The sequence below is a fragment of the Sphingobacterium sp. 18053 genome, assembly GCF_902706145.1.
GTDB lineage: Bacteria > Bacteroidota > Bacteroidia > Sphingobacteriales > Sphingobacteriaceae > Sphingobacterium > Sphingobacterium paramultivorum.
Genome location: NZ_CACSJW010000010.1, coordinates 1 through 355,522 on the forward strand (window position 1 = coordinate 1; position 355,522 = coordinate 355,522).

The following is a 355,522-nucleotide window of genomic DNA, read 5'->3' on the forward strand; positions in this document are numbered from 1 at the left end:
TCCGCTATATTCCGATAGGCATTGCGCCCCTCTTTATCGTTTTGTTTTCCCCTTCGTTTCCGTTGGGACTGCAAAGGTAGAAATCTTTTTTGAACTTCCAAAAACTTTTTCAAGTTTTTTTTCTTTTTCTTTTTTTCGATTTCCGCGTTTAAAATAAACTGAGCGGGATCTTAAATCCTGTCAGGCTTCTCTTAAACCCTTCTTTTTTCATCGTTCCCTCTTTCGGGGTAACCGTTCCTCCCTTGCGGAGTGGTGCAAAGATAGGGAGTTTTAACAATCACTTCCAAGCCTTTTGTTCTTATTTATTTCGTTTTGTCCCTAACTGCCTGTAACGGTGCGAGATTCTTTTTGTAAAACAGGTGATCGGAGGGCCAGGATGGCTGATCCGGCAGCCAGATTGGGCCTTCGGAGAACCCCAGGTCATCATATATAGTATGGAGGCAGGCTTCGCATCGGATCTATTACCAATTTCGTTCAACTTTTGTTCCTAATTAAAAGGGATATTACAGGGATATTACAGGGGGTTAACAGGGGGTTAGCAGGGGTACAACTCCTATTAACCCCCTGTTAAAGCGGTGCTATAGTGCTGTTAATTACAAATCAGTATACAATTTGAACATAAGCAACGTAACAACAGAGCTCCGCAGCGTTTAATACCATCGATATACATAATAGAGATAGGACGTGACAGCGAACCGCAACCGCAGCGGAATAGAGGATGGCGGAACCAGTCTAAAGTAAACCTTGATCAATTCTCATTTTGGTATAGCTTTTACTTAGGGTTTACTTAGGGTTTAGTTAGGGTTAGTTTAGGTATAGCTTAGGTTATACCTAAACTAACCCTAACCAAAAGCTAACTAAATACCAATTAAAATCTAGCTTAAAGAAGAACTAAATAAAAGCGAATAAATAGAACACTACATAAATAGCCCTATAAGTGTCCCAGCATCCAACCAGAATCGCCATGATATAGGCATTTTTTATGAAAACGTTAGCCTGTTATCCGTTTTGGAGACTGCTCATTATAGCGCGACGGTATGAGATTAAGAATAAATAAGTCTATACGGACCGAAGATTTATTTTGGCAATAGCAAAGCCTGCACAAACTATACGATGCTTTATTGGATAAAAATTCACTAAAGCATCGTATAGTTAATCCCCGTGGAGGGTGTGTTGGATCAAAGAAAATGATTAAGAAAAAGCGTTCAGCCCCGTAATATCTTGTCCTGTGATTAATAAATGAATATCATGCGTCCCTTCATAGGTAACTACAGACTCTAGGTTCATCATATGCCGCATTATTGGAAAGTCACCAACAATCCCCATTCCGCCAAGGATTTGCCTAGATTCACGCGCTATCTGCAGCGCCATATTCACATTGTTCCGCTTTGCCATGGAGATTTGCTGTGGAGTAGCACGCCCCTCATTCTTGAGCAGCCCTAAACGCCACGACAACAACTGCGCCTTGGTAATTTCTGTCAGAAATTCCGCTAGCTTCTTTTGCTGCAATTGAAAACCAGCAATTGGTTTATCAAACTGATGTCGCTCCAACGCATATTGAACAGCAGTTTCATAACAGTCTATTGCTGCTCCAATCACTCCCCATGAAATTCCATAGCGGGCCGAATTCAAGCAGGAAAGCGGTCCCCGCATTGAATTTACAGCAGGAAGCACATTTTCCGCAGGGATATAAACATCATGAAAAACCAATTCACCTGTTTTGGAAGCGCGCAACGACCACTTATGTAAGGTCTCGGGAGTTTCAAAACCAGCCATTCCACGCTCAACAATTACTCCCCGCACTTTTGCGGACTCATCTCGTGCCCAAACGACGGCAATATCACAGACAGGCGAATTTGTAATCCACATCTTTGCCCCATTTAATAAAAAACCATCTCCTTTTGCCGTCAATTTCGTTTCCATTCCACCCGGATCAGATCCATGATTAGGCTCAGTAAGCCCAAAAGACCCGACCAACTCGCCGGATGCCAACCCCGGTAAATATTTACGACGCTGCTCCTCGCTGCCATACGTATAAATGGGAAACATCACCAAAGAGGACTGCACCGATGCTGCAGAACGAATTGCCGAGTCACCGGCTTCCAGTTCCTGCATAATCAAGCCATAAGAAATCTGATCCAATCCCGCCCCGCCATATTCAGCAGGAATATAAGGCCCCAAAGCTCCAATTGCCCCCAATTTAGGCATCAACCCCCCAATAGCGCGATGTTCCTGTGCCGCATCTTCAATGAAAGGCTTGATCTCTGTTTTCACAAAATCACGGACAGACTGCCGTATCAGTTTATGTTCTTCGGACAATAAATCGTCCACTTGGTAATAATCGATATTAATCTGTTTGATCATGATATAGTCTACATTAGCTTATCTAAGATAATGATTATTTCTCACTGAACAATATTCAGAACAAACTTGTCAACAAAAAATTTATTTCATATATTTAAACTATTCCACGAATAAAATAAACCATCATGATAAAAGTAGCGCTTAAAACACTTGGAATATCTTCCCAGAATTTAGGATCATCAACTGGACAGCAATGGTTTTCCGAAGGTAAAGAATTCGAATCCTTTTCACCTGTCGATGGAAAACTCATCGCAAAAATAAAAGGCAGCAATCGTAAGGACTATGAAGCGGTCATTAAGCAGGCCGGAGATGCATTTTTACAATGGCGCCTACTACCTGCCCCAAAAAGAGGCGACATCGTTCGCCAACTGGGAGACAAGCTCCGGGAGCTTAAACCCATTCTCGGAAAATTAGTTTCCTATGAAATGGGTAAATCTTACCAAGAAGGCATGGGGGAAGTGCAAGAGATGATCGATATCTGCGACTTTGCGTTAGGCCTATCCCGCCAACTGTATGGTAACACCATCCACTCGGAACGCCCCGGGCACCGCATGTACGACCAATATCACCCTTTGGGCGTCGTAGGTATTATTACAGCGTTTAATTTTCCGGTGGCGGTATGGGCATGGAACACCGCTCTCGCCCTGGTCTGCGGCAACACTGTCGTCTGGAAACCCAGCGAAAAAACACCGCTATGTGCCATAGCTTGCCAAAAATTACTTGCAGAAATCCTACACAACAACGGGCTGCCCGAGGGAATATCCAACCTCATTATGGGCGACAGAGAAGTTGGCGAGTGGCTTTCGGCAGACAACCGCATAGCTTTGATTTCTGCAACAGGATCCACGCGCATGGGAAAAGAAGTCGCCGTCACCGTAGCACAACGCCTCGGTAAAACACTTTTGGAACTCGGCGGAAACAATGCGATCATCGTTACTCCAGACGCAGACTTAAAAATGACCATCATCGGCGCTGTATTTGGTGCCGTGGGTACAGCCGGACAACGCTGTACAAGTACCCGAAGACTTATTATCCATGAGCACATTTATGACAATGTCAAAAAACAACTGACCAAAGCTTATGGTCAGTTAAAAATTGGTGACCCTTTGGACACGAAAAATCATGTAGGACCATTGATCGACAAAGCCGCCGTAAAATCATACTTAAACGCACTGGACAAAATTAAAACACAAGGGGGAAAAATGCTGATCAAAGGAAAGGTACTTGAAGGCAAGGGGTACGAAAGTGGCTGTTATGTGCAGCCTGTCATTGCCGAAGTCGAAAATCATTATGAAATCGTACAGCATGAGACCTTTGCCCCTATTCTTTACTTAATCAAATACAAGGGAGATATCGGTGCGGCCATAGACCTACAAAACAGCGTCGCACAGGGATTGTCTTCTGCCGTCATGACGAACAACCTACGGGAAGCCGAGCTATTTCTGAGTGCTGCTGGCTCTGATTGTGGTATCGCCAACGTCAATATCGGCACATCAGGAGCCGAAATCGGAGGTGCTTTTGGAGGCGAAAAGGAGACTGGCGGAGGTCGGGAATCTGGGTCGGATGCCTGGAAAGCCTATATGCGCCGTCAAACAAATACCATCAATTATACGACTGACCTACCGTTGGCACAAGGTATCAAATTTGATTTATAAACCATTTAGACACAAAATTATGAGCAACGTACATGAAAGATTAAGCAAACATATATTGGCTGATGGATTTCCTTTGGTTATGGATATGGAAAAATCCCATGGTTCTTATGTCGTGGATGAAAATGGAGATGAATACCTCGATATGTTCAGTATGTTTGCTTCCATGGCCGTGGGTTACAATCATCCACATTTGGTCAAACAACGTGACTTCTTAGGCAAAATGGCCGTCAATAAACCAGCCATGTCGGATATTTACCCAAAAGAGTTTGCTGATTTTGTCGACACTTTTGACCGCGTAGCCATACCGAAAGAACTCTCTTATGCCTTTTTCATCTCGGGCGGAACACTCGCCGTGGAAAATGCTTTAAAAGCTGCCTTTGACTGGAAAACAAGGCTTAATTTTGCACAGGGAATACAAAAGGAAGCCAGCCAGGTCATTCACTTTAAACAGGCTTTTCATGGTAGATCCGGTTATACCCTATCATTAACAAATACACAAGACCCCAGAAAATACCTTTATTTTCCAAAGTTCAACTGGCCACGCATTACCAATCCGAAGTTGAGCTACCCCTTAACAAGCGAACATATCGATCAGACGATTGCTTTGGAGGAAAAGGCTGTCTCTGAAATACACCAAGCCCTTGCCGCCAACCCCAACGATATTGCCTGTATCATTATTGAACCGATACAGGGTGAAGGTGGCGACAACCATTTTCGAAAGGAATTTTTCGTACAGCTTCGTCAAATCTGTGATGAAAATCAGATCCTATTGATTTTTGACGAAGTACAGACTGGATTGGGTATTACGGGGAAAATGTGGGCTTACCAACATTACAACGTAATTCCCGATATCATTGCCTTCGGCAAAAAAGCACAGGTATGTGGTATACTGGCGAGTAAGGAAAAATTTGATCAGGTGGAACATCATGTCTTTAAAGAATCCAGTCGTATCAATTCAACATTTGGTGGCGATTTTATGGATATGCTCCGCTTTAAATTAATTCTTGAAGTCATAGAACAAGAAAATCTGGTTCAAAATGCAGCAGAAAAAGGGCGCTATCTACAAGATAAGCTCCAGGAACTGTTAGCGAAAAAACCGCAGCTGTCCAATTTACGAGGCGAGGGTTTATTCGTTGCATTGGATTTCGCATCGGAAGCTGCACGCAATGAATTTATCAAAAATGCCTATGCAAATAAACTGATTATGTTAGGCTGTGGAGAGAAAAGTATCCGTTTTAGACCGCACCTTAATGTGAGTTATGAGGATATTGATAAAACGATAGCAATTATAGAAAAGAGTATTTCCTAAAAAATAAGCAATGCTAAAAAGCTTCAATGTAGCCTATAGCATTGCTTATTTTTTTTATAAACTATCTATCTCTACATACATTGGGACGGTCAATATCGACCAGTTCTGAAATTCCATACTCATCAAACAGGTCTAAGAGTGCATCTGTACCCTCTTCAAGTTTGTAATCCATCTCTTCTTTATATACAGGGATCATTGCATAAAAATTGATCAGATTACCATCTTTGGTTTTTAACTCCAAAAATTCCTCATCAAAACTTAGCATAGGTGGAAGCAGCAACATACAACCGAAACCAGTATTTGCAATATCCTCGGCTTCCATCCCATTGGGAATGGTATGCCCATATCCCAACCAGGTTTTATATTCATGGGGAAACCGTGCTAATCTTTTCAAAAAATAGACCGGCCAATAATTGTTATCATCCTGAAATTCCTCTTCTCCGATCTTCCAATCTGCAGGCAACACGACCACTAGCTCCGCCCGCTCATAAGCCTCTTTGTTTTCCACTTCATCTGGAACATGCATGGCCAAATCACTCATGCCCGACGTAACCAATATATGGTATGGATAGTTTGCACTTGGTTTAATCCAATGTACATCGATATGAACAAGTTCGGAGATAATCTCATGGAACACCATATCGGGTTCGGCAATATATTTGGTCAAATGCTCCTCGATTTCATCCAGATAGACACATTGTACCTCGGGGAATAAGTTTTTTGGATCCTTATCATCAGATTGATCTTCATAACGGTAGACCGTAGACCCTCCAGCAGTAATTTCTGTATCTTTTTTTTCGGACGGAGATTCTTCCTCTTCGCCGCTCATAATTTTTTTGACTTTATCCCAAAATGACATATTATCTTATAAAAGGTGAAAATTTAAGCTATTCTTTTGCTTTTCAAATTTATTCGATCACAGCAACTACAGGTTGCCTAAATCTTGTTTTAACTGGTTTTCCCTTGACCTGTCCCGGCATCCATTGCGGCGATCTGCGCATGGCAGACAACACAGCCTTTGCAAACTCGGGACTCACTTTATCGGGATTCTCGATTTCAATATTACAGATCGCCCCATCTTCACAAACAATAAATTTCAGAATTGCCGTCTGTCGAGATCCGTATTTTGCATAGGCCACACTGTCCATTGCCCTGATTGTTCCCGACAAATCCAGGTTATTTTGCAAAAATCTGGACCAGGCCACCACCCCGCCCTTGAAATAGGGAAAATCATCAACGTTCTGCGCAATACTATCTGCAGGAATATCCCGTTTAGCAATCACTTGTGCACTTGCGGAAGTACACAATACCATAAAAAGTAGAATTGAAAAAAAAGTCTTAAATCCCGTTAAATACATAACCTATCCTATCCATAATCGTACCATTTAACGCTTGTATAAGATAATTTATTGCTTTAAATACTCCGGACTAATTGAGCGGCATAGCAACCTCTGCAACAAACGCCCCTGTTTCATCAACAAGAAAACTGATCGGATGCTCCGGATTTTTAATAATCTCGAATAAAGTCAATCCCCAAGGTTTCCAAAAATTTTCCAAAACTTGGCCATAAGTCTTATTTTGCCAATGATCAAAGATAGGTTTCATCGACATATCTGCTAATGGCATAGGTTCAACATAGACTTTTTGCGGGGTGTTTAGATAGGTATAATCTGGCAGACGGTTAAATAAGTAGGCTGAATAAAAATAGCGTGCACACAATTCTTCAAACTGGATCGGGTGTAATGTTTTGCCCGCAATGACTTTGAGAATATCTTCGTGATAAATATTGTTTGTAGCATTATCTTGAAGACAGGCAACTACAGCAAAGTCCTTCATACGGATCGAGAAGATCAAGGTATTGATTTCATCACGATACATAAATGTATCAGGTGCATTCTCAACAGGTACAACAACCAATGAAAATGGGAATGTATTTTCAAACTCCATCGGTACAACCAGAGACTGTAACATCGCATGTAGATTCGTAAAACGCTGCGCGAGTGCCTGAGAAAAGTTCATATCTTCACCAGAAGCTTTTTGCTGCTGAATTCCCGCAAGAATTTCATTAAAAACCACCCCATAGATAATTTTTGTCATCCATTGAAACAATAGTAATGGATCCAACTGTTTGACGGCTTCATAGCCTTGTTCAAACGACTGTTCTACCGCACGCTCCATTTGCTCAATAGCTTCGGATGCAGCCATGGAACAGGGTAGTTTCAACGATTTGTAAGTAACCAGATTCTCATCCAGCATTTTAAAAGGTTTATCTTCCAATTGAAAAGATTTCATCATCCATACAGGAAACACCTGAATGGATTCTTCTTCCGACTGAAGCTTATTCCCTGTTAAAAAACAAATATCTGAATCAAACTGAAATTGTTTGAATGGATTATACAAAGTTGTCGCCATAATGCTGGCAAAGTTAAAACAAATCGAAAAGCCCGCAAGAAAAGCAAATTCTTATTACGATATGGTGACTTGCATCTTTAAACTTATTTTATTTTCAGAAATTATTGAAAATACAAAAACTTTAAATACCTTTGATATAGGCAATCACAAAAAAGGATGGGAAAGCCGATCGGTTCAATAGTCCGATAAAAACAAATTGAGGTATTGGCAAAAAATAAAAACACGATGGAATTACAACAAGCAAAACAACAGTTCATAGACACCTGGGGCGCATTAGGTTCTGAATGGGGGATCAACAAATCTGTTGCTCAGGTTCATGCCCTACTCCTTTCCGCAAGCAATCCCATGTCTACAGATGAGATTATGGAAAAGTTGGTGATCTCGCGCGGGAATGCCAATATGAGTATCCGGCAATTGATCGATTATGGTATTGTCTACAAAAAACATATTGCTGGTGATCGAAAGGAATATTTCGTTGCAGAGAAAGAGGTCTTAAAATGGGCGATGAAAATTGCGGTGATGCGTAAGCAGAAAGAGCTTGACCCCGTTATGGATATTCTAAAGGATATAAGCCGAAATACCGAAAAGGACCAGACAGCAGAAGGCAAGGAGTTCCATAAAACGGTAAAGGACATCCAAAATCTGACGGATCAACTCGAAACTATTGCCAACAAGATTTTCAATACAAGCGGCGGAGATTTATTAATCAAATTGATTAAACTAATGATGTAGCGTCATGAACTTCAATATCCTAGCGTACGCAATCTACGGCCTGCTCACCTGTTATATTATTCTTTGGGTCGGTCGGTTATTCCATAAAAATGGTCGGATTTTCATCCTATCGCTTTTCCGCCAGGAGGTCAACTTGGCCGATACGACAAATAATTTATTGCTGCTGGGATATTACCTACTCAACATCGGATATGCAATCCTGCAATTTAGTTATTGGCGACAAATTGAATCATTTGATGAAATGATCAGCAGCATTGCCTTTAAAACAGGACGATTACTTTTTGTCCTTGTTGGGTTACATTACTTCAATATGCTCAGTATTTACTTTTTCGCAAAAAGAAAGAATTCATTAACCATTAAACATTAATATCATGGGAAATTTAACAGTTATCGGGTACTTTATCTACTTACCCATTGCAATAGGATTAACCTATTATGTTGCCTACGTGCTTTTTAAAAATAGCATTGTTTACATGAATGATATCTTTGCCGGTAGGCCGGAGGTAGCCCATGCGACGAATAATTTATTTCGCATCGGATTCTACCTCATGAATTTAGGATTTGCACTCTATATACTTGAAATCAGCCTGTACAAGCCGAGCATTCAGGAACTCATTGAGCGTCTGAGTTATAAAATCGGTGGATTTAGCATATATCTTGGTGTAATGCTCTTTCTTAATATGTTTCTCTTCTTTAGAGGCAAACGGATTGCAAAACAACGAAGAAACATGGATACAACCTTCAATGCATAATTAAAACAGACTGCAAATACACTTGTCATGAATAAAATAGTCATCGCTGGAGGAACAGGTTTTGTTGGACAATATCTTTCCGAGAGATTTCGTACATTAGGCTATCAGGTGATCATCATTGGCCGTCGGCCGGGCAATATCCTTTGGACCGATCGATCCGCTATTTCCGATTCACTGGAAAATGCAGCGATGCTAATCAATCTAGCCGGAAAATCTGTCAACTGTCGGTATAACGAAAAAAATAAGGCCGAAATATTTTCTTCACGAACAGCAACGACTACGCTTCTCGGGGAGCTCATAGCAGGCTGTACCAATCCACCAAAGCTATGGCTAAACGCGAGTACCGCTACCATCTATCGTCATGCCGAAGATCATCCAATGACAGAAAGTTCGGGGGAGATCGGAACAGGTTTTTCCGTTGATGTTGCAACATTATGGGAAAAGACTTTCTTCGACTTCAAATCGGAAAAGACAAGACAGGTGGCACTTCGGATGGCGATAGTTTTGGGCGCGGATGGAGGGGTTATCCTTCCTTTTAAAAATCTTGTACGTGCCGGACTAGGGGGTATACAGGGAAATGGTCAGCAATATTTTAGCTGGATTCATATTGAAGATCTATTTCAGCTTATTTTGTTCTTAAAAGGTCATGAGGATTTGGATGGTGTCGTTAATTGTGCGGCACCCAACCCGATTATGAATAAGACTTTTATGGCAACTTTTCGACAGGTAATGAACCGTAAAATTGGCCTACCATCTCCAAAATGGCTACTGGAAATAGGTGCGGTTTTAATCGGGACGGAGACAGAGCTGCTTTTAAAAAGCCGTTGGGTATTACCTGAAAGGTTGGAGAACAGTGGATTTACCTTCCAGTTTCCAACGATTTCAACTGCTTTGCAGGATATTCTGCAGCGGGGATAAAAACCGAAAAGATAAATACGTGGGGTAAACCATTTATCCCACGTTAACCTTGAAATTTTCAAATACAAGCGGCGCAGTGACAATGGCGCCCTCGTTATTTTTTACGCCTTTAAACTCGGAGGTTTTTCCTTTCTCCAATAGGTTCTTCATCTCTTTTTCGTCCAGAAAGATACCATTTAATGTCCGCCAGATCTTAAAATCACATCCACGGGCATAATGGTCGCACTGGGCTACTTTATCGTAGAGCAAAATCAATCCCTTCTCACATTTCGGACATTTTATCTTTCCTTTTTGTTGAGGTTTAACTTCCTCTTGTGCGAGAGAAATCCGCAGTGTCAACAATTCTTTTGTGATTTTGGCCGTATAGTCCTTAATATGTTTCATAAAAACATCATAAGACACTTTATTGGCCCGCATTTCCTCCAGCTTCTGCTCCCATTTACCGGTCAAAGTTACTTTGGCAATGGAACGATCTTTTACAAGATTGTATACCGCAAGCCCCTTTTCCGTTGGAATCAGTTTTTTCTTGTCGCGCTTAATATAATCACGTTGAAAAAGTGTTTCGATGGTTGCAGCACGCGTAGCAGGTGTACCAAGTCCACAGTCCTTCATGGCCTGTCGCATCTCATCGTCTTCAATTTCCTTTCCCGAGGTTTCCATGGCCTTCAATAACGAAGCTTCGGTATGTATGGGTCTTGCTTTGGTAAAACGTTCGGCAAGTTCGAGGGTCAGAACCTGCAATAATTCCTCGGCTAATAGCTTCGGTAATTGCGCATTTTCATTATCCTGATCGTCATTGTTTTTATCTTCATCAGGCGCTTCGATCTGCTCCGCGGAAAGGCGCCAGCCGTACTGCTTGATCACAGTACCTTTGGCGATAAGTTCAACTCCCTGCGCATCAATTGTCACGGTGGTAATATCTTTTATACAAACTTCCGAGAAACTTTCCACCATACGCTTGGCAATCATATTGTAAACGTTCTGTTGCTCTTTGAGCATGGGCCCCGGTTTTTCATCCGTCACCAACAAAGCGTGGTGATCTGTTACCTTTTTGTCATCGACAGAACGTTTGTTCAATTTTGCACCGATCAGGTTTTTTGCAATCGACGCGATGGATTCATCTGCGGTATCTGCTAAATGTTGAAAAAGTGCGCCAATTTCTTCAAAAACATCCTCACCGATGTAACGGGAACCCGTACGCGGATAAGTGATGACCTTCTTTTCGTAAAGTGTTTGTGCGATATTCAGTGTCTGATCTGCCGAATAACCATATTTTTTATTTGCATCCTGTTGCAGCGATGTCAAATCAAACAGCAAGGGCGGCTGCTCTTTTGTTTCTTTGGCTTCCACCTTTGCCACACGGGCATTGGAACCAACGGTCAATCGCGCAATGGTTTGCTCGGCAACATCTTTTTTATCGATCTTATTGGAGGTTGCCTTAAAACTGATATTGTCTTTTTCAAACCCAGCCTGAATTTTATAAAATGCCTGGGGTTTAAAGTCTTTGTTTTCCAGATAGCGCGAACAGATCATGGCCAAAGTTGGTGTCTGTACGCGACCCAAAGAAAGTAATCCTTTATTCCCCGCCGCCAAGGTGATGGCCTGCGTCGCATTGATACCGATGAGCCAGTCCGATTCCGAACGTGAGCGGGCAGACATGTATAGACTATCATATTCCGTACCTGCTTTCAAATTGGCAAATCCTTCTTTAATGGCCTTATCTGTTTGGCTCGATATCCAAAGGCGTTTAAAAGGCACTTTAGAACCCAAAAAATAATATATATTACGAAAGATCAATTCACCCTCACGTCCAGCATCGGTAGCCACAATGATTTCTTCGGCCTGTTCCAAAAGGGATTTTATGGTGTTGAGTTGCTTAACTGCTCCGGTATCGTCCATCTGCTTGCCATCACGCTTCACCTTCTTCGACTCCAGCTTAAATGTTGGTGGAATGATCGGCAAGTTCGAGATTGTCCACGAATTGTATCCATAAGCCTGTGGCGTACAGAGTTGAACCAAATGACCAAAAGCATACGTAAAAGCGTAGCCATTGCCGGCGATATAACCGTCTTTGACTTCCTTCGCCCCCATCACTCGAGCTAGATCACGCGCCACGGAGGGCTTTTCAGCAATTACAACCTTCATTTTAGATATGAGATGTTAGATTTTAGATCCGAGACTTTAGGATAATACCTCCTGGTATTACAGCTAGTCTCAATTTAATATTGATGTTTTACCCCTTTACCTTAAACGTCCCTATTCTATTGATGGTATCGTTATTCCCTGGATCTTACGATAAAGTTCAATGGCATAAACATCGGTCATTCCGGAAACAAAGTCTAAAACACAGCGAATTTTCGAATACGAATCTTGTTTTTCCGTATAAAATTGTGCTGGAATTAAAGCGACTAGTTTCTTATCGTAATTATTTTTGTTCTTCTTAAGATACGCCGGAACAAACTCTTTTAATAATGCATCCATCACCCGGTAACCGGCAATTTCAATCTGAACAACTGTTGGAGCGTTGTAGATTTTTGCGATGGAAATTTTAGAAATTTTGTTCATCTGCGTGACAATCTCCTCATCAAGGGCGTCCATCAAAGCTGATCCGAAAGTTCCCGATAAAAACTTGTCCTGTTCCCGGACAAAGACATCAACACACCCCTTAATCAAGGTATTGATCGCTTTGGCACGCAACAATGCTACGCGGCTCGGGGTATCCAGCAATCCATCGAGCCTGTCACGAAGATTCTCTTTACCACATAGCGGCAATAGTAATTCTTCCACTTCTTGATAGGACAATATTTTAAGATGATGAGCATCTTCCAAGTCAATAATATTGTAACAGATATCATCTGCAGCCTCCACGAGATAAACCAAGGGATGTCTCAGATAGCCCTTTGGATTAGAGGGATCTTTTAATAGTCCCAATTCATTGGCAACCTTCTCAAACGCCTTTTGTTCTTCTGTAAAAAAACCATATTTCTTGCGGTGATGGTTCTTCTTAAGGTGGCCATCAATTGCCAGACAGGGGTATTTTACAATGGAAGCCAGGGAAGTATAGGTCAATGCAAAACCTTTGGGATCCTTGCCCTGGAAGGCATGCGTCAGAATCCGTAGGGCATTTGCATTTCCTTCAAAGTGGGTCAGATCTGCCCATTCTTCGGCCGTGACCTGCTCTTGGTATTTACGTCCATCTCCATCCGTGAAATACGTGGATATGGCGGATTCACCCGAGTGACCAAAGGCAGGGTTGCCCAGGTCATGTGAAAGACATGCCGCCGAGATAATATTTCCGACTTCTTGCAGAAAAGGGTAATCATTATCCAGGTTTGGGTTTTCCTCTTTCAGCTGCGCATAAAACATACGCCCCAAAGAACGTCCCACACTGGCAACTTCTAAACTATGTGTCAATCTATTATGCACGAATACAGCGCCAGGAAGTGGAAAAACCTGCGTCTTATTCTGTAATCTCCGAAATGGGGATGAAAAGATCAAACGATCATAATCCCGTTGAAATTCCGACCGGGCCACAAGGTAACTATCTACGCTCCGATCTTCGTAACCCCAGCGCTTTGCAGAGAGCAAATCTTTCCAATTCATTTTTTCAGACATAGCGCAAACTTAGATAAATTTGCCTTCAAATACAATTATAATCATAGGATACAGATTTAGGAATTACCCGAATGACTGTCCGCATATCGCTATATTTTACTCCTGTTATTCACCTATCAAGGAGTCATTTTTGCAACAGTATCTATGATTGTATTTCAAAATGACAAATTTTACAAACAGCTGTTATCAAAGTCATTTTTATACTGGTTATATTCTGTATCTTTAACCTAAATACCAATAGGGATCCATCATGACGAAATATCAAACACTTATTCCAAAATATTTTGAAGGTACAATCGAAGGCAAAAACACGCATTTGCTCTTATTAAAAAACGAAGGAGGCATGCAAGTCCTCTTAACGGATTACGGTGCTCGTATTGTCAGTATTTTGGTACCTGATAACAAGGGAAATTTAGTGGATGTAGCACTGGGCTTCGATTCAATTCAGGCCTATCTCGATTCTGATGAGAAATACCATGGATGCACAGCGGGGCGTTTTGCCAATCGCATTGCTGATGGCAAATTTGAGCTCAACGGAAAACACTATACGCTTCCGCAAAATAACGGAAATAATTGTCTTCATGGTGGCATTTCGGGCTTTCATGATAAGGTTTGGGACAGAAGGGTAACTTACCAATCGCACGTCGAATTTTATTATGTTTCCCCAGATGGTGAAGAGGGCTTTCCAGGAAACTTAAAAGTTATGGTTTCTTATACCCTGACCAGAAATAACGAGATCATTATCAAATATCATGCGCAATCGGATGCCGATACGCACGTCAACTTGACCAATCATACGTACTTCAATCTGGATGGGGAAGGCAGTGGCGACGTATTGCAGCAGATCCTTCAGATCAACTCAGATGAGGTCTTATTTGTAGACGACAACCAGATACCAAATGCAATAGTACCTGTGGAAGGCACCGCCTTCGACTTCCGCATACCCAAACCTATTGTCCAAGATATTACGGCAAATAACGAACAATTGATCGCTGCCAAAGGCTATGACCATTGTTATGTCAACAACCTGCCTATTTCGCAGCCTTGTGCAACAGTCTATTCAAAAAACACAGGCATTCAGCTGGATGTATTTACAACGGAGCCGGGTGTACAGCTCTATACAGCAAACTGGATGACGGGAAATGATTTTGGCAAAAGAGGTTATAAATATCTACCTTATGCCGGATTCTGTCTGGAAACACAGCATTTTCCGGATACACCCAATCAAGCAGAATTTCCTTCAACCCTGTTAAAAGCGGGCGAATCGTTCGACTCCGAGACACATTTTAAGTTCTCTATAAAAAAATAAGAAAAGAAAACGGCCGATAAGCACTTGCTTACCGGCCGTTTTATGTTGATGTGCTGTTTCCTTTGTAGGGTCACAGCACATTTTTTATTTTAAAAGATCATCCAATGCTGATTCGACTTTTTCAAAACCAAAAGTGGCTTTGACCTCTCCGAACATACGTTGAATCTGATCATTGCATAGATTTCCAATGCTTCCTTCGTGGGTATGGTTTACCTCTTTTGATGGCTTGAAACGCCCTTCATCAATATCAATGCCGATAGTCCTGTAGGCCTCCCGGAAAGGAACCCCTTTCAGGACCTCATTGTTCACGACTTCAACAGAGAACAAGTAATCGTATTTTGGATCGTCCAGGATATTTTCTTTAACGGAAATGTTTTCCAACATGAAAGTTGCTATTTCAAGACATTCATTGAGCGATTTAAAAGCCGGGAATAAATTTTCCTTTAACAATTGAAGATCTCTATGGTAACCAGATGGCAGGTTGGTAGTCATCAACGCAATTTCATTTGGCAATGCCTGTATCTTGTTACAGCGTGAACGGATCAACTCAAAGACATCTGGATTCTTTTTATGCGGCATGATGCTCGATCCCGTAGTTAAATGTGCTGGAAAGGAGATAAAGCCAAAATTTTGATTAATATACAGACATACGTCCATTGCAAATTTAGCCAATGTCGCCGCGATGGAACTCATGCCCTGTGCCAAGATACGTTCGGTCTTACCTCTCCCCATCTGTGCATAAACCACATTGTAATTTAGGTCTTCAAATCCCAGCAATTGCGTCGTCATCGTTCTATTTAATGGAAAAGATGATCCATAGCCTGCAGCAGATCCTAAAGGATTCTTATTACAAACCTTCCAGGCTGCACGCATCATCTCCAGATCATCAACAAGGCTTTCTGCGTAAGCACCAAACCATAATCCAAACGATGAAGGCATCGCAATCTGCAAGTGCGTGTATCCCGGAATCAGAATATGCTTATATCGCTCGCTGAGCTGGATCAATTCATTAAAAAGAGCTTCTGTATTCTGGATGATATGCTGAATCTCTGAGCGGAAGTATAATTTTAGATCGACCAAAACCTGGTCATTACGGGATCTGCCGGAGTGAATTTTCTTACCAGACTCTCCAATACGCTGTGTAAGCAGCATTTCGACCTGTGAATGCACATCTTCTACCGAGTCCTCAATACGAAAGTCACCGGCTAAAATTTCTTTATAGATATTTTTCAGTTCTTTTTGTACAAGCACTAGATCCTCATCGGTCATCAGATTTATGCTATTCAACATGCGTGTATGGGCCAATGAACCCAAAACATCCGCGGCAGCAAGTTGCAGGTCCATTACGCGGTCATTGCCCACCGTAAACGATTCTACAAAAGAATCGACATCTATATTTTTTTGCCAGATTTTCATTCGTATAATTTCTTTTTGATCCTGTTATTATCAAAAGCCTTTTGTCGGTTTAGCGTTGATTGAAGCTCCTGATAATTCTATCACATACAATTTTTACAAAAATACCAATTGCAAATGGTTATATCAATGCAAAGATTGCATACATTTTGCTCGGACAATTAGATGAAAAACAAAAAACCTAGTGAAAAAAAAGGGCCGTTACAAAAAAAATTAGATGTTAAAAGTTTGTTAAATCGCGATAAACACACATTATAAGTAACCACTCACTTTATTTTTAAAAGTTATTTTGTCAGTTTTTTAAGTATTCCTATGTTTGTAGTGTAAGGGAGATGAAAAAATAGAAGATGGTAAGGTTAGTAAATACTTACCGCTTTAAATACACCGAAATTTCAAACCAAATATGATAGACCCCAAAGTCTTAAAACTTGAAAGAAATTACCTAACCAATTGTGAATCGAAATTTAAAGGCACGTCAAACCAAGATGTGCCTTTTTTCTTGTGCTGCTTATTTTAGTGTTTTCAAAGCTGTAATCCATTCGCTACCAATCGATGGTTTATTGTATATTTTTTGTCAAGTAAGCGGCAAGAGGTCGAACCAAATTTCTCTTTTAATTGAAATTTTGGCTATTTTTGTTTGACATAATTGAGAATATTCAACATAAAACGTATACGATGGGAACAGAAAGCAAGAGACAGCAACGTTTTGCTGGGGTGATTCAACAGGATTTAGCAGCATTATTTCAACGCGAAGGTAATTCATGGGCTCCTGGAGCATTTATTACGGTTACACGGGTTCGTGTTACGCCGGATTTAGCAATTGCCCGCGTTTACGTGAGCTTTTTAAACACAAAAACGGCACAGGAGGATATTAAGGCCATTCGTTCCAAAACATCTGAAATACGCTACAAATTGGGTGCAAAAATTAAGAACCAGGTAAAGATTGTTCCTCAATTGGAGTTCTTCCTCGATGATACCAACGAATATGTTGAACACATGGATAAACTATTTGAAGAAATAGGCAAAGAACCGCGTCAACCAGAATAATGCCATCTATCGCAGCATGTTAAATAACCATGGTATTTGAACTGGATACTAAAAGGCTGGAGTTTCCACACCCAAGCTATGCAGAAGAAGATGGTTTACTCGCCGTAGGTGGAGATCTTTCGGTAGATCGTTTGCTACTGGCCTATAGTAACGGAATTTTCCCGTGGTTCAGTGCTGATAGCCCAATACTTTGGTATGCCCCAAACCCCCGATTTGTGATCGATCCGTCCAAGATAAAGATCAGCAAGAGCATGACGAATGTTCTCCGGAAAAAAACATTTTCCTTATCGATAGACCGCAGCTTTAAAGAAGTCATTCAGCTTTGCGCGACTATGAATAGAAAAGATCAGACTGGAACCTGGATAACACAGGACATGATCGAAGCATACAGTAAACTTGCTGAGCTAGGTTATGCACATTCGGTGGAAGTTTGGCAAGATAGTATACTGGTTGGGGGGCTTTATGGTGTGTTAATCAATGGTGTCTTTTGTGGCGAAAGCATGTTTTCAAAAGTCGCCAACGCTTCGAAAGCGGCCCTGATTTATCTCGCCCAAGAAATTGAACTTCGGTTAATTGATTGCCAATTTCACACGGATCATTTGGAAAGCATGGGCGGAGAATACCTCTCCTTGACAGATTATTTAGCAATACTAACAAAAGACCAAAGACATGAGTAGTCCCTATCGTAAACATTTTGACATCGCTTCAGCGGTAACTTACCTCACCACACCAGGATCCGGCTTACTTTCACGTGAAACAAAGGCTTGGCGTGCAAAAAGAGACCAAGATTTCTTTGACTCGAACACCACCTTACGCGAACAGCAAGGCGCAACTTTAGATGCCTGTCGGGATACGCTCGGCAAATTTTTCAATTGCCCTTCCCAAAATGTCTTCTTATCAAGTTGTTTTTCCTTTGCCTTCAATGCGCTATTGGCAGGTTTACCAAAACAAGCTAAGGTTTTATTACTGAATAATGATTATCCTTCCGTTAATTTTCCGACGATATTAAGTGGTTTTGAACACCAATTTGTCACGATGGACGAACAACTGGAAACGAACTTATTGGACACAATAGCAACATTCAAACCAGATGTCCTTATCCTTTCTATTGTTCAATATATTTCGGGGTTAAAAATAGATCTATCCTTCATACAGGAATTAAAGCATCAGCATCCCGAGTTGTTGATTGTAGGCGACGGCACCCAATATTTAGGGACGGATCTTTTTGATTTCGCACTTTCGGGCTTTGACGCCGTATTATCAAGTGGATACAAATGGCTTATGGCAGGCTTTGGTAATGGTTTTGTTCTCCTAAGCGAAAGACTCAAAACGATGCTTTATGCGGATATCCAAAAAAATTACAGCTTCCTCAACAATCAATGGATGAATAAATCTGTGGTACAACTCTGTTTTGAACCAGGGCATTTGGACACCCTGTCCCACGGAACGCTACAGCAGTCTCTTCTTCAATTGGAGGAATGGGGATTTGCCGAAACAGTGGCCTATACCCAAAAATTGATCGAAGATGTCCGCGCTGAACTTGCCGACAGAAAACTGTTATTGGACAGCATCATCAATAGACGTCCGCAGAGCAATATTTTCAATATTCAGATCAACCCCGACTATTATAAAACTCTCCTGGATGAGGGTATAAAATGCTTTCCCCGAGGTTCGGGCATCCGTGTCGGATTTCATTTGTACAATGATCACTCGGATCTTGAAAAGCTACTATATATTATTGACACAAAAGTAAAGTAAACATGAAATTTAGAATAGGCGACTTAGTACGGTTTGTCGATGAACCCATTGAAGGGCATATCACATCCATGCAGCCCAACGATATTGTAGGCGTTACAGACGACACTGGTTTTGAGATTCCGGTGCCAATGGATAAAATCACCCTTGTCTTCGGTAATATGCGTCGCGCAGATGATGAACTTGACCAGCATGCGACACCACTGACACCACATCGATTTATCGAAAAAGGAATACTTTTGGCAATCTCGGGAGATCACAAAGATGGACTTGCCAAATTACATATCATCAATGAAACCAGCTTTGAGCTCCTGGTATCCGTATCTGAAGCGACAGCGAATAAAGTGAAAGGTATTTTCAGTAATAAGATACCGCCGCACGACTCTATGCAGTTTTATACAGGCAACTTTGCAAATGTTGGGAAATGGCCTACCTTCCGTTTTCAGATCATACGGCATAGCGGCAGTTTGCAGGAACTGACCTCACCAATCAACAGGGAACAACGTGTACGTCCTGTAGATCTTACTAATCCAAAAGTCCTTAACGAAATTTTGGATGAAAAAATATGGTCCTACGAACTGGATAAGATTGAAGAGGATTTAGGACTGGACAAGCTGAAAAGTCATTTCGTACCGCATCGTCCAAATAAAAAATAAGCTAGATGAAATTCATCTAGCTTATTTTTTATTTGGCAAACGGCTTTATTTTATTCAGCTGTTGCAGAAACCTTCTTGGTACTCAACAATAACAGTAAGATTCCAATCAAATAGACAATCCAGCCCCAGCGCATGTGTAATGATTTAGAAAGCAATTTATCGGCAAATCCCCAACCGAAATAATTATTGATTTTAAACCAGACAGCTGTTATACTCAACAGGTACCAACAGGCGGCTAATCGAGTCATCCATTGATAAGCTCGAACTGCACGAACAAAAAATAAAAGGGCCGTCACCCCCAGAATAAGTAATGTAATAAAGAATAAATAGGCATCTACCTGATATAAATTCCAATTTCCTTTAATAGGCACTTTTAAGAACGGTGTCATGCTGGACAAAAAAGAAATGACTAGTCCAACGATGGCAAAGTATTTTTTGATAATAATCATGATTCAAATTCCTTTAAAACTGCTACGAATATAAGTTGAATATTGACACATATATAACTTGTATTTCACTTTTTGAAAAATTATTCTATTTTTAAGCGCAATTAACGCTTAGAACAAATAAAAAACAAGGCTAATCAAAAGACCATCAATCATTTATAGCTTTTTTTACTTGTTTAAAAGAGATGAGTATAATTTTTAGCATTAAGCCGAATAATAAACATGAAAAGAGAAGTTGAAGAAATCGCTGCGGAACAACCTGCACAGCCAAATAAAAAGAAAAGAGTATATATCATTATTGGAGTCGTCCTATTGGTTATCCTAGCGGGTGGCGGATATTACAATTATAGCCAGCGACAAGCTTTAGACGGCTTGCAGGTAGATAGCGCTGCTACGGCTGCCGTCGGATTTGACAATGCCGATCCCAAAGACCTGGAAGATGCTGATGGATGGAGTTCATTAGAGGACTATCAACATTGGAATAATGCAATCTTCACTCTTCCGGAATACGACAACATCCCATTACGCTATAGAAGGGGGATTACAAAGATATTTATGGGTAATAACTACCTAGAACCTGTAGATGATAAACCTATATACAAGTTTACTCGGATAAAAGATCGGGCTAAATCTGTTTTCTGCTATGGGAACTTTACCGATCGCAACGATTCTGACAGTTGGAATAAAGAAATGGCTTTCCTAGTAGAAAAGAACGACTACCAGAGCAGTGCCATCTGGATTATATCGGCAAAAGGCGATATTTTATTCTGGAAGGAATATTCAAGCGAACTGCCACTCATCAACAGCTTCAAAAAGGGACAGAAAATTTTTATGGATGAGATGAAGTTAGTGCCCGCTCCTGCCGATGGAATTATTGTCAAGAATAAAAACTCCAAGTACGCATTGATTTACAATAAAAGCAGCAAGACCTTCGACAGCTATTACCAATATAGCGATAGTGAAATTCAAGAAGCTACTACTTCTGAAGAGGAGCCTTATGTGGAAGAATTGGAAGATGTCACCATCGACTCTGCAAGAACAAATACGGGTACTAAAGAGTAGTTTATCGTATTTTATAGCTTAAAATTTTCGTCACGACAGATCGTGACGAAAATCATTTAGCACCGAATAACAACATAATCAACTATAATACAATAGTTTAAATAAAAAAAACAGCTATTTAAAATCTTTCTAAATTAATCCCTTTGACAGATTTTTGACACAAGCACAAAGCTTTTAAGCTACATTTGTACCGTTAAATATAAGCGAGGGATTAGAGCTTTGAAAAATCTTAAAGTATTAGCGTTTACTCATAAACATGTCGAACTAAAAGATCTAGGTAATCTAGTGATCTGCAATGAGGATTTAGAAAGTCGTCTCATCAATCTAAAGCATAGCCTAGACATTCCGGAGATCTTTTATATTGGTACTTGTAACCGAGTAGAGTTTGTATTTTATGGTGCTCACGAATTGACCCATGAATTCATTGCTGATTTTATGGGAAAATTGAACTTCTGTGTACCTCAGGAAAGACTACAATGTTATTTAGGACAGGTCAACAAATACGAGGGTATGGATGCTTTAAATCACCTGCTTCGGATGTCATGTTCACTTGAAAGTCTTGTTGTTGGTGAAAAAGAAATTTTGGCACAGGTACGTCGCGCATATGATCGTTGTAGAGAAGCCGGTTTTACTGGAGATTTTCTACGTCTGATGATGGATCGTCTCGTAAAAACAGCTAAAGAAGTATACACCTATACTAAAATTTCCAGAAACCCAATTTCCGTTGTCTCTCTTGCCTACCGCAAATTGCGCGAACTAAAACTGGTTGAAAACCCTAGAATCATCATCATCGGTTCTGGAGAAACCAATCAGAATTTAGCGAAATATTTCCAAAAGAACCAAAAAGCGAAGTTCGTTATTTTCAACCGCACACTGGAGAATGCAAAGGCCCTAGCTGAAGAATTAAATGCTGAAGCTTACCCCTTGGCTGATATTGATCAGTACAAAGAAGGTTTTGATATTCTGATTACTTGTACAGGTGCGCCTACCTCCATTATTGACAACACACTTTATCAATCGTTATTAAACGGAGAGACTGATAAGAAAATTATCATTGACTTAGCCGTTCCGAATGATGTTGATGCTGAAGTTCTCCAAAATAATCTGATTCATTATATCGAAGTAAGCAGCTTACAAGCTATTGCGGAGAAAAACATCCAAGAGCGTTATAATGAATTGGAGAGTGCCGAAAAGATTATCCAGGACAATATCCAAGAATTTTTACCTTTAATCAAACAGCGACGTGTAGAAGTTGCTATGCGTGAGGTTCCTGAAAAAATTAAAGAAATTAAATCATTCGCTCTAAATGAGGTTTTTGCCCAAGAGGTTCAAGCCCTAACTCCCGAAGCGAGAGAAGTTTTGGAAAAAGTCATCAACTATATGGAAAAGAAATATATCAAGGTTCCAATGGTTATGGCGAAAGAAATTTTGGTTAAAACTCCAGAAACGGAAAAAAACTAAAAAACGATCCCTAGTTCTTGAATGGATTCTGCTCCCCTCCTACGGAGCTATCCTTTGACTGTTTCCTTTAAATTTCGGTTTATCAATTATTTCCTGACATATAATGACAGTAACGTGTCAACATATTCCTTTCATTTATTTATTTTTGCTTTGATAAATGGTATTAAACACATTTTTCCGAAATTGTTCATTTTCCGGGGCTCAATTGAATTAAAACACATTCTGTGCTAGTTGAATACGTAGCTACCGGTGGAACATCTTTGTGATTGTTTTAATAGGTAAAGTAAAATTAACGTGAATAGAAAACTAATTATTGGTACCCGGGGAAGCGTTCTTGCCATGTGGCAGGCAAATTTTGTAAAAGATCGATTGGCAGAAATCGGAATTGAAGCAGAATTAAAAGTCATTAAAACACAGGGTGATATCATTCAACACCTTCGTTTGGATAAATTAGAAGGCAAAGGATTTTTCACTAAAGAGCTTGAAGAGGAACTTTTAAGTGGCACCATTGATTTAGCTGTACACTCACACAAAGATTTACCTACGGTCAACCCTCCAGGATTGATCATTGCAGCGGTTTCTGAGCGCGAAGATCCAGCTGAATTATTGATTATCCACAAAGATTGTGTGGATATCAAAAAACGTCTTTCATTAAAGCACAATGCGACTGTTGGAACATCATCTAACCGTAGAAAAGCGCAGATCTCGGCACTACGTCCTGATCTAGAATTTGACGATCTCCGTGGTAATTTGCAGACAAGAATCCAGAAACTACGTGATGAGCAATATGATGCCATAGTACTTGCAAAGGCAGGTATTAGCCGTATTGAAATGGATATTACAGATTTTCATGTCGAGGAGATTCCTCCCGTTGAAATTATCCCGGCACCAGCGCAAGGGGTACTTGCTATTCAGATCCGTGAAGTTGACAAGGAACTTTTTGACGCTTTACAGCCCTTGAACAATGAAGAAGTAGCACAAACAATCTCCGTAGAACGTTTGGTATTAAATAAATTTGACGCAGGATGTCATGCGCCACTTGGCTGTTATTGCCGCAAAAGCGGTGATGAATATGAAGCTTGGGCCTCTATTGCTGAAACAAGTGAAGATTTCCCTGACCGTGTTTACCTTAGAGATACCGATGCGACACGTTTAGCGGAGCGCATTTTCAATAAGTATGCAAAGGATAGAAAGCTGCCACAATCTGTATTTATCTCCCGAGAGGTAGACGAAAATTCCTATTTCGCAAGAGCAATGGCCAAACACAATATTACTATTGAGGGCCGCTCTTTGATCAAAATATTCCCTATTATCAATAAATTGGATCCTTTTATCCTAAAACACGTTGATTGGATTATATTTTCAAGCAAAAATGGTATTGAGCACTTTTTCAATTTAGAGCCTCGTTTGAGCAAAAAGACCAAGATAGGTGTCATTGGCCGCGGCTCGGAAGAGATTTTGCGTAAATATGACCGCGTTGCTGATTTCTCTGGCGACAGTGAGGGTATCAATATGGATGAAATTGCGAAGAAATTTGCTGAATTGGCCAATGGTGGTACCGTCCTTATTCCACGTGCGAAAGAATCTTTGGAAACGATCCAAAAAGCATTAAGCCCGGAGACGAAAATCATCAATATACCGGTATACGAAACTGTCTTAGAAGAAAATGTAGATCCATCCAATGCGGAGGTATTGGTCTTTACCAGTCCAAGCAATGTGGAAGCTTATTTTGCGGATAATTTATTGGAACCGGGCCAGAAAGTAATTTGTATTGGCCGCTCTACCGGTGCAAAGTTTGATGAGATGAATGTCCCTTATACACTTCCTTATTCTCCAGATGAGATCGGTCTTTCCGAAGCCGTTTTTGGATTGGAGTATTAGAATCGTATAAAGTAGTTTGTATTTCAACGTCGGTAAATGATTCCATTGACGTTGAAATAAACAACATAGATCATAAATAATCTTAATATAATGTTACAACGTCCGAGAAGAAATCGTAAATCTGCCGTGATTCGCGACATGATTCAAGAGACACGTTTAGACGCGTCAAATTTGATTTTCCCACTTTTTATCGTCGATGGGCAAAATCAAAAAACTGAGGTTAAATCGATGCCTGGCATCTATCGCTATTCAATAGACAATCTATTGAAAGAAGTGGAAAGTTGCCTAAAGTTGGGCTTACGCTCATTTGATCTTTTCCCTAACATTGAAGAGTCCTTAAAAGACAAGTATGCTACAGAAAGCTACCGTGATGGAAGTTTATACTTACGTGCGATTGCAGCCGTAAAGAAAAATTTTCCGGAAGCTTGTATCGTAACGGATGTTGCTATGGACCCTTACAGCAGTGATGGGCACGATGGAATTGTCGAAAACGGTGAGATCCTAAACGATGAGACATTAGACGTATTGGGCAAGATGGCTTTGGCACATGCGCAATCAGGTGCAGATATCATTGCTCCATCAGATATGATGGATGGCCGCATCGGTTACATCCGTGAGCTATTGGACCATAATGGTTTTACAAACGTTTCTTTGATGTCCTATACAGCAAAATATGCTTCGGCCTATTATGGTCCTTTTAGAGATGCCTTAGGCTCGGCGCCCAAGCATGGTGATAAAAAGACCTACCAGATGAATCCTGCCAATGCAAAAGAGGCGCTTATCGAAGCACAGCTCGATGCACAAGAAGGAGCAGATTTTCTGATGGTAAAACCAGGACTTCCCTACTTAGATATCGTTAAACTTCTTGCAGACAACTTCGATCTGCCAATTGCGGTGTATAATGTCAGCGGAGAATATGCGATGTTAAAGGCGGCTATTCAAAACGGCTGGTTGGACGAACGTGTCATTCTAGAAACGTTATTGAGCTTCAGACGTGCTGGCGCTACAGCAATCTTATCCTACCACTCCAAAGAAGTATTGGAGAAAGGTTTTATTTCGCATTCAACTATTTAGACTATGCAAGCACCTGATATTTCAAGAGCAAAATCTGCTGAGCTATTTGAAAAAGCAAAACAATATTTCCCTGGAGGTGTAAACTCACCTGTTAGGGCCTTCAAATCCGTATATGGTACCCCATTATTTATTGAGCGTGGCGATAAGGCACATCTTTGGGATGCGGACGGGAATGAATTCATCGATTTTTGTTGTTCATGGGGTCCCCTAATTTTAGGGCACAATAATGATCAAGTTCGTGAAGCTGTAGCGGCACAACTCGGGAAAGGCTTAAGTTTTGGCGCTCCTACTGCGTTGGAGAACCAACTAGCTGAGTTGATTATCGAAAACAATCGATTTATTGAGAAAATTCGCTTTGTCAGTTCTGGCACCGAGGCTGTAATGTCTGCTATCCGTTTGGCTAGAGGCTATACGAAACGTGATAAGATCATCAAATTTGATGGCTGTTATCATGGCCACTCCGATTCTCTTTTGGTGAAAGCTGGTTCTGGCCTGGTAACCTTTGGTGAGACATCTTCGGCCGGTGTACCTAAAGCATTTGCAGACGAAACCATTGTTATTGAATTAAACGATAAGCAAGCTTTAGAAACTGCCTTTGCAGAGTTTAAAGATCAGATTGCGGCAGTTATCATTGAGGGTATACCTGCAAACAATGGCTTATTGTTGCAATCTAAGGAGTATGTTCACTTCTTACGTAATATCACCAAAGAACATGGTGCAATGTTGATTATGGATGAAGTGATCACAGGATTCCGTATTGGTTTTGAAGGTGCTTCAGCTTACTATGATGTACAACCTGATATTATTACCTACGGTAAAATTATTGGTGGCGGAATGCCTGTCGGTGCTTATGGAGCCTCAAAAGAATTGATGGCCTGTATATCTCCTGATGGTGCAGTTTACCAAGCAGGAACTTTATCCGGAAATCCAGTTGCTATGGCTGCCGGCATTGCTGCATTGGGTATCTTGGCTCAAAAGGATTTCTACACAAATTTAAATGCCAAAACAGAGGCTTTCGTCAATGATATGCGTACTTATATTGCCGAGAAAGGATATAAAGTTCAACTTTTCCATGTTGCTTCTATTTTTTGGTTTGCATTTACAGAACAGCAAGAAATTAAAAAAGCGAGTGAAATCGATCCTAAATCGATGGAATCTTATAAAATTATGCACCGCGAGTTGTTAAATCGTGGCGTTTATTTTGGCCCTTCAGGCTATGAAGTAGGTTTTGTTTCTGATGCACATACAGCAGCGGATCTTGACCAGGCAAAAAAACATATTTTTGATGCGTTGGACATTGTCTTTAGCGCATAAAAATCAAACTACTATAAAAAAGCCCTCCAGTAATATACTGGAGGGCTTTTTTATAGGTTAGCGGAAGTTTCGGTTTGAATCAACATACTTATTAAAGTTTGTTTGCCAACTTCTTATCTTTCGATTTCATCTTATTTAATCCGGCGATAAGTTCATCCAACGAAAACTTACCTTTGATATCCATAAATACACTTTCATCTTCATCATCATGAACCAGTAAAGAAACCCGCTGAATGACATTATTCTTATCAATACGAGCATTTAGCGAAATTTCCTGACCATCGGTGTTAATAACCAGAAGTTCCTCAAATTTATTTTTCTTTAAAAACTTATGGTAATCGTCCAAAATACGCGCGTTCTTTGTTTTATCATTATTTGACAGTGTCAGCATTCTGAACTTCTTCAATTTCTTTACAATTTCGGCCATTGCACGCGCATCTTCATCGTTATCATCCTTTAAGGCTTTTTTCATAAAGGGTTTTGTTAACCACATCGGTAAATTAATAGCAACAATCTCAGCATCGTCAGATACATTGGACCGGCTGACGAAGTCCATATTAGGCGCTTTTTTTATCATGCATGACTGCATGGAGAAAAGAACGCCAACTAGGCACAACAAGGTTAGTAATCTTTTCATAATTTTCTACTTTTTGTTGTTATCTCCTTTGTTCTTATTTACCTTATTGTTCCCTTCGTTGACCAAGCTAGTCACATCTTTCAACGGTATAGCCCCGTCGAGGATCATAAATAGATTTTGCCCATCTCCATTGATTGTAAGTAACAGATTGTTTAGGATATCGGCATTTGCGGACATATTTTCTACCATGAATCGGATATCTTGCCCATCACTGTTGAGTGACATAAGCTCTTCATATTTTAAATTAGACACCGCCCCCCGAATAATACCTGTTAAAGCTTTATCTTCTCCATCCTCAACAATCAGCATCCGCAACGATTTAACATTCTTAAGCAGTGGTGTAATTGTCTGCATATCCTCATCGTCTATTTTCAAATTACCCAATAGTTTGAACATCGGCGCCCCAATCTTGAGTGTCGTTACGCCTTTCTTTCCTTGATATTGTTCAAAAAGTTTATCCAATTTTGAAATTTGTGCATTTGCCATACTTGCTACAAGTAGAAGGCAAGCTATTAAAAAACCTTTCATTTTATTTTAGTTAATCGTTATTGACATTTGTTTTATATTCATTGCTTTATCTACACCATTTTCCAGATTATTTGCCAGTAAGCCCAAAGATTTTAGGGTCAGTTCAACAGCTTCCTGTTCGTTCGCGACAGGCTTCCCATTCAAAACAACATAATCTGCCCGGTAGGACTCTTCTGTTGTCAATTCCGAACTTTCAGTCACGACTTCTTTCTTCACTATCCAATCTTTGGCCTGTTTTTTTACTTTTGGACGTTTAAAAGTTTCTGCTGTTCGCATCGCCTTTCCACTGTCCTCCGCACTTACCTCATCATTAAGTTTGGGAAATGTTATTTCTATATTTTGATCGTCAAGCAGCTTCTTATCGGCAGGCTTCGACTCACTCATTTCTTTTTTGGCGAGCTCAGGTCCTTGTATTGCTGATTCCTGATTTAGGAATAGTGCAATTCCAATAGCCATTACCAACATGGCTGCTGCTGCATATTTTATCCAGCTATTATTCCACCACACAATACGTTTCTTATCATCATTGATCTCACTTTGGAAGTCCTCAAAGGACCAGTCCATTGTCTTATTTTTTTCCTGATTCAATGATTGAAAAAAAGCATTATCCGAGTTTTTCAATGCTCTTTCTTCCTCTAATGACGACTGACCATTAAAGTACTTCTCTTCCAATTCTTTTAATTTCTTATCTTTCATCACTGTATATCTTATATTCAAAGAAGATGAAACAATCGGTTTATTTTTTACCTGAATAAATCCGCGTGGTTTCATAATCGAATAATTTTGTCAATTGTTCTTTTACCTTCTGTCTTGCACGCATCAGATTAACTCTGACTGCTGACTCCCCCATCTCCAATACTTCACCGATTTCATCGATATCATAATCCTCAACATCGCGCAGATGCATAACAAGCCGTTGTTTTTCGGGAAGAGAATTGATCATCTCCAGAATAATTTCTTTCGTATTCCCAACGGTATGTTCTGTCATCGCAACAACCTGATGCTGTTCAACAAAATCCGCTCGGACCTTATCTCTTTTTAAACGATTGAGTGCTTCATTTTTCACACTCTGCATGCAGAAGGCTTCCATATTTTTGTATTGAAGCAACTGATCTTTTAATTGCCACAACCGCATCATCACATTTTGTACCGCATCAAAAGCCTCGTCATCATCAATCAAGATCCGTTTCGCAAAGCGAAATAGCTTATCCTTATGGATGAAAACGGTATTTTTAAATTGCTCTTGATTCATGTTATCGTCAATATTGAGACTTACTCTATTTTAATTTTTAATCGGCTTATGCTCCATCTCAATATCACCCGTGCCTTTTATATAATCAAGACATTTCAGCAGATCGATTTATTACATCTAATATGACTATTTTTTTAAAAATATTTAATTCACTGTGTATTAAACTTCAATGAGTAGCCCAAACGGCCTATTTTTAACCTTATTACAAACAAAATAGGAACATAGACTGTTACTTAAGATGCTGAATGATTAAAAAATTAAACAAAAAAAAATTATGAAGTATTACAGAATTACAGGTATTACTGCTGCAGTAGCGCTCCTAGTAGGCGCTATTGGGTGTAACAACTCATCTACGAAAAGTGCAGGTGGAGCTGACTCAAGCAGCAGTATCGACACAAATACTGCACAAAAAATGGACTCAATCACCGTCAGTCCTATTGCAGACTCGAAAGAATTTCCTGGAGCTGATCTGCAGATCGCCTCGATCACTGCAGAAAAGGTAGGAACAGACTCCGCAAAAGTAACTGTAAAATATGCGATTAAGAATTTCAAATTGACTGAGATGACCGATGATGCCCATGCTGCCCATATGGCAAATTCGCATGATGGACAACATATTCATTTTATTTTAGACAATAAACCTTACACGGCTCTTTACAAGCCCGAGAACTCTGTAACAGTACCGTTAAATTCGGAACATTACCTGCTCTCATTTTTATCAAGATCCTATCATGAATCCATAAAAACCACTGAAGCTTCTAAATTGGTAAAATTTAAGATTGATGCAACGGGTAAATTAACAACAGATGCAACACCAAAGGAACCATCACTTTTCTATTCGCGACCTAAAGGTGAGTATAAAGGAGATGAAACAAAAAATCTACTGTTAGATTTTTACGTAGTCAATACCAAACTTGCTCCAGACGGCAACAAAGTAGTGGCAGATATCAATGGCCAGACATTTACATTGGACAAATGGGGCCCATATGAGATAAAAGGCCTGCCAATGGGCAACAATAAAGTAAAATTGACCCTAGTGGATAAGGATGGTAATGCTGTTACCGGAGATAATGTTTCGGTAGAACGTGATATCAAACTGTCTGAAAAATAAATTGAGGGCTGTACTAAACATAAAAGAGTCGCATTAAAATGCGACTCTTTTATGTTTAGTACAAACTTTGAGCGACAAAAAGACATTGTCTTTATTCCTTTTTGATTAAGGCAGTTTGTCAAAATCAATTTTCGGTGCATTATTTTTATTCCGGAATTCAAACTTACTTCCTGGCTTAACAACGTCATTAAAGAAACCGCCATTTCTAAGGAAGTATCCGTTTTTGGTAATGCCGCCGATTACATCAATGCGTTGATTTGCACGATAGGTATTATCGACACTGAAAGAAGCCTCCTGTACAGCTTTCCATTGTCCATCATAGACCCATTGATTGCCAAACTCAACCTTTCTACCCAGGTAGCCTTGATTAGGACTAAAGTTCTCCAAGAAACTATGGAATCGTTTCAGGTAGGTATTTGTCTGTGGACGTTTGAAGCTTGCGATCACATTCCATGCATTCTCTTCGGGTACAAAAAACCAAGCCGTATAATCAGTATTCCCTTTTCCATCCGGCACGCCTTTCAAGAGAAACTTATAGGTTACCCCTGCTTTCCAAAAGTACTTACGGTAACTCTGTCCGCCTGACCCTTCATTTCCAAACTCACCCGAATGCACATCCTTTCCTTTTTTTAGTAGATGGATTTTTTGCTCATCTGGAATACTTTTCGGATCATCTGTGTGGAATGGACTCCATACGGAAAATAAGATACGCCGCTCGGTTTCTGAATTAACCTGTATACCAAAGTAGCCTTCGCCAAAACCATTCGCCATAAAATAGGAACCAACTTTATCTTCACCTTGAGGGACGGTTACTTCGTTATAATAGTAACTAACGTTACCCTCCGTAGGAACAGTATAATTTAGATGACAAGAAGGGCCTCTTCTGGACCAATAGTAATACTCAGGATCATTGGAAAATAGAAGACCTCCCGAAGCCGCTTCGCCGCTCACAAGCAATTCGGTTACATTGGCAAAATTGCTTCCCGATTTACTTAAGCCTTTTAAATTAACCTGAACGTAACCGGGCGATTTTACATCAATGGACAGAGGCGCTGTTTCTGACAGCTCAGTACTTTCCACATTCACGATCGCCTTTTTTCCTAAAGCGTCTACTGCTATTTTGGATTTTCCAGCATCGTTTTTTGCCTTCAGTTTCAAAGTCAATTTCCCCGCCTTTTGAGCCCTAAAATAAACCGATACCACTTCCTGATCGCTTGACCATTTTACAAGGCCATTACGACCGGAAATTTCCGCTTCACCAGCTTGTCCTGCGGTAATGAAAGCATTCCCAGCAAGTGGTACGGCATAAGTCTTCCCTACTGTCTGCGCTATACTGCTTATCGAAAGACAGGATAAAGCTCCCATAAAGAGATACTGGATAAAGTGTTTTCTTTTCATACTTTATTTTTTTTATCAATTTATATATCAAACCTAGGCTAGTTATACTACCTGTGGTTATTAATGCTTGCCATGAATTCGAGATGCTGCTATACTCGAATACTTCACGAAACCAAACTCCTTTAGCTCTGCTGAAACTCAATTTATCAGCTATCTTTCTGTTGCACTTTACTATTGAATAAAGATGGTATCGGTTTGTGAAACTGGATTATTTGATGAAGATAAGGCTTAGATTTACAGAAAAAGAAAGGAAATGTATATCAATCGATTGTGTAAAAAAACAGCAATAATTGACCACCATTCCTTTCCATTTAAATGAACTATTATAAAATGAGATGTATATTTAAACATTTTAAAAATACGGTCTAATCTTTTTGCGTATTTTTAGGATCAGAGTCGCCATTAATAAAAGCTAAAATAGCAAGCTCCATGGACAAATCTGCTGATAGCACATCAAAACGTATCTTAGGACAAAAACAAATCTCCATATTGATCCATGGACTCGCCTGGCTTATTTTCTTATCCTTTCCAGTACTATTTTTTAACAACGGTCAATTGGAAATTAAGGAAATACTTTTTGCACCAGCATTTTGGATTTTTACAGGCTGTTTTTTAATCCTATTCTATGTCAATGCTTACCTGCTAATTCCTTATGCGATAAGAAAACGAAAATTTATCAGTTACGGAATCTCCATTATTTTGACAGGCTTGTTACTAGCCTGTTATCTTCAGCCCTTCGATCGCTTGATGCATATTGGAAGTCAGCAATTACCTACCCCTGGAGAAAGAGAATTTTCGCCTAGGCATCACCCTGATTTTCCACCGCCGCCATCTGCTAGGCATTTCCCAGACCGAGGTCCGGGGCAGACCCCGGGACAACGGCCACAACCCATCGATATTGCTTCCGTGTATATTTTCCTGTTAACCATTAGCCTTGCCGCGCTCTATAGAATCGTAACCTACTGGATGGAAACTCAGCAAAAGATGCAATTGGTCGAACAAGACCGGATGAAGGCCGAACTTTCCTTCTTAAAAGCCCAGGTCCACCCCCACTTTTTGTTCAACACCTTAAATAATATTTATGCATTAGCATTGACCAACGATGATGCCGTCGCGAGTAGTATTCATCGTCTTTCGCAATTAATGCGTTATTATATGGATGAACGGCATAGTGATACGATTGACATCAAGATCGAAATTCAGGCTATACAAGATTTTATCAATCTCCAAAAACTACGCACTGGCCCAAATTGTTCGATCAGTGAACACTATGCGGGGCTCGAACACTCCAAAACGATACACGCATTTGTGCTGCTTCCGTTTGTTGAAAATGCGTTCAAATATGGATTAAGCACCATAGAGCCCTGCCAATTAAGTTTTGAGGTCATTCTAACGCCAACATCCTGTGTATTAAATGTAAAGAATAGCATAGCTACACAGTCAACCGAACAACACCGCACAGGAACAGGTCTCAAAAATGTCAAACGTCTATTGGAACATTTTTATGTCGACAGACATTGCCTGACTATCCAGCAGCAAGATCACTCATTTTTTGTTCAGCTTATCCTTTACATTTCTCCATAAATTGTTTTTATATTAGACTATACGATTATATATACAAAAGCAATTTATCTTAATTTAATCGATGTTAACTTGCATAGCTCTTGACGATGAACCCCTGGCTCTTCGTATTATTTCGACGTTCACAGCAAAGCATCCTGCTATACAGCTTGCTGCAACCTTCTGTAACCCCCATGATGCGAAGCTGTATCTCGCCAATAACAGTGTTGATTTGATTTTTTTGGATATTGATATGCTCGAGATCAATGGTATTGATTTTGCAAAGAACTTAAATCCAAGACCTTTATTGATTTTCACCACAGCACATAAGGAGTATGCGATAGATGGATTTGAACTTGATTCAGTAGACTATCTTCTCAAACCATTTGACTTCGTTCGTTTTGAACGGGCCATTGATAAAGCGATGACACGTTCAGCTACACAGAGCCATCGCCCCTTTTTAATCGTGAGTGTAGAATATCAACGAATCAAGATCTATCTTGACGAAATTGAGTGCTTGGAAAGCATGCAAGATTATATCAAAATACACCTTATACACGGAAAAACAATATTGACTCTATCGACAATGAAAGCCATGCTCGAGCGTTTGCCAAAAAATCAGTTTATCCGTATCCACCGCAGCTTTGTTATCGCAGTCAAACACATCATTACATTTTCACAGCGTAAAGTACAATTACCCAACTTCACATTGAAAGTCGGCGATGGTTACTATAATGAGGTTATCCAATGTCTACGTGATTCGTCGATGCAATAAGCCTCTTTATCGTTACTTAACATTATTTTACATCTCCGTCTATTACCTTGCTTCCATAAATAAAAAAGAAGAGATATGGAACGCAAAAATTTTATAAAAACCCTATCATTGCTCGCATTTTCAGGACCAATGGTCTGGGCAGCTTGCAAGAAAGACGATACCACATCAATTACGGACGAGGGCACTGACGTAAATGTCGATTCAAGCTGCAGTGTGACACCTTCGGAAACCGAAGGGCCTTTTCCGACAAAAACACCTTCAAGTTATGTCCGATCAGATATACGCAAAGGTGATGGTATTGGGGCGAATATGCTCGGTTTAATTACCATTGTTAATACAAACAATAGCTGTGCGGCACTAGAAGGAGCTTTAGTGGATATTTGGCATTGTGATGTGGAAGGTAACTATTCCCAATATGGCGGAACACAGATGCAATCCAGCAACTACCAGTCTGTCAATTGGTACCGCGGTAGACAAGTCACGAATGCCAATGGACTTGTTTCCTTCCAAACCATCTTTCCGGGCTGGTATCAAGGTCGAGCAACACATATTCACGTTCATGTATATGATGCTACAGGTAAATCGCTATTAGTGACGCAAATCGCCTTTCAAGATAGTCTGTGTCTTGAAGTCAATAACACAGGTTCTTCTTATGGTTACAAAAAAGGTGTTTCAGGATATACCTATAATGCCAATGACAACGTATTCAGCGATGGTGTTACCAAAGAAATGTCTACGGTCACAGGATCCTTATCTGAAGGTTTCCAAATGAAAATGACGATTCATGTTAATGCTTAACAGCCTGATCATGCAGGATATTAGAATCTATATCGCGGAACAGCGGGGGGAAACATCTATCGGAACACATTTAGTCAGGAGCACACTCAATTATGGCTCTTTTGCTGCTCCTCACCGGGAGGCTATTGGCCGGTTGCAACAGGTCAATAGCTGGCAAGTCGCGCCTCAAGGGATTTTGGAACTCCCGCCCAGTCAGGATACAGTCTCATTTTTGATTCCTTTGGTTGGGGATCTACTCGTGACGATGGATGGCCAAACCTATACCGTTCCTGTCGGAACAATCTTTGTACACAATTTTGAAAATAATACGGCAATTCACATAAAGGCATCAACCGAAGTTGGGGAGCCTGCGATCTTTCAGGAATTTGTGCTTAATTCGACAATAAACAATCCTACACTACCTCATATTGTGAATCTTCCACTTTCATCTTCGTTTGAGAAAAACAAGATGTATCCTGTAGGCACCGACTTAGCTACTGATTTTCAGTTCTACTTCGGTGCATTTGCCGGAAAACATGATTTTGAATTACAGATTGGCCAAGACCACAAAAACGCATTTGCGTTAGATGGTAATTTTGAAGTTGAAGAACGCATTCTTTATCCATCTGATGGTCTTTATCTACCATATTCAAACAATTTAGACATCGAATGCTTATCGGCAACTGGCCTTCTGGTTGTTTTGTGTTTCTAACATTAATATCTATCATCGAAGTTCAACATGTCAATTCGCTCAGATTCACTAAGCTTTCGGCGCTCTAATGGCATTATATCCCTTATGGAGTGAACACGATATATAGAAAATTTAGATAAATAAGGAAATTTAAGCCGTCTTGACCGATTTTATGAGAAAGTAGATGACAGGTACAAAAACCGATAACAATACGAAGGGCAGAAACCAAGTTCCCAATCCCTCTGAAGTTGCTGCGACATTGGGAATAGATTTAAAAGCGATTATCCCAAAAATAACGACCACAATAAACTTTAAATATCGTATCAAACGACTCGCAGAAGTATATTGTTGCAATGCATTTTCTTCAGTAATCTTGACAGGATAGTTGAATAGATGTGGAAACCTGTTGATGATGGTCATTGCTACGTATAAAACAGTGGTAATGAAAGGTATCATCAATAGGACTGACTTTGGACCAAATTTGTCAACCTTTCCTTCTGCATTATAATGTACGGGAACAATTTCAGGTAATTTGCTATAATGAACAGTTACCGCATACCATAACAATAGCACTACACACCAGCCCATAAATTCTAACACTTTATCAGCAGCCGTTAGTCTAAGTTTAATTCTTGGCCTATTGTTCATAATCGAATCAGCTCTTGTTTATTTGCTCAGCATGGACTTCCTATCCCTAAGTTAAGGAACTTAAGCAGTCAATGCAAAATGATGATCCGTTTTTTTATAGACGACATGTCATTGTTTATTACCGGATGATGTATGTTTGGGAAGGCCGATTCATAAAAAAAGTGCAGGGTCTACCCTTCACTTTTCCACACGATGTTAATAAAATGTTGAAAACCTCGTTTCGACCTAAAAGCAATTCCTAAAGTTATTCACAACTTGTTGGTATTGATGTTTAATACCCCAAAAGAGTTTAAAAACCAACGCTCTTCAAATTCAGCCCTGTACGTTCATCTAAGCCAAACATTAAATTCATATTTTGTACTGCTTGACCCGATGCACCTTTCAGCAAATTATCTGTTGCATTTAAAATAAGGAGCTTATTTCCGTGTTTTTCGAGATGGATTATACTTTTATTTGTATTAACGACCTGTTTGAGGTCAATATTTTTAAGGCTGACATGTGTAAAAGGATGAGCGGCATAATAGCTCTCATACAATGTGTAGGCCTGCTCTTCAGATAAATCGGTGTCTACATAAATTGCCGAGAAAATTCCGCGGGCAAAATCTCCACGTTGTGGAACAAAATTAATTTTCGCTGCAGCACGTTCCAACAATGATCCTTCTGACACCGGCAAAAATCCCACTTGCAGCTGATCCAAGGACTCTGAAATTTCCTGCAAATGCTGGTGTTCAAAAGATTTGTAAGCAGAAAGGTTATTGTTACGCCAGGAGAAATGCGTTGTTGCCCCCGGCTTTTGTCCTGCCCCTGTTGATCCAGTCGTCGCATTGACATGGATTTGGTCTGGCAACAAGCCTTTACTCGCCAATGGTAATAAAGCCAGTTGGATATTTGTTGCAAAGCATCCTGGATTAGCAATATACTGAGCTGTTTTGATTGCTTCTCTGTTTAGTTCTGGAAGCCCGTACACAAATTGTTGTCCTTGATAAGCCGTATTCGCACGAAGACGATAATCTTGTGAAAGATCAATAATCTTCACGGATGCATCGATCGGATTTGCATCTAAAAATTTCCGTGCATCACCATGACCAACACATAAAAACAATACATCAACAGCTGAGTAAAAGTCCGAAGAGAAGGTCAATTCAGTATCACCAAATAAATCATTGTGAACTTCATATAACTTATTTCCTGCATTGGAAGCGCTATTAGCAAATACGATTTCCACCTCCGGATGATAAATCAATACACGTAATAATTCACCACCGGTATATCCTGCCGAACCAATAATTCCTACTCTTATCATTTTTTTGAATTTAGTATTTAGGTATACGTTATCACTTATAGGGAAATGTATCTTTTCTTACCCAGTTCGTCATGGTAAGAAAAAATACATTACGCCAAACAAGGTTTATTTTTTATTCACTTTGTGCCAAATGATGGTTTGATTTCCAAAAATTTTGGAGAAACCTTTCACATCGTCACCTGTATAACCTTTATTCATTTCACCATAGCTACCGAATTTGTTGGACATCAAATCGTGTTCAGACTCGACACCAATGACGACAAAACGGTATGGGTGAAGCTCAACAATCACTCGGCCCGTCACTGTTTCTTGTGAAGATTGCAAGAATGCTTCGATATCACGCATAACGGGATCGTGCATTTGGCCTTCGTGCATATAATTTCCGTAGAAAGCAGCGATTTGATCTTTCCAGGACAATTGCCATTTAGTTAAGGTATGTTTTTCTAAGGCATGATGTGCCTTGATTAAAATTACAGACGCAGCGGCTTCAAAACCCACACGGCCTTTAATACCAATGATTGTATCACCAACGTGGATATCACGGCCAATACCGTATGGTTGAGCTATTGCCTGTAATTCTTGAATCACTTTAACGGAAGCCATTTTATCACCATTTAATGCAATAGGCTCTCCCTTCTCAAAATCGATTGTAATTTGTTGTGGCTCTGAAGAAGTCACTGGAGTTGGCCATGCCGATTCAGGCAAATATTGGTTGGATGTCAATGTTTCCGCTCCACCAACAGAAGTACCCCAAAGACCTTTATTGATGGAGTATTTTGCTTTTTCAGCAGAATACTCTACACCATGCTTATTCAAATACTCAATTTCGGCTTCACGCGACAATTGTAAATCACGGATTGGTGTGATTATTTCCACGCCTGGAATCAGGGTTTGGAAAATCATATCGAAACGTACTTGGTCGTTTCCTGCACCTGTAGATCCATGCGCAACACATTCAGCTCCAATTTTCTTTGCGTAGTTTGCAATTGCGGTTGCTTGGCATACACGCTCAGCAGATACTGACAATGGATAAGTCGCATTTTTTAACACATTGCCAAAAATCAAAAATTTAATAGTTTCGCGGTAATAGTCTGCCGTTTCGTCTATAGCTGTATGTGATTTCACACCTAAAGCATAAGCACGTTCTTCAATATTTTTTAATTCTTCATCCGAAAAACCACCTGTATTTACAACTACGGAATGAACTTCTAAACCTAAATCTTGTGTAAGATAGATACAACAGAATGAAGTATCTAATCCGCCACTAAATGCTAAAACTACTTTTTTCATTAGAATGTTATTTTATGAGTGTTTGTTTTCAACGGCTGATTTAAGCTCGTTTCACTCGGTTTTTTATTATTATGTTGAGAGAACCTTGAACTGATCTTGTTGCTATGAACACATCCAGTTACCTGTTACATCTATTTTCAATATAATCGCTCAGCCTTAGCTTAATATCCTTTTGCGACTTTGTTATGCTTCGGAAAATTGACAGCAATAAATTTATTGGCCGATTTCCAAAACTTCGCCTGTATACGCTTTAGCAGAGACTGTTTTTGTGTAATTCTTTCCAAACGTTCTTTCGCTTCATGCTTGCGCTGGATCTTCTCCCGCAATTCACGTTCCTTCTCTTCGGGATCCCAAAGCATGGCGGTACACATACAGTTTTTACGGTCTTTACTCATCAGGATCTCATAATTCACGCAGCTTTGACAGCCTTTCCAGAATTCATCATCGGAAGTCAATTCGGAATACGGAACCGGTTCATAGCCTAGTTCTGAATTGATTTTCATCACGGCGAATCCGGTTGTCAAACCAAAGATCTTCGCTTTAGGGTATTTCTCACGTGAAAGCTCAAAGACTCTTTTTTTGATTGCTTTTGCCAAACCCACTTTTCTGAATTCGGGATTGACAATCAAACCTGAGTTAGCGACATAATCACCATGCCCCCAAGTTTCTATATAACAAAAGCCTGCCCATCGGCCATCTCTATGTAAAGCAATCACTGCTTTACCTTCATTCATCTTGTTGGCAACGTACTCTGGTTTACGACGTGCAATACCAGTACCACGAGCCTTTGCAGACTCGAACATTTCGTCGCAAATAACCTCTGCATAATGTGCATGCTCAGGTTTAGCTGGGATAATTAAAAAATCTGATATAGTCATTGACTTACGACCCTAATAATAAAACAACAACTACTGTCGTGTTTTGTTACTAAATAAATTAAAATAATGGATTCAAAACCATCGGACAATCATGGTCTTGCTTGGAAAGATTCACTACCTCAAATCAAGCCCGAGGTAGTATAGGTCGTCGGAGGCGTAAAACAGGTATTTCTACAAAAATGAAAGCACAAAAGACCTTCTTCATAAACTTCTCAAAAGTTTGAATATAAGAATAATCGTTCTTTTTGTTCTGCTTCATTTTTTTATGCTCTGTCAATTGTTTCTGACGATGCAAATGTATAAAAATATTTTTTTCTTTTCCACAATATTCTCATTGATTTTTTGCAAAAATTAAAAATTTACAATCCACCGTCAAAACCTTCCTGTAAGCTTCATTTTCAAGCAATTAATCCACAACAAGCCGGTAATAGACCGCTCACATTAGTGATATTAATTTGACAATAAAACGGATAAAGGTTTAAGGCTTTATCAATTGGAATTGTTGTTTTTTCTATAGGTTCGTTATTTTTAGTCAAAAACGATACTTTTGTAGGGATCATTTAATGGAGAATAGTATGTCACCGAGTTTAATTTTCTATATTATTTTTGCCGTCCCTTACATTATCTTTATGTATTGGCTCGTCAAACAGGACAAACATAAGTATGCCTGGGGAATAGCAATCATTACTATTGTTGCCCTATTGGCGATCTATGTATCGCAGAAAGCCAGTAAAGTGGCCATGGACAATTATCAACAGCATCAGATCGATTCTAGAGAGATCGAACGGGAAGAGCGTTTACAAAAACAACAGGATAGCATTAATCATGCTCAACAATAAAAAAAGCGGTTAATACCGCTTTTTTTATTGTCCCTTTCTATCATCTGGGATAATCCCTTCCAATTTAAAGAGAAAAGCATATTCCAATGCAATTTCCTTTAAATAGTCAAATCGACCCGATGCCCCACCATGACCATAATCCATATCTGTTTTCAACAATAAAACCGCATCTCCTATTTTAGTAGCTCTCAGTTTTGCTACCCATTTTGCTGGTTCAAAATACTGCACCTGACTATCGTGCAGCCCGGTTGTGACCAATAAATTAGGGTATTCTTTTGCCTCAATGTTTTCATACGGAGAATAGGCCTTCATATAGAAATAAGTTTCCTTCTCATTGGGGTTACCCCATTCATCATACTCGTTTGTAGTCAACGGTATTGTATCGTCCAACATGGTATTCACGACGTCCACAAAAGGCACCTGAGCTATTATGCCATGATATTGCTCGGGTGCAATATTAGCGATTACACCCATCAGCAAACCTCCAGCACTTCCCCCTTGCGCATAGAGATGCTCGGCTGTGCAATAATGCTTTTCAATCAGATATTTACCACAATCCACAAAATCATAAAAGGTATTCATCTTGTGCATCATTTTTCCATCTTCATACCACTGCCGCCCCATTTCTTCACCTCCTCTAATGTGAGCCAAGGCGTAGATAAATCCACGATCCAACAAACTCAGTCGATTGCTCGAAAAGGTAGGGTCCATCGAAGCACCATAGGACCCATAGGCATATTGCAATAATGGAGCTGAACCATCGAGTTTGGTTCCCTTTTTATAAACAATAGAAATTGGCACTTGAATACCATCTCTTGTGGTTGCAAAAACACGTTCGGTGATATGTGCGGTTTGGTCATATCCACCCAAAATCTCCTGTTGCTTTAACAATACTTTCTTCTGCCTAGCCATGTCATATTCATAGACTGAACTCGGTGTCACTAAAGACGTATAGCCATACCGCAACTTGTCACTGTTGTACTCGACATTAATACCTGGATATACCGTATAGGCAACTTCCCCAAAATCCAAGTAGTGCTGTTGTTGACTGTTTAAATCATAAATCGCCAATTGGGTCAATCCATTTTTCCTTTCAGCAATCGCTAGAAAATCCTTAAATTCTTCGATATCGCTGACCAGCACATCTGGTCGATGGTCTATGAATGTATGCCAGTTGCTGCGCTCTGTACGATCTAAGGGACATTGCATGATTTGGAAATTGATGGCCTCATCATTGGTCAGAATTAAAAAGCGATCATCCAGTGCAATGATCGAATACAGAACATTGTGTATCCTTGGCTGAAAAACGCGAAATTCAGCCTGCGGTAAATCAGCATTCAATACCCAGATTTCTGAGGACAATGTTCCTTCTGAATTGATAATAATATATTTTCCATTTTTGGATTTACCAACAGCAATATAATTTGTATTATCTTTCTCTTCATACACCGGTACATCGGCTTTTGGATCGCTGCCCAATGTATGTCGCATAATCTTCTCGCTAAGTAAGGTGATGGGATTTTTGGCCGTATAAAACAAAGTTTGGTTATCATTTCCCCATATCGCAGCCCCCTCTGTATTCTTTATCTGGTCAGGATATATTTCTCCGGTCTCAATATTCTTGATAAATATAGTATATTCCCTCCGAGATACGGTATCCACACTAAAGGCTATCAAACGATTATCCGGACTAACAGAAAATCCCTTTGCCGTATAATATGCATACCCTTGGGCCAGCTGATCTACATCCAACAGCACTTCCTCTTCGCCCTCAAGTGTGCTCTTTTTCCGACAGAATTTGAAATATTGGTTTCCCTCCTCTGTTCGGCTATAATAGTAATAGCCATTTTTGTAATAAGGTACAGACTCGTCTTTTTCCTTAATACGGGACTTCAACTCCTGGAAAAGATTTTCCTGTAAATCTACTGTATCTTGAAGCATCAAACTGGTATAATCGTTTTCCTTTTCCAGATAGTCAATAACTTCTTGAGATTTTTCTCCTTTTTTAAAGTAGTCGATCATCCAGTAATAATCATCTTGAACAGTATCATCATGTATCTTTCTGACATGAGGGTAAATTGCTGACACTGGGGCCATCACATTAGGCCAAACTATTTTCTTATTTTGTTGCATTCGCTCTTTTATACGCTAATCAATATATACTCTTTCTTATCCTAGCTATCTAGATCATCCAAATAAAACAGGAGACTCTTAGAAATGGTTTGAATTTAAGATATTTCGTCAACAGTTTGCCAAGAGATATGGATTATAAATACTTTTAATAAAAATTAACAGTTCAGAAGAAGCATTAGCATTATCTTTGCTATTCTGCTATAGTCAGGAATAAGCGAGTTTACACGCTCATGAGGAAAATTTAAAATAAACAGTAGAAAATAACCGGGTGGGACGCGTGCATTGAAACAAATGAAAGCAAACACTTATAAAGAATTATTTACATATGAATTTAAAAAAATCACTATATCTAATTGCTTTAGGCTCATTGCCACTTATCTCTTTCGGACAATCTGATACCATTCCAGCAAATTGGTTTAATTTGGATTATAAAACGGATGGGGTCATGGGAATCAGTACCGAAAAAACGTATAAAACGTTATTGAAAGGAAGAAAATCTACTCCAGTCATTGTTGGCGTATTGGATGGAGGTGTTGATGTTTATCACGAAGATCTCAAAGATGTTGTGTGGATCAATACGAAAGATAGTCTCGCGAATGGTTTAGATAATGATGGCAATGGCTATATTAATGATAAATACGGGTGGAATTTCATTGGTAACGCAGATGGAAAAGATGTGCAATTCGACAACTTGGAATTGACAAGACAACTTAGGATCCTGGATAAAAAGTTTGCAAATATTACAGCAGCAACAGAACTCAATGAAGCTGGTCGAAAAGCTTTCACTAGTTATCAAAAGATGCTTGCCAAATATAAAAACAAGCTAGAAGAAGCTAAGATGGGCCAATTTTCCTACGATGCGCTCAAACGCAACATAGACGCTGTGGTACGTGAAATAGGTAAAAAGCCCGAAGATATCACACAGGATGATATAGATAATTTCAAAGCAACCACAAACACGCAACGTATCGCACTTGGCTATGCAAAGGATGAAATCAACAACGGCGGCTTCGCCAAATTTTTTGATGATATCACCGAAGGTGCAACATATTTCAACAATCAAGTTGATTATCATTTAAACAAAGCATACGATTCTCGACCTATTGTTGGAGATAATTATGAAGATGCGTCGGAGCGACATTATGGCAACGCTGATGTAAAGGGACCGGATGCATTACATGGTAGCCATGTCGCAGGAATCATTGGTGCAAAACGCAATAATAATATAGGTATCAACGGAGTAGCGGACAATGTTAAGATACTTACCGTTAGACTCGTTCCTGATGGTGATGAGCGTGATAAAGACGTCGCAAATGCTATTCGCTATGCAGCAGATAACGGAGCCAAAGTACTCAACATGAGCTTTGGAAAAAGTTATGCCTATAATAAACAGGCGGTAGATGATGCGATCAAATATGCTGAATCCAAAGATGTACTGCTGGTACATGCCGCGGGGAATGACAGTGAAGATAACGATATAGAACCTAATTTTCCGATGAAGTATTATACGGATGTAAAAGGTGACACAACCGGGGTTGCCAATGCATGGATCACAGTGGGCGCAACCGGCCTTCATTTGGACAATGAACTTTTGGCTGATTTTTCCAATTATGGTAAAAAAACTGTCGATGTTTTCGCACCTGGTGTCCACATCAACTCTACCGTACCGGATTCCAAGTATAAAGAAGAACAGGGCACTAGTATGGCTGCTCCCGTTGTTGCCGGTTTAGCCGCAATGATCCGTTCTTATTATCCCAATTTGAGTGCTGTGGAAACCAAACAGATTATTATGGAATCTGTAGAAAAGCCGAATCAACTGGTGCAGATAAAAGTTGGTGAAGATGCCAGCAAAACGGTTCGATTAGCTGACATCTCGGTCACCGGAGGTATCGTCAATGCATATAATGCCATTATTAAAGCGGAGGAATATACCAACAAAAAGAAAAAATAAATATTTTCTCGTTTTTTATACCAAAACTATCTTTTGTCCGTTTAATTAATTAACTTACAGAGACAAAACAACAGATGCTTATGGTAGAAAATTTTACCCAATCAGAAAACGAAGTTCAAAATTTGCTAACCCAAAACGAGAAGGTAATGACAGACGAGGACATAGAAAATGAATTGAAACTTCAATTACCAAAAATGTTGCTTCATCCAAGCAAAAGATGTGTTGAGAATATCCTTGCATATTCTAAACAACTAGAAAAAAGAAAGGCCTAATCTGGAGATTAGGCCTTATTTTTTTACCTTACGACATCCATGATCAGCTATAGTATAAAACAGCTGTGACTCACCTTACCTTTCACAAACTAAAATCGGTTATTCCCCGTGGACTGGACTTCAAAATTTCTTTTTTGATGGAAATTTTGGCTAGTTTTGAACCGATGTTAAAACAAGAACGATACAAGGCTTTCGTAGATTATTTCTCCAAAAATAGTCCTGACGCACAGACAGAACTCAACTATAGTAATCCATTTGAATTACTGGTTGCTGTTATTTTATCTGCACAGTGTACAGATAAAAGGATCAATCAAGTCACGCCCAAATTGTTTGCACGCTACCCTGATGCACACAGCTTGGCGGCTTCCAGCGTAGACGAGGTGTTTAGCTATATACGATCTGTAAGCTATCCGAATAATAAGGCCAAACACCTTGTGGGGATGGCTCAGCTACTGATTGAAAAGTTCGACAATATTGTACCCGAAAAAATCGAGGATCTTGTGAAACTTCCAGGTGTAGGTCGAAAAACTGCTAATGTCATTTCCTCTGTTGTTTATCATAACCCCGCTATGGCTGTAGACACACATGTTTTTCGTGTTGCAAACCGTCTTGGGCTAACTTATCGTGCGACAACGCCATTGGCCGTGGAAAAACAGTTGGTAAAAAATCTACCCAAAGATACAATTGCGATTGCCCATCATTGGCTGATCTTACATGGACGTTATATATGTCTGGCCCGAAAACCAATGTGTGAGAAATGCCCTATCACTTATATGTGTAAATACTTTGAAAAAAATCACCATATAAAAAGTGTCTCAGCTATACCAGAAACAAAAAACTAATTTTTTTAGTGAAAATATTTGGTTTATGATTTTTAATTTTTAATTTTGAGAAATATATACTAAAAATATGAGCAACACAGATAAACTAAAAGCTTTACAGCTGACGTTAGATAAATTGGAAAAGAACTTTGGAAAAGGTTCAATTATGAAATTAGGGGATACTGCTGTTGAGCCGATCGAGGCTATTTCTACAGGATCTCTAGGTTTGGATATTGCCTTAGGAATTGGCGGTGTACCAAAAGGCCGTATCATTGAAATATATGGACCTGAATCGTCAGGTAAAACTACCTTAGCAACTCACATTGTTGCAGAGGCACAAAAAAAAGGCGGTATTGCAGCAATCATTGATGCTGAGCATGCTTTTGATAAATATTACGCTCAAAAATTAGGCGTAGATGTAGAAAATTTATTGATTTCTCAACCAGATAATGGTGAGCAAGGTTTAGAAATTGCTGATAACCTAATCCGTTCTGGTGCAATCGACGTTATTGTTATTGACTCCGTTGCGGCTTTGGTGCCAAAAGGTGAGATCGAAGGCGAAATGGGTGATTCTAAAATGGGCCTTCAAGCTCGTTTGATGTCTCAGGCTTTACGTAAACTGACCGGTACAATTTCAAAAACAAACTGTTGTTGTATTTTCATCAACCAATTGCGTGAAAAAATTGGTGTGATGTTTGGCAACCCAGAAACAACAACTGGTGGTAATGCATTAAAATTCTACGCTTCTGTACGTTTAGATATCCGTCGTACATCACAAATCAAAGATTCTGATGAAGTATCGGGTAACCGCGTAAAAGTGAAGATTGTAAAAAATAAAGTAGCCCCTCCTTTCCGCATCGCGGAATTTGATATCATCTTTGGTGAAGGTATCTCTAAAGTAGGTGAAATCATTGATTTAGGTGTTGAATATGGCATCATCAAAAAGGCAGGCTCTTGGTTTAGCTATGGTGAGACCAAACTAGGACAAGGTAGAGATGCCGTCAAAGCTTTATTATTCGACAATCCAGACTTAATGGATGAACTTGAAGCTAAAATCCGCGCTGAAGTAACAGGAGAAGATCCAATGCTTAACATCGAGGAAAACCAAGACTAGTTCCTGTAAAAATTAGTATAATGTAGGTAGCCATTCTGTTTAGGATGGCTATTTTTTTTCATGAAGGCTCAAGTGCTTAAATGATTATTTTGTTACATGTCTCAAGTTTTCAATTTGTACTCATAGATTTTATTAATTTTAGCAGGAAGAACTAAAATCCGACATCCAAATGCTAAACTTAATATAAACAATGAACCGTAAACTAATTCCATTCCTCTTGATACTGCTAGGATCAGTATTTCATCTAAATGCACAAACGATACGCGTACTCTCCTTTAATATCCACCATGGGAACCCACCCAGCGAAAAAGAATCAGTTATCAACCTTGACACAATTGCCAAGATTATTAAAAATTCAAAAGCCGATCTCGTAGGGCTTCAAGAAATCGATGTTAATCTCGGTAGGTCTTATTTTGAAAACCAAGCAAAAAAACTCGCAGAATTGACAGACATGCATTATGTATTTTCCAAAGGAATAGATCTTGAAAAAGGCGAATATGGTACTGCTATCCTATCTAAAAGTCCGATTGAACGTGTAGAGAAACACTTTCTGCCCTCCCCTGTGGAAAGCGAAAGGCGCAGTTTATCTATCATCGAAGTTACAATTCACAAAAGGAAAATCCTCTTTGCCAATACACACCTGGATCTAAAGGACAAAAACAAAATCGAACAGGCGAAATTCATCACCAATCGTTTCGAGAATGAAAAATTACCCACCATCCTCGTCGGTGATTTAAACTCCGAGCCCAAAGATCCTGCCATTACGGAGCTTGGTAAAGTATTTAAAAAAACCAGTATCACCAAGGGGTTTACTTTCCCTCAAGACAAGCCCACCACTGAAATCGATTATATCATGATTACTAAATCTGCCGCTGCGAAATTTTCCAACCACCGTATTCTGAACGAACAATATGCGAGTGATCATCGGCCATTATATGTCGAGATAAACATTAAATAACCACTTGTGACCTTAAATATGAATTTTAACAGAAGAAGATTCTTAGAATCCCTGGCTCTGGCCGGGCTTACATTACCTAATATAAGCGTTGCGCAAGAAAAAGACGCCAATGAGGCAGAAAACGAGTTTAGCTTTGTCGTACCTGCCTATCTACAAAATCAAACCGAAACAGGAATCAGTATTTTTACGATTTTGAGCAAAGATGCCTTTGCTTGGCTCGAGATTCTCGACAACACAGGGAATGTCCAAAAAAAGATCTACCAATCCGAGGATGGGATGATCAATGCCAATACTGATTTCTTTCATTTTACTATTGAGGACGCACCCCGATCGTTTCGCTATCGCGTCAAGGCGAAGGAAATCCAAAAATTCGATCCTTATAAAATCGTATACGGTCAAGAAATAGAAAGCCCTATTTTTGAGGCTAAATTAGCCCGGAATAATCAAGAGCAGATTCGATGTCTGGTCTATAACGATGTGCATGAGGAAAAAAGCAGCTATCTTGATCTTATCCCGCGTCAGGATATTTCACCCTATGATTTTTTTGTACTGAATGGTGATTCCTTCCATTATGTCACCAATCAGCAAGATATTACAGAGAAACTACTAAAGCCAATTGAATTTTTTGCGACAAGCAAACCATTCATTATGAATCGGGGAAACCATGAGACAAGGGGATCCTTCGCACGTAATTTCAAACGATATTTTGGTTATCCTGACAATAAGTACTACCAAGCTTTTAAAAGGGGACCTATTTTTTGGATCATGTTGGACAGTGGTGAGGACAAGCCCGATAACCATGAAGTGTACGCCGGAACAGTAGATTATGATAACTACAGAAAAGAACAGGCTAAATGGCTGGAACAGGTCCTCCAGTCCAAGGAAAGAAAGAGAGCCCAACACACGGTCGTCATTAGCCATATTCCAATTTTTCATTCGGATGATTGGCATGGCACCCTGGACAATAGAGCATGTTTTCATCCCCTATTTCAAAAATATAAAATTGATGCCATTATCTCTGGCCATACCCATCAATATGGATACTACCCGGCAGATAAAGACCATAATTATCCTGTTTTTATAGGCGGAGGTCCCAAAGTAGGTAAAAGAACAGTTATCGATGTATCCGGGAACAGCAAGTCACTGGCTATACGGATGACAAGAGACGATGGTACCGAATTGGGATTATTTAAGAAATAGAAAAGGGCGCTTAATTAAGCGTCCTTTTCTATATTTAACAAACCTATAATGCTAGCTTCGCTTATTCTCCTTTTTCCAAGAAAGGATATCTATAATCTGTATCTGGATTAAATGTCTCTTTGATTGTACGTGGAGACACCCAACGAAGCAAGTTGATCATTGATCCCGCTTTGTCGTTTGTACCCGAGCCTCTAGCACCGCCAAACGGTTGTTGACCTACGACAGCACCTGTACACTTATCGTTCACGTAGAAGTTACCAGCGGCATGTCTCAATTTATCTGTTGCTAAACTAATGGCATAGCGGTCTTGTGCTATAATCGATCCTGTCAAGGCATAAATAGATGTTGTATCAACAATATCTAAAGTTTCTTCAAACTTAGCATCCTCGTAAATATATACGGTCAATACAGGTCCGAATAACTCCTCAACCATCGTTTCGTAATCTGGTTTTGAAGCCTCAATGATTGTTGGATGAATGAAATACCCTTTAGATTTATCGTATGTACCGCCCACTACAATTTCTGCTTCATTAGATTCTTTAGCTTTGTCGATATACTTCGCTAATTTATCAAATGACTTTTCATCAATTACAGCATTGAAAAAGTTTGTAAAATCTTCTGTTCCACCGATTGTAAAAGATTTTACGTCAGTAGTCATAGATTCTTTCAATGCCGGCCACAATGATTTTGGAATATATGCACGTGATGCTGCAGAACATTTTTGACCTTGGTATTCAAAAGCGCCACGAACTAAAGCCGTATTCGCCACTTTTAAATCAGCCGAAGGGTGTACAACGATAAAATCCTTACCACCAGTCTCACCAACAATACGTGGATATGTTTTATAACGGTGGATATTGTTACCGATCGTTTTCCAGATATCTTGGAATACTCCTGTTGAACCGGTAAAGTGGATACCAGCGAAATCAGGGTGTTGGAAAATCACATCGCCAGCGTCAGGACCTGAAACATATACCAAGTTGATTACACCATCCGGAAGCCCAGCTTCACGGAAGATTTTCATCAATACATTTGCTGAATAGATTTGTGTATTGGATGGTTTCCATACCACAACATTTCCCATCATTGCAACACAAGAAGGTAGATTACCCGCAATAGCTGTAAAATTGAATGGAGTCAATGCAAATACAAAACCTTCAAGAGGACGTTGTTCTACACGGTTCCAAACACCTTTACCAGATACTGGAGGTTGTTGTTTATAGATTTCACTAAGATATTGCACATTGAAACGCAAGAAATCTATGATTTCACATGCCGAATCAATTTCTGCCTGATATGGGTTCTTCGATTGCCCCAACATTGTAGCAGCATTCAACTCATAACGATATTTTCCCGAAATCAATTCAGCAGCCTTTAAGAATATCGCAGCACGATCTTCCCAAGTAAGATTTTCCCAATCTTTTTTTGCGGCTAAAGCTGCATTGATTGCATCTGTAACGTGAGATTTATCGCCTTGATTGTATTGACCTAAAATATGTTGGTGGTCATGTGGAGGAGCTAGGTTTACTTTTTTAGAAGTAGTGATTTCTTTACCACCAATATACATTGGGATATCGATTTGTTTAGAACGTGCCTCATCAATTGCTGCTTTCAACAATTTACGTTCTTTCGTTCCGACAGCGTATGTGTACACCGGTTCATTGGTAGGAACAGGAACTGTAAAAAATCCTTTAGACATATTACAATTATTTATTATTCATCCAAAAAAATGCTATTTAACAGTCATGAAGCTATCAAGTTTGTTTAACCATTATTTACATAAGAAACCATGGTTTCAACTTATTAGCATGATACTAAATAGCGCTAATAGAAGTAAAATTACCTCAAATTTTATGAATACCCAAAGTTACTGTCCCGCTTTGAGCACAGTGGAAAAGATACGTTTAAATTTTTCCAATTTCGGTTTAATGACCAATTGGCAATAGGGTTCTTTTCCATTTAATCTATAATAATCTTGATGATAGTCTTCTGCCGGATAAAATACTGTTGCCGGAACTACTTCGGTTACAATGGGTTTGTTAAAAACTTTTTCTTTCTCCAAGACCGAAAGATAATATTGAGTCTTGTCAAGCTGCTCTTTATCGTGTACAAAAATAGCCGAACGATATTGCGTGCCAACATCATTTCCCTGACGATTGAGCTCCGTTGGGTCATGTGCCACAAAAAAGGCTTCCAATAATCTGTCGTAGCTGATCACTTTAGGATCAAAAATAATATTGGTTGCTTCTGCGTGTCCTGTACTCCCGGTACAAACCTGCGCATAACTTGGATTTGCTACCCATCCGCCAGTATATCCTGAAACAACATTTACAACACCCTTTAACTCCTTAAACTGTGCCTCAGTACACCAAAAACATCCCGCCGCAAATGTCGCCGTATCCAAACTTGCCCTATTTTTTGCAGGTAATTTGGTGAAATCAGGTTTCTTTACCCGCGGCCCCTGTTGCTGCCCCTGACAAGAGTTCAATGCAAAAAGTACTGTTAAAAATATCAGAATATTTCTCATAAATAGCTATCTTTCTTCCATCCGTTTTTCTTCCTTTAATTATTGGAGTCAAATTGATGTTCTATAAACAAACACTAACGACGTTTTGTTTCTAAAATAGAAAAGCGACAATAATAACTTATTGTCGCTTTTCTATTTTTCTATCAAATGATCACTTATTTTGCTGCAGCATAGTTTTGTGCTACTGCATCCCAATTGATAACATTAAAGATTTCCTCTAAATACGCCGGACGCTTATTTTGGAATTTCAAATAATAAGCATGCTCCCAAACGTCGATACCTAAGATAGGCGTGCCTTTTACCTCAGCAACATCCATCAATGGATTGTCTTGGTTTGGTGTAGAAGTTACAGCTAATTTACCATCAGCACCAACAATTAACCAAGCCCATCCTGATCCAAAACGAGTTGCACCAGCAGCTTGAAGTTGCTTTTTCAATTCATCAAATGAACCAAAAGTAGCATTGATTGCTTCAGCTAACTCACCTGTTGGAGCTCCGCCAGCATTTGGGCCTAAAACTTTCCAAAACAAAGAGTGGTTGTAGTGACCACCACCGTTGTTACGTACTGCCGCAGAATATTTACTTACATTTTTGATGATATCCAATAACGATAGGTTTTCTGCGTCTGTTCCTGCGATTGCTTTATTTAAGTTATCCACATATGCCTGATGGTGTCTGTCATGGTGGATTTCCATTGTAGTTTTGTCAATATGTGGTTCCAATGCGTCGGCTGCGTATGGTAACGCTTCTAATTCAAATGCCATATCTATTTTAATTTAAATGTTTATTACTTCGTTTATATATACAAATATAACATAATATACACGGTTATGTTTTTATGTATTACAATAAATCCATTATCTCTCTACCGTTTTTGACGAAAAAATGATTTTACCAGATCAGCACATTCTTCCTGCAAAACGCCATGTGTAATGACAGTTTTGGGGTGTAATATTTTATCGTGAAAATGAGAATAACCACGCTTTTCATCTTTGGCTCCATAGACTATTTTACCAATATGTGTCCAATAGGCCGCTCCGGCACACATAATACAAGGTTCAATAGTAACATATAATGTACATTCATCCAGGTATTTGCCTCCAAGGTAATTTGCAGCTGCCGTAAAAGCCTGCATCTCAGCGTGAGCTGTCACATCATTCAATCGCTGCGTCAAATTATGACCTTTCCCTATAACACGTCCTCGATGAACAATAACCGCCCCAATAGGTACCTCTCCCTCTTCGTACGCAACCTTAGCTTCATTCAATGCCATACGCATGAACGACTCGTCACTATCGATGAGTTGTGTTCCTTCAAAATCTATAAATGTCATGGTACAAACTTAACTAAGTTTAGATCCATTTGGTAATTTTTTGTCGACTGATGTCAAAATAATATCTCCATTTTCGTCAGGAAATCCTGTTACCAAGCACTCAGAAAAGAAATTAGCAATCTGCTTTCTGGGGAAGTTTATGACTGCAACCACTTGCTTTCCGATCAGCTCCTCTTTGTTATAGTGTACTGTAATCTGGGCACTACTCTGTAATATACCGATTTCATCTCCAAAATCTAGTTCCAGTTGATAAGCTGGTTTCTTCGCTTTTGGAAAGTCTTTTGCATCCAGGATCGTTCCTACCCGTAAATCCACTTTCTCGAAATCGCCCCAACTAATGGCATCACTCATAATCGGTTGCTACTAATATCCTGAATCTCTTTACCTATTGTAAACAAAACATATGAAGGTTTTCTTCCCAAACGTAAAGACAATCTATTGATCAGTTTATCTTCCTCTCCTGCTTGAAAAGCTAAATCTTCATCACTTAAGTGGTTGTACTTGCGACGGAGTTTTTCTTTGGCTACTTGCCATTGTTCTTCGTTAATTTTCAGCATAACTAAGATTTAGGTATAAAATTTGTATATCTTTACTGAACTGTAAAAGTTTGTTTAAAGATACAATATATACATAAATAAAAGATTATGAAAAAGATTTTACCAGCATTACTTTTGATTTGTGGTAGCGTAGCAACGGCACAAGCGCAGCTTCTGCCCGGGTTTGAGGTGGGTGTAAAAGGAGGCTTGAACTTCTCTAAGCTTAAAAGCGATGGCAAATATTTCAATTCAGACACAAAAGCAGGCTACCAAGCAGGTCTTTATGGACGTGTTGGTGTATTGGGATTCCATATTCAACCTGAGGTTTATTTAACCGGTAAAAACACGACAGTGAAAGCTGAGAATGGCGAATCGACAGATGTAAAATTTACAACGGTTGATGTTCCTATTTTATTGGGCAAGCGCTTTGGTTTGGGCCCTATCGGAGCAAGAATCCAGACTGGTCCTATATTTTCATTTAAAGTAGATGACAAGCAAGATAAAGTCATTGATCAGTTGAACCCAAATAACTATAAAAAGAGTGGTACTTCTTGGGCCTTCGGTGTAGGTGCTGACATTTCAAGCTTACGTGTCGATGTAAGATACGAAATGGGCTTAAACAAAGTCAACAATGAGAGCCAGGCAAATCCAAAAATTAACATGTGGAGTATCGGTTTAGGCTATAGATTATTCAGTATTCTATAGTTCGTTAAACACTGTTCATATACCGTTAGAAAGTCCGTTTTTATTCAAAACGGACTTTTTATTTCAATAAACTTTAGAACCGTTCTAAATTGTTGCTTTTTCTTGTCAAAATGGTATCATATTTAATAGCAAATAGTAGATTTGCCTAATTCAAATTAAATTACAAGGATAATGAGTAAATCAAAGCCAGTTTTCAGTTCTTCGATTGGGAAGAAGCTAATCATGAGCTTAACAGGAATCTTCCTATGTTTATTCCTAGTTGTTCACTTGGTTGGTAACTTGCAATTATTTAAAGATGATGCGGGTCTAGCGTTCAACAAGTACGCCTATTTTATGACTCACTTTACACCAATCAAAGTTGTTTCTTACTTATTGTATGCTTCGGTAATTGTTCACGTCATCTACGCCATTACATTGTCGATGAAAAACAAGGCCGCTCGTCCTATTGGTTATGCCAAATATGATGGTCAAGCAAACAGCAAGTGGAATTCACGCAACATGGGTATCTTAGGTACTGTCATTTTAGTATTCTTAGCTACGCACATGTCTAATTTTTGGTGGAAGTTTCACAATGATGAAGTGCCGTACATTGAATACCGTACTGATTTGGCAACTGGACAAACCACAGCGAGAGAACTTCAAGCTTCTGAATTCCACGACTACCAAGAAACGGTAGAAAACAATGTTCAAATCTTAAAAGCGAGAGATTTGTACAAGCAAGTTGACTTTGCATTCAAAAATGTTGCATTGGTAGCTTTGTATGTTATTGCGATGGCAGCTTTGGCATTCCACTTAATTCATGGTTTCCAATCTGCATTCCAAACTTTAGGTTTTAACCACAGAAGATATATTGGAATCATCAGAGCAATCGGTGTTTGGGTATTTGGGGTATTAATTCCAATTGGCTTTGCAATAATGCCATTGTTTTTCTTCTTTAAATAATTCAGAATCTTTTAAGATAAAGCTCTGGCTTTATCGATCAATATAAAATTAAGAGATATGTTAGATTCAAAAGTACCAGCGGGCCCATTAGCCCAAAAGTGGTCAAATTATAAATTTAATCTTAAGTTGGTTAACCCTGCTAACAAACGTAAATTTACTGTTATTGTTGTTGGTACAGGTCTTGCTGGTGCATCTGCAGCAGCATCTTTAGCCGAATTAGGATATAATGTAATTACCTTCTGTTACCAAGATTCACCTCGTCGTGCGCACTCTATTGCGGCACAAGGTGGTATTAACGCAGCAAAGAGCTACCAAAACGACGGAGACTCTGTTTTCCGTTTATTCTACGATACAATCAAAGGTGGTGACTACCGCTCACGTGAGGCAAATGTTTACCGTTTGGCAGAAGTATCTGTCAACATCATCGACCAATGTGTTGCGCAAGGTGTTCCTTTTGCACGTGAATATGGTGGTTTATTGGACAACCGTTCTTTCGGTGGTGCTCAGGTAAGCCGTACGTTCTATGCGCGTGGTCAAACTGGACAACAATTGTTGTTAGGTGCGTATTCAGCATTAAACCGTCAAATCAAAAAAGGAAAAGTAAAATCTTATACGCGTCATGAGATGTTAGACTTAGTTATGATCGATGGTCATGCTAAAGGTATTGTAACTCGTGACTTGGTTTCAGGTAAAATCGAAACTCATGCTGCACATGCAGTATTGATGTGTACTGGTGGTTACGGTAACGTATTCTTCTTGTCTACAAATGCAATGGGATGTAACGTTACAGCAGCTTGGAGAGCACACAAACGTGGTGCTTACTTTGCAAACCCTTGTTACACACAAATTCACCCAACGTGTATTCCGGTAACAGGCGATCACCAATCCAAATTGACATTGATGTCAGAGTCTTTACGTAATGACGGCCGTGTATGGGTTCCTAAAACTCAAGAAATGGCAGAAAGATTACGTAAAGGTGAGATCAAAGCCAATGATATCAAAGAAGACGACAGAGACTATTTCTTGGAGCGTAAATACCCTTCATTCGGTAACTTGGTACCACGTGACGTAGCATCTCGTAATGCAAAAGAAGCCGTTGATGATGGTCGTGGTGTTGGTAAAACTGGTTTCGCCGTATTCTTGGATTTTAAAGAAGCGATCGGTCGTCTAGGCGAAGATGCAGTACGTGCTAAATACGGTAACTTATTTGACATGTACTACCAAATCACTGACGAGAACCCATACAAACAACCAATGCGTATCTACCCGGCTGTTCACTACACAATGGGTGGCGTATGGGTTGACTACAACTTGATGACTACAATCCCTGGTTTGTATGCTTTAGGTGAGTGTAACTTCTCTGACCACGGTGCAAACCGTTTAGGTGCATCTGCATTGATGCAAGGTCTTGCCGATGGTTATTTCGTAATTCCTTACACTGTGGGTGATTACTTAGCTAAATTAGGCTCATTCGCACCAGTAGATCACAGCCATCCTGCCTTCGAAGCTACACGTAAGGAAGTTGAAGACAAAATCAACAAATTATTGTCTTTAAACGGTACAGAAACTGTTGATGATATCCACAAAAAACTAGGTCTCATCATGTGGGAATATTGTGGTATGGCTCGTACAGCTGAAGGATTACAAAAAGCACAAGGTTTGATCCAAGAGTTGAAAAAAGAATTCTGGACAAACGTTAGAGTACTTGGAGAGAACGAAGAATTAAATCTTTCTTTAGAAAAAGCTGGTCGCGTAGCTGACTTCTTAGAGTTAGGTGAGTTAATGGTTGTTGACGCATTGCAACGCGCTGAGTCTTGTGGTGGTCACTTCCGTTTAGAAAGCCAAACTGAAGAAGGTGAAGCAAAACGTAACGATGATGAATTCGCCTATGTATCTGCTTGGGAATACAAAGGTGACAATGTACCTGAGGAATTACACAAGGAAGACTTGGTATTCGAGAACGTTCAGTTAACACAAAGAAGTTATAAATAAGAAGGAAAATTATCATGGCACAACATATGAATTTAACGCTGAAAGTTTGGCGTCAAAAAAATGATAAAGATAAAGGTCAATTTGTAACTTATCAGGCAAACGATATCGCTGATGATATGTCTTTCTTAGAGATGCTTGATATTGTCAATGAAGAATTGACTCGTAAAGGAGAAGATCCTGTATATTTCGATCACGACTGTCGTGAAGGTATCTGTGGGATGTGTTCATTAGTAATCAACGGTCGCCCTCACGGTCCTAAAGAAGGTACCACAACATGTCAATTGCACATGCGTAGCTTCCACGATGGACAGACTATCGTGATAGAACCTTGGAGAGCTGCTGCATTCCCGGTATTGAAAGACCTTGCAACAGACCGTACGGCTTTTGACCGCATTCAACAAGCGGGCGGATATGTAAATGTCAATACAGGTGGTGTTCCTGATGCCAATGTTATTCCGATCCCTAAACGTATTGCTGACGAAGCATTCGAATCGGCTACATGTATCGGTTGTGGTGCTTGTGTTGCAGCATGTAAAAATGCTTCTGCAATGTTATTTGTGTCTGCAAAAGTATCTCAATTTGCCTTATTACCTCAAGGCCAAACTGAGCGTTACGAACGTGCACAGGCAATGGTAGATCAAATGGATGCAGAAGGTTTTGGTAACTGTACGAACACTGGAGCTTGCGAAGCAGAATGTCCTGTTGGTATCAAATTAACAAACATTGCTCGTCTAAACCGCGAGTATTTGACTGCCAAAATCTTCCGTCAAGAAGAACCACACGTTTAATTAGCGTATTAAATCCTTCATGTTTTCGCTAGCATCAACAGCTAAAGAAATCTAATGAAGATTCTTTCTGGCCCATGAAAATAGATAGTTCAGAAAAATAATATAAAAGTCCTTGCCCTAAGAAAGCAAGGACTTTTTTTTATATTTACAATAATGTAAATTGACGAACGTGAATTCTGGTATAAAAATTCGATTACTCCTACTTATCTTGACTTTATGCTTTATAGGAACAGCTATCACCATTAAAGAATCTGTTACCAATAAGGAAATACTGGACATTGATACAAAATCACTCAATGATTATATCGCTCAACAAGAGAAAAAAGTCGACCGAATTTTCAATGATTCACTCCTACTCAAAACATTTAAAAACTACGATCAGTATCCGATAGCAGTTTATCAGGCATTTGAAAAGTTTAAAACCAATGAGAAGGTTTATTTATTTCTCTTTAAGGACCATGAACCGAAGATGTGGAGCACGCATCTATTTGTACCTATTACAGATCAGGGATTTCCAGAAAAATCCAATTTTATTCAGGATGATAACCGTTCTTACGTTGTTCGAAAAAAAACAATTGGCAATATCAGTATACTCGCCTATATTATTGTAAAAGGCTATACAAATAACAACAACCCCTATTTAAATAGCTCTTTGCGGAGAAACTTCTTCGACACCAGAAATATTGACATTGCCTCCTATACAGACACGGTCACCATTAAAAATATCTATAGCAATGAGGGGTCTTATCTGTTCTCCGTTAAGCTGAAAGATGGAGAGCATGAAAATGCCTATACAATTTTGCAATTCTTCTGCTGGCTACTTGCCTGGATCGCATTACTGATCTTCTTCAATAGCCTCTGCTTACATATGGCCAAGACAGGACGGGCCTGGTGGTCTGCAATCCTGCTGTTATCGATATTTAGCCTTGTCAAATTTGCTGATCTTAAATGGAATCTGCTGTCCGAAAATGCGACATTTTCAATTTTCGACTCGCGTAATTATGCTTACAACCGTTTCTTCCCTAATATATGGTCCGTGATGTCCACCACCATATTGGTGCTATGGTTGGTTCTATTTATCTATGCAATTCGCAAAGAGCTCAACTTTGACAAAATAAAAAACATCCGGCTCTTTAGAATTCCTATCGCAATCGGATTTATTCTAAGTATATATCTATCGTTCGGTCTATTGTATGATATCGCTGGTACATTGATTACACACTCCAACAACATCTATTTTGATTTCACAAAACTTGTCGATTTACATTTCTTAAGTTGGGTAGATCTAGGCATTGTTGGCATGGGTATTTTGGCCTTAAGTATCTACATTGATCTTGTACTATTTTTTCTTAAAAAATTAGAATTAAAACCGACGCAGCTACTCAATATTCAACTGGCATGTGTCATTTTTGTCATCCTGATCATTTCCTTCTATATAGAGAAAAATAGCCTGGTCAATTTGTTACTTGCACTGATCATCCTTATTAAATCATTTGGCGAGAAGTATTTCGACCGACATATATTAACAAATTATATCGCTGTACTGATACTTTGGGCAATCATAAGTGCGATCACGCACGCACGTTTCTATCAGGAACGGAACTTAATCGACATGAAAATCTTGTTGAGTAATCTACAATCAGAAGATGATGTCAATGCTGTTTCATTATTCTCTGATATTGAAAGCAGCATAGCAAACGATGAAGAATTAAAACATTTATTTAATATCAGTCTACCCTATACCAATACCGAAGGGATCAACGATTTTATCAAGAAAAAGTATTTTAGTGGCTATCTTTCCAAGTATGAGTTCAAAGCATATTATTATGATCAAAATAATATTCCCCTCAATCCAGCCAGTCAGAATAAGATCAATGAATATCGAGAAAAGGTAATCAACAAGTCTATAAAAGTCACGCAGAACTTCTACCGTGCCAGTGCGGAATTAGGTACGCATGAATACTTCTCCATTATTCCTGTCGCCATTGACCAAAATAGGGTTGTCAATGTCATCATCAATCTTTCCAATAAAGATTTTAGTTATACGGTTCCCTATCCCGAAATCCTCACCGATATGCGGATCAACAATTCACAATATTATAATAAAGGGGATTATTCGATAGCCCTCTATAAAGGAGGCTCTTTAATAACACAGTTTGGAAAATATACCTACGAGAACAATTTAAGGGGGCTGAAAGGTGTTCCAGGAGAATATATTCAAGTACTGGACCGTGATGCATACCTACATATGGCTTATGTTGCCAATAAATTCTCAACATATGTTATCAGTAAACAGAAACCTTCTTTTTGGGATTATCTAGCGACTACTTCATTTTTGTTCCTGGTATTTTTTATGATTTTCATGTTTTTCCATTTTATAAAATCATTCTATATCTTTCTCAAGAATACCAAGCTAACTTTCCGTAATTTAAAATATCAGTTCTACAAAATAATAAATAAAATACAGTACTCTACACGTATTCAGACCTCCATTATCTCATCAGTAATACTGGCGATCCTTATATCGGCGGTAATTTCGTATATAAGTATCAACAAGCAGCTTTATAATAATAATAGAGCAAGTAAGGAACGTTTTATTATCGAATTGGGCAAACGGATGGAAAATATGTTGACCTACACGGATGAAACATCCACCGAAACGCAGCTTATCAGCATGCTCAAGACATTATCTGAAACTATTTCCAAAGACTTCAATCTTTATTCCAAATCAGGCAGGTTACTTTATAGCTCACAGCGTAGAATCTACGATCTGGAGCTTTTCTCTACATTCATTAATCCAGCTGCACTGAAGAATCTTTCTATCTTAAAAAAATCGGAGACGATTGAAGATGAGCGTATAGGCACTTTTCAATTTGAGACCAGTTATGCCACCATCAGGGATAAAAACTATAATACACTGGCTTATATAGGTATACCAAACTTCTCGCTTCAGAAGGAAGAAAATATCAATAAAAATCTTCTTTTAAATACGATAGTGAACATTTATTCGCTGATCATCATAGGCTTTGGTTTTTATGCGACATTTGTGGCCAACAGTGTCACCAATCCATTGAGCATCATCAGTAAGAAGATCTCACAACTACGCCTGGGACAACCCAACGAACCTCTGTTTTGGCAACGAAATGATGAAATAGGTACATTGATCAAAGAATATAATCTCATGATCATAAAACTTGAGGACTATGCCAATAAAATCAAAGATACTGAGCGAGAATCCACTTGGCGCGAGATGGCTCAACAGATAGCCCATGAAATCAAAAATCCGCTGACACCAATGAAATTAGGCATTCAGCAACTCCGTAGATCGTACAAAGATGAGGACCCTAAATTTCCGGATCGCTTCAATAAATTCTCCACTTCATTTATCGAACAAATCGATGCATTGACACATATTGCCTCAGAATTTTCGCACTTCGCAAAATTCCCAAATACGGTAATGGAAAACATCAATATTGTAGAAAAAATAACAAAGTCCATTTCCTTGTACAACAATACACCAAATGTAAGTATTCGTCTCATTAACAATGCTGATCACAAAACCCTTATTGTTAAGGCTGATGGTAATGAGCTATTGAGAACCTTCAATAATTTAATAAAAAATGCAATTGAAGGCGGTTATGGACGAAAAAACATGAAGATCGAGATTTCCATTGAACGCTACTCAGACAAATTTGTCAAGATAGACATCAAAGACAATGGTTATGGAATTCCCAAAGAGATGCAGGATAAAATTTTCCAGATTAATTTCACGACAAAGAGTTCAGGAAACGGTTTAGGGCTAGTTCTTGTCAAAAAAACAATTGAAGCCAGTAATGGGCAAATTTATTTTGAGACTGTAGAAGGCGAAGGTACGACGTTTCATATACTGCTTCCTTTGCAACAGGTAGAGTCTTAATATGTGCAGATAACAATCAACAAAAATAAGACATCGAAGAAAGCGTATATGAAACCTATCTCCAGTATATCTAATAAGGACCTGCCGCTCCATTTGTGTAAAGAAGGGGTCGTCATGCCAACTAATGTAAATAAAAATATAGCGTTCAATTAGGGCACCTCATAACTCAAACACTGATAGCATAAAACTAACCAGTTAATGGATAGCCTTACTCTTTTGTTTTAAGGGTCAGTATAACAAGAACAGTATACTATAAACAAAAAAGCTCTCTGCATGACTGCAAAGAGCTTTTTTGTTTATAGTATATTTATTTTTAACGCAATACAACAGTAGATCGTCCCATAATTGCATTATCTTCATATAACAAAATCGTATAGGCCCCTTTAGAGAATCCTTCCTCTGCTGCCCAATAGACGATATAATCTTCACCTTTGTTGGTAAATAAAATATTGTGTTTAAAAGTATATTGTAATTTCTCGCCATGTACATAGAAAATATTATCACCTTGCACGACCAGATTTCCCTGTGGATCTATAATTCTGACATAGATATCACGTTCTCCATTTTTTGCTAAGGGGTTATCAGCAATGGTAAAATTGATTTTTAACTTATCAATTTTTTTAGCGCGTTCCTCTACAAATTCCTTTCCATTCTTTTTGACTTCAAGGCCATTTATACTGATGCTTGAAACCTTTAATGCTGAAGCAGTTGCAACCTTCTCTTTCAGATCCGAATTTGATGTAACTAATGAAGTAATCTGTTTTTCTTTTTCGACAACAGATTCGCTCAAGTTGGAGTTTTGCTTCGATAAAATCTGATTTTCCTGAATCAGCCGCTGCACATTTACACGATAAGTATCCACCTGCTTCTTAAGCTGATTGATCTTGTGCTGTGCTTCATCGATATCTTTTGGAGTAATACTCTTATTTTCAAGTTTTTTACGAAGCTCTGCGATCTCAGCTCTGGAATCATCCTTCTGCACGGACATCTCTGGAGTCAATTGGACATTTTCTACATCAATTTTATCCAATTCAGCTTCAATACGATCGATTTGTACCTGCAAATTTTCTTTTTCCACTGTAAGTGTATAGACCTTTTCACCATTGGTCTTAAACTTGACATAAAAATATATGTTCGTTGCAAGTAATGCTGCTATCGCAATGATAAAGAAGTAAATCTTCGAAGAATCTTTCTTCTTTTCTTCTTCTTTCTTACTCGAAACAACTTCTGAATTTATCATAATATACTGTCATATTCATAGGTATAAATCTATAATTTATACTATTGAATGTTTAAACAAAAATTATTCCAGTTTTATTTTTTATTACCAATTATGAATTATTCAAAATAATTCAAGGTCTCAAATCCGCCTTGTTTTAAGTATTCTTCCTTTCTCATCAGGTGAAGATCGGATTGTACCATATCTGTTACCAACATCTGAAGATCATATTTTGGCGTCCATCCAAGTTTTGTATTTGCTTTAGTCGGATCACCAATAAGTAAATCGACTTCAGTTGGTCTATAATATGCTGGATCAACTTTGACAACAGTCTGACCGAATTTAATCAGCGACTTATCAATATTTAACTGGGCTAGGCGCTCCTCGTCAATATCGATAATTACCCCCTTCTCCTGCTCTCCCTTTCCACTGAACTCAATCTCGATTCCCAATTCTGCAAAAGCCATGCGAACAAAGTCCCTTACAGTTGTTGTCACACCTGTAGCAATCACAAAATCTTCTGCGGTTTCTTGTTGTAGAATCAACCACATTGCTTCTACATAATCTTTGGCATGCCCCCAGTCGCGTTGTGCCGACAGATTACCAAGATATAATTTATCCTGTAGCCCTAGCGCGATTTTTGCTACAGCTCTGGTAATTTTACGTGTCACAAAAGTCTCTCCCCTTACAGGGCTCTCGTGATTAAATAAAATTCCATTACAGGCATACATCTTATAGGCTTCACGATAATTGACAGTAATCCAATAACCGTACATTTTTGCTACAGCATAAGGACTTCGCGGATAAAAAGGTGTTGTTTCACTTTGTGGAACCGCTTGCACCAATCCATACAGCTCGGAAGTAGAAGCCTGATAGATACGGGTTTTCTCAATCATTCCCAATAATCTGACTGCTTCAAGAATCCGCAAGGTACCGATACCATCGGCATTTGCAGTATATTCCGGCGTATCAAAACTAACTTTTACGTGAGATTGCGCCGCAAGATTGTAAATCTCGTCAGGCTGTGTTTCCTGTATAATACGGATTAAGTTGGTTGAATCCGTCAAATCACCAAAATGCAATGTGAAATTTCTATTGTCAAGATGGGGATCTTGATAAAGATGATCAATACGATCTGTATTGAATAAAGAACTGCGACGCTTTAAACCGTGTACTTTGTAACCTTTCTTCAATAGGAATTCTGCTAGATAGGCACCATCTTGTCCTGTTATACCTGTTATTAAAGCAGTTTTCGTGTTTTGTTCAGCCATGTTTCTCTCTAGATTAAGCAATACCTGACGAAATCGTTAGGTATATATCCCATTTTCATACTTAAAATAAGCTTATCCGCCCACAAGATTATCATGCATAGTTGGCTTTTTCACTGTATCGGTAAATTCCGCAGCCTATGGCACAAATAAATCATAATGAATTGGGAGTGTAAAAGTATTAAATTTTAAACAAAAAAAGCCATAGGAATTCCTATAGCTTTCTGTTATTCTTCTTTTATCGTTTACGTTTAGTTCGAACGCGTAAAATTAAACACTAAATAGGCTTCTCCGTTAGCAACAGTCAATGGCATGCGCATAACTAATTTATTCCCATCCGAATAAGATAAATCCAAACGGTAACCTGTTGTTACGTTCTTCGCCTTATCGCCTGCATAAATCTTTTTAAATTGAAACTGAGGTTCTCCTAAGCCTTTTCCAGGGTTATAGATAGACCAAAAGATCTCACGTGATGCACCCGGAGCACATAAAGTTCCTTGCGCATTAAATGTAATTGATCCTTTACCATTTCCAATAAAATTCCATGTACTACCTACGAAACATTCTGCAGGAGCCTCTTCAAATACACTTTTAATCGTGAATGAAGAAGGTAAATTCTCTCTATCGATTGTATTCAATGTCCACGTTCCTTTTACAGCGGATTTCCAATCCGAAGCGCTAGGACCAGAAGCTGCACTCGTATTGGAAGAAGGATTTCCAGTTGATGTACCTTGCTTTTGTGCTCCACAAGAAAATAAGGTCACCGTAGCAAAAACTGTTGCTAATGATAAAACGAATCGATTCATATGTATAAATTTTAATTTCAAATTGTATTTTTGGGGTAAATTAATCCACAAATCATGAAGATTACAGCCAAAAATCATACCATAAGCAAAATAATCGCAAAAACGCTGTTAAGGTTATTTATCATTTTATTGGCCTTTGCTTCTTATCCGCTTTTTTTAGGACAGGAAGCAAAAAGCAAATTGAATCAAATCAGCCTTGCATTTACCAATAAGATCGCGCTTGTCGCTCCTATTTTATTATTTTGCTTCATCATTGGATTGATGATCGCTGTGCTCAAGCACAAATATAACAGAATTGACCTAAATTGGCTATTTTCTCTTGCTACTATCTTTGGTATTTTATATTTGATATTATTGTATTCAAGAATTTACCCAACGATAGCTTAAGCACAATTGCACAATTCGACAAAGTTTCTAACTTTGGATTCGCCAAATCGCTAATTACAGCTGAACAAGATTGGACGTATAATTTCTATGGATAAAAAAAAGGGGCTCAAAATAGCCAAAAATATAGCAAAGATCGTTGTTACTGTGGGAGCCTTATATTGGGTATTCAGCAAGGTATCTCTAAAGGATCTGAAAGAAGCTGTCATCAATTCCAATCCGCTCTATCTATTCTTTGCTTTAGTCGCTTATAGTATCTCCATTTTTATTTCCTCTTCGCGTTTATTAACCTTTTTAAAGGCAATCGGTCTGGATGTCACGGAAAAATATAATTTGAAATTGTACCAACTTGGCCTATTTTATAACCTCATTCTACCTGGGGGTGTTGGCGGAGATGGATATAAGATATTTTTCCTCAGGAAAAGATTCAATATTAAAGGAAGAAAATTATTCACGGCCCTATTTTTAGACAGATTAAGCGGCCTATGGGCACTATGCCTTATCATCGCAGCGCTGGTTACCTATATGCCACAGCTAGGGATTCCAAACTATCTTACCATCATTTTATTTATTATAGGGAGCGTTCTCTATTACTTTATCGTAACCAAGTTCTTTAAGGAATACAAGGCAACATTTCTAAGAGCACATTTAAAGGCTATTGGTGTACAATCAATGCAGGTTCTCGCAGCAATCCTCATTCTTTATGCCTTAGGTTTTAGCGGTAAGTTCTCTCCGTACCTATTTCTATTCCTTGCATCTTCTTTGGTTTCAATCATTCCGTTTTCTGTTGGGGGATTGGGCATGCGTGAACTTGTGATTATGTGGGGAGCTGGCATATTCCAGGTAGACTCTCACAATGCGGTTTTGATCACATTGTTATTTTATATTATTTCCGCTCTCGTTGCTCTTTCGGGGATTTACTTTATCTTTCATCCGCAAGCAATTGGCGAGGACAAATTACCTTCCGCAGAAGAAGTTGAACAAAGTCAAAAACTAGAAGAATAAACATGGCAAATATTATTATTACAGGTGCAAGCAGTGGTGTTGGATTTGAAGCGGTATTGGATTTGACCTCTAAAAAGGACAACAAAGTAATTGCTTTGGCTAGATCAGCAGACAAACTGAGAAAACTTCATGAAATTGCAGGTCAGCTCAACTATGATGGCGGCACTTTATATCCGGCTCAATTTGATATTGTCTACGATGACTATACTACTCTCGTTCCCTTCATCCAATCAAAATTTGATAAGGTTGATATCTTGATTAACAATGCTGGAGCACTCATCAATAAGCCATTTATGGAAACTGATGGAAAGGATTTTGCTGAAATGCTACAAACCAATGTGATGGGACACGTCAATATGATACAACACGTTGTTCCCATGATGCAATCAGGCTCACATATTGTCAATATTAGCAGTATGGGCGGATTCCAGGGATCCCTAAAGTTTCCCGGACTTTCGGCATATTCAACCAGTAAAGCTGCATTAGCAGTGCTTACAGAATGCTTAGCGGAGGAATTTAAGGAAAAGGGAATCAAAGTGAACTGCCTAGCCTTAGGATCTGCTCAGACTGAAATGTTCGAAGCTGCTTTTCCAGGTGTTGAAGCGGGTACTTTAGCCTTTGAAATGGGACGCTACATCGCAGATTTCGCTCAAAATGGGCATCACTATTTCAATGGGAAAATACTTCCCGTAGCCAATACAACACCCTAATTGGAATAGCGCACTTCAAAGAGATATCCCTTGTTCTAATACACTCAGGTTTATCTAATATAGTCAGGACCATTTAATGCACTATTAAATGGTCCCGATTTTTTTAAACTTATTTGATCCGGAAAAAATATTAAAATCCGCAGCCTTTAGTTGATTAAATCAATTTGTTTTCAGTTTAAGCCATTTCGTAAGGTCATCCATCAATTGTTCATTAAAGCTCTCTGAGTTTTCAAAATATTCTTCAATTTTTCCTGTTTGCGCATTTTGAAAAAGGTGATTCAAATTAGGATAATCCTTAATGGTGACGTCGGTGGTGTTTAAATGCAGGTGTTGGAGACAATAGATGTTTTCATTCGCCGGGACTTGAACATCCTTTCCCCCGAAGGAAGCGAAAATCGGTACTTTCACCTGCTTCAGATAATAAGCTGGATCGATGCGAAGAAACGTTCTAAACCAGGGGCTCATCATTGGACTAAGTTTAATCTTCATATCAGGAGTCAGTGGATTCCCGTTATTTTGCTGAATAAGTTCTTTTTCCAACGATTCGGCCAATACTTTTGGTGGCTCGTCTTCCAATAGAATATTATACAATTTTCGATTATTTGCTTTATTTACATCCAAAGCCTTTTCAGATAAACCACCGACTTTCCCCAAGGCGTAACTTTGTAAGATCAGTAGGGAATCACCTTTAATCACAGGTCCGGATAGAAGCGCTATGTATTTTACTTTACTATTTTCTGATGCCACTATTTCAGCAATTAAAGCGCCCTCACTATGGCCAATCATCCCGATTTTATCCACATCAACTACAGCTTTTTTGCTTAGAAAATCAACTGCAGCATTGGCATCGGAAGCAAAGTCAATCGTTGTTGCCAAATTAACTTCTCCTTTGGAGCCACCTACTCCCCTGTCATCGTAACGTAATACGGCAAAACCATTTTTCGTAAGACGATCAGCAAGCACCTTAAATGGCCTGTGACCAAACACTTCAGAATCTCTATTTTGTTGCCCACTGCCATTGATTAATACTACCGCAGGAAACGGCCCTCCACTTTTGGGATAAGTCAGGGAACCCGTAAGTAGCGCATTGCCCGCGCTATTTTTGAATTCCACTTCCTCTTCCGTATAGCTATAAGGGGGGAAAACATCCTGTTTACGAGAAAGCCCACTCTGTTCGTTCTCGCTTCGTACCAAAATCATAGCAGATTCAAAAGGACCTTGTTTCATCACTCCTTTCATAACATCTTTATCCCGATCCAAAAAGCCAGCATACAGAAGACCTATATTCCTAACGTCCATCCAAATGGAATCGTGCTCTATACGTATTTGATTGATTGCAAATTTCTGCGCTGTTTGCATCGGACTCTCAAAGGTTCCATTCCACTTCCCTGCGCTATCTTTTTGAATGTTGAACACCAGCAGCAACTTCTGCCCCGAAACCTCAACCTCGCCCTTCCATGATCCATCAAATGTCTGTGCATGGGAACATGAAAAGTGGAAACAAATGATAAATAGGTATAAAATTTTTCTCATTGTCGTTTTTTACTAGAAATTAAACTGTATACATAGATCCAGTATAAAATATAATGCCACAAATAGTACACTGATACCAATCTTCTTATTGTTAACCGCTACATTCATGCCCTTGACCAATAAATAGAACTGATAAAACAGCAATAATAAACTGATTATTCCAAACATACCAAATAAAAATAGTTCAGTTTTATCAACTCCGGCCAATGTATGATCGCCTTTTTGCACCGCTTTTAATAGTTGGTCAGTAAATTTGTCCGGATTTAATAGTTTCCCCAAAAATAATGCAAAATAGAGCGGAAATGGTATAATCAAAACGACATTCATGACATCAATGATTCTAGTCTTTCTGTTTAATAACATCCCTGTACCGTAAAGAAGTGTAAAAGGAGCCAAAACCATAAAGGCATGAACGCCCAAGACAACCCATATGGACACCCCTATATCTGGTTGATAGAAATGCATAAATCCATTAAACTGCTGGCCCGATAAATAAATAACATAGCTTGATAACAAAAATCCGATAACACCAGCAAAGAATAGTTTCCACTCCGGCAATTCCGCAAATGGATTCTGAAAAATCTGTTTAACTTTCATTTTTTAAGAATTGAGATAAGCTCAGCTTTTCGATTTCTACTGGATTTTGGGTTCCAATAAGTAATATCTTGCCAGTTTCCAATGTAAGTTGTAAGCCCATATTACCACGAGCTGAAAAAGCCAGCCCTTTCTGCCCTCTCCGAAAACCCCATCCACCAAACTCACCAATCGGGTTATATTTTCGTACCTCAACAGCACGAATATCTGTCCAACGCGCTCTTTTACGATAGAAATTAAATGGAAAAAAATAGACTTCAATTTCATCTTCACGAATAGTAGTTCTTAATCGTAGAACGCCAAACAATCCCCATAATACCAAATTGATCCAAAACCCCGGTAATTGAAATAATGGAGCAAAATTCAACCGCAAGAGCTCATTCCAGTGCACAGAAAAACTGGCCACACTGACAGATAAAAGGATCAGACAGAGCCACCAGCTAAAAAAAGATTGGCTTTCGGTATAAAGCGTATTATTTTTCATCTTGATATAATTCTTTGTTTATCAATCATTCGATTGTCCAGACTGCTAAATACTTCTATTTTTGCCACCATTGTTTGTATGATCAAGCGATTTCAATTTGCGAATCAGATCATCGAGAATATTACGGACCGTCGGATAGGATTTGCCCATCTGATTTGCCATTTCTTTTAAACTCCCTGAGTGCATCAAAAAATTCAAAACAAGTTCTTGCTCCTCTACAGTAAGCTGCATCAACACAGGTAAAGAAAACTTACCTACAACTTCGGTTTCACAGGATTCACACACCAATTTGGCGACTTTTAACTTCGACTCACAACAAGGGCAATCAACCGGTATTTTTTTCATTAAATAATAACATTATTAACATTATTAAAGATAATATTAATAATGTTAAAACAAAACATTATAAAATCAATATTTTTCAAAAACCATTGCTTAATGATATATTTGTATCATTAAATAACGTTTATGAAGAAGTTTTTAGGCTATTTCCTATCTATTATATTTTGGTTTTGTTTTGGTTTATCCTTAATTATTTTTCACCCCATACAGTGGCTATGTTTAAAGCTAGGTGGATATGATGCCCACAAAAAAAGTGTCGATATGTTAAATGCCTGCCTCGTTGCCTGCTATTACACGCTATTTAATCGGGTGACATTTATCGACAACAAAAATATTCCAACAGGTCAACCTATCGTGTTCGTTGCCAATCACCAAAGTACTTTTGATATCCCCCCAATGATCTATTTTTTGCGTAGATTTCACGGAAAGTTTATTTCTAAAATAGAACTTGCCAGCGGTATACCTAGTATCTCATTCAACTTAAAACATGGTGGTGCCGCAAATATAGATCGCAATGACCCCAAACAATCTATTGCTGAAATATTAAAACTTGCCAATAATATGAAAACCAAAAACTGGTCCGCGTTTATTTTTCCAGAAGGTACAAGATCAAAGACCGGGAAAATGAAGGCCTTTCATGTTGGTGGGATTGCCACATTATTAAAGAAAAATCCACATGCACTCGTTGTTCCTATTGCGATCACTGGATCATATGAAATGGTACAATATGGGATGTATCCACTGACCCCATTTCTTCACATGACCTGGGAAGTGCTAAATCCGTTGGATACGGAGGGTAAGAATATTGAGGAGATCGTTAAATTAGCTGAAGAAGCGATAAAACTAAAGGTCGAGAAATAGGAATAAGCTACTTAACCTGCCTTCCCTTCCAGTCGTACTTACCCACATTACCCAATATGCCTATATAAGCCAGATAAAGAATATGAGCCAAGCTCAATAAAGGAAGATACCATAAGAGTTCCTTTCTGCTTGCGAACCTGGTCAAAGGTTCAATAAAAAGAAATTCGACGACCATCTTCAATAGCAATGCAAAAAGTACAACCCAAGCAACGAATTTCACGCCGAAAAGAGCAAGAACTGAAGCTACCAAAATCAATAAATTAAAGAACCAAATGGAAATCCCCAATGCGATGACACCTTTATTTTTATATTTGGTACTTTTTGAAGCCCAACGTCTGCGTTGACTAATGAATGACTTCAAATCTGGTTTCGCATCCGTATAAACAACGGCATCTTTTGATTTACAAAACATTATTTTCTCGGGATATTGTTCTGCTACCTTATGTAAAAAAAGTTCATCATCTCCGGATGCTAGCTCATCAATCCCTTTAAATCCGCCCATTTGTTTAAAAATATCCTTTCGATAGGCCAAATTTGCTCCATTACAGGTCGTTGGTTTTTTGTTACCAATACCTGCAGCGCCCAGACCTATCAAATACAAAAATTCCAAGGTTTGCAGTCGTTCAAAAAAACTTTTCTCCTCCGAATACACCACTGGAGAAGATTGTAGATAAGCACCTTCTTTCTCAAATGTGCTGATAACCGTTGCTAACCAGTTCGACCCCATGCGGCAGTCCGCATCAGTGGTAATAATAATTTCACCATGACAACATTCTATTGCTCTTGAAATTGCTAATTTCTTGTACGAATTCAAACGGCCATTTTCGTTTAATTGAATCAGCTTAACACCTTTATCTTCATATTCTTTCACAATCAAAGACGTATTGTCGTCTGAATGGTCATCGATAATAATTAGCTCAAGGAGCTCTTTAGGATAATTCTGCCCTAGTATGGATTCAATGGTGCGCCTAATATTTAACTCTTCATTCCGCGCAGCGATAATCACAGATACGGTCATTGTTGGCCTAATAGAATTGTTAGGTTCCAAAATCAAGGACCAGCCCCTGCGCATCCATAAAACTAGAATTGCATATACGCAGGTAAAAATGATCAATAAATAGTTAAGAATTTGTATCACCGAAAAAATTAATCTTAAAAACAAAAATAGAACCAAATATAGCTGGAAGAATCAAATTAACGAACCAAATACAGGAAACAATAGCCATTACAGCAATTTCTTGTGTGGTAATATAGCTATATAGATTGCTAGCAACAAAACTTCTAACACTGAAATCAAAAATATCCAATGTAGGTAGAGCTGCCTGGACAAAAAACAGGATAAAAATCATCAGAATCATGGATAAAAGTGGTAACTCAGGCAAAGTTAGCTTCATCAAGATGATATACTGAGAAGTAAAAATAACAAATCGCGCCAAAGAATTTAAAAGAACAATACTGAGCTCCCGCATTGAATAATGCTCCAATACTTCAAAGAAGGGCTTAATCCGCGTCAAAAACTTAATTTTACCGACCAATAAATCAATCCATTTTACATTGAAATATAAGATGACAAATCCTGCAGCATAGATAATAGCAAGTAGCCATACCGCAAATTGTACTGTTAAAGGAGTCGAAAGAAATTTACAGATAAACCAAGCAATACTTAGTGATCCCGCAACGCTTGTGAGCACCAATTGCGCAAATAATCCAACGCCCATCGCTACGGCGCCTTTTGCTCGATGTTGAGGCTGTAGAAAAAGTACCCGACCGCCATATTCTCCAATCCTATTGGGTGTAAAAATAGCCCAGGTAAGCCCGCAGAAAACGGATTGGAAAGCCTTCCAAAATGAGATATGCTCCAGTTTAGATGCAAGATACCGCCATTTCACAACTTCAAGCAACCAATTGACAAGCATTAAAACCACAATCAAAATAAGGGTCCAAACAACCGAATGTTGTTCCAAACCGGCAATTAGGGTTTTAAACTTCTCAATATTGCTTCTATCGGATACCTTCACAACGATATACCAGGTCGCTAGGGCGAAAACCAGTATCTTCAATAAAAGACTGATGTATTTTTTTTGTCTTCCAGTCAACATTTGATAATTAGAGAGCAATGTTACTAAATTTTAGCCAAATGATTAAGTTTTGTCGAACGCAATCCACGAATAAAACGCAAAATTTGTATTATTGTATATGCAGAAGGAAAAGGCGAAAGAAAGAATAATTTTAGGTATAGACCCCGGAACAGTAATACTTGGGTATGGTATCATCAAAGAAGTTGGCAATAACATATCCTTGGTCTCAATGGGGGTCATCAAAATGGGACATTTAGATGACCATGCCCTAAAACTACAACGTATATTCAAAAAAACTTCTGCTCTAATGCAGGAATATAATCCCGACTGCGTAGCTCTTGAATCACCATTTTATGGCAAAAACATACAGGTCATGCTCAAATTAGGGCGAGCGCAAGGTGTTGCCATGGCGGCGGCGCTGGCGCAAGATATTCCAATCTTTGAATATTCTCCAAGAAAGATAAAACAATCCGTTACAGGAAATGGAAATGCTACAAAGGAGCAGGTTTCCGCTATGCTAAAAAATCTATTAAAATTTGAGGAAACACCACAATTTTTAGATGCCACCGACGGATTGGCAATCGCTGTCTGCCACTCGTTTCAGAAAAATGCAGTATCAGGCAGCAGCAAGTCGTACACTGGATGGTCCGCCTTTATCAAAGACAACAAAGATCGGATCAAGTAATTACATTTGCACCTGACGAATCACATTCTTCACATTCAACTCAACAATATCCGTCATCGTTTTACACTTGAGGTAGGAGTTATTCTGATAAAATTCAGCATAGCCCTCACGTAACTGTTCGATATTCTCCTGCGTCGAGAGCACCTGCGTTTGCGAAGCATCCCTCAGATCAGCAATCCGATGTCTTTCGCTTCTGACTCTATGCACAATGGAAGAACGTTCCTCCTGTTGGTATTGCAGCACTGTTTTTTCATTTAGATGTTCCATCGCTAGTTTGACATAGGGAAGATTCTCCTTAAAAAATTGTGGCATATATACTTTTGGATTTCCCTCATAAAACTGCTGGTCAAAATCTATTGCCCGAATTCGAAACTGGAAATCATCGAAATCCGGTGTAATCTGCATCACAAAATTGTAGGCTCTCATATCCCCCAACAACGTAATAATACACCGTTCATTAAACTTGACAAATTCTTTGGAAATCCGGGTCAGATTATAATCAGGCGAGAACATACGTGTTTTCGAAAACGTGTCCCCAGGAATTCCAACAATATGTTCTTCAACCAAAGTATCATGGTCTACCATATAATTCACCTGATTGGGCGACAATATTTCTTCTAACTCCAATCCATATATTCTTGACGCATCAGCTTGCTTGATGTAAAAATAATCGTACACATCATTTAAACGGTTTACGATACGAATACGAAATGGTTTAGTATTGCCAAAGCCGCAATACTCGACACGATCAATATATTTATGCTGGACGATTCGCGTATTACCTGATGCTTTCAGTTTAGCATAAATCACCTTCAACCCGTCATACAATTGGTCAATAAGATATTGCGGATACAGTGGAGTCTCCCAAAAAGTATCGTTGCCAAATTTATCCATGACAGGTACTGTCTCCGTAAAATTCAGTAGATCTTTGTATCCTATCGGCAACTTTTCGTCTCGCTGATACAGCTTAAGGTATTTATGAAGTCCTTCCCCTACTTCAAAAATCGGTTTCTTTTTCGAAATCTTTACATCTTGAACTTCTTCCATCTCTATTCCGTATTTGATTTTTCGTTTACTCAAACATCACACAGTCTGCTACATTTTTGCCCCCATCATATGCTAAATTCGAACTGATTAGATTTTCAATATGCCAACTGTTTTTCCTACTTCTAAAAAAGGCAATACTAAATTAATTTATCATAATCTTGATATCAAACATGAAAACAATCACTTAACCTATAATAAGATCACCATGAAACAATTATAATCACTTTCAATCAAAAACATATAACATTATCAATATGAATAAGTATTTTTTATTAAATTTACATCTATAAACCGAAAATTCTTAGTAATTTTGAAATAAATTTAATTATTTTAGCTATTGGTCAGATCTTGATGCAACGACCAATTAATGAACACAAAAACCATTGTTAATGGAAAATCAATATGCAAACTATGATCTAGACAATTTGGATATCCAAATCTTGTCTATTCTAATGAACGATGCCTCTATTCCTTATACAGAAATAGCAAAAAAGCTAATTGTATCAGGTGGTACAATTCACGTTAGAATGAAGAAGATGGAAGAACTAGGTATCATTAGAGGGTCAAATCTAATTATCAATCCTCAAAAAGTCGGATTTGATATCACGGCCTTTTTGGGTATCTATCTTGAAAAAGGTTCACAATATGCAGATGCGGTAGATAAATTGAAAGAAATCAAAGAAGTGGTCGAATTACACTATTGTACTGGCCAATACAGTATTTTTGCAAAAATCATCTGTAGAGATACAGTTCACCTGAGAAAAGTATTGAATGAAGATATTCAATCCGTACCAGGGATTCAACGTACCGAGACGATCATCTCTCTCGAAGAGAGTATCAAACGTCAAATCAGCTTAGTCTAGTATAAAAAAAGCTTCCATAAAAATGGAAGCTTTTTTTATACTATCTTTTCTAACATTGCGATATAGAGATCGATCCCTGCTCTAATTTCATCAATATAGATAAACTCATCTGCCATATGCGACCGCGCGCTATCGCCAGGTCCCAGCTTCAGAGAAGGGACAGGAATAAGAGCCTGATCACTCATCGTCGGTGAACCATATACTTTACGTCCCAGTACAATGCCTGCTTTGACGATTGGATGCGTTTCAGGAATAGAAGAAGACTTCAGGCGCGTCGATCTCGCTGTGACCTCTGATTTTACATGAGACTTGATAATATCCAACGTCTCTTCATTCGAATAAGCATCTGTGGTTCTGACATCAACAACAAAGTTACAAGTAGCCGGTACCACATTGTGCTGTGATCCCGCCTGAATTACTGTTACCGACATCTTAATTGGGCCTAAGGTTGACGAAGTTCTTTCAAATGTATAATTTTGAAACCATTCAATATCCTTGATCGCTTTATAGATCGCATTATCACCCTCATTACGCGCAGCATGTCCAGCCGTCCCTAAAGCGGTACAATCCAACACCATCAGCCCCTTTTCTGCAATTGCCAAATCCAATAAGGTAGGCTCACCCACAATTGCAAAATCAATTGGACCGATAGCATCCAAAACAGATTCTACACCATTCTTACCTGAGATCTCTTCTTCGGCACTGGCGACAAGACAGAAGTTATACTTCAATTCCGTCTGCTGGTAAAAATACAAAAATGTAGCTATCAATGATACCAAACAGCCTCCAGCATCATTGCTCCCCAATCCGAACAATTTACCTTCCTCTACAGTTGCCGCCAAAGGATCCCTTGTATAACCCGTATTTGGTTTTACTGTATCGTGATGGGAGTTAAGCAATATCGTAGGTTTAGTGATATCATAATGGGCATTATACACCCAGACATTATTGCCTTTCCGATGCGTTTTGATATCACGCTCCCGAAAGAAGCGATCAATTAAATCTGCCGTGAACTCTTCCTCTTTACTTAAAGACGACAGTCCAATTAATTGTTTTAAAAGGGCCAGAGCATCTTCAAATAGATGCTGTTTATCCTTCATGGTATAGTCCTCCTGCTTTATCCGCAGACAGTTTAATTCCCTTTATAAAAGCAGAACTAAAACCGTTATGTTCCATTTCGTTCAATCCCGCTATTGTACATCCCTTTGGTGATGTTACCTTATCAATCTCTCCTTCTGGATGAGCATTGGTATGCAATAACAAATCAGCAGCGCCTTTTGCAGTTTGAACTGCCATTTTTAATGCGTCGTGCGCATGAAATCCGATTTCAACTCCACCTTGTGAAGCAGCACGAATAGCACGTAGGAAGAATGCGATACCGCAGGCACACAATGCCGTTGCCGATGTCATAAGGTCTTCATTAATGACAACCACTGAACCAACAGTTTCAAACATCTTCTCAACCTCCTTCAAACTATCGTCCGAAGCATTGTCGCTGGCGATACAAGTCATTGATTGAGCTATTGCTATTGCTGTGTTGGGCATTGCCCGTATAACTGTGGCATCTGCACCCAACTCTGCTTTTAAATCGGTACAAGAGACTCCTGACACGATGGAGACAAAAATCTGATTTGTCTTTTCAATTACAGGGGCCACTTCCACCAATACCTTTTTTAGTTGTTGAGGTAGTATTGCGAAAACAACAATATCAGCCCCCTTTACAGCGAGCCTATTATCATTACTTACTGAGAAGCCCTGGCTCGCTTCTTCGGCCAGTGCATTCAAATTTCTCCTCGTCAATGTAATATCGGCAGCATTGGCAAATTCACTTTTTACAAGTCCTTTTGCCAAAGAAAGACCGATATTACCGCTTCCGATAATGGTGACCTTTTTCATAGCGATCGTTGGGTTTAGGTTAGATTTTTATTTTAATGTCAAGCAAGTGCCAAATTGTCCTTGTTGAAACAAATGCAAATTATTAGCATTTCCAATATAGACCTCTTGAACACCTTTATTTATAGCATTGAATGCATTTTGCAACTTAGGGATCATCCCGTCATTCACCACGCCGGATTCCTTAAGATGTTCAAACTCTTCTGACTTAATCGTTGGGATTACTGAATTCTCATCTGTTACATCGCGTAAAACGCCGTTCTTCTCGAAACAATAAACCAAAGAAGTTTCATATAATGAAGCCAAAGACACCGCCAATGAAGAAGCTATAGTATCCGCGTTGGTATTGAGCAATTGTCCAAGGCCATTGTGTGTAATAGCCGAAAACACCGGAACAAACCCAGCTTCTAGAAATTTCTTGATAGCCAGCGTATTTACAGAGTCATGCAACAAATCACCTACAAAGCCGTAATCGATATCTTTAACCGGACGCTTTATCGCTTTAATGACATCACCATCGGCTCCAGTCAATCCAACAGCATCACATTTCAAATTTTGTAACTTAGCAACGATTGTTTTATTTGTCAATCCAGCATATACCATTGTTACAATGCGTAACATTTCCTCATTTGTCACACGACGCCCTTCTACCATTTGGGCTTCAATTCCCAGTTCACTAGCCAAACGAGTTGCAATTTTACCCCCACCATGTACAAGAATCTTTTTCCCTGATAATGCGGAGAACTTTTCTAAAAAAGAATCCAATTGGCGCTCATCATCAATAATATTCCCGCCAATTTTAATTATATTTAATACACTATTAGCCATTACGCAACTTTTCCCAATAAAAATAGTTTTTCAATAATCTATAGGATTGGACTATGCCAAATCCTCTAACATACGTTTTAAAACAACCTGAGCAGCCCATACACGGTTGCTAGCCTCTTTAATCACGAGTGAGTTTGGTCCATCTAAAATCTCAGAAGACAATTCAAGATCTCTTCTTACTGGCAAACAATGCATTACTTTGGCATCGTTCGTCAAATTGAGCTTCTTGTTATCCATCATCCAATCTTCATCAACACCATATACCTCGCCATATTCTTGATAAGAAGACCAGTTTTTCACATAGACAAAATCAGCATTCTTTAAACTTTCCTCAAGATTATTAGATATGGTTGCTCCAGCAGTAAATTCTTCACTTAACTCATACCCCATAGGTTGAGCTATCGTAAAATCGACCAATCCCTCTTCTTGTGCTTTGCACATCCATTCTGCAAAAGAATTAGGTACTGCCTGAGGTAATGCCTTAACATGCGGAGCCCAAGCCAATACCACTTTCGGCTTTTCAGTCTTCTTGTACTCAGTGATGGTAATCATATCTGTCAAACTCTGCAATGGATGGCGTGTTGCACTCTCTAAGGAAACAACAGGAACACCACAGTACTTAATGAATTTGTTGAACAGGTCCTCACTATAATCCTCTTCACGATCTTTCAATTTTGGAAAGGAACGAAGTCCCAAAATATCACAATACTCGCCCATAACAGCGGCGGCTTCACGAATATGTTCAACAGTTGTCCCGTTCATCACAACACCATCTTGTGTCTCAAGAGCCCAACCATCTTTATCCATATTCATAACCATCACATTCATGCCCAAATTCATCGCCGCTTTTTGTGTGCTCAAACGCGTACGTAAACTCGGATTCAAAAATACAAGTCCCAAGGTTTTATGTTGGCCAAGGTCCTGATTGTCATATGGTGCAGCTTTCAAAGCTAACGCTTCTTGAACAACGTCCGCTACACTGGAAACATCCTTAACAGAGAAAAACTTTTTCATCTATATTTATTTATTCGAGTGCATTTTCAACGGCAATAAATAGGCGCCTCACACTCAGTATATATTTTAACTACTATGTCGCAATCAAATTTGCATTAGCCGATGTGTGGCTATTGGATAATTTGATCGACAGCCTTAAGGTTATGCAACCGTTACTGCTTTGATATGTGCTTTCAATGCTTCTAAAAACTGATCAGCATGATCTTTCGTAATATTCAAAGCAGGCAATAAGCGAATCACAAAAGGCTTAGCCTCTCCTGTAAAGATACGGTTCTTTAGCAAGAGATCTTTCTTCACATGGGCCAAAGATTCAGGTAGTTCTATACCGATCATTAATCCTCGGCCTCTCACTTCTATAATCTCATCGAGTTGCTTAAGCTCATCAATAAGATATTGTCCGACTTGAGCCGCATTTTCCATCAGTTTATCTTGTTGGATAATCTCCAATACAGCCAGTGCGGCAGCACATGCGAGATGATTGCCACCAAATGTCGTTCCCAAGCTACCGTAAGTCGCTTTAAATTTGGGCGATATACTGATTGCACCAATTGGGAAACCATTGCCCATACCTTTTGCCATTGTGTAAATATCGGCCTCAACGCCCGAATAGTCCTGCGCATAGAATAAGCCTGTTCTTCCGTACCCACATTGTACTTCGTCTGCAATAAACACCGCATTATATTGATCGCAAAGAGACCGAATCAATCGAAGAAACGATACTGACGCTTCTCTGATTCCACCTACCCCTTGGATACTTTCCACGATAACAGATGAAATTTCATCACCATATGATGCGAAAGCCTCAGTCAAAGCCTCTTCATCATTGAAAGGAAGAAATACAATATTATCAGTTTCATTGACAGGAGCAACTATACTCGGATTGTCTGTAGCCGCTACGGCCAATGAAGTCCTTCCATGAAAAGCTTTTGAAAACGCTATGACTTTTTTACGCTTATTGTAAAAAGAAGCCAGCTTCAATGCGTTTTCATTTGCTTCTGCGCCAGAATTGCAAAGAAATAAATCGTAATCAACCTTTCCCGAAATTTCCCCTAACAATCGGGCAAGTTCACGCTGAATTGGAATCTCGACAGAGTTGGAATAGAACCCAATACGGTTCAATTGTTCTGTGACGCGTTGTACATAATGTGGGTGCGTGTGTCCTATCGATATCACAGCATGGCCACCATACAAGTCCAAGTAAGCATTTCCTTCGGCATCCCACACCGTTGATCCATTAGCTTTTACTATGTTAATGGGATTAATGGGATAAACATCAAATGGTTTCATCTTAATGAATTATAGATTGATAAACGAAATAGCTAGTAATAGAAAAAGCTATCAGATTTTAGCATTACAAATATATTAGTTATAACGGTAGGAATGGTCATAAAATAAAAAAAGTCCCCTTAAAAAGAGGACTTTTTTATGCTAGATCAGAAGAAGACTATTCTCCGTCTACTTTTTCTTCACCTTCTACTTCAGCTTTAACTTCTGCAGGAGCTTCAGTTTCGGCAGCTGTAGTTTTCTTAGCACCACCACGACGACGAGTAGCTTTTTTATCAGCAGCAGCAGCTTTTTTACCATAGATTTCGTTGTAATCAACTAATTCGATGAAAGCCATTTCTGCGTTATCACCTAAACGATTTTCCATTTTGATGATACGAGTATAACCACCTGGACGGTTAGCTACTTTTTCAGAAATTTCGCGGAATAAGATAGAAACTGCGTCTTTATCTTTCAAATAAGCGAATACTGTACGACGAGAGTGTGTTGTGTCGTTTTTAGATTTAGTAATCAAAGGCTCTACATATGTACGCAATGCTTTAGCTTTAGCTAAAGTAGTCGTAATACGTTTGTGTAGGATTAATGATGTTGCCATGTTAGCCAACATTGCTTTTCTATGGCTATCCGTACGGCCTAAGTGATTTACTTTTTTTCCGTGTCTCATTTTGATTTTATTATACTATATATACCGTTCTTGCTTTACTTAAACTGCGAAATCTATCAAAGGCAAAAGCCCATCTTGTTCAGCAATCAGCTTGAAGAGGAATTACATATAGTGGTCGCTTAATAAATTATTATTCTTCGTCTAATTTGTATTTTGCTAAGTTCATTCCGAATGACAAACCTTTTGATTTAACCAATTCTTGAATTTCACTTAACGATTTTTTACCGAAGTTTCTGAATTTCAACATATCAGCCACGTCGTAAGTTACTAACTCAGCTAATGTGCGAATATCAGCAGCTTTCAAACAGTTCAATGCACGAACTGAAAGATCAAGATCTACCAATTCTGTTTTCAAGATCTTACGCATGTGTAAGATTTCTTCATCAACAACTTTAGTTTCTTCTTTCGTTTGAGACTCAAGAAGCATATTCTCATCAGAGAATAAAATAAAGTGTTGAATTAAGATCTTAGCAGCTTCTTTCAAAGCTTCTTCGGGGTGAATTGAGCCATCAGTAGAGATATCCAACAACAATTTCTCGTAGTCAGTTTTTTGCTCTACACGGTAATTCTCAATGGTATATTTAACATTCTTGATCGGAGTAAAGATCGAATCGATTGCGATAACACCTACTGGCGCATCAACAACTTTATTCTCATCAGCATTTACGTATCCACGACCTTTGGCAATACTCAATTCCAATTCAATTGTCACTGAATTATCCATGTTACAGATTACCATGTCTGGGTTTAAGACCGTAAAGTTATTAGAGAACTTTGTGATATCACCAGCTAAGAATTGTTCTTGACCATTGATTACTACAAATACCTTTTCGTTGTCGCCAATCTCACCTGTTTTTTTGAAACGAACTTGTTTCAAGTTCAAGATAATTTCAGTTACGTCTTCAACAACACCTTTGATCGTTGAAAATTCGTGCGAAACGCCAGAAAACCTTATCGACGTAATTGCATATCCTTCTAAAGAGGACAATAGAATACGGCGCAAAGCATTACCAATGGTTACACCAAAACCAGGCTCCAATGGACGAAATTCAAACGTACCATCAAAATCCGTAGATTTTTGCATGATAACTTTATCCGGTCTTTGAAATGCTAAAATTGCCATTTATTTTCTTTTAATGTTTTATTTGTAATAATAATTATAATACAATAGAAGATGCATACCCCAAAATTGGACTATGCATTCTTCTATTTTATTTATTATTTAGAGTATAACTCAACGATTAAGTTCTCTTTGATGTTTTCAGGAATATCAGCTCTTTCTGGATAGCTTAAGAAAGTACCTGTCAATTCTTTCGCATTCCACTCTAACCAAGAAAATTTGTTTACAGTACGACCTGCAACTGAATTTGTGATGGCTTCAAGTGTTTGAGAACGTTCACGAACTGCTATAACGTCACCTGGACGTAAGCTATATGATGGAATGTTAACAACTTCGCCGTTAACAGTAACGTGTTTGTGGGATACCAACTGACGAGCAGCGGCACGAGAAGTAGCGATACCTAAACGGTAAACTACGTTATCCAAGCGAGCTTCTAACAATTTTAAGAAGATCTCACCTGTAATACCTTGTTTAGAGGCAGCTTTAACAAATAAGTTTGCAAACTGGCGCTCCAATACACCATAAGTGTATTTTGCTTTTTGTTTTTCTAACAACTGAATAGCATATTCAGATTGCTTACCTCTGCGTTTAGAAGCTCCATGTTGTCCAGGAGGGTAGTTTTTCTTTTCTAACGCTTTATCTGGGCCGAAGATCGGCTCTCTAAATTTACGGGCAATTTTGGACTTAGGTCCTGTATATCTAGCCATTTTCTTTTACAATTAAAGTATCTATCAGCCTATTGCCGATGAATCTTATCTTTAAATTAATTAAACTCTTCTGCGTTTTGGAGGACGACAACCGTTGTGAGGAAGTGGAGTGATATCTTTGATAGTAGTCACATCGATTCCTACAGTTTGCAATGTTCTGATTGCTGATTCACGACCAGCACCAGGTCCTTTAACAAACACTTCAACTTTACGTAAACCCAAGTCGTGAGCAACTTTTCCACAGTCTTGTGCAGCTTGACCAGCAGCATATGGAGTGTTCTTTTTAGAACCACGGAAACCCATTTTACCAGCACTAGACCAAGAAATAGTTTGACCTTGATTATTTGTCAAAGTTACAATGATATTGTTAAACGTTGCGTTAATGTGAGCCTGACCTACAGGTTCGATAACAACGATACGCTTTTTTGCAGCTTTTTTAGTTTTAGCCATTTCTTATTTATTATTTAGTAGCTTTTTTCTTGTTTGCAACTGTCTTACGTTTACCTTTACGAGTACGTGAGTTGTTTTTAGTACGTTGACCACGAACTGGTAAGTGTTTACGGTGACGCAATCCACGGTAACAACCGATATCCATTAAACGTTTGATGTTTAATTGAATTTCTGAACGCAATGCACCTTCAACTTTCAATTCGTCGTTAATGATGGTACGAATTGCTGCCAATTGGTCATCATTCCACTCTTGTACCTTCACATCTTCGCTGATACCAGCTTTTTCCAAGATATATTCAGCTCTTGTACGACCGATACCAAAAATATAGGTAAGGCCGATCACACCTCTTTTGTTTTTAGGTAAATCAATACCTGCTATCCTTGCCATATAATATTAAGCTATTATTTTTTTAATGAATTAACCCTGACGTTGTTTAAACTTTGGGTTCTTTTTGTTGATTACAAAAACTTTACCTTTACGACGGATGATCTTACAGTCCGCGCTACGTTTTTTTATTGATGCTCTTACTTTCATGATATTTATTTTTTCAAAAGCTTGCACTAATACAAGGACTTACGGCTATTTATAGCGATAAGTAATCCTTCCTTTAGTCAAATCATACGGAGACATTTCCAATTTAACTTTATCACCAGGTAAAATTTTGATATAGTGCATACGCATTTTACCAGAAATATGGGCAATGATTTCATGTCCATTTTCCAACTCTACCCTAAACATAGCATTAGAAAGTGCCTCTCTAATTATACCGTCTTGTTCTATTGAGGCTTGTTTAGCCATATATTCTCGATTAAATTTAATTTAAAAGCCTGCGAACAGGAGTGCAAAGATAAATAAAAATAATTGAAAACCAATTACTTTTTGTTCAAAACTTTCTCTACATGTTCGAATGTCAGCAACACATCTGGTTCTCCTTTTCGGATTGCAACCATCTGTTCGAAGTGCGCCGATAATTTTCCATCCACTGTACTTACTGTCCAACCATCATCCCAAAAACGAACACCCGCACGCCCCGCATTGATCATCGGTTCGATACAAATAACCAAACCTTCTTCCAATTTAGGACCAGCACCTCGTTTTCCATAATTGGGAACCTCAGGTTTTTCATGTAAGTGATAACCAACTCCGTGTCCAACCAGCTCGCGAACAATTCCGAATCCGAATTTGCTCACATACTCCTGAACAGCTGAAGAAATATCCCCAACACGTTTACCAGCCACAGCCTGTTCAACACCTTTGTACAATGATTCCTTTGTTACATCTAATAACAACTGTGCTTCCTCAGATATTTCACCTACACCAAAGGTATAAGCCGAATCACTGATAAAACCATTCAGATTGACACCACCATCGACCGAAACAAGATCTCCATCTTTAATTTCATAATCACTTGGAAAGCCGTGTACAATTTGATCGTTGACAGATATACACAAAGAATATGGAAATCCTTGATAATTTAAGAACGCAGGCGTCCCGCCGTTATCATGAATATACTCATAAGCTAATTTATCAAGAGATATAGTCTTTACCCCAGGCTTAATCACTTTTGCGATTTCACCAAGCAATTGCGAAAGCACATCTGCTGACTTCCGCAATTGCTCTATATCTTCTGCTGACTTATAAAATACTTTAGACATCTAAAGAAATTAAATTGCCGAATGATCCATTCCCTCAACAGACGCGGCCGAACGACCTTTAATGCGACCTGTTTTCATTAATCCATCGTAATGACGCATCAATAAATGAGATTCGATCTGTTGCAAAGTATCCAACACCACACCTACTAAAATCAATAAAGACGTACCACCGTAGAAGTGCGCAAATTGATTATTAATACCAAACAAACTTGCAATAGCAGGTAGAATAGCAATGATCGCTAAGAAAATTGCACCTGGAAATGTAATATTTGATATTACGCGGTCTATAAAATTACTAGTTTCCAATCCCGGTTTAATACCCGGTACAAAACCTCCATTCTTCTTCATGTCGTCCGACATCTGTTGTGGGTTCACCATGATCGCTGTATAGAAAAACGTAAATGCGATAATTAACACCGCAAATGTCACGTTGTATGCTACAGAAGTATAGTTACTCAACGAAGTCAAAAATTCCGACTGAAGATTTGGGAAGAACTGTCCTAAACTCATTGGCACAAACATGATTGCCTGCGCAAAAATGATAGGCATTACACCTGCAGCATTTACCTTTAAAGGTATATACTGACGTACTCCACCGACTTGCTTGTTTCCAACGATTTTCTTCGCGTATTGTACAGGGATCTTACGAACACCTTGTACGATCAAGATCGTAAAGATCACAACAAAGAACAAAGCTACAAATTCAAGCAACAATGGAATTGGACCACCACCACCTTTCGCCATTCTAGAAACCCATTCCGCAGTGATACCACTTGGCAATTGAGCGATAATACCAGTCATGATGATCAAAGAAATACCATTACCGATACCTTTATCAGTAATTTTTTCCCCTAACCACATCACAAATAAAGTACCGCCTGTCAAAACTATGGCAGTTAGAATAGTGAATAATGGGTCAGCTATTGTCTTAGCACTTGGCTCGATTTGAGTACGTACATAAGCAAAAGCCTGAAGCAAAGTAATCCCTAAAGTTAAATAGCGAGTAATTTGATTCATTTTTTGACGACCACTTTCCCCTTCCTTCTGCATCTTTTGGAAGTAAGGAACCGCGATGCCCAGCAATTGAACAACAATGGATGCCGAGATATATGGCATTACCCCTAAAGCAAAGATAGCCGAACGAGAGAAAGATCCCCCCGCAAACATATCCAATAAGCCCAATAAACCCTCTTTTTGACCAGAAGCCAAAGCATGAGGATTTACACCTGGTAATACCACGTGACATCCAATACGGTAAATCAAAAGAAAAAGTAAGGTATTTAGAATACGCGTACGTAAATCATCGATTTTCCAAATATTGGTTAAGGTTGTGATTAGTTTCTTCATTTATTAAATTTTAACGATAGAACCGCCTGCAGCTTCAATAGCTTTTTGAGCAGAAGCAGTAAACGCGTGCGCTGTTACTTCAACTTTAGCTTTCAATTCACCGCGACCCAAGATTTTAACTTTGTCATTTTTAGACACTAAACCATGAGCTTTCAATGCGTCGAAATCTACAGCTGTTAAATTGTATTTCTCGATCAACGCTTGTAAAGTATCTAGGTTTACACCATTGTACTCAACACGGTTGATGTTTTTGAAACCAAATTTAGGCACACGACGTTGCAAAGGCATTTGACCACCTTCGAAACCGATTTTCGTAGAGTGACCTGAACGAGAACCAGCACCTTTGTGACCACGCGTTGAAGTACCACCACGACCAGAACCAGTACCACGGCCAATACGTTTGCTACTTTTTACTGCACCTTTTGCAGGTTTTAAATTACTTAAGTTCATTTTTAAACTAAATTGTGCTAGCCCTTCGCTCTCACTAAACAGGTACTAGCGATTAAAAAATAATTATTATTAATAACAAGTAATGGAAGAAGCCCAAAGACCTCTTCCATATGCTAATATTAAATAGTTTCGATAGCTACTAAATGGTTTACTTTACGTACCATTCCAATAATTGATGGAGTAGCTTCAACTTCTACTGAGTGGTTGATTCTTTTCAAACCCAATGCCTCAATAGTTTTCTTTTGGCGCTCGCTTCTGTCGATAACGCTCTTTATCTGGGTGATTTTGATTTTTGCCATGATAATTAACCGTTAAATACTTTATTCAAATCGACACCGCGGTGTTGTGCTACTGTATACGCATCACGCATTTCTGCTAAAGCAGTTACAGTTGCTTTTACCACGTTGTGTGGGTTAGAAGAACCTAATGATTTAGCCAATACATCTTTGATACCAGCAGACTCCAATACTGCACGCATTGCACCACCTGCTAAAACTCCTGTACCACCTACAGCTGGTTTAATCAAAACTGAACCACCAGAATATTTACCATATTGCGCGTGAGGAACAGTACCTTTGATAATAGGAACTTTTACCAAATTTTTCTTTGCGTCATCGATACCTTTCGTGATTGCTTCAGTTACCTCTTTAGCTTTGCCTAAACCGTAACCTACGATACCGTTTTCATCACCTACTACAACAATTGCAGAGAAGCTGAAAGTACGACCACCTTTAGTAACTTTAGCTACACGTTGGATACTTACTAAGCGATCTTTTAATTCAATTTCGCTTGATTTTACTCTTTTTATATTGCTTAATGCCATTTCTTTCTATGATTAAAAGTCTAAACCGCCTTCGCGAGCACCTTCAGCCAAAGATTTGATACGGCCATGGTATAAGTACCCATTACGGTCAAAAACTACTTTATTAATACCTGCTGCTACTGCTTTTTCAGCCACCAATTTACCTACAGCTTTAGATTGATCAACCTTGTTACCAGATGCAACAAACTCTTTTGACAAGCTAGATGCAGCAACTAATGTTTTACCTGCATTGTCATCAATGATTTGCGCATAGATACCTTTGTTACTTCTAAAAACCGATAAACGTGGACGTTCAGACGTTCCAGCAAGGTTTTTTCTGATTCCTTTTTTGATTCTCTCTCTACGAGATGCTTTTTGTCCTGCCATGATTATTATTTTTTAGCTGATTTACCTGCTTTTCTTCTCAATACTTCACCTGCAAACTTAACACCTTTTCCTTTGTAAGGTTCTGGTTTACGGAAGCCACGGATTTTAGCCGCTATCTGACCGATTAATTGTTTGTCAGCACACTCTAAAGTGATTGTAGGGTTTTTACCTTTGTCAGCAGTAGTTGATACTTTAACCTCGTTTGGCAATACAAAAACAATCTGGTGAGAGAAACCTAAAGTTAACTCTAATACATTACCAGTACTTGAAGCACGGTAACCTACACCGACTAACTCTTGCGTAGTTTTGTAACCTTCAGTCACACCGTGAACCATGTTAGCCAACAGGGAACGATATAGACCGTGTAATGCTTTGTGTTTCTTTTGATCAGTTGGACGTGTTACAACGATATTGCCTTCTTCTTGAGCAATCGTGATGTCACGGTCAACTTGTTGTGTTAATTCGCCTTTAGGACCTTTTACTGAAACTAAGTTTTTGTCCGAAATAGTAACAGTTACCCCAGCAGGGATAGCGATAGGCGCTTTTCCAATTCTTGACATTTCTTTGTGCTTTTACCTAGATTAATAAACGTAACATAAAACTTCACCACCAACATTTTGAAGTCTAGCTTCTTTATCTGTCATTACACCTTTAGATGTTGACAAGATAGCAATACCTAAACCATTCAAAACACGAGGCATAGTATCAACGCTTGCATACTTTCTTAAACCAGGTTTACTCACACGTGTCAACGTACGAATAGCCGGAATTTTGCTAATTGGGTTATATTTCAATGCGATTTTGATCGTACCCTGTACGCCATTCTCATCGAATTTGTAATTAGCAATGTAACCTTTATCAAAAAGAACTTTAGTAATCTCTTTTTTTAGGTTCGATGCAGGAATTTCAACAACCCTGTGGTTGGCCTTGATGGCATTCCTTACTCGTGTAAGGTAATCCGCAATTGGATCTGTAGTCATTATATATGAAAATTTGTGACAGCGGTTTCCCTCCCAACCGTTGGTATGGGACCTTCTATCTGTTAAACAATTTTAAAATGCAAAAACCCCGGCAATCCTAAGTTGAATTGCCCGGGCAAAATTAAGTATTTTTTTTTAATTACCAAGAAGCTTTTTTCACCCCTGGGATTTTGCCATCTAAAGCCATCTCGCGGAATGTTACACGAGAGATGCCGAATTGACGCATATATCCTTTAGGACGGCCAGTCAATTTACAACGATTGTGTAAACGTACTGGAGAAGCATTTTTAGGCAATTTATCTAATGCAACGTAATCGCCAGCAGCTTTTAATTCTGCACGTTTTGCCGCATATTTAGCTACCAATTTAGCGCGTTTTACTTCGCGTGCTTTTAATCCTTCTTTAGCCATTGTTATTAGTATTTTGATTTTTAAATGGTAAACCGAATTGTTTCAACAATTCTAAAGCCTCAACATCATTTTGAGCAGAAGTCACGAAAGTGATATCCATACCTTGGATCTTGTTGATTCTATCAATGTTGATCTCAGGGAAAATGATTTGCTCAGTGATACCTAAGTTATAGTTACCACGTCCGTCAAAACCTTTATCGTTGATACCGCGGAAGTCACGAATACGTGGAAGCGATACTGCTACCAAACGATCCAAGAATTCAAACATGTTGTTGTCACGTAAAGTAACACGTGCCCCTACAGGCATACCTTTACGTAATTTAAAGTTTGAAATATCTTTTTTCGATTTTGTAGCAACGGCTTGTTGACCTGTGATTAAAGTCAACTCAGCAATAGCGTTATCGATTAATTTTTTGTCAGCTGTTGCAGCTCCTACGCCTTGTGAAACAACGATTTTCTCAAGTTTAGGAACCTGCATAATACTTTTATACTGAAATTTTTCTTGAAGTGCTTTACGGATTTCTTCCGCATATTTCACTTTTAATCTTGGTACGTAAGTCATTATTTAATTTCCTCCCCTGATTTTTTAGCGTAACGAACTAATTTACCATCTGCATTTAACTTACGACCTACACGTGTAGTTGCACCTGTTTTAGGATCGATAACAGCTAAATTAGAGATGTGAATACCAGCTTCTTTCTCAATGATACCACCATTAGGATTAGCTGCACTTGGTTTAGTGTGTTTTTTTACGATGTTAGCGCCCTCAACGATAGCTCTATTTTTATCCACTAAAACAGTTAATACTTTTCCTTGAACACCTTTAGAGTTACCAGCGATAACTTTCACTAAATCACCTTTTTTAATTTTGATTTTGTGCGTAGTTGTTTTTGTTTTCTGTGCCATAATTATAAAACCTCCGGTGCTAATGATACAATTTTCATGAACTGTTTCTCACGCAACTCTCTAGCAACAGGGCCAAAGATACGTGTACCACGTGGTTCATCATTATTATTTAATAATACAGCGGCGTTGTCATCGAAACGGATATATGAACCATCTTTACGACGGATTTCCTTTTTCGTTCTAACTACTACTGCTTTAGAAACGGAACCTTTTTTCACGTTTCCTGAAGGCATAGCGCTTTTCACCGATACAACAATCTTATCTCCGATTGATGCATAACGCTTGCGCGTACCGCCCAATACACGGATTACTAAAACTTGTTTAGCACCGCTATTGTCAGCTACATTAAGTCTTGATTCTTGTTGTACCATGTTATTTAGCTCTTTCTATAATTTCAACTAATCTCCAGTTTTTTGTTTTACTCAGCGGACGAGTTTCCATGATTAATACCGTATCGCCGATACCGCAGGTATTAGTTTCGTCATGAGCTTTAAATTTAGTAGTTTTTTTCACGAACTTACCATAGATCGGGTGTTTCACTTTACGTTCCACTGTTACCACGATAGATTTGTCCATCTTGTTGCTAACTACTAAGCCGATTCTTGTTTTTCTTAAATTTCTTTCCATTTCGACTTTAAATTTTACGCCTCAGAGGCTGTTTCATTTTTAGCTGCAGCTTTGCGTGCACTGATCTCTGTACTGATACGAGCGATAGTTCTGCGTGCTGCTTTGATCACGTTAGGGTTCTCAATAGCTGAAACAGCATGTGCAAATTTCAATTTTGTAAGGGCTGTTTTCTCTTCTACAAGACGAGCTTTTAAGTCCTCATTAGATAATTCTAAAATTTCTGAATTTTTCATGTTTTTTCAGTTGTTATTTGGGTTATCATCGCTTTATATATAGCGTTAGGGGTAACGGCCCTAACGCTTAAATGATGACATTACCAAGATTTTTATGCTTCAACGTAGTCTCTACGAATCACAAACTTAGTTTGAACCGGAAGTTTTTGAGCTGCAAGGCGTAATGCTTCTTTGGCAATTTCCAAAGGCACACCTTCTGCTTCAAATAACATACGGCCTGGGCGTACTACTGCTACCCAGTATTCTGGAGCACCCTTACCTTTACCCATACGTACCTCTGCAGGTTTTTTGGTAACAGGTTTGTCAGGGAAAATACGAATCCAAACTTGACCTTCACGTTTCATATAACGTGTAACCGCAATACGAGCTGCCTCGATTTGACGACTAGTGATCCATGCTTGCTCCATTGTTTTGATACCGAAAGAACCGAAAGCTAACTCCGCTCCACGAGAAGCGTTACCTTTCATGCGGCCTTTCTGCATCTTTCTGAACTTCGTTCTTTTTGGCTGTAACATGTTCGTATACTTTTTAAATCTGCTTTTTCAGCAGGTTTTGTTGTAATCTAAATAAAACTATTAATCTTTTTTCGGACCACGGTTGCTTCCACCACGGTTATTTCCACCACGGTTATTTCCACCGCGACCACCTTTGTTATTACGGTTGTCACGACGTTCGCCACCACCTTCGTGGTTGCCACGTGATTTTACACCAGATGCTTGACCAATGTTTGGAGATAAGTCACGTTTACCGTAAACCTCACCTTTACAGATCCAAACTTTGATACCGATTTTACCGTATGTAGTCAATGCCTCAGCTAAAGCGTAGTCGATATCAGCACGTAATGTGTGTAAAGGAGTTCTTCCTTCTTTGTATTGTTCAGTACGCGCCATTTCAGCACCACCTAAACGACCAGAACACATGATTTTGATACCTTCTGCACCCATACGCATTGTAGAAGCGATTGAAGTTTTCATTGCACGACGGAATGAAATACGTGCCTCTAATTGTTTAGCGACACCTTCAGCTACTAACTTAGCATCTAACTCAGGGCGTTTGATCTCGAAAATGTTGATTTGAACATCCTTTTTAGTCAGTTTTTTCAACTCTTCTTTGATCTTGTCAACTTCTTGACCACCTTTTCCGATAACGATACCTGGACGAGCAGTGTGAATTGTAACAGTGATACGTTTTAAAGTTCTTTCGATAACAACTTTAGCTACACCACCTTTTGCAATACGAACAGAAAGATATTTTCTGATTTTTTCGTCTTCAACTAATTTATCGGAATAGTTTTTACCTCCGAACCAGTTAGAATCCCAACCTTTGATGATTCCTAATCTGCTACCTATTGGATTTGCTTTTTGTCCCATTTCTCAATAAATTAGTTTTGTTCAACGTTTAATTTGCTATCAACTACCAACGTAACGTGATTTGAACGTTTACGAACTCTGTATCCGCGACCTTGAGGAGCTGGGCGCAATCTTTTCAATTGACGACCGCCACCTACTGATACTTCTTTTACAATTAGTTCGCTTTCTTCCACTGATTTACCTTCGTTTTTGGCTTCCCAGTTTTTGATTGCAGATAATAATAATTTTTCTACACGAGCAGCAGCTTCTTTACTTGAGTGTTTCAAAATGTATAATGCATTTTCCACACGTTGACCGCGAATTAAGTCTACCACTAAACGCATCTTACGAGGCGAAGTAGGGCAGTTCAATAATTTGGCATCCGAAGCTCCTCCTTGTTGAGCTTTCTCTTGCTCTTTGCGTTGTCTAATTAAGACAGACTTTTTAAGTTTTTTTGTTGCTTCCATTACCTATTATTTTTTCTTTTCTGCGTGGCCTCTGAATGTACGCGTAGGAGCGAATTCACCAAGCTTGTGACCTACCATATTTTCTGTTACATAAACAGGGATAAATTTATTCCCGTTGTGCACTGCGAAGGTATGGCCAACAAAATCAGGGGAAATCATTGATCTACGAGACCATGTTTTGATAACTGACTTCTTGTTAGTTTCATTCATAGAAAGAACTTTTCTCTCTAAGTTGTGATCGATATAAGGACCTTTTTTAATTGAACGAGCCATTATTTTTTCCTTCTCTCAATGATGTAACGATTCGATGTTTTCTTCTTGTAACGTGTTTTGAAGCCTTTAGCTAATACACCTGTACGTGAGCGTGGGTGACCTCCTGAAGTACGGCCTTCACCACCACCCATAGGGTGATCTACTGGGTTCATCGCAACACCACGAACTCTTGGACGACGACCTAACCAACGTTTGCGACCTGCTTTACCTAACACTTGGTTAGATCTTTCATGGTTCGATACCGAACCAATTGTAGCAACACAAGTCAATAAGATCATACGTGTTTCGCTCGAAGGCAATTTGATGATGGCATATTTACCATCACGAGCAGACAATTGAGCATAAGTACCAGCCGAACGAGCAATTGAACCACCTTGACCAGGATTTAATTCAATGTTGTGGATGATAGAACCCAATGGAATGTTTGCTAATGGTAATGTATTACCAACTTCTGGGGCAACTTTATCACCTGCGATTACAGTTTGACCAACTACTAAACCAGCTGGAGCAAGGATGTAACGTTTTTCACCATCAGCGTAATGCAACAATGCAATACGAGCAGTACGATTTGGATCGTACTCAATAGTAGCTACTTTTGCAGGGATATCTTTTTTATCGCGTTTGAAATCAATTAATCGGTATACTTTTTTATGTCCCCCACCGAGATAACGCATAGTCATTTTACCGGAGTTATTACGACCGCCTGATTTCTTGTTGATTTTTACTACTAACGATTTTTCAGGAACGTTTGTAGTAACATCAGAGTAGTCAGCGCCTACTCTGAAACGAGTACCAGGGGTTACCGGTTTGAATCTTTTAACTGCCATTTTTTATTATATAGTACTGTAAAAGTCAATAGTTTCGCCGTCTTTAATAGTAATGACAGCCTTTTTATACTTAGGAGCTCTACCAGATACGAAACCTGCTTTTGTGTAACGGCTTTTTGCTTTACCAGCTACTACTGCAGTGTTTACAGCAAGAACTGTAACACCAAACATAGCCTCAACAGCTGCTTTAATCTGGATTTTGTTTGCTCTGTGATCCACTTTGAAAGCGTAACGGTTTAATTTTTCCGTTAACATAGAAGCTTTCTCAGTCAAGATAGGTTTTTTAATAATTTCCATATTACTTAGCTAATGCTTCCTCCAAAGATTTAACAGAATCTGTAGTCAACAATAATTTTGTTGCGTTCAATACATCATATGTATTTAAATCAGATGCAACAATAACTTTTGCTTTTTTCAAGTTTCTGCTTGATTTATAAACAATTTCATCGTAAGCTGGCAATACCAACAATGTTTTCTCATCAGCTACATTCAACGCATTTATTAAAGCAACATAATTTTTAGTTTTGATAGCATCGAATTTTACTTCATCCAATACCACAATATTATTATCTTTTGCTTTGTAAGACAACGCTGATTTACGTGCTACTTGTTTCAATTTTTTGTTCAATTTGAACGAGTAGTCACGAGGTTGAGGACCGAATACACGACCACCACCATTAAACAATGGAGACTTGATAGAACCCGCACGAGCACCACCAGTACCTTTTTGTTTGTGTAATTTACGAGTAGAACCCGCGATTTCGTTACGTTGTTTAGATTTGTGAGTTCCTTGGCGTTGGTTCGCTAAGTATTGTTTCACATCCAAATAGATCGCATGATCGTTAGGCTCTAACCCAAATACCGACTCAGGAAGTTGCACCTTGGCACCTGTTTCTTTACCTGATAAATTTAAAACTTTAACTTCCATCTCTACTATTTGTCTACGATTACATAAGAACCTTTAGCTCCTGGAATGGAACCACTAACAACGATAAGGTTTTGCTCAGCGTAAACTTTCAACACCTGTAAGTTTTGAACTTTAACTCTGTCACCACCTGTACGACCCGCCATGCGCATACCTTTGAATACGCGTGAAGGCCATGATGAAGCACCTAATGAACCTGGAGCACGTAATCTGTTGTGCTGACCGTGAGTCGCACCACCTACACCACCAAATCCATGACGTTTCATTACACCTTGGAAACCTTTACCTTTTGAAGTACCGACTACATCCACGAATTCGCCTTCCTCGAAAAGTGTAACGTCAACTACGTCACCAAGTTGTTTTGCATCTGGGAAAGTTTTAAACTCTACCAACTTACGCTTAGGCGTTGTGTTTGCTTTCGCAAAGTGCCCTTTCAAAGGAGCTGTCGTGTTTTTCTCCTTAGCTTCGTCGAAACCAAGTTGAATTGCCGAGTAGCCATCCTTTTCTTCCGTACGTATCTGCGTAACCACGCACGGCCCGGCCTGAATCACTGTACAAGGAATATTTTTCCCATCAGCGTTAAACAGGCTCGTCATTCCTACTTTTTTTCCAATAATACCTGACATGTTGTAAATTAATTAATTAAAAGTCCTTCGAAGCAGTAGGGCTTCGCTCAAGACACACTATTCCCATTAAGGGACTGCAAAGTTACAAACATTTTTATAACTGTCAAATAATTAGTGAATTATTTTTTTTATTTTCTACTTCTTTTTATTCTCCCCTCCTATTTTACGATTTATCCCTTCAACATTCCATACACGAAATAAACGCCCTCAAAAAAAAATAAAATTAGTATTCCGAATTTATACTGCCACACAGCTGTCACAAACCGCAGTAATTTTGAACTGTCATACAACGCAGAAGGCGATGTATAGCTTACTCAAAAACTTTAAATACGAGAATCATGAAAACAGAAATCATTTCCAAGAACGAGCTACTTCAGCATTGGTTAGGCCACAGAAACCTAACAAGACAAACCATTGAAAAATTTCCAGAAGAAGGATTGTTCGATTACAAAGTAGAAGGCATGCGCACCTTTGCAGATATGATTAAGGAGCTATTAGGTATTGCTGTTCCAGGTCTCCAAGAGATTGTCAACAACAAGAGCGGCGAACTCAATGAGAATCTCAGTTATTCGACCAAAGCACAATTGCTTCAGGCTTGGGATGAAGCTACTCCTCAGATCAGTGAACTGTTCAATCAAATCCCAGAAGAACGCTTTGCCGAAGAGTTCAATTTATTTGGACAATACAAATCGCCCATTATCCACAGCATATTTTATTTTATCGACAATGAGATCCACCACCGCGGTCAGGGATTTGTTTATCTAAGATTACTCGGCATAGAACCTCCATTTTTTTGGGAAAGAGGTTAAATAGGTAATGTCTGCAATGAAAATTCCTTCTTAACAGAGCGCTGAAGCTTATTTTTAGTACAGCCTACAAATGACTTGTTCGGTACCTGTCCTTTCAGCCGAACAAGTTTTTTGCGTACAATAGCAGCAAGGCTGATTTCGTCGTTTTTGACTAAACTTGCTCCAATGCCGATGAGAGCAACCGCTTTACGACCTCTTTTAACGATTCAGGTTCAATAATTGTTCCTTTATCGGCAAACATCAGATACCAACGCGCAAAGCCATTCTCCATATTAATGCTTTCAAAATGCATTTCCACATAGTTATCAGTGACCGTTTCTTTTTGGAAACCAAAATAGTGGCGATCCCATTCCATATAGCGGGCCATATCCTTGTCCACTTGCACGACAACTTTTGTCGTGGGAACGTCATGACGTTTATTCAGAAAAGATGAAAGTTCAGGATGCTCCTTTGCAAAGTCATCGGCAAGTATTCTAATATTGTTTATTCTATCCAAACGGAATTGCCTATAATCTTTCCGTAATCTACAAAAAGCAAGGACATACCAAAACTTGCTCTCCACAAAAATACCCACAGCTTCGATTTCACGCCTTTCTGGAGTTTTATCCGAAGGTTTGGAATAATAGATTTCCACACATTTCTTTGCAGCGATACTTTCGATCAGTATATTGGTGCCATGGGTAAGCTTCTCATTGAATTGATGACGCCCACCGCGCACCAGAAAGTTATCCCCTACTAAGGCCACCTGTTCTTTTTCATTGCCCCGCAATATGGCTTTCATTTTCAGCAATGCTGTTGTAAAATGATGCGCAAGATTCCGATCTGTATACTTTTCCACCAGTTTCTCCGCTGCGACAAAACTCAATGCCTCCTCTCGGGTAAATTGCAGAGGTGGCATCTTATATCCCTCCACCAAAGAATAACCGCTTCCCGCTTCACCATAAATCGGAATTCCAGCTTGCATCAGGGATCTGATATCACGATAAATCGTACGCTGACTAACTTCATAACGTTCTGCCAAAGCAGCGGCGGTGACCACAGGTTTAGCTTGTAGATGCATATAAATAGCGAGTATGCGGTCGAATCTCTTTTGAATATCGGTCATTGGGATAAAGGTACAAAAAGCCCAAATGATTTAATGAATGTCACAAAAAATGGCAAAGTTTTAAATTATGGAACACGGCAAATATAATACAGCAAAATATATAGTTCTGCTCGTGTATCTTTATCGAACGTATATCAAATATAAAGCTTACCTGTAACTGGCTTCTTCAGGAGCAAATAATTAACAAGTTAACATCAGATTCCGAATTAAAAAAGGAGTAACACTATTTTTATTAGGGGTTAGCATGGGGTTAACAGGGGTAGTACCCCTGTTAACCCCATGCTAACCCCCTGTTATCCCCCTATAAAACCCCTATTAATATAGAAAATAATATCATGTTATACTACCCATGTGCACTAGATGAAAGAGACTGTATTTGACAGAGAATAGAATCAAGTACAACATGAAGAAACTTGTTTTTAGATTGAGAGCGTTAAATCCAATAAAACAAAAAAAGTGAAGTACCTATATACTTCACTTTTCCACATCGTGTTAATAACTTTGTTGAAAACTTAAAAAAGTCACTCCTTATTGCTTGATTACCTTTTCTCCTCGGAGCAACCGATCATATCGCACCAATGCCTCCACATAGTAGTAATCGGCATAGGTCAAGGGCACATCCACTTCTGTTTTATGTGGAATTGATCCGACACTATGCTTCAAGATATAGCCACCGGCTTCTTTATAATCTGCTTTGTAGGGTTTAGAAGAAAGCGACCGCTACATCTGCTTAGCCTTCGCGATGTAGCGGATCAAAAATTCTTTCGGCTTCTACCATCGTATTCGACCGAAATAGTAAATAGCTGCCCCAATGAAGACATTGAGACAGCAACATTAATTATTTTGGGCAATTTAATTGCTTCCGACATCTAACGATGTACAGCCAGTATCGCTCAAATAAACATTTTCGAAAGTGTAAGATTGTCCGGAGCCCGAATGACCGCAGCTCATCGCATACCACATTGTTAACCAACTAGGACAACTTGCATAAATATCATAATTTCCACTTTGAATATTGACTGGATAAGACAACGTATTCGCAGGGACTACAACATGCTGTGTGGTTCCTCCTGGAAAATTCCCGCTAAAGGTCAAATAAATGGGTGAATTACTAAAGTTATACACATAAAAGTCGAATGTGCTGCTTAGTGTTTTAATAGTCGTTTTGGTATTTTTTTTTGCCCCAACATTTTCCGTAGAAATTATATTTCGTTTATTAGATAATTTTACTGCTGCTGGTACACTCAAATCTCTAGCTTGAACGAACAAACCAGTGACAATAAATAACGCAAAGGCTATTACAAATGATTTTTTTAACATAATTCAAAAGTGTTTATAAATAATTGACTATTTCAATAAGCTTTTTTGAGATATAGCTTATCAACAATTGGCTTCTGTCTTAACTAAATCATAAGGGCCTCCTTTCTTTTAGATAAATTGACTAAAGTTTCTCGATCATTAGCGAATGATGCCTCACCATTAATAATTATGGTTGAAAGATCAACGGCGCATCGCTTTAAAAAATTCTCCGTAAAAAAATAGGTGTACTGCCTACTAATACGTCCAAATGATTACTTGATCAGAATATACAATTTTAAAATACAAGAACTTACCGACCCCTAAAAAACACAATAAGTGTAATTTCAATAAATCTGACTTTACTATTTGTTGTTTTCATTCTTTGTTAGATTTATGATATTGGTAACGTATAAACGGAGCGGTATAGATCTGACACATCCGGGTGACAGATCTCGCCAAATATTATGGGTCTATCGCGACTATTATAACAGGAGATGCTCCAATGAAAATTTGGGATTGGTTGGAACTGCATTTTTCCCAAGAGCACAAACGGCTAAAACTGTTCCTAAAACAACACTTATTTTAAGAACAGTTTAAACGTGCCTTATCGTCTATTGTTTAATCACCTTTTCTCCGCGGAGCAATCGGTCATACCGCACCAATGCCTCTACATAATAGTAATCGGCATAGGTTAAAGGCACATCCACCTCTGTTTTATGTGGGATTGAACCGACGCTATGTTTCAAGACGTAGCCACCGGCTTCCTTGTAATCTGCTTTGTAGGGTTTAGAAGAAAGCGAGCGCAACATCTGCTCAGCCTTCGAGATATACAGCTGGCTTTCACTGCCTGTTGTGTATTGTGCCAGTTCCAGCAAAGCCGAAGCAGTCACTGAAGCTGTCGACACATCGCGAAGATCTTTTTGGCTATAATATTTACTGTCCGGCGTAAGTTTATTCTGATCCATATCCCAATAAGGTATCAGATCTTTCGGAAGATTGGGATGATTCAGATAAAACTGAGCAATATGCCTAGCCTGCTCCAAATATTTCTTGTCGCCCGTTTCGCGGTACATCATTGTATAACCATAAAGTCCCCAAGACTGTCCCCTAGCCCATGCAGACTCATCAAAAGCGCCTTGTGCCGTCTTTCTCGAAATAATACGTCCATCTTTCGGATTGTAATCCACCACATGGTAGGAACTATAATCTTTTCGATAGTGATTGACCATCGTTGTATTTGCATGCGTTATAGCAATATCACGATAGCGTTTGTCTCCTGTCATTTTGGAAACTTCCGTCAAAAACTCCAGGTTCATCATATTGTCGATGATCACTGGATAGGTCCAGGGTTGGTCATCCCAGTTTTTGCCACCATCCCATGAACGAATCGTTTGCGGTGCTACATGGAAACGTGTTGCCAGCGATGCTGCTCCTGTACTTAAAATCTCCTTATAAGCAGCTGAATCTCCCGTCAAACGTAATGCATTACCAAAACTGCAGTATAACATAAAGCCCAAATCATGTGTTCCCTTGTTGTTCTTCTCCTTCTCGAGTTCTTTTAACTTACTTTTCGCTTCCGTTAATAGCTTCTCATCTTTGGTATATTCATAGAGATAGAGCACTGTACCGGGATAAAACCCCGAACACCACCAACTCGAACCCCAATTCACATATTTACCATCTTTATAAGTCGTGGGCATATCGGATTCATTGATCGATGCTGCGAGGTAAGCGATTTGTTTATGTGCATCTTCTAAATTTGAATGAACGAATTCTTTGTCAAGCCCCAACTTAACGGATCCTAAATTCCGTTGACTAGAACAAGAAATTCCTTGCATTCCCAGCCCAATGATTAGGCCCCCCGTAATATAATGTTGTATCTTCATGTTTATATAAAATTTAGAACCCTCTATTCTTGTTTTATTTAATAACTTACATAATAGTCCTTCGGAAATTGCTCGGCACTCCAGCATTTCTGAGAAGTCCAGGGTTGTGAAGCACAGGTCCAGAACTCATCGTCTGCAGGTAATCCCAAAGGCAAGAATGACAGGGAGGCCACATACATAGACCCTGCATTTGTATAGTAATCTGCGAGATTGGATTGTTTATCACCTACCACTCCCATACGCAGCCATCCTGACGAGGCAAAGGTTTTGTCAATATAAATATGCCTTAATATCGCTGTAAGAGCTGCCCGGACCTGTCCTTTTGAGATATCCTCAGGTAGCTTGTTTTCTAAAGCAACTGTCGCCAAAGGTTGGAACGCTGCATTCTTATAAGTTGACGAGCGACCGACAACGACATAGTGACCTTCTGGAGAAATCATACGTTCCAAATGATGTGCATAGCGCTGCATTCGTTTATACGCTCTATCATACATTTCTTTGTATTTTCCGCCGGCGGTAATATTATGGCGTAGCGACTCAACCTGCATGCAGTGAATCACATACCCATTGTAATGATCAAAACTAAAACGCGCTCCGTCGCTGTACCAGCCATCTCCGACATACCATTCCTGATCAAATTTATTGACTGCATAATCGATCTTTTCACGCGCGCACTCCTCCCCGATGCTATAGAGAAATGTCTCTGTCATCGCGGCAAACAGCAACCAATTACTCTCATTCGGCTTGATCTTCCGCAGCAGTTTGAATTCTTCAACTACTCTTTTTTTAGTAACTTGGTCCAAAGGCTGCCATAAAGCCTGTGGGGCCCTCAAAAAAGCCAGCGCAAGATGCGCCGCATCGACGAGTGTTTGGGATGAAGGGCCTCGCCAGGTAAAATAATCCGGCGATTTAGGATCGACACCATATTGTATACCGAGTAATGCTTGGTCACGTAATTTTTTACGCAATTGACCTTCTTCAGTTGCGTCATCTGGCAAAGCCAACCAAGGAGCCATACCTGCCAACAAACGACCGAAAGCTTCTAAGTATCCGACTCCAGGGTCTCGACTATCAAAAGTAGGGCTCACTTCCATCGGCATATTTTTACGCCATTGTTGCTTACTGATATTGCCTAATATTGGAGCAGCCATCTTATGTAAAATAGACACCCAATAGGCACGATCGTTCTCGCTGTAATTATTTCTTTCCGACGCGGCAACATTGGCTTTCGCATCACCAGCAAAAGATGTCGCCAGTGCGCCCATCCCGGCACCGCCCAATAGTTTTAATAAGAGTCTTCTTTTCATTGACATTGGTTTATAACGAACATAATCGAAGTGTTACACAAAACATTAAAAATCTTTATTTTAAGCTAAAAAAACAAATCAAAAAAAATCAATCGCTCTAGCAAACGATTGCGTGAGCGATTGATAACAACTTCTTTACTTAATAAACCCACCCTGGTGTTGGCTTCAAATTTTTATTTAACTCTATTTCAGATTTAGGGACTGGCCACGTGTACCATTGGTCACCTATCCATTCATAAGTGGTACCACCAGTATTTTCTGTGCCACCCCAAACATGTTGTGCGAATTTTTCGTTGAACTTTGTTTCTTTCAGTGTCTTCCAACGCATTTCATCAAAAAAGTTAACTCCTTCACCAATTAATTCCCGGCGCCGTTCATCTCGTACATAATTCCGTGCTTTGGTTTGATCTGAAAAAGAAGAGGCCATTGTTGGAATTCCAACCCGATCTCTGACCTGTTTTACTTTTGCCATCGCACCAGGTAAATCATTCATTTCGACTAATGCTTCTGCCCACATCAACAAAACATCAGCATAACGAATAATAGGTTCGTCGACCGGATTTTGCTCACGGCGAGCATATTCTAACCCTTCGCCCACAAACTTACGATGGATATACTTAAATTCTGCCTGCGCATTGGCACTTCCCGAAGTATAATAACTACCAGGTAAACTACTATTTAAATTGGGCTCAGCTCCAGATTGGTCTACATAGTACTTACCTGTGACTGGGAATCTGTATGTATACATACCTGCAGCCGTGGAATTGCTATTCACTCCCTGGAAAGATGCATAAGGAGTCACTACATTATAAGCTAACCGTGGATCCCTATTTGCATAAGCTGCTTTAAGCCGTGCTTCGTTACCCTCAGGCAGATACAACACTCGCGCAGTACTATTCAATTTATTTAATTCTGTATTGATTACTGTGGTTACCGTAGGGTGAACATCATTTCCGTTAACTTTTTGGTCTCGTATAAAAAAGACCTTTCTATTGGGAGCTCCTAAAGCATTTACAGTATTCCATTCAGGAATATAATCCGACCAACTAAAAGGACGTACAGTAGTACCATCAATTATTTCTTCATACAAATTGACCAAAGCCGGGGTTACTTGCAAATCTGTCCAACACCCTCTACTATCTTTTGCTCCCTGTTGAAATGCGGCGGTATATTTCTGTACGGCAGAACCGTATCCTGAAGGTTCCTCAATATATTGAACGCTCAAAATCATCTCTTCACAACGTTCATTGGCAACTTTAAATAATTGCTTATAATTTGAAAAGAGTTTATAGCCGCTCTCTCCAACTTTCGCAAAATCAGCAACTGCCTGATCGTATTTTTTGGTCATAAGATAAGCACGGCCACGTAGTGCATAAGCGGCACCTTTACTCACACGTCCTTCACCTTGGATTTGATTGTTCGGCAAAGCACTCTCATTGATTGCATCAGTCAAATCTTTAATAATAAGCGCCCAAACATCCTCTTCTGAACTCTGCCCTTTATTACCTTCTGCAGGACTGATAGGCTCGGTGTAAATAGGAACACCTAAACCATTCCGACCATACAGTTCATTGAGCCGCATGTAAAAAAAGGCTCGTAATACTTTACATTCGGCTACTAATTTATTCTTTTTCTCCTGAGCCATCGTCGCACCGGGAATATGAACAATTGCATCGTTAGCGCGATGTACACCATCATACAACCATTTCCATTGGAATGAAAAATAGGAATTACTTGGATTCACAGCGCTGGAGAAAAGGTTATTTAAGTTATATTCACCTTGACCAGTCATACCAAATGCCTCATAAGCATAATACCCAATATTTGCAGATGTCCCTACAATTCCGTCACTTCTTACCGGACGTTGTAACGAATAGTAAACACCTATTACCCCTTGATCAACCAGCGTTTCCGTTGACCACATTGTTCCCGAAGATATTTTGTCATTAGGTGCAAGGTCCAATATTTTCGTACAAGACGATAAAGAACTTGCTATACCAATTGCTATGACAGATTTTAATATTTTTTTCATCTCTATTTCTATTTTATTTGACTAAACAGAGTTTAAGATTAAGATGCTAGTCTAAGTCTTACTCTATTGAAAACTCAAATTAACTTATCCTTCTGTTCTGAGATTAAGTTAAAAAGTTACTGATACCCCGGCGGAATATAACTTCGCGATCGGATAAACAATCAATGAACCACCTAATTCCGGGTCCACTCCTGGAAAGTCTTTATGTTTAAAAGTCAATAGGTTTTCTCCAGTTACAAATACCCTTAAGTCTTTAATTTTAGCTTGATTAATCCATTTTTTAGGAAATGTGTACCCCAACTGCAAAGACTTTAACTTTAAATACGAGGTATTGTACAGATAGAATGTATTAGCCTGCATGATTGAACTTGAAGAAAGTAAACGTGGATATTTACCATTTATATTTGCATTTGGATCTGTAGCAGGATCATAATTATCATAATCGCTATTTGCTCTTACTGCATCATAAGAATAATATTTGGTCCAGGCATCTGCTGGCAATTGATCACCTGTATTCGCTAAGATTGATCCATTAGATCCACGCTCATTAATATAATGATAAGAGCCGACACGTCCCGCCAAAAGCATGCTTAGATCAAAGCCCTTGTACGCTGCTGTCAGATTTAAGCCAAACACAAATTTGGCAACAGAAGACTTCCCAGTGAATTCACGGTCATCATCATTACCGTACTTACCATCACCGTTCGCATCTGCCATAAGCATTTGTCCATACCAAATATTTGCTGCTCCCGGGCCCACTGTATTGTTATTGAAAGAATAATTTGCAGCAATCATGGATTTCACCCACTCCAGGTCGGCTTTAGTACGAATCATTCCATCTGTTGGACCACCATTGGGATCTACACTTCCATCAGATTTCATATAAGTTCCAGTACCCGCGTAAGGCTTTCTTAAAAACCATTCGTCAAGCATATGCTGTTCCACACGACGCTCGTTTCCTCCTGTAGACACATCTGCTAAATTCGTATAACGCCAAGTTGGATTACCCCAAATATCGAGAGTCGATGGATCTTGTTCATACTTTAACGTTCCTTTAAATCCGGAAACTCTGTTCATGTTGTAAGAGATATTACCACTAACTCCATACCTGAAATCTCCAATTTTGTCGTTCCACCCCAAATTTAGTTCTATCCCTTTATTATTCATTGAAGCAGTATTGGACATCGGTGCATTGATATTACCCATCGTCAAATAAATAATAGCTGCCGTTAAGATATCAGAAGTCTTTCGGGAATACATATCGGCCTCGACACTCAAACGACGATTTAAGAAACTGGCTTCCAACCCAACATTATATGTCGTTAGTTTCTCCCATGATAAACTAAGATTTTGGATAGTTTGCTGAATAACCCCATTCGCAACCGACTCGTTAAATACATTATTCACTTTCTGATAAAGAGTCTGCCAATCGTAATTTCCACTTATTGTATTCCCTAAGGTTCCATAGGACCCTCTAAGCTTTAAGTAATTAACCGTTGTTTTGGCTGGATCAAAAAACCCTTCGTTACTGATAACCCAACCTGCCGAGAAAGAAGGGAAAAATCCTGTGCGATGTCCTGGAGCAAACTTAGATGACGCATCCGAACGAAAGTTTCCTTCGAACAAATATTTACCATCATAGGCATAGTTTACCCGCCCAAAATAAGAAATCATTGCGTTCTCCGCTTTTGCATTATCTTTTCTATTCTGATCAGAGCCGCCAATGGACTCCATTGTACCTCCCGAGTTTATATCAGTAACACTCCAATCAAGCAATCCTCGTTGAGTAGCATTAAACCCACTTGTCTTTGAATAATATTGCTCGTAACCTACTAATCCGCCAACATCGTGTTTTCCAAAAGTATGTGCATAACGCAATAATGCATTCGCTGTATAACTGGAAGATTTATAAGAAAAACGGTAAGTTGTCGCCTGGTCCAAATTTCCTATACCCTCTTTAGGCTTCTCAAAGCTTTCTCTAAAACTATACCTCGGCAAATTTTGGGAATAATTTTCATCTTCACGCGTATACTCACTGTAGTTAAAGCGAGCCTCTGCAATAATTCCCTTCCAAAGGTCCGCGTTAGCATACCATGTGCTATTGATACGTGTGTAGTTGTTTTCTCCACCATTCGAAGCCACCTGTTGGAGAATATTATCCTTATTTGTTGTGTTGGGATCTTCACTGGATCCATATTTTCCCTCATAAATTGGTGTCATTCCTGGAAAAGCCTGAAGCAAATAAGTCATTGAAGTGCTACCAGGCTGCTTATACTCCTTTGTAGCATAGGTTTGTGTTCCAAAAGTAATTCTATCCGCAATTTTTGTTTCCAAATTGGTCCGAATGTTGAATCTCTTCATTCCAGTATTTGCCAACGTTCCAGGATTATTTTGGTATCCGGCGGACATGAGATAAGAAGATTTATCACTCCCTCCAGTTACTGAAACACCATATCGCTGATAATATTGAGGCTGGAAGAGAACCTGCGCCCAATCAGTATTTGGATATGCCAACCAATTAGGGATGCTGTTCCCAGTGATCGGATTAGTATATATACCATTAGGATCAGCATTTGCTTTGCGCCAGTCTTCAATCGTTGAAAGTGTATAATCAGGAGATGTCGAAGTCGGGTTAGCATTCACCTTAGCGATGTTGTGTAGTTCCATCCAATCTGCTGTACTCGACATAAATTTCAAATCAGTTTGCGCTTTCTCACGCGCATACAATGCATTGAATGTTATTTTAGGCGCCTCACCTTTCCGCCCTTTTTTAGTAGTTACGAGAATGACGCCATTAGCAGCACGAGATCCATAAATTGCTGCTGAAGCCGCGTCTTTCAAAATAGAAATATTCTCGATATCATCCGTATTTAATGGAACCATATCGGCTACAGCACCATCAACAAGAATCAGCGGGTTATTATTATTGAAAGACCCTGTACCACGAACACGAATGGACACATCCTCGCTTCCGGGATTCCCATTGCCCTGCGTAACACGTATACCAGGTGCAGTTCCACCTAGAGCCGCGGCAAGGTTCATTATCGGTCTATTTGTAAGTTTATCTGCACCGACAGTAGCGACAGATCCAGTCAAATTGACTTTTTTCTGCGTGCCATAACCCACAACAACAACTTCATCAAGCGCTGAGGTGTTTTTTTCCAGACTGATATTAATTATCGAACGCCCTTTAGGATTGATTTCTTGATCCTGATATCCTATATATGAAATCAGTAATGTAGCATTTTCTAAAACAGAAATGGCATATTGACCTGCCTCATTTGTTGAAGTGGCGGTCTTTCCGCCCTTTTCTCGAATCGTTACACCCGATAAAGGTGCTCCTTGACTGTCTGTAATCCGCCCCGTAATTGAAATTTTCTGTTGTGCCATACTCGCACCCACAGTAAACATCATCATAGCAGACAGTCCAACTTTGTAAAACTTTGCCATACTTTAGGAAATTAGTTTTATAATAAAAATTGGTTGTTTAATAGGTCAAAGATGAGTCTATGAGCAAATTAAGAGGGGTGAAATTCATAAATATTTGGGGGTAAAATCTTAAATTTGACACAAATACCCCATAACCATGAGCATACTACCTATTTTATCGCGACAATTTCTGCTGTTGATATCCATCATTTCCATTTGTCATGCCCAGAATTTAAAATTTGAGACACTAAGCCAGGAGAACGTATTGGATAAACAGGCGGTATTAGCAATTGCTCAAGATAAACAAGGTAAACTTTGGTTCGGCGGCGGAGCCAACCTTTTTGTATATGACTCCCAAAATATCACCAATATTCTCGTACAGGATACGGTATTTAAAAAGGTAGATTACATTAACAAGATTGCCATCAACGCAAATAATGACCTTTTCATTGCTACAGCAACGCAGTTATTCATTTTCGATATCGACAAACGCAAAGCGGTATTTAAACAGGGAAAACCTTTTCAAGAAAAAATTGCCGTCGCCGACATACAGATCTTTTCAGACAAAATATTTCTGTGCACCGACAAAGGGCTCTTTCAGGCTATCCCCACAGCAGGCACCTACAATCTAAAAAAAATCATTAACCAATCCCGTGTACAATCGATTATTCAGACAGGACCGGAAACCTATATCATGGCGAGCATGGATGGTATAACGTCCTTTTCATTAAAAAATAATCAAATTTCTACGATCCAGAATCTTATAGCATCCCCCCTGCCGCTAAAAGAACAGATTTTCAGCACAATGTATCTTCATAAAAACATCCTGTGGGTTGGCACAAAATTGCATGGAATATTCCAATACAACTTCGTTGATAAAAAATGGAATAATCTAACAGAAACAAATAGCAATCTGCTCAGCAATAACATCAGAAAAATCGTCCCAACTAAACAGGGAGACCTCTTGATCGGTACATTAAAAGGACTCTCCATCTTTAATGGGGCACCACATTTCCTAAATTATAAACATAATACCTCCGTCAAAAACTCATTGAGTCAAAACTCTATCTATGATATCTTTATTGATCGACAACAGATCACCTGGATAGGAACTTATTTTGGAGGAATCAATGCCATCTACCCCGATCTGATCCCCATACAGCATTATTCAACACGTTCACGTCCTGGTCTCAGCCTCAACAGCGATATCACCGGCAGTTTCGCAGAGTCAGAAAATGCGTTTTGGATTGGAACAGAAGAAGAAGGAATCAACAAAATTGACAAAAGAACAGAAATGACCTCCCCTTTGTCTAAATTAACCCAGTCAAACCTGATCAAGGATCTATACGTTAGAGATAACAAAATTTATGCGGCACAGTATGGCGGCGGTTATTCCATTATCGATGCACAATCTGGAAACACACAACACTTTTACCTGGAAAAAGATCTCCTGAATCTCAAAAACAATATTTATAGCATTTATGTCGATCCAGTTCACCGCATTTACCTCGGAACCAATAAAGGGCTTTACATCGTCGATCCTGGAAAACCTGCAGCATATAACGCTGCATTAAAAACAGGCACAATTGATGATATCCAAGCGGACAATAAACAGCAGACATATTTTCTCAGAGGAGGTACACTTTTTCGCAAAAAAACGAATGAATCAAACATAAAACCAATAAAACAGCTGGATACATTGACGCTAGGTGGGTTTTATGTTCATCCGAACGGGGACATCTGGCTGACATCCAAAGAATACTTATATCATTTTGATCAGCATGATCACTTAACCAAGGTATCTCGCTTTCCGAACAATTCGCTAGGCTGGCCCATCTTTGTGAACAAGCAGGTATGGCTTACCAGTAAAAATGGATTAATATGCTATAATCCCAAAACAAAACATAGCTACCTCCTGAATCAGTATGACGGTTTACCGGTCAAAAATTTACTTGGAGCCAAAGTCTTTGCCAGCAAAACAGGAACACTATTCGTCACAACTCTCAATGGTGTAGTTGCCCTGGATACCCGAAAAATAATCTTCAATCTGACTATCCCTGAGGTATTTTTCCGAAATATCTTTCTTGAAGAGACACCATTGAACTACGGACGGATTCAGAAAACAACAGATCCCAACAGTTATCAGCTCAAACTCCGACATGATGAAAACTTTGTTACGATTAATTTCTCAGGTTCTAATTTCATCAAACCGCAAAAGAATAGATACCGATACAAGCTCGATGGTTTTGACAAGGATTGGCTTGAAACAAGTACTCCGTCAATACGATATACCAATATTCCAGTCGGAATGCATACCTTGACCATATTCGCTAGTAATAACGACGGCATCTGGAGCAGTATACCCCTACGGATCAATATCGATATTAAACCTCCCTTTTGGAGAACTTGGTGGGCGTATCTGTTGTATGCCGGCTTGTTTACGCTGGGGGTACATTTTGTCATCAAGTTCGTTGTCGAACGTGAGATGTTGATCAATTCAGAACGGGAACAGGAAAAGAAAATAAAATTCTTTACACAGATATCGCACGAAATTCGCACACCCTTGACTTTGATTACAGCTCCATTAGACGAAATTATTTCCGAAACGGCCAATCTTACCGCTACTCAAAACAAAGTAAAACGGATAAAAAAGAATGCCAGTAAACTCCTTGGTGTAATCAACGAGCTGCTGGACTTTAAAAAATTCGATGACAAACACTTTGTGCTGAAGAAAACCGACATCTCTTTTAGAGAATACATAGAAGATACGTTCTACTTACTGAATGACCTTGCCAAAACAAAACATCTCAACTATTATATACGTCAGTTGGATGCTGTAGGACTGCAGTCCATCGATACAGTCCAATTTGACAAAGTGATGTTTAACCTACTCTCCAATGCCATCAAATACACACCCGAATATGGTACAGTCTATCTGGATCTGATCGAAAGCGAGGACTCGTTTTCCATAAACATAGTTGATAACGGCATTGGCATTGCCACAGACAATCAGTTTAAAATTTTTGAAGAATACTATCGTGAAGAACAAGCTAATGATGCGATCGGCACAGGCATTGGTTTGGCACTTACCAAACAAATTGTACTGCAGCACAAGGGAGAGATTCGTTGTTTTTCACAGGACGATGAAAAAGGAAAATGGACGGTATTTACGGTAACCTTACCGAAACAAGCTGGCGAGAAAGTAGAGCCACAAGCAATAGGCCTCCTTGCAAAGGAAGCAGAAGACGTTAGCATACTGGTACCAAACACGCTCGATACTTCCTTGCAACAAACTATTTTAATTGTAGAAGACAACAAAGAATTATTAGCAACGGTAGTCAGTCTGTTTCAGGACACCTACACAATCATTACGGCTGATCATGGCGAAGAAGCTCTTTCCAAAGCATTGGAATATATCCCTGATCTTATTATTTCAGACCTGATGATGCCTTATATGGATGGAGCCCAACTGTGTCAGGCCGTTAAAACAAATATGGTGACAAGCCATATTCCGTTCATTTTGTTGACAGCCGTAACAGACAGCCATTCACAAACCTTAGCCCTGGAGCAGGGTGCAAATATCTATTTAACAAAGCCCTTCGACAATAAACAACTATTTCTTTCTGCTCAAAACCTCCTGGCTATCAGCCACAAAAAGAGTAAAGAATTTCAGGTCAAAACAGCTTCATTCGACAATGAACTTGATGCGCAATTCATCTCATCCCTAAATGAGTTGATTGAAGAAAATATCCAGTCAGATAGCTTTGATGTTAATTTTATATCGCGTACAATGGGAATGAGCGCTCCAATTCTCTATCGTAAGCTGAAGGCCATATCCAATTTATCGCTCAATAATTATGTTAAAACGTATAGGCTAAACAAAGCGAAAGAACTACTGAATTCTGACATGAACATCAGTGAGATCGCCTATGCTGTGGGGTTTTCGGACAGGAAGTACTTTAGTAAGGAATTTAAAAAACAGTTTGGATACAATCCGTCGGAACAAACCGCTACGCCCAACCAGAATAGCTAAACCCTGTTATATCGAACTGTAGTCTCCGTAATGCTCAATAAACGCTGTTATTCCCAATAAAAAAGACAGAGGTGGCATAGCCACCTCTGTCTTTTAGCTTTAACTACGTTTTTAATCAAGTTCGAGCCTTACTTAAAACAAATCATTTTTTAAACGATCTGATCCCACTAAAATAAGCTTTTAACTGTTGACAACCTTATTTAGCGATCTCTTTGATCATAGGTTCTCCGGACAATAGGCGTTGATAACGAACCAAGGCTTCAACATAGTAATAATCTGCATAAGTCAACGGCACATCGATTTCCGAATTTAATGGCAGCGCTCCAACACTGTGTTGTAAGATATACCCACCATTTTGACCATAAGGTGCCAGATAAGGTACCTTCGACAGGTTCTTAAGAATCGTTTCTGCTTTATCAAAATAATTCAAAGCTTCACTTCCCTTTGTGTATTGTGAGAGCTCTAACAAAGCAGATGCATATAATGCCGCCGCAGATACATCCCGCAGATCCTTATTCGGATACATTTTATCTGACTGCGCAATTTTATCTTTATCAAAATCCCAGTAAGGAACCAGATCAGCAGGCAAATTCGGATTGCTTAGGATATACTTTGCGATTTGCTGGGCCTGCTTCAAAAATTCTTTCTTCTTTGTCTCGCGGTACATCATGGTATAACCATACAGCGCCCATCCTTGTCCTCTTGACCATGCCGATTCATCAAATGCGCCCTGATGGGTCTTTTTACCAATGGCCTTACCTGTGTTTTTATCATAATCGATCACATGGTATGAGCTATAATCTTTTCTGAAGTGATTTTTCAAGGTTGTTTCAGCATGAGATACCGCAATATCATAGAATTTTTTATCTCCAGTCATTTTAGACACCTGTGTCAAAAACTCCAGGTTCATCATATTATCGATTATAACCGGATACTGCCATGATCCGTGATCCCAAGAACGGATCGTTTTGGTAGTTGGACTATAGCGAGATGCTAGGGAATTGGCGCCGGTGCTGAGTACTGGTCCATACTTTTGGTTATCACCCGTGAGACGCAGTGCGTTTCCAAAACTACAGAATAACATAAACCCTAAATCATGTGTACCCTTGTTGTTCTTTTCTTTTTCTAGATAGGTCAATTTCTCAGTTGCTTTCTTTAATAGCCCTTCATCTTTAGTGCCTTCATATAAATACAACAATGTCCCTGGATAGAACCCCGAACACCACCAGCTCGACGAAGAAAATACCTCTTTGCCATTTTCGAAAGTTTTTGGAAACTTTTCTGCCGGAGTTTCACTCGCCAGGACTTTTATTTGCTTCGCTGCAGCATCTAGCTGCTGCTGAATAAACGCTTTGGATAGATTTGGTTTTGCCGTTTGCGCCTGAACGACAGTCGAAGTACCCAAAATGGCCAATAATAACACGGAAAGTTGTTTTAATTTCATTATTTTCTATTCTTTTATTTTTATTTGGTCAGCGCATTAGCGCTTCAATTTTATACCTAAATAATATGCTCTTTTTCCTTATTTCAATTGATTGAGGAATATAGAGCGTTGATTCACAGAATCTGCCTATTTAGCTCGTCCTGTCTTACTTTCTTTAATCTCGCGTTATCAATGTGTGTTGATCAAAGCGATTGCTCCCTTATCGAGCTGCAGATCAATCATTCCGTCTTTCCTTATATCAAACGTACCCTCTCCCTGTATCTTTACCTCTGGTATTCCGATATCGGATTTTAAACATAGACGACCTCCATATTGACTTTTGATCCGGATGTTGGCCGTTTTTCCATTTTTCCGCTCTGCTGATACGAGATTTCCACCATCTGTCAAAAAATTGGTAAAGGAAACATCCTTCCATTTATGAGGAATAGCAGGAAACACGCGTAATACACCATTCCAATACTGCATGCACAATTCTTGAATACTCGCCATCGCTGCCAGTGGGGTTTCTATCACCGGACCGCTTTCAGCATATAGCGTATTGGCTTTAATATATTTCTGCAATAGAACATCCAGTGAAGCCAAAGCCGAATCTCCTCTCCCCATCATGGCATACATAGAGGCAGCCCCCGTAAATGAATAGCCCTGCAACCATTGCTTTTTGCTCTGCCAATGTGCAATAGAGCGCTCGATAAGAGCCTGATTATTTACCTGATCCCAATTTATATCGTAAAAAGGATAAATCATCATTAGATGCGAATAGTGCCGATGCGACTCGCCATAGGGAAGATCTTTTGCGATCATAAAGCCATCGACATCTTGTGGATAATCAATCAAGTTGGCCAATACGTCTTTCCAGACAGCATGAAGTTTATCCTTGCCGCCTCTTTCTTGATCCAGCTCAATAAGCGTCTTGAGACCCCATTTGAAAATAGAAAGATCATAATTTGTATCATAAGCATACCCTTTTGAATATTCTGGCGAATAGGTTTTCACACCGATATGGTATTTTCCTGCTTGATTCTTTTCCACTAGGTGCAAATGATAATTTATCGCTTCCTTCAGTAGCGGGAATAAGCGATCATATACTTCCTGCGGCAGGGTCGCTCGATAATATTGATAATAACTATGCAACAGCCATACGAGATTCCCCAGTTCCTTTTCTCCATCGGAAGCCGCATCCAATGAGACATTTTTTGCCAGAAGAACAGGACTCCATAATGTCGGCCCCGAGGAGCGACCAACAGCCAAACTGTTATAGCGATAAGGCTGGGGAACATTTTGTCTTAAATTATCTTTATTCCGATCAATCATCTGGATCAACGAGTTTGCAATACCGAGCTGGTTCGCTTTGAAAACAGGGGAATAAGCAAGTTGCATATTAAGATTAAGCCAGTACGCTGGCCACGGAGTTGGACTTGTCCAGGGACCCTGTAAATCCATGGCGGGTTTATCTGACCTTGTTGCACTGGCAAGCTTATACAGTTGCATATCATAAAACTGCTGGTAAACCGTATCTGGCAGCTCCAGTGTAGATGCTGCAAAATAGTCTGTCCACCACTTGCGATGGGCTGCCAGTCCCTTTGTTAACTTTTGCTTATTAAAATTCCGAATATAATTGATCGCCTTTTTGACATAAGCGGTCCCCTGCTGGGTATAATCTACAGTAATTAAATAAGTATCCACCTCTTTGCCGGATCTGCCACAATAAGCCGTCACATACCCTCCCCCGGCTAGAAGAGGCTGATCAAAATATTTTGTTTCGCCTTGCGTGCCAAAACTTCCTTTTGGATTTGTTGGATAATTTTTCGGTTTTTGCGTATAGCTGAATCCCATCCTAGGACTGATGGCTTCGTCGGGTTTCCATGTAAGATGGTAAATCCCGTTAAAATCTTTTTTAAATACCTCTAGCAAAATAATGTTGTCATTCGATAAGGTGGTCGTCCGAATTCTCACCATCCCTTGGTCTGTGCCGACTTTCGCCTCAGCATAGGCATCTTTTAAATGAATTTCCCCTTGTGCCTGCACAATAGGGCTTTCAAATTCTATTTCAAAATGACCTAACGACATACGCGCCTGATCAAACAATTTATCGGCCGAATTCGCTCGATGATCATAAATATCAGTTCTTCCAATATCCACACGCATCGAATTCTTACCGGCTAAGTAAGTCATCGTTCCCAGGAGACCATTTCCGGTAAACACACCTTCATAAATCGTATGGCCCAACACTGGAATTCTAAATTGAGCTGATCCTCCAAATGGCTGGCATAGGATGCAAACGAGTAAAAACAGTATTCTTAGATTCATCATTAGGATTTAATGCTATCAGAGCGACCATAAAGATGCTGGATTATTCTCCTGAAATCAAGCCTCTTTTACGAAAACGATTGAGGAAAACCTAGATTCAAGTCCTTCTCTGTCCATCACATCGAATAGCTACATCACTGAAATGTAACAATTTAGTAGATAAAACAACAAAGCATAGGCAATAATGGGGTGGCTATATATGAAAGAAATGAATTCAACAGCATTCTTTTGTTATTTTTTAACAAAACACAAATAAACAATACGTAAAATTTTAGTTATCAGTTTACATTTATCAGTTTTTTATCTATTTTTAAGATTAAATATCCAATGCCGTTATTTTTAACAGCCTAATAGTGGATCAATTATAAAACAACTAATCCAACCAAAATGAAAGAACAGAATTCATCAAGGCGTGATTTCATAAAAAAATCCGTGGTCGGTGCTGCGGCATTTTCTATTGTACCACGCTTTGTACTCGGAGGACAGGGCTATCTTGCTCCGAGCGACCATCTAACCAAAGGTGTAATTGGTGTCGGCAATATGGGCCGTGGACACTTTGGCTACGCCGGAACCAAAACAGTAGCCATTTGTGATGTAGACAAAACCCATCTAGCGGCAGCACAAGCAGACTTAGGCGGTGGTGTGAAGGAATACCATGACTTTAGGGAGTTGATTAAATCTCCGGAAGTAGATATTGTGCATATTGCTACTCCGCCACATTGGCATGGACTGATGTCCATTGAAGCGGCAAAAGCAGGAAAAGATATCTGGTGTGAAAAACCAATGACACGTACTATCGGTGAAGGTAAAAAAGTGAAAGAAGCCATTGCACAACATGGCAATATCTTCCGTTTAAATACCTGGTTTCGTTTCAAGGATGACTTTTATGGAATGAATGTTCCAGTAAGCAAAATCAAAAAATTAGTTGATACTGGCATGTTAGGTTGGCCTTTGAAAGTTACGATAAGCAAACATACCGGCTTTGACTGGAAGTTCTATTGGGTAGGAAAAGAAAATTTATCAGAGGAGAAAGTACCGGCTGAACTTGACTACGATTTTTGGTTAGGTCCGGCGCCATACAAGCCTTACAATAAACACCGCGTACATACCACTTTTAGAGGATATTGGGATTATGATGGTGGCGGTCTAGGAGATATGGGGCAACATTATATGGATCCTGTTCAATACTTCTTAGGTAAAGACAACGAAAGCCCGATTACCGTCGACGTTGATGCTCCGCAGCAACATCCGGATGCCGTGGGCACATGGAGACGAATTACATTTACCTATGCCGATGGTTGTCAGATTATTTTAGACGGTGAAGCGAAAGATGAAAAGGCAGCCTATATTGAAGGTCCAAAAGGTAAATTATATCGAGGATTCCAATCAGATATACCAGATTTGGAAAGAAAACTTGCACAGTACCCTGAACCTGCACCACAGATTACTGACTTCTTGGAATCCGTTCGCACAAGAGAAAAGTTTGCACTGAATGAAATCAATGGACACCGTTCTTGTACCTTGGTCAACATGGGATTAGCAGCATTGCGACTGAACAGATCACTAAAATATGACTCCCAAAATGAGCTATTTATTAATGACGACGCCGCAAATAGATTAATTCACCAACCAATGAGAGGCCCTTGGTCTATTTAAAAAGATATCCTAATGAAAAGAATATTCAATTCGCTGACCGTATTGCTTCTTATATCTAGTGCAACCTACGCTCAGCAACCACAAAATAGAACGACTGCAACTAAAATAGCAGACGTATTGGCACAACAGCCTGCCGAAGAAAAAGAAAAGTTTTTACTTGCCATGCATGAGCTGGAAGGTTTTTCTTCTGATGACGTCGTTACCTTCCTCAAAGGACTTAAAGCACCAGGTAGCAACAATGCTCCGATAGAATTTGCGGCAAACAGCTATTCGTTTTACGTAAACCAACCAGGCAAAGAACAGCAGAAAAGAGTGTTTGTTGAAGGATTGGCAAAATCCATAGCGCAATTGAGTGAACCAACAAATCAGGTCTTTGCCCTACGCCTGTTACGTCAATGCGCCGATAATACAGCTATACCAGCTGTCGCTAATTGTTTGACAAACGATTATCTTGCCGATGCAGCAGCGAGAACCCTAGTATCTATTCGTACCCCAGAATCGACAGCAGTCTTAGAAAAAGCTTTAGCAGCATCCACAACAGAGAAAACTGCCATTGCCCTGGTTACAGCACTCGGAGATCTAAAAGATAAAAATGCTGAAAGTGCCATTTTAGGATTAACGCAAAAATATAATTCGGATGGCTTCCAAAGGACAGCATTAATCGCGCTGAGTAAAATCGGGGGCACAGCTTCTGAATCGCTATTCCAGGAAAAACTAAATGCTGCCGGCTATAGCTATGACAAATTGGATGCGGTAGGACTTGGTATTGACTATGCTCAAGCATTGATCGACAATAAACACGACCAAGATGCGGTTAAGTTCCTAAACAAGTTTTTCCAGGAATCACAAAAAGTAAAATCGATCAACGGCCAAATTGCATCGCTTAAATTATTGACGACCATCGACCCAGCGAAACAACAAAAGAACTTGTTAGCAGCTGTTAAGAGCGATAATGGTGCTTACCGTAACATTGCATTACAATTACTTGGAAAATACGGAAAAGGCGCCGACGCAAAAAGCTTGCTTGCTTTAGCAAGCAAGGGTACTCCTGAAGTGCAAGAAAGTGTATTGAACTACTTAGCCCACAATGGTTCGGCAAGCAGCTTAAAACTAATCCAGGCATTAGTAAATAAAACACAGTCTCCCGTAACTAAATTAGCTGGATTAAGTGCACTAAATACACTATCTCAGGGTAAAGAAACCAATACCTTAATCCAGGCGCTCAATGCTGATCAACAATTCAACAATTCGGTAAAAGCATTGATCCTGTCATCGAAAGATGCAAATGTCGTTACCGATGTCAACAATGCACTTGCCACTGTAGACGATGACAAAAAGATTCAATTGCTGGATATTTTAAGTAAACGTTCCAACAATGCATCATCCAAAGCTGTATTAGCCATAAAGAGTTCAAACCCTGCTGTCGAAGAAGCGATCAACAAAGCACTCCCAAATGTAGCTCAGGAATCGGACTTAGAAGAACTATTCAGTAGGTTAAACAATACGACAGACAATAAATCTGCCGTGCTATTGCAACGTGCCATTGTCAATGTGGTTCAGTCAAGCACAAATTCAAAAGGATTAACAGAAAAACTAGCAGCCAATATATCGAAGTCTGCAGCGCCTAATACGGCTAAATATTTCCCTATTTTTGCTGGACTTGGTGACGCCCAGTCATTGAAAGCTGTAACTGCATACCTTAACAACAATAATACAGGTCTACGGTCCGCAGCAATTGAGTCTTTGGCTAGCTGGTCTACCTCCAACGCACTGCCAGAATTGGTATCTCTTTCCCGAACAGAAAAAGACGATAATCTTTTCAATACGGTATACAGAGGATTAATTAAATCAATTTCTTCTTCTTCGAATACGCCTGAACAGAAAACTTTGTTATTAAGAGATGCATTCAACGTTGCCAAAACAACAGATCAGAAAAAAGCAGCATTATCGGCGTTACAACCTACAGGAACATACCAGTCTTTAGTTTTTGCCGCCGATTTAATGAACGACGCTCAACTTGGCGGAACTGCGGCCAATGTAGCGATGAACATTGCAATGGACAACAAGTTCTATGGCAAAAAGGTTAGAGAGGTTCTTGAACAGGTAATCGGTAAATTGTCGGGTAGTGAAAGTGGATACCTTAAAGAAGCTGTTGTTCGCTATCTTGCTGAAATGCCAATCAAAGAAGGCTATGTTTCGATGTTCAACGGTAAAGACCTAAGTGGCTGGAAAGGTTTGGTAGCGGATCCGATCAAACGAAGTAAAATGAACGAGAAAACTTTAGCAGCAGAACAAGCTAAAGCCGACGATATCATGCGCAAAGGCTGGACAGCATCCAACGGTGAAATTGCCTTCAGTGGTAAAGGAGATAATCTGGCTACCGTAAAGAAATATGGCGATTTTGAAATGCTCGTAGATTGGAAATTGGAGAACTATGGCGGTATAGAAGGTGATGCCGGTATCTACTTGAGAGGTACTCCACAAGTACAAATTTGGGATATTGCAAATACAAGAGTCGGCGCCCAAGTTGGCTCTGGCGGATTATACAACAACCAGAAAAATGAAAGCAAACCATTAAAGGTTGCCGACAATGCTACTGGCGAATGGAACACGTTTAAAATCAAAATGGTAGACGATAAAGTCACAGTTTGGTTAAATGGACAGTTAGTAACCGATAATATTCCTCTTGAAAACTATTGGGATAGGAACCAGTCAATTTTCCCTACCGAACAAATTGAGTTACAAGCGCATGGTTCAGTTGTTTATTATAGAGATCTTTTTATCAAGGAATTTCCAAGAAAACAAATCTTTAAATTGAGCGATCAAGAGAAAAAAGAAGGTTTTGAAGTACTTTTTGATGGAACAAACCTCGACAAGTGGACAGAAAACCAAGCTTATGTCGTCAATGACGAAGGTTATATCTGGGTGTATCCAAATGCAAAATTTGGTGGAAACCTTTACACAAAAGAAGAATATGCAGACTTCATTTATCGCTTCGACTTCAAATTAACTCCTGGTGCCAACAATGGTGTGGGAATACGCGCTCCTCTGGAAGGAGATGCCGCATATGAGGCTATGGAAATCCAGGTACTTGATGATGGTGCAGATGTTTATAAAGACTTGAAGCAATACCAATATCACGGTTCAATTTATGGAGTTGTTCCTGCCAAAAAAGGTCATTTAAAACCTGTAGGTGAATGGAACTCCGAGGAAATAGTGGTGAAAGGAAATCGCATCAAAGTTACACTGAATGGCGCGGTTATCGTGGATGCGGATATCGCAGAGGCAAGCAAAAATGGAACCCTGGATGGCAAACAACATCCCGGGCTTAAAAGAACCTCTGGTCATATCGGGTTTTTAGGACACGGTACCGAAGTATTCTTTAAAGATATTCGAGTGAAAAAACTCAAATAGTCTAAACTTATACGTAGAGAGGGGATAAGGAATCTTATCCCCTTTTTGCTAATTAGCCCACTTGCTTGTCAAGTGAGAAAAATAACCAAATGATTCCAAAACTTTTGCTAAATTAAAGCCCTGAGGATTCTATTTCAAAATATGATGTTTTATGACTAAAGCCGTAAACTTACTGATTAACAAAAAATTGGAGAGTAAACCTGAAAAGAAAAATCTGTTCAATAAAATCTCCATTATAAAATTAATAGCCGAATTAGGATCTGTATCGGTAAATGACATTGTAAAAAACCTCTATTTAAGCCTGCCTACGGTAAATAGCCTCATTGCAGAATTGCTGGAAGATGATTTTATCCGTCAATTTGACAAAGGAGAATCTATTGGAGGACGTAAACCCAATTTATATAAGCTTTGTGATGGATTGTTTCAGGTGCTATCGATTGAACTCCAACGTTTCTCCATCACACTGAGCATAATGGACAACAACCAGAACATTATTGCTGAAACGATTGAGCTTGATAATGAATTATCTCGCAATGGAGAAAATCTAGCTATTATCACACAAATCGTTGATCAATATCTCATCGATAAATCAGTTGATACCGAGAACCTAACAGGGATTATTATTGGCATGCCAGGACTAATCAACGCTGAAGAAGGTACCAACGAGACTTTTTTACATGAGGACAATCAATCCATAACAAACTATTTTGAGCGCATATATAAAAAACCGGTCTTCATTCTGAATGACGTCAAAGGTGCAGCTTATGCTGAATTAAAATTTGGATTGGCAAAAAACACAAAAAACAGTTTAATTATCCTAATGGATTGGGGGATAGGTTTAGGAATCGTGTCCAATGGCGAAGTCTACCTAGGCCGTGATGGCTACTCCGGCGAAGTAGGACATATGCCCTTTATCGACAACGGTGAACTTTGCTATTGTGGGAAAAGGGGCTGTTTGGAAACCGTAGCTTCCGGAATTGCTTTGGTCAACAATGCTAAACAGGAAATCCAAAAAGGAGAGCTGACTAAATTAAATGAATTGCAACCCGATGAATTACAACATTTAACACCGACACATATTATTGAAGCGGCAAACAAGGGTGATCAATTTGCAATAAATCAGATTTCAAAACTAGGGACAAATCTAGGAAAAGCTTTTGCATCCTTAATACAGCTACTCAATCCCGAATTGATCGTGTTGGGTGGAAAAATTGCAAAAGCAAATGAATTGATCACGATTCCGATACAGCAAGCCATAAATTCCTATACCATGGCCATTTTGAAGGAACATTGTGACATAAAAGTGTCAAGTCTAAATCTCGACAGCAATACCGTGGGTCTGACAAATTATTTTATCACGAAGTACCTATCGGTTGAATTGCTTCATAAATCCAAAATCTAAAACTGTCCTGTACTCAACAAGACAAGAGTACAGGCTCTTTCTGTCTTAATACCGTGCTCCATAGCGAGCTGTTCCAATTCTGCATTCTCCGCACCAGGATTAAATATGATCCGTTTTGGCTTCGTCGCTAATATATAATCGTAATATTCTTTCTGATTAGGCTCACTAAGATACATTGTCACAGTATCAATATCTGTATATATCTCACCTTTCTTTTCAATAGGAACTCCTGCAGCTTCCCCTCCACTCAAGCCAATATTGACGATAGCATGCCCATGTTTATGCAGCATATTTGCAGCTTTATTCGAATAACGTGAAGGATTGGTACTAGCACCTAAAATCAATGTTCTTTTCATCCCTTTTTATATCTTTTGTATTTACCTGTTGCATGCACACTCAAGGCGTGTAGATTATCTTCTTTGCCTGCTAATTACAATAGGATAAAGAAGATAATCCAAATTCTCAAAATAGCATCGCTCAGAAATTACTCATCAATGATAAAATCACCATGATTGCTATACGCATTTTTACGCAATACTGGCATTCCCATGATTTTATAAAGCTCGTCCAACTTGACCAAGCTTCCATTCGTCATATTAGAAAGTAAAACAATAACAATGTTTCTTTTCAAATCTCTTACATAAATATGTCTAAAACCGTGCCACCAACCTGTATGGTATACGATATGATCATTACCATGCTCAAACGTACGCCAACCGTAACCATAGCTAAAGATTCCCTTTTTGGCATCGGGATATCCCCGGTATGCCGAATCCAATGTTGACTGCTTTAACAATCGTCCATCTCTCAAAGCAAGATCAAAACGATAAAGGTCACGCACTGTACTATAAATTCCTTTGTCACCAAGCGGTCCATCCTGAAAATTTTGCACGACCGATCTTCGCCATACCTTGTCATGCCCAATAACGTTAGTCGGGATTTTATCATACACTGCCTTAGAAAGTGCAGCTGTATTTGTCATTCCGGCAACATTAAATACGCTATCTTTCATATACGTAGCATAATCTTGCTTTGATATCTTTTCAATAATGGCCCCTAAGACCATAAAGTTCGAGTTATTGTAAAAGAAACGGCCTCCTGGCGCACCATAGCGATTAGGCTTAAATTCGGTCAGCATTTTCATCACATCCTGATTCGTCATTCCTTTCTTGCGATCAGGCCAATGTTCCTCTGAAAAATAAACGTAATTAGGTAATCCCGAACGGTGTGTCAATAACATTTTTATGGTAATACCAGGATAAGGAAAATCTGGATAGAAGTCATTGATCGTTTGATCGAGCCGTAACTTTCCTGCCTCCACTAACTTTAAAATTCCAACAGCTGTAAGCGGTTTAGAAACGGAAGCGAGTTCAAATTTGTCATCAATTTTTAGACTATCCCGTTTTAAGTAATTGGCCCAGCCGAATGTATTCTGATATAAGATTTTACCATCTTTAGCAACAAGAACATTCCCATTGAATGCAGCTTTTGAATGAAGATTTTTCATAAAAGCATCGATCTTCTGATCTGCATTATTTGGATTATAGATGAGCCTTGTGCTATCCACTTTTGCCTGCGCTATCGCTGCTTCCTTCTGTTTTTTCTCTTTTGAACTACAAGCCACTGTAGATACAAACAAAAGAGCGACTATTCCCTTTAAAAAAAATAATTTCACTATACTAAGTCTCCCGGATTTTTGTGTTTTCTGTATTGTATATCAATAAATAGCCCCTATTTCCTGTGTCCTAAATAATATCAAATTATTGAAGCTCGTAATAGAAGGACCAGCATACTGATAATAATGCTAAAATGAAGATTTTAGTATAAAAAAACGAATTTTTCCCCACAATAATTGTTATTCATCGTATATGTTACCTTTTTTACGCACAGACTCTCCTTTACTATAGCGTTGGACAACGTGTACTTACTTCAACCAAACAGATAACGATAGAAACTATCGGTAAAAAAAGCTTTCCCGTGGAATGAGCTTAATCAATTAAGGCCATAAAAAAAGCCACTTTATTACTAAAGTGGCTTTTAATTCCTCTATTAAAGGATTATGCTAATAATCTTACTGGATTTTCAACCAAAGATTTTAATGTTTGCAAAAATGCAGCTCCAGTTGCACCATCAACCACGCGGTGATCACAACCCAAAGTCACTTTCATTACATTACCAGGAACTACAGCACCGTTTTTAACAACAGGAACTGCTTGAATAGCACCAACAGAAAGAATAGCTCCATCTGGTGAGTTGATAATGGATGTAAATTCGTCAATTCCAAACATACCTAAGTTGGAAACTGTAAATGTAGATCCTTCCCAATCCGCAGGCTGTAATTTTTTAGCTTTCGCCTTTTGGGCGAAGTCTTTCACCTCTGCAGAGATATGTGACAATGATTTACCATCTGCAAAACGCACAACAGGAACTAATAAACCATCTTCAACAGCCATTGCAACACCAATGTTGGTATGCTCGTTGAAACGGATTTTATCGCCTTGCCATGAAGAGTTTACAGCAGGATGTTTTTTCAAGGCAACAGCAACAGCTTTTACAACGATATCATTGAAAGAAACTTTTACTGGAGCAATCTCATTGATCTGTGCACGAGCAGCCATTGCATTGTCCATGTCAATAGATACAGTCAAATAAAAGTGTGGAGCTGTAAACAATGACTCTGCTAGACGACGCGCAATAGTTTTACGCATTTGGTTAACTGGTTTTTCAGTATAACGCTCTTCACCAACAAATGTAGGCAAAGTAATTGCTTTTGCTTCGGTTGCAGGAGCAGCTTTTGTCTCCGCAGGTTGTGCAGCAACAGGAACAAATGATTCAACGTCTTTCTTCACAATACGGCCACCATCTGCAGAACCTTTGATATCACCTAAGTTGATCCCTTTTTCTTGTGCAATTTTACGTGCTAAAGGAGAAGCTTTCACACGAGAATCATCGCTTGAAGACGATGCTACCGGTGCAGCAGTTACAGCAGCAGCTGAATCAGCTTTAGGAGCTTCAGCACTTTCCGCCTTTGCAGGTGCAGATTTTTGATTTAACAAAGGTGTGATATCAGTTCCAGCAGGACCAACGATCGCGATGATATCGTTAACCTTTGCAGCTTGTCCAGCTTCAAGACCAACATATAACAAGGTACCATCAGCATAAGCTGTAACTTCCATAGTCGCTTTATCAGTTTCTACATCAGCAATAGCATCGTCAGATTTAATCGTATCACCAACTTTGAAGTTCCATTGCGCAATGACGCCCTCTTTCATGGTATCACTTAACAAAGGCATTGTAATAACTGTACACCCCAATTCTTCAGGAGTTACAGTACTAGCCGAAGATTCTGATCCAGAAACTTCTTCTGCTTTTTTTTCTTCAGTTTTTTCTGGTGCTTTTTCAGCAGCAGGTGCATCACCACTCAACAATGCTTGAAAATCTTCACCCGGCTCTCCTAAAACAGCAATAACAGCATCAATAGCTACTGCTTCGCCTTCTTTGGGACCAATATATAAAAGAGTTCCTTCTTGGTAAGACTCAAAGTCCATCGTAGCTTTATCTGTTTCAATCTCAGCTACTAAATCACCAGAATTTACTTTATCACCAACTTTTTTGTGCCATTTCGCGATGACCCCTTCGGTCATTGTATCGCTCATTTTCGGCATTCTTACTACTTCAGCCATTCTTTATTATATTATCAAGTTAAAGAGTATTAATCTAAAATAAATGGATAGTCTTGTTGTACATATACATCTTTGTACAATTCATCTGCAGTTGGATAAGGAGATTCCTCTGCAAATTTCACAGACTCCTCAACGACCTTTTTCACATCAGCCTCAACTTCTGCAAACCAAGCGTCATCTGCATAGTTGTTTTCTAAAATAGCATGTTTAGTCGACAACAATGGGTCACGGTCTTTATACGCTTCTAGTTCTTCTTTCGTACGATATTTAGCTGGATCAGACATCGAGTGTCCTTTGTAACGGTATGTACGAATTTCTAGGAATGTTGGACCTTCTCCTGCACGAGCACGTTGAACAGCTTCGTCCATCGCATTATGTACAGCAACAACATCCATTCCATCAACCGGAGCAGAAGGCATATCGAAACCTAAGCCCATTTTGTAAATATCCTGCATGTTCGTTGTACGTTGTACAGAAGTACCCATTGCATAACCGTTGTTTTCACACACGAAGATAACCGGAAGTTTCCACAACATCGCCATGTTCAATGTCTCATTGAATGCACCTTGACGCACAGCTCCATCACCCATATAACAGATATTTACATTATCTGTACCAAGATATTTTTCAGCAAATGCAATACCAGCACCTAAAGGAATCTGACCACCAACAATACCATGGCCACCCATGAATTTGTGTTCTTTGGAGAAGAAGTGCATAGAACCTCCCTTACCTTTTGAACAACCAGTGATCTTTCCATATAATTCAGCCATACAAGCATTTGCAGAAACGCCTTTAGCCAAAGCGTGGGCGTGATCACGATAAGCAGTGATTAAAGAATCTTCAGGTTTGATTACTGACATCGTTCCAGCGACTACAGCCTCTTGTCCTATGTACAAGTGACAGAAACCACGAATCTTTTGCTGTCCGTAAAGTTGACCTGCTTTTTCTTCAAACTTACGCATAAGTAACATAGACTTATACCACTCCAAATATGTCTCTTTTGTTATAGGTGTTGAACTCATTTCAAAGTTTTGATTTTCTTACTATTCTAGACTACAAATCTAATAATTTTGGACGAATTTCCTTGCCCAAAAATCAATTTTATTTATACTTTAAGACACTTCTAAGACATTTGATTTAAAGTATATAGCATTTGATTACAAATAAATGAACGGCACAATCAAATAAATCAAAAACTTATGAAAATAAAAAAGCCAAAGGACTTAATAATCATTTGGCTTAATCTATTTTATGCAAACTGTTTGCTATCGAAGTTTTTGTATCAGCTCACTTTCAGTTACCTTTACCTGTTCCCCGCTTTCCATGTCCTTTAAAGACAATTGCCCTGAAGTAGCCTCTTCGTCACCCACTAATAATACGTAGGGAATTCCTTTCCCATCCGCATAACCCATTTGTTTTTTCAATTTTACAGGAGAAGCATAGAGTTCCGAAGCGATATTTTCCTTCCGAAGCTTATTGAGTAAATTCAGGGTATAACTTTCCAGTTGCTTATCAAAATTTATAATCAGGAGCTTGGTAGAATCGGCCTTACCGATAGGAAATAACTCCAGCTCTTCCAACACATCATAGATGCGATCCGCACCAAAGGAAACACCGACTCCTGTCAGCCCCTTCAGCCCAAACATACCTGTGAGATCATCGTAACGACCACCGCCACCTATACTTCCCATGGCAACCTCATTCGTCTTGACCTCAAAGATACAACCTGTATAATAATTAAGACCTCGAGCCAATGTAATATCCAGATCTATGATTTGATTAAGCAACTTTTCTTCAGCACCTAATTTGCTGACATAGTCAAACACTTCTTCAATCTCAGCAATACCATTTAAACCGACAGCAGAAGTTGCTAAAATCGTTTTTAAGGAAAACAGTTTCTCATCATTCGAGCCTTCCAATAAAATTATAGGTTTCAAAATAGCAAGATCTGCTTCTGTAAAACCTCTTTCCAACAGCTCTTTGTTGACACCTTCCAACCCGATTTTATCCAATTTATCGATCGCGACGGTCATATCCACAATCAGTTCCGGTTTTCCGATGATTTCAGCAATACCTGAAAGAATTTTCCGGTTGTTGATTTTGATATTAAAATCTTTCAGTCCAAAACGTTCGAAGGCTTCTTGATAAATCAAAATAAACTCAGCTTCATTCAATAGACTTTCTGACCCGACCACGTCGACATCACATTGATAAAACTCACGGTATCTTCCGCGCTGCGGACGATCTGCACGCCACACAGGTTGTACCTGAAAACGCTTAAATGGTAAAGTAATATCATTTTGGTGCATCACAACATAGCGTGCAAACGGCACCGTAAGATCATATCGTAGTGCTTTCTCTGATATATGAGGAATGAGCTTATTGGAATTTTTATCATGAAGCAGGTTATCTGGCGCTTTCGCCAAATAATCACCCGAATTAAGAATCTTAAAGATCAATTTATCACCCTCGTCACCGTATTTACCGGTAAGAGTTGTCAAATTTTCAAATGAAGGGGTCTGTATTTCATTATAGCCATATTTTCTGAATACCGTTTTCAGTGTATCGAAAATATAGTTACGTTTGATCATTTCGGAAGGTGAAAAATCACGCGTTCCTTTTGCCAAAGAAGGTTTTACTACTGCCATATTTGGCAAAGTTAATAAAATCCTTTATTCTACTTCCAGAATTTTAAGGAATTCACAGGCTTTTTCGGCAGCAGATTTCTCCGCAGATTTCTTATTAAAATCACGGCCAAGCCCACAAACAACGCCATCAACGACCGCTTCAATACTAAACATTTTAGAAGACTCCCCTTCTGGGTTGTCTGTTTGCCGAAATACGATCTCTTTGCCAGTATGTTGACACCATTCAATCAATCGACTCTTAAAGTTTGTTTCCGTCTGTTCCAATAGATGAATATCGACGTGCGGTTTAATAATTCGATTCAATAAAAAGCTCTTTGTAAAAACATAGCCCCTATCCAGATAGACTGCCCCTACCAATGCCTCAAAAGCATCTCCCAATAAGGATCCTTGTTTATTCGGAAAACTGATCATTCGCGCATCAAACTGGATAAGCTCATTAAACCCCAACTTTCTGGAAAGCTGGTTTAGGTTTGCTCTACTGACAATTTTTGAGCGCATTTCAGTAAGGAACCCTTCATCTTTATAAGGATACTTCTTAAATAACAGTTCAGCCACAACCGAACCCAAAACAGCGTCACCCAAGAATTCTAAACGTTCGTTGCTATTCTTTGCGCCCTCCTTAATTGTAACGGCGACAGACTTGTGTCTAAACGCCATCTTGTACAGATGTACATTTCCGGGAACAAATCCAAGCAGGTTTTTTAGTTTTCTAACGTATTCCCGATCTGGCGAAAAATATAATTTATATATCCTTGCAAAAGGCATCTCTTCTAAAAATAAGGCGACAAGTCCTAGTTAAAGAACCTGTCGCTAGCTCATATTATCAAACCATGTTTGAAGGATCAAACATTAAGCTTTATATTTTTTCACAATAACGGTAGCATTATGCCCACCGAAACCGAATGTGTTGCTCAACGCCGCATTAACGGTACGTTTTTGCGCTTTGTTGAATGTAAAATTCAAGTTATTATCAATTTCCGGATCGTCTGTAAAGTGATTGATTGTCGGAGGGACAATATCATTTTGAACAGCCAATATAGAAGCGATAGTTTCTATGGCCCCTGCAGCACCCAAAAGGTGTCCTGTCATTGATTTAGTTGAACTGATATTCAATTTATAGGCGTGTTCACCAAACAGGTCAACAATAGCCTTCGTTTCACTAATATCACCGACCGGTGTAGAAGTCCCATGAACATTGATATAATCAATATCTGAAAAATCCATCTCTGCATCATTTACAGCCATTGTCATAGCCAGTTTTGCGCCCAATCCTTCAGGATGCGATGCTGTGATATGATGTGCATCAGCACTCATTCCACCCCCTGCAATCTCTGCATAGATTTTTGCTCCACGTGCTAAGGCATGCTCCAAACTTTCTAAGATCAAGGCACCTGAACCCTCTCCCGAAACAAAACCATCTCTATCTTTATCAAAAGGACGCGAGGCTGTTTTAGGATCGTCATTTCTGGTTGACAAAGCATGCATAGCATTGAACCCACCAATTCCAGCTTCATTGACTGTAGCTTCTGATCCACCCGTAACAATCACATCAGCTTTGCCCATACGAATATAGTTAAAAGCATCTATCATTGCATTGGTAGCTGAGGCACAAGCCGATACGGCAGAAAAATTGGGACCACGAAGACCATGACGCATTGAAATATGTCCTGGAGCAATATCAACGAGCATCTTAGGAATGAAGAAAGGATTGAAACGAGGTGTTCCATCTCCTTTTGCAAAATTTGCAACTTCTTCAGTGAAAGTTGTTAAACCCCCAATTCCTGAACCCCAAATTACTCCGATACGATTTGTATCTAATTTTTCAAAATCTAAGCCAGCATCTTTAATTGCCTCATCTGTTGACGCAATTGCATACTGTACAAAAGGATCGACTTTACGAGCTTCCTTACGATCCATAAATTCATGCGGATCAAACCCTTTTACCTCACATGCAAACTGAGTCTTGAATTTTGACGCATCAAAATGCGTAATAGGAGCAGCTCCGCTTACACCATTTATTAACGCCTCCCAGTAAGCTGAGACGGTATTTCCAATTGGTGTAAGGGCGCCTAATCCTGTTACTACTACTCTTTTAAGCTCCATTTATTACGATTAGCCTAATTAAATTAGTTAGTTAACGTTTTTTTCTAAATAAGCGATTGCTTGACCAACAGTACCAATAGTCTCTGCTTGATCATCAGGAATAGCAACGTTGAATTCTTTTTCAAACTCCATGATCAACTCAACAGTGTCAAGTGAATCAGCACCTAAATCATTAGTGAATGAAGCTTCTGGTGTTACTTCGTTTTCGTCAACACCTAATTTTTCAACGATAATTGCTTTTACTCTTGAAGCGATATCTGACATGATTTTATAGTTTAATTGTTTAATAAATCTGTGCAAAGAAAAATAAATTTCATCAAAATTCAAACCTAAATTGATATTTAGATGAAAGTCACCACGTTAGGCGACCGAACTTATTCGCGTCTTATACTAGCTAACCCACTCTATATTAACTTAGTTCAAGTATAACAAAAAATATTTTGTATTCCAAACGCTCAGCTAATTAACTCAAATTTTACACAAAAAGTATATTCCAACCTTGAAATTATTAGTACCTTCGTTAGCAGAGGAACATATATTTAAGCATTAAAGTGGTCAATAAGTTAGTAGCAAGATTAGATATGGATATGGACGAAGAGTTGGATTTTACCCTACTCGCCATTACCTGTTCTTTGAAAGATTACCGACTCTGCCATTTCATCAACAAGGAGACTAATCTGAATTTTTCCAGAGGAAAAGAAAGCAAATACGACCACGATGGTCGACAAAAAAACAAACCCGAAGAAGAACTTGAATATCATATTATCTTTGACACAAAGAAAAAAATAAGCTACCACTTCACTGCTTTTCATCACCTTATCCCCGATGCCGATACCGAATATTTTCTTATCAACAATAAGAGCATCGAAGGAACTTATTTAATTCCTGAAAACCCCCACTTTGATTTTTTTATCATTATAAAAAACTACATCTGTGAGGATGACGTGGAACATATTATCAAAAGGATCAGCAAATTACCCGAAGTCGTCATTGCAAAAGAAATATCGCCAAAAATATTGAAATCTAAAGAAAATCTCATATTTTAGCAAACTGTAGGTTAGTGTAGCAAATACACCCCAGTTTAGATCTAAATTAATTCGATTTAGTTTTGACAGAACACAACAATATAGTTTGCTATTTGTTGTGATTAATGAAGAACATTTAAAATACAAAATAACAGATGGAAAAAGTTCAAAAAAGGACTAAAATTGTCGCAACATTAGGCCCTGCCTCGGCAGACAAACAAGTTTTGACCAACATGATTGCCAAAGGGGTTGATGTGTGCCGGTTGAATTTCTCTCATGGCAGCCAGGAAGATCACCTTAAGGTAATCGAAACTATAAATGCAATAAATAATGAAACAGGATTCAATGTTGCCATCTTAGCCGATTTACAAGGTCCAAAAATTAGGATCGGAAAAATGAAAGAAGGTGGCGCTGTTCTCGTGAATGGTTCAAAAGTTGAAATCACGACACACGAGCTTATCGGAGACGAAAACAGAATCTACATTACATACGAAAACTTTCCAAACGATGTTGAAGCCAACGAAATCATTTTACTTGACGACGGAAAACTTCAACTTCGTGTTTTAGAGACCAATCATAAAGACACTGTTGCCTGTGAAGTTGTACACGGAGGTGTTCTTACTTCACGTAAAGGCGTTAACTTACCAAATACCAAAGTATCTATCCCTTCGTTGACCGAAGAAGATTTAGACAACTTGAATTTTGCCTTGGATCATGGTGCAGACTGGATCGCTATGTCTTTCGTCCGTTCGGCAGAAGATATTTTTCAATGTAAAAAAATCATTGAGGCAAAAGGAAGCCATGCACGTGTAATCGCAAAAGTTGAAAAACCAGAAGCGATTGAAAATATTGATGCAATTATTGAAGCTACAGATGCTGTTATGGTTGCTCGTGGAGACTTGGGTGTTGAGCTTCCAATGGAAGAGGTACCAGGACTTCAAAAGATCATCGTACAGAAATGTAGAGATCTTTCAAAACCAGTGATCATTGCGACACAGATGTTGGAAAGTATGATCACTACACCACGTCCTACACGTGCTGAAGTAAATGACGTAGCCAACTCCGTATTGGATGGAGCGGATGCTGTGATGTTAAGTGGCGAGACTTCAGTTGGTGAATTCCCTGAAATCGTTATCGAAACAATGAGCAAAATCATTATCCACGTGGAACAAACTTCTTATCCTTATTATAATGAGAAAGTTAGTGAAATCCACGACGGAACACTTATTCCGGACGCGATTTGTGCTTCTTCAGTTTACCTTGCTCAAAAAACAAATGCATCAGCAATTGCGGTATTAACATCATCTGGAGCAACAGCGTTTGAAATTACAAGTTATAGACCAAATGTAGATATCTTAGTTTTCACAGGAACACAAAAATTGCTGAAACAACTCAGCCTACTTTGGGGAGTAAAAACATTTATCTACGACAAGTTCGAAAGCACGGATGGATCTATCCATGATGTTAACAAATTTATTGTAAAAAATAACTACGTTAAACCTGGATCTATCATTATCAATACAGCTTCGACGCCGTTAATCGAAAAAGGTAAAACAAATACAATCCGTGTTTCCCAGCTATAATGGACAATAAGGATTAAAGCAAAAAAAATAGTGTTCTAGATAGAACGCTATTTTTTTTGCTTGTTTGGATACAAGGAGTCGATTTTTAATTTAAAGTCCTTCACCTTTAACGAATCATTCAAGCGCCTAAACGGAAGATTGTTTTCTTTCTCATCACCTTTGGGCATTTTTTCTGTTCCTGGCATCGGAGCTAAACCATCCACACGATTTGGCTTCTTAATGGGCATATGATATTTTTCATCTGAAGAATCCAATTTTAGGACAGGCATCTTTGATTCTTTTTCCTCCATTAAAGGAATCTGCGGCTTTACCTTCACCTGCCCCAAAGCAATGGTCCCTATGGAAGATAATACCAATAATAATACATAACTTTTCATCTCTATATAGTTGTTAAAGAGTATCTGCACTCATTTGCACCAATGAACACGTTATACTCGGCTTATTCACTTCTACAGCAGCCAGACTCGACCGCGTAGATTAAATTTATCAAATAGACCAATTCAGCACATAATTCATTTCTATTCACTAATTTACAAACAACAGCACCTATATTTAAACAGATTGCTGTTAAACATTGTTAAAACAGCATCAAAACACATTAGCATCTTTATATTTGTAACAATTTAAGAAAATATGAGCTACCGGACCTTAAATGGCCACTCACATGGTATAAGGGATGGATACGCAAATGGTAAATAAACTGAGTGCTATAAACTTTGTTATATATTCAAAATACATTTATTTAATACCCAATTCTAATGAAGAAAAATAGCATTGTATTAATCATTGGACTGATGTCTCTAGCTCTAATTGGGGTATTGGCTATGCAATTCTATTTTCTGAGAGATTCCTATCGTCAAAAATCCCAATTATTTGATGAGTCCGTCAATGCTGCGATTACAGCTGTTGCCGGAAAGCTTGAACGACGGGAAGTGGTCGACTTTGCTAAAGTTCAACAGGAACGTAATATTGAAAAATCCAAGCAGGAACAAGCCAAACAACGTCTTTTGGCCGAGCAACTCGAAATACAGTATAGAATTGAAGAATTAAAAAACAAACAGCATGTTGTTTTCTCAAACTTTAAAGAGCAAGAAGACCAATTACGCGCATTGTATCCAAATGTAATTGAAATCAAGAATTCTTTTTACGAAACATACATCAAAAGACCGGAGTACCAGAAATTCATCAAATTTTCTGTTTCAAATGAGCTTACCGACGATAATCTGGTACAGGCTTTTATCATGTTAAATGCATCAAAGGTAGATGATCAGATTAGTGGAAAAGACGATAGCACACGGTTTGTTATCCCCCTTATGGACCCACTGGTCAATCAACAGACAAAATTCAGGGTAGCCACATTACCACCTAGAGAGAACACGAAACTTGCAAAAACAATTTCTGATTTGGAAAAAAGATTGGATATTCTCAACAGAAAAAATGCTTGGAGTGGTTTTAATGTATACGATTCCGTTGCCATGCTGGGGGGCAAAAAAGCAGACTACATCGAAGATGTTGCTATTGGAATGGAGCTGGCTAAACGTCCGTTAAAAGATCGATTGAATGTTATCATCGTCCAAGAACTTATCAAAGAAGAGTTGGCTCAACGCGACATTAAAGCTCCTTTTAATATTGAAATATGGAGTACAAACAATATATTACTGAATAATATTTTAAACGAAGCCGCTTTAAATAACCCAACAAATACAACAAAATACTCGACCGCACTTTTTAAAGGTGATATCGGTGCTGCGCCAGGGAAATTAACAATCTATTTCCCCAATAAAAAGGCAATAATCGCAGATAATATGGGCTATCTGTTACTACCTATGCTGGCACTACTTTTCTTGTTGGTGGGTTGTTTTGCTTATACACTGATTATCATCTTCAGACAAAAGAAAGTTTCGGAAATGAAAACAGATTTCATCAACAACATGACGCATGAGTTTAAAACACCTGTTGCAACAATTATGATTGCTAGTGAGTCACTTAAAGATCCAGACATCAATGCCGACCACAAGCGCGTTCAGAAATTGGCTAATATCATCTACGACGAAAATGTTAGACTCGGAAATCATATTGAACGTGTACTCGATTTGGCAAGACTAGAAAAAGAAACGCTAAAACTCGACCAGGTAGAAGTAAGCATCAATGATCTTGTTTCTGCAGTAACGGACAGTATGCAGCTACGCATGCAGAATATCGGCGGAAAATTCAGTATAGATCTTGCAGCGACAAAGGATATTGTCATCGGTGATGAGTTACATTTTTCGAATGTATTTTACAATTTATTGGATAATGCCATCAAGTACAGCAAAGGAGATTTACATGTCAACATCAATTCAAAAAATGTTGGCGATACCATTGTCGTCACTATTGCCGACAACGGTATTGGGATGAGCCGGGATCACCTGCAAAAGATTTTCGACCAGTTCTACCGTATTCCAACTGGAAATGTTCATAATGTCAAAGGATTTGGTCTTGGCTTAAGTTATGTACAGGACATCCTGAGAAGGCTGAACGGAAAAATTACAGTTAAAAGTGAAAAAGATAAGGGCACGACCTTTGAAGTAATTTTGCCTATTAAAAAATAAAACGTTCCTTTTTTGTATATTTCCTCTTTAAAAAATTTCAAAGGTTGAGGAAAGCTGATTTATCAGCATCAAGGGACATTGGTGAAAATTAATATAATCATTATGCAAAAGATATTATTAGCAGAAGATGATCCTAATTTGGGGGATCTTTTAAAAGACTATCTCGAATTAAAGGGAAAATTTGACGTCACATTATGCACGGATGGAGATGAAGCGATTTCTCAATTCAAAAAAAATAACTACGACCTCTGTATTTTCGATGTCATGATGCCAAAAAAGGACGGATTTACAGTTGGACGTGAAATCAGAAAAACAAACAACACTGTTCCTATTATCTTTGCCACAGCAAAGGGGATGATGGAAGATAAAACCGAAGCCTTTGAATTAGGGGGAGATGATTATATCACAAAGCCTTTTCGAGTGGAGGAATTATTGCTCCGCATCAATGCTTTGCTGAAGCGCAGTGTTCGAGACAAAGAAGAGGAAGTGGTTGCTGATAAATTTGAAATTGGTGATTATTTCTTTGATTATACAAGTCAGCAAATTTCTTACAAAGGACAGATGCAAAAACTATCCACCAAAGAAGCGGAACTACTACGTTTGCTTTGTTTAAAGAAAAATGATGTGCTGACCCGGGAAGAAGCTTTATTAAAAATATGGCATGATGACAACTACTTTACGGGTAGAAGTATGGATGTATTTCTCAGTAAACTTCGTAAATATCTAAAAGAAGATAGTAAGGTTGAAATTGTCAATGTGCACGGAAAAGGTTACAAACTTTTGGTGAGCTAAAAGAATGGGGAATGAGAAACAGTCATTCCCCATTTTTTATGCCACAACGTATTGAAACATGGCATACACTAAATCACGGATGAAAAGAAAAGAACAAAACAATTTTATCCTTAGTAGAATATAAAAAATTGATGCACTTTTATAAAAAATTTGCATTTCAAAAAGAAATGTTCTAACTTAGCGTCGCTTATAGAGAAAGGCAGAGGGAATAGACCCGATGAAGCCTTAGCAACCTGTCCCTTGACAAGGTGCTAAATTCTACCCTACTTGATATGGGAATGATAAGCCGAAGTCACCGAATTCTAGTGTGTCCTTCTCTCTCTAGCAAGAAATATAGTTGAAAAAGAAATATTAAAAACATTCATTATGTTATTGACTAACAATTTAGGTTACCCTCGTGTGGGCGCGTTCCGCGAATTGAAAAAAGCCAATGAGGCCTATTGGGCTAAAAAATCTTCTGTTGAGGAATTATTGGACACCGCAAAAAAAATTCGTGAAGGCAATTGGAAAACACAAAAAGATGCTGGAATAGATTTGATCCCTTCCAATGATTTCTCTTTTTACGATCAAGTATTGGATTTAACCCTTACTGTTGGTGCAATTCCTGCTCGTTACCATTCTTTATTGAATAAAGTAGACAACAATTACAGCTTAGATCTATATTTTGCCATGGCGCGTGGTTTCCAACAAGAAGGAATCGACGTGACTGCAATGGAAATGACCAAGTGGTTGGATACCAACTACCACTATATGGTGCCAGAATTCACAAAAGATCAAGAATTCAAATTGACGTCCGAAAAATTCTTAAATGAATATAACGAAGCAAAATCATTGGGCATCGATACTAAACCAGTTCTACTAGGTCCTATCACTTACCTTTTGATCGGTAAAGAAAAAGAAGCTGGCTTCGACCGCATCGATTTATTGGATAAACTTGTTCCAGTATATGAGCAAATATTAGCTAAACTAGCTGAGGCTGGTGCCCAATATGTTCAGATTGACGAGCCTTTCTTAGCATTGGATTTAGATGCTAAAGTAAAAGCTTTATATCAACCTACTTTCGAAAAATTAGCTGCAGCAGCAAAAAATATCAAATTAATCGCGACTACTTACTTCGAAGCTTTAAAAGACAACGAAGATATCGCAGTTAACCTACCTATCCATGCTTTACATTTAGATCTGGTACGCGGTGAAAACCAATTGGATACGGTACTAGCTAAAGTTCCTGCTTCATTAACATTATCTTTGGGTATTGTTGAAGGCCGTAACATCTGGAAAAATGATTACGAAAAATCATTGGTTAAAATCAAACAGGCTGTTGATGCATTAGGAAAAGACCGTGTATGGGTAGCTCCTTCTTCATCATTGTTGCACGTTCCTTTTGACTTAGACAATGAGCACAATGAGCAATCGCTACCAGCTGAAGTAAAAAACTGGTTAGCATTTGCTAAACAAAAATTAGCTGAGGTAAAAGACTTAGCCGTACTAGCGGAAGGTGAAGTTGATGCTGAAACAGCAAAACGCTTCGAAGCTAACAAAGCTGCTGCTGAAAGTCGTCGTACTTCTCCATTGATCCACAAACCAGAGGTTAAAACACGTACAAGCAATATCACTGATAACGATGCAAAACGTACTTCAGCATTTGCTGACCGTAAAGCAGCGCAACAAGCGAAATTCAACTTGCCGGCATTCCCTACTACAACTATTGGTTCATTCCCACAAACGAAAGATGTTCGTAAATGGAGAGCAGACTTGAAAAAAGGTGCTATCACGCAGGCAGAATATGATAAAGCAATCGCAGAAGAAACTGAGAACACAATCCGTCTTCAAGAGCAATTAGATATCGACGTATTAGTACACGGCGAATTCGAACGTAACGACATGGTTGAATACTTCGGTGAACAATTGGCTGGTTACGCTTTCACACAAAACGGCTGGGTACAATCTTACGGTTCACGTTGTGTAAAACCTCCAATTATCTATGGTGATGTATACCGTCCTGAAGATATGACTGTCCGTTGGTCTTCATACGCGCAATCATTGACTAACCGTCCGGTTAAAGGTATGTTGACTGGTCCGGTTACTATCTTACAATGGTCTTTCGTACGTAACGATCAACCGCGTTCAACAACGACTTACCAAATTGCATTGGCGATCTTGGATGAAGTACAAGCGTTGGAAAAAGCAGGTATCAAAATCATACAAATCGATGAACCAGCTATCCGTGAAGGATTGCCGCTACGTAAAGCTGATCAAAAAGATTACTTGAACTGGGCAGTACGTGCTTTCCGTGTTTCTTCATCAAATGTAGAAGACGATACACAGATTCACACACACATGTGTTACTCTGAGTTCAATAATGTAATCGAAGATATCGCTGCAATGGATGCTGACGTCATCACGATTGAGACTTCACGTTCTCAAATGAAATTGTTGAATGCTTTCGCCGGTGATTTCAAATATCCAAATGATATTGGTCCAGGTGTCTATGACATTCACTCACCACGTGTTCCAAGCAAAGATGAGATGGTAGATCTATTGCGTAAAGCAAAAGCAGTAGTTCCAGCAGAACAGCTTTGGGTTAACCCTGACTGTGGTTTAAAAACTCGTGCTTGGCCAGAAACCAAAGCGGCTTTAGAGTCGATGGTTGAGGCTGCGAAAATCTTAAGAGCAGAATAATTCTTAAACTATATTGATAAAGCCCTAGATGAAATTTCATCTAGGGCTTCTTTATCGGACCTTGGTTCGAAACAAAAACTGTTATCGGGATAGTGTGAGACTATTTTCGGGTGTTCTTCTTTTCTTTCTTATTTTCCTTTTCTCTCCCGTTCTTAATTTCCTGTTTCCCTTTAATCCGATCTTCAATCGACTTCAGGCTTGACGAAAAATCAAGATCAACATTTTCAAGTTTTGCCATCTTTAACGCCTTCAATGCCTTTTTGTATTTTCTTAATTTTTCAAATAGAAGTGCTTTCTTGATCCAAATCCCTGTCAAGGGCATCGCCGGAAGTGTCAAAGCAAATTTAATCGTCTTTTTTGCAGCTTCATAATCCCCCATATCAATCAATGTCTGAATGAAATAAGGATATACTTCCAATGCCTGTACATTATGCACCAAAGCTTCCTGGAAATACCTTTTTGCCTGCTCATAGTCCAATAGCTGTTCGGCATGAACTCTTCCCATCAAACATAGCGCCATTGTATTAGACTCATCATAAGACAGTGCATAGGATAAGGATTCCATGGTCTCCTCCAAATACATAGGATAATTATCCAGTGCCTGAAGGACATATTTATTTACTGAATTCATAAAATTTTCTAAAACATAACATTCATATCCAGCTTTCACAATAACCTTGAAAGTAACTGGATTTTTAAAACTCCATAATAAGCTAAGCATATTGGAACAGTGGACCACCATTTAGAGAGCCAAGTTTTAGCCAATATCAACATAGGTTACTTAACGTATTAAGAAAGAAGATTAGGAAAGGGCCGTATTCCGAAGAATATTCCCGAGAATCTTCTCTGTGGACGAAGCGGGATTTTCTGATATTACAAACATATTCTTCCGTTTTTATTAATTACTCTATTAAATTGCAAAGATTCAAAATATTTACCAAATTCCCAAAAACTTTTGATTATTAATCCGTTATATCTTACAGCACGATATTGGCATATTATTGTCGCATCAATTTCGCTGAAATTCAACGACTATTTCCCCATCTTTGGACTATGGAAAGTCAATCAGCTAATCAATTAATCAAACTATCAAGAAAACGTAAGGGACTAACGCAGCAGGAACTCGCCGATCAGGCGGGTGTATCGCTAAGAACAGTGCAACGCATCGAAAAAGGCACTGAAGAAATCAGTGGATTTAGTCTCAAACAGATCAGTCAAATCTTGGAAATACCTTTAGAACAACTCATTATGCCAAATGTAAATCAAATCAGTATCGACAACAATCAAACAGGAAGTATTAAAGCGCTATATTTAGCATCGCTCACCTTTTTGGTCAATCCGTTATTAGGATTATTGGTCCCAGCAATTATGGGCTATACAAAGCAAAACAAAGACGCCTTATACAGTAAACACCTAAAAAAAATAATTGTAATACATGCTGTTGGACTATTTTTTCTCGGAAGTTTCATAGGCTATATTATTATTGCAGATTTTTTTAAGATTTCACTACCGTCTTTTTTAAGCGATATATTCAATAGCGCCTATTTTTTACTCATCCCAGTATGCTACTACATATTGATTCTAACCTTCACTATTTTTAATTATATCGCAATAAGGAAGGCCAAGCTCAGTTCTGCAAACTAAACCAATACTAATGAATCTGTTGCGATTAAAATCACAGTGGTTTCTTTTGAACGATCAATACCCAATCATTCTCCAGCAACAGATAGCCTGTTTCATAAATAAAGTTATAGGTCTGTCCCTTGTTATTGGAAAAAGTATGTGTATGAAACTTAAAATCAAATCCCAACCGCTTTAACTTTTCCCGTTGTATCTTGATCATACCCTCCCCACTCAACGCTTCCAATAAAATACGACGGTTTTTTCGTAGGATATTATTCACATTGCGCACCATATTGGTCTGGTCGCTATTTAATTTATTGTTATAGGCGTTCCGGCAAGCATCATCACAAAATCGCTTGTCAGAACGGCCATATATACCCTTGCCACATTCAAGGCAGACTTTCTCGACAGAACTCATAACGGAAGATTAAACGACAACAAACGGTTACAATCGACTATAGTCGAATACAAATGGTAAATAGACGACTATATTCTTTTCCCCGCCCCACCTTTGCTTAAGATCATTTGGCATCGATAGCCAATGACCGTCAACTAAAATAAGAATTATTAAAAACATTTAAAAATTAGACGCATGAGCACATTACGCAACAAAGTACAATTGGTTGGGCATTTAGGAAACGACCCATTAATCAAAACAACTTCCACCGGTACAAATTATTCCGTATTACGTCTCGCCACCAATGATCTTTTCAAGAACAAAGCCGGCGAGTGGGTTGAAGAAGTTCAATGGCATACACTCGTGGTTTGGGGTAATCAAAACAATACCATTGAAAAGAAATGCCAACGTGGAACCAAACTCATGGTTGAGGGCAAACTCACCTATCGTAATTATGAGAATGCAGATGGGGTAAAACAATATGTCACAGAAATTAAAGTAGATAATTTCATGGTTTTATCGGAGTCCAACGGTGCCAAAGAAGACAGCCCAAAACTTCCGGATGAAACTGAAGATGACCTCCCCTTCTAGTATGATCGACGAGGTAGATTTTTCAAGTCTCTACCTCGTCGATTGTTCCCAACTTATTTTGTTAGGCTTGCTGTCAACTCTCTTCCTAGGTTCTCAGCATAAGCCTTCCATAATTTGGCATCTTCCGGTGTAAACTTAGAAACAGCTTCAGTTTCTTTGGTCGCCCATTCCTGACGCTTGGACGCAAGCTCCTTGAGCTTAACAACATCGCCACTTTTAGCAACAGCGATAAATTCCTTGATATATTTTGTGTAATCCTCCGCCAATTTTTGTGTCTCAACAGAACTAAATTTAGGTATTGGCACTTCGCCGCCTCTATTTTCCAGCAGCGTTTTGGCCGTATCTTTTTTAATGTCAATAGCGGCAGTCGTATCTTTTACTTCAACTTTTTTAGTCGTGGAATTATTACAGGAAATAACAAAAAATCCAGCAATTAATGCTAATAAGGTTACTTTCTTCATCTATTTAAATTTAGTTTTTTATCCATGGTAATTTAGCCGTTTATGCATGTTGTACTGAAACTAAATAAATCACACTACTTTTAGCGGATCGACAAGTTCGTCACTATTTATCTTACTTATAACATTACCGATTTATAACATTACCGTCCTTGAGATTTATTCTTACCAATAAAAACCAACTCTCTGTTGATGATACATTATCCTATTATCCAGGTGTTGACTCCTGATCTTGGATCGAATCCTGCACAAATTTCCATTTTTATTGTGAGATAACAGTTTAGAATAATCTCTCATGAACCAAAGACGCGAATCAACAGCGCAAAAGTTTTACTTTATTATCGAACTAATTTAATTACAATGCCCGACTTCACAAAATTTTTTGTGGGCATTCACATCTGCAGACCTGATTTAGTAGTCTTCTTTTCTTGCCTGAAAGTCAGCATCAGATCAACCTCAAGACCGCTTTTCGTAGGGGTATTACATGGGGTTAACAGGGGGTTAACAGGGGTATAGCAGGGGTAAATCCCTGCAAACCCCTTGTTAACCCCCTGTAAGTAGAGTACAATAACACCATTAACCTAGAATATGGTAACAATATGTAAATACGCTCGATACCGGCAATACCAAATAAACAGCAGGAAAAAGTTCCACGCGATTAGATTCGCTCAAACTTGGCATACAATTTCCAGAAATATGCTTTCTCTCCCAAAGTGAAATCAATCTTCTTCCAGACATTTAAGGCTAAACTAATCTCCTTTTCCTGCAAACTGTATTTTCCAATAAAGAACTCTTCCTCGGAAAAATACAAACCAAAGGCATTATCCAAAGTATGTAAGCTCTGAACATCAACTTCTTCAAAAAACAAAATGGATTGAGGGCTAGCCAAAAAATCGCTCGGTACCGGAATAGGGTCAGCATATTCGATTGCGATGAGACGGTTCCTACTTTGCAAAGGAAATTCAATTATTGGAAGCTCATCTAATTTCGAAAAATGAGTACTCGCTTCAAAAATAGCATCCCGTTCCAGCAGCGGGATTTGTAACAATCTTTTACGTCCAATAATAGAAACATTTGGCTCAAAATAATCATTGAAATTAAGAATTTCATTGACAGATAGATTTTTTTCAATAAGATGCTGCACAGGAATGCCAAAATAATTTGCAATTTTAAGAACAATTTCAATTTTTGGTTCCGCACGCATTTCTTCGTAAGACGAAATATTACCTCTAGTAAGATTAAAAATATCCCCAAACGCCTGTTGACTCATTCCTTTCACTTTTCTTAGTTTCTTAATATTGTTCCCTACGTTACTCATTTTAAAAAAAATTGAATTTTTATTGCAAAATATTTTTGCATTTTTATTACCTTTATGCAAAGAATATGTGCAATATATAAAAAACTTGATTATGTACTTCTCAAAAATTGAAAATTATATCGCCAACATCGGTTACACCATTACCCATAAGGATACAAAAGAAGGAATCTTTGTCATCGAAAATGAAGACGACGGAATTCGTAACCTCATTGTAGGCATTGCCCAACCCATCCTGATTTTTGAGCAATACCTTTTTACAATCAGCAATGACACCATGGATATGTTCAAATCACTATTGATAAAAAATAGAGATATTATCCACGGCGGATTTGCGTTAACGGAAGATGGTACCAAAGTTATATTTCGGTATACGTTACAAATACATAATCTCGACCAGAACGAATTTGATGCAGCCATCAATTCGCTGAGTCTGTTGATGAGTGAATATTATAATCAGTTAATAAGTTTTTCAAAATTATAGAATAATGAATATTTTTAAGAGAATTTTCAGAATCGGTCAAGCAGAGATCCACGCAGTCGTGGACAAAATGGAAGACCCCATCAAAATGACGGAACAGGGTATCCGTGAGATGAAAGAGGACCTGGAACAATCGTTGGAAGCCTATGCTAAAGTGAAGGCCTTAGCCATACGTACCCAAAACAATTGTGAAAAGAAAAAAGAAGAAGCCAATGAATTTGAGAACAAAGCTATTCTATTACTCCAAAAGGCACAAAAGGGAGAGCTAACGGCAGAAAAGGCCGAAGGTCTGGCAAAGGAAGCGCTGTTACTGAAAAAACAGTTATTAATCGAAGCTAGTGAATTGGAGAAACAAGCCGTGATTCATCAAAGTTCAGCCGATGAGCTACACAAAAATGTAGACATTCTCAAATTCAATATATCGAAATGGGAAGGTGAACTCTCCACATTAAAGGCACGTGTAAAGGTCTCTAACGCAGCTAAAATGGTCAATCGGCAGCTCGCTAATATCGATTCCAATAGTACGATTTCCATGTTAGAACGTATGAAAGAGAAAGTCGAGGAAGACGAGGCACTAGCGAAGGCCTATGGCGAGATTGCACTAGGTAATAAAAGTAAAGTTGATGAGATTAACGAGACCATCGGCGGGTCTGAAGCCGTCAACAACGAATTAGAAGAACTAAAAAGAAAATTAAATAGTGATGAAAAGATTTGAGTATAAAACGCTAAAAATTGAACCTAAGGGTTTCTGGGGAACAAAGTTGGATCCCGAAAAAATTGATGAAATCTTAAATGATCTTGGAAATCAAGGCTGGGAACTGGTAACCATGCAGGACCTTGAGGTCAATGGCAGTTCCTGGTCGTTCCATTACACATTCAAAAGGGAGAAAATTTAAACAATAACACGATGACAGAACTAATCAATATCTTATTCAATCCATTATCCAATGGAATTATGACAGTCTTAACTGGCATGTCTGTAGTGTATTGGTTATTTATGTTTCTGATGGGTGATGGAGTACATCTCTTTGATGCCGATGCAGATATAGACCTCCATCCCACACCTGATGTCACGGACGTTGATGGATCACATGATATCGCAACTGAGGGGGGCGACCATGCTCACCATCATCATACGGATACGGACGCTAATACAGAACCTGGTTTCTTTGCAAAAGCAATGGATTACATCAATGTTGGCAAAGTACCCATCATGCTTATTGTAACACTATTCAAATTTATAGGCTGGATAATTACCATTATTTCTTCGCTCTTTATCGACGTTGCTTCATGGGGAATAAAGTCTGTATTAATCCTAATCCCCGTTTTCATTGTTACATTTATATTAATGCATTTTCTGACCAAACCCTTAGCTAAAATGTTTAAAACTATAGGTTACAATGGCGAAGAAAGTCACGATTTTCTTGGTCGCATGGGTAAAATGAGAGCCAGTATTGAAGGCAAGAAAATAGGTTCTGCCGAATTTATCATCCAACAGGATCCTATTCGCCTCAATGTTGTCAGCCACAATGGGGAGAAAATAGGCTACGGAGACGATGTCATTATTGTTGACGAATCCAAGGACAAGAAATATTATTATGTGACCAAAGAAATCACGATAGACAATATTTAATGAAAAAAGAATAAAAGAAAAGAATCGACACCTAAACAACTGTCCTAAAAGAACGGATATTTATTCTTTTAAATCCTAATCGTAAACCCAAATATTAAAATCTAAATAAATACAAATCATATGCTATATCAACCTCTTTTATTTTTAAGTGGCTTAAACGGAATTATACTTTTAATTGTCGGATTGGCTGTCTTTTTAATTTTTGCATTCTTTGTTGTATTGAGTGCATTCTATAAGAAAATTCCACAAGGGAAAGCAATTGTCCGAACTGGTGTTGGTGGTACAAAGGTAGCATTCAACAAAGGAATGTATGTTGTACCTGTATTTCACAAGATGGAGATCATGGACATCTCTATCAAAAAAATTGAGATCGCCCGTATGCAAGGTGAGGGTTTGATCTGCAAGGACAATATTCGTGCAGATATCAAAGTTGCTTTCTTTGTTCGCGTCAATAAAAGTGTAGATGATGTGATCAATGTTGCCCAAAATTTAGGTTGCGACCGTGCAAGTGAGCCGGAAACATTAAAAAGCATTTTTGAATCTAAATTCTCCGAGGCCTTAAAAACAGTCGGTAAGAAATTTGATTTCATCGAATTGTATGAAGCGCGTCGGGAGTTTCGCGACGAAATTTTGGATATCATCGGAACAGACCTGAACGGTTATATTCTAGATGACTGTGCAATCGACTATCTTGAGCAGACAGATATTGAGCATCTCAATCCAAACAATATCTTAGACAGTGAGGGCATTAAAAAAATAACGGAGCTAACGGCGAAGCAAAATATCAATGCCAATTTTATCCGTCGTGACGAAGAGAAGTTGATCAGAAAGCAAAACGTGGAAGCTCGTGAAGCGATTTTGGAACTTGATCGTCAACTTGCTGAAAAAGAAGAAAAGCAAAAACGTGAAATTGATAACATCAAGGCCCGCGAAGAAGCAGAAATAGCAAAGGTCCGTGAAGAAGAGCGCTTAAAATATGAAAGTGTCCGTATTTCTACCGAAGAGCAGCTGGCAGTACAGGAAGAAAATAAGCTGCGTCAGATCATCATTGCTGAGAAAAACAAGCAGCGCACGGATGCTGTGGAAGCAGAACGCGTAGAGAAAGACCGTGCTTTGGAACAAACTGAACGTGAACGCATTGTTACCTTGGCCCAAATCGACAAAGAACGCTCAATCGAGACTGAAAAGAAAAGTATCCAAGGTGTTATCAAGGAACGCGTACAATTGGAGAAAGGTGTTATTGAAGAGCAACAAGGCGTCAAAGACATCGAAGTATTCCGTGAAGTAGAACGAAAGAAACAAGCTGGTGTTATCGCTGCATCACAAGAAGCAGAAGAAAAATTAATATCCACTGTTAAGGCAGCCGAAGCTGCAAAAATTGCTGCAGAGCAGGAAGCGGAGAAAAAAGTAATCGACGCAGAGGCGGCTCGTAAAATTGCCGAAAAGCGTGCTCAGGAATTATTGATAGATGCTGAAGCGAAAAAAGAGGCATCACTGAAGGAAGCCGAAAGTCGTAAAATTATTGCTGAAGCACAAGCCAAAGAAGAAGCCGCGCTTGGCTTATCCGAAGCTGAAGTGATGGTTGCAAAAGCCGAAGCCGAAGAAAAACAAGGTACCGTTGAAGCTAATGTGATCGAGAAGAAAGCGGAAGCGATGCGTAAAGAGGGCTTAGCACAAGCGGAAGTTGTGCGTGAGAAAGCGCTTGCTGAAGCAAAAGGTATCGAAGAGAAAGCAGAGGCGATGAAGAAATTGGATGGTGTGGGCAGAGATCACGAAGAGTTCAAATTGCAATTGCAAAAAGAACGTGATATTGAACTCGCACACATCAATATCCAAAAAGACATTGCTCAAGCACAAGCTGGCGTATTGTCGGAAGCACTTAAAACGGCAAAAATCGACATCGTTGGGGGTGAAACGATGTTCTTTGAGAATATCGTCCGTCAAGTTTCCAATTCCAAAGGTTTTGACCATCTGATCGACAACTCCAAACATGCGACCGATATCAAAAATTCCCTGATAGGTCCAGATGGACAAGGAGACCTTGCAGAGAAGGTGCGTGGATTAGCCGATAAATATGGAATTTCCACAAACGATATAAAGAACCTCACAGTTTCAGCAGCATTGATAAAACTTCAACAAGCGGCGACTGACGCTGAAAATGGCGAAGACACCGGTTTTATCAATTCTTTGTTCGGGTTAGCAAAAAACTTAGGCATATCCAATAAAAAGCTGTCTTAGTTAATACCTACTCCATTATTGCCTGCAGATGAATGCTATTTATCACTGCAGGTAATAAACAAAAGATTTCACCACATATACAAAGTCGATAAAGCTCATTTTATGCCAGAAGAAAACGTAATAAACCAGAACGACTCCCTTGATCAAGGTGCATATGAGATTATTCGAAAGCGACTCCTTACACAAAAAGAAGAGCTTTCTTCCAAACTCCTGCAGCTAAATGATGCCCGCAAGGAAGTATTTAATGCGACAAGTTTTATACTCAAGGCCAATCAACGGATCACCACAGAAAACAACTGTGTTGCCCGTGGTATTTTAGCCCTCGACAATCTATGTATATTTGGCTATAATGTCCATTTTGGCTTACGCTCTGAAATTAAACTCGAAGATGTTTTTAGTGTATATGCATTTGAAAACAACCAGTTTATACCACAATCACTCGATCTGATCAATGATCACAATTTCATTAGTGATTATCAAAATCTATATAAATACTATCGCGACTCGATCTTTTCCAAGTTTCGACGTACGGAAAACTATCTTTACATGATCTTTCAGACCAGCAAAAATCCTGCTGACCTGAAAGCTTTCAAGTGGTTGATCAAAGACGGAACGCTTCAATATCAGGACGACCGAAGCATTCATGAGGTCAAATTGCCTAACCAGTTTGAGTTTGATTGGACAAAAACAACACTGGAAGATCGTCGTCTTGGGAAACATCCACACATATCCATTAAGGACAAAATCTTTATTGAAGCAATCAATGGCGATATTACTTTCAAAATCGAAAATAATACCGATACGGGGAAAGGGATCTTCTCCGAAAAAGTTTCAAACACCGACCAACAATTGGACGATGCGGATTACTATTATGCAGACCTTGGCAATTTGATAGCCGTTCGCATCAAACCCTATCAAGAAGATTTCCGCGCATTTGTCTTTAACCAACGGACAAAAGAAGTTGTCAATCTTAAATCGCTTAATGAATCAGCCATTCTACTTCCCGATAATCAAGGAATCATTTTTTCTAACGGATACTACCTGCAGAATGGCACCCATAAAATCTTTGACGTCCAGTTTGACCAGGTTAGCTTCCTTAGACGCATAGCATCACCAAACGGCGAAGACTTTCTCTATATCTTTTGTCAGGAAGAGACGAATACCTACATCTTACTGTCTTATAATATCATTCAGCAGCATGTCGAAACTCCGATCATCTGCAATGGCTTCACACTTTTCAAAGACGGTAGTTTAATTTACTTTCACACAGAGGCTGAAGCAACAAGGCATCATCAGGTTCAGATCTGGGAAACCCCTTACTTGGCCGTACTCAAAGAAAATGAGCTAAAAAAAGACGATCCGCTTTATAAGGTTGGTAATAAACAGATCGTACAAGCCATGGCCGAGGCACAAGAAGTCATACAGCTCATTAACAAAGAAGACAGTTATGAAGGTCTTTACGAGGATATACTCAAAAAATCGACTGTCCTGCTTGACTCCTATTTTTGGATAAAGGATGAAGCCTTGTCAAACCTTGGGCAGCCATTAGCTCAAATCAAGGAAGTTGCCAATACAGCAATTGACGAGTTTGTTAAGGTTCAAGCCCAACGTAAATACGCCACAGAGCTCAATAGCAGTGCCGAGAAGAAAATGGAAGAGCTTACCTTTTCCATCAATAGTACAGTAGTCGAAAAGCTTGATCAACTTGTTCATCAACTGGCAGATTCACGTCGTTTACAGGGCGAAATCATTGACCTCAAAAATGTCAAATATATCGATATAGTCCGCATCGATGCTTTACTCGATAAACTACAGTCAATCACCACCGAACTCGCCGAAAAGACAATTGCCTTCTTGCTTCGCGACGAGGCATTGCAGTCCTATGAGCAAAAAGTTGAACAACAGAAGAACAACGTCGCTGCAATTATCAAAGTTTATGATGCCAAAGCGATCGAGGAAACGAATTCGGCAATATCCAGTGAGCTCGAGCTCCTAATTGACATACTAAACAGCTTAAAAATAGACGATTCCACCCAGACGACTAAAATAATTGAAAAGATAGCTGTTATTTTCTCGTCCTTGAATGAAGTCCGGTCGCAGCTTACACGCAAACTCAATTCATTAAAAAGTACGGAAGCCATTGCAGAATTTTCGGCCCAGCTTACGCTACTGGAGCAATCTGTCACCAACTACCTTGAACTCTCCACAACAACAGAAAAAGTAGACGAGTATTACACCAAAGTCATTGTCCAACTGGAAGAACTCGAAAGTAAATTTTCAGAATTTGAGGACTTTGCACTGAAGATCGCAGATAAACGCGATGAAGTTATCAAAGCATTCAATTCCCGCAGAGAGCAAATCGTTGAACAGATCAACAAACGCAGTTCTTCGCTCGAACAAATTGGGCTTCGTGTTTTAAAGAATATCGAAAACAAATCAAAGACATTTGCAACACGTGAAGAAATCCTGAGTTTCTTTGCTTCAGATTTGATGATTGACAAAATCAGACAACTTGTGCAAGAACTGAAAACGCTCAGTGATGTTTCAAAAGCCGAAAATCTTGAAAACCTACTCAAAAAATCTCAAGAGGATGCATTGCGCATTTTACGTGACAGGAATGATCTTTTTGTAGATGGAGAGAATATTATTGCGCTTGGCAAGCATAAATTCGCCGTCAATAATCAGTCACTTAGTTTAACGCTCTTGCGCAAAAATGACGAAATATACTTCCATCTTACCGGAACAAGCTTCTATCAAAAAGTCAAAGGCTCCGAAATAGAAAACTTTAGAGATATTTGGGATCAGGAACTGATTTCCGAAAACAAAGATGTATACCGAGCTGAATATCTCGCTTATAAAACATTCCTTGCTTCTAAAGGACAGCACGATTTTGATGCCAACCTGTTTATCAATCAGACTGTCGAGCAAAGTTATTCGGAAGGTTATGTCAAAGGAGTGCATAATTTTGATGCCCTGGTAATCTATGATACCATCAAACAGCTAGACAGCAAGCTTGATCTTTTACGTTACGATGCTCATTTGCGTGCTATGGCGCAGTTGTTTTGGCATTCACTGGCCCAAGACCAACAGGAAAAACAGAAAGCGTTGATCCAGTCTACACACTCCGTATTAAAAGCATTTCCAAATTCCACACGCTACCAATCTGTCGTTGACGAACTCACAAAATTATTCAACAATTGGGACACTCATTTGGACCGCTCGACAATTAGTGGAGAGGAGATCGCGAGCTATCTTTTCCAGACTTTCACAAGCTACAGCAAGTTTGTCGTCAGTGAGCAATCGGATGAACTGAAGAAGGCTTTCATCAGGTTATTGGAAAACAAAAAGAGTTTCAAACTCTTTGAAGCAGATATTCAGCATACACAATTTAATCTCGTAGACCGTTTCTATTTGACTTTAAATTGGCTAAATTCTTTTATCGACGAGAACAGTGACTACCAGGCTTTCCACAAGTACATTGAGGAAACTGCAGTCACACTCCTTTATCCAAAAGATGAATACCAATTGATCATCGCCAAAGACAATGCGCTCATCCAGGGATTAAAGGGAAATCATCCGATCTTGAACAATGGAGAAGAGCAGATTCAATACCATCAATTTCTGAGTAGGTTGAAGACATTTGCCGAATTGAATGCCCCTCGTTTTCAAGAATTCGCTTCTTTGAAGGAGCAGCTTGGAAAAACATATGCCAAGGAGCTGAAAATCGGAGAATTTGAACCAAAAGTCTTAACATCCTTTGTCCGCAATAAGTTGATCAACGAAGTTTACTTTCCATTGATCGGAAATAATCTGGCCAAACAACTTGGGGCAGCTGGCGACAATAAACGTACCGCCAGAATGGGTATGCTTCTCCTCATTTCTCCGCCAGGTTACGGAAAGACAACATTGATGGAATACCTAGCGAAAACCATGGGATTACATTTTGTGAAAATCAACGGACCTACAATTGGGCATTCCATTACTTCAATTGATCCTGTGGAGGCGAAAACTTCCGGGGAACGTGAGGAACTTAAGAAGATTAATCTTGCCTTTGAAATGGCCGACAATGTGATGCTCTACCTCGATGATATCCAACATTTGAATCCTGAATTCCTACAGAAATTTATTTCATTGGCTGACGGCCAACGTAAGATCGACGGTATTTTTGAAGGCGAGAGTAAAACATATGATTTGCGCGGGAAAAGATTCTGCATCGTAATGGCTGGAAACCCCTATACAGAAAGCGGGTCCAAATTTCAGATTCCAGATATGCTTGCCAACCGTGCCGATGTCTACAATCTAGGGGATGTGATCGGTGATACCGAAGCACTATTCAATCTAAGCTTGATCGAAAATGCGGCAATTGAAAACAGCTACCTTGAAAAAATAGCAAGCAAATCCTTCAACGACTTTTATGCTTTAGTGAACTACGCGCAATCGGTGGTAGACCAACTTCCCGATTTAGAAGGCAATTACCTGAAGCAAGATATCGATGATTTTATAACGGTATTAAAACATGTATTAAAGATCAGAAATGTTGTCATTAAGGTCAATCAAAATTATATTCAAAGTGCGGCCATGCAGGACAATTACCGAACAGAACCGCCGTTCAAAATGCAAGGATCTTACCGGAATATGAGCAAGCTCATTGCGCAGATCGTGCCCATGATGAACGATCAGGAAATCGATCAAGTTATCCTCGCACATTATGAAAGCGAGTCACAAACCCTTACTGCCGATACAGAAAGTAATCTTCTAAAATTGAAAGAACTCGCCGGATTGATAAACAATGTGGAACAAGAGCGCTGGGAACACATCAAACAAATCTTCCGCAAGAACAATAAACATGGTGGTTTGGCCAAAGATGATAAGGTGTTTGCACAAATGCAGGACTTTAACGAAAATCTAGAGGGTATCATACAGGCCATTCGTGCTTATAAGAATTAGCATTTTTCATGATTTTTCCAGCTGACGACAAAAGATGAGTCAGCTGGAAAAAACTATCCTAAATAGACGCACAACAGTGCTTTTCTAGAAATAGCGATTGCGGACTACTTATTTACCAGGCCCGAAGAGACTGTAAATATGCCAAAGTCGTCGATTAGCATACGTTCCTTAACGACTCCATTGTAGGCCATCAGACGGTCTAATTCTTTCTGCGAACGACGGCGCATCACCCAGTCTTTTTTCTGATGACTGTTTAACACGTAAGCAATCATCTTTAACTGTGGATGCCATGGCTGTCCAGTATAAACCAAATGACTGCTTTCTTCACAAATCGAAGTTGCACCTTTTAAAGCCCTACTTGCCATTTCATTGTCACCAAAAAGTTCAAAAATACCTGAGATAATAACAATGTTAGGCTCAAATTCCAGTTTGGAATAGGTAGCTGTATCAAAACAATCGTAGTTGGTAAATCGTATTCCCTGCAATCCGTTTCTACGGATAATCTTCTCTCCTACCGCAATATTTGACAACAGGAATTCATTAATCACGATTTCGGCTTCGGGATATTTTTCTTTAATATCAAATAAGTAATTTCCGGTCCCACCCGCAATGTCCAATATTTTAACGGTTTTTCCAGCAGCTTTAACTTTCGTTATATGCTCTTCCAGCAACTGTAACAAGTGTTGTTTTCGAATGCGAATTCCTTTCCAGCCGATGGCCTCCAGATAACCACGGTCGAGGATACGCCCAAAGCGATTTTTACCCTGCGATTCATTGCGATAGACGTAGTCCAGCGATATCCCAGAATCAAATCCAAACTGCAGGCCTAAATTCATTCCTTTACTTAAGGAACCTATTTTACCCAATGCCCATTTTTGGACCGCATAATTCAATTTTTCACCCGCAGGAAGTAACTTATGGTATAATTGTTCATACTCTTTCACCGAAAACTCATCGGGTTCAAGCGTCAACTCAGGACTTTGTCGGGCATAGGCCTTGTCGATAAAGTTTCGCAGATACTGGTAAACTTTCTGCCGGTTTGTTTCAAATAGAATCCCATGGTAGAAATTACGTAATGTAATAAAGGTCTTCAACTTTGAAGCAATTGTCACAAAGAATTTTTTCTGTACCGAATTTTTGACCACATAATCTTTTTCAGCAGAAAGGACAATCACAGGAATATCAATCGCCGCAGCGTCTTCAACGATACGCTCGCCAGCTTTTAATAGATCAACCAACAAAGCGCCATTGATAGATTTGGATATCAAAGGATCGGCATCGTAAGCCTTCTGCTGATCGATATCGTGAGTCAACACTTTAGATTTGACATAACTCTGGATAATCAGATCTTTTTTTAGCTTTGTTCCCAAAGCAATCATCTGATTTGCCAAGGGCACATATAATTTAATTTCAAATGCAGGTGCCAACAATGCAATACCAGCGACTTTAGGAGCAAAATCATGTACCCAGGCACTGACAATAACTCCTGCAATACTATTGGCGATAACGAAAATGTCTTTCGAATCAACCAAATATTCTCGGCCTATATAATGAACGAAACTATCTAGATCCCGTACATAATCCATAAAGATCGCTGAAACTGGTTCTTTCGTATAGCCATGTCCGCGCAAATCAAATGCAAAGATTGAATGATCGGCAAACTGTGGATCCGTAGCCATCTCCTGCAGACGTTCCGAATGCTCATGCCCACGGTGCAGTACGATCAATGTCCGCTGTCCGGCCTGATAATTCCAAACGCGATATAATAACTCCCCTTGATCAAAACTCTTGAAGTAACCTGATTTCATGTATAATTTTATTGACTAATATCAAATAGTATAGTTAACAACAAAGATCATGCAAATGACTGTCTAGCTATTTCTCTCGACCAGCACCTCCATCAACTTAAGTGTATGTCTATGCAATACAAGATGCTTATTATGAGATTTAACCAAATCTATAGCATCCATTAAATCTAAAGATAATATTTTTTGTGACAATAGAACAGCAAAAATCATACTCCTGTTGTAGCCCATTGTACAATGTATAATCATATTTTCACCTCGCTTCAATTGCTGATAACTGATGACAAGCGCAGCCAATATCCTTTCGGCATCAGCCAGCGTAATTGCCGCTATATCCAACAATGGAAATGAATGATAGTTTTCCTGTACATGTAGGATCGCTATTTCTTCCAATTCTGCAGCCAGGTCAAAAACAACCAGATGCTTATTCAGACCAAGCACACGGAGCTCTCCGGTTGTCGTCCTCGGGCCTACATAACAACGTGGTAAAATCTCAAGCAATGGCGGATTATTACGACGTCTTACGAATCGCCACAACAACCAATAAATCCATTGGTATGGGCTATAAAACAATTTCTTAAAGCAGGGTATCCAACCTTTTTCATTTTTCAGAAACTTTGGATTATTGATAACATAATTTCTTCCTACCGCAATACAGACTAAGGATGGCCAACACAAAAGATATAATCCAAATGCATGAGTCCCACCCCATAATGCCAGTAACAGTAAACACCAGCCGATAGCGTAGTAAACGTTGCCAATTCCATGGTTTCTACGACAAACCTCGGCCTCCAAGTCTAATTTCCCCTTTTCGTCTAATTTCATCTTTTCGGTACCGGCCAAAAAGGGCAAATCCCCCGCCTTTAGCCTCGATAAAGCGCTGTCATGAAGCAATTCCGATGGAGATGGGAATAGGACAAATCCAACATGAGCCAGAATCAACGCTGTCAACACATCCACCAGATGGTGCTGATAAACGGTGAGTGTAGCAATCCCCATGAATAGCAGCCAAATCCCCACTACCCAGCGTGTCCAGCCTTTTAGCGGCCTACCGAGCACAGACCAAAACAGACATGCATACGCCACATGCAGCGAAGGTGCTTGATTAAATGGAGAGTCATGCTTATTCAAAAAGGTGAAGAAGAATTTAAAAACAGGATGCTCAACGCTAGGCCTATCAAAAGAAAATCGCAAGGGAAAAATAAAAAAACAACAAATAGAGACGATTGTAATGAAACTGAAACGCTTCGTATAGACCCAAAGCTCTTCTCGACTTCGACAACAGAAAGGAACCAAAGCGAAGAACAAACCGCTACTCATGTAGGGGATAATCATCCAAGAAACGAACGGCATAAAGTGTTCAAAAGGAAACACAAACGAAGATACAGTAGCCTGATTTGCAGCATGGACCGCAGCAGCAGAATAAGTCAACTGGAAAAATAGCGCACAATAAAGGAAAACAGCAAATTGCAGCCCCCTATTTTTCAGTCGTTTTTCATCCATTTGGCCTTCCTTGACATAATTTTATTCAACACAATATTTGGAAGTAGTCCCAGAGATGCCATCAACCACTTCATACGCTTCGGAAAAACGACTTGCTTCTTCTTCTGTTCGATAGCTGTCATTATACGCTCTGCTGCATCGTCTACAGGGATTAAGAATGGCTTTTTAGACAAATCTTGCTTATTGAGCGCTCTCAGTTTATCCGTATCAACATAGCCCGGAGCAATAACAGTAACCGCAATTCCATACGGATGGAGTGCCCTACGATACGCGTCAGCCACTTGGATTGCAGCACGCTTTGTCTTACTATATAGGCTTGAATTGGGAAAATGAAGCGTTCCCGAAACTGATGCAACGATTGCAATTTGTCCTTCCGACTGACTTTGCATAGCAGTTCTTGCCGCTTCAAAACAATTTAAAGTGCCCATCATATTGACCTGGAGCATAGCCACCGCCTCCTGATAGCTTATTTGTTGAGCAACGTCATCCGCGTAACTCCCTGTACAATTGATAAAGAGATCTAAAGGCATATGTGCACAAAATGAACTGACCGCATTTTGCAGGCTGCTCAATTGATATACATCGACTTCAAAACTTCTGATGCTATGTCCCCAGGAATATGCCGACATTTTCGTCAAATCACGCCCACATACCGCTACCTCCGCTCCTTGCTCAAGATAACGCTTGGCCAAAGCAAGGCCTATTCCACTTGTACCACCGGCAATAAATACTTTCATTTCAATGAATTTAATGTCACCTCATAGCCATAGTTCCATTGCGCTTCCATCGCTTCAGCAAATTCTTGTTGATCAATCGGGAAAGACAGCGTAACTTCAAATTTAGACCAATCAATTCCTTTTTTACAGTATTTCCCAGCTAATTGTTCCGCGGCATCCTGTGTATCAATCCAATGTGCATACGGAAACTGCTGTTCCAAATCTGTTAATCGTTTATTTCCGCTAAAGCCCAATACCGCCCGAACCAACGCTTCTTCTTGTGGTTTATAAGGTTGTTTTCGCTCACATATGATGTTTTGAGCAAGCGCCTTTGCTAGCTCCATTGGAACAAGATCAATTGCTCCACCCGTATAATAGGTTTTATTGGAGCATACAGGTTCAATATAAAACATATCGGACATCGAAATACGGGCCGCCTGTAGCATAGAAAACTCAGCGCTCAAATGAACAGCTTTAGCCACTGCACTATGCTTGTAATTATCATCCAAAATTCCTATTGTCTCAACCGGCACGTTTGCCAATACATCCTGAGTTCCCATCAACATCTTTTGATAGAGTTTCCGATCCCCACGCCGCTGCCCAACTTCAGACGGACTGAACAGCACTCTAGCGCCAACCACAAGTGCTGGAGTTTCTGCTGAGAATGGTCTATCCAATGTAGGCAATAGTGAGGAAAGATCCTGTTCCATATGGACAAGATAGCGATTAAAAACATCCTCAATAAAGGGCGCCCGTTTTCTGTTAAACTGTTTTTTCAAAACATACACGCCCAGCCTCCCCAAACGACGCTGTTCTGTAAGCCGATGATGCAGGAAAAACTGATAAAACTCGTCTGATTGCAGATAGGACTTGCGAGCTTCATGTGTATCAAAGGCCTGTATAACAGCCACTGCCATTGAACCACCACAGCTTGCGATAAGGAGATCTGGTTTTAAGCCCAGCTCATCTAACGCAGCATACATACCAAGATATAGACTGAACCGAGTTCCGCCCCCCGAAAATAAAACTGCACGTTGATAAGCCATCAGATTGAAATTTTAGTTAGCCTTCTCACTACCACATTCATCAAATTCTATTAATTCCCCAACAACAGGATAATCAAAACATAAAACAGTGGCGCATTGAAGATCAGACTATCGATACGATCCAATAATCCACCATGCCCAGGAATTAATGTCCCAGTATCTTTCACTCCTGTCTTTCTTTTCAGATAGGAAAAAAGGACATCTCCCCAGAATCCCAAAATACCGAAAAACAAACCGAACAACGAAAAGTATAGAAAATTCTGAAATGGCAGTAAGAAATAGCCCAATAAATTACTCAGTATAATTGTTAAGCTGATACCGCCCACACATCCCGCAATTGTCTTATTTGGACTAATACGCGGAACGATTTTACGTTTGCCAAAAAACTTACCCATCAGGTATTGAAAGACATCATTCAGTTCCGTTAGCACAACAATATATCCGATTAATTTTAGTCCTAGGAACGCGTTGCCATCCATTTTAATGGATCGGATAAAAGCTAAATGACTAAATGCAAGCAAACAAGCTACCGCGCCCAAAAACAGCCCGAATACAGCTCTCTTCTTAACCTTTAAACCATACTTGAAAAACAAGGCAGTCCCCAAACACAAGAAGCTAGCCAACAATAGATATGCTCGATAGGAACAAAAGTATAGGAGCAACGCTTGCAACAATGCCATGCAAAGAAACACCAATGGATGCGTCTTACATTCAGGGATAAACATACGAGCAAACTCGCGCATCCCCTGAAAGGTTATCCAGGCGACAAACAAGGGTGATAGTGTTGCAGGAACGAAGGCAACCGCCAGTACCAAGACAATATATCCCCAGCTTCTAACACGAACAGGAACATCTGCGAATTTGCCGTTGGCATCAGCCATGTGCCAAAGCCTTTCTCAATCGAGTTACCGAACTCAAAAGTAAGAGTAAGCACAAAACACCAAAAATATAACCTGAAACAGTAACCATTGAAATATGCAATAATGCTAAAATTCCATATACCCCCAACAGCAAAGCACGATCACTTTTACCCATCGGTCCATCGTAACGACGATCATTGGCAATCACCTTCCCGATCAATCCACAAAACTCATTCACAACACTTAATACGATAAAAGCGACGATCAGATATATGCTTTCCGGATGAAACTTCAACAAAGGAAAAAATAGCACGACATCCGAAACAATATCTCCGACTTCGTTCAAGACTTCGCCCGTCTTGCTAGTCTGATTAAAAAGTCGTGCCATCATGCCATCTAAGGCATTCAAAGCCATTCGTAATAACAATCCGATTGGCAGGGCCAAAAAGAAAATCGGGAAGCGATCAGCATACCAAAACAGTAAAGCAATGATCAAAGACAATACAATAGATCCGATCGTAATCTGGTTTGCCGTTACCTTTTTTCGATGCAAAAAGTTCAAGATCGGCATCAGCAACTGCTGAAATTTTGGTTTTAATTTATAAACAGAAATCATCTCGCGCTAGCTGTAATTTATTTTTTCATTTTTTTTAAAAAAAAATTTGCATAGTGTAATATATACACTATATTTGTGTCATCATAATTTAGGTTTATAATTGGTTATTTAAGGTTTTCATTCTCCCCGTTTGGAAACCTTTTTTTTGCCCTAAATTATGGATTACCATCGTCCACCGGCACCACCCCCGCCAGAAGATCCGCCACCAAAGCTTCCACCGCCACCACTACTACTAGATCCTCCACCAGAGCTACTCGATGTTGAACGCACTTTAACTGGAGTCGAGTGTTCACCATGAGATACCCGATGTCCACAATTCTTACATAAGTCAAAGCGTTCCTCCAATCCCTGCGAACTATAAGTTGCTGCACGTATCGTCTTGGTACGTCCAGTCTCAAAAGTTCGATAATGACATGCAGGACATTCACTGAACCCAACATTCTCGTCCCAGGGAACCAGCTTTGTTTCATTGGTCTCCTGATCTATCCAGATTTCGTACGAACGGCTACCAATTTTTTCCTCCAAAAGCTGCCCCTTATCCAGGTACGCACTTTCACGGGTAGATACATCATCCTTATTCATGCGCAACCAGCGACCAGATTGATCTGGAGGAACCAATCGAAGTTGATTCTTCCGAATGCGTTTATTTAATCCAATGAGATCAAATAGTGCCAATGGACTCAGTAATAGCGGAACCAAACCCCAGACGCGAAATTTACGTAGGGCCTTTTGAATATTTTCCTCATCCTGATAGGAATTAACAATTTGCGTGCGGCTTGCATTGTATTTCATGGCCAGGGTAATACTACCAAAAACAACTATAAAATAAGGTAGATTTTTCCACTGATAGACCTTCTCAAAATTATTGAGGGCAAATGCACAGATAAACACCGAGATAAACATTAATATCCCCATACAGCCGCATCCACTGACTAAAGGCGGAAAATATTTACTTTTTTTGGTCAACTTTCCTTTGATCGCTCGCGTCACCTCGCCCAACCAGATATAACAGATCGCAAATAAACCTAAAACCAACAGTGAATTTCGCAGAATAGGACTTTTAAAGCTCCAGACCGGCGTTGCCTCTGGCATCAAGCGTTCCAGCTCGGCCTTACTATCCGGTGAGGTAAGTATTGTCTTAATAAATTCTGCGGCCTCCTTAACACCGCGGTCGTAATCTTCATTCCTAAAATTGGGTACGAGATATTTTTCGCCAATACGTTTTAAATAGGCATCGGGCAAAATACTTTCCATACCATACCCTGTAATAAAACGGTATTCATGTCGGTCTTTAGCAATAAACAACAAAAGCCCATTGTTACTTTCCTTCTTACCGATACCCCAGGTATTGAATAATTTTAAGGCAAATTCGAAATCACTGTCGCCAACATAATCATTCACAACAACGATGGCAAATTCACCTTTTGTAGCAGCCTCAATCTGCGTCGATAAGCCATCTAATTCGGCCACTGTACTCGAGGATAGGATTCCATCCGGATTGGAGACAAAATAATCCTGTCCCTGTAATTTCGGGCTTGGCAAATTGTCGACGGTATAGGCGATAAATTGCCCGAAAGCTGACAGCCCGGGGAGGCAGCTTCCTACCCAAATCAATAAAAAAATATAAAAACGATGTAATCTCTGCATAGTTTTAGAACAACAAAATTTGGCTCATTGTCACGATATTAAGAAAAAAAAATCAAACAAAGGTTTTCATCAAAAAAAAGCCCATAATCAACCGATTATGGGCCTATATAATTCAATATTCGTTTAAGACGCTCTGTCCTATTAATGTATCCTAGCAATATGAAACTTTCCCATTCGCTGTCAATGACCAAGCCAGTGTAAAATCAAGACACCGATCAATCCAATAACAGAAACGAGCGTTTCCATCACCGTCCATGAGCGAAACGTATCCTTCATGCTCACTCCAAAATAAGATTTAAACATCCAAAACCCCGGATCGTTGACGTGTGAGAACATGAGACTACCCGCTCCCGTCGCTAGCACCATTAATTCAGGAGTAACCTCTCCTGCCCGCACAATGGGAAGCATAATGCCCGCTGCCGTGAGCCCAGCAACACTAGCCGAACCGATAACTAGGCGAATGATACCGGCTATTAACCATGCAAGCACAAGAGGCGACAAGCTCAGGTCTGCGGTTAGGTCAGCGATGTAATTCGCTACACCACTATCTACCAAAATTTGCTTGAAAGCGCCTGATGCTGCAATGATAAAAAGGATCATCATTATCCCGCGGATTGCTTCTTCCACACTTGCTGACTGCTCCCGCAAACTTTTGCCTTGGCGGATACCCATTGTGTACATCGCCATTAGCGATGCAATCATTAAAGCCACCACCGGGTCACCCAAGAAACGTAGTGCCTTCAGCCAAGAGGAGCTTTCTGAAAATATTAGATGGGAAAATGAACCAAAAGCAATTAAAATTATTGGAAAAAGCCCCGTAAATATACTAATTGCAAATCCGGGAAGCTCTTTTCGATCTGCTTGATTGTGTTCAGGAAAAAACTCAGTGGGCGGGTTGGTCGGAATACGCTTAAGCATCCTGCCAAAGAGCGGTCCACCGATAATTATGGCAGGAATTGCCACAATAATGCCATACGCCATTGTTAAACCTATATCCGCTTTGTAGGTAAGCGCTATGGCCGTAGCTCCCGGATGTGGAGGCAAATAACCGTGTGTCACGGACAGCGCTGCCAGCAACGGAATGGCGACGTAAAGCAAGGGCATTTTATTGGAAGCACATACCATGAAAACGAATGGTACTAAGACAATAAAACCGACATTGTAAAATAAGGGAATTCCTACTAAAAAGCCCGTGAGAACCATTGCCCAAGGTAAGTTCTTTTTGCCAAATACAGCCGTTAGTACCTTTGTAATCTTTTCTGCAGCACCACCCTCCGCCATCAATTTCCCCAGTAGAGCCCCGAAAGCCAACAATAGTGCCAACTGGCCCATAGTGGTACTCACTCCAGTTTCAACAGATTTAAGGATATCGACGGCACTCATATTCATCGCAAAACCAACCGCAACGGAGGTTATCAGTAATGAAAAGATCGTGTTTAACCTGACGACAGTGACTAAAAGAAGTAGTAAAGCTACTCCCAAAATAACGATGATTAGAGGCATAATAATTTATATCTAGTTAAAAATCACCTTCCAATATATGGTACAGGTGTTCAAATTTCTGGAAGTTTTTAATATATACAGCGTGATTCTCCGCACTCGGTTTATAACAGTGCTCGGTATCTTGCTTTCCTTCCGTTTGTTTGTTTTTTATAGTAGGCTCACCTCCCTGTATACCTAATGCTTCCAAGCCTATCAATGCTGCTCCCCATGCAGAGCTTTCTACTGTATTTTTGGTAAATACAGGTTTATTGAAAATGTCTGCAAGCATCTGCACCAACAACGATGAACGCGCTAAGCCGCCGCTTGCAAAGATCGTATGAATGGGACCGGTGTTCTCCTCTAATGCGATTCCTACACTGTAAATTGCAAACAACATCCCTTCCATCATGGCACGTGCAAAGTGCGCCCTGCCATGATGCAACTGTATTCCAAAATAAACACCTTTTGCATTGGAATTCCAATGTGGTGCCCGTTCACCAGTTAGATAGGGCAAGAATATCAAGCCCTCCGCCCCGGGAACGACGGAGTCGACCAAAGCATTTAACGACGCAGAAGGATCTCCATCTGCTTCCATTTGGGTAAATTCGCACAAAAAGTTGTCTCGAAACCAGTTGCGTAATACACCGCCATTGTTAACCGCACCACCAATTATATATTCATTTGGTCTAAGTAGATATGTAAATAGTCTTTGTTTTTTTTCTTGATTTGCCTGCGAACTTGCTACGCGAATAGCCCCACTGGTACCGACTGTTACCGAAGCCACTCCAGGACTTATAGCCCCTACCCCGAGATTAGCCAAACAACCATCGCTACCACCTATAACAAAAGGGGTATCTTCAGGGATGTGCATCAAGGCCGCAATTTCTCGGCTAGGCATATTTAAAATATAATCGACCGGAACTGGAGATGCTAGTTGCTCTTCCGATATACCCGCCAAGCTTAACGCCTGATCAGACCATGTTAGGTGATGTATGTCGAAAAGCCCTGTTGCAGATGCGATGGAATGATCGACTATGTAAACTCCAAAGAGCCGGTAAAAAAGAAATTCTTTGATACCGATAAACTTGTGCGACTGAGCAAATAATTTTTGATCGTTGGACTTTATCCACATTAATTTGCAAAGCAAAGACATGGGATGTATTGGTGTACCCGTCTGCTGATAAAGCAGCCTGCCCACCTCACTTGCCTCCAAGGCAACCGCAATATTCTCGCTTCTGCGATCTGCCCATATAATGCAATTGCTAAGTGGCTGCCCCGCCGAGTCAACAGCGATCAGTCCGTGCATAGCACTGCTCACCGAAATACATACGGGTTTCGGTAGCTCAGCACGAGATTGCCTTAAGCTAATCATTACATACCGAACAGCCTCAATACATGCAGCATAAACAATCTCCGGATCTTGCTCGTACCAGCCTTCCGACGGGTTTAATATAGGATAAGGTACACTATGCTGGGATAAGATGTTACCTTCGTAGTCAAATGCAACAGCTTTCGCAGATGATGTCCCAATGTCTAATCCAATGATCATAAATAAAATTGATGTTTAGGAGAGCTCAATATACGGATTATCTGTTGGTTTACAACAAAAGGCTCAATACCAGCAAACTAATTGGAGCGAGAAAAGCGCCGCATACCGATCTGCTGATAATTGTCTTTCATAGTATCAACAAAAATGGTAAATTTCAACTTAGAAAAACGGTATTAAACGATGAGTATAGATAAAAAGAATAACTACAATTTTGGAATAGTTGGACTCGGCGTAATGGGACGTAATTTATTGCTGAACATCGCCGACAACGGTTTCGCAGTAGCAGGACTAGACCTGGATCCACAGAAAGCGGAGTCATTGGAAGCTGAAGCAAGCGAAGGACATCGCATCAAAGTGACGACCCAAGTAGAAGAGTTTATCGGGGCTTTGCAACAACCCAGAGCAATTATGCTATTGGTGCCGGCCGGAAAGCCGGTAGATATGGCAATTGCCAGTCTTGTTCCGCTTTTGAATAAAGGAGATATAATCATCGACGGCGGAAACACGTACTTCGCGGATACAGACAGAAGGTTTAATGAGCTTTCCGTTTTGGGTATACATTTCTTCGGAATGGGCATATCGGGAGGAGAAAGTGGCGCTCGTCGCGGGCCAAGCTTGATGCCCGGTGGCGACAGAAAGGCATACGAAAGACTAAGACCAATATTTGAGGCGGTTTCGGCCAAGGTAATCGGCGAGCCCTGTGTGGAATTTTTAGGCAACGGGTCGGCCGGAAATTATGTAAAGATGGTGCATAACGGTATCGAATATGGTATCATGCAGTTAATTGCAGAGACCTATGACCTGATGAAAAGATTATATGGTTTTGACACCCAAACTATACAGCAGACCTTCGAAGAATGGAACAAGGGCGAACTAAACTCGTTCTTGCTTGAGATTACCGCTCAGATTCTGAAGAAAAAAGAAGGTGACCAGTATTTGGTGGACCTGATTTCAGATTGGGCAAGATCAAAAGGAACGGGTAAATGGACTTCGCAAAATGCGATGGATCTACAGGTGCCAGTCCCGGTGATTGATGCAGCGGTCAATATGCGCGATATGTCCAAATACAAACCCGAACGTTTGGAGGCAGCAAAATTACTTCAATGGGATGGACAAGCGGTTGATCTCCCCGCAGCAACACTCATTTCTCGCTTAAAAAATGCATTGTACTTTGTGATCATCACGACCTATGCGCAAGGTTTGGCACAGCTTACTGTTGCATCGGAAAGCTATAGCTATGAGTTAGATTTACAGGTGGTAACCAAAGTCTGGCGAGGCGGCTGCATTATTCGCGCGGCTTTGCTCGAGGATTTTAGAAAAGCCTATGCGGCTAATCCGGACTTGCGCAATATCCTACTCGATAGCACCATTGCACAAAAGTTGCTGAGTACACAGGCCAGCCTTCGCGAGGTATTGAAAGATGCTATCGCAAATGGGATACCCGTATCCGGATACGTAAACGCACTCTCTTATTTTGATGCCTATCGATCGGAAAAATTACCTACAAATATTATACAAGCACAACGAGACTATTTTGGTGCACATACCTATGAACGTATTGATCGGGAAGGTATCTTTCACACACTTTGGGATTAAGGAAAAAAAGCTTGAAGATTCGATTAATCTTAATTAAAAACGCAAAAAAGCGGCTTTTATATAAAAAAGCCGCTTTTTATAACTGAGCCCCCTATCGGGGTTTATACTACGTCTATTTAGATGCTAACGTTCAATATCCTTCAAGCTACTCATCTTCTTGTATTCCAAGAAACCTTTAATATCCTCAAAATGTTCGCGTACGCGTTTATTTCCGAATTCAAAGACTTTCTCAGCCAAACCATCCAAGAAGTCACGGTCGTGCGAAACAAGGATCAGCGTACCATCGAAATCTTTCAAAGCATCTTTGATAATGTCCTTTGTCTTCATGTCCAAATGGTTTGTCGGCTCATCGAGAATTAATACATTTACCGGTTCCAACAACAATTTTATCATCGCCAGACGTGTTCTTTCTCCTCCGGACAGCACTTTCACCTTTTTAGTTGTATCATCGCCACTAAACATAAAGGCTCCTAAAAGATCTTTCATTTTAACACGCACTTCACCTACAGCGATTTGATCAATGGTATCAAAAACGGTCATCTCTCCATCAAGCAATGCGGCCTGATTTTGTGCAAAGTACCCAATTTTTGCATTGTGGCCGACTTTCAAGGTACCCTCAAAATCGATCTCACCCATAATTGCTTTAATCATGGTCGATTTACCCTCACCGTTCTTCCCGACAAAAGCGACCTTTTCACCACGTTCGATGACCATATTTGCTTTTTGAAAAACAACGTGTTCATCATAAACCTTCGTTAGATCCTCAACGATAACAGGATATTGACCCGAGCGCGGGGATGGTGGAAATTTAAGACGCAGTGCGGAAGTATCTACCTCGTCGATCTCAATGATTTCCAATTTCTCCAACATCTTTACACGCGATTGCACCTGCAATGTTTTAGAATAGGTACCTCTGAAACGATCGATAAACTCCTGATTGTCCGCAATAAAGCGTTGTTGCTCTTCGTACGCTTTTAGCTGATGCTGGCGACGCTCCTGACGTAACTCCAAGTAATGACTGTACTTGGCACGATAGTCATAAATGCGTCCCATCGTCACTTCGATGGTCCGATTGGTGATATTGTCCACAAATGTCCTATCGTGCGAAATAACAATAACTGCTTTAGCCGAATTGACCAAGAAATCTTCCAGCCATTGAATACTCTCGATATCCATGTGGTTGGTTGGCTCATCCAATAAAATCAAATCAGGCTTTTTCAATAATATTTTAGCTAATTCGATACGCATCCGCCAGCCACCGGAAAACTCAGAAGTCTGTCTTGTAAAATCCGAACGCTCAAAACCCAGCCCCTTCAATACCTTTTCAACCTCTGCATCATAGTTAACTTCCTCAATCGAATAGAACTTTTCACTTAATTCGGATACACGTTCGATCAATTGCATATAATCGTCAGACTCATAGTCTGTGCGGATATTTAATTGCTCATTCAGGTTCTCCAGTTCATCACGCATCCCATAGACTTCTTCGAAAGCCTTTGATGTTTCTTCAAAAACGGTCACGTTATCCTCCGTTAGCAAATGCTGCGGTAAATAGGCGATAATCGCATCTTTTGGACCAGCAACATTACCTGTAGTAGGTTTACCCACTCCAGCGATAATTTTTAGTAAGGTAGATTTGCCGGCACCGTTTTTACCCATCAATGCGATCTTATCATTCTCATTAATGGAAAATGATACATCTGAAAAAAGAGTCGTTCCCCCAAAGGAAACAGAAATATTATTTACGTCAATCACTGTATATACACTTAATTTTGGCACAAAGATAAGCGAATCAATCTTATAAATGGTGCATTTTTGTGTATCTTTGCCACATGCGTTTTGATATTATTACGGTCTTACCTGACCTCTTGGAAAGTCCATTTGCACACTCTATTTTACAACGAGCAAAGAATAAAGGCTTGGCTGAAATTTATGTCCACAATTTAAGAGACTATTCAACAAATAAACACAAAAGTGTCGATGATTATCCCTATGGAGGCGGATCGGGCATGGTCCTTCAAATCGAACCCTTTGCCAAGTGTATTGAGCAATTGCAAGCTGAACGGGAATACGATGAGATCATTTACATGACTCCCGACGGGGAAACATTCAATCAGGATATTGCGAACGGATTATCTACAAAAGGAAATATGATGATTCTCTGTGGGCATTACAAGGGAATAGATCAACGTATCCGTGATATTTACGTAACAAAGGAGATTTCGGTCGGTGATTATGTATTGTCCGGAGGAGAGCTTCCGGCTGCGATTGTTACAGATGCTGTTATCCGTCTGATTCCCGGAGTTTTGTCGGATGAAACATCCGCGCTTTCAGATTCTTTTCAGGATGGATTACTTGACGCGCCTATCTATACACGCCCTGCAGACTGGAAAGGCCACAAAGTACCTGATATTCTCCTCAGTGGTCATGAGGCAAAAATCGCTGCATGGAAAGATGAACAACAGTTAAAAAGAACGCAAGAAAGACGTCCTGATTTATTAAATGATTAAGAAATAAGGTGAATTTTTGTTTTTTTATCACAAAAAGTTTGCTTATTTATTTTTTTTTATAAATTTGTGTAATAATGACACGAAGATATACAAATACAAATTGGTGGTGGCCTGAAGCAATAAGCATCGGGAACTAATTGGTATTGTCATAATATTTCATAATCAACCAAAACCATTTATGGAAATTCCAACCCCGATGCTGACCAGTATCGGGGTTTTTTTATGCAAAATTTACAACAAGAAGATAAGACACAAAAAATGAAGTATACATTCAAAACACAAACCAGAAAGTTGCTTGCGGATACAACTACACCAGTGAGCATCTATCTTCGCCTAAGAGATATCTTTCCAAACTCATTGTTACTGGAAAGTTCCGACTACCATAGTCGCGACAACAACATAAGTTACATCTGTTGTCAACCAATCGCTGGGATCCAGCTCGATGAGAAAGAGCTGACGCTCACTTATCCGGGTAGAGAACGTATCGTAAAAAATGCGCACGAAATCGAATTACGTCAAGAAGTTTCCGATTTTAGAAATTCCTTCGAAGATCATACAATTGCTGAACTTAACTTGATCTCCAATGGCCTATTTGGTTACTTCACCTTCGATTGTATTGAACACTTTGAAGACATCAAACTAACAACAATGGTAGATCCAGCACGGAAAATACCGTTTATGCAATATCATGTTTACAAATATGTCATTGCCATCGACCACTTCCGTAATCAACTCTATATTTTTGAACATCTGCTGGATGACGAAGAATCAGAACTTGAAAGAATGCAGTTCCTTATTCAGAACAAAAACTTTCCCGAATATACCTTCAAACTAGCCGGTGAGGAAAGCTCCAATCGTACCGATGAAGAACACCGTCAGTTGGTCAAAAAGATGAAAGAGCATATACAACGTGGTGATGTATTCCAGATCGTTCCATCCAGAGGCTTTAAGACACCGTTCTCCGGGGATGAATTTAATGTCTATCGTGCGCTCCGCTCCATCAACCCTTCGCCCTATCTTTTCTATTTTGATTATGGTGACTTTAAACTTTTCGGATCATCGCCTGAGGCTCAATTGCGTATCCACGGGAAACAAGCGACAATTTTCCCTATTGCAGGAACATTCAAACGGACAGGCAACATGGAGGAAGATCAAAAAATAGCCACCAAGCTCAAAGAAGACCCTAAAGAAACTTCAGAACATGTTATGCTCGTCGATCTTGCCCGCAATGACTTAAGTAGACATTGCACCCAAGTTAAAGTTGAGTCCTACATGGAACCACAATATTACTCGCATATTATCCACTTGGTCTCCAAAGTAACGGGCACATTAAAAGATAATATCAACCCATTTGACATCGTAGGTGATACATATCCAGCGGGTACGCTTTCAGGTGCTCCAAAACATATGGCGTTGACATTGATTGATCGTTATGAAGGATTACAACGCTCATTTTATTCGGGTGCAATTGGATTTATGGGTTTTAACGGAGATTTTAATCATGCCATTATGATTCGTTCCTTCCTAAGTAAGCAAAACACCTTACATTATCAGGCCGGTGGCGGTATCGTACTAGATTCAGACCCTGAAATGGAGCTACAAGAAGTAAATAACAAAATTGCTGCGCTACGAAAAGCATTACAATTAGCAGAAACATTATGATCAGACCATTGGAATACTGTGTCAACAAGCAACATATCCATGATTCGGTAGACACCATTGACAACCGCATCGTTGAGCTATTGGCATTACGAAAAACCTATATTGGCAAAGGCAAGTCTTTAAACGATGAGCAAAACGGAGAGCAGAATATTATACGGAACCTGGACAGTAATTATGTCCTACTGGCAAAAAGATTTCATTTGCCAATCGTATTTATTCAGTCCATATTCCAGGAAATTGAAAATTATATTAATCAAGATTTATAGCAAAAGGTTATGAGCAACAATAAAATAGTCGTTATAGACAACTACGATTCGTTCACCTACAACTTGGTCCATTTGTTACAGGAATTAGATCAAGAATATGTTGTATGGAGAAATGATAAATTTAAACTGGAAGATATTGATGCTTTCGATAAAATACTTCTTTCGCCGGGCCCAGGTATTCCAGAAGAAGCTGGATTATTACTTGATGTTATCCGTACCTACGCCCCACATAAAAGTATATTGGGTATTTGCTTAGGCCAACAGGCTATTGCAGAAGTCTTTGGTGGTACACTATTCAATATGGAAAAACCTTTGCATGGCGTAGCAACAAATATTACTGTTGTTGATGAGTCAGAGAAATTGTTTCGGGACTTCCCAAAAGATTCCAAAATTGGACGCTACCATTCTTGGGCCGTAAACAAAGACAGCCTACCAGCTAGCCTCAAGGTAACGGCGATCGACGAGAATGGCATCATTATGGCCTTAACCCATACCGAATACGATGTAAGGGGAATGCAGTTCCACCCAGAGTCGGTATTGACCACAAATGGTAAAAAATTAATTGAAAACTGGTTGGGAATCTAACATCTAAAAAAATGACTATACTTGATAAAATCATTGAACGAAAAAAAATAGAAGTAGAAAAAGCAAAAGCTTTAGTTCCTTTGGAAGAGCTATTAAACTATCCCTATTTCAGTGTGGCTTGTCTATCGTTGAGAGAATCTATTCTTGATCCTGAAAAAACAGGAATTATAGCTGAATACAAAAGAGCATCGCCATCAAAAGGAGACATCAATAGTACTTCAGCAGTGGAAGATGTTGTAAAGGCATACGAGGAGGCAGGTGCTTCGGCAGTCTCGGTTCTCACTGATGGCGAATTTTTCAAAGGCAATTTAGAAGATCTATCGAAAGCACGTAAGGCTATTAGCATTCCTATCTTAAGAAAAGAATTCATCGTGGATAAATATCAGATCACCGAAGCAAAAGCTTATGGAGCAGATATCATCCTTTTAATTGCAGCATGTCTGAAAAAGGAGGAAATACAGGAATTTGCAGCCTATGCACACCAATTGGGTTTAAATGTTTTACTTGAGGTACACAATGAACAGGAACTGTTGGATAATCTTTTCGATGACATTGACGCAATTGGTGTCAATAATAGAAACCTTAAAGATTTTTCAGTCGACATTCAGCATTCTTATGATCTCCTGAACAAAATACCAACAGAATATATTAAAGTATCTGAGAGCGGTATAGCTGATCCTTCGACAATTAAAGCCTTAAAAAAAGCCGGATTCCAGGGATTTTTAATTGGTGAAAATTTCATGAAGACAGCCGATCCTGGACAAGCTATCAAAGACTTTGTAAAAGAAATATAGAAAGTTATTTAAAATCAATCTAAATAAGATTATATTTGCCAAGGTATAAGCTAAGGTCAGTGTATTTTGGAAACGGATTTTTTTATTATAGATCGAGAGAGTTTTGAGCAAATATATCTTCGTCATTGGGAAGGTATGTTTGCTTTCTGTCTTAGTAATATCCAAGATGAAGAGCATGCAAAAGAAATCGTTCAAGATGTTTTCAAATCACTTTGGGAAAGACGAAATGAGCTTCGACTGAAAGAAGTGGAACGTTATCTGATCCGCTCGGTAAAACTCAAAGCTTTTGAATACATTCGCAACAAGGTCTCCCGTCAACAACACCTAAGCAATATTTCAAACACCAGCGAATCCCACTATACGGACAATACGTTGATTGCTGAGGAACTCGCAAACAAAATTTCCCACCTGGTCAACACACTGCCTAACCAATGTCGAAAAGTATTTCGGATGAGCAGGGAACAGGGACTTACCAACAAGCAAATTGCCCAGGAACTGGTGATCTCTGAAAGAGCTGTAGAATACCATATTTCGCGGGCACTTAAAACATTAAAAACAGAATTAACAGAATATATATTGTAAGTTGATCCATAAAAAGAGAAATCTCGTATTTTTGTTAGCAAGTTGAATATACTGATGAACATAGACAAGAAGTTAATAGAGAAATATCATTTAGGCCAATGCTCGCCAACAGAAAGACTGTTGGTCGAACAATGGTTGCTGGATGACACCTTCGAAACTAAGCCATTGCCTATTTCTACAGCTCAAAAAAACAAATTAGAAAGCGATATCTGGGCCGACATCAATGCGCATATTGAACAATCCAAGGCACCAATAAAAATTAAACAAAAAAAATACAATTTTAGATACCTTGGCATTGCAGCTTCGTTATTAGCCGTACTGAGTATTGGCTTCCATCTGTTTAACATGAGTGAAAAAACTGATGCGACATTCGACAACAGAACGAATGCTAACCTAAAATATATCAATCAGGATAACTATAAAATAGTTTTAGGCAAAAATGCGACTGCTCAGATCAATACCGATACTGGGGAAATTAAAACGACAGGCAATATGCTCTTTATACCCAAAAAGAACTTTGCATTCAGCCTTTCGGGAGATAAAAAGAAAGAACTAAAAATCGGCGAGACCTATTTTGTACTGCAACCGCAAAAAAATGGAAATCAGGTTATCATTGCCAAATCCGAACTAACTTTTCTTGCACCAACATTACAGCACGAACTTAAATTACAATTTAACATCATTTAATCGATCCCTATCCCCCATCCTATAGAACCATGCTAACAAGCCGTCTTATCTTATTCTTACCGCTCTTGCTTCTTAGCTTTACGATAAGTTGCCGATCAGAACATGCTGAGAAAAACTTAGCTGGCAAATATAGCTTCTATACCATGGATAAGGATTTAGGAAACACCATCATCACGACCAACAGCATTGATAGCGGAAAATTAACGATTCGACAAAGTGGAGTTGATATCCCAACACAAGAGTTCGATCGCAGCATCATTGTTAAAAATGGCAGATTTTATTTCCTCAGAGAAGGGAAATTTAGAAAATATACACTAGAAAAAACAGGCCTAAAAGAAATTGCTCAGCTGTCTATGCCTGACCAACATATTGAAAATATCAATTGGCTCAACAACGACACCTTACTCCTTTTCACATCAGACAACAAAACCAATCGCCGCCTATGGTACACTAAGGTTGCTGTCAATGACTTTAACGTCGCTCAGCAACAAGAAATAATCATACCTTCCTCAGCTTCCGATTTCAATATTATTTCTGTTGGCTTTAGTACCATACACCAGCAACAGCTACTCGTTGGATATACCTTCAATAAAATAATCAATGAAACAGACTTCACCACAATAGACACCCTCTATGTAGCAACATTCGATAAAACGACATTACAATTAAAAGAAATTCAAAAAGATACCCGATCCACTTATCCCGGAGGGATCAATACGGTACAATCTTATAGTTTCAATGATGAAGAGGGAAACTATTATTTTATGGCATGCCCAGGCATAGCCTTAGGAAATATTCCCTCAAAGCCAACTGCTATCTTTAAAATTGGTCAGAAATCAACTCAAATTGACCCGAATTATTTCTTTGATTTAACAGCACAGACCCATAACCACGCTTATGGTATGTGGTACCTGGGAAATCATCAAGCAATTGTACGGAGCGAACGTAAAGATCGCTATACCGATTTCAGCGACCACCACTCTACTTATCAATTTGAATATTTCCTTGTTGACCTCAGTGCCAAAACCACACGCAAACTCAACCTACCATTTGACAAAGGCACCCGTAAAGAATCTGTACTTGTTGAAAATGGTAAAGCATATATCACCATTGATGACAGCTCAGACAAACATCAGGTTTGGGTTTATGATATCAAATCAGGTCAAATTACCCCAGGGCTTCAATTAGATCGAGAGACCGATTTCATTGTAAGAATCGATCGACTAAATTAATTCTATCTGTAAAACAGACTATTACAAAAATTATTCTTTTTTTTCACCTTAGGACCTTCGGTAAATTTAGAGTTACGCAACTTCTTTATGTGTAATTAATCTAAATAAAACAATGTTCAAATTTAAAGTGATATGGTTAATGTTATTTTTAACCCTATCTTTTCCCTCGTTTTCTCAGCAACTGGCCCAGATCGAAGGTAGCATCAAAAATAGCACAAAGGAACCGATTGAAGGCGCTACAATCCTCCATAAAGGTACTAACAACGGTGCAAAAGCAAATAGAACCGGTACCTTTATACTAAAACATGTACCCTTTGGGAATCATGAATTTATTATTTCAGCACTCGGCTATAAAACTTTAACGCTGAAACTCGAAGTCAATAAGTCAACGGAAATTCTAAAAGAGATCACATTAAGTACGGAAAGCAATTCATTGGATGAAGTACAAGTTGAAGGAAAAACTGTCAGCAAAAGGATCAAAGAATCTGGTTTCAACGTTAATGTAATAGAAACCAAACAATATGCCAATACCAATTCCGATATAAATCAAATACTCAATCGAAGTACAGGCGTAAAGATTCGAGAACAAGGCGGCCTAGGTTCCCGATATTCCTTTTCGCTAAATGGCTTATCTGGCAATAACATTAAATTTTTTATCGACGGGGTACCAATTGAATCTTTCGGCAGTGGCATGAGTCTCAATAATATGCCGGTGAACATCGCAGAACGCATTGAGGTGTATAAAGGTGTCGTACCGGCACACCTGGGCTCAGATGCTTTGGGTGGAGCGATCAACATCGTCACCAATCGTGATTATAAAAAATCTTTAGATCTCAGTTATAGTATTGGCTCATTTAATACACACCGCGCTGCGGTGAGTGCTGGTTATAAACATCCCAAAAATGGCTTGATGATCAATTTGAATAGTTATTACAATTTCTCAAATAATAACTATCTCATGAGAACCAATCCCAAAGCTGGTGTATACCTAAAGGCACCTATACCTCCGAAAAACGAATTATTTGACACCCTGCAATCCGCAAGGCGTTTTCATGATGACTATCGTTCATTTATGACACAGGTTGAAGTGGGCATAAGTAATAAAAGATGGGCCGATATCGCTGTCTTAGGCTTGACTTATAATGACGTGTATGACCAGCAACAAACCGCAGCGACACAAGAACGTGTGCTAGGGCATGTATTCAGTAAAAGTCATACGTTTACTCCAAGCTTGCGCTATAGAAAAGACAAGTTTCTTTTTGAAAATTTATCAGCAACTGTATACGCAAATTATTCACGAGGCGAAAATATTATCACCGACACGAGCTCGAGGACATATTACTTTTGGAACGGTATAGCTACAGAATATAGTCCCAATGCAGGCGAACTGAATAGCTACAAATCCATCACCCATCAAAAGATTAACAACAGCTTTTCGCAGGTAAATTTAAATTACAAGCTATCAGCATCGCACCTATTCAATTTCAACTATAATTTAAACACCAATAAACGCGAAAATTACAATGAGATAGATCCCTACAATGATTTTTATAATATAACAAATCAGATCTATAGAACGACTATTGGGCTCAATTATCAACAGATTCTTTGGAAAGAGCGACTAAATAATTCATTTTTCATCAAAGAGTATGGCTTATCTGGCAAAACCAACACTGCTGGTAAAACCTCCAAAAACTACTTTGGTTATGGCGCTGTGACGAACATTAAATTAGATGCGAGTTACGGCATAAAACTATCGTATGAACATGCCTATCAACTACCAACTTTTACCGAGCTCTTTGGAGATGGTTTAAACGTTATGGCTAATGAAAAATTAAAGCCTGCAAATAGCGACAACTATAACCTGAATTTCTACTATGGAACAACCTTTGGAAACCACTATCTAAATGTGGACGCTTCAACCTATTATAGGAATGTTAAGGACTATATCATTCAGAAATCTTACGACACCCCGCAGGGGCAAAAACAATTAGCGGACAATGAAGGCGGAGTGAAGGTCAATGGCCTTGATTTCGAAGTTAAATATGGGTACAAATCCAATTTTATGGCCGTATTAAACATGAGTTATTATAATGCAGTCGATCGCGAAAAGTATGATAAAAATAATAGAGAAAAGATAACCTACAAAAATCGTACACCCAATGAGCCGTGGCTATTTGGAAACCTAGACATCAGTTATGGCCGGAATAACCTTTTTAGCTCCAAAGACAATCGTATACAGCTAAATTATTACTTGCAGTTTGTAAATAACTATTCGTTAAGCTGGTCCAAATTAGCAGAAAAATCAACAAAAGATTATATTCCAGCCCAATGGTTACACAATATTGCCGCTACCTATTCTTTCAATAACAATACTTATAACATCACCGTCGAGGGAAAAAATTTGACTGATCAAATTGCTTACGATATTTTCAAGCAACAGCGCCCCGGTCGTTCTGTATATCTAAAATTACGGTACCTCATCCGCTCCTCACATTAAAAATTATTTAAAACTATAATATCATGTTAAAATCAATTACAAAAAACGTTAGTTTAATTGCTTTGGCAGGCATTTCGTTAATAGGCTGTAGCAAATCCACACCTGACAACGGTACGCCCACAAATCCAACGGAAGAAGTTGGTGGAAATTTTGCGATAAAGTTCAGTACAGACAATGGTTCGTTTATGCTTCCTGTAAAAGATCTCATGTCAGGTACGATCTCTCCAGTAGGCGCCGGTACTGATGTAACAAGTATGTTCCCATGGGAAGAAAATGTAATTCAAAAAGGCAAGTATTTCTACTCGATTGATCCAAATGCCGCTCAGTTCGGAAAATATAGCTTTGAAAATGGTGTATTAAAGGCTATTAAAGTCATTCCGTTCACCAAGTTAACCACTTTATATATAGGCTGGCATAGTTGGCTGGATGACGATCGCTTGGCCGTCGGCCCACGCAATAGCAACGAATACGCTGTAATCAACACAAATACGATGCTTGTAGAGGCAAGTGGTACAATAACCTCAGACACCGACATCCCGAAAGACCATAATATGCGGATTTATGCTTTTCTTCCTCAAGGTAATAAAGTCGTCTTAGGTTATTGTTTATATAACAATATAACAAAGGTAAGCTACGACATTACGTATACAGGTTCGGTTGACTATCCATCGTTTAAAAACTTTAAGAAAACAGGTGAAGACAACCGTTCAGCACCCGTAGGTCCAGTTAGAAACGGTTATTTTCATAAATTCAAGGAAAATGGTTACACTTATTTGCAAACGTATACAATGCCCGCATTGGGTGGGGGCAAAAACCTACCTACTGGATTCTATCGAATTAAAGATGGAGATGACAAACTTGATCCAAATTACTTCTTCAATATCAGTCAGTACCAAGGCGGAGATAACCAACTGGGGGTTTCTTACCTAGGTAATGGTAAGGCTTTACTTATCAGCGCACATGACACAAAAAATAATGTTAAAGAATGGAACGATTGGTGGTATGCTGCTATGTGGGAATACCTAATCGTTGACGTAAACTCACAAAAAGTAGTTAAAAAATTAGACTTTCCATTGGTCAGTAATTCCCGCTCGGCAGTTGTCATCAATGGGAACGCATACATAGCGGTAAATGATCCCAAAGCTGACGCCATCTATATTTGGGAGTATAACCCAACTACGGACAAATTAACAAAAGGCGCCAAAATACTTGGGGGTGACGCAGATACACCAATGCTATATAATTTAGATTAATCTCTTATTAAACCGGGGCGACCTATTGTCGCCCCTTCGATTAAATACTATCCGTTATCATTATTAAATTATGTTCAGTAAAATCAACGCCTGGCTGCATCTTTGGTTGGGACTTGCCGCCGGTATTCCCGTTATTATCTTAGCAATTACAGGTTGTGTACTCGTCTTTGAACATGACATCAAAGAATTGACTACCAACTATATTCACGTCGAACCCAGAAGTGCCGAAGAACAACTTCCTCCTTCCGTTATTTACAAAGCAGTAAACCATATTCTTCCTGATAAAGAAATCGCAAGTTCCTGGTATAACGGATTAGACAAATCCGTCAAAGTGAGTTTGGACCATTCCGATAGTCTAGTTTACGTAAATCCCTACACCGCAGAAGTCCTCGCCATTGTAGATCATGAAGATTTCTTTCATTTCATGGATGAAGGGCATCGTCACCTTTGGATGCCTGTAAAAATAGGACGACAAGTAGTCGGCTGGAGCACATTCATCTTCTTTATATTGTTGATCACTGGGCTTGTACTCTGGTGGCCAAAAAAATGGAACAAGAGATCTAGAGAACAAAGCTTTTCAATCAAATGGAAGGCGAAATTTAAAAGAGTGAATTATGACCTTCACAATGTGCTCGGCTTCTATTCGCTAACAATAGCGCTGGTTATGTGTTTTACTGGACTCATCATGAGCTTTCCATGGATCCGAAGCGCTGTCGTCTCGTTGACTGGGGGGTATTCAAATAAACCTAAGATAGAGAAATCAAATAAAGAAGAATACATTGATCAACCTTTAAACGATGCTTTAGTTGTTGCAGACCAGATTTGGCATAAAGTACGTCGTGAATATGCCAAATATAACAAAGAGGCAGTCATTGTCCATTATCCTGAGCCGGAAGACAAAACAGTGTATGCTTGTACCGACATGGAAGGTGGCACCTGGCGAGATCTCAATTTCGACCGATATACACTTGAGCTAGCCGGCAGAAAACAAGGTCCCATTGATGAGGCAAATACCACAGAATGGTTGATGCGATCCAACTATGCACTCCATACTGGTTTTATTGGAGGAATGACAACAAAAATCATCTATTTCGTGGCCTCATTGATCTGTGCGACCTTACCGGCAACGGGATTCTATATCTGGTGGGGCAAGAAAAGAAAAACGGTAAAAAAAACAAAACATACACAGCTAGCAACTCCTTAAATTTTAGTAATCTCTTAATCATAGTACTATGCGTCATATCCAGCATTATATCGTAAGTTTTCTATTTATTTGTACAACGTTCAATTGCTATGCACAAAAAACCAATCCTATTAAGGGACAAATTGTGGGTGAAGATAAACGAGCTATTCCCTATGTAAGTATAAGCCTTCATAACGCCAAAGATAGTACACTATCCAATACGATTCTTTCGGATAGCTTAGGACGTTTTACATTCGCCAATGAAAAAGCAGGTCGTTATTTTGTGAAGATAAAAAACATCACGCATCAAGAGACTTTTAGCCCACATTTCAGCCTGACAGAGCAACTGGGTGAAATTAACCTCGGTCAGATTACCCTCTTACCGAATAATACGTATTTAGCAGAAGTACTGGTACAACGCAAAAAGCAATTCATCGAACAACAACAGGATAAGCTTGTGTTCAATGTAGAAAACTCGATGCTTGCTGATGGCAATAATGGACTTGAACTACTGAATAAGATTCCAGGAATAGCTGTAGATGACAGCGGAGTATTAAGTATGAAAGGGAAATCGGGAGCAACCCTGATGATCAATGGCAAGATGACCTATCTTTCAGGCGATCAACTTGCCAATTTACTGCGGAGCACATCTTCCATTGATATCAACAAAATCGAGGTTATGTCCAACCCTAGTGCAAAACAAGATGCGGCCGGTTCAGCAGGAATTATCAATATCGTTTTAAAAAAAGGAATAAAACAAGGATGGAACGGTGCCATCTCGCTCAATGGAGGGTTAGGCAGGGGCACACATCTTGGCGGTAGTCTCAATTTAAATTACCGCACGGAGAAACTCAATGTATTTGGAATTTACAATCAATATCATCAGAACCTCGAATATTTCAATTCCCTCACCCGGTATTTTTATCCCGATCAGCACAATGTTCCAGAATCTTATAGCCAACAGGAAAATAACATACGCCCCAAACTACGGTCTAATAACTTTAGAGCTGGTATAGATTATAACATAGATTCCAAACAGACACTTGGCCTACTTATCAATGGCGGTTTTGGCAAATATCCGAAGTATGAACCCACGACAAATAGTTTCAGAAACTTTGACGATAATCAATTAGTGTGGTCTTCTGCTACGATAACGGAAGGAAAAGAACACTGGCGGGACATGCTCTACAATGTCAACTATACTGTCAAATTTAACGAGAAAGGGCACGAACTAAAGATCGATCTCGATCTTGTCGACCATTATTCCAAAATGGATCAGCAGCTGAACACGAATTATACGAAAGCAGATGGCTCCACGCTCAACCAACCATCGTCACGTAGAGGAGACATTCCATCAGACAATAAAGTGTACGTCGCCAAGTTGGATTATATACTCCCGCTAGCCCAAGGGTATAAACTGGAGACAGGTTGGAAAGCCAGTCATGTACGCACAGAAAATGACCTGCATTATGACACCTTACAAAAGGATCAATACGTCCCGGACCTGACAACAAGCAACCATTTCATTTACAAAGAAACAATACAAGCGGGTTATATCAATCTATCCAAAAGCTGGCATAAAATTTCGGCACAGGTTGGTGTCAGAGGTGAGCATACGCATACTTTAGGTAATCAAATCACCCTCCATGAGCAATTTGAAAAATCATATTTCAAACTATTTCCTTCGGCATTTCTAACCTATACCCTCAATGAAAAAAACAAATTGCAGACAAGCTACAGCTACCGCGTACAAAGACCATCATTTTGGGATCTCAATCCATTTCGAGTATATACAGATCCTTTTTCCTATTCGGAAGGCAATGCTCAGCTGAATCCTGCTTACGAGCATTCTCTTGAGTTTGGCTATACACTTGCCAGCAAATATATTTTGACCTTAAACTATGCAAAGAGGACCAATGTCGTTAACGAGATCATTGGTACGGATCCAACCAATCCATACATTACCTACGAACGTCCTGAGAATATTGGTTCATTTAGAAATTACGGATTGTCAATTATCGCCCCTAGCCAATTGACAGCTTGGTGGTCAGCTACACACTTCGCAAATTATTACCGTAATGAATATAATATCCCACAAGAGGATGGCTTGATCAGCCGAAAAGGCAATACGCTTACACTCAATAGTCAGAATACATTCAAATTGCCTAAAGATTGGTCTATAGAACTCGGCGGGAACTACGTATCGGGGCTGACAATAGGCTTAAGTCAGATCAAGAGTTACGGCCAAATATATACTGGCATCCAAAAAAATATACTCAATAAAAGAGCATCTGTCAAGCTAGTTGTGAATGATATTTTGAGGACCAACAATCGGCGTTATGAGACCTTTTCGTCAACAATAAGGCTCGTAGGGAAATCGAACCCTGACAGTAGGACGGCTATACTCTCCTTTAACTATCGATTTGGCGGGGTTGGCGATTCGAACGGTCAACGTTCGACAGGATCTGAAGAGATCAAAAATCGGCTCTAAACTCGTGACAGTTAGCTAACTTTATACTAATGCCAAATTTTGTACCTTTGTAAAAAATTATCAAAGATGTCGGTCAAGATTGGTGAAAATATTGATTTGGGTAAATTCCCATTGTTATTAGCTCCGATGGAGGATGTAAGTGATCCTCCGTTTCGCTATGTGTGCAAACAGAATGGTGTTGATTTAATGTATACTGAATTTATTTCTTCGGAAGGCTTAATTCGGGATGCTGCAAAGTCAATTCAAAAACTTGATATTTTTGAATATGAACGTCCTATTGGCATTCAGATCTTTGGTGGAGATATTGAAAGTATGCGTCAGTCTGCTGAGATCTGCACAAAAGCAGAGCCTAATTTAATCGACATCAATTACGGCTGTCCAGTTAAAAAAGTAGTCTGCAAAGGAGCTGGTTCATCCCTGCTACAGGACATCGATAAAATGGTTGCAATGACAAAAGCTGTCGTTGAGGCTACGGATTTACCCGTAACGGTGAAAACACGTCTTGGCTGGGATGATAACACAAAAAATGTATACGAAGTTGCCGAAAGGTTACAAGATGTGGGGATCAAAGCACTTGCTATTCATGGACGTACGCGCGCGCAGCTGTATAAAGGTCAGGCGGACTGGTCTATGATTCGTGATATCAAACGCAATCCGCGCATCAAGATTCCAATTTTTGGCAATGGCGATGTAGACTCTGTCGAAAAAGCTGCGGTATGGCGGCAGGAGTTTGAAGTGGATGGCATTATGATTGGCCGTGCAGCAATCGGATACCCCTGGATTTTTAGAGAAATAAAACATTTTTTCAATACTGGTGAGCGTTTAGAAGGACCAACTATTGCCGAACGTGTCGAGGTTTGCAGAACACATCTGAACAAATCCATTGAATGGAAAGGTGACAAATTGGGTATTTTTGAAATGCGCAGGCATTATGCGAATTACTTCAAAGGAATCCCTAACTTTAAAGAACACCGAATGAAGTTGGTCAGCTTACAAAGCCAAGCTGAGATTCTTGAGGTACTTCATGAAATTGAACACAATTTCTCGGCAGAAATGGTATAATCCTAAAGTCCACAATTTATAAAGAAAAAGGTCGTGCTAAGTTAATATTAGCACGACCTTTTTTCGTTTAAGCGTCTTTCTTTATGAATCGCTTGAGCTGATTTCTTTCCATCATAAATACACCTCCAATGTAAGCAATCAAAAGCCCATTACCAACGAAGGCATTATGATTAAATACAAAGTAGGATAGATAGGAGAAACATATCCCTAAAAGTATATACATCAGGATCTTGCCCAATTTATAGGGTATAGGATAATGTTTTTGCCCCCATACATAAGATAGCACCACCATAGAAAAGTAGGCTAGAAATGTGACTATTGATGCTCCAACATAACTGTACCTCGGGATCAGGTAATAATTTGCAACGATGGTTATTCCTGCCCCTACCAATGAAATATACAATGCGTACCGCGTTTGATCGGAAAGCTTATACCATACGGAGAGATTCATATAAATACCCAGCAGGACATAATTGAATAGTAATAGCGGAACGATAAAAAGTCCAGACCAATATAAGTCACGAGTTTCCACATTTCCTTTAATAAAATACTTCAGCCAGTCAATATTCGCTGTAATCCCCAGCATAACTAACATCATGGCAATTACGAAATATTCCATAATCAACGCATAGGTCTTCTTTGCATTGGCATTTTTTGCATAAGAAAAGAAAAATGGTTCGGCCCCCAATCGAAAAGCCTGAACAAAAATGCTCAGAAACATTGCTAATTTTCCAACGGCTCCATAGATCCCCAAATCGCGATCCCCAATATCCTTAGGCAGGTAGATTGGCAACACAATTTTATCTAAATTTTCGTTGATGATATAAGAAATATTGGCAATTAAAATCGGAAAGCTATACGATAGCATCTTTAAGATTAGCTGCTTTTCCGGTTTAAAATAGAAACCCCTCATTTCAGGAAGGAGCAATAGAAAGGTTGCTGCACTTGCCACAATATTAGAAATAAATACATAACCTATCCATTCATTTCTATACCAACCGGAACACCAATTACCCAAAGTACCACCATCTTTTATCAGATAGGGAACTAGCGCAATAAAGAATAGGTTAAGAATAACCATAATACCGATGTTGGCCAATTTAATAGCACCAAATCGAATAGGCCTTCCCTCCGATCTCAATTTCGCAAAAGGAACAATAGCTAAAGCATCCAATGCCAATATGAGGGCGAAATACTTCACATAGCTCTCGTAATCGGCATTGTAAGTTCCCTTATTCAACCAGCTACCAATAGTGCCAGCAAAGACTATGGCCGTAATAAAAAATAATGTTGCCAAAGAGGCAATGACGATAAAACTGTTATTGAAAACCTGCTTTTTATCCTTTTCTTCGACTTTTTGGAGAAACCTAAAAAAAGTTGTTTCCATTCCAAATGCCAAAACGGCATTGATCATGGATGCCCAGGCGTACATATTAGTAAATATTCCGTAGGACGCAGGTGGATATTTGAGGACATACAATGGCGTCATGACGAAATACAGCATACGGGCTATAATCGTACTCAGGCCATAAATCATGGTCTGTCCGGCGAATTTTTTAAGTACTGACAAGGCGAAACGGCTTAAGATTGAACTCTTTTAACTACTTCAAAATTGGAAAAGCCCTTCATTTCGCCTTCCTTTACCTCAACACTTTCAACGATTGCACCCTCGGGTCCTTCTTGGCAGAACTCCAACAGTGAATCTAGTGCAAAATCGTCGCCCTCGCCCTCTATATAGACAGAACCATCTTTTAAATTGACAACAAAGCCTCTAACACCGACTTGATCTGCAACCGCCTTGGTTGTCAATCTAAAAAAGACCCCCTGTACTTTACCTCTTATTGAAATATTCAAATGTTTCATCTGTAACTTATTTTTTCTTCCATCGGTCAGATGGAACTTACCATGACTATAGTTTCGTTATTATAGTCATGGACGGTTCAATAAGAGCAAAAGTACAGAAGTTTTGGGGAATTAAATACTACGCTAAACGTTTTACCTTAACATCTTCATTTAGGCGCATGTGTTCCATACCTTGCAACAACACAATCCCAGGTTTTTTACCCACTTCAAGTGAGCCAAATTCATTCTCAATGTTCAACGCGATAGCACCATTGATTGTAGCCCATTGAATAGTCTGCAAGAAATCCAGATCCTCAAAGTGCGCATGCAATACCTTTAGCTCCTCCAAAATGGACAATGTATCGTTTGAAGCTAAACTGTCCGTTCCGATTACCAAACGCTGTCCGGCATTCATAAAATTCTGAACCTTTGGTAATGTTCCCTCAATATAAAGGTTGGCTTTTGGACAGAGACACCACATCACATCACGATCCATACGCTCTACAAAATCCAAATCTTTAAGAGAGGTATAGGTGTTATGAACCAACAATAATTTATTTGGATAAGGCAAATAAGGAAGATAAGACTGAATCGAATTTCTTGCCTGCGCCTTAATCGCATCAGCATTTTTTCCTATACTTTTATAAAAGTCCAAGAACTCACCCATTTTATAACGGAACAGTTTATTCTCCTCTTCACTTTCTTGATTGTGAATACTGATAATATTTGTTTCCGGAACCATCTTCTTGAATTTCTTAAAAAGGACCTTCGAACAAGAATAGGGAGCGTGCGGAGTAATGGATACATGCCCATTCCTAAACTCTTGGGTCAACGATTTAGCCTCCTTTAACTTAAAGTCAGCTTCTTCAGGTTCAATTCCGAGCACCTCCACAAATGTGTGATATAATATCTGTGAATCTTCCTTCAATTTTGAAGAATTATCAGTGTTGGCGTGATCTCCGACTGCGACAATACCATTTTCGTACATATCTCGATCGGCTTTGGCCATAGCGTCATCTATTTTTTTCATCGATGCCGACCGCGTTGTCATCACCTTACTGAGAAAGCTCGGAAGCCCCGTACCTTTAGGAACAATACCTTTCATATGCGACAATTCAATGTGGCAATGTGCATTGATAAAACCTGGAATTATCACTCCTTCATATCTCTCAACCTTCGTTTTATCTGAAGGTGTAAATGAAGTTGGGTCATAGATACCTTGAATTACCCCCTCCTCATCTACCGAAACAATACCGTCTTTTATTGGCATTGAAGTAATCGGCAGAATATAATTAGCGCTTAAATATTTTAACATTTTATCTCCTCACTATCAATTTAGTAACTAAAATTTTTTGACCTGTATGAATACATACCTCTAGTAGAAAAATTCATGCCAAGGTACCTAAAAAGAACAATAAATACCAAAAACAACAATTTGCACAAATTTTTAACCAAAAAGAAATAATACCGCAAATCCACTCTTTTCCATTTGTCATAAATTACTTCTTTATACTTCATTTCAATTTTAAATTTATATATTCGCAGCATCGAATAGGGGTGCCTTGTTTTGTCAGGAACACAAATAAAGGCTGAGATTATACCCAACAGATTAAATTCTGTACACCTGATCCAGATAATGCTGGCGTAGGGAGAGGTTAGTTAAATAGTGCGGTCATAGTAACCCCTTGCTATGATTTGTTTAACTCAAACAAAATACATTACCATGATCAAATTTTTGATTTGTAGCTCCTTAGCTACTATTTCAAGCCAAATTGCCATTGCGCAACAAAATCTGACAATTAAAGCTGTAGACAATACTAATCAGACCCCCTTACAGTATGTTTCCATATCCATAGATGGACAAGCATCCTTCGCTGGCCAATCGGACAAAAATGGACTGATTAAACTATATCGTATCAATACAGGTAAGCACCAGATCCAGGTATCTTCTCTTGGATATAAAACATGGAGCCAAAATGTGGATGTTAAAGACAATTTGGAGCTTACGGTAGCGTTAGAACCTAGTACAATTCAAATGGAAGAGGTACTTGTTCAATCTACCCGTGCCAAAAGAAATGCTCCTACAACCTTTAAAAACATCTCCAAAGAAGAAATAACGCGTAATAACCTCGGCCAGGATATTCCATTCCTTTTAAATCAGACTCCATCCGTGCAGGTCAATTCCGATGCCGGTGCAGGTATAGGTTATACCGGAATGACAATCAGGGGATCGGATAATCAACGAATCAACGTAACATTAAATGGAATCCCTTTAAATGATGCGGAGAGCATGGGTTCATTTTTTGTAAACCTTCCCGACTTTGCCTCTTCTACCGAGAGCATCCAAGTTCAGCGTGGTATTGGGACTTCGACGAATGGTGCCGGATCATTTGGAGCCTCATTAAATATTCAGTCCAATACGTTAGTCGAAACCCCTTACGCAGAGCTCAACAATTCATTTGGCTCCTACAATACCTGGAAAAATACAGTCAAGGTAGGTACCGGGCTAATTAACGACAAATTTGCCTTCAATGCCAGATTATCTCGAATCAGTAGCGATGGTTATATCGAAAGAGGTAGTTCAGACTTACAATCTTTTTATGTGGACGGAGGTTATTATGGCAAGAAACATATTTTAAAAGGAATTGTATTCTGGGGAAAAGAAAAGACATATCAAGCCTGGAATGGCGTTCCCGAACCATTGATTACTGGCGATCGATCACGCATGGATGACTATGCAGATAATGCACTCGAAATCTCGGGCGCAGAGAAGGATCGTTTCATGAACGCCGGCCGGGATTATAATCTATATACGTATCAAAATCAAACAGATAATTATACGCAGAAACATCATCAACTTCATTATACCAATATCCTGAACGACAAATTGACGCTCAATACAGCCCTACACTATACAAGAGGTTATGGTTACTATGAAGAAATGAGACCCGGAGATAAACTAAGTAAATACGGTTTGCCTAACGTCATCATTGGTAAAGATACCATACAAAAAACAGATCTCGTCCGCAGGAGATGGCTTGATAATTATTTTTATGGCATGACCTATGCCCTAAATTACAGACCGAATGATCAGCTTGAAATTACTTGGGGTGGAGCTTATAATCAATACAAAGGAAAACATTATGGCCAGGTGATTTGGGCACAATATGCATCAACAGGTTTTCTTGACGATAAATATTACTTCGGGAAATCACAAAAAAATGATTTCAGTAATTTCTTAAAGGTCGATTATAAACTAGATAAGTGGATATTAATGGCCGATATTCAATATCGGAATGTAGATTACCACATGTATGGTGATGATGATAAGGTGAAAAATTATAATTATCATCCTAAGTTTAATTTCTTAAACCCTAAAGCTGGTGCAACTTATTTGCTAAATGACCATTCAAATGTATACGCTTCTTATGCCTTTGCACAGAAAGAACCTGTTCGCAAGGATTTTATAGAGAAAAATAGCGCCTTACCCGACCCGACCCCGGAGAAAATGCAGGACATCGAATTTGGCTATCGCTTTACAAATGAAAAATTCAACATCGGATTGAATGGGTATGGCATGTTTTACAAGGATCAGTTGATCCCAACAGGTGAAATCAGTGATACTGGCTCTCCAATTCGACAAAATGTCAAAGATAGCTATAGAATGGGGCTTGAATTCGATGGATCATGGAACATCAACAAGCAGTTCAACTGGAAAGCAACAGCTAGTTTCAGCCAAAATAAAATTAAAGACTTTGAAGAGGTAATCGGTGATACAAGGATATTTTATTCGAAAACAGACATTGCTTTATCTCCGGGAACGATTTTGTCAAGTAATTTTTCTTATAGTCCGATAACATCACTTACATTCTCTCTTCTATCCAAATTTGTAGGAAGACAATATCTAGATAATTCATCTGCGAAAGAGAGAAGCATTTCCTCTTATTTTGTCAACAATCTGTTAGCAAACTATAGCTTTACAGCATTAGGTATCAAAAACATCAGTGCAACTTTACAGGTCAACAACATCTTCAACGAAAAGTACGAAGCCAATGGCTACACCTTTGGTTGGATGGAAGGTGATACCCGAAAATATTATAATTTCTATTTCCCACAAGCACCAACAAATTTCCTATTGGGCTTGAATTTCAAATTTTAGAAACAATTTATTTAAATAAAAAAACGTCTCTTTTTTCCTGAGGAAGCAAGAGACGTTTTTTATTTAATATGGTGGATAAATTGCACATTACATCGTGTTTAACAATCGGAATTTTTACCTTTGGTTTTATACTTTTCATTATGCGCGCAGTTATACAACGAGTGAAAAACGCCTCTTGTACGGTAGATAATCAGATTACAGGCCAGATCCAGAAGGGTTTAATGATTTTATTAGGAGTTGAAGAAGCAGACACAACAGAAGATCTTAAATGGTTAGGACAGAAATTCATCAACTTACGCATCTTCGAGGATGAACAGGGCTTGATGAATAAATCGATACAGGATATAGACGGAAATATCTTACTCATCTCACAATTCACCCTCTTTGCTCAAACAAAAAAAGGAAACAGACCTTCTTTTATCAGAGCAGCAAAACCGGATAAAGCCAAACCAATGTATGAAGAGATGGCTTTATTGTTAAGTCAATTGCTCCAAAAAGAGGTTCAACTTGGCGTATTCGGAGCAGATATGAAAATCGACCTACTGAATGATGGTCCAGTTACCATCGTCATGGATACAAAAGATAAGGACAACTTTTAATTTTTTATTGAAAAAGATGACAATTAAAGAAGCACAAGAGGTTATTGACAAATGGATCAATAGTACCGGAGTACGTTATTTCAACGAACTGACAAACACCGCCATACTCATGGAAGAAGTCGGTGAGGTTGCCCGAATAATGGCTCGGAAATACGGAGAGCAATCTTTCAAAAAATCAGACAAAGAAGTCAATTTAGCAGATGAAATGGCCGATGTATTATTCGTTTTGATGTGTCTTGCCAATCAAACGGGAATTGATCTAACAGAAGCTCTGGAACAAAATCTTCAAAAGAAATCAATTCGGGATGCCGACCGCCATAAAAACAACGAAAAACTTAAATAATTGGAGATAGTATTGTTTGTACAACTCTTTGAGATAATATTAAAGTTTTAAATCGAATACGATGTATAAATTCATAACCTATTCGCTCATAGCGAGCATATGTCTTGCCTCTTGTGCGACAAAACAACAGCTAAATTCTAAGGTCGAGCAGGCCAGTACTTTTAATAAGGCTACCGTAGTCACAGCGCATCCTTTGGCTTCAGAAGTCGGCGTAAAGATTTTAAAACAAGGTGGAAATGCAATAGATGCTGCAGTTGCCGTGCAATTTGCTCTTGCAGTTGTTTATCCCAATGCAGGAAATATTGGCGGCGGCGGCTTTATGCTCTACCGCGATCATCGGGGTAATTTAGATGCCCTAGATTTTCGTGAGAAAGCTCCTCAAAAAGCATCCCGGGATATGTATCTCGATGCCCAAGGTAATGTTATTCCTGAGTTGAGCCTTTATAGTCAATTGGCCTCAGGCATCCCTGGGTCTGTTGCCGGTATGTGGGAAGCACACAGAAAGTATGGCAAGTTGCAATGGAAAGATCTCGTACTCCCAGCAATACAGCTAGCCAGAACAGGTTTTAAAATCAGTCAACGACAAGCTAATGAGTTTGAAAGCCATAAAGATCGTTTTGTCAAGCTGAATCCCTCTGGTGCTGCAATTATCAAAACCAAAGCTTGGAAAACAGGTGACCTATTTATCCAGGAGGAGCTAGCGAAAACGCTGGAAAGAATCGCAATAGAAGGGCGAGACGGCTTCTATAAAGGTAAAACGGCCGACTTAATTGTTGCCGAAATGGGCAAGGGGAAAGGCATTATTAACCATCAAGATCTACTGGATTATCAGGCACTTTGGCGTATCCCAATTTCCACAAATTATAGGGGCCACAAAGTTATTTCCATGCCGCCGCCTTCGAGTGGGGGAACATCTCTTTTGGCCCTGCTCAAATCAGTCGAACAGTTTCCACTTCAACGCTGGGGCTTTCAAACCGATTCAACCATTCGTGTCATGGTCGAAGCTGAACGTTATGTATATGCCAATCGGGCCAAATATTTAGGAGATCCTGATTTTATTAGGGTACCCGTCCAACAGCTTATTGACTCCAGCTCAAATGCACATAAACTCAATTCATTCAATTTCCGTAAAGCGACATTAAGCAAAGATGTCAATGCAGATGTCATTCCTGGCTATGAAAGTGAACAAACGACACATTTCAATATCGTAGACGAGCAAGGGAATGCAGTATCCATTACAACAACACTCAATGATTCTTATGGCTCGGGAGTATTTGTGGCCGGCGCAGGTTTTCTCCTAAACAATGAAATGGATGATTTCTCTGTGAAAACCGGTGTCCCAAACATGTATGGGCTTACAGGAGAAAAAGCGAACGAGATTCAGCCCGGCAAAAGAATGCTCAGCTCAATGACACCCACTATTGTAGAAAAAGATGGCAAACTATTCATGGTTGTGGGAACCCCGGGGGGATCAACTATCATTACCTCTGTTTTTCAGACTATCCTCAACGTTATTGACTTCCGACAAAATGCACAATCGGCAGTGAGCCTGCCAAGATTTCATCATCAATGGCTTCCTGATCGCATTGATGTCGAAAATAACGCTATCAATGCCAATTTACGTGGCCAATTAACAAAAGATGGCTATACGATAAATCCGAGAGGGGCAATCGGCCGTGTGGAGAATATACTTGTCTTACCAAATGGTAAATTACAGACAGGAGCCGATCCACGTGGAGACGATACAGCGAAAGGTTATTAGATTAAAAATGATTAAACTATTTGATGCAATCCCTATCTTACAAGAAATAACATATTATGATTCAAAGGAACTACAACAGGATTTTCAGAGCAACATTAGCGACCATATTTACGTTAATTTTATTTTCAAACTGCAAAATACTTCAAGGGCCTGATCTTACAAAGATACAAGTTGGTATGACCAAAGCACAAGTTATTCAAAAACTTGGAAAACCAGATGCTATTGTGGCTGCTAAGAAGTATCAGGAAGGCATCTTAGAAATATACGAATATAATACTCCTCAACTTGAAAATCCAGTAGATTCAGCCTCAGGATTGCGTCAATATTGGTTACATTTTTTTAATGACGAGCTGCAGGAATGGGGTACTAAACGTAATTATTCACCTCGAGAATACGATCATTATTACGAGAAATATAGAAGGCGTCATTAAGTACAAGGCATAAAAAAACCTGTTATCTAAGATAACAGGTTTTTTTTATAAGGATGAATCTTACATCATTCCACCCATACCGCCACCCATTGGAGGAGCACCAGCACCTACAGGGTTTTCTTCAGCTTCGTCAGCTAATACACACTCCGTAGTCAATAACATTGAAGCAACTGAAGCTGCATTTTCCAATGCTACACGAGATACTTTAGTTGGATCAATTACACCAGCAGCGATTAAGTTTTCGTAACGGTCTGTACGCGCGTTGTAACCGAAATCTGCAGTTCCTTCTTTCACTTTTTGAACGATCACAGCGCCTTCGATACCTGCATTATTACAAATTTGACGCAAAGGCTCTTCAATAGCACGTTTGATGATATCAATACCGATTTGCTCATCTTCGTTTTCACCTTTAAGGTTTAATAAAGCCTCTGTAGCGCGAATGAAAGCAACACCACCACCAGCGATAATACCCTCTTCAACAGCAGCACGAGTTGCATGCAAAGCATCATCAACACGGTCTTTTTTCTCTTTCATTTCAACTTCAGTAGTCGCACCTACATACAATACAGCAACACCACCTGACAATTTAGCCAGACGCTCTTGTAATTTCTCACGATCGTAATCAGAAGTTGTTGTTTCAATCTGTGAACGGATTTGAGAAACACGCGCTTTGATGTCTTCTACATTACCTGCACCGTTGATGATTGTTGTATTATCTTTGTCAACTTGAACTTTCTCAGCTTGACCTAAATAAGATAATTCAGCATTTTCCAATTTGAAACCTCTTTCTTCTGAAATCACAGTACCACCTGTCAAGATAGCGATATCTTCCAACATAGCTTTACGACGGTCACCGAAACCTGGAGCTTTAACAGCTGCAACTTTCAACGAACCACGGATTTTATTAACAACTAATGTTGCCAATGCCTCACCATCTAAGTCCTCAGCAATGATCAATAATGGCTTGCCAGTTTGAACTTGTTTCTCCAAAATAGGCAACAATTCTTTCATGTTGCTGATTTTCTTGTCGTAGATCAAGATGTATGGGTTATCTAATTCTGCTTCCATTTTGTCAGAGTTTGTAACAAAATATGGAGACAAATAACCACGGTCAAATTGCATACCTTCTACAGTTTTTACTTCTGTTTCAGTACCTTTTGCTTCCTCAACAGTGATAACACCATCGTTACCTACTTTTTCCATAGCTTGAGCAATCAAAGCACCAATTACTTCGTCGTTGTTCGCTGAAATAGTAGCAACTTGTTTGATTTTGTTGTTGTCTTGACCAACTTCTTGAGACTGAGATTTCAAGTTTGCAACAACAGTTACAACAGCTTTATCAATACCACGTTTTAGATCCATTGGATTAGCCCCTGCAGCCACAGATTTGATACCTGGAGCAACAATTGCCTGTGCTAATACAGTAGCAGTCGTAGTACCATCACCAGCTTGATCAGCTGTTTTGGAAGCTACTTCTTTTACCATTTGTGCACCCATATTTTCTAAAGCGTCTTTCAATTCGATTTCTTTCGCTACCGAAACACCATCTTTAGTAATTACTGGAGCACCAAATTTCTTCTCAATAATTACGTTACGTCCTTTAGGACCCAATGTTACTTTAACTGCATTAGCTAAAGTATCTACACCTTTTTTAAGGGCCTCGCGAGCCTCAACGTTATATTTTACTTGTTTTGCCATTTTTATATGAGTATTTAGTATTTCTAAGAAGCATAATTAGGCATTGAAATAGAACCGTAAACCAATTTTATCTTTTAATACGTCTAATTTTAAAGCTTCACTAAAATAACCTATTGAATTCTTATTTGAGCCAGCAAGCTCCTTTTTAAATAACCTGTTCGTATTAATTAGATAACAGCGTAAATATCAGACTCACGCATAATTAAGTACTCTTTTCCTTCATAAGTGATTTCAGTACCTGCGTATTTTCCATACAATACTTTATCACCAACTTTAACAGTTAACGGCTCGTCAACTTTACCTGTACCTACAGCAACTACTGTACCTTGAGATGGTTTTTCTTTCGCTGTATCGGGAATATATAACCCTGAAGCTGTTTTTTCTTCTGCAGGAGCAGCTTCTACTACTACTCTATCTCCGATAGGTTTGATACTTAATGCCATAATTAATTTACTTTTTATCTGTTATTGAATTTATTTTAATGTTATAATCGTTATAAACACATCATCTTTTATGCCAATTGTAAATAAGACAGCTTATAAGACAATTTTTCACAGAAAAGATAATATCGCCATCGACAAAAATTCATTTTGCTGTCACACTGTCATTCCCGGTCTGCCAGTCTTACTTCCGCCGACCGCCATCCCTATAAATTTAACGGTACATGCCTACCTTAGACAAAATACCCAACATAAAAAAGCCCCGTCTGTAAAAACAAACGGGGCTCATAATTTTTTACTGACAACTATTTCTTAGCTTCTTCTACCGGTTTTGTTGTCGGTGTAGCCGCTGGGGCCTTTTCTTGCGATTGAACCGGAGCAGCTTGCTCTTGTCCCGCCGGAGCACCAGCAGGTTGTTGTCCTGTACCCAAGTTCAATGGACCTTGTTGTTTAGGTGCTTCGATTTGACCTCCCAACCCACCTTTAGATGTACTTGGAGACGTACCAATAACATTTACACCTAAGCTAAATACCATAATGGCAATAACCATGATCCAGGTACCTTTTTCCAAAAAGTCACCCGTACGTTTTACTCCCATAAGATTCGTTCCACCGGAAAAACCAGATGACAAACCTCCTCCTTTTGGATTTTGGATTAAAACCAAAAACGCTAAAATAATACTAGCTAATATGATTAGACCGATTAATAATCCTTGCATCTCTTTATGTTATTAATTTAATTTCTTTTCTAATTCTGTTATGCGTGCCGCAAAGTAAGCATTTTTTTCTGGATATTTCAAAACTAATTTTTTGTAAACCTCTATTGCTTTTGGATATAAGCCTTGCTCTATATAGATCTTTGCAAGTGTTTCGGTAACAAGAGAATGTTGATCTTCTGAACTTTTCCTAGCTTTATTCTCCAAGTCTAATTTTTCCGCTTGCAAAGGCTGAATCATAGGTTCCTCACGAATAAACTTCTCGATCACCTCGTCAGTTTTACGCGGTATTTGAAAAGAGATTGTCGTTTTAACCTCATCACTCAACTTTGCTTCAGGCGATTGTAAATGAAAGATATTCTCCCGGATCTGTTGATCGAGTAACTGAGTATCCAGTTTCTCATGAATTTTAGCAATATCGTCATTGGAGGGTGTCATTGGGCCTAATGGAGATTTAACATAAGGCTGATAGGTATCAGCATATTCTAATCTCGTCTTATGCAACCACCATAAGAAACTGTATGGCATGGTATCATCATCATAGACCGAAACACGCTCTTGACCATCATCCATTATATCGGCAACAGATTCCGCTAGAACAGGTGCTACTAGTGGAGGCTCCTCTGAATCGGCAATAATTTCTTGCTGCTGATCGTTTGACCGAAAATAATCTTTTGCAACCCCTGCTTGAATCAAACGATCCAATTCATCAACCTCTACCTTGGATAAAACTGGTTCAGCCACCATTTCGCTCACAGCTTCAATTTCGACAATCGCATCATCGTCGCGAAGTGCTCCATCCACCGGGAAATCATCTGAAGGCATTATTGCATCAGGTTCTGCCGCTGATTTACAATGCATAAATTCATACAACCAACTCGGAGAAGATGCATAGAGCAAAGTAGACGATAAATTCTGAACTGAACTATGCTTGCCAAAAACTTTACGTTCATAAACGAATCGCAGGCTTTGGGCATAAGGGTATTTTTCAATCAATGCTAAAACAACATCTTCCGCCACAGTGTCCGGATGATTGATTGCTTGAAAAAAAAGCTCGTTATTGGATAATGATATATTAAGATTCATCTTGGAAATAGAATTACCAATTAGCAAACGCTTTATTGTATATATCCTCAGTTAACATTTGAATAATTTCTTTACCCAAGGTCTCTTCTTGTGCACTCTGAAGATTTCCTGCAAACTCTTTAAATCGCGTAAAAGGCTGTTCAAAATCATCCTTCGGATTAATTTTATTATGATAGGTAACCTTGATTGTAATAGTCAATCTATTCATAGCTGCACGATCTGTCCCGGCTTCAACAGCTGCTGGACTTATCGAATACTCTGTAATAAATCCCTCAAAGGTAGCATCACCGTCTTGATTCACCTGACTCAATCGAGATTGGTTACGGATACGCTCTTTCAGTGCCTCCGTAAAATTCTGACTTAAGGTCGGATAAACCAAAGGAGCTATATTTTCGAAATATTGAATATTGACTGTTTTCATTCCCTCAGGAATGGATCCACCAGTAAATCCATATTTTACCCCACAACTATTCATTACAAACAAAAAGATTGTGGTGAGAAAAGCATATAAAATTTTTCTTGACAACATCTGTAAACCTTAATCTAAATTTAAGTCTTTAATTTTTCTGTACAACGTTCTTTCAGAAATTCCCAACTCCTGCGCAGCAGCTTTACGTTTACCACGGTGCTTTTTTAGTGCTTTCTTGATCAGATCAGACTCTTTATCAACAAGCGATAAAGATTCCTCAACTTCTTGAGCATCCTGCAGATATTCATCTTGTGCAACAGGACTTTTTAATACATTTGTCGTATTTGCCGGAGAATGTATAGTTAGTGTTGGGGTCGTATTATAATTTTCTGGATCTGCTTTCAATTGTGGTTCAATCTCCTGATACAATTGATTAATGTAGGGAGAATTTTGATCAAATGTGCTAGAATCGACACCTTTCTGAATTAATTCAACCACCAGTTTTTTCAGATCAACCATATCCTTCTTCATATCAAATAAGACCTTATACAGCAAATCTCTTTCTGAGAAATCCTCTTTTCCACCATTATTTGAAGGAACTACCGCCGGCAAACTCGTTCGGGATTCATTGGGCAGATAATTTTGAAGTATATATGCATCAACAATGCGTTCTTTCTCCAAAACAGCGATTTGTTCCGCAACATTTTTCAGTTGACGCACGTTTCCGGGCCAGCTATAGTTGCGTAGCATATTCTGTGCATCTTCTGTCAATTGAACCCCAGGTGTACGGTATTTCTCAGAAAAGTCCACAATAAACTTGCGAAATAATAAGTTGATATCTTCAGGTCTTTCACGTAAAGACGGTACACGCAACGGCACAGTATTTAAGCGATAATAAAGATCTTCGCGAAATTTACCTTTTTGTACGGCTTCAAACACATTCACATTTGTCGCAGCAACCACCCGCACATTTGTCTTCTGTACCTTGGATGACCCTACCCGTATATACTCACCTGACTCCAATACACGTAATAATCTTGCTTGTGTACCCAAAGGCAACTCACCTACTTCATCCAGAAAGATTGTTCCACCATCAACGACTTCAAAATATCCCTTTCTGGCTTCGTGGGCACCCGTAAAAGAGCCTTTTTCGTGACCAAACAACTCGGAGTCAATGGTCCCCTCTGGTATAGCTCCACAATTGACCGCAATAAAAGGGCCATGCTTACGGGAGCTCAATTGATGGATAATATGCGAAAAAACTTCTTTACCACTCCCACTTTCACCCTGTATTAATACGGAGATATCAGTTGGAGCCACTTGTCGTGCAATATCAATAGCACGGTTCAACAAAGGCGAATTACCGATAATTCCAAATCTATTCTTTATATCTTGGTTATCCATAAATTTCCAGTTGGAAATAAAACAATCTAAGTTTTCTTAATCAACAATCTTTCCCAATAATGTCGCAGAAGTACATGACTCGATAAGTACATTCACATAGTCACCTTGTTTAAATCGAGGATCGATTGGAAATACCACCAATGCATTTTGATCATTACGACCACAAAAATCGAACTCAGACCTTTTTGAAAATCCCTCAACAAGCACTTTACAAACTTTGCCAACAAAATGTTGATAACGATATAAGCTATGATCGCGCTGTTTATTGATAACTTCTGTTAAACGACGTTTTTTCACCTCCTCCGGAATATCATCTGCATATCTTTTTGCAGCCAAAGTACCTGGCCTTTCTGAGTAAGCAAACATATAGGCGAAATCGTATTTGACATAATCCATCATAGACAATGTTTCTTGATGTTCCTCTTCTGTTTCAGTACAGAAACCTGTAATAACATCGGTAGAAATAGCACATTCAGGAATAATACGACGGATGGCATCCACACGTTCCATATACCATTCACGGTCATATGTACGGTTCATCAGTTCCAATACGCGGGAATTTCCAGATTGAACTGGTAAATGAATATAATTACAGATGTTTTCATGCGAAGCTATTGCATATAAAACTTCATCTGTAATATCTTTTGGATGGGAAGTAGAGAAGCGAATACGTAAAAGCGGGCTGATTTCAGCAACCATCGTAAGTAGAGACGCAAAAGTTACTGTCTCAGTTTGCTCTTCACCTTCGGTGACAGGAACGCTATATTTATACGAATCCACATTTTGCCCCAACAACGTAACCTCCTTATAGCCTGCATTGAAAAGATCTTGGGCCTCCTTCAGGATAGATTGTGGATCACGGCTACGTTCACGTCCGCGTGTGAAAGGAACAACACAGAAAGAACACATATTGTCGCAGCCACGCATAATCGAAATAAAAGCTGTTACGCCATTTGAATTCAAACGGACTGGATTAATATCGGCATACGTTTCCTCTCTAGATAACAAAACGTTTACAGCTTTAGCTCCATCGTCAACCTTATCAATCAAATTTGGTAGATCGCGATAAGCATCTGGCCCTACAACGACATCAACCAATTTTTCTTCCTCTAGGAATTTCGATTTCAAACGCTCCGCCATACACCCCAGCACACCAACGATCATTCCGGGATTTTTTGCTTTAGCAGCTTCAAATTCCTTTAGACGATTGCGCACACGCTGTTCTGCATTTTCGCGGATTGAACAGGTATTAATAAAAACCACATCAGCTTCCTGATAATTCTTAGTTGTTTCAAATCCCTTATCCAACAAAATAGAAGCAACAATCTCACTATCCGAAAAATTCATCTGGCAACCGTAACTTTCAATATACAGTTTGCGTCCATTACTTAAAATCGGATCCTGTTCTAATAATAATGCCTCACCCTGACGAGATTCGTCGTGTTCCTTAGTGGTATGTGTTAAATCTAGCATAGCTCGATATTCAATAGAATATAATTTTTATTATTTTCGATGGCGTAACCAATGCAATGACCGATCTTTTTGCTGATCTGATTTTATGCCCTTAGTTATTTCAAAGACTACAAAGTTAGAAATTTAAATCCATATAATGACAGTTTGGCAGACAGAAATATGGTTTATGCTTTGTCAAATTTCACAAAAAAAGCGTCGATTAAATCAACGCTTTCTTATGATTCAAGATCAATAGATTTGTTTCAGGAGAATATTCCTGAAAATGCTTACTGACCTGCTTGTTGTTTTGCTTCTTTCTTCATTTGATCACCTGCAACAATAACGATTTCAACACGACGGTTTTGAGCACGTCCTGCTTCCGTATCGTTACTTGCAATTGGTTCAGAGAAGTTTCTACCTTCAGTTCTAATACGCGAAGACGCTAAGCCTTTAGATACCGCAAATGCACGTACAGAATTTGCGCGGTCCAAAGACACTTTTTCATTTGCAGCCAACGTACCTACATTATCTGTGTGCCCGATAACCAAGATTTCAGTACCTTGTTCCTTGTTCAACGTTGCTACTAAATTTGCGATATTATCTTTAGCTGACGCTTTTAAATCTGATTTATTGAAGTCAAATAAAATACCTGAATCAAACTTAACCACGATACCTTCCGCAGATTGCGTAACTTCAGCTCCTTCAACAGTTTTAGAAATCTCAGCAGCTTGCTTATCCATTTTTTTACCGATCAATACACCCGCAGCTCCACCAATGGCAGCACCCGCTAATGTACCAATAGCCGTATTACCAGCTTTGCCACCGATCAATGCCCCTAAAGCACCTCCGGCAACACCACCGATTACTCCGCCTTTAGTCGTATTATTTGTATTTTGGATGGTAGAACAACTTCCAAATAACATAGCTGAGGTTGCAACTGTCAAACCTAATACAGCTAATTTTCTATTCATTTTCATATGTATGCTATCTAAGACTTTTAATATTCCAATTAAATACCGCTCTACTAAAATCAAACAAAGTGCCAAAAGATATATTTACCAACTTTTTTGTTACAAAACACTAAAAAAGGCTTTTGAAACTTCCAAAAATGACGTTGATACGCTACAAAATTTTAAATCACCTTTTCCTACTCTTACAAACAGCTAACAGTAACAAAAGCAAAATGTTTTTATTTTTCTTGGGTCTTTACTTCAATATCAGGTAAAAGAGCCCCTTTAGGCCTTCCCTTTGCATTAAAGTCGTCCATAGATTGTTGTACGTAATGCATCAAATCATACTGTCCCCAATGCTCAGCCAGATCAAAAGATGGACGGTAACGTATCATAAAAGCATCTAATTCTGTACTATCCAGCTTCGTCAGATTTTTAACGGCTTCACGAGAGAAAATACGATCAACTTGTAATTCATCCTTCTCTTTGTCCATAAATCGTCCAAAGCGTTTCGCATTCTTGGCTTCCCTTCCAAAAAGATTATAAAGGGCGGTTGCAGGACTACCCAGGTAAGTTCCAAACTTATTTTTACCCCCATTATAAACACCCTTTTTAGCGTAATTATTCATGGCATCATTTAATTCGGCCTCCTTCGTTTTTCGTTCAACGATGACGGTCTCCAATCGTATCCCTTCTTGCAATTCCACATAAAACTCATTCAGGTTGGTCAGCACGGTTTTAACAGGTGAATACCCGACTTTGGTAAAAGACAGGGAATCTCCTACCGATGCATCAATCGTAAAAACACCAAAAGAGTTGCTCAACGTTGATCTGTGCGTGCGCATATTAAGCACCACAGCATCTCCAATGCGATTACCGTTCCCCTTTTGCAGTACCATTCCCGAAACCTTCTGCAGTTGTTGCGCAGTAGCTCCGAAATAGGTAAATAACAGCAAAAAAAGCCCTAATATATGTATCTGTATTATTTTCATCCTATTATCTCTCTTCAATTACCCCAATTGGTTTCAGTGCGATTGTAATTATCAACAATTTCATTGGGTCAAACATTCAATTCCGTAAGGAACAGCCTATAATTTATTTCAATCTTATTAATTCCCAGCTACACCTAACCTACTTTGCTAAAAGTAGTAATAGTTTGACACTTGTACTGTTAAAAAAGTTTAAATATTCTTTGTTTATCATTTGTATGGATAAAAAACAAAATTAGCCCCTTCAGCAACTACAACAAACAAGCACATATAGTCTTTCGCAGGCTTATAGTTCTGAATAAAAGACGCTTTACGATCTTCTTGAATAATATCCATTTCTACAAACTCTTCCAATGTAGAGGCGTTTATGCTCCATTTCGTCTCCAATTCCTTGCGATCTAATATCACTTCGCCAACGGAAACTTCATGCTGATGTGCGACAAAAATTGGGTAGTCAGAATAACCTTCTTCTACAATCTCCAGCGCTACTTCACGAATTGACTCACTATAAAAATCGAGATCTACCTGCAGACTCTTTAATGGACTTTGCTCTGTAGACGGTGTATTTTCTTCTCTTGCAGATCCTGCAAACAAATCTTCTACTTCCATACTGTATGCTATTACTTCTTTAACTCCAATAAAACCACATTCTCAACGTGTTGGGTATGCGGAAACATATCTACTGGCTTGATGCGCTTCACCTCATATTTTTCGCCCAACAATACCAAATCGCGTGCCTGTGTAGCAGCATTACAACTGACATACACAATACGCGGAGATTCCATTTCTAACAAACGAGCTACAACGTCAGCGTGCATTCCTGCACGTGGTGGATCGGTAATCACCACATCTGGTTTACCGTGTTCGGCGATAAAGGAAGGGGTCAACACATCTTTCATATCTCCAGCGTAGAACTTTGTATTCGTAATATCATTGATCGACGAATTGACTTTAGCGTCCTCAATGGCGGTAGGGACATACTCTACACCAACAACTTCTCTTGCCTTCTTAGCGACAAAGTTTGCAATTGTACCTGCTCCTGTATACAAGTCATATACCAACTCATCCCCCTTTAAATCGGCAAAGTCACGTGTGATTTTATATAGCTCATACGCTTGCGCAGAGTTTGTTTGATAGAACGACTTAGGCCCTACTTTGTAACGCAAACCCTCCATCTCCTCATAGATAAAATCACGACCGGCATACACATGAATATCCTGGTCGAAGATTGTATCATTGCGTTTCTGGTTTACGATATATAACAGAGAAGCGACTTGCGGAAACTTTTCTTTAACAAATTCCATCAACAACTCAACCTGTCCTTCTTCCGGATATGCAAACACAACGATCACCATCATCTCCCCTGTTGAAGAAATACGGATAATCAAATTGCGCAATACACCTGCGTGCTCACGCAGATCGTAGAACGTCATACCTTGACTAAGAGCAAAATCACGAATGCTGTTGCGAACTTCATTTGAAGGATCTTCTTGCAAAAAACAATGATCGATATCTAAAATCTTATCAAAACGTCCAGGCACGTGAAAACCCAGTGCGTTCATTTCTAATTGGGACGAATCTTCATCAACAGAAGTCAACCATTTTTTGTTTGAAAAAGTATATTCTAATTTATTTCTGTAATATTCTGTTTGCACAGAGCCTAAAATACTTTCCATCGCAGAAGTATCTACTTTCCCAATACGCGACAGCGCATTATCGACAGATTGTTGCTTAAATTTTAACTGAGCATCATAGGTCATATGCTGCCACTTACATCCACCACACACTCCAAAATGTGCACAAAACGGATCTACGCGATAAGATGAAGCCTCTTTTAAACTGGTTACCCGAGCTTCCGCAAAATTCTTTTTCTTGCGCATAAGCTCCACGTCAACAACATCACCAGGAACAGCTTTTTCTACAAACAAAACCAAATCTTCGGTTTTTCCAACACCTCTACCCTCTTCGGCAATATCAATGATGGCAATATCTTTCAAGAACTTTTTATCTTGCGGAATTCTTCTACTCATAGGGTGCAAAAATACAAATATATACCGATTTTCCATCTGCATAAATTATTTATAAGCATTGATTATCACTGGTATAAACGGGTTCTTAACAGGCTCGTAACTTCGTAAAGGAAACAATGGGACAAAGGAATATGAGCAAAAGCAACTCCCCTACAAGAGAATCATAAGAAAAGAGAGCTATACTCAAAAGATGGCGCCGCGATTTGGGCAGAGATGAAAGGCTTAGGATAATTTTACTGAACTGTTGCCTGAACAAGATAAGGAAGGATCTCTTTCTGAAACGAAATAAAGTTTTTTCGTACATCGGCATCTGAGACGGCCGTAAAAGCAAAAGAAAACACAATGCTTTTACTGGACTTGATCAAAAAGGTCAGCTTTTCTTCGCTAATCGCTTCATTTATTTTTTCATTCTGAATGAATGTGCTTAGGAGCAAAAACTCCAAATCTTCAGAAAGCGTTTTTAAATATTCTTGTGCGTTCGCAGATTCCCGGATAAACTCCCAACCGATCAATTCATTGCAAGCCGTATAAGTCAGTCGGCTTACCCGCAAAATTGTTGAAGCCAAAAACGAAGCCATATCATCTTCATATTTGGTTGTTTTCAAAATATCCTGCAGACTCGCACGAAGATAATCCATAAGAATGGCATGCAAGATCATCTCTTTACTATCAAAATACTTGTACACCGTCGCCTTCGCAATCTTAGCTTTTTTTGCCAATGTGTTTACACTGGTTTTATGGTAGCCATTTTGACGAAAGAGCTCACGTGCTGTTCTTTTTATGGATTCAATAATATAATCTGGTTCCATATACGTTAGATCGTACGAATGTTGAAAGTCATCTACAAAGCTTAAAGACCAAAAAGCATCACATTATTCTCTTGCCTAGTTATCGTAGAGAATAATGTGATGCCACAATCTTTACAATGATTAATTTATATTAATTCAGTCTCAAATTGAGACAAGAAACGTGTGTCATTTTCTGAGAAAAGACGTAGGTCTTTAATCACATATTTAAGGTTTGTGATACGTTCTATTCCCATACCAAAAGCAAAACCCGAATATTTTTTACTATCGATACCACAGTTATCAAGCACGTTAGGATCGACCATACCGCAGCCTAAAATTTCTACCCAGCCAGAGTACTTACACAAGTTACACCCTGCCCCTTTACAGATTGTACAGGAGATATCCATTTCTGCCGAAGGTTCAGTGAAAGGAAAATAGGATGGACGGAAACGTACTTTGGTACCTTCGCCATACATCTCTTGAACAAAATGATATAAAGTTTGTTTCAAATCCGCAAAAGAAACATTTTCATCTACATATAAACCTTCTACTTGATGAAAGAAACAGTGTGCACGTGCTGATATAGCTTCATTTCTATAAACACGTCCAGGCATTATTGCACGAAACGGTGGTTTACCGGCTTCCATTAAACGCACCTGAACCGAAGAGGTATGCGTTCTCAATGTAATGTCATTACCTTCTTGTTTTTTGATAAAGAAAGTATCTTGCATATCACGCGCAGGATGTTCCGGCGGAAAATTCAACGCAGAAAAATTATGCCAGTCATCTTCAATTTCCGGCCCTTCTGACACAATAAAACCCAATTTCTTGAAAATTTCAACAATTTCTTTACGAACTAAAGAGATTGGATGTCTAGACCCCAGTTGAAAACCTTGACCAGGCAATGTTAAATCACTCGCTAATTCCTGGGATTTTTGCTTATCACCAGACCCGAACTTTTCTTGTGCTTCTTTGAATGTATTTTCTGCTAACTGCTTAAATTCATTCAACACTTTTCCCAAAGTACGTTTCTCTTCAGGCGTAACTGTTTTGAATTCATCAAAAAGATTTTTCACAATCCCTTTGGAAACCAAAAACTTCAATCTGAAATTTTCTACATCGGCTGAAGAAGTTGGCACAAATGCCTTAATCTCTTCAGTATACTGCGTAATTCTATCTTGCAACATAATTAGAGCAAACATAGCCAAAATTTCCGCTAAAAAGAAATTTTGAACTTCGACTGAGCATCATAAAAAAACACGCAACAGAAACAGCATACTCGCTTGGGAGAAAGCTATCAGATTTCAACCCCCAAAATACGAATAAAACAAAAGAGCAGGCATAGTTGCCTGCTCTTTTGTTTTTCGATGATTTTACTATATTTACTATACATGTAAAGTTTTTACATAATCTCAAATTCTTCCGCTTAAAATGGTAATGGATTATCCTCCTGATCATTCTCCGTAAAATCGACCTCCACTTCCTTATCTTCGACTTTTTGCGCTTGTGTGTTTGCTGTATTACCAGCACTTACACCTGCATTCGGCTCAAAATCCGATTTACGGCCTAAAAGCGTAAAAGTTTCAGCGACAACCTCGGTAGCATATCGTCTAATACCTTCCTTATCCTCATAAGTACGAGTCCGCAGCCGACCTTCAATATAAACTAACTTCCCCTTTGTTAGATATTTTACAGCCACGTCAGCCAGACCTCGCCACATAACAATATTGTGCCATTCGGTTTGTTCTACTCTTTTTCCGTCTTTGTTATACGTTTCTGATGTTGCCAATGGAAAACTGGCAACAGAGACATTGCCTTCTAAATAGCGAATTTCGGGATCTTTTCCAAGATGTCCCACTAAAATGACTTTGTTAACTCCTGACATAATTTAAAAGCATAAATGGTTAAAAATTTGATCTTTCCAAAAAGGTAAAGATCAACTTGTGTTTAGCTAATTTATCTAAATCTTTTAGAAATACATAATCCCAATTGGATTTTTTTTGAATTAGATCGCCTTTTAACCGCACCTCAAAAAATGTCGCATAAATATTCTGATGACTCAAGATATGTTTTGTCTGCTGCTGTAAAACATGCAGCTCTGCATCGGAGCCGAAACAGGAAATAAACCACTCATCGCTAAGAACATCCGGAATTGACAAGCTGTAATTAGACTCCAAAAGTGGAAACTCATATAGATTCTGCCAAACGTCACCTTCACCGCGTTTAGACATCAGTATCCGATCGTTGTCCTTCAAGATAAAATAATTAAAGTATCTATCTTTGCTTGCCTTGGCTTTAAGCTTTACAGGCAATTGATCTACCCGGCCTTTAGATAACGCATAACAGGAAGGACGAAACATACAGAATTCACATAAAGGCAGCTTGGGCTTACAATGGGTAGCACCAAAATCCATTATCGCCTGATTATACAATGCCGGGTGTTTAGGATCAAGATTTTCTTTGGCTATAGCTGTAAAAATCTTCTTTCCTTCCGTAGAATTGATAGGTGTTTCTATGCCATAGTATCGCGCCAATACACGAAACACATTTCCATCCAATACCGCCTGGGCTTCATCGTTCGCAAAAGAGGATATCGCCGCAGCAGTATACTCTCCTATTCCAGGAAGCGTTATTAATGTTTGATAATCTACCGGAAAAACACCCTGATACTGATCGCGAACTATTCGCGCGGCCTTATGCATATTCCGGCCTCTAGAATAGTAACCCAGACCTTGCCAAAGATGGAGAATATCATCTTCTTCTGCATTCGCAAATTCCACAACATTCTTAAATCGCTCGACAAAACGTTCATAATAGGGCAAACCCTGTTCGACACGAGTCTGTTGCAGAATAATTTCAGAAAGCCATATTTTGTAGGCATCTTTTGTTTCTCGCCACGGTAGATCTCGCTTATGTTGTCGATACCATACTTGCAATTCCTCGCCAAATTTCATAGCGACAAAAATGCGTAATTTTTCGCTAATACCAACATTCCATCATTCGAGTATAGGTCTACGAATGTAGGTAATCTGTTCATCAGGTTCTAAAATCGTATTTTCCAATGTGATAAAGCCCTTATATTTTTCCTTTAGCGCCTGATAGAGACGTCCATCATAAGAAACAGCAAATCGCCCATCGGCTTTGAGATAAACCGGCAAATGTCGATTGCCCACGTCGAAGCAGAACTCGCCCACAACAGATAGATTCTGACTATCCAACAATACACAAAGACAAGGTAAAATGTTGACCTGGATAAATAAATCACCGCGATGATAAATACACTGCCCTGAACGCAATGCGCTGCTATCATCACGCTGTATGCGCACTAGATTACCCTTTCTTGTTTTCCGCTGGATAACGCGCTTATTTACTTCATAATAGGAAAGATCCAAAATATCTGAATCGCGGCCCAGCTTCAATTTGTCAAAATCAGGGATAACATCAATCCATATCTCGTCGTGCAGGTTTCCCTTATGCATAGTTAGTTCCTTCCACCACTACAGCATCCACCAACTCCCGCTTACTTTTTCGACGAGGTTTTCTGTGTTCAATGACGGTGATTTCCTGCGCCTTCGATTTCTCATCTTCGGCTATAGCTTCAACTGTTGTGTCTTCCTTCTTTTCAGAAAGCTTATGTTTTGTAAAATCCCAACACAATTGCCCCAACATATGTAAAAAGTCATAAAGCAACTCTCCATCAGTACCCAAAGCACGTAGGATAACCACATCTTTTGAAGCCTGCGTAAAGCCGTAAGAGATGTCATTGTATTCAACAGTTAGGATTTCATCCAATTCATATTTTAATTCTTGCGCAAAAAGAGCCGAGAACACAAAAGTTGCCTGATGGGTGTATCCCTCAAAAAATAACATCTTCTGTATCGGCTGACTTTTGGGACGCAAAAGCTGATTGTCAATAAAGGACAGTTTACCTTGTCTAAAAATCTTGGTTTGGGTATGCAGGCTACCAAACTCAAAAGCTTCTTTCATGTGGATTCTTCCCACACTAATAATGTCCCCCCACATCAAAACTGCATCTTCAGCCAAGTGAATATGATTGCTTGCCTTAAAAATAGAATCCTTAAACGGCGTTACTGGATGTGGAATGTAATGAAACAGGCCTCCGGCATCCACATGCACGTCCGTATGTTGTCTTGCTCCGGTTTTCATGGGATGAAGCTTATTGAATGACTGTGTAAAAAGTTTCAATTGTGCATCTTTTTTCACATGAACATCAATGTGCAAATAATCCGTATCCATAATACCAGGCGATGCACTCATGATGATCATTTCCAAATGATTGGTCAATCCTGACGCGCCATAATGCGTTAGTTTATAAGGTGCATTATGATAACTTTCCTTCAATCTACTTCTGCCGTCCTCTTTGGCAACATTTAATACGATTTTGCTATCCATATACGATAAATTTTAACCTACGGGCTCCAACAAAGCATACTTTTTGATCCATGATTTCACATCTTCTAAACCTTCTAAAGTCATTAAGTTTGTAAAAATAAATGGTCGTTCACCGCGCATGCGGATTGTATCCTGGCGCATAACTTCCAAGTCGGCATTTACATAAGGAGCAAGGTCTATTTTATTGATCAACAACAAATCCGAGCGCGTAATACCTGGCCCACCTTTACGCGGCATTTTCTCTCCTTCAGCAACATCGAGAACAAATATGGTCAGATCGGCTAGATCCGGACTAAAAGTCGCCGTCAGGTTATCGCCCCCACTTTCAACAAAAATCAGTTCCACATCCGCAAAACGATTCGCTAATTCTTCTACAGCTTCAATGTTCATCGAAGCATCTTCACGGATAGCCGTATGCGGACAGCCCCCTGTTTCAACACCAATAATACGTTCAGCGGGCAGGGCCGAATTCTGTTGTAGATACATAGCGTCCTCACGCGTATAAATATCATTTGTTACGACACAGATACTATAATCTGCCGACATCGAACGTGTCAACCGTTCAATAAGTGCCGTCTTGCCAGAGCCCACAGGACCAGCAACACCAATTTTCACGTAATTTCTCTTAGACATCTTTTATTTCAGTTATTTTTACGAAATGTAAATTCTCGTGTATAATTTTTCATGTTGCATGCATCGAATATCCTGAGCGATACAACAATTTCCGATCAGATCATCATCCAGTTCGGGCTGTAATCCAACCAATTTATTAATCAAGGGCTGTAGTTTAAACAAAATCTGCTGTGCATCCATTTGGCTAATTGGAACCAGTTTGGCACAATTTGTCATAATACCATTCAAAGAATTATAATAAAAAGCACTCAGTGCGTCTGCATAACTAATTTCCTGCGCATGGGCAAACATGGCAAATGCCATCGCATAGTGACCATGCAATTCTTGCGCATTTATCGCCTTTAGATAAGCCGAACAACGCTTGACCGGTTTTAACTTTTCTGTCAATTTTAAAAACCGTATTCCCAATTTCTTACTGGCATCCCGAATCTCATAAGGGGCTTTGAAAGCGGTTATCAATGCATCCAGTTCAGCGATCTTTTTCCTAGTTGCTCTTGATTCACACAATTGCCAGGCCTTATGAAAAAAAGCGGCATCGTTGTAATAGAAACTATGCTCCAATAAAGTCTGTGCATATTCTTTTGCAGTTTTAGCATCATGTACAATCTCTTTATTGATATAAGTTTCCAAGCCATAGGAATGTGTGAAGCCTCCAATCGGAAATACAGAATCATTAATCTGCATTAATGTCAACAATGGATTCATATGTAATCGTTATTAATTAAGTATTAGAGCCCATTGGCCAAGGTAATTTTGTGCTGGACTACGGCATACTGATGTATGCGTAACGTATGGGTTCTTTCAATCACCCGTAGTTCTTTCGTCGGTGTAAAACCTGCCCTTTCTAAGGTTTCCCAAAGGGGATTTTCATAGGCTGCAATAATTTCATGTGCAGCGTTGATGAAAACAGGGATATGTTTGTTGCCAATTTCGAGACATATCCGAGCCATATCCAAGAGGTTTTTGGGACGTACAACAAGGCAAGGACAGGGCAATATTCGAACAGCAATGCGCAGTTCCTTTGTTTCGAACAAAATATCACCGTCAAACAAGGATTCCGTCCCCAAATTTTTAAAGCCTATTTCACGGCCTTCAACAGTGAACCCTCGGATAATACGTCTTTCCGTATCAAACCATTCGAGTTCCAAAAAATCAAGTTCAACACCGTTCTGATCTGTGCTATCGGCCCAAATATTCCCCTTAATGTCTCTTGCTAACAACATAAATAACCAATTAGAATAAGAAGTACCGTTGGGCCATTGGAAGTTCCTTCAATGGTTCACAGGTCGCCAACACACCATCGACTGTTACTTCATAGGTTTCTGGATTAACGACGATATTTGGTGTTGCATGATTATGGACCATATCTTTTTTCATCACCGTACGACATCCCTCCACAGGCAGGCATTTACGCGACAAATTCAATTTTTGAATATTTCCGTTCTCCAAAGAAATTTTCGAAACGAAATTGAAGCATAGTTTTGAAACTGCTTTACCATAATTCCCAAACATTGGCCTATAAATGATTGGCTGTGGTGTCGGAATTGACGCATTGGCATCCCCCATTTTAGCGCCCAAAATCATACCGGCTTTGATGATCAACTCGGGTTTTACACCAAATAATTCTGGTTTCCAAAGGATCAAATCTGCATACTTTCCTTTTTCAATCGAACCAATATATTGGTCAATACCATGTGCTTTAGCAGGGTTGATGGTAAATTTAGACACATAACGTTTGACACGGAAGTTATCATTTTCTTTGCCTTGATCTTCAGCTAAAGGGCCGCGTTGGATTTTCATCTTATGGGCCGTTTGGAATGTACGGGAAATGACCTCTCCCACACGCCCCATCGCTTGGCTATCCGAACTCATAATTGAAAATACGCCCATGTCTTGCAAAATATCCTCGGCAGCAATTGTCTGTGGACGGATACGTGAATCAGCAAATGCCACATCTTCTTTCACATTTTTATCCAAGTGATGGCAGACCATCAGCATGTCCAAGTGTTCTTCAGCAGTATTTACCGTAAAAGGTTTTGTTGGATTGGTAGATGCAGGGAGGATATTGGGATACATGGCGATCTTAATAATATCCGGAGCGTGTCCACCGCCGGCTCCTTCCGTGTGAAAAGTATGGATTACACGACCATCTATCGCAGCAACAGTATCTTCCAAGAAACCGGCCTCATTCAGTGTGTCGGTATGGATCGCAACTTGTACATCGTATTTATCAGCAACTTTCAATGCCGCATCAATTGTTGCCGGAGTCGCTCCCCAATCTTCATGGATTTTCACGCCCAGTGCACCAGCTTCAATTTGTTCTTCGATAGGTTTAGTGGTCGATACGTTACCTTTTCCGAAAAAACCAACATTGATAGGAAGGTTTTCAAAAGCTTCAAACATACGCTCGATATACCACTTTCCTGAAGTCACTGTCGTTGCCAGTGTTCCATCTGCAGGTCCCGCACCGCCACCAATAAAAGTAGTTACACCAGAATATAGCGCTGTTTCAATCTGTTGCGGCGAGATAAAGTGAATGTGCGTATCAATACCGCCTGCAGTTAGGATATAGCCCGCTCCCCCATGCACTTCCGTAGAAGCACCGATGATCATGCCCTCGGTTACACCATCCTGTGCATCTGGGTTTCCAGCTTTACCAATACCTACAATTTTACCATCCTTAATACCGATATCACCTTTTACAATACCCCAGTGGTCAATGATAATGACATTAGTGATACAAAAATCCAACACCCCCTCATCACGCAAGGCACGAGCCGATTGCCCCATACCATCGCGAATAGTTTTACCGCCACCAAATTTGTTCTCTTCTCCATAAACATTGAAATCTTTTTCAATTTCAATAAAAAGCTCTGTATCTGCCAGACGAACCTTATCTCCAGTGGTCGGTCCAAAAAGAGCCGCATATTTGTCTCTCGGGATATAAAGTTCCCCATCAACATATTTTACAGATGATTTATCTAAACCTAGTTTATCTAAACCAAGCGCATGTAGACCAACAGTAGTACCCAAAGTAGTGAGCCCTACAACTTTAATCCATTCGCGTCTATTCCATCCTCCCATATTTATTTAGATTGTCTGAATTTCAATTTTTTCATTTTATCAATGGCTTTGGTCTTCACCGATTGATCTGTATACTTCCCATTTGTCAATCCATTAAAACCGTGGATTTCCTTACTTCCGCCAAATTCAACCAGAACAACTGATTTTTGTTCCCCTGGTTCAAAACGAACAGCGGTGCTGGCTGGAATATTCAAGCGCATCCCAAACGCTTTCTCCCTGTCGAAGGAAAGCAACTTGTTCGCTTCAAAGAAATGATAGTGTGAACCTACCTGAATCGGTCGATCACCTTCATTTTTCACAACAATGCTTGTGGTTCTGTGCCCAACATTAGCTTTGATTTCCTCTTTTTTTAAAATGTATTCTCCTGGAATCATATCATTCAATATTTATTAACGAATAGGATCATGGACAGTCACCAATTTAGTTCCGTCCGGAAAAGTAACTTCGATCTGTACATCATGGATCATCTCGGGGACTCCTTCCATGACTTGGCTCCTCTTCAATAAGGTAGTACCATAAGACATTAAGTCCGCCACAGACCTTCCGTCCCTAGCCTCCTCCATAATCTGGGCACTGATGTAAGCGATACACTCTGGATAATTTAATTTTACCCCGCGTTTCAATCGCTTAGCCGCCAATTCGCCGGCCAAATGCAACAACAGCTTTTCTGTTTCTCTCGGTGTTAAACGCATAAAAAAATAATTATTTGTTAATTTGTTAAAGGAATTATTATAAAACTGGAATGGTAAAATATGCCCCAAAGGCTAAGCGGTTGTACTGACTCTTGGCCATATCCATATAGCCCTTATAGTTTACGGTGTTACCAACGTAACCTAAATAAAACCGAAGATCCTGGTTGTGAAACGGCTTATGTTGCAAAGCCGCAAAATAGGTCCAGTTTTGGCGAAAATTCTTACCGAGTTGATTATCATCTCTCGATCCCGCGATCTCATACCCACCTTTCAAAGCAACCTCCCATTTTTTACTCAAAAATTGATCATAGCGCAATATGGCAGAGCTGTAGTTCACATCTTTGACCAATACACGGTTCTCGCCAGTTCTACCATAAAATTCGTTGATCGCCGAAGATGCAATCATCGCATGATCGACAGCAAGATAAGAGTACTGTAAATCAAGATATAGCATCTGTTTTGCTGTTTTGAATTTATTCGCTAATGAAACGGCATGATTAGTATGTCCCTTTGCAAACTGAGAGATGTTGTAAGACCATTTCGTATTAAAACGCTTATCCATAAATGCACCCACCCAAGTGAAATAGGCTCCCATTGGTACACTAGAGCGTTCCAAATCACCTACAGCAAAACCATTTTTTGCATGAAGCTCCATAAAACTATCATTGGTCGTGTTGTAAACTTGGGCATGTAACGAATGATTCGGGTTGACTTCATAAGATAACATTCCACCGACAACAAAGAGATTCAGTATACGGTCGACATAGTCTGTGAACTTATATTCGTAAATTGGGTTATTTTCAAATTCATAACTCCCGACCATCGCACTTTGCTTACCGGCCGTAACGGACCATTGGAGATCCTTGCCAAACTTGTACTTGATCAATGCCATGTCCAATGCACGCGAGCCATTATCCTGACTCGTTGGAGCAAATGACCTATTCAAGCGAAAACGCACTTTATACGACAATCTATCATTGTATTCCCCGCTCATCAAAATACGGGCATCATCAAGGTTTGCTTTTGCTTGAGACTCCCCCTCCCCATTGTCCGTTTGCAGACCTGCTCTTAACAGGACATCCAATTGAAATGATTTTGCTCGCGCGGGTTCTTTCAGTAACAAGCTGCTTCTTTGCGCCTGAACAGAGTCCGTTTGGATCTGCTCCTGCGCATGCAATGATGCTATACTAATCCCCAGTGTTGTAAAAAGTGAAAGTGTTTTTTTCATCCTTATATTTTGTTCCTTTATGGTAACGAAGCAATCCCGCGGTTTCAAAACATAATCCGATTCGAAACAACAAGATAGATCCATGAGTTATACTTATCTCTGGTACAAGTATATCACAGCCACCTAAAAATGGAATAAGGATGAGATTAAAATGAAATTAGAAAGGAGTTTTTGGTATTGTAACAACGACCAGAGTGCCTTGACCTTCCGTCGAATTGAGGAACAATTCAGCACCATGAAGGTCAAAGATATTTTTGGCTAAAACAAGCCCCAAACCATTGCCATAAATATCACCAACATTAGAAGCGCGGTAAAAAGAGGTAAAAATATGTGGCTGGTCTTTTTTAGGAATACCTATCCCTTGGTCAAACACTTTTATCGTAATATTTTTGCTATCGCTACTTATGGCTACGCCAACCTGCAGTCCATTGCCGTACTTAAATGCATTTGAAATAATATTGCTAAAGGCAATAAAAAACAGATCCGGGTTAGCCAAAACCGTAAGTTCATCACTATCTTCTGGAATTTCTGTTAGATCAAAAGAAAGCTTGAGGTCCTTATGAATACTTTTTTCGGCTTTATAAATTTCATAGAGTAACTCGTCAATTCGAATAATTTCTTTATTGTCCACTTCCCCCTTGAAGCCCATGCGGGATAGTTGCAAAAGATTATTGATAATCAACTCCATTTTATCCGCATATTTCGCGATCGTCTCCAGGGAATAATAAGCTTCATGCTCTTTCGACAGGAGCTGTTGTGCCAATTCGGCTTCTCCCCCGATAATTGTAAGCGGGGTCTTTAGCGAATGAGAGGCATTTCCGATAAAACTCTGTTGCGACTGAACCGAGATATCCAATCGGCTAAGCATTGAATTTAAGTTCGCAATCAAAACACCCAATTCATCTTTGCTATTACTAAATTTACTAAACAGGCGATGGTCTAAATGTGCGATATCAACTTTATCTAAATCATTGTTGATATCCTTAATGGGTTTCAATAATCGGTCAGCAAAGTAAAAAGACATCAGTACAATTAAAAAAATCGCCAAAATCCCACCTGTGATCAGGGTACGATCCAATTGACGCTGTTCATCATGGCCGTAATCATCAATACCTTCCGATACAACAATCAAATTTTCCTGGTGAAGATGATCCTGAAAGAATACCGCTACAAAGGCAGTCTTACCATGCATATATCTTCCCTTTCCATGACGAATTACATCGGCATAGAATGTTTTTGGCATAGGCAGCTCAGGCCTCAATTGAACTCGATCACTTCCCTTAACAACACGAATGAGGTGGTCTGTTCCTTCAGATAATTGTTTCAGGTATTTACGTTTTACCTGAATATAAAGCGCCCTATTTTCATCCTTCTGATGGACGATATGATCTCCGACAATCACGGCGTTCTCTTCTAGCCGATGAAAAAATTTGGTCTGTAGACTGTCGTACGTGAAATAAGACACATAAATGGCAAAAATAACAAGCAGCAGGGTGCTGATGATAGAAAATAGGAGAACTATTTTGGTCCTAATTTTCATGACGGATTACATAGCCCATCCCAATCACTGTATGGATAAGTTTACGTGAAAATTGTTTATCGATCTTTTTCCGAAGGTAATTCACATACACGTCAACAACATTGGTACTTAAGTCGACATCCATACCCCATACTTCTTCCAGGATATCGATCCGACTTAATACCTTATTTCGGTTGAGCATTAAAAATTCAAGTAAACGAAATTCAGTAGCCGTGAGAATAATAGGAGAATTGGCACGTTGAACCGATTTACTGTCTCTATCCAATTGAAGATCGTCAAATACCAATATATTTTTCTGCTCGGTAATGGTTTTGGATTTGCGGCTGTAGCGACTGATTCGAGCTTTTAATTCCTCTAAACGGAACGGCTTTGTCAAGTAATCATCCGCATCCCTGTCAAAGGCCTCGACAATGTCCTCCGTTTGATTTAATGCCGTTAAGATAATAATTGGGACTTCGTTGTTAGACATCCGAATGTTTTTACAGACATCTAAGCCATTCATACCAGGCAACATCACATCCAATAGGATCAGGTCATAACGGTTCAATCCCGCCATTTTTAGACCAGTATAACCATCCATAGCAATACTAATATGATAGCCTTCTTCTTTTAAGCCTCTTTCGATCAATGATATGACGGATGGTTCATCCTCTATTAGTAATAGTTCCACAGGTATCTTTTTTAAACAGTAAAAAATTCGAGGTTTGTAAAATACAAAATTAACATTTCACCTTTTTCCAAAAAGCTACATTCCCTAATTATTTTCGCTTTTTCTTGACGATTATATGATAATAACCTATAAAACAAGTAAAAAATACACACACACCCGCAAGACCGCTATCTCAACCGTTGTCCTTACAACGATTTACTTCACTTGATATAGAAATAGTCCACAACTTAAGGTCTCTACTCAAAAGATAGGACTATTTCGAGCACCTGAATCTGAAGCACAGACCAAAAATTAGATTTAAACAACCAAATACAATAATATCTATTTTTGAAAGAATTTCCACAAACAGCGAAAGATTATTTCAAAAATCAATCGAATTTCAATATTTTTGCAGCTTAAAATCACACAATGAAACAATTTATCCTTTGTTTACAGTTGGCGTTTTTACTCCTTATCGGACAAGGACACGCTCAGCAAAAGCTATATAAAATTTCATATCAATTTGCTGATCCTGAAACGGGAACAGATACCGCATCTTCAGAATTCATCAAAATATTGGCTGGAAATAATGAAGCATTAATGCAGGCCTTCATCACCAAAGACCAGATGCGAATTGAAAGTTTATTATTCGGAAAATCGATACAGATCAGCAATATCCACGAAGGCAGCTCTTTTCTACTGGATGAAATAAATAAAACCTATACTGCAACAGAGCTGGCCACCGGCAAACTCATTGAGACTGCCGTAAACGAGGGTGATAATTATGCCTATTCGGGAGATTTTGAGATCAGCTTAGTTCCCGATCAAAAGAAGATAATTGCAGGAATCACCTGCGAAAAAGCAACATTCAATCTAACAGGTAGCCAAGATCCACAAACGGAAATTACCGTTTGGTATGCACCAAAATTGCCAAAGTTATACTGGGGCACTTACGATTATCTCGAAAAAGTGCCCGGGGCAGCGCTCTATATCGGATCGGCCGGGCTCGGAATACAAGCGACCAAGGTGGAAGAAATAACATTCGACAAATCACTCTTTGAAATTCCGGCGGATTATGAAGAAGGTGAACCTATTGAAGAAGCTATAGATTCCACGCTAAACGACCATTTATCTTGGTATCAAGATTCCAATACAGCATATTTTGGTGTACAGGACAGCTTAGGAAACAAATTAACACCAGCAAAGTATACGGCAATATATAGCTATATAGGAGACTATGCCATCGTAACTGATGCAGCACAAATGTTTGGCTTAATAGACATACACGGCAAAGAAGTTATTCCATGTCAATATGAATCGCTCAGTTTAGAAACCGAAGGCGGTCCAGTAGTTTATATGAGAGATCTTAAGTATGGACTGTTGGATACAAACGGTAAAATATTGCTGCAGGCCAAATATGACTTTATTTCAGTTCCTAGCCCAGAATATGCACTTTTTACGGAAGGAGAACATACGGGTATCATGGATCAAAAAGGCGCTGTTTTACTTCCTGCCAAATATGAAACCATTTCGGATTATCGCGATAACCTCGCGTTAATTTTAGTCAACCAATCCTACCAGCTTATTAATAAAACTGGGCATAATCAACTTAAAACGGATTATGAGTTCCTATCGTTTGCGGGTGAAAGACTTCTACTGGCATTTAATGACAATAAATATGGGTACATTGATTACACAGGAAAAGTCGTTGTTCCATTTAAATTACAAAATGCCCAAGCTTTTGAAAACGGGCTAGCGCTTGTAACGGAGGATCTAGAGAATTTTTACTATATTGACGCAAAAGGGAAGTTTATCAAGAAATATGAAGAGTAATCCACAGACATTCCACTTGTCGACGTTGCATCGTGGAAAATACATGTTAATCTTGCTGATTTCAATCTTTTTGATCGGAATGGGAATGTCTAAAGTTCCCATACAGGAAATTCTCAAGATTATTATTGCTCTTTTAATGATTCCTTTAGCACTGTATCTGGCCATAAAGTCTTCGACTTTGTCATCGACTTGGGTCTTGGATGAAAATACACTTCAGATAAGTAACGCTAAAAAAACAATCGTTTTCCCTTTGAATAATATTTCTCATATCAGGAATCTCAAACGTTCCGGCGGCAACCTGATCATTATCAACCAAAACAAAGGACCAGCCTTCCGTACCTGGCGCAACAAATTATTTCAAAAGGAAGATGATCTTCCCCTGCTAACGGAAGCCCTAAAGGACGCTGACATCGAATATTACGACCTATAAATTCTTTCTTCCTTCGGTAACATTTGTTACAGGCTTTTGCAAAGGCAGTATGTACCTTTGTAACATCACTTAAGGACATTGTTATGCTATTGGAATACATCAAACAACCATGGCCCTGGTATATTTCAGGACCTTTAATTGCACTGGTCATGTACCTGCTGCTCAAACAGGGAAAGGATTTTGGCATGTCCAATAATCTGCGCACCATGTGTACTGTATTAGGTGCCGGAAAAACTTCCTCTTTTTTCAGATTCGATTGGAAGACCCAGTCCTGGAATTTATTGGTGGTACTCGGGACAGCTATTGGCGGTTTTATTGCACATAATTTTTTGAGCGACGGCACTGCAAGCCAGATTAATTCCAAAAGTGTTGCCGACTTAAAAGAGCTGGGTATTATCGACCATCTACAAGGCTACCTTCCTGAATCCATTTTCATTTTCGACGGATCTTTGTTTCAGTTTCTACTTTTAAGTATTGGCGGTGTATTGATTGGATTTGGAACACGCTATGCTGGTGGATGTTCATCAGGCCATGCTATTTCTGGACTTAGCAATTTTCAGCTTCCCTCTTTGATCGCCGTTATAGGTTTCTTCCTAGGTGGGATCATTATGGTTCATTTTTTATTCCCGCTAATTTTCGCATAAATGAAAGCACTAAAATTTATTTCCATCGGTATATTGTTTGGAATCATCTTATACAAATCGGAAGCCGCATCATGGTATAGAATCTACGAAATGTTTCAATTTCGTTCCTTTCATATGTATGGGATTATCGGTACAGCACTGACCACAGCAATTATAATCGTACAAATCATCAAGAGAAAGCAAATTAAAGATAGTAACGGGATGCAAATAGCATTCTATGATAAAGACAAAAGTATTACACGATACCTGCTCGGGGGAACAATCTTTGGCTTAGGCTGGGCATTGACAGGCGCTTGTCCGGGACCAATGTTTGCCCTAATCGGTGCTGGTTATTGGACTCTAGGAATCGTCTTGCTTTTTGCTTTGTTGGGTACTTGGCTTTATGGAGTCTTGCGCAATAAGTTGCCGCACTAGTTTTAACAAACTACTTTAGACCAAATTACCTCATATACGCGCAATCTGAGGCCTGTACCACTAGTTAAAATTTTAGAAAGAGAAAATGGAATTAATATTTATAGCTGGTTTTATATTAGCTGTTCTGGTCGGCCTGTCAATGGGTTTGATGGGTAGCGGCGGAAGTATTCTAACATTGCCAATATTTGTTTATATTTTTCATATAGAACCTCAATATGCATTGGACTATTCGTTGTTTTCTATAGGAATATTAGCCTTGGTCGGATCAATTTCTCCGTTGAAAAAAAGAGAAATTGACCTGAAAACTACGGCCATTTTTCTCTTTCCATCGCTAATTTCGGTCTATTTGACCAAGCGTTATCTCCTTGTAGCCATACCAGAGTCATTCCACCTTGGCGAGATAGCGATCTCCAGAAACCATATCATCATGCTCCTTTTCTCGATTGTGATTCTGATTTCTGCGACAGCAATGGTACGAAGACGTAAACAGGTTCAGCACGATCGATTCAGAGGTGGAATTGGCCAGATTTTCAACATTGTCCTCGTCGGATTGCTCGTCGGTATCATGACCGGCCTGGTGGGTGCAGGAGGAGGCTTTATCATTGTACCGGCCCTCGTATTACTCTTAGGAATTCCACTTAAGCAGGCCATTGCAACTTCGTTGTTTATCATCGGTTTAAACGCCTCATTCGGTTTGATCGCTAATTATCAGTTCCTGGAACATATGAATTGGTTTATATTGGTTACCTTTACGTTAATCACTTTAATAGGCCTCCAAATTGGTTCCAAATGGAAAGACAAATTAGATGCGGCAAAATTGAAAGGTATTTTTGGGTACTTTTTAATTAGTATCGGCATCCTAATCTTTGCTTTCGAATTCATTCAATTTGTAAATCATTAAAATCACACGTTATGTTTTTTCAACACATTTTTGAGTCATCTTTAGCACATTCGAGTTATATCATTGGTTGTCAAGCCAAGGGTGTAGCGCTAGTCATTGACCCTAAAAGAGATGTAGACAGCTATCTTGAGATTGCACAAAAGAATAATCTGACCATAACCCATATTGCGGAAACGCATATACATGCCGACTACCTTTCAGGTACGCTAGAATTAGCCGCATTGACAGGCGCCCAACCTTTTCTTTCCGATGAAGGTGGAGAAGATTGGCAATATGAATTTCCACATATTGGATTAAAACATGGAGATCAATTTCAAGTTGGAAATCTGATTTTCCAAGTTATCCATACCCCTGGACATACGCCCGAGAGTATCAGTTTTATATTGATTGATACGCCTGCAACCATGGAGCCTGTCATGATATTTACAGGTGATTTTGTATTTGTTGGAGATATCGGACGCCCAGATCTGTTAGAAAATGCAGCGGGAATGATCGGAACCAAGGAAATTGGAGCCCACCAAATGTACCGATCGTTGCAACATTTCTTGGCTCTACCTGATCATATTCAAGTATGGCCCGCACACGGGGCCGGATCCGCTTGTGGAAAGGCGCTAGGCGCCGTTCCGAGTTCAACAGTTGGTTATGAAAAAATACGAAACTGGGCGCTTCAATACCAAAACAACGAAACAGCCTTCGTGGAAGAGCTATTATCAGGACAGCCCGAACCGCCACGCTATTTTGCCATGATGAAAAAACTCAACAAAATAGCACGGCCTTTGCAAACGGCAGTTCCTCAGTACAACAAGTTAACGAACGAAACTTTTCTGGGTTTATACCACAAAGGAACAACTATCATTGATACACGCCATAAGTTTGAGTTTGCCAAAGGGTATCTCCCCAATAGCATCAATATTCAAAATAACAAAACGTTTAATACCTGGGCTGGTTGGATCCTTAATTACACGGATCCTTTTATACTCATTGTAGAGGAAAGCCAATTGGACGACATTGCCCGCAAGCTTATGCGCATTGGATTGGATCATGTCGCTGGATATGTTACACCTGATACGATTCCTCATTTGGGGATTCCATTGGAACATCAGCAACTCATCGGTTTCGAAGAGATGAATAGTGTATTGGGCAAATCCGATATCCAAATACTTGATGTGCGCAATGCCAGTGAGTTTTCAGAGGGCCATTTACCGCATGCGACTCATATCTTTGTTGGTACAATTGCAGACAATCTTAACCAAATTGATCGAAGTAAACAGCTGTACCTGCATTGTCAGTCCGGAGACCGAGCAACCATAGCGGCATCCATATTGGCGAAAAATGGTATTAAGGACGTCAAAATTTATAGTCCTTCCATCAATGAATGGAAATTAAAGGGTGGAACATTGGTACAATAATGTAAAAAAGATCCCGGGATATTTATCCTGGGATCTTTTTTTAAAGAACCAAGCTATACGATCGAACTTTAGCTGCCACTGCATTCAATATAGAGCAACTCAGCTCGGCAGTATGTTTCGTTTATAGACTATTTCTATTGATCCGCAAGAATTCGATGATCTCATCCTTCTTCTCTTCCATCTTGCCTTTCTTTTCCGTAAATTGATGATTATAGATGGTCAGGTACTGATGGTCGTCCGTTTCAGATTCATATAATTCGGCAGTGGCAAAAGAGAAATGCTCTTCTTCATCCGAAAGATGGTCATACACATAGGCAAAATCATGATTACCCAAGGAGCTTACCACAGCATCTTTATCCGCTACGAATTTTAACCTTCCCGGCAATGTCCGCTTATTCATCCATGTTTCGTCTTTTTCAGAAAAAGGATAAATAGTAATACCCCTGAATGCCATAATAATTGGGGTAATCAGAATAATACCCATTTCAATCGCCCACACGGCCCACAACATACCGCCCGAAACCGGACTCTTTTTCAAAGTAAAAGTGCCGACTTCATTTAAACCCTGCATCGCTTCCCAAATAAATGAAGGGTGTAAGAAAAATGCCTTAAACCCCTCCAGATTAAAAGACGATTTTACCCAGGTATCTCCGCCCATTGTCCCCTCCGCATTGTACATCAGCGACACAAAAAGAGCCCACTGGGCATAAAAGCCTAAAATTGCAATCAGCAAAGTAATCAATATTGCAATGCCCTTATTTCTTAATTTCCATTGTTTGAAACAGAAGTTAAGAACATAGAATATTCCAGCACCAAATCCCAATGTAATAAATACATTAAAATAAATAATAGGAATAAACCATTGTAAGGCGATGTATACAATTGCCAATACAACGGCACTAATTGCACCTAAGACCAGAGAGCCAATAAATGCCAACGCAGGAGCCTTTCCCGAGGGCTTATAATATAGATTTTCCATAAAAACAGTAAAATTGATTTTTAACTTAACAGATAAATCCCCTAACCAAAACCAAGCCAATTCTCCAAAGACCAGTCAATTTTCGTCAAGATTTAATGACATTAACTTCGTTACATTCGTTTAAGTGCCATTTATTGAGACAATTTTGTAAGTTTGGGGCATGAAAATCAAAATAATATCCTTTTTTACACTTGCATGTGTATTAAATATTTGGGGGGCAGTAGCGAAGGCCCAAAGAAAAGGATTCTGGCAACAGAAAGTTGACTACAACATGGATGTCAACGTGGATGAAAAAGCATATCAGTACGATGGAAAAATGACCTTGAAGTACAGCAATAATTCAGGGCAGTCACTAAAAAAGGTATATTTCCATTTATATTTCAATGCTTTTCAACCAGGATCGATGATGGACTATCGATTAAAAAACATAAGTGACCCCGACAAGCGAATGGTCACTAACTTGGGTACAAAAGAAAAACCGGTATATCAAAGTCGCATCGGAGAACTGAAAGCCAATCAAACTGGTTATCAGAAAATTAAAACCCTAACGGTCAATGGTGCCAACACAACATTTAAAATTGATGGAACTATTTTGGAGGTAACTTTACCAGTTGCGATCCAAGATGGGGAAACAGCACGTTTTGATATGGAATGGACCGCACAAGTTCCGGAACAAATCAGAAGAACTGGCCGAAATTCGGCCGAAGGTGTAGCACTATCTATGGCGCAATGGTATCCAAAAATGGCTCAATTCGATGAATTCGGCTGGCATTTGGATGAATATACAGGTCGTGAATTCATTGCCCCTTTCGGCAATTTTGACGTTACCATACACCTCAATAAAAATTATGTCGTTGGTGCCTCTGGTGTTCTTCAAAATCCATCAGATGTTAAAGGCTATCAACCAAAAGCAAAAGTAAAAGCCGTCGACAATAAAGCAACGTGGCACTATAAGGCCCAAAATATCCATGATTTTGTATGGGCAGCAGACCCTAAATTTGTCGTGGATTCCGCTTCAAGTAAAAATGGTATAAAAGTGTATACCGTATTCTTGCCAACAGACAAAGAAGTGATCTCGAATTGGAAAACAGCAATAGGCCTTTCTACCGAATTCTTTGACTTCTGTAGTGCGAAGTTTGGTAAATATCCATGGCCAACTTATACCATCATTCAAGGTGGAGATGGCGGAATGGAATATGGTACAGCTACGCTTATCACAGGTGGCCGCAATCTAAAAAGCCTTGTCGGTGTAATATTCCATGAATCGGCACATTCTTGGTACCAACAATTGTTTGGCATAAACGAAACCGTAGATGAATGGTTTGATGAAGGCTTCACATCCTATGTCGAGGAGTTGGCTATGCAGCATATCTTTGAAAAAAGAGGTGCCGTAGCATCTAACCCGCAAATTGCAGCCTACCGTGGATATTATAAATTGGCCCTTTCAGGTAAAGAAGAACCAATGAGTTTACTGGCAGATTATTATAACACCAACTATGGCTACAGCAACGAAGCGTACAACAAAGGTGCCGTGCTTGCAGAGCAGTTGGGTTATATTATTGGTCAGGAAAATTTAGAAAAAACCTTCTTGAAATTTTATGACATCTGGAAGTTTAAACATCCGACACCAAATGATTTCAAACGCGTTGCTGAAGATGTTTCCGGTATCAATTTAAAATGGTATTTCAATCTGTTTATCAATACAACACGTCAAATCGATTACGCCATTGAAAAAGTAACAGATACAGAAATCCTATTGGCCAATAAGTCCAATTTTGCCATGCCACTGGATGTTCTGGTAGAATACACCGATGGAAGCAAAGAATTATTTTATATCCCTTTGCGTGAAATGCGCGGAGAAAAACCAGAAGAGCATTTTGACATTTACAAAGGTGTTAAAAGAACCGTGCTTGAGGATTGGTTCTGGACCAAACCCGACTATACTATCCATGTGTCGAAAACACCAAAAACGGTAACAATTGATCCTTCATTGCGATTAGCGGATGTAGAATCGGCAAACAACAGTTTTAGTAAGTAACTACATATACTTCCCATTATCTGAACAGATGGGGACATCAAGACAGCTTCCAAACCACCTCACATATACTGGGTTTGGAAGCTTTTTTAGCTAATATCCCCTGAATTAGCTAATCTTAAGGGGAATAACCATATTCCATGTACGTTCAAATTGATAGGGCTCTGAACCATCCCCGGTTGCCGCAAACAAATGAGTAGGCTTCCCATTTTCAAATAGTAAAAACGGTCGTTCAAAATTGGCCTGATGACTCGTCGTGCCATCATCCCATTGAATTGTTTTAGAATAAGCTTTTACAGACTTCGAAAGATGCCAATCTATGCCATCCTTCGAATAAGCATGTATCCCGCCCCCCTCTTCACCGCAGATCTTTCCGTAACGGTCCTTCATAATAAGTTCAAACTGCTGACCGTTATACCAGACAAATGGATCTTCTACATCATTTTCATGGTTTTGGTCCGTATGGAATGAAAAAATAGGCTTGTCCGATAAACGGCGATAAGGTCCGAGGAAAGAATCCGCTTGCGCGGCTCCCAATAAAAGTGGTGGATTATAATTTACTGGGGAAGATTTATAAACTAAATAAACCTTTCCGTTCGGTAAGACAACTGGCGAAGGATTTGATGTAATGGAGGCATCCCATTCCCCTTTTCGGGGATTCAAAATCGGTTGATCAACTCTTTTCCATGGCCCTGCAATTGACTTGGAATAGGCCATCCCAATACGTTTATGCATCCAGGCTTTCTGGCCTAAGCCCGACTCCCATACGTTTTCTGTAAAAGAGGGATTTGGTTCGTCATAATTATTGCCAAAGTAATAAAGCACATAATAGTCACCATTTTTTACAATTCGAGGATTGTGTGTTGTACAGCCATCAAAATATTGCTTCCCCCGGGCAGGCAGTACAACTTCAACAAATTCGTATGGCCCTTCAGCGGTATCTGAAATAGCCCTGACGACTTCGGAGTTTGTCACCCAATTACCAAAGCCATATTGTTTGCTCCAACGCGAAGCAAACATATGATATCGTCCATCTTCTCCTTTTATGACCGATGGGTCCCAAATCCAATAATCTTTCATCGCAAATCCTCCTCCTTTTGGCGCCGGTAATAACTTATCTATAAAGGAGTCTTCAAGACTGTCCCCCCAAGCATATCCATGGTTTGAAAATATGAAGAAGCCAGAAACACCGGCTACATTTTTTAGAAAGTCTCGACGGGAGGTTTTCATACGTTTTACTTTTATTAGAAGAAAATAATTCGTTTTTTAATCTATTTGATAAGCTCCCATGAAATAATTTACACGAGCCTGATACCTATAGCTTTTCGATTTTTTCAGAAGGAAACTTTTGAATTCACTCCTCCTTCATCAGACATTAGGTGCTATATTGGTGCTTTCTACCAACAAATATTGACAACAAGATAAAGAATAACTAGCTTGTTGTCAACCTTCTTTTAGATGATTCTTCCATACTATTGCACTTTCTTTTTAAATCCTTAATGAGCGTGCGGAAAAGCCATGCGAAGATTTCAGGTACGCATAGTCGAAAGAAGAAAAAATAAAGGGCGATTTGGTCCGGTCTTGGTATATTTGTCCCCATGATTTATGTCCATATCCCCTTCTGTAAACAGGCTTGTCATTACTGTGACTTCCATTTTAGCACTTCACTACAATACAAAAGTGAGATGATCAATGCCATACGACGGGAAATTGAGCTCAGAGCAGCCTATTTGGAAGACAAAAAGGTCGAATCGATCTATTTTGGTGGTGGCACGCCATCCTTATTGGAAGCTGAAGAGATCGCACGGATCATCGATACGATAGCAATGCATTTTGACATCGTAAATCAGGCTGAAATTACGCTGGAAGCAAACCCCGACGATCTAAATGCGGCCAAAGTAAACAGTCTGCGGAATACAGCAATCAATCGATTCAGCATAGGCATACAGTCTTTCTTTGAAGAGGATCTTAAATGGATGAACAGAGCACATAATCAGCAGGAAGCACTGGCTTCTATCATGCGGGTGCAAGATGCGGGCTTTGAAAATATTACCTGTGATCTTATTTATGGCTACCCGCTGTTGACTGATGAGAAATGGCGCCACAATATGCAACAGCTGATTGACTTTGAAATTCCCCATATTTCTTCGTATTCCATGACCGTAGAAAATAAGACAGCATTGGATCACTTTATTAAAAAAGGCTTAAGTCCGGCTATAGATTCAGATCAGGCAGCGGATCAGATGAGTCTTCTTATCCATACATTGAAAGCCGCGGGATATGAACAATATGAAATTTCCAATTTTGCAAAAAATGGCCGTTATGCGCGTCACAACACAAATTATTGGAAAGGTAAACATTATCTTGGTATAGGTCCCTCGGCACATTCGTTCAATGGAACTTCCAGAGCTTGGAATGTTTCCAACAACGCAAAATATATGACCTCAATCAATTCAAACCAACTTCCCCTGGAAATTGAGGAGCTTTCTACGCTGGACCAGATCAACGAAAGTATCATGACTTCACTGAGAACCATGTGGGGACTGGATTTGATTGCGCTGGAAAGTAAATTCGGGCAATCTGTCAAAAATCGTGTATTGAAAGATGCAGAACCATTTCTAGCAGAGAAAAATCTCGTTTTGGAAGAAAACAAATTACGCTTGACGGATCCCGGTAAATTAATGGCCGATCATATCATGTCTGAATTATTCATAATAGAGGATTAACAAATAAATCACTAATATTTTATTAAAATAATAATATTACAAGTATTTACATTTAAAAAATTACGAAAATAAAAATATAAATCTATTTTCTAGGCGGTTTGTACTATGTTTGCAACATAATCTATTATAAAATTATGATGTCACACAAGCCATCTTTTGATTTAGAGATCAAAAGTTACAGAGAGCAACAAAACGCTGCCGTAAGCTTAATTCAAATTGTCAGTAACCTGTGGTATAACCACGCTATTGAACTTGTATTTTTTCGAAATCAACTCATTGATGTAAAATCGAGTTCAATTCTCAACCTGATCAAGGAAAGCGTCCTCCTTACCGACGAGCCATTCAATATTTTTGACACCCTTCACACAGCACAGGTATTGGAAAAACTCACGCTATCACCTGCGCGTATCGATATCGGAAAACTTACCTTACAGGGCAAGAAACAGACTATTGACAACAACGATCTGCCTAGTTTTATTACAAATGAATTGAAAGATATCAATCAACAAGCGGAATTAAAACCACGCGATGTTGTGCTTTATGGATTTGGTCGTATCGGCCGTTTACTCGCCCGAGAGCTTATGCATAAAGCCGGTGCTGGACAGCAGCTTCGCCTTCGTGCCATTGTAACGCGAGACGCCAATGATAGCAAGTCCATATTGAAAAGAGCGACACTATTAAAAACAGATTCCATACATGGTGCGTTCGAAGGCGACGTACAGGTCGACATTCCAAATCAGGCACTTATTATCAATGGCATCACTGTCCACCTTATCTCTGCCAAACAGCCAGAGGACATCGATTATACCTATTATGGAATACAGCATGCTTTAGTCGTCGACAATACGGGTGCTTTTCGAGATGAGCAAGAACTGAGTCGCCACCTGAAATCCAAAGGTACCGCCCAAGTTTTATTGACAGCACCCGGGAAAGGTATTCCAAATATCGTATACGCAGTCAACGAAAATGATATTGACGTGCAAAAGCATGCGATCTTTTCCGCCGCTTCCTGTACGACCAACGCAATATCCCCTATTTTGGCGGTCCTTGAAAATAAAATAGGCATTGAAAAAGGGCATATCGAAACCATACATTCCTATACTAACGACCAGAATCTTGTCGACAATATGCACAAGAAGTCCAGACGGGGCCGTGCCGCAGCGCTCAATATGGTGATCACAGAAACTGGAGCGGGGGCTGCCGTTTCAAAAGTATTGCCTTCACTGAAGGGCAAACTGACCTCCAATGCCATTCGCGTTCCCGTGCCAAATGGATCATTGGCAATTTTAAATCTCGAAATTAAATCTAAAACTACCGTCGAAGAAATCAATGCACTTTTAAAAGAGGCATCACTACAGGGTGACCTTGTCGAACAGATTAAATTTTCTAAAGACAATGAACTCGTTTCTTCCGATATCATCGGCTCCGCTGCCGCTGCGATCGTGGATGCTCCAGCGACGATAGTCTCGGCAGATGGCAGGAATGTCATTCTATATGTCTGGTACGACAATGAATACGGATATTCCCATCAGGTAATGCGCTTATCTCGTCATATTACCGGCGTAAGAAGATATACCTATTATTAGGGACCAGTAAAGCATCAAGAAGAACAAGAATAAATAAATCACGCGGAACCTGTGGAATATAGGCGGCGGCAGTACAGCTACCGCTTATATTTTTACGGGATTGCTTTTGAGGTATTTCATAATTATCGGTGTTGCTCCTGCTTTCTGCAGAACATATTCACGGGCCAGTTTTCCGGCCTTTTGACGGACAGTCTGATCTTGCAAAACAGCAAAGACTTTCTTTAATTCTTTAGCACTGGCAATGGCGAAACCTGATCCATTTTGCACAAGATCTTTCGCCTCCTGAAACTTCTTGAAATTTGGTCCAAATAGAACCGGTATGCCATAAGTTGCGGCTTCGAGTGTGTTATGTATCCCCACGCCAAAACCACCACCAATATAGGCCAGTTGGCCATACCCATACAAAGACGAAAGCATACCAATGTTATCGATAACCAGTACCTTTGAATCGGCTATTATTGCGGCATCGTAGGTAGCCATGTCCGAAAAGCGGAGTGCCTTCGGCCAAAGGTTAAAAATGCTCGCTAAATGTGATTCATTAATTTCATGCGGAGCCAAGATCAGCTTATAGTCTGAATTATCCAGCAGCAATTCCTGTAGAGCCTGCTCATCCTCGGGCCAGGTACTTCCTGCAACCAAGGCCGGATTTTCACCAATAAATTGGCTGATCTCGGGAATCATTTTTCTGCTTTTAGGAATGTCTACCACACGATCAAAACGTGTATCTCCGGCTAACCCGGCATTCCGTATCCCAAATTCTTTCAAAAGACGTACACTTTCTTCATTTTGCACAAAGAAGTAAGTCACATAACTTAAAATTTTCAGAAAAAAAGTACCATAGGCCTGAAAGAAAATCTGATCGGGTCTAAATATTGCTGAGATCAAAAACAAGGGAATACCCCGTCTATGCAGGCCTTCAAAAAAATAATACCAATATTCATATTTCGTAAACACAGCGAAACTTGGATTAATCAAGTCGAGAAAAAGCCGTGCGTGCTGAGCAGTATCGTAGGGGAGATAAAAAACATAATCGGCCAAAGCAGTGTTTTTTCTGATTTCATAGCCAGAGGGAGAGTAAAATGTTACAATTATTTTATGATCCAAATAATTATTTTTCACCGCTTCCAGGACAGGTCTTCCTTGCTCAAATTCCCCCAATGAAGCAAAGTGAAACCAAATATGTTTTTGGGAAGAATCAACCGTTTGTTTCATCCTCGAATACCAGTCTTTTCGTCCCTCTACCATGAGCTTGGCTTTGGCATGAAAAGGAGCCAAAATACGCAGTAAGAGTCCATAAAGAAAGATTCCAATTGAATAAAGCAAACGCATGTTTTTAAAATAATGTTTATCTTAGTCAAAGATATTAAACCCATTTCATTAAACGGAACCATTGAGTGGAAAATAAACATCGCAAACGGATTTTGATAACAGGAGCAGCTGGCTTCCTCGGTTCTCACCTTTGCGATCGCTTTATTGCGGAAGATTACGATGTAATTGGAATGGACAACCTAATTACCGGAGATCTACAGAATATAGCACATCTATTTAAGTTGGAAAATTTTGACTTCTATCATCACGATGTCTCAAAATTTGTCCACGTTCCCGGGCACTTGGATTATATCCTGCATTTCGCTTCGCCAGCCAGTCCCGTTGATTACCTTAAAATTCCGATACAAACATTGAAGGTAGGATCTTTGGGCACACATAATCTCTTGGGCCTAGCGCGTGCTAAACAAGCACGCATTTTGGTAGCCTCCACCTCTGAGGTTTATGGCGACCCACTGGTTTCACCACAATCCGAGGACTACTGGGGCAATGTAAATCCAGTGGGACCTCGCGGTGTATACGATGAAGCGAAGCGCTTCCAAGAGGCGATAACGATGGCCTATCACAATGCACATGGTCTGGAGACCCGTATTGTCAGGATATTTAACACCTTTGGTTCCAGAATGCGTCTCAATGACGGCCGAGCTATTCCCACCTTTATCGCACAAGCGATACGTGGCGAAGACATCACGATTTTTGGGGATGGTTCACAAACACGATCATTCTGTTATATTGACGACCAGGTCGAAGGCATCTTTCGCTTGTTGCATTCGGCATGTGCAACACCTATAAATATTGGTAATCCAGACGAAATCAGCTTGCTACAATTGGCCCATGAAATTGTCGAATTGACAGACAGCTCGAGTAAAATCGTCTACGAACCATTGCCGGTTGATGATCCCAAACAACGGAAACCTGATATTGGCTTAGCCAAATCAAAATTAGCTTGGGAACCTCAAATAGACCGAAAAACAGGATTGAAAAAAACCATAGAATTTTACAAAAAGATCCCTTTGGATACCTTATCACATAAAGACTTTACTTACTATAATCAACAATAATGAACAAAAAAATACTAGTCACAGGAGGAACAGGTTATATCGGTTCGCACACAGTAGTCGAACTACATAAAGCAGGATATGTACCTGTCATCGTGGATGATCTGTCCAATTCAAACATCAAAATTTTGGATCAGGTTGAGAAGATCATCGGCGTTAGACCTGAATTTCACCAATTTGACCTTTGTGACACAGACCGCGTGAATGAATTTGTAAAAAACAATACCGATATCTCAGGAATTATCCATTTTGCGGCCTCTAAAGCAGTAGGTGAATCTGTACAGAAGCCTTTGAAATATTACCACAACAATTTCTTCTCGTTAATTAACTTATTAGAGGCATATCAAAATAAGCCTATTAATTTTGTCTTTTCTTCAAGCTGTACCGTATATGGTGAGCCAGACTACTTACCTGTAGACGAGAGTGCTCCCGTGAAAAAGGCAACCTCTCCTTATGGAAATACAAAACAAATTGCTGAAGAAATCCTACAGGAAACTGCTGCTGCATATGACAACTACAATATTATTGCGCTCCGTTATTTCAACCCTGTAGGTGCACATGAGTCGGCATTGATCGGTGAATTACCAAACGGTGTTCCTCAGAACCTGCTTCCTTTTATCACACAAACAGCCATTGGAAAAAGAGAAAAATTAACGGTATTCGGCTCTGATTACGACACACCGGATGGATCTTGTATCCGCGACTATATCCACGTTGTTGATTTAGCAAAAGCTCACGTTGCAGCAATCAGATTATTGGAAAAAGGCAACCCGAACGGAAAATACGATGTCTTTAATGTGGGAACAGGAAATGGATATTCTGTCCTTGAAGCGATCAAGGCTTTTGAGAAAGCTTCAGGACAAAAACTAAATTACGAATTTGGTCCACGTCGTGACGGAGATATCATCAAGGTTTATGGGGACGTCACTAAATCGGCCAATCAGTTGCATTGGAAAGCAGCACTTGGTATTGATGAAATGATGGCTTCTGCCTGGGCATGGGAAAAAAATCTGAAGGAAAATCCATTAGATTAAACAATAGCCTCTGCTGCTACAGCAAAGCATTATACTCAGCTTAACTTTATATGACCGTCTTAAAAACTGAGACGGTCATCTTTTTGGCTCCCAAAGGGTCTATCTGCCAACTGAAGGTCAACATTAAACAAACTCTTTGTCGGAAATATATTCCATAAGCACTCCGGCCTGATCTCCAAGCTTCTTTTTCAAGCGCTGCATAGATTTTTTTATCGCGTCTGGAGTAACCCCCAATACGTTGGCTACTTCCTTATTATTTAGCCCCAGTTTCATAAGCACAATTACCCTCAGATTGGATTCCGTTATATCGGGAAATCTAGATTGTATATCCTGGAGTAAATTGGGAAATTCTTTTACAATCAATAATTTAAATTCCTGCCATTTCTCTTCAGTGATGAGATGTGACTGCAACAATATTTTTAGCTCCTCGCGATCTTTTTCAACAACATTCCCTTTTTCTTCAAGCATCGCAGAAAGTACATTTATCTGTTCATTATTGCGCTTAAGATAAGCGACGTACTCTTCCACTTGGCTTTTAGAGCTCACCAGTTCCCTGTCTAATTCCGCTTTTGTATACTTTAAATTAAGAAGCTGATATTCATAGTCACGTATCCGTTTTCTAGCACGGGATCGAACAGCATTATAAATAAAAAAGAATAAGACCAATACCAATAAACTTAATATTAGCCATAATCGTCTCTCAGCTTGCTTTTTCTTAATAACAGCTTGTGCCAGCGATAATTTATCGGCATACTTTTGCTTGTCGGCCATAAACTTCAATTGGGACAATACTGGATCACCATCTAAAAAGCGTAGTGAGTCTTGGAGACGTTCTATCCTTCTTCGTGCATTCAGCTCACGACCTATATCGTTACTTTGCATAGCCAAATTCAACTTGTGAATCTCAAGTTCAAGTATTGTCTTCTTATCATCCGAGCCCAACAAAAGGGACTCAGCTTCCGCAATCATATGACGAACATCCTTCGTTTCCTTATTCGCTATATCTAATCGAATCCGCATCATTAAGGCAAAGATTGTATTTCGGTCATTCCCAAGAGATCTGGAAATCTCAAGATCTTTATCTAGAAGCAATAAAGCCTTATGGTAATCCTTCATACCTTCAAACACAGCAGCCTGATTCCCTAAAATCTTCGCGTAGCGTAATGAGTCGTTTTCTGAAAGTGCTAAAGTTTGAGCCAATTCAAAAATTTTCATTGCCTGCAAGGTATCACCACCACTTTTCAGAGTCAGTACACCTAAATTGTCTAAGATTTCAGCTTTCAATTTCGGTGAAATTTGTTCTTCTCGTTGCCCTAATTCCAGATATTTAATTCCAGAAGTATAATCACCTAAAGTTCCAAAAAAATAGCCAAGCTTCTTGTAAGTTTGTGTTAGGTCTAAAACAAGTTCTTTCGGTATATCTTCGAGCCCTTTCTCTCCTTCCAAGATAAAAGGTAATGCCTCAGAGGCTTTCAGACATCGATATAAGTAAAAGCCATACATTACCTTTACCCAAACGCGTACGTTTTGATAGCTATAGCCTTCTTCAAGGTCCAGCGCTTTTAAATAGTATTTATCACTAAAGTTATTTCTTGCACCCTCGTCATTAAACGACTGATCCGCCAATAAACAATAATAGATTGCCAAAAGTGCCTTATCATTTTTTCGTACCGCTTGGCTAAAATATGGCGCAAGATACTTGCTCAACGACAGACTAGAGGATTGATACTGCGCTGATTCTTTTATAATTGTTTCGTAAAAGTTCTTCTCTTCTATCGAGGAATTGGAATCCATTAAATCCATCCCATAGACAACACGACAAGGTATGATTGTTAGGAAAAGAAAAAATAGAAGACATCGAAACATATCGGCACAGGCATTGAATTTCGCAATAAAAATAAAAAATAATTTTAATTAAATCATCATGAGAAAAAATCAACCAACTACAAACACTGTTAAGATTGAGACCGTACTCGTGCCTTACACTCTTCGATTAAAAAGAAGAATAGTGCATTAAATAATATCCTACTATTGTTCGCGAATTAAACAGAGAAGCCACTTTTTAAAAAACCTTGTGACTATTCACAAAAACCGGTGAGATTATTCTTCTGACCAATAGTATTACTTGTCATCAAAAAAATGATAAATATGATCTGGTGTAATAGCTTTCGTTAATTGGACATCATATTCATTTTTATCTGCAATAACATCAATTGGATTAAAAAAAGATAGTCCGACACGCTGTACACCAACTTTACAGGACGAGAAAAAACGGTCATAAAACCCCTTCCCATAACCTACCCTGTATCCGAAAAGATCAAAAATTAACAATGGTACTATAATCATATCAATAACCGATGAAGCGACCTTAATGCCAGATATTGGCTCTGGAATACCCCAGCTGTTCATCTCAAATAGTGTATGCTCATCCAATATGAAATGTTGCATCGAATAATCATCAAAATTAGATCGCGAAACAACGATCTTTATCTGTGGAAAAAACTCTTGAACATAATTTATTATTAAATATGTATTGGGTTCGTGGTATTTTCCTATAGGAATGAAAATATGCAAAAATTCGACCCCTGAGAGATCAAGCTTTGTAAACCGCGAAAGTAGTTGTTCATTGAGCGCAGTTTCTTCCTCTAAAGACAATTGACATCGCTTAGTTTTATACTCAAGTCTCAATTCTTGTTTCGATTTCATTTGTAAAATAGTTATTTCCAAAATTTATTTCTCTTTCTTACCAAAAGCCCCATTAAATTCCATCACCTATGCCAAGATCAATCAAAAATAGCATTCCTTCCAATTCAATTTTTATTTAAGCTTCAAAAGCGATTAGAGTTTTTTGTTCAGAATAGAAAAACCAGGTGGTAAACCGAGTCTAGTATTACAAAAAACGGCCTTGTAGCGAGCGCTAACAAGACCGAATAATCAACCTAAACCTAAAATCTTTATATTATTTTACGCGCTCGATATAATTACCTGTTTGCGTATCAACTCTTACTTTCTCACCTTGATTAATGAACAACGGCACCATAATTTCAACACCAGTCTCTACAGTTGCTTTTTTCAATGCATTTGTAGAAGTATCTCCTTTTACAGCCGGTTCAGTATATGTAATTTCTAACTCAACACTTTTTGGAGCTTCTGCCATGATAGGCTCATCACTTTCAAAAGCAATAATTACAGTCATTCCTTCTTTCAAGAAGCGTGCAGAATCACCAAATAAAAATTTCGGAATATTAAACTGCTCATATGTATTATTGTCCATTACAACGAAGAAATCGCCATCATCATATAGATACTGATAATCATTCGTTTCTACACGTGCAATCTCGACAGACTCATCAACTCTAAAACGGTATTCAACTAACTTACCAGTTTTAACATTACGCATTCTAGCTTGATAAAAAGCACGTAAATTACCTGGTGTACGGTGTATATATTCCTCTACGGATACTAATTCTCCGTTAAATCTTAAGATATTTCCTGATTTTACCTCTGATGCCTTAGCCATTCTTTGAATTGAACTTTAAACGGTTATCTCATTATTGAGTCGTCAAAAGTACAAAAACTAATTGTGTTATTAAAATTTCATTCGCTACTTTTTTATTGAAATAACCGTTTTCAAGAGTAGCTGGAGCCATCCCTATAATTTCAAAAAGCGGATACGAATAATATACTCCCATCATTTACCCAAAAACAGATATGCAGCTATAAAGATTCCAATTCGTAACGATTTGGGTTCATAAAAAAATGAAATATTAGGATGTTATTGTTAAGCATTGTGCATTAAATGCTATGAGAAATAGGAGAATTAGGCTTTAAAATCCAGAATGGATATCGTTTCATCACAGAACTCATATTCTTTCTTTTGATTTGAACAAACGACAAATATTCTTGATTTTAATTTTGCTCGATCGATCAAATTCAAGTACCATTCTTCACCGGCACTATCCAAATTACTTGTTGGCTCATCCAACAATACCAAGCTAGATGCAGAACAGCAAGCTAGTGCTAGCTTTACCCGTTGACGCATACCTGAAGAAAAAAATCTTATCTCTCTGTCAAGTGCATGCTCCAATCCCAATAAGCTGACAACTGTTTCTTTATCAAAAGAAGGAAGATAATTTTTAAATTTAAAATGGAAATCGATCAACTCATTTAAGGTAAATTCCTCGATCAGTTCAACGTAGGGGGCTGCAAGAGACAGTTGTTGATATATTTGATCCACACTTAAGACCTCTTCGCCATATGTGTAAATCAATTCACCCGCTGAGGGTGTCAAACTACTTGAAAGCACTTTTAGGAAAGTGGACTTCCCTGAACCGTTATGGCCAAGGATGGCATAACTCTTGCCGGACTCGAAGGTATAGTTTATATGCCTAAAAATCCATTCATTGTTATACCTCCTACCAATATCTTTTAATGTAATTTTCAAATTCACTAGAATCGACAATGCGATTACATCGCTCTATTATTGAATCCCTTCATGATACCCCGGCCTGAATTCCGAATAAAATCCAAAATTTCATCACGGATTTCCGTTGCCTGATATTCAGCTTCTATAATTTCTATTGCTTTAGCCAAATTTCTGTTTTGGACAAAAAGAATTCGATAAAGATTCTGAATCTCGGCAATTTGCTCTTCCGAAAAGCCTCTTCTTCTCAATCCAACAGAATTAATACCAGCATAAGAAATCGGTTCACGTGCGGCCTTAACAAAAGGAGGAATATCCTTACGCACCAATGAACCACCGGTAACAAATGCATGCGAACCAATTTTGACAAATTGGTGAACAGCAACCATTCCAGCAAGTACAACATAATCGCCGACCGTAATATGTCCAGCAAGTGTACTGTTGTTCGAAAAAACACAATTATCACCTACTTCACAATCATGTGCAACATGACTATAAGCTTGGATCAAACAATTTTTTCCAATGACCGTTTTATACCTATCCTTGGTTCCTCTATTGATTGTTACACACTCACGAATGGTTGTATTGTCTCCAATTTCAGCTGTAGTAATCTCACCATCAAATTTTAAATCTTGAGGTTCCCCAGAGATTACTGCACCGGGATATATTTTACAGTTTTTTCCAATTCGAGCTCCATCCATGATCGTCACATTTGATCCTATCCAAGTGCCTTCACCAATGACGACGTCTTTATAAATGGTTACAAATGGCTCGATGACCACATTTTTAGCAATTTTTGCCTCCGGATGAATATAAGCTAATGGCTGTATCATCTATACTACTTTAGTTGTTATTTACTCTTACGATCTGTGCCATAAGCTCCGCTTCGCACACAATTTTCTCTCCTACCATAGCCACACCTTTCATTTTTGCGATACCTCTTCGGATCGGCTCCATCAAGTCACATCTAAAAATAACAGAATCTCCTGGAGTTACCTGCGCTTTAAAACGTGCATTTTCAATTTTAAGGAATAAGGTCAGCCAATTCTCTGGATCAGGGACCGTCTTCAAAACTAAAATTCCCCCTGTCTGTGCCATAGCCTCCACTTGCAAAACACCAGGAAATAATGGTGCACCAGGAAAATGTCCCATAAATAAATCTTCGTTCATGGTAACATTCTTCAACCCCACAACATGTGTTTCTGTCAACTCAAGAATTTTATCGACCATAAGCATGGGCTGACGATGAGGTAAAATCTTCATGATTTCTACCGTATCGTATAATGCCGGCATATTGGGATCGTAAACTTTAATTTTTTTTCGTGTTTTATCTTTCTTGATCTGCTCCTTTATCTTTTTTGCAAAAGCCACATTCGCTGCATGGCCTGGCCGTGCAGCCATAATATGCCCTTTCAAAGGTCTTCCGACTAGCGCTAAATCTCCAACCATGTCCAACAATTTATGTCGAGCAGGCTCATTTTGGTAACGCAATTGATTATTGTTTAATATTCCTTCCTTAGCAACTGCAACGGTTTCTTTATGAAAAAGGTGTGCTAATTTTTGCAATTCCTCAGGAGAAGTCTCCTTGTCCACAATAACGATGGCATTACTTAAATCACCACCTTTAATAAGCCCATGATCAACCAACATTTCCAATTCGTGTAAAAAACAAAACGTACGCGAAGAGGCTATTTCCGATTTAAAATCCTCAATAGATGTTATTGCTGCATGCTGGCTTCCCAACACAGGCGAATTAAAATCGATCATACAAGTCAAACGATAACCATCCATTGGCATGCCCAGTATTTCAACTTTGCGATCTGGCTCTGCATAATGGATATTATTGGAAATCTCATAATAATCCCGATCAGCATCTTGTTCTTCAAATCCCGCTTCCTCTAACAACTTCACAAAAATAGCTGAACTACCATCGAGAATTGGTATTTCAGGACCATCAATATCAATCAGCACATTATCAATTTGTAAACCAATTAACGATGCCATCAAATGTTCAATTGTACTCACACTTGCTCCATTCTGCGTTATTGTCGTCCCTCTGGAGGTATCCGTAACATTATCCGCATCAACCAAAATTTCTGGTTGCCCCTCTAAATCCACACGTCTGAACTTAAACCAGTGATTTTCCGGAGCTGGCTTAATCGTCATCGATACAATTTTTCCTGTATGAAGACCTACCCCCGAAATTTCAACCTCGTTTTTGATGGTTCTCTGTTTTACATTCATTTCTAATAACATATTTTTAAATCAAAACTTCTTTTGACAAAACATTTATCCTTGAAGCTATTTCGATGTTCGCCATAGCCTTACTAGGAATGATTATTTCATCATAAATAAAGAACAGTTTATTTTCAATGAAAAATAATTATTTCAATTTTTTTTCTACTAACTTTTCTAACTCTTGGATTCGTTTTTCCAACTCAGGAAGACGTGCAAAAATCACATTAGAACGCAATTGCGGCTGATAAGGCATCACTGGTGTACCGCCCCATTTTTTGCCTTCTTCTTTAATCGATCTATTCACTCCTGATTGGGCTTGGATTTGAGACCCCTTTGCAACAACAATATGCCCAACAACACCAACCTGTCCTCCTAAAACTACATGTTCTCCAATTTTTGAACTACCAGAAATACCTGTTTGCGCTGCGATTACTGTATTCTTTCCAATATCAACATTATGTGCAATTTGAATCAAATTATCCAACTTAACACCATCACGCACTATTGTAGCGCCCATTGTTGCCCTATCGATTACAGTATTGGCGCCAATCTCAACATTATCCTCCACTTGCACATAACCGATCTGCGGTACTTTTTTATATGTTCCGTCTTCTTGTGGAGCAAATCCAAATCCATCCGACCCAATCACAACACCGGAATGTACTACGACATTTTCCCCAATCTTACAATCATGATAAATCTTCACCCCTGGATAGAGTGTTGTATTATCTCCAATCGTAACTTTATCGCCAATATAGACCTGTGGGTAGATTTTTACGTTATTTCCAATGGAAGCCCCGCGTCCAATATATACAAATGCACCGATATAACCTCCTTGGCCGATCTCCGCTTCAGCATGTATAAAATGAGGTTCCTCACGTCCGCTTTTGTCAAGACGAAACTCATTATACATGTTCAAAATAGTAGAGAAAGCAGCATAGGCATTCTTAACCCGTATGATCGTCAATGTCGGTTTAGTTGCTTGGGCCAATTGTAAATCTTCATTAACAATTACAATCGAGGCGTCAGTAGTATAAATAAAATGCTCATATTTTGGATTTGACAAAAAAGAAAGATCGCCTTTTTTACCTTCCTCAATTTTGGCAAGGTTACCTACAGTAACTTCTGGATTTCCTTCAATCCGTCCTTCTAATAATGTCCCTATTTGTTGAGCAGTAAATTGCATGGTACAAATCTATGTTTTTTTATTAAAAAATAACTACTTGATGGAAGTAATTGCAACATATCCCACCTCTTTTGGATAACATAAGGCATATTTAGCTACATTTTTCGATAGCGCTTCTAAATTCCCTAGATCAGAAGCCTCTGTTATATCGACGAGCTCGCCCGATTTCAATAATATTTTAATTTGATCCCTGGAAGAATTATAGGCCCGGTTTTGAATTTCCTGCATAAATACATAATAATGAATATCCTCTTGAGCCACTCCCATCTCAGCTTGTACTTTCGCCTTCACTAAATCAACATATTCTGGCAAGAATGGCTTATCACTCATGACAGATCGATATAGATTACGTTTCATAACACGCTGGCACATTGTACTTAAAATCGAATCCTCATGACGTTCCCATGTTTTTATGGCCGACATAATATCCGTATCATCTAAACGAGTAAACCAATCCAAATGTAACGGGTCATCCAAAAAGTTAGTTTTGTTGACCTGCTGGCTTAAAAACCAATGAAAAGCCGGGGTAGAAAAGAGCTTATGGCCAGCAGCCGTCAAATATTTTGCCCGCTGCAGAATTTTAATCAATAACTGTTCAGCACCGATAACGGTCTTGTGTAAATATACTTGCCAATACATCAACCGCCGCGCAATCAAAAATTTCTCCACTGAATAAAGCGCTTTATACTCCACTACTATTTCATCGTCCACCACATTGAGCATTTTTATGATACGGTCAAATGAGATAACGCCTTCCGATACGCCTGTAAAAAAACTATCTCTATTGAGGTAGTCCATTCGATCAACATCCAATTGGCTCGACACCAATTGATGAAGAAATTTACGTTCGTATTTATTATTAAAGATTGTAATTGCTAGACTTAGTCTTCCACCCAAATCATTATTGATTCGATCCATTAAAAGGGAGGACAATAGCTCATGAGAAACTCCTTCAATCAAACTATGCTCCAAGGAATGTGAAAAAGGGCCGTGACCTATATCATGCAGCAATATTGCCGACAGAACAGCCTCCTCTTCATCCGCTGAAATTATAACACCTTTACTCCTCAAAGTTTCCAAAGCCATCGACATCAAATGCATCGCTCCTATGGCGTGCTGAAAACGAGTATGCAAAGCTCCGGGATAGACAAGATGCGTCATGCTCACCTGCTTAATATAGCGGAGCCTTTGGAAATAAGGGTGTTGCACTAGGTCAAAGACCAATCCTGTAGGAATAGCGACAAATCCATATACCGGATCATTAATAATTTTATTTTTGTTCAATGTGGAGACAAATTAATACGATCATCAACACTATAAATATGAAACCGAGCCCTTTAATCATGAACTCCTGGTTAACACTAGTATAAACTTAAAACAAAGATAGTTAGTTCATCGTTAATAAATGTTAAAAATAAAATCTGAAGCACGATATTTGCTTATGTTAGCATGAGATCGAAAATCCGATCCTCCCCTCTACTACTAATAGACATATAATAACAAGATGCAAAAAACACATATTCTTTGGGCTGACGATGAAATTGACTTTCTAAAACCACACATTTTATTTTTAGAAAGCAAAGGTTACAAAGTTGACACAGTCAATAATGGAAATGATGCCGTTGAAGCCTTTAAAAATGGTTTTTTCCACCTCGTTTTCTTAGACGAAAATATGCCTGGGCTAACCGGGCTCGAAACACTTGCTATACTCAAATCGATCAACCCTACTGTCCCCGTTGTTCTGGTCACAAAAAATGAAGAAGAACATGTCATGGAAGATGCCATCGGCTCCAAAATAGATGATTATCTTATCAAGCCGGTCAACCCCAAGCAGATCTTGATGACAATAAAAAAATTAACGGAGAACAAACGTCTTGTCAATGAGAAAACATCCATGGCCTATCAACAAGACTTCCGCAATTTGGGGATGATCCTGAATGACAATCTGGATTTCAACCAATGGTCAGAAGTTTACAAAAAACTTGTCTACTGGGAATTATCCCTCGAAAAGCTTGAAGATAACAATATGCATGAAATTCTGACGATGCAAAAATCCGAAGCAAACATGCAATTCTCAAAATTTATAGAAAACAACTATATACAGTGGATTAATCGCCCCGAAAACGCGCCCATTCTTTCACACCAGCTATTTAAGAAAAAGGTATTTCCGACCATAGAAGATGATACACCGACATTTTTCTTTCTAATAGACAATTTGCGTTTCGATCAATGGAAAATTATCAATGAGGTAATCACCGACTATTTTAGACTTGAGGAGGAGATAAACTATTACAGTATTTTACCAACAGCAACACAATATGCTAGAAATGCCATCTTTAGTGGATTAACTCCACTGGAAATGGAAAAACGCTTCCCGAAATTATGGCAAAACGATGAAGATGAAGGTGGCAAGAATTTATATGAGGATAAATTTTTGGAAGATCAGATCAAGCGACTTTACCGCAAGTCCATAAAACACTCCTACACGAAAATTTTGACCCTTGAACAAGGAAAGGATGTGTTAGACAATCTCGGTAATATGATGCACAATCAACTGAATGTGTTGGTGTATAACTTTGTTGATATGCTTTCTCACGCACGTACGGACAGCTCTATGATTCGTGAATTAGCAAACGACGAAGCAGCGTATCGCTCCCTCACTTTGTCATGGTTTGAACACTCACCTTTATTAGAAGCTATAAAATGGCTCTCACAAAAGAAAGTTCGTGTGATTATTACAACCGACCATGGCACGATACGTGTAAAAAAGCCAAGTAAAATCGTTGGTGATCGAAATACAAATACAAATTTGAGATATAAGCAAGGGAAAAATCTGAACTATATTGACAAAGATGTTTTTGCTATCAAAAATCCCCACGAGGCACAGTTGCCTAAACTTCATGTTAGTTCAACATACGTTTTTGCCAAAGAAGATTCGTATTTTGTTTACCCCAACAACTACAATCAATTTGTCAATTACTTTAACGGAACATTCCAACATGGAGGAATCTCTTTGGAAGAAATGATTATCCCCTTTGCGACATACTTACCGAAATAGTAATTTTGCAACATGGAAATTATTGTAAATACGACAGCGGATCTATCTCAAGCGGCTCAGACACTTTTAAATAGTTTTCCAAAGGACCGAATTTTTCTATTATATGGTTCAATGGGAGCAGGAAAGACAACTTTTGTAAAACACCTGTGCAAACAATTGAATGTACAAGATAGTACATCTAGTCCAACATTCTCCATTGTTAATGAATATGAGTCTCCCGTTGGACCCATATATCACTTTGATTTTTACCGCATTAAAGATGAACAGGAGGCTTTCGATTTTGGCTATGAGGAATATTTCTATTCAGGTGCATATTGCTTTGTTGAATGGCCAGAGAAAATCCCCAATTTACTTCCTGAAGAAGCAAAAGAGATACATATTAGCATCATAGATGCAACAACACGTAAAATTTCTATTCGTTAACTACCTTTTTTTTGACTCCCTACTATGGCTCATTTATCATCTTGTCAATATATTCCATCTGATATCCATGTGCCCGGATTAGCGGCTATACACGCCGAGCACCTTAGCTTTTCCTTTCATGAGAACAATATGCAGTTTGCTGTTGAAAATAGTTCTTTCGATATCGATGAAGGAAAAATAACAGCGATCATTGGTGAATCTGGCAGTGGAAAAAGCACCTTACTACGATTAATATATGGTTTATTGGAACCAACAGACGGTACTGTCCGTTATAAGGGGTGGCAGGTTCCTACACGTAAAGACAAGTTAATTCCCGGACACGATGCGATGAAATTAGTGTCACAGGGCTTCGACGATTTAAATACTTATGCCAATGTATGGGATAATGTTGCATCGCAGTTGCCAAATACAGATATTAAACGCAAACAAGACAAAACCGCGGAAATATTGCAACGTCTACGGATAGATCACCTCGCTAAAAAAAGAGTAGCAGACATCAGTGGGGGAGAAAAACAACGCGTCGCCATCTGTCGTGCGTTGATCAACGAGCCTGAAGTTTTACTAATGGATGAACCCTTCAATCAGGTTGATGCCTCTTTTAGGGATACCTTGCAACAGGACATAAAAGATATTGTTAAAGAAACTGGGCTGACCGTCATTTTAGTTTCACACGATCCTACGGAAGTACTTGCTTTGGCAGATAACCTCATTGTGATGAAATCTGGTAAAATCCTAGATCAAAATAATCCACATATATTGTATAGCAATCCATCGCACCCTTATACTGCGCAATTACTGGCAAAAAGCAATATATTACAGGTTGAGCAAGCTCAAAATTTAGGCATAACAAGCGAAAAACCAATCGCGATACATCAAGAATGGATTTCAATCAGTCCTTCTGAACAGTCTACTTTTTTTGTAAAAGATGTCCGATTCAGAGGTTTTTATTATGAAGTCGTCGTCAGCAATAATGAGATTAACTTACATGCGATTATAACATCGCAAATAATTCCACAAAAACAACAGGCTGTCGATCTAACCATATCTCACTGGATCGCTTTTGACCATTAATTGTATGCCCTAGTCTTGTGTCTCTAGCCAAGATAAAAATGCGTCAAACCATAATTTATCCGAGGTTTTGTTAATTAATCCGAAACCGTGCCCCCCCTGCTCAAAGGTATAAAGCTTGTTGGGCACTTTTGACTTGTCCAAAGCTGCCATCATTCTATAGCTATTTTCTATTGGCACAGCCATATCGTCTTTGGCATGGACAAAGAAAACCGGACAAACGTTAGAAGACACCTGCAAATTGGAAGAAAACAGCTTTATTTGGTCTTGTGAGGGGGTTTCTCCAATGAGATTTATACGCGAACCTTTATGTGTTATATCATTTTCCATAGAGATTACTGGATAAATTAATCCTGCAAAATCAGGTCTTAGAGATACATGGGAAGGATTCGCTATATAGTCTTTCTTAAACTTCGTAATTAAAGTGGAAGCTAGGTGCCCGCCAGCGGAAAATCCTATTACCCCAACTTTTCGAAGTCCGGGATGCAAGGTTCGGATCAACTGCATTGCCCGCTGGGCATCCTGAAGAGGTCCTATTGATTTGTCACGCATGATATTTGGTGAAGGCAATCGGTATTGTAAAACAAATGCCGAATAGCCATTTTTTATCAGCTCTTTTGCAACGGCATGCCCCTCATGATCCATTGCTATATGAGAATACCCTCCTCCTGGAATAACCAGTACCGCGATATTTTTATCTATACTTTTATCTGCTGTATATGCAAATAACTTTGGTACATTCTTTTCTAAATTTACCTGCTCTTTATCAGTCGAATTTGGAATAGAATCTGCATAAAGGTTGATTGCTTCCTGCGCTTTAACAAGCGAAATCAACGAACATAAAATCATAAAAATTCTTTTCATTAAAATGATATTTTTAAAGAGAGCTCCAGACTACATATACTAAAAAAACGAATCAAACATGAACTGGATACCCCTGGTTTATAAGGAAGAAACAACTAAAAGATCTAAATCTTTCGCCGTCATATTAAATCTTGAGGCCATGTCAATATTTGTAAGGTTTCCTTGGTACAAATAAATAGAACTCCGAATACCGGGATTCTTCCAGATTGCATTTTTCAGTCCCCCGAGTTCTGCAAAATCAAGCAAAATAGACGTAAAAATATTGCTCATTGCATAAGTGGCTGTTCGTGCTACCCGAGACGCTATATTGGGAACACAATAGTGAATAACATCAAATTTCCGAAAGATAGGTTTATCATGTGAAGTCACTTCTGAGCTTTCAAAATTCCCCCCTTGATCGATACTCACATCTATCACTACAGAATTAGGTTTCATTTTAGAAACTGTTTCCTCCGAAATTATACAAGCAGAACGTCCATTACGAGCTCGTAAAGCGCCAATAACTACATCCGAACTGATCACAGCCTTGTTTAAAATAATAGGTTGTATAACGGAAGTGAAAACACGGCTGCCAAGATTGTTTTGCAGGCGTCTAAGTTTATAAATCGAATTATCAAAAACCTTTACCTGTGCACCTAGCGCCAAAGCCGTTCGGGCAGCTTGTTCACCAACGGTCCCCGCGCCTATAATAACGACTTCTGTGGAAGCTACGCCGGTCACACCACCGAGCATCAGTCCCTTCCCTCCAAATGCATTGCTCAGATACTCTCCAGCGATTAAGGTTGCCGTTGCCCCCACGATTTCGCTCATCGCACGAACCACTGCCAGGCAACCGCCCTCATCTCTTAAATATTCGTAAGAAATTGCAGTGATTTTTTTATGCATTAACGCCTTTAGTACATCCAGGTTCATGAGTGAAGGTTGCTGAGAAGATAACAAAAGCTGTCTTTCTTTCATCAACTTAACTTCACTAAGCATAGGGCTACCAACTTTAATGATCAGATCTGCTTGGTACACCTCTTCCCGAGATGAAACGATACGAGCGCCCTGTTCACTATAATGATGATCCAAAAAATTGGCCCCAGCACCTGCTCCCGTCTCAATGATTACTTCATGTCCATTTTCTACCAATAATGCAACCGCTAATGGCGTCAAGCAGATCCGCTTTTCCTGAAGCGAGATTTCTTTTGGAATGCCTATAAATAAACTCTTTGCATTCTTTTTCTTCTCAAACAGCATCTCTTTTGGAGAAATCATAGCCTGACTCGCAAGCTTTCCTAACTCATTCATCTTGTAAAATTGATAGTTAGCTAAAATTACAATAAAAAATCAATCTTATCAAACGAAGATAAATTTGGTTTGGCACGGCTTTGGAATGAAACAAATTTATATACATTTGTCTAAATTAATCAGATATAATACCATGCTCAGTAAAGTCAATATAGTGCCACGATGGATCATTTTTTTATTGGACATCTTTAGTGTTTCCATCGCTTATCTCCTCGCAAATGTTATTTACTATGATTTTAACTTCGATTTTCTGCTCGACATTGATTTTAGCATTCGTTACATTTTATTTATAGCCATATGTTCTTTATCATTCTACCTCTTCAAGATGTATACTGGGATAGTTCGTTACACAAGCGCTATCGATTCCATACGTATATTATCAACGATAACATTTAGTGTTTTCGTTCTCTTGGTTATAAAATTAGTGATCCAGGCAAACGAGATAGAGCGAAACATCCCAACTGCACTCATTATCTTCTTTGCACTCTTTTCATTTCTTATTTTAACCGTATATAGAACAATTATTAAAATTTTCTTTCTATACACAAAAAAAGTCAACGGATCCAGAAAAAAGACACTCATCTACGGTGCCGGTGATTTGGGAATTGCTGTAAAAAGAACCTTAGACCATGATGTACGATCCAAAAATGCTATTGTTGGATTCTTAGACGATAATGAGCAAAAAATTAACAAAGTTATTGATGGGACCAAAATTTACTCTTCTCAAAAGTTTAGCCACCTCATCAACACACTAAATATTGAAGAGGTCATCATCGCTTCGCACAACATTCCTTCCGACCGTAAAAATGAAATTACAGATGTTGCGCTCGAAAAAAATGTCAACATATTAACGCTCCCTCCTGTTAAAAAGATCATGAATGGTGATCTTAACCCCAATCAGATCCAAAAAATAAAAATTGAAGATTTACTAGAAAGGGAGCCGATTAAGATTAACGACGACCACATCCTAAGCCAAACGAAAGGCAAAAGGATCTTAGTTACTGGGGCAGCAGGTTCCATAGGTAGTGAGATTGCATCCCAATTGGGGAAATACGAGCCCCAGATGATTATCCTTTGTGACCAAGCGGAGTCCCCGTTACATAATCTCCAACTTGACCTTCAAGATGAATTTCCAAATCAAGTTTATCATACTTATATAGCAGACGTCCGAAGTACAAAAAGGATGCAATTACTTTTTGACACTTTCAAGCCGCATTATGTATATCATGCGGCAGCTTACAAACATGTGCCAATGATGGAAAACCATCCTTTGGAAGCAGTACAGACCAATGTCATGGGTACTAAGAATCTAGCTGATTTAGCCGTGGAATTTCAAGTTGAAAAATTTGTTTTTGTCTCTACCGATAAAGCTGTCAATCCCACGAATATCATGGGAGCGACAAAGCGTATCGCAGAAATCTATGTACAATCGTTAAACAATCATTTGGAAAACTCGTTAGGGGCAACTGTGCACACCAAATTTATCACAACCCGCTTTGGCAATGTCCTAGGCTCCAATGGATCTGTTATCCCTCGATTCAGAGACCAGATTCAAAAAGGTGGCCCTGTAACAGTTACTCATCCAGAAATTACGCGGTATTTTATGACCATTCCCGAAGCATGCCGACTAGTCCTTGAAGCTGGAACAATGGGACAAGGTGGCGAAATTTTTGTATTTGATATGGGTAAATCTGTAAAAATAGTTGAGTTAGCTAAAAAAATGATTCGTCTTTCAGGATTTAAACCGAATGAAGATATTGAAATAAAATTCACTGGATTAAGACCTGGTGAAAAACTATATGAGGAATTACTGAATGATTTAGAGAATACCTTACCGACTCACCACGAAAAAATCATGATCGCCAAAGTCAGAGAAAATAATTATGATATCGTGTGTATGAAAATTGGCGAATTGCAACAGCGTTTAGCGACACAAAACAAAAACGAAGTTGTCTATCAAATGAAAATTATTGTACCTGAATTCAAAAGTAAAAATTCCATCTACGAACAGCTAGACAAGGAAATTGAACTATCGAATGAGTCAGAAAACCAAAGTTAATTCACTTTAAAATTTGCAAAACACTTGCAAATTTGCTCGAAAAGTGTATTTTTGCAATCCATATTTTACTGATTAGTAATGTCTAAAAACACAAATAATACAAATCAAGGTTTCAAACCTTCAAAAGGATCTTTTTTTCAAGATAACCAAAAAAGTGTAGTGTTCATTTTAGGTGGTATCGTTGTATTGATCTTACTTTATTTTGGATATCAAAAGCTTTATCTAGATCCAAGAGCAGAAGAAGCTTCGAACCGTATGTACAAAGCAGAACAGCTTGCTACAATTGATTCTTTACAAAGTAAAGCAATCATGGGTGATGGTGCGTTTCTTGGTTTTAAACAAATTGCGGACGAATATTCCAATACAAAATCTGCCAATATTGCAAACGCCTATTTAGGAGGTTTATATTTGCGTCAAGGTAAATTCGATGAAGCTGCGAAAGCGCTTGAAAAATATGCTCCAACAGGAAGCCAAATTCTAGACCCACTCGTAATTGGTTTAACAGGTGATGCTTTTTCAGAGTTAAAAGACTACAAAAAAGCCGCTGACTATTACAAGCAAGCTTCTGAAAAATCAAGCAACTCGTATACAACTCCACTCTTTTTGAAAAAACTAGGACTTGTATATGAAGCACAAAATGACTATAAAAGTGCAGAGACTGCTTACAAGAAGATTAAAACAGATTTTCCTGAGAGCCAAGAAGCTTCAACAATTGATGGTTTATTAGGCCGTGTACAAGCACATCTATAATAGATAATTATAAAAATATAATAAAAAGAGGCTATTTGATAGCCTCTTTTTTTGTGACCATCTAAAATCACTATCTTTGTTACTATTATGGCAAGTAGCATTAAAAATTTATCCGACTTTTCGCATATCCAGGTTGCGGATGCAAGTCCATTCAAATTTGCAATCGTTGTTGCACAATGGAATGCAGAAATTACAGGTGCATTATTGAATGGTGCAATAAAGGGCTTGGAAGAGCATGGCGCTCAGGAAAGCAATATCCAAGTCATAGAGGTTCCTGGAAGTTTCGAATTAATTTCAGGAGCAGACCTCGCATTCAGAAATCAGAGTTTTGACGCTGTAATCTGTTTAGGCTGCGTCATTCAGGGTGAGACCAGACACTTCGATTTTATCTGCGATGCAGTTGCAAATGGCATTGCCAATGTAGGGCTAAAATACAATAAACCAGCTATTTTTGGTGTATTAACGACTGATAATCTTCAGCAAGCATTGGATCGCGCCGGAGGGAAACATGGTAATAAAGGTAAAGAAGCTGCTATTACAGCAATACAAATGGCTCATATTGCCAAAAAATTCTAGTTTGGTATTAATTTTGCCTACCATTCAATGATGAAAAGTATTGCTGAGCACAGCTTATTACTCAGGTACTTATATTTTGAATAAATCGATTAATAAAATATTTAGTTATCTTATTAATCGATTTTTATTTTTTCACTAGAATAAATTGTTATTGAATTGTCTTGATTGTAGTGTAAATCAGTTATACAACAGTCGGTAGTTTTATAGACAATGACGCAATGATGAAGTTTAACGCTATCAATTTTGGTACGAATTACTTGATGATTGTTTCTTTAAAAAATAGGATTATGAAAACATTATCGAATGTACTCTTGGTCGTTATACTGACGTTATTTTGTCAGTTGGATCTAGTGGCACAAGACGATAGTCTAAACAAGCAGATTTGGCAAAGTATCGGTGGCCAGGAAAAATGGGATTCTTTGCAGTTTTTGGCTTTCTCAGCAAAGGGAAATACCATCTCAGACCAGTTGTCAAACGACGAACGAAAGTTCTTGTTCAATAGAACGACTGGAGCATGTCGATTTGATGGCTATAAGGGAACGGATCAGGTGACCTACCTGTTTAATTTTAAAAACCCAGGGTCAGACAAACTCTTTATTCGAGGGAATTTATCTGCAGATGAGCCAGAGCTCAAGAAATCAATTAAAAACCAGCTATTTTCGGATCTCAATCTGCTACTTTTGCCCACCTTGATCGGGCAGAAAAATGTGCAGCTGAAAAGCCAAAAGGAAAGTTTCAGTGCTGGACAGAAATTAACGATAGCAAATATCAGCTCGTCAGGCCCTATCTTTGGTTCAAAGATTGATGGTTTGCTTTATATTGATCAAAATACCGGTGAGATTGTCCGTTACGAATACACAGATAAGGGCGAAAAAAACACCTATGAAGTGAGCAAATATAAGGAGATCGGTGACGGTATACGTTTACCCAGTTTCTTCAATTCCACAAGCAATGACCAAAAGAGTTGTATATTCTCCTCTATTTCATCTTTTGTACAGGTAGAACAGAAAAAATTTACAGAACTATAATATGATTAATTGGATAGAATTAAATACAGAAGAACAGCTACAGGAGCTTTATCAATCTGATAAAGTTGTAGCCATCTTTAAACATAGCACAACTTGTGGTATTAGCAATATGGCTAAGCGTAGTCTTGAACGTATGTCTGCTACTTCAGACCATGATTATGCGATTTATCTTTTAGACCTTTTGCGTTACCGCCCACTATCGAATGAGATTGCCCAACGTTGGCATGTAGAACATCAATCACCCCAAATACTGATTGTTGCAGGAAAAGACAGTCTATATGACGCTTCACATGGTGATATCCAATTTGATGAGATAGAACAATACCTAACGGCAATTTGACATTATAGGCCATAACTGCTGTTCAATAAAAAATTTTAGCAAAATTTATCCCAAGCGATCTTCAACATGTATTGTATTGATCACTTGGGATATTTTATGATGATGAAAAAAGCTGAATTGGCTATTTATAAATTTCTACAGTTATTTTACCGTCTCTAGTCACCGTACCCCGATACATGCCGGCGGTATTAAAAGGCATAGCAACATGTCCGTTTTTATCCAATGCGATCATGCCGCCATTACCGCCCATTTCACCAATCCGATCGATTACTTGCCAGCTCGCTTGATCAACATGTTCACCTTTATATTCCATTAAAGCTGACACCGAATATGCCGCCACGGTGCGGATATAATATTCACCCCATCCAGTGCAGGAAACAGCACAGGTATTATTGTTCGCATACGTTCCAGCACCGATAATTGGCGAATCTCCGACCCGTCCAAACTTCTTGTTTGTCATCCCTCCTGTTGATGTGCCCGCAGCCAGATTACCTGCTTTATCCAAAGCAACACAACCTACAGTACCAAATTTAGCGTCTTTATTGATAATGCCTAAACGTGAACTTTGTTTTTGATCGTGATCTAGTTGTGTTTGAGTACTATCGTCCTTTCTCACTTTCTGCAAAGCTTCCCAACGTGCTTTCGTCCAAAAATAAGAAGGATCTACAATGGCTAATCCCACTTGCTTCGCAAATTCTTCGGCACCTTTACCTACCATCATAACATGCTCAGATTTTTCCATCACAGCCTTGGCTGCTGAGATTGGATTTTTGATTGTTGTCACTCCCGCAACGGCGCCTGCAGCCAAGGATTTACCATCCATGATGGAGGCATCCAGTTCGTTATGTCCGTCATGTGTAAAAACCGCTCCTTTCCCCGCATTAAACAAGGGAGAGTCTTCCATAACATGGATAGCAGATTCAACCGCTTCCAAACTGGATTTACCTTCTTGCAACTTTTGATAGCCCATACGAAGCGCTTGCTCCAAGACAATTCTATAAGCTTGTTCCATCGAATCTGTCATATTCTTTTTCAAGATCGTCCCCGCTCCACCATGGATCGCCAAAACAAATTCTCCCTCAGTCACGGCTACAGGTTTTTTATATGATTTACAGGAGATTGTCAACAGACTTCCCATAATTATCATGGCGCATATCTTGAGATTATTCATCTTCCTTCTCCCACCATTCTGAAGATTGTAAATCATCTATCTCACGACGGTCTTTTTTCGTAGGGCGCCCTGTACCGCGGTCGCGTTTTAGGACAGGCGCATGAAATACGGATTTAAACCCTACAGTTTCTTCAACAGGTGTTTGATCCTCGTAGAATTGAACAGCAGTCTTGGCGTCAACACGACGTTCCAAAAGACCTGTCACCATCACCACTTTTTTCTCAATTCCCTTTTGGACATGGTATACATCTCCGATCTTAACTTCATAAGAGGGTTTTATATTTTGGCCTTTTAGTTTCACCCGACCTGCCTTACAGGCCTCTGTTGCCAAAGTTCTTGTCTTAAATAAGCGAATTGACCACAAATATTTATCAATTCTCAATTTTTCTGATGTTCCAGCCATAATACAAAAATAATTATATTTTTAGAATCATTATAACCAAAAGCAATTATGGAAAATTCCTATTAAACTGAGTTCACTTATTAAAACGTCTTTCATCCGTTCGCCGGAAGAGTTTAATAGCTAATTGCCGACAAGTTATCATCAAATCCATACCAACTCCTGACTGCAAGCGGGTTGTTAAAACAATGTCTGTAGCGTGAACGCACCTTAAAAAGGTGGACTCAACGTGGACTCACTGTGCACACACTGTGGTTGGAGTCAGGAGTTGATCATAATTTGGTAGGGTGTTGTTATCAGGAAAGTCTATTGCAAGGAACAATGGATAAAGTTGTTTTTAAGTCCAACTTTATCTAAGTTTGTACATCAAAATAAACTAATTCAAATAAGAAAATAAATAATATGGTAGAGCCACTTAAAAAACTGATTGAGGAAGCTTGGGAAGATAGGCAATTATTAGAATATAAAGAATATACAGAAGCCATTCGCGCTGTTATCATGAAATTAGATAGCGGTGAAATCCGCGTCGCTGAAATGATCGGTACAAGATGGCACGTCAATGACTGGATTAAGAAAGCTGTTATTTTATATTTTCCAATCAATGATATGCGCGAAATGACTGCAGGTCCTTTTGTGTTTCATGATAAAATGAAATTAAAGACAGACTACAAGCACACTGGAGTACGTGTTGTACCAGGGGCTTCTGCTCGTTTAGGTGCATATTTGGCTAAAGGAGTGATTATGATGCCTTCTTACGTTAACATCGGTGCTTATGTAGACGAAGGTACCATGGTGGATACTTGGGCAACTGTTGGATCTTGTGCACAAATTGGTAAACATGTCCATTTAAGTGGCGGCGTCGGAATTGGTGGCGTATTAGAGCCCGTACAAGCAGCTCCAGTTATTATTGAGGACAATGTTTTCATAGGTTCAAGAGCGATTGTAGTAGAAGGTATTCGTGTAGAAAAAGAGGCTGTATTGGGTGCTAATGTCGTATTGACAGCGTCAACAAAAATTATCGATGTTACGGGACCTCAACCAGTAGAATATAAAGGTTATGTACCTGCCCGCTCTGTTGTTATCCCGGGTTCTTACACCAAAAAATTTGCGGCAGGGGAATATCAAGTTCCTTGCGCTTTGATCATTGGTCAACGTAAAGAGTCTACAGACAAAAAGACTTCATTAAATGATGCACTACGTGATCATAATGTAGCTGTATAAAGTTAAAACTAGTATAAAGATAAGATGAGTGCATTCGTAGATCGTGAGGATTTGAATAAGGCCTTGGAGACATTAAAAAACGGCGGATTAATTCTATACCCCACCGACACCATTTGGGGGATAGGTTGTGATGCCACCAATCCAGAAGCCGTGGAGAAAGTTTTCCAACTGAAAGGAAGAGATAAATCCAAAAGTCTGATCGTCCTATTACACAACGACAATCAATTAGCGAGTTATGTAAACGAAATCCCGGATGTGGCTTATCAACTTATTGAATACACCGAAAAACCCTTGACAATTGTCTATTCGAATGCCAAAAATCTTGCGCCCAATGCGATTGCTGAGGACGGTTCAATTGGCATTCGAATTGTCAAGCACCCTTTTTGTGAACAACTTTTACAACGGTTTCGCAAACCGATAATTTCAACTTCGGCAAATATCAGTGGTGAACCCACGGCGAAAGATTTTGACGAAATATCTGATGCCATCAAAGATGGGGTAGACTATATTGTCGCCTATGACAGAGACGTAACAACAGATGGGAAATCATCTACTGTCATGAAGCTGGACCCAAGTGGTAAATTTGAATTTATTAGAAAATAGCATGAAAAAGATCGTTTTATTTTTTGCATTAGCATTTGCTGTTACCAATTTATCTTTCGCACAGCAAAAGGATATTCCAGCAGCCAAACCAGGCGTAAAATATGGCAAAGAAATCTCTGCTACCAATGCGATTTCAGTAGCTAAGCTTGAAAAAGAACTCACGCAAAAGAATGCCTTCAATGGAAAGATATCGGGCAAAGTTGTTGAAGTGTGTAAGAAAAAAGGTTGTTTCATGACCTTGCAACGGGAAGGCGAAGAGCCTATTACCGTTCGTTTTAAAGACTATGGTTTCTTCATGCCAGCAGACATTGTCGGCAAAACAGTTGTCATCGAGGGTATCGCAAAGAAAAAGGAAGTTTCTGTAGCATCGTTACAACATGCGGCAAAGGATCTTGGTAAATCACAGTCTGAAATAGACCAGATTACACAACCTAAAAAAGATATTAGCATTATTGCTGACGGTGTTTTGGTTGTCAAATAAGACGCTCTCACACCAAGCCTAGCATTGTTCTGATGAAAAGATTCCACACTTCAGCCTGTCATTCTATACTGGTCGATGGTACCTTAATGACCTTCGAAAAGCCCATTATTATGGGGATACTCAATGTGACTCCAGATTCTTTTTATGACGGTGGCGACAATACAACCGTAGCACTTGCGGTAGAGAAAGCAAAGAAGCTATTGCTTGAAGGTGCTCAAATTCTTGATATTGGCGCATATTCCTCACGTCCGGGCGCTCCATTAATTTCATCACAGGAGGAAATGGATCGAGCTCTTCCCGCTATTCGAGCAATTAAAACTGTATTTCCTGACGCTATTTTATCAATCGATACCTTTAGGGCAGACGTTGCTGCTGCTGCCATCGATGCGGGAGTGCACATCATAAATGATGTTTCGGGAGGTACACTCGATGATAACATGTTCGCCACGGTAGCAAAATATCAAGTTCCCTATATTCTCATGCATATGCGCGGTATTCCCGAAAATATGCAGGAAAAAACAGATTATACAGATATTGTAACTGACGTAGCCACCTTTTTAGGTGACCGCATTGCGACGCTAAGAAGTATGGGGGTGAAAGATATTATTCTTGATCCGGGCTTTGGTTTTGCAAAGACAGTCGAACAGAACTATGAGTTGCTCTATCGTGTCAATGAACTTCACTACTTCGAGTTACCAATTTTGGGTGGAATATCCCGTAAATCCATGATCTATAAAAAAATCGGAATCACCGCCCAAGAAGCTTTAAATGGCACCACCGCTTTAAATACCTTACTTCTCGAAAGAGGTGTACAAATTCTCCGCGTACATGATGTAAAAGAAGCGAAACAATTGGTTGATCTCTTCTATTCATAAATCAGCATTATTTGCCTACAAATTTGGGATCACTTAATGTTTTAATAAAAGCTATGATAGCTTCCTTTTCTTCTTCTGTCATAGGAATTCTTTTACCATTTTCCTTAAGAATCGGATCTAGGTTAGCTGCATCCAAAACACCCTTGTCAAAATAATCCAGGACAGATTTTAACGTTGGGAACTGCCCAAAACTTCCATAAGGCGCTGTATATTCCGCATTTCTTAAAGAAGGTACCCGAAAAGCCATATAGTCTGTTTCAATACCTGTGATGCGTGCTCGCCCGGCCTCATCGGGATGCTTATTTAAAGGAAACCCTACATTTCTAAAACTCTGATCGGTAAATAATTCTGTTGCATGGCAGCTTTCACATTTCAACTTAAACAGCTGATACCCCCGTTCTTCCTCGATCGTGAATTGCTCCCCTTCACCTCTTTTTACCTGATCATATTTACTGTCGGCCGAAACTAATGTATACTCATACTGTGCAATGCTTTTATAAATTCGTTCAGGTGTAATATTCTCATCGCCAAAAGCCTTCTTGAACAATCTTTTATAATCAAACTCGCCATTGATTTTACCGATGACCTCCAGGATAGATGAGTTCATCTCCTCATGCGTGATAATTGGCACTAAAGGTTGCTTTTCCAGTTCGAGTATATTGCCATCCCAATTATAAAATTTCATAAAAGCCAAATTCTGCAAAGGTGGAGTGTTCCGAAATCCGACGCGACTATCTATACCCACTGCCTGCATTTTTCCATCGGAAAAAGCCAATGAGGGATTATGGCAACTGGCACATGATATCGTATTATTTCCACTGAATCTTTTTTCATGAAATAGTTTTTCACCCAATTCAACACCATACTTTGTTGGCTTATTGCTATTAAATGCATTATTCAGACTCGGAAAATCCGCAGGAATATTGAACGTGACTGTGGGGTTGTCTTCCAGCGTAGATTCAACGATATTATCCCTACTACAGGATAAAGCAATCAGTATAACTGTCAGGATTAAGATGACTTTTTTCATCCTTCTATTTTTATCAATGGTTGATGAATATTCAGAATGCACACTTGAAAGTCATGGTGCAATCGGACGGCGTTCTTTTGTTTATGCATAACGTATTTTCAGCAAATGGCTACAACCTCATTCAAGATCATAGCCATTTACGTAAAATTTAGTTAGAAACACGCTCAACAGTGAACATCCCTGCTGTATCACTGCTGCCGTTACCGCCAAGATTATCAACAAATTTGACCATTTCGACTGCCGAATGAATACTAGGCACAGCGTTGTTAGCACCCAATGTAATGGTATTCGTTTTCCCGCTTAAGAGCTTATCGAAATCCGCCCTGATATTAATCTGTGGTACACTTTTTCCAACAGTAACTAAGGACGGTAAATTCAACGTAATATCCCGATAAGCATCTACCCCCTGTTTATAAGTGGATTCATCACCATTTGTTCCGTTGATCGTACTTCCTGTGTGAATAGACAACTCTTTATGATCCGCACCATAAAAGCCTTCCAATTTCGTAAATCGGTAACCTGTTCCCCATTCCCAGTGCATTTTGGTGTCATTAGCCCCTGCTGTTGCATAGAAAACTGGGAATCTCAGTTGATCCAATGTATTTATTTCCTGTTTTACTCCCAAGCCGAATTTGATCTGTTTATAATCTCCAACAGGTATATTACTCAGTACATAATTTAAAGTTGCCGCTTTCGCCTGATCAATTACTGTAGCCCCTTTATCCAGATCATTTACATTATAAGGGATTTCAGATCCATCGGCTTTAATAAGCCTGATATTGCTAATTACGTACTTCAGCTCAGAAAACTGATGCAGTTGCCCACTGGCTGATGTATTTGTTGTGGCAGCTGGTGAATCTGCACTACCCAGCACAATTGTTGTATTTTTAAATGTATTGTTGAAATGTAAGTTAACACTGTTGGCGACATCTTCACTTTTGCTACAAGAAACCATAACCAAAGAAATCATCAGGAGTTTAATTGCATTGTTTTTCATTTTATTCTAAGTTTTAAGGTATTTAAAAATTGATTTTTAAGGATGTAAAAATATTCCTACCCATGCGTGGTATATTTCCCCAATCTGCATAGGTACTATAGTATTCATTGAAGAGGTTCTCCGCACCGACCTGAAACACGGCATTTAATTTTCCAATAGTGAAGGTATAGTCTGCCGAAACATTCCATATCTTATAGGATGCAGTTTGGTCCTCTCCGTATTCAGGGCTAAAATTGACCTGGCTAAAGTCCCCGTTCATTGAAGTTTGCACACCGATCATTTTGTATCGATAATGCAATGATGTTTGATAACTTAAGGGACGTATAAAAGGCAGGTTTCCGCCCATATTGTCTTGCCCTCTGGCATAGGTAAGTACGACTTTCCAATCTAGACTTGGCAAAATTTGATATTGCGCATTGAGCGCTAGGTTAAACAGAGTCGCATGATCTAAAGAGGTATAGCCTTTCACACCTACCGATTGATAATTCATAGGGCTACCCAAACTCAAAATCCGGCCAATAATGTAGTCTTGGATAAAGAAATAATTGGCCTTGGCCCCAATGCTTAACTTTCCGGTCTTAAATCCGGCACTGGCATTGGCTTCATAAGAGACTTCATTTTTTAAATCCGGATTTCCGATATAGTCATACCGATCGAAACTGTTGTAAATGTAATAACCATAAGCCTCCGAAACAGAGGGAGCACGATGCCCAAACCCTGTTCCTATGGAAAAGTCAAACTGACCAATATTTAACTGATAACTGGCGTGTAGGCTCGGAAGAATTCTATTTTTCTTCTGTGGAGAACCAGGATGGAAGATCCAGTTGAATTCAACATATTTCGAATAGTTATAGTTCAAACCCAATGAACCTCCAAAGACAAGTCTACTGATATCAGAAAGATCTAACGAGTTATTAATGGCTACACTCGCGAAACGGGTGGTCACCCATGGCCAGCTATAGGCAAACATGGTCTGTTTGGATCGATCCTGCGGGTACATACGCATCTCAGCTATGGATAGATTATCGTAAGCATTTACTTGTATTTCCGAAGAATAACGATCTTTCTGCAGATTAATTTTGGACAAAAGACCATAGGTTGTACTCCAGCCCGGCATATCCATATGGACCAAATTCTCGGGACGGGTGGTATCATCCATATAGTGCTCAACTGCATTAAAATAAACTTTGGTGTCCCATACTTTTACCAAGCCCTCTTCAAACAACTGTTTGTATGCAGCCGAAGTGATAATCGCTCTGGATAAGGATAAGTCCATTGGCAAAGCCGGGAATCCCACATCTTTTGCACGATCAAAAATAGCATCTACCCGAACAGCAGAAAGCGGACTTGTTTTATAGGCCAAGCCCAGCGACGCATTGAATTTATTATATTGCGAATGCCGTACTTCATCGTCATTTCCATCATAATAATTTCCAGCCTTCCGGAAGGCAATACTTCCATCTGCCACAAATTTGTCACTTGAGTAATATAAATTCCCAAGATTGAAAGTCTGCTTATTATTGAATTCAAAACCTGTCTGATAGGCTCCGCCAATTTTTTTCTGCAAACCAAACGAGGTATTCCTTCTTTTTAGATCTATACTGCCAGCGACCGTAGCGCCATGCAGATTACCTTCCTGCCCCGATTTAATATCTATGGCGGCAAGGTTATTACTTTCTACATACGAGGTTATCGGGTCCATTTTATCCGTACATGCTCCAAAGACATGCATCCCATCGATCGTAATTGTCGAACGCTCGCTACTCATATTATTGAGTAGGGGTTCCCAAGCATAGGCTCCGCGTTTGATAAAGCTAATATTACTTGCAGAAGCCAAATATTCATCCACGGAGACTGTCATCTTCAGATCGTTTTCAATTCTCTTTTTGGCAGCTGCATTGACTGTAACCTCGGCTAGACGTCTCGTTGTATCGCGGGTAACAGGATTGTTTTGTCCGTGTACGTTCCATCCCAAAGACAACATAAAGAGAATAATACTTATCTTCCTCATAGCCTCTAGAATAGAATATCAATGTATAACTCGCTTTTACGACCTTCTACCCCCGGTGTAAAGTCCTTGGGCACCTCAGTTCCTGCTATTACCCTTCCATTTTGGTTGACCAAAATAAAATTCAATGTCCAGTTTCCTGTCATTGTGTAATTCACAACACCGTGGTACAATCCGTCGGCCTGTTGTACCAGGTCTTTATTATTGGGCGAAGAATGGTTGCCCATCGAAGGTTCTGGCATACGCGGATCCAATTGTAGGGTATATCCATTGACTGTCGTATAAGACAATTGTGCAGCGTCCAACTTATAAATCCCGGCGACCAGCTTATTTTCAGAAACAGTTGGTTTCCAAGGAGAAATCAAGGCGATTAAATACTGTTCGCCATCTTTCCCGGTTAAGGTGGTTATGTTACGATTTTTATTTACCTGCGGCTTTACAGTTACATGTTGTGTAGCGGTGAAGGTCTGACCGCCAATTGTAAAATCGATTTCCAAACTCCAGTTTGCTGCTGCAGAGCTTTCATCTGTAAACACACTGTAACCCGAAAAGTAGCGACCATCCAACGTGTAGTCCATTTCGGACTGGTGCGGACAAACAATTTTCATTCCTTCCACATTGGTTTGGACTGGTAGCAATTTGACTGAGGAAACGGCTACAGGTTCATTATTTTGCTGCTTATTGATTATCACGCGGATATCATTATAACCGCGATACAATACCCCACCTAAGGCCTCAACACGAATACTATACCCTGAAGAAACAAGGCTTGTAATCTCTTTAAACTCTGTATTCTCTGCCACAGTATTTCCCCGCTCTGCCTCATAGTCTGTTTTCTCCTTTGTACAAGCGACTAGGAGAAAAGACATAATCGCGATATAAAAACCCACTTTTTTTATAAATAAATTTCTCATCTATAATTTTTCATTTGTTAGGAAGCTATCCGATTTATTGCGTGAGCACGAGGGCTCATCCAATAAATCAAAATGATATCCTATTGTGACGAACGGATATATTTCATCGTATAGATGCGCTCCATTCAACTTTTAGAGAAATGAAACTATCAATATTGATCTTAAACAGATTATTAGCTATTATCAATATTCAAATGATTCGGATCCACACCATGATGTAGCCCAAATAATTAGGAAGGTTTCATTGAAATAAATAGTTATTGAAGAAATAGCTTAACCGAAGATCGATTTTATGGACAAAGCATCACTAAAAGCATTTTCACAGCACAATTATAACGCGAAGGAAATCTTAGCATACCTTGTAATCCATCGTCAGTGATCGACTACTTAATCAAATAAATTTCTAAGTGGATTTAAACCAAAGGGGGGTGAAATATCGTAAAGATGGGATTATAAGAATAATCTTCATTATATACTGGAAGCAGGCGCTCCACAGTATCTTCATAAAGAGCCGTATTTTTAAATGTAAAATCTTGTGTATTATTTATAAAAACAACATCGATAATACGCAATTCAAGATTTTTTTGTTCCTTTTCCTCATGCTCGCGCATTTTCTTCATCAAAATACATTGGCCTCGACAGGCTAGCGCATTATCGTTAAAACGATTGATACATTCGTAACGTGCAATATAATCTCGATTCAACTCGAAGACTGTCCATAGCCATACCGTCGAGAAGCTCTGGAGGAGCATCAAGGGTAATAGAATCCATATAAACAGTCTGGTTTTCATTCGAATATTTTATTCTCAATAGCAGCTAATATCAGGAAAATTATTTCTTTATCTTGTAAACTTACCAAATCGAGCTCATGCTGATTCATCTTGAGTTTGGGCAAATATAACAAATGAATCTTGGAATAAACAAATGCTATTTAAAAGAAAAAGTCCTAGGCAGACTACTACCTAGGACTTATAAAACTCAATTTTAATTATTTTGACGTAACCGTCAAAACCGCTTTCTTATTGCCGGCAGTTAAATCCAGTGTAAAAACATAGGTTTTACCTGACTCTAAAACTTTACCCGTTTTGATGCCCAGATTGCCTGAATCACGACCATTCTTGCCATCCCCGACAAAGACAATATCATTTGAGGTTGTCACATCTGTACCCCCAAATTCACCTCCCCATCCTTTTTGATGGAAAAATTTGAAGTTGATGTTATCAGAATTTATAGACTCTCCTGCCTTAACAGTTATCTGGTATTTCTTGTTACCTAGTGGAACCAGACAAAGCGCTTTATCCGTGTTCCAGCCCACCTGGTTACTGGATACTTTAGGCTTTCCAATTCCTTCACCAATAATCCAGACAGCCCCAGATCCATCATCTTGTAATTTTGCCAAATCATTGCCCGTCATCGCCTCAACCACAAAGTATTTTAAGTTAAAGTCTGCGGTAACACGATATTTCCCTGTCGCTCCTTTAAAGGATAGGGTGCCATCGGCCGCTTTGGTAAAGAAATCTGGATCGATCCACCAATCTTGCAGATCCGCAATCCCTTCAAAAGTCGTCGTTTTCCCTTGCGCCAGCTCGATTTCAACTTTAGCATGTTTATCATCCAGTCGACTGAACTGCGATCCATTTAGCAGTACAACAATAAATGGAGATGCCTGAAATGTCAATGTATTAAATTGAATTGGATATACGCCAGAAGTCGAATTTGAAAAAGGAATTTCAGCGGTAGACCCCAAGTTAATAACATTATTGACCCATCCAAAGTTCATCGCATTGCCTTGTGTACCTACTTTTGGCGCTTGAATATAGCCTTTTACCTCAGCTGCAAAATTTTCTTTTGCCGCATATTGGTTGCGCCCTACTTTTTCCATGCGATAGGATTTGGATTCTGTGACTAAAGTCAAATATGGAAAGTCGGGTCTGCTCAGGTTAATATCAAAAGATTGTTCCGTTATTTTTTGGCTAATATTCTGTAAGACAAACTTAAGGGTTGCTTTTCCATCGGGAATATCTTTCAGGAACGGAACATAAATCTTTCCAGCATAGTCTCCATTTTGTTTGGTACGGATAACGGTTTCTGTTACCTTGTCATCTGTAAAATACAATTGTGCTTTAACAGTAGACAGCGCAACTTCACTATCCGACACATGGACCTGAAACTCGAGACTATCCCCAAAATTTGCAGCCGAGATAGGCGATTTCAATTCGATTTTAGGATCCCCTATTTGATAGGTATATTTTTCATCCTTTTTACAGGAACTAACTGCAGTAATAGCAGCAGTTCCCAATAGTATATTGATGAGATATCTTTTCATTTGTTCATAATTTATGCGCTATCAATGTGATAGCGCTTAGGGTTTATCATCCTCCAGTTAATAGGTCCAACGGTAAGAAACAACCGACTTAGCTGGCACATCATAGCTAAAATGATGTTTACCGTCTGCGACGGTAATTTTACGGCTATCTCCCGACTCGTTTAACAGAACAACAGCGTAGGTCCCATCTGTATTTTGAAAGGCTGTATAAACTAGCCCTTCTGCTGTATACCCAGAAGTACCAATCCGCGAGGCTCCTGATTTGACAACCGAAGAAAGATGACCAACAATATAGTAGTGCGAATTGCGCGTTATATTCTTATAATTTGCCTTACTAATATCCACGGCGCCATAACATGTCTGACAGCCACCTTCGCGATTTGGCCCTTTGTCAGTATCAAGCATCAGGTTCCATACAATAACACCCTTACTCCAATTGTTCACTGTACCGAGAGCCACTTCACGCATATCCTCCATCAAACGTTTTTCAAGATTGCGTCCATCATTCCACTCCCCAATTGATGTTTCCGTAAATACCAGTTCCTTGTCTGGGCGTTGATTATGAATATCGATAAGTTCAGCTTTATCCCCACCATAATTATGGTACGCCGCTCCGGCGAAGAATGACGCTGCTCCGGCATCGTTATAAATCTTTACTGGGTAATTAGACTGATCGGCAATATTATCATAGTTATAATTATGATCAAATGCATAGATCTTTGTTGATAAGTTAGCCGCTTTTAATTGCGGGCCTAGCGCTTGTTTGACAAAAGCCTGTTGTTCCTGCCATGACATATAAAGCGAAGCGGAATTTTTTCTATTCAATGGTTCATTTTGAACAGTAATCGAATAAATATTAATGCCTTCTTTCTTCATTGCCTGGATCCATTGAACGAAATACCAACCATAATCCTGGTAATATTTTGGATTTAACTGACCACTGGTCCATGAATCAAAGGGCTTTAAATCAGTTAGGTTGTTAACTTTCATCCATTTCGGTGGAGTCCATGGGGAGCCCATGATTTTTATGGATGGATTGATAGCAAGTATTTCTTTCAGCACCGGAATGATATATTGGATCTCTTCAGACTGCAATCCAAAATTTGCCTTTCCTTCTTTGTCCCAACAGGTATATTCACTCAACGAGAAGTCGGAACATCCAATAGCAATACGGATATAGTTCATTCCCATTCCATCTTTATCTGAAAAAGTCTCTGTAAGGAATTTTGTCCGATCTTCCTTACTCATTTTCATTAAATTATAACATGTTGAGCCTGTGATGGCTGCACCGAAGCCGTCCATCGTCTGGAATTTCTTAGTAGGATCTAGCGTAATTGTATTGGGCGACATATTAAATTTGGAGCTGAAATCAACAAAGCGCTTTCCAAAATCCAAAGACCGACTGCCTGTCGTCGTATAAATGGTAACATCACCACTTTTTTTAATTTCATCACCTTGCGAAGGTGTATAGCTGTCACGGTTACAAGATGTTGCCGTCACTAGACAGGACAACAAGAATGTATATATCATAGTTTTTTTATTATTACGTTTCATCTGTTAATATATTTGTCTCCATCCATCAGATGGGGGATTCCACTTGTTAAATCAATTAATACCCCGGATTCTGAACTAGATTAGGATTCTGATCAATTTTTGGTTGCGGAACGGGTAAACGATAAGAGTTTTTCGTAAATGGATACACCTGTGGCTTTCTTCCAGCGTCTTTTGCATAGACCGCATTCATGACAGATTCCACCTTATCTAAGCGCACGAGATCGAACCAGCGTTGTCCTTCGAAGGCTAATTCAAGACGACGTTCTTTCAGATAAGCATCTAATAAAGCATCCTTATTTGAACGTATCGCAGCTGACAATTTTGGTAATTTAACACGTGTGCGAATTTTGTCAATAATGTCTGCTGCGCTGGATAAATCTGATCCCTGTTGAATTAAAGCTTCTGCCTTGAGCAATAAAAGATCTGCGTAACGAAGCTTGACAATACTATTAAATGCAGACCGCAATTTAAACATGAATGGATAATGATTTGAAGGATAATAGTTGCTCCAAGTAGTGGAATAATAGACGATAGATTGCCCCAAACGAATCTGATCCCCTTCATTCGTATATGCTTGTATCAAATCCCGTGATGGGGTTATCCATTTTGCCCATGTGAAGTTATTATCATAATTGGACAAATCCCTTCCAAACATCCAAGTCACCCAATTGCCTCCACCTGCAGTGAACTGTGCTTCCAAAATCGATTCTTTCGTATTCCGTTGTGCAAGATCTGTGCTGCTTGCATTCATCGCATATAAATCCGAGTAATTGGTATTCAGATCAAAGCCATCCCCAGTCAATGCATCAACAAATTGGATGACTTTAGCATAATCGCGAATTGGTTTTTCGGCATAGATCTTTGCCAGCATAGCTCGCGCTACGGATTTAGTAAATAAAGTCTTATTTCCGTTATTGTTGGCCGGCGCATCTGCCAATCCATCCATCAAATCTTTTTCGATCTGCTTATAGGCTTCTTCTTCGGTAGCTTGTTTAGGGAAATACTGCGGATAAACTTCATTGACATTATCACCGGTAATATCGGGTGCAATTGTGGTAATGACAGGGATAGATCCAAATATACGGACCATATCAAACATCGCCAATGCTCTGAATAGTTTCGCTTGTGCTTTATAAGTCCTAATTTCTGTATCGCTCACCGATTTATCAGCGACACTATCCACATAAATGATCAATCGATTTGCACGTCCAACATCTTCCAGATATCTTCCCCAATCCCGGTCAACCACAGAATTAGACCCTTCAATAGAATTATTTTCAAAAGGTACAACTTCCGCGCCGGTTGTTCCCGCATAGGAATTATCGGCGTGGGAATCGCCAATCAAGAGGAGGTCGAGGTACCAATGTTCCTGCCTATCTTTCATCTGTTGGTAGATCCCCGCCAAGTAAGTTTCAACTTCGGCTTTATTCTTGAAAACGACCTGCGTTCCTGTCTCTGTCTTCCCTTGACTGACATCTGAATAATCCGAAAGTGGATCACGGTTCAAAGAGCAAGAAAATAAAAACAAAGAGCCGGTTAGCAAAGAAAGAGCGTTACTTATATATTTTTTCATGATACAGACAATTAAAACTCAATATTAAGACCTAAAACAAATGAACGATTCTGTGGATAGGTCCCCCAATCAATACCCTGGATTCTGGAATCAGATCCACCGGAATACTGGTTTACTTCGGGATCCATACCTGAATATTTAGTCAAGGTAAATAGATTACTTACAGATAGATAAGGCTGAATTTTATGGATACCAATACGTTTCAGTCTCTCCGGAGAAATGGAATAGCCCAAGGAAACATTTTTCATCCGCAAATAACTACCATCCTCAACAAAATAGGTTGAATTCTTCATGTCAAACCCAGCTTTCGGAACGTTGGTAATCTGTCCCGGTACCCGCCAACGATCCAATACAACAGTAGTTTGATTTCGACCATCATACATCCCCTCTGTTTCCATGCGGCTCGCATTGAAGATATCGTTTCCGTAAGTTCCCTGAATAAATATACTGAGGTCGAAATTTTTCCAGGAGAAGCTGTTTGTCATACCATAGACAAACTTTGGAAGAGGATTACCGATATATGTGCGGTCGCTCGATGAAATCTTTCCATCGCCATTCAAGTCGCGGTACATGAGTTCGCCGGTTTCAGGGTTTACACCATCAGAGATATAACCGAAGAATCCTGCAAGTGATCTTCCTGGCTCATTCTTCACGACAAAATCATTGACATAATCGTTTGTCTTTACATCGTAGTACACTTGTTGTAGATCCAGTTGTTTCAGTTTATTTCTGTTAAAAGAAATATTAAAATCGGTATTCCAAGTCAAGTTTCCGGTCAGATTTTTTGAATTTACCGCGAATTCAAAACCATGGTTATTCAACCTTCCACCATTTCTTTGGATTGTGGTTGCTTGCTGTCCTGCGGGCAAACTTGCATTCATTAAAAGATCTTTCGTATCCTTGTTGTAATAATCTGCACTGATGCTGAGTCGATTATTCAACATAGTGATATCAAAACCAATACTGGTTGTGCTTGTCGTCTCCCAAGTCAAATCTTTCGCTCTTAAGATTGTTGGTTTATTGATATTTGGCAATGAATTGTCTTTTCCCTCAACGAACCACTGTTGACGTTGGATCCCACTCAACTGTAGGTACGCATAATCACCTAATCCATATTGATTACCTGTCTGTCCCCATCCGCCACGGATTTTAAAGTCGTTTATCCAGGTTACATCTTTCATAAAGTCTTCAGAAGAGATTCTCCATGCAGCTGAAACCGATGGGAAATACCCCCAGCGACGTTCCGGACTCAACTTCGAAGAACCATCGGCACGCATATTTGCGGTCAATAAATACTTGCCATCATAATTATACATTGCGCGGGCGAAATAGGACATAATCCCCCAGTTGGATGCTGTGGATCCTGTTCTATCCCAAGAGATTTTGTTTGCCGCATTAAGTGTCTCAATGATTCCATTTGCATAGTTTGAACCATAGATATAGCTTCTGGAGTACTTGGAATCTGTCCATGACGAACCGCCCATTACTTCCAAATTATGCTTTCCAAAGCTCTTCGTGTACGTCAAGAAATTGTCCCAAGTCAACACGGTATTTGTATTACGAATATCTGAAGCCTCCCCGAATTGGTTTCTTCCCCAAGCTGTTGTCCAAGGGTCCAAAAAGGTCGTCATCACACCTGATCTTCTATCCAATGAAAACGCAGTTTTCCAAGTTAAATTAGGCATAAAAGAAACCAGTGCACTTCCTGTGGCGACAAGACGGTTTTCTCGGTTATTATTATTTCTTGTCCGGGCTAGGTTCTCCAAAGGGCTGGTGATGTTGTTGATCCCATAGAAATTATTATAGAATCGATCCGGATTGGTTGGATCCCATACAGGCGCGTAGGTTGGTGTTGTAATCACCGATGTAACTACCCCCCCACGATTAGAACCCAATCCTGAGGTAATTCCATTATCATTATTATCGGAATAATTGATATTCGCATTCACCTTTAGCCATTTTCGGACTTGGTTATCAATATTAGCACGAAAATTATATCGTCTAAAGAAGGATCCTTGTAGTGTTCCTTTTTCGTTCAAATACCCCCCTCCTAAATAATAACGAAGCTTCTCATTGCCATCCGAAACGGATATTTGATGATTTTGTTGAATACCTGTCTTATAGGTTTCTTTAAACCAATCTGTTTGATCCAACAATCCCTCTGGCAGATTTATCATGCCTATTTCATCCTGTAAATCTTTGTATTGACTGGTATTTAAAACTTTAACCGTGTTATTGACAACATTGGCTGTCCATTGTGTTCCCAGTGTAATTTTTGCTTCCCCGGCTTTTCCTGATTTTGTCGTAACCAAGATAACACCGTTAGAACCACGTGAGCCGTAGATCGCTGCCGATGACGCGTCCTTTAGAATTTGAATATCCGTGATATCATTAGGAGACAAGAACTTAATATCTTCCACAGGAACTCCATCAACAACATACAAAGGAGTGGTATTGCTATTAAAAGACGTTATTCCGCGAATTTGTATCTGAGGTGCTGCACCTGGCTGACCACTCGGCTGAATAACAGTGACCCCGGCAGCTTTACCCTGAATGGCTTGCCCAAAATTAGTAACGGGTCTCTTTTCTAAGTCTTTGGTGGAAACTGAAGAGATTGCAGTCGTGACATCTTTTCTTTTCACGCTACCATAACCGATTACAATAACATCCTCCAGCAAATTGGTTGAGGAATTTAATTGGACAATCATGGTACTGTTGGCAGGTAGTTCTTTACTGTCGTAGCCAACAAAAGTAAATTGGAGTATACTGCCCGTGCTAGCTGAAATCTGAAAACGTCCATCTCCGTTACTGGAGACTGCGTTATTACTTCCTTTTTGTGTAATGGTTACTCCTGAGAGTGGTTTCTGATCTTGGGCATCCAAGACACGTCCACTAACTTGAATTCGGTCTTGGGCAAACACCAAATTCACCAAAGTAAACAAGAAAGCTAACCCCATTGAAAAGGCAACTTTTCGTGTAAAGTAAATCATATGAAATAAAAAAATTGGTTATTGTTTAATCTTTTGGTTATTCCAAAATGGCAATGAGTTTCCCCTGCTTCATTGCTCAAAACAAAACTAAGATCAGCTTGACGGAGAAAAAAGAGCTAGTACTTAAAAAGTACCGAAGAAAAAACATAAATAACTAAAAACAAGATGACTATAAAAAATATACACCCTTAAAAAGTACCTAAAGGAGCGTACAATTGTCTTTAACATAGCTAATTTTCGTGTATTATAGCACATTTTATGCCCGGTCGATCACCGCAATCTGACATACAGCCGCCTCGAAAGCATCACGATTTCCCGCGGCTTTATTACGTACTTTTGTTCTGTAATTATAAACCGTCCGAAGCGAGTATCGCAGGAAACTTGCAATCTTCACAGAATCATCGATCCCTAATCGAATCAATGCGAAAATCCGAAGTTCGGTATTTAACAACTCTGTCTTTTTGGGATAGATCTTCTCCTCTTCCTGAAGTAGTGCATTGAATTCATCAACAAAGGTTGGATATAGATTTAAAAAGATACGATCAAAATTAACATAAAGTTGCTGCACTTCCCTTTCTTCCATTTGCGTTGACTTTAACTGTTCCCGCAGCGCATCCCATTGCTGATTCGTCGCTTTTTTCAGTAATGCCTTTCTGATATCTTCCATTTTATCGATATAACTCGAACACATGTCAAAGAATTGGGCGATATATTCTTCTTTAATATGGTTGGATTCCGACAATTTAAGGTTAGTCTGGTTAATTTCGTTATTCAATGAGCGAAGCTGCTGATTTGTGGCAGACAACTCTGATCGTATTCGTCGCAAATGTTGTACCTGTCTATATATAACGATAAGTCCAATAATGACACCGATCAATAAAATACTAACGATAATGACCAGTCCAACCAATTGTCGATTTTGACTACTGATTTTCTGCTGATAGGCGGCATTGATAATGGGATAAGAAGAGGTTCCCTCAATAATGCGATACCGTACTTTACATAACATCGCATCGTCGATTGCTTTTTCAATAAACTGAAAAGCTCTATCAAAATCCTGTTGGTCGTAATATGTTAGCGCCAGATCATGAAAAGATGCGTTATCACGATTTGCCATTTCAATATCTGCACTGGCCGATATTGAAAGGTAGTAAATTTGGCTTTTCGTATCCTTTTCATATTTATAAATGAGCCCCATAAAATAGGCGATCAGCGCGCGCTGCTCAATATCCTTTTTATTCTCATTCCAGAGGATTAACAATTGCTTTTTAGCGTCCTCCCGGTTACCGTTAAACAGCGTTTTTATCGCAATGGTGGTACGATATTCCAAGGAAGACTTCGGTAGTACCGTTAACAAAGAATCACGATATTTTTCACTTGCCTGATAATATTCTGGTCGATTATTGCTCTGACCATAATGACTATAGAACGAGCTGTAGGTATCGTAATACTTGGCGAGAAGATCCCTACCTAGATGAGCGGGATCGACTTGCTTCAACAATTGTGAAGCTTCTATATACCTTCCGATGGTGGAATACACCCAGGCCAAATCGAGATGAATCACTGCCTGTAGGGAGTCATTAAGCGGTGGAGCGAGCTTTTGACACAGTAAAATATAAGTAAGCGCTGCGTCAGAATCAAACTTCTTATAATTTTCAAAGATTTCGTAGTTCTTCTTCAAAAATTGAACGGGATTGCCTTCTAATGCTTTTGCCTCCTGTTTTAATTTCTCCAATTTATCTTCACGGTTCTTGATGTAAATTTTCTGATTTTCCATCAGATATTCCAATCGTTGCAAAACCCGGGTGCTATCGGAAGCCACTTGTGCAGATAGGTAAAGACTAAAATGTGCGAAAAGAATAAAAAGAAAAATGCGCTGCAACATAATAAAATCGGTTCAAGATAGTGTAGACTAAACTACATAAAAATAACAACAAAAAAGAGGACGTCTCACGACGGCCTCTTCCCCTGCCCCAGTTAAGGGTCCAAGAATTAACAAGTTAATTCTTTATCGCATGAAAAATAGTTTTCTTTTTTTATATCGCAACCTATTGCCAACCTCCTCCCAAGGCTTTGTAGAGTAGAATCTGATTTAAAGTATTCTCTTTCTCCAATTCTACTTTTCCTATTTGGGCTTCCAGAGACTCTTTTTGTGCTGTAACGACATCAAGAGAAGTCACCCGCCCCGCAATAAATAGTTCCTGTGCCGCTTCAATAGAGAGGTTTAACGCTTGAACATGTTCATCGACAAAGCTACGTCGTTTGACGATTGCCTCTTGCGTCATGACAACATTGGAAACTTCGTTATAAGCGTTTACAACTGCTTTTTCATAGTCTACAAACGCAATTCCATAATCTGCTTTCGCAATCTCATACTGTGTTTTAAGCTGTCTTTGATTAAATATCGGCAGTGTAATACCTCCAAATAAATTATAAGCAATAGATTTATCCAAATTAAATAACTTGTTAAAGCTAAAGCTCTGTAATCCGAGAAATGGACTTATTGCAACAGAAGGCAAAAAAGCCAAACGTGATGCTTCCTGATTATTCGAAGAAGCAATGACTTTCAAATAAGCGGCCTTAATATCTGGGCGTTGGTTCACGAGATCATCTGGTGTACCAAAACGCATTGCATGATACAAATCTGCATTTTCGGTATATGTACTTCTTACAATAGGCTGATAAAAACGCCCCAACAGGCCGTTGATATGATGTTCCCAAAGTGCTATTTCCTGGCTCAATTGTTCTTTGGCAGCTTTCGAGTTGGCTAATAGTGCTTTAAATTGTTGCACAGAAAGTTCAGTCGCATAACCGGCATCTTTTTTCACCTCAACAACCTCCAGTGCATTTTTATGTAATTCAATATTCCGATTGTAAACTTTTATCTTTTGATCCAAAGCAATTAGTTCATAATAAGCCGTCGCAATATTGGATACCAATTCCGTTTCTAATAGACGCTTGCCTTCCTGCTCAGCTAAAAAGCTAAAATAAGCGGCCTGCTTTTGACTCTTCAACTTTCCCCAAAGATCAATCTCCCAAGACGAACGAAGTCCTATAAAATAATCTGGGATAAATGGTTCGGGCAATTTTTCATCACTTTTCAAGTTCTCCGAAAAATTTGAATCATAATTACCTATTCCTGATTCTGTATAATGCCCATATTTCCGAATTCCTCCTTCTACTGCAGCCTCTACAGTGGGCCCCAATGCCGCCTTCCGTTGTTTAAAATAAGCTTGTGCAGATTCCAACCGCAAAATGGATTGACGAATATCTAAATTGTTCTGCAGCGCAGAATCAATTAGAGAAACCAACTTCGGATCTTTAAAAATTTCCCTCCAAGACCGGCTTCCTACATTTAAACTATCTGGCGAAAGATGGTTGGAAAAGGAAGTAGGTACATTTAATTTCTCCGGTTGAAGCGTTTTTTGGGGAACCGAGCAACTACCAAATAAAATAAGTGCAGCTATGACTAAAGAAGCTTTTTTAACGACCTGTTTCTTGTTATCCTTTTTTGAAAATAAGATCACTAATCCCGGGATGACAATTACTCCGAGTATGGTTCCGATAAGCATTCCTCCCACCGCAGCGGTACCGATACTTCGATTACCCAATGCTCCTGCTCCACTGGCCATCATCAAGGGAATTAGACCTGCAATAAATGCAAAGGAAGTCATTAATATCGGACGCAAACGGGCAACAGCTCCTTCGATTGAAGCGGTCACGATATCCATTCCCTGCTTATATTTCAAATTGGCATATTCCACAATCAGGATCGCATTCTTACCTAGCAAACCAATCAGCATGACCAATGCCACCTGCGCATAAATATTGTTTTCCAATCCAAAGACTTTCAAGAAGATAAATGCACCAAAGATCCCTGCCGGAAGACAGAGCAGAACAGGTAAAGGCAACAGAAAGCTTTCATACTGTGCACATAACAACAGATAAACAAACAGAAGACAGAGTGCAAAAATATACAAGGCTTGATTTCCGGAGATTTTCTGTTCACGAGTCATCCCCGACCATTCGATACTATACCCTTGCGGCAAAGAAGAAGCAATTTTCTCGACTTCTTCGATAGCTTGCCCGGAGCTGAAACCAGCTGAAGACTGTCCAGTAATCATTGCTGAACTGAACATATTGTAACGAGTAATTTGTTCAGGACCATAAATTCTTTCCATCGAAATAAAGGCATTGTATGGTACCATCTCACCCGTCTCATTCTTCACATATAAGCGTAATACATCTTCTGGTCTTTGGCGATATTCGGGACCAGCCTGTACCATGACCTTATACATCTGTCCGTAACGGATGAAATTTGTCGCGTAAAGACTTCCCATTAAGGTCTGCAGTGTATTCATGGCATTCTCCACCGATATTCCTTTTTTTGCAGCCATATCGTAGTCTACCTTCAGCATATATTGCGGGAAGTTTACATCAAAACTGGAACCGATATCCTGAAGGACTTCACTTTTCTCCATATCGTCCATAAACTTCTGCAGTACCTCAGCCGTCTTATTGAGATCTTCGTTACCACTGCGATCCAAAAGCCGCAACTCAAAACCTGAAGAGTTACCGAAGCCTGGCACCGTTGGCGGTGGAAAAAAATCAATCTCTGCATCCGCAAAATCCTTAGTCTTATCACGTAATTCTTTAATGACATCCGCTACGGTCTGATCACGTTCTTTCCAAGGCTTAAGGTTAATCATCCCCATCCCATAGGAAGCACCGGATACTTCTGTAATGATACTATAACCGGACAACGTAGAGACGGTTTCAACAACATCGAGTTTCCGTGATACGGAGTCAATTTTATCCAAAACGCGTTCTGTACGGTCTACGGTTGCTCCCGGTGGGGTTGTTACAGCGACATAGATCATTCCTTGATCCTCGGTTGGAATAAAACCTGAGGGTAAGATGGCACTACTTCCCCAGGTCGCTAGAAAGAATCCTCCAAGTAGAAGGAGAGTCAGTCCACGTCGCGCACTGGTTTTTACCAAAATTCCCTTATAGCCGAAGGCAGTCTTGTCATAAATGGCATTGAATTTTTTAAAGAAACGATCCAACCAGTTATTCGAAGGTTTACGGTCATGGGGCGATTTTAGGAAAAGCGCGCATAAAGCCGGCGTCAATGTCAACGCGTTGATACCTGAAATAACAATGGCAGCCGCGAGCGTCAATGAAAATTGACGATAAAATATCCCCACCGGTCCTGAAAGAAAGGCAACTGGAACAAACACGGCAGACATCACCAACGTAATGGCCACTACAGCGCCACCGACTTCTTTCATTGCCTCCAATGTCGCCTCCATTGGTTGAAGATGTTCTTCTTCCATCTTTGCATATACAGCCTCGACGACGACAATTCCATTGTCCACCACAATACCTATGGCCAGTACCAAGGCAAATAAGGTCAGCAGGTTGATTGAGAAACCTAACATTTGCATAAAAAATAATGCCCCAATCAAACATACTGGTACAGCCAAAATTGGTATAATAGTCGCCCTAAAATCCTGTAAAAAGATAAATACAACGATAAAAACTAAAAGAAACGCCTCCAATAAGGTTTTGATGACAGAAGAAATTGAGGCATCCAAAAACCGCGACACATCATAACCCATGGTATAGGTCATGCCAGTCGGGAATTGAGTTTGTTTCAATTCTGCCATGCGGTCTTTTACACGCTGAATAACCTCTTGTGCATTTGATCCCGGCAATTGCTTTAGCATGATGGATGCGGATGGACGTCCATCAGTTTTGGATACCATTTCATAATCCAATGAACCAAATTCAACATCTGCTACGTCTTTTATACGGATAATAGAACCATTTGAAGTAGCTCGAATAGGTATATTGGCATATTCCTCAATTTCAGTGAATTTACCTGGATAACGCAATACATATTGTTGCATGTTACGCATTTTATCGGAACTGATACCGGTTTGTCCAGGCGCAGCCTCGATATTCTGTTTTCGTAATGCGGCCACCACATCCTCCGTAGAGATATTATAAGCTGCCATACGGTCAGGTTTAACCCATACACGCATCGCATAATCACGCATTCCCATAATCTGAGCGAGACCGACACCTTCAATCCGTTTCAGTTCCTTTAGAATGTTGATATCTGCGAAATTGTAAATGAATCTTTCATCCGCGGTTTCATCATCGGTAAAAACATTCAGATACATCAGCATGGAGTTGACCTCTTTTTCGGTGGTTACCCCTGCTTTGATGACCTCTTCAGGGAGTTCATCCAATACAGTAGTTACCCTATTCTGTACGTTTACAGCTGCAATATCTGGATCTGTACCAACTTCAAAAAAGATTTGAATAACCGTGCTGCCGTTATTGGTAGACACTGAATTCATGTAAGTCATCCCAGCTACACCGTTGATTGCTTTTTCCAAAGGAATAGCGACGGCATTTGTACTCACCTCAGCATTGGCACCTGTATAATTGGCATTGACGACTACCGAAGGTGGTACAATGTCCGGAAATTGTGTGATGGGCAATGTAAATAAGGCCAACAACCCTAAAAGTGTAATAAACACCGAAATAACCAACGACAATATGGGTCGTTTTATAAATGTTTCAAACATAATTTATCCTCCCCTACAGTTTCCTCATTTTTGGATTAATCTTCATTCCACTCCGCAGTCCCTGTACCCCCTCATAGACAATCTTGGCGTTGGGATCTAAACCTCCATCCACGATGTAATAATGCCCCACACGCGGGCCCGCTGTAAAAGGTGTCATTTTTACGGTACTATCTGCCTGTACAGTATAAACGTATGTCTTGTCCTGAATTTCAAATACTGATTTTTGGTGTACAAAGGTATGTTCCCCTGTCTGCATTGGCACCGCAATCTTACCTGTTGCACCATGTTTTAGGATATGCTCGGCATTGGGAAATTGAACTCGAAGGGCAATGGATCCAGTATTGGCTTCAAATTCACTTTCTACCAAATGGGCAATTCCCTCGTGTGGATACAGCTCACCATTGGCCAAAATTAACTTGACCGATTTTTGCGTTTCCTTACCGTCCAACTTATCACGCATAAGTGTCAGATACTCCCTTTCAGAAATGTCAAAATAAACGTTCACTTTGCTTAAATCGGAGATCGTCGTAATTAAGCTACCCTCGGTCAATAAAGAGCCTTCTCTCAATAAGATACGGTCTATACGGCCGTCAAAAGGAGCTTGTATAACAGTATAGTCCAATCTTGTCTGTGCCTGATTAACCAAAGCTCGGGCTTCTTCTATCTTAGAATTGGCCGCTTTTAGTTGAATTTTCAATAAATTATATTCGGAAGAGCTCACAATATTCTTGTCAACCAATTTTTGAGTTCGCTCCATTTCCAGCTTAATCTTTTGTGCTTCGGCAATGGCATTATCATACTGTGCTTTGGCCTTGGCTAATTCCGAACGATATTCCTCATTATTATACCTAAATAGTATTTGGCCTTTCTTTACCCAAGCCCCCTCGTCTACATAAATTTTATCTAAAAACCCATTCAATTTGGAACGAATTTCGACGTTTTTTAAGGCTTGAACATCCGCAATATACTCTTGATAAACAGTCGTATCCATTACCATTAAAGGTACTACAGGGATATTTTTGAGTTCTTCTTTCGGATCAGCGTTAGCGTTGGATGAATGGCATGAAGCCAGCATCCCAACCATACCCACGAAAAGGCACAGTAAAAGTAATTTCTTCATAAACGATAAAAAATGTAAAATGTTAAACCCTCCTACGGTATTTTAAAATCAGTCGTTAGGAGAATGTGTTAGATGGGAGCTACAGCAATTCTATAGTGTAAAGAGCGGCCCAAGGCCTTCCATACCATATATAGAAATAAAATTAAACTGTTGCAGCCTCCGCTAGAAAATTAGAGGAGCGTAACTAGAATGGCCTAAAACGGGACAGGAAGCGATAATACCCTGGTAAGCATAGGGTTTTAGATCGGTAAAAAGGATGTTCATCATCTTTTGCGAAACATAATGCCGTAAAGACGATTCCAAAAACAAAAATAAAAATTGGTAGTACTTGACTATTGAGCGAAAATATACGATAATCATCTTGCAATAGTACTTTTTCTTCTTGGGAAGAATGAATGGGTTCCAAATCCAATACATCATCCAGAAAATACTCCACAATAGTCTCACCTGCATGCAGCACCTGTCCGGTTGCCGAGGAGAAAGACTCATAGGTCAACAGATTAAGGTATGCAAAGAGTGTTAAAAAATGAAATATTTTGCCTAACATATCGAAATTTCGAACTACAAAGGTATGACTTTAAATAGCTAAGATTATTTTATTCGTGTAAAAAAACCATGACAGCCTAAAAAATTAGCTGTCATGGTTTTCAAAAAACAAGTAATGTTCATGGTTTCCGTTATAAACCTTAAAAGATCAATTAAACAGTCGACACAATTACTTCGAACTAAAGTATCATCATTGAATTCATTATTGTCTATCAGAACTCAATCTTTATTTTCCTTTTATTTTTTCGTTACTAAAGGAATATGGAGCATCTTCTTTTTTTGTACCTCTATTTCTATTCGGTGCGTCGCTCATTTTGAAATCAAGTTTGGCACCCTGCAATAAATCTTTATAACGGATATAATTATGACTATAAGGCTTTCCATTCCAAGTTAGTTGATCTACGTAGACCTGATTTGCTCCCTGCTGTTTCGCTTGGATATTCACTTTTTTCCCATTTTCAAGATTTAATGTCACCTTATCGAATTGTGGTGAACCAATCACGTATTCGCCCGAGGCAGGAGAAACAGGATAAAATCCTAGCGAAGAGAAGACATACCAGGCTGAAGTCTGCCCATTATCTTCATCACCACAATAGCCATCTGGTGTAGGCAAATAAAGTTTATCCATTATTTTGCGTACCCAATATTGTGCTTTCCAGGGCTCTGCAGCATAATTATACAGATAGGGCATATGTTGGATAGGCTGATTTCCATGCGCATACTGCCCCATATTCATCACCTGCATTTCACGCATTTCATGGATCATTCCGCGACTTTTCATACCCTCATAACTCGGAATAACAAACACCGTATCCAACATGGAAGCAAAAGATTTATTACCACCCATCAAATTAATTAAACCCTGAGGGTCATGGAACACGCAAAAACTCCAATGCCAAGCATTTCCTTCTGTGTATTCGCGCGACCAGGCACTTGGATCAAAATCTGAGACGAACGATCCGTCTGCTTTTTTTCCACGCATAAGTTTTGTACTTGGGTCAAACAGATTTTTATAGTTCATCGCGCGTGTTGCATAAATAGCTGTTTCAGCTTCCGGTTTGCCCAGTGCTTTGCCAAATTCATAAATACACCAGTCATTGTATGCATATTCCAGTGAACGTGCTACATTTTGGTCTACTTTTACATCAGCAGGTATATAGCCCAATTTATTATAATATTCATAACCGAAGCGTCCCGTCGAAGAGTGTTTCGGATAGGCACTATTGGCCCCATGCTTAAGCGCTTCCCATAACAGGTCTTTATCATAGCCTTTGCGATCAGTAATCAAGGCATCTGCTACAATAGAAGCGGAATTGTTTCCAATCATCGATGCACGATGTCCTGGCGAGGCCCACTCCGGAAGGTAACCACTCTCTTTATACGCATTCACCAAACCTTCCTGCATCCGATCATTCATCGACGGATACAATAAATTCAACAGGGGAAACAAACTTCTAAAGGTGTCCCAAAAGCCTGTATCCGTAAACATTTCGCCAGGCAGGACCTGCCCATTGTAAGGGCTATAGTGTATACGCTTGCCTGTTCCATCAATTTCAGAAAAGTCCCTTGGAAAAAGTGTTGAACGATAGAGGCTGGAATAAAATGTACGTAATCGGTCAATATTAGGATCTTCAACCTGTACACGTCCGAGGATTTCGTTCCACTGTGCTTTACCTTCGTCAACAACCTGTTGAAATGTTTTCGATTTAACCTCCTTCAGGTTAATTTCTGCCTGCTCAAAACTTATAAAGGAAGAAGCAATACGGGCGGTGACCTTCTCCCCTCTTTTCAAGGGAGAGAAACCAACGACTGCTCCAGCGTGATTATCCTGAATTTCCAATTCGTCTTTACTTATCGCTCCGCTTTTAACAGCAGCTTTGTAGGAGAATGGTCTATCGAAAGTAATGACGAAGTAATTCTTGAAATTCTCTGGAACACCACCGCTATTTTTTGTTGAATACCCGATAATCTTATTTTCCTGCGGAATTACTTTAATATAAGACCCCTTATCAAATGCATCAATAATAACATAAGCACTGTCTGTTTTGGGGAAGGTGAACTGAAAGATCGCTGCCCGTTGTGATGGCGACAATTCTGTTGTCACATCGTGATCTGCAAGGTAAACGCTATAATAATAAGGTTTGGCAATTTCAGCTTTATGCGAAAACCAGCTCGCCCGTTTTTCTTGATCAAATTGCGGTGTACCTGTTATTGGCATGATTGAAAACTGACCATAATCATTGTTCCAGGGGCTTGGCTGGTGGGTTTGCTTAAATCCTTTAATTTTATCTGCCGTGTAAGTATATACCCAGCCATCGCCCATATTTCCAGTCTGCGGGGTCCAAAAATTCATACCCCAAGGACGAGCTATTGCAGGATAAGTATTGCCATTAGACAATTCATACTTCGATTCAGTACCAATCAAAGGGTTCACGAAATCAACAGGCGAGGTTTGTTGCGCCATTCCAGCATGCGTCGCGAATAGAAAAAGAATACTACCTGTTAGTTTTTTAATATTAAACATAAATTATGTATTTGGTTGATAGCACTAGCAAAAAAGCTAAAACGTATTAGTAAATATAAGTAAGATAATTAAATATAGAAGATGGCAAGGTATTTTTCACAAGATGGTTACAAAAAAAGAGTAGATCGTATCCTACCCAACATAAAAATAACCGTAGAATATTCCTCTTTCAAGCGAATATCTTACGGCTACTTTTTGAGCCAATCACCCTCTTTTCGCTAACTAGCGTGCTGATGTCGTTCTTTAGTGTCTACTGAGGTAGTTCCAAAAGCCTAAATTCGCTCATTTGGAAATTTGATCCAGAGGAGACTGATTTCACAACATACCGATAATGGGTGTAAGGTTTTGAATTCGTAAAGGTGAAATTGACCGATTTATTTCTATCAGCCGGAGTATTTCCAAAACTATACCCCGTGACAGTGCCCAATGTTACCCAAGTATCTCCATTTTCAGAGGCCTGTATTTCCCAATCTTTGGGATCTCGTTCTGGAGAGTCGTTTCCTGTTGTTATGGTATAACCATTAATGGTTTGTGGTTGATAGAATACAAATTGCCAATACATTCCAGGTTGATATCCACCAATAAATAGTTTCGTCTTGTTATCACCATCTATTAACTTCTTCGATCCTTCACCTGCGTCAGGGCCGCTCGAGTTGTCTTGAGAGATTCGAAAGGTATTATCAATATTTGTCCAGTCTTTTATAATGCCTAGATCGGTAAGCATCTTGATAACGACGATTTGAGATCCTTTAGGAGTTTTTACATTTAGCTGGTAGGTTTCGAATTTCCCCACCTCAATCGAAATATCGGCTTTCTCCTTATCAGAAACTTGCTCATATTTATCTTTATCAGTCATCTTTGACCAAATGACTCCTTTAACTGCAATATCACTAGCATAACTTAGGATCAACTTTCCTGTTCCGTTCTTTGTCGCATTGAATCGAATTAGCTTCTCCGCATCAATTTTAATGACCTCCTCCCGTTGAGCCCAATCGCCATTTTCATTGAGCACTTTAAGTCTTACAGTGAAATCACCCGTCCCTAAAAAAGTATGTTGCGGCGAAGTTTTCGAAGAGGTGCTATCATCACCAAAGCTCCAACGTGTTTCAGTATAGTCTTTTGACTGATTTGTAAATTCAAAAGTAAATGGGTCATCCTTCGCAACCTGCTTAATAGAAAAAGCAGAAACCGGATTGGGAAGCTGAGGTTTGTCAACAACCACTTCCTTTTCTTTACTGCAACCTAATAAGGTAAACAGTAAAAGTATATAAAAGTTATATCTTACTAATTTCATCTTCATAAATTCATCGTTGTAATACCATAAGTTACCGCCCGTCTATAAAAATTCAATCATCCTCCATTCAGAACATTGGAATAAACTACTTCCAACGTTTTCTGTAATATTTAGACGATAAAATTTATAATTACCTGGTTTTTGCACATTAAATCGTCTTGTTTGAATTCTATTTGGGAAACTTTCATTTACTCTTGTATCAATAGTGACCCAATTTATACCATCTAAAGACGCCTCAAGAAACCAGCTTTTTGGATCACGTTCTATAGCATCATTTCCAGATGTAAGTGTATATGCTCCAATCTTCAGGGTTCTGGTAAATGTAAGCGTGCACTGCAGATCACCTGTAAATGCGCTCTGCAAGAATTTTGTACTCGTCAGATCATCCACCAGCTTGAGACTCCCCTCACCTGCATTTGCACCACCATTATTATCGCGATTTACCGTTAGAGTTGCTTCCCCCGTTACATCGAATTCGACAACCTTTGCACAATCAATCAAAATCGTAGTATAATTTTTCTGAGGATTGATCACATGCAGCGTCGGGTCCTTCAAGTAGACCGTTACAGCGAGAAACTTATCTTTATTTTTGGTAATAACATCCCAAGGAATTGATATATTGAACGCCGCTGCGGATTTATTACCCAAAACCTGCACGCGTGAAGGAATGGAATATTCATTCTCCTTTAAACCGATCGTGTTCACAGGCACCTTTTTCTTCGTTATCCAATTTGAAATTGAATCAGTTGTTCCTCGCACTTCAACATAAAAAAATTTACTAGGAAAGGACGCTAACGAAACACCGATCGGTATTTCAATTCCAGAAGGTGTTGTATTGTAATTATTATGATCACTTGCCAGGATAATATTGCCAGGTGAATTTGTTATCGAAAGATAATGGATATCTTGCACAGTCAGCAGATCCTTTGAGTCCATCGTTATAATTATGCTATTTGGATTTCCCAACTGATTACCTTTTCCTGGATTAGACAACTTATACGACAGTGCGAACTTCTTACCGTAAACACGTTCGATTTCTGTTCGCGAAATCGTTAACAAAAAAGAGGTGGTATCTGCACCATATTGAAACTTCACTACATTGGGAAAAGAAAATGCTGAATTCGGAAGTGTAACCACCTCTTTTAGTGTTCCCGATTCGATTAATTTGGTAACTGTATCGGTATTCAATTGAAGCTCAACATCAAAAGTTTGGGATGCTGGACTACTCAATTTCACTTTCATCGGAACCTGTACATAATCATTTGTTTTGATCAGATCTTTTCCCTCACCTTCTGCGATAACTTGAACAGGAGCCCCTCCTTGTAAATTAAACACTTCTAGATTATCTTTTGAACAAGCCAAAAATTGACTACAGCCCAAAATTATCGTTATATAATAAAATAGTCTTTTCATATTAGCTTTTTTAAGATTATTTGTCTACCCAAACTCGTCCATCTAGTTGCCAATTCTCCTGTCTAGCAATCTGCAACCAGCTAAATATCTGGGCAGTTATATCGGTATTTTTCGGCACTAACGTACTTATTGTTTCAACAGAAGGAGCGCAAAGGAAATCATTCAGTTTAGAAATTTCATAGGCGGAATCCCCAATCTTCAATGTATTGCCATAGGGGCCATCATCATAAAGTACGCCATCAGTAACAGTTCCCACAATAGGCCAATTGGCCGCAAGATTTGGGTAATAGGGATGTTCTTCACTTACTCCTACTTGGCAATTATATTGCGTAATAACTGCCAGGGGCAATGCTACTTTCCAAAATCGAACATCAGCCAAGTAGTAATCGCCTTCGTTCCAATTGCTTCCCCCATTTAACAGTCCCAACCTAAATTTTGCTGGACTACTAATTGAACCCCATGAACTAATGTCCATCTCATTGCCGGGGAGACCATTTGTATAGGTTTTAACTATGCGTTTACCGTCACTTGTCAATGCTCCGACTATTGTTACATTATTCCATGTTGCGTTGTTCAATTTCGGGCCATTTACCTCACCACTTCCATTCGGACCGCGACCATTGAACATCCAATAATCGTCTTTGAAAGCCATGATCCATCCATTTGTCGGCGCGCCTGATTCCCATTTCTCTCGTTTACCAATAAAAGATGGATAATTGGGAAATTTATAGGTATTATTTGGTCCTTTATTCTTCTTAACTTTTAATTCAATGGTAAATTCCTCATTATCGCCGAGATCAAAAACAGGATTATCCCCTTCGGTCAACTCTGCGTAAATACCGCCTTTAAACCTTAAAAAATCTCCCGAAAAGCGACTGCCCAAATAAGGTTTATTGATATACCTTGAATTATATTTCGGCGAGTAGAAAATAGTAAAGGTATTAACATTTGGGTTGCTAAAGATTGTATTGTCATTCTGCGTCGGAGGAATTTCAAACGGCCCCCCTTTACTTGAAGTGATGATTACCAACCAATTCTCTTTTTTAAAAGCGGGACGTTGCTCCAACGCCTTAATAACTTCCCCTACCTGCTTATCGAAATTTTCTATGGCAGCTTTATAAACAGCACTGCTATTGTCATAAGCGCTAGCCTTTCCTGCTTTATCAATCGCTGTAAAATGTGCAGTTAGCATTGTTAACTCTGGTTGCTTTAAACCCTCCTTAATACCATTGACAACCTCTTCGTCTGTACTCTCCAATTTAGCTACCGCAACAGGAGTTAGATGATCAACAAATAGTTTAGAACTGCTATACACCTTAAATTCAGGGTTTTTCATATTTGAAGCGACCCTTGTATAGACTGTCGGAAAGGTCTGAAAATTATTGTTCTTAAAATTATCACCAATGACCAAATGTTTATTTTGGCTTACCCCGGTGATAATACTGGATAAATCAGCGCCAGTAGCAGTTGCATCGTCATGTTCCTCGCTTAACGAAACCCATGAATAAATCGAATGGTTGAGCAAACCATTCATCGTTGGAATATTTGCCGTTCGAACCGATTCTCCTCTTGCTCCATCCACAATGAGCATGAGCACTTTAGGCTTACCATACACCAGGTCCACGGTATCTTGTTTACCCTCATTATCCGGTAGCAAGCGACCGAATTCATCTTTACAGGACATGAACATCGATAACATGACCAAAGACATTAGCCAGCGGCTTATATTTCGAAAATTAGCTTGAGATCTCATCAGTTTAAAATTTAAGTTACTGTTCCAATTTAATTCGAATCAGATTATGTACTTCTTCATTATTAAATCGTCCAAAAAAGCCCATCAAAAGTAATGCGCGTTTGCCATCTTCTGTTTTTGTCTCGACAACTTTATTGATATAGCCAGAGAAATAACCAGAAGTGTTATAATCTCCATTCAATTCTCCATTGGAATTCAGGATCATAAAGCCATTTCGGGCAATATTACTATAGCGCGCAAAATCTCCCGAAACGACAACTAAACCATCATTTAATTGCATCGCATAGAAGGGACTTCCACCTTCAAAAGTTTTGGCCTGGAAACTTTGGTCTACTGTTCCATTTGCATTCAACATAATAACTTTTATTGCAGCTACACCGTTGTATTTACTAAAATCTCCAACAACCATATATTTATTCGTGACATTATTGTAAGTAACCGAAGACACATTGTAGTCCGCTCCAACTCCACCAGGGTTAAATGTAGCATCTAATGTTCCATCAGCATTTAACCGTGTTATATATCCTGCGGATTGTCCATCAAATCTATTGAAAGAACCATAAGCTAAAATTTTCCCCTTTAAAGCCCCACTATTATGATAGACAGTTGCTACAGATCCATTTCCACCAGCCATTGCTTTGCCATCTGCCCCAAACCTAAAAGACTTATCCAGTGAACCATCCAGATTCAATCGGGCGATATGCCTGATTTCTGTACTATCCAAAATAATGGTATCTCTTGTCTCAAGCCGATTTGGCTTATCATAGGTGCGGTGAATGTAATATCTAAAATTTCCTGTCGCTAAGATTTTTCCTTCAGACTCATAAATATTTCCGATATTTCCATCAAACCCACCATTAAATGTCGGATAATACTTTAGTGTATCTATTTGCCCAGGACGTCGGAATGGTTTAATGCCCATTGTATCGATAGCTCCTGTTGTATAAATTCGTGTCAGATTGCTGATATCTGAATTACGCTGCCCATACCCCGAAAAAGAACCTGCCAAAAAATAGTAATTTCCTAATTTTAAAATGCTATTTAGCGAATTATTGGCGCCGGTACCTATACGAAAGCTTGCATCATACGTTCCATCTGCAAAAGTTCTGACGAGACGATTAATTGGCCGGATCGATCCTTTATTATTATAATTTGTAAAGGCCCCTGTAAAGATCATTTTGCCATCTTCCAAAAAAAGAACATCAGAAACGGTATTATTTGTTCCTACCCCCACTTGAAAAGTTGGATCTATAGATACATTTCCTAAAACCGTAAATTGTGGTCCAAAAAATACAATATCATCAATTGCAACAGAAAGCACTCCCGTACTAGCAAAAGGCGGAACCTTAAGCTTTACATAATCTGCTGTTAACTCGACAATCTGTGCTTTCTCGCCGTTAAATCGGATGATAGCTTTATCTTTATATTTATCTAAACCTTTAATCCGCATGATTGTCTCAACTCCGGTTTTACCCGATTCTGGTTGCATTTTATCGGTTGGATTGATTTCTATATCCAAAGGCGGTAGCCCTTCCTCATATGGAGCTGAAAACATCTTATTATTCTTATTGCATCCCAAAAAAAGAGCAATAACAAACAACAAGGCTGTAAATTTCCAAATCGTATTGTACATAACTTTCATAATTTAAACTACAACTGGTTATTGTTATTAACGCTTACTTTCTAATATATCCCATAGAATATCGCTCTGATTGAATCCGAACTGAGCTTTGGTATAATCGATTACATGGACAACGCCATTATCAGGTTGAATATCTGATGAAGCGACCGGGCATGACCGCCATTCATTTGGCCTACTGATATCTGGAATATAGGAGATATACAATTGTCGGTACCCCATATATTTCAATCGGGTGATATTGTTTTTATCAGAATCATTTATTGCATCGTTATAGACAACTCCTATATTGGAAACTGTATTTGCAAATGAGGTGTAATTTTGTCCTTTATAGACATTTAGTAAATCAAAATCGATCTGTGGATAGTCCATTAATTTTCGTTTTCCATTAAACATATAACGCCGTAAATACTTACGCCAAATCGCACTATCTACATCTGCCAATGTTTTGATGGTATCTCGCCCTAAATTGTAAAGCAACCAATTAACACTTGACTGATCGATAATGGAATTTGATTTCGCTCGACCAATCAACCTCTTTATATTTTCATCCCTCGGAGCAAAAAAAGTAAATTCCTTGGTCTTAAAATCTTCTTCCAAACCTGCCAACCTAATTATTTTGGCAATCGAATCAAATTCCCTTGGTTTTGAATCCAGGTAATCTATAATGGAGCCATCAAATTTTGCCTGCGCCAATCCGCCATCTTTATAATATGCATCCTTTTTGCATGATCCCAGGCCAAACAGTAACATCGTAATGAAGGCATATCCTATAATCTTAGCTTGTCTCATAATAAACTGATTTAATTTCCTCCTGTCCAATAATCGTTCAACACGATTTTTGAATTAAAATTTTTAGCTGAAGCATCCAAAGGCCAAGTCCACGCACGACGGTTATACTGATCAATTGTCATGGGATTCATGGTCCATTGTGGATTTAGTATTCTTCGGGTCCGGATCAGATCAAAGTATCTTGCCCCTTCGCCAATCAATTCACGACAACGCTCTTCGAAAATAAAATTCTTAAGATCTGTACCACCACCAGCATAGCGAGGGGCTTCAGCCCGATCCCGAACAATATTAAGTACTGTGATTGCCTCAGCCTCACGTGCAGCACCTAAATTAGCTAGCGCCTCCGCTTCTAATAACAGCGCATCCGCATAACGAAATATCATAAATGTATTATCCGGATTAGAGTCTTCATTTCCCGACGCAAAGACATTGGCTGCAAATTTCTTCAAAACAAATAATCCATCATTCGCATACATATCCTCATACCAAAGCTCTTTTCGCTTATCTGCAGGACCATTTAGCGGATAAATCCTGTACATGAAAATGGAGGAATAATAAGCAATGCTGAATTGCTGGTTATAACGAGGAAACTTATATGGCCAACGTAAAAAATGATCCCACAAAGGCGCATATGCATTGTTCTGATCATCGTAATTGATCGTTCGGTAGAATTCGAACAGCGATTCCTCCGTACGTCCTTTTGAGACTTTAGCCCACTCCTCGGGGGTTAGTTTGTACAGACGGTGAACGCCACTAGCACGCAACTCCTTACCTAAGCTAGCCACACTTTCATAATACTTCGTTGCATTTGGCGAATCAAAATTCGCATTCCACATCTTCATGTGCATCAACAAAGCGATAATGCTTCCCCGGCTTGCTCGGGCCCCACGCTGTGATGACTCCCCAAAAGTCCATGGCATAATATCTTTAACAGATTCTAAGTCGGCAATGCTTTTGCTAATTACAGAAACCATATCCTCACGTGGAAGTTGCTTTGCGAAGTATGCATCGGTATAATAAACCACGTCGCCATATAGACGAACCATCCAGAAGTAACTTAGACAACGCATAAAAGTGGCTTCAGCTTTATAACGATCTTTATCCGAAGCAGATAAACCTGGAATTCCCTCTTCCAATTTGGAGATTAAAATATTACAGCTCTGAATTACCTTATAATAAGTATCCCAGATAGAAACCTTATACATGGCATAACCTTGGGAACGACCGCCACTCATTGTATTGTTATACACAGCATTCATGTCATTCGTCCCTAGGTCGCGAAGTATCATTCGATCAGTTCCAGCTGTAGGGGCGGGAAAAATTTCTCCCGACCTCGCCTCACCAATGGCACCGATTACCCATGACTCGTTCAGTTTTTCAAAAAACTGACTGTAGATACGTGCTATATTTGCTTCTACATCCTCCTTTGACTGATAGAAATTGTTACCCGTAAGCCTATCGATCGGCTCCACCGTCAGAAATTTCTTACAGCCCATCATTACGGTTGTACATAGAAATATGACAAACGCTATTCTTCCTATATTTCTTTTTATTTTCATAGTACAGCTCGATTAGAAATCAATATTAACACCAACATTATATTGCCTAGGAACAGGGTATCCACCAGAAGCATCCCTACCCATCGTGCTTACATTTTCGGGATTAGGTCCACTGTACTTGGAGAATGTGTTTATATTTTCAGCCGAAACATATACCCGTAGACGCTCAAGTCCATATCTTCTGATAGCATTTTTTGTAAACATGTAAGACAGTGTCACACTATTTAACTTAAAGTAGGACCCATCTTCAGCCCAGAGATCTTGATCCATCCGAAACGGATTAACACTTGAGTATCTTCTGAAATCGTAAGCATAAGGATACTTTGCATTATCGCCGGGTTTCATCCACATATTAACATCATCTAACGGAACCACCGCTCTATCACCATAGGGATCGCTCATCAATTGCAGTCGCTCGGCAAGTGCATTATTCAAGATGGTGCGTTTTGCCGTATAGGACGCATATAAGTTCAAACCAAATGATCCGAGAGTTTCATGATTGTAATTAAAATTCAATTGCATACCGCCGGTAATCAATGGTTGAGAATTCCCGGTACGGGCATAGTCATTTTCATCTAAAACATAGTTGCCATCTAAATCTGCAAAAATGGGATCACCCGCCTGAAATTCTGTACCATTGGCCATCCGATAACGTCGTCCAGTCGCCGGATCAACCGGTACATCCGCATCTGTGCTGTATACACCTCTATTTAATAACATGTAGTTGGACATCGTTGAGGTTCCCACTCTAAAAACAACGTGTTGCTTATATTTATCAATATTTTCCCAACGGACAAATTGCCCACCATAATGCTCAGGTAGTTTTAACAAAACATCCCGGTTATAGGCTCCGTTTACCCCTATGGACATGGTAAAACGACCTTCGGTCAAAGGCCTTAACATAACAGATAACTCATGTCCATAATTGGCAATGGCAGCTGAGTTGCTATTTACCTTTTCAAAGCCGAGCGACGAAGAAAGTAGTTCTTCAAATAGAATATTGTTTACTTTCTTATAATACGTGTCATAAGTCAATTCAAATCTATTTTGAAAGAAAGCGAGGTCCAAACCTAAGTTATACTGGCTTGTTGTTGTCGGTTTTAGATCAGGATTTGGAATTTGTTCATAATTGATTCCGATGCCTATCTTATCATTATAGCTTCCTGCAATATCGTATTTTCCGTAAACGCGCTCCAAGGTACTATTCGGCATAACATTCACCCCCCAACTGGTTCGAATGGAGAGCAAATTAATCCAGTCCACATCTCTCAAGAAATTCTCATGATAGGCATTCCATCGAAGACCAACAGCAGGATTTTTGGTATACAGGTTTCCAAATCCATTCTGTGACGACCCATCCATTCTGTAAGAGAGGTCTACCACATACTTCTTCATGTAATCGTAAGTTCCAGCGATTGCAAAAGATAATCCTCTTTCTTTTCCGAATCCACGGCGCAATAATCCTCCTCCTTTGGAAAAATAGCCATCAAATCCAAGAGGTCCTTCAAATTGATCATTTGGTGTACGGGCTTGTAAAGTTGCATTTGCTTGTTTTTCCAAGGTCCGAATCTCATTGAATAGATTGAAAAATACGGTATGCTTTTCATTAAACGTGTGACTATAATTGATAGAGTTCCTATTATACAATGAATTGTATCGACCATAATAAGCATAAACTTGTGCAAATTGACCATTTGCTGCCGCTGGTGTAAACGTGTTTTCATTATCGGAAGTAGACTCATAACTCATTGTTGTTGTTGCCCGCAAACCTGGAATAATTTCATAGGATGCTTCAATGAAAGGCTTGATCGATTTAGACGAATTATCATTTCGGGTCTTCAATGCTGAATTATATCCTGAGGATGCCAGATAAAAAGACGGACCAGGCAACAACGTTGATGCCATCCCGTTTGTTGCCACACCAGATTGTAAAATACCTAACCCGTTCCCCTTACTTTTTGAGCCAAGTGAAGCACTTATCTGCGCTGTAAATTTAAATTTCTCGTTGGGATAATATTCAAATCGCATATTGGTCATATAGCGATCAAAACCCGTATTTTTGATGATACCATTTTCATTATAATAATTCAGGTTCGCCTTATAGTTTAACTTCTGGTTCCCCCCATCAATTGCGACATTATGCGTTTGGTTGTAGGTTGTCGCATAAAATAAGTCCTGCCAATTGGTTGAATTATTGTAATAAGCGTTCAAACTATCCGATAACATGGGGGTTTGTGAAATTCGGTCCAGGTCATCCTGCGACAGCGCATTTCCGTAGATCTGCAATAGCTTTAAACGGCGTTCTAGATTTCCTCCCAAAGTTGGACGTAACTGGGGTGGCGTTTTCAGGAAGAAATTGCCCGTATACCTGACTCTGGGAACCTCAGAATTACCACGTTTCGTATTGATAATGATCACACCATAGGCAGCCAACGATCCATATAGCGATGTAGCCTGCGCATCTTTAAGCACCTCTATACTTTCTATATCCTCAGGGGGAATTAATGACAATGGACTGATTCCTGGCCCCTGCTGGCTTAATCCAAGTTCATTGGCTCTATCCGCATCCATTGGCACGCCATCGATAACATACAACGGTGAGGTGGGGGTCAGAAATGACTGATCACCGCTACCTGTCACACTGATTGTCGAAAGTCCACGGATCTGTGTGGATCCTCTAAATCCCGGTGCTCCAGTATTTACCTGTATATTTAACCCTGCGACCTTGCCTTGAAGCAAATTTTCCACATTCGCCGATGGAATATCTTGAATTTCTTTTCCACTGATCTTAGTCGAGGACCCTGTAGTTGTCTCTCTTGGACGCTTCACATACCCCCTAACAACAACTTCATCCATTTGATTATCGATCTCCTTCAATTGAACGACTACATTTCTGTCGGCCTTCACAGTCATCGTGGTTCCATCATAACCAATTAATCTAAAGGCAACGGAAGTTCCGGTTGCCGTTGTTAAGCTAAATGCCCCCGAGGAATTTGTCGAGGTCGCTTCCTTTCCAGATTTGCCAAAACGTACTGTAACACCCGCCAGCGGCCTCCCTTTATTATCTGTTACCTTACCAGACATAATGACTGTCTGTGCAAAAACCTTTGTAGAAAGAAACACACACAATATCAACAGCATGCAGCTGTTATAAAATATCTTAAATTGCATAACTTTTTCAATTATTCATTATCAAATCGTGGATTCTCCCTTTGAAAATGGAAAACAATCTCCCAATCTCCTTTGGTAAAAATTTTAAAGTTCAACCCAAAATTGGCCGTAATTAAACCGCCGCCAAATCCCTTTCTGGAATAGGAAAAATCGACCTTTGCACTGTTCCCATTGCTATACTTTGTTGGGAAACTTGTTAAGGGAATTGGATAAGCTACATCATATTGCACATAAGTAGAGGTTTTTTTCATGTTAAAACCATGCACCAGTTCATTCCACTTTGTTTCATTAAAACTATCCGGATTTATCGGTTCTCCATTTTTATTCAAAAAGACAAAGCGCAAATTATGTCCATTCCCTCCAGTAAATCTGCGGATATAGACAACCAGATCTTTAAACTGATCATCCGTGCGTAATAACTGATTGGAAGATTCCCCATACACCCCATTCATATAGGAAGGCCAGATATAGCTTTTCTTGTTTGGATTTTTAGGGTCATTTGGATCAGGAGCAGTTTCGCCATTATATGGATTTTTATCCGAATAAGGTTCATAGTCCTGAACACGCCATGGCAGGATCATAAAATCCTTGATCACTGTAGACCCACCCGAATTGGAGACCTTTAGATCAAAATATCGTATATTCTGCACCAGATCTATACTGTCTTTTGAGCGCGGCTCGATCAACTCGTTTGTCGAAGAATTCCACAAAATAAAGCTACCTGTAGAATCTACCTCAAAAAGAGGGCGATACACCAACTGGCGCTTGGCCTCAATTTCTTCCAAGTTCTTTTCAGTACCATCGTAACGGTATATCCACCGATAGACAGGTTTTACTTCGAAAAGGTCCTTGTAAGGACGCCCATCACCATAACGGGGATTAACAATTTCAAATCGTAGCGGTGTGGTCGAATGATCGGTATTAATATTCCCCATCAGCGAGGTTCTTCCCAAGATGGGATAAAAAGATTTTCCGTCGTAAGTCAAGTTGACACTTAAAAATTCCTTTTCATCAGGTAAATTGTAAAGCTTTTTACATCCATTTAAGCCGACGCACATCAAGATGAGCAGTCCCAAGTTGCATGTCTTATTTATTGTGTTAAATTTTCTAGCAATTTTCATGTCCATACATTCTTAAATTGGTTATTGATTACGATTCATTGTCCAATCTGCCAACTGGAAATCGTTACCACCGTACATGCGTGCAATATTCAAACGATAAGCTTTGTACGTCTTCGTATTTGTAAAAAAGAATACGCGCAATTGAAACCTCTCGTCAAACTCCTCCCCTTGTCGAGAGTCCAATAAGATCCATTTCCCACTTTCTCCATCAAGCCCCTGCAAAGTCCAGTCTGTTGGATCTCGGTCTTGAATATCATTAGCTGAGCGGAGTGTGTAACTGTTGGCAAGTACTTCGACAGGAAAATCCCACTGCAGATAGAACTGCCCAGGACTTGATAAAAAGAACTTTGTTTCTGGATTACCATCGAATACATATTTTGATGCTTCTACTGCATTGGGCCCACCTGAAGTTTCTTTCGATGCAGAGCCCTGTCCTTTGAATTTTATGAAAAGATTTTCTGGCGGTGGGATGTAAATGATCTGACTAACAAACTTGTTAAATCCAAATACATGGTCTGGGTTCAACACATGAACAACGGCATTATCTGTTTGGATATTTAACGAACTGGTTTCAGTCGTTACCCAGTTACGATTGAAAACAGATCTTCTTGTATCGGACAGGTCAACAATCGTAGGGCCGCCATTCATATAGCCAGATGAAGATTGTTTGTTCAGCCCAATATGCATTGGATAGCCATAGCGAATTCCCAATACATCCTTTCCATCCTGACTATTAAGGGAATCGCTCGCAATTTTTCCTTGGATAATATATTGGCATAACAAAGAATCCAGTATTTCATACTTGACCGAGTTCAGGTATTGTGCAGGCTTGTCAGACACACTCAATGTATTATTCAGGTTTTGAATAGCCAATTGAAAATTGGCATTAGTTAGCGCAAACAGTGTTACTGTACTATCTTCCAATTTCTTTTGGAGACCGATTCTATCGATGACCTTAACCAAAGAGTCATACACACCAGGTTTACTTTTAAGGTAGCTATATAAATTGCCTTTAAACACCGGCTCCTGGGATATGGGCGAATAATAGCCTTTATCCTTGGCACAAGCATACAGCAGGGCTGTCATTAAGAGTGCATATACACCACGTACAAATAGGTTATTTCTCATAATTAACTCCTTTACTTCCAATAAGCATTTTGTTCGATCAACTTATTTTGTGTTAGAATCTCTCGAGCAATTGGCCAATAGATTCCATCATTGGCTATCAATTGTGCCAACTGAGGATTGTCATGTTTGATCTTCTCCCGCCGAATCATATCATACCAGCGGTGCCCTTCACCCATCAATTCTCTCTTTCGTTCTAAAAAAATGGCATCTACCAGATCTCCATTTGTCGTTTCACTATAAACTTTAAGCCCCCTTCGTTCCCTAATCTCATTTAGAAGTTCAATGGCAGTAGATTTTTCACCCAACACGGCTAAAGATTCCGCCCGCAAAAGCGTGATATCTTCCAAACGTGTGAGTACAGTCGCACTGGTAAAAATGCGAAAAGTAGGATCGGAAGAACCTCCCATGATACACTTGATTTTACTAAAGATTGGATACTTACCATTGAAGTTTCTGAAATACACTTCAGTAGTGGGGCTACCTAGTGTATCAATACTAAAGCGCTGATCCTTCTTCTCATTAAAAGTTTTTAAAATCGTTTCTTTCGGCATATAAATATCTGGCACCGACTTGTTGACAACAGGAGCAGCCAGTGTCAATTCTTCAATATGCCCTGTAAACGATGCCTCCACATGGGCCCATATGTAAGGAAATGAGAACATCTGCTCGGACCGTTTCTCAAAGAAAAAACCATTGCCCTCCGTTAAAAACGAAGTAGACAAATAATAGGCACCTCCTTTACTATAATTATCCATCACAAATTGTGAATAAGAAGCCGCATCAGCATAATTAGCTTGCCATGCCGCCAAATGTGCAAGAATAGCATAGACAGAAAGCTTCCTAACCAAAGCACCATTCCATCTTGAAGAGGCCTCATTGTAATAGTTGCCAATTTGCTGTTCATCACCGGTACTATAGGAATAAGGCAATAATTGCGCTGCATCATACATTTCTTTTTCAATCCAAGCATACAGTTTTAACCGATCTTCCTTGGGCTTATTCTCAAAATTTCCGTCATGGGAATTTAGTATTAGGGGTACATCACCCCAAATACGGACCATATTAAAATAAGCGTAAGCACGTAGAAATCGAGCCTGAGCAACATCTACTACCAAATTATTTTCGGTGTAGCGCATGTCTTTTTCTCTTACTCCCGATGCACGCTCCATAAAAATATTAGCGGCATTAACTACCGCAAACCACCGTCTCCAATTCGATAATGCATTCAGCGATTCATAATTCGCTTTGAGGTCATTCTTAATAATTGCTTTGAGATCCTGCCGATTAGGGCTTTCGAAATCTCCCGCCCGAACTTCTCCATATAACCAATACGCATTATTATCGTCCAAAGCCGCTTTGGTTAAACCATAAATTCCCATCAAACCTGCGCGCGTGTCCTCCAAAGTATTCCACATGTTCTCTTCCTTGACCGTACGAGAGGAATCTATATCCAGCATTTTCTTACAGCCTCCCAGAAGCAATAAGAAAAGCAACAAAACACTCAATATGAGGTGATATCTTTTCATTTCTTTACGTTTAAAAGTCAACTTTTATTCCTAGCGTATAAATTCGTGGTATCCTCATCTTTGACCCAATATCATAACCTGTGTAATCTACAATCTCAGGGTCCACTCCACTATAAGATGTAATCGTAGCAACATTATTCGCAGATACGTAGGCATATGCATTTTTAATGGCCTGAGTTCGGCCCGCCACAAGAGAAGTTAAGTTATAGCCCAAAGTGACCGCCCTTATTTTAACAAATGAAGCATTCTCTAAGAAAAGATCTTGATCGGCCTGATAAGCTATAACAGTACTCCACGGGTTATACAGTGGATATTTACTGTAATCACCCCTTTTTTCCCAATACGTAATCTCTTTGATAGCATCTAGATTTTTCGCCCCTTCATTATTGATAAAATCAAACCGATTAGCCATTTCTTGGTTAATGAGTTGTCGACCAATATTATAGTACATATTGATCCCCAGGTCCCATTTTCCAAACACAAAATTGTTATACCAATTACCAAATACAGCAGGTAAACGATGGCCTTGCAATTTCCGATCCTCATCATTGATTGTATTGTCGCCATTTCGATCTTTCCAAATCGGATCACCCGCACGTAACTGGATCGCATTGTAGGTCATTCCCTGAGGAACATCTGCATCTGTCCTGTAAATACCTTCATTAGCAAGTAGCCAATACTGGTCTAATGGCTTGCCGACCTCCAAAAGATTATTCCCTATCACGAGCCGATCTAGACCATTAGGCAATGCCTTTAATTTATTTTGATTATGGGATACATTCAGTGCCGTAGACCATTTAAAATTATCTGATTGAACCGGATCAAGCCCAACAGTCAATTCTGCACCTAAATTCTGCACATTCATTCCTGCTGCATAGCTCGATTTATAGCCATATTCGCTATAAGATGGAACGTTAATCAACTGGTTTTTTGTCTGTTTCACATAGACATCAAGGGAAACATGAAAATTTTTCTTTTGAATGGCATAATCCAGGCCCAGATTGCCTTGGTCTATGTAGGCCCAAGGAATATTGTATCCAACCCATCCCGACTCATAAGGTCTTACCAACCCTGCAATCGCATTATAACCAGCGATAAGCTGATTACCCGTAAAGCCCATTTGAGCGACATAATTGGGACCTTGTGCAAAATCATCAAACACATTGTTCAAGCCAATACGTCCAACACTGAAACGAGCAGTAAGGTCTTTCAGACTAGTATTGGTATTAAAATAACTATTCTTGATATTCCAATTTATAGACAATGAAGGCGTAAAAATCCAGCGAGCATCCGGTTGTGCATTAGAAGATCCATCAGAACGCAGTAAGAGAGACGTCTCAACCTTATCGCCATAGTTATAGGTCGCTTTTCCATAAAATGAGACCAGGTTATGACGAATGCGATCTAAAAATTTAAATATAAGCGCCTTAGGATATGCAGTAGCTTCGAGATAATTTGATTTAAGCGCATCATCTTCCAACAGATTCACCTTAATGAAATCATTCACTCCCTTATAAGCATAAGCATAGTTGTAGCGATAGGTATCCCATTGCAAACTATTGCCGACCAATAGATTTATCTTATTCTTTTCATTAATATTCCAATCATAAAAAGCCTTATTGTCAAATACTGCCCGCTGATTATAGCCATAGTAGTTTGACGCAAAATTATTGGATTCCATCAGCTTACTATGATAGAATTGGTCCCTATAGCCCTCATTATAATCGAGCATTCCTGTCGAAAGAAAATGAAAGTTTCCAAAATCAAACTGCAGCTTTCCGTACCCCTGCACAACGTTCGTCTTGTTGTTATCAAAGCCCTTTTTATAATAACTTAAATACTCATTGTAGACCTCCTTATTGGGTGACAAGGGTGCCGACAGATCCGGAAAATAGGCTAACTGGGCAAACCTATCCCGCAGGTTCAGATTACGATTACGATCGAGTCGAGCTATATTTGCCTGCATGGAGAACGTCAGCCAAGTCATCGGCCGCATATTCAGCCCAAACAAAGCATAATATTTATTCAATTTTACCTGATCAGCCACGCCTTTATCCTGTGTTGAGCCCGCTGCAAATTGAAAATTTGCACGTGGCCCACCACCTGATAAATTTGCATTCAAATTGTAAACTAAACCACTATTGTAATAAGAGTCCGTCCAATCGGATTTTCCAAAATAATTCATGTTGAGCGAGTCACTTAAATACACAGGGTATGAATCGCCGTCATTATATTTGCCATTGGAAGTATACAGATCATAAAACTGCTTTCTGAATTTATTTTCGTATTCGCCATTAATTGTTGTGACATGTGGACGCTCGGCCAAACCCGTATACATATTGACCGCTATCCGGTTGCTTTTATCCGCTTTATACTCTTTCGTACGAACAACTATAGCTCCGTTTGCAGCGTTAGGCCCATACATCGCAATCGCGGCAACATCTTTTAATACTTCAATAGACTTAACCATGTCTATATTAATATTCGCTAATAAATTGGTAGCCGGGCCAATACGCTCTAGGTTATAGGTTTGAACGGCATAAGCAAAGGGGTGTTCTCCAACCAAAGGAACTCCGTCCACAACAACTAATGGCTGATTCTGAAATACGTCAATATCAGAGAACAATGGCCTCGAAATACCACGAAAATACATTGGCTGCTTGGTACCCGATTCCCCGGAAGGTTCAGTTACATAAAGCCCAGTATTATTTCCTTTTAGGTATTGTGCTAAGGAAGAGTAAGGTAATAACGCCTGTTTTTTTATTTCTATTGGATTTACTTGGCTAGTCTTAATCTGAAATACTGAATCCAATTTTGAAGTTCCAATCTGAAGCTTAAGACTATCGGATGGTGATAACACCTTATCTTGACCAAAAGCAAAAGAATAACAGGCACAGGACCACCCTAAAAGAATAAGCCTATCCAAATACCTTTTTTTTATCATGTGCATATGAATGATATATAATTAGGTTATTTTTACTTTTCTACTATAACTGGTTAAAATCACCTCAAAAAAGAGGTGAAAATTCATTGATTTTTCGGGATAGGAAAATTGGTCGATTCCCATCCAAAATTGATATTACGCAGTATCAAATAGGATTAACATCATAATTTAAGGTTTTAAGTTTAAAATATAAAAACGTTTTAGCATAACACAACATAATGAAATGTCAAAACGAGTCGGTTTGCTTAATTGGTCAGCACTTATCTCTCTTGGTTATATTGAAGATATATAGAAAAATGAGAAAAAAAAATTATCAGTGAAATTTTCTTTATTTGCTAAACTGGTTTAGTCACTAACATTAAGCAATTTATAGCTTAAAAACTGGTTTTTTACGTAGAAAAAATATGATTTTGCTAAAATGGAATTTTAAATTAATTTTTTTTTCCAATTGTAACTTCATGGCACAAACGAATTTAAAAACGAATGGACAGCTTAGCAATCATATGAATACCAGCTTGCTAGCACTACTCATTCAGATTGTAGGAAAAAAATAAAAACCCCTCGTAAAAGAGGGGTTTTTATTATAGTAATCTATCGTTACTATTATTTGTTCGGTTTATTACTCATCTCGAAGATTAATTCACCGCCATTTATAATGCTGCTATAGGGTAGTAGCAAATCAGCCAATTTCCGCCCGTTTAAAGAAACGGATTTAACGTAAACATTCTTCTCAGACTGGTTACGGGCAACTATAGAAAGACTGCGTCCGTTTTCAAGATTAACCTTTGCCGATTTTACCAAAGGACTGCCAATCCAATAGTTATCTTCCCCAGGTGCCACCGGATAGAAGCCTAATGCAGTAAATAAATACCAAGCAGACATTTGTCCACAGTCATCATTTCCCCCTAAGCCCGCATGACCATTATGATACTGATTCCGTATGATCTGTCTTACACGTGCCTGAGTTTTCCAGGGGCTTTTGGTGATATTGTACAAGTATGCCACGTGATGTGAAGGCTCATTTCCGTGCACGTAATTTCCGATAATGCCATCCCGGGTAATATCCTCCGTATGTTCAAAATATTTATCCGGTAATTCCATGGTAAACAGTGAATCCAAATAAGACTCTAAACGTTTTTTGCCTCCCATTAATGCCATCATTTCAGTAGGTTGATGCGGTACATACAGGCTGTAATTCCATGAATTACCTTCAATAAATCCTTGTCCATGTGTATCCAAAACATCAAATTTCTCCTGAAATTTACCCGCTGAATTCTTCGGACGCATAAATCCAATAGCGGAATCATAGAGTGATTTCCAACTTTCAGCCCTTTTGGAAAAAGTCGTGTAAATATCCTCTTTTCCCAATTTTTTCGCTAATTGCGCGATACACCAATCGTCATACGCATATTCCAATGTATTAGAAACAGATGTTCCCGATACATCTGCAGGAACATATCCCTTATCTATGTAAGCCCCAATACCCTCATACTGACGTTTATTTGCTGTTTGTACACAAGCTGCTAACGCGGCTTCCGAATCACCTTTGTAAACACCTTTGAGGATAGCATCAACAATAACCGATACGGAATGATAGCCACTCATGCACCAGTTATCATTTGCATAATGCGACCAGATCGGCAACATTTTCAATACACTCTGATCATAATGAGCCATCATGGATGCCACAATATCTGCATTACGAGAAGGGTTTATTAGATTCAACAGCGGATGAAAGGCCCTAAAGGTATCCCATAAAGAAAATGAGGTATAATTCGTAAAGCCTTCAGCGCGGTGCACCTCCTGGTCCAACCCTTTATACTCACCATTGCTGTCCATATACACCGTCGGCATTAAGCTTGCATGGTACATAGCTGTATAAAAATTAACAAGGTCTTCCTTGTTCAACATTTCAGCTTCTATTTTATGCAACTCCTTTTCCCAGGCGTTTTGCCCTTGCTTAACGTAGCCGTCAAAATTCCAGTCCGGAGCCTCAGCCTCCATATTGGCCAATGCATTCTTCATACTTACTGGACTTAAAGCTACTTTCAGGAGGATGGCTTCTTGTGCTTTTGTATCAAAATCCAAGTGAAGCTTAATATTGTGTGCTGCAAGATCAGGGAAATTGTTCTGTTGATCAAACTTACGCCAGAAACCATTATAGACAGATTTTCCATCTTCATATTTGGCGCCGTAATTCTTAAAAGCTTTTGATGTCTTTATTGCGAAGTATACGGTGCGGGTTCTTGACCAACCGTTTGTCTGGCGGTAGCCTACCAGGGTTGAATCGTTCAGGACCTTGACAACGGTCCAAACATTCTTGCCGTCATAATTATAGATCCCAGCAGTTAAGTCTACAATAAGATGTGAAGCATCCGATTCTTTGAACGTATAACGGTGCAGTCCTACACGTGTTGTTGTCGTTAATTCAGCTTTAATCTGATGTTTATCCAGTAAAACACTGTAATAGTTGGCCTCAGCCCGTTCATTGGCATGCGAATATGGAGATCGATAACCATCTTGTGGTCGATCAGCTGTACCCGGGTTTAATTGGACTTTTCCTTGTGTCGGCATGATCTGTATATCACCAAGATCGGAGTGACCTGTGCCACTAAAATGCGTATGACTAAACCCAACAATCGTCGGATCATCATATTGATAACCAGCACAATATTTATAAACATCGCCGTTATACCGCCCATTAACAGCATACGATAATGTATCCGTATCAGGGCTTAATTGTACAGCACCGAATGGAACTGTCGCCCCCGGAAAAGTATGCCCCATTTTCGCCGTACCGATGAGAGGTTTGACATACTGAACTAATTTAGTTTCTTGTGCCTTTAATAAATATGGGACACTAATTAATCCCAAAAAGACTAAACTTCTGATATTCATCGCTTATGAATTATAGTTTGGGATTTTGGCTATAATCGGCCCACAGCTCATCAATAGTTTTACCCGTCTCCACTTTCCAAAAAGCATCACTATAGCTTTTGCTACGCATAGCCGCATCCAATTTTTTGACAAAATCCTTCTTTACATGTAGATTGATCCAGTACAAAAAGCGCGCTGTAATACGATAAGAATCTGTATATTTCTGCTTTTCGTTATATTCTGGCAGCTTCCAATTTGCTCCAGCATTATCTATTCCATCATCAAATCGCACAAAATCGGCTATCCCCTCGGTAATCCACCAAGGGCCTGCCCCATCGGGGTATGCTTGGACAATATGCATTACCTCATGGGTAACCACATCAATATCGCCCGGATTTTTGGCAAACCAAGCTGGACTGTAACGGACGATCCCGCCCGCTGTTGCTGCCACACCTTTATAGTCCGGATCAATAACGAAAGACACCTTTTTTATGGTCTTTTTATTATATTTCTTGGCTAGTTTAGGATAGTTTGTAAAATATGCCGCCACCAACCTTTCTTTTAAAGGAGCACTAAAATCTTTGTCTTTATTTATCCAAATTAGGGTATAACCGCCTTTACTGATACTATCAACATCCACAGCCACCTTGCGGTCGTTTTCTGTATGTTTCCAGTTGTCCTGCGCGAAAAGTGAACAAGAGTATACCAAGCCAAATACGGTAACAACTACTTTTAAGTTTTTAAAGTTTATCATAACCCAATGATTATTTCTTTTTGTTCGATTTCAACTTGATATTTGTTTGCGAATCCGTTGTCATTGAATAAGGCGCTGAATTTTTGGACGATCCCCTCGTATAATTGGGTTTTGCCGTCATGTCAAAATTAAGTGTGCCACCTTCATGCAATGCTCTGTGACTTAACCAGTTCTTGCCATAATCCTTACCATTCATTTGTAATGTGTTTACATATACATTTTCAGCTGAGTTCTTTGGTGCATCAATGGTCAATGTCTTACCATTTTCAAATGTTAAGGTCACTTTTTTAAATAATGGAGCTCCGAGCACATATTCATCCGTCGCCGGACAAACCGGATAGAATCCAAGCGCTGAAAAGACATACCATGCAGAGGTTTGACCATTATCTTCATCACCACAATAGCCATCAGGTGTAGGCTTATACATTCGGTCCATCACTTGACGCACCCAATATTGTGTTTTCCAAGGTTGGCCAGCGTAATTGTACAAATATGGCATATGCTGAATTGGCTGATTACCATGTGCATATTGCCCCATATTCGCAACTTGCATTTCACGTATTTCATGGATAATACCACCATAATAGCTATCGTCGAAATCTGGGGACTGAACAAACACCGAATCCAACATGCTCACAAAAGTCTTCTCTCCTCCCATCAGATCGATAAGCCCCTGAACATCGTGAAATACGCTCCACGAATAATGCCAGCTATTTCCTTCTGTGAATGCGTCACCCCATTTTAATGGATTAAAAGGAGCCTGGAATTTTCCATCTTTATTCTTTCCACGCATAAGATTGGTCGATGGATCAAATAAATTCTTGTAGTTCTGTGCACGCTTAGCATACAAATCAATTTCAGCTTTCGGACGGTTCAACGCTTTTGCCAATTGGTAAATAGTGAAATCGTCATAAGCATATTCCAATGTACGTGCTGCATTTTCATTGATTTTAACATCATATGGCACATAACCTAAACTATTATAATATTCCACCCCTTTTCTTCCAACAGCACTCATTGGTCCTTCGTTATTAGCACCGTGTTGTAAAGCTTCGTATAACTTATTGATATCATAACCGCGTAATCCTTTCATATAAGCATCCGAAACCACCGAAGCGGAGTTATTACCCACCATGATATCGGCATATCCAGGACTGCTCCATTCAGGAAGGAAACCTCCTTCTAAATACGCATTAAGTAAACCTTCTTGCATCTCCTTATTAATGGAAGGATACATAAAGTTTAAGAATGGATACAACGCTCTAAAAGTATCCCAAAAACCTGTTCCTCCAAATAAATAGCCAGGAAGTGTTTTTCCATTATATGGACTGTAATGTACAGCCTTTCCTTGCGCATCAATTTCATATAACTTGTTCGGGAAAAATAAAGTCCGATACATGGTCGAATAAAATGTACGCAGTTGATCAATATCATCACCCTCTACTTTAATCTTCCCTAAAGTGGAATTCCAGATCTGACGTCCGTCTTCTTTTACTTGATCGAAAGATTTATTACCTAACTCATTTAAGTTTAATAAGGCTTGTTCGGCACTGATAAAGGAAGACGCCACTTTCACCTGTACTGGTTTCGTTTTGTCTTTTACCTTAAACCCTACGATTGCACCAGTGTGATCACCTTTGATCTGAAGTTGCCCATCCTTCTTCTCTTTGCCTTCCCAAGTAGCGACACTTGCAAAAGGCTGATCAAAAACCAAAACAAAATAATTCTTGAAATTAGCTGGCAGCGGACCGCGTGCATATTTCGAAGAATAGCCAATTATCATATTTTTTTCTGGAATAATCTGCACTTCAGATCCCTTTTCATAAGCATCCAAAACAATATAAGCGTCGTCTGTTTTATTAAACGAGATCCTAAACATGGCTGCGCGTTCTGTTGGTGTCATCTCTGCAGTCACATCGTGATCTGCTAGATAAACCGAATAATAATACGGTTTTACAATTTCCGCTTTATGCGAAAACCAGCTCGCACGCTCATCTTGATCAAATACAGGTTTTCCGGTCACAGGCATGATAGAAAAAACACCGTAATCATTCATCCAGGGTGATGGTTGGTGAGTCTGTTTTAAACCACGAATCTTATCAGCGGTATATTGATACTGCCATCCGTCGCCATTTTTCCCTGTTTGTGGTGTCCACATATTCATGCCCCAAGGTCTCGCAATCGAGGGATAGGTGTTACCATTGGACAACTCAAATTTGGATTCGGTACCCATTAATGGATTAACAAGATCGACAGCTTCTAGCTGCTGCCCTCTAAATTTCTGAGCCAAAACCGGTTTTGCGTAAAACAAACCCAAAGACAATAACGACCCTAGAAAAACACTTAAAGATTTCTTCATTATTTAGGATATATAAAAATATTTCTACTAAAACGTATTAGTAAAGATATAAAAAAGAATATTAAATCAAAATAAAGACCTGGAATTGGACAAACACGTCTTATGATTTTTACAATTCAATTTTTATATATCCATTTGTTGTCCCATTTTAGCGCCGAATCAATTTCGTTGAGATGATATATTCTTTTGGTGTGGATATCCCTTGATCTATTTCCTTTAACAAAACTTTCGCACAAGTTTTAGCCAGAGGTTCCAATGGTTGCTGGATACAGGAAATTTTAGGATTCAAAATATCAAATAATTCATGGTCATCAAAAGAAAACATCGGAAAATTATAGCTATTCTCAGGCGCCGACCGCAATACCTTTAATCCGAGAATACAAAGATAATTTGTGGTAAAAAATAGACCATCTAAGCCTACCTGCTTAGCTGCCCAATTTTTCAACATACGTGAACCTTTCTGTTTCAGGTGCTGATAAGGTAATTGCAGTATGCGAGGTTCCATTCCGTATGTGTCACAAAACTCCAAATAAGCACGCTTACGTGCCAGCATTTGTGGTTGATCCGAATCGATGGTTACCAGCCCAAAATTTCTACAACCAATAGATTTCAAATAGTCACATGCATTCTTCCCACTAACTTCATTGTCAATATGTACATAATGGGTTTCCACTGTTGGAGAATTTCTATCAAAAACTACCAACGGAACCTTATGCTCCAATATTTTTCGCAGATACTCTTCCAGATCTACTGTCGGGGCCAAAATAATACCCTCCACTTTCTTTTCCAACATCGAATCGATGATATCGCGTGCATTTTGCGAATCTCCAAGCGTACTACTGTAGAGGACGTGATAATTTTTCTTTCGGAACAATTCCTCTACATACAATGCAAATGGACCAAAAAAAGAATCCCCAATATTCTCTACAATTAGACCAATGGTATTTGACCGCCCCGTTGCTAAACTCTTGGCGAGAGCATTGGGCTTATAGCCAACTTTTTCAACGTATGCAAGTACACGGTTTTCCAATTCCTTGCTAATACGTGCTCGCTCGGCTTTGTGATTAATGACTAACGAAACAGTTGATTTAGACACATTGAGTTCCTGTGCTATTTCTTTAATTGATTTGGCCATAAGAGCATTTTCATAAAATTAGGGTGAAATTAGAAAATAAATATGAACATATCGGAGATTACAATTGATAGCACACAATAAATTATTACACAATCGTATGCGTAGGCAGCAAAAAGGAACAGATTATCAAATTAAGGCTCTTTCATTACCGTTGCTATCCCTCCACGAATGCAAGCCAATACGATCAAAAAGATATTTTTGAGTAAATTTAACGCTCATTCTTTTTAGAGTAATACTTCTTTAAAATAGAAGTATTACTCTAAAAAAACATACGAACCATTATAAATAAAATTAAATAGGACCACCTGACTGTTTTAATGGATTAAGTTGCACTGCAATATAAACTAGTGGACAATCTTAGCTAAGAAAAAAATTAATTTAAAGAAATAACCGAATGCAAATGAAAACATCTTTTATGTTATCTCTTCTTTTGACTCTAGCCTCTCTTGCTATTGCTCAAAAGAAGGACCAGAGACCGAATATTGTACTTATCATGGCAGATGATCTTGGTTATGGAGACCTTGGTGTATACGGTCAGCAAAAAATTGAAACGAGGCATATCGATTCATTGGCTGCCAAAGGGATGAAATTTGACAACTTCTACGCTGGTACATCAGTGTGCGCTCCCTCGCGATCATCTTTAATGACAGGACAGCATACTGGCCACACCTATGTAAGGGGTAACAAAGAACTTGAGCCCGAAGGACAACAACCCTTAGTCGACTCTGTACAAACTTTTGCTATGCTTCTACAACAGGCAGGATATACAACCGGTGCGTTTGGAAAATGGGGACTTGGAATGGTCCATACAACAGGTGCTCCTGATCAAAAAGGATTCGATGAATTCTATGGCTATAACTGCCAACGTCAATCCCATCGTTACTACCCAACTCACCTCTGGCATAATAACGAAAGGATAGAACTCCATGAAAATGGTTTAATGGCCCAAGGGCAGTATGCACCGGCATTAATCCAAGAAAAGACCTTGAAATTTATTGATGAAAATAAAGAAAAGCCTTTTTTCCTTTATGTACCTACAGTTCTTCCTCACGCCGAATTATCAGGTCCGGATGACAAATATTATCAATTATATGCAGACAGGTTTGATGAAAAACCACATAAAGGAAATGACTATGGCCCACAAGCGACTGTTCCCGGTTACGCTTCGGTAGAAAAACCGCATGCCATGTATGCGAGTATGGTAAGCCGTATGGATGCTTATGTCGGTCAAATTGTTGATCGGTTACGCGAGAACAAGCTATTGGATAATACAATTATCATTTTCACGAGCGACAACGGATCGCACAAGGAAGGCGGAGCCGATCCCAATTTTTTCAATAGCTCTGGCGGGTTACGCGGCAACAAACGCGACCTCTATGAAGGTGGCATTAAGACCCCTTTCATTGTTTATTGGCATGGCAAAGTTGCCGAAGGGAAAACCTCAAACTACCTGGGCGCTTTTTGGGATATTATGCCTACGATGGTCGAGCTTGCCGCGACAAAAAAACCGCATTATACAGACGGAATTTCATTTTTGCCAACGTTGCTAGGTAAAAATAAGCAACAAAAACAGCACCAATACCTGTACTGGGAATTTCATGAAGATGGGGGGCGTCAAGCCCTGCGCCAGGGAGATTGGAAACTTATCTTACAAAAAGTTACAAGTAGCCAACCTACAGCCGAACTATATAATCTCAAACAAGATCCAAAAGAACAACACAATATTGCCCAAGGAAACCCAACGAAAGTAAAAGAATTACGTCAGCTGATTGAAAAAGCGCATGTCGAAAGTGGTATTTTCCCATTGACAAGTGTAAACACGCACAAAAAATAAAACTAAGTTTGGGGAGTAGCTAACTGAGTGTTATTCCCCAAAAAACGATTAAAGTCACTGAAAATATAGCAATGTAGTAAGAACGCTAAAAAATAGAGATTATCTTTCCTGTAACAAGAAATCATATTTTTTTCGCTAAGTTTACTGCCCGAGTACACCCATGAAAAATCAAAAATCATATCAATATCACGAACTTCTCCCTCTTATACGCCAAGGGGACCAACGAGCATTTGTTATATTATATGACCTTTTTACGCCCGATTTAATCGCTTTTATTGCAAAAAAAGTTGCTAGCAGTGAAGTCGCTGAAGATATACTGCACGATCTTTTTATGTCAGTATGGAAAAATCGGGAAATGATTGAACAAATAGAATCTCTCCCGGCCTATCTATTTAGCTCCTGTAGGTACCTCATCCTTGCTCATTATCGCAAGAATTTAAAATTAAAGGTATCATCTCTCGATTTTGAGGAGCTCGAACTGGAAGATGAAACCGTTGCAATAGAAGATAAACTCTATTATCGTTATATCATCGATATTGTCGCCAAAGAAGTCGAAAACCTTCCCGAAAAGTGCCGAGAAGTATTTAAATTGAGCCGTGACTTCTACATGAGCAACAAAGCTATTGCCCAGCAGCTTAATATCAGCGAGTCTACCGTCGAAAAACACATTAATAAAGCAATCAAACATCTTCGAGCAGCGACAAGCCATTTATTTCATTTTACACTGTTTTTCTAGTCAACACCCGTACCTTTTTAACAGGTATTTTCATAGATATTTTATCCATTTTAAAAAAAACACTTTTTTTTCATTTTCGACTGGAGGTTCCACCTTATTTTACACACTTGTATAGTAACTGACCATTCCAATGGAACCTGTTATGAATCAAATGAACGAAATATACAAGCTGATTTCCGTCTTCTTGAACAGGAAGGATACTGTTCAAGATAGAAAAGAACTACTCGACTGGTTTGAAAAACAGTCCGAAAATGGCATTTCTGAGACCGAATTTGTGGATATTCAAAATAATGCAAAAAAGAGTCTTATCAAGGAAATACAAAATCCGGCAAGAAATATTATACAGTTTCGGACAGTCAGGTATATAGCAATCGCCGCCAGTATACTGCTGATAGGTTTTTCGATCTTACAATTCTGGCCAAAGCCCGAGATCTTAGCGACCACAGCGCAATTGGCATCAATCCCTCCCGGTAAAGAAAGAGCAATCATTATCTTGGGAAATGGTAAACGAATAGATCTCGAACATCTTTCGCTCAATCAAAGTATACAAACAGGCGATGTCATTATAAAAAAGGATGGTAAGGGACAAATCAGCTATCATGATGTTAAAACAGGACAAATAAGTATACAAAAAAATAGCATGTATACGCCAAAGGGTGCCACCTATGACCTAACCTTATCAGATGGCACATTAGTGACACTAAACGCTGATTCGAAAATCTCTTACCCAACCTCCTTTGATAATGGAAACAGAGAAGTTGAATTACAGGGTGAAGCCTACTTTCATGTACAGAAAACAACCAATAAAAGCAAATTTATCGTTAAAACACGTGGTCAGAAAATTGAAGTTCTTGGAACCCGCTTCAATGTCAACGCATACCCCGAGACAGATAGAACACAAACAACCCTAGAGGAAGGGTCTGTTGTAGTCTCAGCACAAGATGTACCTCAATCCAATCTTTACCTAAAACCAAATGAGCAGGCTACTCTGCAACATGGCACACTAAATTCCCGCCACATAGATCTTGAAGAAGTATTAAGTTGGAAAAAAGGTCAGTTTTATTTCAATGGTAATAACACGGAAGAGGTAATGCAACAAATTGCCCGCTGGTATAATATTGACATTACGTACAGACGAAGTAAAAGTAAAGAACAATACACGGGTACAATTCCCCGCAATCTAAGCTTAAACAAATTGATTGAGCTGCTCAATTTTGCAGATATCAATACAAAAGCTTTGGTGGGTGACAATAGCCGAATTAAATTAATCATTACATAACCAATTGCTAAAATTATGACAAGCACAAAACTGCCACCATAAATCCTTATTGATAATACCAATAAAAAACGGACCCTGTTGGCGCAGAATCCGTAGTAGTAATTGGTATTAAAGCATCATATAACATCTCAATTATTAATACATTAAAACCAAACGAATTTAATGAAATTTTCAATAACTCCGTTCATGAAGAAGGAGAGGGATTTTCATGAAGGTTTGTTGGGCGATCGCATGACGCCTAATAAAAGCCTTAAACGTGAAAAACAAATACCTTTTTTTGCGCGACCATTACCTAGATCTCTTATGAGGTTCAACTTAATCACTTTATTGATCGGCATAGGACTATCCCAAGTGGATGCTCATACCTATGCACAGCAAATTACGCTTAAAAAGCATAATGCAAGTCTTCAAGTTATTTTAAAAGATCTTGAGAAACAAAGTGGATATACTTTCTTCTATAAAAAGAATGAAATATCTGCCAATAAAGACATCTCTATCGATGTAAAAAACCAGCCATTTTCACAGGTTTTAAAAATTGTATTGGGGAATGCAGATTTTACTTACGATTTCTTTGACAAAACAATTGTCATTAAGAAAAAAAATGAACCGCTGAGAGATGACCTTAACAAGATTATTAGCAAACCAATAATCAATAAGAGTTTAGACCTACAACAAGAAACTCAAGTAACAGGTTCTGTCAGTGACACCTTAGGCAGAAAACTTACCGGTGTAAGTGTAAGTATCAAAGGGAAATCAGGCCTTGGTACAGCAACAGATATCAATGGAGCTTTTGTACTAAAAGTACCCGTTAATGCGACCCTGATTTTCACAATGGTTGGATATGACCCACAGGAAGTTGCTATTAACGGAAAATCAAAATTTGACATCATATTAAAAGAATCTGCATCAAGTTCCATTGACGAAGTCGTTGTTACAGCATTTGGTCAACGCTCCAAGAAGAGCGACCTTATTGGTTCCGTTTCATCACTTAGCCCCAAAGAATTACGTGCCCCAGTAAGCAATCTTACAGCAGCATTACAAGGCAAAGTTGCCGGTGTCGTTTCATTTCAACGTAGCGGAGAGCCGGGAGGCGATAATGCCGATTTCTTCATCAGAGGTGTAGGTACTTTTGGAACAAATAACAAGCCGTTAATCCTTGTCGATAACATGGAGGTAACAGCGGATGATTTGGCACGTATTCCAGTTGATGACATTGAAAACTTTTCGATCTTACGTGATGCCACCGCATCAGCCGTGTATGGCTCTCGGGGAGCAAACGGAGTTGTCCTCGTGACAACAAAGGTAGGACGTGACGGACCTGCAACGATCAGCTTTAGAGCCGAACAACGCATATCAACACCTACCCAAACGTTGAAATTTGCTGATCCTGTCACTTGGATGAAAATGTACAACGAGGCTGTTACAACACGTGACCCCTTGGGGGTAGAACCTTATGGGCAATATAAAATTGAACGCACCGCTGCTGGAGATGATCCTATCACCTACCCAGCAGTAGATTGGCTCAATGCCCTCACTAAGAAAACCACAACAACCCAAAACTACAACTTAAGTGTATCTGGCGGTGGACAAATTGCTACTTATAACGTGAGTGGAAATTTTACCAATGACAATGGTCTACTTAAAATGGATGCTTTGAACAACTTTAACAATAACGTTAATTTCAAGGTGATGAACCTGCGGAGCAATATTGGTATCAACTTAACCAAATCAACATTCGCTATGGTTCGCACCGTAGCCAATCTGCAAAATTACAGTGGCCCACCGACAAATGGAGCAGAAGCCTACAATCTTGCACTTCGTGCAAATCCTGTTTTATTTCTCCCTGTATATCAAGCTGGTCCTAGTCAGTCCTATATTCAGCATCCACTCTTCGGAAATGCCGATAAGGGACAGTATGCCAACCCTTACGCACAGATTATGCGCGGATACTCGGAAAGAAAGCGAAGTGATATTCAGGTACAATTGGAATTAAAACAAGATTTTTCAACAATTCTTTTGGAAGGTCTAAATTATAGAGGACTCTTTAATCTAAGCAGAAATTCTTATTTTGCCCAATCACGCCAGTACAACCCATTTTATTATGAGCCAATAGGAACCGATCCAAAAAACAACTCTTTGCTCTTTCGCGAGATCAATCCTGAAACAGGAACAGAATATCTCGACTTTGTTCCTGGAGAAAGAACCCAATCCGCTGTTTTCTATATGGAGAATCAGCTCTCCTATCAACGGACCTTTAATGAGAAGCATAATGTATTTGGAATGTTGATCAACACCATCCGGGATAATGTCAAAACACCCGTCGACAATAACATTTCCCTAATCAATACGCTTCCCAACAGAAATGTGTCCTTATCAGGTAGTTTCACCTATGGTTATGATAATCGTTATCACGCTCAATTTGCTTTTGGGTACAATGGCTCGGAGAAGTTTTCGGACAAATTTCGTTGGGGATTTTTCCCTTCCTTCGGTTTAGCATGGAATGTCTCCAATGAGCAGTTTTTCGAACCAATTAAGGACGTCGTCAGTAATTTAAAATTCCGCTTCACTCGTGGTGTTCTCGGGAATGACCAGATACTTGATACTCGATTCTTCTATCTTTCGGATGTCAACCTTAATAGCACAGACTATGGTTATTCCTTTGGATTACCTGCCGAGTCAGGGCGTAGAACCGTCAACGGTATTGTGGTCAATCGGTATGCCAACCCCGACATTAGATGGGAAATTTCCAAACAAACCAATTTAGGAATTGACTTAAGCTTATTTAGAGGCGCATTAACATTTACAGGTGATTTTTATCAGCAAGAACGCGACAATATCGTTCAAGCACGTTCATTATCCTCAATCAATGGTCTAACCGCCTCTGTTTTTGCCAATGTCGGAAAATATAAGAGTAAGGGATTTGACGGAGAATTGGTCTACAATAAGTCTGTTAACAGTGATTTATGGTTCCAAGGTAGAGGAACATTCACTTTTGCAACAGGGGAATATGCATTTTTCGAAGAGCCCGCGTATAAAAACGAGTACCGTCAACGTCAAGGAACTTCCGTCAGCAATCAGTTCGGTTATATAGCGGAGCGCTTGTTTATTGATGACAACGAAGTCTATAATAGTCCCGCCCAAGAATTCGGATCAACAGTCCGTGGTGGAGATATCAAATACTTGGACGTTAACCGAGATGGTTTAATCAATGACGACGACCGCATGCCAATTGGCTATCCTACGACTCCAGAAATCAATTATGGATTTGGTTTAAGCACTGGCTATAAAGGTTTCGACTGCTCCTTCTTTTTTAGCGGAGTTGGAAGAACATCGTTATTTATTAATCCAACAACGAATAATACGAGCAGTCCATTGAGTCGAGGAATTGCTCCATTCGGTGTTGAAACATCACCCAACGCTGTCTTCCAAGAATGGGCAAATAACTATTGGTCCGAAGACAATAAAAATATCTATGCAGCATGGCCTCGTTTAAGCGTAATGCCAATGGCCAACAATACAGTTCAAAGTACTTTTTGGATGCGTAATGGCAGTCTGCTTCGGTTAAAACAAGTCGAATTAGGCTACACATTCAACAAAAAACTAACGCAACGATACAAATTCAAAAACCTACGTATTTATGCCAGTGCAACAAATCTATTGCGATTTAGCTCTTTCAAATTATGGGATCCTGAAATGGGTGGTAATGCGCTAAACTATCCGCTGCAAAGGGTATTTAACATTGGTATCAATGCTAATTTATAAGAAACTATGAAAATGAGATTTAAGAAAAGTATAATCGCGTTAGGGTTGTTCGTAGGTCTTTCGACCTCCTGTAATAAGTTTCTGGATGTTGTTCCAGATAATGCACCTGTACTCGACCAAGCATTTGCAATGCGTACAATGGCCGAGCGTTATTTAGTGACTTGCTATAGTCAATTACCACAAAGCTTTTCGATGACCAATAACCCAGGTTGGCTCTCTGGAGATGAATTTTGGTTAAACTCCGAATCGACCTATTCGGGGTACTTCAATTGGAGAATCGCTTTGGGCAACCAAAATGGCGACAACCCCCTATTAAATGCTTGGGATGGGAACAATGGAGCAACAAATCTTTGGGTGGGTATCACAAACTGCAATACATTTCTCGACAATATTATGTCGGTACCGGATATGACAGACGAAGAGAAACAGATGTGGATTTCAGAAGTCAAATTTCTGAAAGCTTACTATCACTTTCTCCTAATAAAACAGTACGGTCCAGTACCTATCAGAGACAAGAATATCCCTATCTATGATAGCCCGGGATCTTCTCAGTTGCCTCGAAATAGTGTAGATGAATGCTTCAACTATGTTATCGGTATGATTGATGAATCCATCCCCAATTTAATGGATGACGTGACTGCGGTGAACAGTGAAACAGGACGCATCACAAAAATCGTCGCCAAAGCAATGAAGGCTGAGATATTGGTTTATGCCGCCAGCCCTCTTTTCAATGGAAATGTTGGTACGGAAGCTTCTATTAAAAACAGTGATGGGAAAGAGTTATTTAACCATACCTATTCGGCTGAAAAATGGCAATTGGCAGCAAAAGCTTGTAAAGAAGCCATCGATTTTGCTACTGAACATGGTAAGAAATTGCATACCTGGACGCCCACTGGAGGATTCACGCCTCAAGCGAGTACACAGTTTCAAATGAATATTCGAGAAGCATATAACGAAAATACCGACAACCCTGAAGTATTATGGCTAGATACAAAATCAACCGCCAATGGAACCATTCAAGGTTATTTTATGCTACCTCGATATACCGCCAATGCAACGTCGGGAACCTTGTTGGGCTTTATGTCTGCAACAATAAATATTGTTGAAAAATTTTATTCAAACAATGGCGTCCCTATTGAGGAGGATATTACTTATCCATATACATCGAGATTCGACTTGATTACAGTTCCCAACACAGATGCTTATAAATACGATTTGGTCGCTGGGAAACAAACAGCCCGAATGAATCTAAATCGGGAAAATAGATTTTATGGCACCTTAATGTTTGATGCCGGACGTGTATTTATGTTGCAAGCCGGTTCGGATGCAAATGCTTACAATATTGATCTCAAATATTCGGGATCTTCAGGAAAAGTGGACCCCACACGATTCAATTGGACAGGATATGCCTCAAAAAAACATTATAATTATCGAAGTACAGTTGGTGCAAGTAATGCATATACTGCGCGGTTGTTTGGCCATCCGATCATGCGTTTAGCCAATCTTTACCTTTACTATGCAGAAGCATTAAACGAAACAAATGGTCCCTCAGCAGAAGCTTATTCCTACATTGATGCTGTCCGAACGCGCAGTGGCCTTAAAGGTGTCGTTGAATCATGGCAAAATTACTCTTCTGCGCCAAATAAACCTGCAACTAAAGATGGACTGCGTGAAATTATCAAACGTGAACGTACAAATGAGTTTGCTTTGGAAGGTGTACGTTTTTGGGATCTTCGCCGTTGGAAAGATGCCGTCAAAGAACTAAACAATCCAATTTTAGGATGGGATATCAATCAATCATCCGAAGGCTCTTACTATCGGACAACACTATTATATACACGGTCATTTATGGATCGGGATTACTTTTGGCCATTGAGCTTAAATGAAAGAAGACGTAACCCAAATCTTGTCCAAAGTGCAGGATGGTAATTTAAATTACAAATATCGCATAATGAAAAATTTAATAAATAAAACCGCTCCAATCATGCTAGCAATCCTTTTGATGGCTCCATTACTATGGACAAGTTGCAAGGAAGACATAGGCATTACCGCAGCAAGACAAGGAGAAAAACCGAATACCTTAAAGAACCTTGCCTATGAAGAAGCTCCTGGCGGAGCAAAGATCAGCTACGATTTACCTACTTCAGCAGACTTACGCTATGTCAAGGCAACGTATACATTGGAAAATGGAAAAGAAATGGTCACCAAGGCCAGCATATACGATAACCAACTTGCTGTACAAGGATATGCTGCGATAGGTGAACATGAAGTTAAACTTGTTGCTGTCTCAGTTGGTGACGTGGAATCCGATCCTGTTACTATTAAAATCAAGACAGGAAAGCCCAATTATATCATCTTAGCCGAATCGTTTAAATCTAACGATTTTTTCTATAGTACATTTGGTGGTGTAAACCTCAAATTTGAAAATAAAGATGCCGCAAATATCATTTTAAGTGTATTCAAATATGGGGAAAATCCGACAACAAAAGAGATCGGCTGGAATGTCCTGAACGAGACCTATACAAAGTCCAAAGAAGGCGTTATTCGCGTTCGTGGAGAACAACCGATCGCAACAACCTACGGTATTGTAATACGCGATCAATGGGGTAACGTATCAGACACCATTCGTCGCAATTTAACACCACAAGAAGAATATGAAATCAACAATTTACTGATCTATAATGGTATCACGGCCTATAGCGATATGAATAGAAATGGTGATTACATCAGCAATTACAATGCACAAAGCGGAAGTGCCGAAATGCAGGTATCACTATTTGATGGGATTGAAGGATCACCATATTATATCACAAACAAGCAGTGGTGGGGTAAGGCTGCTCCGATCCCATTCCAATTCACGTTGGATGCGCGTAAAAAGGCACAGGTAAGTCGGGTCAAACTTTGGGGTCGAAACGACAATTATGGGCTATTGTTTCAAGCTACACACCCAAAAGAATTCGAACTTTATGGCAGTAATTCACCTGCACAAGATGGCTCCTGGGATTCTTGGACATTACTCGGAACATTTGAAGGCGTCCGTCCATCCGGCCTAGCTTTTGGCACTAACGCAAATAGTGAGGATCAAGATTATGCACGTAAGGGAGAAGATTTTGAAGTAAACTGGGACAACCCGAGCGGATTCAAATATTTCCGCATAAAAGTAAACTGCACATGGAACGGCGTTAGAGAACAACCGCTAGGTAATGCCCTCACAGTTGCGATATCGGAATTGAAATTATATGGAAAATACGTAGACTGATAAATTATGAAAAAGATATTGAATTATATGCTGATCGTATTGGGTACTGTCCTTTTAACCTACAGTTGCAAGCCATCAGACTACTATTATGGGGAATACCTAAAAAATGGGGAAATTTACTATCCGGGCCGGGTAGATTCGCTATCTATTATCCCCGGTAACCAAAGAGGGATACTACGTTTTAAGGTAACGACAGACCCCAAAGTGAATAGCGTTAGAGTCTATCTAAGGAGCAGTCTCTCACCTACGGCAGAAGTAAAAAATTATCCGATAGAAGCCAGTGAACATGGGAAAATCAAACTCATCACCTTAGATGCACTTTCGGAGGCAACATATACGGCAAACGTTTATTCATTTACCAGTCAAGGTGATAGTTCTCGATCAGTAGCCTCGAGCCAGTTTATTTACGGTCAGAGTTATATACGTACCCTTGTAAATCGCTCATTTTCAAAATTTGACAAAGCGAACGCCAATGAGCATTTCCTGGTACTAGCCCGAGAGAACAATTTGCCCAGACAGGGCACATTTTATCCAATGCAATTTACAGAGGTCACCTATCGTAACAATTCCGGAGATTCCACAACTGTGCGTATTACACCCTATGAGGATTTTGCAAGTTTAAAAAATATTTTTAGTCCAAGCACGGTCAAGTATAGGACTGTTTACAAACCTGTACAAGCTTCTATCGACTATTTTTATACCGCTTTTACAGAACAGGAATATAGCAAATAACAAGAATACCAACAAAATTGTAACTATTGCGACGATACTTGGTAAGGTAAATAATTGGGAATTCCTTACATGCATTTTTTGATCCCGTAGATTACAACAGAAAAGGTTAGACAGAAACGCTTCTCAAGCAGTTAGTTCCCTGTCTAACCTTTTTTAACTATCTTTTTTTAGATACATTTGTACCATAATTGGGGAACTAAAAGACGGATAGTATAAGTGCACTTTGGCTGAAACAAATCGCAGAAGAATGGAGTGAAAAATAAAAACCGAATAACAACCTCCCTACAAAACAGATCCCAGTCAAATAAAAACTGGGATCTCTCACTCTAATAAGTAATATATTAATCATATACCCTTTGGTCAATTATGTAGGAACAGATTATTATCCCAACTGAGGGTCAGTTTTCGAATGATTACCCGTTTCCACACGCCCCGCAAACTGGCGTACAAATTTGGTTCCCTCCACGTGCAGCGTCACATCATACCAACCATGAGTTTTATGAGATTCCACAATCCACTTCGTAGATTTCCCTGCCGCAAGTACAATAGATTTTTTCCAGGTGCTGTAAGCATTATCTTCTACATGTACTTGAAATGATTTTTTCCCTTTGTTATGGACCTCCAGTACAAGATTACCTGTCAAAAGACCTTTCTTCCCTATTTCATAGGTCGCTCCAACAGATAAGGGTTCCTCCTGTCCTTTAAATCCGCGCATAAAACCATTAGGTCCGTACACAGTCAAATCGTAGTAGTGATCTTTAAAGTCCGCCAAGTTCCAGTCAAAGCTTAGCTCCTGACCAGCGACAACTGCAAATGGCCAAAATTTCACTCCGTCTTTATAACTCGGTCCACTATAGACATTAAATGGGCTGTTTAGCGATTTACTACCAAAGACCTTATTACCGGCCTCTAGTGTCAGATGAATCTGATTGTGTTCCTTAGCAAATGAGTCTTTGACATAAAGCTCGTAAGCCAACGCGCTGGAGTTTTTCTGACCTTTCTCCTGTCTTGCCAGTAAAGTGGAATGACCTTTAGACCGCAATCCTGCGGCATCCTCTTTCGACCAAACATGAAAATTATTAGGTAGCGGTTTCGATTTCGCCTGATCAATCGCATAAATCTGCTGATTCCGATCAAGGAAAGGCAAATCAACAGCATTCGCTCCCTCAGCTTTCCGAAATATCGATGTCAAATCACCTGTAATGGCCCGGCGCCAAGAGCTGATATTCTCCTCTTTCACATGCTTGCCCAACTTTTTCTCAAAGAAATGCTCCATAAACTGAATCGTCGATGTGATATCGCAAATCTCCGAATTGACCCAACCGCCTTTTGACCAAGGTGACGCCACAATCAAAGGCACGCGGTAACCGAGCCCTACTGGACCTTCCGTCGCATTATCTTTTTCTTCGCCGTCGGCAAGCTCCTGTGCTAAACTCACATATTCACCACTATAATCTAATTCTGGTGAAGTCTTTCCTGAATGGCTATCTGCTGGGTTAGGCGCTACAAAAGGAGGAATATGATCAAAATAACCATCATTCTCATCATAGTTCAGAATAAAAATGGTTTTCTTCCAGACTTCTGGATTCTCTGTCAGAATATTCAAAAGCTCCGATACATACCAAGCACCGTACATAGGGGCGCTCGGATGATCTGAGAAGCTTTGTGGTGCTACAAGCCAAGACACTGCAGGTAACTTCCCAGATTTCACATCATGTCTAAATTGGTGTAAAACATCTCCCTTAGGAACAGTAATCTTTTCACCCTCATGTGTCACCACGCTTGTCTCACGATAGAAAGAATCACCCTCGTTCGTTTGAAAAGCGCGTTCATGCAAGGCACGCTGTTCTTTAGGAAGCTGCTGAAAAGCATGATCTGTAAGACGTGCCAAATGTTTTTGGTAGCTATTCAGCTGCTCCTGCTTCTGCTTGAGTTTATTCTGTGTTTTCTGGACACTCTCAGAGCTATTATTCGCTAATGCTTTTTCAAGTTCCTGAATCTCCGCTGGTAATTCTGCCACACGTTTACGCATAAAATCAAGATGGCTTTTCTTGAATTCAATATGATATTGTGCAAACCATTCCAAATTATTGTCTGTAAAATTTCCCAACAGATCCTCACCGTCTAAGCCGCTTTCTATGCTGACTTCATTTTGGTAGACTTTCCAGGAGATCCCTGCTTCTTCCAAGCGTTCCGGAAAAGTTTTCCAATGTGCCCAACGGTTAAAATAGATATCTGAATTCCGCACCAATGGTTTAGCCCCCTTATGTGGCACACAGGTTCCCGTCCAAAAGAAATGCCTATTGGTTGTTGTACCTGTAATAGATGAACAGAAATGCTGGTCACAGATTGTAAAGGCATCAGCCAATGCATAATAAAAAGGAATATCTTCACGTGTATAATAACCCATCGTCAAAGGAATCTCTTTCAGGACCTTTCCCCCCGGACGCTTCGCTTCGATCCAGTTATCGTGTTTTCCCTGATTACGGGCTGCCATCTGGTTTTCCCAGGAATGTGGTAAATTTCCGGTCCAGGCAGCATTTGAATTTTTGATATCCAGTCGAAACGGCGAATAGGTCTTACCTGCAGCCGACGACTGCAACCATACGGGGTTACCATTAGGTAATTTAATCGCCCGTGGATCATTGAATCCCCGAACCCCACGAAGTGTTCCAAAACTATGATCAAAAGAACGATTCTCTTGCATTAATAATACAATATGTTCGGCATCTAAAAAGGTACTTCCTGTTATAGGTTCAATCGCCAATGCGCGCTGTATGGCATCTGGCATAGCACTCTGTAAGCCAAAAACACCGGCTAACAATGAAGCCTTCTTGATAAAATCTCTTCTGCTATCCATAAATAAATTTGTTATCTCTCTACTAAATTCAATGGTCTAAAGCGAATATATCCATTCGCTGTCGTTTTTAATGTAACGTTTTTAACAAAAATCCCCGCAAACGATTGATCTCATTTGCGGGGATTGTTTTTTTTCGAAGGACTTATTTCAAAAGCCACATCAATTGGTTGATCTCATCATTGCCTTTATATTGGCGCTGCATTGCCTCGTCCAAATTTGCAGAATTATAATTGTACTCTAATGATGGGTAACGCCACCGCATCGGTATTTTATCCGGTGCGACTGAATTCAAACTTGATGTTGGATTGATTTTCCATTTAGGATAGCCCGTTCTTCTATAATCATAATATGGAGTCATACGTCCCTGCAAGTAACTGGCTAAATATTTTTGTGTCATAATAGCCTCCAGTTGTGCTTCGAGTACGACCGGAAATTGATTTCCATAAGTTGCTACTGCTGTATTAATGTAGTTAGCATCCAATGGCATATTATGAGTATATTGAGCCGTATTCGGCGTATTATCCGCTATAAATTTCATTGCGGCTTCAATTCCTTTCTTATACCAATTAACGGACGATTCGGCAACCCAGCCCCGTGCGGCAGCTTCAGCTATCACAAAACATAGATGTGCATAACTGTATTGTTGTGTTGGTTCACCACTAACTAGTTCCGTATAACGGTCATTCAATTTAGAATAATCATTTTTCTTCTTTAACTCAGCAATTTCACTAAAGGAAAGAGAAGGATCTGTCCCTATGTAAGCGCTAAAATCATTAGATTGTTTGCCGTTTGTGATCTGTAATGCGGAAGGATTCGCATAATAAAATAATCTTCTATCTTGATATTGTTTCAATCGGTCAATAACCTCTGTCGAAACAATAGGATAAATAACAAAGCTATTACTAATCTTATAAAAAGGATAAGTTTGGCTGGCTTTGTCCTCATGAACGACTTGAAAATTATCTGCATTACTACCAAAGATCGGTTTACTGGTCAAGATTGATTTAAAACGATCTTTTATCTTCAGATCGGCATCACTTTCTTTTTTGCTTAATTGAATAAGAACATTTAATGCAAAGCTGTTTACCAATTTGCGCCATTTCGTGACGTCTCCAGCGAACAATGGATCACCATCAAATTTTTCACCTTCCGAAAAGAGTTTATCTGCAAGCTCCAATTCATTCAAAATACCCAGAAAAACATCTTTTTGAGTATCATATTTAGGAAAATAAACTTTATCCGTTTCCCCTTTTAATGCATCTTTATAGGGAATATCCCCAACACTCATTGTCCCCTCGTAAAACTTCATGGCACGCGCAAAATACATCAGACCATTATACGAGTTCTTGAGTTTTTCGCTTGTTGCAAACTCTCCCATAAAATGAGCATCGTTGATCGAGGTCATCGAGATATCCCATTCGCCGAGGCTATTGTATTGATATCCCTCTGTTAATTCTGTCCAAGCAATCTCTTTGGTAAGCATATAAGGCTGCATAAAACCTTTTGTTGAGGATTGGCGTGCCAAATTTAATATTATACGAGTAGCCAACATGGAAGGTTTAACAACCGATGGTGTCTCAGGATTGGTATTGATCTCATCAAATTTGGAACAACTTGTCGACATCACCAAAGTACCTAGGGTGATATACGTCAATAATCTTTTCATGTTCATATTTGTCATGTAATTTTTAAAAAGTTAGGTTAATATTGAAACCAATGTAACGCATCGATGGTGAACTTAAATCTTCAGAACCAACATCTGGATCTGAGAAACGAAACTCTTTGGTCCACAACAATAAATTTTGCCCCGTCACACCGACACTGGCGCGTTTCGCTTTAAACTTCGAAGCGATCTTATCGGGCATTCGGTAACTAAGCGACAATTCACGAAGTTTAATGAATGTTTCGTCCCAATAATTCCATCGGCCTGAATAGGCTCGTTTGTAATACCCCTCATATGAAACCACTTTATCATTTGGAGCAAATACACGCGTATCCTCTGTAATCTGACCGTATTTATCATAGGTCACACTACCGGAAACAATTTTAACACCCGGAGCGATAAAGGTTTTATTGCCATTAACCACTTCCTCATAACGGTATGGTGTATCTGAATCAGGATGAGAACCTGTCTGCCACAATCGACCATTCATTGTTGAATAAGACATGCCTTTAATTCGACCATCTAGGCTAAAACCAAATGAGAAGTCTCTATAACGAAACTGATTTGAAAAACCCCAAAACCATTTTGGCGCAGTATATCCTATTAATTGATTGGCATACTGAGCTGAAATTGGCATCCCAGAACTATTTAGTATCATCTGTCCATCCGGAGAACGCTCCCAGTCCTTATATTCGATATAATCGGCCCGCAATCCTTCCTTAACATATAATGCATCTTTTGAATATTGAGGATCTAACTTGTGGAAATAACGCATGTTCTGGGAAAGGTTCATCGTAATATCCCATTGGAAATTTTCACGCTTAATCGGTGTACCTCCCAATGTGATTTCATGCCCTTTAGTCATCTCCTCCTCCTTTGTATTGATCAAACGCTCCTCAAATCCTGTAGTTTTTGAAATCTTAGCTTTGACAATCTGATTGTGTAATAAACGATAGTAGCGGGTATAATTACCATACAACCGATTGTTCAATACCGCAAAATCAAACCCGAACTCCGTCAAATCGCGTTGCGTAGGTGAAATCGAATAGTCTTTGATAATATTCGGATAGGAGGCTGTTGGCAAGCCATTCCAAACATTGCTTGTTACCGTAAAAGTTGAATTTATCTCATATGGATTCAGTACAGATTTTGTAATAGCCCAAGACCCCCGCACCTTGAACATGTCCAACCAGAGAGGCTTTGATGGAAGCAGGTCCGTAACCACAACACTTCCTGAAACTGAAGGATAAAAATAAGAGCGATGATCCTTCGTTAACGTTGATACCCAATCATTACGTCCAGTAGCTTCCAAAAAGATCGCATTTCGCCAAGACAAAGATAGACGTCCATAAAGGCCATTCCGCATTTCTTTAACACGCGACTCAACCGCCTTCGCCGGATCGATTGAATTCCGCAATGAATAAAATCCTGGAATCGACAAACCGTTAACTGTATTCGCGATCAAATTATTATCCTTACTATAGAAAATAGACCCCCCTAATAATCCATCAACTCCCCAGTCGCCAAAATTTTTCTTTGCAGTAAAGATCGCATCATTCGTCGTCGCAAAGCCATCATAATCGGCTTTCATATACTTCCCTTTACTATCAAATCCACCAAAATCTTCAAATCCGCCCCGTGTTCCATATATTCCGATCGGATTTTGCTGAGTCCTTGACTTGCCATAATAATCATAACCAGATCGCACCATGAATTTCGCCCAATCGTTAACCTTATAATTCAAGGTAACAGCAGCATTCACCTTATTGACTAATTCGGGAGTAGTTTTTTCGTGCGCGATCAAGTATGGATTGTCATACCATCCTTTATACATCCAATTTTGAGACTGGTCTTTCACCAGCCAATAGTCTTTGTAATCTTTCAAATTATATTCAGGGCCGGTCCACACTAAGATATTATAGATGTATCCTTGATCATTATAGCCAGAACCAAAATTATTAGAGGAAGAACTTCGGTTATACCCAAGCCTAGTTTCCAAGTCAAATTTCTCGCTGATCTTGGTTGTTCCTGTCACCGAAATATTTGTCAGGTTCAACTTTTGATTGGGGTACTGTCCTTTATTATAAATATGATTAATGGATGTTCTTATGCTTCCATGGTCCCCTTGATTAGTAAAGCTGACTGTATTGTTGGTGATGAAGCCTGGTTCCAAAAAGTTTTTAAAATTGTCCTTACCCCTTGACGTAAGCTCACTTACTTCATACTGTTTGCTAATTGGATTCCATTGTTCGGCAGTTCGGCCAATATCCAACTTATCCCCCCAGACATAATCATCATTGTTAAATTTTCCGGACTCGCCCGAAGAATAGCTATGCTGTACCTCAGGCAACGCAAGATAGCCTGAAAAGAACATATTATTGGTATTCACCGTAATCTCTGTTCCTTTCTCTGCTAGACCTTTTTTGGTCGTGATCATGATTGCTCCTCCTTGTCCCTTACTTCCATAAAGGGCGGTAGCGGTAGCTCCTTTCAAGACCGTCATATCCTGGATATTGTCGACAGGGACATCCCTTAGGTCCATATTTTCGTAGGCCACGCCATCAATGACCAAAATAGGTGTCAGTCCACGTACTTCGATTTGTGGTGTTTTGTTAAATTCTGTACTATTCATAACACGTACACCAGAAATACGTCCAGTCAAAGTCGTTCCGACATCTACTCCTTTCACACGAGTCAAATCTTCTCCCTTCACACTTTGAGTTGAATACCCCAAAGCCCTTTGCTCTCTTTTTATTCCCAACGCAGTAACAACAACCTCTTCCAATGCTTCGGAAGATTTGACTAGTTTAATAGTCCCTGCTTGTGTCGACAAAATTTCAACACTTTCATACCCTATATAGGAAATCTGGAGGATCGCATCGTCAGCAGTATCTGGCAGTTTGAAGATACCGCTTCCGTCGGTAGTTACGGCAATTGCAGTCCCTTTAACCCGTACGGTCACACCAGCGATAGGCTGCCCCGTTTCTTGGTCGACAACCTTTCCTCGGATCTCTTTGGCGGCGTTAGAAACTGGCTTGTCGTTTTTCACCCTAGTATCGTTGCCAGTTTTTCTCGATATCACATAAAGTTTCTCATCAATTTTTTTGACCTCAAGATTTCCGTCTGAAATTGTCTGGATAAATTGAACAATTTGCTCCTTTTTCAATTTATCAAGGTCAGCGGCTTCATTGATCTTTTGGTTCGAGATCGAAGCGTCATAACCAAATTTGACGTTGAATTTCTGTTCCATTCGCGTGAGGATTTTCCCGATTCCTTCACTGGTAGAAAATTGTGAGGCCATGGTCTGAAGTGCGAGCGACTGAAAGAGCAGCGCACTTCCCATAAGTTTTAAATAGTAATTGGTTCTTTTCATAAATTACTTTTTATGGATAATTATTTGATTAAATGCAGTATTAAGCATCTTGAGAGATTTTTCCAAATCGCTAGCCGGTAGATAACCGGTGTAACTTTCAGTCCGGAAAGAATCAATTAATTCGAGATGACTATCAGGATAAAGATTATTTAGATCGGCTACGATCTGCGTAAGTGGAACTTGATTAAATGACAAAAGATCACTTTTCCAGTTCGATGCAGTGCTCGTATCCGCTTTGGATACATCAAATTGCTTGTGTTGCTTATCATAGGCGACTTTCTCACCGGGACTAACAACAGAATATTGTCCGGCACGTGAGACCCGTACTTTACCATGATTCAACACCAGGCTGCTACGTCCTTCAGAACAATTTAAATTAAATGCTGTACCCAATACACGTACATCAAAGTCGCCAGAACTGGCAATTACAAAAGGTTGCCCCGGGTTTCTCGCTACCTCAAAAAATGCTTCCCCAGAAAGCTTTATCCGACGTAAGCTGTCTGTATCGAAATCTGACAACAATTCAATCTCTGCCCCTTGTCGAAGAGAAACATGTGTACCATCTGGTAATACAAGGCGCTTAACAAATTTTGTCGGATTGGAATAATAAACAACTTCAGAAGCTGTAGTCCCATGTTGTTCCTTAACTTTAAATTGGAATAGGCAGGCGAGACTGATCAACAGTAAACAGGCGGCTGCGGAAATGACAGACCAACGCCTTTTCCAAATAGGTATTACGGACGGAGTCAATGAAGTCCCAGTAATTGTAAAGAAAATATCTTCAGAAGTTGTTTTGTTCAGTTCACAATCGCGATCGTCCAACGCAACGACTTCCTCCACACCTGGAAGTTCATCCCTGTCACAAGATGTCAGTAAATCAAGAAATATGGTGTTTTCCTCGGGACTAAGTTCTCCCTTAAGGAATTTTTTATATAAAGCAGCTATTTTGGAATTCATCATCTATGCCCATCTTTAAATACATATACGTACCTAGATGACCGAAAGACGATGCGGCTCTAAAAAATATTTAAAAAAATCAATAGGGCTATTGAAATCTCAAAATGATCAATAATATATTGCCGAACGAACTTATTGCCTTTAACCAATTGATCTCGAACGGTATTAACGGAAATCCCAAGCCTATCTGCAATTTCCTGATTATCCAAAAACTCTTCTTTACTCAAAAGAAAAATTTCGAGTCGCGCTTTTGGGAGTTTTGAAATGGCCTCACGATAAACTCGCTCCAAATCTTTAAACCGAATAGCTTCCTCATTCGAATTGTCTACCAATTTGGTCTGATCGATATCTGAAGCTTGAAATTGGAATCTGACCTTTTGTTTCCGCAATTCGTCAAACACAAGGTTTCGGGCAATCGTATAGAGGTAAGACTGCGGATTTTTATTTCCATCTAATTCCGCCCATTTTTTCCAAATTCGGGAGAATGTTTCCTGGACCAAATCTGCGGCAGCTGGCTCTTCTTTCAGATGTAAATAAGCATATTTATACACTTTGTCCTTATACAACAAAAAGAAAGTTTTAAAATCCAGGGCATTATTATTTTCAATAGGCATTCTTCATCACATATAATTGATCCTACAAGTTTAGTGAGAATTTTTTAAAATATGCCCATGAAATGCGTAGGATGTGTGGCATGTAAGCTCAAGCAATATAAGTGGTAACAATTTAATTATAATGAATTTATATTAAATTAACACTAGTGTCATGGGATATTCGATCAACAAAATAATAGCCAGAAGACCGCGCAATCTTATACAGCAAAGAATAGCCTGACTTAAATACATAAAAAAGTTCCATTGCAGGTAGGCAATGGAACTTTTTTATGTATTCCTATATTTCTTTAGTCGACTACACAAGTTATTTTAACAACGGAAATGGTCCCAAGAAATAAGTTCCTCGCTTATAGAAACGGAGAAAGAAATCAAGTACCGCATCGTCCACTGGAAAGAAGAACTGTTTATCCACCTCCGCCTTAAATAGATTAACATAGTACTTCGGCAACTCGCTTGGGAAAAAATCTTCAACCAAAAGATTCAAAAAATACCGTGCATAAGGTACCTCACTTTGATCATCTTTCTCTACAAAGTTGTTATTCTTTAATGGAAAGAATTCCGCTATACCACCAAAAACTTCTAAACCCGTTTTTGGATTAAAGAACACCGTAACTTGGGCATCTTCCGTAAGATCCAAATTTGATTCTGGAAGTGGAGATTCTTCTTTGCTCGGATATTTTTGTTGATATTTCTTAAAGAAATCTGTTGCAAATTCCTTCACTTCCTTTCCTTCCATAAACGCAACAGCCGCCTTATGCTCTGACTGGAACAATTTACCCATATCTTTCAGCTGCTTTTCCGTTTTCTTCAAGCTCTTATCCTTACCATTCAAGGCCTCAATGCGATAAGTCATCTCATACTGCTCCGGTAAATCAAAATTTACCTCATCGGTATTCACAACGGTCATGATTCCAGAGAGATTCCAAGCATCTTTCCATGGCACAATTTCCATATAGAAAGATAAGGTTTCCGTAGGTTCAACAAATTGCTGTATAGAGTCCTTAAAGATTTTAAACGCAGACTTTGTACCGATATGTTTTACATGCACATAAAGCTCGTCCGTTTTTACATATTCAAAAAAGCTATTAATGCGATTACCTAAAGTTTTGACAATACCATATAGCGCATGTTCTTTGCCAACCACCTCAGCTACAAATTCAGATGCCTTCAATGCAAACAGATGCAGTCTATAATTATTGAAATGGTTATCTCGAACGCGATAGATCATCTGCTGTAACTGATTCTGATCGTGTTGATATCGCCCTATCTCCGCAACTTGCATCAAATGATTGAGATTGGTGTTATATTCACCCGCTGTCAGGTAATTTGTGGCGACAAGCTTTTCAATAAAATTACGGACTTCAAAATAGTTCGCCCCTTCGTCCAAAACATATTCTAGTTTTAACTTTTCATTTTCAGGAGCAACTTCATAATGTTCTTCCAAGATCGAATAGGCCAAATCTGTAACCAATTGGATCAAACGACCACGGGGATCAATAAATAAATGTGGATTACGTTCACTGAAAAACAACCAGGTCAATACAGCAATATCTTCACTATTAATATCCTCAGCATAATAATCCATTAGGTCATTATCATTATAAAAAGGCAAAAGTTGATTGTATAGTTCTGTATGGATCGTTCTAAAAGCAGCAAAAATTCCTGTTTTCGCAATAACGTCTTCTAAGTAACACGTTAGATAGATACTCAATGTCTTTAAAGCATCGGTATGGATGAGATCATTTGTCTCTTGCTCCTCAAACCATAGTGTAGATAAACTATCATTGATTTCATTTGCAACGCGCAAGTAATAACTATCTATTTCGTTTGTTTTTTGATAAGTATGGTGTGCTATCCAGTCTTGAATAAAAATTCTGTTTCCTCTCATATGAAAAATGCTAAAACCAAAAGTAGCCAAATTTTCGAAATATCCATATGGGCAAAACACAAACGCGGACGAAAATAATCTACATGAGTTAAAGCAACTACAAACAGCAAATAACAGCCAAGAATCCCTCGTAAAATTTAAAATACGTCCTTACAGCAAAGCAGGCTAACTGGACTAAAAGCAGGCGGTATCTGCTAGGACAGATAAAATTATCACAAAAAAAGAGATACCTAAAAAGGTATCTCTTTCTCCAATTAATATATTTTGATGCTAGCCAGTAGCGATCACATTCTTATTACTTCCCAAATGGTCCTGCAATGACGGATTCAATATGGGACATGTTTTGAGTAAATCACGTACAGGATATTTAGCCACCACATCTTCTAAAGCAGCCAAATGGCGTTCATGATGTGCGTCTGACCCCACAAAATCATACATCCCAGATTTAATCATCGTCAAAGCTGCCGATTTCACCTCAACACCATAATACCGACTGATAGACAACAAGTTCAGCTGCAACATGCAACCGGCGTCCTTAATCTGTTTATACATATTAAAGTTATAATGGTAATAATTATAACGTTCTGGATGCGCTAAAATAGGTTGATAACCGAGATTTTGTATATCCAATATCGTTTGAAATAGCGCTTTGGATTCTTGTAAATAGGACATCTCAATAAGCACATAACCACCGGGCATAACACAGAGTTCATTTGACCCGATTAGATTCACGATTCCGTCATCAATCATATGTTCAGCTGCTGCATGAATTTCCGGCATATTAGGCAGCCCAACCATACCAGCTAGTAATTTGTCCTTAGCAGCTTCAATCGTACGAATCGAATTTGGATGTACACCATCCATAATATGCGGTGTACATATAAATTTCTCGAAGCCCATTCGGCCAAGCCCTTTCAACAATACTAATGATTGTTCAATTGATTGACTTCCATCATCTATTCCAGGAAGGATATGGTTATGCATATCCACCTCCAAGAAGGCCAATTTACCGACAACCTTTACTTTTGATTCCTGAGTTTTGTTTCCAAACAGTTTTGAAAATATCCCCATACCGTGATGTATAAAATCGTTTTTTAGTCTATTTACTTAATTTATTAAACGTCAAAAGTACCATAAACAAGCCAAACGATCTTAATATTATTTTAACATTATAAAAATATAACCATAATATTACAAAAGACACCCAAACAATAGTGCAATAAAATTGTTCAGCACCCTCCTTTAGTTACTTTTTATTTAATTCCGCCAAAATTTGATCGAGTAAATAACCGATCGCACCATCACTGGTCTGCGGCAATCTTGTCGACATTTCAACTTCGGCACGGTTACCCACTACGCCCTTTGAAGTAATTGCGGTACTGCCATATTGATTGAGTTGTGCCAGCGTTGCTTCCCATTGTTTACCAGGTGCAACCCCCATTTCCTTTAACATAGCAGGTAGCTTTTGTAGGTCTATAGCTGCTGACATCTTGTTTTGCTTCATCAGTTTTACAAAGTCTTTATTTCCGGGAGCATTCATCTTATTCTGACGGATATCATTTAGAGACAATGAATCATTACTGACCATTACAAGGTCTTCTTTCAAGAGAACATACATTGGAAAATCCTTGGCTTGCTGTTTTGAAAACGCATAAATACCGTCATAAACCTGCCCAACTTGCTTTGAAACAGCCATGTCCAAGCCTTTTTTTATCAGACGTTGATCCTTTGACGTGAACATCCAAATAAATACTGGAAGCGTCTCTTCCTTCGTCTTTTTCACTTCGGTTGCATTGTAATCATCGTCATAGGTGTAATCGATATAGTCTTTTTTGAACTTCCGAAGACCGTTAACGACAACCAAATGGTCTCCTGGCATCACCTGGGCAATGGCCTTTTCATCTAGCGCTATTTCGAGAGCCATCAGTCCCCATTCTACAACATCTTGTTGAGGCCCCAACAAACCGCTATAATATTTTGCCATATAGGCAGGCATTTCTCTCAGATAAGCCTCCGAATTAATATTCACATTAAAAAAACCTAAGGTTTTATCCGTTAAATATTTACTGAACTTTGAATTAGGTTTTCGCGCATACATTCTTTTGGTCATCTCAGCAAGGTCTTTATCTAAACCCACAGATCCCTTTAATTTCAGCACACTCCCCTCTTGCACTAAATCCAATAGACCGTCTTGATATCCCGTCTTGAACTTATCCAGTTTGATTCCCATATAATAATAAGGAAGAGAGGTGGTATAAGGTAAAAGACCACGGTACAGATCCTCTACACGAGGAACATACAATCGAATAAGCCCGAGATTCTTTAAAACCTTATCCTGATCTGCAATTGACAAAGGCTTATAACGCCCTGAAAGCAAACGAGTAACCTCATTCAACAACCATTTATCGCGTAAGCCGTTACGAATAGAATCGTTTTTCCGATTTTGATCTTCATAGGCCGTATAAAGTGAATCATAATAACTAGGATCATGTATTTCTGCCGCTTCATCCATCGCAATATCAGCAACAGGTGGCAGTACTTCCGTAGCACCTACTATCGTATCAGGCTCCACAGCTATAGCAACCGGTGGGGATACCGGTACAGCTAGATTTTCATCCGCATCCCAGACTACGGCAACCGAATCCACAGCGGCTACAGTTGTATCTGCCCAAGCATCTTCGTCGTCGGCTGGACGTGCAACGTAATCCACCTTTTTGATTCCATAACGACTAGCGATCGAATCATTATCCAAAAAGGTGGTATTTGTCGTCGCCGAAATAAATCGAGCAACCCGATCGTTATACAACAACATACTGCCGGCTTTGAGACCTATGCTCGTATAACCATTGGCAAATGCTTTGGGTTCTCCAGCCTCATGAAGCAGTTTCTCAAATTGCCCTCTGTTGTTCAAGGAAAATATAAATTCCGTAAAACTGATACTATCGGTCTTTCTGGTATAAAAATAGGCCGTTTGAGATAGGTCTACTCCCAAATTTTTAATATCATTGCTCGCTGAGATTCCAGATTTCTCAAAAAAACCTGCTTTCTGAAGCAACTCGTTCAGCTTATTTGCATTAGCCTTCTGTACAATATCTTTTACGTTAAAGGCCGCAATCATTTCTGCATCTTCAGGGATCTGTTTGATCAAGTCCTGCGCCTTTACAATTGTCCCAAAAGACAAACAGGCTAATCCTACCAGTATAATTTTTGATTTCATCTTATAAATAATTTTTCAGCTACACCCAACCTACTCTATAGAAGCGCTTTCAGCAACTAAATATGGTCCTGGTTTCACCAATGTTATTAGGTTATTTTGTTAATGTGATTTTATTTGCCAAACTCGATTTACCATATACCAAATCCATAAAAGGTAGCTTTAGCAAGACCCCTTTCTTATTTCCGGCAACCTTTGCCAGGCCGTTTGCCTGAGATGCTATCGGTTTTTCAAAACGAATAATCTGCGTATAGAATGCATCTGCAAACTGGGTCGTATTATCGCTTCCCAACTGATTGAATTTTGTCTTCCAGTCAGCAGAAGCCACAAATTTGCGTTCAAACACATTGCTTTGTGCGTTATAATAATAGCGGTTTGAATTCGATATCTTCGTTTTAAATCGATTTGCCAATATATCTGAAAAGGCATTCAACGATTCTATCTGACTAAAGTCACATGAAATATTAACGATATAATTGGTAAAATCTGTGCTGTATTGTACATTTGAAATACCTTTAGTCTGCTTGAGTAGCTGAACCGCAGATCGAATCTCTTTCTCCATATCGGCCTGAGAAGGGATCTGGATTCCCTTGATACTTTTCATCTTCATTAAAGAAGCTACCTTGGTCTTACTTTTACTTAAATTCAATGTCGCTGCAATATGCCCAGAACCATTCGTTTTTAAGTCGATCTGCTCAACAAAATCAAAGCAGCTCGATAATGTCAACGCCATTACAACGGCACAGATCATCGTATAAAATCTTTTCAATTTTCCTTTCACTTTAAGTACTTCTTCCATTACAACGTTGTAACGATTAATAATTTGTCAAATCAATATATGTTTTGACATGAACAGCAAACATTGTGCTATTTTTTTCCTATTGACAAATTTATTAAAAACGAGAATGCAGTTTACTACCTGATTTCAGGGAAAAATGAAGAAAACCAATGCGATGCTATTACTCCTTCACAAAGGAATTAAAACCGCTATCCTTAGCCCATTGGAGCGAATTATAATAGGGATGTATCCACTTATTTAAATCATTAGGGACATAACAGGACAGTCCAGAAAATCGCAAAATGGGTTTACCTAAAAAAGTTGCTGTATTCGCCTTATAAATAACCAATTTCGAAACTGTAGCCTCGATAGCGGTAGTCTCAATCGGCAACATATTCTGATGTACAAAATCAAGAAAATCAAAGCCAGCCGATAAGGATTTTTCATCAAAATCCAATCGCTGTAAGTTATCGCGATAGATCACCGTGAGCGGGGATCTGGTCAGTGCGACGTGAACGTTATTTGCAAGATCTGGCCAATATGCATTATTGACCACAGAAATAGTAGCAGATCGATAGAGTCCTGTCAACTGATTATAAAAATTAAAATATGTTGTCGCAGTAGATATCAGCCCCCGTTCAAGATCAGGGTCGACCAAGTGTTTCAAGACCAAATGATAAGGCATACTGGTTGAAAGCACTTCTGCTGGAGAAGCTATCGTATACTTTGCTTTATCCCGAAGTTCATATAATACTTCGACACTTGCCATGGAACAGGCGTCAAATAGGAGAAAATCAAGCCCAGAAGGAATGATCGCCTGCAAATCTCGCAACTCCGTTTTATTTCCCCGATCTTCATTAAACGACATTAACTTGACCCCAACATTCGACAGCCAATTTGTTGCATGTGACCACAGAACCAGACCTGATGGGCGATTACCAACATATCCTTTCATCGTCTGCAGGATTTGCTTCATCACTACTGGATTCGCCGAATCTTGATCCCCATAAGATTTGATGACCGTACTCTTTATTTCCGGGCTCTGGTCAGCAACAATTTTATAAATTTTAGGTGTAGTACCTGCCAAAGTCGCATACACATACACATCTGCATCTAATCCAACCATTCCCTCTTCCATTGCATTGATGCTATTGTAAGCATCCGAAACTAAATTATTATTGGCCCCAATATAAACCAACACAACACGACCATCTCTTTCATTTATAGCATTTTCTTTGTCATTGCAACTAGTTAACAGCACTACAAATAGCAAATAAAACACTCCAAATAATCTGAACAGCCTAGAATTCATCAAAATACAATTAAAATCGCCACAAATATATCTAAAAATCAAATATATACATCAAACAAACATTTAATTACACAAAAGAACACGAAAGGTTCACATTAATTTAACTTAACTTAAGTATTTTTGTCATTACTTTATTAACACACACTAACTATCAATATGATTAACAAGATCATAACTATTCCAAGACAGAATATCTTGCGAATAGCTTACTTTATGATTGCATTGCTTACATTAGATTCCTGCCAGAAAACAGAATCTAAAATGGAGCAAGCTGCAGTACAATTTTCCCCGACTATCGTCGGTCAAATTAACACGAAAGCAACTGGAACCTCCTGGGATCAGAATGACCAGATCGGAGTATTTATGTCCAAATCAGGCCAGCCTCTGGAAGCAACTTCCATTGTTGATGAGGTCAAAAATCAGTTATTTACTTTCAATGGCTCAATATTCCAAAGTGCCCGCCCAATCTTCCTATCTGCTGAAAAAGTAGATTTTATCGCCTATCATCCTTATAAATCCCTTACAGATTTTCAATATCCAATTGATTTAAGTGATCAGTCTAATCCGACAGCTTTAGATCTGATGTACGCAAACAATGCCAAAAACATCGACAAGAGTAACAATACGGTTCCCCTTATTTTTGTACGTCAATTGAGTAAAGTCAGCATTAATCTATCCATTACCAATACTGCCGCATTGGAAGCAAACCAGATTACGGTAAAAATGCCGTCCATAAGCACGCAAGGAGGATTTGACTTAACAACAGGGAAATTGACAGTCAATTCGACGGAGAAAAAAGATGTTCAAGGAAAAGTATCGGTAAATGCCAATAAAACGGCTCGCATAGAATTTATACTACTCCCCGGTGAAGACATTACAGGAAAAGCTATTAAGTTTATGGCCGCTAATGGTGATACCTACACCTGGACAATCCCGCAAAATCAGAATTTAAAAAATTTAATAGCTGGAAATCAATATAGCTTCGATATCAAAATCGACAATGGCAAGCCAAGTGGTGGAATCGGTGATTCACAAGCTTATTTGGAAATCCCAAAAATGAGTAACCTAGGCAATGACGAGGTATTTATTCAACATTTTATGCCCGATGCAAGCGACAGTAGGAATTACGCGATGCTCTATGACAAAAAGCTAAAAATGGCTTATTGGGTAGCCTATCCATTATACAGCAGTATTCTTGGATCAGGCAATCGTACAGATGCATGGGGATATGATCCGCAAGTATCTACTGCGTTTCAACCCAATCTATTTAAAGGTTTCCAGCCAACAGGCTATGACAGAGGCCACCAGTTGCCAAGTGCAGACCGCAACTTAAATACAACCCAAAATAAAACAACGTTTTATTTTACCAACATGACAGCTCAGGTATCACGTCTTAACCAAGGAATTTGGGCAAACCTGGAAACCAAAGTCAGAACATGGACGGCACAGTGCGATACAATGTATATTGTAACTGGTGCAATGCCTAAGACAAGCACAGATAGCCGCCTAGATTTTGCACAGGACAATGACGGAAAAGATATCGCCAAGCCAAAATACTATTTCAAAGCATTAGCCATGAAGAAAGGGTCCGAATATTATACCCTTGCTTATAAGATAAATAATGAAACCCCTCCTTCAGGAGTAACCTTCGAAAATTATAGATTAACCGTGAGCGACCTTGAAAAAGCAACCGGCTTCACATTTTTTCCTGATCTAAATGATACACAAAAAGGAAATATAAATACCTCTATTTGGAAATAATTAATAAACGATTTAGTCATATCAATTCAGTTTAATTATGAAAGTAAACCAACTTTTATTCCTAGCGACTGCGGCAGCTGCCGTAACCAGCTCTTGCCAAAAGGCACCTATTTCAGAACAAGAACTCACCAAGGCGGTGACTTTTTCGTCAACAATCTCTAACCAAGTGACCACAAAAGCTGCTGGCGCAAATTGGGAAAGCAACGATGCAATCGGTGTTTTCATGAAAACCGGTAGCGGCTTAAGCAATGCATTGGCAAGCAACAAGCAGTATGTAACGACAAAAGGAGATGGTAATTTTAGCGCAAGCAGCATTACTGAAGAAATTAATTATCCAGCTGATGGCTCCAATGTAGATTTTATTGCCTACTACCCTTACCAAACAACAATCACAAACAACATTTATCCAGTTAATGTAGCTGATCAAACCCAACAAAATAAAATTGATCTCTTATACGCTAATAATGTAACTGGAGCCAACAAGAATAAACCAAATGCGCAACTCCAATTTGGCCACAAACTCAGCAAAGTCGAATTGACTGTTGCTGCTGGGACTGGTGTAAGTTCCCTATCAGGTCTTACGGTAACTTACAATGGATTTAATACTACAGCAAACTTCGACCTAGCAACAGGTACATTAGCTGCTGGCGCTAACCCAGCTTCGATCAAGGCAAAAACTACAGCGGGAACAACTACAACAGCGGCAGAGGCTATCTTATTACCTGTAGCTAGCGTTGCCGGTGCAAAAGTTGAATTCAAAATTGGTAATGAAACCTATACGTGGACTTTACCATCATCAACAACTTACGAAGCCGGTAAAAAATACAGCTACAATATCACCTTGCAAGAGCAGGCTGGCAACAATGCAGCTATTGTGGCGTCTGGAAATATCACAGACTGGACCGATGTACCGTCGGGTTCATACGTGATCGGTAAAGATGAAGATAATGGTGGTACAACTGATCCTGTTGAACAGACTTTATATGAAGAAGGATTTGGAACAGAGAAGATTGCCGCTAACACAGATTTCGATAAATTCACAGGCTGGACAAACACAGCTGTGAAATACACATTAGATGCAGGTAAATTATCAATCCGCTATACTGGCTTTAGTGATAATAACATTTGGGTACCCGCTAATGCTGACGCAAAATTTACGGTATCCGACATTAATACTGCAGGTGCCACTAAATTGAAGTTTAAATTTGCTTTCGGAGTAAATAGCACTGCCGCGTCATCTGCATTTGACTCAAAAGATATTGTTGTCACATTTAATGGCAAAACCTATTCTCCTGCCTCCGTGGTATTTTCTGATGCAAATGGTTACAAAACCAACACAAAATATCCTTTGGAAATCGATTTATCAGCGGAAACTACTATTCCTGCAAACTCTACAATTTCAATGGCTGTTGCCGGGACAGCAAATACGATCGGTATAAGATTCGATGATTTAACACTTGTCGGCCAAAAATAAAATACAATAAAAACATCCTCAAATGCAACACATCTAAAATGTGTTGCATTTGTCATCTAAATACGTTTCACTATTTAACCTCAAGCTATGTATAAAAAATACATACTTTTTGCCCTCTTATCTGCTGCCAGTACACCTATATTTGCCCAAAGGGCCAATGTACAGGGTATTGTCCGCAACCAGGTGAGCAAAGAACCTTTCTCCAATGTACGTCTCGTCTTCGAGAAAAATCAAAAGTCGGTCGTCACCGATTCCAAAGGGAACTTCAGTCTACCGAAGTTAAACTCGGGTGAAGAAACGATCCTGATCACAGGTGGTAATATCCAGGAGATCAAAATTACCGTTCAGATCCCGGCCTCCGGCCTGCTCAAAATGGACGATATCTACGTCCTTCCAAGTACCGACAACGACAACATGGTACAACTAAGCATGGCTGCCGATGATCTATTGGATGATGACAACGAATCTTTCGACCAAAACATTGCAGCCAAGATTATCCTTTCTAACGACGTATACGTCAACAAAATTGGTTATCAGCTCTCTCAATTCCGTTTTCGCCTCCGCGGATACAACAACCGCTACGAACAAAAATACATCAACGGCGTACACTTCAACGACCAATTGCGCGGAGTCTTCAACTATGCTTCCATCGGTGCCATCAATGATTTGACTCGAAATGGAGACCAAGACAATGCTATGGACGCCTCGACCTTTACATTCGGCTCCATCGGCGGTTCCGAAAATATCAATATGCGCGCCAGCGCCTTCGCCAAAGGAGCAAAAGCAACAGCCACATACACCAACCGCAATTATTATAGCCGGGGTATGCTGAGCTATTCAACGGGACTAATGGACAATGGCTGGGCATTTACAGGCTTAATCGGTGGCCGCTATGCGGATAAAGGAAATATTGAAGGTACATTTTACAAAAACTTCTCCTACGCACTTTCCATCGAAAAACAATTCCAGCAAGGCAAACATAGTTTATCACTGGTCACCTTTGGTTCTCCAGTAGAGCGTGGCCAACAATCAGGTTCTTTCCAGGAAGCCTATGATCTCCTCGACAACAACCTATACAACCCCAATTGGGGCTATCAAGACGGAAAAATCAGGAATTCGCGTATCGTCACTGCTTATGACCCTACCGCAATCCTTTCACATATCTGGAAAATCGATCCAAATACAAAACTAACGACAGGTATATCGCTGCACTATGGCAAGTATGCCAGTACAGCATTAAACTGGTACAATGGTCCGGATCCTAGACCAGACTATTACCGCAATTTGCCGAGTTATTTTACGGATTCCATTACAAATCAATACTACAGCAACCTTTGGCAATCGGCCAAGGTATCACAAGTGGATTGGGACAATTTATACCTCGTCAACAAGCTAGAAAATAAAATCAACGATGGTGCAGCCATCTACATGTTGGAGAAACGCCATAGCGACCTATTGGAAAGCAGTTTCAATACAACACTCAACAAAACGATCAATGAGCATGCTAAATTGACGCTCGGTATCGGCGCCAAAGGATCACAATCCCAGCAATATAAAACTGTAGCGGATCTACTGGGCGCTGAATATGTGCTGGATATTGACAAATTCTCTGAACGTGACTTTGGGCAAAATACAGGTCAGAGCCAAAACGACTTGTTAAATCCCAACTTTAAGGCACGAAAAGATGATATTTTTGGATATCGTTACAACATCAATATCAAGTCTGCGAATGCTTGGCTACAAAACGAATACACGTATTCGAACATCGACTTTTTCTACGCAACACAGCTTTCATACACCAGTTTTCAACGCGTAGGCTACATGAAAAATGGACGCTTCCCGACCAATTCCTATGGTAAAGGGCAAGAACACCACTTTTTTGACTATGCTTTCAAGGGTGGAATGACCTACAAATTCAATGGCCGTCATTTATTAAACGCCAAAATCAGCTATCAGACCAAAGCACCATTGGCCAATGATGCTTACATTTCACCCAGGGTAAGTGACTTTACTTTTGAAGACCTCAAAAGTGCCAAGATATTCTCTACAGATATCAGTTATGTCTTCTCCTTGCCGAAACTAAATGGTCGTTTATCGGTCTTTCAGACCAACTTTACAGATCTCATCAGCAGACAAAGTTACTATAACGATGCCGCCCGTACCTTTATCAACCATGGTCTAAAAGATATGAACCAGGTCAATAGAGGGATAGAGCTCGGATTGACCTATAAAGTTGACAACAATTGGAGTGTCGATCTCGCAGCAACAAAGGCTGAATACTATTATAGCAACAACCCAATGGGAGCACAAAATTCCGAAAATGGATTGATCAATAATGAACGCGAGATGGTATACCTCAATAACTACTATGTTGGTGGAATGCCACAGACCGCAGGAACTTTAGGAGTCCGTTATTTCGTAAACTACTGGTTTTTTGGCGCTAATTTAAATTACGCTGGCGATATGTATCTATCGAAAGCTCCTCTTCGTCAGTTGGCATCTAACTACAGCACCATCAATCCTTACGATCCAGAGCTCGATAATGCTTATCATATCCTTACTGATCAAGAAAAGTTCAAAAATAGCACAACAGTCGATCTATCAATCGGTAAAATCCTTTACCTGAAAAATCGCAATTCAATGAACTTCAATTTAGCGGTCAATAACGTCTTAAATAACAAAAACATCAGAACTGGAGGTTTCGAAAATGCACGTTTGGATATTACTGCAGCAAATAAGTTTGCATCCAAATATTATTACATGCAGGGAATCAACTGTTTTATGAATGTATCCTATAGATTTTAATCTCGACAATAATGAACAAAAAAAATATACAAGCTGTCTATACATCGATGCTATCGGTTATCTGTATTGGACTCATCTTATTTACAGGAGCCTGTAAGCGTGATCCTGAAGCCCCCCTATTGACTCAACCGATCTATGACGGTCCCAATGCCAACACAACGATAGCCGCATTGAAAGAAAAATATGCTAACATTACCGATCCAAAAGTAATCGATGAGGATCTGATCATTAAAGCACTGGTGACCGGAAACGACATTTCGGGCAATATCTACAAACAATTGTACATCCAGGATGAAACTGCTGCCATCAATCTAGGAGTCGACCAAAATAGCATGTACACAACTTTCCGCGCAGGCCAGGAAGTGTATATCAACTTAAAAGGCCTGTCCATGGTGAAATATGGTAGTGAGCTACAGATCGGTTTCAGTGGAACCAATGCCAACCGTATCGCCTGGGAAATTTTCAAAGAGCATACCAAAGTAAACGGATGGCCAAATGCAGCCAATTTAACGCCATTGGAAGTTGATCTTTCTAAATTAGACGCTTCGATGGTCAACAAGTTGGTTATCATTAAAAATGTGCGTTTTAACAATGGTGGTGTCAATGCTTTCGCAGGTGGAACGGCGACCGTTAGCGAAGTAGTCAAAGATGCGAATGGCAAAACATTGGATGTCCGCAACAGTAACTTCTCCAGTTTTGCTAAAGATATTCTTCCTAAAGGGAATGGAACATTAGTCGGAATATTGGGCCGTTACAATGGAGGCTGGCAGCTCTTCCTGCGCGATAAAACAGATGTGATTGACTTTGATGGAACTGACGCCGGAACAACACCAACTGACCCTGAAACCGGAGGAACAATTTTCAACGAGACATTTGGAAATGGCACCTACCCGAGTGGCAACCGTCCTAAAATTGCAGATTTCACCGATTTCGACATGAAAGCTCCGGTGACGTACAGCGAGGAAAGTGGTTCGGCAGATATTCGTACAGCGACAGGAATCAGTGCCTCAGTATGGCTTCCGGCAAACAAAGATATTACACTGAAAATCGCTGGAATACAAACGGCCAACAAAACGGATCTTACATTGAGCTACCAGCTTGTTCCTAATATTTACAATGTTGGTGAAGCGACCAACCTCAATGCTATGAAGGTGAAGGTCAACGGAACAACTTATACGATTCCAAGCACACCAGTAGCGATCAACTCAACAGATGACCGTAATAAATATTACACGGTCAGTATTCCAAACATTACACCTGCAGCGACAAGTACCGTCGAATTTATAATGACTGGCGCTGACAATGCCTTTGGCTTCCGTTTAGATAATATTAAAATCGTAAGCGCAACTGGCGGAAACGGTTCTGGCAATACGATTATCGTTACTAAATAAATTAAAGATGAACTATAAACACATCAGCTGTATTTTTCTTCTCCTTTTATTTGTTGTACACACAAGTTTCGCACAAACCAACCGTCGGGTTTACCCCATCGCATTCTACAATTTGGAGAATCTATACGATCCTGTAAAAGATTCAACGATCTATGACGATGAGTTTACACCAAAGGGTGCCAATACATGGACAGAAGCTAAGTATCAGCAAAAAATAAAAAACATGGCACGAGCGATTCGTGCCATCGGTTCACCTAGTTCTAGTTTGGGTCCTATCGCTCTAGGGGTAGCCGAAATTGAGAACCGTCGGGTTTTGGAAGATCTTACACGAGATCCCCAGCTCCGTGAGCTGGGATTAAAGATCGTTCATCACGATTCTCCTGACCGTCGCGGCGTGGATGTTGGGTTCCTTTACAATCCGGAATTCTTCACGCCTTTTAATGACAAGGTTCATCCATTCAACCTACCAGAAAACCCAGGCTTTAAGACGAGAGATCAACTATTGGTATCCGGTACGATTGCTGGAGATACTGTACATATCATTGTCAATCACTGGCCTTCGCGTTATGGCAATAAATCTTCTGAACTTCGCGAATTTGCAGCAGGTATTACCAAAGGTATCTGTGATTCACTTTATCGTGAAAATTCCGAGGCCAAGATTATTATCATGGGCGATTTAAATGATGATCCCAAAGATAAAAGTGTAAGGGAAGTATTGCAGGCCAAGAAAAATCCGCAGGATGTACCTGCGCAGGGCTTATATAATACCATGTGGAAGTTTTACGATAAAGGCATTGGATCACTGGGCTATCAGGGACAATGGAATCTCTTTGATCAAATCATCATTTCTAGACCTTTATTGGACAACAAAAACAAGGGTTTACGTTTTGTCAAAGCTGAAATCTTCAATCGGGATTTTTTGGTGCAACAGGAAGGCCGCAACAAAGGCTACCCACATCGAACATTTTCTGGAGGAGTATTTATCAATGGCTACTCAGATCACTTTCCAACATTGATCTATTTGGTAAAATAATATAAATGAAATCCGATTAACTCTTCCTAAGCGGAATTAAAGATAGGAGTTCATTATATATGAGCTCCTATCTTTTTTTGATCTCCCCCAGTCTTCAGTAATCTTTTATTATACACAAGATATAAACTACCATTTAATCTCATTATTATACCATGGTTCAATCGCAATTTTTACTAGATTTATCAGATGAAGCTTATACTATTTGATCTGGACGGAACACTGCTAGACACATTACAGGACCTCGGGGACAGCTGCAATGCTATTCTTGAACAATATGGATACCCAACGCATCCACTCGTTGCCTATAAGAAATTTGTAGGCAATGGTGTACAGAAACTTATCGAAAGGGCATTACCCGAAGAAGCACGGACAGTAGAGACGATCACAGTCTTACTTGCAGCTTTTAAGACATATTATGAACAAAAACCTGTATCGCATACACGACCCTACACAGGGATTATACCGCTACTACAAGAACTGAAATCATTAGGCTATCTAATCTCGGTAGCATCAAATAAATACCATGAAGCGGTGATACCTTTGATGGCCGAATACTTTCCCGATATTTCATTTGATCTCGTCCTGGGGCATCGAACAGGTCGCCCCGCCAAGCCTGATCCCGATATTGTCTTCGACAGTATCCAAACACTCGGTGTTAGCAAACAAGATTGCTTTTATGTAGGCGATTCATCCGTGGATATGGATACCGCCAATAATGCAGGGGTAACAGCTATCGGTGTTGCTTGGGGCTTTCGGGAAGAGAGCGAGTTAAGACAACACGGTGCACAGCATATTATCCACCATCCACAGGAACTGTTGGAAATTCTATAAAAGAAAAGCGGGACCTAAATCAACACTGATTTAAATCCCGCCTTTTTCGATCACTCCCAGTGGTCTGGAGTAGCGCTCATATACATTTGAAATGCCGATGAGATCGCGAAAACCTTCGCGCTAATGCCAAGAATTACATTTTTGCATCCATGAGTTGATCACTCTGTCCTTTTGGCCTACCAAGCTTCATTTTTACAACAAAAGCTTTATCTGTACTAAACGTTGCCGGAAGAACAATATCATAATATGTATTCTTATCAAGATCCAAACCAATATCGGAACGTTTAAGAGCTAATGATTGACCATTTTGCAATAAAACAGCCTCTACCGGAACCTCAGCTGAATTCTTCGGTACAGCAATGCGGACAATATTATTGACCGGTCGATTAAAGACAGTAAGATAGAGGTTGTCCTCTTTTTTGGTAAAATAACCCAATTTAGATGGGGCAAGTCCTGCATGTCTCACACCATAAACAGCTTCACCATTGATTTTGATCCAGTCACCAATCTCTTTCGCCAATTTATCCTCTCCTGGATGCATCCGACCATTTCCATCCGGGCCAAAATTCAACACGAAATTCCCGTTCATCGACACACAATTCATCAACATATCGATCAAATCGTCGGATGTCTTTGTATAAATACCCGACCAATCTTTCATGTAACCCCAACCGTTAGGCGGGATGGTCATCACACAATCCCAGTCACGTCCCTCTAGCCATTCAAATTCTTTCGGCATCTTACGCTCCCAGCCTTGCTCATAATCTCCCAACATATCACCATTCGAGTCGAAATGCCGCTTTCCAAATTCATCGTTTCGAAAACGACTACCGATGATTAAGCCCGGGTGTTTCTCGCGGAGTTCCTTCTCCAGTTTATAGGTAAAGTCATAGGACTGAATCCAGGACTGATCCCAGGTACCATCGAACCAAAATCCTTTTATCTGCGGATAGTTTTGAAGCAGCTCCAACAATTGGTTACGGGTATACTCCAAAAACTTATTGAATTTTGCCTTTTCTTCCGGTGTAGACGGCGCCTTACCCATATAGTTTGAATTATTCCATTCTAAGATCGAAAAATACAAAAACACATCTATCCCTTCAGCGGTGTAAGCGTCTACAACCTGCTTGACGATGTCTTTTTTATAAGGGCTTTTCTTAATGGTATAGTCTGTATACTTCGAAGGCCATAAGGCAAATCCATCGTGATGTTTGGTGGTAAAAATCAGGTATTTTGCCCCCATTTCTTTAGCCTGCTTAGCCCATAGCTTTGCGTCAAATCCTTTGGGATTAAATTGCTTGTATAAATTATCATAGGTGTTTTTCCAGTCCTTTGGTGCAGTAGGTCCACTCCAGGTACGAATCCATTCGGAAGCGGCCGCACCTTTACGAGCGCTTACTCCTTCCCATTCATTGCCAGGAATTGCATAAAGCCCCCAATGGATAAACTGTCCTAAACCATATGTCCGAAAACGCTCCATCGCTTCATCGGTTCGATGTGCCGGTGTTAAAGGCCCGTATTTTACGTCAATTCTTTGCTCCACCTTTTTGCGTGGCCCAGTCCATTGGGCAGAAACAGTTTTCCCGGCCAATAGCGCACCAGCCAACAGCAAGGTCATCATCAATCTGTTATAGCTTATCATATTTTATCTAATTGTTTATTACCACGATTCTATATAGTCCAACTTATTCAAAGACAAAAAACGCAACTAGTCTGGACGATCAATATACTGTTTCTGTACTTTCTTCATGACGACCGGTTCAGGGTTACTGTCCTGAAATGGATCAAAGTAATAGAGTCCCTGTTCCCGATACAATGCTAAATGTTTCTTTAACACTTTAGTGAACTGGTCAAAATTACGTTGCTTGCCAGATGTCCATGCTGCTTCCGCCAATGCCGCAATTCTCGGAAAGACGAGATAATCCAATCGATTGGTATTTGTCACGGTTTCAGTCCATAGATTGGCCTGGATACCCAATATCTGTTTTCTTCGACCACCTAAACTATCCAACTGTTCGCCTGCAAAATTGTAGACATCTTGAATAGGGTTAAACCCTTTGCCCCATTTCCGTCCATACCGATGGTTTTCCTGCTGCACAAAATCAAAATATAAAGGTAAACGCGGTGTAAGAATTGCCTGATATCCTTTATCCAAAATTTTGTTGAGCTGTTCGGGTTTATCATGGCGCCACCACATCATCACAGTCTGCGCTTTATTCAGTTTTGCGTCTACCATCTCATCCCAAACAATGATTTTTCCATTTATTCGGGCAACGGAATCTCCCATACGTCGAATAAAATACTCTTCCACTTCCTTATTGGATTTCAGCCCTTCTGCCTTTTTTAACTCCTGCACCTGTAGATCATTATTCCAGGCATCACTACCGAAAGCAACCTCATCTCCGCCCAAATGAATGTAAGTCGAAGGAAAAAGCGCTTTTACTTCGCGCAACACATGGCTTAAAAATGAATATGTCGTATTTTTTGCTGGGTGAAAAGTAAAATCAGGGTGTTTTTCATTACCCCCGCCCGATAAAAACGGATACGCGCGATTTGCAGCTGTTGCATGTCCAGGCATATCAATCTCAGGAATGACCTCAATATTACGTTCATCAGCATAAGCAATAATCTCACTGATATCATTTTGCGTATAATACTGTACTCCAGCATAGGGGTCTAAATAATTGCCTATCCCCCCTATTTGAGCCAGCCAAGGATAACGTTGTATACTAAGGCGCCACGCAGGCTCATCCGTCAAATGCCAGTGAAACTTGTTCAATTTATAAAAAGCCATCCAATCCAATAATGACTTTACTTTTTCCTTCCCGAAGAAGTGTCTCGACTCATCTAACATAAAACCGCGCCATGTAAATTGTGCTTTATCTGTAATTTCAACAGCATCCAACTCACGCTGATCACCGCTTAGGGCTGCAACGGACAACAATTGGTCTAAACTTGCAATTCCATTGACAAGTCCTGATTTATCTGAAGCGTAAATTCGAATATGAGTAGGATCTATCTGCAAACGATAGGCCTCATGTTCAAGTGTTTTATCCCAGCTTACCATAACTTGGGCTTCGTCGGCCTTGGTCGCAGCATAGGCCGAAATCCCGAAACGCCCAAGCAGGAGCTTCTTGAAATACAATATCGTGGGATCAAAATAAGGATCGCTTATAATGCCTATATTTCTACCTAGGATAAGTTTCCCCTTCCGCACTTCCTGCTGCTGAGGACGTGGGATGATAGCAACCTGTGCCTCCACAAACTGTATCGTCAAGAATACCAAAAGAAATGTTCCTATTAATCTATGTTTCATCCGTTCTATAGTTATTTTCAACTGATCAGATTAAATCTGCTTGTGTAAAGTATTTGTTTCTAAGTAGGTTCGATCATACATTATTCGAACCTAGTTTGTGCTATAATCGGCCCACCACAGCCAGCACGCGATGTAAAAGGAATACGAAAATCCATCGTATGAACTGTTTACATCGGTTCTGCCCACAGTTTATCTTGTAATGCAATGGTAAAGAATTTATTATTTATTACTGTAGCCCAAGTATAGTCAATCGTTTGCGCAAATCTCGAAAACGTTGTAGTGAATGGACGCAACAAAGCGAATAAAGAAAAAACAATAATTAATAGAGATATTTTGATCACTATTAATTAAAAACAAGATCGAATAGCAGTTCTACTGAGGCTAGTCCAATTAGTCATTATCATTTTGTTAGCTATATTTGAAGACATAAATTTGAAGACACAAATACAATACCCTAAGTTAAAACCGTATGATAAAAAAGATCTTTTATACCTTAATCTTTATTGGAATACTGCTATTGAACATACAAGCACGAACCGTAGTTCCATTTAATACCAGCTGGACTTTCAAAAAGGGACCTTTTTCTACTTCGACATTAGACTATAATCAACTGTTTGAAGGGAAATGGCAGCTTGTCAATTTACCGCACACCTGGAATGCAAACGATATGCAGGCCAAAGAGATTAAGTCTGGTAGTTTAGGAAAAAATGAGCGTTTTTATACCGGTGATGCTTATTATCGCAAATCTTTTGTTCCCGAAACAGCTTGGAAAGGCAAACGCATTTTCATTCGATTTGAAGGGGTCAATACCAACACAGAAGTATACGTAAACAATCAGCCCCTTCCTACCAAAGAAGGCAAAAATGATATTACCTACGACAATACGAAACGCAATGGAAATTATAACTTCGTGGGCAGACATCAGGGTGGTTATTCTGCATTTGTATTCGAACTGACCACTATGCTCCAATTTGGAAAAGAAAACGAGATTTTGGTGAAGGTAAACAATGAAGCTACACCACAGGTCATTCCTGTTAACCATACCCTTTTCCCCATGTACGGCGGTATTTATAGACCAGTCGAGCTTATTGTAACCGACGACATCCATATTGCGGTGAATGATTTTGCAGCTAAAGGAATCTATATCACGCAAAAAAATGTCTCCAAGAAAACAGCCGATGTTGCTGTAAAAATAAAAATAGACAACAAATCCGGAAAAAAACAACCAATTGAGTTATTGACAACCGTTTTCGAAAAAGACGGATCGATTAAAGCCAAACAAAGCACACAGTACACGTTGTTACCGCAAGGCCGTCAAACCGTTACGCAACAAATCCTAGTCAAAAGTCCACATTTATGGCAAGGTTTAGATGATCCCTATCTCTATAAGGTGGTCACACAAATCAAAAAGAACAACCAGGTAATTGATGAGGTAACAGCACCTCTTGGTCTTCGTAAATTTGAATTACGAACCGGTGAAGGATTTTTCCTAAATGATATCAAATATCCACTATATGGTGTTTGTCGCCATCAGGATCGACTAGGTAAAGGATCGGCCCTAAGCAATGCAGACCACGACGAAGACCTGGCAATCATCAAAGAAATGGGAGCAACATCGATCCGATTGGCACATTACCAACAGTCTGAGTACTTCTATTCGAAATGCGATAGCATGGGTCTCGTTATCTGGGCCGAAATCCCGTTTGTCAATCGGGTAACCACCTTGGAAGACAACAACGCACAACAACAACTGAAAGAACTGATCCGCCAAAATTTCAACCATCCTTCCATCTATATATGGGGTATGCACAATGAGGTATACTCTCCTTCAGCCTATACCGTCCAACTAACGACCAAATTAAATGACCTCGCTAAATCCGAAGATCCTGATCGCTATACCGTTTCTGTCAGCGGTTATAATGTTATCGACCATCCAGTTAACAATAATGCAGATGTTCAAGGCATCAATCATTACTTTGGCTGGTATAATGGTGAATTGGAGAATAAATCAGATAAAGAGGATGATGTCGCCTCCTGGGCAAAACGTATCAGTGAAGAATTCAAAGATTACCGGATTATCTTTTCGGAATATGGTGCAGAAGCCATCCCCGAAGATCAAGCAGAAGAGGTTGGAAATTTTGGAAATCAATGGAGCAATCCATCGTTTTTCCCTGAAGAATATGCAACCAAATTTCATGAAGTACATTGGGGCGTGATATCCAAAAGTCCAATTTTCCTGGGTTCTTATGTCTGGAACACATTCGATTTTGCCACGCCCATTACTGCGCTGAATGTTAACCCTCGGAATTATAAAGGACTGGTTTCCTTTGACCGTAAACTGAAGAAGGATGGCTTTTATTGGTACAAAGCCAATTGGAGCAAAGAACCCGTTTTATATATTACACAGCGTCGTATGATCAACAGAGGTAATGAAATCACGCCTATTACGGTTTATTCGAACCGAGGTGAGCCAACATTGATCATCAATGGACAAACGATCAAAGGGGCCAAAATTGGTCAGACCAACGTACACTACATCTTCGAAAACGTGAAGCTAAAACTGGGGAAGAATACTGTAGAAGCAAAAGTAATCCAAAAAGACGGTAAGGTATTAACCGACACGATCGAATGGAACTATGACCCAGCGTTTAAACAAGGACCATCGGGACCAACAAAATCGAAAACAGAGCATGTAGGTCTATAATCACGCTAGCAAAATAATAGACAAAAAACAGGGGTAGCCTAAAAAGCTACCCCTGTTTTTTGTTTAAGGATATATGCCCCCTCGGCTATATTGATCATCATATCACTTACCCTAATTTCAAAAAAGTATTAACCGATAAAAGCGGGTCGTTTACCGAGATTGTCTCGAGACTGGCCTAATGAGCCTCTTTAGCGCCATATTTGCGTCCTATCTTTGAGTCATCAAATAAGAATTAAAAAAATTAAAAAATAAACATCATGGCAACTAAAACAACATTCAGCATCAACAGTAAAACAATTACTAAAGTTTTTCAAGATCTTTTTGATTCCTTCAAAAGCTCCCGTTTAAAAGTTTCCTCCAAGAATGGACAAGAATACTTAAATATCTCCCTGCTATTAGCTGTAATCATCGGAATTATTTTCCCTGTAGCTTTCATTGCATTGATTATTTTAAGTCTGATTGCACCTATTGAAATTGCAATCCTTCAAGAAGTAAAAGAAGAGAATGCAAATCAAAAGATGATCGAACTCAAATAAGTAAAAAATAAAGGGTAATACCCTTTATTTTTTTTCTATCTTATCAAAAGGCCTATTCGGAGACAAATTAAATGTAAAATTTCCTTTTGAATCCACACCGCCAGCACCTCTGACACGAGCTTTGATTTCGTATTTCGATTGCGGATTATAATTCGTTACTGTAAAATTGTAGTAAAAAGGTTTGATCTTGTTGGTTCCCCTAAATTTATCCGCAAGCGCATGATGTCCATCCTCTGCAATGACATGCCCGTCCTGTAGCAATTGTACGGCATCGATCTCCAGGAAATTCTTCCCCTCCACAAAGAAAAATCCAGCTTGCGCTCGTCCATTATCGTAAATCTTCCTGCTCACGTCAAAAGTTAGAAAACTATACGTTTCCTTGATATCATTAGGTCCCCATGATCCCGCAATATATCCCCCGGGACGATAATAATCAATACGCATGGAATCTAATCTTGGAAGATTGGCATCCAATCGATGGCTGAACGCTGTATAATCTTTTGCTGACTTAGCAGCCCATCCAATTTCAGCAACCGCAAGCAATCGCGGAAAATTCTGCACATTCAGGTCTTTAATATCCTGGGCCAACGCTGTCCACATATTTCCCTGAACACCGAGGACAAGCTGATCCTCAGCCGGACTAAGTCCTGCAGAAGGATCAAATTCATACACTCTTTTCAGCGAGTTTATCTGCGGATAGGCCAGGTCAGTCATGGTACCATCATTCCGATCGGCCTGTGTAATATCAAAATAGAGATGCGATGCTGGTGTGGCTACGGCCTTAAATCCATCTTTAGTCGCTTCCTTGATCGCTTCTTCACCAAGCCAGCTCATGATTGCTGTACTCTTCGGCAAGTTTTCAGCATCAGCTAAGATATCATTCCACCCGATCGGTTTTTTCCCTTTCTGGACAATGATATCAGAAACGCGTTGAACAAAATAGCTCTGAAGTGCTTTGACATCCTTAATCTGGTGCTGCTTCATAAAATCCTGCACATGAGCCTCTTTTTCCCACAAATCATGACGAACCTCATCCCCTCCAAAATGAATATAACTACCCGGGAAGAGATTAGCGATTTCGGTGAACACATTATTCAAGAATTCATACGTAAACTCTTTTGTGGGATCCAGTGTATTGGGGGTAAATTGATTTCCCCAATATCCCCAAGATGACACAAAAGGAAAAATGTGATTCGGGTAGGAATTTTTGTTGACCCCAAGTTCAGGATAGGCCAATATTGTCGGCCATGAATGTCCAGGAACATCAATCTCGGGCACAATCGTAATATTACGCTCTCGAGCATATTGAACAACTTCCTTGATCTGCTCCTGTGTATAAAATCCACTGCGTTCTGCAGGTTGCTTTTCTGTTCGATGAAATACCGTCGCATTTTCCATGGTCAATTTCGGATATTTCTTTATTTCAATCCGCCAGCCTTGGTCATCCGTCAAATGCCAATGGAAAGTATTCATTTTGTATAATGCCATGACATCCAAATACTTTTTCACGGTTTTCACATCAAAGAAGGTCCGGCTTACATCTTTCATATAGCCGCGCCAATGATAGCGGGGATAATCTTTAATTTTCACAGCCGGAATATTCCAGCTTATTTCTTTGGTTGGGTTACTACCCTCGAAAGCTGTCGGTAAAAGTTGCCGCAGTGATTGCGTTGCATTGAAAAGCCCATGGGAGCTTTTTGCTGTCACGACCACTCCCCGATTGGAAACCTCAAGCTGATAGCCTTCATCATTAGGTGTTGTCAATTTAGGGTCTAGTCTAAATTCAATACTATTGCTCGCCTGTTTCCTCACGTTCAGGGGATAATGCGTTACTTTTCTCAGCTGCTCAACAAACAAAGACACATCTTTCACATCGCAGTTCTTAAAACTTAAGGTAGTTTGTGGATTCAACTGAAACTGGCCTGCTCCCCTATTGATTTCCTGAGGCTTGGGGATAATATCAATCCCAGACTGCGCATGGAGTCCTTGCGCAAATAAAAGGGATAACGCTACTGAACAGAGGAGTGTTTTCATTAAAATTTAAGTTTTTATTTTTAAATAAACAGACAAAAAAAAGACCGTTTATTGGTTTCGTTATGCAAAATAAAAAATAAAAAATGATCCTTCTACTCCAACTTTCAATCAAACGATTGTGTAAGATTTTCAAAAAGTAGCTCGTTGGCTACAGGCACACCAAGAGGATATCATTTTTTAGTATTAAATTTGACTTCCAGACAAAACAAAATAGGCTATAGTTAACTTATTGGGGTGAAAGAACAATAACGTGAAAAACAGTAAAAAATTATTTATTATCAGGACAGTTTTAATTGCCTTCCTGATTCTTTCCTTGGTTTATATCGGTTCGATATTTACCTATCAATATATTGAGTACCAAAAGACCGAAGCCCGTTTAAATAAAGCTTACAGTTCTAAGAATCAATTGACTAATCTTTTTTACGAACTCTTCTCCTCTTACAACGCTGCCGGAAATGCTTTTCGCTCTTATACCGTGGACTTCAGTGCCGAAAATTTAAAGAATTACAGCAATAGTTTAGATACGTTACGATTTTATATTGATTCCCTTTCGAAGTTGTCTTCCCAAAAAGGACTTACTTTCTCTACAAATACTTCCTTGGAACAAAATATCTCCCTTTCAGACGAGTTCGCGCACATTAAAAAATCTGTTGACAACATGATTTTTTTGGCCAAAGACTCGCTGTCACTCTTAACGAAAACGAATAGAACAATTCGCCCAGGAAACAATCGTATACTCGCAGATTCGGTTGTCAATAAAATATTACGAGATACAGCACTCAATGTAAGTAAGAAGGATACCATTGTCCGAAAGAAAGAAAAACTCTTTACACGTATTTTCAAAGCCAAAAATGACACCCTTGTTGCCGATAAACTGGAACAAAATTTCAACGTTAACCAAATCAAGGCAATACATAGCCAGATCCAAAGTTTGATCGAGCAAAATGAGACATTCCACCGGCAAGATTTCAGTAAGATTCGTCGTTCGTTTGCTGAGCTGCAGCACAAGGAAAGACAGCTTCTACAGTCTAACTACAACTTATTCAGCACGATCAGCACGGCCTTGCTTCGCATTAAGACCCATGAAGATGAGATACTAAGAGCTGCTGAAATTCAAGATTTCAAACTCTATAGAGAAAACTCTTCCATTTTTGGCAAACAGGTCATCGCTTCTATTATTCTCATGATTATTATGGTGACACTTTTGTTGTCCTACCACTACAATACACTTGTGTATGAGCGTAAGCTTACTGCCGCTAGAGATTATGCCTTGCGAACAGCGAAAGAGAAGGCCGGTATACTGGCCAATGTAAGTCATGATGTGCGCACACCGGTCAATTCTTTGGTCAGTGTTATTGATCTGCTAAAGAGCAATGCGGCAAACAATCGGGTCAACCCTATTTTATTAGACTCCATTACACAAGATATCCATGTGATCAATGATACTGTGGAAGATATTCTGAATCTCGGTAAACTAGAGTCTGGTACACTAGAAATTAAGGCTGAGTACTTTTCGCCAACTCAATTGCTCGCGAACCTCATAAAAATGCAGCAGGCTCAAGCAGACAAAAAAGGGTTAAAACTCATCAGTTACATTGATATCGATCCCGACATCTTAATCAAAAGCGGAACGTATCGTGTACGCCAGATTATTTCTAACCTCTTGAGCAACGCCATTAAATATACAGATAAGGGGCAGATAGAGGTAAAAGCCTTTATCAGCAGAGATCAGGGATCCAAATTACACATATTAGTCAACGATACAGGAAAAGGTATTTCGGCAAAAGATCAGGAGCATATTTTCGAACAGTATTATATGACCGATCAGAAATCCAAGAATAGTTTTGGATTGGGATTACATATTTCTAAACTCATGGCCGAACAGCTAAACGGAACGTTAAGTGTTAGCAGTCAACAGGGCAAGGGATCAACATTTACATTAGTCGTTCCATTCACCGAAGAAAAGAAAAATAGGAAACAAATTACGAGCTTGGATAAGCTCTCAAAAGAGCTGAGCTTTGTAGTTATTGATGACAATCCGATCAATAATCTATTCGTAAAACAAGCATTGCAACATTTCGAAGATGTGAAAATCTATCAGGATTCATCTACTGCAATAGCCTATCTGAAGGAAAATAGAACGGATATTATTATCACCGATCTCAAAATGCATGGCCCTACCGGTTGGGATATCCTCAATACGGTCAAAGACAACAATAGCGTAAAGGGATGGAATAGCAAAGTTATTGCGCTGACGTCAGACGAATCACAAGTAACCGTACAGATTCCCGAAGGGCAGCTACATCAATTTGATGGCGTCATGACCAAACCTCTGGACAAAGCTATCCTTGCTCAGCTTATAGCAAAGATTTTGTAAGCGTGCTAGTCAAAAAAATTAGGGAAGGCCTTTTGACCTGCCCTAATTTTTTTGACTCCTACTCGCGTTTACTTGCGGTATTTAAGTAAAGACATTACTCTTCAATACCTGTGTAAAAAAACTACCTGCCGTATCAACATTCTTTACGGAATTGGATAGCCTTCCTAGTCTTGCTTAACTCCAGTTTTACAAACAAAGACCATATAGTCCACCGCTAGCATAGGCAAAAGCTACAAACCTTATTACGAAGCTGTTTATAGACAACAGAAATAGCAATAAAGGCCGCTACCGATAGTCCTAATTCAAAACTTCGCTATATTCTAGCTATCTCCCGCAAAGGGATGAAAAGAGTTCCTAAAGCAGCTTCGAGAAATAAACCACTTGGTTCGTTTTTATGCCCTCCACTGTTCAAGATAAGAAGGCTCTACAGCTATTGTATCAAAGAAGAGGAATATCCGGTTATTCGGGAAGTAATGCTGCAGGTATAAAGAAAAGGGCATTGGGTTTAAGAGAGATAGGAGCAATGTACCATTACCACTGAGCACAGTGACAGTTGCGGTTGCAAGATAGCGACGGTTGCGGGACAGCTTCCGACGGACCGGGCTCACCGACGTCCATGTGCTGCGATACCAATGTGCAGAGGATAGGCAGTGATGGTCAGTGGCGGAAGTGTAACGGCCATGGAAGTATTTAAACGAAAGAAGCCCTTGACTGTTTCCAGCAAGGGCTTCCGTGTAAAAAAAGGCACCGACCTACTCTCCCACCTGTTACGGCAATACCATCGGCTCTGGCGGGCTTGACTGCTCTGTTCGGAATGGGAAGAGGTAGACACCGCCGATATAGGCACCTAAAAATCTTTATTGGCTGATCTATGATATTCATATCATCTTATTC

The 355,522-nt window shown here is 39.4% G+C and carries 299 protein-coding genes, 1 rRNA gene, 3 pseudogenes and 2 riboswitches; of the genes and pseudogenes, 115 read left to right on the forward strand and 188 right to left on the reverse strand.

Translation table 11 applies throughout. The annotated features are described in order from the left end of the window. Positions 1 to 1,191: 1,191 nt before the first annotated feature. Complete coding sequence (locus GVK91_RS21950) at positions 1,192 to 2,364, reverse strand: acyl-CoA dehydrogenase family protein (protein ID WP_159731345.1); 1,173 nt, start codon at positions 2,362 to 2,364, stop codon at positions 1,192 to 1,194. Positions 2,365 to 2,489: 125 nt separating this feature from the next. Here GVK91_RS21950 and GVK91_RS21955 point away from each other — a divergent pair, with 125 nt between their 5' ends. Further along, the gene (locus GVK91_RS21955) at positions 2,490 to 4,019 is read left to right on the forward strand and encodes an aldehyde dehydrogenase family protein (protein WP_153848129.1); all 1,530 of its coding nucleotides are present in this window, start codon (positions 2,490 to 2,492) and stop codon (positions 4,017 to 4,019) included. A gap of 19 nt (positions 4,020 to 4,038) precedes the next feature. After that, a complete protein-coding gene (gene lat, locus GVK91_RS21960) occupies positions 4,039 to 5,328 on the forward strand; it encodes an L-lysine 6-transaminase (protein WP_153848130.1) in 1,290 nt (429 codons plus the stop codon). Between the two features lie 61 nt (positions 5,329 to 5,389). Here the strand turns inward: lat and GVK91_RS21965 are convergent, their stop codons facing one another. The 3 genes from GVK91_RS21965 to GVK91_RS21975 form a co-directional block, all read right to left on the reverse strand. Continuing rightward, a complete protein-coding gene (locus tag GVK91_RS21965; protein ID WP_200845683.1) occupies positions 5,390 to 6,157 on the reverse strand; it encodes a suppressor of fused domain protein in 768 nt (255 codons plus the stop codon). Positions 6,158 to 6,236: 79 nt separating this feature from the next. After that, positions 6,237 to 6,641: an energy transducer TonB gene (locus GVK91_RS21970; RefSeq protein ID WP_159731349.1), complete on the reverse strand. Its 405-nt coding sequence runs from the start codon at positions 6,639 to 6,641 to the stop codon at positions 6,237 to 6,239. Positions 6,642 to 6,756: 115 nt separating this feature from the next. Then, positions 6,757 to 7,740: a hypothetical protein gene (locus GVK91_RS21975; RefSeq protein ID WP_153848133.1), complete on the reverse strand. Its 984-nt coding sequence runs from the start codon at positions 7,738 to 7,740 to the stop codon at positions 6,757 to 6,759. A gap of 225 nt (positions 7,741 to 7,965) precedes the next feature. Between GVK91_RS21975 and GVK91_RS21980 the strand changes: the two genes are divergently transcribed. Genes GVK91_RS21980 through GVK91_RS21995 form a run of 4 tightly spaced genes read left to right on the forward strand, consistent with a single transcriptional unit; the run spans position 7,966 to position 10,142 of the window. Then, on the forward strand, positions 7,966 to 8,472 hold the full coding sequence (locus GVK91_RS21980) for a GbsR/MarR family transcriptional regulator (protein WP_159731351.1): 507 nt from the start codon (positions 7,966 to 7,968) through the stop codon (positions 8,470 to 8,472). Positions 8,473 to 8,476: 4 nt separating this feature from the next. After that, the gene (locus tag GVK91_RS21985; protein WP_153848134.1) at positions 8,477 to 8,839 is read left to right on the forward strand and encodes a hypothetical protein; all 363 of its coding nucleotides are present in this window, start codon (positions 8,477 to 8,479) and stop codon (positions 8,837 to 8,839) included. A 4-nt stretch (positions 8,840 to 8,843) separates the two neighbouring features. Next, the gene (locus GVK91_RS21990; protein ID WP_075990933.1) at positions 8,844 to 9,224 is read left to right on the forward strand and encodes a hypothetical protein; all 381 of its coding nucleotides are present in this window, start codon (positions 8,844 to 8,846) and stop codon (positions 9,222 to 9,224) included. A 27-nt stretch (positions 9,225 to 9,251) separates the two neighbouring features. Beyond that, a complete protein-coding gene (locus GVK91_RS21995; RefSeq protein WP_153848135.1) occupies positions 9,252 to 10,142 on the forward strand; it encodes a TIGR01777 family oxidoreductase in 891 nt (296 codons plus the stop codon). A gap of 33 nt (positions 10,143 to 10,175) precedes the next feature. On the opposite strand, the gene GVK91_RS22000 is transcribed toward GVK91_RS21995, so the two are convergent. Both GVK91_RS22000 and GVK91_RS22005 read right to left on the reverse strand, forming a co-directional pair. Continuing rightward, entirely contained in the window at positions 10,176 to 12,287 is a 2,112-nt protein-coding gene (locus GVK91_RS22000; RefSeq protein ID WP_153848136.1) for a type IA DNA topoisomerase, read from the reverse strand. Positions 12,288 to 12,398: 111 nt separating this feature from the next. After that, positions 12,399 to 13,757 (reverse strand): deoxyguanosinetriphosphate triphosphohydrolase, encoded by a 1,359-nt coding sequence (locus GVK91_RS22005; RefSeq protein WP_153848137.1) that lies wholly within the window; start codon positions 13,755 to 13,757, stop codon positions 12,399 to 12,401. A 250-nt stretch (positions 13,758 to 14,007) separates the two neighbouring features. Between GVK91_RS22005 and GVK91_RS22010 the strand changes: the two genes are divergently transcribed. Further along, positions 14,008 to 15,066 carry an aldose epimerase family protein gene (locus GVK91_RS22010; RefSeq protein ID WP_153848138.1) on the forward strand — a complete coding sequence of 353 codons (1,059 nt, stop codon included), beginning with the start codon at positions 14,008 to 14,010 and terminating at the stop codon, positions 15,064 to 15,066. An 84-nt stretch (positions 15,067 to 15,150) separates the two neighbouring features. On the opposite strand, the gene argH is transcribed toward GVK91_RS22010, so the two are convergent. Further along, the gene (argH, locus tag GVK91_RS22015; protein WP_153848139.1) at positions 15,151 to 16,482 is read right to left on the reverse strand and encodes an argininosuccinate lyase; all 1,332 of its coding nucleotides are present in this window, start codon (positions 16,480 to 16,482) and stop codon (positions 15,151 to 15,153) included. Between the two features lie 672 nt (positions 16,483 to 17,154). Here argH and rbfA point away from each other — a divergent pair. Genes rbfA through GVK91_RS22035 form a run of 4 tightly spaced genes read left to right on the forward strand, consistent with a single transcriptional unit; the run spans position 17,155 to position 19,937 of the window. Then, positions 17,155 to 17,526 (forward strand): 30S ribosome-binding factor RbfA, encoded by a 372-nt coding sequence (rbfA, locus tag GVK91_RS22020; RefSeq protein WP_088160129.1) that lies wholly within the window; start codon positions 17,155 to 17,157, stop codon positions 17,524 to 17,526. 29 nt (positions 17,527 to 17,555) lie between these two features. Beyond that, the gene (aat, locus tag GVK91_RS22025) at positions 17,556 to 18,203 is read left to right on the forward strand and encodes a leucyl/phenylalanyl-tRNA--protein transferase (protein WP_159731353.1); all 648 of its coding nucleotides are present in this window, start codon (positions 17,556 to 17,558) and stop codon (positions 18,201 to 18,203) included. Continuing rightward, on the forward strand, positions 18,196 to 19,284 hold the full coding sequence (locus GVK91_RS22030; RefSeq protein ID WP_159731355.1) for an aminotransferase class V-fold PLP-dependent enzyme: 1,089 nt from the start codon (positions 18,196 to 18,198) through the stop codon (positions 19,282 to 19,284). Before aat ends, GVK91_RS22030 begins: the two co-directional genes overlap by 8 nt. A gap of 2 nt (positions 19,285 to 19,286) precedes the next feature. After that, a complete protein-coding gene (locus GVK91_RS22035; RefSeq protein WP_159731357.1) occupies positions 19,287 to 19,937 on the forward strand; it encodes a hypothetical protein in 651 nt (216 codons plus the stop codon). Positions 19,938 to 19,987: 50 nt separating this feature from the next. On the opposite strand, the gene GVK91_RS22040 is transcribed toward GVK91_RS22035, so the two are convergent. Beyond that, a complete protein-coding gene (locus tag GVK91_RS22040; protein ID WP_153848143.1) occupies positions 19,988 to 20,386 on the reverse strand; it encodes a hypothetical protein in 399 nt (132 codons plus the stop codon). A gap of 219 nt (positions 20,387 to 20,605) precedes the next feature. On the opposite strand from GVK91_RS22040, the gene GVK91_RS22045 reads away from it, so the two are divergent. The 5 genes from GVK91_RS22045 to hemL all read left to right on the forward strand — a co-directional run bounded on the left by GVK91_RS22045 (position 20,606) and on the right by hemL (position 27,175). After that, positions 20,606 to 21,445, forward strand: coding sequence for a hypothetical protein (locus tag GVK91_RS22045; protein WP_153848144.1), 840 nt, complete (start codon positions 20,606 to 20,608; stop codon positions 21,443 to 21,445). 219 nt (positions 21,446 to 21,664) lie between these two features. Then, on the forward strand, positions 21,665 to 22,906 hold the full coding sequence (hemA, locus tag GVK91_RS22050) for a glutamyl-tRNA reductase (protein WP_153848145.1): 1,242 nt from the start codon (positions 21,665 to 21,667) through the stop codon (positions 22,904 to 22,906). A gap of 294 nt (positions 22,907 to 23,200) precedes the next feature. After that, a complete protein-coding gene (gene hemC, locus GVK91_RS22055; RefSeq protein WP_159731359.1) occupies positions 23,201 to 24,787 on the forward strand; it encodes a hydroxymethylbilane synthase in 1,587 nt (528 codons plus the stop codon). Between the two features lie 90 nt (positions 24,788 to 24,877). After that, complete coding sequence (gene hemB / locus GVK91_RS22060) at positions 24,878 to 25,861, forward strand: porphobilinogen synthase (RefSeq protein ID WP_120333168.1); 984 nt, start codon at positions 24,878 to 24,880, stop codon at positions 25,859 to 25,861. A 3-nt stretch (positions 25,862 to 25,864) separates the two neighbouring features. Beyond that, positions 25,865 to 27,175 carry a glutamate-1-semialdehyde 2,1-aminomutase gene (gene hemL / locus GVK91_RS22065; RefSeq protein WP_159731362.1) on the forward strand — a complete coding sequence of 437 codons (1,311 nt, stop codon included), beginning with the start codon at positions 25,865 to 25,867 and terminating at the stop codon, positions 27,173 to 27,175. A 91-nt stretch (positions 27,176 to 27,266) separates the two neighbouring features. Here the strand turns inward: hemL and GVK91_RS22070 are convergent, their stop codons facing one another. From GVK91_RS22070 to GVK91_RS22085, 4 genes are read right to left on the reverse strand one after another with little or no spacing between them, the layout of a single operon-like run. Next, positions 27,267 to 27,812 carry a DUF4252 domain-containing protein gene (locus tag GVK91_RS22070; protein WP_153848148.1) on the reverse strand — a complete coding sequence of 182 codons (546 nt, stop codon included), beginning with the start codon at positions 27,810 to 27,812 and terminating at the stop codon, positions 27,267 to 27,269. Between the two features lie 6 nt (positions 27,813 to 27,818). Further along, positions 27,819 to 28,340, reverse strand: a complete 522-nt coding sequence (locus tag GVK91_RS22075) for a DUF4252 domain-containing protein (protein ID WP_120333165.1) — start codon at positions 28,338 to 28,340, stop codon at positions 27,819 to 27,821. A 6-nt stretch (positions 28,341 to 28,346) separates the two neighbouring features. Next, on the reverse strand, positions 28,347 to 29,111 hold the full coding sequence (locus tag GVK91_RS22080; RefSeq protein ID WP_153848149.1) for a hypothetical protein: 765 nt from the start codon (positions 29,109 to 29,111) through the stop codon (positions 28,347 to 28,349). Beyond that, positions 29,077 to 29,592, reverse strand: coding sequence for an RNA polymerase sigma factor (locus tag GVK91_RS22085; RefSeq protein WP_075990914.1), 516 nt, complete (start codon positions 29,590 to 29,592; stop codon positions 29,077 to 29,079). Before GVK91_RS22085 ends, GVK91_RS22080 begins: the two co-directional genes overlap by 35 nt. Before the next feature lie 274 nt (positions 29,593 to 29,866). Between GVK91_RS22085 and GVK91_RS22090 the strand changes: the two genes are divergently transcribed. Beyond that, positions 29,867 to 30,703, forward strand: a complete 837-nt coding sequence (locus GVK91_RS22090) for a hypothetical protein (RefSeq protein ID WP_153848150.1) — start codon at positions 29,867 to 29,869, stop codon at positions 30,701 to 30,703. Positions 30,704 to 30,808: 105 nt separating this feature from the next. On the opposite strand, the gene GVK91_RS22095 is transcribed toward GVK91_RS22090, so the two are convergent. Next, a complete protein-coding gene (locus GVK91_RS22095; protein ID WP_159731364.1) occupies positions 30,809 to 32,101 on the reverse strand; it encodes a DUF3472 domain-containing protein in 1,293 nt (430 codons plus the stop codon). A gap of 429 nt (positions 32,102 to 32,530) precedes the next feature. Between GVK91_RS22095 and GVK91_RS22100 the strand changes: the two genes are divergently transcribed. The 4 genes from GVK91_RS22100 to GVK91_RS22115 all read left to right on the forward strand — a co-directional run bounded on the left by GVK91_RS22100 (position 32,531) and on the right by GVK91_RS22115 (position 35,925). Further along, on the forward strand, positions 32,531 to 33,685 hold the full coding sequence (locus tag GVK91_RS22100; protein ID WP_153848152.1) for a sensor histidine kinase: 1,155 nt from the start codon (positions 32,531 to 32,533) through the stop codon (positions 33,683 to 33,685). 61 nt (positions 33,686 to 33,746) lie between these two features. Further along, positions 33,747 to 34,436: a LytTR family DNA-binding domain-containing protein gene (locus tag GVK91_RS22105; RefSeq protein ID WP_153848153.1), complete on the forward strand. Its 690-nt coding sequence runs from the start codon at positions 33,747 to 33,749 to the stop codon at positions 34,434 to 34,436. A gap of 75 nt (positions 34,437 to 34,511) precedes the next feature. Continuing rightward, positions 34,512 to 35,234 carry an intradiol ring-cleavage dioxygenase gene (locus tag GVK91_RS22110; RefSeq protein WP_075990909.1) on the forward strand — a complete coding sequence of 241 codons (723 nt, stop codon included), beginning with the start codon at positions 34,512 to 34,514 and terminating at the stop codon, positions 35,232 to 35,234. A 10-nt stretch (positions 35,235 to 35,244) separates the two neighbouring features. Next, positions 35,245 to 35,925, forward strand: coding sequence for a hypothetical protein (locus tag GVK91_RS22115; protein ID WP_159731366.1), 681 nt, complete (start codon positions 35,245 to 35,247; stop codon positions 35,923 to 35,925). 129 nt (positions 35,926 to 36,054) lie between these two features. On the opposite strand, the gene GVK91_RS22120 is transcribed toward GVK91_RS22115, so the two are convergent. The 4 genes from GVK91_RS22120 to GVK91_RS22135 form a co-directional block, all read right to left on the reverse strand. After that, positions 36,055 to 36,552, reverse strand: a complete 498-nt coding sequence (locus GVK91_RS22120; RefSeq protein WP_159731368.1) for a DUF1648 domain-containing protein — start codon at positions 36,550 to 36,552, stop codon at positions 36,055 to 36,057. Positions 36,553 to 36,841: 289 nt separating this feature from the next. Further along, entirely contained in the window at positions 36,842 to 37,855 is a 1,014-nt protein-coding gene (gene argC / locus GVK91_RS22125; RefSeq protein WP_159731370.1) for an N-acetyl-gamma-glutamyl-phosphate reductase, read from the reverse strand. Between the two features lie 105 nt (positions 37,856 to 37,960). Further along, positions 37,961 to 39,145, reverse strand: a complete 1,185-nt coding sequence (gene argG / locus GVK91_RS22130) for an argininosuccinate synthase (RefSeq protein ID WP_159731372.1) — start codon at positions 39,143 to 39,145, stop codon at positions 37,961 to 37,963. Between the two features lie 161 nt (positions 39,146 to 39,306). Continuing rightward, positions 39,307 to 40,023 carry a GNAT family N-acetyltransferase gene (locus GVK91_RS22135; RefSeq protein ID WP_070561978.1) on the reverse strand — a complete coding sequence of 239 codons (717 nt, stop codon included), beginning with the start codon at positions 40,021 to 40,023 and terminating at the stop codon, positions 39,307 to 39,309. A 575-nt stretch (positions 40,024 to 40,598) separates the two neighbouring features. On the opposite strand from GVK91_RS22135, the gene GVK91_RS22140 reads away from it, so the two are divergent. Then, positions 40,599 to 40,862, forward strand: coding sequence for a hypothetical protein (locus GVK91_RS22140; RefSeq protein WP_075990905.1), 264 nt, complete (start codon positions 40,599 to 40,601; stop codon positions 40,860 to 40,862). Positions 40,863 to 40,886: 24 nt separating this feature from the next. On the opposite strand, the gene GVK91_RS22145 is transcribed toward GVK91_RS22140, so the two are convergent. Continuing rightward, a complete protein-coding gene (locus GVK91_RS22145; RefSeq protein WP_159731374.1) occupies positions 40,887 to 42,995 on the reverse strand; it encodes a S9 family peptidase in 2,109 nt (702 codons plus the stop codon). A 325-nt stretch (positions 42,996 to 43,320) separates the two neighbouring features. Between GVK91_RS22145 and GVK91_RS22150 the strand changes: the two genes are divergently transcribed. The 6 genes from GVK91_RS22150 (at position 43,321) to GVK91_RS22175 (ending at position 49,311) form a co-directional block, all read left to right on the forward strand. Further along, positions 43,321 to 44,946, forward strand: a complete 1,626-nt coding sequence (locus tag GVK91_RS22150; RefSeq protein ID WP_159731376.1) for a S8 family serine peptidase — start codon at positions 43,321 to 43,323, stop codon at positions 44,944 to 44,946. Positions 44,947 to 45,026: 80 nt separating this feature from the next. After that, entirely contained in the window at positions 45,027 to 45,218 is a 192-nt protein-coding gene (locus GVK91_RS22155; RefSeq protein WP_153848161.1) for a hypothetical protein, read from the forward strand. 164 nt (positions 45,219 to 45,382) lie between these two features. Beyond that, entirely contained in the window at positions 45,383 to 46,060 is a 678-nt protein-coding gene (gene nth, locus GVK91_RS22160) for an endonuclease III (RefSeq protein WP_153848181.1), read from the forward strand. A gap of 67 nt (positions 46,061 to 46,127) precedes the next feature. Beyond that, positions 46,128 to 47,153, forward strand: coding sequence for a recombinase RecA (gene recA, locus GVK91_RS22165; protein WP_153848162.1), 1,026 nt, complete (start codon positions 46,128 to 46,130; stop codon positions 47,151 to 47,153). A 190-nt stretch (positions 47,154 to 47,343) separates the two neighbouring features. Then, positions 47,344 to 48,111, forward strand: a complete 768-nt coding sequence (locus GVK91_RS22170; protein ID WP_159731378.1) for an endonuclease/exonuclease/phosphatase family protein — start codon at positions 47,344 to 47,346, stop codon at positions 48,109 to 48,111. An 18-nt stretch (positions 48,112 to 48,129) separates the two neighbouring features. Continuing rightward, complete coding sequence (locus GVK91_RS22175) at positions 48,130 to 49,311, forward strand: metallophosphoesterase (RefSeq protein ID WP_159731380.1); 1,182 nt, start codon at positions 48,130 to 48,132, stop codon at positions 49,309 to 49,311. A gap of 61 nt (positions 49,312 to 49,372) precedes the next feature. On the opposite strand, the gene pruA is transcribed toward GVK91_RS22175, so the two are convergent. The 6 genes from pruA to GVK91_RS22205 form a co-directional block, all read right to left on the reverse strand. Then, entirely contained in the window at positions 49,373 to 51,010 is a 1,638-nt protein-coding gene (gene pruA / locus GVK91_RS22180) for an L-glutamate gamma-semialdehyde dehydrogenase (protein WP_159731382.1), read from the reverse strand. Positions 51,011 to 51,178: 168 nt separating this feature from the next. Next, on the reverse strand, positions 51,179 to 51,838 hold the full coding sequence (gene msrA / locus GVK91_RS22185) for a peptide-methionine (S)-S-oxide reductase MsrA (protein ID WP_159731384.1): 660 nt from the start codon (positions 51,836 to 51,838) through the stop codon (positions 51,179 to 51,181). A 155-nt stretch (positions 51,839 to 51,993) separates the two neighbouring features. Beyond that, positions 51,994 to 52,602 carry a superoxide dismutase gene (locus GVK91_RS22190; RefSeq protein ID WP_120333147.1) on the reverse strand — a complete coding sequence of 203 codons (609 nt, stop codon included), beginning with the start codon at positions 52,600 to 52,602 and terminating at the stop codon, positions 51,994 to 51,996. Positions 52,603 to 52,703: 101 nt separating this feature from the next. Next, a complete protein-coding gene (locus GVK91_RS22195; RefSeq protein ID WP_046674913.1) occupies positions 52,704 to 53,171 on the reverse strand; it encodes a nucleoside deaminase in 468 nt (155 codons plus the stop codon). 9 nt (positions 53,172 to 53,180) lie between these two features. Then, a complete protein-coding gene (locus GVK91_RS22200) occupies positions 53,181 to 53,522 on the reverse strand; it encodes a tRNA-binding protein (RefSeq protein WP_153848168.1) in 342 nt (113 codons plus the stop codon). Beyond that, positions 53,519 to 53,728: a hypothetical protein gene (locus tag GVK91_RS22205; protein WP_070561956.1), complete on the reverse strand. Its 210-nt coding sequence runs from the start codon at positions 53,726 to 53,728 to the stop codon at positions 53,519 to 53,521. Before GVK91_RS22205 ends, GVK91_RS22200 begins: the two co-directional genes overlap by 4 nt. Before the next feature lie 87 nt (positions 53,729 to 53,815). Here GVK91_RS22205 and GVK91_RS22210 point away from each other — a divergent pair, with 87 nt between their 5' ends. The 5 genes from GVK91_RS22210 to GVK91_RS22230 all read left to right on the forward strand — a co-directional run bounded on the left by GVK91_RS22210 (position 53,816) and on the right by GVK91_RS22230 (position 62,050). Beyond that, the gene (locus GVK91_RS22210) at positions 53,816 to 54,412 is read left to right on the forward strand and encodes a porin family protein (RefSeq protein WP_153848169.1); all 597 of its coding nucleotides are present in this window, start codon (positions 53,816 to 53,818) and stop codon (positions 54,410 to 54,412) included. Positions 54,413 to 54,583: 171 nt separating this feature from the next. After that, entirely contained in the window at positions 54,584 to 55,354 is a 771-nt protein-coding gene (locus tag GVK91_RS22215) for a succinate dehydrogenase cytochrome b subunit (protein ID WP_046674909.1), read from the forward strand. A 57-nt stretch (positions 55,355 to 55,411) separates the two neighbouring features. Continuing rightward, complete coding sequence (locus GVK91_RS22220; protein ID WP_088160104.1) at positions 55,412 to 57,346, forward strand: fumarate reductase/succinate dehydrogenase flavoprotein subunit; 1,935 nt, start codon at positions 55,412 to 55,414, stop codon at positions 57,344 to 57,346. 14 nt (positions 57,347 to 57,360) lie between these two features. Then, positions 57,361 to 58,134 carry a succinate dehydrogenase/fumarate reductase iron-sulfur subunit gene (locus tag GVK91_RS22225; RefSeq protein ID WP_182330307.1) on the forward strand — a complete coding sequence of 258 codons (774 nt, stop codon included), beginning with the start codon at positions 57,361 to 57,363 and terminating at the stop codon, positions 58,132 to 58,134. A 169-nt stretch (positions 58,135 to 58,303) separates the two neighbouring features. Continuing rightward, the gene (locus GVK91_RS22230; RefSeq protein WP_159731386.1) at positions 58,304 to 62,050 is read left to right on the forward strand and encodes a HAMP domain-containing sensor histidine kinase; all 3,747 of its coding nucleotides are present in this window, start codon (positions 58,304 to 58,306) and stop codon (positions 62,048 to 62,050) included. 313 nt (positions 62,051 to 62,363) lie between these two features. Here GVK91_RS22230 and GVK91_RS22235 read toward each other — a convergent pair whose 3' ends face one another. The 3 genes from GVK91_RS22235 to GVK91_RS22245 all read right to left on the reverse strand — a co-directional run bounded on the left by GVK91_RS22235 (position 62,364) and on the right by GVK91_RS22245 (position 65,343). Next, complete coding sequence (locus GVK91_RS22235) at positions 62,364 to 63,290, reverse strand: hypothetical protein (protein ID WP_153848173.1); 927 nt, start codon at positions 63,288 to 63,290, stop codon at positions 62,364 to 62,366. A 98-nt stretch (positions 63,291 to 63,388) separates the two neighbouring features. Continuing rightward, on the reverse strand, positions 63,389 to 64,540 hold the full coding sequence (gmd, locus tag GVK91_RS22240) for a GDP-mannose 4,6-dehydratase (RefSeq protein ID WP_046674906.1): 1,152 nt from the start codon (positions 64,538 to 64,540) through the stop codon (positions 63,389 to 63,391). 248 nt (positions 64,541 to 64,788) lie between these two features. Beyond that, entirely contained in the window at positions 64,789 to 65,343 is a 555-nt protein-coding gene (locus GVK91_RS22245; protein WP_046674905.1) for a lipocalin family protein, read from the reverse strand. Between the two features lie 474 nt (positions 65,344 to 65,817). On the opposite strand from GVK91_RS22245, the gene GVK91_RS22250 reads away from it, so the two are divergent. Beyond that, on the forward strand, positions 65,818 to 66,732 hold the full coding sequence (locus GVK91_RS22250; protein WP_075990891.1) for a lysylphosphatidylglycerol synthase transmembrane domain-containing protein: 915 nt from the start codon (positions 65,818 to 65,820) through the stop codon (positions 66,730 to 66,732). A gap of 2 nt (positions 66,733 to 66,734) precedes the next feature. Further along, positions 66,735 to 67,442: an SDR family oxidoreductase gene (locus GVK91_RS22255; RefSeq protein WP_159731388.1), complete on the forward strand. Its 708-nt coding sequence runs from the start codon at positions 66,735 to 66,737 to the stop codon at positions 67,440 to 67,442. Between the two features lie 159 nt (positions 67,443 to 67,601). On the opposite strand, the gene GVK91_RS22260 is transcribed toward GVK91_RS22255, so the two are convergent. Genes GVK91_RS22260 through GVK91_RS22275 form a run of 4 tightly spaced genes read right to left on the reverse strand, consistent with a single transcriptional unit; the run spans position 67,602 to position 70,398 of the window. After that, positions 67,602 to 68,975 carry a S9 family peptidase gene (locus GVK91_RS22260; RefSeq protein WP_159731390.1) on the reverse strand — a complete coding sequence of 458 codons (1,374 nt, stop codon included), beginning with the start codon at positions 68,973 to 68,975 and terminating at the stop codon, positions 67,602 to 67,604. Between the two features lie 12 nt (positions 68,976 to 68,987). Next, positions 68,988 to 69,572, reverse strand: coding sequence for a hypothetical protein (locus tag GVK91_RS22265; RefSeq protein WP_159731392.1), 585 nt, complete (start codon positions 69,570 to 69,572; stop codon positions 68,988 to 68,990). Then, on the reverse strand, positions 69,562 to 70,053 hold the full coding sequence (locus GVK91_RS22270; RefSeq protein ID WP_159731395.1) for a hypothetical protein: 492 nt from the start codon (positions 70,051 to 70,053) through the stop codon (positions 69,562 to 69,564). The genes GVK91_RS22265 and GVK91_RS22270 overlap by 11 nt, the downstream gene beginning before the upstream one ends. A 45-nt stretch (positions 70,054 to 70,098) precedes the next feature. Continuing rightward, entirely contained in the window at positions 70,099 to 70,398 is a 300-nt protein-coding gene (locus GVK91_RS22275) for a DUF2089 family protein (RefSeq protein ID WP_153848180.1), read from the reverse strand. 123 nt (positions 70,399 to 70,521) lie between these two features. On the opposite strand from GVK91_RS22275, the gene GVK91_RS22280 reads away from it, so the two are divergent. Further along, positions 70,522 to 71,256, forward strand: a complete 735-nt coding sequence (locus tag GVK91_RS22280; RefSeq protein WP_153844948.1) for a lysophospholipid acyltransferase family protein — start codon at positions 70,522 to 70,524, stop codon at positions 71,254 to 71,256. Between the two features lie 7 nt (positions 71,257 to 71,263). Here GVK91_RS22280 and GVK91_RS22285 read toward each other — a convergent pair whose 3' ends face one another. Together GVK91_RS22285 and GVK91_RS22290 are read right to left on the reverse strand one after the other, a co-directional pair. Then, the gene (locus GVK91_RS22285) at positions 71,264 to 72,274 is read right to left on the reverse strand and encodes a glycosyltransferase (protein ID WP_227550101.1); all 1,011 of its coding nucleotides are present in this window, start codon (positions 72,272 to 72,274) and stop codon (positions 71,264 to 71,266) included. Between the two features lie 103 nt (positions 72,275 to 72,377). After that, positions 72,378 to 73,355, reverse strand: a complete 978-nt coding sequence (locus GVK91_RS22290; protein ID WP_235032976.1) for a lysylphosphatidylglycerol synthase domain-containing protein — start codon at positions 73,353 to 73,355, stop codon at positions 72,378 to 72,380. Positions 73,356 to 73,452: 97 nt separating this feature from the next. Between GVK91_RS22290 and ruvC the strand changes: the two genes are divergently transcribed. Then, positions 73,453 to 74,019, forward strand: a complete 567-nt coding sequence (gene ruvC / locus GVK91_RS22295) for a crossover junction endodeoxyribonuclease RuvC (protein WP_088160095.1) — start codon at positions 73,453 to 73,455, stop codon at positions 74,017 to 74,019. Here ruvC and GVK91_RS22300 read toward each other — a convergent pair whose 3' ends face one another. Next, entirely contained in the window at positions 74,020 to 75,066 is a 1,047-nt protein-coding gene (locus tag GVK91_RS22300; protein WP_159731397.1) for a hypothetical protein, read from the reverse strand. A 389-nt stretch (positions 75,067 to 75,455) separates the two neighbouring features. Between GVK91_RS22300 and GVK91_RS22305 the strand changes: the two genes are divergently transcribed. Further along, positions 75,456 to 75,929 carry an Lrp/AsnC ligand binding domain-containing protein gene (locus GVK91_RS22305; protein WP_046674894.1) on the forward strand — a complete coding sequence of 158 codons (474 nt, stop codon included), beginning with the start codon at positions 75,456 to 75,458 and terminating at the stop codon, positions 75,927 to 75,929. A 35-nt stretch (positions 75,930 to 75,964) separates the two neighbouring features. On the opposite strand, the gene GVK91_RS22310 is transcribed toward GVK91_RS22305, so the two are convergent. From GVK91_RS22310 to rplC, 34 genes are all read right to left on the reverse strand, one after another. Then, positions 75,965 to 77,029 carry a M20 family metallo-hydrolase gene (locus GVK91_RS22310; protein WP_153844944.1) on the reverse strand — a complete coding sequence of 355 codons (1,065 nt, stop codon included), beginning with the start codon at positions 77,027 to 77,029 and terminating at the stop codon, positions 75,965 to 75,967. Next, positions 77,019 to 77,825: a pyrroline-5-carboxylate reductase gene (proC, locus tag GVK91_RS22315; protein WP_153844943.1), complete on the reverse strand. Its 807-nt coding sequence runs from the start codon at positions 77,823 to 77,825 to the stop codon at positions 77,019 to 77,021. The genes GVK91_RS22310 and proC overlap by 11 nt, the downstream gene beginning before the upstream one ends. Positions 77,826 to 77,852: 27 nt before the next feature. Next, positions 77,853 to 78,650, reverse strand: a complete 798-nt coding sequence (gene argB / locus GVK91_RS22320) for an acetylglutamate kinase (protein ID WP_046674891.1) — start codon at positions 78,648 to 78,650, stop codon at positions 77,853 to 77,855. A 51-nt stretch (positions 78,651 to 78,701) separates the two neighbouring features. Then, a complete protein-coding gene (locus GVK91_RS22325) occupies positions 78,702 to 79,664 on the reverse strand; it encodes an acetylornithine carbamoyltransferase (RefSeq protein ID WP_075990879.1) in 963 nt (320 codons plus the stop codon). A gap of 141 nt (positions 79,665 to 79,805) precedes the next feature. Further along, a complete protein-coding gene (locus GVK91_RS22330) occupies positions 79,806 to 80,951 on the reverse strand; it encodes an aspartate aminotransferase family protein (protein ID WP_153844942.1) in 1,146 nt (381 codons plus the stop codon). A gap of 157 nt (positions 80,952 to 81,108) precedes the next feature. Next, a complete protein-coding gene (gene rplQ / locus GVK91_RS22335; RefSeq protein WP_153844941.1) occupies positions 81,109 to 81,612 on the reverse strand; it encodes a 50S ribosomal protein L17 in 504 nt (167 codons plus the stop codon). A 130-nt stretch (positions 81,613 to 81,742) separates the two neighbouring features. Next, positions 81,743 to 82,735, reverse strand: a complete 993-nt coding sequence (locus GVK91_RS22340; protein WP_153844940.1) for a DNA-directed RNA polymerase subunit alpha — start codon at positions 82,733 to 82,735, stop codon at positions 81,743 to 81,745. 95 nt (positions 82,736 to 82,830) lie between these two features. Next, entirely contained in the window at positions 82,831 to 83,439 is a 609-nt protein-coding gene (gene rpsD, locus GVK91_RS22345) for a 30S ribosomal protein S4 (RefSeq protein WP_153844939.1), read from the reverse strand. Positions 83,440 to 83,499: 60 nt separating this feature from the next. Beyond that, positions 83,500 to 83,889: a 30S ribosomal protein S11 gene (gene rpsK, locus GVK91_RS22350; protein ID WP_046674885.1), complete on the reverse strand. Its 390-nt coding sequence runs from the start codon at positions 83,887 to 83,889 to the stop codon at positions 83,500 to 83,502. 10 nt (positions 83,890 to 83,899) lie between these two features. After that, positions 83,900 to 84,277 carry a 30S ribosomal protein S13 gene (gene rpsM / locus GVK91_RS22355; protein WP_112373918.1) on the reverse strand — a complete coding sequence of 126 codons (378 nt, stop codon included), beginning with the start codon at positions 84,275 to 84,277 and terminating at the stop codon, positions 83,900 to 83,902. Positions 84,278 to 84,307: 30 nt separating this feature from the next. Further along, on the reverse strand, positions 84,308 to 84,424 hold the full coding sequence (gene ykgO / locus GVK91_RS22360; protein WP_013665024.1) for a type B 50S ribosomal protein L36: 117 nt from the start codon (positions 84,422 to 84,424) through the stop codon (positions 84,308 to 84,310). A gap of 45 nt (positions 84,425 to 84,469) precedes the next feature. Continuing rightward, positions 84,470 to 84,688 carry a translation initiation factor IF-1 gene (infA, locus tag GVK91_RS22365; RefSeq protein WP_002997456.1) on the reverse strand — a complete coding sequence of 73 codons (219 nt, stop codon included), beginning with the start codon at positions 84,686 to 84,688 and terminating at the stop codon, positions 84,470 to 84,472. A gap of 74 nt (positions 84,689 to 84,762) precedes the next feature. Continuing rightward, complete coding sequence (map, locus tag GVK91_RS22370; protein WP_046674883.1) at positions 84,763 to 85,545, reverse strand: type I methionyl aminopeptidase; 783 nt, start codon at positions 85,543 to 85,545, stop codon at positions 84,763 to 84,765. 9 nt (positions 85,546 to 85,554) lie between these two features. Further along, the gene (gene secY / locus GVK91_RS22375; protein ID WP_046674882.1) at positions 85,555 to 86,892 is read right to left on the reverse strand and encodes a preprotein translocase subunit SecY; all 1,338 of its coding nucleotides are present in this window, start codon (positions 86,890 to 86,892) and stop codon (positions 85,555 to 85,557) included. 3 nt (positions 86,893 to 86,895) lie between these two features. Continuing rightward, a complete protein-coding gene (gene rplO, locus GVK91_RS22380) occupies positions 86,896 to 87,342 on the reverse strand; it encodes a 50S ribosomal protein L15 (RefSeq protein WP_046674881.1) in 447 nt (148 codons plus the stop codon). 119 nt (positions 87,343 to 87,461) lie between these two features. Continuing rightward, complete coding sequence (gene rpmD / locus GVK91_RS22385; protein WP_046674880.1) at positions 87,462 to 87,641, reverse strand: 50S ribosomal protein L30; 180 nt, start codon at positions 87,639 to 87,641, stop codon at positions 87,462 to 87,464. 5 nt (positions 87,642 to 87,646) lie between these two features. Further along, entirely contained in the window at positions 87,647 to 88,165 is a 519-nt protein-coding gene (gene rpsE / locus GVK91_RS22390) for a 30S ribosomal protein S5 (protein WP_075990876.1), read from the reverse strand. A 12-nt stretch (positions 88,166 to 88,177) separates the two neighbouring features. Beyond that, positions 88,178 to 88,531, reverse strand: coding sequence for a 50S ribosomal protein L18 (rplR, locus tag GVK91_RS22395; protein WP_088160091.1), 354 nt, complete (start codon positions 88,529 to 88,531; stop codon positions 88,178 to 88,180). 5 nt (positions 88,532 to 88,536) lie between these two features. Continuing rightward, a complete protein-coding gene (gene rplF / locus GVK91_RS22400; protein WP_153844938.1) occupies positions 88,537 to 89,091 on the reverse strand; it encodes a 50S ribosomal protein L6 in 555 nt (184 codons plus the stop codon). A gap of 21 nt (positions 89,092 to 89,112) precedes the next feature. Beyond that, positions 89,113 to 89,514: a 30S ribosomal protein S8 gene (rpsH, locus tag GVK91_RS22405; RefSeq protein ID WP_223584601.1), complete on the reverse strand. Its 402-nt coding sequence runs from the start codon at positions 89,512 to 89,514 to the stop codon at positions 89,113 to 89,115. A 136-nt stretch (positions 89,515 to 89,650) separates the two neighbouring features. Then, entirely contained in the window at positions 89,651 to 89,920 is a 270-nt protein-coding gene (gene rpsN / locus GVK91_RS22410; RefSeq protein WP_028071569.1) for a 30S ribosomal protein S14, read from the reverse strand. Continuing rightward, positions 89,913 to 90,482 carry a 50S ribosomal protein L5 gene (gene rplE / locus GVK91_RS22415; protein ID WP_153844937.1) on the reverse strand — a complete coding sequence of 190 codons (570 nt, stop codon included), beginning with the start codon at positions 90,480 to 90,482 and terminating at the stop codon, positions 89,913 to 89,915. Before rplE ends, rpsN begins: the two co-directional genes overlap by 8 nt. Next, the gene (gene rplX / locus GVK91_RS22420) at positions 90,482 to 90,793 is read right to left on the reverse strand and encodes a 50S ribosomal protein L24 (RefSeq protein ID WP_172462328.1); all 312 of its coding nucleotides are present in this window, start codon (positions 90,791 to 90,793) and stop codon (positions 90,482 to 90,484) included. The genes rplE and rplX overlap by 1 nt, the downstream gene beginning before the upstream one ends. 35 nt (positions 90,794 to 90,828) lie before the next feature. Continuing rightward, entirely contained in the window at positions 90,829 to 91,197 is a 369-nt protein-coding gene (gene rplN / locus GVK91_RS22425) for a 50S ribosomal protein L14 (protein ID WP_046674873.1), read from the reverse strand. A gap of 1 nt (position 91,198) precedes the next feature. Continuing rightward, on the reverse strand, positions 91,199 to 91,453 hold the full coding sequence (rpsQ, locus tag GVK91_RS22430) for a 30S ribosomal protein S17 (RefSeq protein WP_153844936.1): 255 nt from the start codon (positions 91,451 to 91,453) through the stop codon (positions 91,199 to 91,201). 14 nt (positions 91,454 to 91,467) lie between these two features. Continuing rightward, complete coding sequence (gene rpmC, locus GVK91_RS22435; RefSeq protein WP_153844935.1) at positions 91,468 to 91,686, reverse strand: 50S ribosomal protein L29; 219 nt, start codon at positions 91,684 to 91,686, stop codon at positions 91,468 to 91,470. A 92-nt stretch (positions 91,687 to 91,778) separates the two neighbouring features. Further along, positions 91,779 to 92,201, reverse strand: a complete 423-nt coding sequence (gene rplP / locus GVK91_RS22440; protein ID WP_046674870.1) for a 50S ribosomal protein L16 — start codon at positions 92,199 to 92,201, stop codon at positions 91,779 to 91,781. A gap of 60 nt (positions 92,202 to 92,261) precedes the next feature. Beyond that, on the reverse strand, positions 92,262 to 93,056 hold the full coding sequence (gene rpsC / locus GVK91_RS22445; RefSeq protein WP_046674869.1) for a 30S ribosomal protein S3: 795 nt from the start codon (positions 93,054 to 93,056) through the stop codon (positions 92,262 to 92,264). 11 nt (positions 93,057 to 93,067) lie between these two features. Next, a complete protein-coding gene (rplV, locus tag GVK91_RS22450) occupies positions 93,068 to 93,502 on the reverse strand; it encodes a 50S ribosomal protein L22 (protein WP_077438121.1) in 435 nt (144 codons plus the stop codon). Positions 93,503 to 93,508: 6 nt separating this feature from the next. Beyond that, the gene (rpsS, locus tag GVK91_RS22455) at positions 93,509 to 93,775 is read right to left on the reverse strand and encodes a 30S ribosomal protein S19 (RefSeq protein ID WP_002997495.1); all 267 of its coding nucleotides are present in this window, start codon (positions 93,773 to 93,775) and stop codon (positions 93,509 to 93,511) included. Then, entirely contained in the window at positions 93,775 to 94,602 is an 828-nt protein-coding gene (gene rplB, locus GVK91_RS22460) for a 50S ribosomal protein L2 (protein ID WP_046674867.1), read from the reverse strand. The genes rpsS and rplB overlap by 1 nt, the downstream gene beginning before the upstream one ends. Before the next feature lie 6 nt (positions 94,603 to 94,608). After that, complete coding sequence (rplW, locus tag GVK91_RS22465; RefSeq protein WP_075990874.1) at positions 94,609 to 94,899, reverse strand: 50S ribosomal protein L23; 291 nt, start codon at positions 94,897 to 94,899, stop codon at positions 94,609 to 94,611. A gap of 1 nt (position 94,900) precedes the next feature. Beyond that, entirely contained in the window at positions 94,901 to 95,530 is a 630-nt protein-coding gene (rplD, locus tag GVK91_RS22470) for a 50S ribosomal protein L4 (RefSeq protein WP_075990873.1), read from the reverse strand. A 5-nt stretch (positions 95,531 to 95,535) separates the two neighbouring features. Further along, positions 95,536 to 96,153: a 50S ribosomal protein L3 gene (rplC, locus tag GVK91_RS22475; protein ID WP_104385215.1), complete on the reverse strand. Its 618-nt coding sequence runs from the start codon at positions 96,151 to 96,153 to the stop codon at positions 95,536 to 95,538. Positions 96,154 to 96,491: 338 nt separating this feature from the next. Here rplC and GVK91_RS22480 point away from each other — a divergent pair, with 338 nt between their 5' ends. Then, the gene (locus GVK91_RS22480; protein WP_153844934.1) at positions 96,492 to 96,962 is read left to right on the forward strand and encodes a DinB family protein; all 471 of its coding nucleotides are present in this window, start codon (positions 96,492 to 96,494) and stop codon (positions 96,960 to 96,962) included. Between the two features lie 151 nt (positions 96,963 to 97,113). Here the strand turns inward: GVK91_RS22480 and GVK91_RS22485 are convergent, their stop codons facing one another. The 7 genes from GVK91_RS22485 to GVK91_RS22510 form a co-directional block, all read right to left on the reverse strand. Further along, positions 97,114 to 98,067, reverse strand: coding sequence for a YafY family protein (locus GVK91_RS22485; protein WP_153844933.1), 954 nt, complete (start codon positions 98,065 to 98,067; stop codon positions 97,114 to 97,116). A gap of 528 nt (positions 98,068 to 98,595) precedes the next feature. Then, entirely contained in the window at positions 98,596 to 98,730 is a 135-nt protein-coding gene (locus tag GVK91_RS27710) for a hypothetical protein (RefSeq protein WP_310442525.1), read from the reverse strand. A 189-nt stretch (positions 98,731 to 98,919) separates the two neighbouring features. Then, positions 98,920 to 99,387, reverse strand: a complete 468-nt coding sequence (locus GVK91_RS22490) for a hypothetical protein (RefSeq protein ID WP_153844932.1) — start codon at positions 99,385 to 99,387, stop codon at positions 98,920 to 98,922. A gap of 590 nt (positions 99,388 to 99,977) precedes the next feature. Continuing rightward, a complete protein-coding gene (locus tag GVK91_RS22495; protein ID WP_153844931.1) occupies positions 99,978 to 101,252 on the reverse strand; it encodes a glycoside hydrolase family 88 protein in 1,275 nt (424 codons plus the stop codon). Positions 101,253 to 101,290: 38 nt separating this feature from the next. Further along, positions 101,291 to 102,559, reverse strand: a complete 1,269-nt coding sequence (locus tag GVK91_RS22500; RefSeq protein ID WP_153844930.1) for a DUF2264 domain-containing protein — start codon at positions 102,557 to 102,559, stop codon at positions 101,291 to 101,293. A gap of 139 nt (positions 102,560 to 102,698) precedes the next feature. Beyond that, positions 102,699 to 104,591 (reverse strand): RagB/SusD family nutrient uptake outer membrane protein, encoded by a 1,893-nt coding sequence (locus GVK91_RS22505; protein ID WP_153844929.1) that lies wholly within the window; start codon positions 104,589 to 104,591, stop codon positions 102,699 to 102,701. Between the two features lie 108 nt (positions 104,592 to 104,699). Further along, positions 104,700 to 108,041: a TonB-dependent receptor gene (locus tag GVK91_RS22510; protein ID WP_159731399.1), complete on the reverse strand. Its 3,342-nt coding sequence runs from the start codon at positions 108,039 to 108,041 to the stop codon at positions 104,700 to 104,702. Positions 108,042 to 108,177: 136 nt separating this feature from the next. Here GVK91_RS22510 and GVK91_RS22515 point away from each other — a divergent pair, with 136 nt between their 5' ends. Then, positions 108,178 to 112,053 (forward strand): hybrid sensor histidine kinase/response regulator transcription factor, encoded by a 3,876-nt coding sequence (locus GVK91_RS22515; RefSeq protein WP_153844927.1) that lies wholly within the window; start codon positions 108,178 to 108,180, stop codon positions 112,051 to 112,053. 196 nt (positions 112,054 to 112,249) lie between these two features. On the opposite strand, the gene GVK91_RS22520 is transcribed toward GVK91_RS22515, so the two are convergent. Then, complete coding sequence (locus GVK91_RS22520; protein WP_159731401.1) at positions 112,250 to 113,497, reverse strand: glycoside hydrolase family 88 protein; 1,248 nt, start codon at positions 113,495 to 113,497, stop codon at positions 112,250 to 112,252. A gap of 168 nt (positions 113,498 to 113,665) precedes the next feature. Further along, positions 113,666 to 115,807: a glycoside hydrolase family 95-like protein gene (locus tag GVK91_RS22525; protein ID WP_159731403.1), complete on the reverse strand. Its 2,142-nt coding sequence runs from the start codon at positions 115,805 to 115,807 to the stop codon at positions 113,666 to 113,668. Positions 115,808 to 116,191: 384 nt separating this feature from the next. On the opposite strand from GVK91_RS22525, the gene GVK91_RS22530 reads away from it, so the two are divergent. From GVK91_RS22530 to GVK91_RS22540, 3 genes are all read left to right on the forward strand, one after another. Next, positions 116,192 to 117,460, forward strand: coding sequence for a Gfo/Idh/MocA family oxidoreductase (locus GVK91_RS22530; protein ID WP_159731405.1), 1,269 nt, complete (start codon positions 116,192 to 116,194; stop codon positions 117,458 to 117,460). A gap of 12 nt (positions 117,461 to 117,472) precedes the next feature. Next, on the forward strand, positions 117,473 to 120,874 hold the full coding sequence (locus GVK91_RS22535; protein WP_159731407.1) for a DUF1080 domain-containing protein: 3,402 nt from the start codon (positions 117,473 to 117,475) through the stop codon (positions 120,872 to 120,874). Positions 120,875 to 121,025: 151 nt separating this feature from the next. After that, positions 121,026 to 122,276, forward strand: coding sequence for an ROK family transcriptional regulator (locus GVK91_RS22540; RefSeq protein ID WP_153844923.1), 1,251 nt, complete (start codon positions 121,026 to 121,028; stop codon positions 122,274 to 122,276). On the opposite strand, the gene GVK91_RS22545 is transcribed toward GVK91_RS22540, so the two are convergent. From GVK91_RS22545 to GVK91_RS22580, 8 genes are all read right to left on the reverse strand, one after another. Beyond that, on the reverse strand, positions 122,273 to 122,632 hold the full coding sequence (locus GVK91_RS22545; RefSeq protein WP_153844922.1) for a CoA-binding protein: 360 nt from the start codon (positions 122,630 to 122,632) through the stop codon (positions 122,273 to 122,275). The two genes, GVK91_RS22540 and GVK91_RS22545, sit on opposite strands and share 4 nt — an antisense overlap. 128 nt (positions 122,633 to 122,760) lie before the next feature. Next, entirely contained in the window at positions 122,761 to 123,951 is a 1,191-nt protein-coding gene (locus tag GVK91_RS22550; protein ID WP_153844921.1) for a serine hydrolase, read from the reverse strand. A gap of 382 nt (positions 123,952 to 124,333) precedes the next feature. Then, entirely contained in the window at positions 124,334 to 125,959 is a 1,626-nt protein-coding gene (locus GVK91_RS22555) for a pyruvate dehydrogenase complex dihydrolipoamide acetyltransferase (protein ID WP_153844920.1), read from the reverse strand. 29 nt (positions 125,960 to 125,988) lie between these two features. Continuing rightward, a complete protein-coding gene (gene pdhA / locus GVK91_RS22560; RefSeq protein ID WP_046674850.1) occupies positions 125,989 to 126,984 on the reverse strand; it encodes a pyruvate dehydrogenase (acetyl-transferring) E1 component subunit alpha in 996 nt (331 codons plus the stop codon). A 243-nt stretch (positions 126,985 to 127,227) separates the two neighbouring features. Next, positions 127,228 to 128,610 carry a histidine--tRNA ligase gene (gene hisS / locus GVK91_RS22565; RefSeq protein WP_153844919.1) on the reverse strand — a complete coding sequence of 461 codons (1,383 nt, stop codon included), beginning with the start codon at positions 128,608 to 128,610 and terminating at the stop codon, positions 127,228 to 127,230. Between the two features lie 24 nt (positions 128,611 to 128,634). Beyond that, a complete protein-coding gene (gene rnc / locus GVK91_RS22570; protein ID WP_075990857.1) occupies positions 128,635 to 129,375 on the reverse strand; it encodes a ribonuclease III in 741 nt (246 codons plus the stop codon). 84 nt (positions 129,376 to 129,459) lie between these two features. Beyond that, positions 129,460 to 130,713, reverse strand: a complete 1,254-nt coding sequence (gene fabF, locus GVK91_RS22575; RefSeq protein WP_120333106.1) for a beta-ketoacyl-ACP synthase II — start codon at positions 130,711 to 130,713, stop codon at positions 129,460 to 129,462. A gap of 27 nt (positions 130,714 to 130,740) precedes the next feature. Next, positions 130,741 to 130,977 (reverse strand): acyl carrier protein, encoded by a 237-nt coding sequence (locus GVK91_RS22580; protein WP_028070665.1) that lies wholly within the window; start codon positions 130,975 to 130,977, stop codon positions 130,741 to 130,743. Positions 130,978 to 131,264: 287 nt separating this feature from the next. On the opposite strand from GVK91_RS22580, the gene GVK91_RS22585 reads away from it, so the two are divergent. Beyond that, on the forward strand, positions 131,265 to 131,759 hold the full coding sequence (locus GVK91_RS22585; protein WP_227550100.1) for an IPExxxVDY family protein: 495 nt from the start codon (positions 131,265 to 131,267) through the stop codon (positions 131,757 to 131,759). A 134-nt stretch (positions 131,760 to 131,893) separates the two neighbouring features. Continuing rightward, on the forward strand, positions 131,894 to 133,321 hold the full coding sequence (pyk, locus tag GVK91_RS22590; RefSeq protein ID WP_153844918.1) for a pyruvate kinase: 1,428 nt from the start codon (positions 131,894 to 131,896) through the stop codon (positions 133,319 to 133,321). 47 nt (positions 133,322 to 133,368) lie between these two features. Here the strand turns inward: pyk and GVK91_RS22595 are convergent, their stop codons facing one another. After that, positions 133,369 to 133,698: a hypothetical protein gene (locus tag GVK91_RS22595; protein ID WP_153844917.1), complete on the reverse strand. Its 330-nt coding sequence runs from the start codon at positions 133,696 to 133,698 to the stop codon at positions 133,369 to 133,371. A gap of 381 nt (positions 133,699 to 134,079) precedes the next feature. Between GVK91_RS22595 and GVK91_RS22600 the strand changes: the two genes are divergently transcribed. The 3 genes from GVK91_RS22600 (at position 134,080) to metE (ending at position 139,383) form a co-directional block, all read left to right on the forward strand. Beyond that, positions 134,080 to 135,912, forward strand: a complete 1,833-nt coding sequence (locus tag GVK91_RS22600; protein WP_153844916.1) for a sensor histidine kinase KdpD — start codon at positions 134,080 to 134,082, stop codon at positions 135,910 to 135,912. A gap of 102 nt (positions 135,913 to 136,014) precedes the next feature. After that, a complete protein-coding gene (locus tag GVK91_RS22605) occupies positions 136,015 to 136,704 on the forward strand; it encodes a response regulator transcription factor (RefSeq protein WP_172840643.1) in 690 nt (229 codons plus the stop codon). A 184-nt stretch (positions 136,705 to 136,888) separates the two neighbouring features. After that, a riboswitch (SAM riboswitch) is annotated at positions 136,889 to 136,992 on the forward strand. Positions 136,993 to 137,070: 78 nt separating this feature from the next. Further along, positions 137,071 to 139,383, forward strand: a complete 2,313-nt coding sequence (metE, locus tag GVK91_RS22610) for a 5-methyltetrahydropteroyltriglutamate--homocysteine S-methyltransferase (RefSeq protein WP_159731409.1) — start codon at positions 137,071 to 137,073, stop codon at positions 139,381 to 139,383. A gap of 100 nt (positions 139,384 to 139,483) precedes the next feature. Here metE and GVK91_RS22615 read toward each other — a convergent pair whose 3' ends face one another. Further along, complete coding sequence (locus GVK91_RS22615) at positions 139,484 to 140,014, reverse strand: hypothetical protein (protein ID WP_153844914.1); 531 nt, start codon at positions 140,012 to 140,014, stop codon at positions 139,484 to 139,486. 422 nt (positions 140,015 to 140,436) lie between these two features. On the opposite strand from GVK91_RS22615, the gene GVK91_RS22620 reads away from it, so the two are divergent. Next, positions 140,437 to 141,027, forward strand: a complete 591-nt coding sequence (locus tag GVK91_RS22620; protein WP_153844913.1) for a helix-turn-helix domain-containing protein — start codon at positions 140,437 to 140,439, stop codon at positions 141,025 to 141,027. 31 nt (positions 141,028 to 141,058) lie between these two features. On the opposite strand, the gene GVK91_RS22625 is transcribed toward GVK91_RS22620, so the two are convergent. Next, positions 141,059 to 141,424, reverse strand: a complete 366-nt coding sequence (locus GVK91_RS22625; RefSeq protein WP_145327180.1) for a hypothetical protein — start codon at positions 141,422 to 141,424, stop codon at positions 141,059 to 141,061. A 174-nt stretch (positions 141,425 to 141,598) separates the two neighbouring features. On the opposite strand from GVK91_RS22625, the gene GVK91_RS22630 reads away from it, so the two are divergent. Further along, the gene (locus GVK91_RS22630) at positions 141,599 to 141,994 is read left to right on the forward strand and encodes a single-stranded DNA-binding protein (RefSeq protein WP_153844912.1); all 396 of its coding nucleotides are present in this window, start codon (positions 141,599 to 141,601) and stop codon (positions 141,992 to 141,994) included. A 53-nt stretch (positions 141,995 to 142,047) separates the two neighbouring features. Here GVK91_RS22630 and GVK91_RS22635 read toward each other — a convergent pair whose 3' ends face one another. Both GVK91_RS22635 and GVK91_RS22640 read right to left on the reverse strand, forming a co-directional pair. Beyond that, positions 142,048 to 142,455 (reverse strand): hypothetical protein, encoded by a 408-nt coding sequence (locus GVK91_RS22635; protein ID WP_153844911.1) that lies wholly within the window; start codon positions 142,453 to 142,455, stop codon positions 142,048 to 142,050. 655 nt (positions 142,456 to 143,110) lie between these two features. After that, the gene (locus tag GVK91_RS22640; protein WP_227550099.1) at positions 143,111 to 143,830 is read right to left on the reverse strand and encodes a helix-turn-helix domain-containing protein; all 720 of its coding nucleotides are present in this window, start codon (positions 143,828 to 143,830) and stop codon (positions 143,111 to 143,113) included. A gap of 31 nt (positions 143,831 to 143,861) precedes the next feature. Here GVK91_RS22640 and GVK91_RS22645 point away from each other — a divergent pair, with 31 nt between their 5' ends. From GVK91_RS22645 to GVK91_RS22670, 6 genes are all read left to right on the forward strand, one after another. Next, a complete protein-coding gene (locus GVK91_RS22645) occupies positions 143,862 to 144,251 on the forward strand; it encodes a YbjN domain-containing protein (RefSeq protein ID WP_046674974.1) in 390 nt (129 codons plus the stop codon). Between the two features lie 4 nt (positions 144,252 to 144,255). Continuing rightward, on the forward strand, positions 144,256 to 144,963 hold the full coding sequence (locus tag GVK91_RS22650; RefSeq protein ID WP_088160063.1) for a PspA/IM30 family protein: 708 nt from the start codon (positions 144,256 to 144,258) through the stop codon (positions 144,961 to 144,963). Next, on the forward strand, positions 144,950 to 145,144 hold the full coding sequence (locus GVK91_RS22655) for a DUF4177 domain-containing protein (RefSeq protein WP_088160062.1): 195 nt from the start codon (positions 144,950 to 144,952) through the stop codon (positions 145,142 to 145,144). Before GVK91_RS22650 ends, GVK91_RS22655 begins: the two co-directional genes overlap by 14 nt. A gap of 11 nt (positions 145,145 to 145,155) precedes the next feature. After that, on the forward strand, positions 145,156 to 145,881 hold the full coding sequence (locus GVK91_RS22660) for an OB-fold-containig protein (protein WP_153844910.1): 726 nt from the start codon (positions 145,156 to 145,158) through the stop codon (positions 145,879 to 145,881). 120 nt (positions 145,882 to 146,001) lie between these two features. After that, positions 146,002 to 148,119 carry a flotillin family protein gene (locus GVK91_RS22665; protein ID WP_153844909.1) on the forward strand — a complete coding sequence of 706 codons (2,118 nt, stop codon included), beginning with the start codon at positions 146,002 to 146,004 and terminating at the stop codon, positions 148,117 to 148,119. Between the two features lie 102 nt (positions 148,120 to 148,221). Next, positions 148,222 to 153,066: a DNA repair ATPase gene (locus tag GVK91_RS22670; protein ID WP_159731411.1), complete on the forward strand. Its 4,845-nt coding sequence runs from the start codon at positions 148,222 to 148,224 to the stop codon at positions 153,064 to 153,066. Positions 153,067 to 153,170: 104 nt separating this feature from the next. On the opposite strand, the gene GVK91_RS22675 is transcribed toward GVK91_RS22670, so the two are convergent. The 9 genes from GVK91_RS22675 to GVK91_RS22715 form a co-directional block, all read right to left on the reverse strand. Next, positions 153,171 to 154,874: a bifunctional alpha/beta hydrolase/class I SAM-dependent methyltransferase gene (locus GVK91_RS22675; protein ID WP_159731413.1), complete on the reverse strand. Its 1,704-nt coding sequence runs from the start codon at positions 154,872 to 154,874 to the stop codon at positions 153,171 to 153,173. Between the two features lie 63 nt (positions 154,875 to 154,937). Continuing rightward, positions 154,938 to 156,374, reverse strand: coding sequence for a phosphatase PAP2 family protein (locus GVK91_RS22680; protein ID WP_159731415.1), 1,437 nt, complete (start codon positions 156,372 to 156,374; stop codon positions 154,938 to 154,940). Continuing rightward, positions 156,356 to 157,111 (reverse strand): SDR family oxidoreductase, encoded by a 756-nt coding sequence (locus tag GVK91_RS22685; RefSeq protein ID WP_153844905.1) that lies wholly within the window; start codon positions 157,109 to 157,111, stop codon positions 156,356 to 156,358. Before GVK91_RS22685 ends, GVK91_RS22680 begins: the two co-directional genes overlap by 19 nt. Beyond that, positions 157,108 to 158,136 carry a patatin-like phospholipase family protein gene (locus GVK91_RS22690; protein ID WP_159731417.1) on the reverse strand — a complete coding sequence of 343 codons (1,029 nt, stop codon included), beginning with the start codon at positions 158,134 to 158,136 and terminating at the stop codon, positions 157,108 to 157,110. Before GVK91_RS22690 ends, GVK91_RS22685 begins: the two co-directional genes overlap by 4 nt. A gap of 50 nt (positions 158,137 to 158,186) precedes the next feature. Then, entirely contained in the window at positions 158,187 to 159,017 is an 831-nt protein-coding gene (locus GVK91_RS22695) for a phosphatidate cytidylyltransferase (protein ID WP_159731419.1), read from the reverse strand. Beyond that, positions 159,010 to 159,612, reverse strand: a complete 603-nt coding sequence (locus GVK91_RS22700; RefSeq protein ID WP_075990835.1) for a CDP-alcohol phosphatidyltransferase family protein — start codon at positions 159,610 to 159,612, stop codon at positions 159,010 to 159,012. The genes GVK91_RS22695 and GVK91_RS22700 overlap by 8 nt, the downstream gene beginning before the upstream one ends. 162 nt (positions 159,613 to 159,774) lie before the next feature. Then, on the reverse strand, positions 159,775 to 161,259 hold the full coding sequence (locus GVK91_RS27415) for a YgcG family protein (RefSeq protein WP_194932839.1): 1,485 nt from the start codon (positions 161,257 to 161,259) through the stop codon (positions 159,775 to 159,777). Between the two features lie 180 nt (positions 161,260 to 161,439). Then, positions 161,440 to 162,762 (reverse strand): gluconate:H+ symporter, encoded by a 1,323-nt coding sequence (locus GVK91_RS22710; protein WP_153844902.1) that lies wholly within the window; start codon positions 162,760 to 162,762, stop codon positions 161,440 to 161,442. A 16-nt stretch (positions 162,763 to 162,778) separates the two neighbouring features. Next, positions 162,779 to 164,290: a gluconokinase gene (locus GVK91_RS22715; RefSeq protein WP_159731421.1), complete on the reverse strand. Its 1,512-nt coding sequence runs from the start codon at positions 164,288 to 164,290 to the stop codon at positions 162,779 to 162,781. A 180-nt stretch (positions 164,291 to 164,470) separates the two neighbouring features. Here GVK91_RS22715 and gndA point away from each other — a divergent pair, with 180 nt between their 5' ends. Beyond that, complete coding sequence (gene gndA, locus GVK91_RS22720; RefSeq protein WP_159731423.1) at positions 164,471 to 165,886, forward strand: NADP-dependent phosphogluconate dehydrogenase; 1,416 nt, start codon at positions 164,471 to 164,473, stop codon at positions 165,884 to 165,886. 123 nt (positions 165,887 to 166,009) lie between these two features. Here gndA and GVK91_RS22725 read toward each other — a convergent pair whose 3' ends face one another. Beyond that, entirely contained in the window at positions 166,010 to 167,641 is a 1,632-nt protein-coding gene (locus GVK91_RS22725; RefSeq protein WP_153844899.1) for an ABC-F family ATP-binding cassette domain-containing protein, read from the reverse strand. Between the two features lie 77 nt (positions 167,642 to 167,718). Between GVK91_RS22725 and trmD the strand changes: the two genes are divergently transcribed. The 13 genes from trmD to dusB all read left to right on the forward strand — a co-directional run bounded on the left by trmD (position 167,719) and on the right by dusB (position 182,693). After that, positions 167,719 to 168,396 (forward strand): tRNA (guanosine(37)-N1)-methyltransferase TrmD, encoded by a 678-nt coding sequence (gene trmD, locus GVK91_RS22730; RefSeq protein ID WP_088160046.1) that lies wholly within the window; start codon positions 167,719 to 167,721, stop codon positions 168,394 to 168,396. 258 nt (positions 168,397 to 168,654) lie between these two features. Then, on the forward strand, positions 168,655 to 170,058 hold the full coding sequence (locus tag GVK91_RS22735) for an anthranilate synthase component I family protein (RefSeq protein WP_153844898.1): 1,404 nt from the start codon (positions 168,655 to 168,657) through the stop codon (positions 170,056 to 170,058). Beyond that, positions 170,055 to 170,324, forward strand: a complete 270-nt coding sequence (locus GVK91_RS22740) for an isochorismate pyruvate-lyase (RefSeq protein WP_159731425.1) — start codon at positions 170,055 to 170,057, stop codon at positions 170,322 to 170,324. Before GVK91_RS22735 ends, GVK91_RS22740 begins: the two co-directional genes overlap by 4 nt. Positions 170,325 to 170,333: 9 nt before the next feature. Continuing rightward, entirely contained in the window at positions 170,334 to 170,909 is a 576-nt protein-coding gene (locus GVK91_RS22745) for an aminodeoxychorismate/anthranilate synthase component II (protein ID WP_153844896.1), read from the forward strand. An 11-nt stretch (positions 170,910 to 170,920) separates the two neighbouring features. Further along, complete coding sequence (gene trpC / locus GVK91_RS22750) at positions 170,921 to 171,703, forward strand: indole-3-glycerol phosphate synthase TrpC (protein ID WP_153844895.1); 783 nt, start codon at positions 170,921 to 170,923, stop codon at positions 171,701 to 171,703. A 66-nt stretch (positions 171,704 to 171,769) separates the two neighbouring features. Further along, the gene (locus GVK91_RS22755) at positions 171,770 to 172,285 is read left to right on the forward strand and encodes an RNA polymerase sigma-70 factor (RefSeq protein WP_227550098.1); all 516 of its coding nucleotides are present in this window, start codon (positions 171,770 to 171,772) and stop codon (positions 172,283 to 172,285) included. Positions 172,286 to 172,339: 54 nt separating this feature from the next. Further along, positions 172,340 to 172,972 (forward strand): hypothetical protein, encoded by a 633-nt coding sequence (locus GVK91_RS22760; protein WP_088160043.1) that lies wholly within the window; start codon positions 172,340 to 172,342, stop codon positions 172,970 to 172,972. 143 nt (positions 172,973 to 173,115) lie between these two features. Next, positions 173,116 to 174,204, forward strand: a complete 1,089-nt coding sequence (locus tag GVK91_RS22765) for a DUF4374 domain-containing protein (protein WP_157698355.1) — start codon at positions 173,116 to 173,118, stop codon at positions 174,202 to 174,204. A gap of 112 nt (positions 174,205 to 174,316) precedes the next feature. Continuing rightward, entirely contained in the window at positions 174,317 to 176,704 is a 2,388-nt protein-coding gene (locus GVK91_RS22770) for a TonB-dependent receptor (RefSeq protein WP_088160041.1), read from the forward strand. Positions 176,705 to 176,727: 23 nt separating this feature from the next. Then, a complete protein-coding gene (locus GVK91_RS22775) occupies positions 176,728 to 177,957 on the forward strand; it encodes a DUF4374 domain-containing protein (RefSeq protein ID WP_088160040.1) in 1,230 nt (409 codons plus the stop codon). Positions 177,958 to 178,027: 70 nt separating this feature from the next. Further along, positions 178,028 to 179,161, forward strand: coding sequence for a PepSY domain-containing protein (locus GVK91_RS22780; RefSeq protein WP_088160039.1), 1,134 nt, complete (start codon positions 178,028 to 178,030; stop codon positions 179,159 to 179,161). 28 nt (positions 179,162 to 179,189) lie between these two features. Beyond that, positions 179,190 to 181,631, forward strand: a complete 2,442-nt coding sequence (locus tag GVK91_RS22785; RefSeq protein WP_088160038.1) for an outer membrane beta-barrel family protein — start codon at positions 179,190 to 179,192, stop codon at positions 181,629 to 181,631. A 66-nt stretch (positions 181,632 to 181,697) separates the two neighbouring features. Then, positions 181,698 to 182,693, forward strand: coding sequence for a tRNA dihydrouridine synthase DusB (dusB, locus tag GVK91_RS22790; RefSeq protein WP_088160037.1), 996 nt, complete (start codon positions 181,698 to 181,700; stop codon positions 182,691 to 182,693). A gap of 67 nt (positions 182,694 to 182,760) precedes the next feature. Here dusB and GVK91_RS22795 read toward each other — a convergent pair whose 3' ends face one another. From GVK91_RS22795 to GVK91_RS22805, 3 genes are all read right to left on the reverse strand, one after another. Further along, positions 182,761 to 184,230, reverse strand: a complete 1,470-nt coding sequence (locus GVK91_RS22795) for a lipopolysaccharide biosynthesis protein (protein ID WP_088160036.1) — start codon at positions 184,228 to 184,230, stop codon at positions 182,761 to 182,763. Positions 184,231 to 184,274: 44 nt separating this feature from the next. Continuing rightward, positions 184,275 to 184,556: an acylphosphatase gene (locus GVK91_RS22800; protein WP_046674815.1), complete on the reverse strand. Its 282-nt coding sequence runs from the start codon at positions 184,554 to 184,556 to the stop codon at positions 184,275 to 184,277. Positions 184,557 to 184,674: 118 nt separating this feature from the next. After that, positions 184,675 to 185,850 carry an amidohydrolase family protein gene (locus GVK91_RS22805; protein WP_088160035.1) on the reverse strand — a complete coding sequence of 392 codons (1,176 nt, stop codon included), beginning with the start codon at positions 185,848 to 185,850 and terminating at the stop codon, positions 184,675 to 184,677. A gap of 228 nt (positions 185,851 to 186,078) precedes the next feature. Further along, positions 186,079 to 186,204: riboswitch (TPP riboswitch) on the forward strand. 54 nt (positions 186,205 to 186,258) lie between these two features. Here GVK91_RS22805 and GVK91_RS22810 point away from each other — a divergent pair. The 5 genes from GVK91_RS22810 (at position 186,259) to GVK91_RS22830 (ending at position 191,829) form a co-directional block, all read left to right on the forward strand. Further along, the gene (locus GVK91_RS22810) at positions 186,259 to 188,694 is read left to right on the forward strand and encodes a TonB-dependent receptor (protein WP_088160034.1); all 2,436 of its coding nucleotides are present in this window, start codon (positions 186,259 to 186,261) and stop codon (positions 188,692 to 188,694) included. A gap of 140 nt (positions 188,695 to 188,834) precedes the next feature. Beyond that, a complete protein-coding gene (dtd, locus tag GVK91_RS22815; protein WP_088163428.1) occupies positions 188,835 to 189,293 on the forward strand; it encodes a D-aminoacyl-tRNA deacylase in 459 nt (152 codons plus the stop codon). Positions 189,294 to 189,309: 16 nt separating this feature from the next. Continuing rightward, positions 189,310 to 189,636, forward strand: coding sequence for a nucleotide pyrophosphohydrolase (locus GVK91_RS22820; RefSeq protein ID WP_088160033.1), 327 nt, complete (start codon positions 189,310 to 189,312; stop codon positions 189,634 to 189,636). A 61-nt stretch (positions 189,637 to 189,697) separates the two neighbouring features. After that, positions 189,698 to 191,398 carry a gamma-glutamyltransferase gene (ggt, locus tag GVK91_RS22825; protein WP_088160032.1) on the forward strand — a complete coding sequence of 567 codons (1,701 nt, stop codon included), beginning with the start codon at positions 189,698 to 189,700 and terminating at the stop codon, positions 191,396 to 191,398. Positions 191,399 to 191,454: 56 nt separating this feature from the next. Continuing rightward, complete coding sequence (locus GVK91_RS22830) at positions 191,455 to 191,829, forward strand: hypothetical protein (protein WP_159731427.1); 375 nt, start codon at positions 191,455 to 191,457, stop codon at positions 191,827 to 191,829. Between the two features lie 60 nt (positions 191,830 to 191,889). Here the strand turns inward: GVK91_RS22830 and groL are convergent, their stop codons facing one another. From groL to GVK91_RS22960, 26 genes and pseudogenes are all read right to left on the reverse strand, one after another. Further along, complete coding sequence (groL, locus tag GVK91_RS22835) at positions 191,890 to 193,527, reverse strand: chaperonin GroEL (RefSeq protein WP_153844887.1); 1,638 nt, start codon at positions 193,525 to 193,527, stop codon at positions 191,890 to 191,892. 167 nt (positions 193,528 to 193,694) lie between these two features. Then, entirely contained in the window at positions 193,695 to 193,970 is a 276-nt protein-coding gene (gene groES / locus GVK91_RS22840; protein WP_028070710.1) for a co-chaperone GroES, read from the reverse strand. Between the two features lie 302 nt (positions 193,971 to 194,272). Then, on the reverse strand, positions 194,273 to 194,686 hold the full coding sequence (gene secG / locus GVK91_RS22845) for a preprotein translocase subunit SecG (RefSeq protein WP_159731429.1): 414 nt from the start codon (positions 194,684 to 194,686) through the stop codon (positions 194,273 to 194,275). Positions 194,687 to 194,698: 12 nt separating this feature from the next. Continuing rightward, on the reverse strand, positions 194,699 to 195,769 hold the full coding sequence (locus tag GVK91_RS22850; protein ID WP_159731431.1) for a hypothetical protein: 1,071 nt from the start codon (positions 195,767 to 195,769) through the stop codon (positions 194,699 to 194,701). Between the two features lie 13 nt (positions 195,770 to 195,782). After that, a complete protein-coding gene (locus GVK91_RS22855) occupies positions 195,783 to 196,298 on the reverse strand; it encodes an LptE family protein (RefSeq protein WP_046674805.1) in 516 nt (171 codons plus the stop codon). Between the two features lie 9 nt (positions 196,299 to 196,307). Next, the gene (locus GVK91_RS22860) at positions 196,308 to 197,582 is read right to left on the reverse strand and encodes a sigma-54-dependent Fis family transcriptional regulator (RefSeq protein WP_153844884.1); all 1,275 of its coding nucleotides are present in this window, start codon (positions 197,580 to 197,582) and stop codon (positions 196,308 to 196,310) included. Between the two features lie 36 nt (positions 197,583 to 197,618). Next, complete coding sequence (miaB, locus tag GVK91_RS22865) at positions 197,619 to 199,055, reverse strand: tRNA (N6-isopentenyl adenosine(37)-C2)-methylthiotransferase MiaB (protein WP_153844883.1); 1,437 nt, start codon at positions 199,053 to 199,055, stop codon at positions 197,619 to 197,621. A 266-nt stretch (positions 199,056 to 199,321) separates the two neighbouring features. After that, positions 199,322 to 200,011 carry an OmpA family protein gene (locus tag GVK91_RS22870; RefSeq protein ID WP_182330334.1) on the reverse strand — a complete coding sequence of 230 codons (690 nt, stop codon included), beginning with the start codon at positions 200,009 to 200,011 and terminating at the stop codon, positions 199,322 to 199,324. A 212-nt stretch (positions 200,012 to 200,223) separates the two neighbouring features. Continuing rightward, entirely contained in the window at positions 200,224 to 200,976 is a 753-nt protein-coding gene (locus GVK91_RS22875; RefSeq protein ID WP_153844882.1) for a hypothetical protein, read from the reverse strand. Between the two features lie 207 nt (positions 200,977 to 201,183). Continuing rightward, positions 201,184 to 201,582: a hypothetical protein gene (locus GVK91_RS22880; RefSeq protein WP_088160022.1), complete on the reverse strand. Its 399-nt coding sequence runs from the start codon at positions 201,580 to 201,582 to the stop codon at positions 201,184 to 201,186. Positions 201,583 to 201,593: 11 nt separating this feature from the next. Next, entirely contained in the window at positions 201,594 to 203,003 is a 1,410-nt protein-coding gene (gene rlmD, locus GVK91_RS22885) for a 23S rRNA (uracil(1939)-C(5))-methyltransferase RlmD (protein ID WP_159731433.1), read from the reverse strand. A 233-nt stretch (positions 203,004 to 203,236) separates the two neighbouring features. Continuing rightward, complete coding sequence (locus GVK91_RS22890) at positions 203,237 to 203,812, reverse strand: TetR/AcrR family transcriptional regulator (RefSeq protein ID WP_046674798.1); 576 nt, start codon at positions 203,810 to 203,812, stop codon at positions 203,237 to 203,239. Positions 203,813 to 203,937: 125 nt separating this feature from the next. After that, the gene (gene pheS, locus GVK91_RS22895; RefSeq protein WP_153844880.1) at positions 203,938 to 204,978 is read right to left on the reverse strand and encodes a phenylalanine--tRNA ligase subunit alpha; all 1,041 of its coding nucleotides are present in this window, start codon (positions 204,976 to 204,978) and stop codon (positions 203,938 to 203,940) included. Between the two features lie 239 nt (positions 204,979 to 205,217). Further along, entirely contained in the window at positions 205,218 to 205,676 is a 459-nt protein-coding gene (locus tag GVK91_RS22900) for a single-stranded DNA-binding protein (RefSeq protein WP_046674796.1), read from the reverse strand. A gap of 19 nt (positions 205,677 to 205,695) precedes the next feature. After that, positions 205,696 to 206,745 (reverse strand): A/G-specific adenine glycosylase, encoded by a 1,050-nt coding sequence (mutY, locus tag GVK91_RS22905; protein ID WP_159731435.1) that lies wholly within the window; start codon positions 206,743 to 206,745, stop codon positions 205,696 to 205,698. Positions 206,746 to 206,787: 42 nt separating this feature from the next. Further along, entirely contained in the window at positions 206,788 to 207,270 is a 483-nt protein-coding gene (locus GVK91_RS22910; RefSeq protein WP_153844878.1) for an urease accessory protein UreE, read from the reverse strand. Continuing rightward, positions 207,263 to 208,204, reverse strand: a complete 942-nt coding sequence (locus tag GVK91_RS22915; RefSeq protein ID WP_153844877.1) for an urease accessory protein UreD — start codon at positions 208,202 to 208,204, stop codon at positions 207,263 to 207,265. The genes GVK91_RS22910 and GVK91_RS22915 overlap by 8 nt, the downstream gene beginning before the upstream one ends. 12 nt (positions 208,205 to 208,216) lie before the next feature. Beyond that, on the reverse strand, positions 208,217 to 208,837 hold the full coding sequence (gene ureG / locus GVK91_RS22920; RefSeq protein WP_075990808.1) for an urease accessory protein UreG: 621 nt from the start codon (positions 208,835 to 208,837) through the stop codon (positions 208,217 to 208,219). 18 nt (positions 208,838 to 208,855) lie between these two features. Further along, positions 208,856 to 209,542 (reverse strand): urease accessory protein UreF, encoded by a 687-nt coding sequence (locus GVK91_RS22925; RefSeq protein WP_153844876.1) that lies wholly within the window; start codon positions 209,540 to 209,542, stop codon positions 208,856 to 208,858. 23 nt (positions 209,543 to 209,565) lie between these two features. Continuing rightward, positions 209,566 to 210,060, reverse strand: coding sequence for an urease accessory protein UreE (locus GVK91_RS22930; protein WP_153844875.1), 495 nt, complete (start codon positions 210,058 to 210,060; stop codon positions 209,566 to 209,568). A gap of 10 nt (positions 210,061 to 210,070) precedes the next feature. Beyond that, entirely contained in the window at positions 210,071 to 211,921 is a 1,851-nt protein-coding gene (gene ureC, locus GVK91_RS22935; RefSeq protein ID WP_159731437.1) for an urease subunit alpha, read from the reverse strand. 77 nt (positions 211,922 to 211,998) lie between these two features. Then, a pseudogene (gene ureB / locus GVK91_RS22940) lies at positions 211,999 to 212,295 on the reverse strand (urease subunit beta); the annotation flags it as partial. Positions 212,296 to 212,310: 15 nt separating this feature from the next. Further along, positions 212,311 to 212,613, reverse strand: coding sequence for an urease subunit gamma (ureA, locus tag GVK91_RS22945; RefSeq protein ID WP_046674789.1), 303 nt, complete (start codon positions 212,611 to 212,613; stop codon positions 212,311 to 212,313). Between the two features lie 37 nt (positions 212,614 to 212,650). Next, on the reverse strand, positions 212,651 to 213,841 hold the full coding sequence (locus tag GVK91_RS22950) for a porin (RefSeq protein ID WP_159731439.1): 1,191 nt from the start codon (positions 213,839 to 213,841) through the stop codon (positions 212,651 to 212,653). 157 nt (positions 213,842 to 213,998) lie between these two features. Next, the gene (locus tag GVK91_RS22955) at positions 213,999 to 215,381 is read right to left on the reverse strand and encodes a cell wall metabolism sensor histidine kinase WalK (RefSeq protein ID WP_153844873.1); all 1,383 of its coding nucleotides are present in this window, start codon (positions 215,379 to 215,381) and stop codon (positions 213,999 to 214,001) included. Then, a complete protein-coding gene (locus GVK91_RS22960; protein WP_088160011.1) occupies positions 215,371 to 216,051 on the reverse strand; it encodes a response regulator transcription factor in 681 nt (226 codons plus the stop codon). Before GVK91_RS22960 ends, GVK91_RS22955 begins: the two co-directional genes overlap by 11 nt. Positions 216,052 to 216,459: 408 nt before the next feature. Here GVK91_RS22960 and GVK91_RS22965 point away from each other — a divergent pair, with 408 nt between their 5' ends. From GVK91_RS22965 to GVK91_RS22990, 6 genes are all read left to right on the forward strand, one after another. Beyond that, positions 216,460 to 217,863, forward strand: coding sequence for a WG repeat-containing protein (locus GVK91_RS22965; protein WP_159731441.1), 1,404 nt, complete (start codon positions 216,460 to 216,462; stop codon positions 217,861 to 217,863). Then, positions 217,853 to 218,293 carry a hypothetical protein gene (locus tag GVK91_RS22970; protein WP_083663466.1) on the forward strand — a complete coding sequence of 147 codons (441 nt, stop codon included), beginning with the start codon at positions 217,853 to 217,855 and terminating at the stop codon, positions 218,291 to 218,293. Before GVK91_RS22965 ends, GVK91_RS22970 begins: the two co-directional genes overlap by 11 nt. 83 nt (positions 218,294 to 218,376) lie before the next feature. Continuing rightward, positions 218,377 to 218,937: a YeeE/YedE family protein gene (locus GVK91_RS22975; RefSeq protein ID WP_198386026.1), complete on the forward strand. Its 561-nt coding sequence runs from the start codon at positions 218,377 to 218,379 to the stop codon at positions 218,935 to 218,937. Then, complete coding sequence (locus GVK91_RS22980; protein ID WP_153844870.1) at positions 218,938 to 219,351, forward strand: DUF6691 family protein; 414 nt, start codon at positions 218,938 to 218,940, stop codon at positions 219,349 to 219,351. It abuts the gene before it with no gap. Positions 219,352 to 219,436: 85 nt separating this feature from the next. Continuing rightward, positions 219,437 to 220,252, forward strand: a complete 816-nt coding sequence (locus tag GVK91_RS22985) for a sulfite exporter TauE/SafE family protein (protein WP_159731443.1) — start codon at positions 219,437 to 219,439, stop codon at positions 220,250 to 220,252. An 11-nt stretch (positions 220,253 to 220,263) separates the two neighbouring features. Beyond that, positions 220,264 to 221,661, forward strand: coding sequence for a rhodanese-like domain-containing protein (locus GVK91_RS22990; protein WP_159731445.1), 1,398 nt, complete (start codon positions 220,264 to 220,266; stop codon positions 221,659 to 221,661). 121 nt (positions 221,662 to 221,782) lie between these two features. On the opposite strand, the gene GVK91_RS22995 is transcribed toward GVK91_RS22990, so the two are convergent. Continuing rightward, entirely contained in the window at positions 221,783 to 222,640 is an 858-nt protein-coding gene (locus GVK91_RS22995; protein WP_153844868.1) for a hypothetical protein, read from the reverse strand. Positions 222,641 to 222,800: 160 nt separating this feature from the next. On the opposite strand from GVK91_RS22995, the gene GVK91_RS23000 reads away from it, so the two are divergent. Next, positions 222,801 to 224,678, forward strand: a complete 1,878-nt coding sequence (locus GVK91_RS23000) for a M1 family metallopeptidase (RefSeq protein WP_153844867.1) — start codon at positions 222,801 to 222,803, stop codon at positions 224,676 to 224,678. Positions 224,679 to 224,783: 105 nt separating this feature from the next. Here GVK91_RS23000 and GVK91_RS23005 read toward each other — a convergent pair whose 3' ends face one another. After that, positions 224,784 to 225,905, reverse strand: coding sequence for a glycoside hydrolase family protein (locus GVK91_RS23005; protein ID WP_200845684.1), 1,122 nt, complete (start codon positions 225,903 to 225,905; stop codon positions 224,784 to 224,786). Between the two features lie 368 nt (positions 225,906 to 226,273). Between GVK91_RS23005 and hemW the strand changes: the two genes are divergently transcribed. Both hemW and GVK91_RS23015 read left to right on the forward strand, forming a co-directional pair. Continuing rightward, positions 226,274 to 227,401 carry a radical SAM family heme chaperone HemW gene (gene hemW / locus GVK91_RS23010; protein WP_153844866.1) on the forward strand — a complete coding sequence of 376 codons (1,128 nt, stop codon included), beginning with the start codon at positions 226,274 to 226,276 and terminating at the stop codon, positions 227,399 to 227,401. A 134-nt stretch (positions 227,402 to 227,535) separates the two neighbouring features. Then, a complete protein-coding gene (locus GVK91_RS23015; protein WP_228280076.1) occupies positions 227,536 to 228,987 on the forward strand; it encodes a glyceraldehyde-3-phosphate dehydrogenase in 1,452 nt (483 codons plus the stop codon). 84 nt (positions 228,988 to 229,071) lie between these two features. Here the strand turns inward: GVK91_RS23015 and GVK91_RS23020 are convergent, their stop codons facing one another. Next, on the reverse strand, positions 229,072 to 230,316 hold the full coding sequence (locus GVK91_RS23020; RefSeq protein ID WP_159731448.1) for a 3-deoxy-D-manno-octulosonic acid transferase: 1,245 nt from the start codon (positions 230,314 to 230,316) through the stop codon (positions 229,072 to 229,074). A gap of 65 nt (positions 230,317 to 230,381) precedes the next feature. On the opposite strand from GVK91_RS23020, the gene GVK91_RS23025 reads away from it, so the two are divergent. Further along, positions 230,382 to 231,374, forward strand: coding sequence for a UDP-glucuronic acid decarboxylase family protein (locus GVK91_RS23025; RefSeq protein ID WP_120333049.1), 993 nt, complete (start codon positions 230,382 to 230,384; stop codon positions 231,372 to 231,374). After that, positions 231,374 to 232,405 carry a UDP-glucose 4-epimerase GalE gene (gene galE / locus GVK91_RS23030; protein WP_153844864.1) on the forward strand — a complete coding sequence of 344 codons (1,032 nt, stop codon included), beginning with the start codon at positions 231,374 to 231,376 and terminating at the stop codon, positions 232,403 to 232,405. Before GVK91_RS23025 ends, galE begins: the two co-directional genes overlap by 1 nt. A 123-nt stretch (positions 232,406 to 232,528) precedes the next feature. Here galE and GVK91_RS23035 read toward each other — a convergent pair whose 3' ends face one another. The 8 genes from GVK91_RS23035 to GVK91_RS23070 all read right to left on the reverse strand — a co-directional run bounded on the left by GVK91_RS23035 (position 232,529) and on the right by GVK91_RS23070 (position 241,536). Then, complete coding sequence (locus tag GVK91_RS23035; RefSeq protein ID WP_153844863.1) at positions 232,529 to 234,199, reverse strand: hypothetical protein; 1,671 nt, start codon at positions 234,197 to 234,199, stop codon at positions 232,529 to 232,531. Positions 234,200 to 234,526: 327 nt separating this feature from the next. Beyond that, the gene (locus GVK91_RS23040; RefSeq protein ID WP_159731450.1) at positions 234,527 to 235,111 is read right to left on the reverse strand and encodes a 5-formyltetrahydrofolate cyclo-ligase; all 585 of its coding nucleotides are present in this window, start codon (positions 235,109 to 235,111) and stop codon (positions 234,527 to 234,529) included. A 253-nt stretch (positions 235,112 to 235,364) separates the two neighbouring features. After that, positions 235,365 to 235,925: an elongation factor P gene (efp, locus tag GVK91_RS23045; protein ID WP_153844861.1), complete on the reverse strand. Its 561-nt coding sequence runs from the start codon at positions 235,923 to 235,925 to the stop codon at positions 235,365 to 235,367. 300 nt (positions 235,926 to 236,225) lie between these two features. Continuing rightward, entirely contained in the window at positions 236,226 to 236,855 is a 630-nt protein-coding gene (locus GVK91_RS23050) for an ABC transporter ATP-binding protein (RefSeq protein ID WP_317164640.1), read from the reverse strand. A gap of 17 nt (positions 236,856 to 236,872) precedes the next feature. Continuing rightward, on the reverse strand, positions 236,873 to 237,661 hold the full coding sequence (gene lpxA, locus GVK91_RS23055) for an acyl-ACP--UDP-N-acetylglucosamine O-acyltransferase (RefSeq protein ID WP_075990789.1): 789 nt from the start codon (positions 237,659 to 237,661) through the stop codon (positions 236,873 to 236,875). Between the two features lie 10 nt (positions 237,662 to 237,671). Beyond that, on the reverse strand, positions 237,672 to 239,072 hold the full coding sequence (locus GVK91_RS23060) for a bifunctional UDP-3-O-[3-hydroxymyristoyl] N-acetylglucosamine deacetylase/3-hydroxyacyl-ACP dehydratase (protein ID WP_172840641.1): 1,401 nt from the start codon (positions 239,070 to 239,072) through the stop codon (positions 237,672 to 237,674). 139 nt (positions 239,073 to 239,211) lie between these two features. Then, positions 239,212 to 240,252 carry a UDP-3-O-(3-hydroxymyristoyl)glucosamine N-acyltransferase gene (gene lpxD / locus GVK91_RS23065; RefSeq protein WP_153844859.1) on the reverse strand — a complete coding sequence of 347 codons (1,041 nt, stop codon included), beginning with the start codon at positions 240,250 to 240,252 and terminating at the stop codon, positions 239,212 to 239,214. A gap of 33 nt (positions 240,253 to 240,285) precedes the next feature. Continuing rightward, positions 240,286 to 241,536 carry an HD domain-containing protein gene (locus GVK91_RS23070; protein ID WP_153844858.1) on the reverse strand — a complete coding sequence of 417 codons (1,251 nt, stop codon included), beginning with the start codon at positions 241,534 to 241,536 and terminating at the stop codon, positions 240,286 to 240,288. A gap of 220 nt (positions 241,537 to 241,756) precedes the next feature. On the opposite strand from GVK91_RS23070, the pseudogene GVK91_RS27790 reads away from it, so the two are divergent. After that, positions 241,757 to 242,089: pseudogene (locus GVK91_RS27790) on the forward strand (response regulator); the annotation flags it as partial. Positions 242,090 to 242,346: 257 nt separating this feature from the next. On the opposite strand, the gene GVK91_RS27795 reads toward GVK91_RS27790, so the two are convergent. Next, a complete protein-coding gene (locus GVK91_RS27795) occupies positions 242,347 to 242,466 on the reverse strand; it encodes a YSIRK-type signal peptide-containing protein (protein ID WP_227550103.1) in 120 nt (39 codons plus the stop codon). Between GVK91_RS27795 and GVK91_RS27800 the strand changes: the two are divergent. From GVK91_RS27800 to GVK91_RS23085, 3 genes and pseudogenes are all read left to right on the forward strand, one after another. Further along, a pseudogene (locus GVK91_RS27800) lies at positions 242,459 to 243,310 on the forward strand (PglZ domain-containing protein); the annotation flags it as partial. The gene GVK91_RS27795 and the pseudogene GVK91_RS27800 overlap by 8 nt on opposite strands. Positions 243,311 to 243,322: 12 nt before the next feature. Beyond that, positions 243,323 to 243,733: a tRNA (adenosine(37)-N6)-threonylcarbamoyltransferase complex ATPase subunit type 1 TsaE gene (gene tsaE / locus GVK91_RS23080; protein ID WP_153844856.1), complete on the forward strand. Its 411-nt coding sequence runs from the start codon at positions 243,323 to 243,325 to the stop codon at positions 243,731 to 243,733. Positions 243,734 to 243,757: 24 nt separating this feature from the next. Continuing rightward, positions 243,758 to 244,804 (forward strand): ABC transporter ATP-binding protein, encoded by a 1,047-nt coding sequence (locus tag GVK91_RS23085; RefSeq protein WP_159731454.1) that lies wholly within the window; start codon positions 243,758 to 243,760, stop codon positions 244,802 to 244,804. Positions 244,805 to 244,813: 9 nt separating this feature from the next. Here GVK91_RS23085 and GVK91_RS23090 read toward each other — a convergent pair whose 3' ends face one another. Both GVK91_RS23090 and GVK91_RS23095 read right to left on the reverse strand, forming a co-directional pair. Next, complete coding sequence (locus tag GVK91_RS23090; protein WP_153844854.1) at positions 244,814 to 245,665, reverse strand: alpha/beta hydrolase; 852 nt, start codon at positions 245,663 to 245,665, stop codon at positions 244,814 to 244,816. 78 nt (positions 245,666 to 245,743) lie between these two features. After that, positions 245,744 to 246,955 carry an alanine dehydrogenase gene (locus GVK91_RS23095; protein WP_153844853.1) on the reverse strand — a complete coding sequence of 404 codons (1,212 nt, stop codon included), beginning with the start codon at positions 246,953 to 246,955 and terminating at the stop codon, positions 245,744 to 245,746. Positions 246,956 to 247,040: 85 nt separating this feature from the next. Here GVK91_RS23095 and GVK91_RS23100 point away from each other — a divergent pair, with 85 nt between their 5' ends. From GVK91_RS23100 to ytxJ, 5 genes are all read left to right on the forward strand, one after another. Beyond that, complete coding sequence (locus GVK91_RS23100) at positions 247,041 to 249,014, forward strand: nucleoside-diphosphate sugar epimerase/dehydratase (RefSeq protein ID WP_227550096.1); 1,974 nt, start codon at positions 247,041 to 247,043, stop codon at positions 249,012 to 249,014. 78 nt (positions 249,015 to 249,092) lie between these two features. Continuing rightward, the gene (locus tag GVK91_RS23105; RefSeq protein ID WP_088159993.1) at positions 249,093 to 249,764 is read left to right on the forward strand and encodes a tetratricopeptide repeat protein; all 672 of its coding nucleotides are present in this window, start codon (positions 249,093 to 249,095) and stop codon (positions 249,762 to 249,764) included. Between the two features lie 87 nt (positions 249,765 to 249,851). Next, on the forward strand, positions 249,852 to 250,340 hold the full coding sequence (gene ribH, locus GVK91_RS23110; RefSeq protein WP_159731456.1) for a 6,7-dimethyl-8-ribityllumazine synthase: 489 nt from the start codon (positions 249,852 to 249,854) through the stop codon (positions 250,338 to 250,340). A gap of 287 nt (positions 250,341 to 250,627) precedes the next feature. Then, entirely contained in the window at positions 250,628 to 251,368 is a 741-nt protein-coding gene (locus GVK91_RS23115) for a hypothetical protein (protein WP_159731458.1), read from the forward strand. Position 251,369: 1 nt separating this feature from the next. After that, the gene (gene ytxJ, locus GVK91_RS23120) at positions 251,370 to 251,708 is read left to right on the forward strand and encodes a bacillithiol system redox-active protein YtxJ (RefSeq protein ID WP_200845685.1); all 339 of its coding nucleotides are present in this window, start codon (positions 251,370 to 251,372) and stop codon (positions 251,706 to 251,708) included. Between the two features lie 121 nt (positions 251,709 to 251,829). Here ytxJ and GVK91_RS23125 read toward each other — a convergent pair whose 3' ends face one another. Continuing rightward, on the reverse strand, positions 251,830 to 252,879 hold the full coding sequence (locus GVK91_RS23125; RefSeq protein WP_159731460.1) for an isoaspartyl peptidase/L-asparaginase family protein: 1,050 nt from the start codon (positions 252,877 to 252,879) through the stop codon (positions 251,830 to 251,832). After that, positions 252,872 to 253,282 (reverse strand): RNA-binding S4 domain-containing protein, encoded by a 411-nt coding sequence (locus GVK91_RS23130; RefSeq protein ID WP_088159990.1) that lies wholly within the window; start codon positions 253,280 to 253,282, stop codon positions 252,872 to 252,874. Before GVK91_RS23130 ends, GVK91_RS23125 begins: the two co-directional genes overlap by 8 nt. Positions 253,283 to 253,681: 399 nt before the next feature. On the opposite strand from GVK91_RS23130, the gene GVK91_RS23135 reads away from it, so the two are divergent. Genes GVK91_RS23135 through folP form a run of 4 tightly spaced genes read left to right on the forward strand, consistent with a single transcriptional unit; the run spans position 253,682 to position 256,459 of the window. Beyond that, on the forward strand, positions 253,682 to 254,500 hold the full coding sequence (locus GVK91_RS23135; protein WP_075990775.1) for a 2,3,4,5-tetrahydropyridine-2,6-dicarboxylate N-succinyltransferase: 819 nt from the start codon (positions 253,682 to 253,684) through the stop codon (positions 254,498 to 254,500). Positions 254,501 to 254,524: 24 nt separating this feature from the next. Continuing rightward, the gene (locus tag GVK91_RS23140; protein WP_153844849.1) at positions 254,525 to 255,103 is read left to right on the forward strand and encodes an L-threonylcarbamoyladenylate synthase; all 579 of its coding nucleotides are present in this window, start codon (positions 254,525 to 254,527) and stop codon (positions 255,101 to 255,103) included. A 1-nt stretch (position 255,104) separates the two neighbouring features. After that, entirely contained in the window at positions 255,105 to 255,584 is a 480-nt protein-coding gene (locus GVK91_RS23145; protein ID WP_159731462.1) for a DUF4920 domain-containing protein, read from the forward strand. Between the two features lie 32 nt (positions 255,585 to 255,616). Then, complete coding sequence (folP, locus tag GVK91_RS23150) at positions 255,617 to 256,459, forward strand: dihydropteroate synthase (protein ID WP_153844847.1); 843 nt, start codon at positions 255,617 to 255,619, stop codon at positions 256,457 to 256,459. Between the two features lie 7 nt (positions 256,460 to 256,466). On the opposite strand, the gene GVK91_RS23155 is transcribed toward folP, so the two are convergent. The 29 genes from GVK91_RS23155 to GVK91_RS23295 form a co-directional block, all read right to left on the reverse strand. Then, on the reverse strand, positions 256,467 to 257,489 hold the full coding sequence (locus GVK91_RS23155; RefSeq protein ID WP_159731464.1) for a cytochrome-c peroxidase: 1,023 nt from the start codon (positions 257,487 to 257,489) through the stop codon (positions 256,467 to 256,469). A gap of 148 nt (positions 257,490 to 257,637) precedes the next feature. Then, a complete protein-coding gene (locus GVK91_RS23160; protein ID WP_159731466.1) occupies positions 257,638 to 258,486 on the reverse strand; it encodes an MbnP family protein in 849 nt (282 codons plus the stop codon). Between the two features lie 22 nt (positions 258,487 to 258,508). After that, positions 258,509 to 260,497, reverse strand: a complete 1,989-nt coding sequence (locus GVK91_RS23165) for a TonB-dependent siderophore receptor (protein ID WP_159731468.1) — start codon at positions 260,495 to 260,497, stop codon at positions 258,509 to 258,511. 5 nt (positions 260,498 to 260,502) lie between these two features. Then, positions 260,503 to 261,408 carry a hypothetical protein gene (locus GVK91_RS23170; protein ID WP_235032977.1) on the reverse strand — a complete coding sequence of 302 codons (906 nt, stop codon included), beginning with the start codon at positions 261,406 to 261,408 and terminating at the stop codon, positions 260,503 to 260,505. A 413-nt stretch (positions 261,409 to 261,821) separates the two neighbouring features. After that, positions 261,822 to 262,199 (reverse strand): hypothetical protein, encoded by a 378-nt coding sequence (locus GVK91_RS23175; RefSeq protein ID WP_153844843.1) that lies wholly within the window; start codon positions 262,197 to 262,199, stop codon positions 261,822 to 261,824. 197 nt (positions 262,200 to 262,396) lie between these two features. Next, the gene (locus GVK91_RS23180) at positions 262,397 to 263,734 is read right to left on the reverse strand and encodes a DUF5125 domain-containing protein (protein ID WP_159731470.1); all 1,338 of its coding nucleotides are present in this window, start codon (positions 263,732 to 263,734) and stop codon (positions 262,397 to 262,399) included. 57 nt (positions 263,735 to 263,791) lie between these two features. Beyond that, positions 263,792 to 265,264 (reverse strand): glycoside hydrolase family 30 beta sandwich domain-containing protein, encoded by a 1,473-nt coding sequence (locus GVK91_RS23185; RefSeq protein ID WP_235032978.1) that lies wholly within the window; start codon positions 265,262 to 265,264, stop codon positions 263,792 to 263,794. A gap of 79 nt (positions 265,265 to 265,343) precedes the next feature. Further along, positions 265,344 to 266,861, reverse strand: a complete 1,518-nt coding sequence (locus GVK91_RS23190) for a RagB/SusD family nutrient uptake outer membrane protein (protein ID WP_159731474.1) — start codon at positions 266,859 to 266,861, stop codon at positions 265,344 to 265,346. Between the two features lie 11 nt (positions 266,862 to 266,872). Continuing rightward, on the reverse strand, positions 266,873 to 269,818 hold the full coding sequence (locus GVK91_RS23195) for a TonB-dependent receptor (protein WP_235032979.1): 2,946 nt from the start codon (positions 269,816 to 269,818) through the stop codon (positions 266,873 to 266,875). 289 nt (positions 269,819 to 270,107) lie between these two features. Further along, complete coding sequence (locus GVK91_RS23200; RefSeq protein WP_159731478.1) at positions 270,108 to 271,736, reverse strand: DUF6377 domain-containing protein; 1,629 nt, start codon at positions 271,734 to 271,736, stop codon at positions 270,108 to 270,110. A 163-nt stretch (positions 271,737 to 271,899) separates the two neighbouring features. Then, complete coding sequence (locus GVK91_RS23205) at positions 271,900 to 276,450, reverse strand: efflux RND transporter permease subunit (RefSeq protein ID WP_159731480.1); 4,551 nt, start codon at positions 276,448 to 276,450, stop codon at positions 271,900 to 271,902. 13 nt (positions 276,451 to 276,463) lie between these two features. Further along, positions 276,464 to 277,570, reverse strand: coding sequence for an efflux RND transporter periplasmic adaptor subunit (locus tag GVK91_RS23210; protein ID WP_153844836.1), 1,107 nt, complete (start codon positions 277,568 to 277,570; stop codon positions 276,464 to 276,466). A 184-nt stretch (positions 277,571 to 277,754) separates the two neighbouring features. Continuing rightward, positions 277,755 to 278,117: a hypothetical protein gene (locus tag GVK91_RS23215; RefSeq protein WP_070561742.1), complete on the reverse strand. Its 363-nt coding sequence runs from the start codon at positions 278,115 to 278,117 to the stop codon at positions 277,755 to 277,757. 225 nt (positions 278,118 to 278,342) lie between these two features. Beyond that, the gene (locus GVK91_RS23220) at positions 278,343 to 280,640 is read right to left on the reverse strand and encodes a GH92 family glycosyl hydrolase (RefSeq protein ID WP_153844835.1); all 2,298 of its coding nucleotides are present in this window, start codon (positions 280,638 to 280,640) and stop codon (positions 278,343 to 278,345) included. A gap of 250 nt (positions 280,641 to 280,890) precedes the next feature. Beyond that, positions 280,891 to 281,934 (reverse strand): PKD domain-containing protein, encoded by a 1,044-nt coding sequence (locus GVK91_RS23225; protein WP_159731483.1) that lies wholly within the window; start codon positions 281,932 to 281,934, stop codon positions 280,891 to 280,893. A gap of 42 nt (positions 281,935 to 281,976) precedes the next feature. After that, entirely contained in the window at positions 281,977 to 283,347 is a 1,371-nt protein-coding gene (locus GVK91_RS23230; protein WP_153844833.1) for a DUF1735 domain-containing protein, read from the reverse strand. Positions 283,348 to 283,363: 16 nt separating this feature from the next. Beyond that, complete coding sequence (locus tag GVK91_RS23235) at positions 283,364 to 285,100, reverse strand: alkaline phosphatase family protein (protein ID WP_159731485.1); 1,737 nt, start codon at positions 285,098 to 285,100, stop codon at positions 283,364 to 283,366. A 16-nt stretch (positions 285,101 to 285,116) separates the two neighbouring features. Next, positions 285,117 to 286,733 carry a DUF5008 domain-containing protein gene (locus GVK91_RS23240; RefSeq protein ID WP_159731487.1) on the reverse strand — a complete coding sequence of 539 codons (1,617 nt, stop codon included), beginning with the start codon at positions 286,731 to 286,733 and terminating at the stop codon, positions 285,117 to 285,119. A gap of 36 nt (positions 286,734 to 286,769) precedes the next feature. Further along, positions 286,770 to 287,531 (reverse strand): fasciclin domain-containing protein, encoded by a 762-nt coding sequence (locus tag GVK91_RS23245; RefSeq protein ID WP_153844830.1) that lies wholly within the window; start codon positions 287,529 to 287,531, stop codon positions 286,770 to 286,772. Between the two features lie 11 nt (positions 287,532 to 287,542). Then, positions 287,543 to 289,090 carry a RagB/SusD family nutrient uptake outer membrane protein gene (locus GVK91_RS23250; RefSeq protein WP_159731489.1) on the reverse strand — a complete coding sequence of 516 codons (1,548 nt, stop codon included), beginning with the start codon at positions 289,088 to 289,090 and terminating at the stop codon, positions 287,543 to 287,545. A gap of 12 nt (positions 289,091 to 289,102) precedes the next feature. After that, a complete protein-coding gene (locus GVK91_RS23255; RefSeq protein ID WP_153844828.1) occupies positions 289,103 to 292,261 on the reverse strand; it encodes a SusC/RagA family TonB-linked outer membrane protein in 3,159 nt (1,052 codons plus the stop codon). An 11-nt stretch (positions 292,262 to 292,272) separates the two neighbouring features. After that, positions 292,273 to 293,382, reverse strand: a complete 1,110-nt coding sequence (locus GVK91_RS23260; RefSeq protein WP_227550091.1) for a DUF5007 domain-containing protein — start codon at positions 293,380 to 293,382, stop codon at positions 292,273 to 292,275. A gap of 21 nt (positions 293,383 to 293,403) precedes the next feature. Continuing rightward, complete coding sequence (locus tag GVK91_RS23265; RefSeq protein ID WP_120333017.1) at positions 293,404 to 294,510, reverse strand: fasciclin domain-containing protein; 1,107 nt, start codon at positions 294,508 to 294,510, stop codon at positions 293,404 to 293,406. 11 nt (positions 294,511 to 294,521) lie between these two features. Beyond that, complete coding sequence (locus tag GVK91_RS23270; RefSeq protein ID WP_153844826.1) at positions 294,522 to 296,036, reverse strand: RagB/SusD family nutrient uptake outer membrane protein; 1,515 nt, start codon at positions 296,034 to 296,036, stop codon at positions 294,522 to 294,524. Between the two features lie 10 nt (positions 296,037 to 296,046). After that, on the reverse strand, positions 296,047 to 298,980 hold the full coding sequence (locus GVK91_RS23275) for a SusC/RagA family TonB-linked outer membrane protein (RefSeq protein WP_182330381.1): 2,934 nt from the start codon (positions 298,978 to 298,980) through the stop codon (positions 296,047 to 296,049). A 603-nt stretch (positions 298,981 to 299,583) separates the two neighbouring features. Further along, complete coding sequence (locus GVK91_RS23280) at positions 299,584 to 301,878, reverse strand: GH92 family glycosyl hydrolase (RefSeq protein WP_153844824.1); 2,295 nt, start codon at positions 301,876 to 301,878, stop codon at positions 299,584 to 299,586. A 10-nt stretch (positions 301,879 to 301,888) separates the two neighbouring features. Beyond that, complete coding sequence (locus GVK91_RS23285) at positions 301,889 to 302,611, reverse strand: basic secretory protein-like protein (protein WP_153844823.1); 723 nt, start codon at positions 302,609 to 302,611, stop codon at positions 301,889 to 301,891. A 10-nt stretch (positions 302,612 to 302,621) separates the two neighbouring features. Next, a complete protein-coding gene (locus tag GVK91_RS23290) occupies positions 302,622 to 304,970 on the reverse strand; it encodes a GH92 family glycosyl hydrolase (RefSeq protein ID WP_153844822.1) in 2,349 nt (782 codons plus the stop codon). A gap of 148 nt (positions 304,971 to 305,118) precedes the next feature. Then, a complete protein-coding gene (locus GVK91_RS23295) occupies positions 305,119 to 306,105 on the reverse strand; it encodes a LacI family DNA-binding transcriptional regulator (protein ID WP_153844821.1) in 987 nt (328 codons plus the stop codon). 400 nt (positions 306,106 to 306,505) lie between these two features. On the opposite strand from GVK91_RS23295, the gene GVK91_RS23300 reads away from it, so the two are divergent. From GVK91_RS23300 to GVK91_RS23330, 7 genes are all read left to right on the forward strand, one after another. Then, positions 306,506 to 307,939 (forward strand): arylsulfatase, encoded by a 1,434-nt coding sequence (locus GVK91_RS23300; RefSeq protein WP_228280085.1) that lies wholly within the window; start codon positions 306,506 to 306,508, stop codon positions 307,937 to 307,939. 160 nt (positions 307,940 to 308,099) lie between these two features. Beyond that, positions 308,100 to 308,675 carry an RNA polymerase sigma factor gene (locus tag GVK91_RS23305; protein ID WP_120333010.1) on the forward strand — a complete coding sequence of 192 codons (576 nt, stop codon included), beginning with the start codon at positions 308,100 to 308,102 and terminating at the stop codon, positions 308,673 to 308,675. A gap of 142 nt (positions 308,676 to 308,817) precedes the next feature. Then, the gene (locus GVK91_RS23310; RefSeq protein WP_235032980.1) at positions 308,818 to 309,954 is read left to right on the forward strand and encodes a FecR family protein; all 1,137 of its coding nucleotides are present in this window, start codon (positions 308,818 to 308,820) and stop codon (positions 309,952 to 309,954) included. A 303-nt stretch (positions 309,955 to 310,257) separates the two neighbouring features. Further along, positions 310,258 to 313,716 (forward strand): TonB-dependent receptor, encoded by a 3,459-nt coding sequence (locus GVK91_RS23315; protein WP_159731493.1) that lies wholly within the window; start codon positions 310,258 to 310,260, stop codon positions 313,714 to 313,716. A gap of 12 nt (positions 313,717 to 313,728) precedes the next feature. After that, positions 313,729 to 315,645 (forward strand): RagB/SusD family nutrient uptake outer membrane protein, encoded by a 1,917-nt coding sequence (locus GVK91_RS23320; RefSeq protein WP_159731496.1) that lies wholly within the window; start codon positions 313,729 to 313,731, stop codon positions 315,643 to 315,645. Positions 315,646 to 315,700: 55 nt separating this feature from the next. Next, positions 315,701 to 316,975 (forward strand): DUF5000 domain-containing lipoprotein, encoded by a 1,275-nt coding sequence (locus GVK91_RS23325; RefSeq protein ID WP_200845686.1) that lies wholly within the window; start codon positions 315,701 to 315,703, stop codon positions 316,973 to 316,975. Positions 316,976 to 316,981: 6 nt separating this feature from the next. Next, positions 316,982 to 317,707, forward strand: coding sequence for a DUF4998 domain-containing protein (locus GVK91_RS23330; protein WP_159731498.1), 726 nt, complete (start codon positions 316,982 to 316,984; stop codon positions 317,705 to 317,707). 382 nt (positions 317,708 to 318,089) lie between these two features. Here the strand turns inward: GVK91_RS23330 and GVK91_RS23335 are convergent, their stop codons facing one another. The 10 genes from GVK91_RS23335 to GVK91_RS23380 all read right to left on the reverse strand — a co-directional run bounded on the left by GVK91_RS23335 (position 318,090) and on the right by GVK91_RS23380 (position 334,366). Further along, on the reverse strand, positions 318,090 to 320,567 hold the full coding sequence (locus GVK91_RS23335) for a phosphocholine-specific phospholipase C (RefSeq protein WP_159731500.1): 2,478 nt from the start codon (positions 320,565 to 320,567) through the stop codon (positions 318,090 to 318,092). 142 nt (positions 320,568 to 320,709) lie between these two features. Further along, positions 320,710 to 322,233, reverse strand: a complete 1,524-nt coding sequence (locus GVK91_RS23340) for a SusD/RagB family nutrient-binding outer membrane lipoprotein (RefSeq protein ID WP_227550089.1) — start codon at positions 322,231 to 322,233, stop codon at positions 320,710 to 320,712. A 22-nt stretch (positions 322,234 to 322,255) separates the two neighbouring features. Next, positions 322,256 to 325,603 carry a SusC/RagA family TonB-linked outer membrane protein gene (locus GVK91_RS23345; RefSeq protein ID WP_159731502.1) on the reverse strand — a complete coding sequence of 1,116 codons (3,348 nt, stop codon included), beginning with the start codon at positions 325,601 to 325,603 and terminating at the stop codon, positions 322,256 to 322,258. A 3-nt stretch (positions 325,604 to 325,606) separates the two neighbouring features. After that, positions 325,607 to 326,563, reverse strand: a complete 957-nt coding sequence (locus GVK91_RS23350) for a FecR family protein (protein ID WP_159731504.1) — start codon at positions 326,561 to 326,563, stop codon at positions 325,607 to 325,609. A 56-nt stretch (positions 326,564 to 326,619) separates the two neighbouring features. Continuing rightward, a complete protein-coding gene (locus GVK91_RS23355; protein ID WP_153844800.1) occupies positions 326,620 to 327,174 on the reverse strand; it encodes an RNA polymerase sigma factor in 555 nt (184 codons plus the stop codon). A gap of 304 nt (positions 327,175 to 327,478) precedes the next feature. Next, positions 327,479 to 329,062, reverse strand: a complete 1,584-nt coding sequence (locus GVK91_RS23360) for a DUF3843 family protein (RefSeq protein WP_159731506.1) — start codon at positions 329,060 to 329,062, stop codon at positions 327,479 to 327,481. Positions 329,063 to 329,332: 270 nt separating this feature from the next. Beyond that, a complete protein-coding gene (locus tag GVK91_RS23365) occupies positions 329,333 to 330,133 on the reverse strand; it encodes a tyrosine-protein phosphatase (RefSeq protein WP_227550088.1) in 801 nt (266 codons plus the stop codon). Positions 330,134 to 330,308: 175 nt separating this feature from the next. Further along, positions 330,309 to 332,279 carry a DUF4836 family protein gene (locus tag GVK91_RS23370; RefSeq protein WP_153844798.1) on the reverse strand — a complete coding sequence of 657 codons (1,971 nt, stop codon included), beginning with the start codon at positions 332,277 to 332,279 and terminating at the stop codon, positions 330,309 to 330,311. A 91-nt stretch (positions 332,280 to 332,370) separates the two neighbouring features. Continuing rightward, positions 332,371 to 333,075: a hypothetical protein gene (locus tag GVK91_RS23375; protein WP_153844797.1), complete on the reverse strand. Its 705-nt coding sequence runs from the start codon at positions 333,073 to 333,075 to the stop codon at positions 332,371 to 332,373. A gap of 160 nt (positions 333,076 to 333,235) precedes the next feature. Continuing rightward, the gene (locus GVK91_RS23380) at positions 333,236 to 334,366 is read right to left on the reverse strand and encodes a clostripain-related cysteine peptidase (RefSeq protein WP_159731508.1); all 1,131 of its coding nucleotides are present in this window, start codon (positions 334,364 to 334,366) and stop codon (positions 333,236 to 333,238) included. 156 nt (positions 334,367 to 334,522) lie between these two features. On the opposite strand from GVK91_RS23380, the gene GVK91_RS23385 reads away from it, so the two are divergent. The 6 genes from GVK91_RS23385 (at position 334,523) to GVK91_RS23410 (ending at position 343,661) form a co-directional block, all read left to right on the forward strand. Then, a complete protein-coding gene (locus GVK91_RS23385; RefSeq protein WP_153844795.1) occupies positions 334,523 to 336,127 on the forward strand; it encodes a fimbrillin family protein in 1,605 nt (534 codons plus the stop codon). 37 nt (positions 336,128 to 336,164) lie between these two features. Then, a complete protein-coding gene (locus GVK91_RS23390; protein WP_153844794.1) occupies positions 336,165 to 337,601 on the forward strand; it encodes a fimbrillin family protein in 1,437 nt (478 codons plus the stop codon). Between the two features lie 87 nt (positions 337,602 to 337,688). Continuing rightward, positions 337,689 to 340,406, forward strand: a complete 2,718-nt coding sequence (locus GVK91_RS23395) for a TonB-dependent receptor (RefSeq protein ID WP_153844793.1) — start codon at positions 337,689 to 337,691, stop codon at positions 340,404 to 340,406. 11 nt (positions 340,407 to 340,417) lie between these two features. Beyond that, positions 340,418 to 341,797: a DUF5689 domain-containing protein gene (locus tag GVK91_RS23400; protein ID WP_227550087.1), complete on the forward strand. Its 1,380-nt coding sequence runs from the start codon at positions 340,418 to 340,420 to the stop codon at positions 341,795 to 341,797. A gap of 7 nt (positions 341,798 to 341,804) precedes the next feature. Beyond that, the gene (locus GVK91_RS23405; protein WP_159731510.1) at positions 341,805 to 342,830 is read left to right on the forward strand and encodes an endonuclease/exonuclease/phosphatase family protein; all 1,026 of its coding nucleotides are present in this window, start codon (positions 341,805 to 341,807) and stop codon (positions 342,828 to 342,830) included. Between the two features lie 186 nt (positions 342,831 to 343,016). After that, complete coding sequence (locus GVK91_RS23410; protein ID WP_159731512.1) at positions 343,017 to 343,661, forward strand: HAD family hydrolase; 645 nt, start codon at positions 343,017 to 343,019, stop codon at positions 343,659 to 343,661. Between the two features lie 133 nt (positions 343,662 to 343,794). Here GVK91_RS23410 and GVK91_RS23415 read toward each other — a convergent pair whose 3' ends face one another. Continuing rightward, positions 343,795 to 345,303, reverse strand: a complete 1,509-nt coding sequence (locus GVK91_RS23415; RefSeq protein ID WP_159731514.1) for an alpha-L-fucosidase — start codon at positions 345,301 to 345,303, stop codon at positions 343,795 to 343,797. Between the two features lie 66 nt (positions 345,304 to 345,369). Beyond that, positions 345,370 to 346,977 carry a beta-N-acetylhexosaminidase gene (locus GVK91_RS23420; RefSeq protein ID WP_153844789.1) on the reverse strand — a complete coding sequence of 536 codons (1,608 nt, stop codon included), beginning with the start codon at positions 346,975 to 346,977 and terminating at the stop codon, positions 345,370 to 345,372. 469 nt (positions 346,978 to 347,446) lie between these two features. Here GVK91_RS23420 and GVK91_RS23425 point away from each other — a divergent pair, with 469 nt between their 5' ends. Together GVK91_RS23425 and GVK91_RS23430 are read left to right on the forward strand one after the other, a co-directional pair. Beyond that, on the forward strand, positions 347,447 to 349,681 hold the full coding sequence (locus GVK91_RS23425; protein ID WP_159731516.1) for a glycoside hydrolase family 2 protein: 2,235 nt from the start codon (positions 347,447 to 347,449) through the stop codon (positions 349,679 to 349,681). Between the two features lie 257 nt (positions 349,682 to 349,938). Beyond that, positions 349,939 to 350,217 carry a DUF4342 domain-containing protein gene (locus tag GVK91_RS23430; RefSeq protein ID WP_075990719.1) on the forward strand — a complete coding sequence of 93 codons (279 nt, stop codon included), beginning with the start codon at positions 349,939 to 349,941 and terminating at the stop codon, positions 350,215 to 350,217. Positions 350,218 to 350,241: 24 nt separating this feature from the next. Here the strand turns inward: GVK91_RS23430 and GVK91_RS23435 are convergent, their stop codons facing one another. Then, positions 350,242 to 352,251 (reverse strand): beta-N-acetylhexosaminidase, encoded by a 2,010-nt coding sequence (locus tag GVK91_RS23435; RefSeq protein ID WP_159731518.1) that lies wholly within the window; start codon positions 352,249 to 352,251, stop codon positions 350,242 to 350,244. 250 nt (positions 352,252 to 352,501) lie between these two features. On the opposite strand from GVK91_RS23435, the gene GVK91_RS23440 reads away from it, so the two are divergent. Then, a complete protein-coding gene (locus GVK91_RS23440; protein ID WP_159731520.1) occupies positions 352,502 to 354,628 on the forward strand; it encodes a hybrid sensor histidine kinase/response regulator in 2,127 nt (708 codons plus the stop codon). A gap of 739 nt (positions 354,629 to 355,367) precedes the next feature. Here the strand turns inward: GVK91_RS23440 and rrf are convergent. Beyond that, positions 355,368 to 355,479: ribosomal RNA gene (rrf, locus tag GVK91_RS23445) — 5S ribosomal RNA — on the reverse strand. Positions 355,480 to 355,522 lie beyond the last annotated feature (43 nt).

Coding starts and splice junctions, on each gene's coding strand:
- GVK91_RS21950 (WP_159731345.1), bottom strand. CDS start 2,364: ATGATCAAACAGATTAATATCGATTATTACCAAGTGGACGATTTATTG.
- GVK91_RS21955 (WP_153848129.1), top strand. CDS start 2,490: ATGATAAAAGTAGCGCTTAAAACACTTGGAATATCTTCCCAGAATTTA.
- lat (WP_153848130.1), top strand. CDS start 4,039: ATGAGCAACGTACATGAAAGATTAAGCAAACATATATTGGCTGATGGA.
- GVK91_RS21965 (WP_200845683.1), bottom strand. CDS start 6,157: ATGAGCGGCGAAGAGGAAGAATCTCCGTCCGAAAAAAAAGATACAGAA.
- GVK91_RS21970 (WP_159731349.1), bottom strand. CDS start 6,641: ATGGTATTGTGTACTTCCGCAAGTGCACAAGTGATTGCTAAACGGGAT.
- GVK91_RS21975 (WP_153848133.1), bottom strand. CDS start 7,740: ATGGCGACAACTTTGTATAATCCATTCAAACAATTTCAGTTTGATTCA.
- GVK91_RS21980 (WP_159731351.1), top strand. CDS start 7,966: ATGGAATTACAACAAGCAAAACAACAGTTCATAGACACCTGGGGCGCA.
- GVK91_RS21985 (WP_153848134.1), top strand. CDS start 8,477: ATGAACTTCAATATCCTAGCGTACGCAATCTACGGCCTGCTCACCTGT.
- GVK91_RS21990 (WP_075990933.1), top strand. CDS start 8,844: ATGGGAAATTTAACAGTTATCGGGTACTTTATCTACTTACCCATTGCA.
- GVK91_RS21995 (WP_153848135.1), top strand. CDS start 9,252: ATGAATAAAATAGTCATCGCTGGAGGAACAGGTTTTGTTGGACAATAT.
- GVK91_RS22000 (WP_153848136.1), bottom strand. CDS start 12,287: ATGAAGGTTGTAATTGCTGAAAAGCCCTCCGTGGCGCGTGATCTAGCT.
- GVK91_RS22005 (WP_153848137.1), bottom strand. CDS start 13,757: ATGTCTGAAAAAATGAATTGGAAAGATTTGCTCTCTGCAAAGCGCTGG.
- GVK91_RS22010 (WP_153848138.1), top strand. CDS start 14,008: ATGACGAAATATCAAACACTTATTCCAAAATATTTTGAAGGTACAATC.
- argH (WP_153848139.1), bottom strand. CDS start 16,482: ATGAAAATCTGGCAAAAAAATATAGATGTCGATTCTTTTGTAGAATCG.
- rbfA (WP_088160129.1), top strand. CDS start 17,155: ATGGGAACAGAAAGCAAGAGACAGCAACGTTTTGCTGGGGTGATTCAA.
- aat (WP_159731353.1), top strand. CDS start 17,556: ATGGTATTTGAACTGGATACTAAAAGGCTGGAGTTTCCACACCCAAGC.
- GVK91_RS22030 (WP_159731355.1), top strand. CDS start 18,196: ATGAGTAGTCCCTATCGTAAACATTTTGACATCGCTTCAGCGGTAACT.
- GVK91_RS22035 (WP_159731357.1), top strand. CDS start 19,287: ATGAAATTTAGAATAGGCGACTTAGTACGGTTTGTCGATGAACCCATT.
- GVK91_RS22040 (WP_153848143.1), bottom strand. CDS start 20,386: ATGATTATTATCAAAAAATACTTTGCCATCGTTGGACTAGTCATTTCT.
- GVK91_RS22045 (WP_153848144.1), top strand. CDS start 20,606: ATGAAAAGAGAAGTTGAAGAAATCGCTGCGGAACAACCTGCACAGCCA.
- hemB (WP_120333168.1), top strand. CDS start 24,878: ATGTTACAACGTCCGAGAAGAAATCGTAAATCTGCCGTGATTCGCGAC.
- hemL (WP_159731362.1), top strand. CDS start 25,865: ATGCAAGCACCTGATATTTCAAGAGCAAAATCTGCTGAGCTATTTGAA.
- GVK91_RS22070 (WP_153848148.1), bottom strand. CDS start 27,812: ATGAAAAGATTACTAACCTTGTTGTGCCTAGTTGGCGTTCTTTTCTCC.
- GVK91_RS22075 (WP_120333165.1), bottom strand. CDS start 28,340: ATGAAAGGTTTTTTAATAGCTTGCCTTCTACTTGTAGCAAGTATGGCA.
- GVK91_RS22080 (WP_153848149.1), bottom strand. CDS start 29,111: ATGAAACCACGCGGATTTATTCAGGTAAAAAATAAACCGATTGTTTCA.
- GVK91_RS22085 (WP_075990914.1), bottom strand. CDS start 29,592: ATGAATCAAGAGCAATTTAAAAATACCGTTTTCATCCATAAGGATAAG.
- GVK91_RS22090 (WP_153848150.1), top strand. CDS start 29,867: ATGAAGTATTACAGAATTACAGGTATTACTGCTGCAGTAGCGCTCCTA.
- GVK91_RS22095 (WP_159731364.1), bottom strand. CDS start 32,101: ATGAAAAGAAAACACTTTATCCAGTATCTCTTTATGGGAGCTTTATCC.
- GVK91_RS22100 (WP_153848152.1), top strand. CDS start 32,531: ATGGACAAATCTGCTGATAGCACATCAAAACGTATCTTAGGACAAAAA.
- GVK91_RS22105 (WP_153848153.1), top strand. CDS start 33,747: ATGTTAACTTGCATAGCTCTTGACGATGAACCCCTGGCTCTTCGTATT.
- GVK91_RS22110 (WP_075990909.1), top strand. CDS start 34,512: ATGGAACGCAAAAATTTTATAAAAACCCTATCATTGCTCGCATTTTCA.
- GVK91_RS22115 (WP_159731366.1), top strand. CDS start 35,245: ATGCAGGATATTAGAATCTATATCGCGGAACAGCGGGGGGAAACATCT.
- GVK91_RS22120 (WP_159731368.1), bottom strand. CDS start 36,552: ATGAACAATAGGCCAAGAATTAAACTTAGACTAACGGCTGCTGATAAA.
- argC (WP_159731370.1), bottom strand. CDS start 37,855: ATGATAAGAGTAGGAATTATTGGTTCGGCAGGATATACCGGTGGTGAA.
- argG (WP_159731372.1), bottom strand. CDS start 39,145: ATGAAAAAAGTAGTTTTAGCATTTAGTGGCGGATTAGATACTTCATTC.
- GVK91_RS22135 (WP_070561978.1), bottom strand. CDS start 40,023: ATGACTATATCAGATTTTTTAATTATCCCAGCTAAACCTGAGCATGCA.
- GVK91_RS22140 (WP_075990905.1), top strand. CDS start 40,599: ATGTCACCGAGTTTAATTTTCTATATTATTTTTGCCGTCCCTTACATT.
- GVK91_RS22145 (WP_159731374.1), bottom strand. CDS start 42,995: ATGCAACAAAATAAGAAAATAGTTTGGCCTAATGTGATGGCCCCAGTG.
- GVK91_RS22150 (WP_159731376.1), top strand. CDS start 43,321: ATGAATTTAAAAAAATCACTATATCTAATTGCTTTAGGCTCATTGCCA.
- GVK91_RS22155 (WP_153848161.1), top strand. CDS start 45,027: ATGGTAGAAAATTTTACCCAATCAGAAAACGAAGTTCAAAATTTGCTA.
- nth (WP_153848181.1), top strand. CDS start 45,383: ATGTTAAAACAAGAACGATACAAGGCTTTCGTAGATTATTTCTCCAAA.
- recA (WP_153848162.1), top strand. CDS start 46,128: ATGAGCAACACAGATAAACTAAAAGCTTTACAGCTGACGTTAGATAAA.
- GVK91_RS22170 (WP_159731378.1), top strand. CDS start 47,344: ATGAACCGTAAACTAATTCCATTCCTCTTGATACTGCTAGGATCAGTA.
- GVK91_RS22175 (WP_159731380.1), top strand. CDS start 48,130: ATGAATTTTAACAGAAGAAGATTCTTAGAATCCCTGGCTCTGGCCGGG.
- pruA (WP_159731382.1), bottom strand. CDS start 51,010: ATGTCTAAAGGATTTTTTACAGTTCCTGTTCCTACCAATGAACCGGTG.
- msrA (WP_159731384.1), bottom strand. CDS start 51,838: ATGAGAAATATTCTGATATTTTTAACAGTACTTTTTGCATTGAACTCT.
- GVK91_RS22190 (WP_120333147.1), bottom strand. CDS start 52,602: ATGGCATTTGAATTAGAAGCGTTACCATACGCAGCCGACGCATTGGAA.
- GVK91_RS22195 (WP_046674913.1), bottom strand. CDS start 53,171: ATGACATTTATAGATTTTGAAGGAACACAACTCATCGATAGTGACGAG.
- GVK91_RS22200 (WP_153848168.1), bottom strand. CDS start 53,522: ATGAGTGATGCCATTAGTTGGGGCGATTTCGAGAAAGTGGATTTACGG.
- GVK91_RS22205 (WP_070561956.1), bottom strand. CDS start 53,728: ATGCTGAAAATTAACGAAGAACAATGGCAAGTAGCCAAAGAAAAACTC.
- GVK91_RS22210 (WP_153848169.1), top strand. CDS start 53,816: ATGAAAAAGATTTTACCAGCATTACTTTTGATTTGTGGTAGCGTAGCA.
- GVK91_RS22215 (WP_046674909.1), top strand. CDS start 54,584: ATGAGTAAATCAAAGCCAGTTTTCAGTTCTTCGATTGGGAAGAAGCTA.
- GVK91_RS22220 (WP_088160104.1), top strand. CDS start 55,412: ATGTTAGATTCAAAAGTACCAGCGGGCCCATTAGCCCAAAAGTGGTCA.
- GVK91_RS22225 (WP_182330307.1), top strand. CDS start 57,361: ATGGCACAACATATGAATTTAACGCTGAAAGTTTGGCGTCAAAAAAAT.
- GVK91_RS22235 (WP_153848173.1), bottom strand. CDS start 63,290: ATGATAAATTCAGAAGTTGTTTCGAGTAAGAAAGAAGAAGAAAAGAAG.
- gmd (WP_046674906.1), bottom strand. CDS start 64,540: ATGGCTGAACAAAACACGAAAACTGCTTTAATAACAGGTATAACAGGA.
- GVK91_RS22245 (WP_046674905.1), bottom strand. CDS start 65,343: ATGAATCGATTCGTTTTATCATTAGCAACAGTTTTTGCTACGGTGACC.
- GVK91_RS22250 (WP_075990891.1), top strand. CDS start 65,818: ATGGATAAAAAAAAGGGGCTCAAAATAGCCAAAAATATAGCAAAGATC.
- GVK91_RS22255 (WP_159731388.1), top strand. CDS start 66,735: ATGGCAAATATTATTATTACAGGTGCAAGCAGTGGTGTTGGATTTGAA.
- GVK91_RS22260 (WP_159731390.1), bottom strand. CDS start 68,975: ATGAGAAAAATTTTATACCTATTTATCATTTGTTTCCACTTTTCATGT.
- GVK91_RS22265 (WP_159731392.1), bottom strand. CDS start 69,572: ATGAAAGTTAAACAGATTTTTCAGAATCCATTTGCGGAATTGCCGGAG.
- GVK91_RS22270 (WP_159731395.1), bottom strand. CDS start 70,053: ATGAAAAATAATACGCTTTATACCGAAAGCCAATCTTTTTTTAGCTGG.
- GVK91_RS22275 (WP_153848180.1), bottom strand. CDS start 70,398: ATGAAAAAAATACCGGTTGATTGCCCTTGTTGTGAGTCGAAGTTAAAA.
- GVK91_RS22280 (WP_153844948.1), top strand. CDS start 70,522: ATGAAGAAGTTTTTAGGCTATTTCCTATCTATTATATTTTGGTTTTGT.
- GVK91_RS22285 (WP_227550101.1), bottom strand. CDS start 72,274: ATGACCGTATCTGTGATTATCGCTGCGCGGAATGAAGAGTTAAATATT.
- GVK91_RS22290 (WP_235032976.1), bottom strand. CDS start 73,355: ATGTTGACTGGAAGACAAAAAAAATACATCAGTCTTTTATTGAAGATA.
- ruvC (WP_088160095.1), top strand. CDS start 73,453: ATGCAGAAGGAAAAGGCGAAAGAAAGAATAATTTTAGGTATAGACCCC.
- GVK91_RS22300 (WP_159731397.1), bottom strand. CDS start 75,066: ATGGAAGAAGTTCAAGATGTAAAGATTTCGAAAAAGAAACCGATTTTT.
- GVK91_RS22305 (WP_046674894.1), top strand. CDS start 75,456: ATGGAAAATCAATATGCAAACTATGATCTAGACAATTTGGATATCCAA.
- GVK91_RS22310 (WP_153844944.1), bottom strand. CDS start 77,029: ATGAAGGATAAACAGCATCTATTTGAAGATGCTCTGGCCCTTTTAAAA.
- proC (WP_153844943.1), bottom strand. CDS start 77,825: ATGAAAAAGGTCACCATTATCGGAAGCGGTAATATCGGTCTTTCTTTG.
- argB (WP_046674891.1), bottom strand. CDS start 78,650: ATGGCTAATAGTGTATTAAATATAATTAAAATTGGCGGGAATATTATT.
- GVK91_RS22325 (WP_075990879.1), bottom strand. CDS start 79,664: ATGAAAAAGTTTTTCTCTGTTAAGGATGTTTCCAGTGTAGCGGACGTT.
- GVK91_RS22330 (WP_153844942.1), bottom strand. CDS start 80,951: ATGAAACCATTTGATGTTTATCCCATTAATCCCATTAACATAGTAAAA.
- rplQ (WP_153844941.1), bottom strand. CDS start 81,612: ATGAGACACGGAAAAAAAGTAAATCACTTAGGCCGTACGGATAGCCAT.
- GVK91_RS22340 (WP_153844940.1), bottom strand. CDS start 82,735: ATGGCAATTTTAGCATTTCAAAGACCGGATAAAGTTATCATGCAAAAA.
- rpsD (WP_153844939.1), bottom strand. CDS start 83,439: ATGGCTAGATATACAGGACCTAAGTCCAAAATTGCCCGTAAATTTAGA.
- rpsK (WP_046674885.1), bottom strand. CDS start 83,889: ATGGCTAAAACTAAAAAAGCTGCAAAAAAGCGTATCGTTGTTATCGAA.
- rpsM (WP_112373918.1), bottom strand. CDS start 84,277: ATGGCAAGGATAGCAGGTATTGATTTACCTAAAAACAAAAGAGGTGTG.
- ykgO (WP_013665024.1), bottom strand. CDS start 84,424: ATGAAAGTAAGAGCATCAATAAAAAAACGTAGCGCGGACTGTAAGATC.
- infA (WP_002997456.1), bottom strand. CDS start 84,688: ATGGCTAAACAAGCCTCAATAGAACAAGACGGTATAATTAGAGAGGCA.
- map (WP_046674883.1), bottom strand. CDS start 85,545: ATGTCTAAAGTATTTTATAAGTCAGCAGAAGATATAGAGCAATTGCGG.
- secY (WP_046674882.1), bottom strand. CDS start 86,892: ATGAAGAAACTAATCACAACCTTAACCAATATTTGGAAAATCGATGAT.
- rplO (WP_046674881.1), bottom strand. CDS start 87,342: ATGAACTTAAGTAATTTAAAACCTGCAAAAGGTGCAGTAAAAAGTAGC.
- rpmD (WP_046674880.1), bottom strand. CDS start 87,641: ATGGCAAAAATCAAAATCACCCAGATAAAGAGCGTTATCGACAGAAGC.
- rpsE (WP_075990876.1), bottom strand. CDS start 88,165: ATGGCATTAAGCAATATAAAAAGAGTAAAATCAAGCGAAATTGAATTA.
- rplR (WP_088160091.1), bottom strand. CDS start 88,531: ATGGCAGGACAAAAAGCATCTCGTAGAGAGAGAATCAAAAAAGGAATC.
- rplF (WP_153844938.1), bottom strand. CDS start 89,091: ATGTCAAGAATTGGAAAAGCGCCTATCGCTATCCCTGCTGGGGTAACT.
- rpsN (WP_028071569.1), bottom strand. CDS start 89,920: ATGGCTAAAGAAGGATTAAAAGCACGCGAAGTAAAACGCGCTAAATTG.
- rplE (WP_153844937.1), bottom strand. CDS start 90,482: ATGACTTACGTACCAAGATTAAAAGTGAAATATGCGGAAGAAATCCGT.
- rplN (WP_046674873.1), bottom strand. CDS start 91,197: ATGGTACAACAAGAATCAAGACTTAATGTAGCTGACAATAGCGGTGCT.
- rpsQ (WP_153844936.1), bottom strand. CDS start 91,453: ATGGAAAGAAATTTAAGAAAAACAAGAATCGGCTTAGTAGTTAGCAAC.
- rpmC (WP_153844935.1), bottom strand. CDS start 91,686: ATGAAAAATTCAGAAATTTTAGAATTATCTAATGAGGACTTAAAAGCT.
- rplP (WP_046674870.1), bottom strand. CDS start 92,201: ATGTTACAGCCAAAAAGAACGAAGTTCAGAAAGATGCAGAAAGGCCGC.
- rpsC (WP_046674869.1), bottom strand. CDS start 93,056: ATGGGACAAAAAGCAAATCCAATAGGTAGCAGATTAGGAATCATCAAA.
- rplV (WP_077438121.1), bottom strand. CDS start 93,502: ATGGAAGCAACAAAAAAACTTAAAAAGTCTGTCTTAATTAGACAACGC.
- rpsS (WP_002997495.1), bottom strand. CDS start 93,775: ATGGCTCGTTCAATTAAAAAAGGTCCTTATATCGATCACAACTTAGAG.
- rplB (WP_046674867.1), bottom strand. CDS start 94,602: ATGGCAGTTAAAAGATTCAAACCGGTAACCCCTGGTACTCGTTTCAGA.
- rplW (WP_075990874.1), bottom strand. CDS start 94,899: ATGGAAATTATTAAAAAACCTATCTTGACTGAGAAAGCTTCTATGTTA.
- rplD (WP_075990873.1), bottom strand. CDS start 95,530: ATGGAAGTTAAAGTTTTAAATTTATCAGGTAAAGAAACAGGTGCCAAG.
- rplC (WP_104385215.1), bottom strand. CDS start 96,153: ATGTCAGGTATTATTGGAAAAAAAGTAGGAATGACGAGCCTGTTTAAC.
- GVK91_RS22480 (WP_153844934.1), top strand. CDS start 96,492: ATGAAAACAGAAATCATTTCCAAGAACGAGCTACTTCAGCATTGGTTA.
- GVK91_RS22485 (WP_153844933.1), bottom strand. CDS start 98,067: ATGACCGATATTCAAAAGAGATTCGACCGCATACTCGCTATTTATATG.
- GVK91_RS22490 (WP_153844932.1), bottom strand. CDS start 99,387: ATGTTAAAAAAATCATTTGTAATAGCCTTTGCGTTATTTATTGTCACT.
- GVK91_RS22495 (WP_153844931.1), bottom strand. CDS start 101,252: ATGAAGATACAACATTATATTACGGGGGGCCTAATCATTGGGCTGGGA.
- GVK91_RS22500 (WP_153844930.1), bottom strand. CDS start 102,559: ATGAAAAGAAGACTCTTATTAAAACTATTGGGCGGTGCCGGGATGGGC.
- GVK91_RS22505 (WP_153844929.1), bottom strand. CDS start 104,591: ATGAAAAAAATATTAAAATCTGTCATAGCAATTGGTATAGCAAGTTCT.
- GVK91_RS22510 (WP_159731399.1), bottom strand. CDS start 108,041: ATGGCAAAGTTTTACAAAGTTGGACTGTCTGCTATGATGATGTTTACT.
- GVK91_RS22515 (WP_153844927.1), top strand. CDS start 108,178: ATGAGCATACTACCTATTTTATCGCGACAATTTCTGCTGTTGATATCC.
- GVK91_RS22520 (WP_159731401.1), bottom strand. CDS start 113,497: ATGAAATTAAAACAACTTTCCGTGTTATTATTGGCCATTTTGGGTACT.
- GVK91_RS22525 (WP_159731403.1), bottom strand. CDS start 115,807: ATGATGAATCTAAGAATACTGTTTTTACTCGTTTGCATCCTATGCCAG.
- GVK91_RS22530 (WP_159731405.1), top strand. CDS start 116,192: ATGAAAGAACAGAATTCATCAAGGCGTGATTTCATAAAAAAATCCGTG.
- GVK91_RS22535 (WP_159731407.1), top strand. CDS start 117,473: ATGAAAAGAATATTCAATTCGCTGACCGTATTGCTTCTTATATCTAGT.
- GVK91_RS22540 (WP_153844923.1), top strand. CDS start 121,026: ATGACTAAAGCCGTAAACTTACTGATTAACAAAAAATTGGAGAGTAAA.
- GVK91_RS22545 (WP_153844922.1), bottom strand. CDS start 122,632: ATGAAAAGAACATTGATTTTAGGTGCTAGTACCAATCCTTCACGTTAT.
- GVK91_RS22555 (WP_153844920.1), bottom strand. CDS start 125,959: ATGGCTGAAGTAGTAAGAATGCCGAAAATGAGCGATACAATGACCGAA.
- pdhA (WP_046674850.1), bottom strand. CDS start 126,984: ATGAGTTCAACACCTATAACAAAAGAGACATATTTGGAGTGGTATAAG.
- hisS (WP_153844919.1), bottom strand. CDS start 128,610: ATGGCAGTAGTAAAACCTTCTTTGGCAAAAGGAACGCGTGATTTTTCA.
- rnc (WP_075990857.1), bottom strand. CDS start 129,375: ATGCCTTTTGCAAGGATATATAAATTATATTTTTCGCCAGATCGGGAA.
- fabF (WP_120333106.1), bottom strand. CDS start 130,713: ATGGAGCTTAAAAGAGTAGTAGTAACAGGATTAGGCGCCCTTACACCA.
- GVK91_RS22580 (WP_028070665.1), bottom strand. CDS start 130,977: ATGTCAGATATCGCTTCAAGAGTAAAAGCAATTATCGTTGAAAAATTA.
- pyk (WP_153844918.1), top strand. CDS start 131,894: ATGGAAAAAGTTCAAAAAAGGACTAAAATTGTCGCAACATTAGGCCCT.
- GVK91_RS22595 (WP_153844917.1), bottom strand. CDS start 133,698: ATGAAAAGTTATGTATTATTATTGGTATTATCTTCCATAGGGACCATT.
- GVK91_RS22600 (WP_153844916.1), top strand. CDS start 134,080: ATGAAGAAAAATAGCATTGTATTAATCATTGGACTGATGTCTCTAGCT.
- GVK91_RS22605 (WP_172840643.1), top strand. CDS start 136,015: ATGCAAAAGATATTATTAGCAGAAGATGATCCTAATTTGGGGGATCTT.
- metE (WP_159731409.1), top strand. CDS start 137,071: ATGTTATTGACTAACAATTTAGGTTACCCTCGTGTGGGCGCGTTCCGC.
- GVK91_RS22615 (WP_153844914.1), bottom strand. CDS start 140,014: ATGAATTCAGTAAATAAATATGTCCTTCAGGCACTGGATAATTATCCT.
- GVK91_RS22620 (WP_153844913.1), top strand. CDS start 140,437: ATGGAAAGTCAATCAGCTAATCAATTAATCAAACTATCAAGAAAACGT.
- GVK91_RS22625 (WP_145327180.1), bottom strand. CDS start 141,424: ATGAGTTCTGTCGAGAAAGTCTGCCTTGAATGTGGCAAGGGTATATAT.
- GVK91_RS22630 (WP_153844912.1), top strand. CDS start 141,599: ATGAGCACATTACGCAACAAAGTACAATTGGTTGGGCATTTAGGAAAC.
- GVK91_RS22635 (WP_153844911.1), bottom strand. CDS start 142,455: ATGAAGAAAGTAACCTTATTAGCATTAATTGCTGGATTTTTTGTTATT.
- GVK91_RS22645 (WP_046674974.1), top strand. CDS start 143,862: ATGTACTTCTCAAAAATTGAAAATTATATCGCCAACATCGGTTACACC.
- GVK91_RS22650 (WP_088160063.1), top strand. CDS start 144,256: ATGAATATTTTTAAGAGAATTTTCAGAATCGGTCAAGCAGAGATCCAC.
- GVK91_RS22655 (WP_088160062.1), top strand. CDS start 144,950: ATGAAAAGATTTGAGTATAAAACGCTAAAAATTGAACCTAAGGGTTTC.
- GVK91_RS22660 (WP_153844910.1), top strand. CDS start 145,156: ATGACAGAACTAATCAATATCTTATTCAATCCATTATCCAATGGAATT.
- GVK91_RS22665 (WP_153844909.1), top strand. CDS start 146,002: ATGCTATATCAACCTCTTTTATTTTTAAGTGGCTTAAACGGAATTATA.
- GVK91_RS22670 (WP_159731411.1), top strand. CDS start 148,222: ATGCCAGAAGAAAACGTAATAAACCAGAACGACTCCCTTGATCAAGGT.
- GVK91_RS22675 (WP_159731413.1), bottom strand. CDS start 154,874: ATGAAATCAGGTTACTTCAAGAGTTTTGATCAAGGGGAGTTATTATAT.
- GVK91_RS22680 (WP_159731415.1), bottom strand. CDS start 156,374: ATGGATGAAAAACGACTGAAAAATAGGGGGCTGCAATTTGCTGTTTTC.
- GVK91_RS22685 (WP_153844905.1), bottom strand. CDS start 157,111: ATGAAAGTATTTATTGCCGGTGGTACAAGTGGAATAGGCCTTGCTTTG.
- GVK91_RS22690 (WP_159731417.1), bottom strand. CDS start 158,136: ATGGCTTATCAACGTGCAGTTTTATTTTCGGGGGGCGGAACTCGGTTC.
- GVK91_RS22695 (WP_159731419.1), bottom strand. CDS start 159,017: ATGGCTGATGCCAACGGCAAATTCGCAGATGTTCCTGTTCGTGTTAGA.
- GVK91_RS22700 (WP_075990835.1), bottom strand. CDS start 159,612: ATGATTTCTGTTTATAAATTAAAACCAAAATTTCAGCAGTTGCTGATG.
- GVK91_RS27415 (WP_194932839.1), bottom strand. CDS start 161,259: ATGCAGAGATTACATCGTTTTTATATTTTTTTATTGATTTGGGTAGGA.
- GVK91_RS22710 (WP_153844902.1), bottom strand. CDS start 162,762: ATGCCTCTAATCATCGTTATTTTGGGAGTAGCTTTACTACTTCTTTTA.
- GVK91_RS22715 (WP_159731421.1), bottom strand. CDS start 164,290: ATGATCATTGGATTAGACATTGGGACATCATCTGCGAAAGCTGTTGCA.
- gndA (WP_159731423.1), top strand. CDS start 164,471: ATGAGTATAGATAAAAAGAATAACTACAATTTTGGAATAGTTGGACTC.
- trmD (WP_088160046.1), top strand. CDS start 167,719: ATGCGTTTTGATATTATTACGGTCTTACCTGACCTCTTGGAAAGTCCA.
- GVK91_RS22735 (WP_153844898.1), top strand. CDS start 168,655: ATGAAGTATACATTCAAAACACAAACCAGAAAGTTGCTTGCGGATACA.
- GVK91_RS22740 (WP_159731425.1), top strand. CDS start 170,055: ATGATCAGACCATTGGAATACTGTGTCAACAAGCAACATATCCATGAT.
- GVK91_RS22745 (WP_153844896.1), top strand. CDS start 170,334: ATGAGCAACAATAAAATAGTCGTTATAGACAACTACGATTCGTTCACC.
- trpC (WP_153844895.1), top strand. CDS start 170,921: ATGACTATACTTGATAAAATCATTGAACGAAAAAAAATAGAAGTAGAA.
- GVK91_RS22760 (WP_088160043.1), top strand. CDS start 172,340: ATGAACATAGACAAGAAGTTAATAGAGAAATATCATTTAGGCCAATGC.
- GVK91_RS22765 (WP_157698355.1), top strand. CDS start 173,116: ATGGATAAGGATTTAGGAAACACCATCATCACGACCAACAGCATTGAT.
- GVK91_RS22770 (WP_088160041.1), top strand. CDS start 174,317: ATGTTCAAATTTAAAGTGATATGGTTAATGTTATTTTTAACCCTATCT.
- GVK91_RS22775 (WP_088160040.1), top strand. CDS start 176,728: ATGTTAAAATCAATTACAAAAAACGTTAGTTTAATTGCTTTGGCAGGC.
- GVK91_RS22780 (WP_088160039.1), top strand. CDS start 178,028: ATGTTCAGTAAAATCAACGCCTGGCTGCATCTTTGGTTGGGACTTGCC.
- GVK91_RS22785 (WP_088160038.1), top strand. CDS start 179,190: ATGCGTCATATCCAGCATTATATCGTAAGTTTTCTATTTATTTGTACA.
- dusB (WP_088160037.1), top strand. CDS start 181,698: ATGTCGGTCAAGATTGGTGAAAATATTGATTTGGGTAAATTCCCATTG.
- GVK91_RS22795 (WP_088160036.1), bottom strand. CDS start 184,230: ATGATTTATGGCCTGAGTACGATTATAGCCCGTATGCTGTATTTCGTC.
- GVK91_RS22800 (WP_046674815.1), bottom strand. CDS start 184,556: ATGAAACATTTGAATATTTCAATAAGAGGTAAAGTACAGGGGGTCTTT.
- GVK91_RS22805 (WP_088160035.1), bottom strand. CDS start 185,850: ATGTTAAAATATTTAAGCGCTAATTATATTCTGCCGATTACTTCAATG.
- GVK91_RS22810 (WP_088160034.1), top strand. CDS start 186,259: ATGATCAAATTTTTGATTTGTAGCTCCTTAGCTACTATTTCAAGCCAA.
- dtd (WP_088163428.1), top strand. CDS start 188,835: ATGCGCGCAGTTATACAACGAGTGAAAAACGCCTCTTGTACGGTAGAT.
- GVK91_RS22820 (WP_088160033.1), top strand. CDS start 189,310: ATGACAATTAAAGAAGCACAAGAGGTTATTGACAAATGGATCAATAGT.
- ggt (WP_088160032.1), top strand. CDS start 189,698: ATGTATAAATTCATAACCTATTCGCTCATAGCGAGCATATGTCTTGCC.
- GVK91_RS22830 (WP_159731427.1), top strand. CDS start 191,455: ATGATTCAAAGGAACTACAACAGGATTTTCAGAGCAACATTAGCGACC.
- groL (WP_153844887.1), bottom strand. CDS start 193,527: ATGGCAAAACAAGTAAAATATAACGTTGAGGCTCGCGAGGCCCTTAAA.
- groES (WP_028070710.1), bottom strand. CDS start 193,970: ATGGCATTAAGTATCAAACCTATCGGAGATAGAGTAGTAGTAGAAGCT.
- secG (WP_159731429.1), bottom strand. CDS start 194,686: ATGCAAGGATTATTAATCGGTCTAATCATATTAGCTAGTATTATTTTA.
- GVK91_RS22850 (WP_159731431.1), bottom strand. CDS start 195,769: ATGAATCTTAATATATCATTATCCAATAACGAGCTTTTTTTTCAAGCA.
- GVK91_RS22855 (WP_046674805.1), bottom strand. CDS start 196,298: ATGTTGTCAAGAAAAATTTTATATGCTTTTCTCACCACAATCTTTTTG.
- GVK91_RS22860 (WP_153844884.1), bottom strand. CDS start 197,582: ATGGATAACCAAGATATAAAGAATAGATTTGGAATTATCGGTAATTCG.
- miaB (WP_153844883.1), bottom strand. CDS start 199,055: ATGCTAGATTTAACACATACCACTAAGGAACACGACGAATCTCGTCAG.
- GVK91_RS22870 (WP_182330334.1), bottom strand. CDS start 200,011: ATGAAAATGAATAGAAAATTAGCTGTATTAGGTTTGACAGTTGCAACC.
- GVK91_RS22875 (WP_153844882.1), bottom strand. CDS start 200,976: ATGAAAATAATACAGATACATATATTAGGGCTTTTTTTGCTGTTATTT.
- GVK91_RS22880 (WP_088160022.1), bottom strand. CDS start 201,582: ATGGAAGTAGAAGATTTGTTTGCAGGATCTGCAAGAGAAGAAAATACA.
- rlmD (WP_159731433.1), bottom strand. CDS start 203,003: ATGAGTAGAAGAATTCCGCAAGATAAAAAGTTCTTGAAAGATATTGCC.
- GVK91_RS22890 (WP_046674798.1), bottom strand. CDS start 203,812: ATGGAACCAGATTATATTATTGAATCCATAAAAAGAACAGCACGTGAG.
- pheS (WP_153844880.1), bottom strand. CDS start 204,978: ATGTTGCAAGATAGAATTACGCAGTATACTGAAGAGATTAAGGCATTT.
- GVK91_RS22900 (WP_046674796.1), bottom strand. CDS start 205,676: ATGTCAGGAGTTAACAAAGTCATTTTAGTGGGACATCTTGGAAAAGAT.
- mutY (WP_159731435.1), bottom strand. CDS start 206,745: ATGAAATTTGGCGAGGAATTGCAAGTATGGTATCGACAACATAAGCGA.
- GVK91_RS22910 (WP_153844878.1), bottom strand. CDS start 207,270: ATGCATAAGGGAAACCTGCACGACGAGATATGGATTGATGTTATCCCT.
- GVK91_RS22915 (WP_153844877.1), bottom strand. CDS start 208,204: ATGGATAGCAAAATCGTATTAAATGTTGCCAAAGAGGACGGCAGAAGT.
- ureG (WP_075990808.1), bottom strand. CDS start 208,837: ATGTCTAAGAGAAATTACGTGAAAATTGGTGTTGCTGGTCCTGTGGGC.
- GVK91_RS22925 (WP_153844876.1), bottom strand. CDS start 209,542: ATGAATCCATTGTTGACATTAATGCAGATTAATGATTCTGTATTTCCG.
- GVK91_RS22930 (WP_153844875.1), bottom strand. CDS start 210,060: ATGTTGTTAGCAAGAGACATTAAGGGGAATATTTGGGCCGATAGCACA.
- ureC (WP_159731437.1), bottom strand. CDS start 211,921: ATGGGAGGATGGAATAGACGCGAATGGATTAAAGTTGTAGGGCTCACT.
- ureA (WP_046674789.1), bottom strand. CDS start 212,613: ATGCGTTTAACACCGAGAGAAACAGAAAAGCTGTTGTTGCATTTGGCC.
- GVK91_RS22950 (WP_159731439.1), bottom strand. CDS start 213,841: ATGAAAAAAACACTTTCACTTTTTACAACACTGGGGATTAGTATAGCA.
- GVK91_RS22955 (WP_153844873.1), bottom strand. CDS start 215,381: ATGAAAATTAGGACCAAAATAGTTCTCCTATTTTCTATCATCAGCACC.
- GVK91_RS22965 (WP_159731441.1), top strand. CDS start 216,460: ATGAAACAATTTATCCTTTGTTTACAGTTGGCGTTTTTACTCCTTATC.
- GVK91_RS22970 (WP_083663466.1), top strand. CDS start 217,853: ATGAAGAGTAATCCACAGACATTCCACTTGTCGACGTTGCATCGTGGA.
- GVK91_RS22975 (WP_198386026.1), top strand. CDS start 218,377: ATGCTATTGGAATACATCAAACAACCATGGCCCTGGTATATTTCAGGA.
- GVK91_RS22980 (WP_153844870.1), top strand. CDS start 218,938: ATGAAAGCACTAAAATTTATTTCCATCGGTATATTGTTTGGAATCATC.
- GVK91_RS22985 (WP_159731443.1), top strand. CDS start 219,437: ATGGAATTAATATTTATAGCTGGTTTTATATTAGCTGTTCTGGTCGGC.
- GVK91_RS22990 (WP_159731445.1), top strand. CDS start 220,264: ATGTTTTTTCAACACATTTTTGAGTCATCTTTAGCACATTCGAGTTAT.
- GVK91_RS22995 (WP_153844868.1), bottom strand. CDS start 222,640: ATGGAAAATCTATATTATAAGCCCTCGGGAAAGGCTCCTGCGTTGGCA.
- GVK91_RS23000 (WP_153844867.1), top strand. CDS start 222,801: ATGAAAATCAAAATAATATCCTTTTTTACACTTGCATGTGTATTAAAT.
- GVK91_RS23005 (WP_200845684.1), bottom strand. CDS start 225,905: ATGAAAACCTCCCGTCGAGACTTTCTAAAAAATGTAGCCGGTGTTTCT.
- hemW (WP_153844866.1), top strand. CDS start 226,274: ATGATTTATGTCCATATCCCCTTCTGTAAACAGGCTTGTCATTACTGT.
- GVK91_RS23015 (WP_228280076.1), top strand. CDS start 227,536: ATGATGTCACACAAGCCATCTTTTGATTTAGAGATCAAAAGTTACAGA.
- GVK91_RS23020 (WP_159731448.1), bottom strand. CDS start 230,316: ATGCGTTTGCTTTATTCAATTGGAATCTTTCTTTATGGACTCTTACTG.
- galE (WP_153844864.1), top strand. CDS start 231,374: ATGAACAAAAAAATACTAGTCACAGGAGGAACAGGTTATATCGGTTCG.
- GVK91_RS23035 (WP_153844863.1), bottom strand. CDS start 234,199: ATGGATTCCAATTCCTCGATAGAAGAGAAGAACTTTTACGAAACAATT.
- GVK91_RS23040 (WP_159731450.1), bottom strand. CDS start 235,111: ATGAAATCGAAACAAGAATTGAGACTTGAGTATAAAACTAAGCGATGT.
- efp (WP_153844861.1), bottom strand. CDS start 235,925: ATGGCTAAGGCATCAGAGGTAAAATCAGGAAATATCTTAAGATTTAAC.
- lpxA (WP_075990789.1), bottom strand. CDS start 237,661: ATGATACAGCCATTAGCTTATATTCATCCGGAGGCAAAAATTGCTAAA.
- GVK91_RS23060 (WP_172840641.1), bottom strand. CDS start 239,072: ATGAATGTAAAACAGAGAACCATCAAAAACGAGGTTGAAATTTCGGGG.
- lpxD (WP_153844859.1), bottom strand. CDS start 240,252: ATGCAATTTACTGCTCAACAAATAGGGACATTATTAGAAGGACGGATT.
- tsaE (WP_153844856.1), top strand. CDS start 243,323: ATGGAAATTATTGTAAATACGACAGCGGATCTATCTCAAGCGGCTCAG.
- GVK91_RS23085 (WP_159731454.1), top strand. CDS start 243,758: ATGGCTCATTTATCATCTTGTCAATATATTCCATCTGATATCCATGTG.
- GVK91_RS23090 (WP_153844854.1), bottom strand. CDS start 245,665: ATGAAAAGAATTTTTATGATTTTATGTTCGTTGATTTCGCTTGTTAAA.
- GVK91_RS23095 (WP_153844853.1), bottom strand. CDS start 246,955: ATGAATGAGTTAGGAAAGCTTGCGAGTCAGGCTATGATTTCTCCAAAA.
- GVK91_RS23100 (WP_227550096.1), top strand. CDS start 247,041: ATGAAACAAATTTATATACATTTGTCTAAATTAATCAGATATAATACC.
- GVK91_RS23105 (WP_088159993.1), top strand. CDS start 249,093: ATGTCTAAAAACACAAATAATACAAATCAAGGTTTCAAACCTTCAAAA.
- ribH (WP_159731456.1), top strand. CDS start 249,852: ATGGCAAGTAGCATTAAAAATTTATCCGACTTTTCGCATATCCAGGTT.
- GVK91_RS23115 (WP_159731458.1), top strand. CDS start 250,628: ATGAAAACATTATCGAATGTACTCTTGGTCGTTATACTGACGTTATTT.
- ytxJ (WP_200845685.1), top strand. CDS start 251,370: ATGATTAATTGGATAGAATTAAATACAGAAGAACAGCTACAGGAGCTT.
- GVK91_RS23125 (WP_159731460.1), bottom strand. CDS start 252,879: ATGAATAATCTCAAGATATGCGCCATGATAATTATGGGAAGTCTGTTG.
- GVK91_RS23130 (WP_088159990.1), bottom strand. CDS start 253,282: ATGGCTGGAACATCAGAAAAATTGAGAATTGATAAATATTTGTGGTCA.
- GVK91_RS23135 (WP_075990775.1), top strand. CDS start 253,682: ATGGTAGAGCCACTTAAAAAACTGATTGAGGAAGCTTGGGAAGATAGG.
- GVK91_RS23140 (WP_153844849.1), top strand. CDS start 254,525: ATGAGTGCATTCGTAGATCGTGAGGATTTGAATAAGGCCTTGGAGACA.
- GVK91_RS23145 (WP_159731462.1), top strand. CDS start 255,105: ATGAAAAAGATCGTTTTATTTTTTGCATTAGCATTTGCTGTTACCAAT.
- folP (WP_153844847.1), top strand. CDS start 255,617: ATGAAAAGATTCCACACTTCAGCCTGTCATTCTATACTGGTCGATGGT.
- GVK91_RS23155 (WP_159731464.1), bottom strand. CDS start 257,489: ATGAAAAAAGTCATCTTAATCCTGACAGTTATACTGATTGCTTTATCC.
- GVK91_RS23160 (WP_159731466.1), bottom strand. CDS start 258,486: ATGAAAAACAATGCAATTAAACTCCTGATGATTTCTTTGGTTATGGTT.
- GVK91_RS23165 (WP_159731468.1), bottom strand. CDS start 260,497: ATGAGGAAGATAAGTATTATTCTCTTTATGTTGTCTTTGGGATGGAAC.
- GVK91_RS23170 (WP_235032977.1), bottom strand. CDS start 261,408: ATGAGAAATTTATTTATAAAAAAAGTGGGTTTTTATATCGCGATTATG.
- GVK91_RS23175 (WP_153844843.1), bottom strand. CDS start 262,199: ATGAAAACCAGACTGTTTATATGGATTCTATTACCCTTGATGCTCCTC.
- GVK91_RS23180 (WP_159731470.1), bottom strand. CDS start 263,734: ATGAAAAGATATCTCATCAATATACTATTGGGAACTGCTGCTATTACT.
- GVK91_RS23185 (WP_235032978.1), bottom strand. CDS start 265,264: ATGATATATACATTCTTGTTGTCCTGTCTAGTGACGGCAACATCTTGT.
- GVK91_RS23190 (WP_159731474.1), bottom strand. CDS start 266,861: ATGAAAAAATATATAAGTAACGCTCTTTCTTTGCTAACCGGCTCTTTG.
- GVK91_RS23195 (WP_235032979.1), bottom strand. CDS start 269,818: ATGGGGTTAGCTTTCTTGTTTACTTTGGTGAATTTGGTGTTTGCCCAA.
- GVK91_RS23200 (WP_159731478.1), bottom strand. CDS start 271,736: ATGTTGCAGCGCATTTTTCTTTTTATTCTTTTCGCACATTTTAGTCTT.
- GVK91_RS23205 (WP_159731480.1), bottom strand. CDS start 276,450: ATGTTTGAAACATTTATAAAACGACCCATATTGTCGTTGGTTATTTCG.
- GVK91_RS23210 (WP_153844836.1), bottom strand. CDS start 277,570: ATGAAGAAATTACTTTTACTGTGCCTTTTCGTGGGTATGGTTGGGATG.
- GVK91_RS23215 (WP_070561742.1), bottom strand. CDS start 278,117: ATGTTAGGCAAAATATTTCATTTTTTAACACTCTTTGCATACCTTAAT.
- GVK91_RS23220 (WP_153844835.1), bottom strand. CDS start 280,640: ATGTTTAATATTAAAAAACTAACAGGTAGTATTCTTTTTCTATTCGCG.
- GVK91_RS23225 (WP_159731483.1), bottom strand. CDS start 281,934: ATGAAATTAGTAAGATATAACTTTTATATACTTTTACTGTTTACCTTA.
- GVK91_RS23230 (WP_153844833.1), bottom strand. CDS start 283,347: ATGAAAAGACTATTTTATTATATAACGATAATTTTGGGCTGTAGTCAA.
- GVK91_RS23235 (WP_159731485.1), bottom strand. CDS start 285,100: ATGAGATCTCAAGCTAATTTTCGAAATATAAGCCGCTGGCTAATGTCT.
- GVK91_RS23240 (WP_159731487.1), bottom strand. CDS start 286,733: ATGTACAATACGATTTGGAAATTTACAGCCTTGTTGTTTGTTATTGCT.
- GVK91_RS23245 (WP_153844830.1), bottom strand. CDS start 287,531: ATGAGACAAGCTAAGATTATAGGATATGCCTTCATTACGATGTTACTG.
- GVK91_RS23250 (WP_159731489.1), bottom strand. CDS start 289,090: ATGAAAATAAAAAGAAATATAGGAAGAATAGCGTTTGTCATATTTCTA.
- GVK91_RS23255 (WP_153844828.1), bottom strand. CDS start 292,261: ATGCAATTTAAGATATTTTATAACAGCTGCATGCTGTTGATATTGTGT.
- GVK91_RS23260 (WP_227550091.1), bottom strand. CDS start 293,382: ATGAAAATTGCTAGAAAATTTAACACAATAAATAAGACATGCAACTTG.
- GVK91_RS23265 (WP_120333017.1), bottom strand. CDS start 294,510: ATGAGAAATAACCTATTTGTACGTGGTGTATATGCACTCTTAATGACA.
- GVK91_RS23270 (WP_153844826.1), bottom strand. CDS start 296,036: ATGAAAAGATATCACCTCATATTGAGTGTTTTGTTGCTTTTCTTATTG.
- GVK91_RS23275 (WP_182330381.1), bottom strand. CDS start 298,980: ATGATAAAAAAAAGGTATTTGGATAGGCTTATTCTTTTAGGGTGGTCC.
- GVK91_RS23280 (WP_153844824.1), bottom strand. CDS start 301,878: ATGAATATCAGAAGTTTAGTCTTTTTGGGATTAATTAGTGTCCCATAT.
- GVK91_RS23285 (WP_153844823.1), bottom strand. CDS start 302,611: ATGATAAACTTTAAAAACTTAAAAGTAGTTGTTACCGTATTTGGCTTG.
- GVK91_RS23290 (WP_153844822.1), bottom strand. CDS start 304,970: ATGAAGAAATCTTTAAGTGTTTTTCTAGGGTCGTTATTGTCTTTGGGT.
- GVK91_RS23295 (WP_153844821.1), bottom strand. CDS start 306,105: ATGGCCAAATCAATTAAAGAAATAGCACAGGAACTCAATGTGTCTAAA.
- GVK91_RS23300 (WP_228280085.1), top strand. CDS start 306,506: ATGAAAACATCTTTTATGTTATCTCTTCTTTTGACTCTAGCCTCTCTT.
- GVK91_RS23305 (WP_120333010.1), top strand. CDS start 308,100: ATGAAAAATCAAAAATCATATCAATATCACGAACTTCTCCCTCTTATA.
- GVK91_RS23310 (WP_235032980.1), top strand. CDS start 308,818: ATGAATCAAATGAACGAAATATACAAGCTGATTTCCGTCTTCTTGAAC.
- GVK91_RS23315 (WP_159731493.1), top strand. CDS start 310,258: ATGAGGTTCAACTTAATCACTTTATTGATCGGCATAGGACTATCCCAA.
- GVK91_RS23320 (WP_159731496.1), top strand. CDS start 313,729: ATGAGATTTAAGAAAAGTATAATCGCGTTAGGGTTGTTCGTAGGTCTT.
- GVK91_RS23325 (WP_200845686.1), top strand. CDS start 315,701: ATGCTAGCAATCCTTTTGATGGCTCCATTACTATGGACAAGTTGCAAG.
- GVK91_RS23330 (WP_159731498.1), top strand. CDS start 316,982: ATGAAAAAGATATTGAATTATATGCTGATCGTATTGGGTACTGTCCTT.
- GVK91_RS23335 (WP_159731500.1), bottom strand. CDS start 320,567: ATGGATAGCAGAAGAGATTTTATCAAGAAGGCTTCATTGTTAGCCGGT.
- GVK91_RS23340 (WP_227550089.1), bottom strand. CDS start 322,233: ATGAAAAGATTATTGACGTATATCACCCTAGGTACTTTGGTGATGTCG.
- GVK91_RS23345 (WP_159731502.1), bottom strand. CDS start 325,603: ATGAAAAGAACCAATTACTATTTAAAACTTATGGGAAGTGCGCTGCTC.
- GVK91_RS23350 (WP_159731504.1), bottom strand. CDS start 326,563: ATGATGAATTCCAAAATAGCTGCTTTATATAAAAAATTCCTTAAGGGA.
- GVK91_RS23355 (WP_153844800.1), bottom strand. CDS start 327,174: ATGCCTATTGAAAATAATAATGCCCTGGATTTTAAAACTTTCTTTTTG.
- GVK91_RS23360 (WP_159731506.1), bottom strand. CDS start 329,062: ATGAGAGGAAACAGAATTTTTATTCAAGACTGGATAGCACACCATACT.
- GVK91_RS23365 (WP_227550088.1), bottom strand. CDS start 330,133: ATGGGGATATTTTCAAAACTGTTTGGAAACAAAACTCAGGAATCAAAA.
- GVK91_RS23370 (WP_153844798.1), bottom strand. CDS start 332,279: ATGAAATCAAAAATTATACTGGTAGGATTAGCCTGTTTGTCTTTTGGG.
- GVK91_RS23375 (WP_153844797.1), bottom strand. CDS start 333,075: ATGGAAGAAGTACTTAAAGTGAAAGGAAAATTGAAAAGATTTTATACG.
- GVK91_RS23380 (WP_159731508.1), bottom strand. CDS start 334,366: ATGAATTCTAGGCTGTTCAGATTATTTGGAGTGTTTTATTTGCTATTT.
- GVK91_RS23385 (WP_153844795.1), top strand. CDS start 334,523: ATGATTAACAAGATCATAACTATTCCAAGACAGAATATCTTGCGAATA.
- GVK91_RS23390 (WP_153844794.1), top strand. CDS start 336,165: ATGAAAGTAAACCAACTTTTATTCCTAGCGACTGCGGCAGCTGCCGTA.
- GVK91_RS23395 (WP_153844793.1), top strand. CDS start 337,689: ATGTATAAAAAATACATACTTTTTGCCCTCTTATCTGCTGCCAGTACA.
- GVK91_RS23400 (WP_227550087.1), top strand. CDS start 340,418: ATGAACAAAAAAAATATACAAGCTGTCTATACATCGATGCTATCGGTT.
- GVK91_RS23405 (WP_159731510.1), top strand. CDS start 341,805: ATGAACTATAAACACATCAGCTGTATTTTTCTTCTCCTTTTATTTGTT.
- GVK91_RS23410 (WP_159731512.1), top strand. CDS start 343,017: ATGAAGCTTATACTATTTGATCTGGACGGAACACTGCTAGACACATTA.
- GVK91_RS23415 (WP_159731514.1), bottom strand. CDS start 345,303: ATGATAAGCTATAACAGATTGATGATGACCTTGCTGTTGGCTGGTGCG.
- GVK91_RS23420 (WP_153844789.1), bottom strand. CDS start 346,977: ATGAAACATAGATTAATAGGAACATTTCTTTTGGTATTCTTGACGATA.
- GVK91_RS23425 (WP_159731516.1), top strand. CDS start 347,447: ATGATAAAAAAGATCTTTTATACCTTAATCTTTATTGGAATACTGCTA.
- GVK91_RS23430 (WP_075990719.1), top strand. CDS start 349,939: ATGGCAACTAAAACAACATTCAGCATCAACAGTAAAACAATTACTAAA.
- GVK91_RS23435 (WP_159731518.1), bottom strand. CDS start 352,251: ATGAAAACACTCCTCTGTTCAGTAGCGTTATCCCTTTTATTTGCGCAA.